Consider the following 410,646-nt stretch of genomic DNA (forward strand, 5'->3'; position numbering starts at 1 on the left):
GTTATGTCTGGCGGCCATAGCGAATTGGAACCACCCCTTCCCATCTCGAACAGGGCCGTGAAACGATTCCGCGCCAATGATAGTATGCAACTCGCATGCGAAAGTAGGTCACCGCCAGACTTTTATTTAACATCCAGAGCTCTCTGGATGATGACAAAAGCCCTCTAAAAGAGGGCTTTTGTTTTTGTGTTATTAACGGCTGGTTGCTATAATAGCGACCATTGGGGATGGGCTTTGAGCCCATTTTTTATTTGTAGAATCAGGCAATAAGGTTTTTATGCAGGATTTAAACGCATTGTTGGAAAAGTCCCTCGAGCAGCTTGGATATGAGCTGGTCGATATGGAGTTGGCCAATCGCGGAAAATTGATCCGCTTGTTCATCGACAAGCCGGAAGGCATTGATATTGACGACTGCGTATTGGTGAGCAATCACTTAAGCAACTTATTGGCTGTCGAACACGATATAGATTACGACAGGCTGGAAGTCTCTTCCCCTGGCTTGGATCGGGTATTGAAGAAAGAATCGGATTTTGTACGGTTCGTGGGTGAGCGAGCCCAAGTGAAATTACGGGTGCCGGTTGAAGGCAGGAAGAATTTTTTAGGCATATTGCGTGGCGTGGATCAGGAGCATCTTGTATTGGAGTGTGAAGGCGTGGAACAACGCGTGCCATTTTCCAATATTGACAAGGCAAGATTGTCCCCTGAGTTCTAAACACCAATTTTTTGGCGGAGATTGAAATGAGTCGCGAAATATTGTTATTGGTCGATGCATTGGCCCATGAGAAGAATGTGGCTAAAACCGTTATTTTTACGGCACTGGAGCTGGCTCTGGCCTCTGCTACCAAGAAGCGTTTTACTGAAGATGCCGATGTCCGCGTAGAAATCGACCGCGATAGCGGAGAATATAATTCTTTCCGCCGCTGGCAGGTGGTTGAGGCTGAGGAACTGGAAAACCCGGATGCGCAGGTTGATACGGACGATGTCCGTGCTGAAGGCCTGGCTGTCGGCGACTACATCGAAGAGCCTTTGGAGTCGGTGGAGTTCGGCCGCATCGGGGCACAGGCCGCCAAGCAGGTCATTCTGCAGAAGGTACGCGAAGCCGAGCGTGAACAGATCCTGGATGATTTCCTTGCGCGCAAGGAGCACCTGGTGACCGGTGTCATCAAGCGTATGGAAAAGGGCAATGCCATTATTGAAGTGGGCCGTCTCGAGTCGGTACTGCCGCGCGAGCAGATGATTCCCAAGGAAAACCTGCGCGTCGGCGACCGTGTCCGTGCCTACCTCTCGCGTATCGAGCGCGGCGGCCGCGGCCCGCAACTGATCCTGTCGCGCGTGGCGCCTGAGTTCTTGGTCAAGCTGTTCGAGCTGGAAGTACCTGAAATTGAAGAAGGCTTGCTGGAAATCAAGTCGGCAGCCCGTGACCCCGGCTTGCGCTCCAAGATTGCGGTGAAGTCGAATGACCAGCGTTTGGATCCTGTAGGTACCTGTGTTGGCATGCGCGGCTCGCGTGTGCAGGCCGTCACCGGTGAATTGGCAGGCGAGCGCGTGGATATCGTATTGTGGTCCATGGACCCAGCCCAGTTCGTTATCAACGCCATGGCGCCTGCCGAAGTTTCAGGCATCGTGGTGGATGAAGATGCCCATAGCATGGATGTCATCGTGGACGAAGAGCAATTGGCCCAGGCGATCGGGCGCAATGGCCAGAACGTGCGCCTTGCTTCGGAATTGACCGGCTGGACATTGAATATCCTGACCGAGGAAGAAGCGGCCAAGAAGAACGAGGAAGAGCACAGCAGTATCCTGCAATTGTTTGTCGAGAAGCTGGATGTGGATGAAGAGGTGGCCGATATCCTGGTGCAGGAAGGATTCAGCACCCTGGAAGAAATCGCCTATGTGCCTCTGGCTGAAATGAGCGAGATCGAGGCTTTCGATGAAGATACCATCAATGAGCTGCGCAAGCGTGCTCGCGCTGCCTTGTTGACCGAGGCGATTGCCAAGGAAGAGAAGGTGGGCGAGGCCTCCGAGGATCTGCTGCGCATGGAAGGCATGGACGAATTGACTGCGCGTACCTTGGCTGGCAAGGGCGTAGCCACCATGGACGACCTTGCCGACCTGGCGGTGGATGACCTAGTTGAACTAACTGGCATGGATGTCGAGCGCGCCAAGCAATTGATCATGACTGCGCGTGCCCCCTGGTTTGCTTGAGGCGTGTACAAATAGCGTAGCTAAGAAGAAATGCACTGGCTGACAGTGCAAATGAAAGAGATTGGAGTAACAGAATGGGACAATCGAGCGTAGCACAGTTTGCCAGTGAATTAGGGCTGCCGGCTGAACTGCTCCTGGAGCAGTTAAAAGGGGCAGGCGTCAACAAGACTGCGTATGACGACACACTCACAGAGCAGGATAAAACCTCCTTGCTGGAATACCTGCGCAAGGAGCACGGCGCACAGGAACCCAAGAACAAGATTACGCTGACCCGCAAGCAAGTTACTGAAATCAAGAAGTCGGACAGCAGCGGCAAGGCACGCACCATCCAAGTGGAAGTGCGTAAGAAGCGCGTGCTTGTGCGCCGTGACCCTGCATTGGAAGCAGTCCCTGAAGAAGAGGCTGCGCAGGAGTCGCTTGCGATTGCTGACGAACCGCTAGTCGAATCTGCGCCGGTTGCCGAACATATACCTGAGCCAGTGGTTGAAGCGGCTCCCGAGCCGGAACCAGTCGCCGTGCAAGCTGAAGTGGAGCCAGTAGCACCTGAGCCTGCCGTTGAGGTTGCGCCAGAAGCGGTAGAAGCTGCGGCACCGGTAGAGGAAAAGCCTGTAACCGAGGCGCGTCCGAAACTGACAGCCAAGGAACTGCTTGGGGCCGATGAGTTGGCTTTGCGCGAGCGCGAAGCAAAACGCCAAGCCGCCTTGATGGCGATCCAGGCTGAGGAATTGCGCAAGAAACAGGAGTTGGCCCAGCGCCGTCAAGAAGAAGCCAAGCGTGCAGCCGAGGCTGCTGCGACCAAGCTGTCTGAAGGAACGTTGCATAAGCCCGCAGCCAAGGAGGCTCCCAAAACCGACGACAAGAATGCCAAGAAAACTGGCAAGAGCGGCGGCAAGGAATGGAGCGACAGCGACGGCAAGAAGCGCGGCGCGGTAAAAACCCGCGGCGATACAGGCGCTGCCGGCCAGGGCTGGCGTGCAAAAGGCAGCAAGTCCAAATCCAAGGGCAATGAAAACCAGCAGCATGCATTCACGGCGCCGACAGAGCCGATCGTGCATGATGTATTGGTGCCAGAAACCATTACCGTGGGCGATCTTGCCCACAAGATGGCGGTCAAGGCCAGCGAAGTCATCAAGACCCTGATGAAGATGGGCATGATGGTGACGATCAACCAGGTGCTGGACCAGGAAACCGCGATCATCATCGTGGAAGAAATGGGACATAACGCCAAGGCGGCCGCCTCCAACGATCCGGAAGCCTTCTTGGATGAAGCGGAACACGCAGAGGCGACCCAAGAGCCGCGTCCGCCAGTGGTGACGGTCATGGGTCACGTCGACCACGGCAAGACCTCACTGCTGGACTATATCCGTCGCAGCCGCGTGGCTTCTGGCGAAGCCGGCGGCATTACACAGCACATCGGCGCCTACCATGTGGAGACGCCGCGCGGCATGGTGACTTTCCTGGATACTCCAGGCCACGAAGCGTTTACCGCGATGCGTGCACGCGGCGCCAAGGCAACCGACGTGGTGATCTTGGTGGTGGCGGCGGATGACGGCGTGATGCCGCAAACCATTGAAGCGGTGCACCACGCCAAGGCTGCCGGCGTGCCGCTGGTCGTTGCCGTGAACAAGATTGACAAGTCTGAAGCCAATCCTGAACGTGTGAAGCAGGAATTGGTCAGCCATGAAGTCGTCCCGGAAGACTGGGGCGGCGATACCATGTTCGTCGAAGTGTCTGCAAAGACCGGCATTGGTATCGACAACCTGCTGGAAGCTGTACTGCTGCAGGCCGAAGTGCTTGAGCTCAAGGCGCCTAAGAACGTCCCGGCCAAGGGCCTGGTGATCGAAGGCCGGCTGGACAAGGGCCGCGGCCCGGTATCGACGATCCTGGTGCAGTCCGGCACATTGCAGCGCGGCGACATGATCCTGGCCGGCACTGCCTATGGCCGCGTCCGCGCCATGCTGGATGAATCCGGCCGCGACGTGAAAGAGGCTGGCCCTTCCATTCCAGTGGAAATTCTCGGCCTTTCCGACGTGCCGAGCGCCGGTGAAGAAGTCATTGTGCTCAACGATGAACGCAAGGCGCGTGAAATCGCCTTGTTCCGTCAGGGCAAGTTCCGCGACGTCAAGTTGGCCAAGCAACAAGCTGCCAAGCTGGAAAGCATGTTCGAGCAGATGGGCGAGGGCGAGGTCAAGGTATTGCCGTTGATCATCAAGTCCGATGTCCAGGGTTCTTACGAAGCGCTGTCCACCTCGTTGCAGAAGCTGTCTACCGACGAAGTCAAGGTCAACATTATCCATACTGGCGTGGGCGCCATCAGCGAGTCCGACGTCAACCTGGCGGCTGCGTCCAAGGCCGTGTTGATCGGCTTCAATGTGCGTGCCGATGCGGGCGCGCGCAAGCTGATTGAAAGCTCCGGCGTGGATGTGCGCTACTACAACATCATCTACGAGGCTGTGGATGAAGTGAAGGCGGCGCTGGGCGGCATGTTGTCGCCAGAGCAGAAGGAAAACGTCATTGGCACTGTGGAAATTCGCGAAGTGTTCCGTATCTCCAAGGTCGGTTCTGTTGCCGGTTGTTACGTGCAGGATGGCGTAATCCGTCGTAACTCCAAGATCCGCCTGATCCGCGACAATGTGGTGATTCATACCGGCGAGCTGGATTCGCTCAAGCGCTTCAAGGACGACGTCAAGGAAGTGAAGTCGAACTTCGAGTGCGGCTTGTCCCTGAAGAACTACAACGAAATCGAGGTTGGCGATATCCTCGAAGTCTTTGAAGTTGTGGAAGTCGCGCGGACCCTGTAAGCCATGGCCAAGGAATTTTCCAGAAGCGACCGTGTTGCCGAGCAGATTCAGCGTGAACTCGCTGATCTGCTGCAATTCGAGGTGAAGGACCCCAGGGTTTCTTCCATGGTGACCGTGACCGAAGTTGAGGTCAGTGGCGACATGGCGCATGCCAAGATCTATTACACTGCGCCGCAAGGCACGCCTGAATTGCAGAAAGGCCTGGAGAAGACGGCTGGTTTCCTGCGCAGCCAGCTGGCCAAGCGTTTGCTGTTGAGGACAGTGCCGCAACTGCATTTCAGTTACGATGCCTCGATTGACCGCGGCATGCATATCGCCAAGCTGATCGACGAGGTATTGCCTCCCTCCGCGCCTGACCAAGACGACGAGTCTGCCTGAGTAAAGCGGTTGTGCAACAATTCAGGCGAATCAAGCGCAATATCGATGGCGTGCTATTGCTGGACAAGCCATTAGGTATTTCATCTAACCAGGCCTTGCAGATCGCCAAGCGGCTCTACCAAGCGGCCAAGGCTGGCCATACCGGCAGCCTCGACCCGTTGGCTAGCGGCTTGTTGCCGATCTGCCTGGGCGAGGCCACCAAGTTTTCCCATTTTTTATTGGATGCCGATAAAAGCTACCGCGCATTGGTGACGCTAGGCAGCACAACCACGACAGGCGATGCCGAGGGCGAAGTGCTGGCGCGCTTGCCTGTTACTACGACGCAGCCCGAATTGGAAGCCGCGCTAAAAAAGATGGTCGGCGATATCCTGCAGGTGCCTCCCATGTATTCCGCCTTGAAGCATGGCGGCAAGGCGCTGTATGAGTATGCCCGGGATGGTGTGGAAATTGTCCGCGAGCCCCGACCGGTGACCATACATGCCATTCAACTCGAGCGGTTTGAAGGCGAGCAGTTCGAGATGGTGGTCTCATGTAGCAAGGGCACGTATATACGGACGCTGGCGGAAGACATTGGCAAGCTATTGAGGTGCGGTGCCCATCTCGGTGGCTTGCGGCGACTGACGACGGCGCATTTCAATCTGCAGGATGCGGTTACGATCAAGCAGCTCGAACAAATGTCGCTCGAACAGCGTGACGAATTCCTGCTAGGGGCTGATGCCGCGATTGAGGATTTGCCTCAAGTCACCCTTGACGACGACAGTGCTTTTTATCTGTTGCGCGGCCAAGAGGTCTGGAAGTCTGGCTTAAGCATCGAAGGATTGTTCAGGCTTTACTCTGAACAGGGTGTTTTTCTCGGCATTGGCGAACAGACCTCCCGGGGCTCCATTGCCCCCAAGCGCTTGCTGCGCCAGGCAGGTTGATCGGTAACGATTGATTGATTCGCCTTGTAATAGGCGGATGAAAGCTTGGCATTTCCAAAGAGGCAGTAAGCGAAAAATCGCTCTAGTACTGCTTCATTGAACTCATATTGAAATAGCGTTATAATATGGAGTTGATTGTAAATGAATGCTCTAGCGGGATTGATGTAGCCTGCATTTGCATTGACGCAAAACACATCTCACAACATTAGGATTAAGTTATGGCAATTACAGTTCAAGAAACAGCAAAAATTGTTGCTGATTTCCAACAAGCTCCAAACGATACAGGCAGCCCGGAAGTTCAAGTTGCGCTTCTTAGCGCCCGTATTACTTATTTGACAGAGCATTTCAAAAGCAATGCCAAGGACCACCACTCCCGTCGTGGTCTGTTGAAGCTGGTAAGTCAGCGCCGCAAGTTGCTGGACTATCTCAAGCGCAAGAATGCCGATCGCTATCGTACATTGATCGAACGCTTGGGCCTGCGTAAGTAATCATCGCGCACTTGTGAATTCATAGATAAGCCGAAAGCAAAGCGGAGACGCAATGCTTGTCGGCTTATTTTTTTATTAAAAGGACAAATATTGTGACGGCAATCAAGAAAACGATTACCTATGGTCAGCATGAGCTGACACTTGAAACCGGAGAAATTGCACGCCAGGCGGATGGCGCAGTGATGGTCAGCTACGGCGACACCGTGGTGCTGGTGAGCGTAGTAGGCAAGCGCGAAGTGAAGGAAGGCCAGGACTTCTTCCCGCTGACCGTGGACTATCAGGAAAAAACCTATGCCGCCGGCAAGATCCCTGGCGGCTTCTTCAAGCGCGAAGGCCGTCCTTCCGAAAAGGAAACGCTGACCTCCCGCCTGATCGACCGCCCATTGCGCCCGCTGTTCCCCGAAGCCTTCTATAACGAAGTGCAAGTGGTCGCCACCGTGATGTCTTCCGATCCCGAGATCGATGCCGATATTCCAGCGATCATTGGCGCTTCCGCCGCACTGGCGATTTCCGGCATCCCGTTCTACGGCCCGATCGGCGCAGCGCGCGTGGGTTACATCAATGGCGAGTATGTCCTCAATCCGACTGCCTCCCAGCTCAAGGAAACGCAGTTGGACCTGGTTGTCGCGGCAACCGACAGCGCCGTATTGATGGTGGAGTCCGAAGCCAAGGAACTGCCGGAAGATGTCATGCTGGGTTCCGTGGTCTATGGCCACGAGCAAATGCAGGCTGTCATCAATGCCATCAACGAGCTGGCTGCCGAAGTCGGCAAGGAGCCTTGGGACTGGTCGCCTCCAGAAGCCAATAACGAGCTGATTGCCAAGATCGAAGCATTGGCTGGCACGGACATTAACGAAGCCTACAAGATCAAGTCCAAGGGTGCGCGTTCCGGCAAGCTGGACGAAATCAAGAGCCGCGTATTGGGCGAGTTGATTACAGAAACGACTTCTACTGCTGAAGCTAACGAAATCAAGGGTGCACTGTTCAACCTCGAAGCCAAGGTTGTGCGCAGCCAGATCCTCAACGGCGAGCCGCGCATTGACGGCCGCGATACACGCACCGTGCGTCCGATCAGCATCCGCACCGGCGTATTGCCGCGTACCCACGGTTCTGCGCTGTTCACTCGTGGCGAAACCCAGGCGCTGGTAGTGGCGACATTGGGCACTGGCCGTGACGAGCAGATCATCGATGCGCTGCAGGGTGAGTACGCTGACCGCTTCATGCTGCACTACAACATGCCTCCATACGCCACCGGCGAAACTGGCCGTGTCGGTACGCCTAAGCGCCGCGAAATCGGCCATGGCCGCCTGGCGAAGCGTGCTTTGCTGGCAGTGTTGCCAAGCCAGGAAGAGTTTGGTTACACCATTCGCGTGGTGTCCGAAATCACCGAATCCAACGGTTCCAGTTCCATGGCCTCCGTCTGTGGCGGCTGCCTGTCCTTGTTGGATGCCGGCGTGCCTTTGAAGGCGCAAGTGGCTGGTATCGCCATGGGCCTGATCAAGGAAGGCAACCGCGTTGCCGTTTTGACCGACATCCTGGGTGACGAAGACCACCTGGGCGACATGGACTTCAAGGTGGCTGGTACCGAATCCGGCATTACCGCGCTGCAGATGGATATCAAGATCACCGGCATCACTGCGGAAATCATGCGTGTCGCCTTGTCGCAAGCCAAGGAAGGCCGTCTGCATATTCTCGGCCTGATGAAGGAAGCTGTCGGCGAGAAGCCTCAAGAGCTTTCCGCATTTGCGCCGCGCATCATTACCATGAAGATCAACCCCGAGAAGATCCGCGATGTGATCGGCAAGGGCGGCGCTGTAATCCGCGCGCTGACCGAGGAAACCGGCACCACGATTGATATTGAAGAAGACGGCACGATCAAGATCGGTTGCATCAGCGCCGAAGCAGGCGAAGAAGCCAAGAGGCGCATCGAGGCGATCACCGCCGAGGTGGAAGTGGGCCAGGTCTATGACGGCACCGTCCTCAAGCTGCTGGATTTCGGCGCGATCGTTTCCTTGCTGCCAGGCAAGGATGGCTTGCTGCACATTTCCCAGATCGCACACCAGCGTGTGAATGCCGTGGCTGACTTCCTCAAGGAAGGCCAAGTGGTCAAGGTCAAGGTGCTGGAGGTGGACGACAAAGGCCGCGTGCGCCTGAGCGCCAAGGCGTTGATCGAGGCGCCTGCTGCGGAAGAAAAGGCAGAAGACTCAGCGACAGTAACTGACCAACAGTAACAGTTGCGTTAGTCCAACAAAAAGGCCGATTTGAAACCGGCCTTTTTGTTTGGCATTTCGAAACGAAAATAATGGGCGAATCTTGTCGGAAAATTAGGGCGCGATAAGCCCGTCACAACAAATGCGACGGGCCTCAATATTGAATGAATGACTTGGCAACCTGCTTTTGCGTTCAGCTAAACGTGTTATACGCATGAAGGCAGGTGGTGGTTAATTATTTAGCTACCTGCTTTTCGCGGATTTCATCCAGCGTTTTGCAATCGATGCACAATGTTGCAGTCGGGCGGGCTTCCAATCGTTTAAGGCCGATTTCAATGCCGCAACCATTGCAATAGCCGTAATCACCTTCATCGATCTTGGACAGGGTCTCGTCAATCTTCTTGATCAGCTTGCGTTCGCGGTCGCGATTGCGCAACTCCAATGCCATGTCGGACTCCTGGCTTGCCCTATCGTTCGGATCGGCAAACATGGTGACTTCGTCCTGCATGGTATGGACCGTGCGGTCAATGTCATGACTAAGCTCTGCTTTCCAGTCGTTTAGAATTTTCCGGAAATGATCAAGCTGCTTTTCATTCATGTATTCCTCGCCAGCCTTAGGTTGGTAAGGAACAAATTGTCTTGTAATTGCTTCAGCCATGTGCGCCTTAAGAGTTAATGTTCGATTAACAGAAAAATAAAGCAGGCGCAAGTGTACACTGAATAATTCAGTGATGCAAAAGCCTTGTGCTGCAAGGCTTGAACTCCTTAATACAGGCGAATAAGCAACTCTAAGCAGTCACTTAGTTGGATTCACGCAATTCAAGCGCTGACAGCGTGTTCTGCATCAGTGTGGCAACAGTCATGGGGCCCACGCCACCTGGGACAGGCGTAATCCATGCTGCGCGTGTCTTGGCGGTTTCGAACTCAATATCGCCGCACAGGCTGCCATCTGCGAGGCGGTTGATGCCGATATCCACCACAATTGCGCCAGGCTTGATCCACTCGCCCTTGATCAGATGCGGCTTGCCTACTGCGGCGACCACGATATCTGCACGTGCTACGTTTGCTTGCAGGTCCTTGGTATGGCGATGGCAACTGGTGACGGTACAGCCAGCAAGCAGAAGTTCCAGGGCCATGGGGCGTCCCACGTGATTGGAAACCCCGACAACCACGGCGTCTAGGCCTAATAGCTTGATTCCTGTGGATTGCAAAAGCCTGATCACGCCGTAAGGCGTGCATGAGCGCAACGTGGGCTGTCGCACCGCGAGCCTGCCGATGTTGTATGGATGGAAGCCATCGACGTCTTTGGCGGCGCTGATGGTTTCTATGATCTTCTTTTCTTCAATATGGGCTGGGAGGGGTGACTGCACCAGGATGCCGTCCACTGTATCGTCCTGATTGAGCTGTTCGATCAACGCGAGCAATTCCGCCTCGCTCGTGGTGTCAGGCAGGTCGTAAGCTAGGGAGCGGATGCCGGTTTTCTCGCAAGCTAGCCTTTTGTTGCGTACATAGATGGCAGAGGCGGGATCTGCGCCAAGCAGGATCACGGCCAGCGTCGGCGCCCGTAAGCCTTTTTCCAACCTTTTGTCTATTAAGGATTTTGTTTCGGCTAGCGTGGTTTCGGCAATGGCTTTTCCGTTGATGATTTGGGCGGTCATGACAAATTTTTTCAAAAATAATGCGATATTTTAGCAGAATCAGTTTGACCTTCCTGCTGGAGTGCGCTATATTTCTCGCCCTCGGGGTGTAGCGTAGCCTGGTAGCGCGCCTGGTTTGGGACCAGGATGTCGGGAGTTCGAATCTCTCCACCCCGACCATATTTTTCCCAAGATGATTGTCCGACAATCTGCCCGTAGCTCAACCGGATAGAGCACCAGCCTTCTAAGCTGGGGGTTACAGGTTCGATTCCTGTCGGGCAGGCCATTCACTGGTTTTTATAATCCAGTTTCAATGGTGGCTGTAGCTCAGTTGGTAGAGCCCTGGATTGTGATTCCAGTTGTCGTCGGTTCGAGCCCGATCAGCCACCCCATTCTCCTTGCAACCTTGTGTCAACAGGGCGTTATGCTTATAGTAGCGCCATGGTTTGTACTCATTTCTCCCCCCGCATGATTCACGGAAAGCCGTTCTGATGGTTGCACAGCTTCCTGCGCTGATCATTATTGACGATGATCCCTTGATCACCGATACCTTGCATTTCCTGCTGGGCAAGGATTTCGAAGTCTATGTCGCCGAGTCGCGCATGCAGGCCAGGAGCCTGTTGCGCCAGCTTGAAAACCCGCCGCCACTCGCGTTGGTGGATCTTGGACTGCCGCCGGTGCCTCACAAGCCTGACGAGGGTTTCAAGGTGATCGGCGAATTGCTCGCGCATGCGCCCACCATGAAAATCCTCGTGCTGTCGGGCCAGAATGAAGAGGCCAATGTCAAGCATGCCCTGGCCTTGGGGGCCGTGGACTTTATCCCCAAGCCTTGCGATGTCGAGCGCTTGCGCCAATTGCTACACAATGCCTTGAAGCTGCAGGATGCCGAACTCAGCGAGACGGCAAGCGCCGAGGACGGGTGGGGACTGCTCGGCGGCAGCCTGCCAATGCAGACGTTGCGCACGCAGATTACGCAGTTTGCGGATGCGCCGTTTCCTGTGCTGATAGAAGGAGAATCCGGCAGCGGCAAGGAATTGGTCGCTAACTGCCTGCACCGTTTCAGCCGTCGTTCGCAACAGCCTTACCTTTCCCTGAATTGTGCCGCGATTTCACCGAATCTTGCCGAGTCCATCCTGTTCGGCCATGGCAAGGGGTCGTTCACGGGGGCGGCGAACGCGCATAGCGGTTATTTCGAGGATGCCGGCGAAGGCACGTTGTTTCTTGATGAAGTGGGCGAGCTGCCGCTGGAGTTGCAGGCCAAGCTGCTAAGAGTCTTGGAAAACGGCGAGTACCAGCGCATAGGTGAAACCCAGACTCGCCGCAGCCGTGCGCGCATTGTGGCAGCGACGAATCGCGACTTGCGCGAAGAAGTCCGCGCCGGCCATTTCCGCATCGACCTTTACCACCGCCTGAGCGTGTTTTCAGTGCGTGTGCCGCCGTTACGGGACCTGGAACAGGATCGCTACGTGTTGCTGGAGCATTTCAACCAGTTCTATGCGCGTGAAACCGGGCAGAAAACCTTTGCCCTGGATGAGCAGGCCAAGCAGCGCTGGCTGGACTATCACTTCCCGGGCAATGTGCGTGAGCTGCGCAACATTATTATCCGGCTGGTGGCCAAATATTCCGGCCAGGTCGTGACCGATGCACAACTGGCCTCTGAGCTGGACCTGATGCATACCGGCCTGGGCCCGGCAGCCGGCAATGGCGCCGAAGCGCCGTTGATGGCGGACGAAAACGCCATGGCAAGCCAGGCGCACAAGCATTTGCAAACGCAGGCCAATGTCAACCTGGACCAGGTGCTGAAGTCCTGGGAGCGGGCGTATGTCGATGCCGCGATGAAAATCACCCACGGCAACCTGAGCCAGGCGGCCAAACTGCTGGGCATCAACCGCACGACGCTCTACAGCCGCATCCAGTTGCAGCAGGATTACAAAGGCGAATAGTGTATTACGCGCACTTTGGCCTGAAACAGCCGCCGTTCAAGATCACCCCCAATACCGACTTTTTCTTTCCCGGCGGCAATCGCGGCGCAGTGCTGGAAGCGTTGCGCTATGCCATCCTGCATGGCGAAGGGATAGTCAAGGTAGTAGGCGAGGTAGGCAGCGGCAAGACCATGTTGTGCCGCATGCTGCAAACGCAGCTGCCGGACCATGTGGACAACGTCTACCTGGCCAATCCCAGCATGGCGCCCGAGGACGTGCTGCATGCGATTGCGCTGGAGCTGCGGCTCGATCTTCCCGCCGGCCTGGGCAGGCTGGAGGTGATGCAGCGGCTGCAACAGGCATTACTGGAAAAGCACGAGGCCAAGCGCCAGGTGGTGGTGTTCGTGGAGGAGGCGCAAGGCATGCCCTTGGCGACGCTGGAGGAAATCCGCTTGCTGACCAACCTGGAAACCCGCCACGACAAACTCCTGCAAATTGTGCTGTTCGGCCAGCCCGAGCTGGATGACAACTTGAACCGGCGCGAAATCCGCCAACTTAAGGAGCGCATTACCCATAGCTTTTATCTTGGCCCGTTGAACCAGGATGAAATTGCCGAATACCTGACGTTCCGCCTCCGGGCTGCCGGATATTACGGGCCACCATTGTTTACCAAGCGTGCTGTCAGGCAATTGGCGGCCATGGCGCAGGGCTTGGTACGCCGGGTCAATATCCTGGCGGATAAATCCTTGCTGGCGGCATTTGCGGCCAATACTTACCAGGTAACTCCCAGGCACGTTGCGGCTGCGATCCGGGATAGCGAGTTTGCCAGCGAAATTCAACGTCCTTCAGGACGCTGGGCAGGTCTGGCTTTAGCGGGCGCAGTCCTTGTCGTTGCCGCTATCGCAGCATTCGCCTGGAGGCAGGGAATGCTGGCGCTGCCCGTTGCGCCTGACGCGGTAGCGCAGGCCGAGGCGGAACAGGGCCCGGTGGAAAACCGCTTGGTGGAGAATATAGAAAATAAGAATAAGCCAGACACGCCCGACGTCATGCAGTTGATGGAGCAGCGTGAAGAGGCGACGTTAGCCTGGCTCGGCAGTATTCCGCCGGAATACATCACGATAGAGCTGGCACGCGATCCTGCGGAAACCGGCCTGGAGGAACGGCTGCAGCCATTATTGGCCCAGCTGGTGCTGGATGATCTGCATGCCGTGAAAACTAAAGTTAACGACGAAGGCAGCGTTATCATATTGTATGGCGCATATGGAAACCGCCAGGATGCCTTGGCGGAGCTCAAGTTGTTGCCGGAAGCGCTGCAAACCGGCGCACGCTTGCGGACTATTGCCGGCATCAGGGAAGAACTGGTGCAACATCAATAACTTGTTGCCGTCATGTAATTGCGATCTTAATTTGCAATCGTATACTGATTATGGGATAAATCCCGGAAATAGAAATCATCAGCTGAGGGGAGTTACGCTTTGTCAGGCCATTTGCCAAAAATTGCCAGCATTCTGATCGTGCCATGTGTGCTTGGCTTGGCGAGTTGCGCCCATCAATCCACGGTTTCCCCTTCCACCGGCCACATCGAAGAACAACCCTCAGCCGCACCGGCTGCCGCCGATATTCCCAAGCCGGTCAAGAGCGGCAATTACCTGCCGCCGCCCAAGCCCAGGGCCAAGGAGCAGACCTATAGCGTGGTGGTCAACGATGTGCCGGTCAAGGAAATCCTCTTTGCCCTGGCGCGCGAAAGCAAGCTGAATATCGACATCCATCCCGCCATCCAGGGGCGCGCAACGCTTAATGCCGTCGACCAGACCCTGCCCGCCATCCTGGAGCGCCTGGCGAAACAGGTCGACCTCACCTATCGCGTGGACGGCAATGTGCTGAGCATTACGCCGGATATGCCGGTGCTGCGCAGCTACAAGGTGGATTATGTAAACATGTCGCGTGATACCACCGGCTTCATCGGTGCGGCGGCAGAGATTGCCAGTACCGGGCGCAGCGCATCCACCACGAGCGGCGCCGGCGGTACTTCCGGCACTAGTACGTCTTCCGGTACGGGAACAGGGGCGGCAAATAGCTCGCGTACCGCAGTGAATAGCGTGGCGACCAATCATTTCTGGGAAACCCTGATCCAGAACCTCAAGGACATCCTTGCCGAAACCGACAAGGAAGTCATCATCACCCGTACCGGCACTGCGGCAGCATCGCAGTCAGCGGAACCGCCGGCTGCAGAGTCGGGGGATGGAGCGGCAGCCCAGCAACAGGCCCCTGCGCCGCGTAACGCCACGCAAGAGCGCGAGGATGCCCGAACGGAATACAGGACGTTGTTTGCGGCGACGGTGATCGCCAGCCCGGAGACGGGCATTATCAGCGTGCGCGCCACCCATCGCCAGCATGAGAAGGTGCAGGAATTCCTTGATAAGGTCATGAACAGTGCCAAACGCCAGGTGTTGATCGAGGCTTCCATTGTGGAAGTTACATTGAACGACACCTATCAGGCTGGTATTGATTGGGAAAAACTGGGTAATGGGTTCAACATGACTAACCAATTGGGGCTGAGTACAGTGTTGACTCCAGCAGGCGTTGCGGGGACAGCGGGTACAACTCTGCCTTTTAGTATTGGATATTCTAGTGATAACAGCAGCGTGGAGTTCAATCTACGGCTATTGCAGAGATTTGGCGATACCAAGGTGCTCTCTAGCCCTAAATTGATGGTTTTGAACAACCAGACGGCAGTCATGAAGGTCGTGGATAACCTAGTGTACTTTACGATTCAGTCTCAAGTTTCTCAAGGCGTGGGGCAAGGCTCTACTAATCTACAGTCCGTGACTACAACGCCTAATACTGTACCAGTGGGTGTAGTGATGAGTGTGACACCACAAATTAATGATAATGGTGCGGTTAATATTAATATTCGGCCCACTATTTCACGAGTATTGCGCTATGTGGAGGATCCCAATCCGCAACTGATGGTTGGGGATACAAGAATTATTAGTGAAATTCCTCAAATTCAGGTACGTGAATTTGAGTCCATGCTGAGAATTAATAGTGGCAACACGGCTGTCCTTGGTGGGCTCATGCAAGACAATATTCAGCAAGCCACAGACAAAGTGCCAGGTCTCGCCAAGGTGCCGCTGGTGGGCAAGCTGTTCACCGCGCGCAGCAATTTCAACGTGAAGACCGAGCTCGTCATTTTCCTGCGGCCCATCGTGGTCCAGAACGCCAGCCTGGAGAGCGAGGAGCTGAGTTCGTACAAGCAGTACCTGCCCGCCCAGCAATTGCAAAGGTTGATTAATGAGTCTGTTAATTAGCGCATTGCAAAAAGCGGAACAGGCCAAGCAGCAGCCTTTGGAAAAGGCTGAGATCGAGGAGTTCTTGCTGGATATCGCACCGGCCGAGCCTGTGCACGGAGGAGAGGCCAGCCAGCCTTCCGCAGCCACGGCGGGCGCAGCGCCGGCCGCGGAGCCAGCCGCACAGCAGCGCGCTGCTGCCCAGTTGCTGGCCGCCAAGTCTGGCGCGGTCAAGCGGGAGTCTCTGTTGTCGCCATTTACCCAGGGGCTCTTGTTGCTATTGCTGGTGCTGCTGGTGGGCGGCGGCGTGTTCTGGTACGTAAGCTCCTTGACCCAGCCCGAGGTCATCGTGCCCAAGCCTGTCGTGTTGAACACCGCGCAGGACGCCCGCGAGCAGGAGCAAGATATGCCGGACGAGGCCGCTGCCGAGCCTGTGGAGGCTGAGGGATCTAATTTGCTTCCGCCCCAGGTGGAAACGGTTGTGTCGCCTGCACCAGTTACCAGTGCGTCAAGTGCTAGAGCCAATGTCCAGCAACAAGCACCAGCCTTGCCCAAGGTGTTCGGCGAGCCGCCGAAAGAGCCTGTGAACGATCGTATATTGGTCACCCGTAACCGTCCGGCGGCCACGGTCAACCAGCATGTGCTCGATGCCTACCAGGCATTCAACCGTGGCGACGATGCCGCCGCGCAGCAGGCCTACCGGCAGGCATTGCAGGCGGACGTGCGCAATATCGATGCGTTGCTGGGCATGGCGGCGATTGCCGCGCGTCAGGGCCGGCAGCAGGATGCGGTGGGCTGGTATCAGCAGGTGCTGCAGGTGGAGCCGCGCAACGGCATGGCACAGGCGGCATTGCTGGATTTGCAGGGGCAGGCCGATCCGCTGAGCAGCGAAACCCGGCTCAAGAATCTCATCAGCCAGCAGCCGGAGGCAGCCTACCTGCATGCCGCGCTGGGCAACCATTATGCCGACCAGGGGCAATGGCCGTTGGCGCAACAGTCTTATTTCCAGGCGCATCACCTCGATGCCGCCAATCCCGAATATGTATTCAACCTGGCGGTGAGCCTCGACCAGCTGGGAAAATCCAGCCTGGCGTTGCAATATTACCAGCAGGCCCAGGCGTTGCTGGCCGGCAAGGATTCGCCAGGCGTGAACCAGGCGCAGCTGGCGGCCAGGATACGCCAGCTTCAGTAGCACTTTCCGCTCGTAGGATATGCTCATGGCCCGGCGTGCCCGGGCCCACACATAACGGATGCAAGATCATTCATGGTAGAACAACGTCGCAAGCTCCGCTTGGGGGAACTAATGGTACAGCAGGGCCTGATCAGCCAGGACCAGCTGCGCATCGCCCTCATGGAGCAGGAGCAGAGCAATATTCCCCTGGGGCGCCAGCTGGTGCGCCTGGGCTTCGTCACCGAGGCGATGGTGCGCGACCTGGTCGCGCATACCATAGGCCAGGAGAGTATCGACCTTTCTACAGTGGTGGCTGACGCCGAGGCGCTGAAAATGGTGCAGGAGGGATTTGCGCGCCGCTACCATATCCTGCCCGTGGCTTTCGATGCCAATACGCGCCAGTTGACGGTGGCGATGTCCGATATGTTCAACGTGGTGGCGTTGGACCAGTTGCGCGCCGCCGTTGGTGCCCAGGTGCAGGTCAAGCCGGTGCTGGCCGCAGAGGCCCAGCTCGAGGACTACATCGACCAGTTCTATGGCTACGAGCTGTCGGTCGACGGCATCCTACGCGAGATCGAGACCGGGGAAATCGACTACCAAAGCCTGCAGGCGGGCGGCGACGAGTACACCCAGCCCGTGGTGCGCCTGGTGGGCGCCTTGCTCATGGATGCGGTGAAGCGCGGGGCGTCGGATATCCATTTCGAGCCGGAATATGCCTTCTTGCGCATCCGCTACCGTATCGACGGCGTATTGCAGCAGGTGCGCAGCCTGCACAAGACCTATTGGCCGGGCATTGCCGTGCGCCTCAAGGTGATCAGCGGCATGGACATTGCCGAGACGCGTTCCCCGCAGGACGGGCGCCTGAACATGAACCTGTCCGGCAGGCCGATCGATTTCCGCGTCGCCAGCCATCCCACCATCCATGGCGAGAACATCGTGCTGCGCGTGCTCGACCGCGAGAAATCGATCATCCCGCTCGAGCGCATGGGCTTGCGGAATCAGGCGCTGGACGAATTGCAACTGATGATGACGCGGCCCGAAGGCATCGTCATCGTCACCGGGCCTACCGGCAGCGGCAAAACCACGACGCTGTATTCGTTGCTTTCCTTCCTCAATACCGAGGGGGTCAATATCATGACCCTGGAAGACCCGGTCGAATATCCCGTGACCATGATGCGCCAGACCTCGGTGGCGGAAGTGAACAAGGTGGATTTTGCCAACGGCATCCGTTCCATCATGCGCCAGGACCCGGACATTATCCTGGTGGGCGAAGTGCGGGATGCCGACACCGCCACCATGGCGTTCCGCGCCGCGATGACCGGCCACCAGGTGTTCACCACGCTGCATACCAATTCTGCGCTGGGCACGTTCCCGCGCCTGCTCGATATCGGCATTTCGCCCGACATCATGGCCGGCAACATCATCGGCGTGGTGGCGCAGCGCCTGGTGCGCGTGCTATGCCAGCACTGCAAGGAAGCCTATTCCCCGAATGAAGAAGAGCGCAAGCTGCTGGGCAAGAATATCCGCCCGGACTTACGTATCCACCGCGCCACCGGTTGCAAGCAATGCGGCTATACCGGCTTCCGCGGGCGCATGGCCATCATGGAGCTGCTGCGGGTGGATAGCGAGATGGATGCGCTGGTGGCGCGCCGCGCGCATTTTGACGAAATGCGCGACCTGGCCTTGCAGAAGGGGTTCGTCACCCTGGCGGAAGACGGCATCCGGCGCATCGTCGAGGGGCATACCAGCCTGTCCGAAGTGATGCGGGTGATCGATCTCACCAGCCGCATCGGTTAAAGTGCCATGCCAACCTTCAACTACAAGGCGGTCGATCAAACGGGCAAGGCGGCACATGGCCAGATCGATGCCCTGAACGAGATCGACCTGGAACTGCGCCTCAAACGCGTGGGCCTAGACTTGATCACGTTCCGGCCTTCCAGCCTGCGGCCCTCAGTCTTGAGCCGTCGCAAGGTCAGCTTGCAGGACTTGGTGATTTTCTGCTTCCAGCTCGAGCAACTCACGACTGCAGGCGTTCCATTGCTCGAGGGACTGGTGGATCTGCGGGACAGCACCACCAACCCGCATTTCCAGAAGATCATCGGCTCCCTGGTGTCGTCGGTGGAGGGCGGCAAGATGCTGTCGCAGGCGTTGGCCGAGCATCCTTACGTATTCAACCGCGTTTTCATCAGCCTGATCAGGGCGGGGGAACAGACCGGGCGCCTGCCGGAAATCTTCCGCCACCTGGCCGATACCCTCAAGTGGCAGGACGAGCTGATCGCGCAGACGCGCAAGTTGCTGGCATATCCCATGTTCGTGCTGGTCGTGGTGGTCGCGGCGGTCATATTCCTCATGGCCTATCTGGTGCCGCAGATGGTGTCCTTCCTGGGCAATATGGGCCAGGCGCTGCCGCTGCAGACCCGGATATTGATCGCGGTATCGAACGCCGTGGTGGATTACTGGTGGCTGATGCTGGGCTTGCCGGTGTTGGCCGCTATCGTACTTGGCACCGCCATCCATCGCAGCCCGGAAGCGCGTTACCGCTATGACTTCATCAAGCTGCACCTGCCGGTGACGGGGAATATCCTCAATAAAATCATCCTGGCGCGCTTCTCGCGCTATTTCGCGCTTATGTACCAGACCGGTATCCCCGTGCTGGACGGCATACGCAGCTGCGAAGAGGTCGTGGACAACCTTGTGGTGGCGGAGGCACTGAACCGTGCCTTGCAGCAGATCAACGCCGGGGAGAGCATGAGCGACAGTTTCCGCAACGTCGGCCTGTTCCCGCCGCTGGTGGTGCGTATGATCCGCGTCGGAGAGAGCACCGGCGGGCTGGACAAGGCGTTGCTCAACGTCAGTTATTTCTATGACCGGGACGTCAATGAGTCCGTGGAAAAATTGCTCAAGATGATAGAGCCGGCATTGACCGTGATATTGGGCGCCATCCTGGCCCTGATCATGTTCTCGGTGCTCGGTCCGGTGTACGATTCCTTTAGCCAACTCAAGTTATAACCATGTTCGAACGCCTCATCCTTTGTGCAACGCATGACCGGCTGATTGCCGGCCGCTGGCGTTTTGGCCGTCTGCGCGGGATCGAGATATTCGACAACCAGCCGCAAGGGCATCTCGAATTCACGGAATTCCTGATGCACCATCATTACATCCCGACCTATCTCATGGTGGATGCGCTGGAAGAGGATTTCCACCTTGAAGTCCTGCCCCATACCTCGGGGCGTTCGCGCAAGGAACTGTTGCAGCGCAAGCTCAACCAGGTATACCGCGGCAATACGTTCAAGGCGGCGCAGTTCCTCAGCCGCGAGCGCGACAAGCGCCGCGACGACCGCTTCCTCTTCGTGGCATTGAGCAATACCGAATCGCTGCAACCCTGGCTGGACGCGCTCATTGGCCAGCAGGTGCCGCTTGCCGGCGTATATAGCCTGCCGATGGTCAGCCAGCTGTTGCTGCACAAGCTCAAGTTCAAGGCCGGCGATATCCTGCTCAGCGAGCAACTATCCTCCGGCTTGCGCCAGAGCTACCTCAACCAGGGACGCTTGCGCCTCAGCCGCCTGGTGCAAATACCGTCAGAGGCCTACCGGCAGATCTCGTACTTCCACCTGGTGGAAACGGACAAGGCCAGGCTCTACCTGTTAAGCCAGCGCCTGATTGCACGCGATACCTCGTTGCGTGTGGTGGTACTGACACCAGCTGAAGATGCTGAGCAGATCAGCCGCAATATCCAGCAAGAACAGGGCCTGCAGTGCGAACATATCGACTTGGCCAAACTGGCAAAAAGCAGTGGATTGCCGTTGGAGCAAGTGCGCCAGCTGCCCGAACTGGTGCATATGCAATTGCTCGCACGCGGGCACAGGCCGGACAACCTGGCGCCGGAGCCGCTGGTCAAAACCTACAGGATGGAATTCCTGCGCAAGAGCCTGGTGCTATCCGCGTTGATCGTCGCCGTCCTGGGGTTGCTGCTAACCTTGCTGTACCTGGCGCAAGCGGTCGAGGACGTGAAGCAGCTCAACGCGCTGGCCGTCGAAACGCGCCAGCAGGAACAACGCTATAACGAAATCGCCAACAACTTCCCGGCAACGCCTATCCAAGGCATGGATTTGCACGTGGCTGCCAACGTGTATGACGCCATCATCAAGCAGGCGGCCACACCAGACAGGATGATGCAGGTGCTGGGCACCGTCATGGACCAGATGGGCAACATCCAATTGAGCCGCTTGCGCTGGGTAGTGAGCCAGGACTTGGGCATCAAGGATGAGGCAAATGCCGTTGCTACCCAGCCGGCACAATCCGCAGCCCCAGGAGAGATTGCATACCAGATTGGGTTTATGACCGGTGAAATCCGTGGCTTTAATGGAGATTACCGCGCGGCACTGGAAACGGTGCACCGTTTTGCCGAAGCATTGAAGGCAGACGCTGCCGTGCAAGAGGCCACCGTGATACAGCAGCCAGTGAATGTAAGCTCTTACTCCAGCCTGCAGGGCAGCACCACCGACGAGCGTACGGCGCGGAGCGAAAAAGCCGTATTCAGGCTCAAGTTGGTGTTAAAACCTGAGGCGAAGTCGCCTGCAGAAGGAGTACAGCCATGAAGCTGAACCGGCAGGATTGGCAAAGGCTGGCGTTGCCATTGGTCGCCTTGCTGGTGGCGTTGGTCTTTGCCATCGGCATCGTGGCGTATGCCCAGGCCTACCGGGATGAGGTCGGACAACGGCTGCAGCAACAGCAGAGCCAGCTGATGCAGGCACGCTCGCGCTTGTTGTCCTCGGACCAGGAGCGCGAAAACATCATCCGCTACCTGCCAGTCTACCAACGCCTGATCAGCCAGGGCTTTATCGGCGAGGAGCACCGCATCGAGTGGGTGGACGCCCTGCGCAATATCCACCAATCCCAGCGCCTGTTCGGCATCAAGTACAGCATCGGCGCACAGGCGCCCTACCAGCCGGGCTTCGTCGGCAATACGGCACCCTTCACCCTGTACCGCTCCATCATGAAGCTCGAGCTGCCGCTGTTGCACGAGGGCGACCTGCTGGTATTGCTGGACGGCCTCAAGCGCAACCAGAGCACCCCTTTCCTGGTGCGGGATTGCACCATGGAGCGCAGCGGCATCGCTGTTACCACCATGCTCGCGCCCGTAGCGTCGGTTGCCTGCGAGATAGACTGGCTGACCTTGCGCGAATCCACGCCAGGAGCCACGCCATGATGAGAATCCTGCTGTTGTCCTTGTTGCTGTGCGTCCACACCAGTGCGGCGGCCGAATCCTTTGGCCGGTTGTTCACCACGCCTGCCGAGCGGGATAGCCTGGATAGGTTGCGGCAAAGCCAGCGCGGCCAGTTGCTGGAGCAACAGCCGATACCGGAAACGCTGGTCGATGCCGAACAGGTTCCCATCCATTTGACGCCTCAAGAATTCAGCGTCCAAGGCTATATACAGCGCAGCGACGGCGGCAAGGGCACAGTCTGGATCAATCACCAGCCATTGCAGGAAGGCAGCAACAATGGCCAGGTGCAAGTGGGCAAGGTCAACCAGCAGGGCATTCCTCTCACTATTCATGAAAGCGGGCGACAAGTGCGCCTCAAGGCCGGACAGATATTCAACCCGGACACAGGAGAGATTATCGAGCGCAACGTACACACGACGGCACCCGGGCCAGCGACCAACCCGGCTGAACAGGGCGTGATTCGGTAGGAGGCACTGATGCACGCCGCTCATCACCCCCATTCTTGCCGTGCTCAACGAGGGGCGGCGTTGTTGCTCGCCATGTTCATTATCGGGTTGGCAGTCACAGCATTGGTGATGAGATCTTACGATGCTGCTGAAATGAAGGCCCGGCAAGAAGAAAAGACCATGAAGGCGTTGGCGGAGGCGAAGGAGGCGTTGATTGCTTGGTCGGTAACGCATCCTGATACACCTGGCCAAATGCCATGGCCTGATAGGCGGGAAACCAGTAATCCTAACTATGATGGCAGGAGCGATTGCTCTAATGCATCGTTTGATTTAGTGAACCAACAGGGTGAAGCTAACTTTCTTGGTCAATTGCCATCTTTGCCTTCTACTACTCCATGCCTTATTTATCCTGGAATAGGACATTATCAGGATGCCTATGGCAATAATTTATGGTATGCAGTATCTCGCAATTTAGTGAGAAACTACGTATCTCCTGCTAGTAACCCTATAATTAATCCAAGGTTGCTAACTAACAACAAGTATCCTTGGATGATAGTGCGAGATGGGCAAGGCAATATTCTGTCAGATCGTGTGGCAGCAGTAATTATTGCTCCAGGGAGAGCTCTATCAGGACAAAATAGATCATCAGATACTCCTCCCGCTTCAGCATATTTGGATACTTTCGGTGATTATTCAAATGCTAATTATCAGGTTGATGATGAGGATTTTATCCAAGCTTCAGAGAGTGATAGTTTTAATGATCGATTAATTTATATTACAGTGGATGAATTGATTGTAGGATTAGCAAAGCGTGTCGCACGAGAAGCGAAGAATATAAAATTTCCTGTTAATGGGGTTATTGCCAATTGCATTCGAGTTGGCGATTGCAATTTACGTGACATCCAATTGACTTGGAATATATCAAAACCTTACGTTACGACGGGTCACCCACCGGTAAGCGATCTAGATACCTCTAAGAAGTTTCGTTGTACACGAAAGGAGTTTTCGCTTGAATGTGATGAGGTGACGGAATCAGATTCTGGAATTCATTTGAATATTCCCCTGGATGACTCGTATCTGGGATTAATGTTGAATAAAACCCAGACTCAGCAAGTTCAGACAAATGAAAAGATTAGGACAGTAAAAGCTGTCATTCAGACAGTTAAAAAAAATCAGGAGGATCATGATGTAGTGGTTGGGAGTATGTTTCCTACTGAAACATCTGGAATTCTAAATATTGACATTGCAGATGTTATTTTGGGTGATGAACAAGTAGCCGTGTCTAATTGGTATTTCGAAAATAAGTGGTCTGATTATACGGATATAAATGAATCACCGGCTTTTCGTAAAGGAACAGATTGTAGTAGCGAAGTGTGCTTTACTATCACCCGCAAACGAGGGGAAAGGTTAAGAAATGTCAGGCTACTTGTTACTGTGAGAAAGGACAATGTAGGGGTTGGTGGCGCAAAATTACCAGATTTTGATGAAAAGATATCGGATTTTATTGCAATACATTGGGAACAATAAAAATGATATCTCGATATAAGAAGCATGGTGGTTTTTCTTTGGTAGAAATGGCTGTGGTTCTGGTCATTCTTGGTTTTGTGATTTCCGCATTAATGTTGCCAGTAACTGCACAAAGGGAAGTTGGGTTTTTACGTCAAACAGAAACCCAGTTAGAGGTTGCTCAAAAAGCCTTGATTGGTTTTGCACAAGCTAACGGGCGGTTGCCTTGTCCTGCAACCAACGAAAGCGCAGGCGTTGAGTCTCCAGTTGGTGGTGGGATATGTGAAAGACTAGTTGGATTATTGCCTGCGACAACATTAGGAATTAAACCCATTAATGATAGAAAGCAAGCTATAGACGGTTGGGGTAATCCAATATTTTATGCTGTAACACAGTTTGATAACCCTAAGGGACTAGATATTTTCCCAGGTAATGAATTTGGCATCAAAAATGCTCCTGACTTTACGACTTCTGGAGAGTTGGGGCGAATTGGGATTTCTAAGACAGAAATTATTGATGGAAAGACAGTACTTTCTTTGCGGCCAGATTTGGTTGTACTTTGTGCCAATGTGCCTACAGATCAATGTCCTGCTAATAATCAGACGTTGATTAATAATGCTGTCGCGGTTGTTTATTCATTAGGCAGCACAGGCGCTCAGGTTTTGGCTGGGGCAGCCACAGGTGGTGCCGATGAGCAGGCTAACCGTAATAATGATAATGTTTTTGTCAGTCATGATATTCGTGTCAATGACCCCAATGGCAGTTTTAATCACATTGTCACCTGGATTTCCCCTTACGTCCTCTACAACGCCATGATCCAGGCCGGGCAATTGCCATAATGCCATGAAGTTTGCGGATTGCTCCACGGGTGATTACAATGATTGCATTGCAATCATTCTGTGAGGTGGCATGATGGCGAGTTTGACGATCAGGAACCTGGATGAGGATGTGAAAAGCAAATTGCGGTTGCAGGCAGCGGCGCATGGCAGGTCCATGGAGCAGGAAGCCAGGGAGATTTTGCTGCGGGCTGTCAGTGATGTGGGCCACCCGCAGGTGAATTTTGCCGAGCGGGTGCGCCAGCGGTTTGCCGGGATTGAAATTGACGCATTGCCGGTTCCGCAGCGGCAGCCGGCACGTATGACATCGATGGATGAATAATGGTGCGGGGCGGGATTCTGCTTGATACCAATGTGTTGTCGGAGTTGATGCGTCCGCTGCCAGCCCCTGAGGTGATGGCATGGTTTGCCCGGCAACCGGTTGCGAACCTTTACACAAGTGCGATCACGCAGGCGGAAATGTTGCTGGGTGTGGCCTTGCTGCCCGACGGCAAGCGCAAGCACGCCTTGGCGACAGCCGTCAGCCAGATGTTCGAGGAGGATTTTGCCGGTGCTTGCCTGGCTTTCGACCATGTTGCCGCGCAGGAATATGCATTGCTGGTGGCAGGGTCACAGTTGAAGGGAGTGGTGATGACGACTGAAGATGCGCAGATCGCTGCGATTGCCTTGCGTCATCAATTGGTACTCGCCACTCGCAACACCAAGGATTTTCTTAATGTGTCGGGATTGCAACTCGTGAATCCCTGGCAGACTTCTCCATGAACGATAACCAGCTTCTCCGCTACAGCCGCCATATCCTCCTGCCGCAGATCAGTTACGAGGGGCAGGAGCAGCTTGTCAACAGCCATGTCCTGGTGATCGGGGCCGGTGGGCTGGGTTCCCCGGTGGCGCTTTATCTTGCTGCCGGCGGCGTGGGCAGGCTGACGATATGCGATTTTGACGAAGTGGACCTCACCAACCTGCAACGGCAGATCATTCATACCACGGCCGCGGTGGGGCGCAACAAGGCGGTCTCGGCTGCGGAAACCATAGCGACGCTCAATCCTGAAGTGACGGTGAATCCCCTGCAGCAGCGCGTGGACGAGGCAAACTTGCGCGAACTGGTGCAGGAGGTTGATGCAGTGGTTGATTGCACGGATAACTTCACGGTGCGCTATGCCGTGAACCAAGTGTGCGTAGAGTTGCGCAAGCCGTTGGTGTCAGGGGCCGCGATCGGGTTCGAGGGGCAGGTGACGGTCTTCGACATGCGGCATGAAGACAGCCCCTGCTACCATTGCCTGTTCCCCAACCTCGGCGGCGACGAAGGGCTGCGTTGTGCCGAGAACGGGGTGTTTGCGCCGCTGGTGGGAATGATAGGCACCACCCAGGCAGCGGAGACGATGAAGCTGTTGCTAGGCCTGGGCAAGAGTTTGCAGGGCAGGTTGCTGTTGCTGGATACCATCAATATGGAATGGCGCAGCCTCAAGCTGGCAAAAGACCCTGCCTGCCCGGTTTGCCAGCCTAAATAATTACTTGCTGCCGCCCACCAATGCCTTGACAGCGCTGACCACGTCTCCTGGCATCACGACGATCTTGCTGTTGTTGGCATTGGACATGCGCTGCAGGGCCTGGATGTAGCGGTCGCCGAGCAAGAAAGTGGCGGAGGTGTCGTTCTGCTTCACGGCTTCGGCAATCAGGCGGATCGATTCTGCAGAAGCCTCGGCGGCCACCTTTTGCGCTTCCGCATCCTTGCGGGCCGCTTCCAGCCTTGCCTCGGCGTTGAGGATAAGCGATTGCTTGTCGCCCTCGGCACGCGTCACCACAGCGACGCGCTCTCGTTCTGCCGAGGCCTGCTGCTCCATGGCATTCTGCATGTTCATGGATGGCTTGATGTCCTGGATTTCGACTGACTTGACCGTGAGTCCCCAGTCGGCGGCTTCGTCGGCAATGGCATTCTTCAGTTCGCTCTTGATGCGCTCGCGCGAAGTGAGGGCTTCGTTGAGGTCCATGCCGCCGATGATGGAGCGCAGGTTGGTCTGTACCATGTTGCGCATGGCTTCGCGGAAATCCTCGATGCCGTAGACGGAGCGTTCGATATTGGTCACCTTGATGAAGGCGACGGCGTTGGCGAGGATGACGGCGTTATCCTTGGTGATGACGTCCTGTTCGGGCACGTCGAGGATGATGTCCTTGGTGGTGACCTTGTATGTCACCTTGCTGAAGATCGGGTTGATGATGTGCAGGCCGGGGGTGATCACGGCATTGAACTTGCCCAGGCGTTCCACCACCCACTCCTCGCCCTGCGGCACGATGCGGATGCCTTTCCATGCCAGGACGGCGACGGCTGCGATCAATACAAATGCAAATTCGAACATGTTTTCTCCTCGTTGATGTTATTGCGCGGCTTTTTTGCTGACGCGCAGGCGGTTGCCTTCCACCGCCACGACGACAGCTTCGGCGCCAGCCTCGATTTCCTCGTTGGCGATGGCGACCCATTGCCGGCTTCCCAGCACGCCCTGGGCGAACTCGATGAGGCCGTTCTGCCTTGGGCTGACCGGCTCGGTGATAATGCCGGTGCGGCCGATTTCATCGCCGCGCGATTGCCCGATGCTGGAATCGTCCTGTTGGCGGCGGTAGAACTGCTTCCAGACCGCGAGTGAGCCCAGCGACAGCGCAGCGAAGATCAATAATTGCCAGGCAGTGCCCAATGCCGGGAGCAGGTAGGTGAGCAATGCCAGGCACAGGGCTGCGATGCCGAACCAGAGTATGTACAGCGTGCCCGTGAGCATTTCCAGCGCGATCAGGGCTAATCCGAGTATGCCCCATATCCAGAGCGGTTCCAGCATCTTCATCGTGTCCCGTTGAGTGTTTAGTCCGTCATCGTACCAGAACTTTACCCTTGCAATATGGTCACCCAACGGGGGGGAAATTTTAAGCACGAGTTGTCATTAGGGCTTAAGTTCATTCAACATCAAGGAGGTCGTGATGAAATTTCCCGCATTGGGTTTTGTTTTGACATTGGCATTTACACCGGCAGTCCATGCCGCCACTACCATCAGCACGCTAGACCAATGGGATGGCGAGGTCTCGCCATTCGGTACGCCGGATACGGCTACCTATGGCCAGACCATTACCATTGGCGACCAGGCCCAGGTCTTGGAGTCTTTTTCTTTTATCCTGACGGACCTGAATGCGCCATTCACCATTGAAGTAGGGACTTGGACAGGTTCAAGGGTTGGGGAGATTGTTTATCAATCCGACCCGTTCCGCTTCACTGGTTCGAGCGAATATACCGAGATCACGGCGTATCCTTCCGTGAATTTGCAAGCCAATAGCCAATATGTGCTGTATTTCACTACCTCCGGTATCCAGGGCGGCGTGGAAAGCACCAATGAATGGGGCTTTGCTCCCGATACGGCATATGAAGGCGGTACGTTTGTTTACTTGAATAACGGCAACGATCGCAGCCAGCTGACCGGGACGGATTGGAATACCACCCTGGGTGGCGACCTCGCATTCACGGCGACCTTGGCCCCAGTGCCGGAGCCTAGCGTGTATGGGTTGATGCTTGCTGGCCTGGGACTGGTAGGGTTTGCTGGGCGGCGCAAAATGCCTCGCTAGGCTTTGAACCACGAAGACAAAAAGCCAGCATTGCTGGCTTTTTGTTTGACGGCGTTGCCTGAGTGTGAGGATGCGGATTACACTGCCTGCAAAAAGGGGAGGGAGTATGCAGATTTTCTTGCTGGCATTGCTGGTGGTCGCTGTCGTGTATTTCATCATGGTGTACAACGGGTTGATCAATCTCAAGAACAATGTCGAAAAAGCCTGGGCCAATATCGATGTATTGCTCAAGCAGCGCCATGACGAGTTGCCCAAGCTGGTCGATACCTGTAAGCAGTACATGCAGCATGAGCAGGCCACCTTGCAGCAGGTGATCCAGGCGCGTTCCCGCGTACAGGAGGCGAGCCAGCATCATGACGTCGCGGCTTTGGGCGCGGCGGAAAGCGCATTGCGCGCCGGGCTGGGGACGTTGTTTGCCGTGGCGGAGTCCTACCCCGAGCTCAAGGCCAACGAGCAGTTCCTGCATCTGCAGGCGCGCATCAGCAGCCTGGAAAACGCGATTGCCGACCGGCGCGAGTTCTATAACGAGAGCGTCAACCTGCACAATGTGCGCATCGCGCAATTTCCCGATCTGCTGGTGGCACGCACATTGGGCTTCAATCGCGAGACCATGCTGCGTTTCGCCCGCAGCGAACTCAAGGATGTCGATATCGCGGCGCGTTTCAAGCAATAGTTGCTGAATCAACCCGATGTGGTTCCTGTGGCGCGGCTGGCGTAGCTATTACCTGGATTGCCTGAGCGGTGCTGCCTACCTATTGTTGCTTGCGGTGGCCGCCCAGTCGAACAACCTCAAGGCATGGACGATTTGCCTGGTACTCGCCGCGTTGGTCAGCCTGGTTGCCTGGGCCGGCAACTACAGGCGCAACCGCGCGATTGCGGATCTGCCCACCTCACGCATCGGTTCTGCCGCGCAGGGCTATGTCGAGCTGTATGGAAGGGCATTGCCCGATCCCGAGCATTTGATCGTCAGCCCGTTTTCTGCCGTGCGCTGCGTCTGGTACCGCTTCCAGGTGTTCCAGCGCCATGACCGCAGGCATTGGCGCCTGACGCATGAAGGCGCCAGCCATGAAACCTTTGTCATCAGCGACGGTACCGGCCAGTGCTTTGTCGACCCCGACCATGCGGAAGTCGTCGGGCCCGAGCGCAGGGTCAGCTATGCCGGGGACTACAAGCGCGTGGAGGAAATCCTATTTGCCGGGTCGATTTACGTGCTGGGCGAATTCACCACGGTGGGCGGTGCGAATATGCCGCTTAACCAGAGGGAGGATGTTTCCGAATTGCTCGCGGAATGGAAGCGCGACAAAGCCGGTTTGCTGGAACGCTTTGACCTCGACGGCAACGGCGAGATCGACCTCAAGGAGTGGGAGCTGGCGCGCCGGGCTGCCGCGCGCGAGGTGGAAAGGCAGCATCGCGAGTTGCGTGCCGCGCCTGGCGTGCATGTGATCCGGGCGCCAGTCGATGGCCGTCTGTTCCTGCTTTCCAGCCTGTCGCCGCAGCGCCTCAAGCGGCGTTATTTATGGTTATGTTGGCTGCATGGGCTGGTGTTCGTGGCGCTCATGCTGGTGTTGCTGCATTTGCAGTCAAGCCGGTTTTTAGCGTGATAGCGTTTTCGCATGAATGCGCTATGCTAAAATCCCACCCCTATGACTACCGATACCACTGCAAGCCAAACCCTGGATAAATCCTTTGAACCCAAGAACATAGAAAGCCGCTGGTACCAATTCTGGGAAGAGCGCGGCTACTATGCAGCCGGGCTGGATTCCAGCAAGCAAGACAACTTCTGCATCCTGCTGCCGCCACCCAACGTGACGGGCACGCTGCATATGGGGCACGGTTTCAACCAGACCATCATGGATGCGTTGACGCGCTATCACCGCATGCGCGGCGACAACACCTTGTGGCAGCCGGGCACCGACCATGCCGGCATCGCCACGCAGATCGTTGTCGAGCGCCAGCTTGATGCGCAAGGCGTCAGCCGCCACGACCTCGGCCGCGAGAAATTCCTTGAAAAGGTCTGGGAGTGGAAGGAATATTCCGGCGGCAGCATCACCAAGCAAATGCGTCGCCTGGGCACCTCGCCGGACTGGAGCCGCGAGCGTTTTACCATGGACGAGGGCTTGTCGCACACCGTGACGGAAACCTTCGTGCGGCTGTATAACGAGGGCCTGATCTACCGCGGCAAGCGCCTGGTGAACTGGGACCCCAAGCTGCATACGGCTGTTTCCGACCTCGAAGTGATCTCCGAGGAAGAGGACGGCCATCTCTGGCACATCCGCTATCCATTGGCGGACGGCAATGGCGAGCTGACTGTCGCCACGACGCGTCCTGAAACCATGCTCGGCGACGTTGCCGTGATGGTGCATCCCGAGGACGAGCGCTATGCGCACCTGATTGGTAAGCACGTCAAGTTGCCGTTATGCGACCGCGAGATCCCGGTGATTGCGGACGACTACGTGGACCGCGAGTTCGGTACCGGCGTAGTCAAGGTCACGCCTGCACATGACTTCAACGACTATGCCGTGGGCCAGCGCCACAAGCTGCCAATCATCAGCATTCTCACGCTGGACGGCCATGTCAACGATGCCGCGCCTGCGCAATACCAGGGCCTGGAGCGCTTTGCCGCGCGTAAGCAGGTGGTGACCGACCTCGAAGCGCAGGGCTTCCTGGTCAAGGTCGATAAACACAAACTCAAGGTGCCGCGCGGAGACCGTACCGGCGTCGTGATCGAGCCCATGCTCACCGACCAGTGGTTCGTCGCCATGAGCAAGCCGGGCGCGGACGGCAAGAGCATTACCGAAAAAGCGCTGGAAGTGGTCGCCAACGGCGAAATCCGCTTCGTGCCGGAAAACTGGGTCAACACCTATAACCAATGGCTCAATAACATCCAGGACTGGTGCATCTCGCGCCAGCTCTGGTGGGGCCACCAGATTCCCGCCTGGTACAGCGACGACGGCAAGGTCTATGTCGCGCATAACGAAACCGAGGCGATCCAGCTCGCCGCCAACGACGGTTACCGTGGTAACCTGAAGCGTGACGAAGACGTGCTGGATACCTGGTATTCCTCCGCCTTGTGGCCGTTCTCCACATTGGATTGGACCGGCGACGAGGAAAAGGACAAGGCCAACCTGGCCTTGCAGCAATACCTGCCGTCCTCGGTGCTGGTGACCGGCTTCGACATCATCTTCTTCTGGGTGGCGCGCATGGTGATGATGACCAAGCACATCACCGGCAAGATTCCGTTCAAGGATGTCTATGTCCACGGCCTGATCCGCGATGCGGAAGGGCAGAAGATGTCCAAGTCCAAGGGCAACGTGCTCGACCCGATTGACCTGATTGACGGCATCAACATCGAGGAGCTGGTGAAAAAGCGTACTACCGGCCTCATGAACCCCAAGCAGGCCGAGCAGATCGAGAAGCGCACGCGCAAGGAGTTCCCGGAAGGCATTCCCGCGTTCGGTACCGACGCCTTGCGTTTCACCTTCGCCTCGCTGGCCTCGCCCGGCCGTGATATCAAGTTCGACCTGCAGCGCTGCGAAGGCTACCGCAACTTCTGCAACAAGCTGTGGAACGCCACGCGTTTCGTGCTCATGAACACCGAGGGCAAGGATTGCGGCCTGGAAGACTGCAAGACCCAGCCTGAGGGCTACCTGGACTTCTCGCAGGCCGACCGCTGGATCGTCAGCCTGTTGCAGCGCACCGAGGCCGACATCGAGCGCGGCTTTGCCGAATACCGTTTCGACAACGTGGCGCAAGCCGTCTACAAGTTCGTCTGGGATGAATATTGCGACTGGTATCTGGAGCTGGCCAAGGTGCAATTGCAGAACGGCAGCGAGGCGCAGCAGCGCGCCACGCGCCGCACGTTGCTGCGCGTGCTGGAAACCATCCTGCGCCTCGCACATCCCTTGATGCCGTTCATCACCGAGGAAATCTGGCAAACCGTGGGCCCGCTGTCCGGCCGTACTGGCCCCAGCATCATGCTGGAGCAATATCCGGCCAGCCAGCCGGTCAAGCTGGACGAGCAGGCCGAAGCCTGGGTCGCTTTGCTCAAGGAGTCGGTGGATGCCTGCCGCAGCCTGCGCGGCGAGATGAACGTATCGCCCGCCGCGCGCGTGCCGTTGATCGCCGTCGGCGACAACGACAAGCTGGCGGCCTATGCGCCTTATCTCAAGGCGCTGGCCAAGCTGAGCGAAGTCGAGATCATGACCGACTTGCCCGAGGCGGAAGCGCCGGTGGCATTGGCGGGCGACTTCAAGCTCATGCTCAAGATCGAGATCGACGTCGCGGCCGAGAAGGAGCGCCTGGGCAAGGAAATCAGCCGTCTCGAAGGGGAGATTGCTAAGGCTCAGGCCAAGCTGGGCAATGAAAGCTTCGTGGCGCGCGCGCCAGCCGCCGTGGTCGAGCAGGAAAAAGCCAGGCTGGCGGCATTCAGTGACACATTGGCAAAACTGCAGGCGCAACTTGCCAAGCTGAAATAAACCAGACCGGGTACGGAATAAAAGGACGTTTCATGATTACGCAACCACAAAATCCCAGTGCCCGTGTCCTGCTGTTCTCGCTCAAGGGTTCCATCATCCCGGTGATCTGGCGCAAGGTATTGTTCACGACCTTGCTGAGTTCGCTGGTGGTGGCAACCCACGGCACGCTCTACCATTACAAGGTGACGCTGACGGCGACGCCATTCACCCTGTGGGGGCTGACGCTGGCGATTTTTCTCGGCTTCCGCAACAGCGCCGCCTACCAGCGCTTCTGGGAGGCGCGTACCTTGTGGGGCGAGCTCATCATCAGCGCGCGCAACCTGACACGCCAGGTACAGCAGTATTTCCCGCAGCTGGACCGTGACGAGCGCTTGTACCTGCTGCAGCCTTTGCTGGCTTATCCTTATGCGCTGCGCAATTTTTTGCGCAGCGTTGTATATGAAAATACCAATCGAATCGCCGACGATGAAGTACGCCAGCATATGACGTCGCCGGGATTGATCCTGAATGTATTGGGCAAGCGCATCACCGAATATGCCAAGCTTTCCGGGCTAGACCCCATCCTGCTTGCGCAGATGGACAGGCAGCTCAACCAGTTGTCGCAGGTGCATGGCGGCTGCGAACGCATCAAAAGCACGCCGATTCCATACCCTTATATCCTCATGCTGCACCGCATCGTGCATGTGTATTGCTTCCTGCTGCCGTTCTGCCTGGTCGACAGCATAGGCTGGCTCACGCCGGTGGCGGTGTGCATCCTGGCCTATACCTTTTTTGGCCTGGATGCCTTGGGCGACCAGATTTCCGATCCGTTCGACACCCAGCCCAATGATCTGCCGCTGGACGCGATGAGCCGCAATATCGAGATTGCCGTGCTGGAAATGATAGGCGAACCGCTGCCGCCGGCATTGCAGCCCGAGGAGGGCGTGCTGTTGTAGATCGTGACAGCCGGTTTAAATCGCGACGAACGCGGAGAAGAACTCGTCGGCTGGCACCGGCTTTCCGAACAGGTAGCCTTGAACTTCAGTGCAGTGGCTGTCCATGAGGAAATCCAGGTGGGCTTGCGTCTCGACGCCTTCGGCGATGACTTCCAGGCCAAAACTCTTGCCAAGATAGATGACGGCGTTCACCAAGGCGGCATCCTCAGGATTGATATTGACGTCGCGAATGAAAGATTGGTCGATCTTGAGGCGGCTCACGGGATAACGTTTCAACAGGCTGAGCGAGGCAAAGCCGGTGCCGTAGTCGTCGAAAGATAGCCCGATGCCGATGGCGCGCAAGCCGTGCAAAAGTTTCAACGTCGTATTGTCGTTGCGTAGGAGGATGTTCTCGACGATCTCGAGTTCGAGTGATTTGGCAGGCAGGCCGGTTTCTTCGAGCACGTTCTGGACCACGGTGAGGAGCCGTCCCGAATGCAACTGGGCCTCGAACAGATTGACGCTGATGCGGAAATCAGGAATGCGCGCCTGCCACTCGACCGCTTGCTTGCAGGCGGTACGCAAGATCCATTCGCCCACGGCGGCGGCGGAAGGCTTCTCGCTCAGCACCTCGATGAAGGAGGCGGGAGTCAATAGGCCACGTACGGGATGGCGCCATCGCATCAGTGCCTCGGCCCCGGTCAGCTTGCCTGTTTTTGTCGCGATTTGCGGTTGATAGAAAAGCTCGAATTCGCCGTGCTCAAAGGCGAGCCGCAATTCCTGCTCGAATGCGCGGCGCGCCACGGCAACCTGGCGGAAGGCCGGCGTAAATAGCTCGTAGCGTCCCTTGCCTGCGGCCTTGGCCTTATAGAGCGCGAGATCGGCAGCCCCAAGCAACTCATCGGAGCGGGAGCTGTGCATGGGTGCAAGAGAGACGCCGATGCTGACGCCGATCTCGATCGACTGGCCGACGAACTCGTAGGGCTTGGCAATCTCGTTCACTAATTGTTGAGCGATGTTTTTTGCCTCCCTAGCGTTATTGCCCGGGAGCAGGACCACGAACTCATCGCCGCCGAGCCGGGCCATCATGATGGCGTTGGCGCATGTCGCTTTCATGCGTGCCGCGACCTCTTTCAATACTGCGTCGCCGGCAGAATGCCCCAGCGTGTCGTTGACCTCCTTGAACCTATCGAGATCGAGCAGCAGGATCGTCGCGGGCTTCTCGGCGGCGAGTGTCTCCGTCAGGCATGCTCGCCATGCGCCCCGGTTCGGCAAGTCGGTCAGCGGGTCGAGCGAGGCTAGTTGGAACAGCCGCACTTCGTTTTGCCGACGCTCGGTAATGTCGCGCACGATGGCGCCGACGCTGATGGTATTACCTTCTTCCCATGTCGACAGCGAAAACTCGGCCGGGAATTCGCTGCCGTCCTTGCGCAGCCCCGACAGCTCTATGGTTTGATCGGCGAGCTCCATCTTTTCGCCTTGCTGCAGCCGTTGCAGTTCGGCGTCATAGATATGCCGCCAGCTGTCCGGGACGATCACGGCAGTGGACTTGTCGACAATCTCCTTGGCCGAATAGCCGAACAGCCTTTCCGCCGATCGATTCCAGAACGTGAATTCGCCTTTGGCGTTGGAGCAGATGATGGCATCGGGTGAAGTGGCTGCAATATTCTCGAAACGCTTCTGGCTGATGGTCTTGACGTAATCCAGGCGGCGCATTTCCATGCGGTCCAAGACCAGGGCGGCCAGGTCCGAAAGGTTTTGGCGGTCTTCTTCGCTGAAGGTCGCGCGGGGCTTGCTGTCGATCAAGCAGACTGTGCCCAGCCTTTCCCCAGTAGGAGCGACGAGCGGCTTGCCTGCATAAAAGCGAATAAAGGGCGGGCCCACCACCAAGGGATTGGAAGAGAAGCGAGGGTCGTTCAATGCATCGGGAATGAACAGGATGTCGTCCTGGATAATTGCGTGGGCGCAGAAGGAAACTTCACGGCTCGTCTCGCAGGCCTCGATTCCCACGCGCGCCTTGAAAAACTGCCGGTCCCGGTCCACCAGGGAAACCAGGGCGATGGGAACCTCGAACAGGCGGGCGGCAAGATTGACCAGCCTGTCAAAGTCCTCGGTCTCGGCCGTATCCAGGAGATGGTACTGAGCCAAGACCTTCAAGCGTTGCTCTTCATTGGCCGGTATCGGGTAAGGCGAAGTATCCATTCTATCCATCCGTGTGTTGGGGAAGCACATACTTCTGAGGGGGAGTTTACCCCCTGCAATTGCAGGAGCAAGCGTGATTGCATCTAGGCAATTGCCACCTTAGTGCGGCATTGATGCCGCATTTTTATATCAGTTTATGCTACTCCTAGCCTTGCTTTTTAGCATATTTATCATATTTGATTAACTGTGAGCGGGCAATGGCAAATAAATATCAGCTATCAAAGCCTGGCTTTCGGGTGACGCCATTCATTCTGCAAGCGGATATAGATGGAGGAGGTGCAGCTGAGGCTTCAGGATTTATGCCGTACGCTTTTTGATATGGAAAATGAATTCCTTTTGCGGAGCATCGTCGTTTTCCGCGACGGAAAGCATTTCATGACCGGTTTGTTTGCAGAAAGCCTGGAAATCCTTGACGGAACCGGGATCGGTTGCCGTGACCTTGAGAATGTCGCCTGCGGCCACGTCAGCCAACGCTTTCTTGCAGCGCAGGATAGGAAGCGGGCACTTGAGCCCGCGCGCGTCGAGTTCTTGATGGAATTCCATGATCAATCGGCCTTGGGTGCGAAGGTATAGCCAGCATTGGCCCATGCCAGGATGCCGCCGCGCAGGTTGTAGACATTGTCGCGGTCCATGCCCGCGATGAAGGCAGCGGCCTGCGCCGAGCGGATGCCGCTGTGGCAATAGAAAACCAGCGCGGTATCGTTGTGTTCGCATAGCAAGCTGCCCATACCGGGGATTACCATCATGGGCAGGTGCATGGCACCTGCGATAATGCCTCTGGCGACTTCGTCGTCGTTGCGTACGTCGACGAGGATGGCTTTTTGCGAGGAAAGCAGCGCATGAAGCTCGAATGCGTCAATATCGGTATGGCTGGACATGGACTTAATTGCTAACGGTTAAACGCAATATCATACCATAGGCCGCTAAGGGCTTTTAGGCGCCAATCACTGCACGGCTGGTTTGCAGTGGCGTTCATAGCATACGAGCTCAAGCAGGTTTTGCCATTGAAACGTGTGAGTGACGGAGGGCGTCTTACAAATGAAAAAGGGCTAGCTCATTTCTGAAGCTAACCCTTTGCTATTCCTTGGTGGCCAGGGGCAGAATCGAACTGCCGACACGCGGATTTTCAATCCGCTGCTCTACCAACTGAGCTACCTGGCCATATTGCTTTTGATTACGTTGGCTCTTGAGCTCACGCAAGGCCAGCATTATAGCAAACTTCGGCGTTTCGTCCAGCCGGGATCGAAAAAATTCGTGTTTTATTCCCACAGTTTAAAAAAGTTGCGTGCTCGGGTATGCTCCAGGCTTGATTTAAAAAGTAAATTTCATGAGTCACCAATCATCGACATTGCCAGAATTTGCGATATCCCCGCTGGACCAGGGCCTGAAAGCCGCACTGCAAGCCAAGATCGACAATAAGACCAAGCCGAGGGGGGCATTGGGGCAACTTGAAAGCCTGGCGTTGCAGCTTGGCTTGATCCAGCAATCATTGACGCCCATCCTGCAGCGCCCGGCCATGCTGGTGTTTGCGGGCGACCACGGGGTGGTCGAGGAAGGAGTCAGCCCGTACCCAAAGGAGGTGACGCGGCAGATGGTGATGAACTTCCTGGCTGGCGGCGCGGGGATCAATGTGTTTACGCGACAGCATGGGATGCGGATCAGGATCGTGGATGCTGGGGTTTGTCATGAGTTCTCGGCGCATCCGGAGCTGATCCGCGCCAAGGTCAGCATGGGGACTAGTAATTTCCTCAAGATGCCCGCCATGTGCCCGCATATGTGTAACCAGGCCTTGATCAACGGTTACAAGCTCGCGCAGGCAGAAGCCGACGCCGGCACCAACGTGATGGGGTTCGGTGAGATGGGTATAGGCAATACCACATCTGCTTCGGCCATTGTCGCGGTGCTGTGCAATTTGCCCGTGGAGCAATGCGTTGGCCGCGGTACGGGCCTGGATGACGCCGGCGTGGCGCACAAGGCTGACGTGATCAACCAGGCAATGGCGCGCCACCAGGTGGACAATACCGACCCCTTGGCGGTGCTGGCGACTTTTGGCGGGTTCGAGATCGCCATGATGGTGGGTGCCATGCTGGGCGCTGCAGAACAGCGGGTCGCCCTGCTGATCGACGGCTTTATCGCGACGGCGGCCTTGCTGGTGGCGAGCCGGATTGCTCCCGCCATATTGGATTACTGTATTTTCGCGCACTGTTCCGACGAGGCGGGGCATAAACTGGTGCTCGAGCAGCTGCAGGCCAAGCCCTTGCTCAACCTTGGGCTGCGCCTGGGCGAGGGCACTGGCGCTGCCCTGGCGTATCCGCTGGTGCAGGCCGCGGTGAATTTCCTTAATGAGATGGCGTCGTTCGACTCTGCCAATATCAGCCGGCAGGATGCTGCATGAGCCAGCAATGGCGCTTGTTCCTCCTGGCATTGGGCTTTTTCACGCGTCTGCCGGTGCCTGCCATCCAGAATTTTGATTCCGCTGAGTTGAACGATGCGGCACGTTATTTCCCGCTGGTGGGCATTCTCGTCGGGTCGGCGGCGGCGCTGGTATTGTATTTGAGCTTGCAAATATTGCCCGCAACGGTGGCTATCGTCCTCAGCATGGCGGCGACGCTGTGGCTGACCGGCGCCTTCCATGAGGATGGGCTGGCGGATACCATGGACGGCCTCGGTGGCGGCTGGACGAAAGAGCAGGCGCTGGCCATCATGAAGGACTCCCGCATCGGCAGCTATGGCGCGATAGCGCTTTTCCTGGCATTGCTGCTTAAATTTGCCAGCCTTGAGCATATCGAGATTGAATTGTTGCCTTTCGTCCTCTTGGCGGCCCATGCTGTGAGCCGCCTTGCTGCCGTGCTGGTGATGGCCACCCAGGAATATGTGCGGGAGGAGGGCAAGGCCAAGCCTTTGGCAGCCAAGCCGTCGATTGCGAGCCTATGGATCGCCGTAGTGTCAGGCCTGTCGCCATTGGTATTGTTGCCGGCCAGGCTGTGGCTCGCTTTGCTGCTGGTCGTGCTTGTGTGGATATGGTTCAGCTTTAAGCTAAGGCAGCGCCTGGGAGGTTATACGGGCGACTGCCTGGGCGCCATGCAGCAGCTCACTGAGCTGGCGTTTTATCTTGGCGTTTTGGTTCTGGCATCCTGATAATGTGGAGTATGTAATTGGAAATTTACCTGGTGCGTCATACGACGCCGGATGTTCTGCCCGGCACATGTTACGGGCATAGCGATATTGACGTCACGGAGACGTTTCTTGCCGAGTTCGATGCGTTGCACCCCAAGCTCAAGCACCTCAAACATCCCGCCATTTACAGCAGCCCTTTGCAACGCTGCATGAAGCTGGCCGAATCGGTGGCTGCCACTTTCAGCCCGCAGGTGGCGGTGCAAGCTGATGCCAGGCTCAAGGAACTGAACTTCGGCGATTGGGAAATGCAATCCTGGAACGATATTCCGCGCGGGCTGGTGGACGTATGGGCGGAAGACCATGTACGGCACGTGCCGCCGAATGGGGAGTCTTTCCTGCAGCTTTCCCAGCGCGCGCAATCCTTTGTTGCAGATCTGCAGCATCATGACCAGCCAGCCCTGGTGTTCACGCATGCAGGCGTCATCCGGGCGTTGACGGGCTATGCGCTGGACCTGCCGCTGGTGCATACCTTCAAGCTGCAGATCGATTATGCCAGCGTGAGCAAGATCATCGTGGAAGAACAGTTGACCAGGGTGGCCTACGTCAATCGCTGATGTGTTGGTGCTGCAATGGCTCAGGGTTGTACACAGGCATCTAAAGCTGTAGGTTGGCTAGTGCTGCTGCCAGTCTCTGCCAGCCATCCGCAGGCGGCAAGCCAATCCGCAAACCCTGCTGTGCCGGAAAGTGCCGGGTCCAGACGCCTTGACGCGCCAGTTGCACATGCAGGTGCTCCGCATGCGCTAACTTCAACCACTGGAACAATGAGCAGCCATTGAGCGGAGGCAGGCCGGCCTGCCGCAATATGTCCGCCAATTGCTGGCTTTCAGCCAGCAGCCTGGCGCGGTTATGCTCTTGCCACGCATGGTCGGCCAGCGCGACCTGGGCCACGACCCTGGCCGGGCCTGTAACGGCCCAGGGTCCCAATAAATCGGCCATACGATTCAGTAGCGACGGTTCTGCCAGCAGAAAGCCAACGCGCGCGCCGGCCAGGCCAAAGAATTTCCCCAGCGAGCGCAGGATGATGAGTCCGGGCTGATGGCTATATGCGGCCAGGCTATGTTGCGGGGAGCTGTCCATGAAGGCTTCGTCCACGATCAGCCAGCCATCATGCTGCGAGAGGGCTATGTGCCACTCCAGGAGCGTGTCGGACGCAAGCAGGCGGCCGGTGGGATTGTTGGGGTTGCATGCTAGCAGCACATCGGTTTCAGCAAGCATTGCCGCGCCAGGCAAGTGGTCGATTTCACTGACCTGATGCCCATGCTGCCGCCAGGCGTGGGCATGCTCCGCATACATGGGGCCAAGCACGGTGACGCGGCATGGTCCGCGCAATCGCGGAAGCGCCTGGATCGCGGCCTGCGAGCCGGAGGTGGCCAGCAGGTACTGGGCGCCATAGTAGCTCGCCGCGATGCGCTCGAGTTGTTGGTCGGTTTCCGGCAGGCGTTGCCACACCGATGCGGGAATATCGGGCACTGGGTAGCCGTGCGGGTTGATGCCGGTGGAAAGGTCCAACCAATCCTCCCGCGCAATGCCGTATTGCCGGCTGGCTGCATGCAGGTTGCCGCCGTGCTCAAGCATGGTATGCCCCGATCAATGCGTATGTGATAAAAATCACCAGGCACCAAAGCACGATGCTGCGATCTACTAGCCGTACCGCAGCATGGAGGCTGGCGGCCGAGGCGGCTGGCCCGGTTCCCAGCGTGGGGCGTGCCTTGTCCTGCCCATGGTAGCGCGCATTGCCGCCCAGCGTTACTTGGAGTGCGCCTGCCCCTGCCGCCATCACCGGGCCTGCATTCGGGCTGTACCATCGCCTGGCCTGTTGCCGCCAGCACGAGAATCCGCTCCGAGCATGTCCGCAAAGCGCATAGCTCAAGGCGGTCAGCCTAGCGGGAACGAGGTTGAGCAGGTCGTCCAGCCGTGCGGCGGCCCAGCCAAAATACAGGAAGCGTGGCGTGCGGTAGCCCCACATGGCATCCAGCGTGTTGGCGAGGCGGAACAGCAGTGCGCCGCTGCCGCCGAGCAACACGAACCAGAAAATCGCGCCGAAAATCGCATCATTGCCGTTCTCCAGTACCGACTCCACGCCGGCGGCAGCAATCTCGCGCTCGTCGAGTTCGGCAGTGTCGCGGCTCACGATCATGCCCACGGCATGGCGCGCGGCAGGCAAATCCTGCTGTGCGAGTGCGTGGTAGATGCGCAGGGCATGTTCCTTGAGACTGCGGGCGCCGATAGCGAAATACAGCAGCACGATGTCGAGCAGCCAGCCATATGCAAGCTGCGTGAGCCAGAAGGCTAGCGCCCATGCCGGCAACAATAATATAAGCCAGGCCAGCAGGCCCAGCAGGCGCGCAATGAGTGGCGCATGTTGGCGGTTGAGGCGCCTTTCCAATGCTGATGCCAGGTTGCCGAAACCCACCAGCGGATGCCAGCGCCTAGGCTCGCCCAGCAGCCGGTCCAGCAACAGGGCTGTGATCAGCAGGGCTGGGGTTGCGAGGAAAGTAATGGGATAATGGGCCAATGACATATGCCAACACATTGATGGTTCAGGGCACCACCTCGGATGCGGGCAAGAGCACGCTGGTGGCTGCGTTATGCCGAGTATTGTACCGCAGGGGCGTGCGCGTCGCGCCATTCAAGCCGCAGAACATGGCGCTCAATTCCGCCGTGACCAGCGACGGCGGCGAAATCGGCCGCGCCCAGGCCGTGCAGGCGCAGGCTTGCGGCCTGTTGCCGCATACCGACATGAACCCGGTATTGCTGAAACCCAATACCGACACCGGCTGCCAAGTGATCATCCACGGCAAGGTGCTGACCAACCTCGAAGCAACTGCTTATCATGCCTACAAACCCAAGGCGCGAGAAGCCGTGCTGGCTTCATGGCAGCGCCTGCGCGAACAATATGAATGCATCATCGTCGAGGGCGCGGGCAGTCCTGCGGAAATCAACTTACGGCAGAACGACATTGCCAACATGGGCTTCGCCGAGGCGGCGGATTGCCCAGTAATATTGATCGCCGACATCGACCGCGGCGGCGTGTTCGCCCATATCGTCGGCACCCTGGCGCTACTCTCCGAGTCGGAGAGAAAGCGCATCATCGGCTTTGTCATCAACCGTTTTCGCGGCGATATCGCGTTGCTGCAGCCCGGGCTAGACTGGCTGCAGCGGGAAACCGGCATTCCCGTACTCGGCGTGCTGCCCTATCTGCGCAACCTGCATCTCGAAGCCGAGGATTCCGTGGCGAGGGATACGCCGGACAAGCCGCAGACCTGGTTGCGCGTGATTGCCCCGGTCCTGCCGCATGTCAGCAACCATACCGACATGGACGCCCTGCGCATGCACCCGCATGTCGATTTCCAGTTCATCGAACTCAACGAGCCCGCGCCGCCAGCCGACCTCATCATCCTGCCGGGCAGCAAGAACGTGCGCGGTGACTTGGCAGTGCTGGAATCCCACGGCTGGCGCGAGAAAATCTCCCGCCACCTGCGCTACGGCGGCAAGCTGCTGGGCATTTGCGGCGGCTTTCAGATGCTCGGCCGCAAAATCCACGATCCGCACGGCCTTGAAGGCGATATCGGCTCCAGTGACGGCTTTGGCTGGCTGGATATGGAAACCACGCTCACCAAGGAAAAACACCTTAAGGAAGTCGAGGGCAGGCTCACCTTTGCCGACGCCGCCGTCACCGGCTACGAAATCCATATGGGCGTCAGCAGCGGCCCGGCATTGAAGCGGCCTGTACTTTATATCGGCACGCAGGCGGAAGGCGCATTGTCGGAAGATGGGCAGATGGCGGGCACTTACCTGCATGGCCTGTTCGACCATGCCGAAGCGACCCGAGCCTGGCTGGATTGGGCTGGTTACAACCAGCTGAAACAGACGCAGGAAGAAATCGCCTACTACGATTACACCGCTCTGCGCGAAGCCAGCCTGGAGCGCTTGGCGGATGAAGTGGAGCAGCAGCTGGATTGGAGCAGGTTGCAGCCGTACCTGCCTTGAAAAGTTGAGCGGGCAGTGATACCCGCATCATGCATCTTGCTTGAATTTGCATTAAAATGAGAACAATTCTTATTTTAATGGTCGTGCCATGTCGATCGATACGCCGCAATCACTGCATCGCTTGTATCTCCATCACCACCGCTGGCTGCATGACTGGCTGAGACGCAAGCTGGGCGACTCCTTTGTGGCGGATGACCTTGCCCAAGATACCTTTGTCAGCATCATGGCCGCGGAGACGGTGCAGGAAATCCGCGAGCCCCGGCCTTTCCTGGTGACGATTGCCCGCCGCCTGATGGCGCACCGCTATCGCCGGCAATTGCTCGAAACCAGTTATCTTGAAATGCTGGCGTGCCTGCCCGAGGCCATGGTTCCCGCGCCCGAGGTGCGCTTGCTCGCGCTGGAAGCATTGCAGCAGGTCGACAGGGCGTTGGACGGCTTGCCGCCGCAGGTAAGGGAGGCTTTCCTGCTCGCGCATCTCGAGGGGCTGAGCTACGCGGAGATTGCCGGGCGCCTGCAAGTGTCCGCCAGCTCGGTCAAGCAATATCTCACCCGCGCCAATCGCCAATGCCTGTTCGCATTGCCAGCATGAAGAAATTTTAATGTCTCAGCCAGACTCTCTTAAGCATCCTGCATCTGCCGAACCAACACATACCCTGCTGGTCGGCGGGCAGCGCATCAGCGCAGCCGCAGCCGACCAGGCCGCCGAATGGCTCACCCTGCTGATGTCGGGCGACACCACGCCGGAAGACAAGTTGCGCTGGCAGCAATGGCGCGATGCCCACCCGGACAATGCGCATGCTTGGCGGCATCTCGAAGCTGTGACAGGCTGGCTGGGAGACATTCAGCCCAAGGTCGCTTACGGCGCGCTTTCCCACTATGCGCAATCGCACGCGCCGAGGTCGCCCGGACGCCGCAAGGTCATCGGCTTGCTTTCCTGGAGCGGGATACTGGTCGCTACTGGTGCAGTAGCCTACCGCACCAATATGTGGCAAAAAACTACCGCCGATTTCTGCACAGCCGCTGGCGAGCAACGCAGCATCACGCTGGAAGACGGCACCATGCTGACGCTGAACACTGCCACCGCGGCAGATGTGCATATTGACGCGCAATCCAGGGTGGTGCATCTGCTGGCGGGGGAGATTGCGGTCATGACCCGGCATGCGGCCTTCGGCGAACCTGCCGACCCGCGCCCCTTATACGTGCACACCGCCCAAGGCCGTATCCAGGCATTGGGCACGCATTTCATCGTGCGCCAGTGGGACGGGCATACCACCGTGGCAGTGTTGCAGAGTGCCGTGGAGATTACGCCTGCCAGCAACCCAACATCACGACCCGTCATCAGGCAAGGCGAGCGCATTCTTTTCACCAGCACCAGCCTGGGAACGCCTGTGCCGCTGGATGAGCAATCTCTTGCCTGGATCAAGGGCCAGATCGTCGCGGACAACATCCGGCTTGGGGATTTCATGACGGAGCTTGCGCGCTACTTGCCGGGCATGGTGCGCTGCGACCCGGATGTGGCGGATTTACGGTTTTCCGGCGTGTTCCCGCTGAACGATATTGACCGCATCCTGGCGTCGCTGCCCAGCGTCTTGCCGGTACGGGTAAGATTGCTTACCCGCTATTGGATAACAGTGGAAAGCGCGGCTTAGAGCCTGTTTACGACCTTTGCATCGGTACGTATGGCTTCAACCCGTCTCCGGTCAAGGCACAGCTTTGGCAAGGCGCGATCATCAACGGATAGTGCGCCGTATTCGAACGGCCAGCTCGGATATCTCTCCCATGACAGTGGGCATGTCAAACTGCCTTTCGCCCCTCGGCGAGTCACTTTCATTTGCCTCGCCAAAATAAAGGAACCAAACAAAAGGCGACCCCGGAGTCTGCGCCGGGAGCAAAGCTCCCGGTTCCCTGCGTTGCTCAATCTGCCTGGGAGCTTGCTGAACTCGCTGCGCTCAGACAGACGCAAACTCTTTTTCCAGACAGATTTGCGCTACTCGGCGCAGCCAGACGGGGAAACCAAGGTCAAAAGCAACAGCAACTTGGTATCGCTGCGCCCGCCCTTGGGTCTGAGGGAGCATGCTCCCAACTGTTTGTCATCCCCGCCTTGAACCGGGAACTGGTGAGCAGGACAGGAAGACAACGGGATGTCGGGACAGCGCAACAACGCCAGGAAAGTTTTTTAAAAATTTCTGCCCGATTGATAATTTCGCGGCACCTCCCTTATGAAAGAAGTGATTTTCATTAACTCATTCATTAAGGGAACCATATGCCAATCCGGCAACCACATCGCGGGGTGTCCACCGCACCCAATGCGCTCAGGCAATCCGTGGCCTGTGCCGTCACCATCCTGCTTTCCACCAGCGCTTATTTTTCCCTGCCAGCTACTGCGCATGCAGAAGCAGCGGCAGAGACCCGCACCGCTGGGAGCACACAGCGTTTTGACATTCCTGCCGGATCGCTGGCGCCAGCGCTGCGCAGCCTAGCAAGCAACGCCAATGTGCTGCTGACTTTCACGGAAGCGCAGACCGCAGGCAAAACCACCGCGGGCATCAGCGGACAGTATACCTTGCCGGCCGCGCTGTCCGTCCTGCTGACAGGCACAGGCCTGCAGGCCGTGGCGCTGGATAACGGCGGATATGTGCTGAAGCCTGCCGCCAGGCCTGCCTCCGTCTCCGGTGCAGGCAATGCGGACACCTTGCCCGAGGTAGCCGTGACGGCGCGGTCAGAGGTGAGCCCGAGCGAGCTGCCGCCTGCCTATGCGGGCGGACAGGTAGCCAAGGGCGCTCGGCTGGGCCTGCTGGGCAATGTGGATGTGATGGATACGCCATTCAGCGTGACCAGTTACACGGCCCAAACCATCGCGGATCAGGGCGCGCGTACCGTGGCCGATGTGTTGCGCAACGACGTTTCGGTACGCTATGCCACATCGGACGGCCACCCGTTCGAGAACTTCCGCATCCGCAATTTTGCCGTCAACCAGAACGAGATGACCATCAACGGCATGTACGGCCTGGCACCTTACGGCCACACGCCGATCGAGATGTTCGAGCGCGTCGAGGTGCTGCGCGGCCCGAGCGCGTTGTTCACTGGTATGGCACCGGCTGGCGCGCTGGGCGGCACCATCAATCTGGTGCCCAAGCGTGCAGGTGAAGATCCGCTCACCCGGTTGACGATGGAATATATCTCCGAAGGCCAGTTCGGGACTCGCCTCGACCTGAGCCGCCGTTTTGGTGAAAATAATGAGTGGGGCATCCGCGTCAACGGATCATTCAGCGACGGCGATACTGCACTGGAAGATCAGTCCAAGCAGCGCCAGTTCCTCTCGGCCGCGCTTGATTACCGCAACGACGGTTTCAAGGCCTCGCTCGACACCTACTACAGCAAGGAGAAATTCAAGAACGGCACGCCTGCTGGCATTCTATTCAACAACACCGTGGGCGTGCTGAAAGCGCCCGATGCCAGTTCCAACCTGTTCCGCGATGCCTATGGCGAATCAGAAAACAAGGCCGCCATCCTCAGCGCTGAATACGCATTCAACGACACCGTCACTGCCTTTGCCAACGTCGGTGTGCGTCACGGCAAGGTCGCTGGTTTCTTCACGGGTTCGTGGGCGCGCGTCTCGGCAGCGGATGGCACCGCTTCGCTATCCATGTCCGGCCAGCGCATGTACGAAGACAACGTGAATACCGAAGCAGGCGTGCGCCTCAACTTCAATACCGGTAGCATCGGCCATGAGATGACGTTGCAGGCCTCGCGCCTGAAGATGGACTACGGCTACGATGCCACCTCCAGCAGTGGCATCATCAATATCTACGATCCAGTGAGCGTGGCGATGCCTGCCCTGGCCGGCTCGGCGCTCAAGTGGTCCGACAAGACCTTCGACAGCCTGGCGCTGGTGGATACCTTGTCCATGCTGGATGACAGCCTGCGCCTGACGCTGGGCCTGCGACGCCAAAGCTTCAAGGTTGACCCGACAGCGGCGGGTATCGCTGTTGGCGGCGAGGTCGACTATGACGAGCATGCCGTCACGCCTGCCGTGGCCGTGGTCTACAAGCCGTGGGGGCCGGATATTTCCCTATATGCCAGCTATGTGCAAGGCCTGAGCCAGGGCAACAGTATCCGCATCGACGGCGGTTATATCCGCAACCACGTTTTCGCTCCATACAAGACCGAGCAGAAGGAAGGCGGCATCAAATGGAATGCAGGCACTTTCACCAATACATTGGCGCTGTATGAAATCGAGCAACCGACGCTGATTAGCTTCACTACCAGCAGCGGCGGACGTGATGCCACTGACGACGGTGAAAAACGCGTGCGCGGCCTGGAGTGGAATGTCTTCGGCGAATTGACACACAGTCTGCGCGTATTGGGCGGCATTGCCTATGCGAAGGGCGAGCAGACCAAGACCCAGAACGGCACCTATGACGGCTTGGCTTCTCCTGGTGCGCCGCGCTGGCAAGGCAACCTGGGGCTGGAATGGGATGTGCCGGGCACCAACGGCCTGACATTGACCAGCCGGGTCCAGGCCAATTCCAGCCAGTACCTGACCAGCGACAATGTACTGAAGCTGCCGGGCTGGGGCGTGATGGATGTAGGCGCCCGCTATGCGGCCAACCTGCAAGGCCGAAACGTGGTGTTCCGCCTGAATGTCTACAACCTGTTTGATCGCGATTACTATTCCGGCGTCTTCCGGGAAGGCGCGGCGATCGCCACGATAGGCGCGCCGCGCACTGTCGCCGCCTCGATGACAGTGGACTTCTGATAGCGCCTCGTAGCACGATACCCAGCCGGACGATCTACCCGGCTGGGTTTGTCATTTCATGGAGCTAATATTCCCCATGCCGGTTTTCACCATGTGCGGCATTGCCGCCATTGTTCTGGGATGCCTCTGCATCTATGCCGCCTCGCCCCATCAGCGCCTGTGGGCTAGGCCCTGGCCCCAACGCCCGGCGCAAGCCGTGGGCGCGGCCTTGCTGCTGTCAGCCTTATTGCTGCTGGCGCAGGACATGCAGCGATTGACCACCGTATTCGTTTTCGTCACCACGCTGATGCTGGTGTTCCTTGTCTTGCCTTATATCGGAGCCTATTTGCATGGACGCCGTACCCGCTGAAAGCGCCACGCCTGTGGCCGCCAGGCGCAAAAAAACAAAACCTGCTCCCATCCGGCCGGACTGGGTGTCGAAAACACTGGCCGGCCTGCTGCTCGGCCTGGCGTTGACATTGGCCCTGAGCGGCTTGCTGGCGGCGATGTTGTCCGATTTGCCGATGTCGGTGAAAGGGCAGCTCGTCATGTGGAGCCTGCCGCCAGTGTGGCTAGGCGTTCAGGCTGGCGTATATTTCTTTGCCAGCGGCCTGCGCGCCTGGTTGTGGCTGGGCGGCGCCAACCTGCTGGCCTGGGGCGCATTGTGGCTGCTGCGGCTGGCGCAGCAAGGAGGCGCGGCATGAGGGCCGACTTTATCCGCAATTACAAATCGGTGCATACCTGGACCGGCATCATCAGCGGCATGGCGCTGTTCATCGCGTTTTACGCGGGCGCGCTGACCGTGTTCAAGGAACCGATCCGCCGCTGGTCCACGCCGCCCGAAATCATGCAGCCCGTGCCGCTGGATGCCGTGCAGCCGTTGATCGTACAGACATTGCAGACCACGCCTTCCGCCAAGCGCGACTTCATCCTGCGGCTGGAAGGCGAAGACCATGCCATTCCACGTCTCGAATGGCAGGTGCGCAACCCTAAAGCGGACGACCATGACGAAGCCGCGGCACGCTACTATACCGCCGTGCTGGCAACTGACGGCAGCGTGCAGGTGGAGGAACAGCACCCTTCGCGCCTGGTGGAGTTGATCGACGTGCTGCACCGCGTTGTCGGCCTGCCTGCGGATTCGGACAAATACCGCTGGATCATGGGCGTGGTCGCCGCGCTCTACACCCTGGCGCTCGTGTCGGGCGTCGTGGTGTTGCTGCCCACGCTGGTCAAGGATTTCTTCGCGCTGCGCGTGGGCAAGAACCTCAAGCGCATGTGGCTGGACGCGCACAATGTGGTGGGCATCGTCAGCCTGCCGTTCCATATCGTCATGGCGCTGACCGCAGTGGTGTTCGCCTTCCACGACCAGATCTATTTCGCGCAGGACAAAATGGTGCACCAGGGGCAATGGCGGCAGGCTTTCCAGCGGCCGCAGGGTAGCCCGGGCGATATGCCGGAGCGCAACCCGACCGACATGCTCTCGCCTTCGCAACTAGTGCAAGCAGCGAAAGATGCCTCGCCGGGGTTTATCCCCAGCGGATTGCAATATGCGCAAGTCACCGGTCCGCGACCTACGGTGCGTGTTTGGGGCAAGGACTCGCAAGCCGTATCTCCGCGCGCGTTGGGAGGCTTCGCTGCCATCGACCCTTACACAGGTAAGCTGCTCTCCACCGACTTCATGCCCGGCAAGCAGGATAAGCCCAACCTGTTCATCAGCAGCTTCTTCGCCCTGCACATGGCCTCGTTTGGCGGCTCCGTGGTGCATTGGCTCTATTTCCTGCTCGGGCTGGCGGGCGCATGGCTGTTCTACAGCGGCAATCTGCTGTGGGTGGAGTCACGGCGCAAGGCGCAGCGCAAGGACGGCATTATCCCTGAGCAGCGCCGCGATACGTCGCTGATGGCATCCGCCACTGTGGGCGTATGCCTGGGTTGCGTCGCGGGCATTTCGCTGACCATTGCCGCAGGAAAATGGCTGCCGGGGAGGGTGGACGATATTGCAGCATGGCATATGGGCATTTACTACACGGTATTTCTCGGTAGCGTAGCTTGGGCATTCCTACGCGGTGCAGCACGCACCATCGTGCCGTTTTTGTGGTTTGCAGCGGCCAGTACCGCGACTATACCTTTGACCTCGTTACTGGCCTTGTGCTTTCCTGGGCTGGGATTGTGGGCTGATGTTGCCGCACTGGGAATGGATATGACGGCGTTCGTTGGCATGTTGGCCCTGGTCTGGATGGCGCGAGTGACTGCGCGCCGAGTGCAGCATGGCCCGGCTGATAGCATATGGTCTGCGTATAGCAGGGCGGCTTAGAGAGCAGCTGCCGCCTATTCAAAGCACTTCTAGAAATATCTGCCTGATACTTCTATGCCGGGTAGCCTTCTGGATAAGGGGCTTTTCTTTGGGTATTTGCCATGGTGGCGAGCTATAAAATAGAATGAGAACCATTTTTAAAAAATGCTAATCTCATGGCAACTCAGGAAAGCAGTATCGTCCAGCAGTCGGTTGATTCGCTTTATGTTGCGCACCACGGCTGGCTGCACGGTTGGTTGCGCAGGAAGCTCGGCAACGCATTCGATGCGGCTGACCTCGCACATGATACCTATGTGCGGATTCTCGTTTCCGGCAATACGCCCTCTCCTGAGCAATCCCGCCAGTATCTTGCGCGTATTGCCAATGGCCTGGTCATTGACCTCTATCGGCGCCGCCAGATCGAGGCGGCCTATCTGCAGGCGATCAGCTTGTTGCCTGAGCCTGAGGTGCCTTCTGAGGAAACCCGTGCGTTGGTGATCGAGGCATTGGTCGAAATTGATGTCATCTTGCACAGTATTGCGCCCAAGGCGCGTGCCGCGTTGCTGATGTGCAAGCTGGATGGCATGACCTACCGCGAGATTGCCGGTCGGTTGAATGTGTCTTTATCTTCTGTCGAAAAGTATGTCGCCAGTGCACTCCAGGCCTGTTACCGCGCATTGTACGAGTCCAGCCGTTGATGAGGCGGGGTAGCGTGCATGTCAGGTGAGAACCAGCCTGCCGGGGAGCGTGACTTGATCGACCAGGACATTGTGCAGCGTGCATCCATCTGGATGGCGAAGCTGTGGTCCGGCGAGGTGAGCGATGCTGAACGACAGGCTTGTATGGCCTGGCGTGCGGAGCATCCTGATCATGAGCGGGCATGGCAGCGCTTGCAGGTGATGGAAAGCAAGCTGGATGCACTGCCGCGCGAAGTGGCGCGGCATACCTTGCGAGAGCCTGCCGTCACCCAGCATATGGCGCGGCGGCGCACATTACGCTTGCTGGGCGTCGCCTTCATGGCGGGTGGCTCAGCCTATCTCCTGCGCGAATCCCGTTCGTGGCAATACTTGGTGTCGGATCATGCTACGCGCGTGGGACAAGTGAGCGAATTGACCCTGCCCGACGGTACCCAGCTGACCCTGAATACGGCTACGGCCATCGATGTGCAGTTTAATGAACGGGAGAGACGCATTGTGCTGCGCGAAGGGGAAATCCTGGTGACGACAGCGGCTGATCCTGCCACTGTTCACCGTCCATTGATTGTGCAAAGCCGTGATGGCACGGTCCAGGCCTTGGGCACACGTTTTGTCGTACGGCAGGAGCAGCATGCTTCCCGGGTGGCTGTGTTCGAAGGCGCCGTCGAGGTACGCATCCGGGATGCCTTAAGCGCAGTCAGGGTGAATGCCGGCGAAGGCGTATCGTTCTCTACGCAGCATGTGGGCGGTGTGATGCCTGTACGGGAAAGCAGTGCTGCCGCCTGGTCGCGGGGCATCCTGGTTGTCGAACAAATGCGCGTGGCTGACTTCATTGCCGAAATCGGCCGCTACCGTACCGGGCTGTTGCGTTGCGATCCGGCGATTGCAGATTTGCGGGTGAGCGGCGTCTTCTCCCTCGCCGATACTGACCGCGCACTCAATAACTTGAGCCTGGGTTTGCCGGTCAAGGTCGTGTATCGCACCCGGTACTGGGTCATGGTGCGCCCAGCCTGATCCCATGGCTGATGCTGATTGCGCCATGAAAGTTGTGATGCGGCTTAGCGATAAGTCTGGGATGGTGTTTCAAGGCTGAGAAATTTTCCAGAAATTTTATTACGGGTTTTGCTTTTTCATTCGGAAAACAAAATGAACCACGATAAATTTTCTGAATTGAAAGGGCAGCCCATGGCATACCTATGCCGTCACCACCATATTGCTTTACCCGTCACTCCCCATCACCCTGCCTTTGTCCCGGTTTTCCAACGGAAGGCAGTCAATGCTGCCGTGCAGGCATTCTTCCTGGCCTGCGCAGTCCAGGTGACGATGCCTGCGGCACATGCAGCGGACGTGCGTCAGCAGCAAGTGGAACAGCAGCGCAGCTATCATATTGCGCCTGGCCCGTTGGACCAGGCCTTGAACAGCTTTGCCAGCGCGGCAGGCATCGAGGTTTCGGTCAATGCGGCTTTGCTCAATGGCAAAACCAGCACAGGCCTGAATGGTAGTTTCACCGTACGGCAGGGATTTGACGAGCTGTTGCGCGAGCAGGGATTGCAGGCCGTGCGCAATGACAATGGCGCGTACTCATTGCATGTGGTTACGTCGCCGCGCGTGGAAAACTCCCCAGCAATGCTGCCGGAAGTCGCGGTGCAGGCCAGGGCAGACTTGCCGGGCGAATTGCCCGCTAGCTATGCCGGCGGACAGGTTTCACGAGGTGCGCGCGTGGGTATGCTGGGCAACCGCGATGTCATGGATACGCCGTTCAATATCACCAGCTATACCAGCGACCTGATCCGTAATCAACAGGCGGCGACCTTGGCGGATGTGCTCGACAACGACCCGGCTGTGCGCATGAGCTCGCGCGGTCGCAATACCAGCATTGGTGGCGGGGATAATTTCTTCATGCGCGGTTTTGTGCTGGGTAACCGGGATGTCGCCCTCAATGGCTTGTATGGCGTGTTGCCCTACGGCACGTTGTCGCTGGAAACCGTGGAGCGCGTAGAAGTGCTGAAAGGGCCGGGCGCGTTGCTGATGGGTATGGCGCCTAGCGGCGGCGTTGGCGGCGCAATCAATGTGGTGCCGAAACGGGCGACGGACCAGCCGATCACGCGCTTCACGCTCAATTATGCCTCGGATTCACAATGGGGCGGGCATATCGACCTCGGGCGGCGCTGGGGCGAGCAAAACCAGTTCGGGATACGCGTGAACGGCGTGTATCGCAGCGGAGATACTGCCATTTCCAACCAGGAAGCCACCTTGATCACGGGCGCTATCGGGCTGGATTTCAAGGGAGAACAATTGCGCGCCTCGCTGGACCTGGGATACCAATCCGATGATGTCAGGGGCGCTTCGTTGGGATATAGGCAAAATGCCAATTTGACGCATATTCCCAGTCCGCCCAGGGCAGGCAAGCAGTTGGCCCAGGATTGGGAGCGCCGGAAATACCGCGATGATTACCAGGTGGCGCAGGCTGAGTACGATATTACTCCACGCTGGACTGTCTACGGATCGGCAGGCGCACGGGATCATCAACACAGCAACTTCCGTACGGAATCAAGAATTGAGGCGGCAAATGGTCGTTTGGGAGTCGTTCCGGTCAACTACCCGGAATATTCCGACACCAAATCCTATCTGCTGGGCAATCGTATCAAGTTCAATGCATTGGCTGCTGAGCATGAGGTCAACCTGTCCTATTCCAGCCTTGATATCGAGGCTGGCTATGGGTTTGCGCAATGGACGGCGATGGCATTTGCATCCAATATTAATGCTCCGGTATGGGTAGCTGACCCTCTTGCCTCCAATGCGCCTTTTGATGGTTTTCTCGATATGCGTAAGGCATCGGAAACCAGAATCACCTCGGTGGGCGTATCCGATACCATGTCTTGGCACGACGGTGCGTTGCAATTGTTGCTAGGCCTGCGCCGTCAAAAAGTGTCGGTGGATAATTACGATGGCGGCTCGCCCACCAACAATAAGACTTCCGAATACGACAAGTCGGTCAATACACCTGCCGTGGGCGTAGTCGTCAAGCCATGGAGCAATACCTCGCTTTACGCCAATTACATCGAAGGGCTGAGTCAAGGCGCCCAAGCGACCCCGCCGGCAGAAAATGCCGGACAGGCCTTTGAACCGACCAAGACCAAGCAAAAGGAAATCGGGGTCAAGGTGGACTTTGGCCGCCTGCTGGGCACGATAGCCTTGTTCGAGCTGAAACAGCCGAATGCCATCAATGTGCCGGGCAGCACCCCGGCCGCTTATCTCTATCGTATGGATGGCGAGCAGCGCAACCGCGGCATCGAGTTCAACTTGGCAGGCGAATTGGCTGAGGGTTTGCGCACCATCAGCGGCGTGACTTACATGCAGGCCAAGCAGGTCAAGACGCAGAATGGCCTCAACGATGGCAAAGATGCCTTGGCAGCACCACGTTGGATTGCGAACGCCGGCTTGGAATGGGATACGCCTTTTGTCCCCGGCCTGACATTGAACACGCGTGTCATAGCGACAGGCGAACAGTATGTGAATGCGCAAAACACCCTGTCTTTGCCGGGCTGGGCGCGCTGGGATATCGGGGCGCGTTACCAGACCAACTATCTTGGTCATCCTCTGACATTGCGTGCCAATGTGCTCAATGTGGCTAATCGCAGCTATTGGGAAGGCAGCGCCGGGTCAGGCGGCATTGTCTTGTCCGCGCCCAGGGTATTGACCGTTTCCGCCACTATCGATTTCTAGCGGCCATCGTGTATCGGGGATGCTCTGCCCAGGCCACAGAGTACCCCGAGAATAGAAACCCAGGACGGATGGACTATGCTGGAATAGCTGATTAAAATGAGAACAATTCTTATTTTTTGGCCAGGCCATGTCTTTCGACCAGGAGCGGCAGTCGCTGCAACTTCTTTATACCCACCATCACGGCTGGTTGCAGGACTGGTTGCGGCGCAAATTGGGCGATGCGGCGGATGCGGCCGATGTGGCGCAAGATACCTTCATGCGCATCCTGACGGCGCCTGAGCATATTGCCGAAAAAAAGTCGGGCTGGCAGTTGCAGGAGCCGCGCGCCTACCTTACCGTGGTGGCAAAGCGCCTGGTGGCCAACCTCTACCGCAGGCGTGCCCTGGAGCAGGCCTATCTCGATTCCCTGGCGCTCATGCCGGACTTGTCCGCGCCTTCTCCCGAGCACCGGCTGGTGATCCTCGAAACCCTGCAGCAGATCGACAGCATGCTCGACGGCTTGCCTGCCAAGGTACGGGCCGCATTCCTGCTGGCGCAGCTCGAAGGCATGACTTACGCCCAGATCGCGCAGCAGCTGAAAACCAGCGAGCGCACGGTCAAGCGCTACATGGTGCAGGCGATGGCGCGTTGCATATTGCTCTCCGCATGACGGCAATGAGTGAAACGATTGCCCTGCAAGCAGCGGAATGGTTTTTCCGGCTGCAGGAGCCTGAAGCCACTGAAGCAGACCAACAGGCCTGCGCTGCATGGCGCGAGGCAGACCCCATGCACGAGGCCGCCTGGCAGCGTGCGCAGCAGGTAAGCACCACGCTGGGAGCCTTGCCTGGCAAGCTGGCGCATGCCACCTTGCAGCGCAGCCACCTGGAAAGCCGCCGCCGCGCGGTCAAGGCCCTGGCGGTGCTGGTTGTGGCCGGGACGGCCGGCTGGCACGGCTGGCGCAGCGAGCCGGTGCGCCTGCGCTTGGCGCAATACAGCACGCGCACCGGGGAGCGCAGGCAAATCCAGCTTGCCGATGGCACTGCGGTGCACCTCAATACCTCCACCGGCATCAATACCATACTGGATGCCAACCGGCGCTTGATAGTGCTGGAAACGGGCGAAGTGCTGATCCAGACCGGCAAGGGCCAAACGCCGGCGGGGCATGCGGCATACCATCCGCTGGTGGTCGCCACCCGGCATGGGCAATTGAAGCCGCTGGGCACGCGCTTCATCGTGCGGCAGTCTGCGGAAGATATCCAGCTTGCCGTGCTGGAAGGCGCGGTGGAAATCACCACGCGCGAGGGCGGGCGGCGCGTGATACAGGCAGGCTGGCAAACGCGCTTCAATGACGAGGCCATCATGCCGCCTTCGGCAGTGGCGCCCAATGCCGATAGCTGGACGCAAGGCATCCTCCATGCGCGCGAAATGCGCCTCGCCGACTTCGCAGCCGAACTCGCACGCTACCGGTCGGGCGTGGTGCGCTGCGCGCCGGAAGTGGCGGAGCTAAAGATTTCTGGTGCGTTCCAGCTTGCCGATACCGACCAGGTATTTGCCAGCCTGCCCATGGTGTTGCCTGTGAGAGTCAGCTACCTCACGCGGTATTGGGTCACTTTCAATGCGCCCAGTGCCGGAGCTTGAGGTCCCACGGCAATATAGCCAGAAAATTTTCCAATTGTTGTCCCCTTTGCCGATCTGGCGTGTGAAGTGAATTGAAAGCAATTCTTATTCATATTCACTAAAGGGAAATTCATGCAACCGCAATACCATCATCACTCTGTGCTGCAACGCGCAGTGCAGGGTGCCATTTTGCTGCTGGCCGTGGCCGGCACGACATTCGGCCATGCGCCGCTTGCGTTGGCAGAAAGCAACAGCGTGGAGGCTGCGCGCCATTACCAAGTCAAGGCCGGCCCATTGGATAGCGCGCTGGGCGACTTTGCCGGCGCTGCCGGGGTCAGCATTACCGTACCGCCTGCACTGGTATCCGGTAAACACAGTTCCGGCCTGAGCGGCAGCTATACCACGCAGCAGGGGTTCGACACATTGCTCGCCGGTTCGGGCTTGCAGGCGGTCGAAAGCAGCAAAGGGGTATTCGTGCTGCAGAAAGCCAAATCCCTGGGCGGCGATAAAAGCGGTTCCGCCTCCACCTTGCCTGAAGTGAGCGTTTCCGCCAGGGCAGAGCGCAATGCTGTGACGGAGGGCTCTGGGACCTACGCCGCCAAGGTAGTCACGATCGGCAAGACCGAGCAGACCTTGCGCGAGATTCCGCAATCGGTATCGGTGATGACGCGCCAGCAGATGAACGACCAGAATTTCACCACGGTAGGAGAAGCGCTCAACCAGATGACCGGCGTGCGCGGTTACGGTTACGAGCGCGGCGAAAGCTTCATGATCCGCGGCTATACCGCGAATACCCAGTTCAACGGGGTACCGCAACAGGATACTTCACGTCATTACGACCTGGCGCTCTACGATCGTGTCGAAGTGCTGCGGGGGCCTTCCGGGTTGATGACCGGCAGCGGTGAGCCGGGCGGAACGATCAACTACGTGCTGAAGCGTCCGCAGGATGTGCTGACGATCTCTGCTGTCGCGGGGTTGGGGTCATGGGACCAGCAACGCGCGGAGTTCGATGTCGGCGGGCCGTTGAATGCGGATGGCAGCCTGCGTGGCCGTACCGTCATGGTCTACCAGGACCAGGATAGGTTCTACGATGTCGGCATGAATCGCGACAAATTGTTGTACGGCGTGCTGGAATACGATCTGACGCCTAATACCACGCTAGGCTTGTGGGCCAGCTATTCAGACCGCGACTACAAAACCTTCTGGGGCTTGCCAACCTATAGCGACGGCAGTTTGCCGAGCCGGCGGTCCACTTTTGTCGGCATTGACAAGAACGCCGAGGATGAGGACAAGAATATCGCGGTGGATTTCAAGCACAAGTTCGATAGCGGATGGGTAGCCAAGGGCGTTTACAGTTACAAGAACAACCAATATGCCGGCTATGGCGTCTATGCATCGACGCCCGTGAACACGGTAACTGGGTTGAGCAATGTCAATGTCGGTTTTATCGATACTGAAACCACCTGGCGCAGCATGGACTTCAACTTATCGGGGCCGGTGGAATTATTCGGCCGCACCCACACCCTGACTGTCGGTTACAACAAGGCGGAGTATGATTACCTGGGCGGCTCGCGCTATTCATCAGCCACGAACCAATCTCCGCTTACCAATCACAATTGGGATAGCGTCCTAAATACCAACATCCTCAGCAAAGGCCAGACATACACCGAGCAATCGGGTTTTTATGCCTCGGCCAAGATCAAGATGCTGGATTCGCTGAGTTTGATACTGGGAGGTCGCTGGACTGATTTCAGCAGCAAGAACCGCACCGGCTGGCCCAACAAGACGGCATGGCAACACAGCAATGAGAATACCGACGGGGAATTCACCCCTTATGGCGGCTTGGTGTGGGACATCGACCAACAGGTCACTTGGTATGCCAGCTATGCGGATACCTTTGTACCACAAACCAATTTCGACGCATCCGGCAAGGTGTTGGACCCGCGAGTGGGCTGGCAGATTGAAACCGGCCTCAAGGGCGAGTTTCTCGACGGACGCCTGAACGCCTCGGTGGCATTGTTCCGGATAAGGGATAAAAACCGCGCCATGGTCGACAGCGCTAACATCGGTTGCGGCGGCACTTCCACGGGCACCTGCTACACGCAGGCTGGCGAGGTAGAAAGCCAGGGCGTTGAATTCGAAGTGACGGGGCAGCCCCGCGAAAACTTGAACCTCTCCGTTGGCTATACCTATAACCAAGCCAGGTTCCGCAGCGACAGCACTGCGGATGCAGGCGACCGTTTTGCCGCCAACCAGATCCCCGAACACATGTTCAAGTTCTGGTCGCAATACCGCTTTGACGGCAGCACGTTCTCGGGCGCCCTGAATGGCTGGAGCGTGGGGGCGGGCGTGCAGGCGCAAAGCGACATGTATACCGATACGGCTCGCCAAGGCAGCTATGCCATTGCCTCAGCGAAACTGGGTTACCAGATCGACCAGCACTGGGATTTGTCGCTGACGGTCAATAACCTGTTCGACCGCAAATACCTGCAATATCCCGGCAATACCATGTTCTACAACATTTACGGCACCCCAAGAAATGCCTTGCTGATGGTGCGCTGGAAATATTGAGTTTGTAAGTTAGCTTCTAGGCATATCTCGTCATGTAACGGGATATGCCTGCCCTCCTCAAGAATTGCCCTGTTCGGTTTCCCCTCTATTCCTATTGCTTCAATAGCTCCAGTGGCTCAATCAAATGCAAGGCCATTTCACTTAGTGGAAAACAAGCCGCTGCATCGAAACGTTTTTTTGCTATTATACGTTTCGTATACATAATATTTACCAGGAGCAGGCCATGGGCATTGTCAAGATTTCAGACTCAATGCACGAGAACATCCGTTCCGCGAGCAATGCGTTCAGCCGTTCGATCAATTCTCAGGCGGAGCATTGGTTGCGGGTGGGCATGCTGGCGGAGATGCATCCGCAATTGAGCTATACGGAGATATGCCGCTTGTTGTTGCAGATCGAGCAGAGCGGCGGAGAGGTGGGCAATGCCCTGAAACCGGCCGGGGGCGATGTGGCTTCCGTGATCAGTCTCAAGCGGACTCTGTGATGCGGGTTGTGCTGCATGGAGCGGATGATATTGCGAAGGCGCGCATAGCCGGGCAAATGGCTGCCCAGGTGCTTGCCATGATCAAGGAGCACGTGGCGCCGGGCGTGACGACGGAAGATCTTGACCGCATTTGCCACGAATATATCGTGCATAAACTGAAGGCGATTCCCGCCAACCTTGGCTACAGCGGTTTTCCCAAGACCATTTGCACATCCGTCAACCATGTGGTCTGTCATGGCATTCCTTCCGAGAAGCAGGTGCTGTGCGATGGGGATATCCTCAATATCGATGTGGCGGTGATCAAGGATGGCTGGTATGGCGATACCAGCCGCATGTATTTTGTCGGCAACGTTGTGCCAGAGGCTGTGCGGTTGATGCAGGCCGCCTATGATGCGATGCGGGCAGGCATTTTGCAGGTGAAGCCGGGCAATACCCTGGGCGATGTGGGATATGCAATCCAGCAGGCGGCGCATGCGCAGGGGTTCAGCGTGGTGCGTGAGTATTGCGGCCACGGCGTTGGCCAGGTTTATCATGACGAGCCGCAGGTACTCAATTACGGTCAGCCTGGTAAAGGGCTCAGGCTCAAGCCTGGCATGATTTTCACGGTAGAGCCGATGGTGAACGCAGGCAAGGCCGCTACCCGGACATTGCAGGATGAATGGACGGTGGTGACGCAGGACAGGAGTTGGTCTGCTCAGTGGGAGCATATGGTGGTGGTGACCGAGCAGGGGTTTGATTTGCTGACCGATTGGCCTGATGCGCTGGATCCTTATCAGGAAATTGCATGAGGCGCTACGCGACTTGCGCGTCTTTTTCTGGCAGCTTGAATGCCTGGGAAAAGTTGATGGAGCTCGCTGCGGTCATTCTTCATCAGGATAACTTGCAGGCTGAAATTCATTACCAGCAGGCCTTGGTGCTGGCCGAGGAAATGCTGGGAGCGTGCGTTGCCGCAGGTGATGATGAGGTCGTAGAATACGGTGATGCCGTGATTGCTGCGTTTGTCGTCGCCCACCATAATCTCGCAGATATCTACCGCGGGCAGGATAGGCAGCCCTTGGCGGCACAGCATTATCAGGAAGCGCTGCAACGCTTGGAAAGCTTGTGCAAGGATGAGGTTGCTCCGGAAGATTTACGCGCTCTCGCCACCAGGCATATGACGCGGGTATTGGGCGAGTGGGTTGCGTATCAACAACAATGTGGAAACTATCCAGCCAGTACGGGGCAGAGTACCGAGCGTCCCAGTTGACCGGCTGGAATCATGTTGGACTTATTTGCTGCTGGCAGATTCGTCGAGTTTCTTGCCTGCGTCTGGTCCGGACTTCAATGTATAAATGTCCTCGATATGAATCAGGACGGCGAATTTCGGCGTTTTCATGCCGTTCTTTTCCGCGAATGCCAGCGCATTGTCATAGGGTGCAGTGCCTGCGCTGAATAACTCGGGCGTCCCGACGATTCGGTAGCCATCCAGCGCAGGACGGTCAATTACGGCAATTGCCATTTTCGAACCGTCGCGGATGTTCTGTAAGGTCTGGCCGCCGGTGTTCTCATTGTAGATCAGGGTCTGGTCGTCATAGGCTCGTAGCGAACGCTTGGGGCCGATGTCCGGCAGACCCTCTTTGCTTACTGTGGCTTGAACTGGTAGCTCCTTGGCCAACATGGCCTTGATTGAATCATTGAGTCTTTTCATTTGTATTCCCTTGATCTTGCTTGGTTAGAAACCTGATAACTAGCGCATCATATCAAAAATATACGTAATGTATATATATTGTATATTTTCTCTGCGGGACACATCGTTCGCCAACGTGGTTTAATCTCACCTTGCTTCACTGATTGGAACAGGCCTCATGACCGCTGCACAAAAATCCCCAGATACCAGAAAAACACACGACCCAGGCAAGAAGGCCGGCATCATTGCCTTGTTGTTGTCTGTCTTTTGCGTGCCGTTGCTTGGTGTTGTGGTGGGGATATTCGCGCTGCTCAAATCGCGCGCAGCGGGTCAAGGTAATTTGTTTGCCGTCATAGCCATCGGCATCAACCTGATCTACACGGTGCTGCTGGTGCTATTCCTGGTCAGCGCCAACTATGTATCCCAGGGAAAAGCGGCACAGCAGCAACAGGAAGAGTCGCTTGAGGCCTTGGCTTTGCAACAGCATGGTTCCGTGGATACTGCCCGTATCGCGCAAGAACTGCATGACAAGCTGGAGTCGTTCCGCGCAACCCACGGCGTCTATCCTTCATATAAGCAGTTGCTATCCGAGCGCGGCCCATTGGCTTTGTCCGAAGAGCAGCGCGAGGTGTTGGTCAATACGGCAACACCGCGTGGCACGCGCGTGGGCTTTCAATCTTGCGTGGCATCCAATGGCGTGAGCAGCGGAGTGATGCTCAGGCCTGGTTCCGGCAATCCTCCGCTGGTTGCGGGCGATTGCAGCAATATCGCGGCTAGGCGCGAGTAAGCCGGCGCCAGCCCATGACCATGCCTGCGGCGGTGAGAATGACGCCGCCGATGGAGAACAGGATCACTACAATCCAGCGCGGGATCTCGGCATTGTCGAGCGGTGCGAAGTCGAGGCGGTGCAGCGCTGCAAACAGCCAGCGATAGGTGCGGCTGTTATTGTCCTGCGATGCCACGATGCGCGTAGTGGCCGGGTCAATGTAATAGCTGGTGGCGGATGCATCATCCAGGTCGATGCGGATGACCGGGGACACAGCTTCCAACCGTTTGCCGTAGTAATACCTGTCGCCGTGTTCCAGCCGGGTGGCGGCCTTGACCCTTGCATCGGGTAGTATGCCTGCGATCTGTGTAGCGAATGCCGACGTTGCGAATGGGGCGAGCGGCGCTCCGCTGCCGGCATCCAGCATCCAGGTGCGATGCTGTGCAAGGCCGAGCAGGACAGGTTTTCCAGCAAAATATATCCATTCGACCTCGCCAATTTTCTCTGTAGCGCCTATCTGCGCTGGCAATGCCGGCAGCGGCCCGTCAGGCGGGTTGCCTGCCCAGTGCTGCGATTCTTCCGCGCTCAGCTTCCTGCCTGCGAACATGTCGAACGGCTTCATCGACAGCCAGCCGCTGAACAGCCAAGTCAGGCACAGCACGCCTGCGAGCAGGCCGGAAACATGGTGCCACTTGGCCCAGCCGCGATATGGCGTCATGCGGCCTCCCTTGTAGCGGCGACGCAGTCGCAGGCGGTCTATCCCGAGCCAGATGCCCATCAGGCTCATGGCCGTGGCGGGGAACGATAGCCACATGACGACTTGGCGCCAGGCTTCGTGATGGTCAAAGCGCAACGGGGTGAAATAAATCCAGTGAATGACGGAGCCCAGCCAGTTCCAGGCGCGTTCGCCGCGCGAAGTATCCAGCACGACCTCGGCCGTGCGGCTGGACAAATACAGTACGTCGCCGTTGGTGAAACTCACGCGATGCAAGGGCCGGTGGGGATGGAGCGAGGACGAGATCGACCATTGGTCGCGCTCGATCAATTCTGTATTGCTGATGGATGCGCCAGGCAGGAAAGCCTGGGCGGACGTGCGGATGTCGTCGGGCGTGACGGTCAGTTTCTCGCCGCTGTCTGCCCAGATGGAATGCCAGCTACCCTGGTGTAAGGCGTGGTAAAGCGGTCGCCCGTTGTGCATGGTAAGCCGGAGCTTGTCCGGCTCACCGCCCAGCATGGCGGCCACCTGGGCCGGCGCTATGCGCACCAAGCCGGGCGCAACCGCCTCCAGGCGGGGAATCCGTTCTTCCTGCGCAAGCTTGGGGTAGGCCACGAACAACATGACCACCCCGGAAATGAACCAGAGCAGCACCAGCACGCCAAGCGCTATCCCCAGCCAGCGATGCCAGAGGTGGAGGTTGCGCATGGAGAAGAGTTTCATGGTGCCGTGCTCAGGTTAGTAGCGGAATTCCGCAGTCAGTTCGAGCTGGCGCGGTGCGCCGACAACGAGCTGTTGATCGTTATTGTTGGACATGGAAGCGTAGAATTTGTCAGTCAGGTTGCGGATATTGGCACGCAATGTCATCTGCTTATTCACATTCCATGCCGCACTGGCATCGAATACGGTGTAACCGGCCATCGAAACGCTATTGGTATTGCTTGCGTAGCGTTTGCCGACATAGCGCGCGCCTATCCCTGCCTCCCATTGCGGAGCCTGGTAGTAAACCCAGGCATTGGCCAGCTTTTCCGGCACATTGCTTGGCGTATTGCCTGACCTGGAAATCCCGGTATTGCCTTCAAGCAGTTCATCGAAGCGTGCATCCAGCAAGGCGGCATTGAAATCGATGCGCCAATGCTCAACCGGCAGTAATGTGGTGGTGAATTCAATACCGCGCGAGGATTGTTTGCCTCCCTGCACAGAAATCAACGGGTCTGTCGGGCTCCGGGTAATGATGTCGTCCTTGGCAATGTGGTAGGCAGCCAGCGTGACTTCTCCTTTGGATTGGGGAAGCAGGTGCTTGATGCCAATTTCATATTGACGCGATCTGGTCAGGTCGAACTTCGCATTGTCGAGATTCAGCCCCAGCATATTGGTAATCGGGTCGGTGCCGCGGCTGGTTTGAGCGTAAACAGAAGTCGCTGTGAAAATGTCATATACAGCGCCAATCCGCCACGTTAATGGGGAAAAGCTCTGGGAAGAGCTTGCTGTTGGGACAATATAATCCTTACGCTTGGTATCGATATAGTCTTTTCGCAGGCTGACGAGCAGCTTCAATTTGTCGGTCGCATTCCAGGCGTTTTCCAGGAACAATGCTCTCTGGTCGAGATCAGCAGCATAATTGTTGCGCAATGCCTGGTTGGTGATGAAACTGCCTGCGGCCGGGTCATACAGATCGACCGTGTCGGTGAGCGAGTTATTGGTATTCATCTTGTGCATGAAGTCCACGCGGGAGATATCGATACCAACAGCCAAACGATTTTCCCGGCCAAACATACTCGAACTGGACGCAAGCTGGAAAATATTGCCGATCTGCTTGAGGTCATGGTCCACATTGCGGAATGCCGCACGGGTGACGCGCAATGTCGCAGGGTTCAGGCGCAGGTCGTCGGCATAACGCCAGTCGCGCGTTGCATGAAACCAGTAGGTTTCATTCGTGATGGAGAGTTCAGGCGTCACATCCCACTCGAGTTTGGCGCGGACGCGGGTATCAACAAAATCCATCTTGTTGTTCTCGACGTTGTAATTGTTCTTGCGCAGGCCGTAAAGCAGTTTGCCGTTGACTGCAGGAACGCCGTAGTTCACGGTAGGTGAGTCTTCAGCATGATCGAGCGTGAAGCCGAAACGTACAGTGTCGGAAGGCTCAAACTGCCACGAAGTCATGATCTTCTTCGTATCGTAATCGCCGCGGTCGATGTAGCCGTTGCCGCCCGTGACGGATGCGTCAATACGAAAGGCGCCGATCTCGCCGAGTGCGCCTGTACCCCCAAGCGCGGAACGGTAAGCGCCGCGCGTACCAATCCCGACTAACGCTTCCAATGAGGCTTCCCTGCTCGCTTTTTTACGGATGCTGTTCACGACGCCGCCGCTGGAAGCATCTCCGAACAATGCGGATGCCGGGCCGCGCAGCACTTCGATTCTTTCGTATCCCCAACTGTCGGAAGGGTAGGTCAACGTGCCGGCAGCGGTAATCAGCCGGATGCCGTCTTCCGCCTGTGCAACAGAGTTATTGCCGGCGAAGCCACGGGAAGAAAAGGACTGCCCGACGCCGGGCGTACCGATATCCGAGATTCCCACGGTGCGCGTGACCGCTTCGCGGATGGAAACATCGCCGCGCTGGCGGATTGTATCGGCATCCACCGAGTCGATGCTGGCCGGAATTTCCTTGGCGGTAAGTCCCAGACGGTTGCTGGTGGTATTGACTTTGTTGAGTTTGATGCTGGGTCTGTCAGATTGACCAGACACTGTGATTTCTTCAAGCAAGGCTGGAGTTTCGGCAAATGCCGGATGGGAGAAAATGCCAACAATGGCAAGGGTGACAAAACGATTTTGTTTCATGATTTTGATTATTTATATTTGTTTGTGATGAACGGAGATAAAGGATTGCCTTTATCTCCGTCGTTATACGATGAGGTCTGGCTAGTAGCGGAATTCAGCTACCAATTCCAACTGGCGGGGAGCGCCTACAGTTTGCTGGCTGCTACTGTATGCGTAGGCAGCGTAAAACTTGTTAGTGAGGTTCCGCAAGTTTGCACGAAGGGAAATTTGCCTGCTAACGTGCCAAGCTGCGCTGGCATCATAAACTGTATAGCCTGCTATACTGATGTCGTTGGCATTATTGGCATAGCGTTTACCGATGTAGCGTGCGCCTACGCCTGCTTCCCATTGCGGGGCCTGGTAGTAAATCCATGCATTGGCAACTTTCTCTGGCACGTTGCTAGGTGTATTGCCTGCGCGTGAAATACCGGTGCCACTTTCAATCAACTCATCATAGCGTGCATCAAGAACCGTAGCGTTGAAATCAAGGCGTAAACGTTCTACCGGGAATATGGTGGTCGCAAACTCAACCCCTCTGGATGATTGCTTACCCCCTTGAACAGCCGTGGAAGGGCTGGCTGGATCGTATGTGATGATATCGTCCTTCGCAATGTGATATGCGGCTAAAGACCATTCACCCTTTAGATTTTGCAAGGACTGCTTGATGCCGATTTCCGCCTGACGCGAACGAGTAAGGTCGAATCTGCTGTTGGCGAGATTGAGACCCAGCAGGTTGGTGATAGGGTCCGTGCCACGACTTACTTGGCCATAGATAGCAAGGTCGGGCGTAATGTCGAAGACTGTACCTGCCCGCCAAGTAAGCGGGGTGAATTCTTCAGCTGAGCTGGGTCTATCAGCACGCAGGCTTTTATTCTCGGTATCAATATAGTCCTTGCGCAATCCGATCAACAATTTCAAGTGCTCGGTGGCGCTCCAGGCATCCTCTAGATAAAACGCATTTTGCGTGATTTGAGAATCGTAGTTGCGACCCAGTGGATCAAAGCCTCTACCAGGATCAAAATGGCCTAGAGGCAAGCTGGAGTCGATGGCGCTTAGGTTGCGATTGCCGCTATGGCGGAAATCGGTATGTGTCGAATCCCAGCCGATAACGAAACGATTTTTATGGCCGAAAATATCTTCAGAAACAATTAAGTCAGCACGATTGCCGTATTGCTTCATATCATGCCTGAGGTTGAGATAGTCGGTACGATCTACCAGTCTAGTTGTTTCGTTGTAATCATAAACTTCAAGATTCTGCCATTCCCTATAAGATTTGAACCAGTAGGTCTCATTCCTAAGCTGAAGGGTGGGGGAGATGTTCCACTCTACCTTGGCTCTAGCGCGTGTATCGGTAAATTCCATACGATTGTTATCGATGTTGTAATTGGCTTTGCGCAAGGAGTGGCGAATCTTGCCATCCACTAGGGGAGCACCGTAATTTGCAGTTGGGGATTCATTCGCGTGATCCAGCGTGAATCCTATTCTCAAGTTGTCGGTAGGAGTGAATAGCAGCGAGGTCATGATTTTCTGACTGTCGTAATCGCCGCGGTCTATGTAGCCATTACCCCCCAATGCAGAAGCATCAATACGGAACGCGCCAATTTCGCCAATCGCGCCAGTGCCGCCAACGCCTACGCGATATGCGCCACGTGTGCCTGCGCCAACCAAGGCCTCAAGAGAAGATTCTCTACTGGCTTGTTTGCGTATGCTGTTGATAATGCCGCCAGCTGAGCCATCCCCGAATAAAACGGAAGCCGGACCACGCAATACTTCGATTCTTTCGTAACCCCAAGTGTCGGAAGGATATGTTTGGGTGCCTGCGCCAGTGGCCAGCCTGATGCCGTCTTCGGCCTGAGCTACCGAATTGTTGCCGGTAAAGCCGCGCGAAGAAAATGCCTGGCCGCTACCTGGGTTGCTGATATCTGTAATACCGGTGGTACGAGTGACTGCCTCGCGGATCGAGATATCCCCGCGCTGGCGTATCGTTTGTGCATCCAGCGTTTCCACGCTTGCGGGTGTTTCTTTTGCGGTCAATCCCAGCCGGCTGCTGGTGCTGTTGGTTTTTTTCAGGTTGAGCCCGGGTTTGTCGGACTGTGTTTTGACCTGGATTTCCTCCAAAGTGGCATCTTCCGCCAGCGCCCCGCTGGAAAAGACAGCCATCAAAGCAGCGGCCAGGATGTAGTTGCTGTTTTTCATTGATTGCTCCCTAATGGATTGTTCAGCATGACGAACTGTCATGTATAAATCAGCCATATGGTCGGAGCAGGGGGAGGATGCATGCAAAGCGGCTGCAACGGCAATTCGACCTGAGGCGCCAATGGCAACCCAAGTCTGCAATGCATCAATAATGTCGAATGAAAATGGTGAACATTCGCCGATTCCAGGACACCCCGCCCTTGCTCGAACAACATAGCTGACTTGCGGCAGGTCTCCTGACTCTCGGGTCATCGTCTTGTTTGCAGCCTTCCCGGATCAATATCCAGTGGCAAGAGTGGCAAACAGACTCACCGATTACAGTTGCGGGGGCAGTTCCGGATTACGATCATCGTGTCTTCACCAGATTCCCTATTATTCTCCCTGCCGGTGGCAGGGAGAAACCGTAAGTTCAGAAATGTTAATTTCTATTCATTGTTAAATCAATCAATATTAGCTCCCAGAAAGAGAAGGAAAAGTCTGTGTTTTTTCATCCGGATACCAGAATTTCGCATGGCAAGCTTCGCATGCCTGCTGGATATGCTCTCCTGCGCGCATGAGGTCCTCCGGGTCTTTCTTGTCGATGGCGATCACCGCCTCATACACCGCAGTGTGAAGCAGGTGTGCATTTGCAATGAAAGCCGCACGGTCCTTGGCGATCGCTTGTTCGATGTGTTCCGCTCCCAGCTCTACAGGATGGGTCGATGTTTCCGCGCCTTCATGGGCTACCTTCCTGCCCGGGATCAAAAGCAGGTTGGCAGCTTCTGCCAGGGTAATGGCATGCTGGCGTACTTCGGCCCATTCTTCGTCGGTCCTGGGGCTGTGTTCTTCCACACCTTCGCTTGTAATAATGATGGAAACGGAATTCCATACATGGTCGGCATTGGGGTCGATGATGGACAGCATGATTTCCTGCAAGGAGGCGCCAGGTTTGAATGCTGCTTCCTCCTTCAAGTCCGGTTTGTTGCAGCCGGCGAGGTTGACCCCTAGTGCAATAAGCAATCCAATATGCAGCAGGAAATGGAAGGTCTTTTTCACCATTAGACAAAGCCTATGAAGCGGCCGGCAAATGCCACGCCAAACCATAAGGCGAGGATCAGCACAGCGGTGAATCCGCCCAGCCATGGATTCGGCTTTTCGAGCTGGGTGACGATGCGATAAAGCGTAAGCTGGAAGAGCAATGCGGCAAGGATCAGGTACAGCTTGATCCAGAATACGAAGTTGTCATGATAGTGCAGGGCTGCGGGTACAAAGATCAGCAAGCCTGAAAAGAGCAGCAGGCCCAGCCCCAGCCAGATCAGCCGGTTGCTTTCCCGGGCGAGTTTGGGCAAGGGTTGTTGATGAAGGCCAAAGCCAAACAGCCGTAAGCTGACGAGCACAATTGGCGCCAGCAACAGGATAATGCCTGCAATATGGATGATCTGGGCCACTGCCCACAGCATGCGGTCCTGTTTTCCTATGAAAACCCCGATGCTGCTGTTCTGGATGGCGTTGAATAGTTCTAGGCTGGTCATGGTGGTTGCCGTTGGAATCCAGTTAATAGCTAAGGTAAGGAATCAGCCGGCCGGTAACGACAACCAGGCTCCACAGGATGAGCGATGTCCAGGCGCCAAACTTGACCCCGGCTGGAATGCCAGAGGCATCATGGCTCCAGGCATGCGCATGACGGCCCCATTTGAACTCGAACCATGCAGCATTGAGCCCGGCGAATGTGATGAATGCCAATTTCCACAAGAAAACTGGCAACACGATGAGCTTGGGCGCCGCCGCGGCGAACAGCAGAGCGCCTGTCGCCATGGTGACGGCAAAGCCGCCGAGCAGCCAAGGCCGCAACTGCTGGAGTATTTGCGGGATCGGCACATTGCGGAACAAGACGCCGACAAGGCGCAAGTCGATGAAAAAAAGCAGCCCTACGGAAAGCGCGAGTCCAATCAGGTGTATGCCTTCGACAATAGGGAAGGCAAAAAGCGATTCACGCAGGGAAGTCCCGATTTCGGAATCGTAAAGCAGTTCTGCAAAGGTTAAGACTGACATTGTCGCCTTTTAAGTACGCCGTGTTCTTCAGATGGGATGGCACGGTAATTGAACAAGCGCTTCATGGGTGTATGTAGCGCATGGCTTATTGGTTGGCAGAGGCGCCCATGCCAAATGCGGCGTTATTTTCCGCACAAATGCGCTCGTCGGCCTCAACGATAATGTCCTTGCCTTTGTGCTTGGCATGGCGCGTCTCGAAATGCCAGCCGTTGGGTTCGTCCTTCTCGGTCCATTTACGCGCCGGGATGGTGACGGTAAAAGGACGGGTGTAGACAGTGGGGTCAGTAAACACGGCTTCATAGTTGTAACGCTTGCCGTCAGGACTGAAGATGAAGCGTTCCTGGATATGGCCGTTTTCGCTGATGAACTCACCGGTACGCCCAAACAAGGCCTTGCCGTTGTGATTCTTGACGTCCACCACCAAGGTATTGCCTTCCCAGTGTCCGCGGGAGTCGCCATTCCAGAGCTTAATGTTGTCAGGCAGGTGGGGCTTGTTGTCCAGGTGGATCAAACGGGTGCCGGAGCCAAAATAGAACAAGACATAGCCAGGGTATTGGCGGATTTCGTAGCCATGCCAATAAAAAGACTTCGGGATGCCGCCTGGCGCGCATCTGGCAAGGGGTTCCACCCATTGTTGCTCTACCGGGTCATGGAAATGCGCTTGGAATTCCTTCACCTTTTCCAAGGCCCAGGGCTGGAAAGGCACTTCCCCGTTGGCAGGATCGCTTATCCTGCTGGGAGCGCGCTGGTCGCGAGGCGTTTTCGGCTGTCGGCCAGAGCCGGGAATACCGCCTTGTGGGTCGGTAAAATTATTATGGTTGGCGATGGTATTGGACCAAAAGCCCTGTACGTTCGGCTGGCCGTCTGGAAGGACCGGTCCGCTCCATTTGCCGGAAGCGATCTTGGGGAATGAGCTTTCCTGATCTATGCCGCTATTGTTTTGGCGTGGAGCCGGCGCAGGCTCGCTTTTTTTGTCTTCGGCCAATCCGGTCAAAGAAAGCAATGACAAAGCGCTGATGACAATATAGGCAGCGGGTTTGAAGCTAGGTTTCCGTGGGTTCATGCTGAGTTACCTGTTCTGTTTGCTTTGCTGGGTCACTTGCTGTCAGGCTTGGGCGGATAGTGCTGGTCGTAATCCAGGGTGAAGCGGTAGTCCTCGATCAGCTGGAAATTCTTTTCGCGGTGGCGATGGAGGATGACGCTGATGTTGAACGGACGGCTGAATACCTGGGGATCCTCCAGTGTGGCCTTGTATTCAATGGTGTTCTTGTCGAGGAACGTCCAGCGTTCCACCACATGCAGGGCATCGCTGTGGAAATTGCCGGCATTGTCCAGCCAAGTCTTGTCATTGAAGTGCTTGACGTCCACCACAAGCGTATCGCCTTCCCAATGGGCGCGTGAATCACCCAGCCAATAGTCATTTGGGTCGTCAGGGTGTTCCGTGCCATTAGTGAAAATGGTGCGTACCGAATGCCCGAACTGGAAGAGGACAGTCAAGTCTTCCGGCCTTTGCAGGATTTGAAACGGTTCCGGATAGTAAATGCCCCGTGGCGTACCTAAGGTCCAGCCTTTGGTAGCCGGGTCGGCAGTGGCGCGTGCTTCAAAATTCTTCTTCTTTTGCTCAAGCGCCTTGGGCAGGTACGGAATGAAGTTTCCCTCTACTATTCCCAGACCGGGAGGGGCGTCGATGCGCTTGGCATGAGGCTCGATATCATAATTGGCGGCACTGGTGGTTTGCCATATGCCGGAAAAATCCGGTTTGCCCTTTAACCTGGGAATATCATCCTTCGCCAGTGCATGGCTGGTGATGAAAATCAGCGAAACAAAAGCCAGCGATGCTAAGCGCTTGAAACCGGCTACGCCAGCGGTTGCAAAAATGCTCAAGAAATTTCTCCTAAATTCTTAATCAATTGCTGAAGAAAAACTGTTATTGAGAAACTTCTTTTGCCGTTGGGGCATCCTGCGCGCCGCCAGTTTCAAACGAGCGGCCATCAGTCAAGGTTGTAATGACGGCATAGCCAAACGCTTTTCCGCTCTTGGCGCGATAACCCTTGATGGTGACCTCGGTGCCAATCGGCAGGGTGGATTTAGCCAATCCCTTTTGCTTGAGGCTGAACGGCGTGCCGAATTCAAATCCCCAGTTGGTGACGGTTCCCGAGCTATCCTGGACATCCAGGAATAGCCAGCTATGAGGGTTTACCAGCTCCAGCTTGGTGACTTTGCCTTTTACCTGCACCGGTTGATTGCTATCGAATTCGGCAGAAAACGCATGGTGGGCATTGGCTGGGGTAGAGGCTAGAACAGCATAGATCATGGTCACGCCGAGAGAGCTGGCTAATTTCGAATTCAGTAACTTCACTGAATACTCCTTAAATAAAACTGGTTGCGCAAGATACTGCTTGATGCATGGCCGGAAAGCCCATGCAAAGTCTGAAATATCGTGTGCATTTATCATGCCAGAGCTGGCTTCCAGAGCTAGTCATATCAAGGTGAGTATTAAGTGGTTGATCTGGTTTGGTATGTTTGCAGGATGAGTCCTAAGAATCGAAGGTAATAACTACTCAATATGTTTGATATTCAACAGAGATTGTGTGGAAATCTGTTTGGATTTGTACAGTTGGTTTGAGGCTGAACAATGGATGAAAAAATGCCGGCTTGCGCCGGCACATAATTTTAAATGATTAAGATGGTGATTTAGAACTTAGTGCGCAGTACTACGCCAACGTAACGGCGCTGACCAAGCCCATCATATCCGACAGGTGCACTGTTGCTGTAGGCGTTAACACTAGTGGTATAGATCTTATCGAAAATGTTTTTACCTACAATGTTGAACTCCCAACTATCTCTCTTTCCACCAACGATGCCAAAACCAGCATCAGTGACAGAATAGCCAGATTGTTCACCAAATTCTGACAATAGGTTTTCCACATTTTGCTTGGAACGTATTACTGTACTAAAGAAAGCTTGCGCCTTCAGACCGCCCCAAATTGGCTGTATGTAGTGCGCCCCGATAATACCAGTAAGTTTTGGAGCCCCTACAATCTGCTTGCCAGTATTGTCACAAAGTGGGGAAACACTGGTAGGTATCTCCGCTGGGCAAGTTGCAGTATCCCAATCACTATATTTCGCACGATTGTATGCGCCACCAAAGGTAAAGCTTAAGCGATCAGAATAGAGGTATCCACCTTCTACTTCGATACCTGTAGCCGTGATTTCAGGAATATTGCCAAGTTGTGAACGATATCCGGTGTTACCAGGTGCTGTAGGATCCGCCACGCTGGTGGTCGCTTGATAGCCTTTGACGACAGTGTGATAGATATTCGCATTGAACATTAACCGACGATCAAAGAATAAGCCTTTTGTTCCTAACTCAAAACTGACCGATTTTTCAGGATCAATTGGTACTACAGTCCCATTGCTGTTATTAAATGAAATGGCAGGTGATTTCTCACCGCCGGCCGCCGAGGCATAAAACATTAAGTCATCATTGACTTTATAGCTAGGACTGACCAACCAAGAGATTGAGTTGTCATTGAGCTCATCCGCAGTGACCTTGGCGTAATTACCGATTTGATTATTGCGGATATCAATTGCGTCCTGATTTGTTAGCGCATCACCTCCGGTACTCCATCTTTGCGCACTATTATTCTTGTATTCATAGGTTTTGCGTAAACCAGTAGTCAGGGTGGTCTTTTCCGTTAAATGCCAATTAACCTGGCCGAATACGGCATAGCTATCAGTTTCAGGAGTAAAGCGTGTATTCAGCCGGACATTGTTCAAGGCTTGTTGTAACAATGCAGGCGTGCCTGCTAAAGCAGCGTACTGGGCATTGGAGGCAAAAAATGCACCTGCATCCGAACCATAAGCAGCGCGGTTGGTTTGCTCGGTTTCGCTATGTAAATAGAACAAGCCTACTTGATAGTCGTAGAGCTCACCAATATCTGACGTTAAGCGGATTTCTTGGGAGTATTGCTTGTGATCAACCAAAGTGCCACTTTGGGCAATATCGAAGCGAGTTTGCTCTTGGTCATTGACAGCATCGAAATTATAACCACGATAAGCCGTGATCGAAGTCAGAGTATGGGTACCTATGGTCCAGTCCAACTTGGCAGAAATGCCGTAGTTCTTTGTAAGTAATGGGTCAGCTTGCCCAATATCAATTTTATCCTTGGACCCAATAATGGGTGTATAGCCACCAAAATAACCACGTGCCAAGCGACTACTATACGTGGTATTTCGTACTCCACCGGTCGCAAAGTTAGTTGGATCGTACTGGAACGGTTTCGTGTTGCTGTATTCGTTGGATTCAGAATAGTCCAAGCTGATTTTTGCCCTGAAATTCTCTGTTGGGGTAATCAGCAATTGGAATTTACCACCATAGCGATTTCTCTCGTGGAATCGCTTATCAGCGATGGAGCCTTCTTGGGAGTCATTGATATTTTCAATATCGCCTTGTTGTCGGTCAATGAAGAACGAGGCCCGATATGCAATTACATCATCAATCAAGGCATCTGAAATCGAACCGCGGGCACGTAATGCACCAGGAAAGTCGCTACCATTTTGGTTGGCTCCAACTTCTGTTTCCAGATAGGTCTGACGAGTGAATGTTGGTTCCTTGGTGACATAGTTAATTGCACCTAGGGTAGTGTTCTTGCCTTTCAAGGTCCCTTGAGGGCCGCGCAATACTTCGACGCGATCCAGATCGGTAAAATCTTGGTAAGTCATGCCAGGCAGGCTTAAGTAAACATCATCAACAATTGCTCCGACCGCCGCTTCCAGAGATTCATCCCCTGTAGATTTGCCAATCCCACGGATAGATATTCCTGAACGACGTGCGTTAGGGGTGGTAGCTGTTAAGCCAGGTGCTACTCTAGTGAGGTCATCCACCGTGAAAATACGCTCTCTATCCAGCTTAGGACCGCCAATAACAGAAATCGGGATAGGCACGTCTTGGGCAATTTCTTCACGGTTACGCGAGGTCACCACTACAACACCTAGTGCTGCGGCGTTATCTGCCGCGGATTGTTCCGGCTGGGCCACGGAGGCGGCCGGTGCGGCGGCTACGGGTTGAGGCTGTGCGCCGGTTTCGGTCACCGGAATGTTATAGCGCTGCTTAAGCTCGTTCAACTCCTGGATCAGTTTCGCATTCTCTTCTTGGAGAGTCTCAACGGATTTTGGGTCGCTCTCTGCAGCCGTTGCATAGTGCGGCACGCCGAGCAGGAATCCTGCAGCTACGACAGCCGGTGCGCCGATGTGTGACAGCAGTTTGGCTATAGGCTTTTTACGCAAATGCCCAAGCTTGGAATAGTTCGACATCTAACAATTTCCCCTTTGATTACCTTAAGTTTACAAATTCATAGTGCTAACTCTGAGGGCAACATGTATGCCAAAGGTAAAACTGGAGGTTTGTATGATTTTTTAAGGTATTGATTTTTATATTATTAATGTAGGGTTTTGTTAGGGATTTATTTGAGAGGTTAGAAAAATATCTGTTGGTAAACGGCCAGTTTCGATCATGGATTCTGGTGGCCAATCAACATTTATATTGAATTGTGTTGTGTGATAAACAGACGATAGGTTGTGAATAAGAAAGACTATCTTTCGGTTAGTTTTCTGAAGATTGCTTATGTGGATGATTATTAAAAATTTATTAAATATGACAATAGTGGCAACCTTGGTAAGAGCGGAGGTTGGCACATAAGCTGCTATCAATTGGACTTCCATATCATAATGAATTAAAGGAAATTTATGAGAGTCCTACTGGGTATTTTATGCATGGCTGTTACATTTAATATTAGCCTGGCGCAGGCTGCCGATGAGGCGAAGCCAGCTGCTCAGGTTTATAAAACCAAGAAGCTGGGGAAAGCGGAGATTGATCAATTGCTGGCCCAACCTGAGAAGCTGGTGGTGATCGACGTACGTCGTCCTGACGAGCTGACCAAGATCGGCGGTTTCCCCGCTTATTTGAGTATTCAATCGGCCGATTTGGAGAAGTATCTGGCTTATATTCCCAAGGATCGTAAGGTGGTGACGGTTTCAAATCACGCTGGACGGGCTTTGAAAACCGGCGATATATTGATCGATAAAGGGTTCAATGTAGCAGGTGCGATTGGTGCTCAAAATTATGAGGAGGAGGGAGGAAAACTGACCCGTATTGAGCCGCCTCCTCAGCCTGCTACTGCACAAAAGTAAGCGGTATTTTTAGCCTGTGGCCTTAAGAAATTTGGGCCACGGGTTTCGCCGTAATGTTTGCAGCTAGACAGTGCTGTATGCATTATCTGCTGCTTAAGCAACAGATTTTTAATTCTGATTCTTTGCATATCATTGCAGCGCGTATTGCTCATCATCATTTCTAATTTATGATTCAGAAACTTACTTCTCATCTTTCTTCCGATCGTGCTTTCAACTAAATTAAGCGATTTTATTGGCACAATATCTGCTCCTGCTTTCAAGTTGATGGAAATCCATTTTTTATCAACACTTAAAAAAGCAGAATATTGGATGTTGATTATCCCGATGCGCATAGAGGAGCGAGCATGGCACGTAAAACAGCAAAAGATTTCCCGCCAGAGGCATTGAAAGCTTTCGATCGTTATACCCATGGTGAAATCAGTCGGCGGGGTTTCCTGAATACTGTGGCCAAGTTGGGCGTGGCTGGCTTATCCGCTGAAGCGTTATTGCTTGCGCTTTCTCCCCAATTTGCGGCCGCTGAACAAATAGCGGCGGACGACAAACGTATCCAGACTTCCTGGGTGGAGTTCCCGTCTCCCAATGGCAACGGCAAGGTGAAAGGGTATTTGGTAAAGCCTGCCAAGGTGGAAGGCAAGCTGCCTGTTGTACTGGTGGTACATGAGAACCGGGGTCTGAATCCGCATATCCAGGACATCGCCCGCCGTGTCGCGCTGGATAATTTCATTGCCTTCGCACCTGACGCATTGGCGCCGCTGGGCGGCTATCCCGGCGATGAGGACAAGGCCCGAGAATTGTTTGCCACGCTGGACCAAACCAAGACCCGCGAGGATTTCATCGCCGCTGCAACGGCATTGAAGAAACTGCCCGAAGGCAATGGCAAGCTTGGCGTGGTCGGTTTTTGCTATGGGGGCGGCATTGCCAATTTCCTGGCGACGCGGTTGCCGGACTTGGATGCAGCGGTGCCGTTCTACGGCGCCCATCCGCCTGCAGAAGATGTTGCCAAGATCAAGGCGCCGCTGTTGGTGCAGTTGGCGGAGCAGGATGAGCGCATTACATCGGGCTGGCCCGCATATGAAAGTGCGCTCAAGGCTGCCAATGTGAAATACCAGGCGTATATCTATCCTGGGGTCCAGCATGCTTTCAATAATGACACCACGCCGCGCTATGACGAGGCGGCCGCCAAGCTGGCTTGGCAGCGCACCATTGCATTCTTCAACCAGCACCTGCGTGCTTAAGGGAGCTCTGGTTGAAAGTGAAGCGTAGCAAGTTCATTCACATAATCGCATGGGCAGGTTTCCTGTTCGCGGCAGGTGCGCCGGGTGCAGCGGAAAACATACCACAGCAGACAGCCTTGTCGAGTATCCCCCTTGAGCTTGCCCAGGAGGCGGCACGGGCGAGCATAGCGTCGTGCGCGCGCAAGGACGCCCTCATCGGCGTCAGCATCATAGATAGTGCGGGTGTACTGAAAGTATTGCTGGCGGCGGATGGCGCAACGCCGAGAGGCGTGAGTTCCAGCACGGCAAAAGCGCAGACTGCGCTGGCTTTCGGTGTGGCTACCAGCTATTTGCATGAGCACGTCAAGACGGACAAGGTGCTGGCGGCCAGGGTCGCCGAGAATCCCGCGTATAACAGCCGCCCTGGCGGTGTATTGATCAAGGCAAACGGTCAGGTGCTCGGAGCGATTGGTATAGGCGGCGCCAAGATAGACGAAGAATGCGCGCTTGCCGGTTTGGAAAAGATACAGTCGCGGTTATGAACAGGTCGAGCAATCCGCAAATAATGAACCCGGTGGCGCAATGGCTGTTGATGGCGATGTTTTTGTTCGGGTGTTTTGGCGAAGCGCTGGCCGAAGGGCCGGAGGCGGCTACCGGGCAAGTCAGGGCCAGGCTGGTGGCATCGGTGGATGCGGTGCATGCGGGCGAGGAAATCACGGTAGGCGTTAACCAGCGCATCATCCCGCATTGGCATACCTATTGGATTAACCCGGGCGATTCCGGCATGTCCACCTCGATCGCCTGGACGTTGCCGGAAGGCGCGCAAGCCGATGATATCATCTGGCCTGTGCCCAGCCGGTTCCAGGTCGGCCCCATTACCAATTACGGCTATTCCGATGAAGTCACCTTGTTGACCAAGATACGCGTGCCGGACTCCGTCAGGCCGGGCGACGCTTTCCCGGTGACGGCATTGGTCAACTGGCTGGTATGCGACGATGTCTGCATTCCCCAGGAGGTGACGTTGACGCTGCCGCTGAAGGTGGTCGCGGCAGGCGTGGATGGCGGCAAGGGTAGCGACTTGATCGCCAAGGCGTCCGAGAGGTTGCCGGTCGAAAGCCCTTGGGCATTCAACGCTTATCACCAGCAACAAGGCCCCTTGCTCAAGGTGAACGGCAAGGTGCTGGAGAGTGGCAGCAGGGTAGAAGCCTGGTTCTTCCCCGAAGAGTGGGGCAGGGTGTCCCACAAGGCTGCGCAGCCGAGGCGAGTGGACCCGGAAGCCTTGTTGCTGCAATTGACAGCGGGCGACAACCCATTGGGCGAGGGAGAGTTCCTGAAGGGCGTGTTGGTGCTCAGCAAAGAGACCAACAACGGCAGACTGGCCCAGGGGTATCGAGTGGAGGCCAAGCTGGAGCCGGCGATAGCCGAAACCATCGTTGATGAGGGATCGTCCGCGGATAATGCGCCACTGGCCGTGACCGAGGATATCGGCTTTTATTCGGCCCTGGCGTTCGCATTGCTCGGCGGGATTATTCTCAATCTGATGCCTTGCGTGTTCCCGGTGCTGTCGATCAAGGCGCTTTCCCTGCTGCACCATAGCAAACTATCCCAGACCCAGGTGAAGCTGCAGGGCTGGGCCTATACCGCAGGGGTGCTGGCCAGTTTTGCCGTCCTGGCGGTCGTCTTGATCGTGCTCAAGTCGGCAGGCGGTCAGGTCGGATGGGGGTTTCAGTTCCAGTCGCCTATTTTCGTCATCCTGGTGGCCTATCTCATGTTCGCAGTCGGCTTGAGCCTGTCCGGATTGCTGACCATCGGCAGTTCGTTGAGCGGCATTGGTTCCTCCTTGGCCGACAAGACGGGATACAGCGGCAGCTTCTTCACCGGCGTGCTCGCGACCGTGGTGGCTACCCCTTGCACCGCGCCTTTCATGGGCGGAGCGCTGGGCTATGCAATTTCGCAGCCTGCCGGGGTGCTGGTTGCCATCTTCCTGAGCCTGGGTTTTGGCCTGGCGTTGCCCTACCTGCTATTGAGCCATTGGCCGCGCCTGCAGCGATACCTGCCCAAGCCAGGTATCTGGATGGAGCGTTTCAAGCAGGCGCTGGCCTTCCCGATGTATGGCGCGGCGGTATGGCTAGTCTGGGTGTTGGCGCAACAGGCCGGGCCCAATGCAATTGCGCTTGCGCTATCAGGCATGTTGGCCATCGCCTTGCTGGCGTGGCTGTATGAGATCACGCGGCACGGCAGCGAACGCGTACGCCATGTTGCCAATGCGGTTTCGGTGTTCGGGCTTGTGGCATTGATCTATGGCAGTTACAGCGGCATTCAGTTGTTCGCTTCGGTCAATGCCTCCGTCGCTGCCGATTCCGGAACCGTCGAGAAAAATTGGGAAGCCTACAGCCAGCAGAAGCTGCAAGACTTGCGGGCGGAAGGCAAGCCGGTCTTCGTCAACCTGACTGCCGCATGGTGCATTACGTGCCTGGTCAATGAGCAAGTCGCATTGAGCCAGCGCAAGGTAGTCGATGCCTTCAGCAAATCCGATATCACCTACTTGAAGGGCGACTGGACCAACCAGGACCAACAGATCACGCAGCTGCTCAAGCAGTTCGGACGCAGCGGCGTTCCTTTATACATCCTTTATCCCCCCGGCAAGGAAGCCAAGCCGCAGGTGTTGCCGCAGATTCTGACGCCGGAAATTGTATTGGATGCAGTACAGAAGTTGTGATGATTCACCAGACCCTACTCATAAACCCAACTAATCAAGGAGTTCATCATGTTATTACGTCGTTTGCTGAATATTGCCATTTGCAGTACCAGCCTGGCTTTTCTACCTATTGCAGCACAGGCTGCTGCCGATATCGGTAAGGCTGCTCCTGCTTTCTCGGTCAAGACTGCCACTGGTGAGACATTGAGCCTGGAGTCACTAAAGGGCAAGACCGTGGTATTGGAGTGGACGAATAACGAGTGCCCTTATGTCGTGAAGCATTACGGTAGCGGCAACATTCCTAACTTGCAGAAGGAAGCGACTGCTCAAGGCGTGGTCTGGCTGCAAGTGATATCTTCCGCCCCAGGTACGCAAGGCAATGTCGATGCGCAGACTGCACTCAAGCTCAATGCAGACCGAGGCGCGGCGCCTAGCAAAGTGCTGCTGGATTATGACGGCAAGGTGGGCAAGCAATACGATGCGCAGACCACGCCCCATCTTTACATCATCAATCCTAAAGGAGTGCTGGTCTACAAAGGCGGCATAGATAGCATTGCAACTGCCAAGGTAGAAGACATTGCCAAGGCGGACAACTATGTCAAGCTGGCGCTTTCCGAGCTGGCGAGCGGCAAGAAGGTTTCGCATGCCGTCACCAAGCCTTACGGATGCTCCATCAAGTATGCGAGCTAGGCATTAGCAGCTTGTGTTCAAAAGGCCGGGTTTCCGGCCTTTTTATTTATCTAAATCGCTAACAAAACCCAGTTAAGCGATTATGGTAGGGTGGCACAATAATGCCAGAAGAATTTTGTTATCGGCTTATGGGTTACCGGTCAAGTACCGTGATGGTCTGCCCCATGCATTCCACCACCTGCCCCGCGCGGATTTTGGCGGTCTTGCGCGTTTCTGGCTGACCATCCACCTGCACCAGGCCTTCCGCCACCATGGCCTTGCCCCGGCCGCCGGAATCGGCGATGCCAGCCAGCTTGAGCAGGTTGCAAAGTTCGATATAGTCGTCGCGCAACGTGAATTCCATGATGGTGCCTTGTATTGAATGCCTGCGATTACACCATGTTTTGCATCGCAATGAAACGAGTAGGGCGGGTGTTTCGCGTAAAATAGCATCAACCCATTCAGGAAGGTATTCCATGCAAGTCAATGCCCAGTTCGGGCCAGCATTCTCCCAGGCGATGCAGGCTTTTGACGTGCGCAATGCCCAGGACCCCAACCAGACGCTGATAGATGGAGTGGCTGTTCCCAAGGAGCTGGCTTACGCCCGGCGCATGACGGAGATGTTGCAGCGCTACCGCCCGGATGCCTCCGAGGCATTGCAACTGGCCGCGCGCTGCCAACATATCGAGCGCTGGACCTTGCCGCGCGATGCTTATCCGATGACCAAGCCTGGCTATCACCAGTGGCGGCGCAAGCTCAAGCAATATCACGCGGAAGTGGCGCGCGAGATCATGCAGCAAGCCGGATATGACGAGGAAACGATACTGCGCGTGGCAGCCTTGGTCAGCAAGGAAGCGCCGCTGGCCGATGCCGAGATGCAGGTGCTGGAGGACGTGGTGGTGATGGTATTCGTCGAGTATTACCTTGAGGAATTCGTCGGCCAGCACCCGGAATACGATGTGCCGAAATGGAAGGATATCCTGCGCAAGACCTTGCGCAAGGTATCCAAAGCCGGACATCAAGCCTTGCTGACCCAGGTGAAGTTGCCCCAGGCGCTGGTGCCGCTGACCCAGGAAGTGATGACGGAGGAAGGCTGGTTGTGAGCCTGCGGGAGCGGCAGTTGGCCTTGGCAAACGGCAGCGTAGTGCTCAGGATGGGTCTGCACGAAGTGCTGGTGTTTTTGGGTGGGAAACAGGTAGGGCAGGTACGTTTTCGCGCCCTGGGTTCTGCGAATTCCGATGAACCGCCGGTCTACCGGTTGCAGGAAATCCAGTTGAATGATGCGCTGGCAATCCATTCCGCCGCCATCGGCCAAGAGGCTGTCAATCTGTTTTCTGCTTACACAGGCGCCAGAGTGATATTGCCCAAGGCTAACATATAAAAAGACGTCATTCTGGTTTGAACCCATCGGTCGGATGCGGGAATGCGCCATCGCCGTATGAGCGCATGACTTGCGAAATCACCACCTGGTAGCCATTGAGCAAATTGGATTGCGCGGCCTTTGCCTCCAAGTGTCTGGGATGCTGCATCAGTTTTTGCAGGCCTTGCATGCTTTCCCAGTAGTAAACATTGCAGATGCGCCCGGTTTCCGGGTTCTCCCAAGCCTCTTCGCCGAGATAGCCCGTCGTGTTGCGGGCGAACGCGGCAATTTCTGCATCGATTTGGTGGAACCGTTCGTCCAATTGCTTTTTATCGAAGATGAAGGTTGCGGAATACATACCTTCAGGCCTTTAGGGACAATGGCAAACCAGCCACAATAAAGCTGACTCTGTTGCAGAGTGAAGCCACGGCTTGGTTGAGGCGGCCTGCCTCATCCTGGAACTGCCTGTTGATTTCCCCCAGCGGCACGATGCCCATGCCGACCTCGTTGCTCACCAGCAGTATCTTGCCGGGCAGTGACGGGAGCGCATCGAGCAGGGCGGCGCGTTCGTGTTGCCAGTCCACGCCCTCGGGCGGCGCGCATTCCGGGCAGATGCATTGAGCCAGCCATAGTGTCAGGCAATCGACGAGCAGGCAGCGGCCTGGCGCGGCCTGCTGTTGCAAGGTCTCCGCCAGCTTGTGCGGCACCTCAACGGTTTGCCAGTGCGCGGGGCGGCGCTGCTGGTGCTGGCTGACGCGATGGCCGAATTCGTTGTCGTATACCTGGGCCGTGGCGATATATACCACTTCCAGGCCGCTTTCATGGGCGAGTTTCTCCGCATAGGCGCTCTTGCCTGAGCGTGCGCCGCCGAGGATGAGGTGGTGGTCGTGTGCGTTCATGTTCAACTCCAATGCTTGCTGTGCGCCTGGCTCACGCCCCAGCGCTGCATGATGGTTTGCAATTGCGGCAGCCCGTGTTGGATGGCGGAAGGGCCGGGCTGCAGGATGTCGGCCGACTTGATTTCATGCACCTGCCCGGATTGCACGGCTGGAATGGCATGCCATCCCGGCCTTGCCAGCACGTGTTCCGGCTGGAATTTCTTGCCGCACCACGAACCGATGATGATGTCCGGCTGCCGCCGCACTACTTCGTCCGGGTCGGCAATAATGCGCTGCTTGGCGGACTGGTAAGCGGATAAGTCGGCAAAGCAGTCCTTGCCGCCCGCAATCTCGATCAGCTCGGCCACCCACTGGATGCCGCTGATCAAAGGATCGTTCCATTCCTCAAAATACACCTTGGGCGCAACAGGCAGATGGCTCGCGGTTTCGGCAGCTTGCTGCATGCGCTGGCGCAACCCGGCAATCAATGCCTCTGCGCGGTCGGCGGCATGAGTCAGCGCGCCTAGCGTCGCAATCATGTCCAGGATGCCTTGCACCGAGCGTTGGTTGAATACATGCACTTCCACCCCGGCACGCACAAGGTCGGCGGCAATGTCGGCCTGCAGGTTGGAAAATGCCAGCACAAGGTCCGGCTTTACCGCAAGAATCTTCTCGATCTTGGCGGTGCTGAATCCTGAAACCTTGGTTTTTTCCTGCCGCGCAATCGCCGGGCGGGTGGTAAAGCCCGAGATGCCGGCGATGCGCTCCTGCTCGCCGAGCAGGTACAGCACTTCAGTGGTTTCCGCCGTGAGGCAGGCAATACGCCTTGGGCCTTTCATTCGCTGTCTATCCAGGCGTTTTCCATCATCAGCTCCGACAAGGGGCGTTCCTTGGCCCAGCCTTCTTCCACCAGCATCGGGGTTTTGTAGAACTCGTCGACATGGCCAAGGCAGAGGATGGCGATAGGCTTGGCGCCTTCTGGCATATTGAGCAGCTTGGCTAGCTTGATGGGATCGAAGATGGACACCCAGCCCATGCCCAGTCCCTCGGCGCGCGCCGCCAGCCAAAGGTTCTGGATGGCGCAGGCCACCGAAGCGAGGTCCATCTCCGGCAGGGTTCGGCGGCCGAAGATATAGCGCTCGCGATGGTCGCACAGTCCGGCCACCAATAACTCGCCGCATTGCATGATGCCTTCCACCTTCAGGCGCAGGAATTCGGATTCGCGCTCGCCCAGTGCATGGGCGGTCTGCATGCGCTCTTCCTGCACCAGGTCGTAGATGGCCCGGCGCACTTGATCGCTGGTGATGCGGATGAAGCGCCAAGGCTGCATCAGCCCGACGCTGGGCGCATGATGCGCGGCATCCAGCAGCTTGTGCAGGATTTCCGGTTCTATCGCGCCGGGCTTGAAGTGCCGCATGTCGCGGCGCTGGTGGATGGCGCGGTAGACCCCGGCGATCTCGGGCTCGGTAAAGGCGAATTCGTTGCTGGACATTGCGTGATTGGAGCGAAGTTGGATATTCAAGCAGCCAGTATAAAGCGATTAATCAATTGGTGGCGGCTTACGCTCAAGGCTGGGCTGCAGGATTCTCGATCAATACCAGCTTGCCGGTCTTGGGGTCGCGGTAGACCTGCCCGACAGCTTGATAGCCGCTACCGGCGGCATTGCTGCTGCTCGTTTCTGGCGCCTCGATTTCCTTGCCTTGCTCGATCTCCTTGGGTTTGACCAGCATGGCCTGTCCTCCGGCACTTAAGGCAGCGAGCAAGCCGCAGGCGAATACCAGCATCACGTCCACCAGGTTGACCAGGCTGGCGCGCGGGTCTTCGTCCTCATGGTCGAAGCGGCTTTTCAGGCGCAGCTTGTTTATATTGGCCTTGCTCACGGTTGCGACTCCAGCGTTTCCAGCACGTCCTCATACCAGCGGCGGCGCAATTTGCCGACCACCAGGCCGATGATGCCTGCAATCAGCCCCAGCACCGTGGCGTCGAAGGCGGTAGTGACCGCTTGCGCCAATTGCGCGGGATTGCCCTGCCCGAGCGCGGCCAGGCCAGGTCCGAGCGGGATGATGGTTGCCATCAGGCCGAGCATGGGCGGGATGCGTGACAGGAGGTCGGCGCGTTCCAGCCGGTGGCGGGCCAGCTTGACCACGGCATCGGCATTGGCCGAATTGCGCATAGCCTTAAGGCCGAACAGGCGTTCGCCCACGGCCAGCCCGGCTTCCAGCACGGCAATAATCACGCTGAGCGCCAGGATGGCGATGACCGGCTTCAAGAGCCAGGTGATCGCGTGGTGCAGGGTGTCGAGTTCAAATGACATGATGATGTTCCGTCCTGTGTATGGATTACAACTTTGGCTTGCGCGTGCCGAACCAGAGCCCGGCGACGAATACCGGCAGCAATGCCAGCCACCAATACCAGTATTCCTGCACCGACTTGATGGCGACCTCGAAGGCGCGCTGCGGCGGTGCGGGCTTGGCAGCCTCGGGTTCCGGTTCGGGCTGCGTAACAGGTTTGGCTTGCGGCTGTTGCGCCGGTGCGGCTTCTTCCGGCGCAGGTGCGGCCTCCTCTGCCTCGATGGCAGTCTGCTCCGCAATCGCGGCACTGGCCTCCGGATAGCCGGGTGTTGCGTCGCCGCGCGCCTTGGCCAGGGTTTGCTGCAAGGCGGCGGCAGTGTCGCCGTCCAGATACTGGCCCAGCCATTGCCACATCGGGTGGTTGGGCGAGGTATGCCCGCTGCCTGGGAGTCCGTTCTTGTTGACTAGCCTTGCCAGATCGCCACCTAGTTGGCGCAGTGTCTGGTCATCCGCATGCCAGAAGCCTTTTTCCGCCGCCACCATCATGATGGCGAGCATGTGCGCCTTGACCTGCGCGTTGTGCTTCTGTTCGAGGAAAGGCTTGAGCCCGAGCTGCAGGCTGTCGTCCATGTAGACCTTCTTCACCTCGTCCCAGGCCCAGTCCTTGATGATGTCGGGGCGCGTGACCTGCCAGCCCCAGAGGTTTTCCATGAACTCCTGCCCCATGGTGCGCGCGCCTGCATAGCCGTGCTGCATCAGCGGGCGTATCCAGGCCGGGTTGAGGTAGCGCCCGCGCAACTCCATCAATAGCGCGGTTTCCAGCGGGTCGTCGCTGAGGTTGTCCGGGTCGGTATGGTTGAGGATGCGCGCGGTGGGGCGCTTGCCGGTCACGGTTTCGGTTGCGAGCGACAGGCCGCCTAGGTAGTCGAAGGCGTCGTTGTTGTCCATCAGGCCGTAGAGGTTGGAGGCGCGGCCGTGATAGGTGTTGGCGATGCTGGTGAGCGCGGTCTTGAATATATCCTGCGCGGGCTGGCCCTGGGCATCCAGCCCGTAGGCATGACCCATGCGCGTGAGATAGGCCTGGCCGAGCTCGCTGCGGTCCTTCCAGGTGCCCGAGCGTTCGGTAAGGCGGTTGACGCCGGTGCCGTAAGCGCCCGGTGCGTCGCCGAAAATGCGCCAGGCGGCCTCGCGTCCAGCCTGCGGCAATGCCATGCCCTGTTGTTGATGCGCCTGAGTGCGGCGTATCCACTGCAGGGCGACGCCGTTGCCCGAAAGCGACTCGTCGCCTTCCGCGATGCCAGCGCCCAATGGCGACAAGGCTTCTTCCAGCGCAGGCTGCAGGGCAGGATATTGCGCCCGGATGGCCTTGGCAGAAGCGGCGAGCGCGAGGCGGCCGCCGGTATCTATCCATTGCATGAGGTTGGGGTAGAGATCGCGGAACAAGCCGGAGGTGGTGACGATCACGTCATGACGCGCAATCCCCGGCTTAAGCTGCATGCGCTGCACGATGCCGCGCGCGTTCCATTCCGGTTCTATGCCCATCAGACTGAGGATGAAGCTCACCATTACGCCCTCATCACGCACGGCGTCCGATGCCCAGAGGATCACGCCTTCGCTGTCCTGCACGCTGTCGCGCTCACGCACCTTGGCGGCCATGCTGGCGCCGATCTGGAAGCCAAGGCGGGTCGGCAGCACGTCGCCGTCCAATGCATGGAAGTTGCGTCCCGTCGGCAGGGCGTCGGGCGAACGCAAGGGGTCGTTGCCCTTGCCGGGCGGCACGAAGCCGCCTTCGAGCGCATGCAGCAGGCTCTGCATTTCCAGGCGCGGCGAGGCCGCCAGCTTGTCGCGGGTTTCCGCGCTGACGCCTTGTTCGTGGCCACGCGCCATGGAATCCAGCATCAATGCCAGCGATTCCTCGGACCAATCCTTGCCGAAGATATGCAGGCCATGCGGCATGAATTTCTCCTGCAGCTTGGTCAAGTAGTGGCCGATTTCGTGCGCGAGCAGGTCGTCGTCGGTCTGCTCGTAGCCGATGCCGCGCACTTCCAGCACGTCGGCCATGCTGGCTTCCAGCTCGGCGCGCAGTTGCAGCGCTTCCACCAGGCGGCGCATTTCGCGCGCGGCTTCCACCTTCATGGTTTCGGAGCTGGAGGATTCGTAGCTTTCCACCACCTGGCGCAGCTCCAGCAGGCGGTCGTAGAGCGGCGTCGAGGTCAGCGGCGGCGTGAGGTGGTCCACCATCACGGCCAGGCCGCGGCGCTTGGATTGCGTGCCTTCGCCAACGCCATCGACGATGTAAGGATAGATGCCGGGCAGGTCGCCCGCGATCAACCGTGAGTAATCACTCGCTGCCAGCCCGACCGCCTTGCCGGGGAGGAATTCATAGGTGGAGTGGCGGCCGATGTGCACCAGTGCATCCGCCTTGAACACGCTGCGCAGCCAGTGGTAATAGCCCAGGTATTGATGCGGCGGCGGAATGGTGGTGTTGGCGTGCAGCAGTTCCTCGTCCACTTCCCAGCCGCGCGGCGGCTGCGGGCCGATGAAGATGTTGCCGAACTGTACGCCGGGAACCAGGATCTGGCGGTCATGCACCATGACCTTGCCCGGCGCGGGCCCCCAGCCGCGCATGCCCTCGATGCCCAAACCTGCAAGCCGGGTTTTCTGCAAGGCCAGCGCGTTGCAGTCGGTGTGCTTTTCCAAGCATTGCAAATAGCCATGATTGAGCGTCTCAAGCTGCTTGAGCGCATTGTCGCGCTGCGGATGGTCCGCGCCTTCAAGCAAATGGCGCAGCTCGTGCATGGCCTTGTCGAGGCGGTTGCGCGCGATGTCGATCTCCCCGGCGCGTTGCGCCGCCACCAGGTCGGCATGCAGCTTGCCGAGCGGGCCTTCCACCATCTCTCCGCGCACTTGCGCAGGCAGGGTACCGAACCAGTTGAGGTAGGCGGCAGTGTCGAGCTTGTTGACGTGGCGGCTCATCTCGGCCAATGCGGCCTGGTCTTCCGGCAGGTTGACGCCGCGCTCCTGCATCAGGTCGAGCAGCGCTTCCGGCGACGCGGGCAATTCGCCGGTGTCGTAGCCCGCACGCTTCAATGCATGCAGCATCTCGAACAATGAGGCGGGCACGTCGAGGTTGTCCGCGCCGATGTTCTGGCGGCCAGGCGGATGGTTGTAGTAGATCAGAGCGACCTTCTTCCCGGCGTTCGGCTTGTTGCGCAACTGCTGCCAATTGATGCTGCGCCTGACCAGCGACTGCACCTCGGCAGGCAGGATCTGCGGCAGCTTCAGCTCGACGCCGGTGAGTTTGTCTATGGCGGCAGGCCCGGCCGCAGCCACGACCAACGGCTGCGAGCTGCCCTGGATTTCCGGCATGGCGACGCGGTATTGCACCGAATTGATCGGCAGGCCGTCTTCCGAAAGCTGCCAGGCATTGGCGCCGCGGTCAGTCAGGCGGATGGCCTTGTATACCGGCACATCGAGCTGGCCCAGCAACTCGGTCACAGCCTCGCGACCCTCGGCGGCGCCGACGACAAAGTCCTGCAATACCACCAGCCCGCTGGGTGCGGCGGGCGCAAGCAGGGTTTTCAAGTTAGCGATGGCGTCGCGCGAGGCCTCGCCCCAGCGCGCCATGATGGCGATACAGGGCTGGCCCTGCTTCTCGCTCGCGGCGCAGATGGCATCCACGGGTTGCGGGTCGCTGGTGCTAAGGTCCAGCACCGCAAGCACAGGCTGATTGTTGTCTATTCTGGGTCGGCTGACTTCCTGACCGCCCTGGCGCAATCGCACCAGCGGTTCAGGCTGTATTGCAGGCAAGCTGGCGGAAGGATGCAGCAGATAGCGCATGAAAGCGCTGAGATTGCCGTTGCCGCCCGACTGCCAGAGGTCGTGCAGGCCCAGCCATTGCCGCGCGGCAGCGTGTTGTTGCGCAAGGTTAGCGACTTTTTCAGAAAGATTGTTCTGCGTCAGCGTCAGGCTCTTGGCATGGGAAAAACTGCTGACGGCTTCCCCTTGCCAGCGGCTTTGCAGCGAGAGTGCGCTTTCGCCGTTGAAGGCGATGAAGTTGCGCGGCTTTTTCGTGCCAAGCTGCTGCATCTGGCTTTGCAGTTGCTGCGATGCCTCGCCGTAGACTGCCACGGCGAATACCGCATCGGCATCGCGCAGCCAGCGCTGCAGGGTCTTGCTGTCCGCCGCGAGCACCTGGGATTGCGTGCGTAGGATGATGCGGTCCTGTTTGCCGGATGGCTGCAGGGCTTGCTTTGCCGCCTCGGCCGCGGCAGGCGCAGTGCGGTCCGACACCACGCCGAACAACGTGGCGGCCTGGACAGGTGCCTGGCTGGTGACGAGAACAATCCCGAGCAGGGCTGGAAAGAAATGCTTCATGAGGCAAATAACCGGGCAACTGCCGCAGGGTTGGATGGGAAATAGAAATGCAGGTAGCTCGCCGTGAGGCTGCCGTGGCGATAGATAACCTCGCCCGGCTTGCCGCGCTGGGTGATTGCCTGTGCGTAGGGCGTCAACGCCGTCTCAAGGCGGGAGTAATGGAAGGTATGCGCATGCAGCCTGCCTTCCGGCAACTCGGCGAATTGCACGCCTAGCCCCTGGAACCGCGGCTGCATGCTGCAAGCGCCGGGCAGCAATCCAAAACCGGGCTGCTGGTTGATGCTGTCCGTCACCACCATCATGCCGCCGCATTCCGCCAGTATCGGCAGCGCTTGCCGCCAAGCCTGCTGCAAGGCCGGGCGCATGGCTTGGTTGCTGCTTAGCTTTGCAAGATGCAGCTCGGGATAGCCGCCCGGCAGCCAGATCGCGTCAATTCCTGTAGGCAACGCCTCGTCATGCAGCGGCGAGAAGAAGACGGTTTCCGCGCCCAGCGCATGCAGGCAATCGAGATTGGCGGGATAGATGAAGCAAAAGGCCTCGTCGCGCGCGATGGCGATGGTCTTGCCTGCGAGCAATCGTTGCACATCGTTTACAGGGGATGGAGGCGAGAAAACGGTTTCAGGCGGCAAGGGCAACGCGCCTGATTCCGTCAGCAACGTCGCAGCCTGCGCGATGCGCTGCTCCAGACCGTCGATTTCATCGGCGCGGAACAGGCCCAGGTGCCGTTCCGGCAGCGCAAGCGCTTCCTGTTTCTGCAACGCGCCCAGCCAGGGAATATCCGTCGGCAGGCTGTCGCGCAGCAAGACGCCATGCCCGGCGCTGCCGGTGCGGTTGGCGATCACGCCTGCGGGGATCAGTTCAGGCCGGTGGGCAAACAGCCCGGCAGCCAATGCGCCGAAAGTCTGCGCCATGCCGCTAGCGTCGATAGTGAGCGCAAGGGGGAGCTGGAACCGTGCCGCGATGTCGGCGCTGCTCGGGCTGCCGTCATACAGGCCCATCACGCCCTCCACGAGGATGACGTCGGAGTCCTGCGCGGCCTGATATAGCCGGGCGGCAATGTCGTCCGCGCCGCACATGGCAAGGTCGAGGTTGTAAACCGGCCTGCCTGCCGCGGCTTGCAGGATCATCGGGTCGAGAAAATCAGGCCCGCACTTAAAGGCTTGTACTGTCAGGCCTTGGTTGCGCCAGGCACGTGTCAATGCGGCAGATACCAAGGTCTTGCCCTGGTTGGAGGCTGGCGCGGACAGCAGCAATGCCGGGCAACTGGCTGCCACGAGCTTACCACTCCACCCCTGGCATCGCCTGCACGCCGTTCTTGAAGGCATGCTTGACCATGGTCATGTCGGTGACGGTGTCGGCTTGTTCGACCAGTTCGGGCTGGGCGGCACGGCCGGTGACGACCACATGCTGCATGGCGGGACGGGCGGCGATATCTGCCAGTACTTGCTGCAGGTCGAGGTAATGGTATTTAAGGACGATGTTGAGCTCGTCGAGGATGACCACGCCCACGCTTTCATCCCTGAGCGCGGCTTGCGCGGCCTGCCAGCCTTGTTGGGCGGCGGCGACGTCGCGCTCGCGGTTCTGGGTTTCCCAGGTGAAGCCTTCGCCCATCACATGCCAGGCGACATTGGGCTGGTTGCGGAAGAAGGCTTCCTCGCCGGTGTCGGAACGGCCCTTGACGAACTGCACTACCACGGCCTTCAGGCCATGGCCGAGCGCGCGGGCGAGCAGGCCGAAGGCGGCGGTGGATTTGCCCTTGCCGTTGCCGGTATTGACCAGGAACAGGCCGCGCTCGATACGCGCGGCCTCTATCTTGGCGTCGATGACGGTTTTCTTGCGCGCCATTCTTTCGGAATGGCGCTGGTTGAGGTCTGGTTTTTCCTGGTCGGTCATGCGGTACGTTTGTGATCAGCGTAGAGCGCCTTCACCACGATGTGGATGATGGCGGCAGTCGCCACGTAAAACGCCAACGTGCCCAGTGAGGATGGGTAATACTTGGCGATACGCGGCAGGAATTCGGCCAGGGTCGGCTCGGCATAGCGGCCGGAGAAGAAATAGAAGCCACCGCTGGAGAACAAATGGCAGACGAAGCTGCTGGCGACCACGGTAGCGGCGAGCGTGGCCAGGCTCTTGAAGGCGAACTGGTAGTGCTTGGCGAACCAGCGGCCGCCGAGCCAGAGCGTGCCGTAGGCCGGCAACAGGAAGCCGTAGGCCGGCGAGGTGCAGAAGTTGTCCACGCCGCCCCAGGTCACGGCGGCGAAATCCAGGCCCGCAGCCAAGACAAGTAGCGCAGGAAACACCCAGACTGGACGCAGGTAGACGCCTGCCAGGAAGAACACCACCCAGGATGCGCTGGGCAGGTGGTTGATCGCGGCGAAGTGGTGGCCGCGTGTGAGGACGAGCAGTGCGGCCAGCAGCAGGCCGATCATGATTTGGTGGTTCTTGTTGAGTGTCAGCATGGTTGTCTTCCTTGGGCTGGGGTCAATTGGTCAAATAACGCTGAATTTTAACCGAAATGCCGGAGCCCACGCAGTTTGTTGCGGTTTCGCATCGCAATTACAGTGCCGGCGCATAGCGCACGGACACGAACAAATTGGTGCCGAAGGTGCCGTAGTCCTTGGCTAGTTCGTATTTGCGGTCGAACAGGTTGTTGACTCTGGCGTTCAGCGACCAGTCATCATTGATTTGATAGTTTGTATAAAGGTTGACCAAGGTGTAGCCGGAGAGCCTGACGGTGTTGGCGGTATCGTTATAGCGATGGGAGCTACTTCGGATCTCGCTGCCGATTTCCCAGCCATGGATACGCTTGCTGATTGCAAATACACCATGTTCCTTTGCCCGCCTTGGCAGCAGGTTACCTGTTTCCTCGTCTTCCGGGCGCTGGAAATCGCTGCTGGCGCGTATGTTGAACCCTGCCAGTACGCCCTGGTAACTCAAGGTCAGGCCGGAAAGCCTGGCCTGATTGATATTCTGCGCGACATTCGTGAAGTTGTTGCCGGTTCTCGGATTGATGATCAGGTTGTCCACTTCGTTGAGGTAATAAGTGGCTGCCACATGATGGTTGCCATGATCGTATTTCAGGCCGATTTCCTTATTGCGCGACTCTTCGGGCTTGAGGTCTGGATTGCCGAAATTCGGATAGTAAAGCTGATTAAAGGTCGGGGCGGCAAAGGCCGTGCCGTAGGCGGCATTCGCTTTCCAGTGTGGCGTGATTTCATAGGCGTAGGCCACGCTGCCGGTGGTTTTGTTGCCGAATTGCGAATTGTCGTCGTTGCGCAGGTTGAGCTGCACATTATGCTTATCAAAGCGTTTTTGCCAGCCAGCCAGGTAGGACTGGATATCGCGCCTGTCTTCAGGCAGGGCGGTGGGCAAGGTTTCGGCTTTTTGTTCCCTGCGCTCTATGCCGATATTGAACGTTCCCCAGGCGGTATTCAAGGTGTTCTGCCAGAGATACTGGTCCTGCGTGGTTTTGATGCTGTTGCTGGTGGTTTGTGTCGGTTGCTTGGAGTATGACGTGAGGTCGTCGATTCCGCGTGAGAATGTCACCAGGCTTGTCCAGTAATCAGTAAAGCGGTTTTTGCTATGTATGGTATAGGTGGACAAGGTCTGGTCAATATATTGATCGTACCGGGATGAGGCTGCGGTAGTACCGTCATTGAAGTTGCGGGCATCGCTGACTAGAATATTGAAACCAATTTCGTGGTTTTCTCCGAAGTGCTGTGTCAGCTTGGCGGCAATGTTCTGGTTGCGGTAGCCGTCGGCATCGCTGTTGTAACCTCTGGCATTCTTGTTGCGCAAGGAGCTGATGCCATGCACATGGGTCATGCCGCCTTGAAGGCTATAGCTGGTGTTGCCGATGCGGCCGCTTACCCCTGCTTCGCCGATGGCCGTACCGTAAGTGCCGAGTCCGGCCGAGGCATTGAACGTAGGCGTGCCTTGGCCTTTCTTGGTGAATATCTGGATGACGCCGCCAATGGCATCAGCGCCATACATACCACTGGCAGGCCCGCGCAGGATTTCCACCCGATCAATCTGGCTCAGCGGAATATGCTGTATTGCCGTCACGCCAGTGGTGGCGGAACTGATGCGTACGCCATCGACCAAGATCAGGGTATGGGTGCTATTGGCGCCGCGCATGAAAATATCCGTGGATTTGCCAACACCTCCGTTGCTGGTTATTTCAATCCCAGGTTGCGTTGCAAGCAGTTCTGCCAATGTAGTTTGGCCGGCCTTCTCGATTTGATCAGAGGTAATGACGGATACATCGCCGATCACTTCGCTGATTTTCTGTTCGGTACGCGAAGCCGTGACAATCGTGTCTTCTAGCCGGATGTCGGCAGCATTGGCTGCCAAGGGTAGGGAATAAATCGAGGCAAGGGCGACGGTACCCAGGGAAAATCGGAACATCAACTGCAAACTCCATAAGACTCCCGCGGCCCCGCGAGAGCTGGTAACGAGTGAGAGTGTGCAGGGAGCATGATCCGTCGCCGGATGGTCATCGGTCAGCCGCATCCCCGCAGCACTTCCTAGTCGTCTTCAGGCCGGTCTCCGGGCTTGCAAGATCAGTGATACGCCGCCTTCCCATGAAAACATCTCACAGTGGCATGTGGCTTATCGGCTTGCTTACCGTTGCGGGGGCAGCACAGGCATTGTGGATCGCGACGTCGGGATGCCACGCACCTGTTTCCCAGTTTCACCCTTGCGCCATGAACAGGCCAAGGACACCTCAAAACTTGTTGGCGATTATAAATGATTCGCACTTTATACGGTGAAATAAGTTTTTAATATAAGGTGTTGTAAACATGCCATAAATTCTTGGGTGCAGTTGACCATGTGCTGATTTTGCAATTATAGTGGCGCCATGAATGCTGATTTGATCACGTTGGAAGAAAAGCTCACGCGGCTGATATCCCTATGCCAATTGTTGCGTGCTGAAAATCTTGAGCTCCGTCAGGAGCTTGTGCGCTCCCAGGATGACAACAAGCAGATGAAGGAAAACATGGAGCTTGCCAGCCAGAAGCTGCAGGCCCTGATCGAGCGTCTTCCGGAGGGAACCGTATGAGCAGCGTGCGTGGCGTCGATGTCAGCATCATGGGGCGCGAGCTGACGATCGCGTGTACTGACGATGAGCGCGAGGCCTTGTTGCGCTCGGTCGATTATCTCGACAAGAAAATGCGCGAAATCCGCGATACCGGCAAGGTGGTCGGTGCCGAGAAGATTGCCATCATGGCGGCGCTCAATATCGCGCATGAGCTATTGACGACGGATGCCGGCGGTTTTGACATTGGCGATTTCAAGCGTAGAATTGCTTCCATGCAGGAGCAGATTGATACTGCCGTCGGCGACGATCAAAACCAGCTGTTTTAAAGCGGTTTTTTAATCCAAGACAGTTCAACTGCCACAAGTTTTCAGAGGCCGGATGATCCTGGCTTCTTCCCTTTGTTCCCTGCGGTGCTGTTCGGGCCATAGATTCCTTGAACCATAAATTTGGCTTTGGTTTCGGTCTGTTAAGTAACAGTGTGCGCGCTCCGATGCGGGTGTACCTAACGTAGCTTTAGGTCGTTACCACTTGAACCGTACAGGTTCAGGATGCCGGTCCGGATGGCATTTGCGGGGAACTCCCATTTCAGCCCTTTATCTCAAGGCGTGGTATTCCAGGTCGGCAAGGCTGACAATCTCCAATGCGCGCTCGTGGGACGCTTCCAGCACCACTGGCGGGGCATAGCCTGCCTCGGCAGCTTCGTGCCAGCGCGATGCGCACAGGCACCAGCGCTCGCCCGGCGCCAGCCCGGGGAAGCCGTATTCCGGCCGCGGCGTGCTGAGGTCGTTGCCCCTGGAGAGAGAGAATGCGAGGAATTCCTCGGTCATCATGGCGCACACGGTATGGCTGCCGATGTCTTCGGGCCCGGTTTCGCAGCTGCCGCTGCGGGTGAACCCGGTGATCGGGTCCATGCTGCAAGGTTGTAATGTAGTGCCAAGGACGTTGCGGGCCATGCTGGAGATTCTGAAATTGAATGCGACTCGGGTTATGATACGGAATCTGTGTTGATTTGAGAATTTCATGCGTTACTGGTTGATGAAATCCGAGCCATCCGACGTGTCGATCGATGACCTGGCTTCCTTCCCCGATCAGACGGTAGATTGGTACGGGGTGCGCAATTACCAGGCGCGCAACTTCATGCGAGACCAGATGAAGGTCGGCGATGGCGTATTGTTCTATCATTCCAATTGTGCGGAACCTGGCATCGTGGGCATTGCCGAAGTCAGCAAGCTGGCTTATCCCGACCGCCTGCAGTTTATAGAGGGCCATAAGTACTATGACCCCAAGGCGACGCCGGAGAGTCCGCGCTGGTTCAATGTGGATGTAAGGCTGGTGCGCAAGACGCGCTTGTTGAGCTTGAAAGAATTGCGTGAAACGCCGGAGCTGCAGAACTTGCGCATCCTGCAACGCGGCAACCGGCTCTCGATTACGCCAGTGGACCCCAGGGACTGGGAGTTCATCATGAAACTACTTTCCTGATGCTTGGCATCATCCCAATGCGTGATATGCTATTGCGGCGTCAGGATTCAATTGATTAAGGAGATGATAGTGGGAACGAAAAAAGAAGACGGAGTAGTGGATCCGCATCAGGATTTGAGAAACAGTGGCCTGAAAATCACGTTGCCACGTCTCAAGGTGCTGGATATCTTCCGTAACAGCGAGCAGCGCCACCTGGCGGCTGAAGACGTGTACCGGATCCTGATTACCGAGCATTCCGAGTTCGGCTTGGCCACGGTGTACCGCGTACTGGCGCAATTCGAACAGACAGGGCTCTTGAAGAAAAGCCAGTTGGGCAACAACAAGGCCGTGTATGAGTTGAACGACGGCGAAGAGCACCATGGCCACCTGGTCAGCACCAGCACCGGTGAGGTTCGCGAATTCTACGATCTCGGTATCGAGGAGCGTCTCAAGGTGATCGTGCGCGAGCTGGGCTACGAGCTCACCGATTACGATATCACCGCCTACGGCACCCCCTTGGCTGCCAAAGCCTGATACAGGGTCAAGGTATGCAAAAAGCCCGCCAGTTGGCGGGCTTTTTATTTGGGCTCTCAGCTTATCCGAGGAACAGCTTGTAAGCCGGGTTGTTGCTTTCCTCCCAGTACGGGTAGCCCAGGTTCTGCAGGAAATCGGTGAATGCCTGTTCCTCTCCCGGCGGCACCTGCATGCCGACCAGCACCCTGCCGAAATCCGCGCCATGGTTACGGTAATGGAACAGGCTGATATTCCAGTCATGACGCATGCTGTCGAGGAAATTCATCAGCGCCCCAGGTTTTTCCGGGAACTCGAAGCGGTAGACCTGCTCGTGCTCGGCCTGCGGCGCATGGCCTCCTACCAGGTGGCGCAGGTGCAGTTTTGCCACTTCATTCTCGCTCAGGTCCAATGCCGGCAAGCCGTGTTCCTGCAATTGCCTGACCAGCATGCCGGATTCGCTGGGGTCCTGGATGGCGACGCCGACATAGATATGCGCGGCCGTGGCGTCGGCGTAGCGGTAGTTGAACTCGGTGATATTGCGGTTGCCGATCAGCCGGCAGAACTTCTTGAATGAGCCCGGAGTTTCGGGAATGGTCACGGCCAGCACCGCTTCGCGCTTCTCGCCGATTTCCGCGCGTTCGGCGACGAAGCGCAGGCGGTCGAAGCTCATGTTGGCGCCCGAGGCGACCGCCACCAATGTCTTGCCTTGCAGGTTGTGCTGCTGGGCGTAGGCCTTGAGGCCGGCGAGCGCCAGGGCGCCCGTCGGCTCGAGGATGGCGCGCGTATCCTCGAATACGTCCTTGATGGCCGCGCAGATGGCGTCGTTGTCGACCAGGATCATCTCGTCGACATATTGCTGGCACAGACGGAAAGTCTCTTCTCCGACCAGCTTGACCGCCTTGCCGTCCGCAAACAGGCCGACCTGGTCCAATGTGACGCGCTCGCCTTGCTGCAGCGAAACCGTCATCGCATTGGCGTCGTTGACCTCGACGCCGATGATCTTGATCTCGGGGCGTACCGCCTTGATATAGGCGGCCACGCCCGCAATCAGGCCGCCGCCGCCGACCGGGCAGAAAATCGCCTCGATAGGGCCGGGGTTGTCCTGCAATATCTCCACCGCCACGGTGCCTTGTCCCGCGATCACGTCGGGATCGTCGAAAGGGTGGACGAAGGTGAGCTGATGCTCATCCATGAGCTTCAGCGCGTGGTTGTACGAATCCGTATAGGATTCGCCAGCCAGCACCACTTCGGCGCCGCGGTTGCGCACGGCATCGACCTTGATGCCGGGCGTGGTGACCGGCATGACGATGACGGCGCGGCAGCCCGCATTCTTGGCGGCCAGGGCCACGCCCTGCGCATGGTTGCCTGCCGAAGCGGTGATTACGCCGCGCGACAATGCCTCGGTGGAAAGCTGCGCCATCTTGTTGTAGGCGCCGCGCAGCTTGAATGAAAATACGGGCTGCATGTCCTCGCGTTTGAGCAGTACCTGGTTGTGGATGCGTCGGGAAATGTTGGGAAGCAGGTCCAACGGGGTCTTGCTCGCGACGTCGTAAACGCGGGCGGATTTGATTTTATGCAGGTAATCGATTTTCATGAGGGACGCTGTCCAGGGCTGCACTGTATAGTGCGGCAGTGTATGATTGAGGGGTTTGGTTCACAAAGAACCTGAATTATAAAGAAAACACGGGGCCTGCAAAATGTTGCGCTGGCTCATACAGCGTTTGCAAGCCCCGATTTGGTCACAAATAAGCAAAAGGTTTAAATAAATGGCTACACAAGACGAATTGAAGCAACAGGTTGCCAAGGCGGCCGTCGAGTATGTGAAGAGCGGCATCATCGGCGTGGGCACGGGTTCCACGGCCAATTTCTTTATCGATGAACTGGCCAAGGTCAAGGACCGCATCGACGGCGCCGTCGCCAGCTCCGAAGCGACTGCCCAGCGCCTGCGCGGCCATGGTATCGAAGTGTTCGACCTCAATGACGTGGACGGCATGGAAATCTACGTCGACGGCGCGGACGAGATCACCGAGCAAATGCACATGCTCAAGGGCGGCGGCGGCGCGCTGACACGCGAGAAGATCGTGGCGGCCTGTGCCAAGGATTTCATCTGTATCTGCGACCAGAGCAAGCTGGTGTCCGTGCTGGGCAAGTTCCCGTTGCCTGTCGAGGTGATCCCGATGGCGCGCGAGCATGTGGCGCGCGAGCTGGTGAAGCTGGGCGGCCAGCCCAAGCTGCGCGACTTCACCACTGACAACGGCAACGTGATCCTGGACGTGCATGGCCTGACCATCGCCGACCCGGTAGAGCTGGAAACCAAGATCAACGCCATCGTCGGCGTCGTGACCAACGGCCTGTTCGCTTCCCGTCCAGCCAATGTACTGCTGCTGGCGACAGCGGACGGCGTCAAGACATTGACCGCCAAGTAATCGATGCGCACCAGTTCAACATGAAATTGTCATAATCGGCAATTACACTACAACGTTGACTCAAAACACTGGCCGGAACTAGCGCAGTCCGGCCAGTTTCAATCACGGAAGGGATCGCGTTATGCAATTTGAACATACATACAAGCAATACGATGCCGAGCTGGAATCAGTCCGTGCAAAAGTGCTCGAAATGGGCGGTTTGGTCGAGCAGCAAATCGTCAATGCGCTGGAAGCCCTGGTAACTGTCAACCTTACGTTGGCAGACAAGGTGATTGCGAATGACCACAAGGTGAATGCGCTTGAAGTGCAAGTGGATGAGGACTGCAGCCACATTATCGCGCGCCGCCAGCCAGCCGCAGGCGATCTGCGCATGATCATGATGGTGGTCAAGACCATTACCGACCTGGAGCGGATCGGCGACGAGGCGACCAAGATTGCCCGCGTGGCTCAGAAAGTGTCCGAATCCGGCCGTCTCTATACGCCGCGTTTCAACGAGATCAAGACCATGGTCGGCCATGTGCGCGAAATGCTGCGCACCGCGCTGGACGCCTTTGCGCGCCTGGATGTGACCAAGACCGTGGACGTGGCGCGCCAGGACGAGCAGGTGGACGAACAGTTCCGTGCCGCGATGCGCCAGCTGATCACCTTCATGCTGGAAGACCCGCGTACCATTTCCATGTCGCTTGAAGTCCTGTTCGTCGCCAAGGCCATCGAGCGCATCGGCGACCATGCCAAGAATATTGCCGAATACGTGATCTACATGGTAAAAGGTAAGGACGTACGCCATACCACGGTGCAGGAGATGGAGCGCGAAGCTCAGGAACCCTGATGTCAGCCGCCGCGATGGCGGCAACGGTTTAGCGTTTTACAAGAAGGTCGAACTTGCCTACCAAAAAATCGGATTTTCCTGAGATCGCGGCAGTCGATCTGGGTTCCAACAGTTTCCGTCTGCAGCTCGCACGGGTTGCAGACGGCCACCTCATTTTCCATGACTCCTTGCGTGAAGCCGTTCGCCTAGGCGCGGGGCTGGATGCGAAGAACAACCTGAGCGCCGATGCGCAGCAACGGGCGATTGACTGTCTCAAGCGTTTTGGTGAGCGCCTGCGTGGATTGCCTGTGCAGGCGGTGCGTGCGGTTGCCACCAATACTTTCCGCGTCGCGCGCAATGCGCCCAACCTGATGCAGGAAGCGCAGGCTGCGCTCGGGTTCCCCATCGAAATCATCGCAGGCCGTGAAGAAGCGCGCATGATTTTCGTTGGCGTTAGCCACAGCCTGCCTCCCGCCACGCACAAACGCTTGGTGATCGACATCGGTGGCGGCTCTACTGAGTTCATCATCGGGCAGGGTATCGAACCCATCGAAATGGAAAGCCTGTACATGGGCTGCGTCAGCTACAGCTTGCGCTATTTCCCCGACGGCAAGCTCACGGAAAGCGCATTCGAGGGTGCGCGGATTGCCGCTGCCGCGGAAATCCAGAGCATACGCAAGCATTTCATTGCGGAAGGCTGGGACGAAGCGGTCGGCTCATCCGGGACGGCCAAGGCCTTGGGCGAGATCATCCGCCTGAGCGGCTTGAGCGAAGGCGAAATCACCAGGGAGGGCCTGGAGTTCCTGCGCGAGCAATTGCTCAAGGTCAAGGACATCAAGAAGATCGACTTGCCTGGGTTGAGTGCCGACCGTGCGGCGGTGCTGCCAGGAGGACTGGCCATTATGACGGCGGCATTCGATGCCCTCAAGATCGAGCGCATGACGACGGCGAACAGCGCCCTGCGCGAAGGCGTGCTCTATGAACTGCTCGGCCGCTTGCATGACCAGGATGTCCGCGAGATCACGGTTTCAAGCTTCATGCGCCGCTACCATATAGAGCCCGACCAGGCCGAGCGCGTGCGCGAGATGGCATTGCGCTTGCTGGCGCAATGCGCAGGCCAATTGCAGCAATGGGATGAGGAAACCGCGGCACAATACCTGACCTGGGCCGCATATCTGCACGAGATCGGGGTCTCCATCGCCCATGCGGGTTATCACAAGCATTCCGCCTATATTGTCGAGAACGCCGACATGCCTGGCTTCTCCAACATGGAGCAGGAGACGCTGGGCCTGCTGGTCAAGGCGCACCGGCGCTCCCTTGCCAAGCTCGAGGCCGACCTGATCGGGCACCACGACCGCTTGCTGTTGATCCTGATTTTGCGGCTGGCCGTGCTGTTCCACCGCAATCGCCAGCCCGATCATTACCCGGAGCCAGCATTGTCGATCCTGAAGTCCGGCTATCAGCTCAATATCGCTTCTGCATGGCTCAAGGAAAACCCGCTGACGGAAGCGGAGCTATTCAATGAAGTGGCCTACTGGAAGGAGATCGGCCTGAGCCTAGAGCTGGTTTCCTGAGACAGCATCTTGCTGCACATGCGTAATAACAAGAAAAAGGCCGGATGTTCCGGCCTTTTCTGTTACTGGAGTGCGTACTCGCTTAGGCGTCAGGCAATATTTCCTGGCCATACTCCGCCATGAGGAACTGCTGTGCTGAGAAGCTGGCGCGGCGGCCCGGCTTGAGCTCGTAATTGCCGTCGGGCTGCATTTCCCAGGCGTTGGAATTATCCTTGAGGTAGGGTTCCAGGCCTTCCTTGAAAACGCGCTTCTTCACCTTGGCATCCAGCAATGGGAAGCATACTTCGATGCGGCGGAAGAAGTTGCGGTACATCCAGTCCGCGCTCGACAGGTAGATGTGCTCGGCGCCGTTGTCGTAAAAGTAGAAGATGCGGGTGTGCTCGAGGAAGCGGCCGACGATGGAGCGCACCTTGATGTTTTCCGATACGCCGGGAATGCCGGGACGCAAGGCGCAAACGCCTCGCACGATGAGCTCGATCTGCACGCCGGCGCTGGAGGCATCGTACAGGGCGCGGATCACGTCGGGATCGAGCAAGGCGTTCATCTTGGCAATGATGCGCGCTTTCTTGCCGGACTTGGCAATCTCGGCTTCATTCTGGATCGCCTTGATCGTGCGCTGATGCAGGGTGAACGGCGACTGCCAGAGATGGCGTAGCTTGCTGGCCCGTCCCAAGCCAGTCAACTGGGCGAATACGTCGTTCACGTCCTCGCTGATTTCTTCCTGGCAGGTGAGCAGGCCGAAGTCGGTATATAGACGCGCGGTGCGCTGGTGGTAATTGCCGGTGGCAATATGCACATAGCGCCGCAGCTTGTCTTCGTCACGCCGCACGACCATGGCCATCTTGGCGTGGGTCTTGTGCCCGACCACGCCATAGACGACGTGGGCGCCGGCATTTTCCAGCTTGGCCGCCCAGTTGATGTTGGCTTCTTCATCAAAGCGCGCCAGCAGCTCCACGACCACGGTGACTTCCTTGCCGCGCTGCGCCGCGTCGATCAGTGACTGCATCAGCGTCGAGTCGGCGCTAGTGCGGTAGAACGTCTGCTTGATCGCCAGTACTTGCGGGTCCTCGGCGGCCTGCGTGATGAACTCCACGACCGGGTTGAACGACTGGAACGGGTGGTGCAGCAAGATATCCTGCTTGCGGATGGCCTTGAAGATGTCCGGGTCCTTGGCCATTTCCTTGGGCAGGCTGGGCGTATAGAGCGGGTATTTCAGGTCCGGGCGGTCCACGCTGTCCGGGATCTGCATCAGGCGGACGAGGTTGACGAGGCCGTTGACCTGGTAAAGGTCATCCTGGCTCAGGCCGAATTGCCCCAGCAGGAAGGCGGACATTTCAGTCGGGCAGCTGTCGGCCACTTCCAGCCGTACCGCATCGCCATATTGCCGGTGGGTCAATTCGCCCTGCAGCGCAAGGCGCAAGTCCTTGGTTTCATCATCGTCCAGGATCAGGTCGCTGTCGCGCGTGACGCGGAACTGGTAGCAGCCTTTCACAATCATGCCCGAGAACAGTTCGTTGACGTGGGCATGCAGGATGGAGGACAGGAACACGAAGCCGTGGTCGCAACCCGCGATGTCGCGCGGCAGGCGAATGACGCGCGGCAGCGCGCGAGGCGCCTGCACGATGGCGACGCCGGAATTGCGGCCGAACGCGTCCTTGCCTTCCAGTTCCACGGCAAAGTTCAGGCTCTTGTTGAGTACGCGAGGAAACGGGTGCGCCGGATCCAGCCCGATAGGCGTGAGGATGGGCATCAGCTCACGGAAGAAGTAAGCGGCGATCCACTCGCGCTGCACATCGCTCCAGTCGCCGCGACGGATAAAGCGGATTTCCTGGGCGGCAAGCTGCGGCAGCACCACCTCGTTGAGAATCTTGTATTGGTGGTCCACCATTTCGTGGGCCAAGTTGCTGACCTTGGCGAGCGCCTGCTTGGGCAGCATGCCGTCGGCGCCTACGTGCGGGGAATTGTACTTGATCTGGTTCTTGAGGCCCGCGACGCGCACCTCGAAGAACTCGTCCATATTGCTGCTGAAAATGCAGAGGAATTTAAGGCGCTCAAGCAGGGGAACGTTTTCGTCTTCAGCCTGGGCCAGTACGCGACGGTTGAAGGCCAGGATGCCTAGTTCGCGATTGATAAAATATTCGGGACTCAATTTGACGGGCAACATGATGAAAACCTCACTGTATGCCCGAAATATGACACTTTAATGAAAAATGGTTCAACTGTTGGGCGGGACGTAGCCTGAAGCAGTGTCCGCGCCATCGCCGAAGAAATAGGCCTCAGTCTGTTGGGCGAGATATTTGCGCGCTTGCGGGTCGGCCAGGCTCAGGCGGTTTTCGTTGACCAGCATGGTTTGCTGCTTGAGCCAGCCGGCCCAGGCTTCCTTGGAGACATGCTCGAAAATACGCTTGCCGAGCTCGCCGGGATAAGGGGGGAAATCCAGGCCGTCAGCATTGCGGCCCAGCTTAACGCAGAAAACGGTACGTGCCATGATGTCGATCTTTGTTGAAGTGAATCAAGACCGACATCATAGCGCAAGCTGCCCGCGGCGGCGATACCGCGGCCGCGGGCAGCGCTGTGGCTAGAACTCCCCGCGCAGGCCGACCAGCAGCGAGCGGCCGCCCATGGGCGCGATGTCCTTGAGGATGGAGGTATGGTCGCGTATGGTCTGGTCCAGCAGGTTGTACGCCTTGGCGAAAGCCTCCAGCTGGAAATACTGCGAAGTGGGCAGCTTGTAGGTCAGGGTGGCGTTGACCAAGGTGTAACCGTCCGTGGCGAGTTCGTTCGCATCGGTGCGGTCCTGCTTGAAGGCGCGCAATACATCCAAGCGTGAGCCGAAACGGTTGAAACGGTAATCCAGCCCGAAGCCCAGCCTCAACGGCGAGATGCGCGGCAGCGAATCGCCGGTGTCGCGGTTGGTGGCGCGCACGTAGTCGCCGCGCAGGTTCAGGTCCAGCGAGCCGACCTGCTCATAGACGCGGAACTTGCCTTCGGCTTCCAGGCCCTTGAATGTCGCTTTGGCGCCCGTGAACCTGGCTTCGGTTATTTCGGAATCGGCCTGTCCCGGGATGCCGTCCTCGTTCACCAGCTCTCCAGTGTTGAACAGCCCGATGAAATTGCTAAACCGGGTGTAATAGGCGCCAATGTGGAAGGAGTCGTGGTTCTGCTTCCAGCGCAACTGGGCGTCTATGCCGTTCGAGCGCTCTTTCTTGAGGTCGCTGGAGCCGACTTCATACTGGTCGGTCGCCACATGCTCGCCGTCGGCATACAGTTCGAAGTAACTGGGCGCACGTTCGTTGTGCGACAGGTTGGCGGTGACGGACCATTGCTCGTCCAGCTTGAACAGCGCGCCGGCGGCAAAGCTGTATGGCGTGAACGAGCGGGACTGACCTGGACCGAAGTCCTCGTTGTCGCTGGATTCGATCTTGGCGTGCTCGACACGTCCGCCGAAAGTCAGCTTGAGCGCGTCCAGCGGAAGCTCTTCATATAGATAGACCGCGCGCGTATTGGTGCGGGTGGACGGCACGAAGGCCTCCTCGCCCAGCGCCTGGAACTTGGAGTTGTGGAACTGCATGCCGATCACGCCGTTGAGCGGGCCGATATTGCCGTGGGTGGCTTCGATCGAGCCTTCCACGCCGCGGTTCTTGAAGGTGGTACCCACTTCGCCGTCCTCCAGCTCCTGGTGCTCGTAGTCGGTATAGGCCATGCGTACCTTGACCTTGCTGATGATGCTGCCCAGGTCGCGCAGTTCGGAGGCAAAGTCCCAGCGGTCGCTCTTCATGTCGATGAGGACATCCGGTTCCGCCACCGTGCCGTATTTGCTGTTGAAGGTGGAGTAGGACATGCCGACATAGCCGTTTTCCAGCGCTATCGAAGCGCCGATCGCGCCGCCGTCGGCATCCGAGCCGCTGTTCACCAGGCGGCCCTTGTGCTCCCGCGCCTCTCCGGACTGCTCGCTCTTGCGGCGCGACATGGCGTAGCCTGGAATATCGAGATCGTCGGTCTTGCGCTTGTAGGCGTCCGCGTGCACGGTGAGCACGCCATTGCCGGCATCGACGACGACCGCGCCATTTTTCTGGTTTTCCGCGCCGCCGAACCGCACCTCGCTGCGTCCGGTGACGCCGTCGATGGCCTCCTTTGGAATGCGGTGGTCAATCGCGTTCACCACGCCGCCTACTGCGCTGCCGCCGTAAAGTAGGGCCGCAGGGCCGCGCACCACGTCGATCTGCTCGATTACCAGCGGGTCCAGCGCCACGGCGTGGTCAAAGCTCAGGCTGGAAGCGTCAAGAATGCCGACGCCGTTCTGCATCATGCGCACGCGCTCCCCGTCCAGGCCGCGGATGATGGGGCGCGAGGCGTTGGGGCCGAAATAGGTGGAAGAAACGCCGGGAATGGATTTCAGAGTTTCGCCCAATGTGCTTTCGCGCTGCAGCGAGAGCTCGCGGCCGCTCAGGGTGGAGACCGGGACGACCATGTCGTCGGAGGCGACGCCCAGCGGGTTCGCGGTGACGGCGACGGTGGGCAGCTCGATTTCCCCTGCCGCGTGTGCAGGCATGGAAATCAGGGTGCTGCTGAATGCCATGGTGATGGCGGTTAGGATTTTCTTTGGCGCAATTGGTGCGGGCGCAACTGTTGTATTGATGGCTTTTGTCTCAGGGTTCTGCATCTCGAATCTCGCATTCAATCTATTCAACAGGCCGTGCACAAGCACGACCGCGGCTTCCCCAAGCCGGGGAAACGCAATGGCAGGCATATCCTTTGACTCAGGCGAGGATATGCCGGGTCTGGCTAGATGGAGATTGCTGGCGGTGCGCGCGAGATATAGGCAACAGTGCGTTCGGTGCGCGGTTCAATGCTGACGGGCGCAACAAAGCCGGTGTGGCCGGCGCTGAAATGGAGCGCTGGCTGTGTTGCGGGAATAAAGCTTTCCAGGCTGCCCAGCCCCAGGCATTGTTCGCAGGCATTGTGCTGCGGCGCCTGGTCCTTGGCATGGGTAAGCTGGTCGTGGATGTGCCAGATTTCGTGCGCGGCAATGCTTTGCTGGCCGAATAGCAGCAATAGCGAAAGTACATAACCGAGCAGGATTTTGCGCAACATGGTTGCGATTCTAGCAGGCTATCGTGAAAAAAAGAAACGGCTAGGACCAAGAATGGCCTAGCCGTTTTTTGCCTTGGGACCGTTAACAAACTCCTTCAGGCGTTATTGCCTTGCCGTACCACCTCTGCTGCCTAGGGTAGGGCGCCTAGCCAGAATTGCTGCACTGAATTTAGCGGCTCTGGGCGGTTGACTGCGAGCCTTTATGCCTTGAAGTTGGCGGTCACAAAGTCCCAATTCACGATGTTCCAGAACTCTTCCGCATATTTCGGGCGCGCGTTGCGGTAATCGACGTAATAGGCATGCTCCCAGACGTCGATGGTCAGCAACGGGGTCTGGCCCTTGGTCAAGGGAGTCTCGGCGTTGCTGGTGCTTTCCAGGCTCAGGCTGCCGTCCGCGTTCTTGACCAGCCATGCCCAGCCGGCGCCGAATGTGGTGATGGCTTTTTGCGTGAATTGTTTCTTGAATTCCTCGAAAGAGCCGAACGCCTTGTCGATTGCCGCTGCCAGCTCGCCGGTGGGCTCGCCGCCGCCGTTAGGCTTGAAGCAATTCCAGTAGAAGGTGTGGTTCCACACCTGGGCTGCATTATTGAAGATGCCGCCGGAGGATTTCTTCACGATCTCTTCCAGGCTGGCGTTCTCGAACTCGGTTCCCTGAACCAGGTTGTTGAGGTTGGTCACATAGGCCTGGTGGTGCTTGCCATAGTGGAAGTCGATGGTCTCGGCCGAAATGACGGGTTCCAAGGCATCTTTGGCGTACGGTAGCGGAGGGAGTTGATGTGCCATGCTTATTCCTTTTTTTATTGGGTTGATAGGATTTGGCCGGCATTTTGCCATAAGAAGAAAATGGCTGAGGTAGCGCGAATCATTCTTGAAATCGATCAAGTGGAGGCTAGTCGGTACCTGATCGAGATCTGTGCTGTGGGTTATTGGGGCAGGGAGAAGGGAGCCGGGTCGGTCCAGGCCGTTTCGCCGCAGATCAATGCTGCTACCAGGCTGGCGCTTGCCGGGCCCATGGTCAGCCCGTAGCGGAAATGCCCGGTATTGAGGTAGAGGTTTTCCACGTCTGGGTGCGGGCCGATCACGGGCAGGTTCTCGGGCGTGCCGGGGCGCAGGCCGCTCCAGTGCTTGATGATGGGGAGCGCCCCAAGTTCCGGCATCAGGGCTTCGGCCTTGGCGCGGATTTCGTCACGGACGGCATCCGTCACGGATGGATCGAACCCGACGTCTTCCAGGGTGCTGCCGGCCAGCAGGTAGCCATCGCGGCGCGGCACCAGGTAGAAATCCTCGCGGAAAACCACGGCGCCGGGGTTGCGTTCCGGTTTGTAGAGCAGGATCTGCCCGCGCATGGGCTTAATCTGCAGCTTGCTGGCGACTTCCTTGAGGAGGTCGAAGCTCCACGCTCCTGAAGTGACGACGAAGCGGTCTGCCTCCAGCAATTCACCCGCCGTGGTACGCCACGCGGCGAGCTTGGTCACATCGGAGGAAAGCGGCATGAGCTCGGTATGCTCCAGCAGTCGCACGTCGTTGTTCTCCAGCCATGTGCGCAGGGCATGCATGAGGCAAGGGGGGCGGACCTGGTTGACCTCGGGCAGCCATAGCGCATCTTGCCCGCTGGGAGATTGCACGCCAAAGTCTTCAACCCTGGCCGCTTCTGCCTTGAGTTGGTAACGGTTACACCAGGCCAGGCCCGCCTCGCGGTCGAATGGCGGCAGCAGCAGGAAGCCGGAATTGAGCATTTGCGGGTCTATGCCGGTCTCGCTGAACAGCCGCGCGCAGATCTCCTTATACCGCGATGCGCCATAGTGGGTAAGGGTGTTGACGTGGTCCGAATACATCCATGGCAACAGCGGGAACATGATGCCCGTGCCTGCCCAGGAAGACTCTCCAGATGTCTGGCTTGCGATCTTGTTGCGCTCGACGATGGTGACCTTGCAGCCGCGGGAAACCAGCTCCATGGCCGTGAGGCAGCCGACGATGCCGCCGCCGGCGATCAGTACGTGCTGGCTCATGATGTGTGTTTCCGGGAGATGGGGGTATGGGGGCGGCTAGGCTGGAATAAATTAATCACGCAAAAATTATGCCGACTTTGCCGGCATATCCTTTATTCAGGGAACATTCCCTTTTATACTTGGCACATATGGGAATTTCCAAGTTAAAGACGAGCAATAGCGCAACCGCACCACTGCAACTTGCGCGCGAGGTCTTGTCCATCGAGGCGCGGGAAGTGCAGGCATTGGCCGAGCGCCTGGATGAGAATTTCGTCAACGCAGTCGAGCTTATTTTACAATGCCGGGGCCGAGTTGTCGTGACCGGCATCGGCAAGTCCGGGCATATCGGCAACAAGATCGCCGCCACGCTGGCCAGTACCGGTACGCCGGCTTTTTTCATGCATCCCGCCGAGGCGAGCCATGGCGACCTGGGCATGATCACCCGGGATGACGTGGTGATCGCCCTGTCGAATTCCGGAGAGGCGGATGAGCTGCTGGCGCTGTTGCCGCCATTGAAGCGCATCGGCGCCCCTATCATCAGTATTTCGGGCAACCGTCACTCGACCTTGTCCAAGGCGGCGGCGATTTTCCTCGACGCCCACGTATCGCAGGAGGCCTGTCCGCTGGGGCTCGCCCCCACGGCGAGCACGACGGCAGCGCTGGCGCTGGGCGATGCGCTCGCCGTGACCTTGCTGGACCAGCGCGGGTTCTCGCGCGAGGATTTCGCATTGGCCCATCCTGGCGGCTCGATCGGGCGGCGCCTGCTGCTGCATGTGCAGGACATCATGCGCAGCGGGAACGACATCCCCGGCATACCAAGCAGCAGCAGCCTCAAGGACGGCCTGCTGGAAATGTCGCGCAAGGGGCTGGGCATGACGGCGGTGCTGGATGCGGCAGGCAAGCCGGTCGGCATATTCACGGACGGCGACTTGCGCCGGGCTTTCGAGGCCGGGATCGACATCCACGGCACCAGCATGGGCGACGTCATGCATGAAGATCCGCAGGTCATTGCCCCGGAGCAGCTGGCGGTCGATGCCGTGGCCTTGATGGAGCAATATTCAATAAGCAGCCTGCTGGTCGTCGACCGGCAGGGTAACCTGGTCGGCGCACTCAATATGCACGACTTACTCATGGCAAAGGTGGTTTAGAAGTTGATTTCCTTAGAAGAACGCGCAAAGCGCATCAAGATTGCAGTGTTTGACGTTGACGGTGTCCTCACCAATGGCGGCTTGATGCTGGGGGATGACGGGCTGGAATACAAGGTGTTCCATTCCCAGGACGGCCTGGGAATGAAGATGCTCAAGCATACCGGCGTCCGTATGGCCTATATCACGGGCCGCAAGTCCAATGTGGTGGTGAAGCGTGCCGAGAATACCGGCGTGCAGATCATCTACCAGGGCATAGACGACAAGCTCGAGGCTTTCAACGACTTGCTCGAGAAGCAAGGAGTGTCTGCCGAGGAATGCCTGTTCATGGGGGACGACGTGATCGACATTCCGCCCATGCGCCGTGCCGGGCTGGCGATCACCGTGCCGCACGCGATGCCGCTGGTCAAGGAGTATGCCCATTACACCACAGAGCGCCAGGCCGGGTTCGGCGCCGTGCGCGAAGTCTGCGAACTGCTCATGAAGGCGCAAGGCACCTTCGATGCGCAAATGGCCCCTTATTTGAAGTAAGCGAGATATGCAAGGACGTACCAATACCATCCTGTTTCCGCTTGCCGTACTCGGGCTGCTGGCCCTGATTACGCTGTGGATCGACCGCACGGTGCAGCCGCCGGAGCCGCGCGTGGATGGGACGACGCGTCACGACCCCGATTACATCCTGAACAATTTCGTCACGACCAAGACGGATGCGACAGGGTCGATCAGCCATATTCTCAAGGCTTCTGAAATGCGGCATTACCCGGACGACGACACTACCGAGCTGGAAAACCCGCATTTCACCCAGTTTGGCGTCGGCAAGCCCACCACGACGATAACAGGCAAGCGCGGACATGTGTCCAGCAACGGCGAGGTCGTGGAGTTCCGCGATGACGTGCGCGTGGTGCGGCAGGCATTTGGCGACCGGCAGGAAATGACGCTGACGACGGAATACCTGCGCGTGGAGCCGGACAGCGAGATCGCGTCGACCGACCAGCCTGTGGTGATTACGCAAGGGCCGAAAAGCGTGGTGCGCGCGGTCGGGATGGTCTACGACAAGAAGAACCAGACTATCCAGCTCAACAAACGGGTGCGCAGCCATTATGAACGCCCGGCTGCCACTAAGCGCACGAGCAGCAAGCCAAAAGCGGCAAGCAAGACCAGCACGGCAAGCAAGCCTAAGCAGGCGGCAGCCAAGCCTGCGGCTTCCAAGAACAGCAAGACGACATCCGGTAACAGCAAAAATGCCAAGCAGCCCACTAAAACCAAGTAGAACGACATTCTTCAGCGGAGACCCTATGCGCAACCTGCGTTATTCATTATTGCTTGCCATGTTGGCCGGCATGCTGTCTGCAACGGCACATGCCGAAAAGGCCGACCGGGAAAAGCCGATCGAGCTGGAGGCCGACTCCGTGCAGGTCAATGATGCCAAGAAGACCAGCACCTATACCGGCAACGTCATCCTGACCCAGGGCACGCTGGTGATCCGAGGCGACAGGCTGATCGTGCGCGAGGACAAGGAAGGCTTCCAGCACAGCACGTCCTATGGCAATCCCACCACCTTCAAGCAGAAGCGCGATGGCAAGAACGAATACATGGAAGGCAGCGCCCAGCGGATAGAGTATGATGGACGCATGGACAAGGTGCAGCTGTTTACCAAGGCATGGGTCAAACGCGGCGAGGATATCGTGCATGGCGACTACATCATGTATGACGCCAATGCCGAGTATGCGGAAGTCATCAGCGGCGGCTCGCAAGCGGCGACACCTGCAACACCCACTGGCCGAGTGCGGGCCATTATCCAGCCCAAGAAGAAACCCGCGGCAGAAACTCCCTGAGCTTGACGGCTATTTGGAGGGCCTTTGTCTGTATGCGGGCCGAAGGCAACCGCGCTTTATAGAGACGGCATCGATAGATATTGCATAAATGAGTGAATTAATCGTAGAAAGCTTACGCAAGAAATACAAGTCGCGCACCGTGGTGCAGGATATTTCCCTGCAGCTCAACAGCGGCGAGGTGGTCGGGTTGCTCGGGCCGAACGGCGCGGGCAAGACTACCAGTTTCTACATGATGGTGGGCCTGGTGCCCCTAGATGGCGGACGCATATTGCTGGATGGCAAGGATCTGAGCCGGATGCCCATACACCAGCGCGCGCGCATGGGCCTGGCCTACCTGCCGCAGGAGCCGTCGATCTTCCGCAAGATGACCGTGACGGAAAACATCCAGGCCATCCTCGAATTGCAGAACATGACGGCCGAGCAGCAGAAGGAACAGCTTGAATCCCTGCTGCAGGAGCTCCATATCACCCATATACGCAACAGCATGGCGGTGAGCCTGTCCGGTGGCGAGCGACGCCGGGTGGAAATCGCCCGATGTTTGGCGACCAATCCCAGTTTCATCCTACTGGATGAGCCGTTTGCCGGGATCGACCCGATTGCCGTGCTGGACATTCAGAAGATCGTGCGTTTTCTGACCGAGCGCAATATCGGGGTACTGATCACGGATCATAATGTCCGTGAAACATTGGGCATATGCGATCGCGCCTACATCGTGAATGAAGGCCGCGTATTCGCATCGGGGAAGCCCAGCGAGATCATACATAACGAAAGTGTAAGAGAAGTTTACTTGGGCAAGGATTTCCGCCTGTAGTCAACGCAGAATTAGAGAGATGAAACAAAGTCTACAGCTAAAATTTTCCCAGAACCTGGCATTGACGCCGCAGTTGCAACAGTCGATCAAGCTGTTGCAGCTGTCTTCGCAGGAACTCAACCAGGAGCTGGAGTCGCTGTTGCAGGCCAACCCCTTGCTGGAGCGCATAGACGGCCCGGACGGTGCTGCCGAGATGTCCGAAAGCTACAGTCCCGCTCCGGATGCCGCGGTCGCCGCTCCTGCCAGCGAGGCGCCTGCGCCAGCCAGCGAGGAGTTGCCGCGCGTTGACGAATTCGGCGGCGGGGACGATTACTTCGAATCTTTCCAGGGCAGCAACCGCTGGGAAGAGGGCGGCGCCAACAATGACGACGACAACGACTTCAGTTTCCAGGAAGCGGTCAACCTCACCTTGCGCGAGCACCTGCTGAGCCAGATCAAGCTGCTACCGCTGTCAGAACGCGACCAGACCCTGGCGATGGTGCTGGTGGACGCCATCAATGACGACGGCTATCTCGAGCAGTCGCTGGAAGAGCTGGCCGAGCTTCTGCCGGAAGAGCTCGAAATCGACCTGCTCGAGTTGGAAACCGCGCTCAAGCATATCCAGAACCTCGATCCGCCCGGCATCGGCGCCCGTAACCTGGCCGAGTGCCTGGCATTGCAGTTGCGCGCCCTGCCGGCAGATACGCCCTCCGTGGACCTGGCGATCAAGGTTGCCGAGCAACATCTGCCTTTGCTGGCGAGCCGCGATTACACGCGCCTGCGCAAACTGCTGCATTGCGACGACGATGTCCTGAAAACGGTGCAGCAGCTGGTGACCCAACTCAACCCACGCCCAGGCGGCGAGTTCAGCCATATCACCTCGGACCACTACATCCAGCACGAAATCGTGGTGAAAAAGGTGAAGGGCATCTGGATCGCCAGCCTCAATGACGAAGTGGTGCCCAAGCTGCGCATCAATCAGCTTTATGCCGGCATCCTGAAACGTAATCGCGATAGCTCCAGTCAATACCTTATGAGCCAGATGCAGGAAGCGAAATGGATGATCAAGAACATCCAGCAGCGTTTCTCCACCATCCTGCGCGTGTCGCAGGCGATTGTGGATAGGCAGCGCAACTTCTTCGAACACGGCGAGGTAGCCATGCGCCCGCTGGTGCTGCGCGAGATTGCAGACGAGTTGGGCCTGCATGAATCCACCGTGTCGCGCGTGACGACGAGGAAGTACATGCTCACACCGCGCGGCGTGTACGAGTTGAAGTATTTCTTCGGCAGCCATGTGGCGACGGAGTCGGGAGGGGCGTGCTCCGCCACGGCGATCCGCGCGTTGATCAAGCAGATGGTGAGCGAGGAAAACCCGAAGAAGCCGCTGTCTGACAACCAGATTACCGACATCCTTGGCAAACAAGGCATAGTTGTTGCAAGAAGAACCATAGCGAAATACCGCGAGTCTCTACAGATACCCGCGGCCAACCAGCGCAAGTCGCTTTGATTTGCGCGTTTTTCAAGTAAGGAGAGCGTTATGAATTTGCACCTGACCGGACATCACCTCGACGTTACCCCAGCCCTGCGCGAATATGTGCAGTCCAAGCTGGCACGACTCAGCAATCACTTTGACCATGTGATTGACCTCAAGGTCACGCTGAGCGTGGAGAAACTGGTGCAAAAGGCGGAAGCCACCCTGCATGTGCCGGGCAACGACCTGCACGCGGAATGCGGGGCGGAAAGCATGTACAGCGCGATTGACTCGCTGGCTGACAAGCTCGACCGCCAGGTAGTGAAACATAAGGAAAAAGTCAGCAACCACAACCAGGCATCCGGAGGTTTGAAGCACCAGGTGGTCGAGTAATCTTTTAGCGAAATGCTGCAAAAGAGTGCCAAGTCCGGTTTTCATGCATGGATTTGGCGCTCTTGCAGCAAATCCTTCCGCTTATTCATTCCCAAGGTATTAAGCACACATGGCTGAAATCAGTGTTACCCAGCTTTACAAGGATACGCGCCGCAAGCTCAAGCTGAAATGGGTAGCAGGGTTAGCCGGCGGCGATAACCCCCTGACCAGTGAAACCGTGACCAAGCCATCCCTGGCGCTGGTTGGTCACCTGAATTTTGTGCATCCCAACCGCGTGCAGGTGCTGGGTTGCGCAGAAATGGATTATTTACGCAGTCTCAAGGCGCGCGAGTTGTTCCAGGCCATCAAGAACCTGTTTTCCGCCGACTTGGCGGCGATCATTGTTGCAAATGGCGAAGAAGCGCCGGATGAACTGGTGGCCGCCTCCGACGAGTTCAGCACCCCCTTGTTTACCTCCCCGTTGCGCAGCCCCGGCCTCATGGACGTGCTCAGCCATTATCTTGCCCAGGCGGTGGCGATATCGGAAAGCCTGCACGGCGTGTTCATGGAAGTGCAGGGCTTCGGCCTTATGATCAAGGGCACGCCGGCAATCGGCAAGAGCGAGCTGGCGCTGGAATTGATTTCCCGCGGGCATCGCCTGGTCGCCGACGATATTGTCGACTTCTACCGTATCGCGCCGGACCGGCTGGAAGGGCGATGCCCGCCGCTGCTGCAGGACTTCCTTGAGGTGCGAGGGTTAGGCGTGCTCAATATCCGCGCCTTGTTTGGCGACAACGCCGTCAAGCCGACCAAGCCGCTCGACCTGATCGTGCAACTGGAAATGGCCGATACCATGGTGCCGCTCGACCGGCTCAAGATCAAATCCCAGCATGAAAAAATCCTCGAGGTCAAAGTTCCCAAGGTGGTGATCCCGGTAGCTGCCGGGCGCAATATCGCCGTGCTGGTGGAGGTTGCGGTGCGCAACCACATGCTGCTGCTGCGCGGCATCAACGGCACCAAGCAGTTCATGCAGCGCCAGCACCGCGAGATGGCACGCACTTCCCGCAAACTCAAATCGCAGGCGGAATAGGCCATGCAGCTTGTGATCGTCACCGGTCTTTCGGGTTCAGGCAAGAGCATCGTACTCAAGATGCTGGAGGACAGCGGCTACTATTGCATCGACAACCTGCCTGCCACCTTGCTGCACCAGGCTTCGGAGCACCTGAGCCAGGGAAACCACGAACGGGTGGCGATCAGCATCGATACCCGCAGCGCCTCGCTCGAGGCACTGCCCGGCAACATCCGTAAGCTCAAGGGCGAGGGCATCGAAGTGCAGGTGTTGTTCTTGGAGGCCAATGTCGAGACCCTGGTCAAGCGCTACAGCGAAACGCGCCGGCGCCATCCGTTGAGCAGCGACACCAGCACCCTGGCCGAAAGCATCAGCCACGAGCGCCATTTGCTGGAGCCGCTGGTGGACATGGGGTTGCGCATCGATACCAGCAGCCTTAGCGCCAATGCCTTGCGCAACTGGGTCAAGGAATTCGTGACGCAGAAGAACGGCGAACTGATCCTGCTGTTCTCCTCGTTCGGCTTCAAGCACGGTATCCCGTTGGATGCGGATTACGTGTTCGACGTGCGTTGCCTGCCCAACCCCTATTACGACCTGGAGCTCAGGCCGCAAACTGGTCAGGACAAGCCTGTATGCGATTTCCTCGAAGGCCACGACAGCGTGCACGGCATGTACGACGATATCCGCGGTTTTATCGAGCGCTGGCTGCCCAGTTTCATTGCCGACAACCGCAGCTACCTGACCGTGGCGATTGGCTGCACGGGCGGCCAGCATCGTTCGGTCTATTTCGCAGAGCGCCTTGCGGCGCATTTCCGTCACCAGCAATACCGCGTGCTGGTACGGCATAGGTCACTGGAGAAAAACTAGGCTGGCATCGCCGGCCGGAAAGCTCCTGAGGATACGGGATACAAAGCATGATAGGTATACTCATCATTGCCCATGGAACGCTGGGCGAAAGCCTGATTCACTGTGCAAGCCACGTCATGGGTTCGCGCCCGCCGCTGTTGAGGCAGCTAGGCGTCGGCACTCATGACGACCCGGGCGGGCTGCTGCCGCAGGCCCAGCAAATGATCAGGGAGCTGGACGAGGGGCAAGGGGTGCTGATACTTTCCGATATCTACGGCGCCACGCCCTGCAACCTGGTGACGAAGTTGCTGATCCCGGGCCATGTCGAAGGTGTGGCCGGGGTCAACCTGCCGATGCTGGTGCGCGCGCTCACCTACCGGCAGGGCAACAGCATCATGACCCTGGTGGAGAAATCCATCAGCGGTGGGCGTGACGGGGTGGTACATTTTTCCAAGGACGCATGTAAGCATCATGATTAAACAAGAAATAGAAATCATCAACAAACTGGGCTTGCACGCCCGCGCTTCGACCAAGCTTACGCAGACGGCCAGCCAGCATGCCTGCGAAATCTGGATCGAGCGCAATGGCAGGCGGGTCAACGCCAAGAGCATCATGGGCGTGATGATGCTGGCGGCGAGCAAGGGGAGCAAGGTGACGCTTGAAACCAACGGCAGCGACGAGCAGGCCGCCATGGACGCCCTCGTGAAGCTCATCAACGACCGTTTCGGCGAGCCGGAATAACCGTCCCGACCATGTTTTTCCTCCCCCCTCAGGAATAACCTTCCATGGCCCAGAGCAGCAAGGTCAGTTTCTCCATGCACGGCGTCGGCGTGTCGGGCGGCATCGCCATCGGCAACGCCCACCTCGTCACCAACGCCTTGGTCGAGGTGGTGCATTACCAGATCCCGAAAAAGGCGCTGGTCGCCGAAATCATCCGCTTCGAACAAGCGCTGGAACGCGTCAGGCACGACCTGGAAACGGTGCGCGAGCAATTGCCGGCCAACGCGCCGGCCGAGCTGGCGGCCTTCATCAACACGCACTTGATGATCCTGGCCGACAAGCACTTGTCGGAAGAGCCCAAGGCCATCATCGAGCAGGAACTGTGCAATGCCGAATGGGCATTGAAGCAGCAGATGCACGAGCTGGTGGCGCAATTCGAGCTGATCGAGGACGAATACCTGCGCGAGCGCAAGCAGGACGTGGTGCAGGTGGTGGAGCGCATCATCAAGGTCTTGCTTGGGCATCCCAGCGAGGCGGTGCGCCCGGACGAAAGCGCGCAGATCCTCGTGGCGTACGACGTCTCGCCTGCCGACGCCATCCAGTTCAAGCACCACCAGTTCGCCGCGTTCATCACCGACGTGGGCGGCGCGACCTCGCATACCGCCATTCTCGCGCGTAGCCTGAGCATCCCGTCGATTGTGGCGCTGCACCGCGCACGCGACTTGATCCGCGACGGCGAGCTCATCATCGTCGACGGCAACCATGGCATCGTCATCGTCAACCCGGACAAGGATACCCTGGCCGAATACCGCCTGCGCCAGGAGGAATGGGAGCTGGAGCAGCAAAAGCTCAAGCGCCTCAAGCTGACCAAGGCGGTGACCCTGGACGGGGTTGAAGTCGAGCTGCACGCCAACATCGAAGTGCCTTCCGACGTGGCCAAGGCCAAGGCGGTGGGCGCTACCGGCATTGGGCTTTACCGTACCGAGTTCCTGTTCATGAACCGGCGCGAGATGCCGGACGAGGAAGAGCAGTTCGCGGCCTACCGCACGGTAGCGGAAATGATGAAGGGCATGCCGGTGACGATTCGCACCCTCGACCTCGGCGCCGACAAGCAGATGAACCCGGATGCCGCGCGCAGCTGCACCAATCCCGCGTTGGGTTTGCGCGCCATCCGCCTGTGCCTGTCAGAACCGCAGATTTTCCATACCCAGTTGCGCGCCATCCTGCGCGCATCGCATTACGGCAAGATCAAGATCCTGATTCCCATGCTGTCGTCGCTGCTGGAATTGAGGCAGACGACCATCTTGCTGGAACGCGCCAAGGAAAGCCTGCGCGCGGAAAACGTCCCATTCGACGAGGGAATCAAGCTGGGCGGCATGATCGAGATTCCTGCCGCGGCCATCAATGCAGAGGCCTTTGCGCGCGAACTGGATTTCCTCTCCATCGGCACCAACGACCTGATCCAGTATTCTTTGGCGATCGACCGTACGGACGACTCGGTATCGCATCTCTACAAGCCGTCGCATCCTGCCGTGCTCAAGCTGATCGAGATGACGATCAAGGCCGGCAACAAGCTGGGCAAGCCGGTATCGGTGTGCGGCGAAATGGCGGGCGACATCAATTTCACGCGACTATTGCTCAGCATGGGTCTGCGCCAGTTCTCCATGCATCCGTCGCACGTGCTGACCATCAAGCGCCAGGTGCTGCAGACCGAGCTGCAGGCCATTGCCGCGCTGGCACGCAAGATCATGAACGCCTACGATATGGACAAGATCGAACCTTTGCTGGAAAAACTCAATCAGTAGTCCATATACTGCTGTTCCGGTCATTCATTTCTGAGGGGGATTCCACCATGAGCAACCTGATTCCGGTTCCCAGCGCGGACGAAAAGAACATCGCCGTGGTCACCCATTTGGCGGGCACGGTGTTCAGCCTGTTTCCCGCACTTTTCGTCTGGCTGCTGAAAAAGGACAGCAGTCCCTTTATCAGCGAGCAAGCGCGCGAAGCGCTGAATTTCCAGATCACCCTCTTGATAGGGTACGCCATCAGCTCCATATTGATGGTGATACTCGTCGGTTTCGTGCTGGCTGGCATCCTCTGGATCGCCAACCTCATCCTGTGCGTGCTGGCCGCCATTGCCGCGAGCCAGGGGCAGGAATACCGCTACCCGTTTACATTGCGATTGATTAGTTAAGGATTCCAAGTGAGCATTGCCAACAACCCATTGCTGGATTTTTCCGGCCTGCCCCAATTCGACCAAGTCAAGGCCGAGCACGTCACCCCCGCGGTAGACCACTTGCTGGAAAAGGGCAAGGCACTGGTCGAAACGCTGGTGGCAGAATCCGCGCCGCCTACCTGGGAAAGCTTCGTGCGGCCGCTGGAAGACTTCGAGGAGCAGATCTCGCGCGCCTGGTCGCAAGTCGGCCACCTCAATGCCGTCGTCAACAGCCCCGAATTGCGCGAAGCCTACAACGAGAACCTACCCAAGCTGACCGCGTTCTATGCCGACCTTTCGCAGGATGAGCGCCTGTACGCCAAGTTCCGCGCCTTGCGTACCAGTGCGGACTACGACAAGCTCAACACCGCCCAGCGCAAGATTGTTGATAACGAACTGCGCGATTTCCGCCTCGGCGGCGCTGAATTGCCGGAAGACAAAAAGGCGCGCTTCAAGGCGATTCAGGAAGAGCTTTCCACCCTGGCCGCCAAGTTCGAGGAAAACCTGCTCGACACCACCAACGACTACGCCTTGTTCATCGAGGACGAAGCCCAATTAAAAGGCATCCCGGAAGACGCCTTGCAAGCTGCGGCCGAAGCCGCCAAGGCCGATGAAAAAACCGGCTGGAAATTCACCCTGCACTTCCCTTCCTACATGCCGGTGCTGCAATACGGCGACAACCGCGAGCTGCGCGAAACGCTTTACCGTGCCTACGCCACCCGCGCCTCCGAATTCGGCAAGCCGGAATGGGACAACACCGAGATCATCAGCAAACTCCTCACGCTGCGCCACGAGGCTGCCGTATTGCTGGGCTACAGCAACTATGCCGAAACCTCGCTCGCCACCAAGATGGCGGAAACCCCGATCCAGGTGGAAGAATTCCTCAACAACCTCGCCAAGCGCGCCAAGCCCTTCGCCGAGCGCGACATGCAGGAACTCAATCAATATGCCGCCGAGAAACTGGGCTTGCCCGAGCTGCAAGCCTGGGATATTGCCTACGCCTCTGAGAAGCTGCGCGAGGAAAAGTACGCGTTCTCCGACCAGGAAGTGAAGCAATACTTCCCCGAGCAGCAAGTGTTGCAAGGCCTGTTCAAGGTCACCGAGACCATCTTCGGCCTCCAGGTGCGCAAGAAGCAAGCGCCGGTCTGGCACAAGGACGTCAGTTTCTACGAAATCACCAACCCGGCAGGCGAGCCGGTCGGTCAGTTCTATCTCGACCTCTACGCGCGCAACAACAAGCGCGGCGGCGCCTGGATGGACGAAGCCATCACCCGCCGCAGGAAGAGCCAAGGCGTCGAAATTCCCGTGGCCTACCTCACCTGCAACTTCTCCGCGCCGGTCGGCGGCAAGCCAGCCCTGTTCACGCATGACGAAGTCATCACCATGTTCCACGAATTCGGCCACGGCCTGCACCACATGCTGACCCGTGTCGAGGATTACGGCGTGTCCGGCATCAAGGGCGTGGAATGGGATGCCGTGGAATTGCCCAGCCAGTTCATGGAGAACTTCTGCTGGGAGTGGGACGTGTTGCGCCATATGACCAAGCACGTCGATACCGGCAAACACTTGCCAAAAGAACTCTTTGACAAGATGGTCGCCGCCAAGAACTTCCAGGCCGGCATGCAGACCGTGCGCCAGATCGAGTTCTCCCTGTTCGACATGCGCCTGCATTCCGATTTCAGCGAATACGACACCACCACCGCGCTCACGCTCATCGAGTCCATCCGCGACGAAGTCGCCGTGGTGCGCCCGCCCAAGTGGAACCGTTTTCCCAACAACTTCTCGCATATCTTCGCGGGCGGTTATGCGGCCGGCTATTACAGCTACAAATGGGCGGAAGTGCTTTCCGCCGATGCCTACAGCATGTTCGAGGAAAACGGCGTGCTTTCCGCGGAAACAGGGAAACGCTTCTGGAATGAGATACTGGCGCAAGGCGGCTCGCGTCCTGCGCTGGAATCGTTCATCGCGTTCCGGGGCAGGGAGCCGAGCATTGATGCCTTGCTGCGGCATAACGGGATGACGGCTTAAAGAGAATCAACTAATGAATTACGGTACTTTCGCATTGATAGTTTCAAAACTATCTATCTAATTCTTTAAGGGCTTGTACGTAATGATGTCGCAGAAATATTCTGTTAATCAGCATTTGATTGAAACTGTGCTTAGCTGGGTAAAGTCCGGTGAAGTTGCTATCCCTGAAATTCAGCGTCCCTTTGTGTGGGATGCTTCCAAAGTTCGGGATTTAATGGACAGTCTTTATCAAGGTTTTCCTGTGGGCTATGTCATTGCTTGGCGCAATCCCACTGTGAAACTAAAGGATGGATCGTTAGCTGAGGGCAAAAAGGTATTGATTGATGGTCAGCAGCGCGTGACTGCTTTAACAGCGGCTATTACTGGACAACAGGTAGTTAACCAGAATTATCAGTGTGTTCGGATTCGTATTGCCTTTCATCCAATTGAGGAGCGTTTTGAAGTAAGCAACCCAGCGATTGAGAAAGATAAAGCGTGGTTTCCAGATATTGCACCTATTGTTAATGGCGAGTTGAAAGTTCATAAAGTTGGACGAGATTATCTGGAGTTTAACCCAGATGTCGATGAAGACCTTCTCTATGATCGATTGGATAAGCTGTGTGAGATCACAAAGAAACAAATTGGTTTGATAGAGCTGGCAGCAGATCTAGATATTGAAACTGTTACTGAGATATTCATTCGTATCAATTCAAAAGGTGTCGTGCTTAGTCAGGCAGATTTTGCCATGTCGAAGATTGCTGCCAATGAAGAGTTCAATGGCAATATGCTGCGGAAAGCAATTGATTACTTCTGTCATCTTTCTATTGCACCGGAATTTTATACACAGATAGAAAATAATGACAAAGCCTTTGTGCAAAGTGATTATTTTCGAGCCATGCGGTGGTTACGTAGTGAAAATGATGACTTATATGATCCCAGCTACTCAGATATGCTGCGGGTAGCTTTTACCACAAAATTTAATCGTGGACGTCTATCTGATTTGGTGGGCTTGTTATCTGGTCGTAATTTTGAAACTCGTAGTTATGAAAAGGAAATCGAAGAGAAATCTTTCAGAACCCTTGGAGAAGGGGTGATGGAGTTTATCAATGAAATCCATTTCAAACGATTTCTGATGATTATCAGGTCAGCCGGTTATGTCGATAGTTCTATGATCGGTTCAATCAATGTACTAAATTTTGCTTATGTGCTTTATCTGAAGCTCAAGCGTGATTTGGGTAATAACCCTAATATTGAAGGTTGGATACGCCGTTGGTTTGTGATGTCTTTGCTCACAGGGCGATACTCTGGTTCTCCAGAATCTCGCTTTGATAAAGATATTAAAGCGGTAAATGATCGCCATATTGCTGAAGTGTTGCAGGAAATTGAGACTGCTGAACTCTCTGATGCATTCTGGGATTTTGGGTTGCCTCAAGCGTTAACCACATCATCTATCAATGCGCCAGCCATTAAAGTGTTCTGGGCCGCCCAGGCCCATCGTGGAGATAAGGGGTTTTTATCCAAGGATATTACAGTGAGGGATATGCTTACTCATCATGGTGATATTCATCACATATTCCCAAGAAACTTTTTGAAAAATCAAGGGCTGGAAAAAGGCAAGTACAATCAGGTTGCAAACTATGTATATGTGCAGCAAGAGGTAAATATAAAGGTTGGTGATACTGCACCTGCTGTCTATATGGCTGATGTATTTTCTCAGTGTGAAAGTGGGGAGCCACGTTATGGCGCTATCACATGTCTTGAAGCACTAAAGGCCAATCTTTCCGCCAATTGCCTTCCCGAAGCTCTAGATGCTTATAAACCCGAGAATTTTGAGGTGTTCCTAGCCATGCGCCGTAAGTTGATGGCTCAGAAAATCAAACATTATTACTGGTCTCTTTGAGTTAGCTCAAGTATGGCGCAATAACCAAGGGGCATTGTGCCGCATATCAAGCTCAGTAGATTTGCTTCGCGAAAGCAATCAGCACAAGGATCAGAGCGATCATTAATCGCCTGATATCAAGCAATACCAAGAAATACTGCCAGACAGCGCTGGACTTCTACCATCGTAGTGGCATCAACATTGCCGAACACTTCCCCGGCTTTACTTCTTGTAATGGTGACGGATTTATCGATCATGATCTGCGAGGGTTTATCCAATCCATTTTTCTTGTCGGGATGGATGGTCACGCGCAATAGTGGAGCTTCCACCAATGCGCTGGTGACGGGTAGCACGGTGATGCTGGGGTGTTCATTGAATTGATCCGCTTGAATCACCAAGGCGGGACGGGGCTTGCCGAATTCGCCTTGCAAGGCAATGGTGATCAGGTCTCCACGGCGCATTATTCCCAGCCTTCAATACCTTCAAGCGCTTGATCCAGCATCGTGGTCACATCCTGGTCGGTTGATTCTGCCTTGGTGATCAATTGCGACTGTCGTTTGCATTCTGCAGCAAAGCTAGCCTTGCGCGTGTCTGGCACCCATATTTGCACTGGGCGCAGACCCGCCATACGCAAAGCGTCCCGGTGTTTTCTCACCCGATCATTTACTATGCTTGCCATGTTGATCTCCTGAAGTGTTACATGCAACATCGTATTCCCATTTAGTTTTACATGCAACACAGGGCGGATTATTTGCAATCCGAACCATAGGCCAATCTTTGTCACTATTTCAAGGCATCTCTGGAAGCATGATTTCTTACTCCTGAATAACAAGCAATGCAGCGACGGTGCTACAGTATCATGATATTTATCATCTCAAAGGCAAGCCCATGGACGATGTCATTGCTGCCATTCGTAGTCGTATCGAAAGTGGAACGACGTTGTCGGTTGGAGTTGGCCATCCCAAGAAGGTTCGCCCCCGGATAGTGATATGGCCTTGGAGAATCGCTTCCTCACAAGATTTGCGCAGCCAAACGCCTCCGCGAGAGGCTGTTGATACCCATCAGCCCCATTCACCGCTGTTCTCGTTGGATTTCCTGCTGTTTTCCAAGGAGGGGATCGAGCCATTGATCAAGGCGGCGAGGGTGTTGGAGGATCATGCCGTGATAGAGCTGGATGATGCACGGTACAAGCTGGCGGAGCAGCCGCTTGATCCGGAATTGCAGGTCGCGATTCTCGGCAATGCAGGCGTGCCTTTGCAACCGGTGTTGCGCTATACCATCTCTCAGTTGAGCATCGCCAGCAATGCTCCAACGGATGTATCCGCCCCGATTCTTGAAAAAGGCCGGATGATCATCAAGTAAACAATTGCATACCATGATGCGATATGGCGTTCACTGGTTAACCCAGAAAGGGGAATGATGATTTTTCGAGTCACTGTATTCCTGATGACATGTTCTGTCATGGCAGGCTGTTCTTCCGGCAGTGGACAAAAGCCCGCTAAGCTTGACATGGCGAATCCCGCTTCTGTTTATTGCGTCAACCAGGGCGGCAAGATCGAGTTCCAGAAGGATGCGTCTGGCGGGACGATCGGCATGTGCCATTTGCCGGATGGCACGGTCGTTGAAGAGTGGGAGTTGTTCCGGCGCGATTATCCTGTTCCGAAAGGGTGATGGTGCAACTTTTTGATTTATAAATAAACTCATGCCAGCCCTATCTTTTCAGAACTAGAGGCTAGGTTCGGCGTTACCCTCTGGCGCATGCTTGCACTTTTTTCATTCTTTCCTTTATTCGCGCTGTATAGGCGTCACCTTCATTATCTTTTCTCGCAGCATATCTTGAATGCTATATAGGCATTGTTTCAACCGATAGGTGGTACACGCCTTCAGAAGCGGCATGTACTGCCATGCGATTTTCTGTATTTTTTGCTCATAGACCGTACATTTGAACGGTGTTTTTCTGATTTTCCGGTCGCTAGACTTTGACTCATCTTATTTCAAGTCACGAGCGAGGAAATCAGTATGGATACGAATTTTGAGCGTCGGCGGATCATGAAAATGCTGGCAGCGGCTTCTGCCGCAGCAGCAGCCCCTATTGGTACTATCGCCGCCGCCGCTGATGGCGGTACACCAAAGAAGCCCACTGGCAAGCCTATCGTACTGGGTCTGACGATTTCGACGACGGCTGCCGCAGGGGTGGCCGATCATGCCGATCACATGAATGGCTCCGTTCTTGCGCAGGAAGAGATCAATGCCAATGGTGGCATTCTCGGGCGGCCGTTGGAGCTGAGGCCGATTGATGTCGATCTTTTATCGGCAGAAAGCTGTCAGGCGTCTATTCGCAAGCTGGTTGACCTGAAGGTGCATGCAATCAGTTCGCCTTTCCTGTTCGTGCCGATTCCTGCGATGGATGCCTCCGTCAATTACAAGTGTCCTTACGTCAATGGCAATACCCAGCGTGCGGCTACCGACCTTGTCGCCAAATATCCCGAGAAGTACAACCACATTTTCCAGATGGATCCTTCCGAGGTGTTCTATGGCGAAACTTTCCCGGTCTTTCTTGAAACCCTGGAAGACAGCGGCAGCTGGAAGCCAAAGAACAACAAGGTGCATATCGTCCAGGAGCAGATTGCATATTGCCAGACGATTTCACGTGCTTGCCAGGAGGCGCTGAAGAAGAGCCGCTTCGAGCTGGCCAAGGTGACGGATATCCAGTACCCGGTGCAGGATTGGGGCAGCGTGATCCGGGATATCAAGAAGACCGGCGCTGGCACGGTGATGATGGATCACTGGGTGGCTGCCGAGTATGCGGCGTTCTGCAAGCAGTTCCGTGCCAACCCGCTCAAGGGAACACTGATTTACCTGCAATACGGCCCGTCGCAGCCTGAGTTCCTGGAACTGACCGGGAAGGCGGCCGAGGGGTTTGTCTGGAGCACGGTGCTTGGAGTTTACGCCGACAAGAAAGGCCAGGCCTTCCGCGATAAATACCAGAAGCGTTTCCCGGCGAAGACGATGGGGCTGTGCTACACCGGTGGCGGCTATGACATCGTCAATATGCTGGCGCAGGCCTGGAATACTGTTGGCAATCCCGATGATTTCAAGGCTGTGAACGACTATCTCCGCAAGACCGCATTCCGTGGTGTCTGCGGCTGGTCGTACATGGGCAATGCCAGACAGGAAGCGCGTCATTTCCCGCTGGGTACTCAAAGTATCGATAGCGGCATGAGCCAGCTCTATTTCCAGGTCCAGGGTGGACAACACAAGATCATCTACCCGCCGCAACTCAAGGAAGTCGACTTCAAGCCAACTCCCTGGATGTAACCCGGGCTTTTAAAAACGATTCGATGGGTATGGGTGATGACAGCGTTATTTGAAGGTAGAGACATCAAGCTGGAGCTTGGCGGCAGGGAAATCCTGAAAGGTATTTCCCTTTCCGTGGAAAAGGGTGAGGTGATGGGCATTATCGGCCCGAACGGGGCAGGGAAGACCAGCCTGTTTGAGGTGTTGAGTGGGCGCATATTTCCCAAAAGCGGCCAAGTGATTTTCAAAGGGCAGGATGTGACTTCCATGCCGTTGTTCAGACGGTCACGCCTTGGTATCGGGCGTACCTACCAGACACCATTGGTGCCGGACGAGCTCAGGGTTGGTGAGGTGCTCAAGGCGGCACGCCAGGCGTACCTGCCATATCTCACCAGCCATGATGCCGAGTGGGGGCTGGACCTGGTGAATCTGCAGGTGGATTTTGACCAGTATGCCCGTGAGCTGGAAACGCTGAACCGGCGCAAATTGTTACTGGCATGCCTGTTGATGCGGCGCCCGCCATTGCTGTTGCTGGATGAGCCGGCCGCAGGCCTGATCAATTCCGAAGTCGATGAGCTTGATCACCTGATGCGCATGCTTTCAAAGGAAATGGGCGTGTCCATCCTCATTGTGGAGCATCGCATGGAGTTGCTGGAAATGATTGCGGATAGGGTCATGGTCATGGACGCAGGAGAGCAGATTGCCGAAGGCTCCCTCGCCAGTGTCCTGGCCAATCCACAAGTCCATGCCGCCTATTTCGAGAATGTCGAGTGAAGGCATGAGCGCGATGATGAATGCAGAGATTCAATGGGGGACGTGTTGTGAGTGAGCGAAGAGAAATCCTCAATATCCAGGGGCTTTCCGCCGGCTGGGGGCCGATGCGGGTCATTCATGACCTAGACCTGGTGGTGTATGCCGGTGAGCGCATCGGCATCGTGGGTTTGAACGGGCATGGCAAATCCACCCTGTTTTCCGCCATTGCAGGCATGACGGATTGGCAGCGCGGTTCCATCAAGCTCAACGGCAAGGAGGTAGGCGGCACCCGCAGCCAGGGCCCGGGACGCTATACCCACTTGGTGGTGAGGCAGGGGCTGGCGCTGATGCCGCAAGGGGACGAAATCTTTACAGGGCTGACGGTGGAAGAGCATCTGGATAGCGGTGCTTTTACGCCTGCGGCATGGCGCGACCGCAAGTCGCGCAAGGAGAAGATCCTGGAGATATTTCCCCCGCTACGGAAATTGATGGGTACTCCGGTGGGGCGTTTGTCTGGCGGAGAGCGGCGCATGGTGTCGCTTGGGCGGGGTCTGATGTCGGATGCATCGCTGTTGCTGGTGGATGAGCCGTCACTGGGGTTGGCCCCAAAGATTGGCAAAGGGGTGATGAAGGCCCTGATGGAAATCCAGTTGGGCCATTCCGCGATGATCATTGCAGAACAGAACATGGCCTTGCTGGAAGGGCAGGTGGACAGGGTAATTGGCATGCATGTGGGGAAACTGAAAGGCGAGGCCTCCACTTCGCTAGCCCATGAAACAAAGAAGGAGATATAAGGCCATGGATATTGATATCGGTTTTGTTGCCATCACGGCAATTACGCTGGCCTGCATATACGGCACCCTGGCCATCGGCGTGTCCATTACTTGGTCCAGCCTGGGCCTGATCAACATGAGTTATGGCTTTACCTTTGCCACATCAGGTTATGGAGCATGGCTGGTGAGTGAGTATATTTCCTCATCGGGCCCGGTCGTGATCCTCGGCGGCATCCTGACCGGGGCATTGGTCGGCGTGCTGGTGTGCGCCGTTGCCTTCATTCCCATCCACGATAAACCCAACTTCACGGTGCGCGGCTTGATTGCATCGCTGGCGTTGAGCCTGATCGGCACCCAGGCGCTGCTTTATTTCTTTGGCCCGCAATCGAAAACATTGCCTCCCCTGTTTGGCGATTGGGAGCTGGAGATGGGCGAAGTTGTCCTGACGGCCGACAAGGGCGGCGCCATCCTGACCTCCATCCTCATGCTCACGCTGGCACTGTGGTGGATGCGCTCCAGCCGCCGCGGGCTCGAAATCCGCGCCATGATGATGAATCCGCATGCGGCTTCGCTGGTGGGTATCGGCGTCAGGCGCACAGGGTTTTATGTCATGGCCCTGACAGGGGGCCTGGCCGGTCTCGCTTCCGTGCTGCTCTCGCAAACGTATTTCGTCAGTCCGTTTTCTGGCGTTACGCCGTTGATCAAAGGATTGAGCGTGGCGTTGTGCGGCGGGCTGGGCAGTGTCGGCGGAGCGATGATTGCTGCCGTCATGATAGGCGTCAATGAGGCACTCACGGCCGACATCCTTGGAGGCCAATACATCCTGATCACCCAGTTCCTGCTGATCATACTGGTGCTGATCATCCGTCCGCGCGGTATCGCCGGCATTCTCGATAAACAACGCGAGGCGTAATCATGGCAAATCTCTGGAAAAATCCCATCGCCAACTGGGGCGTCAAGAAAGAGGTGGACAGCGCGCCCACCCTTTCCTGGACTTCTCCCATCACGCCCTGGATTGAAACGGTCAAGGCAAAGCAGAAGCTCTATAAGGTAGGACGTTTACGCTATTACTATAAATTTCCCGGGCATGGGGCCAGGACCTGGCATCGCTGGCGCTACCCGTTCACCCGGAGGCGCATCCTAAACATTCGCGGTGAGTACAACGCCAAGAGCCTGCGCCGGGAGAAAACCATTCTCGACCGTCGCCCGGTGTACTGGATGCTGAGCTTTCTTGCGCTGTTGATAGCACCCCTGGTGATGCCGGGCAGCCTGGAAAGCACATTGCTCAATGCCGGTGCCGTGTTTTTCATCTATGCCGCGATCAATCTGTGCTGGACGTTGGTGATCGGTACCGCAGGCATCTTCTCGCTGGCCTCCATGGCCATTGTCGGGGCTGGGGCTTATGGGGCGGCCTATCTTTCCCTGACCTACGGCTTGCCCTGGTGGACGCTGCCCATGGTGGGGTCGGCCATCGGGTTGATCTTCGGCATATTGATTGCATTGCCGGCAACGCGGCTGGAAGGTTTCTACTACGCCTTGCTTACCCTGGGGCTGGTGGAGTTGTGTCGTGTCTATGTCATCCAGTCACGTACTTTTGGCTCTGCCACCGGTGGCGTCTATGGCGCGGATAGTTACCTGCCCGACGGCATCAGCGAAATCAGTGGCCTGACCATCAGTTATTACGTCTGCTTTGCCGTCATGCTCGCGGTGCTTTTCATGTTCCGCTTCATCCAGGGCAAGCGGCTGGGCCGCATTCTGCGCATGGCACCGGAAAAGCGCGAGGCTTTTGCCGAAGCGACAGGCGTGAACTTCCGCTGGGCGCGTATCCAGGTGTTCCTCATCACTTCCGTCGTATTGGGTGCATTGGGCGGGGTATATGCCAGCCACTTCCACGGCGCTTCTCCATCGCTGTTTTCCATGGATGCAGTCCTGCTCGGGCTGGCAATGCTGGTCATTGGTGGCATTGGGCGATCTGAAGGAGCCGTGTTCGGGACGTTGGTGGTCGTGATGATCGACAAGGTCTTCATTGAATGGGGACCCCTGCGGTTGATCCTCATCGGCTTGATCATGCTGCTGGTGGTGTTATTCCTGAAAGGCGGAGTATTCGGGATCAAGCAGCAGTTTCGCGCCTGGCGCAACAAGAAGAAAAGTGAAAACCGTTCAACTCGTGCAGAAAAAGGTGGAGAAATGTTACCTGAAGAAGCTACAGAAACACATGACAAGGACCAGATATTCATGCGCCGTTTCGACAAGATGCAGCGCGATTTCCTGAAGACCTTGGTAAGTGAAGAAGTCATCGAGGAGCACAGGCGCAGCCCGCTCGGGCAACACAGCGAGCCTCTGGAGCGCCTGCTTAACTATTTCCGCAGGCAACCGCAAAGCGACAAATACGCGCTCGTGGCCATCGAGCCGTTCAAAGCCTACCGCATCATCGCGATGTCGGGCCAACGCGGCGTGCCGCCCCGGGTGGTGGAAGACAAGATCTATACATCAGAAACAGAAGCCTATCACGCTGTCTTCGTGCGGCGTGTACAGGACTTAATGGAGAGTTAGTGCCTAAAACAAAACCTGCAAACCAACCACGTTAATTAAGGATTTTGTGATGAAGAACAGGCTTAAAAACAATCTTTTACCATCCATGATGCTGGCCTGTAGCCTTGGCCTGGCCTCCAATGCGCAAGCAGGCGGGACCATCAAGTTTGGTGAGGATAAATGGGTGTCGCTGGGGTTTGGTGTGCGTACAGCGTTCACCAGCACGGAAGATGCCGCACCGAATGAGCATTCCAGAAGCAAGGATTTCGATCTGGATATTGCGCGTATTTATCTCTCTGCTTCCTTGAATCAATACATCAAAGGCACTGTGACACTGGACAAAATGGGTGAAGATTCGCTCCGAGTCATCGACGCTTATGGGCAGCTGGAGTTCATGCCGGAGTTCAACATCTGGTTTGGCCTGCTGCTGCCGCCTTCCGATCGCGTCAACATGGACGGGCATTTCTTCATGAATGGCTGGAGTTTCCCCGGCGTGGTCTCGCAATACCAGAATAAGCAGACAGGTCGTGACAACGGCATCTTGTTCTGGGGGAAACTGCTGGATAAGCGCCTGGTATATTCCGCCGGCATTTATGAAGGCAACCAGGCTTCTGCATTTGCCGGCAACAATGCGCTGGATCCCAATCGCCGCGACAACCTCATGTATGCAGCCCGTTTGCAATATGACTTTTGGGAGCATGACCTGGATCCTGGTTTCTATACCAGCAGCGTCTATTTCGGCAAGGACGTGCTTTCCCTCGGCTTTTCCGGCCGCTACCAGAAAGATGCGGTCGGTAGCGTATCCGCCAAGGATGATTATCTCGGCTACAACGTCGACTTCCTGCTGGAAAAGGTATTGCCCGGCGGTGTGCTGGACGTCGAGGCTGCGGCATATCGCTATGACTTCGATAACGATGCCGTGCTGGCCGGGATGGATATCAATGGCGCCAGCCGCGTGCAGGCAGGCAAGGCCTATCTTAGCATTGTGTCCTGGATGTTCCCGCAGACCGTGGGCTGGGGAAAGTTCCAGCCTTATACGCGCTATCAAAAGTTTGCTGCCGACGGTAACGCCAGCCTGGATGTCCGGGAATACGACATTGGCCTGAACTACATCATTGATGGCCACAATGCGCGTATCAGCGGTGTGTATACCAAGAACAAGACGGAAAATCAGGATAGTTACGACAAGTTTGTCGTTGGTCTCCAGTTGCAATTCTAACTGCTCAGCCTGGGGCCCTCGACGATGGTTCCAGGCTGCATGGTTAGCGGGTTAAAACGCTTTCTTCAGTCAGGAAATATGTATGTCTCAAATCAAGATATTCGGCTATACCGACAAAATCTCCGTCAAGCCTGGTGACGATATCGGATTCCATGTGAATGTCGATGGTACGAAAAAAGTCGCTGCGCAACTTGTGCGCCTGATTCATGGTGATGGCCATCCAGATGGGCCCGGTTTCATTGAGCAGGAAATCCCTTGTGCTGTGAATGGCGAGTGGGATGTGGAAAAGCAGTTTACCCAGGTAGGCTCATTTCTCCGGGTTGCCGATCCTGCCAATAAGCTGGCGCATGATGGCAGCTTCACCCTCTATGCCTATATCTGGCCGACGCTGCCAGCCATTGGGCTGAGGCAAGCTTTATTGGGACGCTGGGATTGCTATAACAACCAGGGTTACTGCCTTGGCATCAACAAGCAAGGGCTGCTTGAGTTCTGGCTTGGAGATGGCAAGGAAGTGGATTATGTCGCGGCAGAAGTGCCGCTGGTTGCCAAGATGTGGTACTTCGTCGCGGTGAGCTATGATGCCGCAACCGGCAAGGCGACGCTGTACCAGGAGAGCGTCGCCAACCGCTATAACAGCTTGCTTGGCAAGGTTGCGCCGCTGGATTACCGCTCGCATGTGATGGAAGTCATGCGCTTCAAGGCCAGGAATCTGCCGGAAATCCCTTTTCTCATGGCGGGTTCGCAGGATTGGCATGAGCTGCGCGGGCATTTCGTCAGCCAGACCTACTGCGGAAAAATTGACCGGCCCGGCATGTATGGCAGGGCGCTTTCTCGGGATGAGCTTGACCAGATAAAAGCTGGCAAGCATTTCTCTTCCGAAGGGTTGCTTGCGCACTGGGATACTACTGCAGGTTATACCGACAATGGCATTGGTGACAAGGTGGTTGATGTGTCTGGCAATGATCTGCATGCTTATGGATACAACCGGCCAGTGCGCGGGCAGACAGGCTGGAACTGGAGTGGACGTAATGACAGCTTCCGCTTGGCGCCGCAGGAATATGGCGGGGTCGAGTTTCATGCCGATGCCATGATCGACTGCAATTGGAAACAAACCAAGCGCCTGCGCATTCCCGACGATTTGCGCAGTGGCGTCTATGCCATCCGGCTGCGGGCAGACAATAACAAACAAACTACGCAGGGGCTGGATGAGGAATACATCGTCTTCTTTGTGCGTGCCAAACAACCGAAGAGTGCCTTGGCATTATTGATCCCCACTGGCAGTTATCTTGCCTATGCCAACGAGCACCTGAGTTTTGATGCCCAGATCGTCCAGCCCATGGGTGGGCGGCCTCCCATCATATCGGCAGTTGATGTCGAGATGTATCAGAATCCTGAGTTCGGCTTTTCGACTTATGACAGTTACATGGATGGTGCAGGTGTATGCTTCAGTTCCTATCACCGCCCTATCGTCAATATGCGGCCCAAGTTCCGCTTGTCCGGGTTTGGATCAACCTGGCAGTTTCCTGCCGACTTATCAATAGTCGCCTGGCTGGAGCACATGAAGTACGACTATGAAATTATCACCGAGGAAGATATCCATCTGGAAGGATTGTCTGCCATGGCACCTTATCAATGCATCCTGACAGGCACGCATCCGGAATATATCTCTGAGCGCATCCTGGATGCGCATGAGGATTTCATCGAGCAAGGCGGCCGCTTTATTTACATGGGGGGTAATGGCTACTACTGGAATGTGGCCTATCGCGATGATGAACCCTGGGTCATGGAAGTGAGAAAACTGGATTCAGGCATGCGTGCCTGGGCGGCCAGGCCGGGCGAGCATTATTTGCAGACAACCGGGCAGAAGAGCGGTATCTGGAAGAACCTGGGACGTGCGCCGCAAAAGCTGCTGGGTGTGGGCTTCATTGGCGAAGGTTTTGAAACGGGTCGTCCATTCCGGCGCATGCCAGATAGCTACCACCGGACTGTCTCCTGGATCACGGAAGGCATCGAAGGTGAAATCCTCGGTGATTTCGGCCTGGCACATGGTGGTGCGGCAGGGGTCGAGCTGGATCGGTACGACTTGAGCCTGGGGACTCCGCCGCATGCCAAGATCATTGCCTCTTCTGGTGGTCACACCGACAATTATGTCTTGTCCACGGAAGAGCTGTTGTATGCGTACCCCGGTACCGGCGGCACCCAGGATTACAGGGTCAGGGCGGATATCGTGTACTTCACAGCCCCCAACCATGGAGGCGTATTCTCGACAGGCTCGATCGCATTTGGCCAGGCCTTGCCTGCCCATAATTTCGACAACAATATTTCCAAGCTTCTCTCCAATGTGGTCAACGCCTTCATCAAACCGGGCGCGCTTCCTGGAGGGATGTGGATATCCCATGAAAAGCAATGGCGATGAGCATCATTGTCATAAGTTAGTGCATTAACTTTCACCAGTTCCTCCTCCTCGCCAGCCATCGTCATCAGCGTAGCTGGCGCTTTTTCACGTCTGTGTCTCTATCAAGTCGAATTTTCAATTATCCCTTTGATTTAAATTAATTTTGGCACCTTAATTGCTTATTTACTCATCGAAAGGCCGTATCAGTGCATTGAGCGCGGGATAAAGGCTGGCGTGAATATATAAGTGCATGTTTTTGAATGATTTATAAGAAATATTAAAAAGGATTTTCTGGAGGAGAAAATGCTGGTGACCCAAGATTGTGCATGGTTGCCCAATTCGATGACATAGAGTCCTGCCCGGACATTGTAAAGGGAGCCAATCCATGACCAGTAGTGTCGAGGCATTCAGTAACGTATTGCTTAAATTGCATGATATTGCCGAATATGCGCCTATCGATCGATACCAGGAACTTGCATTGGACGCAGTGCAGGAAATCCTGCCTTTCGATACCGCATGGTGGGGCATCATGTCTCCCAACGAAGTCAGTTTCCGTTTGCATGGATCGCATCTGCATAATTTGCCGGATTCCTTTGTACCGATGTGGGAGGAACTCAAATACGATGATGCGCTGGCGAAAGCAGTGGAAGTCAAACCTGCGCAGACCGTTTACTTTGACCAACCGGCATTTGATGAGGCACCAGGCCTGGCTACCTTGATGGGCGAACATGCCGTGACCCAGGCTTTCTGTACCTCGCATTACCTTCCCTCTGAAAATGCTTTTGTGTTTTTATCCTTGTATCGGGAAGATGGTTCGCCACGGTTTAACGTAAGGGAAGGCTTGATCAACAAGTACCTGATGCCGCATTTGTGCGCATTCTGGGAAAGCAACCGGATGCGTTACAGTGAGCAGTACAAAGGTAAATTGCAGGACGAGTCGATTTATCTAGCGATTGTCGACAGGCAATACCAAATATTTGATGCGGATAATACTTTTTTCGATGTCCTGCGGCAGGAATGGCCCAAGCTGAATAGCCTGACGCTCCCCAAAGAAATGATCGCGCAAATGAATCGTGCGACGCCAAGTGCGGAAATCAAGTTTGCCAGAATCATTGCGCATTACGAATTCATTGGCGATTTCTGTATTCTGGCTATTCGGGAAAGGCAACGGATTGATTTGCTGACAAAACGTGAGTTGATGGTGGCAAAAGCGTTTTCCACCGGAGCCAGCTATAAAGATATAGCTCGGTCGGCTAACTTGTCACCAACTACCGTCCGGTATTACCTGCGCGTGATCTACGACAAGTTGAATGTCAACAATAAGGCAGAAATGGCCACTTTGATCAGAAGCACCTCCTTCTCTGAGTCGCAGAAAACCTGGATGCAATCTTACCGGGTCATACAAAGAGCTAGTCAGCGGTCTGACAGCCGGGCATTTCATCTGATTGGAACATGACATAGCCATGGCGAGTAGATTTGCGTTAAGCTCTGCCTCTTATTTTTGGCGGGGTTGTGCATGGCGCTCAAATCTACGGTATTCAAAGCCAATCTGCAGATTGCGGACATGGAACGGCATTATTACAACGACCATGCGCTGACGTTGGCGCGCCATCCTTCCGAGACGGATGAGCGCATGATGGTGCGTTTGCTCGCGTTTGCATTGCAGGCGCATGAGTTGCTGGCGTTTGGCCAGGGTATGACGGACGGCGACGAGGCGGATATCTGGCGCAAGGACCTCACAGGCAAGATCGAGCAGTGGATCGACGTGGGATTGCCGGATGAAAGATTGGTCCGCAAGGCCTGCGGGCGTGCGGATGAGGTGCTGGTCTACGCCTATGGCGGCCGCACGGCGGAGATGTGGTTCGAGCAGAACCGCAATGCGTTAGCGCGGCTCAGGAATCTGGGCGTGTTCAACCTGCCGCAGGAGCAGACCAAGGCATTGGCAGAGCTGGCGCAGCGCACGATGATCCTGCAATGCACGATCCAGGACGGCCAGGTATGGCTGAGCGACGGCGAGCGCAGCGTGGAATTGCAGTGCGAAAAGTGGAAATAAGCGCAACTCACAAAACCCAGTGCGGCGGTCCTGGCTAGGCGCTCTGCCGTAGACAGTACAAATAGTACGGCAAGGCAGAGCAACAATGCCAGGAGGGTTTTGTGAGTCGCTCTAAATTTCGCTATTGCGTTCTTGATTGTTTACGCCTTGGCAAAGCTGCCCTGTTCCGCATCGCCGAACAGTTTTAGCAAATCCGCTCCTTTTAGCGCTAAGGCGTAACCCAGCACGCCGCTGCCGATCACCACGGTTTCATAATCCTTCACGCTGTTGTCCACTAACACTTTGAGTCCCTCTGGCAGGGCGACCGGCGGCACGGCGCCGACGACGTAGCCTGTCGCCTCGGGCACTTCGTCATATTCCGCCATGCGCAGTTTGCGCTCATTGAGGTGGTTGCGCAGGATCGCCCAGTCGGCACGGCCGCCGCCAGCAACGGCAAGCAGGATGAACTGGTCCGAGCCGGTGCGGAACAGCACGCTGCGCACCACCGATTTAGGGTCTAGTCCCTGGCTCTCCAAAAGCTCTTCCAGGTTGCGTACCGGCTTCTTGTCTTCACTCAACGGGATTTCAATGACGGTGAACGGGATGGACTGGGCGTTCAGGAGGTCGGTGACGGGAGAGAGGAGTGAAGTCATGATGATCCTTAATCTTGTATTTGATGGTAGGAATTTACCCTATTTTTGCGGGTCGTTGGCTCCATGCGGTCTAGTGAGGAATGGCGAATGAGGTATGATGGGATGTGTTGCCACATTGTTGATGGCATACATACCCTTCGCCCGATCCCAGAATAGTCCTGCCATGCGCGTTTATGTAGGTTCTTTTTTCATCGCTATCTGCCTGATGCTGTGCATGAGCGGCCGTGCATATTCGGCGTTGGAGGAATCCGTCGTGCAATTGCAAACCGCCAACGGCGTTATCGAGGGAACATTGCTGGTGCCCGAGGCGAAGCGAGGCATGCCGGTGGTCCTCCTGGTGGCAGGCTCTGGCCCGACAGACCGAAACGGCAACCAGCCGGGCCTGCATCACAACGCCTTGTTGCAGCTGTCCGGCGCGTTGGCGCAGTATGGGATTGCGAGTTTGCGCTACGACAAGCGCGGCGTGGGCCAGAGCATGAGTGCTGCGCCGAGGGAAGAGGATTTGCGTTTTGAGCAATATGCTGCCGACGTGCGGGACTGGGTGAAATGGCTTGCGCGGGACAAGCGCTTCGGCAAGGTCACCGTGATCGGCCACAGCGAGGGGTCGCTGCTCGGCATGCTGGCTGCGCGGCAGGCCAAGGTGGCGAACTTTGTTTCCATTGCCGGGCCGGGCAGGCCCGCCGACCAATTGCTGCAGATGCAATTGGCTACCCAGCCTGCCGAGATACAGTCCATGGCATTGCCTGTGATCGAGAAGCTGAAGCAGGGAAAGACGGTAGACCCGGTGAACCCCGCCCTGCAGGCATTGTTCCGGCCCAGCGTGCAGCCGTATCTGATTTCGTGGTTCAAGTACGATCCGGCTAAAGAAATTGCCAAATTAAAGATGCCAATATTGGTGGTGCAGGGCACAGCGGATATTCAGGTGGATGCAGAGGATGCATGGTTATTGGGGGCTGCCAATCAAAGGGCTACAGTCATCTCGATAGACGGCATGAATCATATTTTCAAGAAATCGGTGCCGGACCGCGCGCAGAACTGGAATACCTATACCCAGCCCGAGCTGCCTATCATGCCGGAGCTGGCTGCGGTGTTGGCGCGGTTCATCCGCCAGGACGGCAAGTTGAATTAGCAATAGTGCTGGAGCACATCACCATGTGGGACGAACGATACGGTACCGAGGCTTATGCCTACGGCAAGGCCGCGAATACTTTCCTTGCGGAGCATTTCCGCGCCATTCCCCAAGGCAGGGTGCTGAGTATTGCCGAGGGCGAAGGACGCAATGCGGTATTCCTGGCCAGGCAAGGATACGCCGTGACGGCGGTGGACAGTTCCGCCGTCGGGCTGGAAAAGGCCGGGAAGCTTGCCAGGGAGAATGGCGTCGAGATTGAATGCATCCATGCCGACCTTGCCAGTTTCGATTTCGGCGAGCAGCAATGGGACGGCATCGTCTCGATTTTCTGTCCCATGCCGTCGGCCTTGAAGGCGGTTGTTTTCCCCAAGATCGTCAAGGGGCTGAAGCCCGGCGGGGTATTCCTGCTGGAGGCCTACACGCCTGGGCAGTTGGAATACGACACCGGCGGCGGCAAGGACGCGGACGCCATGATGACCCAAGCCATACTGAGCCGCGAATTGCATGGATTCGTTTTCCAGTGGCTGCAGGAAGTAGAGCGCGAGGTGGTGGAAGGCGCTTACCATACCGGCCTGGCCTCGGTAGTGCAGGCGATAGCCGCCAAGCCAAACAACGTGTGAAGGAACGAGTTGCCATGTTGAAAGTGATCGCGCAGGATTTTATCAAGCCGGAATATATTGACCTGGTAGCGCCGCTTTATGCGGAGCTGGTCGAGAAGACACGGCAGGAACCGTTATGCATTGCGTACGACCTGTTCACTGACCAGAAAGACCCTGGGCATTTCATTTTTGTCGAGGAGTGGCCTGACCAGGCGGCGTTGGACATTCATTGCCAGACCGAGCATTTCCGCCGGCTGGTGCCGGCCATCAACCAGTACCGGCGGCAGGAAGGGATATTCCTGCTCATGGATGAGTTCGCAAGATAGTGCGTCCATCAACCAGCCCATGAGCCAGCGTTCCGTCCCGGACGAGAAATCCGGCCTGCATCCGCGCAACCGGCACCGCCAGCGCTACGATTTTGCGTTGCTGGTCGAAGCCCATCCGGCCCTGGCCGCGTTTGTCAGGCTCAATCAATATCAGGATGCCAGCATCGACTTTACCGATGCGCAGGCGGTCAAGACCCTGAACCAGGCCTTGCTCAAACATTACTACGGCATCGCGGAATGGGACATCCCGCCGCAATTCCTCTGCCCGCCGATTCCCGGCCGGGCGGATTACGTGCATTGCCTGGCAGATCTGCTGGCCGCAGGCAATGACGGGAACATGCCGTATGGCGGCAACGTCAGGGTGCTGGATATCGGCACAGGCGCCAACCTGGTGTATCCCATCGTCGGTCAGAGAGAATATGGCTGGCATTTCGTCGGCACCGACATCAATGCCGAGGCACTGGAAAATGCGCAAGGGATCGTGGCAGCCAATCCGGGCCTTGCCGATGCTGTCGAATTGCGCTTGCAGCGCAACGCAGGGGCGGTTTTTTCCGGGATAGTGCAAGAAAACGAGCGTTTCGACCTGATCATGTGCAACCCGCCGTTCCATGCATCCCAGGCGGCGGCCATGGTGGGGACGCAGCGCAAGTGGCATAACCTGGAGCGCAGCCGCGGCAAGCCTGCGGGCAAAGACATGCAACCTGCCAGGTCAGGCCGTAAGTCAGGCGATCAGCCAAGCAACCGGCTCAATTTTGGCGGGCAGGCCGCCGAGCTGTATTGCGAAGGCGGCGAAGAGGCGTTCATCGGTCGCATGGTCAAGGAAAGCGCAGCGGTTGGCGCGCAATGCCTTTGGTTTAGCACGCTGGTATCCAAGGCTACGACGTTGCCGGCAGTATACCGCGGCCTGAGGGCTGCGGCTGCTTACAAGGTGAAGACCATCGACATGGCCCAGGGGCAGAAGAAAAGCCGTTTCGTCGCCTGGACGTTTCACGACAAAGCCGGCCAGCGCGCATGGAGCCGCGAGCGTTGGTAGACGGTGTCACCATAATCTACTAGAACGGCTAACAAAACTCAGCGAAGCGCTCCTGGCTAGGCGCTCTGCCGCAGGCAGTACAATGAGTACGACAAGGCAGGGCAACAACGCCAGGAGAGTTTTGTTAGCCGTTCTAAGCCATGCGGCTGATCGTATTGCGGAAACGCGTCAGCGAGACGATGAACAGCACGGTGCCGATTAGCAGCAGCGCCAGGAATGAACCCCACACCACATCCAGCCCGGCGCCGCGGAACAATATCGCCTGGCCCAGCTCCACGAAGTGGGTGGTCGGCGCCAGCAGCATGATGTTCTGCACGAATTCCGGCATGCTTTCGCGCGGCGTGAGGCCGCCGGACAGCATTTGCAACGGCAGCAGGGTCAGGATCATCAGCATGCCGAACTGCGGCATGTTGCGCGCCAGCGTCGCCATGAAGATGCCCATCGAGGTGGTGGCGAACAGGTGCAGGGTGGCGCCCAGCAGGAACAGGCCGATCGAGCCCTGTATGGGTACCTTCAGCAAGCCTTCGACGACGAATACCAGGGAGCAGGTCGAGGCCACCAGCACCACCAAGGCCATGGACCAGACCTTGGCCAGCATGATCTCGGTCGGCGTGACCGGCATGACCAATAAGTGTTCGATGGTGCCATGCTCGCGCTCGCGGATCAGCGCTGCGCCGGTGAGGATGATGGAGAGCATGGTGATGTTGTTGATGATTTCGTTCATGGCGCCGAACCACGCCTGGATCAGGCTGGGGTTGAAGCGCATGCGCAGCGCCAGCTCGACCGGCAGTTCGGTGGCGCTGCGGTAGCGCTGCACGAATTCGTTGACCTCGGTGAGCACGATTTCCTGGATGTAGCGGTTGCCGGAAAACGCTTGCGACATGCGGGTGGCGTCGACGTTGAGCTGCAGCGCGGGCGACTTGCCGGCCAGCACGTCGCGCTGGAAATCGGGCGGGATATGCAGGGCGAACGTGTAGTCGCCGGCATCCATGCCCGGGTCGATCTGGCTTTGCGTGATCAGCGGCGGCGTGGAAAAGTGCGGCGGGTAGAACGCGGAGATGATGCGCGCGGACAAGGGCGAAGCGTCCTCGTCGACGATGGCGATCGGGGCCTTGTGCAGGGTTTCCGGCACCGCGGTGGCCGAGCTGTAGATCATGAGCGTGAAGGTGTAGCCGATCAGCACCAGCATGATCGGGTCGCGGATCAGGCTCCAGAGCTCCTTGACACCCAGCCGGTAGATGTTGGCTAGATGGCGCATGGGGCAATGCTCTCGAATGGAATCAGGCTGCGCTTCATGTCATTTATCCTGTTTCTTCAGCAGGAGGATGGTCGTCACCAGGACCACGGGAATGGCGACCAGCAGCGGCCAGAACGAGGCGTGCAGGTCGGAGAAATCCAGCGCCTTGCTGAACACGCCGCGGGTGATGATCAGCATGTAGGTGGTCGGGTAGATCTCGCCGACGATGCGGCCCGCGCCTTCCAGCGACGAGACCGGGTTGAGCATGCCTGCGAACTGCACCGCCGGGACGATGGAGGCGATCATGGTGAAAAACAGCGCGGCAATCTGGCTGCGGGTGAAGGTGGAGGCGAGCAGGCCGATGCCGGTGGCCACGATGCAATAGAGGAAGGCCGCCAGCGCCAGCGTGGCGAAGCTGCCCTTGACCGGGACGTCGAACACGGTCACGGCGAGCAATACCATCAGCAGGAAATTCAGCATGGCGAGCGCGACATAGGGCAATTGCTTGCCGAGCAGGAATTCGGTGCGCGTCACCGGCGTCACGTAGAGGTTGATGATGGAGCCCAGCTCCTTTTCGCGTACCACGGAGAGGGCGGACAGCATGGCGGGTAGCATGAGCAGCAGCAGCGGGATCACCGCGGGCACCATCGCGGGCAGGCTGCGCACGTCGGGGTTGTAGCGGTAGCGCGTCTCTATGGTGGCCGCGCTCGCGACCGTGACGCCCAGGCGCTCCTGCGCCTGCTGCTGCAGCCATTGCTGGTGCATGCCTTGCACATAGCCCTGCACCGTTTCGGCGCGCTGCGGCATGGCGCCGTTCACCCAGGCGCCGATTTCGGCCCGGCTGCCGCGCTGCACATCGCGGGCGAACCCCGGCGGTATCTCGATGGCAAGGGATAGCTCGCCGCTGCGCATGCGCTGGTCCAGCTCCTGGTAGTCCCGGATCGGCGGCTTTTCAATAAAGTAGCGCGAGCCGGAAAGGTTGAGCGCGTAGTTCTGGCTCAGCGTGGTCTGGTCGCGGTCCAGCACGGCATAGGTCAGGTCCTCGACGTCCATGCTGATGCCGAAGCCCATAACGAACATGAGCAGCATCGAGCCCGCCAGGGCGAGGCCGCCGCGTACCGGGTCGCGCTGCAGCTCCAGCATTTCGCGCCAGAGGTAGCTGAACATGCGGTTGAGGCTGAAAAACCGGCGCGGGGCCTGGTGGCTGCCTTGGGCAATATCCGGCGTTGAATGATTGCTTTGCCCGGTCGGGCCGGTGCTGGCGTCAGTGCCGCCGCCGGCTTCCACCAGATAGTCGATGAAGGCCTGCTCCAGCGTATCGGCATTGCGCTGCGAAACAATGTTGGCAGGCGTGTCGCTGACCAGTACCTTGCCCGCATGCATCAGCGACATGCGGTCGCAGCGCTCGGCCTCGTTCATGAAATGGGTGGAGATGAAGATGGTGACCCGGTCGCGGCGCGACAGCTCGATCAACAGGCGCCAGAAATTGTCGCGGGCGACCGGGTCGACGCCGGAGGTCGGTTCGTCGAGGATCAGCAGCTCGGGCTTGTGCACCATGGCGACGGCCAGCGACAGGCGCTGGCGGATGCCGAGCGGCAGGCCGTCCGGCAGGCTGTCGAGCGCTTCTTCCAGGTCGAAGCGCTGCACCATTTCATCCACGCGGGCGGGAATGTCCGCTTCCGGCACGTGGAACAGGCGGGCATGCAGCACCAGGTTCTGCCGCACGGTCAGCTCGGTGTAGAGCGAAAACGCCTGCGACATGTAGCCGACACGGCGGCGGGTGTCGATATCCCTGGGGTCGATCTCGTGCCCGAACAGCCAGGCCTGCCCTTCGCTGGCCGGCAGCAGACCGGTGAGCATTTTCATGGTGGTGGACTTGCCGCAGCCGTTGGAGCCGAGAAAGCCGAAAATCTCGCCGCGGCGGATGCGGAAGCTGACGTGGTCGACGGCGACGAAATCGCCGAAGCGCATGGTGAGGTCCTTGGCCTCGATGGCGATGTCCGCGTCGCTGCCGTCGCCCTCGGGCAATGGCGGAATCGTGACTTCCTCGTGGCCCTGCTTCTTTTCTTCCGGCAGCAGCGCGATGAACGCGGTTTCGAGGGAGCTGGAGCCCGTGCGTTCAAGCAGTTCCTGCGGCGTGCCCGTCGCCAATACCTGGCCGTCATCCATCGCCACCAGCCAGTTGAAGCGCTGCGCCTCGTCCATGTAGGCGGTGGCGACGATGACGCTCATGTTGTTTCTTTCCTGGCGGATGCGTTCGATCAGGTCCCAGAACTGGGCGCGAGCGAGCGGGTCGACGCCGGTGGTGGGCTCGTCGAGGATCAGCAGGTCGGGGTCGTGGATCAATGCGCAGCACAGGCCCAGCTTCTGCTTCATGCCGCCGGAAAGCTTGCCCGCCGGGCGGTCTAGGAATTTCTGCAGGCCGGTGCTGCGCGTGAGGTCGTCGATGCGCCGCCTGCGTTCCTGCGCGTCATGGCCGAACAGGCGGCCGAAGAACTGCAGGTTTTCCTCCACCGACAATGTCGGGTAGAGGTTCTTGCCAAGCCCTTGCGGCATGTAGGCGATGCGCGGGCAGACGTCGTCGCGGTGCTGCTTGCTGGACATATCGCCGCCCAGCGCCTCCACCTTGCCCGCCTGCACCGCCCTTGCGCCCGCCACCAGCGACAGCAGACTGGACTTGCCGACGCCGTCCGGGCCTATCATGCCCACCATGCAGCCTGCCGGGATCTCGAGGCTGATGCCGTCCAGCGCCGTGATCTTGCCGTAATGCAGGCTGACGTCCTGCAAGCGGACCACAGGCGCCGTCTGCTGCCGGGTTTCGCTCACTCTGGTACTTTCACCGCCAGTTCAGCCGGCCATTCTGCCTGGTTGTCCACCTTGACCCAGGCCACGCCGGGCAGGCCGGTCTTGACCAGTTTCAGGTGTTTCTGCAACAGCTCGCGGTCTATCTGCGCCTTGACGCGGAACATCAGCTTTTGCCGCTCGCTCTCGGTTTCCACCGTCTTGGGCGTGAATTGCGCGGTGCTGGCGACAAAGGAAATCGTGGCAGGGATGACGTACTGCGGCGCGGCATCGAGGATGATGCGCGCCTCCGCGCCCATCGCCAGCTTGCCTGCGGCGGCTTCGGGCAGGAAGAAGGTCATGTAGACGTCAGAGAGGTCGACCAGGTTGAGCACCTTGCCGCCGCCGGCAAGCACTTCGCCCGGCTGCGCCACGCGATACTGCACGCGGCCGGCGCGGGGCGAGGTGAGCTGGCTGTCGGTAATGTCGGCCTCGATGCGGGCGATGGTGGCTTCCGCCGCCGCCACGGTCGAGCTGGCGCCTATCACCTGCGCCTTGGCCGCATCGATGGCGGCCTGCGATGCGGCGACTTGCGCCTTGGCGGCCTCGACGGCGGCCTGTGCGCTGCGCACCCTGGCGCGGTCGTCGTCCAGTTCCTGGATGGAGGAAGCGCCTTCGGCCGAGAGCGTCTCGGAACGCGCCAGGCGGCGCTGGGCGGCGTCTAGCTCGCTCTCGCGCTGTGTCACCAGCGCTTGCGTGGCGCGCTTGTCACTTTCGCGCAGGGCGACCTGCGCCTGAGCGGCCACTACGCTGTTGAGCGCCTGCTGGTGCTGCGCGCGCGCTTCATCGCGCTGCGCATCCAGTACTTGCACTTGCATGTTGGCAAGCGGTTGCCCCTTCTCGACGAAATCGCCCTCGTTGACCAGGATCTCGTCGACGCGGCCTGCCAGCTTGGTAGCGACATCGATTTCTATGGCTTCTATCCGTCCGTTGCCGCTGGCGAGGCCTTCGGTGTTGTTATTGCCGTTCATGGCCTGCCAGGCATAAAAGCCGCCGGCGGCCAATGCGGCAATGATCACGAGCGGGGCGAATTTCTTGATTGTTGGGTTCATATGGCGTGATCCGTTCAATTGGCGGGCTGCCGGCTGATGGGCATGATTGGCGGCGAGGATGCGGCAATGGATTGCGACCCGCCGCCCAGCGCGGCATACAGGCTGACCTGGCTGGAGAAGAGGGCGCGCTGCATTTGCACCAGTTGCTGTTCAACGTCCAGCAGGCTGCGCTCGGCGTCCAGCACTTCGAAATACGAGGTGGCGCCATGGTCGTAGCGCAGCTTGGCGAGGCGGGCGCGTTCCGCCTGGGCATCCAGCATCTCCTGCTGGCTGACCAGTTGCTGCCGTATGCCGTGCTGGGCGGCCAGGGCGTCCGCCACCTCGCGGAATGCGGTCTGGATGGTTTGCTCGTAGCTGGTCACGGCCAGGTCGCGCCTGACTTCGGCGAACTCGAGGTTGGAGCGGTTGCGCCAGCCGTCGAAAATCGGCAGTGAAACGCTGGGGGCGAAGCTCCAGGCGTGGCTGCCCGCGTCGAACAGTCCATTCAACTCGCGGCTGGCGGTGCCGAGCGAGGTGGTCAGCGTGACGCGCGGGAAGAACGCCGCGCGCGCCGCGCCTATATTGGCGTTGGCCGACTTGAGAAGGTGTTCCGCGGCGATGATGTCCGGGCGTTGCGTCAGCACTTCAGATGCCAGTCCCGGCTTGAGCTGGTGCAGCATTTTCGTCTCGGAGAAGGCGTGGCCGGCCGGGGCCAGCTCGACGGGCTTGCCCACCAGCAAGGTGAGCGCGTTGAGCTCGGTGGCGCGGGATTGCTGCAATTGGTAGAGCAGTGTCTGCGCCTGGGCGAGCAGCGCCTGCACTTGCTTCAGGTCGAGCTTGGAGGTGGAGCCGACATCGAACCTGCGCTGGAAAATCCGTACCGATTCCTGGCGGCTTTCTATGGTTTTCTCGGCAATCAGGATGCGCTGGTCCAGCTCGCGCAGGTTGAGGTAGCTGTTCGCCACCTGCGCCACCAGCGAGATGGCGGAAGCACGTTGCGAAGATTCGGCGGCGAGGAAGGTTTCGAGCGCGGCATCCCTGAGGCTGCGGATGCGTCCCCAGAAATCCAGCTCCCAGTTGCTGATGCCGAACCCGGCGCGGTATTCGCTCAGGACCATGGGTCGCCCGATCAGGCTCATGTCCTCCGGCGTGCGCGAGCGGGCGAAGCTGCCCTGGGCGTTGAGGCCGGGGAACAAGTCTGCCCGTTGCACGCCATACAGCGCCCGCGCGCCTTCAACGCGCTGAATCGCGCTGCGCAGGTCGCGGTTGTTCGCTAGCGCGTCGCCGATCAGGCCTTGCAAGGTGGCGTCGGCGAAATAGTCCTGCCAGGCCAGGCTGGCTGCATCGGTGCCCGTGTCGGCGCCGGCCTGGGGGAAATGTTCCGCAACCGGCGCGGCCGGCCGTTCATAATCGGGCGCCATGGATTTGCAGCCCGCGAGCGCGAGGCATAAGGCGGCAATTGCGAGCTGCCAGTGCTGATGCCTGCTCCGTGGTTGCGGCAAAGAGGTGGGTGTTTTCATTGTTGTCGTATCTCGCTAGCCTGGGCAAGAAAGCTTTTGCCTACCCTGATACAAGTAATTTCTAAACTCAACAATGGTTACTTTACTCTAGTTTCAATTACAATTGAAACTGTTTTTGCCGGGCTGCATGTTGGTTCATTGCAGCGGCCAACCATTAATCGGGCACAACATGAATGCTTCTTCCCAATTAAGCCAACCGTTAGCGGGCCGTGAAATCCGCTCCGACGGACTTGCCACGCGCAAGCTGCTTTTGCAGTCCGCGGGCGAGATTTTCGCCGAGCGCGGCTACAGCGACACCACGAGCAAGGAAATCTGCGAGCGCGCCAATGCCACCGTGGGCTCGGTGAACTACCATTTCGGCAGCAAGGCGGGCCTATATCATGAAATACTGACTGACGTGACGCAGTACATTCTGCGCATGGAAATGCTGGAGGCGATTGCAGCCAGCCAGCGCCCGGCCAGGGATAAGCTGGAGCGGATACTGGATATGGTGCTGGTGGCGCAGGCCTCGCAAGATTGGCAGATACGGCTGTTTTTCCGCGAGCTGACTTCGCCTTCGTCCGAGTTTATCGATTTCCTCAGGCTGGATACTTCTCCCAAGACCGGCATCGTCAAGCAGATCTTGGGCGAGATCGTGGGAGCGCCGGCCGATTCCGCCGTGGTGGACCGTTGCCTGCTGAGCATGTTTTCCTTGTGCTCGTTCCCCTATATGACGGACCCGCGCGTGCTGGAACATTGCGTTGCCCCCGTCTCGTGCGAGGCGGCGCCATTGCACCAGCATATCAAGCGCTTCATCCTGGCCGGGCTGGATGCGATTGCGGCACTGTAGCTGATTTTCCATGAATTTTTTCATACGCCGCTGTTTGCACGTTTTCAACTGCCTCCTGTTAAGCGCAGCGTTTGTGCTGAGCGCCGGCTGGGGCGCGTTTGCCCTTTTTTACCAGTTTCCTTTCCCGGCGTTGAAAGCGCTGGCGGTTGCGGGATGGCTGGGCGTTGCCGGATTGAGCGTGTTCGTGGGGCGGCGACATGGCGTCCTGCGCGGCAGCCTGCTTTATATGGTGATGTTTGTCTTGCTGCTGGGCTGGTGGCTGGGCCTCAAGCCTTCCAATACGCGCGAGTGGGCCGACGATGTCGCCGAGACCACGACCGCCGTCCGCCATGGCGACCTCGTCACGTTCAGCCAGGTGCGCAATTTCGACTGGCGCAGCGAGACCGACTACACCCCGCGCTGGGAACAGCGCCAGTACGACCTCGGCCAGCTCCGCAGCGTGGATATGCTGCTTTCCTACTGGAGCGGCCCGGCGATCGCCCACACCCTGGTGTCGTTCGGGTTCACCGACGGCCGCCAACTGGTGTTCTCGGTGGAAATCCGCAAGGAGCGCCATGAAGCCTTTTCCGAAATCGGCGGCTTCTTCAAGGAGTTCGAGACCAGCCTGATCGTGGCCGACGAGCGCGACATCGTGCGTGTGCGCACCAATATCCGCGGCGAGGACGTATACCTCTACCGCATCGACATGCCGCAGGACGCCATGCGCGAGCTCTTCCTGGCCTATGCCGACGAGGCGAACCAGCTGGCGGCCAAGCCGCGTTTCTACCACACGGTGACCGCCAACTGCACCACGGTGGTCTATGAAATGGTGCGCAAGATCATCCCGGGATTGCCCATGGACTACCGCCTGTTGCTGTCCGGCTATCTGCCTGAATACCTGTACGGCATCGGCGGCCTGGATAAGCGCTTCTCCCTGGAGGCGCTGCGCCGCAACGGAAGAGTCACCGACAGGGCCAAGGCGGCAGACCGGGATCCCGATTTCTCCCGCTTGATCCGCGGCAATATGCATGAGTAAGCCGCCAGATATGCGTTTATCATCTTTTCTCTCCTTCCGGCTGTTGCTTGCCGTATTCGTAGCGGTGCTTGTGTTGCCGGGGTGTGCGGGCGTCAAGGTCTCTTCGATACAGGTGAAGGACTATCTCAACCAGCGCCGGGGCGATGTGCTGACCACGGGCCGCTTGAGCCATACGACTGATGAAAATCTGCGCGTGGTCGGGCTGGATGCGTCCAGTTGCCTGGCCAGCGCCACGGACTGCAAGCAGGCGATTGCCAGCTCGCAAGGCCTGCGCGACGAGCGGCGCCTGGCGACATTATCCGAACTCTGGTTGAAGACCGCGCTGGATGGCGAAAAAGCCGATCAAGCATTGAGCAACGGGTACGCCACGCTGGATGCCTATCTGCAAAGCGCGCGTTATGCCTATGCCTACCTGTTCCATACCAGCCGCCAGCCCAGCGAGCGGGCTTTTGAAGACAGGCAGACCCAAGTGCGGGACTACTATAATTTCGCCGTCCAGCAGGTGGTGACCCTGCTGTTCAGGATGCACCAGCATGGCGGCCAGGAGCAGCAGCCGTTGCAGTCCGTGGGGAACTGGCAATTGCAGACCCGTCTGGAAAATGTCCGTTTGCCAGAGGGGCAGCCGGAGCCGGAAGAAATCGTTCCCGCCTCCTCGCTGACCTTTACCGGCCTGCGCAATATGTACCGTCGCGACGGCCTTGGGGCCGAACTGGTTGCGGTGACTAAACCTCCCATCGTGGGCAGGGGAGATAGCGCGCCATTCAGCGAGACTTCCTATCCGGCTATTTCCGTTGTTCTCCTGTTCAAGGGCGAGTCGCTCAATGAAATCCTCGATACGCAGCAGGTGGAGGTCGTTGGCTATGACCCTTACCGCCAAGCTAGTATCCGCGTGGGTAACATCGAGGTGCCGCTGGCTGCCAATTTCACCTCCGGGTACGGATTGTGGCTGGCGCGTTCCGGCTTCGCTGCGCAGGCGATCAACACCTTGTTCGGCCGTGCCGCGGGCCTTGACGACGCGCATATCTACCTGATGCAGCCGTTCGATCCCAACCGCCGTATCATCCTGATGCTGCATGGCCTCGCGAGCAGCCCGGAAGCGTGGATCAATGTGGCCAACGAAGTATTGGGCGACGAGGAGCTGCGCCAGCATTACCAGATATGGCAAGTTTACTATCCCACCAATGCCCCGCTGGCCTACAACAACTTCCATATCCGCGCCGCGTTGCAGACTGCGCTGCAAACGCTGGACCCGGGCGGGACCTCGCTGGCATCCAATCATATTGTGGTCGTCGGGCATTCCATGGGCGGCGTGCTTTCGCGCCTCATGATCTCGTCTTCCGGCGAGGAGCTGTGGGATTCCCTTCTTGCCAATTATCCGTTGCAAGGGCAGAGGCTGGAGCGGGCACAGGAGAGGCTGGGGCCTTATCTCAAGTTCGAGCCGGTACCGCAGGTCAAGCGCGCCATCTTCGTGGCCGCCCCGCACCGGGGAACCCCGTTTGCGGAAAACAACCTTTCCCGCTGGCTTTCCAACCTGATATCGCTGCCGGTCAATATGGCGCGGCGCTTCAGCGACGTGCTGATCGTCAACCCTGCAAATGAAAGCGGCGGCAGTGCAGGCGGCGGTAAGACCGTGCGCATTCCCAACAGCATCAATAACTTGAGCGACCGCGACACCTTCGTCCGGCTGGCATCCAGCATGCCGGTGTCGCCGGCCGTCCCTTACCATTCCATCATCGGCAACTACACGCCCAAGCTTGCATTGGACGATTCCGACGACGGCGTGGTGCCTTATGCCAGCGCCCACCTGGCTGGCGCGCAATCGGAACTGGTGATCCCCTCCTGGCATAGCGTGCAGGAGACGCCGCAGGCCATCCTCGAGATCCGCCGCATCCTGCGTCTGGATATTGAGGGTAGCTCTCAGGAATACCAGGCCTACGTCGCAAGATAATCCCCCAGCAGTGATACACTCAAGGATTGACCAATTGCTCCGACACATTGCTTTATGAAACTCGCCACCTGGAATGTGAATTCCCTCAATGTCCGTCTGCCGCACGTGCTGGACTGGATTGCCGCTGAAAAACCGGACGTGCTCTGCCTGCAGGAAACCAAGCAGGAGGACAGCAAGTTTCCCTATGACGCATTGAAGGAAGCAGGCTACAACGCCGTGCATAGCGGTCAGAAAACCTATAACGGCGTGGCGATCCTCAGCCCGCACGCGATCGAGGACGTGACGTTCGGCATCCCGGGGCTGAATGACGAGCAAAAGCGGTTGTTGACCGCCACCATCAACGGCATCAGGATAGTATGCGCTTACATCCCAAACGGGCAGAGCCTGGAGTCGGACAAATACCAATACAAGCTGGGATGGTTGGAGGCGCTCACGGCCTATCTCCAGGCTGAACTCGCCGCGCACCCGAAACTGGCCTTGTTGGGCGACTACAACATTGCCCCGGAAGACCTCGACGTGCATGACCCGGCGGCATGGGTGGGCCAGGTACTGGTGAGCGAGCCCGAACGCGCGGCGTTCCGCGCCATAGCAGCGCTGGGCCTGCATGACGGTTTTCGCCTGTTCGAGCAGGAGCCGGCCAGCTTCAGCTGGTGGGATTACCGCATGGCGGGCTTCCGCCGCAACCTCGGGCTGCGCATCGACCATATCCTGGTCAGTGATGCGCTCAAAAGCGAGTGCCTGCGTTGCTGGATAGACAAGGGGCCGCGCAAGCTGGAGCGCCCTTCAGACCATACGCCGGTAGTGCTGCAGCTTGCATGTTGAGATGGCAATTCCGCCCGCGGGCCAATGCTTGATAAAAATAATGTGTCGATGTCTGGAATATTCGAAAAAGGGGAGTTTCAAAATGAAAAGATGGATGCTGTGCGCCATGCTCTTGTTCAGCCTGCACGCGTGGGCGGAGGATGAAAGCGCGGATGCGTTGACTGCCGAGAAAACGGCGGATATCGAGGAGTTGATCGATATTACCGGCACGATGGCCCTCAGCAGGCAAATGTCGGCATTGGTGACTGCGGAATACGGGCGGCTGGTCAAGCAGGCGAACCCGGCAGTTCCCGACGAACTGCTGACGACTATCGTGCCGATTGTGGACGAGGTGCTGGAAGCGCATGCCGAAGACTTCAAGCGGGCAGTCGTGGTGCTTTATCACCGCCATTTCTCCCATGAGGAAATGAAGCAGATGATAGCGTTCTATAAAACGGATCTGGGAAAGAAGACGGTACGCATCATGCCCACCCTGATCAAGGAAAGCATGCAGGTAGGGCAGAAATGGGGAGCGTCGCTGCAGCCGGAAATCGAGCAGCGTATCCGCGCAAGGCTGAAGAAGGAGAATTTCGATATTTAACCGTCCGGGCTTCAGTGAACATGCCGTGCTTTGGTGAGCGTGCGAGGCAGCGAGCGTAATACTGGGCTGAAGACGTTGTGCATTTTGAGGAAGATATGCGTTCTATACATGAACAAACTTTAGAAGCCATTCTGGCCCGGCGCTCTGCCTGGCCGTTGAGCGAACCGGCACCTGCGCCGGCAGAACTGGAGGCCATCCTGCAGGCTGCGGCCGTTGCGCCGGACCATGCCGGATTGCGCCCCTGGCATTTCAAGGTGGTGCAAGCAGGGGACAGGCAGGCGCTGCTGCAGAGGGTGTTGCAGCACCCGGACGCGCAAACCGAGCAGGTACAGGCGTTGCAGGGAAAATACACGCTGAAGCTGACGACGGCGCCAGTGGTGATCGTGCTCGCCGCACGCATCACGCCGCACCCCAAGGCGCCGGAGTTTGAGCAATTGCTGGCGGCCGGGGCCGCTGTCATGAGCATGCTCAATGCCGCCCATCTGCTGGGCTACAGCGGCTTCTGGAGCAGCACGCCCGAGCCGCTGGCGGCATTGCTGCACAAGGTCATGGGGTTCGGGGCGCAAGACCGGATCATCGGCCTGTTGAACCTGGGCACGCCTAGCAACGTAACGAAAGCCAACGCAGCCCGCGTATCATGGCAGGAATATGCCCAGCAATGGCATGGCTGAGGCTTCCTGGAAACAGGCCTAACGCCTCCTAGTGTCTTGTGCTGCCGTGAATATGGCCGCTACCTCCGGCTTTATACAAGGTGCCTTGGGGGTTTTGCGGCGGAATGGCATGTTGCTGCTTGACCACCAGGCGTGCGGACAGCTTTTCCGCCAATGCCGGCATGAGCTTGCTCAGTGAAATATTGAAGCTCGCCATCAAGCCTACCCTGATGTTGCGCCCGCCTTCCTGCGCCGCATGCAGGATGGCTTCCGCCACCAGTTGCGGGTCTATCATGGGATCCGGCAGCTTGGGCTCGCGCGACATGTAGTTTTTCGCGTGTTCCGGATAGGGCGTGTCTACCGCGGTAGGCTCGATCAATGTGATGGAGACCGGGCTTTCGTCCACATCCTCGATTTCCACGCGCAAAGCGTCGGTGAACCCTTTGACCGCATGCTTGGAGGCGGTATACATGCCTTGCAGCGGTATCATGCTCTCGGACACTTCGCTGCCGACATTGATCAGCACGCCGCCGCTATGGCGCAAGTGCGGCAATGCCGCGAGCGAGCCGTTCACCACACCCCAGAAGTTGATGTCGAAAAGGCGCCGGCTGTCTTCCTCGTCCACTTCGTCCAGCCGGCCGTAAATGGAGACGCCTGCATCGTTGACCCAGGTGTCGATGCGGCCGTAGCGGGCCAGCACCTGGTCGACCACCCTGTTGACCTCGGACCGCTCCGAAACGTCGGCCGCGACATAGAGCGCCTCGCCGCCGCTGGCATTGATTTCCTGGGTGAGCTGCGTCAAGGTTTCCTCGCTGCGTGCGACCAATACCACGGTCGCGCCGAGCGCCGATGCCATGATGGTTGTGCACAGGCCGATGCCGCTGGAAGCGCCGGTGACGACAATGACTTGTTCTTGCAATGGCTTGTGTTTGGACATGATGATGCTCCTATCCGGATAGATCGCTCCATCCTACGCCGCTGAGCAGTCATGCGTATCGGTGCAAGCCGCAATCGCGTGTAGGAGTCCGTTTCGAGCACAGCCCTGTGACGCCATGATGTCAACGTGGTTAATGGGATAACCGTTAAAAACCCACATGACAAAAAAGGCGACTGATATGAGCATCACAAGCCACCAAGGCGAGGTAAAACGGGAAACCTTATTCAACAAAAGTCCGCAGAGCTTGTTTGTCTACGTCAAGATCCCGGTCAAGCCCCATGCGCGGCAGGACCCTTTCCACCAGCGGGAAAACGAGCTTGCCCGGCTGCTGCTGGAAGCCGAGGCAGGCACCGTGATAGGCTGGGGGCAGTCGTTCAGCGATGCGGAGCAGGATGGCTCGCAGCACGTGTTGCACCAGCGTGTCGATATCACGACGCATGATATTGGCATGGTGCGCCCCATATTGCGTACATTGCTGGAGACGCTCGCCGTGCCGGCGGGCACCGAGATTCACTACAACGATAACGGGCAGGCATTGATGGATGTCTATTCCCGCCATGGTTGGCGTTTGGAACAGCCTCCGTTCTAGCGTTGCCAGCCCTGGCCACTCGCAAGCCCGTTCGGGCTGTTGTCCGTAAAAAGCCGCGCATGGTACATCAGTGCGGTCTTTCCTTTATCATGGTCGCTTTATCCTGATGACAGCGGGCAGATCTGGCGAGGTTGCGCATGCATGATTATTTCCTGATTACCATCCATCTTGTGAGCGCCATCGCGGCTGGCGGCATTATCGGGCTGGAGCGCAGTTTTCATGGCCGTCCCGCCGGTTTCCGTACGCATACGCTGGTTTGCCTGTCTTCCAGCCTGCTCATGCTGCTGACGCTGTATCAGTGGCAACTGCTGCCCGGCGTGCCAGAGGATACGATCAAGGCGGACCCTTCCCGCATGGCGCAAGGCATCATGACCGGCATCGGTTTCCTCGGGGCCGGGGTGATCTTCAAGGAAGGCTTCACCGTGCGCGGCCTGACCACGGCGGCCTCGATCTGGATCACGGCGGCGATCGGCATCATGTTCGGCATCGGCTTTTACTTCCCCGCCGTCCTCGCTACCTTGATGACGCTGGGCACGCTGTCCCTGTTCCGCTGGATAGAGGTGCGCCTGCCGTCCCACTATTATGCGCATTACCAAATTTCGTTCGATCGTTACAAACCGATGCCCGAGAGCGAGCTGCGGCAGTTCATCACGGACAAGGGTTTCACCATCGCCAATATGAGCTACGCCATCTCGCATGACGGCAAATTGCTGGAATACAGCATGATCCTGCGCACGTCCGACCAGGACAATATTTCCGTGCTGGCGCACGCGCTGCAAGGCATGGACATCGTCCGCACTTTCCGCATCGCCCCGACGCGCGATTAGCAGCGCTGACAAAAATTCGGCGCAGCGATTCTGGCAAGGCGCCCTGCCGCGGGCAATACAAGCAGTAAGACAAGGCCGGGCAACAACGACGTAGTTTGTTCGCGGCTCTTTGAACAGGCTCGTGGTGCTGCAGGCTGTGGCGCCTTGCGGTTTCATGGCAATATGCGGTTTTTCCCTATCTTTGCTAGAAGAGCCGAGCGATGCCATTGATCATCAGCACCCAGCTATTGCATGCCACGAAAAGCGAATTGCTGCGCGAATACCGCGCCCAGGCTGCTGCTGACAGCACGCGCCTTCACAGCATCAATACCGCCGTGCTCGACCGGCCTGCATTGCAGGATATCGTAGCCGCCGCGCACGCGCTGGGCGAAACCGCTACCGCCTTGATTGCAGGCTCCCTGCTCGCGGCAAGGGAAGGACAGGCTGCGGCAGCAGTGGAGGATTTCGAGGCTTTTCCTGCCCAGTTGCTTGCGTTCTTCCGCCAGGGCCTGGTCGACGGCTGGCTATATGCCGCCGGGGACGACGGCCGGCTTTACCCCGAGCTGCTGACCCGTATCAGCGCCACGCCGGGTATTCCCGGCCGCTCCAGCCCTTCGGTGATGCTGCATACGCAGGCCTACGGCTATTCCAACGAGGACAGCTACAAGGCCAAGTACGGTCCGCAGGTGATGGCGCATGCCTTCCTGCCCCAGGATGTCCTCGGGCACCGGATCGGCGACGTGCTCGCTGCGCGCGGCCTGTACCACGAAACGCCGGAAATGAAGGCCGCACATACGGCTGCTCTGGCCCGGCACCGCGAGGTCGTCCAGCATGCGTTCGCGCGGCAGTTCCGCCTGAGCGGCGCGGCCTATTGCTACGAGGAGAACAATTACCGCCGCCGCGGCCAGCTGCTAGACGGGCACCGGGTGATCCACGACCTGGAAGCCGGCGACTACGCCGCGTTCACGCATCATGCCGAATCCGAGATCACCGTCGTACCAGGCAGCGCGCATGGCCATGCCGTCATGCCCGAACACCCGCTGACGCGCGTATTCGACCTCAAGACCCATGAATTTTTATGGGCGCACAGCGATCATTTGCAGCCTTATGTTTATGATAAGAGCCTGCGGCACAAACTGGTGCTGCCGCAAACCCACCGCGAACTGCTGGACGTGCTCACTACGGATGTCGACGTGCTGGTGGACGACCTGATCGAGGGCAAGAGTGCGGGCAACGTCATCCTGTGCAAGGGGCGGGCGGGGGTGGGCAAGACCCTGACGGCTGAAGTGTATGCCGAGTTGATCGAACGGCCGCTGTACGCCATCCACTCCGGCAACCTGGGTACGGTGCCGGAACAGATCAACAAGAACCTGCAGAAGATATTCATGCAGGCCAAGCGCTGGAATTGCGTGCTGCTGCTGGACGAGGCCGATATCTTCGGCATGCAGCGCGCCTCCAATATCGAGCAGAACGCCATCGTGGCCGAGTTCTTGCGCACGCTGGAGTATTTCGACGGCCTGCTGTTCATGACCACCAACCGGCCGGACGACATCGACGACGCCATCATTTCACGCTGTGCCGCGATCATTGATTACGCGGTACCCGGGCCCGAGGACAGCGCCGCCATCTGGCGCGTGATGGCAGCGCAATACCAGGCAGAGATGGACGAAGCGCTGGTCGCCGCGCTGGTGGACACTTTCCCCGGCATTGCGCCACGCGATATCAAGATGCTGCTGCGCCTTGCGCTGCGGCTGGCGAAAAAGCGCGATGTGCCCCTGAGCATGGAAATCTTCCGCCAGTGCGCGATGTTCCGCGCGGTGCGAGCTGCCAGCCATTGATACGATTTTATCTTCAACGTATCGCTGCGTCCCCGTGCCGTGCATCAGCACTGTCTGCGGCAACCCGTCTTGCGCCACGTTTGCAGGCAAAACCGTATAAAACTTGCTGGCCGGGTGTCGTCCCCTAGCGCTTTCATGGCAATATCACGCCATGCAGAATAACCAAGACAAGACCATGAAGGACTGGGTAGACCGGCGGCGCTATGCCGCGGGCTATACCGGGCAGCCTTTCAACTCGGATGAGGTCGACGGGGAATACCAGCGCGACCGCGCGCGCATTATCCACTCAGCCTCGTTCCGCAGGCTGCAATCCAAGACGCAGATTTTCAGCATTGGCGACAGCGATTTCTACCGCACGCGGCTGACGCACTCCCTCGAGGTCGCGCAGATCGGCTCGGGCATATGCGAGCAATTGCGCCAGCAATACAAAGGCAATGCGGAATACAGCGCCTGGATTCCTTCCCTGAGCCTGATCGAGGCCATTTGCCTGGGCCACGATCTCGGGCATCCGCCGTTCGGGCATGGCGGCGAAGTGGCCTTGAACGCCTTCATGCATGGACACGGCGGTTTCGAGGGCAACGGGCAGACCCTGCGCATTATCGGCAGGTTGGGCGAGTACTCGCCCGAGTACGGACTGGACCTGACGCGTCGCACTATGCTGGGCTTGCTGAAATACCCGGTGCTGCACAGCGAGGCGGCGAATTACGGCTCGGCGGCGCAGGGCGCTTCTTCCAACATCGAGTACGCCAGGCCGCCCAAGTGCATCCACGATGAAGAGGTGGATATCTTGGACTGGATACTTGCGCCGCTGCCCGAGGCGGACCGCGCGCGTTTCCGAGAAACCCGGCCGGTGGCGGGCAAGCATGCCAAGTCGTTGTACAAGGGTTTCGATACTTCGATCATGGAGCTTGCGGACGACATCGCCTATGGCGTGCACGACCTGGAAGACGCGCTGGCGCTGGAGCTGGTCACCGAAAGGCAATGGAAGGCGCTGGTGATGACGCAGGCGCAAGCCTTGCCCGGCTGCCCTTTGCATGAGCAGGCCGATTTCTACAACAACAAGCTGTTCTCCGGCAGCGACCGCGACCGCAAGCATGCTATCAGCAAGCTGGTCGGCTATTTCATCGGCAACATCACGGTCCGCGAGCAGGAGGACTTCGTTTCCCCGTTGTTGCGCTTGCAGGCGGAAATGCAGCCGGAAGCCCGCGCATTGCTCGATATCCTCAAGAAGTTCGTCTTCGATGAAGTCATCCGCCGGCCGCAAATCCAGGCCCTGGAGTTCAAGGGGCAGCAGATGATCGTGCGCCTGTTCTCCACATTGCTGGAAAATCCCGAGCGGCTGTTGCCGGCTGCCCATCTGGCGCAGTTGCGCGATAGCCCGGAACCGCGGAGGGTGATCTGCGACTATATCGCCAGCATGACCGATGTCTACGCCGCCCGCTTGTACAACCGTTTGTTCAGCCCGGATATAGGCTCGGTGTTCGACCGGTTGTAATGGGCCCCGTTGGCTACAAACGTATAACGGCGTTGGGTAGCCTTGCCGTGCATCGGCACCGTCTGCGGCGACCTGTTTGGTTTTTCGATTGAAGGCAAAATCTGATAAGACGTGTAAAGGAGGGTTCAAGATGTTGCGTGCTTCCCTGATGCTGTGGTGCTGTTTGCTGCTGGCAGCCTGCCATTCCGGCGGCAAGCCCCAAGTGTGGCTTTACCAATGCGAGAGCGGCGGTGTGGCGCAGGTGACTTATGAGCAGGACAAGGCCGTGCTGCAATATCAGGGTGAAACCCACACGCTGGAACAGGCTATCTCCGCGAGCGGCGCGCGTTACCGCAATGCGGCCCTCGAATGGTGGAGCAAGGGCGAAGAAGCCACCTTGTTTGCCGACGATCACGGTAATGCGGGCGATATTATCGATCGCTGCAAGCACAATCCCTGAAACTAACGATTCATGTAATTGCTGACAATTGTTGACGTTTTGACGTCATTTTCGCGGCAATAAACCTCCTATACTGGCGCTGGCCGGCTCTTTCATCGAGGGGCAGCCATGACAGCTTATTTAAGGAGGATCAAATAATGAATCGTTATAGTGCGGAATTCCTGGGAACATTCTGGTTGGTATTGGGAGGATGCGGCAGCGCCGTATTGGCTGCGGCATTTCCCGAAGTCGGCATCGGCCTGCATGGCGTGTCGCTGGCATTCGGTTTAACTGTACTGACCATGGCATTCGCCATCGGCCATATTTCCGGCTGCCACCTCAATCCCGCGGTGTCGGTTGGCTTGTGGGCGGGTGGCCGTTTTGCAGGTAGCCAGCTGCTGCCTTACATCATTGCGCAGGTCCTGGGCGCGATTGCCGCAGGCGGGGTGCTGTATCTCATTGCCAGCGGGAAGGCCGGGTTCGATGTCACCGCAGGGTTCGCCTCCAACGGCTACGGCGAGCATTCCCCAGGCGGGTATGCACTCACGGCCGCATTGGTGGCCGAGGTGGTACTGACTGCATTTTTCCTCTTCATCATCATGGGGGCGACCGACCAGCGTGCGCCAACATTCCTGGCTCCGATCGCGATCGGCCTGACCTTGACCCTGATCCACCTGGTCAGCATCCCGGTGACCAATACTTCCGTGAACCCGGCTCGCAGCACCGGCGTGGCAGTCTATGCAGGCGGCTGGGCTGTCGACCAGCTTTGGCTGTTCTGGGTAGCGCCTATCGTCGGCGGCGTGATTGGCGCCTTGCTGTATCGCGCAGTCGGAAGCGAAAAAGCCTGATATTCGCCATTTCCTTGTCCTGTAATGGGTGAGACGAGCATGCTCAGCCATTGCAGGGCAGGCAGGTTTTATGTTTTCCTTGCGGAATGCCGCTTCCTACCTCATTGCCTGCAGACAATTCCTTGCGCGTTGCCGCCTTGCTCACGCTGTCCGGCGGTTTCCTGGATGCCTTCACTTTTGTCGGCCACGGCCAGGTGTTCGCCAACGCCATGACCGGCAATATCGTCCTCATGGGAATCGCGGTGGCGGCCCAGGATTGGACTCAGGCGTTGCGCCACGTACCGCCGCTGCTGGCATTCATTACCGGGGTGTTTCTGGCGAATTGCCTGCGCTTGCCCAGGGTGAGGGAAAAGATCGTGAGCCCGGCCTTGATATGCCTTGCCTTGGAAATCGTGATGCTGGGAATAGGCAGCCAGCTGCCTATGGATTTCCCTGACGCTTGGCTGGTGCCGGGCATTGCCTTGGTGGCGGCCATGCAGAACTCCAGCTTCACCCATATCGGCAGCTCGCCTTACAACTCGGTGATGACGACGGGTAACTTGCGGCGCAGCATAGAAAGCCTGTTCAAGGGCATCACGCACAAGATGGACCGAGCCGCCTTGCACGAGGCGCGCGTGTTTGGCCTGGTATGCCTTTGCTTCCTGCTGGGGGCGGTGCTTGGCGGGATCTGCACGTTGAGCATGGACAACCTTGCCCTGCTGGTTCCCGTACTCATGCTGTCGGCGGCGTTCGGCATCTGCCTTTACGATGCGAGGGCGCAACGCCGGTAGCGTTACTTGGTCTTGACCCCGAGCTGCTTGAGTTTGCGGTATAGGTGGGTGCGCTCGAGCTGCACATTCTCCGCCACCTTGCTCATGTTGCTCCCGGCCTTGGCGATATGGTGCTCGAAGTACAGGCGCTCGAAATCGTCGCGTGCCTCCCTTAGCGGTTGATCCAGGTCGATGGCGAGGGATGTGGCAGCAGCGTTGCCGGAGCTTTCCTGGTGCATCTGCGCAAACTGTCCCACTACCCGGTTGACGTCCGCCAGGGTGATTTTCTCTCCCAGCGAGGTTTGCACGAGGTTGCGGATCACGCTGTCCAGTTGGGCAAGGTTGCCCGGCCAATCCGCATTGCGCAGCGCATTGAGCGCCGCAATATCGAACTCGCGGTAGGCCGCTTCGCCGGTTTCCACCATGAGCGTGACCATGGAGCGCGCCAGGTCGGGGATGTCCTCACGATGGTCCTCCAGGGCCGGCACGCTGACAGTGGCGATGGAGAGCGCTTGCAGAAGGTTGCTGTCGAACGCGCCTTCCTGCACCAGCTGCGGCAAGGCGCGCGCGGTGCCGCAGACCACGCGCACGTCGTATTTTTCCGCCTTGGAGAGCAGGAGCAGCAGGCCCTTTTGCTCGGTCTTGTTCAGTTCGGCCACCTCAGGGATGAATATCAGGCCGTCGCTGGTATGCTCCAGCAGTTCCAGCGGGGCCGAGGCCAGGCGTTCGGTTTCGTTGAGCTCCAGCCACGGCGAGCCCGGCTGGTGCAGGAAGCGGGCACAGAGCTCCAGGCCGCTGCCCTTGGCCCCGATCAGCAGCAAGGCTGATCTCAGGTTGGCGACTTGTTCCAGGCGCTGGCGCAGTTCCGAGATGACCGGGCTTTTGCCCAGGTTGAGCAGGTTCATGTCGGAGCGCGGCAGCTGTTCGCCGTGCTTGAGCGCGGCATTGACGGTCTTGAGCAGTTTTTGCAGCGCGATCGGCTTTTCCAGGAAGTCGAAAGCGCCGATGCGGGTGGCCTCGACCGCGGTGTCGATGGTGCCGTGCCCGGACATCATGACGACGGGCATGGTCAGCAGGCCGCCGTTGCCCCACTCCTTGAGCAGTGTGATGCCGTCGCAGTCCGGCATCCAGATATCCAGAAGCACCAGATCCGGCCGGGCCTGCTGGCGCCAGGTGCGGGCCTCGGCCGCGTTTTCCGCAAGGCGTACCTGATAGCCTTCGTCCTGCAAAATATCCCTTAACAATTCGCGGATGCCGATTTCGTCATCCACGACTAGCACTTGCCTTGCCGTCATTGCTTGCGCTCCGCTATTGGTATGGCGACGGTGACGATCGCACCGTCAGGTTCCAGGTTTTCCACCTTGATACTGCCTTTGTGTTCTTCGATGATCTTCTTGACGATGGCGAGCCCGAGGCCGGTTCCATGCCGCTTGGTGGTCATGTAGGGTTCAAACGCATGGGAGAGTATCTCCAGCGGGAAGCCGGCGCCGTTGTCCTTGACGCATAGCTTGACGCGCTCATCGGCCAGGCTGCATGAAATGACGATCTCAGGCTGCGGATGCTGTTCCAACGCGTCCTGCGCATTCTGCAGCAAATTGTGCAAAACCTGGCGCAGCATGGTCGCATCGCCGTGCACTTTGGGCAGCTCCGGCGGGATATCCACTTTGATCTGGATGGAGCCGGCCTCGTACAAGGCCAGCACATCCTGGATCAATTGCCGGAGGTCTACCGTATCGAGGCTCAATGCAGGCAGGCGCGCATATTCGCTGAATTCGTTGACCATGGTCTTCATGGCGTTGACCTGGCTGACGATCGTGGCTGTCGCCCGGCTCAGCATCTCCGCATCCGTCTCGCTCAGCTTGGACGCCAGCTTGTGCTCGATGCGCTCGGCGGAAAGCTGGATCGGCGTGAGCGGGTTCTTGATTTCATGCGCGAGCCGGCGTGCCACTTCCGCCCAGGCGGCGTCGCGCTGGGCCTGGGCCATCTGCGTGATGTCGTCGAATACGACGACAAAACCGCCATCCGGACCATCGGGCAACCGTGTGCCACGGACCAGCAATACCTGCTTGCCCTGGCTGGTGCTGATATCCATTTGCTCCTGCCATTCCGAGGCGGAATCAGCCTTGAAGTAGACCTGGATGCGGTTGACGAAGCTCGCCAGCGTTTCCTGCTGGTGGGCGAGCAGGTCCAGCGGCTGGTTGAGGGTTTCCTCGGTCAGCCGCACGCCGAGAATGTGGGATGCCGCATAGTTGAAAGTGCGTAGCTGCCCGTGCTCGCCGAGCACCAGCACCCCGGACGAGAGGTGAGCGAGGATGGTTTCGAGGTAGCCGCGCGCGGCCTCCAGGCGGGCGCGGTTGCGGTCGGCCGCCTGGGTGGCGTCGTTGAGCTGGCGCGTCATGCTGTTGAACGATTGCACGAGGATGCCGAGCTCGTCCTTGCCGTGCGCGGGCAATACCGTACCGTAATCGCCGCGGGCAATGGCGCGCGTGCCTTCGGCGAGGATGCCCAGCGGGGCGGAGAGCCTGCGGCTCAACAAAAACGCGAACGCGATCGAAGACAGCATGGCGAGCATCAATACCAGGGTCAGCGTCAGCGCGAACACTTCCTTGAGCGACTCGCGGCTGAAGGAAAGCTCCTGGTAGTCCTCGTAGACATCCTGCACGGCTTCCGCCGTTTCCGACAGGGACTTGGGCACCGGTTGCAGCAATTGCAGCACGCGGGTTTCGCCCGCCATGTCGTTCATGGTCACGGGTGCGAGCACACGTAAATACAGCCCCTTGCCGAGAATGGGTTCAATGACGCCGTAGACATGCTGGCGTCCCTGGCGCAGCTGCGGGATGCTGGGCAGGTCGGGCAGGAAGCTGGACGGGTCGCCGCTGGAAAATGCCAGGATGCGGCCTTGCACGGTCAAAAGCACGGCATCACGCACGCCGCTCTTCTCGCGTAGGTCGTTGAGTACGCTCAGGTGCAGGTTGCTGGGCTGGAATGCCAGCGACAGGGCCATGGTCTCGGCCTTGTCCTCGAGGTCGGAGAGCATGATGTCGAGCGCGCTCTGGCCCAGGCGCAGGCCGCCTTCGAGCGCCGCTTCCACCTTGACGTTGAACCATGATTCGATCGAGCGCGTGAGGAAATTGACCGATACGGCGTACACGATGACGCCGGGAATAATCGCCATCAGGGCAAAGCTGCCGATCAGGCGCAGGGTCAGCCGGCTGCCCATGATGCTGCTGCGCATCTGGCGGTACAGGCGCCAGAGCTGGATGCCGATCAGGACGATCAAGGCGACAGCCAGCGCCAGGTTCAAGGCCAGCAGCAGGTTGTAGTAATTGCTTGCCGAAGCGCTGCGTGTACTGGCGTGAGAAAGCAGGTACAGCAGTACCGCCCCCAAGACTGCGCTGATAAAGACGATGTACTTCATGTCGGTTTTACTGGCCGAGTGCTGGTGTCCAGCGGAAACGCTCGGAAGCCATGTTCCAGTCCTCCGAGCTCAGGGTATCCACCTGCAACGCCTTCGGCAATTTGGATTGATCCAGACGCATGCGCAGGCCGGCCTGGTAGCTCTCGCCCTTTTTCAGCATGCCGCCGTCAATCACCTGCCAGTTGCGCAGGTGGGAAATTTCCTCCTTGGCTTCCTGGATGCTGGCGAAAGAGAGCTGGTGGCCGTCGCGGTTCACCAGATACTGGCGGGACAAGGCGTGGTAGCTCAAGGATACCTTGCTGGTCAGGCTGACGATCTCATCGTCGAACCAGTAGCGGCGGGGCGAGACAAGCTGGAACTCCACCAGGAAGTTCAACGGCATGCCTTTGCTGACGGCTTCTTCCAATGCTGGGCTGAGGACGAGGCCAAAATCCGCATCCAGCAAGTAAGCGCCCTCCTCGGAAGCGACCAGCTCTGCGGAGTCGATTGACAGGCTGCTTTGGGTGGCAATCGCCTGATAGCTGAAAAAAGCCAGCAGTAAAAGGAACAGCCTAAACTTTCTGCAGTAAAGCGTAAAAGAAGCCGTCATGTTCTGTACCGGGGAGTAATTGTCCTTGGTTTAATTGTAATGTGATGTGCTTGTAGGGCACCAGGCGTGCATCGGGCTGAGCTTGCAGAAACCGCGAGACCTGTTGTTGGTTTTCCTCGTGGAATACCGAGCACGTGACGTAAAGCAATTTACCACCCTTTGCCAGCAGCCGCCACAAGCCCTGCAATATCACGCGCTGCTGTTCGGCAAATGCCGCAATGTCCTGCTCCCGCCGCAGCCATTTGATATCCACATGGCGGCGCACGATGCCCGAGGCGGTACAGGGCACATCAGCCAGGATGCGGTCGTACGGCACGCCGTCCCACCAGGCATCCGGGGTGCTGGCATCGCCTTGCACCAGGTTGGCAGGCAGGCCCAGGCGATCGAGGTTCTGCCTGACGCGCTGCAGGCGCTGGGCGTCATTGTCCATGGCCGTCATCTGCACGTCCGCCAGTTCCAGTACATGGCCGGTCTTGCCGCCAGGCGCGCAACAGGCGTCCAGCACCCGCATGCCATCGGCCACATCCAGTTCCAGCGCGGCGAACTGGGCGCCCCAGTCCTGCACCGACGCCCGGCCTGCATCGAAATCCGGCAGGCGGCCGACTGGCACGGCATGCTTCAGCATGATGGCCTGCTCGTCCAAGGCATGGCCATCCAGGCCCGCTGTCTGCAAACTTTCCAGGTAGCCTTCCGCATCGCCGTGACGGCGGTTCACGCGCAAGGTCATGGGCGGATGCTGGTTGCCTGCTTCCAGCATGGTTTGCCAATGTTCAGGGTATTGTTGCCGGAGCTTGTTGATCCACCATTGCGGATAGGAATATCGGGTAGTTTCGTTATTGGCGAGCCGCTGTTCCAGAGTATCGCGTTGGCGCAGGAAGTTGCGCAGCACGGCGTTGACCAGTCCCTTGGCCCAGGCCTTCCTGGTTTTCGCGGCGGCGAGCACGGCCTGGTTGACCACGGTATGCGCGCCGACCTTGTCATAGACAAGCTGGTACAGGCTGACTAATAGCAAATGATGGACGAAGGCGTCGCTCAAGGGCTTTTGCAGCAATTGCTGCAGCAAGGCTTCGAGCCGCGCATAGAAACGCAGCGTGCCGTAGGCTAGGTCCTGGCTCGTGGCACGCTGCTGCGGCGTAATGTCGCGATGGTGCTGGAACAACGTTTCCAGCACGACGGATAGGTTGCGTCCATCAAGCACTTGCCCGACGGCTTGCGCGGCAAGCTGCTGCGAGACCTGCACGGGTCAGGCAGCCATCGCCATGAGGCGCTTGATGCGTTCCTCGGTTTGCGGATGGGTGCTGAACAAGCCCTTGATGCCGTCTGTCGAAAGCGGGTTGATGATCATCATTTGCGCAGTCTCGGGGTGCTGCTCGGCAGTTTCCAGCGGAATCTTGTGCGCGTAGTTGTGTATTTTCTGCAACGCCGCGGCGAGCGCGGTAGGGTCGTTGCAGATGGCCGCGCCGGCACGGTCTGCCTCGAACTCGCGCGCACGCGAGATCGCCATCTGGATCAGCATGGCCGCGATCGGCGCCACGATCATGATCAGCAGCGCGACAGCCGGATGCACATTGCGGTCACGGCCGTGCGCGAACAGCATGCCGAATTGCGCAATTGAGGAAATGGCGCCGGCAATGGTGGCGGAAATGGTCGATATGAGCGTATCGCGGTGCTTGACGTGTGCGAGCTCGTGCGCCATGACGCCGCGCAGCTCGCGCTGGGTGAGGATGCGCATGATGCCGGTGGTCGCCGCTACCGCGGCGTTTTCGGGGTTACGCCCAGTCGCGAAGGCGTTGGGCTGGTTCTCGTCGATAATGTAGACCTTGGGCATGGGCAGCTCGGCGTTCTGCGCCAGCTCGCGCACCATGTTGTAGAACTCGGGAGCTGTATTGGCATCGACCTCGCGCGCGTTGTACATCTTGAGCACGGCCTTGTCGGAGAACCAGTAGGCATAGACGTTCATGGCGCCCGCCAGCAGCAGGGCGATCATCATGCCGCTCGCGCCGCCAAGCGCTGCGCCTATCGAGCCGAACAGGACGACGATCCCCGCCATGAGGATGGAAGTCTTTAGCCAGTTTCCTACCATTGTTGAACCACTCCATTTTGAATTCATTACGTGCGGCATATGGCCGCAATCTGTCGCTCTTGTTTCCCCAATTAGATAGTGGTCAATGGGAAAAATTCAAGCGGACGGACAGCTTTTTTGCCGATGAGGCAGTGCGCAGGATTGATGGCGTCAGCCGCCGAGCTTGTCGCCCGGATTGAGCGGGTTGCCCGCGAGGAAATCCCTTGCCTTCAGGCGCTTGCCGCCGGGCAGTTGCAGTTCCTCGATTCTTAACAGGCCCTGGCCGCATCCCACGAGGATGCCGTCGTCCAGCGACACGATGGCGCCCGGCTCCGCAGCGCCGGCCACCGCCTGTGCCATCCAGATGCGGCAGGTTTCGCCCTTCAATGTACTTTGCGCGACAGGAAATGGGTTGAAGGCGCGCACTTGTCGTGACAATTCCTCTGCGCTCTTACGCCAGTCGATGGCGGCCTCCGTCTTCTGCAGCTTTTCCGCATAAGTGACGAGCGCTTCGTCCTGAGGCTCGGTTTCCAGCTTGCCTTCCTGTGCGAGTCTGTCCATGGCCTGCAGCATGAGTTCGGCGCCTATTTGCGCGAGTCCGTCATGCAAGGTTTGGGCGGTATCCTGCTCGGTGATGGGCAGCGCACCGCGCAAGATCATCGCGCCTGCATCCAGCGCCGGCACGACTTCCATGATGGTGACGCCGGTTTCCTTATCCCCGGCGAGCAGGGAGCGCTGGATGGGGGCGGCGCCGCGCCAGCGCGGCAATAACGATGCGTGGATGTTGTAGCAGCCGTGGCGCGGCATATTGAGCACGGCGGTCGGGATGATGAGCCCGTAGGCTGCCACCACGAGGGCGTCGGCGTTCTCTTCTGCTATCCTGGCCTGTACGGCTTCATCCTTGAGCGTTTCCGGTTGAAATAACGCAATACCGTGCTCCAGCGCGAGGCTTTTGACCGGGCTGGGCTTCAGTTTCATGCCTCGGCCTGCCGGACGGTCGGGCTGGGTCAGAACCAGACTGACTTCATGGGATGACTGAATGAGGGCTGCCAGCGCTGGCACTGCGAATTCCGGAGTTCCGGCATAGATGATTTTCATGGAGGGTCGATCAGGCGCGCTCGCGCTGGCGTTTCTTGAGTTTGTTCTTGATGCGGTTCTGCTTGAGCCCGGACAGGTATTCGACAAACACCTTGCCCAGCAGGTGGTCTATCTCGTGCTGGATGCATACCGCCAGCAAGCCCTCCGCTTGCAGTGTGAACGGTTTGCCATGTTCGTCCAGGGCTTCCACAGTGACTTCTGCCGCGCGCGTCACGGTTTCGTAGAAGCCGGGCACGGACAGGCAGCCCTCTTCGTAATCCTGGCTGCCGCATTTGGTGAGGATCTTGGGGTTGATGAACACCTGCAGCGCGGACTTGTCCTCGGACAGGTCCATGACGATCACCTGCTTGTGCACGTCGACCTGGGTTGCAGCCAGGCCGATGCCAGGCGCGTCGTACATGGTCTCGGCCATGTCGCGCACCAGTTGTCTGATGTCGTCATTCACTTCTTCCACTGGGGCTGCCACTTTGTGCAGGCGCGGATCGGGGTAGGTCAGGATGTCTAGAATTGCCATAGAACGCTTGCTTGATTAATAGATTGAATGCAGAATCCAGTGCAAGTTACAGAATATTAAATGAATCCTTACGCCTGCCGTTAAGATATACATTATGTATAAACACATTATAACGCTGCTCATGCTTTGTTGCCCGATTTTGCCTGTCATGGCGGACGAGGTAAAGCTGCAAGCCAATCATCCTGATCGCTATGTTGTCGTCAAAGGCGATACCTTATGGGGCATTTCGGGGCGTTTCCTCAAGGACCCCTGGCAGTGGCCGCAGGTATGGAAAATGAACCGCGAGCAGATCAAGAACCCGCACTTGATCTATCCCGGCGACGTCGTGGTGCTCGATGTGAGCAGCGGTTCGCCGGAATTGCGCCTGTTGCGCGAGACGGTGGCCAACCCCGAGGTCAGCCTGTCGCCCGGCATCCGCAGCGAAAAGCTCGAAGCCGAGGCGATTCCGGCCATTTCACCCAGCGTCATCGCGCCTTTCCTCAGCCAGCCGCTGATTATCGAGAATGACGGGCTCAAAAATGCGCCAAGCATAGTCGCGGGGCCGGAGAATCGCGTGGTGCTGAGCCCCGGTTCGCGCGTCTATGTCGACAAGATTGCGGAAGGGGGAGGCACGCTGTGGAATATCTACCGCACAGGCAAGACTTACATCGACCCCGAGACCAAGGCCGTGCTCGGCACGGAGGCGATCTATCTGGGCGACGCCAGGATCACCAAGTATGGCGAGCCTGCCAGCGGCGACATCGTCAGCGCCAAGGAGGAAATTTTTGCCAACGATAAATTGGTGGCCGCGCCTGAGAGCCTGCAAACCAACTTCGTGCCGCAGGCGCCGGAAGCCGATGTCAAGGGACGCATCCTTTCCATCTATGGCGGAGTGGCAGAAGCCGGGCGCAACACCATCATCGCCATCAGCAAGGGAAGCGACGACGGGCTGGAGCAAGGGCATGTGCTCGCCATCAACCGCAACGGCCGGGTGATCAAGAACCCGAAATACGACAAGAAGAACAAGGAGTCGAAAGAGCCAGAGAACATCAAGCTGCCCAACGAACGTATCGGGCTGGCCATGGTGTTCCGCACTTTCGACAAGATTTCCTACGCCCTCATCATGCAGGCCACCGAACCAGTCAATGTGCTGGATGTGGTGGAGAAGCCATAGGCGGCACCAGCCATGAAGAAGCCGGGCTATGGGTCAGCCTGAGCCTGGTGCCTGGCCTCGGCAGCCAGGCGTTGTGCCAATTGCTGGCGGCCTTCGGCTCCCCCGAACAAATCTACAGCGCCAGCAGGCAACGCCTGCGCGACATTGTGCCGGACGCCGTCGCGAACACTATCGCGAGCGGCCCCGATCCCGAGCAACAGGCTGTCATGTCTGCCTGGCTGCAGCAGCCAGGAAACCATTTGGTGACTCTCGCGGACGCATGCTATCCGCAATCCCTGCTCGATATTCCCAACCCTCCGCCGCTACTTTATGCAAAAGGTCGGTCGGAGCTGCTCAATACGCCGTCGATCGCGGTAGTGGGCAGCCGCAACGCCAGCCCGCAAGGGGAAAAGAACGCCGAGGAATTTGCGGCTGCCTTGAGCAGGCAGGGCTTGTGCATTGTCAGCGGCATGGCCTTGGGCATCGATGGCGCCGCGCATAAAGGCGCCTTGCAGGCCGGCGGCGCTACGGTCGCAGTCGTGGGCACCGGCCTGGATATCGTCTATCCCGCAAGGCATCGCGCGCTGGCGCACCAGATTGCCGAGCAAGGTCTGATCATTTCGGAGTTTGCGTTGGGGACGCCTTCCCGCGCGCAGAATTTCCCGCGCCGCAACCGCATCATCAGCGGCCTCAGCCAGGGCTGCCTGGTGGTCGAGGCCAGCTTGCAGAGCGGCTCGCTGATCACGGCGCGGCTTGCGGCGGAGCAGGGGCGCGAAGTGTTCGCGATTCCCGGCTCCATCCATTCCCCGCATGCCAAGGGGTGCCATCAGCTCATCAAGCAGGGAGCGAAACTGGTGGAAAGCATGCGGGATATCCTCGACGAGATGAAGGTTCCTCCACCTTCCCTCCCTGTTCCTCCGGTCGTTGAGCAGCCCTTGGAAGATGGGCATGATCCGTTGCTGGAGGCGCTGGGATACGATCCGGCCAGCCTGGATACGCTGGTTGCAAGAAGCGGCTTGACGACCGAGCGCCTTTCGGCCATGCTGTTGGTGCTGGAGTTGGAAGGTAAGGTAACCTCTCTACCGGGAGGGCGTTTCCAGCGCATCGCCTAATTCTGTGAACAATATCAACACAACGTCATGGCGATTCTCAAGATCTGCCAAGTGATTGGATATATCACAGGGTCACCCGGGTCATTTTGATTGGGGAATGTATGTTCGAAGTCCTGGTGTATATGTTTGAAAACTACTTTGAGTCAGATATCCATCCCGACCACGAAACACTTTCTAAGGAATTATTCGCAGCAGGCTTTGACCAGGAAGACATCAATGGCGCTTTTGATTGGTACAGCGCGTTGGAATCGATGTCTGAAGGCGATGAGGCGCAGCTAGGCACAGCCGGGTTGCGGATCTACAGCGACGCCGAGACCAAGAAGCTAAGCGCCGACAGCCTGAGCTTCATGATGTTTCTCGAGCAGGCCAAGGTATTGACGCCAGCCCAACGTGAACTGGTGATCGACCGGGCGATGGCATTGTCGCAGCCCGAAATCGGCCTGGAGGAGACGCGCTGGATCGTATTGATGGCGTTGTGGAACCAGGACAAGGCAAGCGATTACCTGTTTGTCGAGGACGCCATGTTCAACGACAACCGTCCTACCTTGCACTAAGGCAGTATCTACCTATCTTGAATCCGGAGGCTGTCCGGCCTCCGGCAAATCTTTTTATTTCTCCCCTGCGCCCAGTTGCTCAAGAATGGAACTGATGGTGCCGGCCTGGTTCAGCGTGTAGAAATGCAGCCCAGGTGCGCCACCGGCAAGCAGTTGTTCGCATAGGTCCTCGACCACTTCGGTGCCGAAAGCGCGCAATGAGGCGAGATCGTCGCCGTAGTCCTGCAATCTCAACCTCAGCCAGCGCGGGATTTCCGCGCCGCAGACGCTGGAAAAGCGCGCGAGCTGGGTGAAGTTGTAGATCGGCATGATGCCCGGCACGATCGGGATGTCCACGCCTGATTTCTCGCACTGATCCACGAAGCGGAAATAGGCATCCGCATTGTAGAAATATTGCGTGATGGCGGTATCGGCGCCCGCATCCACTTTTTGCTTGAAATGCCTGAGGTCCGCGCTGGGCGATGAGGATTCCGGGTGGAACTCGGGGTAGGCCGCCACCTCGATCTGGAACCAGTCGCCGGTCTCTTCGCGGATGAAGGCCACCAGTTCGCTGGCGTAGCGGAAGTCTCCGGCGCTGACTTCGCCCGAGGGAATATCCCCGCGCAATGCCACCAAGCGCTTGATGCCTTGCTGCTTGTATTGCTCGAGCAAGGCGCGGATTTCCGCCTTGTCGGCTGAAATGCAGGACAGGTGCGGCGCGCCTTCGTATCCAGCCTGCTGGATATCGATCACGGTTTCCAGGGTGCGGTCGCGCGTGGAGCCGCCGGCGCCGAAGGTGACGGAGAAGAACTTGGGGTTGAAGGCGGCAAGCTGGTCGCGTGCTGCGCGCAGCTTGGCCATGCCTTCTGCCGTTTTAGGCGGGAAGAACTCGAAACTGATGGTAGGGGCAGTTTTCATTTAAAAACCATGCGAATGCGTTGTTAATAGTGGGACTTGGAATGGCGAACAAAACTCAGCGAAGCAATCCTGGCTAGGCGCCCTGCCGCAGGCGGTACAAGTAGTACGGCAAGGCAGGGCAACGCCAGGAGAGTTTGGTTGGCCGTTCTTAATCCTTGGTGCCCAGTATCAGGGAGATGAGCGCCCATGAAATCAGGCTGTAGAGCACTGCGCCCAGGATGCCGCCCAGCAACGTCTGCACTTCGAAACCGCTCAGTATGTTGCCGACGAAAAGGAACAGCAGGCCGTTGATGACAAGCAGGAACAAGCCCAGCGTCAGCACGGTGACAGGCAGTGTCAGGACGACCAAGATGGGCCGGATCAGCAAATTGACCAAGCCGATCACTGCGGCGGCGATCAAGGCGCTGCCCAGGCCTGATACGTGGATGGACGGAATAAGGTAAGCCACTGCAAGCAGGGCCAGGGCGTTGAGCAACCACACGATCAAGAGTTTCATATTGCTATTCTCCTTGAGTATGCCCGGTGCTGCTGGGCTAGTTGAGCGAAAAACGTGCAGTGCCCGGCATGGAGCCGGGCGTCGTACTTAGTAGCGGTAGTGGTCTGGCTTGAACGGGCCATGCTTGGCCACACCGATATAGGCAGCCTGCTCATCGGTCAGGGTGGTCAATTGGGCATTCAGCTTCCTCAATTGCAGTAACGCCACCTTTTCGTCCAGATGCTTGGGCAGAGTATAAACGCCTACCGGATACTTGGCAGTATTGGTGAACAGTTCGATCTGGGCAATTGTCTGGTTGGCGAACGAGGAGCTCATGACATAACTAGGGTGGCCGGTGGCGCAACCCAGGTTGACCAGCCGGCCCTGTGCCAGCAGGATGATGCGCTTGCCGTCAGGGAAGATGACGTGGTCGACCTGTGGCTTGATTTCCTCCCACTGGTATTTCTCGATCGAGGCAACGTCGATTTCGTTGTCGAAGTGGCCGATGTTGCAGACGATCGCCTGGTCCTTCATCTTGAGCATGTGGTCATGCGTGATGACATGGTAGTTGCCGGTGGCGGTCACGAAAATATCGCCGTGTTCGGCGGCATAATCCATGGTGACGACGCGATAGCCTTCCATGGCTGCCTGCAGGGCGCAGATCGGGTCGATCTCGGTCACCCATACCTGGGCGGACAAGGCGCGCAATGCCTGGGCGGAGCCCTTGCCTACATCGCCATAGCCCGCGACCACGGCAATCTTGCCGGCCACCATCACGTCGGTGGCGCGTTTGATGCCGTCGACCAGGGATTCGCGGCAGCCGTACAGGTTGTCGAACTTGGACTTGGTGACGGAATCATTGACGTTGATGGCGGGGAAGGCCAGCTTGCCTTCCTTGTGCATCTGGTAGAGGCGGTGCACGCCGGTGGTGGTTTCCTCTGTGACGCCGAGAATCTTGGACAAGCGTGTGGAATACCATGTCTTGTCTTGCTTGAGCTTGGCCTTGATGGCGTTGAACAGGCTGGTTTCTTCCTCGCTGGCTGGGTGGTTGAGGATGGTCGCATCCGCCTCTGCACGCGTGCCGAGATGCAGCAGCAATGTCGCATCGCCGCCGTCGTCCAGAATCATGTTGCTGTAGCCGCCATCCGCCCATTCGAAAATACGGTGGGTATAGTCCCAGTATTCGTCCAGGGTTTCACCCTTGACCGCAAACACCGGGATATCCTGCGCTGCAATGGCGGCGGCGGCGTGATCCTGCGTGGAGTAGATGTTGCAGGAAGCCCAACGCACTTCCGCGCCGAGGTCGCGCAGGGTCTCGATCAGCACGGCGGTCTGGATGGTCATGTGCAGGGAGCCGGTGATGCGCGCGCCGCGCAAGGGCTTGGTCGCCGCGTATTCTTCGCGGATCGCCATCAGGCCCGGCATTTCGGTCTCGGCAATCGCAATTTCCTTGCGGCCCCATTCAGCCAGCTTGATATCGGCAATAACGTAATCTTGGGTATTAGCCACAGTATTCATCCTTCAAAACGTTAAACAACGCGACACTGTCGTGTCCATATGGAATGTGTGACCAGTGGGAGAGGCGAGGCAGGAATTCGCGCGTTTCACCATCTCATGACCGGTACGTGTCAATCTGGTGAACGCCGTTTGCGCAGCTTGCGCTGCGGTACCGAGCCTGGGGATGAATATCCTTGCAACGTTCCTCGGTAGAGGCGCCATTATAGTGGCTTTATCGTGTTTCTGTCACTGTCGGGGATCAAGGGTGGCGGATGCCGTTGCTCCAGAGCAGGTTGAAGTCCGGGAATTTCCAGTCTTCAGGATCTTCGATGGCGATGATGCTTTCATTGGAACCGGGTTGGGCAAGGTTGAGGACCTCGGGCCTGAGGTGCGTGCCGGATTTCGTGGAGAAGAATACCTTGACCTTGGGTTTGAGCAGTAAGGCAGGGTTGTTGTCGACGACGACGCCGAGCCGTCCGGAACCCAGCCGCACCAGCGAGCCGATCGGGTAGATGCCCAGGCTTTTGACAAACGCCTGGAAAATCCTCTGGTCGAGGTGGTCGTTGGTCCATTCCGCCATATGGCGCAATGCATCCGCTGGCTGCCAGCCTTTGTGGTAGATCCGGTCCGAAGTAACGGCATCATAGATGTCGCAGATAGCGCCCATGCGGGCATACAGGCTGATCCTGTCTCCAGATAGCTGGTGCGGGTAGCCGTTGCCGGCGATTTTCTCGTGGTGGTGCAGGCAGACGTCCATCACGATGGGATGTATGTCGGCAGAGGCCGCCAGCAAGGCGTAACCTGCCTCCGGGTGGTGCTTGACCGTGTCGAACTCTTCGTCCGTGAGTCTGCCAGGCTTGTTGATGATGCTCATTGGGATGTCCATTTTGCCGATGTCGTGCAGCAGCCCTGCAAGGCCGCAGATTCGCACTTCTTCTTCATCCATTTCCAGCTGCATCGCCAGGACGATCATGAGCCCGCAGACGGCAACCGAGTGCATATAGGTGTAATCGTCGTAGGTTTTCAGGCGGGCCAGGCTGATGAGCGCGCCAGGATTGCGGCTTACCGATGAAGATATGTCGGTGACCAGCGAGGCTGCCTGCCGGCTGTCCACGGCGCGGCCCAGCCGGGCTTCGTGGAACATGTCCTTGACCTCGCGGTTTGCCCGCGTACAAATGCGGGCAGCCTGCTCGAGTTCTTCCGCGATCTCAATCTTGGTCGAGTGAGATGCTACGGGCGGTAAAGGAGGTGCAGGGGCCTGCACGGACGGGGCGGAGGCGACATCGGCACCCTTGTCGGTATCGATGACTACCTGCTTGACGCCGCTAGTGACGAGTTTGTCTATCTCCGATTGTTCGGTGATATGGAAGGCGCTGCGCCAGAAGGGATGGTTGATCCAGGATATATCGAGCTTGTGTACGAACATGCCAATGCGAAGCTGGCCGACAGGGATTTTCTTCAGCATACCTGTGCCAGCTTACATGGCGATTGAGCAGCCTCTCGATTAGAGGCCTGCTGCCGCACGCAGTTCGGCGGCCTTGTCAGCCGCTTCCCAGGTGAACTCGGGCTCGTCGCGGCCAAAGTGGCCATAGGCTGCAGTCTTGGAGTAGATGGGACGCAGCAAGTCCAGCGCTTTGACGATGCCCTTGGGACGCAGGTCGAAGTGATCCAGCACCAGCTGGGTCAGCACCTCGTTCGATACCTTGCCCGTGCCGTAGGTTTCCACCATGACGCTGGTGGGCTTGGCGACGCCGATGGCATAGGAAACCTGCACCAGGCAGCGCGAAGCCAGGCCTGCAGCGACGATGTTCTTGGCGACGTAGCGTCCGGCATAGGCGGCAGAACGGTCGACCTTGGATGGGTCCTTGCCTGAGAACGCACCGCCGCCGTGGGGTGCGGCACCGCCGTAGGTGTCGACAATGATCTTGCGTCCGGTCAGGCCGCAATCGCCTTGCGGGCCACCGATCACGAAGCGGCCGGTCGGGTTGACCAGGAACTTGATGTCTCCCTTGATCAGTTCCTGCGGCAGGGTGGGCTTGATAATGTCCTCGATCACGCCTTCGCGCACCTGGTCCAGGCTGATGTCGGGCGCGTGCTGCGTGGAAATCAGCACGGTATCGATCTTGTGCGGCTTGCCGTCGACATACTGGATGGTGACCTGGCTCTTGGCGTCAGGGCGCAGCCAAGGCAGGCGGCCGTCCTTGCGCAACTGAGACTGGCGCTCCACCAGGCGGTGCGATAGCCAGATAGGCAGCGGCATCAATTGCGGGGTTTCGTCGCAGGCATAGCCGAACATCAGACCCTGGTCGCCGGCACCCTGGTCCAGCGGGTCATCGTTGGCGTTGTCGACGCCCTGGGCAATGTCCGGGGATTGCTTGTCATAGGCGACCAGCACGGCGCAGCTCTTGTGGTCGATGCCGTAGTCAGCGTTGTCGTAGCCGATGCGCTTGATGGTGTCGCGCGCGATCTTGATGTAATCGACATTGGCAGTTGTCGTGATTTCGCCTGCCAGCACGACCAAGCCGGTGTTGGTCAAAGTTTCCGCTGCCACGCGCGCAGTAGGATCCTGCTCGAGAATCGCATCCAGAATGCTGTCCGAAACCTGATCGGCGACCTTGTCGGGATGGCCTTCGGAAACGGATTCGGATGTAAATAGGTATTCGCTCATGAGCTCCTGCCAAATCAATTATGCAAAAGGTTGTTAGAATAGCAAAATCATGGTGTTTCAAAAAGAAGTACATGCTTAAAGCATTATTACGCGTTCTGGCAATGCTGCCGTTGCCCATCATCAACGGGGTGGGCGTGCTGACCGGGTGGGGACTTTATTTCTTTTCCCAGAAGGTGTTGCGCCGCACGCGCAAGAATCTCAACGTGGCCGGTATCGCACCATCGTCGGAAGAGTATCGCAGGCTGGTGAAGCGCAGCGTCCTGGAAACCGGCAAGGGCTTGATCGAGACGTTTGCCATCTGGTTCCGCCCGCAGGAAAAGGTGTTGCCCTGGGTCAGGGCGTGCCATGGCTGGGAGCATGTGGAAGCCGCGCGTGCGCAGGGGCAAGGCATCATTTTCCTCACTCCCCACCTCGGCTGTTATGAAATTACCGCTCTCTATTACGCGGCGCGTCACCCGATCACCGTCCTATACCGGCCGGCGCGCCAGCAGTGGCTGGCCCCCTTGATCGACGAGGGGCGCAACCGCAGCCAGATCAAGCAGGCGCCGACCAGCTTGAGCGGAGTGCGCAGCTTGCTCAGGGCCTTGAAGCAGGGCGAGGCCATCGGCATATTGCCCGACCAGGTGCCTGAATTCGGCGAGGGCGTCTGGGCGGATTTCTTCGGCACGCCGGCATATACCATGACCCTGGTGGGCAAGCTGGCAGAAACCGCGGGTGCCCGCGTGCTGCTTGCGTTCGGAGAGCGCTTGCCGTGGGGGAAGGGTTATGTCATTCATATCCGTCCGCTCGAACTGGAGCCTACGCCCGACAATATCAATCAGGGCATAGAGCAGTTGGTCAGGCTATGCCCCGAGCAGTATCTCTGGAGCTATCGTAGGTTCAAGCGGCCCAAGCCGCACGGCAAGCCGCGCGAAGCATAAGGCAACATAACCGGATTTCACGTACGCTGGCGATTGCCTAGAATAGGTGAATCGCCGTTATTTTAAGGCAGGATATGAAACTTAGTTTTACCAAGATGCAGGGCATAGGCAACGATTTCATCGTCATCGACGGCTACAGCCAGCCGGTCAGCCTGGATGCGGAAACGATCCGCCGCCTTGCCGATCGCCATTTCGGCGTGGGTTTCGACCAGCTGCTGCTGGTGGAGCGTCCCACCATAGAGGGCGTCGATTTCCGCTACCGCATATTCAATGCCGATGGCGGCGAGGTGGAGCAATGCGGCAACGGTGCGCGCTGCTTCGTGCGTTTCGTGCACGACAAGGCCCTGACCAGCAAGCGTGAAATCCGGGTGCAGACGGCACGCGGCATCATCCTGCCCAAGCTGGAGGACAACGGCCTGGTGACGGTGAATATGGGCGAGCCGCGTTTCGAGCCGCAAGAAGTGCCGTTCATTGCCGACCGGGAAGCGGTGACTTACCCGTTGGAAGTCGCAAGCCAGACGCTGGACATTTCCGCGGTTTCCATGGGCAACCCGCACGCCGTGACCGTGGTCGGCGATGTCGATACGGCGCCGGTGGAGAGCCTGGGACCTTTGCTAGAGCGTCACGAACGCTTCCCGCAGCGGGTCAACGCAGGATTCATGCAGGTCGTGGACAGTCATCATATCCGCCTGCGCGTATTCGAGCGCGGCAGCGGCGAGACCCTTGCGTGCGGGACCGGGGCATGCGCAGCCGTGGTGAGCGGGATCAGGCGCGGCTTGCTGCAGTCTCCGGTCAGGGTCGCCACCCGGGGCGGCGAGTTGAGCATCGCCTGGGACGGAGGCCGGCAGCCGGTCTGGATGACAGGCCCTGCTGAAACTGTATTCGAGGGCAGCATCGATATTTAGAGCGGCTGGCAAAGCCTAAGCAATCCTGGTCCGGCGCCTTTTCGCACGCAATACAATGGGTATTGCTGCATGATGCCGTGAGCAGGAACCGGCTCAGCCGCGTTTACCCGCCAGCAATGGCGATTGAAGGAGTCAGCATGGAAGCACAAGACCAGAACAACGAACAGCAGGCAACGGAATACCAGGTAACGAGCTACCTGCGCGCTCATCCGCAGTTCTTCGAGCAGCATACCAGCTTGCTTGCCGAGCTCTACCTCCCAAGCCCGCACGGCCAGGGGACGATTTCCCTCGCCGAACGCCAGCAATTGGCGCAGCGCGACCGCATCCGCGTGCTGGATGCCAAGCTTGCGCAACTGGTGAAGTACGGCGAGGAAAACGACGCGATCGGCGAAAAGGTGCACCGGCTGAGTCTGGGCCTGCTGGCGACGGAGCGCCTGGAGGTGCTGGTCAGCCTGCTGGAGCACAGCCTGCGCGAGGATTTCCAGGTGCCGCACGTGAGCTTGCGGCTGTGGGCGCAGCCGCGTGACGGCGGCAACGGCAGCCTGCCCGCTTTCGCCAGTTTCGACCAGGAGCTGCAGCGTTGGGCGCAGGGACTGGCGACGCCTTACTGCGGCAGCCGGCCCGGCATGCCGTTGCAGGGATGGTTTGGCGTAGAGGCGAGGCCGGCTTCCTTTGCCGTCATGGCGCTCAAGGCCGAGCAGGTGTTCGGCGTGCTGGCCCTGGCAAGCGATGACGAAAAACGCTTCTATCCCGATATGGGCACGCTCTACCTCAAGCGCATCGGCGAACTGGTCAGTGCCGCCCTGTTGCGGCATATCACTGCGTAAAGCCGGTGCCGTGCAAAGCATGGACGAGCTGCAGCGTTATCTGGAGTATCTGCAATTCGAGCGGGGTTTGAGCCCGCTCACCGTAAAGCATTACCAGCGCGACCTGCAATTGTTGTTCGACCTCAAGTCCGGGTTGGCGCTGGATGCGCTGCAGCCGTCCCATATCCGCCGCTTCATTGCCACGCTCCATGGGCGGGGCCTGAGCGGCAAAACGATTGCGCGCCACCTTTCAGGCTGGCGCGGCTTCTTCGATTACCTGGTCAAACGCCTTGGCGCAAGCTGCAACCCCTGCCATGACATGCGCGCACCTAAATCCCCCAAGTCCCTACCCAAGGCATTGGCGATCGACCAGGCGGTGCAATTGGTGGATATGGAGAGTGAAGACACACTCTCGGTGCGGGACAAGGCCATCCTGGAGCTGTTCTATTCCTCCGGCCTGCGGCTTTCCGAGGTGACCGGGCTGAATATCGAGGACCTGAACCTGCATGAAGGGACGGTGAAGGTGCTGGGCAAGGGGAGGAAGTCGCGCATCGTGCCCATGGGCCGTCATGCCATCCAGGCCATGCAGGATTGGCTGGCGGTGCGTCAGCCTGCAGTATCAAGCAATGAACAGGCGGTTTTTCTCAACCGCAACGGGCAACGCATCAGCGGCCGGTCCGTCCAGTATCGCATCAAGCAATGGGCGCTCAAGCGCGGCATCAGCAGCAATGTGCACCCGCACATGCTGCGCCACAGCTTTGCGAGCCATGTGCTGCAATCCAGCGGCGACCTGCGCGCGGTACAGGAAATGCTGGGCCATGCCAATATCAGCACTACCCAGGTGTATACCCACCTGGATTTCCAGCATCTAGCCAAGGTATATGATGCGGCGCACCCGCGGGCGCGCAAAAAAGGTTAGCTCAGCTCGCAAAACTTTCTTGACGTGTTGTTCTTCCTTGCCGTCATGCCTGCACTGCCTGCGGTAAGGTATCTCGCCAGGGACGTTTCACTGAATTTTGTCAGCAGCTTTTGAGTAGTGCTAGGGAAATCAAGCGTTATCGCCTGCCTGCCAGTGTCCCGACTTGCCGCCCAGCTTCTCCAGCAGGCGGATTTCGCTGATGGTCATGCCCCTGTCCACCGCCTTGCACATGTCGTAAATCGTCAGCAAGGCGATGCTGGCCGCGGTGAGCGCCTCCATTTCCACGCCGGTGCGGCCGACGGTTTCCGCCGTCACCTGGCAATGCACGGCATTCGCGGCGCCATCGATGCTGAACTCCACGCCGACCCGGGTAAGCGGGATCGGGTGGCAGAGCGGAATCAATTCCGCCGTGCGCTTGGAGCCTTGTATCGCGGCGATGCGGGCAATGCCCAGCACGTCGCCTTTTTTGGCGTCGCCAGCGGTAATGATGGCGAGGGTGGCCGGTTGCATGCGGATGCTGCCATGCGCAATGGCAACACGCCTGGTTTCGGCTTTGTCGCCGACATCGACCATATGGGCCTGGCCGCCGGCATCGAAATGGGTAAGCTTGCTCATGCGGTTTCCTGCGTTGTGGCCGGCGGATTCATGGTCCGGCGCTAGTGAACTTGGTGCTTGAGGTTGCTATCATAGCAATGATGAAAGCGCTTTATCCAATCGTATTCCTCGCAGGCTTCGCGCCAATTGCCCTTGCAGACGGCTTGCCCGAGCTTGGCGACTATTCCGCCACTGTCATGTCGCCGCTCGACGAGCAGCGCATTGCCGATGAGATCATGCGTGACGTCTATGCCAGCAGCCAGGTGCTGGAAGACCCGGAAGTCAATGACTACATCGATGCCCTCGGCCACCGTCTCGCAGCCAGCGGCCCGGACAAATACCAGCGCTTCAATTTCTTCGTGGTCAAGGACAACAGCATCAACGCGTTCGCCATGCCCGGCGGCGTGATCGGCGTGCATACCGGATTGCTGCTTGCCGCCAGGAACGAATCGGAAGTCGCCGGGGTGCTCGGCCACGAGATTGGGCACGTGGTGCAGCGCCACCTTGCGCGCATGCTGGCCAAGCAGAAGAACGATTCCGTCATCAGCATGGCGACCATGGCGTTGGCGCTGCTCGCTGCGCGCAGCAATCCGCAATTGACCGGTGGTGCGCTGACTGCCGCGACTGCTGGGTCTATCCAGAAGCAGATCGACTATACGCGCGAACACGAGCGCGAGGCGGACCGCGTCGGTTTGCAGATCATGGCGGATGCGGGCTTCGATACCCGCGCCATGCCGTCTTTCTTTGAAACGCTGCAAAAAGGCACGCGGTTCTCGGAAGGCAGCGCACCGGCATTTTTGCGCACCCACCCGCTGACGGTGGAGCGGATTGCCGACGTGCGCAACCGTGTGGAGCAAGGCAGTTTCCGTGCGGTGCAGGAAAGCCCGGAGTTCTATTTCGTCAAGGCCAAGCTACTTGCGAACATCGGCACTGCGGACAGCGCCATCAATATTTTCCGCATCAACCTGCAGGAAAAACGCTATGCCAGCGACGCCGCGGAACATTACGGCATCGCGCTGGCGATGCTGCGCAAGAACGACCTTGCCGGCGCGCGTGAGGAAGTTGCCTGGCTGCGCAAGAATGCCGTCCCGAACGCCATGATAGAGACCGTGGCAACCAAGGTGGCCGTGGCAGGGCAAACACCTGTGGTGACGGAGCAGCGCTATCTTGAGGCGCTGGGTAGCTATCCCGACCACCGTGCGTTGATTTATGGCTATGCCGAGCACTTGCTGGGTTCCAGGCAATCGGAAAAACTGCTGCAACTGATCGCGGACAAGCAGGACCAGTTTCCCGACGACCCTTATTTCTACGAATTGAAAGCGCGCGTCTACAGCATGCAGGGCAAGTCCCTGCTCATGCACCAGGCGCAGGGCGAGGCTTATGCGCGGCGCTATAACCTGCGCGGCGCCGTAGAGCAGATGGACCTGGCGGCGAAAGCGACGGACGGCGACTTTTACGAAAAATCCATTGTCGAGGCGCGCCTCAACCAGCTGCGGTTGCAGCTCGACGACAAGAGGCCGAATTGATGAAGCCATTGGCCAAAACCGGGCGGCGCCCGCTGTTGCAGTGGCTGGCGGCTTGTATGCTGATGCCGTGGCAGGCAGTGGCCGCCAGCTGGGGCCGTCCAGTCATGGAAGCTGGGCATGCCGAGACCGGCTCGCAAGCGTCGGATCAGTTGGTCAGCAGCGGGCAGGATGAGATCGAGATCGTGGCGCCGGCTTCGGCCGAAGACGGCGCCAGCATACAAGTGGAAATTATGAGCCGGCTGCCAGGCACGGAAGCCATTGCATTGTTTGCCGAGAAGGACGCTGTGTCATTGCTTGCCAACTTCACCTTCAGCCATGGGGCGCAGCCTTATGTCGTCACGCGCATCCGGCTTGCGCAGAGCCAGTCCATCGAGGCGGTGGTCAAGGCCAATGGCAGGTACTACAAGGCCAGCAGGCATATTACAGTGGTGAATGCGGGAGCGATGGATGACGTTCGCGGTTAGTAGTACCGACATGCGGGCACGGCTCAGGCATGGCGTGGCCGAAGTCACGCTCTCGCTGCTTCATCCCATGGAGAGCGGTCATAGGCTGGACGGAGCGGGCCGCGCGGTTTCCGCGCATTTCATCCAGCTGGTGCAGGTCAGCCACAACGGACGGCAGGTGCTGGAAGCGCAATGGGGTACAGGCATTGCCAGCGACCCGCAATTGGTTTTTTACGTGGCGGATGCGAAAGCGGGCGATACCGTGAGCGTGGAATGGCATGACAACAAGGGCCACAGCGGCCGTCATGCCATTACGCTTGCCTAGCGCGAGCCTGAGAGCCTGTTCACGATTTTTTCATAGGGCACGCATGGCGCCAACATGCGTCCGGTCAAGGCGCAGTCCGCAGGTAATGCTCATTGCCTTGCCAAGGACTGCAACGCAGAGCGGGCGTGTGTTGGGGCCATGCCCTCCGGGTTGCCCCGGCAGCGTAGCCGCTGCTGCGTTGCAAATCCTCGCCGGGCAATCAGCACGGCTTCGGTTTGCGCCTTGCTTCGACTACACTGCCGGGGCAACGTGCCTTATGAAAAAATCGTGAACAGGCTCTGCTGCCGAGGCTAAGGCGTGATCGCCACCTTCATCACGCCGTCACGCTGGTTGGCAAACAGGTCATACGCATCTTCGATCTCGCTGAGCTTGAAGCGGTGGGTCACCAACTGGCTCAAGTCTGCGCGGCCGGAGCCGACCGCATCCATCAGCCTGCGCATGCGCTCCTTACCGCCAGGGCAGAGGGTGGACACGATCGTGAATTCACCGAGGCCGGCACCAAACGCGTCTAGTGGCAGCTTGAGGTCAGAGGAATAGACGCCCAGGCTGGACAATGTACCGCCTGGACGCAGCACGCGCAGGCAGGATTCGAACGTCTGTTGCACGCCCAGCGCCTCGATCGCGACGTCCACACCGCGTCCGTCAGTCAGCTTGAGGATTTCCTGAACCGGGTCGTGGGTCTTGAAGTTGACGACATGGTCCGCGCCCAGCGCGCGGGCGATGTTGAGGCGCTCGGGAATGGAGTCCACGCCGATGATCTTGGTGGCGCCCAGCAGTTTGGCGCCTGCGACAGCGGAGAGGCCTATCGGCCCCAGCGCGAACACGACCACGGTATCGCCAATCTTGATATTGCCGCGCTCGGCGCCAGAGAATCCCGTCGACATGATGTCGGGGCACATCAGTACTTGCTCGTCGCTGAGATGGTCGGGAATCGGGCTCAGGTTGGCCATGGCGTCCGGCACGCGCAGGTATTCCGCCTGGCTGCCGTCTATGGTGTTGCCGAATTTCCATCCGCCCGCCACCTTGAAGCCGTGCGGGGTGTCCGGGCCATCCTGGGCGCCGATGCCGCACAGGCAGGCATTGGAGTACCCGCTGGGCGTGATTGCGCCTGCGATGACGCGCTGGCCCACCTTGAAGCCGTGTACTTCCGAGCCCAGTTTTTCAATGATGCCGACAGGCTCGTGGCCGACGGTCAGGCCTGCCGCAACCGGGTATTCGCCCTTGAGGATGTGCACGTCCGTGCCGCAGATGGTCGTAGTGGTGATGCGGATCAAGGCGTCCAGCGGGCCGATTTCAGGGACGGGCTTGTCGCGTAATTCTATTTTGCCGGGGGAGACGAAAACAGCAGCTTTCATGGTAGCCATGGGAATACTCCTTTTTCAATAAGGGTTATTGCTATGGTAGCAAACTTCCAGCCCGCCTTATAGCCGCATCAAGTGGGTCAGCAGGTTTTTCTGGTTGGTGAAGGTGATGTCGTACATGCTGGTGAGGCCTTGCGCATGCTCGTCCGGCAGGTCGGCGATACAGAGCAGGAACTGCGATTTCTGCAGTCCCAGGCTTTTCTTGAGCAAGCGGTATTTCTCGATATAGGGCTTGTAATCCCCGGTCTTGCATTCGATGCAGATCGGCGTTTTCTGTTCCAGCAGCAAAAATACGTCCAGCTCGTGCACATCGGCATTGGGCAGGGTGATCTTGGCATTGCGCGCGCAGGAGAACGGCAGGTTGCGCTTGTCGGCAAACTCCAGCGCCTGCATCAGGGCATACCATTCCAGCCAGATGCCGCTGAAGAATTGGCGAATGACGGGGGACGGCTGCAGGATCAGGCGCAGGCTTTTCTCGCTTTTCTGCTGTACCAGGCGGCTGAGGAAGGAATAGTCATGCAGCTGCTTGCAAAAACGCGTGATGCGGCTAATCTCGTCGGGCTTGCGGTTTTCCAGCTTGATGGTGGTGCCGTTGTAGTTTTCCTTGTAGGCATGGCATATCTGCGCAATCAGGGGACGCAAGGTGGCGTAATCCCCGGCAATGGCATTGGCGACCTCATCAAAGAAGCCGGTGGTGTCCACGGCCTTGGGATTGATATCGACCGAGATTTTCTTGCGCTCGAACCATGCCAGGATGGGTTGCGACTGGCTGGGGCTGGACAGCATTTCCGTGTTGGAGAAGTCATGGGGCGTTTGTGCGCCAGCCTCTGTTGCATCAGCCTCTGCGGTTTGCCCGTCCTGCAAGCGTTTGACGGTTTGGTGGAGGGCGAAATATTTGTCCAGTAGCTTGCCGACGAAAAAGGTGGTATCCCATACCTTGTTGCGGTGCTGGCACTTGGGGCAGGCAGCATCATGTCCGACCAGGCTGGCGTCGAGCTCTTCGATAAAATTGCAACGACTGCAGCGGAAGATGGCCATGAGGAGCTTTCCTATTGGTTGGTGGAGACTTGCAGCAATTGCTTCAGCAGGGGCAGGGTCACGGCCCGCTTGTCGGTGAGCGACCACTCGTCCAGGGCGTCGATGGTCGCGATCAGGCTGGGCATGTCGCGGCGCAGGTGGCGCAGGCAGTAGTCCAGCACTTCGTCGGGCAGCTTCATGCCGCGCGCTTCGGCGTGGTTCTTCAATGCCTGGGTTTTTTCCTCGTCGCTGAGGGGATGCAGCTGGTAGCTCAGCCCCCAGGCCAGCCGGGTGGCAAGGTCGTCGCGCAACCCCATCTGCCCCGGCGCCGCAATCCCGCTCACCACCAGCCTGCCGCCGGACTCGCGCAACTGGTTGTAGAGGTCGAACAAGGCTACCTGGTCGTCATCGGAGAGCAAATGCACGTCGTCGACGCAGATCATGTCGAGGCCGGAGGCGCTGGCGAGCGCGTTGCAGGCCTGGATCAAATGGGTCTTGCCGCAGCCGGTTTCCCCCCAGAGGTAGATGAAGCGCGCATCATCGTTTTCAAGCACCGTGCGCCTTAACTGGAACAGCGCCTCGGCATTGCGGCCAGTCACGAAGTTGTCCAGGCTGGGCGCTGCGGGCGGCTGGATATCGAGCAGTAGTTGTTTCAATATGAATTCACTTGCGAACTAATGTTGGCAGGGCGGCATTGCCGCATCATGTTTCTGCCGTGGTCTTTATTATCGTTTGCGCACTATTATCAGGTAAAATTATGCGTTGATTATCTAAATTTATCCTGTGGAAAGCGAGAACTCAACTTGAATTCTGAAAAAACCTCGATTAGCTATCGCGATGCCGGTGTGGACATTGAGGCCGGGGACGCCCTGGTTGAGAGAATCAAGCCATTCGCAAAACGTACCATGCGTCCCGAGGTGCTCGGTGGCATCGGCGGTTTCGGCTCCCTGTTCGAAGTGCCGAAGAAGTTCAAGAATCCGGTATTGGTGTCAGGCACCGACGGCGTCGGCACCAAGCTCAAGCTGGCTTTCCAGCTCAACAAGCACGATACGGTAGGGATAGACCTGGTCGCCATGAGCGTCAACGACATCTTGGTGCAGGGGGCCGAGCCCTTGTTCTTCCTCGACTATTTCGCCTGCGGCAAGCTGGATGTCGATACGGCGGCGCAAGTGGTGCAAGGGATTGCCGCGGGTTGCGAGCAATCCGGTTGTGCATTGGTAGGCGGCGAGACCGCGGAAATGCCCGGCATGTACCCGGCTGGCGAGTATGACCTCGCGGGGTTCGTCGTCGGGGCTGCCGACAAGGATGCGCTGATCGACGGTTCCACCATCGCCGAGGGGGACGTAGTGCTTGGGCTGGCTTCCAACGGCGCGCACTCCAACGGCTACTCGCTGGTGCGCAAGCTGCTCGATCTTTCCGGCGTCGACCTGGATAGCGATTTCTACGGCCGTCCTTTCCGCGACGTGGTCATGGCGCCCACGCGCATCTATGTGAAGCCCATCCTCAAGCTGCTGCAGGCAATCAAGGTCAAGGGCATGGCGCATATCACCGGCGGCGGCATTACCGAGAACGTGCCGCGCGTATTGCCCGAAGGGCTGACCGCCGAGGTGCGCCAGGGCAGCTGGGAGATTCCCCCGCTGTTTTCCTGGTTGCAGGAGCAAGGCAATGTCACGGACCAGGAAATGTACCGGACTTTCAACTGCGGCATCGGCATGGTGGTGATCGTGTCGGCGCAGGACGCTGTTGCTGCCCAGGCGCTGTTGTCGGCCGAGGGCGAGCAGGTGTGGGAGATCGGGCGCATCCGTGCGCAGGGAGCGGGCGAAGCGCCGACCGTGGTCGTATGAAGAACTAAAGCAATATTCTGTTGCCAACAGAATGTTTGCCTGCACTTGAACGATCCTTCAGGTCAAAGTGCTGATCCAGGGCGGTGCAATGCATCGCCCTTCATGTTCCAGGAGGCCTTATGTCCATATCCCGCATCCGTACCCTGAGCCTATTGCTGCTTTGCGTGAGCAACCTGGCAGTGGCCGCGCCCAAGCAGGTGAAGCTCACCTATGAAGCCACGCGCAACGGCCAGCCATTTGCGACGGTGAGCGAAACCTACCGTCAGGAAGGCAGCCGTTACCGTATCGAAAGCGTGACCAAGGGGATAGGCGTCTATGCATTGTTCGGCGAGCGCAAATTGACCAGCGAGGGCGAAGTGACGGCGCAGGGATTGAAGCCGGAGCATTTCGAGCTGCACCAGGGCGACAATGAAAAGCGCTCCTTGTATACCGATTTCGACTGGGCGGGCAACCAGCTCAAGATGAAGGTCAAGGGCAAGCTTAATACCGTGCCGCTCGAGGCCGGGGCGCAGGATATCAGCAGCTTTATCTACCAGTTCATGTTCGCGCCTCCTTCCGGCAGCGAGGTTAAGCTGCCCGTGACGACAGGCAAGAAGCTGCGCACCTATCATTACCATATCGACGCCAAGGATGAATCGCTGGAGGTCGGCGCGGGCAAGTTCAAGGTCATGCACTTGAGCGAAGCGGTATCTGACGAAGACGGCAAGGAGTTGTGGCTCGCGGTCGAGCAACATTACCTGCCTGTGAAGCTCATGATGGTGGACGACAAAGGCAGCAAAATAGAGCAGGTGCTCACGAGCATTAATGTGGAGTAGCGTTTTCAGCAATACTTTCATCAAGCGCCTGCCTGCCGGGCTGGCGCTGGCAGTGTCGCTTTCACTGCTTTTCCACCTAATGATCCTGGGAAGCGAATACTGGCAGCTTCCCAGCCTGGATTTTGCCAAGCCGGATAACGCCAAATCAACCGACCAGGTGCAGCAGGTGCACCTGCAAGCCGCCCCGGTTGCCGAGTTGCCACCAGTGCCCAAGCCTAAGGCGAGGCGTGAGAGAAAAAAGGCTCAGCCTGAACCGGTGGCACCGGCAGCTAGTGCCGAAGAGCCCGTATCGGCGCAGGAGCCGCCGGCTGAGCTGCCGGCGGTCGGCATGGCAGAGGAAGGCACCCAGGAGGGTGGCACTGCGATAGATGCGGCCGGGCCCGAGGCGTTGGAGCCGCCGGTTGCAGAGGCCGGAATGGCCGATGCAGTGGAGACGGAGGCGCACGAATTGCCAGCGTTCACCTACGTCGATACCGAGTTCGTGGTGTTGCGCGGCGAGAATGGCAGCAAGATCGGCGCGACCAAGGTCAGCTACCGCATGCATGAGGACGGCCGTTATGAGCTGACCAGCACCACCGAGGCCAAGGGCCTGGCAGCCTTGGTGGTGTCGGGCAAGCTGTTGCAGCAGAGCGAGGGCCGGGTCACCACGGACGGCCTGCAACCGGATTATTTCTCTTACCAGTACGGCAAGGGGGACAACAAGAAACAGCAGTCGCGGTTTGACTGGGAGCAACGCAAAGTTACCCTGGAAACGGTGAAAGGCGTAAAAACCGTTGATTTGCCTGAAGGGTCGCAGGACCTGCTCAGCTTTATGTACCAGTTCATCTTCCTGCCGCCGCTGGAGCAGATGACCTTGCATATCAGCAACGGCAAGAAGCTTAGCGAGTACAGTTACGGTTTCGAGGGGGAGGAAACCCTGGAAACCGAGTTTGGCGCGGTGCGTACCTGGCATATTGCCAGGACCGGGGAAGGCAGCGAAAAGACAGAATTGTGGCTGGCGGTGGATTATCACTACTTGCCGGTTAAAATGCGCAAGACGGAAGAGGATGGCAGCGTGATCGAGCAGCTTGCCACCCGGATATCGACAGATTTATTGAAGTGAGTGTATGAACCAGAACATATTGAGGTTTGCCGCCATCGCCCTGGCGGATGTATTGGGCAACCCCGGCCCGGCGGATGCCAAGCTGGGCAAGTTTTTCCGCGATCACCGCGAGCTTGGCAACAAGGAGCGCGCCTGGATTGCCGAGGCGGTCTACGGCGTTCTGCGCCGCAGGTCGTTTCTGGCCTACCTGGCCGGCAATGAAGACCCGCGCCGCCTGCTGGTGGCGTGGCTGGTGCGCGTGCAGGGCAACAGCCTGCGCGAGCTGGACGAGCTGCTGAACCAGCAGCAGAAGGAATGGGCGCACGAGATCAAGGCCAAGTCGACTGAGGGCTTGAGTCCCGCGATCCAGGCCGACTTGCCCGAATGGCTGTGGCAGCGGCTGGAGTCGCAATATGGCGCGGAAGAGGCTTTGGCGATTGCGCGCAGCATGCACAAGGCCGCCAGCCTTGATTTGCGGGTCAACCTGGTCAAGAGCAACCGCGAAGAGGTGCTGGCGCGTTTTGCCAGCGAGAAGGCCGGGGCGGAAGCGACGCCGTATTCCCCGACCGGCATCCGCCTGCCGCAGCGCATGTCCATCAACCGCCACCCGTTCTTCACCGACGGCAAGATCGAGGTGCAGGACGAAGGCAGCCAGCTGCTGGCTTTGCTGGTGGCGCCCCGGCGCGGCGAGATGATCGCGGATTTCTGCGCGGGCGCGGGCGGTAAATCCCTGGCGCTGGGCGCACTGATGCGCAACACCGGCAGACTGTACGCTTTCGACGTGTCGGAGAAGCGCCTGCACAATCTTGGCCAGCGCCTCAAGCGCTCCGGCCTGTCCAACCTGCACAGCCAGGTCATCAGCAGCGAGAGCGACCCCAAGCTCAAGCGCCTCAACGGCAAGTTCAACCGCGTGCTGGTGGATGCGCCTTGCAGCGGGCTGGGCACCTTGCGCCGCAACCCCGACCTCAAATGGAAACAGACCCCCGGCGACGTCACGGAGCTGACTGCCAAGCAAACGGCGATCCTGGCCAGGGCGGCCAAGCTCGTGAAGGCGGGAGGCCGGCTGATTTATGCCACATGCAGCCTGTTGGCGGAGGAAAACGAACAGGTGGCGGAAGCATTCCTGGCCGCGCATCCGCAGTTCACATTGGTCAATGCGGCAGAAATCCTTGCACAGCAGCAGGTTGAACTGGATACTGGGACCTATCTGAAATTGCTGCCGCACCAACATGAGACCGACGGTTTCTTTGCTGCGGTGTTCGAACTCACCGCATAAGAACCTGTGCAAAAACTTTTTATGAGATACGTTGACCTGTCAAGGCAGTCGAAGCAAGGCGCAAACCACGCGTATGCGGATTGTCGCCGTGCTGATTGCCCGGCGAGGATTCGCGACGCAGAGCGGGCGCATCTTGAAGTCATGCGTAGCGATAAAAAGATTGTGAACGGGTTCCAGGAGCCAGCATGAAGTTACCCAGCCTCAACACGCAGATATTGCTAGGCGCAGTATTGGGTGTTGCGCTGGGGCTGCTGTTGGCCAGCCTGGACCCAGGCTCGACCGCCCAGGAGGCGGGCCTGTACGCCAGCACCATGGCAGGCGGCGTTTTCATCGCCCTGCTCAAGATGGTGCTGGTGCCCTTGCTGTTCACTTCGATCGTCGTGGGGGTCGCCAGCTTGCAGGCGCACCAGCAGATGCACCGCGTCTGGATTTCCACCCTCGTGTTCTTCAGCATATCCATGGCGATTGCCGTGCTGCTGGGATTGGTGGCGACCAATATCTTCAAGCCCGGCGCCGGTATGCACCTCGGCATGTTTGCCGATACCATGCAGAATTTCCACAGTGAAAAGCTGACGGTAGGCGAGTTTTTCAGCAAATTCCTGCTCGGCCTGTTCCAGAACCCGTTTGCGGCACTGGCCCAGAGCAATGTGCTCGCCGTGGTGATTTTTGCCCTGATCGTCGGCATTGCCATCGTGATCGGCGGCGAGCGCTACCGTAATTTCCTCAATATCATGCAGGAAGCCTTCGACCTCGTGATGATGGTGGTCGGCTGGGTGATGCGCCTGGCGCCTATCGGCATCATGGCGTTGCTCACCAAGCTGGTGGCAACGCAAGATGCCAGCCTGTTCGCGAGCATGGGCGAGTTCATGCTGCTGGTCGTCGGCATTACCCTGGTGCACGGCGTGATCATCCTGCCCGGCATCCTCTACCTGGTGACGCGGGTAACGCCGTGGACTTTCTGGAAAGGCGCGCGGGACGCTCTGGTGACGGCGTTCGCCACCAGCTCGAGTTCCGCCACCATGCCGGTGACGATACGCTGCACCGAGCAGCAACTGGGGGTAAAGCGCGACATCGCTGGTTTTGTCGTGCCACTGGGAGCCACCATCAATATGGACGGCACGGCATTGTACGAAGCCTCGGCCGCGTTGTTCATCGCCAACCTGGCCGGGGTTGAACTTAATCTGGTTCAGCAGCTCATAGTGTTTTTCATGGCGATGCTGGCGTCGCTTGGCGCGCCGGGCATTCCCAGCGCGGGGATGGTGACCATGGTGATGGTGCTGCAATCGGTCGGCCTGCCGGCGGAAGCGATCGCGATCCTGCTGCCGATAGACCGCTTGCTCGACACCATACGCACGACGGTCAATGTCGAGGGCGACATGATAGGCAGCTTGATTGTGCAGGAAATTGTCTCGACTTCCGACCATAAACCTGTCGCAGGCCGATGATTTTGTATAGAATTGCCCGCGCTGTCATCCAAACCGGAACTGATACGTTATAAGAAGTGTGTCACTGATACTGGAAAAAGTGGCCGATTTAATTGATAATGTTTCTCAATTGAAAATAATGGGAAACAGGCAAGGTGCTCCGATGCAGCAACATCATATGAGCATAGTAAACAAGCCAAAAGCTGTAGGTTGTTGAGTAGTAACAAAAGAGAAGTTCTATAACACAAGCCACCTGGCTTATTTTAGATGAGGAAAGTAACTATGAAATCCAGCAAAATCGTCGCTCTGTTGTTCGCTTCACTGTTCTCTGGTTCCGTACTGGCAGCTGGCTGCTCGGTGGATGTCGAAGCTAACGACGCTATGCAATTCAATACCAAGAACATCGACATCGAAAAGAGCTGTAAAGAGTTCACCGTTAACCTGAAGCACACTGGCTCCCTGCCTAAGAACGTCATGGGCCACAACCTGGTAATCACCAAGACTGCCGACTTCAAGGGCGTGATGAACGATGGCGTTGGTGCTGGAGAAGCTGGTAACTTCGTCAAGGCTGGCGATGCTCGCGTGATTGCCCACACCAAGCTGGTTGGCGGCGGCGAGAAGGACAGCGTCAAGGTTGATGTCAGCAAGCTGACTGCAGGCGAAAAGTACACATTCTTCTGCTCCTTCCCTGGCCATGCCACTATGATGCGCGGTACTGTCACTGTTAAGTAATTCGCGATCAGGCAACAATCGTCAGATTGTTGGTGCATAAAAAGGCAGCTTTCGAGCTGCCTTTTTTGTATGCTTTTTAGGGGGGCAATGAAAAAAAGCAGCCATAGGCTGCTTTGGTCCGGGAGTGGGGAGCAGATTAGAATCTGTAAGTAATGTCCATCTGGTACAAGCTGAAGCTGTCGAGGTTAAGCGCGATATCGCTTTGTGATGCAGCGGCCGACAATTTTCCATTCTTGCGGTTGGCATGGCCGACAGAAAGGTTCACGACAACGTTGTCGCGCAAGAAATATTCACCCTTGAGAACAATGCCCTTCATATTAAGGCGTGAATCCATGAAGTCGGAATCGACGGTATTGGGATCCAGCGCGTAGATACCGACATCCTGATACCACAACCGGCTAGACCAGTCGCCATGCTTTGGCTGTTTGCCTTGTTGACTGGATAACCCGAGGCCAATCAACCAAGCCTTGTCGTCGTTACCGGCCGAACTGATCACGGCGCCCCTGCTTGCCGAGCTGGCGGTCGCTGCCGCAACGGCGGCTTCGTATCGGTCCTTCCCATCGAGGTTGGTGACATAGTCACTGAAGGCAGTCAGTTTCATGCTGTCATTGAGCTTGAACACGAGCTCTGCCGGGATTTCGATGGTGCGGATATCGTTGGTTGCCGTCGTGACCGTGCCCAGGCTCACTCCACGGCCCGAATCGCTGCCTAGGCCGGGCACAAATGGCGCGGCACCCGGCGCATGGTCGTTGGAGAACTTGGTGAACGTGAGCGCTGCCTTGGCCGACACCCTGTCGTTGATGTCAAATTTGGCACCGCCCTGAAATGCCATCAAGTCGTTGGTGACCCTGTCATTGTTGATGATGGTGAAATCCTGGCGGTCGCCGATGTATTGGGATTGTGCAAAATTGGCAAACAGGTTCACCTTGCCCCACTGGTACTCGAGCTTTTCAACCAGCCCTTCAAAGGTCAGGTCGCCATCCCATACCATGGGGGTAGTATAGAGCGGATTGGCAACGCGGCCTGCCTCCACCTTCAACCAATCCGTGACCTTCCAACCCAGCAGCGCACGCTTGACGTATACGGTTTCCTTGGTGTTCGAGCCATTGGAGCTGTTGGCCGCATTCCCGAATGTCGAGTTGTCCGAGCGGCCGTTAGCGCCCATGGATAAAGCGATATCCGAATAGAAATCGCCGGCGCTGGTCTTGACGCCGAGCACCAGCTTGTAACGGCCACGCTCGCGATCCTCGCTGATGTTGGCCGAGTCCTCGCCGCGACGAAGCTCGTAACGCGCGCGGATATCGCCGTATACGGTGGCATTGTCGATGGCATCGGAAATCGTGATCTTGCCCCCCGACTTGACGGCTTTTTCAATTGCCTTGTCCTCGCTGGCTTTTTCACCTTCGCGACCTTTGCTCAGTAGCTTGCCTTCTTCTTCGGTCAATACGCCTTTGGCGACCAGCGCGTTGACGAGGTCGATCGTGGAGTCTGCCATGGCTGACAGGCTGGTGGTCATCATTGCAGCGATGGGCAACATACGAAATAGTTTCATGCTTTCCTCTTTGCTTGGGGTTGATATGGCGGAGCAATGAGGCGGCATTATTGGTACCGAATATGACAATTCGGTGTCACAAGGCGGGGAAAAGACTAGAAAAGAGCTATTTTTACAATGACTTACAATAACGAAAAATTCATCATAGAGAATTTTTCGTTGCTAATTGTCTGCGGACAATAAAAAAGCGACAGCATATGCTGTCGCTTTGGCTGGTGATGATGGTGTGTTAGCGGTGATGGGACATCTTGTTCATGATCAGTGAGTAAGCTGCCGGTACCACCACCAACGTCAGCAGTGTGGAGGAGATCATGCCGCCGATCACGGCGATGGAAAGCGGGCCGTTGGTCTCCGCTCCCGCACCGAGCCCAAAGGCGGCAGGCAGCAGGGCCAGGATGATGGTCAGCGAGGTCATGAGCACCGGGCGCAGCCGGATGGGACAAGCCTCGCGCAATGCGTTATCCACCGATTTGCCTTCCTCATGCAACTGGTTGGTGAGGTCGATGAGCAGGATGGAGTTCTTCGCCACCAGGCCGATCAGTAATACCAGCCCGATCATCGAGAAGATATTGAGCGAGTTGTTGGTGACCCATAATGCAAACACGCCCCCGATAATCGCCAGGGGCTGCGCCAGCATGATGATCAACGGCTGCAGGAACGAGTTGAACTGGCTCGCGAGCACCATATAGAGCAGTACCAGCGCCAGGCCAAACGCGAATATCATGCTGCTCACGGTTTTCTGCAGCTCCTCTGCCTGGCCCACCAGGTTGAATTGGTATCCGGGCGGCAGTGTTTCCGCCGCCAGCCTGCGCACGTGCTCGACAGCGTCGCCCAACGGCATGATGGGGTTGGAATAGAGGCTGGCGGCATATTGCAGATCGAAGCGCCCGATCACGGCCGCGCCCAATGTCTGCTTGAAGCTTGCCACGCTGTCCAGGCGCACGAGTTCGCCCGTGCCGCTGCGCAGGTAGATCTTCTTCAGGTCGTCAGGGGTTTGCAGGCTGCCTTCCTTGGCCTTCAAGCGGATCTCGTAACGCTGGCCGTCGCCGGGCTCGTCATTGAAGTCGGCAATATCGATGCCGCCGGTGTACAGATTGAGCGCCGTGGCCACGTCGACAGCGGAAAGCCCGAGGCTGGCAGCGCGTATCCGGTCCACTTGCAGGGTAAGCTGGGGCAGGTCGAGGTCAAGGTCCAGGTCTACCTTGCCGATGCCGGGAATATCGCCCAATTTGCGCTGCATGGTCTTGCCCAGCTGGCTGACCTGCTCGAGGTTGGCGCCCGTGATGTTGAATTGCAGCTTCTCCGAGCGCTGTCCCCCGACGATAGCAACAGGCACGGGGAAGGCGCGTACGCCCGGAATCAGGTCCAGGTCGGCGCGGATGGCGCGTATCAATGCCTGCTGGCTCATGTCGCGTTCCCGCCGGTCCTTGAGGCGGATGCTGACCGTGCCTTTATTCACCTGGCCCTGCGCGCCCACGCCTATGGTGCCGAAATAGCTGGCGATCTGGGCGTCGTAGCGCTGCAATACCGCCTCCATTTTCTCCAGGCGGCTGTTGGTGTATTCAATGCTCGAGCCCAGGGGCGTGCGGAAGGAGATCAGGAAGCGGCCTTCGTCCGAGTCTGGGATGAATTCCTTTTGCACCTTGCCGAAGAAGAACCCGCTGCCGACGACGACCAGCAGGGTCAGCAGCATGACTTTCCAGCGGTGCCGCAGCGTCCATGCCAGCATGCCGGCGTAGATATGGTCCATGCGCTGGAAAAGGCGGTCCAGCCAGCCATAGAACCGCCCTTCGGGCTCGTGCGCTTTGAGATAGCGCGAGCACAGCATGGGGGTGAGCGTGAGCGAGACCAGCAGCGAGACCAATACGCCGAAGGTGACCACCACGGCAAACGATTTGAAAAACTTGCCGATGATGCCTTCCATGAAAATCACCGGGGCGAAAATACAGACCAGCGAGAAGGTGGCGGCGATCACGGCAAAAGCCACCTCGCGGCTGCCCGTGATGGCCGCCGCGCGGGCAATGACACCGGAATCGGCAGCTGGCTCCTGCTGCGCACGCAGGCTCAGGTGGCGGTATATGTTCTCGAGCACCACAATGGCGTCATCCACGACCACGCCGATCAGCAACAGCAAGGCCAGCAGCGTCATGGTGTTGAAGGTGAAGCCGGAGAAATACATGACCGTGACCGAGCCCAATAGCGACACCGGGATCGCCGTGGCGATGATCAAAGTGGAGCGGACGGAGCGCAGGAACAGCCAGACGATCAACGCCGCAAGCAGGGTGCCCTCGACCAGGTGCTCCTGCAAAGCGCCGACGATTTCCTCGATGAACAGCGCGTCATTGGTCGAAATGTCCAGCGTCATGCCGGGCGGCAGGCTGGGACGGATTTCCTCGTCCAGCTTGCGCAGCACTTCATCGATGATCGCCACGGTGTTGGCGTTGGAGACCTTGACGATGCCAAGGCCCACCGCGGGTTTGCCCATATAGCGCGCCAATTGGCGGTAGTCGGCGATGCCGTCTTCCAGTTCCGCAACCTGCTTGAGCTTGATGACGGCGCCGTCGCGATAGGCCACGATCATTTCAGCCATGTCGCGCAGGTTGTGGTATTCCATGTCCAGCTTCATGAGGTATTCCGCATTGCTGCCCACCAGGAAGCCGCCGGGCAGTTGCACATGCTCGCGCTTGAACGCATCGATCAAGTCGGTGGCGGTGATGCTGTAGGCCGCCATGCGCTCGGGCAGCACGTTGACGCGGATGGTGCGGTCGCGTCGCCCGCCCAGGCGCACTTCGCCGACGCCGTTGATTGTCTCGAGCTTTTTCTTGAGGACGTTGAACCCGTACAGGTTGATTTGCTGGGTCGTACGGTCGCCGCGCAATGCCAGCCACATGATGGGCTGGGCATTGGTTTCCACTTTCTGCACCTGCGGCGGGTCGGCATCGTCCGGCAGGCGGCGCAGCACCTGGTTGACCTTGGCCTGCACCTCGTTGTAGGCCACGTCGATGTTTTTCTCGAGGCCGAAGGTAATGGTAATGACGGAAACGCCAGGCGAGGAGGAGGACTGGATATGTTCGATGCCAGGCGTGGTGTTGACCGAGGATTCGATGATGCTGGTGATGCTGGCATCGACGATGTCCGGGTTGGCCCCGGTCAAGGTGGTGGTGATCGAGATGACCGGGAATTCGATGTAGGGCAGGCGGTCCACCCCGATGCGCTGGTAGCTGATGATGCCCAGCAGAACCAGCAAGCCGGATACCATCCACGCCAGTACATGGCGCTTGATCGATATTTCCGGCAAGGTCATGGCTGGTCCTGTTGCGAATGGGCCTGGATTTGTACGCGGGTCTGGTTCGTGAGGAAGGCCGCGCCATCGACGGCAATGGTTTCACCGGTTTCCAGGCCCTCGGTGATCTGGATGCGTCCGTCCTGGTAGATGCCGGTCTTGACGACGCGCTGGTGTGCCACATCGTCCTTGATCACATAGACCACTTCGCCGGCCGGCCGCAGTACGATGCTTTGTTCCGGCACCACGAGCGCGGTAGGATACTCGCCGAGAATGATGTCGCCCGTGACGCTGGCACCCGATTGCCACCCGGGTTGGTCGACAATGTCCACGAGCACGTCGATTGCGCGGTTATTGCTGCCGATGACGGGCTTGAACTCGCGCAATACGCCTTCCGCTTCCTCATCGGCGGTCGGTGTCTTCAGCCTGACCTTTAGCCCGGGCTTGAGCTTGGTGCCCAGGCTTTCAGGGAACGGCAGGTGGGCGCGCAGGCGCTGGTTGCTGATGATCTGCAGGAGGGGGTCGCCAACCTTGACGTAATCGCCGGGCGATACGATTTGTTTCTCCACCTTGCCATCGATGGGGGAAAGCAGCCGGGTCTTGCTGCTGTTGTGCGTGATCGTGTCCAGGCGGGATCGTGCGCCCTCGAGCTGGCGCTTCAAGGCGATTTTCTGCGTTTCCAGCTCGTCCAGGGCGTTTTGCGAAATGAAGTTCTTCTCTACCAGCTTCTGGTTGCGCTCCACATTGCGCTGCTGGTTGAGCAGCAATGCCTCCAGCCGCGCGACCTCGCTTTCCGCCTCGCGCTGCTGCAGGTTGTAGTCCTGTGGGTCCAGCAGGGCGATGACTTCGCCCTTCTTGACCACTTGGCCGGGGCGGGCCAGTATTTTCAAGACGCGTGCGGGCACTTCCGCCGCGACGGTGGGGTCCATGATGCCTTCCAGCGTGCCGATGGATTGCTCGCGGATCTCCAGCCGGGCAGTTTCCACAGCGGTAACGCTGACCAACGGTAGAGAGGCCGGTTTTGCCGCCTCTTCATTCTTGCTGCAAGCGCTGTTCAATACGGATAACAGGGCCAGCAATGCGAAGACCCCTGAACGATAGACTGACATTTATTCTAATTTTCCTGATTGAATGCTAAGCATATGCTGGTTGCTCTATCCAGCCAGGGCGCTGTTCAAACTGATGCAGCTCTGTTGCTTCTGTGCTTAAAATTCAGCAGTTTATACCGGTTTTGCCCGTTGTTGTCAGATTCGGCAAGAGGTTTGCTACGGATGCCCAATCGAAATGAGGGCCGGGGTCGGTCTTGCGGCCGGGGGCGATATCGGAGTGGCCGACAATATCGCGAATGGGATAGTGGGAGGTTAATAGCCTGAGCAAAGCATGCAGCGTTGCATATTGTGCCGCCGTGAAAGCCTCGGCATCACTGCCTTCCAATTCGATGCCGATGGAAAAGTCATTGCAACGTTCCCGGCCCTGCCAGCTTGATGCTCCTGCGTGCCAGGCCCTTGCTTCGCAAGGGACAAACTGTTGCAGCCTGCCGTCGCGCCCGATGACGAAGTGGGCTGACACTTTCAGCTGGTGTATGTCGGCGTAATAGGGGTGCTCATCGGGGTCAAGCCGGTTGGTGAACAATTGCGTAATGCCTGGGCCGCCATATTCCCCAGGCGGCAGGCTGATGTTGTGGATGACGACCAGGCAGATGTCGGCATCGGCGGGACGCGCATCAAAATTCGGCGAGGCAACGAACTCGGCTCCTGCCACCAGGCCGTACCGGTCAATGGATAGGCTTGTTTCCATCGCGGATCAATCGCTATCCTTGCTCAGGCCAAGCTTGCTGAGGCGGTAGCGGAAGGTGCGGAAGCTGACGCCCAGCAGTTTGGCGGCAGCGGTCTTGTTGTGCTGGGTTTTTTCCAGGGCGTTGAGAATGGCCGTCTTTTCGATGTGCTCCAGGTAGTCAGGCAGCGGCAGGCCTTCGTCCTCCAAGGCTGCCCCGGCAGGGGATGCAGGGGAGCTGGCGTCCTGGTCGAGCAGCAGGTCATCAGCCGTGATGGTGCTGCCGTCACACAAGGCCAGCGCGCGCTCCAGCACATTCTCCAGTTCGCGTACGTTGCCCGGGAAGCTGTGCCTTGCCAGCATCTGGCTGGCCGCGGGGGATATTGCCGGCATGTCCCGGTTTTCTTCACGGCATTGCTTGGCAAGCAGGGCGTCGACGAGCAGGGGAATGTCTTCCTGCATCTCGCGCAGGGCGGGCAGCTTGAGTTCGATCACGTTCAGGCGGTAGTAGAGGTCCTGGCGGAACTCGCCACGCTCCATGAGCACGGACAGGTTCTTATGCGTGGCGCTGATGATGCGTACATCGACGCTTTCTTCCTGGGTGCCACCGACCATGCGCACCTTTTTTTCCTGGATGGCGCGCAACAGCTTGACCTGCATGGCAAGCGGCAAGTCGGCGACTTCGTCCAGGAACAGCGTGCCGCCCTTGGCGGCATGGAACATGCCTTCCTTGTCCTGAGCCGCGCCTGTGAAAGCGCCTTTCTTGTGGCCGAAAAACTCGCTTTCCATGAGGTTTTCCGGGATGGCGCCACAGTTCACAGCAATGAAAGGGCCGTCGCGGCGCGAGCCGTTCTGGTGTATCAGGCGGGCCGCCAGTTCCTTGCCGCTGCCGGATTCGCCGCTGATATAGACCGGGGCCTGGCTGCGCGACAGTTTTTCTATCATGCTGCGTACCTGCTTGATGGCGGTACTGTTGCCGATGAGCTTGAGGGTATCCGTGTCCTCGGTGGGGTTTGTCTGGTCTGCGGAAGATAGCTTGAGCGCGGATTGCACCAGCGGGCGCAGTTGCTTGAGCGAGATGGGCTTGGTCAGGTAGTCGAAGGCTCCGGCCTTGAGCGCGGAAACGGCATTCTCCGCGCTGCCGTAGGCGGTAATCACCGCGACCGGCAGGCCGGGATAGTCCTGTGCAATGTGCTTGACCAGGTCCAGCCCGCTACCATCCGGCAGGCGCATATCGGTGAGGCAGAGGCCGTATTGCCCCTGTTCCAGCAGGTGCCGGGCTTCGGTGAGTGTGCTGGCGCTATCCGCCCGGATATCCATGCGCTCCAGGGTCAATACCAGGAGTTCGCGGATATCGGTTTCGTCATCGACGACTAGGCAGGCGGGAAACGCACTCATGCAGGTTCAGTTTTCTCAATGTGGATAACAAACGAACAGCCTTGTTCAGCCGCGGCATGTTCAATGGTGGCGCCATTAGCTTCGCACAGTTCGCGAGCGATATAAAGCCCGAGGCCGGTGCCCGTGCTCTCTGTGGTAAAGAAAGGCTCGAACAGATGTGCCTGGGCGCTTTCGGGAATGCCCTTGCCATCGTCATGCACTTCGATCAGCCATTGCTGCGCTTCGCTGCGTAATGACAGCGTCAGGCTGCCATCATGTTGCCGGCTATGGCGCCAGCCGTTGCGGCACAGGTTCCACAATATCTGGTGCAGGTGTCGGTGGTCGAACGTGATCGTGGGCTCCCAAACGTCCGTGTCCAGCACGAAGCCCTGTGGCGGGATTTTCTCCACCTGGTAGAACTGGTCATGGAATTCGCGCAGGAAATCGGTCAGCCGGATTTCCTGCTGCTTGGTGCGGTCGCGGCGGTTCAGTTCCAGCACGTCCTTGATCATCTGCTCCATGCGCTGCACATTGTCGCTGATGATTTGCAGCATGCGTTGGTTCGCAGGGTCGTGGGATTCGTCTTCCTGCAATAATTGCGTCGCATGGCTGATGGCGCTCAAGGGGTTGCGGATCTCATGGGCGATGTTGGCGGTGAGGCGGCCTAGCGCGGCAAGCTTGAGTTGCTGCGCCTGGGTCTGCAATTGGCTCCAGTCTTGTATGAAGATGACGGTGCCCTGCGCATAGCTTTCCCCCACCGGCATGAGCTTGAGGCGCAGGTCGCGCTTGCTCAGGCTGAGTTTGATCAGGCCCTGCTGCCTGCCGTGGCCCTGCTGGTGCCAGCGCTGCAATAAGGTTGCAAGCTCGGGGGCGTACTCTGCCAGTGGCTGGTTGTTGCGCGCATTGGCCTGGATTCCCAGCAGGAAGTCAGCTTGGCGGTTGCGATGGCGCAGCGTGAGGACCTGGTCCACCACGATGACGCCGTCATCCATTTCCTGTGTCACCAGTTGATTGACCTGGGCCAGGTTTTCCAGGTCGATCCCGCGCTGCGACGCCAGCTGTGCATTCAGGCTGGCGCGCTTGCTGAAGCTATGGGCGAGCCATGCCGTGGCAAAGCAGCTGATGCTCAGCATGACCGCATGCGAATAGTCGCCGAAATCCTCATTCCAGATCAGCATCTGGTAGGACTGCTCGAGCAGCAGGCCTATGCTGGCAATCGCGGCATAAAACAGCGCGAGCCGCCCTTGGCTGATCAGGCTGGCGGCGGCAATCGTAATGATGAGCAACAGTCCCAGCCCGCTTTTGATGCCGCCGCTGGCATACATGAGCAGGATGATGAAACCGATATCCATGAGGGTCAGCAGCGAAAGCTGGACGCTGAAATTGGGTTTGCGCAGGACGTTCAGGCATAGCGCCAGGCAGCCGAAGCCCAGGTATGCCAGGGAGAAGCTGAGGTAAGCGGTAGGATTGTAGTTAAGCCAGATGCGCGCGTCCTGCAGCAGGAAATACGAGGCAAGGAAGACGATGCCAAGCAGGATGCGGTAAACCCCGAACAGGGCGAGCGGCTGCCAGAAGTCCGTGGCATGGATGCCGCCAGCTTTGGCAGGTTGCGCGGTCATGGCTGTTGTTGCTGGCGATGCGCATCCGAGCAGTAGTGCAATTCTCCGCTCTTGACGCTTTCACTCCTCGGCAGGTGCACCTGGCAGTGGGCGCATTGCACCATGTCTTCCGGGCTGTTGCGCGAAGGCGGCGGCTGGTCCACGCTGTTGCGGTAGTGCTTGAGAATGGCGTAGATCAGCCAGAATATAACGGCGAGAAGCAGCAGTTTCAGCATGATGCCCGGTAGGTGGGTAAAGGATGGAGTGATTGTAGCGAAAAGCAGCCCGGGTAACAAAATCAAACCTGTTATACTCAATCAAGATGGCTTATCTGGCCCGCGTGCCGCGGCACTAAATGCAATCAAAAGCATCCAAGCACTTCAATGGCGAGCACACAGGAACTTTCAAATTTTCTAGCGCAAATTGAGCGTCGGGCTTTCAAGCAGACGGCATATGCCGTGCGTGACGATCATGCCGCGATGGACATCGTGCAGGATGCCATGCTCAAGCTGGCGGAAAAGTATGCAAGCCGGCCAGTAGAGGAATACCCCATGCTGTTCCAGCGCATCCTGCAGAACACCATGAAGGATTACTGGCGCCGGCAGAAAGTACGGGGCATCTGGACGACGTTGCTCTCTTCGCTTGGCGTCAGCCAGCATGACGACGAAGAGCATGACCCGCTGGAAACCATGACCTCCGATAATGATCACGACAACCCGGAGCTGCAGTACGAGCAACAGGAAACAATCGCGATCATCGAAGCCGCGATAAAAAATCTGCCAACGCGTCAACGAGAAGCATTTATCATGCGTTACTGGGAAGATATGGATGTTGCTGAAACGGCGGCAGCCATGGGATGCTCGGAAGGGAGCGTCAAGACACATTGTTCCCGGGCGGTCCACGCATTGGCCGCCACGCTTGAAAAATACGGTTTTGCTAAGGAAGTGCTCGACAGGGCTGGGGGCGAGCGATGAATCACGAACAACAGTTTGCAAAAGAGATCGTCCGTCGACTGGACGAAACCACGGAAAATCTCGCGCCAGAGGTGGTGGACCGCCTCGTGGAAGCGCGACGACAAGCGCTCTTGCGCATGGCGGCGACCCATAGCCAGCAGCCGCAGGGCGGCGGGCTTATGGCGTTGGTCGGCAGCTACTTCCTCCAGCATCAACGCAGCTTGTCTTTGGTGGCCCTGATCGCGGCCGTGTTATTTACATTCGTTGTCACCCAGCAATTGACAGGGCACGGCCATGGCGAACATGGCGACGCCTTCCTGCTGGCTTCTGAACTTCCCCCCGAGGCATATCTTGATCCAGGCTTTTATTCATGGTTAAAACAGCAATAGCAGCCGGCCTGTTATTGCTTGCGATGACAGCAGTCGCTGAAACGGAATCACAGGAGCCCAGCTGGGCGCAACTGACCGAAAGCCAGCGCCAGGTATTGGCGCCCCTGGCGCAGGAGTGGGATATCCTCAGGCCGTGGCAGCGCGAAAGAATGCTGGATATTGCGCGCGACTACCCCAAGATGACGCCCGAGCAACAGCAGCGAGTGCAAAGGCGCTTGACGCACTGGAGCCGCATGACGCCCTACGAGCGGGAGAATGCGCGCAAGAAATACCAGGCTTACCAGAACCTGTCGCCCGAGAAAAAGGCGGCATTACGCAAGAAGTGGGAAGAGTACCAGCGCTTGCCTGAGGCCAAGCGCGAGGCATTGCGGCGCGAGAATCCCGACATCGATACCGGCCTGGAAGACCTGGACTGATCAGCGGCCTTTCCTGGCCGCACTGCGTTTGCAGGGCTTAAACTACCTGCGCTCCACCCAGTACAGCATGAAGATGCCTGCCGCCATGAACAGCAATGTCGGCATCACGGCGCTGAACAGGGGAGACCAGTCGTTGAGCAAGCCCAAGTGCACGAACACGCGGTTCAATACCTGATAGACAATGCCCAGCATGATGCCGGCAAAGATCTTGGTGCTGGCGGAGCTTGAGCGCTGTTGCAGGAAGCCGAAAGGCAGCGCCAGAATCACCATGACCAGGCAGGCCAGCGGATAGATCATCTTCGACCAGAGCGCGATCTGGTGGCGCGAGGTCTTCTGTTTGTTGCTCGCCAAGTGGTTGATGTAGAAATACAGATTCCAGGCCGACATTTTTTCCGGCACGACCAGCAGCACGTTCAGCAGCTCCGGGCGGATCAGGGATTGCCAGGTGGCTTCCTGGAACACGTTGGTACGGATTTTCTGCTCTTCAAAATGGGTTTGCGTCACCTGGTGCAGATTCCAGTTCTTGCCGTCGAAACTGCCGTCCTTCGCATTGCTGATGGTGCGCAGGCGAAATTCGTTGTCGAACTCGTAAATGTGGATATTCATCAATGAAGCGTCCGGCATGACGTTCTGCACATTGACGAAACTGTTGCCATCCTTGACCCACAGCCCTGAGCGGAAATCCTGCGCGACCACGGAATCCGTGGCCTGGATGCGGATGCGTTGCGCGGCCTTTTCGCTCAATGGCGCGATCAGTTCTCCCACCAGGAAGGTAATCACGGCAAACACCAATCCCACACGCAGCAGCGAGAATGCGATCTTGCGGATGGAAATGCCGCTCACGCGCAGGATGATGAGCTCCGAATAGCGCGAGAACTGGCCCAGCGCGTACATGGTGCCGACCAGCACCGCAACCGGCACCACCTCGTAGACGTGTCCCGGCGCGCTGAGCAATACGTACAGCAATACCTTGCTGATGCCGTAGCTGCCCTTGCCCAGGCTTTCCAGTTCCTGGATCAGGTCGAAGAAGGAAAACATCGCCAGCAAGGCCAGCATGATGAGCATGATGCTGGAGATGATTTCCTGTGCCAGGTAGCGGTTGAGTAATTTCATCGCGGCTTATTTTCTACGCCACAAGCGCGGCAGGAACGGTAACTGGAACAAGCGGCGGTAGAACATCCAGAATGTCAGCAGCAGGAAGAAGGCATGCACGGGCCATAAGCCGACCAGCGAGGGAATCTTGCCTTGCGCGAGCCAGGCCTGCATGATGCTGAGCAGGTTGTTGTACACGATATAGATCAGCAGCGCCATCATCAGGTTGGCGGAGCGGCCGGAGCGGGGGTCGACGAAGCTCAGGGGAATTGCTAGCAGGATCAGCACGAATGCCGAGATCGGGATGGCAAGGCGCCACTGCAGCTCTGCATTGCTATCCGGGCTGTGTTCGTTGAAGAGTTCGAGGGTGTCCCTGGATTGCGTGTTGGGCGGTTGCTGCTGCACCTCTGCAGGCTCGATGCGGATGGCATAGCGCTCGAACTCGGTGATCGAGTATTCCGCAGTATTGGGCGTGCCTTCATAGCGCCGGCCATTCTGCATGACCAGGAAGTTGTCATCGTTCTCGGCCGTTTCACGGTGGCCGCGCGCGGCCACGATAATGCCGAGCTTCTGGTGCTGCATGGATTGCACGAAGATATTCTTGACGATATTGCCCAGCTCATCGAAGCTTTCCACGAAGAACACGCGGTCGGCCTGGCGGGATTCCTTGAACACGCCCGGGCTGATGGATGAAAGCTCGTCGCGGCTTTTCAACTGGTCGCGGAACTCGGCACCCTTATTGGTGGCCCAGGGCGTGACGAACAGGCTGAGAAAAGCAATGACGATGATGACCGGCAAGCCGAACGTCAGCACTGGGCGTATCCAGCTGGAGAGCCCTTGGCCCGCACTGAACCAGACCACCATCTCACTGTCGCGGTGCCAGCGCGAAAGCGTCAGCAATACGGCAAGGAACAATGTGAGCGAGAGCATCATGGGCAGGAATTTCAGCATGCTGAACCCCAGCAGCGTATTGATGGCGTCGCTGGCAAGGCTGCCTTTGGCGGCAATGCCGATGTAGTATGCTACGCGCTGGGCGATGACAATGCCGAACAGCACCAGGAAGCCGCCGATGGCGGTGGTGACTAGCTCTTGCAGTAGTGAGCGTTTGAAGAGCATCTTAGAAAAGCAGGTAGTTCAAATTCCGCAATTGAGGTTGATTTACCGCGAAAACGCGGGATAATTCAGAAGGCTTTAAATCTTAAGGATCAAGGAATGGAATTTAGCATAAAAAGTGGTACTCCGGAAAAACAGCGTAAAGATTGCGTTGTGGTCGGCGTGTTTGAAGCGCGTAAATTTTCCGCCGCCGCCGCGCTGCTCGATCGCGCATCCGACGGCTATCTCGGCAATGTCCTGCGCGCGGGCGACATCGATGGCAAGCCCGGCTCCACCCTGCTGCTGCATTCCGTTCCTGGGGTCGCTGCCGCGCGCGTGTTGCTGGTCGGCCTGGGCAAGGAGCGCGAGCTCAACGAGCGCAGCTACCGCCAGGCCTTGCGGGCCGCCGTCAAAGCTCTAGGCGGCCTCGATGCCGCGGATGTCGCAACATTCCTGGCCGAAGTGCCGGTGAAGAAGCGTGACGCCGCCTGGCGCGTTGCCCAGGTGGCGGAAATTGCCGAGGACAGCACCTACCGTTTCGACCGCTTCAAGACCAAAGCCGCGAATGGCAAGAAAGGCATAGCCAAATTGCAAGTACACGTTGCCCAGCGCAGCGACGTGGCGGCGGGTGAAGCAGGCCTCAAGCAGGGCAAGGCGCTCGCTGCCGGCGTGAGCTTCGCCAAGGATCTCGGCAACCTGGCGCCGAACTATTGCACACCGACTTACCTGGCCGAGCAGGCCAAGGCATTGAGCAAGAGCCATGGATTGCAGGTGGAAGTGCTGGAGAAGTCGGAGATTGAGAAATTGGGCATGGGGTCGTTCCTGGGTGTGACCCAGGGCAGCGTGCAGCCGCCCAAGCTGATCGTGCTGCAGCACAAGAAAGGCAAGAAGAGCCAGAAGCCGGTAGTGCTGGTGGGCAAGGGCATCACTTTCGATACGGGCGGCATCTCGCTCAAGCCCGGTGCCGACATGGACGAGATGAAGTACGACATGTGCGGCGCGGCCAGCGTGCTGGGCACGTTCAAGACCATTGCCGAGCTGGATTTGCCGTTGAACGTGGTCGGCATCATCCCGACGTGCGAAAACATGCCGGACGGCAATGCGACCCGGCCGGGCGACGTGCTGATCAGCATGTCGGGCCAGACCATAGAGGTGTTGAATACGGATGCGGAAGGCCGCCTGATCCTCTGCGATGCGCTCACCTATGCAGAACGCTTCGAGCCGCAAGCCGTCGTGGATGTGGCGACCCTGACTGGGGCTTGCGTGATCGCGCTCGGGCATCACGCAAGCGGCTTGTTCAGCAACAAGGACAGCCTGGCCGAAGAGCTGCTGGAAGCGGGCAATGAGGCGCAAGACCGGGCATGGCGTCTGCCCCTCTGGGACGACTACCAGCCGCAGCTCGACAGCAACTTTGCCGATATGGCGAATATCGGGGGCAGGGCAGGCGGCAGCATCACCGCGGCATGCTTCCTGTCGCGTTTTGCCAAGAAATATGACTGGGCCCATCTCGACATCGCGGGGACTGCCTGGAAGTCGGGCAAGGAAAAAGGCGCGACCGGGCGTCCAGTGCCGTTGCTGACCGAGTTCCTCAAGCAGCGTGCCGGGCAGTAAACACGCATGACAAGGGTGGATTTCTTTTTCAACGTACCGAATAAGGCCTTCCATGTGGCCAATCTCAGCAGCCGTGCCGCGCAACGCGGGCGGCGGCTGATGGTGTTGACTTCTACCCAGCAGGCGGCGGAGCAGTTGGGCTCGTTCTTATGGAGCAACCCGCCGACCGGTTTTCTGCCGCACTGCCATGCAACGCATCCCCGTGCGGCTGAAACGCCGGTCATCATAGATTGGCGTCACGAGCCATTGCCGCACGACGATATCCTGATCAACCTGGATAGCCATTATCCGCCGTTCTTCAGCAGGTTCAGGCGCTTGATCGAGATCGTGGGGCTGGACGAGGGTGACCGTGCCTCGGCGCGTGAACGTTACCGCTTTTACCGGGACCGGGGATATGAAATCAGGACATTCGATGCCAGTGGCGCAGCATTATGATGAAACGAGGAGCTCATGAGCGACCAATCGCAAGATGAACTGGCGCTGGTACTGCGCCGCATCAACTCGCTGAGCAGTCCGGCTGTTCAGCCATCCGACCAGCCAGCCGCGGATGATGTTCCTGTGTTGACGGACGTTTACGAAGGGGCAGGCGCCTTCAGCATGGTCGAGATCGAGCAACTGCTGGCTCCGTATTATGCCGATGATGATCATGCCGAACCGGCAACTCAGGAAACGCCTGAGTCGCTATCACCAGCGCCGCCAGAGGCAGCTACGCCCCAGGCATCGGGCATCAAGTTCTTGCCGGCGGATGTGGATGAGGAGGTGGATATCCCTGAAGAAGGAGGGCTATTTATTCCGCAGGAACCCGATCATCCGCAATTGCTCCTGGCGCGCCAGGAGCTTGCCGAGGCAGTACTTGCAGATATGCAGCCTGTGATCGCCCATGCCATCCAGGATGCCTTGGCGAGGGAGATGCAGGCCTTGATCCCCAAGCTCGGCGCCGAGGTTGAAAGCGCATTGGCCGAGACCTTGCGGGAGCGTGTGATCGAGGCGCTGAAAAAGGATTAGGGTAAACGGGCTCTAACCCAGCAAGGCCTTGTATTCAGCCGCGCTCAGCAGGCCAGCAGGTTCGTTTGCCGGCTGGAATGAAAAAATCCAGGCATCGTAAGGTTTGTCGTTGATGTCTTCAGGCGTGCTTTGCAGTGCTTCATTGATGGCGACGACTGTGCCGCTGAGGGGTGCATGCAGGTCGGAACCGGTCTTGACCGATTCCACCAGTCCGCAAGGCTGGCCCGCGGAGATGCTGCTGCCGGGCTTCGGGGCTTCGACATAGACGATATCGCCCAGCAAGTCCTGGGCATAGTCGGTAATGCCGGCCAGCCAATGGCCGTCTTCATGCTGGCGTACCCATAGGTGTTCGGCGGTATATTGCAGGTTCTCGGGAATTTTCATGAAAAAGCTCAGGAGAATAATGTCGGCATATTTTCGCACAAAGCGCTTAAGCCGGCGTACAACGTGATTTTTTTATGTTTCCCTATTAAGAAAGTTTATAAACTTCCGTTGCTATGTAAATGACAAATCAAACTTTTTTGGATATTATTCTTCTCGACCATTGAACGGGGTGGGCGCGACATGATACGTAAAATCACATTACTGCTGACCATGCTGGCATTGTGCATGCCGCCAGCATTGGCCTATGCAGCGGAAAAAAAGCCGCAGAAGACTGCGTCAAGCAAGACCAAGGCGAGCAAGAAAGTAGTCGCCAAGAAGAAGACCAAGACGACGGTAGCGAGGAAAAATGAGGCCAGCGGCCGCATTATCAGCACCATACGCTCCAACAGCGCCGTCGCCACAGCCAGCCCCAGCGTGTTCAAGGACTACGGCACCGGCTTGAAATTGGCTTCCAGTAAGGCGATGATCGTAAATCAGGATTCCGGCGAGATATTGTTTGCCAAAGGGACGGATATCGCCGCGCCGATTGCTTCCCTCACCAAGCTGATGACGGCGATGGTAGTGCTGGACGCCCAACTGGATATGGAAGAAAAGCTCCACGTCACACGGGACGATATCGACACCCTCAAGGGAACCGGTTCACGCATGCCGATCGGCGCCTCGCTGACGCGTGCGGAAATGCTGCAGCTTGCCTTGATGGCCTCGGAAAACCGCGCGGCTTCGGCATTGGGCCGTCATTACCCAGGCGGCGTGGATGCATTCGTCGCGGCGATGAACGCCAAGGCGCTGCAATTGGGCATGCTGCATTCGCGTTTTGCCGACCCTACCGGCTTGAACAGCGCCAATGTCTCCACCGCGGAGGACCTGGTGAAGATGGTGCGCGCGGCATACCAATATCCCGAGATCCGCCACGTCTCGACCAGCAGCTCCTATTCCGTGCCGGTCAACGGCACGCGTGCGCCATTGCAGTATGTGAACAGCAATGTGCTGGTGCGCAACAGCGACTGGGTGATTGGTCTTTCCAAGACCGGCTACATCAACGAGGCCGGGCGATGCCTGGTAATGCAGGCGCAGGTCGGCGGGCAGCCCTTGATCATTGTCTTGCTGGATTCATTCAGCAAAAATGCTCGGGTGGGTGATGCGCAGAAAATCCGCAAGTGGATAGAAAGCAGCAATAGCCATCGCAATGCGAGCTAATTGAACAGTCTTCAATATAAATAAAAAAGCGGCTTGAGAGCCGCTTTTTTATTATCTATTACCCGATCGATTTAGCTTGGTTCGGTTTTGGAGGTGTCAGAGGCTTCCAGATTTATTCACTCTCGCTGGCAGCGGTCTTTTTCTTGCGTGTCGTGGTGGCCGCTTTCTTGGTGCCGGCGGCTTTTTTCGCAGGGGCCTTGGCTTTCTTGGCCGGTGCGTCCTTTGCCGCCTTGGCTGACAGCAGCTCCAGAGCCTGCTCCATGGTCAGGCTTTCCGGCTCCTGGCTCTTGGGCAGTGTGGCGCGCAGTTTTCCATGTTGCACGTAAGGCCCGAAGCGGCCGGAGTAAATGGCGATATTGCCAGTGCCGTCCGGGTGCGCACCCAGCTCCTTGATCGGAGCCGGGCCGGAGTTGGCTTGCGCCAATAGCTCGACTGCACGCGCCAAGTCGATGTCGAAGACGCTGTCGCTCTTGGGGATGGACTTGAACTTGCCGTCGTGGTTGACGTAAGGCCCGAAGCGCCCGATGTTGGCTACCACCTTCTTGCCAGTTTCCGGGTGCTGGCCCAGGTCGCGCGGCAAGGCGATCAGTTTGAGCGCTGTCACCATGTCCAGGCTGGCAGCGGGAATTTCCTTGGGAATGCTGACGCGCTTGGGCTTCTTCTTGCTATCCGCCTCTGGCAGGCCGATCTGCAGGTAAGGGCCGTACGGGCCGTTCAGCAGCAGGATATCCTTGCCGCTTTCCGGTTCCTGGCCGATTACAGTCGGTTCGTTGCTGTTGGTATTTGCAGTCGGGTTGCGGATGTAGTCGCACTCCGGGTAGCCCGAACAGCCGATGAACTTGCCGAAGCGGCCCAAGCGGGATTGCAGGGGCTTGCCGCATTTCGGGCAGGCTTCGTCGAGCACCTCGACGCCGGGGCGCTCCACGTTGCTCTTTTCATGGATCTGGTTGTTGAAGCCCTGCCAGAATTCATTGAGCACGGGAATCCATTCGCGCTCGCCTTCGGCGATGTCGTCCAGCTCGTTTTCCAGGTTGGCGGTAAAGCCATAGTCGACGTAACGCGTGAAATGCTCGGTGAGGAATTTGTTCACCACGCGGCCGACATCAGTCGGGGTGAAGCGCTTCTTATCCAGTAGGACGTATTCGCGGTCCTGCAAGGTGGAAATGATGCTGGCATAGGTGGAGGGACGGCCGATGCCGAACTCTTCCAGGGCCTTGACCAGGCTGGCTTCCGAGTAGCGCGGCGGCGGCTCGGTGAAATGCTGGTCGCCGAATATTTTCTGCACGGCGAGCACTTCGCCGGTTTCGAGGTGCGGCAGCTTGCTTTCGCCTTCTTCCTCCTCGTCGTCCACGCCTTCCATATAGACGGCGATGAAGCCGGGGAACACCAGCGTCTGGCCTGTGGCGCGGAACAGGTTGGCTTCGCTGCCGACGGCAAGGTCGATGCTGACGGCGTCGAACTTGGCCTGGGTCATCTGGCACGCCAAGGCGCGCTTCCAGATCATTTCATACAGCTTGAACTGCTCGTCGGTGAGGAACGCGCGCAAGCTGGCCGGAGTACGTGTGATGTCGGTCGGGCGGATCGCCTCGTGGGCTTCCTGCGCGTTCTTGGCCTTGGTCTTGTACATGATCGGCGACCTGGGCAGATAGTCGTTGGCGAAGTTCTGCTTGATATAGTCGCGGATCTGCATGACGGCCTCGGCCGCGAGGCTGAAGCTGTCGGTACGCATATAGGTGATCAGGCCCACCGTGCCGCTGCCGACGTCGATGCCTTCATACAGCTGCTGGGCGACGCGCATGGTGCGGCTGGTGGTGAACCCGAGCTTGCGCACGGCTTCCTGCTGCAGTGTGGAGGTCGTGAACGGTGCGGCGGGGCTGCGGCTGCGCTGCTTTTTCTCTACGCGGGTGACCGTGGTCTTGCCGGCGCTGACGGCAATGAGCTTGCCGACGATTTCCTGCTGCTGCTCCTGGCTGGTGACGGTGAATTGCTCCACCTTCTTGCCGTCGAGCTGCACCAGCTTGGCATCGAACACATGCTGGTGCTTGGCTGATTCCAGGTGGATGGTCCAGTATTCCTGGCTCTTGAACGCCTCGATCTCGAGTTCGCGCTCGACGATCAGGCGCAGTGCGGGACTTTGCACACGGCCGGCGGACAAGCCGCGGCGGATTTTCTTCCACAGCAAGGGCGAAAGGTTGAAGCCGACGAGATAATCCAACGCCCGGCGCGCCTGTTGCGCGTTCACCAGCGGCATGGAGATATCGCGCGGTTCGTCGATCGCATTCTGCACGGCATTCTTGGTGATTTCGTGAAACACCACGCGCTTCAGCAGCTTGTCCTTGAGCAGTTTCTTGCTCTTGAGGATTTCGGCGATGTGCCAGGAAATGGCTTCCCCTTCGCGGTCCGGGTCGGTGGCGAGGTAGATGGCGTCTGCCGTCTTGACCGCCTTGGCAATCGCATCCACGTGGCGCGAGTTGCGGTCGATCACTTCGTACTTCATGGCGAAGTCATGTTCGGGATCGACCGCTCCCGTCTTGGGAATCAGGTCGCGCACGTGTCCATATGAGGCCAGAACCTCAAAATCCTTGCCCAGGTATTTTTTCAGGGTCTTGGCCTTGGAAGGTGATTCAACGATCAGCAGTTTTGACATGGACACACGATTTGTGGGATGCAGAGCGGCAGATGATAAGAGTAAATCGCTTGCCGCACAAGAAAGCACTGTAAATTTAGGCGCTTGCCGACAATCTTTTCCTGAGTGCGATGGTAAGCGTCAGGCGATATTGCGCTTGAACTCGATGCGGGAGCTTTCGCTGGAAACCAGGCTCAAGGCCGGGTTGTTTTCCTTGTCGATGTCGCCGAACAGTGGGTCTTCGTCCTCAGCCCTGGTCTGCGACATGTGCTTGAAGTCATAGAGGTCGGTGTCGCCGAGGTGGGAAGGCTCGACATTGCAGATGGCGCGGAAGATATTGTTGACGCGGCCGGGCTGCTCGCGCTCCCAGGCTTGCAGCATGTCCTTGACCTTCTGCCGTTGCAGGTTTTCTTGCGAGCCGCACAAATCGCAAGGGATGATGGGGAAGTTCATGCCGCGAGCGTAGCTGGCGATATCCTTCTCCGCGCAATAGGCCAGCGGGCGGATGACGTGGAATTCGCCCTTGTTGGTGGCGAGCTTGGGCGGCATGGCCTTCATCTTGGCGCCGAAGAACATATTGAGGAACAGGGTTTCGACGATATCGTCGCGGTGGTGGCCCAATGCGATTTTATTGGCGCCCAGCTCCTGGGCCGTGCGGTAGATGATGCCGCGGCGCAGGCGCGAGCACAGGGAGCAGGTGGTCTTGCCCTCCGGAATTTTCTCCTTGACGATGGAGTAGGTGTCGGCCTCGACAATGCGGTGCTCGACGCCCAATTGCTCCAGGTAGGCGGGCAGGATGTGTTCGGGGAAGCCCGGCTGCTTCTGGTCGAGATTCATGGCGATCAGCTTGAAGTCGACTGGCGCGCGTTCCTGCAGGGCCAGCAGCATCATGAGCATGGTATAGGAGTCCTTGCCGCCGCTCATGCAGACGAGGATGGTGTCGCCGTCCTCCACCATGTTGTAGTCGCCAATGGCTTTGCCGGTGGCGCTGATCAGGCTGTTGCGCAGCTTGAGAAAGCTGTTGGAGGCATCGTCTGGATAGTGTTTGATCATGATTAAGCAATACTTTAAAGATTGAGTGAGCGTCCGCCATCGACGGCGATCACGTGTCCGGTAATGAACGGGGCGTCCTGCAGCAGGAAGCGTACGGCCTTGGCGACGTCGTCGCCTTCGCCGATGCGCTTGAGCAGCGTTTGCGAGATCACGCGCTGGCGGTACACCTCGTCGAACTGCGGGTTGTTCTCAGGCCATAATACCGGCCCGGGAGCGACGGCGTTGACCCTCACTTCCGGCGCCAGTTCGTGCGCAAGGGACTTGGTGAGCGTCACCAGGCCTGCCTTGGCAACGCTGTAAACGATATATCCCTTTTTCGGGCGCTCCACGTGCATGTCGGTGATGTTGATGATGGTGCCGTGGGTTTTCCTGAGCTCGGGCGCTGCGGCCTGCGACAGGAACAGCGGCGCCTTGAGGTTGGGCCCGATGAGGTCCTCCCATTGGTGCTCGTTGATGCTGCCCAGCTCGCTGGGATAATAGCTGGAGGCGTTGTTGATGAGGGCGTCCAGGCGTCCGAAGTGCTGCACGGTTTCCTGTACCAGCTTGGGCAGTACGCTCAGTCTCAACAAGTCTCCCTGGATGATGGCGACGGAATTGGGGCGTTTCAGGTTGAGTTCGGATTGCAGGGTGCGTGCTTCGTCATCCGAGCTGCGATAATGGATCATAAGCCTGGCGCCTTCCGCATGTAGCAGGCGGCAGATGGCCGCACCCACACGTTTTGCACCGCCAGTGATTAAAATGACCTTGTTTTCCAGGGAGGAATCCACCAAATGTTCCAGACCGCGTCAAAATTCAGGAATAACGTGACATTATAATCCAATACCATGAATATCTCCGCCTTGCCAATTCCCGATGCCGACGCCATTGCCCATAGCGCCCGACTGCTTGCGCTGATCCGCAAGGAGGCGCTGGATGCTGGAGGCTGGATCAGCTTTGTCCGTTATATGGAGCTGGCGTTGTATGCGCCGGGCCTGGGCTATTACAGCGCGGGGACGCAAAAATTCGGTGAGGCCGGCGATTTCGTGACGGCGCCGGAAATGACGCCGCTGTTCGGCGAGACGCTGGCGCGGCAGGTCATGGAAGTGTTGGCGCAAACCGGCGGCAGCGTCCTTGAGCTCGGCGCGGGCCGTGGCAGGCTGGCCGCTGCCGTGCTGGAGGAAATGCAGCGAGCCAACGCGTTGCCTGTGCAATACCTGATCCTGGAGGTCAGCGCGGACTTGAAGGAGGTGCAGCGGCAATACCTGCAATCGACACTCGCGCCAGCGTTGTACGAGCGCGTGTCTTGGCTGGATGCCTTGCCTGCTGAGTTCACAGGCGTCGTGCTCGCCAACGAGGTGCTGGATGCAGTGCCTGTGCATCTCGTGCGCAGGGAGAGCGATCATTGGCAGGAAATAGGCGTAGCCGTGGATGAAGCAGAGGCTTTGATGCTGGATTCCCGGTCCTTGATTGATGCTTCCCTGGTAAGCGGCATTGATGCGCTTGCATTGCCAGAACACTACCAGACTGAAGTCAGCCCAGCTGCCCAGGCGCTGGTGGCAAGCCTGGCACAGTGCCTGCGGGAAGGCGTATTGCTGTTCATCGATTATGGGTTTTCACATGCGGAGTATTACCACCCGCAACGCCATCAAGGCACGCTCATGTGCCATTACCGCCACCATGCCCATCCAGACCCGCTGTTGTACCCGGGCTTGCAGGATGTGACCGCCCATGTCGATTTCTCTGCCATGGCGAAGGCAGGCCTTGGGCAGGGCCTGCAGTTGCTGGGTTATTGCGGGCAGGCGCAGTTCCTCATCAATTGCGGGATTACCGAGCTGATGCTGCGTGTGCCGGCGGACGACCTCAGGCGGTACGCGCCAATGGCAAGCCAAGCGCAAAAACTGCTGTCGCCCGCGGAAATGGGCGAACTGTTCAAGGTGATTGCGCTGGGCAGGGGCGTGGGGCGGCTCTCGGGTTTTGTTCGCGGCGACCGCTCGCATACCCTATAATCGCGGTTTTTTCAGTGGTTGAATCAAGCATGGATCAAGAAACGGCAGGCAAGGAAGACATCAGCAAGGAGGAGCTCGCGAAACGCCCGATCCGCAGCTTCGTGTTGCGCCAGGGCCGGTTGACCCATGGACAGCAGCGCGCGCTGGATGATCTCATGCCGGTGTTCGGCGTGCCTTATGCGCCTGCCATCCTGGACCTGGGCACGCTGTTCGGGCGTGAGGGCAGCCCGAAGATCCTGGAAATCGGTTTCGGCATGGGGGATAGCACGGCCAAGATTGCGCAGAACCAGCCGGAACGGGATTTCCTCGGCGTGGAGGTGCATACCCCTGGGGTCGGCAGCCTGCTCAAGCAGATCGGCGAGCTGGAGCTCAATAACCTGCGTATCGTCCAGCACGATGCGGTGGAAGTGCTGAAGCACATGATTGCCGACGCCAGCCTGGACGGCGTGCACATTTTCTTTCCTGATCCGTGGCACAAGAAACGCCACCACAAGCGCCGGCTGATCCAGGCCGAATTCGTCAAGTTGCTATGCGGTAAGCTGAAAGCAGGCGCTTACTTGCATGTGGCGACCGACTGGCAGGAATATGCGGAATGGGTGCTGGACATCCTGCAGCAAGAGCCGCTGCTGGAGAATACGGCGCAGGATTATGCGCCCAAGCCGGATTACCGGCCGATGACCAAGTTCGAGAACCGCGGCATCAAGTTAGGCCACGGCGTCTGGGACATCATCTTCCGGCGTAAATAGCCAGCGCCCGATCACGGCTTCGGCTTCCTCCACGCCCTGCTTCTTCAGGCTGGAGAACAGTTGCACGCTGCAATTGCCCCAATTGGCCTCGAGTTCCTTCCTGACCTGCTGCAATGTCTGGTTGGCGGCCTGGCGTGACAATTTGTCCGACTTGGTGAGCAGGGCATGAATGGGCTTGCCGCTCGGGCTGTACCAATCCAGCATCTGGCGGTCCAACGGGGTGAGGGGGTGACGGCAGTCCATCACCAGTACCAGGCCGCCGATGCAGGGGCGCTGGCTCAGGTAGCTGGCCAGCGTGAGCTGCCAGTGCTTGCGCATGGCTTCCGGCACCTTGGCGTACCCGTATCCAGGCAAGTCCACCAGGAAGCGGTCATTGCCCAGGCTGAAAAAATTGATGAGCTGGGTGCGCCCGGGCTGCTTGCTCACAAAGGCAAGCCGGTTGTGGTTGGCCAATGTATTCAAGGCGCTGGATTTCCCGGCGTTGGAGCGTCCTGCGAACGCAACCTCCACGCCGGCAGGGGGAGGTAGGTCGCTCAGCTTGTGGGCGGAAATATGAAAAGTGGCGTTTTGAAACAAGGGCATGGATAGGAGAGGGCTGTCGACGAAAAGGGAAAAATATTAGCACGAAGTAGGGTTTTTTATATAAAATGCGGCCCTATTCGCAGTGTTGGTATGCAGAAAGTTGAGAGTTTGCCAGCGCGCTACGTTGAGTCAGGCAGGAAGTTTAAGTAAACCGAGTTGTTTTTGCTTCGCCTGACAACCGAAAGCCTCATATAAGCGTTAAGGGTGGCATTAGCCGCCCTTAACTTTTTATATTGCCAGGCTTGCAACCAACCATAGGCATGATGGTCTCACCTCAAATTTTTTAAATGGTCTTGTTTTGAATTCCGTACAGTCCACCAGGCACAGGCTATATGAGCTGCTGAGCTCGATGCGCTTTGCAGTCAGCGTGCTGGTCGTGCTGAGCATCGCCTCCATTATCGGCACCGTGCTCAAGCAGAATGAGCCGTATACCAACTACATCGTGCAGTTCGGCCAGTTCTGGTTCGAGTTCTTTGAGTTCCTCGGGCTTTACGACGTCTACCATACCGGCTGGTTCCTGGTCATCCTCGTCTTCCTGGTGCTTTCGACCTCGCTCTGTATTTACCGCAACACGCCGCTCATGTTGCGGGAGCTGCGCGCATTTCGCGAGAACGCCAAGGAAGTTTCCTTGCGCAGCTTCAGCCATCATCACGAATACCACACCCCTTACTCGACCGGGGAGACCGCATCCCGCCTGGCGCAGTTCCTTTCGGCGCACGGCTTCCGCTATAAGACGGTGACGCAGGAAGATGGCGGCAACCTGTTCGCCGCCAAGGCGGGCAGCTACCAGAGGCTGGGCTATATTCTCACGCATGCCGCGATCGTCATTATCTGTATCGGCGGCCTCATGGACGGCAACTTGGTATTCAAGGCGCAGGAGCTGCTTGGATACAAGGTGATAGAAACGCGCGATATCCCCGAGCGCAAGGTGCCGCCGGAGAGCCGTATGTCTCCGGCCAATCTTTCCTTCCGCGCCAATATGACGCTGCCAGAAGGCGCCGGCGCCAATGCGGCCTTCCTGCGCGTGCGGGACGGATACCTGGTGCAGGACTTGCCATTCAGCATCGTATTGAAGACTTTCCGTATCGAGCATTACGACACCGGGCAGCCCAAGTCATTCGAGAGCGATATCATGATCATCGATCCCGAACGCGAGGACCCTATCACGGCGACGATCAAGGTGAACCATCCCTTGATCTACAAGGGCATTGCCATCTACCAGTCCGATTTCGGCGATGGCGGCTCCAAGCTGGACTTCAAGGTATGGAACCTGTTGGGCAGCCATGCCGACAACATTCCGTTCAGCGGCAACGTATTCAATAAATATGACGTCAGCGGCGGCAACAATCCGTTGAGCGTGGAATTGTCCGATTTCCGCCTGTTCAATATCTTGAACCTTTCCGTCGACGGCAAGGGCAAGCCGCGCAACGTGGGCCCGAACGTCACCTTCAAGGTGCGCGATGCCGAAGGTCAGGCGCGCGAATATGTGAATTACATGAACCCGCTGCTGCTGGATGGAAAGCAATATTTCCTTTCCGGCATGCGCTCCATGCAGCAGGACAGTTATCGCTACCTGCGGATTCCTGCGGATGAAGAGGGCGGTATCGAGGGCTATATGAACTTCCGGGCGGCGATGTTTGACCAATCGTTGTATCCGGAAATCGTGCGTCGCGTCTCGCAGCTGGCCTTGTCCAACCATGGCGATATCGACACGGAAACCAGGACCAGATTTGAAGCCAGCGTCAGGCAGCTGTTGCAGGCGTTCGGCCAGGGCGGTTTCGGCAAGGTGGCCGAGATGATAGACGAGGCCGTGCCGGAGGCGCAGCGCGCGGGCGCAGCGCAGGCATACCTCAAGATCGTGACGACGGCCGCCTTCAATGCCTATGCGATCAGCCGCGAGCGTGCAGGGCTGCCGCCAACCGGCAATAGCGAGGAATTGCAGGCCTTCATTGAGGATAGCCTGCATGCGATCAGCGACAGCTTCCATTACGGCGCGCCGCTGTACCTGCAATTGACCGGGTTCGAGCACCGCCAGTCCAGCGGCTTGCAATTGACGCGCTCTCCGGGCAAGGTGCTGGTCTATTCGGGTTCCGTGCTGCTGGTGCTGGGCATCTTTGCCATGATCTATATCCGCGAGCGCCGCATCTGGCTGCTGGTGAAGCCGGAAAGCAGCCGCGTGCTGTTTGCCATGTCGGCCAACCGCAAGAACCGCGATTTCGATATCGAATTCGACAAAATGCGCGACAAGCTCGCGCGCCTGCTGGAAAACCAGCACGTGTGACATCTGTCACGTAACCAACATGTATTGGGGTTGATGATGAAGACTGCCTATATGGAAGATGTGCCGGAACCGTTGTTCAAGCGCCTGAGATTGGCGGACTGGGGATATGCGCTGCTGCTGCTGCTGGGCGGGCTGTTCGCGTTCCAGCAATATGCCGAATTCATGGATGCGTATGAGGTGGGCATCCTGTTCGGTTCGATAGCCTTGTTCAGTTGGCTGGGGTGGCAATGGAAGCCGATGCGCCTGCTGCTGCTGGGCGTGGCGGTCATCAGCTTGGGCGCCATCCAGCTTTATGACGGCAGTCAGGATAGCGCAGGGCAGGTGTTCCTGCTCAAATACCTGTTTTCCAGCCAGTCCGCCATCATGTGGATGAATGTGCTGTTTGTCCTGGCGATGCTGGCTTACTGGCTTGGCCTGTTTGCCCGCTCTGCCTTTGCCGCCAAGGTTGGTTCCGGCCTGGTCTGGTCTGCCGTGGTCATGGGCTTTGTCGGCCTCATGGTGCGTTGGTACGAATCCTACCTGATCGCCCCGGATGTCGGGCATATCCCGATCAGCAACCTGTATGAAGTCTTCATCCTGTTCTGCCTGATTACCGCGCTGGCGTACCTCTATTACGAAGGCCGTTATGCCACGCGCCAGCTGGGCGGTTTCGTACTGGTCGTCATCAATGCCGCCGTGGGCTTCATCCTTTGGTACACCTTCGATCGCCAGGCCTACGAAATTCAGCCCCTGGTGCCCGCCCTGCAGTCCTACTGGATGAAAATCCATGTGCCGGCCAACTTTATCGGCTACGGCACCTTCGCCTTGGCGGCCATGGTTGGGTTGGCCTATTTGCTGGTGAACAAGGGCATCCTTGCATCGCGCCTGCCCAGCCTGGAAGTGCTGGATGACGTGATGTACAAGGCCATCTCCGTCGGGTTCGCCTTCTTTACCATTGCCACCATCCTGGGCGCGATGTGGGCGGCGGAAGCGTGGGGCGGCTACTGGTCGTGGGACCCGAAGGAAACCTGGGCGTTGATCGTCTGGCTCAATTATGCGGCTTGGCTGCACCTGCGGCTGGTCAAGGGCTTGCGCGGCCCCATCCTGGCCTGGTGGGCATTGGTTGGGCTGCTCGTGACCACCTTTGCCTTCCTGGGGGTGAACATGTTCCTCTCCGGTTTGCATTCTTACGGCGAGCTGTAGGCATGCCGCACAATTAAAAAAGGCCGCGCTGCCATGCAGTCGCGGCCTTTTTAGTTGGTGCGTTTCGGATTGACCGTTATTTCATCTCCAGCCTGAAGCGTACCGTGCCAAGCTGGTTCTCCACCAGGGCGAGCTGGTAGCCAGCCTGTTGCGCCTGTCGTCCCGCCTGGTAAAGCCCGATACCGAGCCCGCCTTCCGAACGGATGCGTTTGCGGAACAGGCTTGCCGCCACTTCTTCCGGCATGGGATTGCCGCTATCGGTAACCTCGATAAATATTTGGCCATTGATCACCAGGGAAGCCGAGATGCTGATGTCAGGCTCGTGCCGGGCTTTGGCCAATGCATTCTGCAGGAGATTGTCCACCACGCTGTCCCATACCTCGCTGTCTATCCTGGGGTCGGCTTCCGTCGTGATGGTTTCGCTGAAGCTGATGCGGGTGCCTGTATAGCGTTGTTGCAGGTTGTCCCACCACTCCAGCAATGGCAGCATGCGCGTGTTCTCGTTACGAGGTGCGCCCAGCTTGTCCAGCGTCAATGCCAGGCGCTGGTTGAGCAGCGGCAACTGCTTGCGGATCAGCGCGACCAGCCGCTCATTGTCTGCCTCGGTTGCCTGTTCGGCCGCGCTGCAAAGCGCGCTCATGGATTGCACGATGTTCTTCATGTCGTGTGTGAGGCGCGCGCCGGTTTCGTAGATCGCCTGCATGTAGGTATTCTGTAGCAAGGCTTCCTCGCGGCGCTTGGCTTCGTGGAACTCGCCCAGGATCTGCGTCAGCAGCTTGAGGTGAATCGTGAGCGCGGGCGTAAGCGGCCAGCGGCTGTACAGAGTCAGGTGAAAATCATGGAACTCGAGGTCGGCATAATAGGGCGCCTGGGTGCCAAACTCGCCCTGGTCGTCTTCTGTCTCCCATTTGCCGCCCGCCACCCACGGCAGGGTTTCAACCTCGCTCATCGCTGCATGCATGAATTCCTTGGCGCTGGTTTCGCGCTCGGCAAGTTCGGCGATATTTTTTATCCAGCGTTCGAACGGCAAGCCCACGCTCAGGAGGTAGCGCGACAGCAACTGCCCAATGCCGCTGAAGCCGGCCCGAGGGTTCCATAGCCAGCTTGCCAGCAACAACGCCGCTGCCAGGCCGAACACCACCCATACCACCACCTCGGCATAATCGGCCTCGGTAGTGCGCGAAATCGTGAAAATGCTGAGAATCAGCGTGACCGAGAGCAGGAATAGCAGCAGGGTGTAAAAGAAATCGAGGATAGGCGCATGCTGGTGGGTTTCCTGCTTCACGCGCAGGAACAGGATGACTAGCGGCAGGACGGGCAGCAGGTAGAGCATGAGGAATTCTGTGACCAGCAGTGCCGTATTGGCATCCAGCAGGTGCGGAATTACCCATAGCAGCAGGACGGAAAGCAGGTAGGTGGCAGCAAACAGGTAGCTTTGGCGCGAGGCGCGCGCCGTTGCGGAAAAAATGCGCCCGCCCAGCAACCCGAACAGCGCGGAGAGCCAGATAGCCAACAGCCACCAACTGACGAATACGGTAAACAGAATGCCGCCCGCGGCGAACAGCAGGATGGCTTGCAGGGAAAGTTTTTCCTTGGTTTGCCAGATTGGCTGCCAGATCAGGAACAAACCGTAATGGCAGAGCAGCAGACCTTTCTGTAGCGGGTCCTCGAAACCCCATAGCAATACCCCATGGAAGCTCAACAACATCAGCCCCAGCATCCATTGCTGCAGGGTCGATGCGCTTGGCCGGTAGGAATTAGTGCGGCTGCTTAAAGTGGCCATGAAATGGGATGGTCTCTGGTAGCGTGTGTCGTAATTTTGTCACTATAGACGAAATCTCAACACTTTGACGATATTTTGGCAAACATGGAATTTGGCCAAATCTGCTTAAAACCCGCGCCATTATTGGGTTTTTCTTTAATTCTGGTTGTTTGCTAATTGGCATGAGAGTTGCATATCTTATACCAACTGATTATTGAGGCTGCCGTGCCGGCAACCTCGCGCAAGGATAGCATATGAAAAAAACATCCGGCTTCACGCTGATCGAGCTGGCGATAGTCCTGGTGATTATCGGCTTGCTGCTGGGCGGCGTGCTCAAGGGGCAGGAGTTGATCAATAGCGCCAAGGCAAAAAATATTGCTAATGATTTAAAAAATGTGCAGATTCTGCTTTATGGGTACCAAGATAAATATAGGGCATTGCCTGGGGATGACCCTGCGGTAGAGGCACATATTACAGGAGGGCGTAGGGCAACTACTCCTGCAAATGGTCAAGCAGGGCGTATTGATGGGCATTGGAATTCTGTTACGGACACCGATGAGTCATACTTGTTCTGGCAACATGTCAGATTGGCTGGCTTGGCTACTGGGTCAACTCAGATTGGAACAGATGCTTATATTCCAAGAAATGCAGATGGTGGGCGTATTGGAGTGCAAAGCCTGAATGGTTTTAATACGATTCAGGATGCTGGGAACCCTATGGTGGGTACCTTTGTGGTTTGTTCTGACGGAGTTACTGGACGTTTAGCTAAACAGATTGATGTATTACTAGATGATGGATTGACAGATAATGGGGCGGTGCGTGTTACTACGACTCCTGCTGCTGTTGGAACAGCTGGCAATTCTCTGGCGAATGCCGCTGTTCCTGATGGTGGAACTTTCACGGTTTGTATGTCTTTCTAAATATGAATGTTTTAAGTAAAAGCCCGCATTTGCGGGCTTTTACTTTTCCAGCGTTATGAAGTAAACCGCTTTTGCATTAAAATAGCCGGCTAATCAGAAAAGTAGCGATCATGAGCGACAACATCGTCGAAATTGACAATCTATCCTTTGGCTACAAGACGCGCTTGCTGCACAAGGGCATCAACATGAAATTCCCGCGCGGCAAGGTGGTGGCCATCATGGGCGGCAGCGGCAGCGGCAAGACCACGTTGTTGCGCCTGATTGGCGGACAGTTGAAGCCGTCGGGCGGCGAGGTGCGCGTGGCGAGCGAGGTAGTGCACAAGCAGGACCGTAAAGGTTTACAAAAGCTGCGCCGCAAGATGGGCATGCTGTTCCAGCAAGGCGCCTTGTTCACTGATCTATCCGTTTACGAAAACGTGGCATTCCCGATCCGCGAGCATACCGATTTGCCGGAATCCATGATCCGTGACTTGGTGATGATGAAGCTCAACGCCGTAGGCTTGCGCGGTGCGCGCGATCTCAAGGCGACCGAGCTTTCCGGCGGCATGGCGCGTCGCGTGGCATTGGCGCGCGCGGTGGCGCTCGATCCTGCCATCATCATGTACGACGAGCCGTTTGCCGGGCTGGACCCGATCTCGATGGCGGTGATCTGCAACCTGATCCGCAGGCTCAACGACGCGCTGGGCGCGACTTCCATCATCGTGACCCACGATGTACAGGAAGTGTTCGCCTTTGCCGATTATGTGTATTTCGTGGCGGACGGCGTCGTGGCTGCCGAGGGTGCGCCGGAAGACCTGCGCAAGTCCGAGCTGCCGTTCGTGCACCAGTTCGTGCATGGCGAGGTGGACGGGCCTGTGCCTTTCCATTACGCCGCGCCTGATTACAGGCAGGATATCTTGAGGAGCGCGAATGTTTAGTGCTGTAGCGAATGTGCTTCGCGGAATCGGCCATCGCGTGATTGACCGCCTCTGGCGGTTCGGTGCCAGCATCCGCTTTTTCTTTTACGTATTGATCTATTCGGGCGAGAGTTTCCGCAGGCTACACCTGACCATACGCGAGATTTATTTCACTGGCGTGTTGTCGTTGATCATCATCCTCGTCTCGGCGTTCTTCGTCGGCATGGTGCTGGCCTTGCAGGGTTACAACACTTTGCAGCGCTACGGTTCTTCCGAGGCGATCGGCGTGCTGGTGGCCTTGTCGCTGGTACGCGAGCTCGGGCCGGTGGTAACCGCCCTGCTGTTTGCGGGGCGCGCCGGAACCGCGATCACTGCGGAAATCGGCCTGATGAGGGCGACCGAGCAATTGTCCGCGATGGAAATGATGGCGGTAAGCCCTGTCGCCCGCGTGGTGGCGCCAAGGTTCTGGGCCGGGGTGTTCTCCATGCCGTTGCTGGCAGCCTTGTTCTCCATGGTCGGGGTACTGGGCGGCTATCTGGTGGCGGTGCCCTTGATCGGTGTGGATGCCGGCGCATTCTGGTCGCAGATGCAGGCCAGCGTGGATTTCCGCGAAGATATTGTGAACGGGGTGATCAAGAGCGTGGTGTTCGGTATTGCCTGTACCATGATCGCCCTGTTTGAAGGTTTTGATGCGCCGCCGACCGCCGAAGGCGTGAGCCGCGCGACGACGCGCACGGTGGTGAATTCCTCATTGGCGGTGCTGGGTCTCGATTTTGTAATGACTTCGTTCATGATTGTTGCGTAAGCGCAACACACTGGAGAAAAGATGGAACGTACAACAATTGATCTTTGGGTCGGTGTTTTTGTCGCTGCAGGGGCTGCGGCGCTGTTTGGTTTGGCATTGAAGGTCGGCAATTTCAACAGCGCCACCCTTGGCGAAACCTATAGCGTGACGGGAGCTTTTGAGAATATCGGCAGTCTCAAGCCACGTGCCCCCGTGAAAAGTGCAGGCGTGGTCGTGGGGCGGGTGGACAGCATCAAGTTCGATCCTGAAACCTATGAGGCGCAGGTGACAGTGAAGGTGGACAAACGGTATCCTTTCCCTAAGGATACGTTTGCCAATATCTACACTGCCGGCCTGTTGGGCGAGCAATATATTGGCCTGGAAGCCGGCGGCGACGACAAGATGCTGCAGGACGGCGACAAGTTTGTTAAGACGCAGGATGCCGTGGTGCTGGAAAAGATGATCAGCCAGTTCCTTTACAGCAAGGCGTCCGAGTCAGACGACGATAAGTCTAACGATAGTAAAGAGGCGGAATAAGCATGCAAACAATGATGAAGTGGATGGCCGCGATGGCGTTTGTTGGCTGTGCGAACCTGGCCATGGCGGAAGTCGCGCCTGACGCGCTGGTAAAGAAGACGGCCGAGGATGTATTGGCGGTCGTGAAGCAGGACAAGGACATCCAGGCTGGCAACCAGAACAAGATTTTTGCCTTGGCAGAAGAGAAGATCCTGCCTAACTTCAATTTCGACCGCGTGTCGCGCCTAGTGCTGGGCAAGGCATGGAGCAAAGCTTCTCCCGAGCAGAAGCAGGCTTTCCAGGACGAGTTCCGCAGCTTGCTGCTGCGTACCTATGCCACTGCATTGTCCAAGTACCGCAACCAGACCATCGAATACAAGCCGTTCCGTGCGCAGCCCGGCGACACCGACGTCAAGGTGAAGACGCAGATCCTGCAACCGGGCGGCCAGCCGGTCGCTGTCGATTACAGCCTGGAAAAGAATGGCGATAATTGGAAGGTGTACGACATCACCATAGAAGGCGTGAGCCTAGTGACCAACTATCGCGGCCAGTTCAGCAACGAGATCCGCCAAGGCGGCTTGGACAGCCTGATTCAGAAGCTGGCTGCCAAGAACCAGGAATCCAACAAGTAAGCGAAGAGTAGAACTTGGCACAGATTCAACAACAAGGAAACCGCTGGCTGGTCAGCGGCGACATGACCGTCAATCAGGCAGACGCCTTGCTGGCTGAAAGCAAGGCCTTGCAGATGCCTGGCACACTGGAGATCGACCTTGCCCAGGTGGATGAGGTCGATACGGTGGCGCTTAGCCTGATTTTCGAGTGGTTGCGCCATGCCGCTGCAAGCAAGTCTGCTGTCAGTCTGGTGAACTTGCCGGCTAATCTTGCCAGCCTGGCTACGCTGTATGGCGTGCTCGAGCTGATTCCGCAATCCAGCCACAGCCATTGAGCATTGGGGCTCAAGCCCCAGTTTCATTGATGATTCCCGCGATCAATATCCAGCAGGTGCACAAGCGTTTCGGCGATCTACATGCGCTGAAAGGCATCGACTTGTCCATTGAGCAGGGCGAGTTTTTTGCCTTGCTCGGGCCGAACGGCGCTGGCAAGTCCACATTGATCAACCTGCTGGCAGGGTTGTCGCGCCCAAGCAGCGGCACCCTGCAGGTGATGGGCTTCGACGTCAATGTCCAATATGCCGAGGCGCGTCGGGCCTTGGGCGTGGTGCCGCAGGAACTGGTATTCGATCCATTCTTCAATGTGCGTGAGATGTTGCGGTTCCAGGCCGGGTATTTCGGCCATGGACGCGGCAACGACGCCTGGGTGGATGAAATCATCGAGTCCCTGGGCTTGGCGGACAAGGCGCACACCAATATGCGCCGCCTGTCGGGCGGCATGAAGCGGCGCGCGCTGATCGGCCAGGCGCTTGCGCACAAGCCGCCTGTGATCGTGCTCGACGAGCCCACCGCGGGCGTCGATGTCGAGTTGCGCCAGACCATGTGGGAGTTCATCCGTCGGCTCAACCGCGAAGGCCATACCATTATCCTGACCACGCACTATCTGGAAGAAGCGGAAACGCTCTGTAGCCGTATTGCCATGATGAAGCAGGGTGAGATCGTGGCATTGGACAGTACCCGCAACCTGCTGAACCGCGTACCCGGCAAGCGTCTGCGCCTCAAGCTTTCCGCTGCGTTGCCCGCGTCGTTGGCATCCTTGGTGCGGGAGGAGCAAGGCGGCGCTTACATCCTGGCAATTGCCGATGTGGCGCAGCTGGAATCCATCCTGGCCGAATTGCGGCTGGCGGGCGTGACGGTTGAGGATATGCAGTTGATCGAAGCCGATCTCGAGGATGTATTCGTGGAGATCGTAAGTTGATGGCGAATTTGCTCAGCCAAAATCTGCGTGGCCCGTGGACCTTGTTCAAGAAGGAGCTGCTGCGTTTCTGGCGCGTGAGTTTCCAGACGGTCGCCGCACCGGTGATGACCGCGCTGCTTTACCTGCTGATCTTCTCCCATGTGCTGGAAGGCCGTGTGCAGGTGTATCCCGGCGTGGGTTATACGGCGTTCCTGATCCCGGGCCTGATCATGATGTCGCTGTTGCAGAACGCTTTTGCCAACAGCTCGTCCAGCCTGATCCAATCCAAGGTGATGGGCAACCTGATCTTTATCCTGCTGACGCCGATTTCCTATTTTGGATTCTATCTGGCGTTTCTTGCAGCCTCCATTATTCGCGGCCTGGTGGTCGGCCTGGGGATTTACCTGGTTGCCATTCTCTTCATCGACTTACCGGTCGCGCATCCCGGCTGGATATTGACCTTTGCGTTGCTGGGCAGCGCGTTGATGGGGACTTTCGGCATTATCGCCGGCATCTGGGCAGAGAAGTTCGACCAGATGGCCGCTTTCCAGAATTTCGTCATCATGCCGCTTTCGTTCCTGTCCGGGGTTTTTTATTCGATACACTCGCTGCCTCCGTTCTGGCAGCAGGTATCCCACCTCAACCCGTTTTTCTACATGATAGACGGCTTCCGCTACGGCTTCTTCGGGGTGGGGGATATTTCGCCCTATATCAGTTTGAGCGTTGTTGCGGGGTGCTTTTTTGCCCTATCATTCATTACTTTACAGATGCTGAAATCCGGCTACAAATTGCGAGGCTGAACCGTGCTAAGTGCAGAAGCGTTGAAAAACTATATTGCCCAGGGCCTGGCCTGTGAGCATGTGCAGGTGCTTGGAGAAGACGGGCAGCATTTCGAGGCCATTATCGTCAGCCCGCTGTTCGCGGGCAAGAACATGGTGCAGCAGCATCAATTGGTATACCAGGCCTTGGGCGATCGCATGCGCGAGGAGATTCATGCCTTGTCCATGCGCACATTCACCCCGGAAGCCTGGGCCAAACTCAATGCCACGCTTTGATGGCGAACCGATTTAATTTTAAGGATAGGATATGGATACACAAGAACTGATCAAGAGCCAGGTGACGAGCAACCCCGTTGTGCTTTACATGAAGGGCAGCCCCAAGTTCCCGCAATGCGGTTTTTCCGGGCTGGCCGTGCAAATCCTGCAAGCCAGCGGCCTGAAGGACTTCGTTGCGATCGATGTGCTGGCCGACCCTGCCATCCGTGAGGGCATCAAGGTCTACGCCAACTGGCCGACCATCCCGCAGCTTTATATCAAGGGTGAGTTCATCGGCGGCGCGGACATCATGCGCGACCTTTACCAGCAAGGCGAGTTGCAGAAACTGTTGCAGGAAGCCCAGGCATAACACGTGGATAAGCTAGTCATCCAGGGCGGCGTCCCTTTGAACGGTGAAATATCGGTTTCCGGCGCCAAGAATGCGGCCTTGCCTATTCTCTGTGCCGGCCTGTTGACGGACGGCCCGTTGACGCTGGGCAATGTGCCACAGTTGCACGATATCGCCACCATGCGCAAACTGCTTGCGCACATGGGCGTGAGGATTGCCGAGCTGGACGGGTACCGCCTGAGCCTGGATGCGAGCGATATCCATACTTGCGAGGCGCCGTACGAGATGGTGAAGACCATGCGCGCCTCCATCCTGGTGCTGGGGCCGCTGCTTGCGAGGTTCGGTCATGCGCGGGTGTCGCTGCCTGGCGGCTGTGCCATCGGTTCGCGCCCAGTCGACCTGCATATCAAGGGTTTGCAGGCAATGGGCGCGGAAATCCACATCGAGCATGGCTACATCGAGGCCAAGGCGGCCAAGCTCAAGGGCGCGCGCGTTTTCATGGATATTGTCACGGTCACGGGCACGGAAAACCTCATGATGGCGGCCGCGCTGGCAGATGGCGTGACGGTATTGGAAAACGCAGCCAAGGAGCCCGAGGTGGTGGATCTCGCGGAGTGCCTGATCAAGATGGGTGCCAGGATTGAAGGCGCAGGCACCGACGTGATTACGGTGACGGGTGTTGCCAGCCTGCATGCGGCCAGCCATGATGTCGTATGTGACCGGATTGAAGCGGGCACTTACATGGTGGCAACGGCAATGGCCGGCGGGGAAGTCAAGCTCAATAACGCGCGCGCCGACCTCCTGGATGCCGTGATCGACAAGCTGCGCGAAAGCGGCGCCGAGATCGAATATACCGACAACAGCATTACCGTACGCAGCGAGGGCGTGCTCAAGCGCACAGGCGCGCTGAAATCGGTCAGCATCCGTACTGCACCGCATCCTGCGTTCCCCACCGACATGCAGGCGCAGTTCATGGCGCTGAATACCGTGGCCGACGCAGTGGCGACCGTGACGGAAACCATTTTCGAGAATCGCTTCATGCATGTGCAGGAAATGCAGCGCCTGGGTGCCAGTATCGAGGTGGAGGGCAATACGGCCATCGTGCGTGGCCGCGAGTTCCTCGAGGGCGCGACCGTGATGGCGACTGATTTGCGCGCCTCGGCCAGCTTGGTGCTTGCCGCCTTGGTCGCGCGTGGCGAAACGGTCATCGAGCGCATTTACCACCTGGACCGCGGTTACGAGCGTCTGGAAGAAAAACTCGGGCAGCTGGGCGCACGCGTCCAGCGGATAAAGTAAGCCCCCGACGGGTCAAATACACAAGAAAGACAGCAATGATTACTATCGCCCTTTCCAAGGGTCGCATTTTCGAGGAAACCACGCCCTTGCTTGCAGCGGCGGGGATTACCGCGCTTGAGGACCCAGAAGCGTCCCGCAAGCTGATCCTGCCTACCAACCGCCCCGATGTGCGCCTGATCATCGTGCGCGCCACCGATGTGCCGACTTACGTGCAATACGGCGCCGCCGATCTCGGCATCGCAGGCAAGGACGTGCTGGACGAACATGGCGGCGAAGGCTTGTACCAGCCGCTGGACCTGAACATTGCGCGTTGTCGCATGATGGTCGCCGTGCGCGAGGATTTCGACTATTTCGGCTCTATCCGCCGCGGCGCCCGGCTCAAGGTGGTGACCAAGTACGTCAAGACTGCGCGCGAGCACTTCGCTGCCAAGGGCATGCACGTCGACCTGATCAAGCTGTATGGCTCGATGGAGCTCGGCCCGCTGGTCGGCCTAGCCGATGCCATCGTGGATTTGGTCAGTACGGGCGGCACCCTGCGTGCCAACAACCTCAAGGCAGTGGAAGAAATTACCGACATCAGTTCGCGCCTCGTCGTGAACCAGGCGTCGCTCAAGCTCAAGCGCGACCAACTGCAGCCCATCATGGATGCGTTTGCCCAGGCCGTGACGGCCAATCAATAACCCAGGTTGAATCATGAATATCAGACGTTTTTCTACAAGCGATGCAAGTTTTGACCAGGACCTGAAAGCCCTGCTTGCATTCGAGACCGCGCAAGACGACAAGATAGACAACGTAGTGGCGGATATCCTGCGCAATGTCAAAACCCGCGGCGATGCCGCCGTGCTGGAATATACCCAGCGCTTCGACCGGCTGGATGCGCAATCCATGGCCCAGCTCGAGATCGGCAAGGCCGAGCTGCATGCTGCCCTGGAAGGCCTGCCAGCTGAACAGCGCGAAGCCTTGCAGCAGGCGGCGCAGCGTGTGCGCGACTATCACGAGAAACAGTTGATGTCCTCCTGGACCTATACCGAGGAGGACGGCACTTTGCTTGGGCAGCAGGTCACGGCGCTGGACCGCGTCGGGCTTTATGTGCCCGGCGGCAAGGCGGCCTATCCGTCATCTGTGCTCATGAATGCGATTCCTGCCAAGGTGGCGGGAGTGCAGGAGCTCATCATGGTCGTGCCAACGCCGGGTGGTGAAAAGAACCAACTGGTGCTTGCCGCTGCGGCAGTATGTGGCGTCGACCGCGTATTCTGTATCGGCGGCGCCCAGGCAGTAGGCGCGCTGGCCTATGGCACGGAAACCGTGCCGCAGGTCGACAAGATCGTCGGTCCCGGCAATGCCTATGTGGCGGCAGCCAAGCGCCGCGTGTTCGGGGTGGTCGGCATCGACATGGTGGCCGGCCCGTCCGAAATCCTCGTGATCTGCGACGGTAAGACCAATCCCGACTGGGTAGCGATGGATTTGTTTTCCCAGGCCGAGCACGATGAGCTGGCGCAAGCCATCCTTCTATCGCCCGATGCCGATTTCCTCGATGCGGTGCAAGCCAGTATCGAGAGGCTGGTCGAGGAAATGCCGCGCAAGGAGATCATCCGTACCTCGCTGCAGAATCGTGGCGCCCTGATCAAGGTGAATGACCTGGAGCAGGCGGCGGAGATTGCCAACTATATCGCCCCCGAGCACTTGGAGCTGTCGGTGGACGATCCGCTGGCATACAGCAAGAAGATCCGCCATGCGGGCGCCATCTTCATGGGGCGCGACACCTGCGAGGCCCTTGGGGATTACTGTGCTGGCCCGAACCACGTCCTGCCGACATCCCGCACCGCACGCTTTTCATCGCCGCTCGGTGTCTACGATTTCCAGAAGCGTTCCAGCCTGATCATGGTGTCCAGCGCCGGTGCGCAGAAGCTTGGCCGTGTGGCGGCCACCCTGGCCTATGGCGAAGGCTTGCAGGCGCATGCCCGTTCCGCCGAATTCCGCTTGAAAGGCTGACCTTGAGCAAGTACTGGAGTGCCATCGTGCATGAGCTGACTCCCTATGTGCCCGGGGAGCAGCCCAAGCTGACCAACCTGGTCAAGCTCAACACCAACGAAAACCCCTACGGCCCCAGCCCCAAAGTGCTGGCTGTGCTTGAAGCGGAGGCTGCCGACAGCCTGCGCCTTTATCCTGATCCAACCTCGGACAAGGTGGTGCAGGCGGTAGCGAAATTCTACGATGTGCCCGATACGCATGTATTTGTCGGCAACGGCTCCGACGAGGTGCTGGCGCATACGTTCCATGCGCTGCTCAAGCACGACAAGCCGATCTTGTTCCCCGACATCACCTATAGTTTCTACCCGGTGTATTGCGGGCTGTATGGTATCGAATACCAGACGGTCGCTTTGGGCGAGGAATTCGAGATCAATGTTGATGATTATCACCGCCCCAACGGCGGCATCATCTTCCCCAACCCTAACGCGCCGACCGGCCGCGGTTTGCCGCTTGCCGAGATTGAGCGGCTGCTCAAGGCGAATACCGAGTCGGTGATAGTGATCGACGAGGCCTACGTCGACTTCGGCGCCGAGTCCGCGGTGGGGCTGGTCAAGCAATATCCCAACCTGCTGGTGACGCATACCCTGTCCAAGGCGCGTTCACTGGCAGGCCTGCGTGTCGGTTATGCGATCGGCCAGCCGCATCTGATCGAGGCCTTGGTCAGGGTCAAGGACAGCTTCAATTCCTATCCGCTGGATCGTTTTGCGATCAGCGGTGCCGCTGCGGCGATTGAGGACAAAGCGTATTTTGAAGAAACTTGCCGCAAGGTGGTCGCCACCAGGGAAGCGTTGATCAGGGAGCTGCAGGCGCTGGAGTTTGTGGTCTTGCCTTCGGAGGCCAATTTCATCTTTGCCCGGCATGGAAAACGCAGCGGCGCTGAATTGGCTGCTAGTTTGCGCGAGCGCAGCATCATCGTGCGCCATTTCAGCAAGCCCGCCCGCATCAGTGATTTCTTGCGGATCACCATCGGTACCGACGCACAGTCCCAAGCGCTGGTTCATGCGTTGAAAGAGATTTTAACCCCATAAAAACTGATGCATTTGGCGGGCTATGGCATTGATTTGCCGATAAATTAAGAGAATACTGCACCATTACTTCCCTTAATCATTGGAAAAAATGTATCATAGCGCGGTCAGTACATCATAATTCTGTAATTAAAGCGGAGGAAGCATCGTGGCAAAACCATTAGTTCAAATGGCATTAGATTCACTAGATTTCGATCAGACTGTAGCACTTGCTACGACTGTTGCACCACACGTTGATATTCTTGAAATCGGCACACCCTGCATCAAGTACAACGGTATCAAACTGCTGGAAACTCTGCGCGCAAAGTTCCCTAACAACAAGATCCTGGTCGACCTGAAGACCATGGATGCTGGCTTCTACGAAGCCGAGCCTTTCTACAAGGCTGGCGCCGACATCGTGACCGTACTCGGTACTGCCGACATCGGCACTATCAAGGGCGTGATCGACGTTGCCAACAAGTACGGCAAGAAGGCACAGATCGACCTGATCAACGTGGCTGACAAGGCTGCCCGTACCAAGGAAGTTGCCAAGCTGGGCGCGCACATCATCGGCGTTCATACTGGCTTGGATCAACAAGCTGCTGGTCAAACTCCTTTTGCCGACCTGGGCCTGGTTTCCGGCCTGAACCTGGGCGTGGATATTTCCGTCGCTGGCGGCGTGAAGGCAACGACTGCCAAGCAAGTGGTTGATGCGGGCGCGACTATCGTTGTTGCTGGTGCGGCCATCTACGGTGCTGCTGATCCTGCCGCTGCTGCTGCTGAAATCAGTGCTGCTGCCAAGGGCACACAAAGCAGTGGTGGCCTGTTCGGCTGGCTGAAGAAGCTGTTCAGCTAATTGAAGCTTGTTGCGGCATGCCTTCCGGCGTGCCGGCACTAGCTTGTCTGGAAACCGTTGCAAGACTGCGTGGACTGTTTTGCAGCGGTTTTGATTTTATGACTCATGATTTTGAATGACTGCCATGCGTAACGCTGAAGTGAGCCGCAATACCCTGGAAACCAAGATTGCCGTTGCCATCAACCTGGATGGCACCGGGATATCCAAGCTGAACAGCGGGGTTGGTTTTTTCGATCATATGCTGGACCAGATCGCACGGCATGGCATGATGGACATCAACGTTGAGTGCCAGGGGGACCTGCACATCGACGCGCACCACACTGTTGAGGATGTGGGCATCGCCCTGGGCCAGGCGTTCAGCAAGGCATTGGGCGACAAGAAAGGCATACGCCGGTATGCGCACGCCTATGTGCCGTTGGACGAGGCCTTGTCACGAGTCGTGCTGGATATTTCAGGACGCCCCGGGATGGAATTCAACGTGGAATTTACCCGTGCACGCATCGGCGAGTTCGATGTCGATCTGGTGCGTGAATTCTTCCAGGGGTTTGTCAACCATGCCGCCATCACGCTGCATATCGATAACCTGCGCGGCAAGAATGCCCACCATCAGGCAGAAACCATTTTCAAGGCGTTTGGCCGTGCTTTGCGCGCCGCAGTTGAACTCGACCCCCGTATGGTGGGTATAATGCCTTCAACTAAAGGCAGTTTATAGATATTTTCCGGTTTTCTACCGACCTACCATGACAGATATAGCCGTTGTTGATTATGGCATGGGCAATTTACGCTCCGTGTCCAAGGCGCTGGAGCATGTCGCCCCCAACCAGACCGTGATTGTGACCAGCGACCCGGCACAGATCGCCGACGCCAAGCGGGTAGTGTTCCCCGGCCAGGGCGCCATGCCGGACTGCATGCGCGAGCTCGATGCCCGCGGCTTGCGCGAGGCCGTTGTTGCCGCTGCCGCAGAAAAGCCGTTCCTGGGTATCTGCATCGGCCTGCAATTGCTGTTCGAGCATAGCGAAGAGGGAAATGCGGCAGGCCTGGGCATACTGAAGGGCAGGGTCAAGCGTTTTGCCTCGGCAGACATGCACGACGAGCACGGCGCAAAACTCAAGGTGCCGCACATGGGCTGGAACCAGGTCCACCATAGCCTGGAACACCCGCTATGGCATGACATTGCCGATGGCGAACGTTTCTATTACGTGCATAGTTATTACGTCGCGCCGGATGACGCTGGCCTGGATGCGGGCTATAGTGAATACCCTAAGCGTTTCACCAGTTCCATCGCCCGCGGCAACCTGTTTGCTGTTCAGTTCCATCCGGAAAAGAGCCACGATGCTGGCCTTAAGCTTCTTTCAAACTTCGTCCGATGGGACGGGGTGTTTTAATCGTTAATTTGTCAATATCATGCTGATTATTCCTGCTATCGACCTGAAAGATGGTCATTGTGTTCGTTTGAAACAGGGCTTGATGGAAGATGCCACCGTATTTTCCGAAGACCCTGGCGCCATGGCCAGGCACTGGGTTGACCAGGGCGGCAAGCGCTTGCATCTGGTGGATTTGAATGGCGCTTTCGCAGGCAAGCCTGTCAATGAGGGCGCCATCAAGGCGATTGTGCAAGCGGTGGGCAATGACATTCCCATCCAGCTCGGCGGCGGTATCCGCGACCTGGATACGATAGAGCGCTACTTGGATGATGGCATCAGCTACGTGATTGTGGGGACTGCCGCGGTCAAGAGCCCGGGTTTCCTGCACGAGGCCTGTTATGCGTTCCCGGGACAGATCATGGTGGGCCTGGATGCCAAGGACGGCAAGGTGGCCGTGGACGGCTGGTCCAAGCTCACCGGCCACGACGTGATCGACCTCGCCAAGAAGTTCGAGGATTACGGCGTGGAAGCCGTGGTGTATACCGATATCGGCCGTGACGGCATGCTGACAGGCGTCAATATTGAAGCGACCGTGGCCTTGGCGCAGGCACTGACCATTCCGGTGATTGCCAGTGGCGGCGTGACCAACCTGGATGACGTGCGCCGTCTTGTCGAGGTCGAAAGCGAAGGCGTGATTGGCGCCATTACAGGCCGCGCGATCTACGAAGGTACGTTGAATTTTACCGAAGCGCAGGCGCTTGCGGATGAATTGAGCCGGGCATGAGCTTAGCCAAGCGCATTATTCCCTGCCTGGATGTCACTAACGGCCGCGTTGTCAAGGGCGTCAATTTCCTGGAATTGCGCGATGCGGGTGATCCGGTGGAAATTGCGCGCCGCTATGACGAGCAAGGCGCCGATGAGCTGACCTTCCTCGATATTACCGCCAGTTCGGACAACCGCGGCCTCATCCTTGGCATCATCGAGCAAGTGGCTTCGCAGGTATTCATTCCGCTGACAGTGGGCGGCGGGGTGCGCGAGGTGGAAGATGTACGCCGTTTGCTCAATGCAGGGGCCGACAAGGTCAGCATCAATACGGCGGCTGTGACCAACCCGCAACTGGTGGCGGATGCCGCCGCCCGTTTCGGGTCGCAGTGCATCGTGGTGGCGATCGATGCCAAGCAGGTCGGCGACCACTGGGAAATCTTCACCCACGGCGGGCGCAAGGCCTCTGGCCTCAATGCCGTCGACTGGGCGCGGAAAATGGTCGAACTCGGCGCAGGTGAGTTGCTTGTGACCAGTATGGATCGCGACGGTACCAAGATGGGGTTCAATCTCCCGCTTAACCGTGCGATCAGCGAGGCGGTTGACGTTCCCATCATCGCATCTGGCGGCGTTGGCAACCTGGTGCACCTGGTTGAAGGCGTCCGGGAAGGGGGCGCCGATGCGGTATTGGCCGCCAGCATCTTCCATTATGGCGAATACACGGTACGCCAGGCCAAGGAATACATGCGCGATCAAGGAATCGAGGTGCGCTTGTGAGCGAGTCGTGGTTGGATAAAGTCAGCTGGACGCCAGAGGGCCTGGTGCCAGTGATTGCGCAGGAAGTCGGCACCAACAAGGTGTTGATGTTCGCGTGGATGAACCGCGAAGCGTTGCGCCTCACGGCGGAAACGGGCCAGGCGGTGTACTGGTCGCGTTCCCGCAACCGCCTTTGGCATAAGGGCGAAGAGTCTGGCCATGTGCAGAAGGTGCATGAAATCAGGCTGGATTGCGACGAGGATGTCATCCTCATCCTGGTAGAGCAGGTAGGCGGCATCGCATGCCATACCGGCCGCCACAATTGCTTCTTCCAGAAACTGGAGCAGGACGGTTGGGTTACCGACCAGGACGTCATCAAGAACCCCGAGGATATTTATCACCATGAGTGATGTGCTGGACAGGCTGGCTGAACTGCTGGAGCAGCGCAAGGGCGCAGACCCGCAGTCATCTTACGTTGCCAAGCTGTACGCCAAGGGCACGGATGCGATTCTGAAGAAAATTGGCGAAGAGGCGGCTGAAACCATCATCGCTGCCAAGGACGGGGATGCTGAAAAGATTGTGTATGAAACCGCCGATCTCTGGTTCCATAGTTTGGTCATGCTGGCGCATGTCGGCCTGGGCCCTCAAGACGTGCTGCGGGAGCTCGCAAGGCGCGAGGGCTTGTCGGGGCTTGAGGAAAAAGCCTCTCGTCCGGTAGAGTAACGAATAAGCGTTTTTGAATTGAATGGAATATCGATGAGTGCTGATTGTATTTTCTGTAAGATAGTGGCGAATGATATTCCTTCAAGCAAGTTCTATGAGGATGAAGAAGTCATTGCGTTTCACGACATTCGTCCGATCGCCCCGGTACACTTCCTGATAGTGCCCAAGGGCCATGTGGAAAGCTTGGCCGGCTGCGATGCTTCGCACCAGGCGCTGCTGGGGAAGATATTGTTATTGGCGCCCAAGCTCGCTGTCCAGTTAGGCCTGAAAGGATTCCGCACCATGATCAATACCGGGCGCGAAGGCGGGCAGGAAGTATTTCATTTACACATCCATGTATTTGGCGGTGGCGACACCCTACCAAAGATTTGATATAGGAGAGCTGGTGATGGGTTCATTCAGCATTTGGCATTGGTTGATAGTACTTGCAATCGTGGTGCTGATTTTCGGCACCAAGCGCTTGCGTAATCTTGGCAGCGATGTCGGCGGGGCCGTCAAGGGTTTCAAGGAAGCAGTCAATGAGGGCAAGTCCGGAACCGCTGCGCTTGACGACGATGTCAAGGGGCAGACGGTAGAGAACGACGTCAGGCAAAAGGAAAAGCAGTAGACTGAACGGGCCTGCCTGTGTTTGATATTGCCTTTTCAGAACTGGTTGTCATCGGGATCGTGGCGCTTGTGGTCATCGGCCCGGAAAAGCTGCCCAAGGTCGCCCGCACGGTAGGCCTGTTGCTGGGCAGGGTGCAACGCTATGTCAATAACGTCAAGTCGGACATCAGCCGTGAGCTGCGTTTCGAGGAGCTGCAGCGATTGCAGGCCGATGTACGGGACGCAGAATCCGCCTTTAAGCAGGCGGGCGCTGACATCGAGCATGACATACAGAAAATTGCCTCTCCCGGCCAGGAAATTCCAGAACCTCACATCACTGGCCAGAATACGGATGATGGCCAACAAAACCGCGGTAAGCCAGATTGAATACTCCCTCAGATACCTTCGTCTCGCACCTGATCGAGCTGCGTGACCGTTTGTTGCGCATCATTATCGGCATCGTGCTGATTACGCTGGTCCTGTTCCCGTTCGCCAACGACATTTACCATTTTCTGGCCAAGCCTTTGCTGCAGAGCCTGCCTGTGGGCGGCCAGATGATTGCAACCGATGTCACGACGCCATTCTTCGTACCCATGAAAGTGGTGTTGCTGGCGGCGTTCATGCTGTCCCTGCCTCACACCCTGTACCAGATATGGGCATTTGTCGCCCCCGGGCTTTATACGCACGAACGGCGCCTGATCGGACCGCTGGTGTTTGCGAGCACCATGCTGTTCCTGATAGGGATGGCATTCGCCTATTTTCTGGTGTTTCCCGTCGTGTTCGGCTTCATTACCCACACCGCGCCGGAAGGCGTGGCGGTCATGACGGACATCGGCAAGTATCTGGATTTTGCCATTACCCTCTTTATCGCATTCGGGCTGGCTTTTGAAGTGCCGGTCGCGGTTGTGCTGCTGGTGAGTGCCGGTATCGTGAGTGTCGCATCGCTGCGCGAGGCGCGGTCCTACGTGATTGTCGGGGCATTCGTCATTGGCGCGATCTTCACGCCGCCTGACGTGATTTCCCAGGTGATGCTGGCCGTGCCATTATGGGTGCTGTATGAGGCTGGCATCCTGGTGGCGAGCATGATCCAGAGAAAAGGCCAGCAACAGCTACATTGATGCGGCCTGCCGGGAAACTGGCTATCCCTTATTCGCGGTTGCTGGCAAGCTGCGGGGTAGGCCGCTTGCCGATGACGATGGGCAATACCAGTTCGTTCTGGTTGCGCGCAACCTTGATCAGCACTTTCTTCTCGGGCTTCAGGTTGGATATCACGTTCAGCATGGTCGAGCTGTCGATGACCTCCCTGCCGTCGATTTCCAGCAGGATATCGCCAGGGCGTAGCCCGGCCTTGTCTGCCGGACTTCCGCGCACGACGCCTGCGACCAGCGATCCGCGCACTTGCTTCAGACGGAACGATTCCGCCAGCTCGGGCGTAATATCCTGCGCTTCTATGCCGATCCAGCCGCGGGTCACGCTGCCTTGGCGGATAATCTGCTCCATGACTTGCTTGACCAGGCTGACGGGGATGGCGAAGCCTATCCCCATGGAGCCACCGCTGCGGGAATAGATCGCACTATTGATGCCGACCAGGTTGCCTTCGGTATCGATCAGGGCGCCTCCGGAATTGCCGGGGTTGATCGGCGCGTCGGTCTGGATGAAGTTTTCAAACGTATTGATACCAAGATGGCTGCGGCCAAGCGCGCTGATAATGCCTTGCGTGACGGTTTGTCCAACGCCGAACGGATTGCCGATGGCAAGTACGACGTCGCCCACGCTGATATTGCCGGGTTGCGCAAACGTGATGGCCGGCAGATTGCGGACATTGATTTTGAGCACGGCAAGATCGGTTTCGGGATCGGTGCCCACGATACGGGCAGGGAATGTTCTGCCGTCGGGCAACGCGACCTCGATCTCGTCAGCGGCTTCAATGACGTGGTGATTGGTCAGGATCAGGCCCTGGCTGTTGACGATGACGCCCGATCCCAGGCTGTTCTCGCGTTGGCTTTGCTGCTCGTCCAACTGGTCGCCGAAAAAGTGGCGGAACAAGGGGTCATCCATAAAAGGATTGCCCATGGGCTGATTGGATTTTTTCGAGGTGAAGATGTTGACGACGCTGGGCATTGCCGCCTGGGCTGCCTGGCGGTAGGACCCTGGCTGGGCCTGGCCGGCGTCGCTGTAAGTGGGCGCTTCCTTAACGGCGGCAATGGGCTTGTCGTTCAAGGGAAGCAATTGCGGGTAAAACAGCTGCACCACAAAAAGAGCAGCAAGACTGATGGTGACTGTCTGTGCAAAAATAAGCCAGAGTTTGCGCATGTTGGTTTCGACGTGGTGCGAGTCTAAATGTTGGAGAGTGTAAATGAAGCTGAAAGAACTGGTTGATTATACCGGACAATTCCTTGAGGTTGAGCGCTTCAAAGATTATTGTCCGAACGGCCTGCAAGTGCAGGGGCGAGGTGAAATCAACAAGCTGGTAACGGGCGTGACGGCCAGCTTGGCCTTGCTCGACGCGGCACAGCAAGCGGGCGCCGATGCCATATTGGTACACCATGGGTATTTCTGGCGCAATGAGTCTCCCGTCGTCACAGGCATCAAGCACGCACGCCTGAAATTCCTATTGCAGCATGACATCAGCCTGCTTGCATACCACTTGCCGCTCGATGCCCACAAGGAGCTTGGCAATAACGCGCGGCTAGGCCAAATCATGGGCATAACGCTGGAAGGGTGGGCCGGCGACCAAGGATTGATCGCGTATGGCGCCCTGCCGGCTGAAACTAAATTAGGAGTATTCTCTGGTGCGCTGGCAAGCCAATTGCGCCGTACGCCGCAGGTGTTCGGCGACTTGGAAAGGAAGGTGCGCCGCATCGCTTGGTGCAGTGGCGGTGCGCAAGGCTATTTCGAGATTGCAATCAGTCTGGGCGTAGACCTCTACATCAGCGGAGAGGTGTCCGAGCAGGTATTCCACCTGGCGCATGAGACGGGGGTGGCCTACATTGCCGCGGGACATCATGCGACGGAGCGTTGCGGGATAGAGGCGCTGGGAACGCATCTTGCAGAAAAGTTTGGGTTGGGGCATGAATTCATTGATATTGAAAACCCAATATAACACTATGATTATTAAGTTAAAAATAAACATTCCCTTTCATTTTTCCTGCATTTTCTGTACAATCCTGCCCTTGCTTTGACTGGATGCATCCACGATCCGGCTGAAAGCTTTCTTTATTCTCTGGCGGGGTTCTATCCATCCCGCCGGGCATTCTTCAAGTGAGATAATGAATTATGATGACCTTGTATTCCGGTACTACCTGTCCTTATAGCCATCGTTGCCGTATTGTGCTGTTCGAAAAGGGCATGGATTTCCAGGTGATAGATGTGGATATGGCAAACAAGCCGGAAGACCTGGCTGTGATCAATCCGCATAACACGGTGCCTGTGCTGGTTGAACGTGACTTGGTGCTCGAGCAGGCCAATATCATCAACGAATATATCGATGAGCGCTTCCCGCATCCGCAATTGATGCCGGCCGACCCTGTGATGCGCGCCCGCGCTCGCTTGTTCCTGCATAACTTTGAAGAGCAGCTGTTCAGCCATATCCCCGATATCGAGTCTGGAAATGCCAAGGTTGCGGACAAGGCGCGCGCGACGATTCGCGACAATCTGACCCAGATCGTTCCCTTGTTCAGCCGCCAGGAATACATCCTGGGCGACGAATTCTCCATGCTGGATGTCGCCATTGCGCCATTGCTCTGGCGCTTGGGTCATTATGGCATCGAGCTGCCGAAGCAAGCCGCCCCTTTACTTAGGTATGCGGAACGTATATTCTCTCGCCCGGCTTACATCGAAGCGATGACGCCTTCCGAAAAAGCGATGCGGAAATAGGTGGCCCAATGAGCGCAATTACCTCGACCAAGCCATATATGGTGCGCGCCATTCACGAGTGGTGCACGGATAACGGCTTGACCCCGCATTTGCTGGTTGTCGTCAATGCGCAAACGATAGTGCCCATGGCCTATGTGAAGGATGGGCAGATAGTGCTGAATATTAATTATAGCGCTACAAAAAGTTTGCATATTGGAACAGATGCTGTTACATTCTCAGCCCGTTTCAACGGTGCATCGAATGAGCTGTATGTGCCGATGAGTGCGGTGCGAGGAATTTTTGCTCGCGAGAATGGACAAGGCATGTTTTTCGAAGAGGATTCTCCAGATATGGATCCCGATGAAAAAGGTGCTCAAGGCGGTGAGGCGGGTATTGGGAGTTCGCCTGATGCGCCGGTGGTAAAAAAGCCATCATTAAGGGTGGTGAAGTAATAATAAAAGTTTCAGTTGTGCCGGATTAGCTCAGTTGGTAGAGCAGCGCACTTGTAATGCGAAGGTCGTCAGTTCGATTCCGACATCCGGCACCATTTCTTTTTGAAAATGCGTTTGACACTAAGTCAAAATATACGCATAATCCCGGGTTCTGTTTGGAGGGGTGGCCGAGTGGTTAAAGGCGACGGACTGTAAATCCGTTCTCTCAGAGTACGAAGGTTCGAATCCTTCCCCCTCCACCAGCATAGAATTTGGGGCCAGGGCATAGATTTCTGGTTAGATGTGCGGGTGTAGCTCAGTTGGTAGAGCACTTGCCTTCCAAGCAAGATGTCGCGAGTTCGAACCTCGTCGCCCGCTCCATTTAAAATTCAGAATTTAAGAAAAATGCCCATGTGGCTCAGTGGTAGAGCACTCCCTTGGTAAGGGAGAGGTCGCGGGTCCGATTCCCGCCATGGGCACCATTTGGTGCTTGGATATTAAACGCACTCATTAACTTGATAAAGTCGGTTAAAGGAAACGGAAATGGCAAAAGGTAAATTTGAGCGGACGAAGCCGCACGTAAACGTAGGTACGATTGGACACGTTGACCACGGCAAGACGACATTGACAGCTGCGATCACCACCGTATTGACCAAGAAATTTGGTGGCGAAGCCAAGGACTACTCCCAGATCGACAACGCGCCTGAAGAAAAGGCCCGCGGCATCACCATCAACACCTCGCACGTAGAATACGAAACCGAAACTCGTCACTACGCCCACGTTGACTGCCCAGGCCACGCCGACTACGTCAAGAACATGATTACCGGCGCAGCCCAAATGGACGGCGCCATCCTCGTCGTCTCCGCTGCTGACGGCCCCATGCCACAAACCCGCGAACACATCCTGCTCGCGCGTCAAGTTGGCGTACCTTACATCATCGTCTTCCTGAACAAGGCCGACATGGTCGACGACGCAGAACTGCTCGAACTCGTTGAAATGGAAGTGCGTGAACTCCTCTCCAAGTACGACTTTCCTGGCGACGACACCCCCATCGTCAAGGGTTCCGCCAAGCTCGCGCTGGAAGGCGACCAATCCGACATCGGCGAACCTGCCATCTTCCGTCTGGCCGAAGCCCTGGACAACTACATCCCGACACCGGAACGTGCAGTTGACGGCACCTTCCTCATGCCAGTGGAAGACGTATTCTCCATCTCCGGTCGTGGTACCGTCGTGACCGGCCGTGTAGAACGTGGCATCGTCAAGGTTGGCGACGAAATCGAAATCGTCGGTCTCAAGCCCACCATCAAGACCACCTGTACCGGTGTGGAAATGTTCCGCAAACTGCTCGACCAAGGTCAAGCAGGCGACAACGTCGGCGTACTGCTGCGTGGTACCAAGCGTGAAGAAGTCGAACGTGGTCAAGTCCTGTCCAAGACAGGCTCCATCAAGCCACACACCAAATTCACTGCCGAAATCTACGTACTGGGCAAAGACGAAGGTGGTCGCCACACCCCATTCTTCAATGGCTACCGTCCACAATTCTACTTCCGCACCACCGACGTGACCGGTGCGGTAGAACTGCCGGCTGGTACCGAAATGGTCATGCCAGGCGACAACGTCTCCATCACCGTCTCCCTGATCGCGCCGATCGCGATGGAAGAAGGTCTGCGCTTCGCGATTCGTGAAGGCGGCCGTACCGTCGGTGCCGGCGTCGTGGCTAAGATCGTAGAGTAATATCCCGTTAGGCCGCGTACCTTAACAGGTGCGCGGCCATTGTGTTGGTGAAGCTTTACAGGCCAGTAGCTCAATTGGCAGAGTATCGGTCTCCAAAACCGAGGGTTGGGGGTTCGAGGCCCTCCTGGCCTGCCATTAATTAAGTGCAAAATATGACCGAAAAGATTAAGCTGGTGATATCCCTGCTGCTGGTTGCTGCTGGGGTTGCCGGCTTTTATTTGCTGGCTGATCAGGCGCTGGTAGTGCGTATTCTGGCCTTTTTGGCAGGGATCATTGTTGCACTGCTCGTGCTGAAAACGACGCCTACCGGGCAGAATGCGTTTGCATTTGCGCGCGAAGCGGTAGTTGAAACCCGCAAGGTTGTCTGGCCTACCCGCAAGGAAACGATGCAAACCACCGCTGCAGTGTTCGGGCTGGTGATTGTAATGGCCATTTTCCTCTGGATAGTTGATATTGGCTTCATGTGGGCTGTGAAGCAGTTGATGGGGAGGGGCGCGTAATGAGTAATATGCGGTGGTATGCCGTACAAGCCTTCTCCGGTTTCGAGAAGTCGGTCAAGAAAGGTTTGGAAGAGCGTATTGCACGTTCTGATATCGGTGATTTGTTTGGCGATATCTTGGTGCCGGTTGAAGAAGTCGTTGAGATGAAGAGCGGCGTCAAGAGCATCACCGAGCGCAAGTTGTACCCTGGCTATGTCCTGGTCCAGATGCAGATGAGCGACGAGAGCTGGCACTTGGTGAAGAGCACGCCTCGCGTGACCGCATTTATCGGTGGTACGGCGCAGAAGCCGACTCCGATCAAGGACAAGGAAGTTGAAATCATCCTGCAGCGCATGGATGAGAGCAAGAGCAATCCGACGCAGAAGCTCACATTCGATAAGGGCGAGTCCGTGCGGGTGATTGACGGTCCGTTCAAGGACTTCTCCGGCAGTGTTGAAGATATCAACTATGAAAAGAGCAAGTTGCGCGTGTCGGTCGTGATTTTCGGCCGTGCTACACCTGTGGAGCTGGATTTCAGCCAGGTGGAAAAAGAGGTCTGACAGTATTGAGCTGTGTCTTGCCGTTTGGCAAGGCGCGGCTTTTTGCACTCTGGCGTTTTGGAGTGCTCAGCGTGATGCTGCTGCATCACATATCTAATGACTGGGGAGCTTGTTTGCGCAAGCGCTATTACCCAAATTAGGAGTTTAAGATGGCAAAGAAAGTTATCGGCTATATCAAGCTGCAGATCCCTGCAGGTAAAGCCAACCCAAGTCCCCCTGTTGGCCCTGCATTGGGTCAGCGCGGCCTGAATATCATGGAGTTCTGCAAGGCGTTCAATGCAGCAACTCAAAGCCTGGAACCAGGTCTGCCGATTCCTGTCGTGATCACTGCGTTTGCGGACAAGAGCTTCACTTTCGTGATGAAGACGCCTCCTGCAACCATCTTGATCAAGAAGGCAGCCAAGATCGACAAGGGCTCCCCGCGTCCTCACACAGACAAGGTCGGCAAGATCACCCGCGCACAAGCGGAAGAGATCGCCAAGACCAAGGCCCCTGATTTGACAGCGGCCGATCTGGATGCAGCAGTGCGTACCATCGCAGGTAGCGCACGCAGCATGGGTATCGAAGTGGAGGGTGTGTAAATGGCTAACGTTTCTAAGCGTATCGAGGCCTTGCGCGCCAAGATTGATCGTAACAAGGTATATCCCGTTGCCGAAGCGTTGACTCTGGTCAAGGAAACTGCAACTGCCAAGTTTGATGAGTCCGTAGATGCTGTGATCAATCTCGGTATCGATGCACGTAAGTCTGACCAGTTGGTGCGTGGCGCATTGGTGTTGCCGCATGGTACAGGCAAGACCAAGCGTATCGCCGTGTTTGCACAAGGCGCTGCTGCTGAGGCAGCCAAGGCTGCTGGTGCCGACATCGTCGGTTTCGAAGACCTGGCTGAACAAGTCAAGGGCGGCATGTTGGACTTCGACGTTGCGATTGCAACGCCGGATGCAATGCGTATCGTCGGTACCCTGGGTCAGGTGCTCGGTCCTCGCGGCCTGATGCCTAACCCCAAGGTCGGCACCGTGACGCCTGATGTGACTACCGCAGTGAAGAATGCCAAGGCTGGCCAAGTGCAATACCGTACCGACAAGGGCGGCATCGTACATTGCACCATCGGCCGTGCTTCTTTTGGCGTTGATGCGCTGAAGGAAAACCTGGCTGCGCTCGTGGATGCATTGAACAAAGCCAAGCCGGCTTCGTCTAAGGGTGTTTACCTGAAGAAGGTCTCCGTTTCCAGCACCATGGGTGCCGGTGTACGCGTAGACCAGTCCAACCTGGCGTAATGAATTAGGCGCCGGCTTGAAGCAGCCGGCGCCGCAAAGAACTTTGGGCCCGTGGCGCAAGCCATGGGGTTATCAAAGACCGTAGGAGCCCAGTCGGGCTTAATGGCGGCAAAATTCTAGCCAAGTCCTACGCAGATGGCGTTACCCGGAACAGGATTTTTATTCCTGATGAAAGGTCGCCGTGGGAAGGTGTTTGCAGGAGACTGCAAATGCTTAATTAACGGAAGGAGAAGACCTTGAGTCTTAATCTTGAGCAGAAAAAGGCAGTAGTTGCTGAGGTTAGCGAGCAAGTCGCTCAGGCCCAGGCAATTGTTCTTGCTGAGTATCGTGGCATCGAAGTGGGCGACATGACCAAGTTGCGCGCCGAAGCCAGAAAATCCGGTGTTTACCTGCGTGTTCTGAAGAACACCCTGGTACGTCGCGCTGTCGACGGCACACAGTTTTCTGGGCTGGCGAACGACATGGTGGGCCCGCTGGTATTCGGTATTTCTACCGATCCAGTTGCCGCGGCAAAGGTTCTGAACAATTTTGCCAAAGCCAACGACAAGTTCGTCATCAAGGCTGGCGCTTTGCCAGGCAAGGTCCTGGATGCCAAGGGTGTACAAGCCCTGGCCACCCTGCCAAGCCGCGAAGAGTTGCTGGCCAAGTTGCTCGGCACGATGCAAGCGCCTGTTGCACAGTTCGTACGCACTCTCAACGAAGTGCCTACGAAGTTTGCACGCGGTCTTGCTGCAGTGCGCGACCAAAAGCAAGCAGCCTAATCAATATCTTATTTATCAGGAGTATTAACAAATGGCATTATCCAAAGCAGAAATTCTTGACGCTATTGCGTCTCTGACCGTTCTCGAACTGTCCGAACTGATCAAGGACCTGGAAGAGAAGTTCGGCGTATCCGCAGCTGCCGCTGCTGTTGCAGTAGCTGCTCCTGCAGCTGGTGGCGACGCTGGCGCTGCTGCCGCAGAAAAGACTGAGTTCGACGTTATCCTAGCTTCTGCTGGCGACAACAAGGTGAACGTGATTAAGGCTGTTCGCGAACTGACTTCCCTCGGTCTGAAGGAAGCCAAGGACCTGGTTGACGCTGCTCCTAAGGCAATCAAGGAAGGCGTTTCCAAGGCTGACGCTGAAGCTGCTGCCAAGAAGCTGGAAGAAGCTGGCGCTAAGGCTGAAATCAAGTAATACCGCTGTAAACCATGGTGTATGGGCTGACAGGAAACTGTCAGCCTTCACCATTTTAAGAAGTTAGAAGACAGCAGTCCGTCCCGGCTGCTGTCTTCTGCCCTCTATCCTCAGGAGATGCTATGAGCTATTCCTTTACCGAAAAGAAACGTCTGCGTAAAAGTTTCGCCAAGCGTGAAAGCGTGCAGGAGGTACCTTACCTGCTCGCCATGCAATTGGAGTCCTACGCTGCATTTTTGCAAGCTGAAGTCCATGCTGACAAGCGTACAGACACCGGCCTTCAAGCAGCATTCAGTTCGGTGTTCCCTATTGTCAGCCATTCCGGCAACGCGCGACTGGACTTTGTCAGCTACAACCTCGGCCAGGAGCCGTTCGATGTCAAGGAATGTCAGCAGCGCGGCTTGACTTATGCCGCCCCCTTGCGCGTCAAGGTCCGCTTGACCATTATGGATAAAGAGGCTTCCAAACCTACCGTCAAGGAGGTGAAGGAGCAGGAAGTCTACATGGGTGAACTGCCACTCATGACTGAAAACGGATCTTTTGTGATCAACGGCACCGAGCGTGTCATCGTGTCGCAATTGCATCGCAGCCCCGGCGTGTTCTTCGAGCATGACCGCGGCAAGACCCACAGCTCGGGCAAGCTGTTGTTCTCCGCACGTATCATCCCTTACCGTGGTTCATGGCTCGATTTCGAGTTCGACCCCAAGGACTACCTGTATTTCCGTGTCGACCGCCGTCGCAAGATGCCGGTGACCATCCTCCTGAAAGCGCTTGGCTTCGCGCCAGAGCAAATTCTGGAAACATTCTACGATTTCGATACCTTCCATATCGCCAAGAAGGGTGTGCAGTTCGAATTGGTACCTGAGCGTCTGCGCGGCGAAGTGGCCAAGTTCGACATCCTGGACAAGGATGGCAAGGTCATCGTTGCCAAGGACAAGCGCATCACCGTCAAGCACATCCGCGACATGGAAAAGGCTGGCATCAGCAAGATTACCGTGCCGGAAGAATTCCTGCTGGGCCGTTCCTTGGCTGCCGGCATCGTGGATAAGTCCACTGGCGAAGTGGTTGCCAATGCCAATGACGAAGTGACGGAATCCTTGCTGGACAAGCTGCGCGAAGCGGAAGTTAGCAAGATCAGCACTTTGTACGCAAATGATCTCGATCATGGCGACTATATCTCGCAAACATTGCGTATTGATGAAATCCCGGATGAGTACAGCGCACGCGTTGCCATCTACCGCATGATGCGTCCTGGCGAGCCGCCTACCGAGGAAGCCGTTCAGGCTTTGTTTGAAGGCTTGTTCTTCAACGAAGACCGTTATGACCTGTCTTCCGTCGGCCGCATGAAGTTCAACCGCCGCGCCTTCCCTGAGAAGATTGAAGAGCGTACCGCAGCATGGCTGCGCCGCTTCTACGAGAAGGTTGGCCCGCAAGGCGCCGAAGGCGCAGGTACATTGTCCAACGACGATATCCTGGCCGTGATTGCCGTGTTGATCGAGCTGCGCAATGGCCGTGGTGAAATCGACGATATCGATCACTTGGGCAACCGTCGCATCCGTTCCGTGGGCGAACTGGCCGAGAACCAGTTCCGCGCAGGCCTGGTGCGTGTCGAACGCGCAGTGAAGGAGCGTTTGTCGCAAGCTGAGTCCGACAACCTGATGCCGCATGACCTGATCAATGCCAAGCCGGTGTCGAGCGCAATCCGCGAATTCTTCGGCTCCTCGCAGCTGTCGCAGTTCATGGACCAGACCAACCCATTGTCCGAGATCACGCACAAGCGCCGTGTCTCCGCCTTGGGCCCAGGCGGCTTGACTCGCGAACGCGCGGGCTTCGAAGTGCGTGACGTGCATTCCACGCACTATGGCCGCGTCTGTCCGATTGAAACGCCTGAAGGTCCGAACATTGGTCTGATCAACTCCTTGGCGCTGTATTCCCGCACCAATCAGTACGGTTTCCTGGAAACTCCATACCGCCGCGTAGCGGACAACAAGGTGTCAGAGCAGATCGACTACCTGTCCGCGATCGAGGAGAGCCAGTACATGATCGCCCAGGCCAACTCCGAACTGGACAAGGCCGGCAAGTTCAAGGAAGACCTGGTCTCAGCGCGTTACCACAACGAATTCACCATGGCGCAGCCGGACCGAGTGCAATACATGGACGTGGCCCCGGGACAGATCGTATCCGTTGCCGCATCCTTGATCCCGTTCCTCGAGCATGACGATGCGAACCGCGCCTTGATGGGCGCGAACATGCAGCGTCAGGCCGTGCCGTGTCTGCGTGCCGAGAAGGCCGTCGTTGGTACTGGCATCGAACGTACTGTTGCTGTTGACTCCGGCACTGTTGTTACAGCGCGTCGTGGCGGTGTGGTCGACTATGTCGATTCCAGCCGTATCGTGGTGCGCGTGCATGACGAAGAGGCTGCGGCCGGCGAAGTCGGTGTGGATATCTACAACCTGATCAAGTACACCCGCTCCAACCAGAACACCAACATCAACCAGCGTCCGCTGGTCAATGTCGGCGACGTGCTGGCACGCGGTGACGTGATTGCCGACGGTGCTTCCACCGATATGGGCGAATTGGCGCTGGGCCAGAACATGCTGGTCGCCTTCATGCCTTGGAACGGTTACAACTTCGAAGACTCGATCTTGATTTCCGAGCGTGTAGTGGCCGATGACCGCTATACCTCGATCCATATCGAAGAGTTGTCCGTTGTCGCCCGTGATACCAAGCTCGGTGCGGAAGAAATCACTCGCGATATCTCCAACCTGTCCGAGCGCATGCTGGGCCGTCTGGATGAGTCCGGTATCATTTATATCGGCGCTGAAGTCGAAGCCGGCGACGTGCTGGTCGGCAAGGTAACGCCCAAGGGCGAAACCCAGCTGACGCCAGAAGAAAAATTGCTGCGCGCAATCTTCGGCGAGAAGGCATCCGACGTGAAGGATACTTCGCTGCGCGTTCCTTCCGGCATGTCCGGCACCGTGATCGACGTGCAAGTGTTCACGCGCGAAGGCATCGAGCGTGACGCCCGTGCACAACAGATCATCGACGACCAGTTGGCTGACTACAAGCAAGACCTCGCTGACCAGATGCGTATCGTGGAAGACGATGCATTCGGCCGTATCCGCCGCCTGATCGAAGGCAAGGCCGCGACCGGTGGTCCGCAAAAACTCAAGAAGGGCGAAACTCTTACAGCTGAATATCTGGATGGTTTGGCTCGCTACGACTGGTTCGACATCCGCCTGAGCGATGAAGATGTCGCACGTCAGCTCGAACAGCTGCGTGACAGCCTGTCCCAGGCGCGTATCGAGTTCGACAGCAAGTTCGAAGAGAAGAAGCGCAAGCTGACCCAGGGCGATGAACTGCCTCCTGGCGTACAGAAGATGGTCAAGGTATACCTGGCCGTCAAGCGCCGTATCCAGCCTGGCGACAAGATGGCGGGCCGCCACGGTAACAAGGGTGTGGTTTCCAAGATCGTGCCGATCGAGGACATGCCGCACATGGCCGACGGTACGCCGATGGACATCGTGCTGAACCCGTTGGGCGTTCCATCGCGGATGAATATCGGTCAGATTCTTGAAGTGCACTTGGGCTGGGCTGCCAAGGGACTTGGTATCCGTATCGGCAACATGTTGCAGGCGCAAGCCAAGACTGCCGAGCTACGCAGCTTCTTTGAGCAGATCTACAACAAGAGCAACGGCAAGCCTGAGGATATTGCTGCCCTGAGCGATGTGGAAATCATCGATCTCGCGCGCAACCTCAAGAGTGGCGTGCCGTTTGCAACCCCTGTGTTCGATGGTGCGACCGAGGCTGACATCAAGGCCATGCTGGACTTGGCATTCCCGGATGAAGATCCGCGTACGCAGCAATTGCAGTTCGCCTCCGGCAAGACCCAGGTAACCTTGTTCGACGGCCGTACTGGCGATGCTTTCGAGCGCCCAGTGACTGTCGGTTACATGCATGTGCTCAAGCTGCACCACTTGGTCGATGACAAGATGCACGCCCGTTCCACTGGTCCTTACTCGCTGGTTACCCAGCAGCCATTGGGCGGTAAGGCGCAGTTCGGTGGCCAACGCTTCGGTGAAATGGAAGTGTGGGCGCTGGAAGCCTACGGTGCATCCTATACCTTGCAGGAAATGTTGACTGTGAAGTCTGACGATGTATCCGGCCGTACCAAGGTATACGAAAACATTGTCAAGGGTGAGCACAAGATTGACGCTGGCATGCCAGAGTCCTTCAATGTGTTGGTGAAGGAAATCCGCTCGCTCGCAATCGATATTGATCTTGACCGCAACTAAGGAGAAACGCGCGTGAAAGCTCTATTAGATTTATTCAAGCAGGTCACTCAGGAAGAAGAGTTTGACGCGATCAAGATCGCGCTGGCTTCCCCTGAAAAGATTCGCTCCTGGTCCTACGGCGAGGTCAAGAAGCCCGAGACCATCAACTACCGCACCTTCAAGCCGGAGCGGGATGGCCTGTTCTGCGCCAAGATCTTCGGCCCGATCAAGGACTATGAGTGCTTGTGCGGCAAGTACAAGCGCCTCAAGCACCGCGGCGTGATCTGCGAGAAGTGCGGCGTTGAAGTGACATTGTCCAAGGTGCGCCGCGAACGCATGGCGCACATTGAGCTGGCAAGCCCGGTCGCCCACATCTGGTTCCTGAAGTCCCTGCCCAGCCGTCTGGGCATGGTGCTGGACATCGCGTTGCGCGATATCGAGCGCGTGCTCTACTTTGAAGCATACATCGTCATCGATCCAGGCATGACGCCGCTCACTCGCGGCCAGTTGTTGACTGAAGACGACTACCTGGCCAAGGTGGAAGAACACGGCGACGAATTCAATGCCGTGATGGGTGCGGAAGCCGTGCGCGAACTCTTGCGCACCATGGACATCCACACCGAAATCGAGAAGCTGCGCCGCGAACTCGGCGAAACCGGTTCCGAAGCCAAGATCAAGAAGATCGCCAAGCGCCTGAAGGTGCTGGAGGCATTCCAGAAGTCCGGTATCAAGCCGGAATGGATGATCCTGGAAGTACTGCCTGTGCTGCCCCCTGAGCTGCGCCCATTGGTGCCGTTGGATGGCGGCCGTTTCGCGACTTCCGATCTGAACGACCTCTATCGCCGTGTGATCAATCGTAACAACCGTCTGAAGCGACTGCTGGAATTGAAGGCGCCAGAAATCATCGTGCGCAACGAAAAGCGCATGCTGCAGGAAGCGGTTGACTCATTGCTGGACAATGGTCGCCGCGGCAAGGTCATGACCGGCGCCAACAAGCGTCCGTTGAAGTCCTTGGCGGACATGATCAAGGGCAAGGGCGGCCGTTTCCGTCAGAACCTGTTGGGTAAGCGTGTCGACTACTCCGGCCGTTCCGTGATCGTGGTCGGTCCTCAGCTCAAGCTGCACCAGTGCGGCCTGCCGAAGAAGATGGCGCTGGAACTGTTCAAGCCGTTCATTTTCCACAAGCTGGAAGTATTGGGCCTGGCGACGACCATCAAGGCTGCCAAGAAGAAGGTGGAAGAGGAAGGACCAGAAGTCTGGGATATCCTCGAAGACGTGATCCGCGAGCATCCGGTATTGCTGAACCGTGCGCCTACATTGCACCGTCTGGGTATCCAGGCGTTCGAGCCGACCTTGGTCGAAGGCAAGGCGATCCAGTTGCACCCATTGGTGTGTGCCGCGTTCAACGCCGACTTCGACGGCGACCAGATGGCCGTGCACGTGCCATTGAGCCTGGAAGCGCAGATGGAAGCCCGCACGCTGATGCTGGCATCCAACAACGTATTGTCTCCCGCCAACGGCGAGCCGATCATTGTGCCTTCCCAGGATATCGTGCTGGGCCTGTACTACATGACGCGCGAGAAGAAGGCGGCGCGTGGCGAAGGCATGCGTTTTGCCAACGTGGCTGAAGTGCAGCGTGCCTATGACAGTGGCCTGGTGGACCTGCATGCCCGCATTACCGTGCGTTTGCGCGAGTTTGACGTCGAGCTTGATGGCCAGAAGCGTGAAAAGATAACGCGTTACGAAACCACGGTCGGTCGTGCGTTGCTGTCAGAAATCCTGCCGGCTGGCTTGCCGTTCAGCGTTATCGACAAGGCATTGAAGAAGAAGGAAATCTCCCGTCTGATCAATGCCAGCTTCCGCCGCGTCGGCATTCGTGAAACCGTGATTTTTGCCGACAAGCTGATGTACACCGGCTACACCTACGCAACCAAGGCCGGCATCTCCATCAGCATCAACGATATGCTGGTGCCGCCTGAGAAGGAGCAACTGATTGCTTCTGCCGAAGCCGAAGTCAAGGAAATCGAAGACCAATACGTTTCCGGTCTGGTGACCCAGGGCGAGCGCTACAACAAGGTGGTGGATATCTGGGGCCGTGCCGGCGACAAGGTTGCCGATGCGATGATGAAGCAGCTGCGTGAAGAAACCGTGTTGGATACCGATGGCGCCGTTGCCAAGGATGCTGAAGGCAAGGCGATCAAGCAGGAATCCTTCAACGCGATTTACATGATGGCCGACTCCGGCGCCCGCGGTTCTGCCGCTCAGGTGCGTCAGTTGGCCGGTATGCGCGGCCTGATGGCGAAGCCGGACGGTTCTATTATTGAAACGCCGATTACCGCGAACTTCCGCGATGGTCTGAACGTGTTGCAATACTTCATCTCAACACACGGTGCACGTAAGGGTCTGGCCGATACGGCGTTGAAGACTGCGAACTCGGGCTACCTGACCCGCCGTCTGGTCGACGTCACTCAAGATTTGGTAGTGACCGAGCATGACTGCGGCACGACAGAAGGCCTGTACACCAAGGCATTGGTCAAGGGCGGCGAAGTGGTCGAACCCTTGCATGACCGTATCCTTGGCCGTGTTGCCGCGCTGGATGTGCTGAACCCTGAAACCCAGGAAGTGGTTTACCCTGCTGGCACACTGCTGACGGAAGATGAAGTTGAGCAGATTGATGCGCTGGGCATTGATGAGGTCAAGGTGCGTACCGCGCTGACTTGTGATACTCGCTACGGTATTTGCGCCAAATGCTATGGCCGCGACTTGGGTCGTGGCAAGCTCATCAACATGGGTGAGGCTGTCGGCGTGATCGCGGCGCAATCCATCGGTGAGCCTGGCACCCAGCTGACCATGCGTACCTTCCACATCGGTGGTGCGGTATCGCGTGCAGCTTCCGTTAGCCAGGTCGAGAGCAAGTCCAACGGTATCGTGCATTTCACGTCCACCATGCGTTATGTGACTAATGCCCGTAACGAGCAGGTGGTGATTTCGCGTAACGGCGAAGCGATCATCCAGGATGAAAACGGCCGCGAGCGCGAGCGTCACAAGGTGCCTTACGGTGCGACCTTGCAGATCACCGATGGCAAGCAGGTCAAGGCCGGCCAGGCATTGGCGACCTGGGATCCGCATACCCGCCCGATCATTACCGAATACGCAGGCCGCGTGAAGTTCGAGAACGTCGAAGAAGGCGTGACCGTTGCGAAGCAAGTCGATGAAGTGACCGGCTTGTCTTCCTTGGTGGTGATTGATCCGAAGCAGCGTGCCGGCCAGTCCAAGGGCCTGCGCCCGCAAGTGAAGCTGCTCGATGCCAATGGCGCCGAAGTCAAGGTGGCAGGCGGTGAAGCGCCTGTGAGCGTGACCTTCCAGCTCGGTTGCATCATTACCGTAAAGGACGGCCAGGAAGTCGGTGTCGGCGAAGTGCTGGCGCGTATCCCCCAGGAATCTTCCAAGACCCGTGACATTACCGGTGGTCTGCCGCGCGTGGCTGAGCTGTTCGAGGCACGTTCGCCAAAGGATGCCGGTTTGTTGGCCGAGGTGACTGGTACGATTTCCTTTGGTAAGGATACCAAGGGCAAGCAGCGTCTGGTCATTACCGACCTCGACGGTGTTTCCAATGAGTTCCTGATTCCTAAGGACAAGCACGTAACGGCGCATGACGGCCAAGTGGTGACCAAGGGTGAAAGCATCGTCGACGGTCCGGCAGATCCGCAGGATATCCTGCGTCTGCAAGGTCGTGAGGCGCTGGCACGTTACATCATTGACGAAGTGCAGGACGTGTACCGTCTGCAAGGCGTGAAGATCAACGACAAGCACATTGAAGTGATCGTGCGCCAGATGCTGCGTCGCGTACGCATCACCGATGCAGGCGATACCAGCTTCATCTTGGGCGAGCAGGTCGAGCGTGCCGATGTGCTGACAGAGAACGAGCGTGTATTGGCGGAAGACGGACGTCCAGCAAGCTTCGAGTATGTATTGCTGGGCATTACCAAGGCGTCGCTGTCTACGGATTCCTTCATCTCCGCGGCGTCGTTCCAGGAAACCACTCGTGTCTTGACCGAAGCTGCGATTCTGGGCAAGCGCGACGAATTGCGTGGCCTGAAGGAGAACGTGATTGTGGGTCGATTGATTCCTGCCGGAACCGGTCTTGCCTATCATGAAACACGCAAACGTAATGTTGCAGGTGTAGATTCAGCACCTGCCATCATTGAAGATGCTGGAGATGTGCAGGTGGAAGAAACCTCTGGAAATCCTGAGGTTGCTTGACAACACATTGAACGCTAAATAAAATGCTAAGTTTTCCGGGATGGCGTTTCGCCATCCCGTAATTTTTAGCGGTTAAAATATAAAGGCTAAAGGTTATGCCAACCATCAATCAATTAGTGCGCAAGCCGCGCCAAAAAGTAGTTGCCAAGAGCAAGGTGCCAGCGCTTGAGAGCTGCCCACAAAAGCGTGGTGTATGTACTCGTGTTTACACCACAACCCCTAAGAAACCTAACTCCGCTTTGCGTAAGGTTGCCAAGGTGCGCCTGACCAATGGCTATGAAGTGATTAGCTATATCGGCGGTGAAGGCCACAACCTGCAAGAGCACTCTGTTGTTCTGTTGCGCGGCGGTCGTGTAAAGGACTTGCCAGGTGTGCGTTACCACATGGTGCGCGGTAGCCTGGATACTGCTGGTGTTAAAGACCGTAAGCAGGCCCGCTCCAAGTACGGTGCTAAGCGCCCTAAGGCTGCTTAATCACAGCGGCCCAAAGTTTAAGGAATCGAGAAAGCCATGCCAAGACGTAGAGAAGTTCCCAAGCGTAACATCCTGCCTGATCCTAAGTTCGGTAGTCAGGAAGTTTCAAAGTTCGTTAATGTGCTGATGACCGGCGGCAAGAAGTCGGTTGCAGAGCGTATCCTGTACGGCGCATTTGACCAAATCACACAAAAGAGCGGCAAGGAAGCGCTGGAAGTATTTACCCTGGCAATCGGTAATCTGCGTCCTGTCGTGGAAGTGAAGAGCCGTCGCGTTGGTGGTGCAAACTACCAGGTGCCTGTTGAAGTGCGTCCCGCACGCCGCAATGCGCTGGCCATGCGCTGGTTGCGTGATGCTGCCCGCAAGCGTGGCGAGAAGTCCATGGGCCTGCGTTTGGCTGCTGAGTTGATCGAGGCTTCTGAAGGCCGCGGTGCTGCTATCAAGAAGCGTGAAGAAGTTCATCGTATGGCAGAAGCCAATAAGGCATTCTCGCATTTCCGTTTCTAAACTCAGACAAATTTTAAGTTAGGTAATTACTGTGGCTCGCAAAACCCCTATTGAACGCTATCGCAATATCGGTATCAGTGCGCATATTGATGCTGGTAAAACTACGACTTCTGAGCGTATCCTGTTTTATACCGGGGTTACTCATAAGCTGGGTGAAGTGCATGATGGCGCTGCGACGACTGACTGGATGGAGCAGGAGCAGGAGCGTGGCATCACGATCACCTCTTCCGCTGTGACCTGTTTCTGGAGGGGCATGGATTTGTCCCGTCCTGAGCATCGCATCAACATTATCGATACCCCTGGGCACGTAGACTTTACGATTGAAGTTGAGCGTTCCATGCGTGTGCTGGATGGCGCCTGCATGGTGTACTGTGCGGTGGGTGGTGTGCAGCCTCAGTCCGAGACTGTATGGCGTCAGGCCAACAAGCACAAGGTGCCTCGTCTGGCCTTTGTGAACAAGATGGACCGTACCGGTGCCAACTTCTTCAAGGTTGTCGATCAGATGAAGCTTCGCCTCAAGGCCAATCCTGTGCCTGTGGTGATCCCTATCGGCGCTGAGGATACTTTCGCCGGCGTGGTTGACCTCATCAAGATGAAGGCGATCTTCTGGGATGATGCTTCCCAGGGCATGAAGTTCGAGTACAAGGATATTCCTGCCGATCTCGTCGATACTGCCAATGAGTGGCGCGAGAAGATGATCGAATCCGCTGCAGAAGCTTCTGAAGAGCTGATGAACAGGTATCTGGAAAGCGGTGAATTGTCTGAAGCGGACATCATTGCCGGCTTGCGTCAACGCACTATCGCTACCGAAATTCAGCCTATGCTGTGCGGTTCGGCGTTCAAGAACAAGGGCGTGCAGCGCATGCTGGATGCCGTTCTGGACTTCCTGCCTGCGCCCGTGGATATTCCTGATGTGGCTGGCGAGAGCGAAACTGGCGAGCCATTGACCCGTAAGGCGGATGACAAGGAGCACTTCTCCGCATTGGCGTTCAAGCTCATGAGCGATCCATTCGTCGGTCAATTGACATTCGTGCGTGTGTATTCCGGCGTTCTGACCAAGGGTGAAACGGTTTACAACTCCACCAGTGGCCGTAAGGAACGTATTGGCCGTATCGTGCAGATGAGCGCGAATGACCGGAATGAGATTGAAGAAATCCGCGCTGGTGATATTGCAGCCTGTATCGGCTTGAAGGATGTCACTACTGGTGAGACTCTGTGCTCGCTGGATCATCCTATCATTCTTGAGCGCATGGTATTCCCTGAGCCGGTTATTCACGTGGCTGTTGAGCCAAAGACCAAGAGCGACCAGGAAAAAATGGGCTTGGCCCTTGGCCGTCTCGCGCAGGAAGATCCTTCTTTCCGCGTGCGTACTGATGAAGAGACCAACCAGACCATTATTTCCGGTATGGGCGAGTTGCACTTGGAAATTCTGGTTGACCGCATGAAGCGTGAGTTCAACGTGGAAGCCAATGTTGGCGCTCCACAAGTGGCTTATCGTGAAGCGATCAAGAAGTCTGTCGAAGTCGAAGGCAAGTTCGTCAAGCAGTCCGGTGGTAAGGGTCAGTACGGTCACGTATGGATCAAGATGGAGCCGAACGAAGCTGGCAAGGGCTATGAGTTCGTCGACCAGATCAAGGGTGGTACCGTGCCGCGCGAATTCATTCCTGCGGTGGACAAGGGTCTGCGTGAAACCATTCCTAGCGGCGTGCTGGCCGGCTTCCCGGTTGTGGATGTCAAGGTCACGCTGTTCGACGGTTCGTACCACGATGTTGACTCCAATGAAAACGCCTTTAAGATGGCGGCTTCCATGGCGTTCAAGGATGGTATGCGCAAGGCGGATCCAATCCTGCTGGAGCCTATCATGGCGGTTGAGGTGGAAACGCCTGAGGATTACATGGGCGACGTCATGGGTGACTTGTCTTCCCGTCGCGGTGTGATCCAGGGTATGGATGATCTGGCTGGCGGTGGCAAGGCTATCCGTGCAGAAGTGCCTTTGTCTGAAATGTTTGGTTATGCCACAACAGTGCGTTCCTTGACGCAAGGTCGTGCGACCTACAGCATGGAGTTCAAGCACTACTCTGAAGCTCCGAGAAACGTGGCAGAAGCCATTATTAACAAGAAGTAATTGAATAATATCTAAGCAAAATAGAATAGATAATTAAAGGAAACGGAAATGGCAAAAGGTAAATTTGAGCGGACGAAGCCGCACGTAAACGTAGGTACGATTGGACACGTTGACCACGGCAAGACGACATTGACAGCTGCGATCACCACCGTATTGACCAAGAAATTTGGTGGCGAAGCCAAGGACTACTCCCAGATCGACAACGCGCCTGAAGAAAAGGCCCGCGGCATCACCATCAACACCTCGCACGTAGAATACGAAACCGAAACTCGTCACTACGCCCACGTTGACTGCCCAGGCCACGCCGACTACGTCAAGAACATGATTACCGGCGCAGCCCAAATGGACGGCGCCATCCTCGTCGTCTCCGCTGCTGACGGCCCCATGCCACAAACCCGCGAACACATCCTGCTCGCGCGTCAAGTTGGCGTACCTTACATCATCGTCTTCCTGAACAAGGCCGACATGGTCGACGACGCAGAACTGCTCGAACTCGTTGAAATGGAAGTGCGTGAACTCCTCTCCAAGTACGACTTTCCTGGCGACGACACCCCCATCGTCAAGGGTTCCGCCAAGCTCGCGCTGGAAGGCGACCAATCCGACATCGGCGAACCTGCCATCTTCCGTCTGGCCGAAGCCCTGGACAACTACATCCCGACACCGGAACGTGCAGTTGACGGCACCTTCCTCATGCCAGTGGAAGACGTATTCTCCATCTCCGGTCGTGGTACCGTCGTGACCGGCCGTGTAGAACGTGGCATCGTCAAGGTTGGCGACGAAATCGAAATCGTCGGTCTCAAGCCCACCATCAAGACCACCTGTACCGGTGTGGAAATGTTCCGCAAACTGCTCGACCAAGGTCAAGCAGGCGACAACGTCGGCGTACTGCTGCGTGGTACCAAGCGTGAAGAAGTCGAACGTGGTCAAGTCCTGTCCAAGACAGGCTCCATCAAGCCACACACCAAATTCACTGCCGAAATCTACGTACTGGGCAAAGACGAAGGTGGTCGCCACACCCCATTCTTCAATGGCTACCGTCCACAATTCTACTTCCGCACCACCGACGTGACCGGTGCGGTAGAACTGCCGGCTGGTACCGAAATGGTCATGCCAGGCGACAACGTCTCCATCACCGTCTCCCTGATCGCGCCGATCGCGATGGAAGAAGGTCTGCGCTTCGCGATTCGTGAAGGCGGCCGTACCGTCGGTGCCGGCGTCGTGGCTAAGATCGTAGAGTAAGTCATTCTGGTTGGGCCGCAAGCATTTGATGCCTGCGGCCTTTTCGCTCTTTAGAAATATCGCTCTTTAAGGAAATAACATGGCAGCTCAAAAAATTCGCATCCGCCTCAAGGCGTTTGATTATCGTCTGATTGATCAGTCCGCACTTGAGATCGTTGAAACGGCCAAACGTACTGGTGCAGTGGTCAAGGGTCCCGTACCTTTGCCAACTCGTATTGAGCGTTTTGATATTCTGCGTTCTCCCCACGTCAACAAGACATCTCGCGATCAGTTCGAAATCCGCACTCATCAGCGCTTAATGGACATTGTTGATCCTACTGACAAGACGGTTGATGCATTGATGAAGCTGGACCTGCCAGCTGGCGTTGATGTAGAAATCAAGCTGTAACTTGTGTTTTTGAAGTGGGTCGGATATAATCCGACCCTTTCGCGTACCCGGGTCGGTCAATTGTAATCGGCCTTTTTAATTATTATAAGGAATCGATCATGAGCTTAGGGCTTATTGGTCGCAAGGTGGGCATGACCCGCATTTTTACCGATGAAGGCGAAAGCGTTCCGGTAACAGTGCTGGAAGTCGTACCTAACCGTGTGACACAGATCAAGACTGCTGCAAGCGACGGCTATACCAGCCTTCAAGTTGCTTATGGTGAGCGTCGTGCCAGCCGCATTGGTAAGGCATTGACCGGTCATTATGCCAAAGCCGGCGTTTCTGCTGGTGCTGGTATCAAGGAATTCCCTGTTTCTGATGACGTATTGGCTAACTACAATGTAGGCGGCCAGATCACTGTCGAGCTGTTCCGGGCTGGCCAGTTGGTTGATGTCACCGGCACTTCCCTGGGTAAGGGTTTTGCAGGTGCTATCAAGCGTCACAATTTTGCTTCCAATCGTGCTTCCCACGGTAACTCCAGGTCCCACAATGTGCCCGGCTCCATCGGTATGGCGCAGGATCCTGGCCGCGTTTTCCCTGGTAAGCGCATGCCTGGTCACTTGGGCGCTGTGAAGACCACCGTGCAGAATCTTGAGATCGTGCGCGTGGATGCTGAGCGTAACCTGTTGTTGATCAAGGGTGCGATTCCTGGCTCTAAAGGCGGCGATGTTGTCGTGCGCCCTAGTGTGAAGGTGAAGGCATAATGGAAATCAAGTTAATCGATAAGAATGGCAAGCCGGCTAAGGCTGGTTTGGCTGTTTCTGAAACGACTTTCGGTCGTGAATTCAATGAAGCGTTGGTGCATCAGGTTGTGGTTGCCTATCAGGCAAACGCACGCACTGCAACTCGCGCTCAGTTGACTCGTGCGGAAGTCAGTCACACTACCAAGAAGCCATGGAATCAGAAGGGTACCGGTCGTGCTCGTTCCGGTATGAGCTCCAGCACCATCTGGCGCGGAGGTGGTCGTGCATTCCCTAACACTCCTGACGAAAACTTCAGCCACAAGATCAACCGCAAGGCCTATCGTGCCGGTGTGCGTTCCATCTTGTCCGAGCTGGTGCGTCAAGATCGCCTGAGTGCGGTTGAGGAGTTTGCGGTCGATACGCCAAAGACCAAGCAATTGGTTGAGAAGATCAAGGGTCTTGGCTACAACGAAGGCTTGCTGGTGTTGGTGGACAAGTTTGATGAGAACTTGTATTTGTCCGCTCGCAACCTGCCGCACGTCCTGGTGCTCGAGGCGCAATATGTTGATCCTGTGAGCTTGGTGCGCTTCCCACAAGTCCTGGCTACTACAGGTGCTGTTAAGAAGCTTGAGGAGATCCTGGCATGAGCGCATTGAGTACTCAAGAACGTTTGCTGCAAGTCATTCTTGCGCCGCAAATCACAGAAAAGGCTACCCGTGTTGCCGACAAGCATCAGCAAATCGCTTTCCGCGTGCGCACTGATGCAACCAAGCCTGAAATCAAGGCTGCGGTTGAATTGGTGTTCAAGGTGGAAGTCGATGCCGTGACGGTTGTCAACGTGGGTGGCAAGGTAAAGCGCGCTGGTCGTACATTCGGCCGCCGCAAGGACTGGAAGAAGGCTTATGTGAGCCTGAAGCCAGGTCAAGAAATTAACTTCGCAGCGGGCGAATAGGAGAAATCATGGCACTGATTAAAGTCAAGCCTACTTCCCCAGGCCGGCGCGCCGTAGTCAAGGTGGTCACACCTGATCTGCACAAGGGTAAGCCTTATGCGCCGCTGCTGGAGAAGCAGAGCAAGAAAGCTGGTCGTAACAATAACGGTCATATCACGACTCGCCATCAAGGTGGCGGTCATAAGCAGCATTACCGTGTTGTTGACTTCCGTCGTAACAAGGATGGCATCCCTGCCAAGGTCGAGCGTCTGGAGTACGATCCAAACCGCAGCGCGCACTTGGCGTTGCTGGTGTATGCAGACGGCGAGCGTCGCTACATCATTGCGCCGCGCGGCGTTTCCGCTGGTGCGCAATTGGTGAGCGGTTCCGATGCGCCTATCCGTGCAGGTAACACATTGCCTTTGCGCAACATTCCTGTCGGTAGCACGATCCATTGCATCGAGTTGCAGCCTGGCAAGGGTGCGCAAATTGCGCGTTCCGCTGGTACTTCCGTGCAGTTGCTGGCACGTGAAGGCAGTTATGCTCAGCTGCGTCTGCGTTCCGGCGAAGTTCGCCGCGTGCACGTCGACTGCAAGGCAACCATTGGTGAAGTGGGTAATGAAGAGCATTCCCTGCGTTCCATCGGTAAGGCTGGTGCTGTGCGCTGGCGTGGTGTTCGTCCTACCGTCCGCGGTGTGGTCATGAACCCTGTCGATCACCCGCACGGTGGTGGTGAAGGTAAGACTGCTGCCGGTATGAACCCTGTCAGCCCATGGGGTCTGCCAACCAAGGGTTATCGTACACGTAGCAACAAGCGTACGGATAACATGCGCGTCAGCCGTCGTCCTGCGAATAAGAGGTAATCAATATGGCACGTTCAATTAAGAAAGGGCCATTCGTTGATGGCCATCTGGCGAAGAAGGTAGAAACTGCTGTCGCTGTCCGCGATAGAAAGCCAATCAAGACTTGGTCCCGTCGTTCTACCATCCTGCCTGATTTCATCGGTTTGACCATTGCGGTTCACAACGGCAGGCAGCATGTGCCGGTGTTGATTTCTGAAAACATGGTAGGTCACAAGCTCGGCGAATTTGCGCTGACCCGTACGTTCAAGGGTCATGCTGCCGACAAGAAGGCCAAGAGGTAGGAGAAAGACGATGGAAGTATCTGCAGTATTAAGAGGTGTTCATCTGTCCCCACAGAAGGCTCGCTTGGTGGCTGACCTGGTTCGCGGCAAGAAGGTGGACCATGCGCTCAACATCTTGGCTTTCACACCGAAGAAGGGTGCTGAAGTGATCAAGAAGGTTGTCGAGTCCGCGATTGCCAACGCCGAACACAATGAAGGCGCTGATATCGACGAGTTGAAGGTAACTTCGATTTACGTCGACAAGGGTTTGGTGTTGAAGCGTATCCGCGCTCGCGCCAAGGGCCGCGCCGGACGGATCATCAAGCCGACTTGTCACATCACTGTGACTGTTGGTAACTAAAGGAATCGTTATGGGTCAGAAAATTCATCCGTTTGGTTTCCGTCTGAGCGTCCAGAAAAACTGGTCTTCTCGTTGGTATTCCAATAGTAATAATTTCCCTGCGATGTTGAACAGCGACATCAAGGTGCGCGACTTCCTGAAGAAGAAGCTTGCTCATGCAGCTGTCAGCAAGATCGTGATCGAGCGTCCTGCCAAGAACGCCAAGATCACCATCTACAGCGCACGCCCTGGCATCGTGATCGGCAAGAAGGGCGAGGACATCGAGTCCTTGCGTTCCGGCCTGCAAGGCTTGATGGGTGTTCCTGTTCACTTGAACATCGAAGAAGTCCGCAAGCCTGAGATTGATGCGACACTGATCGCCGAAAGCATTGCCCAGCAACTTGAAAAGCGTGTGATGTTCCGCCGCGCCATGAAGCGTGCGATGCAGAACGCGATGCGTCTGGGTGCTCAAGGCATCAAGATCATGAGTTCGGGTCGTTTGAATGGTATCGAAATCGCACGTACCGAGTGGTACCGCGAAGGCCGTGTGCCTTTGCATACCCTGCGTGCCGATATCGATTACGGTGTGGCAGAAGCGAAGACTACCTACGGTATCATCGGTATCAAGGTATGGGTGTTCAAGGGCGAAGTGTTCGGCAATAAGCTCGAACAAGCCGCTCAACCTGCTGAGCCAGAAAAGAAAGTAAGAAAGTCGGGGGCAAAAAATGCTGCAACCAGCTAGACAGAAATTCCGTAAGATGCAGAAGGGCCGCAACAAGGGCATCGCAACTACCGGTAACAAGGTAAGCTTTGGCGAGTTCGGTCTGAAGGCAATTGGTCGTGGTCGACTGACCGCACGCCAGATTGAAGCGGCTCGTCGTGTGATGACCCGTCATATCAAGCGTGGCGGCCGTGTATGGATCCGCGTCTTCCCAGATCAGCCGATTTCCAAGAAACCTGCTGAAGTGCGTATGGGTAACGGTAAGGGTAGTACCGAGTACTACATTGCCCAGATCCAGCCTGGCAAGATGTTGTATGAAATGGACGGTGTCAGTGAAGAGCTGGCACGTGAAGCGTTCCGCTTGGCTGCTGCGAAGCTGCCGATCGAGACTACCTTCATTACTCGTCATATTGGGAGCTAGTCATGAAAGCGTCCGAATTGAGAAACAAGACTGTTGAAGAGTTGAACAATGAGCTGATCGAGCTGCGCCGCGCGCAATTCTCTCTGCGCATGCAACTTGCCACTCAGCAGTTGAACAAAGTTGACCAGGTAGGCAAAGTGCGCCGTGATATCGCTCGCGTTCGTTCTGTGCTTGCTGAAAAAGCCAAAGCGGCTAATGCAAGTCAAGCTTAAGCGGAGTCATTATGAGCGAAAATCAAACTGAAAAACTAGTTCGCACTTTGAGTGGCCGTGTAGTAAGCGACAAGATGGACAAGACTGTGACCGTTCTGGTCGAGCGTAAGGTGAAACACCCTTTGATCGGCAAGGTCGTGCGTCGTTCCAACAAGTTCCATGCTCACGATGAAAACAATGAGTGCAAGGAAGGCGACCTGGTCGTGATCGAGGAAAGCCGTCCGCTTTCCAAGACCAAGACTTGGCGCGTTAGCAAGATTGTAGAAAAAGCACGTATTGTGTAATAAAAATTGCCCTTCCACTTGCAATCGCTTGGAAGGGCAATATATAATGTCGGACCTTTTGGCGCCCAACAAGCTGGCGCCCCAATACTGACCGTGGTGCTGTCAGCCGTTTTTGACAAGCGGCTGGTGTTGGTTTAACGGATTAAGTTGGAGATTATTCTCATGATTCAAATGCAGTCTCGGCTGGATGTTGCCGATAACACCGGTGCACGCTCTGTTATGTGCATCAAGGTGTTGGGTGGTTCTAAGCGTCGTTATGCAGGCATTGGTGACATCATCAAAGTCAGCGTGAAGGATGCTGCCCCACGTGGTCGCGTCAAAAAAGGCGAGGTCTATAGCGCGGTTGTTGTTCGTACCGCCAAGGGTGTTCGTCGTCCAGACGGTTCCTTGGTCAAGTTCGATAGCAACGCTGCAGTATTGTTGAACAACAAGCTGGAACCGATTGGCACCCGTATTTTCGGGCCGGTGACACGTGAGCTGCGTGGCGAGCGTTTCATGAAGATCGTTTCTCTGGCACCCGAAGTTCTATAAGGAGTTGCTGGATGAGTAAGATTCGCAAGGGTGATGAAGTCATCCTGAATACAGGTAAAGATAAAGGCAAGCGCGGTACCGTGCTGCGCGTGTTGGCGACAGGCCAGGTTCTGGTCGAAGGTATCAACGTCGTCAAGAAGCATGCCAAGCCCAACCCAATGCGCGGTGTGGCTGGCGGTATCATCAGTAAGGAGATGCCAATCGACGTCTCTAATGTTGCTTTATTCAATCGTGCCACCCAGAAGGGTGATCGCGTTGGCTTCAAGACGTTGGACGATGGCCGCAAGGTTCGCGTATTCAAGTCCAGTGGCGAAGTTGTGGACGCATAAGGGTAGATCATGGCTCGTTTAAAAGATTTTTATAAGGACACCGTGGTTAAGCAGCTGGTTGAGCAGTTTAACTACAAGTCTGTGATGGAAGTGCCTCGCATTGAAAAGATCACCTTGAATATGGGTGTGGGCGAGGCTGTTGCTGACAAGAAGGTCATGGAAAACGCTGTGGCTGACCTGGAAAAGATCGCAGGTCAAAAGGTTGTCGTGACCAAGGCCAAGAAGTCCATCGCCGGCTTCAAGATCCGCGATGGCTACCCTGTAGGTTGCAAGGTGACACTGCGTCGTGAGCATATGTACGAATTCCTGGATCGTCTGATCACAGTGGCTATTCCTCGTATTCGTGACTTCCGCGGTATTTCCCCTAAGTCCTTCGATGGTCGTGGCAATTACAATCTGGGTGTGCGTGAGCAAATCATTTTCCCGGAAATCGAATACGACAAGATCGATGCATTGCGCGGGTTGAATATCACCATCACTACCACTGCAAAGACTGATGAAGAGGCGCGTGCGCTCCTCTCCGCATTCAGCTTCCCATTTAGGAACTAATCATGGCAAAAACCTGCATGATCGAGCGCGAGCAAAAGCGTCGCGACACAGTGAAGAAATATGCAGCCAAGCGTGCTGAATTGGTTGCGGTTATCAACGATGCCAATGCATCCGCTGAAGACCGTCGTGCCGCACGCAACAAGTTGCAAAGTCTGCCGCGTAATTCCAGCCCTGTCCGCCAGCGTAACCGCTGCGCGTTGACTGGCCGTCCACGTGGTGTATTCAGTAAATTCGGCATTGCGCGTGGTAAGTTGCGCGAATTGATGATGCGTGGCGAAGTGCCAGGCGTCACCAAGGCTAGCTGGTAACGGAGGAATTTAGTATGAGTATGAGTGATCCGATTGCCGATATGCTGACGCGTATCCGTAATGCGCAAAGCACCAACAAGGTCTCTGTTTCCATGCCGTCATCCAAGCTCAAGCGTGCTATCGCAGCCGTGCTGAAGGATGAAGGCTACATTGATGATTTCGCTGTGCAGGATGCCGATGGCAAGCCCCAGCTGAACATCAGCTTGAAGTACTATGCTGGCCGTCCAGTGATTGAGAAGATTGAGCGCGTAAGCCGTCCAGGCCTGCGCATCTATCGCGGCAATCAAGAGATTCCAGTGGTAATGAATGGGTTGGGTGTGACGATTGTTTCCACATCCAAGGGTGTAATGACTGATCGTAAAGCACGCGACGCCGGTATCGGTGGCGAAGTGCTGTGCGTAGTGGCTTAAGGAGAAAGCAATGTCTCGTGTAGCTAAAAATCCAGTCGCTATCCCCGCCAAGGTTGAAGTGGTATTGAGCGCTGGCAATATTGCAGTCAGCGGCCCGCTCGGCAAGTTGTCCCTCCCGTTGAGTGGCGATGTTGCGATCGAGCGTGACGGCGACAATCTGACATTTGCTGTTGCCCGTGAGTCGCAACATGCGCGCGCGATGTCCGGTACTTTGCGTGCCTTGGTGTTCAATATGGTAACCGGTGTTTCTCAGGGTTTTACCCGCAAGCTCACTCTTGTTGGTGTGGGTTACAAGGCGCAGGCGCAGGGCACTAACCTGAACCTGGACCTGGGTTTTTCCCATCCAGTGAACCACAAGATGCCTGAAGGCGTGACGGTGCAAACACCATCTCCTACCGAGATCGTGTTGACCGGTGCCGACAAGCAGGTGGTTGGTCAGGTCGCCGCGCAGATTCGTGCTTATCGTGCTCCAGAGCCTTATAAGGGCAAGGGTGTTCGCTATGCCGATGAAGTGGTGATTATCAAAGAAACCAAGAAGAAGTAAGGTGTAGCTATGAGTAATGTGAATTCACGTCAGCGTCGTGCACGTAAAACCCGTGCCAAGATCGCCGAGTTGAAAGCTATCCGCCTGAGTGTGCATCGTAGCAACAGCCACATCTATGCTCAGATTATTGCCGAAACTGGTGACAAGGTGCTTGCTAGCGCTTCTACCCTTGAGGTTGAAGTCCGCAACGATGTCAAGAATGGCGGCAATATCGCTGCTGCCGCAGTGGTTGGTAAGCGTATCGCGGAAAAGGCCAAGGCTGCAGGTATCACCACTGTTGCATTTGACCGTTCCGGCTACAAGTACCATGGCCGTATCAAGGCGCTGGCTGATGCCGCGCGTGAAAACGGCTTGTCCTTCTAAAGACTGAGGTTGATGATGGCAAAAGTTGAAATTGAACAGCAGCAAACCGATGGTTTGCGCGAGAAAATGATCGGCGTCAACCGCGTCACCAAAGTGGTGAAGGGTGGCCGGATCATGAGTTTCGCCGCACTGTCCGTAGTAGGTGACGGTGATGGTGGCGTAGGTATGGGCAAGGGCAAGGCGCGTGAAGTGCCGGTTGCCGTGCAAAAGGCGATGGACGAAGCTCGTCGCAGCATGATCAAGGTAAGCCTGAACAATGGCACCCTGTATCACGCTGTCACCGGTGTTCACGGTGCTGCCAAGGTATTCATCCAGCCTGCTTCCGAAGGTACCGGCATTATTGCTGGCGGCGCAATGCGCGCGATCTTCGAAGTGATGGGCGTGACCAACGTATTGGCGAAATGTATTGGTTCCACCAATCCATACAACGTCGTACGCGCCACCCTGAACGGCTTGAAGTCCATGAATACTCCTGCTGAGATTGCTGCCAAGCGTGGCAAGAGCGTTGAAGAAATCAGAGGTTAATCATCATGGCTAAGGCAAAGAAAGCAAATGATTTGATCAAGGTGACCTTGGTCAAGAGCACCATCGGTAGAATCAAGTCTCATCGCGCAAGCGTCGCCGGCCTGGGCCTGCGTCGCCTGAATCAGACCGTTGAAGTGCAGGATACTCCTGCCAATCGCGGCATGATCAATGCGGTGAGCTATCTGTTAAAGGTAGAAGCATAATGAAGCTGAATACTATCAAGCCTGCTGAAGGCGCTAAGCACGCCAAGCGTCGTGTCGGTCGTGGTATTGGTTCCGGCCTGGGCAAGACTGGTGGCCGCGGCCACAAGGGTCAGAAGTCCCGTGCCGGTGGTTTCCACAAGGTGGGTTTCGAAGGCGGTCAAATGCCTTTGCAACGTCGTCTGCCTAAGCGTGGTTTCAATTCCTTGACCAAGGCTGATACTGCCAATGTGCGCACCGCCGATCTGGTCCGCATCGAAGCTGACGTGATTGACCTGTTGGCATTGAAGCAAGCCAATGTGATTCCTGGCAGCGCTCGCGCTGTGAAGGTATATCTCTCTGGCGATGTGACCCGTGCCGTGACAGTTCAAGGCCTGGCGCTGAGCAAGGGTGCCCGTGCTGCGGTTGAAGCAGCTGGCGGCAAGATTGTAGAGTAATCAATTCGTGGCTAACGATAGTATTTTCGGTGCGGTAGGAAAAGTAAGCGAGTTGAAGAACCGCTTGCTTTTCGTATTGGGTGCCTTGATCGTTTTCCGTCTTGGTGCGCACATTCCGGTTCCTGGTATCGACCCGGATGTGCTGGCCCGACTGTTCGAGTCGCAGAGCGGCGGTATCCTCGGCATGTTCAATATGTTCTCGGGCGGCGCCCTGGAACGTTTCACGATTTTTGCCCTGGGTATCATGCCGTACATCTCGGCTTCCATCATCATGCAGCTCCTGACCGTGGTTTCTCCGCGCATGGAGCAGTTGAAGAAGGAAGGCGAGAGCGGTCGCCGCACGATCACCAAGTACACGCGTTATGGCACGGTATTCTTGGCTACATTCCAGGCGTTGGGCATTGCCATCGCATTGGAAGGGCAGGCAGGCCTGGTGCTGGATCCAGGGTTCATGTTCCGCTTCACCACGGTGATTACCTTGGTTGGCGGTACCATGTTCCTGATGTGGCTGGGCGAGCAGATCACCGAGCGCGGCATTGGTAATGGTATTTCCATCATCATTTTCGCCGGTATCGTTGCAGGTTTGCCGCATGCGATCGGCGGTACGCTGGAGTTGGCACGCACAGGTGCGTTCTCGATTCCGTTGGTGCTGTTCCTGTTTGTCGCTGCCGTACTGGTGACCGCGTTCGTGGTGTTTGTCGAACGCGGCCAGCGCAAGATTACCGTGAACTACGCGAAGCGCCAGGTGGGACGCAAGGTATTTGGTGGCCAGACAAGCCACTTGCCGCTGAAGCTCAATATGGCTGGTGTGATTCCGCCGATTTTCGCTTCAAGCATTATCTTGTTCCCGGCGACCATGGCGGGGTGGTTCGGTAGCCACGAAAGCATGGCTTGGCTGAAGGATATTGGTTCGACCCTGTCCCCTGGCCAGCCGCTGTATATTATTTTCTTTGCTACGGCAATTATCTTCTTCTGTTTCTTTTATACCGCGTTGGTATTCAATCCAAAAGAAACAGCGGACAACTTGAAGAAGAGTGGTGCATTTGTTCCAGGGATCCGTCCTGGTGAGCAGACTGCGCGATATATCGATCGCATCATGGGTCGTCTGACCCTGGCTGGTGCCCTCTATATCACCGCGGTATGTTTGCTGCCTGAGTTCTTGATCCTGAAATTCAATGTGCCGTTCTATTTCGGTGGTACTTCTTTGTTGATTATCGTGGTTGTGACCATGGACTTCATGGCACAGGTGCAATCCCACTTGATGTCGCATCAATATGAAGGCTTGCTGAAAAAAGCTAACTTTAAGGGCGGTGCGGGTCTCCCGCGTTAATTGGCGGTATGGCAAAAGAAGATCGTATTGAAATGCAGGGCGAGGTTCTCGAGAACCTCCCGAATGCAACGTTTAGGGTCAAACTGGAAAATGGCCATGTCGTGCTGGGCTATATTTCAGGCAAGATGCGCATGCACTATATTCGTATCCTGCCCGGTGACAAGGTCACCGTGGAAATGACTCCTTATGATTTATCGCGTGCGCGGATTATTTTCCGCGCCAAGTAAGATTTTTGCGAAGAGGTGAGAGATGAGAGTTCGTGCATCAGTGAAGACATTGTGCCGTAATTGCAAGGTGGTTCGCCGCCGTGGTGTTGTGCGTATTATTTGCACTGACCCACGTCACAAGCAACGCCAGGGTTAATCCGGTAACGTGGTTTTAAATGGGGCTGGTTTTTAATCTATTTGTTAAAACCCGGTCAAGCTGTTAAAATTTTGGGCTTTTTTGGCGATTTGATTAAACGATGCGCCATTATTTTGGAGTAGCTACATGGCTCGTATAGCAGGGGTAAACATCCCAAATCATAAACATACTGAAATCGCATTGACTTCGATTTACGGTGTGGGCCGTACTACGGCAAAACAAATTTGTCTGGCTGCAGGCGTATCCGCGACAGCGAAGATCAAGGATTTGAACGACGCTGAAGTTGAAAAGCTGCGTGATGAAGTCGCCAAGCTACAAGTGGAAGGCGACCTGCGCCGCGAAGTGACGATGAACATCAAGCGTCTGATGGATCTTGGCTGCTATCGCGGCATCCGTCACCGTCGCGGTTTGCCGGTTCGTGGTCAACGTACTAAGACCAATGCGCGCACTCGCAAGGGTCCAATCAAGCCTATCAAGGCATCCAAGTAAGGAATAGCAAATAATGGCTAAAGCTAACGTACGCGTACGCAAGAAAGTCAAAAAGAATATTGCCGAGGGCATCGCTCACGTGCATGCTTCTTTCAACAACACCATCATCACGATCACTGACCGCCAAGGTAACGCGTTGTCTTGGGCAACTTCCGGCGGCGCAGGCTTCAAGGGCTCCCGTAAGAGTACACCTTTTGCTGCCCAGGTGGCTGCTGAAGCTGCCGGCAAGGCTGCTCAGGAGTGCGGTGTCAAGAATCTGGAAGTGCGCATCAAGGGCCCAGGCCCAGGTCGCGAATCCGCTGTGCGCGCATTGAATGCCGTTGGTTTCAAGATCACCAGCATCTCCGACGTGACCCCCGTGCCACACAACGGTTGCCGTCCACCGAAGAAGCGTCGTATCTAAGCTGGATATCAGGTTGCAGCCACGATAACTGGGTTGTCGTGGTTGATTTATTTAAAGAAATCGAGGACCGTAAGGATAGCTATGCAAAACAGTCCGACTGAATATTTAAAGCCACGCGTCGTTGACGTTGATGTGATTTCGCCCGTGCGTGCACGTGTGACACTGGAGCCAATGGAGCGCGGTTTTGGTTATACGCTGGGTAACGCCCTGCGTCGAGTATTGCTGTCTTCCATTCCTGGCTTCGCTATTACCGAAGTCAAGATTGATGGCGTGGTGCATGAATACTCCACGCTGGATGGTGTGCAGGAAGACGTGGTAGATATCCTGCTGAACCTCAAGGGTGTTGCACTCAAGCTGAACAGCAAGAGCGAAACTACTTTGACATTGAACAAGAGTGTCGAGGGTGTGGTGACTGCCGGTGATTTCGAGACTGGCCATGATGCTGAAATTGCTAATCCTGATCATGTGATTGCTCACCTGACCAAGGGCGGCAAGCTCAACCTTGAAGTCAAGGTAGAGATGGGCCGTGGCTACCAGCCTGTTCCGCAGCGCCAGAAGAGCGAAGATGAAGACCGTGTATTGGGTTTCATCCAGGTGGATGCTTCTTTCAGCCCGATCAGCAAGGTAAGCTACCAAGTCGAAAGCGCCCGCGTTGAGCAGCGTACTGACCTGGACAAGCTGATCATGGATGTCGAGACCAACGGCGTGGTTGAGCCTGAACAGGCTATCCGTGACGCTGCACGCATCCTGATGGGTCAGCTTTCCGTATTTGCTGATCTTGAAGGCGCTCCTTCTGAGATCGAAGTGAAGCAAGCGCCTCAGGTAGATCCTATCCTGCTGCGTCCGGTGGATGATCTGGAATTGACCGTGCGTTCTGCCAACTGCTTGAAGGCGGAAAATATTTATTACATTGGTGACCTGATTCAGCGTACTGAAAATGAGCTGTTGAAAGCACCAAATCTAGGCCGTAAATCTTTGAATGAGATTAAGGATGTACTGGCCTCCAAGGGCCTGACATTGGGCATGAAACTAGAAAATTGGCCACCTGCGGGCCTGGAAAAGGTGTGAGGGAATCACTATGCGTCATCGCAACAGCAATCGTAAACTAAACCGCACCAGTAGCCATCGTCAAGCTATGCTGCGTAACATGGCTAACTCTCTGCTTCGCCATGAAGTCATCAAGACGACCTTGCCGAAGGCAAAGGAACTGCGTCGTGTAGCAGAACCTTTGATCACCCTTGGCAAGGAAGCGACTCTGGCTAACCGCCGCCTGGCGTTCAGCCGTCTTCGCGACCGCGATATCGTCGGCAAGCTTTTCAACGAGTTGGGTCCTCGTTACCAAACTCGCAATGGCGGCTACCTGCGTATCCTGAAGTGCGGTTTCCGCGTAGGCGACAATGCGCCTATGGCATTGGTCGAATTGGTTGACCGCCCAGAACTGGCTACAGACGGTGAGGTTGTAGCAGCTGAATAAGCGCTCAGCCTTAGCCTGGAAAAAGCCGGTTCTTGAACCGGCTTTTTTATTATCAAGCATTTGCCCAATACATTGTCATGGCAAATGTGCGTATTGAATCGCGCAATCTGTCAAAGGGAGGTCATCATTGCAGTCTATAACTGATGATTTTCTTCATTTGCATTGTGCGGGATTGATAGAAAAATCTTTGGCTTATCCCAAGATACTTAAAGAAATAGTTTAGTATTTGCTGAAGTGGCATCAATGCTGAATATATAATTTCTTACTGCGACCAATGCCTGCCAGGCATTTCCCTCAACATATTGGCACAGGTTTCAAGAGCATATGGCGGATATTCAGGAATCGAAGGAAAGTTTGCAGGAAAGCCTGCAGCAGGTTATCACCCTGCTGAACAAGCACCGCCTGGTTGAGGAGTTGGTGCACAAGCAGGACATGCCCAAGCAGGAGCTCGTGCAGACTTTGGTGCACAGGCAAAACCTTGCCGAGCTGCAAAAGAAACTGGATAGCCTGCATCCGGCTGACGTAGCCTATATCCTGGAAGCATTGCCGCTAGAGCAGCGCTTGGACGTCTGGGACCTGGTCAAGGCCGAGCGCGATGGCGAGATCCTGCTGGAAGTCTCGGACGCGGTACGGCAGACGTTGATCGCGGACATGGACAGCGACGAGCTGCTCGCCGCCGCAGAACAGCTCGATACGGATGAGCTGGCCGACCTGGCGCCCGACTTGCCCAAGGACGTGCTGCAAGAGCTGCTCGAGAGCCTGGATAGCCGCAACCGCGAACGCTTGCAGTCCGCACTCGCCTATTCCGACGACGCCGTCGGCGGCCTGATGGACTTCGACATCATCACGATCCGCGAAGATATTACCCTGGAAGTCGCCTTGCGTTATCTGCGCCGTATTGGCAGCTTGCCGGACCACACGGACAAATTATTCGTGGTCGACCGCAATGACGTGTTGCGCGGCGTGCTGCCTTTAAAGCGCCTGGTCGTGAACGACCTGGATTCCGGCGTTGCCGAGATCATGGCGGATGACGCCGTGGTATTCCACCCTGAAGACAAGGCCGACGAGGCGGCCAAGGCGTTCGAACGCTATGACTTGGTGACGGCTCCAGTGGTCGATGACAACAACCGCCTGGTAGGCCGCCTCACCGTCGACACGGTAATGGACTATATCCGTGAGGAAGCGGAAAGCGATATGCTATCCATGGCGGGTTTGCGTGAAGAGGAAGACATCTTCGCTTCGGTATGGAAATCGGTGCAGAACCGCTGGATGTGGCTCGCCATCAACTTGATGACTGCGTTTGTCGCCTCCCGCGTCATCGGCCTGTTTGAAGGCTCTATCGAGAAAGTGGTGGCCCTGGCCGCGCTGATGCCGATTGTGGCGGGGATAGGCGGCAATTCCGGCAACCAGACGACGACCATGATTGTACGTGGCCTGGCGCTGGGACAGATATCCAGCCACAACACCAAGTCGCTGCTGATCAAGGAAACCGGCGTGGGCCTGCTCAATGGCCTGATCTGGGGCAGCGTGCTCGGGGTAATCGCCTACCTGCTTTACAACAATATTGCCCTGGGTGCCGTGATGACGGCCGCAATGACCTTGAACCTGCTGCTGGCTGCCGTGATGGGCGTGATGATCCCTCTGGTGATGTCGACGAAGTTCAACCGCGACCCCGCGGTCGGTTCCAGCGTTCTCATCACCGCAGTGACGGATAGTGGCGGTTTCTTTATTTTCCTTGGGCTTGCAACGATCTTCTTGCTATGAACAATACGATCTTCTCGGTCTGGCAAGACCTTGTCCATGATTTCTCCTCGGCAGCCGTACTATGGCAGGTGGGCATCATCGTTGCCAGCCTGTTGACGGCATGGTCCATCAACAGCCTGCAACGTGCGCGTCTCGCCAACAGCAATGCCCACCCCGCGGCGATCGAGGGCCTGACGCGCGTCCTGTTCCCGATTTCCTCGCTGGTCATGGTATTGGTTGGACAGTTGGTCATCGGCCATTGGTACAGCGCGAGCTTGCTGGAGCTGGCTTCGCGCCTGTTGATTGCCATGGCGGTCATCCGCCTGGCCGTGTATGTGCTGCGATACGTGTTTTCACCCAGCGGCTGGCTGAGGACGACAGAGAATATATTCTCTACGGTCGTCTGGCTGATTCTGGTGCTGCATGTGACTGGCCTGCTGCCCGACATTATCGAAGCGCTTGATGGCGTACGTTTCAATATCGGCAAGAGCGCCGTCAGCTTGTGGCTGGTGATCCAAGGGTTGTTCACGGTGTTGATCACCGTGTTCATCGCCTTGTGGCTGAGCCGCCTGATCGAAAACAAATTGATGCTCGCCACCAATATCAACATCAATATGCGGGTGGTGATCAACAAGGTGATCCGCATCGCCTTCGTGTTCATTGCCGTACTGGTGGCGTTGTCTGCGGTCGGCCTCGATATCACCCTGCTCTCGGTATTCGGCGGGGCGTTGGGGGTGGGCCTGGGCTTCGGTCTGCAGAAGATTGCGAGCAATTACGTCAGCGGGTTCATCATCTTGCTGGACGAGTCCATGAGCCTGGGAGATTTTGTCACTATCGGTTCGTATTACGGTAGCGTGCAGGAACTGCGCTCCAGATATATGGTGCTGCGGCAGCTGGATGGGACGGACGTGATCATTCCCAATGAAACCCTGATTACCAGTGCGGTGGTCAACCATACGGCCACCCGCAGGCGCGTCAAGGTCGCCTTGCCCATCCAGGTGGGTTACGACACCGACTTAAGGGCGGCGCTGGAGCTGATGAAGGAAGTGGCAAGCCGGCACCCGCGCGTGATGAAGGATCCTGCGCCAGATGCCAAGCTGGTCGGTTTTGGCGAAAGCGGTATAGACCTCAACCTGACAGTATGGGTGCCTGACCCGGAGAATGGGGCGGGCGATATTCCGTCCACTGTTTATTTGAACCTGTGGGATGAATTCAAGGCCCGCGGCATTTCGATTCCATTCCCGCAGCGCGAGGTGCATGTTTTTGGCCATGGGTTGGCCAATGCCACAGATGCGGATAATACGCCCAATGGTGCGGCAAGCTGACCGGTTCTGTAGGGATTACTAGTTGCTAAACGGTTAAGCGCCCATCTACTAGCAGCCACATCAAATAGCAAATAAAAAGCCCGCAATTGCGGGCTTTTTTAATTTCACCAATGACTGAATTACTTCAGCTTGGTTTCCTTGTACAGGACATGCTTACGGGCAACGGGATCAAACTTCTTGATCTCCATCTTCTCTGGCATGGTGCGCTTGTTCTTGGTCGTGGTGTAGAAATGACCAGTACCGGCGCTGGATTCCAGTTTGATTTTTTCACGCATGATTCAGTCCTTAGATCTTTTCGCCGCTGGCGCGCAGATCAGCCAGAACAGCATCGATACCATTCTTGTCGATAGTGCGCAGAGCAGCATTGGTGATACGTAGGCTAACCCAGCGGTTCTCGCTCTCGACCCAGAACTTGCGGTTTTGCAGGTTGGGAAGGAAACGACGCTTGGTCTTGTTGTTTGCGTGGGAAACATTATTCCCAACCATCGGCTTTTTGCCGGTTACCTGACATACGCGTGCCATGGCGGACTCCGAAATTCGAAAAGACCGCATTTATACCATGAAAAACGATATCTTTTCAAGTGAATTCAAAGATTTTTGTCAGAAGCTTACTGCCGGCCTGTGCTGCCGAAGCCGCCTGCGCCGCGCTCGCTGGCCTGGAAGTCGTCGACAATATTGAAGCTGGCCTGCACGACGGGGACGATCACCAGTTGGGCGATGCGTTCCAGCGGGTTGAGAATGAAACTCTCCTTGCCGCGGTTCCAGCACGAAACCAGGAGTTGGCCCTGGTAGTCGGAGTCGATCAGGCCGACCAGGTTGCCGAGGACGATGCCGTGCTTGTGACCCAGGCCGGAGCGCGGCAGTATCAGCGCGGCATAGTGCGGGTCGGCGAGATGGATCGCCATGCCGGTAGGGATCATGATGGTCTCGCCGGGCGCCAGGGTTTGCGTATGCTCTATGCAGGCACGCAGGTCCAGGCCGGCGGAACCGGGCGTCGCATAGCTGGGTAACATATGCTGCAAGCGGTCATCCAGTATCTTGACGTCTATCTTCAGGCTCATGAATATGCTTTCTTGGTTGGTTTGTCTACGGCCAGCTTATCCAGCGTGGCTTTTATCCAGCATGGCCGCGATATGTTGCAACAATCCGCGCGCCAGCACTAGCTTGGGCGCCTGCGGCAGGGGATGCGTGCCTTCGTCATCAAGCAATACCAGGCTGCTTTCGTCTTGCCCCAGGGCCTCGCTGGCAATATTGGCGGCAATCAATGGCAGGTGTTTCCTGCGGCGCTTTTCCTCGGCATATTGCAGCAGGTTCTCGCTTTCGGCGGCAAAGCCAACGCAGAAGGGCGCATCATCGCGCGAGGCAACGGTAGCGAGGATATCCGGGTTGGCTTTTAGCGTGATGGTGATTGGTGCCGTGCTTTTCTTGATCTTGTGCTGGCTCGCTTGCACAGGGCGGTAGTCCGCGACAGCCGCGACCGAGATGAAAACGTTCTGGCCCTTGAGGTTGGCTTCGACGGCAGCGAGCATTTCCTGTGCGCTGGCGACATGAATTGTGTTGGCGCCAGAGGGTGGTTGCAATGCGACCGGGCCGCTCACCAAGGTGACTTCCGCCCCCATCTCGATGGCTGCGCGGGCAATGCTGTAGCCCATCTTGCCCGAGCTGTGATTGGTAATGACACGTACCGGGTCTATGGTTTCCTGTGTTGGCCCGGCAGTGACGAGGATGCGCTTGCCGGCGAATAGTTTGGGCTGGGAGCTGGAGAGCAACCGTTCGACGAGCTCTTCCGGCTCAAGCATGCGGCCGGGGCCGGTTTCGCCGCAGGCCTGTGAGCCGCTGGCAGGCCCCAATATGCTGATGCCGTCGTGCTGCAGCTGGCGGATATTGCGCTGCGTGGCCGGATTGTTCCACATTTGCTGGTTCATCGCCGGGGCGACCAGCAGCTTGCAGTCGCGTGCCAGGCACAGCGTGGAGAGCAGGTCGTCAGCGGCGCCATGCACCAGCTTGGCGAGGAAGTCCGCGCTGGCGGGGGCGACCAGTACGGCATCCACCTGGCGGGAGAGGTCGATATGCGCCATGCCGTTGCCATTGTCCGGTTGCCATAGATCGGTGTAGACCGGTTTGCCGGAAAGCGCCTGGAATGTCATCGGCGTGACGAATTGCGTCGCCGCCGGCGTCATGACCACCTGCACTTCTATATCCTGCTTGACCAGCAACCTGACCAACTCTGCCGCCTTGTAGGCAGCAATGCCGCCCGTAACGCCGAGCAAGAGTTTTTTTATGGAATAATGGCTCATCAGGAAATGTGTGGATGCAGCAAAACTGCGATATAGAGTTGCTCAATTTTATATGAAAGGCTGAATCGTGGCGATTACTGATTGGCCCGAGGGGGAGAGGCCCCGGGAGAAGGTGCTGGCGGCGGGGGCGATGACGCTTTCGGATGCCGAGCTGCTGGCGATTTTCCTGCGTACGGGCGTGGCCGGCAAGAGCGCGGTGGACCTGGCGCGCGACCTGCTCACGCGGTTTTCCAGCCTCAATGGCATCTTCTCGGCCAGCGTCGAGGAGATTTGCCAGGTGCATGGCATGGGCGAGAGCAAGTTCGTGCAATTGCAGGCGATTTTCGAGATGAGCCGGCGGGCGTTGCTGGAGGAGATACAGGGGCGCGATGTACTGACTTCGCCTCAGGCGGTGCGCCAGTACCTGAGCCTAAAAATCGGCGCTTTGCCAAGAGAAGTCTTCATGGGGATTTTCCTGGATGCGCAACACAGGGTGCTGGCGATCGAGGAGCTATTCAGCGGCACGCTGACCCAGACCAGCGTATACCCGCGCGAAGTCGTCAAATGCGCCTTGCGCCATAATGCCGCGGCCATGATATTCGCGCATAACCACCCATCCGGCGTCGCAGAGCCCAGCCAGGCTGACCGTGCATTGACCGAGGCGTTGAAGGCCGCACTCAACCTCATCGACATTCGCGTGCTTGACCATTTTGTCGTTGCCGGCAACCAGATCGTGTCATTTTCCGAGCGCGGACTGCTTTAGAGAGTTTAAACAGGATATCGAGTCGGCTACAAAATCCAGCGAACGCTCCTGGCTAAACGCTCTTAGCGTCCCTTTCCACTGAGGGAACCACGGTTGAAGTCCTTGTCGCCAGGCGGGATGCAACGGGTTCCGAACCAGCCGCCCTGCGATCCGGGCGGGCAATCCTTGGCGGATTTCCTCGGCTGGTCTTTTTCCTGGTCGGCATAACGCCAGCTGCCGTCCTCGTTCAGGATGATGCGTTCGCCATCGGCAGTGGTCCCATGCTGCGGCGAGGTTGCCTCTTCCGCCCAGGCGGGCACAGCCAATATGCCTCCAAGCACAGCGGCAAGTAGAAACTGTTTCATGTCATGATCTCCAGATTTGTAATTATTTGTAAGGCGCAATTGTGCCATTGTCAGGAATGACATGCACGCCACAGGTTGGTTCCGGAGCCAGGAGGGATTCAGGATGGGGATGCCGCTTGCCGTGGCAGGCTAAGATGCCTAATAAGCTCCTGACTTTAAGAGCGGCTAACAACACTCAGCGAAACGGTCCTGGCTAGGCGCTCTGCCGTAGACAGCACAAGTAAGTAGTACAGCAAGGCAGTGCAACAACGCAAGGAGAGTTTTGTTAGCTGCCAAGGACGCTAGCGAAGCAGCCTCGTTGTGTTTCTAAAGTTTAGTACACATCCCGCATATAGCGCTTGTCCTGCGCCATTTTGGCTACATATTGCGCCGCCGCCTCTGCGCTCATGTGGCCGTGCGTCTGTACGATCTGCTTGAGCGCGGCATCCACGTCGCGCGCCATGCGGCTGGCATCGCCGCAGACGCAGAAATGCGCACCCTGTTCCAGCCATCGCCATAGTTCCTCACCGTGTTCAAGCATGCGGTGCTGCACGTAGATTTTTTCCTGCTGATCGCGCGAGAACGCCGTATCCAGGTGGTGCAGGATGCCTGCCTGCTGCATCGCGGTGAGTTCGTCGCGGTAGTAGAAGTCCGTCTCGGCATGCTGTTCGCCAAAGAACAGCCAGTTCTTTCCGTTTGCGCCTATAGCCTGGCGTTCCTGCAGGAAGGCGCGGAACGGCGCGATCCCGGTGCCGGGTCCGACCATGACCAGGGGCGCGTCCGGGTTTTGGGGAACGCGGAAATGCGCGGATTTTTGCAGAAAGATGGGCACGTTCTGTCCTGCCACCCGGTCGGCGAGAAAGGTGGAGCAGACGCCGCCGCGCGCGGCGCCAGGCTGGCCGTAGCGCACGACCGACACAGTCAGGTGCACCTGGCCGGCGAATTCCTTGGGGCTGGATGAAATCGAGTAGAGGCGCGGCTGCAGGCGCTTCAATGCCGCCAGCCATTCCACGGCTTCCGCCTTGACGGGATAGGCATGCAGCAGGTCTATGGGCTGCTTGCCCCAAAGCCATTGCTTGAGTTCGTCCTGTTTGCCGATCAGCGCGGAGAGCTCGGTATTACCTGCGCGGGCATTGATGAATTGCAGTATTTCCGGCGTGATGCGCGCGATTTCATAGTGGTGCGACAAGGCTTCCACCAGCGTCATTTCGCCGTGGTCCTGCACTTGCACCACAGTGGCGGGGGAAAGCTGCAGCGCCGTGAGCATTTCGCCCACCAGCGCCGGGTCGTTGCGCGGCCAGACGCCAAGCGCATCGCCCGCTTCATATTTGAAATCGCTGCCGTTGAGGTCAAAGGCGAACTGGCGCACCTCTTTTTCCGAGCCGGTGCCGCTCAGGCGCTGGTTTACCACCAGCTTGGCATGCAGAGGGTTCTGGCGGGTATAGGCGGGAGCCGCCGGGCTGGCGCGCTCCACCTTGGCGGGAATGTTACCAGCCATTATCAGCTCGGGTTGCCGTACCGTGGAAGGCTGAAGGGATTTCCGGCCCGCGAGCGCGCTGGTGACGTGGTTGAGCCAGGCCTGCGCGGCGGCTTCATAGTCCGGTTCGCAATCGGTGCGTGCGGTGAAAGGCGTTGCGCCCAGCGCGGCCAGCCTGGCGTCGAGCTTGCGGCCGAAACCGCAGAACTGGTCGTAGTTGGAGTCGCCAAAGGCCAGCACGGCATATTGCAGGCCGGGCAATGCTATGTCTTCCGCCTGCAATGCGGTCCAGAACTGGCTGCCGTTGTCAGGCGGATCGCCATCGCCGAAAGTGCTGGCAAGCAGGATGGCATGGTTGGCTTCCACGAGGCTGGCAGGCTGGACCTCATCCATGCTGCGGAGCACAGTGCGCCAGCCTTCCGCCTGAAGCTTGGCGGCGCACTGGCTGGCTAAGGTTTCGGCGTTGCCGGTTTGCGATGCCCAGAGGATATGGACCGCAGGCTGGGAGGAGGCATCCTGACCGTTCTCTATTGGCAGGCTGCCCGGCGCGATCCAGGTGCGGGAGAATAACCCTGCCAGGATACCGTCAACCAGGGTCTTTTTCTCCGGCGGCAATGGCGCGGTGGGCGGCAAGGTGGGCACGCCGCCCGCCTGGCGTGAAGCGTCGCTGCGCAAGCCAGCCAGGTAGCCTTGCAGGTAAAGCTGTTCCACCGGTTCCAGTTTGACGGCCGGGGTGTCTTCCAGGCCCAGTAGTTGTGCCAATGCGTCAATATCCTTCATGGCGATTTCCTTTGTGTTGCCTGTACTTGTCTCTACATTGCTGCCGCAGGTTTCGGGCGGGACATCCTGCGTGGCCGGGGCAGGGTTCTCCACCTTGGCGAGGGCGACGGCGCTGAACTTGAATTCGGGTTGTTGCGACAATGGGTCTATGGCATCGCTGGTGACGGCATTGATCGCCAGGCCGTCGCCAAAGACATCGTTCCAGTGGAACGGCGCGAAGCAATTGCCGGGGCGGACGCGCGTGGTGACTATTGCAGGCAATACCGCCTTGCCGCGGCGCGAGCGGATTTCAACCTGGTCCTTGTCACGGATGCCGAGGCTGGCCGCGTCTTCGGGATGCAGCTCGACGAACGGCTCAGGATTGAGCTTGTTCAGGGTGGGGATCTTGCCGGTCTTGGTCAGGGTATGCCATTGGTGCTGCAGGCGGCCGGTGTTAAGCACGAATGGAAAGTCCTGGTCCGGCATTTCCGCAGGCGGCAGCCAGGGCCGGGCAAAGAACACGCCCTTGCCGCTTTCGGTGGGGAAGGCGATGCGCGGGCGCTCGCCGTCGTCCTGCACCTTGAGCTGCTGGCTGATGCCGTCATTGAGATAACGGATGGGGTGGCGGTCTTGCGCATCATCTGGCGCGCAAGGCCATTGCACGGGAGTTGCGTGCAGGCGCTGGTGGCTCACGCCGCGGATGTCGTAGCCGGTCTTGGGATTGGAGGCGCGCTTGATTTCCTCGAAGACCTCGGCAGCGGAAGCATAGGTAAACGCATCGGCATAGCCCATTTCACAGGCGATGCTGGCGATGATCTGCCAATCGGGCATGGCTTCTCCGGGCGGCGGCACGGCCTGCCGCATCAGGGTCATGTTGCGCTCAGAGTTGATCATCACGCCTTCCGCTTCGGCCCAGAGCGCGCCGGGCAGCAGGATGTCGGCATAGCGGTTGGTCTCGGTGTCGAGGTAGGCGTCCTGGGTGATGACGAGTTCCGCGCGTTCCAGCCCGGCAATCACGTTCTCGCGGTTGGCAACGCTGGCGACCGGGTTGGTGCAGATGATCCAGCAAGCCTTGATCTTGCCTGCGGCCATCTGCTCGAACATAGCGACGGTGCCGCCCGCCGAGCGCGTGTGCAGGGTGCCTGCGGGAACGCCCCATAGGTTCTCGATGAAGGCGCGGTCCTGTTCCGCCAGCACCGAGCGCTGTCCGGGCAGGCCCGGCCCCATGTAGCCCATCTCGCGGCCGCCCATGGCGTTGGGCTGTCCGGTGAGCGAGAACGGGCCGCTGCCCGGGCGGCAGATCGCGCCGGTGGCGAGGTGCAGGTTGCAGATGGCGTTGGTGTGCCAAGTGCCGTGCGTGCTCTGGTTGAGCCCCATGGTCCAGCAGCTCATCCAGTTGCTTGCCTCGCCTATCCATTCGGCCGCCTGGCGGATGTCGGCTTCCGGGATGCCGGTGATTTCTGAGACTGCTTCAGGAGAATAGTCTTCAAGGAATGCCGGCATGGCTTCCCAGCCTTCGGTGAAGCGGGCGATGAAGTCGGGGTCGGTATGGCCGTTCTTATGCAGCAGGTGCAGCAGGCCGTTGAGCAAGGCCATATCGGTGCCGGGATTGATCTGCATGAAGAGGTGGGCTTTGTCCGCCGTGGCGTTGCGACGGGGATCGACCACGATCAGCCTGGCGCCGGCCTTGACCCTGTCCATCAGGCGCAGGAACAGGATGGGGTGGCAGTCGGCCATATTGGCGCCGATGACGAAGAACAAGTCAGTGTTGTCGAAATCCTGGTACGAGCCGGGCGGGCCGTCTGCACCCAGTGAAAGTTTGTACCCACTCCCGGCGCTTGCCATGCACAGCCTGGAATTGGACTCGATATTGTTGCTGCCGATGTAACCCTTGATGAGTTTATTGGCGAGATACTGCGACTCGATCGACATCTGCCCCGAGACATAGAGCGCCACGGCGTCGGGGCCGTGTTCGTCGATGATGGCGCGCAGGCGGCGGGCGGATTCCTTGATGGCCTTGTCCATGCCGATGCGCCCCGGTTCGGCATTGCGCTGCTTGCGCAGGTAGGCATGCTCCAATCGGCCAGAAGCCGTGATCGCCTGCGCGCAGGTATTGCCCTTGGTGCACAGGCGGCCGTAATTGGTCGGGTGCTGCTTGTCGCCGCTGACCTTGACGATGCGCGCACCCTCGACTTCCATGACGATGCCGCAGCCGACGCCGCAGTAGGGACAGACCGATTTGACCTGGGTCGCCATTGTCTCTTTGCCTCGCGTTGGGCCAGCCTAGGCCTGTACCCAGACCGCGCCGTCGCGCAGCTCCACCGGATAGGTGTCCAGCCGCGTGTCGGCATCTTCCACGCATACGCCGGTGCGCAACTGGTAATGGTGCTTGTAGATGGGCGAGGCCACCACCGGCTCGCCGCCCAGGTCGCCGACGATGCCGCGCGAAAGCACGTTGGCGTCGCTGTGCGGGTCATGGTTGTCGATGGCGTACAGCACATCGTCATGCATGCGGAAAATCGCGATCTGGCGGCCATTCACCAGGGCGCATACGCCTGTGTTGGGCCAGATGTCCTCCAGCGCGCAGACCGGCTGCCATGCGCCTGTCATATCGGCGGACATGGACATTTGCTCGATTGCGCTCCTGGATGAAGCGCTTTGTTGTAATTGGCTCATGGTGTTGCTCCGTTGGTTATTCGGCCAGCGCGAGGATGGGAATGACCTTCGCCTGCTGTTTTTCCTGTGGCGTGGCGGGGCGCATTTGTTCGCGTTCCTTGACGAAGACGATATTGGCGTCGCCAGCCATGCTGTTGACGAAGCTGCGGAAGCGCTTGCGTACTTCGGGATCGGTGACGGCGGTCTTCCATTCGTCCTGATAGTTGTCCACCACATGCTGCATCTGTGCTTCCAGTTCCGCTCCCAGGCCCAGCGAGTCGTTGATGACCACGTCCTTGAGGTAGTCCAGCCCGCCTTCGAGGTTGTCACGCCAGGTGCTGGTGCGCTGCAGGCGGTCGGCGGTGCGGATGTAGAACATCAAAAAGCGGTCTATCATGCGGACCAGCTCTTCCTTGCTCAGGTCGCTCGCGAGCAGTTCGGCATGGCGCGGCTTCATGCCGCCATTGCCGCAAACGTAGAGGTTCCAGCCGTTCTCGGTGGCGATCACGCCCACGTCCTTGCCTTGTGCCTCGGCGCATTCGCGCGTGCAGCCCGAGACGCCGAACTTGATCTTGTGCGGCGCGCGCAGGCCCTTGTAGCGGTTCTCCAGTTGCACGGCGAGGCCCACGCTGTCGTCCACGCCGTAGCGGCACCAGGTGGAGCCGACGCAGCTTTTCACGGTGCGCAGCGACTTGCCGTAGGCATGGCCGGACTCGAAGCCGGCAGCGATCAATTCTTCCCAGATATGCGGCAATTGCTCGACGCGCGCGCCGAACATGTCCACGCGTGCGCCGCCGGTGACCTTGGTGTAGAGGCCGTATTTCTTGGCAACCTGGCCGATCGCGATCAGGCCGTCTGGCGTGACTTCGCCGCCGGGCATGCGCGGCACCACCGAATAACTGCCGTCCTTCTGGATATTGCCGAGGAAATAGTCGTTGGAGTCCTGCAGCGATGCCAGGTCCTTCTTGAGAATGAAGTCGTTCCAGCAGGAAGCGAGGATGCTGGCGGCGGTGGGCTTGCAGATGTCGCAGCCTAGGCCCTTGCCGTGTTTTGCCAGCAGTTCGTCGAAAGTCCTGATCTGGCCCACGCGCACCAGGTGGTAAAGCTCCTGGCGCGAATAGGGGAAGTGTTCGCATAAGTGGTTGTTCACTGTCATGCCCAGCTTGACCATCTGCGCCTTCATCACCTGGGTGACCAACGGCACGCAGCCGCCGCAGGCGGTGCCGGCCTTGGTGCAAGCCTTGATCTCGCCGATGGAGCAGGCCCCGTTGGCGACCGCATCGCCGATCTGGCCCTTGGTGACGTTGTTGCACGAGCACATGACGGCATGGTCGGGCAAGGCGTCCACGCCCAGGCCGGGTTTTTCCTTGCCGTCGCTGGCGGGCAGAATGAGGAACTCGGGGTTTTCCGGCAAGGGCATTGCATTGACCGTCATTTGCTGCAGGGTGCCGTACTCATCGGCATTGCCGATCAGCACCGCGCCGAGTAGCTTCTTGCCATCTTCGCTGACGACGATCTTCTTGTAGATCTTGCGCACTTCGTCCAGGTATTGGTAGCTGCGCGCGCCGTGGGTTTCGCCATGCGCGTCGCCGACGCTGGCGACATCCACGCCCATGAGCTTGAGTTTGGTGCTCATGTCGGCACCCTGGAAAGTCGCGGCGGAATCGCCGGAAAGATGGGCGCAGGCGATGCGCGCCATGTCGTAGCCGGGAGCGACCAGGCCGTACATCTGCCCGTTCCAGTTGGCGCACTCGCCAATTGCGTAGATATCGTGGTCGCTGGAGCGGCAGAACTCGTCGATCGCGATGCCGCCGCGCGCGCCGATCGCCAGGCCGGATTCGCGCGCCAGCTCGTCGCGGGGACGGATGCCGGCGGAGAACACGATCATATCGGTCTCGAGCCAGGTTTCGTCGAAGAACACCATGCGGTGGCGGGCGGTGGCACCGTCGGTAATATTGACGGTATTGCGGCTGGTGTGCACGTGCACGCCCAGTTCCTCGATCTTGGTGCGCAGCACGCGGCCGCCGCTTTCGTCCACTTGCACCGCCATCAGGCGCGGGGCGAATTCCACCACGTGGGTGTCCAGGCCCATGTCGCGCAGGGCCTTGGCGCACTCCAGGCCCAGCAGGCCGCCGCCGACCACGACGCCGCTCTTGGCCGTCGCGCCTGCCGCAGTCATGGCTTCCAGGTCTTCGATGGTGCGGTAGACGAAGCAATTCTCGCGCTCGCGCCCGGGCACGGGCGGCACGAAAGGCACGGAACCGGTGGCCAATACCAATTTGTCGTAGGCCAGGGCAGTGCCGTCGGTCAGGCTGACGCTACGCTGGTGGCGGTCGATGTGGCTCACGCGGGCGTTCAGGCGCAATTGCAGGCCGGGGCGGTCATAGAAGCCGGCCTCGACCAGCGACAGGTCTTCAGCCGTGCTGCCCGAGAAGAAGCTGGATAGGTGCACGCGGTCATAAGCGGGGCGCGGTTCCTCGCCCAATACCGTTACCTGCAGGTTTGCTGCCGCGAGGTCGGGGTGGCGCTTGACCAGCTCCTGCACAAAATAATGTCCCACCATGCCGTTGCCGACGACCACTATGCGGGTGTGTTCATTCATCGTAGTGTTTCCTATCAGGTGCAAGCATGCGGCGCTCGTCTGCCATGTCCATGCATTGCCGTTGCGTAAGCCCAAAAACAAAAACGGCGTCCATGGCTTGCGCAACGACTGCCTGGGGCAGTGCGTAAACAAGCTATGGACGCCGTTGTCCACAAAAGGATTTCCTGACTACGGAAACCCCCTTGCTAAAAAAATACTCATCGTAATAAACGAGATTTACTGCTAGATAAGCAACGGGCATGCCAACACGCCATGTGCCCTGGCCATCAATTGGAGCAACCCGGTTAAGCCCTTTTCCTATATGGGTTTTCCCGCTTGCCCGCTATGCATTGGTTAATCTGGAGAGGCGCCGGCGCAGGCATGCAAGATCAGGATTGCGCACGGTAATGACGCACGGGTAAGGAATTGCACCAGAGTTGACCTTTTAGTAATAAGAATTGTTTTTATCTGTGAGCTGGGCGGACTGGTCAAAGGCAGTGCGTCATCAGGAAATAAACAGCAGGTAGACCATGATCACATTGGCCAGCAGCGAGCAAACTGCCAGCCACTGCCATTGCTGCAGCCGTGCACGCGCGAGCAGCGGGGTGCGCTGTACCGGCAGGATAGGGCGGATTTCACCGATTTCCAATGCCAGCAGCATTTCCTCCGCAGTCTCAAAGCGCGAGACCGGGTTGCGTGCCACGGCCTTGAGGATGATGTTTTCCAGCCAGCCGGGGATGTCGGGGCGGTAGCGCGTGGGCGGCACGGGATCGCCGAAGCGCGGGTGCTGGAACGGCTCGATCTCGCCGTAAGGATATTTGCGCGTCAGCAGGTGGTAGAGCGTGACGCCCGCCGCAAAAAGGTCGCTGCGCACGGAGGCAGCTTGCCCGGCATCGAACAATTCCGGGGCCATGAAGCTGGGGGTGCCGGGGTTGGACATAGCCGCCTCCTGCGCCTGGTGGCCGCTGGAGGCGACGCCGAGATCGAGGATGCGCAAGCGGCCGTCCTTGCCCATATGCAGGTTGGCGGGCTTGATGTCGCGGTGCAGGATATGCAGCCGGTGCAGGGCGCCTAACCCGCGCAGCATCTCTATCCCGATACGCGTGATGCCGGCCGTGGTGAAGTGGTGCCCGTGTTGCAGGCGATATTGCAGGGTCGCACCCTCGTGCCAGCTCATGACGTAATAGAGCTTGCTGCGCTGACCGGCATCGAGCGGCAGCACCTGCGGCAGGTGTTGCGACATGATGCGCTTGGCGAGCCATTCCTCGTTGAGCAGGCCCTGGCAGCTCTCGCGGTCCTCGGCCAGCAAAGGCTGCAGGGTTTTCAGCACCCACAGCTGGCCGCTCTGGCGATGCCTGATTTTATACACCAGGCTGGCGCGGGATTGGTGCATGAGCTCCAGTATCTCGAAGCCATCAAGATGGTCGCCGGGCTTGAGCTTGGGTGGCAATGCGAGTTGGCGGCCTGCCGCCAGGTGGTCGGTGAGCGTTTCCTCGCCCGGCTTGGCCACGCGTACCGCCACTACCGTGGCGTTATCGCTGCCGCCGGCCGCCAGCGCCAGGCGCGTGAGTTCGTCGCAACTGCGCTGCGGATGGTCGTATAGCCCCAGCGTATGGTGAATGACAGGCTGCTCCAGGGCGGCCCAGACGCCATCGGTCATCAAGGCGTAGACATCGCCGGCCTGTATGCCGCCTTCCGCGTAGTCCACGCTGAGCTGCTGGTCCAGGCCGACCGCGCGCTTGAGCACGTGGCGCATATCCGGCCTGTCCCAGACATGGTCGGTGGTGAGCAGCTCCAGTTTGCCCGCGCGCAGACGGTACAGGCGACTGTCGCCCACGTGTCCCGAATAATAGCGCTGGCCGCGCAATACCAGCAGCGACAGCGTCGTTGCCATGCCCGCCATTTCACGGTGCTGGGATGCCTGCGACAGCAGCCAGCGGTTGGCGGCCGCGATGACCTTGTCCAGCGCCGCCGGTATTTCCCAGGTATCAGGGGTGGCGTAATAGTCCGTCAGCAGGCTGCGCACGGTCATTTCGGCGGCTTCGCGCCCGCCGGCATTGCCACTGACGCCGTCCGCAACGGCAAAGATAGCGCCCTTGACGTCGAGGACTGCGCCGGCAGGCGTCACCATGCCCGCAAAGTCCTCGTTGCGTTCACGCTGCCCGGTGACCGAGCTCGAGCCCGTGGTGAATTCCAGCGCCATGCGGCTCACTATACCCTGGCGCTGGTGACGGCGGCAGAGCCCCAGGTGGTGCGCCAGCGCTTCTTGACCATGGTCAGGCCGAACAGGGCGACGACCGCCAGGCTGGCGAACATGGCCAGGCCGAGCTGGTAGCTGCCGGTGGCTTGCTTGGAGTATCCCAGGCTGGAAGCCAGGTAGAAGCCGCCGATGCCGCCTGCCATGCCGATCAGGCCGGTCATCACGCCGATTTCCTTGCGGAAGCGCTGGGGCACGAGCTGGAACACCGCGCCGTTGCCCATGCCCAGCGAGATCATCGCCAGTACCACGACCGCCAGGCCTGCCAGTTGCTGCTTCAGGCCAAAACTGAGGATGAACAGGAAGGCCGCCGCGAGGATATACATGGCGCTCAGGGTGCGGATGCCGCCGATGCGGTCAGCCAGGTTGCCGCCGATCGGGCGCACGAAGGAGCCCGCGAATACGCAGGCTGCGGTGAAATAGCCCGCATGCACCGGGTCCAGGCCATACTGGTCGTTGAAGTAGATGGTGAGCGAGGAGGCCATGCCGACGAAACCGCCGAAGGTGACGCTGTAGAAGAACATGAACCACCAGGCATCCTTGTCCTTGAGCACCGCCAGGTACTGGCTCAATGACTTGCCCGCCGGCGGGTTGGGCGCGTCCTTGGCGAACAGCACGTAGACGGCCAATGCGATGCCGAGCGGGATCAATGCCAGCCCGAAGACGTTATTCCAGCCGAAGGCGAGCGCAAGGCCCGGGGCGAACAGGGCGGCGAGGGCGGTGCCGGAATTGCCCGCCCCTGCGATACCCAGCGCGGTGCCCTGGTGCTCGGGAGGATACCAGCGCGAAGCGAGCGGCAGGGCCACGGCGAACGAAGCGCCGGCAAAGCCCAGGAATACGCCCAACAGCAAGGCCTGCTGGTAGGAGTGGATGCCGTGCAGCCAGGCGAAGGCCAGGGCCGCCAGCACGATCAATTGACCGATCAGTCCGGCCTTTTTCGGCTGGATCTGGTCTACCAGCACGCCCATGACCAGGCGTAGCAGGGCGCCGGTCAATACCGGCGTGGCCACCATCATGCCTTTCTGTGCCGGGGACAGGGTCAGGTCGGCGGCAATCTGCACCGCCAGCGGGCCCAGCAGCACCCAGACCATGAAGCTGAGGTCGAAGTAGAGGAAAGCGGAGAACAGGGTCGGTTTATGTCCTGCCTGCCAAAAACTTTTTTGCATGATATTTCCTTGAGTAAGGGATGGAGAACGCCAGCCGTGGATGATTGCGGTACTGTCGTCCTGTCTATGCCGCGATTGAAACGGATTGCAGCAGCTCTTTGCCGTTGGCCAGCCGGACCACGTCGCCGACCACGATAATGGCCGGGCTCGCCAGGCCTGCCTGTTGTACTGCCGCTGCCAGCAAGGACAATGTGCTGGTGACGTGCCGCTGCTGGGGGAGGGAGCCGTTCTGGATCGCCGCCGCCGGGGTATCCGGCGACATGCCTGCGGCCAGCAGTTCGCTGGTGATGCCGGCGAGGTGTTTCATGCCCATGTAGATCACCAGCGTGGTGCCGCTTTGCGCCAGGGCTTTCCAGTTCTGTCCGCTCTCGCCGTCTTGCAGGTGGCCGGTGACGAAGCTCACGCCGTGCGTGTAGGCGCGATGGGTGACCGGGATGCCCAGGGTGGCTGGCACGGCGATGCCGCTGGTGATGCCGGGAATTACTTCCACCTCGATGCCTGCGGCCCGCAGCTCCAGCATTTCCTCGCCGCCGCGGCCGAACAGGAAGGGGTCGCCGCCTTTCAGCCTGGCAACGGTCTGGCCTTGTTCCGCCAATGCCGCCATCATGCGGTTGATGAAGTGTTGCGGCGTGGACTTGCAGCCGCCGCGCTTGCCGACCTCGATGACGCGTGCTTGCGGCGCATGTTGGAGGATTTCGCGGTTGACCAGGTCGTCCACGAGGATCACCTCGGCCTGCTGCATGGCCTTGACCGCCTTCAGTGTCATGAGCTCCGGGTCGCCGGGCCCGGCACCTATCAAATAAACTTTTCCTGCCATGTTTCTCGCCTGTTTCAAAAGTACTTCAATAAAAGCTGTTCAACGTCATCAACTTGATTTGCATATGGAGCTTCCATGTGGTCCTCTCCGGCCCGGTAGCCAGTTGCCAGGATGAACTAGCCATCCTGGCAATATTCGCCTGATGTCAGAAGGTGTACATCATGGTGAGCCAGAGTTTTTCCGTGTCGCGCACCCGGCCCGCGGCATTGTTGCCTGGCAAGGCGGTGTATTGATCCTTCTCGGAATACTTGCCGTATTCGAGCTTTGTCATCAGGTGCGCGTTGACGTTATAGGTGACGGCGGCATTCCATTCCGTACCGTATTTGTCGCCGAAACCCCCGCCCACGGTATTGAAGCGGCCATCCGACTTGATGACGTGATAATCGGCAAAAAACTGGAAGTCGCCGATCTTGTAGGTCGCGGTGACGAACGTATCCTTGATGCCTTCCAACGGCGTGGTGAGAAACTTGTCCACCCAGCCCTGGAACAGGTGGTTGGTGCCGAACGGGGTCTGGAAGGCGTAACGTCCGCTGTTGCTGGACAGCAGCTCCTGGTCGGCGCGCAGCGAGAAATTGCCATAGGCCGCGCCGCCGCCCAGCTTGTAGTAGTGGGCATCGATACGGGAGTCGCCGCCGCTGTAATCGGTCTGCTTGGCATATTCCGCCGTGTAGAGGCCTTTCCAGTCGGGCGTGAAGGCATGCACGCCGTCCAGCCGTATGCCCAGAGTCTTGTTGCCCTGGTCGGCTTCCTGGTTGATGTTGCCGTTCTTGCCGGCGGCAATGCCGCCTGTTCCCGCCGCGTTGCCGAACCATGCGCGGCCGAAGCCGAGGTCGTCGAAACTGGAGAAATAGCCGTAAGCCGTCACGGATTCGGTCGGCGAAATCCGGTATTTCAGGTTGACGATTTCCAGTGCGCCGTCGGAGCGCAGCTTGGTGGTGATCTGTTTCACGCGCTCGATATGGCCGATATAGATTTCAGTGTCGGGCAACGACTTGTTCAACAGGGTGACGCCGTCGAACACCTGCATGACCTGGCGGAAGGCGATATCGCCGATGAAGCGCACGTTGTCCAGGTTGATCTGCTGGCGGCCGATACGCACGCGGTTGTTCTTGATGCCGGTCCAGTCGACGTACAACTGGTTGATGTCGGTATCGTCCGGATCGACGATCTTGGCGTAGTCCAGTTTCCCGGGCTGGTTGGAGACGCTGTTGATCAATGTGCCGTTGGTGCCGTCATTGAAATCGTCCTTGAACTTGCTGACGTCGATGATCTGCCCGGCAAAACTGAAATTGTTGTATGGCGCGGTTTGCCAGCCGACCAGGCTGCGCAGCGTCACGCCATTGGCATCTTTGAGCGGGCGGCCGCTGGGTGCGTTGCCGTCCTGCTCCACATTCTCGTAACGCAGCCGGAAGCTGGTCAGGTTCTTGCCGGCCCTGACGGCGTCCATGAAGGTGTAATCCGGCAAGGCTTCTTCCGCCTGTGTGGATGGTGCGGCAGCGAGCGAAAGCCCTAGCAGGCCGCTATAACAGGCTTGACGCATCATGAATCTAGAATTACTTTGCATGTGTTGCTCCTTTTCTCAGATGAGGGGTGACGGTAGTACCGGCCCGTCCTGCCCGACGGGCCTTCTTTTTTTAGGTCGTGCAGCGCACGCCCCGGTCAAGCCGCCTTGCGCGCATGCCGCTCGTAGAGGAACTTCAGCACCTCGCTGCGCAGGTGGTTGTACCGGCTGTCCTCCGCCAGTTGCAGCCGCTTGCGCGGACGCTCCAGGTCCACGTCGAGGATTTCGCCGACCGTCGCGGCCGGACCGTTGGTCATCATGACGATGCGGTCGGAGAGTAATACCGCCTCGTCCACGTCGTGCGTGACCATGACGGCGGTACAGCCGGACTTGGCCATGATGCCCATCAGCTCGTCCTGCAGGTGCGCCCGGGTCAGGGCGTCCAGCGCGCCGAAGGGTTCGTCCAGCAGCAATACCTTGGGCTCCATCGCCAGCGCGCGGGCAATGCCGACACGCTGCTTCATGCCGCCGGAGATTTCATTCGGGCGCTTTTCCGCGGCATGGGCCAGCCCTACCAGCTCGATCGCGGCCTGGGTGCGTTGCTTGAGTTTTTCCTTGCCTTCCTTGGCGCCGAACACGCGCTCCACTGCTAGGTGGACGTTTTCCGCGCAGGTCAGCCACGGCAGCAGCGAATGGTTCTGGAACACGATGGCGCGTTCCGGCCCGGGACCGGCGACCTCGCGCCCGGCGCAGAACAGGTTGCCTTGCGTCGGGCGCAGCAAGCCGCCGATCAGGTTGAGCACAGTGGATTTGCCGCAGCCCGAGTGACCGATGATGGAGATGAACTCGCCCTCGCGGATGCTGAAATTGACGTCCTTCAGCGCTTCGAACGTGCCTTTCTTGGTGAAGAAGGTCATATCGACGTTCTCGAGCTGCACATAGCGTTCCTGTATGATTTTTTCCATGATGGGCCTCGCCTTATTCGTAGCTGAAACGTTTTGCAATGGAGGTGAGCGCCACTTCCAGTAACAGGCCGACGATGCCCACCACGAAGATGGCGATGATGATGTGCTCGACGTCGAGGTTGTTCCATTCGTCCCAGACCCAGAAGCCGATACCGACGCCGCCGGTGAGCATTTCCGCAGCGACGATCACCAGCCATGCTACGCCGATGGAGAGGCGCACCCCGGTCATCATGTAGGGCAGGACGAAGGGGAACAGGATCTTGGTGACGATCTTCCATTCCGACAGGTTGAGCACGCGCGCGACGTTCATGTAGTCCTGTGGCACCTTGGAGACGCCCACCGCCGTATTGATGATCATCGGCCAGATGGCGGAGATGAAGATCACCCAGATCGCGGCGGGATTGGCGGCCTTGAACACCAGCAGGCCAATCGGCAGCCAGGCGAGGGGAGACACCGGGCGCAGGATACCGATCACGGGGGCGGCCATGCGCGAGACGAACTGGAACCTGCCGATGATGAACCCCAGCGGGATGCCGACCAGGGCCGCAAGGCCGAAGCCCAGCCCAACGCGTTCCAGCGAGGCGAGGATGTTCCAGCCTATGCCCTGGTCATTGGGGTCGTTGACGTAGAACGGGTCGCTGAACAGCGCCGTTGCCGCGTGCCAGGTGGAGGTCGGGCCCGGCAGGTTGGGGGACTGGTGTGAAATCAGCGTCCAGACGGCAAGCAGCAGCAACAGGCCGGAGACGGGCGGCAACACCCATTCGAAGAATGCGCGCGACTTCGACGCCAGGGCGCTGGGACGGGCGACCGCCACCGGTTTGGCGGCGGCTGTAGGTTTGACGATGGTTTGATCGCTTTTCATGATGGTCTTGATGTCTTCCTTGCTGATACTGACTGAGCTCATAATCATTCGCCTCGCATCACGTTACTGGGTTGGCGGCGGGGCAGTGGCCCGGCCGCCGCTGGTCCTGCTCAGGCCTTGATCTTGAAGGCGCTGGCATAGGCCTTGGGGTCCTTGCCGTCCCACAGCACACCGTCGATCAGTTTGCTGCTGCGCATCGGGTCGCTCGGCACGGCAATGCCCAGCGACTTGGCGGCCTCGGTATAGATGTCGATGCGGTTGACCTTCTTGGCGATGGCGAGGTAGTCCGGGTCCGTCTTCAGCAGGCCCCAGCGCTTGTGCTGGGTGAGGAACCACATGCCGTCCGAGAGGTAAGGGAAGGGCACCTTGCCGTCATTGAAGAACTTCATGTAGTTCGGGTCTTCCCACTTCTTGCCGATGCCGTTGTCGTAATGGCCGAGGAAGCGGCCTTCGATCACCTGTTCCGGCGCGTTGACGTAGGCCTTGCCCGAAATCAGCTTGGCGACGGCCGGGCGGTTGGCCGTGGCGTCGATATAGCGGCAGGCCTCGAGGATGGCCTTGGTGACGGCAAGGGCGGTATTGGGGTTCTTGGCGATGAAGTCCGCTGTCGTGCCCAGCACTTTTTCCGGATGGTCGGCCCAGATATCCTGGGTGGTGGCGACGGTGAAGCCGATCTTGTCGTGGATCGCCCGCGCATTCCAGGGCTCGCCGACGCAATAGCCGTCCATGTTGCCGATGCGCATATTGGCGACCATCTGCGGTGGCGGCACGACGATGGTCTTCACATCCTTGAACGGATTGATGCCGTAAGCTGCGAGCCAATAATAGAGCCACATCGCATGGGTGCCGGTGGGGAAGGTCTGGGCGAAGGTGAAGTCGCGGTTTTCGTTGTCGAGCAGGCGCTTGAGGGTCTGGCCGCCGGTGACGCCTTTTTCCTTGAGCTGGTTGGCGAGCGTGATGCCCTGGCCGTTGTGGTTCAGCGTCATGAGGATAGACATGTCCTTCTGCTGTCCGCCTATGCCCATCTGCACGCCGTAGACCATGCCGTAGAGCATGTGCGCGGCATGCAGTTCGCCATTGACCACCTTGTCGCGGATGCCGGCCCAGGAGGCTTCCTTGGAGGGCGTGATCTTGATGCCGTATTTCTTGTCGAAGCCCATCTGCGCCGCCACCACGACCGGCGCACAGTCGGTGAGCGGGATGAAGCCGATCTTGACTTCGGTAAGCTCAGGCGCGTCTGAACCTGCCGCCCAGGCCTGCCGGCTGATGGCGGAAGGCACCATGTCCAGCATGGCGGCGGCGCCCAGGGTGCTGGCAATCGCCTGGTGAAAAAACCGCCGCCTGCCATGGTCCATATTGTCATTGCCGGCAGCAGGTACGGGCAATGTCGGTGTTTGCTCGGAATTACTCATCATGACTCCCTGGATCAGTGATTAAGGTTGAGCGCCAAAACAAAAAAGGCGTCCTGATCGCAGACGATGAGTTGTCTGCGATCAGGACGCCTTTGTCCTTGGTCTTCAAGCCTCACGGGCTTGCTATGCGCGCCGCAAGGTGGTGCTGCCGATGCTGCTCGAACAATGGCAACCGCCATTGGCTGCCGCTGTTCAATCAGGCATCAGCAATTGTCGTGCCAAATAGAATTTGTTTTATAAATTCCTTGTTTTTTAAGGATATTTATTAGGTTCCGGCATTTTTGTTAATTCCGGCTGACGGCGCCGGGTTGCACCACCTGAGTGCGGTTGCACCACGATCACCTCACTCAGGATAGGGAATTCTGCCTGGCGAGGATGTTGTCGGCCACATCGATGATTTTGCGGTTCTGTTCCATGGCGGTGCTGCGCATGATTTTGTAGGCCTCGACCTCGCTGATGCCGCGCTTGCTCATGAGCAGCCCCTTGGCGCGTTCGATCTGTTTCCTCTCCGCCAGCGCTTTCTTGGTTTCCGACAGCTCGTTTTCAATCTCGGCAATCTGCTGCGATTGCTGCTGCAGCAGCGAGACGATGGACTCCATGGGGTAGGAGTGCTGATTGTCGTGCGCGAGGAAGGTGTAGGCGTTTTCCACCGGGATGGAGAGATTAAAGAAAGCGCTGTCCAACGCAGCAGGCTGGGCCGGCTGGCGGCGCACTTTCTGCAGGTACTGGCGGGTCTTGTCCAGGTCGCTCTTCGCGTCGTTGACCAGCGTCTCCAGCATGTCATGCATGCCCTTGATGAGCTGGCACTGGATATGCCAGATATCGGTGAGGCGTTGGCTGCAGAGCTCGAACCACTCATCCCCGTCGTGCGTTTTCACGGCTTGGCCGTCCTGCGCATGGGTGAGCTTGTTGCGGTATTGCCGGTGCCGCTGGTGGATGCTGGTATCCATCGAAGCCGCCCATGACTTTTGCAACGGGCTGCCGCCGAATTGGCAGAACAGCTCGAAATGCCTGTCCTGCAAGGCAACCAGCTCCAGCAGCTTATGCTGGTGTTCCTGCTGCACATGGCCGGAGCCGAACATATAAGAGCCTACGGCACGTTCCTGCCCGGCAAACTCCTTGCCCTGCACCAGGTTGTAAAGCGCGAGCAGATAAGTGGAAATCTTGCTGTTGACGGCATTGTCGGTAATGTCGAAGATCAGCGAAATCAGGCTGCCGATAAAGCGGTTGAACGACTGTATGCAATCGGGAAATGAAATCTTGTGCAAGGTCACCTGGTGGCGTAGCGATTTCAACTGGTCGAAGCCGAGCAATATCCATGAAACCAGGGTGAGCTGCTTGGCGTCGGCCATGCTGTTATGGTCCAGGTGGCGTTGCAATGCCTCGCGGAATTTCAGCTCCAGGCCCTGGTTCTGCTCGATGATCTCGCTGCGTTCCTTGCCGAAACGCTGGCCGCTTGAAGCCAGGTAAAGGCAGCTTGCGCCACGTTCTGCCTGGATCTGGTGGATGGTCAGGCCGATGGTCTCGACAAACACGGTGCATACCGACAGCCGCTCGAGCTCCTCGATATGCCGTATCTTGGCCAGGATGATGGTTTGGTCGGGAGAAATATCTTTCATATTAAAACTCGGTAGCAAAAATCATGCGCAACAGCATGGCGGTTGCTGGTTCAACGATGATTGTCAATCGGCTAAGGCAGCGGCAGAACAGCAAGTTTCTTCCTGGAACCTTGATTCTTCTGGATGCATGCAGGTTCAGGAGAGTTTGATGATGTAGAGCAGGACGACGACGAGCAGCAATAATAGCAGGCTGGTCGTCTTCCAGAACAGGAGAGGATTCTTCTCCACTAGCCCGCCCCTGTGCCTGTCGAGGAATTGCCGGTTGGGATGTCTCAGGTCATGAATGAATTCCGACAAGGCAGGGTAGCGTTTTTCCGGTTCCGGGTGCACTGCTCTCGCCAGCGCGTCGTCTATCCATGAAGGAATGCTGCTGTGCCCGTCGATGGCGGAAGTATAGGACAGGCGCTGCAGTTGCGCGCGGGTCTTGATTTTGGCGGCCTGGGCGCCGTAAGGCAGCTTGCCTGTGAGCATCTGGTAGGCGATGACGCCCAATGAGAACTGGTCTGAAAGCGCCGAAGCGGCATCGCCGAGGAAGTATTCTGGCGCCATGTACTGAACGGCGCCCGGAACGGGAAGGGTTTCGGGCGCATTGCATTCCTCAAGGCCTGCGACCCAGACTGCGCCGAAGTCGATGATTTTGACCACGCCGTTGCGGTCTATCATGATGTTTTCCGGACGCAGGTCCTGGTGCAGCATCTCGGCGCGATGGAAGGCCTGCAAACCCTTGGCAACCTGCTCGACGATGCCGCGCACCGTTTCCAGGTCCGGCTTGGGATGGTCCCGCATCCACTGCGCAAGGGTGATGCCCTCGATGAACTCCATGCCGATATAAAGATATTGCGGTTTGCGTTCGCGTTTGCACGGTTTCAGCACGTGAGCGCTGTTGATGCGCCGCGCTACCCATTCCTCGAGCGCGAAGCGGTTCAATTGCGCCGCGTTTGCACTCAGGTCGGTAGACGGCGTTTTGAGCGCCACCTGCTGGCCGGTATCGCTGTCGATCGCCAAGTAGAGGTGGCTGCGGTGGCTGTGATGCAGTTCCCTGACGATATGGTAGCCGTCGAAATCCATCCGTGCTTCCAACAAGGGCGGCGCGGGAAGGCTCGGGTACGGCAAGAGCGGGCCGGGCCGGCGCTGGTCTAGGCGGTCTATCCTGACAATCTGTATCGTCAGGTTGTCCCGGCTGCCGCGCTCAAGGGCTTCTTCCACGATCCGCCTCGCAGCGGCGTCTAGGTCATTCGCGTTGCTGGCGATGGCGGCGGCGATGCATTGCGCGTCCGTATGTTCGTACACGCCGTCCGAGGCCAGTACGAAGATGTCCTCTTCCTCCACCGGCATGCAAAGGTAGTCGATCTCGACCTGCGGACTTATGCCTAATGTCCGGCTCAGGTAGTTCTGCTCTGAATTGACGGCGACCCTGTGATCCTCGGTGAGTTGTTCGAGCGCTTGGCCGCTGAGCCTGTAGATGCGCGTGTCGCCGACATGAAAGAGGTGGGCATGGCCGGATTTGATCACCAGGGCGCTGATGGTGCAGACATAGCCTTTGTCATTGTCATAGCGGTATTGGCTGCGCCGGGTCTGGGCATACAGCCAGGAATTGACCGCGCTCAATACGCAACGGACGGCATGCTTGGCGCTCCACGCATCTGAGGTGCAGTAATAGTCGCTGAGCAGGTTGCGGATCACGGATTCGCTGGCGACCTGGCTGACGGCGCTGCTGCTGATGCCGTCAGCCAGCGCGACCACGATGCCCTTGGTGGCGAGCTGGTGGCCTTGCGGGATGCAGGCGCCATGGAAATCCTGGTTGATGTCCTTGCGCCCCCGGTCGGAATGCTGGCCGAGGGAAATAGCGAGCGTATTGTTCATGCGGATGTGTTGGGACTACGGCTTCGATGAAGAGCGCCGTAGCCCGTCGCTATATCAACCAATGCTGCGTTTCGGCGCTGTCCTGACGTGGGTGGAGTACAGGGTGAGCCCGGTGAACGCCAATCCCCCGACCAGGTTGCCGAGCACGACGGGCAGTTCGTTCCAAATCAGGTAATCCATGATGGAGAAATTGCCGCCCATGATGAGGGCGGAAGGAAAGAGGAACATGTTGACGATGGAGTGCTCGAAGCCCATCGCGAAGAACACCATGATGGGCATCCACATCGCAATCACCTTGCCGGAAACGCTGGTGGAAATCATGGCGCCGACCACCCCGGTGGATACCATCCAGTTGCACATGACGGCGCGGATGAATACCGTCAGCATGCCGGCCGCGCCGAACTCGGCATAGCCCAGCGTGCGTTTCTCGCCTATGCCGGCGATGATGGTGCCCACCTTGTCCGGCTCGGCTGCGAAACCATAGGTAAAGACGATGGCCATGAACACCGCCACCGTGAACGCGCCGAGGAAATTGCCGACGAATACCAGCCCCCAGTTGCGCAAAATGCCTTTGATGGTGACGCCCGGGCGTTTGTCGATCAGGGCCAGGGGCGTGAGCACGAACACGCCGGTGAGCAGGTCGAAACCCAGCAGGTAGAGCATGACGAACCCCACTGGGAACAGGATGGCGCCGATCAACGGATAGCCGGTCTGCACCGAAGCCGTGACGGCAAACACGGCGGCCAGCGCCAGGATGGCGCCGGCCATATAGGCCCGGATCACGGTATCGCGGGTCGACATGAATATCTTCGACTCGCCGGCATCGACCATTTTGGTCACGAACTCTGAAGGTAGGAGATAAGCCATTGCATTGCACCTCTTTGAAAAATAAAAAAGCGCCCACTCCCGATACCCCTGAGCCAGGGATACCTGAAGTGGACGCCGTTGTCCTCATATCAATTTGCGGATATTGCGCTACGCTGGAATGAACCGCACCTTCGATGGCGCAGCCTCATAGCGTATCCAGACATAAGCCCAGCAAAAAATATGCCGGGCTGACATGACAGGGCGGATGAGCGGTTGCGTAACTGCGGTGTTAGCGCTTTGTGATGATGCGGATGCGGTGCGAGGATGACAGCCTACTGTCTATGCCTGTCTGTGGTGCAAATGTTGCATCGAATGTCGTGCATATGATGGCTTGGACAAGTTTTCCAGGACCTGCATATAGGCTGGATATTGTTTTGTGCTTTCTAATTTTACTATCCGCATGCGGAGCACATGGTTTTGCGATGAGTCTTTAGATTAATAGCGGAAAAATTGCACGCTTGTAGTGCATTTGCGCAACAGGCGCTTTATTGCGGTGCATGGTCAGGGCTTGATATCCAGTTGAAGCTTGGCAAGACGGCTATACAGCCCGGATTGCTGCCGCAATTCATTCGGCGTGCCGGTTTCGACAATGCGGCCGTGATCCAGCACCGCGACGCGGTCGGCATTCTGTATGGTGGCGAGGCGGTGGGCGATCACCAGGGTGGTCCTGCCGCGCATGGCCGAATCCAGACCTTGCTGCACCAGGGTTTCCGATTCCGCGTCCAGGGCGCTGGTCGCTTCATCGAGCAACAGGATAGGCGCGTTCTTGAGAATGGCGCGGGCGATGGCGATGCGTTGGCGCTGTCCGCCGGACAGCCGCGTACCGCGTTCCCCCAGGAAGGTCGAGTATCCCTCCGGCAACCGCTCGATGAATTCATGGGCTTGCGCCGCCCGGGCGGCACGCTGTATCTCGTCATCGCTGGCGTTAGGCCTACCGTAGCGAATGTTCTCAAGCGCATTCGCTGAAAAGATCACCGGGTCCTGCGGCACGATGGCAATCATGCTTCTCAATGTGCTGAGCGATAGGCTGCGGATGTCCTGGCCATTGATGCTGATTGCGCCGTCGTGGATGTCGTAAAAGCGCAGCAGGAGCTGGAATAGGGTGGTCTTGCCCGCGCCCGACGGTCCGACCAGGGCGACGGTTTCGCCTGCATTGACCTCAAGCGAGATTTGGTCAAGCGCTGCCTGACCAGGTTTCGCCGGATAGTAAAAACTCACTTTCTCGAACTTGACGCTCGCCGTGCTGGTGGTGCCCAGCGCCATTGGCGTTGACGGGTTGCGGATCGGGGGCTCGCTGTTCAGCAGTTCGAGCAGGCGCTCTGTCGCCCCAGCCGCGCGCATGATGTCCCCCCATACCTCGGCGATGGTGCTGACGCTGCCCGCAACCAGCGCCGCATAAAGAATAAAGGAGGCAAGCTCGCCGCCTGAGAGCTCGCCTTGCGTGACCTGGTGCGCCCCTAGCCATAAGACGAAGATGATGGCGGCACTGATGCCGGCAATGACGAACGCGGCCAGGAAGGCACGCACGCGGATGCGGCGGACGGCAGCCTTGAAGCTGGTTTCCACGCTGTGCCGGAAACGCTGGTTTTCGCGGGGTTCCTGGGTGAAGGATTGCACTGTCGGCATGGCATTGAGTATCTCACCGGCCATGGCCGAGCTGTCGGCAATGCGATCCTGGGATTCCCGCGACAGTTTCTTCACCGATCTGCCAATCAGCATGATCGGCAGCGTCAGCAACAGCATGAGCCCGAGATTGAGGCTGAATAGGTACCAACTCGTCACCGCGAGCATCACCATGCCGCCGATGAACTGGAACAGGCTGCGCAATCCCAGCGAGATCGAGCTGCCGACGACGGTCTGGATCAAGGTGGTGTCCGCGGTCAGGCGGGACAGCACCTCGCCCGTTTGCAAGGTCTCGAAGAATTGTGGGGACTGGGTGAGCACTCGCTCATATACTAGAGATCGCAGGTCGGCGGTGACGCGCTCGCCTATCCAGGAAACGATGAAATAGCGGCATGCCACGATCAAGGCCCAGACAATCACCAGGCCGCAGATGAAGACGAAATGCCGGTTGATGTCCTGCACGCTCTGCGTGGTGGCGGAATCCGTGCCGAACCCTTGGTCGATCAGGTCGCGAAACGCCCAGGGCACCAGTAGCAGGATGGCGGAAGCCAGGCTGAGCAAACAGAATGCGAGCAGGATTTGCCAGCGGTATGGCCGCAATAACGGCCAGAGCTCGCTGAACAATCGTAAAGGGCGGCTGGGAGCTTGCAGAATGAACCTCGCTTTGGCTGGCACGGGATGACTAGCATACCGCACTGTGCAAGTTTAGAACCTGATCAAAGACTTTTTATGAGATACCTTAAACAGGCCAACCCAAAGGGTATGGCTCCAAGATGTGCTCGTTACCTGTTGCAGTCCTTGGCAAGGCAATGAGCATTACCTGCGGACTGCGCCTTGACCGGACGCCTCTTGAAGCCATGCGTACTCACCAAAAGTCTTTGATCAGGTTCTAAGCGTAACCGGTACGGGCTCTCCGCCTCAGGAGGGATTAGCGGCCTTTGCCACTCATGGAGCCGCGGTTGAAATCCTTGTCGCCAGGAGGGATGCAGCGGCCAAGGCCGAACAAGCCACCCTGGGTGCCGGGAGGGCAGCCCTGGTTTTCAGGGTATTGCTTGGCGACCTTGTCCGCTTCGGCTTTTTTCACCTTGTCCACATATTCCCACTTGCCGTTGGGGTGCAGCAGGATCTTGTCGCCGTTCGCGGTCGTGGTTTCAATCGGCGCCGCGTCGTCCGGTGCCGCCGTCGCAGGCAGGCTCAAGGCCAGCAGGGTCAAAAGGCTAACACAGGTCAATTTCATGCTTATCTCTCAATGTTGTTGGTTTGGATGCAGATACTAGCAATATCTGTTCCGGCCGATTTTTAAGAGCGGGTATAGGCTCTCAGCCTGCGGATTTGGTTTTATACTGGCGGGCATTATTGGGATACATCATAAACCTAAATGAATAAAACCTTGCAATACTTGATCTGGCTCCTTGTCGCTGTCGTCGGGGCTTCCGCGGTGGGCGGGATCGCGCTGCATCGTGGCGAAAGCATCAATGCCCTGTGGTTCGTGGCGGCGGCGGTCTGTGTGTTCGCGATCGCCTACCGCTTCTATGCGGCCTGGATTGCCGCCCGTGTCCTGATGGTGGATGCCAGCCGGGCGACGCCGGCGGAGCGCCTGGATAACGGCCGCGATTATGTGCCGACCAACAAGTGGGTGGTGTTCGGCCACCATTTCGCGGCGATCGCCGGCCCGGGGCCGCTGGTGGGGCCGACGCTGGCGGCGCAGTTCGGTTACCTGCCCGGCACTCTATGGATATTGGTGGGCGCGGTGCTGGGCGGCGCGGTGCAGGACATGGTGACCCTGTTCCTGTCGACGCGACGCAACGGCCGAAGCCTGGGGCAGATGGCACGTGATGAGCTGGGGCCGATCGGCGGCTTTGCCGCGCTGGTGGGGACTTTCACCATCATGGTGATCCTGATTGCGGTGCTCGGGCTGGTGGTGGTCAACGCCATGAAGCATAGTCCCTGGGCAACCTCGACCGTGGCGGCCACGATACCGATCGCCATGATTGTCGGCATCTACATGCGACTGATCAGGCCGGGCCGCGTGCTGGAAGCCTCGGTGCTCGGCGTGGTGTTGCTGCTGCTCTCGGTATTCGGCGGCGGCTATATCGATCACCATCCTTACCTGGGCAGCCTGTTCAACCATGATGGGCTCACGCTGGCCTGGTGGGTGATCGCCTACGGCTTTGCCGCTGCCATCCTGCCGGTGTGGCTGTTGCTGGCGCCGCGCGATTACCTTTCCACCTTCATGAAACTGGGCACCATTTTCCTGCTGGCGGTAGCCATCGTTCTGCTGCAGCCCGAGGTCAAGATGCCGGCATTGACCCAGTTCATCGACGGCACCGGGCCGATTTTCGGCGGGGCCTTGTTCCCGTTCGTGTTCATCACCATCGCCTGCGGCGCGGTATCCGGCTTCCATGCCCTGATCGCCTCGGGCACCACGCCGAAGCTGATCGCCAACGAGTCGGATATCCGCATGATCGGCTATGGCGCCATGCTGCTGGAATCGTTTGTCGCCATCATGGCGATGATCGCAGCCACGGTGCTTGAGCCGGGCGTCTTTTTTGCGATCAACAGTCCGGCCGGCCTGGTGGGCAAGGAGACCGCCGATGCGGTGGCGACCATTTCCAGCTGGGGTTTCCCGGTGACGGTGGAACAGATGGAAACGCTGGCGCGCCAGATGGGGGAATCGACCTTGTTTGCCCGCACCGGCGGCGCGCCTTCGCTCGCGGTTGGCATGGCCAGCATCTTCGGCAGCGCGTTCGGCGAGCACCTGCTGGCGCTCTGGTACCACTTCGCCATCATGTTCGAGGCGATCTTCATCCTCACGACGTTGGATGCCGGCACCCGCGTGGGCCGCTTCATGCTGCAGGACATGCTCGGCAATTTCTGGCCCAGGATCGGCCGGACTTCGTGGTATCCCTCCGTGCTGCTGACCAGCGCGATCGTGGTGGCCGGCTGGGGCTATTTCCTTTACATAGGTGTGATCGACCCTAACGGCGGGGTGAATATACTCTGGCCGTTGTTCGGCATTTCCAACCAGATGCTGGCGGCGATCGCGTTGTCGGTGGGGACGGGCATTCTCATCAAGTCCGGCAAGCTCAAGTATGCCTGGGTGACCGGCTTGCCGCTGGGCTGGCTGGTGGTGGTCACCACGACGGCCGCCTGGGAAAAGATCACCAGTACGGACGTCCGCGTCGGCTTCATCGCGGCCGCCAACGACATGTCGGCAAAGCTCGCGGCAGGAGCGCTGCCTCCCGAAAAGGCCGCCGTGGCGCCGCAATTGATATTCAACCAGCAGCTGGATGCCGTGTTGACCTTGTTCTTCGTGGCGGTGCTATGGATCGTGATCATCGACATGCTGCGCGTGAGTTACCGCAGCCTGAGCGGCAAGCCGGTGCGCCCATCCGTCGAGGCGGCCTATGTCGAGACCAAGCTGGATAACGCCTGGGTGCGCGAGTGATGTGGCAGGCATGGCGGCAAGCGGTTGACCGGGCCTGGCGCTTCCTGCGCCAGGTGTCGGGAGATGACGCCTATGAGCGTTATCTGGCGCTATATGCCGCCAACCAGGAACGGCACGGCCACCAGGGGCCGCCATTGACCCGGGAAGCATTCTTCAAAGCCTGGCAGCAGCAGAAATGGGATGGCGTCAAACGCTGTTGCTGACGGCTGGCAATGCAGCTCTAAGGAGCAGTAAAACCTGTCAAAGGTTGTAGTGAAATTCAGGATGGGCGGCAGTGCAAGGGAAGTGGTGCGGCATTGCGTTTGGTCAGTTACTCTTAATCATGTCCTCCGGCTTCGAGCATCCCGCATGCCAATGCGCCCACGTCCCTGACCGCCTGTTCTATTGCCAATGTCCATAAGTGGCTGAAATTGAGCCGGATGTAGTGGGTCAGGTCTTTCTTGCGCGAAAAGATCGTTCCCGGCGCCACGGTGATGCCGTTGTCGATGGCGGCGCGATAGAGCCTAAGCGCATCCAGTTGCGCAGGCAGCCGCACCCAGATCACGTATCCTCCCTTGGGTTCAGAAAGCTGTGTGCCTGCGGGGAAGCTTTCCTCTATCACGTTGCGGATCAGCACATATTGCGAGCGCAGGGTATGCCGCAATTGCTTGAGGTGCTGTTCGAAGCTGTCGCGCTGCATGAATTTCGCAATCGCGATCTGCGGCGCGGAGGGCAGCGACAGGCTGTTGAGGAACATCAGGCGTTCCACTTCCTGCCGGTAGCGCCCAGCGACGGTCCAGCCGACGCGGTAGCCCGGCGCCAGGGATTTCGAGAACGACGAGCAATGCAGCACCAGCCCGGAACGGTCGAACGCCTTGGCGGGCCTGGGCGCCGTTTCGCTGAAGTACAGCTCTCCGTAGACATCGTCCTCGATCAGCGGGATCTGCTGTTCTTCCAGGAATTCCACCAGTGCCTGTTTCTTCTGCTCCGGCATGACGAAGCCCAATGGGTTCTGAAAGTTGGCGGTGAGTACCACGGCGGCAATGCGCACGTTGTCGGTGGTGGCCCGCAATGCATCCAGGTCGATGCCGGAGTCCGGGTCGGTACGCAGTTCGGCGACCTTCATGCCCAGGCGCTCCACAGTATGGGCCAGGGCGTAATAGCCCGGGGACTCCAAAGCAATGACGTCGCCGGCCTTGGCGACGGCCTGCAGGCATAGTGTGATGGCCTCGGTAGCGCCGTGGGTGATGACGATGTCGTCGGGCGATACGTCCATACCGTTGGCAAGGTAGCGGCGTGCAATCTGCTGGCGCAGCATTTCGTTGCCGGGCGGCAGGTCGCTCAGTACGCCCCATTCGCCTTCGTCATCGGTCAGGGCTTTTTCGTATTGGTGGATCTTCTTGAGCGGGAACAGCTGCGGGTCCGGGAAGGGCGAACCCAGCGGCACGGTGCCGAACTCGCGTATGGACTTGAGCGTGGTGAGCACCAGCTTGCTGGCATCGACCTCGGACAGGTTGATGTCCTTGGACAGCGGCGACGGGTTGCGCTGCTGCAGGCGCTTGCGCGGCGTGACGTAGTAGCCGGACTGGGGATGGCTGCTGATGATGCCTTCCTGCTCCAGCAGCAGGTAGCCACGCAGGACGGTGCTGATGCTCAGGCCGTATTTCTGGCTGGCCTGCCGCACCGAGAAAATCTTGTCGCCGGGCCGCAATACGCCTTCATCGATCATCGCGCGTATGCGGGCAGCAAACGAGACATAAAGCTTCATGTGGGCGGGGCAGGGGTCGAGTCCTTGATGCCTGCCATTGTACTCCAGCCAAGCCCTGGCGCGGCCGGAGTTTTGCCAGGGATGGGGCGGCGGCAGGGCGGCCTAGGCGGCCTGCAGTGCCTGCGAGATTTCCTCGCCGCCTGCCGTCAGCGCGGCGACCAGGCGTTCCTTCTCGGTGGAGACGACGACAAGCTCTTGCTCGCCCAGCGCGGTCATCAGGCGCTGCAGCGTGCTCATGCGGATGCCCAGGCGCTTGCAGATTGCAGCCAGCGGCACGCGGGCGCGGCCTTCCTCATGCTCGGCATGCAGAAGCTCCAGGATGCCCAGCATCAATACCGCGCTTTGGTCGAGCTGGGCATGGTCGGAGGCGAAGTCGCCGGTTTCCTGTTCTGCGTGGTCTTGATCAAGCAGCATTGGACACCTTCTGTTCTGGGGTCTTCTCGATAATTACCGGGATAGACTTGGATGTGGGCGTGTGCGAGAGGTCGGCCACGCTTTCCAGGGGCACCAAGTTGTTGGTTTCCGGGTAGTAGCCGCCCAGGCAGCCTTGCGGGATGTCGTAGGACACCACAAGGAAATTGTCGGCGCGGCGCGTGATGCCGTCCTGCCAGACGCTGATCAGGTTGACCCAGTCGCCGGCCTTGAGGCCCATGCGCTTGATGTCTTCCGGGTTCATGAACACCACGCGCCGCTGGCCGAACACGCCGCGGTAGCGGTCATCCATGCCGTAGATGGTGGTGTTGTACTGGTCGTGCGAACGGGTGGTCATGAGCACGAACATCCGGTCGCCGTATTGCTCGCGCGCCTGGTGGATAGGCGAGTTGAGCGGGATTTCCTGCAACGTGAACTCGGCCTTGCCGGAAGGCGTGATCCAGACGCGGTCGCTGGACGGCACCGGCAGGCGGAAACCGCCCGGATGCTTGATGCGCTCGTTGTAGTCTTTGAAGGCCGCTGGCAAGGTCTGCTCGATGACGTCGCGAATCTTGCTGTAATCCTTGATGTATTCCAGCCACGGTGTCTTGCTGTGCTTGAGCGCCGCATGCGCCATGCGCGCGACGATGGCAGGCTCGGACAGCAGGTGCGGCGAGGCTGGCTTATTCATGCCGTAGGAGATATGCACCATGCTCATGGAGTCTTCCACGGTCACGCCTTGCGGCCCGGTTTCCTGGGTGTCGATCTCGGTGCGGCCCAGGCACGGCAATATCAAGGCTTCCTTGCCGTGTACGAGGTGGCTGCGGTTGAGCTTGGTGGTGACGTGGGCGGTTAGGTCGCAATTGCGCAAGCCTTCCCAGGTGCGGTCGGTATCGGGCGTGGCGATCGAGAAATTGCCGCCAAGCGCAAAGAAGAACTTGGCCTTGCCGTCTATCATCGCCTGGATGGCGGCAACGGCATCGTAGCCCGGCTCTTTCGGCACCTTGATATCGAATACGCGTTCCAGGCTTTCCAGGAAGGCCAGCGGCATCTTTTCGTAGATGCCCACGGTGCGGTTGCCCTGCACGTTGCTGTGGCCGCGCACCGGGCATAGGCCAGCGCCTTCCTTGCCGATATTGCCGCGCAGCAGCATCAAGTTGACCAGGGTCTTGATGGTGGCGACGCCATGCTTGTGCTGGGTGATGCCCATGCCCCAGGTCGAGATCACGCGGTCGCCGGTGGCGTAGATGCGCGCCACTTCCTCGATCTGTGCCAATGGCACGCCGGATTCCTCCACGATCAGGTCCCAGCTTTCCTGGCGCGCATCCTCGGCGATCGCCTCGAAGCCATTGGTGTGTTGCTCGATGAATTCCAGGTCCACCACGCGCTCGGTGCCGTTCCTGATCGCCTCGTCGTCCCACTGGATGACGAACTTGATCATGCCCTTGATCAGCGCCAAGTCGCCGCCCAGCTTGGGCTGGATGAACATGTCGCTGATCTTGCTGCCCTTGAACGACAACATGTCGAACGGGCTTTGCGGGTCGGCGAAGCGTTCCAGGCCGCGTTCCTTCAATGGGTTGATCGCCACGATGCGCGCGCCGCGCTTGGCGGCCTCGCGCAACTCGCCCAGCATGCGCGGGTGGTTGGTGGCGGGGTTCTGGCCGAAAATCAGCAAGGTGTCGGCATGCTCGAAGTCATGCAGCGTCACCGAACCCTTGCCGACGCCCACGGTGGGAGGCAAGGCCATGCTGGTGGATTCGTGGCAGAGGTTGGAGCAGTCCGGGAAGTTGTTGGTGCCGAACTCGCGCACGAACAATTGGTAGAGGAAGGCTGCCTCGTTGCTGGCGCGGCCCGAGGTATAGAAGATCGCCTCGTTCGGGTCGGCAAGCGCGTTCAGGTGTTCGGCCATCAGCTCGAAAGCGCCGTCCCAGGATACTTCCTCGTACTTGTCGGTAGCCGGGTTGTAGCGCATCGGATGGGTGAGGCGGCCCTCGTTTTCCAGGTCGAAATCGCTCCACTCCATCAGCTCGGTGACCGTGTGTTTGGCGAAGAACTCCGGCGGCACGCGCTTGGCGGTTGCTTCAGCCGCCACGGCCTTGACGCCGTTCTCGCAGAATTCGAAGGTGGATGTGTGCTCCTTGTCAGGCCATGCGCAACCAGGACAGTCAAAGCCGTCAGGCTGGTTCTGCGAAAGCAGGGTCATGACGCCCTTGACGGGAATCTTCTGCAGCGCGAGCTGCGCGGCAACTTGCTTCAGTGCCCCCCAGCCGGCGGCAGGGTGGTGGTAAGGCTTGATGGCGGCTTTAGGTTGCGACATATCTTCCTACGTTTGTTCAAAAATCAGGCCGGCATCCGCGAAGGCGGGCCGACGCTGTGAATACACAATGACGATTGCAACAATCGTAAGGGAGCAAACGGAAGGAAACCAGATACAGAAACGGGGGAATTTTTAGGGTACAGTTTGGAGGGCGATTAGCGGGAATAGCGCTTAGATATTAGCCTTAGGGGACTCTCTAAGCGCTTACGCTTATTTCCCGCTGCAACGATAGCAATCCTGGCTATGCAGGCGTGAAACCTGCCTTGGCGATCATGCTTTTGGTGATTGACGCAAGCTCACAATTAACAGCCATATTCCCGCAATCACCATCGGCAGGCTCAACCACTGACCCATGCTCAAGCCTAGCGACAGCAGGCCGAGGAAGCTGTCCGGCTCGCGCGTGAATTCCACCAGGAAGCGGAAGCTGCCGTAGCCGATCAGGAACAGTGCAGACACTGAGCCCCTGGCGCGGGGCTTGCTGGAATACCACCAGAGCAGGATGAACAGCACGACGCCCTCGAGCAGGAATTCGTAAAGCTGCGAGGGGTGGCGCGCGATATTGTCCACTTGCGGGAACACCATGGCCCAGGGCGCATCGCTGGCGCGGCCCCATAGCTCGCCGTTGATGAAGTTGCCCATGCGTCCCGCGCCCAGGCCGACAGGCACCAACGGCGCGACGAAGTCCATGATGCCGAAGAAGGTCAGGCCGCGCCGTCTCGCGAACAGCAGCATGGCGGCCATGACGCCGATGAAGCCGCCGTGGAAGGACATGCCGCCTTGCCAGAGGAAGAGAATCTCGTGCGGGTGGGCCAGGTAGTACTCGTGCTGGTAGAACAATGCATAGCCTAGCCTGCCGCCGAGGATGACGCCCAGCGCGCCATAGAACAGGGCGTCGTCCAGCGTCTTGGGCGTCCAGCCTGCCTGCGACCACCACGGCTGGTGGGCGATGCGCCAGCGCCCGAGCCAGAGAAAAGCCAGGAAGCCGATGAGGTACATCAGGCCATACCAATGAATGCCGAACGAGCCCAGGTGAATGGCAACCGGATCAAATTGTGGGTGAACAAGCATTGGGATTGGCCCTTGGATTGGAGTAAAATCCCTTAATTATACGTTCAGTTTAGGGTTTTTATGCCGCAATACCGCTCCAGAACCTCCACCCATGGCCGCAATATGGCGGGCGCGCGCGCGCTCTGGCGCGCCACCGGGATGAAGGAGGACGACTTCCAGAAACCGATCATTGCGATCGCCAATTCCTTTACCCAGTTCGTGCCTGGCCACGTGCACCTCAAGGACCTGGGGCAGCTGGTGGCGCGCGAGATCGAGCGTGCGGGCGGCGTCGCCAAGGAGTTCAACACCATCGCCGTGGACGACGGTATCGCTATGGGGCATAGCGGCATGCTCTACAGCCTGCCCAGCCGCGACCTGATCGCCGATGCCGTGGAGTATATGGTGAGCGCTCACTGTGCCGATGCCCTGGTATGCATTTCCAACTGCGACAAGATCACCCCGGGCATGCTGATGGCGGCGCTGCGCTTGAATATCCCAGTGGTATTCGTCTCGGGCGGCCCGATGGAGGCCGGCAAGGTCAACTGGCAAGGCAACGTGCACAAGCTTGACCTGGTGGATGCCATGGTAGCGGCTGCGGACAGCAATGTGTCTGATGAAGAGTCCGACGCGATCGAGCGTTCCGCCTGCCCGACCTGCGGCTCCTGTTCCGGCATGTTTACCGCCAATTCGATGAACTGCCTGACCGAGGCGCTGGGCCTGAGCCTGCCTGGCAACGGTTCCACATTGGCCACGCATGCCGCGCGCAAGGAGCTGTTCCTCAAGGCGGGCCGCCTGATCGTGGAAATCACCAAACGCTATTACGAGCAGGATGACGAAAGCGTGTTGCCGCGCAGCATCGCCAACCTCAAGGCGTTCGAGAACGCCATGAGCCTGGATGTCGCCATGGGTGGCTCGACCAATACCGTGTTGCACCTGCTGGCAGCGGCGCACGAGGCCAAAGTGGATTTCACCATGGCTGATATCGACCGCATTTCGCGCGGCGTGCCTTGCGTCAGCAAGGTGGCGCCTGCCACGGCCAAGTACCATATGGAGGACGTGCACCGCGCGGGCGGAGTGATGGGCATTTTGAGTGAGTTGAGCCGGGCCGGGCTGATCCACCGCGATACCCCGACCGTGCATAGCCCTACCTTGGGCGAGGCATTGGACAAGTGGGACATCATGACCACCACGGACGAGGATGTGAAGAAGTTCTACCGTGCGGCCCCGGGCGGCATTTCCACGACGATTGCCTTCAGCCAGTCCATGCTTTGGCCCGACCTGGATACCGACCGCAAGGAAGGCTGCATCCGCGACAAGGCGCATGCCTACTCGCAGGACGGCGGCCTGGCGGTGCTTTACGGCAATATTGCGTTGGATGGCTGCATCGTCAAGACCGCGGGCGTAGACGACAGCATCCTCAAGTTCACGGGCCGTGCGCGTATCTTCGAGAGCCAGGACGATGCCGTCGCCGGCATCCTGGCCGACAAGATCGAGGCGGGCGACATTGTCATCATCCGCTATGAAGGCCCGCGCGGCGGCCCTGGTATGCAGGAAATGCTCTACCCGACCAGCTACCTGAAATCCAAGGGGCTGGGCAAGGCATGCGCTCTGCTGACCGACGGGCGCTTTTCCGGCGGTACTTCCGGCCTGAGCATCGGCCATGCCTCGCCCGAGGCTGCCGAGGGCGGCGCGATCGGCCTGGTGGAGGAAAACGACATCATCGAGATCGACATCCCCAACCGTACCATCCACTTGGCGGTCAAGGACGAAGTGCTTGCACACCGGCGTGCCGCGATGGAGGCGCGCGGCAAAGATGCGTGGAAGCCGGTCAACCGTCAGCGTCATGTATCCGTTGCATTACGTGCGTATGCTGCAATGAGCACGTCCGCGGCCAAGGGAGCGGTGCGCGACGTCAGCCAGATCGAGAAGTAGGCAGCATCGAGAATAATAAGAAGAATTCATCAATCAGTTTTAAAAGAGCGTATGCAATCAGTACACGAATTGAATGCCCGGTACGGGGTCGGGCATAAAATCCATTTTTCCGCAGATCTGAACGGGCTGGTGACGCTGGAAATCGAAAACCCGCATGCCACCGCCAAGGTCGCCTTGCAAGGCGGCCACGTCATGCAATGGAACCCGCGCCATGCCGAGGCGCCGGTGTTGTGGCTGTCCGACCAGGCGCGCTTCGTCGCCGGACGCTCTATCCGTGGCGGCGTGCCGGTCTGCTGGCCGTGGTTCGGCCCGCATGCCACCGATGAGACCCTCTGTCCGCACGGTTTTGCCCGCGTGGTGCCATGGGAAGTGATCGACGCCAAGGCTGAGGCGGACAACACGACCAGCCTTGTCTTGAGGCTGGTGGAGAGCCGCCAGGTGGAAAAACAGTGGCCTTACGATTGCGAATTGACCTTGACCGTCAACATCGGCCCTACGCTCAAGATGGCGCTGACCACCACCAATAAGGGTAATGAGCCGTTTGTGATCGGCGAGGCCCTGCATACCTATTTCCAGGTCAGCGATATCGAGGTGGTCAAGGTGCTCGGGCTGGATCATACTGAGTATGAGGACAAGGTCGAGGACTACGCCCGCAAGCGCCAGTCCGGCGACATTAGCTTCAATGACGAGGTGGACCGGGTTTACCTGAATACCGAGTCGACCTGTGTGCTGGAAGACCCAGGCTTGCGTCGCAAGATCGTCATCGAGAAATCCGGCAGCCATTCCACCGTGGTCTGGACGCCATGGGAACGCAAGGCGGCCGAAATTGGCGACCTGGGCAGCCACCATGGCTGGCGGCAGATGGTATGCGTCGAGACTTCCAACGTCAGGGGCAATGTCGTCACCGTCGAGCCCGGCACTTCTCATACCCTGAGCGTGCAGTACAGCACTGAAAGTTTGTAGCCGGGTTATGTTGATTGGCAATGGATGTATTGCCAAGCGCCGGCCGTTGTAACGCTATTCAGCGGGAGTGCAAGCTCCCAAGGAGAATGAATGAAGACAATCATGCGCATATTGGTGGCCGCGAGCTGCTTGCTCATGGCTGGGCAGGCGGCAGCGGTGGATGCAAAGGTGGCGGAGTCGCTGGCACAGAAAAACGGTTGCCTGGCTTGCCACACGATCAAGCAAAAGGTCATTGGCCCGGCATTGCAGGATATCGCAGCCAAGTACCGCGGCGAGCCCGGGGTGGAGGCCAAGCTCATCGGCCGGGTCAAGAACGGCACCAGCGGCGTCTGGGGACCGGTGCCCATGGGGCCGAACAGTCCTCAGGTGAAGGACGAGGATATCAAGGTCATCGTGCAGTGGATATTGACCTTGTAGCCGTGGATGCAGTTAGTTGCTTGAAGCAAGCCAGTCAAATAGTTGACTGGCTTTTTTGTTGGATTAACGGCGGGACAGCGTAACGCTCTGGTTCTTGCCTATGCTCAGGCCAGTCCCAGCGCCTTGAGCTTGCGGTAGAAGCGGTTGCGGCTCATGCCCAGCTCGCGTGCCGCGGCGGAGATATTGCCTTCGTGGTGCTGCAGCGCCAGCTTGACCGCTTCATTGGTGATATCGTCGATGGAGCCTGCGGCAAGGCCGGTGCTTTTTGGCTCAAGGACGGCGTCATCCAGCTCGTCCATGAAGCCGGGGGGCAGGTGCTGACGCTGCAAAGGCTTGCCTGCCGCCAGGGCCAGCATGGTTTTCAGCACATTGTGCAGCTGGCGGATATTGCCCGGCCAGGGATGCTGGCGGAACAGGCTGAGCACTTCCTCATGGATAGCAACATCGCCGCCGCTTTCCGTGGCCATGATACTGCGGATGATGGACAGCAGATCCTGCCGCTCCCGCAAGGGCGGCAATGTCAGGCTGATGCCGTTCAGGCGGTAGTAGAGATCCTTGCGGAATGTGCCTTCGGCCACTTTCTCCTGCAATTTCTGGTTGGTGGCGCTGATCACGGCGAAATCCAGTTTCCTCGATTTGCTGCCGCCCAGCGGGGTAATGCTGCGTTCCTGCAGCACGCGCAACAGCCGGGCCTGCAGCAGCAAGGGCATGTCGCCGATTTCATCAAGGAACAAGGTGCCGCCATGCGCCTGCTCGATCTTGCCTTGGCTGCCTTTCTGGCGCGCGCCGGTGAAGGCGCCTTCCTCGTAGCCGAACAGCTCCGCCTCGATCAGCCCCTCCGGCAATGCGGCGCAATTGATGGCGACCAGCGGGCCGTTGGCGCGGGCGCTGCCCTGGTGGATGGTGCTGGCAAGCAATTCCTTGCCGACGCCGGTCTCCCCTTGGATCAGGATGGAAATGTCCTGGTCCATGACCAGCTTCGCCTGGCTCAATATTTCGGCGATGCGCGGGTCATCGCCGGTCATGACGATTGCAGAGCCAGCCGGCCTGGGGGCAGGGCGTATGCCCGCGATTCTGTTGCTTACCGTTGCTTCCGGTTCAATGCTGAGTTTTGCGTAGACGGGTTCGCCGTTCGCGAGTGTGAGCGCTAGCGGAGCGTTTTGCCGATGTTCGTTGCAGGCGTGGGCGAACGGCTCAAGGAACATGGCGTGGAAATGCACGGGCGGGCTTTTCAGGCCCAGCAGGCCCAGCCCGTTGCGGTTGATGGCAAGTAGCTCTCCCTCGCGCGAAAATACCGCATTCCCTTCCCAAGCCGAGCCGATAAAATCGGCGGCGGTATGGAAGTACAGCGCTACCGGCCCTTGGTAGCAAGCTCTGAATACGCGATTTTCAATCTGTTGGGTGGCCATCTTCACCAGCGCCAGTGTGTGCTGCTGGTGGGCGGCAAACGCATTGGTGACGTTGAGCGTGCCAAGCAGTTGCTGGTTGGGGCCGAAAATAGGCACGGCATAGCAACTGAAGCCGTGCAGTTGCTCGACAAAGTGTTCCGCACCTTGTACCGCCACCGGCTGCCGTTCCACGATCGCCGTGCCGATGGCATTGGTGCCGCGTTCCTGCTCGCACCACGAATAGCCCGGGCTCATGATTTCGCTAGGCGCAAGGTCGACCAGCAAGTGCTGGCCTTCGCTATGCAGGATGACGCCTTCCGCGTCGGTGAGCGCCACCATGCTGTAAGAGTGGGCAATCTGCTCGTATAGCGCGGTGATCTCGGGCTTGGCCTGAGTCAGCAGCAAATGGTGCTTGCTGCGTTTCTTCTCCAGCTCCACCCGGTTCAGCGTCGCCGTGCTCAAGGGCTGGGAGGCGTTGATGCCATTGTCCAGGCTGCGCTGCCAGGAGCGCGCGATCGTCTTGTTCACCACGCCTTCCGCCATATTGCCTTGCTCGAGGAACTGCAGCCTTGCATGCTCGATTTCCTGCAGGGACTTTGTCATGGGGTGATGCATGGTGGACTTCATGATTGATATTAGGAACTGTTCCCAAATGTAGCACTTGTGCAATTTCGTGACAACTGATTACGACGGGTTTGAGTCGATAGTTAGGAATAAATTCATATGGCAACGTATTATTTTTTCATGGTTTTCAGGAAATATTCCCGACAGTTGTTTCAATTGGCATGGGGATTGCTGAATAGGGCCTGCAAGTTGATGACCAGGCATGGTCATGGTGCTGGCTGAGGTGGAGAGCATCGGCCAGCAATAAAACAACAAACATACTATGGAGAATATCCCTTGAAAGCGAAGCATTTGAAAATAGCACTGGGTGCCAGCCTGATCGGCCTGGCATCCATTCCTGCTTTTGCGGCAGATGATCTGGCAAAGCTGATCCAGGACGACAACCAATGGGTAGCGCAGCGCAAGGATTATGCAAGCACTGGCTACAGCAAGCTGTCCCAGATCAACCAATCCAACGTCAAGAACCTGAAGGCAAGCTGGACGTTTGCGACCGGCGTTAACCGCGGCCACGAAGGCGCACCGCTGGTGATCGGCGACACGATGTACTTCACCACGGCGTTCCCTAACAATGTCTATGCGCTCGACCTGAACAACGAGGAAAAGATCAAGTGGTCCTACTTCCCCAAGCAGGATCCTTCCGTGCAGGCATTGCTCTGCTGCGATAACGTCACCCGCGGCCTCGCCTACGGCGACGGCAAGATATTCCTGCAGCAGAACGACGGCCAGCTGGTTGCCCTGGACGCCAAGACCGGCGCCAAAGTTTGGGACGTAGACGTTGTCGACGTTAAGCAAGGCGCTACCACCACCAATGCGCCCCACGTGTTCAAGGACAAGGTCATCACCGGATGTTCGGGCGGCGAATACGGCGTGCGTTGCTACCTCACAGCCTACAACATCAAGGATGGCTCGATTGCCTGGCGCGCCTACAGCACCGGTCCCGATAGCGAAGTGCTGATCGGCAAGGATTTCAACAAGGACAACCCTCACTACAGCTCGTTGTCCGTATATGAAGACGTGAACGGCGGCAACAAGGAAGGCGGCTCCTACAAGGCCCTGCCCAAGGACAAGCTGAAATTCCCTGAAAAAGACCTTGGCGTGAAGACCTGGCTTAAGCCGCAAGCGACCAAGAATGGCTGGGAACAGGGCGGCGGCGCGACCTGGGGCTGGTACTCCTACGATTCGGCGTTGAACCTGGTTTACTACTCCACCGGCAACCCATCCGTCTGGAACCCGGACGTGCGTCCCGGCGACAACAAATGGTCCATGACCATTTTCGCGCGCGACCTGGACACTGGCGTTGCCAAGTGGGGCTACCAGCTGACGCCGCATGATGAGTGGGACTACGATGCCGTCAACGAAACCATCCTCTGGGATGCGGACGGTAAGAAGCTCGCCACCCATTTCGACCGCAACGGCTTCGGCTACACTCTGGACCGCCAGACCGGCAAGCTGCTGGTGGCGGAAAAGATGCACCCGTTCGTCAACTGGGCGACTGGCATTGACCTCGTGACCGGCATCCCGCAAAAAGACCCCAAGTTCTCCACCCATGAGGACGTGAACGTCACGGGCATCTGCCCTGCGGCATTGGGCGTGAAGGACCAGCAACCTGCTGCGTACTCTCCCAAGACCAAGCTGTTCTACGTGCCGCTCAACCATGTCTGCATGGACTACGAGCCGGTCGAAGTGAAATACGTGGCCGGCCAGCCCTGGGTCGGCGCCACCCTGAGCATGTACCCCGGCCCTGACGGCGTCATGGGCGGCTTCATGGCCTGGGATGGCCTCAAGGGCAAGCAAGCCTGGTACAAGAAAGAGAAGTTCTCGGTCTGGAGCGGCGCCTTGGCGACTGCGTCCGATGTCGTCTTCTACGGCACGCTGGATCGCTGGTTCAAGGCTGTCGACGCCAAGAGCGGCAAGGAACTTTGGAAATTCCGCGTAGGCTCCGGCGTGGTCGGTAACCCGATCACCTATGGCCACAAGGGCAAGCAATACGTCGCAATTCTCTCCGGCATCGGTGGCTGGGCAGGTGTGGCAATGAACCTGGGCCTGACCAACGACAACGAAGGTCTGGGCGCAGCAGGTGGTTACAAGGAGTTGAAGGAGTGGAATGCGGCACCAGGCGGTGGCGCACTCAACGTATTCAGCCTCTAAACCATCTTTAGGCAGTACCCCTGCCGAGAGGCAGGGCTCATCTCCATTTTAGTAGTCCCTTCTTGCCAGTCCCTTGTGGACTGGCTTTTTTTTGCCCAAAAAACCAAGGGCGAGTGCAGCGAAGCCAAGGGTTGGTTTTTCCTTCCGTCTGGCTGCGCCGAGTAGCGCAGCTTTTAATGGATCAGGACTGGCGTCTGTCTGAGCGCAGCGAGTTCAGCCAGTCCCCATTAAAAGCGAGCAACGCAGGTTGCCCGGAACGAAGTGTAGGGACGCAGACAACCGGGTCGCCTTTTCTTTGGTCCTGTTTCTTTTGGCGAAGCAAAAGAAATGGACTCGCCCGGAGGGGCGAAACTCATCCTCTCGCCAATTGCAGTATTGATGAAGACCGAAAAACGTTGAGCTTGATGAGGTTGAGTAGTTGAAGGAAGAATGGTCTTAACCATTATTGCAGACTATTGACCCATTGCCTTTCGCTTGCCAGCGAGTCCCTTTATTTTGCTTCGCCAAAATAAAGGGACCAAACAAAAGGCGACCCCGGAGTCTACGCCGGGAGCAAAGCTCCCGGTTCCCTGCGTTGCTCGTGCTGGATGGCGGCTTGCTGAACTCGCTGCGCTCAAACAGACGCAAGCCTTATTTCCATCCAGCACTGCGCTACTCGGCGCAGCCAGACGGGGAAACCAACGTCAAACCCGCACTTGCATCGCTGCGCTTGCCCTTGGGAATTATCAGCTAGTGCGTTGCCTGAGTTTGCTGTGGTGCATGGAGTAGGCGAAATACATGACGATGCCGATGCCTACCCATACCAGGAAGCGGTGCCAGGTTTCGCTAGGCAGGAACGCCATGAGGGCGCTGCAGGAGATGATGCCGAGGATAGGAATGATAGGGCCGCCTGGATTCTTGAAAGGCCGATGCAGGTCGGGCTGGCGTTTGCGCAAGACGATGACGCCGACGCACACCATGACAAAGCTTGCAAGAGTGCCTATGTTGACGGTCTCGGCCAGGGTGCCAAGCGGGAAGAAGCCAGCGACGATGGAGATGATGCTGCCGCAGAACAGGATCACGCGGGTCGGCGACTGGCGGTCCGGGTTGACCTTGGAGAATGCGGCGGGAATCAGTCCGTCGCGGCTCATGGCGTAGAGGATGCGGGTGAGGCCGTACAGCAATACCAGCAATACCGTGATCAAGCCTGCCAATACGCCGGTGGCGACCAGGGTGGACGACCAGCCGTACCCCAGCTTGCTCAGCGCATAGGCGACAGGGGAGGATACGTTGAGGTCGGAATAGTGCACCACGCCGGTCAGCACGCCCGAGACCAGGATATAGACGAGGGTGCAGAAGGTGACGGAGGCAATCAGGCCGATCGGCAGGTCGCGTTGCGGATTGCGGGCTTCGTCGGCGGCGGTGGAGACGGCATCGAAGCCGAAATAGGCGAAAAATACCAGGGAGGCGCCCGCCAGGATGCCGATATTGCTGCCGTCCGCCTGGCTGGAGAACCAGCCGAACGGCATGAAGGGTTGCCAGTTGTCGCTATTGATATGGCCGACGGCGATGGCGAGGAAAATGGCGATGGTGCTGAGTTTGATCGCCACCATGACGTTGTTGACGGTGGAGCTTTGCTTGACGCCGCTGATGAGCACGAACACCAGCAGCCAGATAATGCCGAAAGCGGGCAGGTTGATGATGCCGCCCTGGCTTGGCGCCTTGGTCCAGTCTTCGGGGATGACGATGCCGAAGTTGGCCAGGGTGTTGATGAAGTAGCCTGACCAGCCGTTGGCCACCGCGGCGGCGCCCACGCCGTATTCCAGCAGCAATATCCAGGCGATCGTCCAGGCAATGAACTCGCCGAACGCCACGTAGCTGTAACCATAGGCGCTGCCGGAGCCGCCGACCGAGGAGGCGAGCTCGGCATAGGCAAAGCCGGCAAAGGCGGCGGCCAGCCCGGCAATGACGAAGGAAATCACCACGGCAGGGCCCGAGTATACGGCGGCGGCAATACCCGTGAGCACGAAGATGCCGGTGCCGATGGCGCAGCCTATCCCGAGCAAGGCAAGGTCGAATGCCGACAGGCATTTCTTCAGGCCGCTGTGGCGGCCTATTTCAACCGGTTTGGTGCGGAATAGCTGTGCAAGCATAGGAACTCCCCGTTTTTTTGTTTTTCTAGTATGCACGAATTATGCCCGGGCTTTAAATTTCCCCGGCCCGGGCATGCTGGGGTGCCTGGCTTATTTGTTTTCCGTGAGCCAGTCGCGCCCGGTGATGAAATCGCTGTAGAGCCTGGCTTCCGGCGAGCCTGCTTCCGGCTTCCAGTCGTAGCGCCATTTGACGATAGGCGGCATGGACAGCAGGATGGACTCGGTACGGCCGTTGGATTGCAGTCCGAAAATGGTGCCGCGGTCGTAGATCAGGTTGAATTCGACGTAGCGGCCGCGGCGGTAGGCCTGGAAGTCGCGTTCGCGCTCGCCGTATGGAATATCCTTACGCCGCTGCACGATAGGCAGGTAGGCATTGATGAAGGCATCGCCGACGCTGCGCTGGAATGCGAAGCTCTGCTCGAAGCCCAGTTCGCTGAAGTCGTCAAAGAAGATGCCGCCGATGCCGCGCGCTTCCTTGCGGTGCTTGAGATAGAAATATTCGTCGCATTCTTTCTTGAAGCGCGGGTAGTACTGCTCGCCGAACGGCGCTACCGCGTCGCGGCAGGTGCGGTGGAAATGCACGGCGTCTTCCTCGAAACCGTAGTAAGGCGTGAGGTCCATGCCGCCGCCGAACCACCAGATCGGCGCCTCTCCGGGTTTTTCCGCCACGAAGAAGCGCACGTTCATGTGCACGGTGGGGACGTAGGGGTTGCGCGGGTGAAACACCAGCGAGACCCCCATGGCCTGCCAGCTGCGGCCTGCCGCCTCGGGGTGGGCGACGCTAGCCGATGGCGGCAGCTTGCTGCCGATAACGTGGGAGAAGCCAATGCCGGCGCGCTCGAACACATTGCCCTCTTCCAGCATGCAGGAAGTCCCGCCGCCGCCTTCCGCTCGCTGCCAGCTATCGTGCAGGAAGCGCTTGCCGTCCACCAGCTCGATGGCTTCCACGATGCGGGCTTGCAGGCCTTGAAGGTAGTCGAAGATTGCATTTGAGTTCATGAAGCTCTCCAGGTGTCACCGGGTCTCAATGCTTCACGGGCGTAGAATCTTGCCAGTGATGAGATCCTGTATGGTCGAAGGTTTGCTCGCGCCACCAGTCCTGCCGGGCAGTACCCTGACACGGCTGCCAAACAGGCGATGGCATTCGCGAGTGGTTTTGGCCGGAACCCGGCCGTTGTGGTTGGCGCTAGTGGAAACCAGCGCCATGCCAGCGTTGCGGCAGAGATTCGCCGCGAATGGGTTGGCGGTGACGCGCACCGCCAGGGATGTGTGCTTGCCCCTGAGCAATGCGGGGCAACGTTGCGACGCAGGCACCAGCCAGGTATGCGGCCCGGGCCAGCGGGTGAACATGCGCTGTTTCTGTTCCGTCGTGACCGGCGCGATCAGTTTGCGCAATTGCGCAAACTGATGTGCAATCACGATCAGCCCCTTGCGCTGCGGGCGGCCCTTGATGCGCAATAAGCGCTTGAGGGCATGATGGTTGGTGGGGTCGCAACCGAGTCCGAAGCAGGACTCGGTCGGGTAGGCGATGACACCGCCGCTACGCAGGAAATGCTGTAGTGCGCGTGCTCGCATGCCAATGTTTCTTGTCAGGACTTGACGGCGCGATAGCCGATGTCAGTGCGGAACTGCATGCCGTCGAACTTGATGCCGTCGGCAATCTTGTAGGCCTGCGACTGGGCATACTTCACGGTTTCGCCCAGCGCCGCTACGCACAATACGCGGCCGCCGCTGGTAACCACCTTGCCGTCCTTGATGACGCTGCCGGCGTGGAATACATGGGCGTCCGTGAGTTCTTTCGGCAGGCCGGTGATTTCATCGCCCAGGCGCGGTGTGTCAGGATAGTTGGCGGATGCCAGCACGACGCCGAGCGCGCTGCGGCGGTCCCAGTCAGTCTTGGTCTCATTCAACGTGCCGTTGACCGCATGCTCCACCAGGCCGACCAGATCGCTCTTGAGGCGCAGCATGATGGGCTGGGTTTCCGGGTCGCCCATGCGGCAGTTGAATTCCAGGGTCTTGAGGCTGCCGTCTTCGCCGATCATGAGGCCGGCATAGAGGAAGCCGGTATAGGGAATGCCGTCTTTCGCCATGCCTGCCACGGTAGGGTCGATGATCTCGCGCATGACCTTGGCGTGGATGTCCGGCGTGACGACGGGAGCGGGGGAATACGCGCCCATACCGCCGGTGTTCGGGCCTTGGTCGCCGTCCAGCAGGCGTTTGTGGTCCTGACTGGTGGCGAGCGGCAGGATATGTTTGCCGTCGACCATGACGATGAAGCTGGCTTCCTCGCCGGTGAGGAATTCCTCGATCACCACGCGCGCGCCAGCAGCGCCGAGCTTGTTGTCGGCAAGCATGGCGTCGATCGCGGCATGCGCCTCGTCTTCATTCATCGCGACCACCACGCCCTTGCCTGCGGCCAGGCCGTCGGCCTTGATCACGATAGGGGCACCTTGCCGCTCGACGTAGTCATGCGCGGCGGTGGCATCGGTGAACGTGGCGTAGGCCGCGGTCGGGATGTTGTGGCGGATCATGAACGCCTTGGCGAAATCCTTGGAGCTCTCGAGCTGCGCGGCGGCCTGGGTCGGGCCGAAAATCTTCAGGCCGGCGGCGCGGAACGCATCGACCACACCCTGCGACAACGGCGCCTCGGGGCCGACGACGGTGAGGCCGATCTGCTCCTTCTGCGCAAACTCGACCAGTTCGGCAACTTTGGTGATGGGCACGTTGACCATGTCGGGGTCAAGCGCGGTGCCTGCGTTGCCCGGCGCCACAAATACGCGGCTGATCCGCTCGCTCTGCGCGAGCTTCCATGCCAGTGCGTGCTCACGTCCGCCGCCGCCTATCACTAGAACTTTCATCTTTACCCTTTGATTATCAATTAGCCAAACACGCTGATATTTTAACGTTTCCTGGTTTTATGTGGCTTCAACCAGCAGAGTCATTGGCAAAGCGTTGCTGGCAAGGCGCACCGACGCAGACAGTACAAACGAGTACGGCAAGGAGGTGCAACGCAGCCAGCGGCGCTTTGCCAGTGACGATCAATGGCGGAAGTGGCGGATGTTGGTGAACACCATCACCAGCCCATGCTCATCCGCCGCCGCAATCACCTCGTCGTCGCGGATGCTGCCGCCCGGCTGGATCACGCAGGTGGCGCCGGCTTCCGCCAGGACGTCTACGCCGTCGCGGAACGGGAAGAACGCATCGGACGCCACGGCGGAACCTTGCAAGGTCAAGCCGGCGTTTTGCGCCTTGATCGCGGCGATCTTGGTGCTGTCGACGCGGCTCATTTGGCCTGCGCCCACGCCCAAGGTCATGCCGTTGCCGCAGAAGACGATGGCGTTGGATTTCACGTACTTGGCGACGCGCCAGGCGAACAGCAGGTCTTCCAGCTGTTCCGGCGTCGGTTGCTTCTTGGTGACCACCTTGATGTCATCAATGCTGATTTCATGGTTGTCCGCGGTCTGGATCAACAGCCCGGAACCGACGCGCTTGGTGTCGTGCGAGTTGCGGCCACGGCTCCATGCGCTGTCGCCACCGCTTGGCAATGCAATCTTGAGCACGCGCACATTGGCCTTGGCTTTGAATATCTCCAGGGCTTCCTCGGTATAGTCCGGCGCGATCAATACTTCGACGAACTGCTTGGAAACGGCTTCTGCCGCTGCGCCGTCCAGAGTGTGGTTGAATGCGATAATGCCGCCGAACGCGGAGGTCGGGTCTGTCTGGAACGCCTTCTGGTAGGCTTCGAGCGGGTTAGCGCCCACAGCCACGCCGCAAGGGTTGGCATGCTTGACGATGACGCAGGCGGTGCTGTCGAAGCTCTTGACGCATTCCCAGGCCGCATCGGCATCGGCGATGTTGTTATAGGACAGTTCCTTGCCCTGCAATTGCTGCGCGGTCACGAGCGAGCCGGGCGCAGGGTAGAGGTCGCGGTAGAACGCGGCCTTCTGGTGCGGATTCTCGCCGTAGCGCAGGTCCTGCACCTTGACCAGGCGGCCATTGGCCTGGCCGGGGAATTCATTGCGCGTGCCGTCTGCGTTGAAGGAGGACAGGTAATCGCTGATCGCGCCGTCGTAGTTGCTGATGCGGTTGAACGCGGCGACGGATAAGGCAAAGCGCGTCGCCTTGCTGGTGGCGCCGTTGGTGCTGCGCATTTCCGCCAGCACTTCCTCGTATTGCGAGGCGTCGGTCAGCACCGCGACGTCCTGCCAGTTCTTGGCGGCGGAACGCACCATGGCCGGGCCGCCGATGTCGATGTTCTCGATCGCGTCTTCCAGCGTGGCGTCAGGACGCGCCACGGTGGCCTCGAACGGATAGAGGTTGACTACCAGCAGATCGATATTCGGGATGCCGGCAACCTGCATCGCGGCCACATGCTCTGGCAGGTCGCGGCGGCCCAGCAGGCCGCCATGCACCTTGGGATGCAGGGTCTTGACCCGGCCGTCGAGCATTTCCGGGAAACCGGTGTAGTCGCTGACTTCGATCACGGCGATGCCATTGTCGCGGAACAGCTTCGCTGTGCCGCCAGTGGAGAGGATTTCAACGCCAAAGCCTGAAAGGGCCTGGGCAAATTCGAGAATGCCGGTTTTATCAGAAACACTGATAAGCGCACGTTTGATAACAGCCATAATGAAAAGCTTCTAACAGAAGAGGTTATTGAAGGTTGTGTTGCTGGAGTTTCTTGCGCAGGGTGTTGCGGTTGAGGCCGAGAATCTCGGCCGCCTTGCTCTGGTTGCCGCCTGCGCGGTTCAAGACATATTCCAGCAAGGGCTTTTCCATGCATTGCAGCACCATGTCGTACACTGCATGGGGAGGCTGCCCGTCGAGGTCCTTGAAGTATTCATCCAAGGCCGCGCGCACGCAGCTGGCGAGATCCTGCTGGCTAGCCATTATGCCGCCATGGCCTCGTCGTCGGTGGCGGCGGACTCTGCTTCGTATTGCAGGCGCGCATTACGCTGCTTGAGTTCGCCGAAGAAATCGTTGATGGATTGCAGCTGCTCTTCAATGCTCTGCAATTGGTTCATGTGGTGGCGGAAATTGGCCGAGCCGACCAGGCCCTTGGTGTACCAGGAAATATGCTTGCGCGCGACACGCATGCCGGTCAGCTCGCCGTAGAAGTCGTAGAGGTCGTGGATATGCTCGAGCATGACCTGGTGGATTTCCTCGACTTCGGGCGCAGGCAGGTGCTCGCCAGTCGCTAGGAAATGTTCCGTTTCGCGGAAAATCCACGGGCGGCCCTGGGCGGCGCGGCCGATCATCACGGCGTCGGCCTTGGTGTAGTCGAGCACGAACCTGGCTTTTTCCGGCGTGGTGATGTCGCCGTTGGCGATCAGGGGAATCTTGATGGCCTGCTTCACGGCGGCGATGGTGTCGTATTCCGCGTCGCCGGTGTAGAGGCAGGCGCGGGTGCGGCCATGCATGGCGAGCGCCTGCACGCCGATGTCTTCCGCCATCTTGGCGACAGCCACGGCATTGCGGTTGTTCTTATCCCAGCCGGTGCGGATCTTGAGGGTGACCGGCACATCCACGGCATTGACCACCGCCTTGAGAATCTGTGAAACCAAAGGCTCGTCCTTGAGCAGCGCGGAGCCTGCCATGACGTTGCAGATCTTCTTGGCGGGACAGCCCATGTTGATGTCGATGATCTGGGCGCCGTTGTCCACGTTGTGCTTGGCGGCCTCCGCCATCATCTTGGGGTCGGCGCCTGCGATCTGCACTGAGATCGGGTCGACCTCGCCTTCGTGGTTGGCGCGGCGCAGGGTCTTGGCGCTGCCGTAGAGCAGGGAGTTGGACGTCACCATCTCGCTCACCGCCAGGCCTGCGCCCATTTTCTTGCACAGCACGCGGAAGGGCCGGTCGGTCACGCCCGCCATCGGGGCGACTACCAGATTGTTCTTCAGCTTGTAAGGACCGATCTGCACCTGACTATAACCGTATCAATGACGTGGAAAAGCTGCCCATTTTATATGCAAACGCCGGAGTAACAAAGCACATATTGCTGGAGCACAGGCGCGGAAACAGAGGGCGCGGGCAGGGTAAGGCGATGTTTTACTTTAAGTTGCCGACGTAACCCCATGGATAATTTTATATACAGGTTTGTATAGTTTAAGCGCATATCCGCATCGTCAGCTCAGACGGAACAAGGAAACCGTCTTGCTCAACTGCTGGGCCTGCTCATCCAGCGAATGGGCGGCGGCCATCGCCTGCTCCACCAGGGCGGCGTTCTGCTGCGTCACTTCGTCCATCGCGGTGATGGCGGTATTGATCTGCTGGATGCCGCTGCTCTGCTCCTCGGAGGCATGCGCGATCTCGCGCATGATGCCGGAGACGCGCTGTACCGCGGCGACGACTTCCTCCATGGCGCGGCCGGCATCCGCGACCTGTTTCGAGCCTTGCCCGATCTTGGCGACCGAGCCGTCGATCAATTGCTTGATTTCCTTGGCGGCGCTGGCGCTGCGCTGCGCCAGGTTGCGCACTTCCTGCGCCACCACGGCAAAGCCGCGGCCCTGCTCGCCGGCGCGTGCGGCCTCGACCGCGGCGTTGAGCGCGAGGATATTGGTCTGGAAGGCAATGCCCTCGATCGCATTGGTGATCTCCGACATCTTGCGCGACTCGTCCGTGATCTGCTGCATGGTGCTCACGGCCCCGGTAACGGTGCTGCTGGCGCGCTCGGCGGTGCTGGAGGCGTTGGCGGCCAGCTCGTTGGCCGTTCTCGCGTTGTCCGCGTTCTGGCCTACGGTGGAGGTGAGCTCTTCTATGCTGGCGGCGGTTTCCTCCAGCGATGCCGCCTGGTTTTCCGTCCTTTGCGACAGGTCGCTATTGCCGAGCGCGATTTCGGAAGACGCGTTGGAAACGTACTCGCTGCTGGCGCGGATGTCGCTCACCATATCCCGCAGCTTGTCCTGCATCACTTTCATCGCCTGCAGCATGCTGGAGTTGTCGCCCGGTTTGAGCGCGACCTGGGAGGTGAGGTCGCCGCTGGCGATATGGCTGGCCAGGTCGGCGGCATCGCCGGGTTCGCCGCCGATCGGGCGGATCACCATGCGGTCCACCAGGTAGCCCAGTGCCAGCGAGACCACGACGACGCTCAGCAAGCCGATGACGATGGCCGTGTTGCGCAGGCTGTGCACGCCTTCTAGGATTTTATCCTCCGGCACGGTGACGGCGAAAGACCATGGCGTCTTGCTCTGGGCGATCGCGATCGGCTGGTAGATCCTCAATACCGTGGTGTTCAATGTCCCGTCCCGGGCGCTGTCCTGGTAGGGCTGTCCGGAAGCGACCGCCTGCCTGATCTTGTCCCAGGCGCCGCCGGCAGGCATGGGTTTGCCCACATTGCCCGCATCGCGGTCGCCGACGTAGCTGCCCTGATTGGAAACCAGGCTGGCATAGCCGGTGGAGAATGGCTTGACCTCGGTGATGCGCTGCTGGAACTCCGACAGCAGCATGTCAACGCCCGCAACGCCGACCACCGCGCCCTTGTAGCGGATCGGCACCACCATGCTCGTGATCAAAACCTTCTTGCCGCCGATCTCGTATTCGTAAGGCTCGAGCAATGTTTCCTCGCCGCTGTCTCGGGCCAACAGGTAGTAGTCGCCCGCGCCAGGGACGTCGTAGTCGGCCAGCGCTTCCACCGCCACCTGGCCGCCGCCGCGGTTCCAGTATGGCAGGTAGCGGCCCGTGGCATCGGTGCCCGGCTGGTTGACGAACTCGTTGTCGCGCCCGTCAAATGCATTGGGCTCCCATATGGTCCAGACGCCGACAAATCCCGGGTTGCCTTCCAGTACCCGCTTCAGCATGCTGTCGGCAAGCCTGCGGTTTGCCAGCCCGTCGCCGCGAAGCCCCTCCAGGGATTGCGCCAGGGTGCGGGCGGCATCGAAAGCGCTGTCTATCTCGGCCTTGGCTTCGTTGGCGTGTTGCCTCGACAAAGCGCGGGCATACTCGAGCGCCGATTCCTGCTGCAAATGCGAGGCCTTGTAAGTCAGTACTGCGATGGTGAGGCTGAAGCCCGCCAGGATCATTGCGATGACGATCAACAAGACCTTGCTGCGCAAGCTGAGATGGTGGAGAGAAAACATGGTTCAAGGCTTAAAAAGAATACGGTGTAAGCCTTAAGCAAATAGCATTCCCTGCACTGGCCGAGCTGCGGCACCAATCAATGCGGGCCGTTGCGGCAAGGGATGAGGGCGGCGCAGCCCGGGTTGGTGCATGGGCCGATGCCATGCACCAAGACAGCGCCAGGGCGTGGCCGCGCGGCGTTTATCTCGAAAGGGATGCTCAGCCTTGGTGCGCTGCGAGGCCGGTCAAATTCATGATGTCCAGCGCATTGGCGGTGGCGGCGCCGCGCGCGGTATTGTCGAAAATGCACCAGGCCGGGCCGCTGGCTGCTTGCAGCGTATTCGCAAGCTGCTTCAAATATGCTTCGGGGTAGGACGAGTAATAGATTTTCGGCGAGCCGTGCAGCCGATAATAACTGAAACCCGGGTCGCCTCCTGGCGCTTCGGCGGTGGGAAATTTGGCTGGGTCCGCTGCCACGCGTGCCAGCCTGAAATCCTGTAGCAGGTGCTCGACCTGCATTGAAAACCAGCTCGCATGGCGCGGTTCGCATGCCGCCGCGCCAGGGTAATGCTGGCGCAGCAATGTAAAGAACGCGCGAGCGGAAGGCATGTCCAGCGCAAGGCTGGGCGGCAACTGGACCAAGATGCCGCCCAGCTTGCAGCCTAGCCCGGAGATTTCCTCCAGAAAGCGCAGCAGGCTATCTTCGCAATCGAGCAGCCGGCGCTGATGGGTGATTTCCCGGGGCATCTTGACCCAGAAGCGGAAGCCTTCCGGCACCGTATCCGCCCAGCGCACATAGGTCTTGTGTTGGTGCGGGCGGTAGAAGGACGAGTTGATCTCGACGGTGTCGAACAGCCGCGCATAGCGCTCGAGGTGGCTGCCGCCGGGCGGGAACAATGCGGCATGCTGCGGCGGGATTCCCCAGCCCGCACAGCCTACCCGGATCGCAGGCGCGCCGGCTGCAGGCAAGGACATCATGTTTTTTTCATGCATGGCTTAGGCATCGTCGGGAGGCGCGTGTCCTTATTCAACATTCAGCCAGCATACTCGATATCTTCCCTGTACCCCGCATAAGCCTGGTGGTATTCCATGATGCGGGCGACTTCCAGGATGAAATCCTCGTCATAGCCGGCCCGGCGCAGCAAGTGCAGCCCGACCTCCATCCCCGCGGCAATGCCGCCGCCGGTCACGATGCGGCCGCTGTCCACCACGCGGGCGCGGCTGATCCTGCATTGCGGGGCCAGTTGCGCCAGGCGCTCTATGGGGACCATGCCGGCGTTGGACCGCTCGACGCGGTCAGGCTCCTTGCGGCTGGTGGCGGGAATGCCGTCCAGCAATCCCATGTTGCCGTAAATCCAGGAGCCGGTACAGACGCTGGTCAGCAGTGTCTGCTCGGGCAGCGAACGGATATAGTCGTGCAGTCGCTTGTTGTGGATTTCCTGCCGCGTGCCGAATCCGCCCGGGATCAGGAAGGCATCCATGGCGGGGTTGTCGGCAAAGCTGTAGTTGGGCAGTACGGTGAACCCGGCCTGGGTCTGCACCGGGCGCAGGCTGTCCGCGACCAGGAAGGCGTCGAGTTCCGGATCCAGGCGGCGCGCTACGGAAAACACGCCGTGCGGGGCGGCGTAATCGATGATTTCGGCGTCCTTGAATACATAGATGCCGAGCCGGAACCCGGCGGTTTTTGTATCGGTTTTGCGTGGCAGGGACATGCTAGGTTCTCCTATCGGTGGGTGAAACGGTGTCCAGCAGCAGAGTTGCCAGCTGGCGGGCCTGGGTGGCAGCCTGGCTGCCCGGCGTAACGAGTTCGGTGGCGATGGCGCCTTCCATCAACAAGGCGAAATGGCGCGCCTGGACCGCAGGCTGCGGCAATCCTGCGGCAATGCAGAGCGTGAGGATGTAGTCGGCCAGCCGCCGCTTGTGTTCCGCGGCGATCAGTCGGAAGCCGTGGCCGGGGTCGGAGAATTCCGCCGAGATGTTGATGAAGGCGCAGCCGTGGAAGCCCGGCTCCTCGAACCAGGATTGCAGGAAATCGAACAATGTAAGCAGGGATTGCCGCGGGCTTTGCGCATGTGCATCCACGAAGGCTTGCAGGCCGCCAAGCCAGCGCTGGTCTCGCAGCTTGAGGAATTCCGCGACCAGCCCCTCCTTGGACTGGAAGTGCAGGTACAGGCTCTGACGGGCGACCAATGCCTCATCCAGGATGTCCTCCACCGACGTGGCATGAACGCCGTTTTGGTAGAATAGCCTGCAAGCCGCTTCCAGCAGCCTTTCCCGGGCGGGGAGGGTCATTTCGTCGCTCCAATAGAATGGTCGTTCTATTAGAGGCCGGCTAACAATAGACTGTCAATCTATCGTCTTATGGCATCTTATGGCGAGGTGAGTTGCTCCAGCTGGGCCAGCCAGGCAAAGGCGTGCCGTTCGTCGCTGCCGCACATTTCCATATCGGGCCGCAAGGAGCTGCAGACCGCTGGCCGCTCCGGCTTGCCGAAGATCAGGCAGCGGTTGAGCTCGTCGAGCTGCACGCAGCGCTGCCCGGCCTTCTTGCCTTCGGGCATGCCGGGAATCGGGCTGCTGATCGAGGGGGCGATGCAGCATGCCCCGCAGGACGGGCGGCAATCCATTCGTCTAGCTCCTCTCTAAAGGCTGCCAGGGGTGATTTGCCGTATCGAGCGCTTCACGGATTCGCCGCATGGCCTCGGCGACTGCCGCCGCCTCGCCCTTGACGCCGAGTTCGATGGTGCGCCTTTCGTCCAGGCGCGGCAGGCTGAACAGCTTGAGGCTGGGGTATTGCCGCGTGATCTCTTCCATCAGGTCCAGCAGCTGGCTTTCCCCAGTATCGAACACCAGGATGGAGGATTCGGCGGCCGGTTGCAGGTGGAACAGGTGGGCGTAATGCGTGTCCAGTATCCATTCCGTCATCGGCCAGGCCATTTCCGGGAAGCCGGGCATGAAGTAGTGCCGTCCCAGCGAGAATCCGGGCACGCGGTTCACCGGGTTGGGGATCAAGGCGACGTCCCGGGGAAAATCCGCCATCAACACGCGCTTGGGATAGGCAGCCTCGCCGTAGCGCGCCTCGATTTCGGCTACCGCGCCCGGGTGGCGCGCAATCGCCAGGCCGGCGGCTTCTGCCGCGGCCTGGCGGGTCTGGTCGTCCGGGGTGGCGCCTATGCCGCCAAAGCAGAGGACGATGTCGCTGCTCGCCATGGTGCGTTGCAATGTCGCCGCGATCTGCGCCCGGTCGTCCCCGAGGTATTCCGCCCACGACAAGGCGAGGCCTCTTGCGGCCAGTAGCGAGATCGCCTTGGCCAAGTGTGCGTCCTGGCGCTTTCCCGAGAGGATTTCGTCGCCGATGATGATGACGCCGAAGCGCGCTGATGTGGTGTCGGTCATGATGTCGAGGATGAGCTGGTGCGCGGAATTGCTAGGCAGCTAATTTGCCGCAGATGGGTCATGTTGTGCAAGTTTTTGCCGTTGAATGGGTAAAATGGCCTGTGTTATTGATAGATCATATATGCCATGAGCAACCCGAAAGAAACCCCCGACGACGAAATCCTCTGCTTTTGCAGCGGAGTGAAGCGCGGCAAGATTCGCGCCTTGCACCGGCAGGGGGTCGATCTGCAGGGCATTGCCGACATGACCGGCGCGTTGACCGGCTGCGGCGGCTGCGAATGGGAGATCGACTATTTCCTCAAGGAGCTGGACAAGGAGCAAGGCAAGTAATCCAATGGCGGCGTCCTGGCCGCAATGCTGAAGCCGCCTTGGAGCGGCCGGCAAAACTCAGCGAAGCGCTCCTGGCTAGCCGCTCTTAATGCGCGGCTTCCCAATTTGAGCCCACGCCCACTTCCGCCAATAACGGCACATCCAGCTTGGCAACATCCTGCATGAGCTTGGGCAGGGTTTGCTGCACCAATTCCAATTCAGCATCCGGTACTTCCAGCACCAGTTCGTCATGCACCTGCATGATGATCTTGCTTTGCAGTTTTTGCGTTCTCAACCAGCCATCCACGGCAATCATGGCGAGCTTGATCAGGTCGGCCGCGGTGCCTTGCATCGGCGCATTGATGGCCGCGCGCTCGGCGCCCGCGCGGCGCATGCCGTTGGGGCTGTTGATCTCGGGCACCCACAGCCTGCGGCCGAAGAAGGTTTCGACATAGCCTTGCTCCTTCGCCACCATGCGCGTGTTCTGCATGTATTCGCGCACGCCGGGATAGCGCGCGAAATAGCGGTCGATGTAGCTCTGCGCCGCGCCGCGCTCGATGTTGAGGTTCTGCGCGAGGCCGAAGGCGCTCATGCCGTAGATCAGGCCGAAATTGATCACCTTGGCGTAGCGGCGTTGTTCGCTGCTGACTTCGTCGCGTTGCACGCCGAAAATCTCGGCAGCGGTGGCGCGGTGGATGTCCTCGCCCTTGGCGAATGCGGAGAGCAGCCCTTCATCCTGCGACAGGTGCGCCATGATGCGCAGCTCGATCTGCGAGTAGTCGGCGGAAATGATGCGCGACCCTGGCGGGGCGATGAAGGCTTCGCGGATGCGCCGGCCTTCCGCGGTACGCACGGGGATGTTCTGCAAATTAGGGTCGGAGCTGGCCAGGCGCCCGGTGATCGCCACAGCCTGGCTGTAGCTGGTATGCACGCGGCCGGTGGCGGGGTTGATCATGCGCGGGAGCTTGTCGGTATAGGTCGATTTAAGCTTGGCAAGGCCGCGGTATTCCAGCAGCACTTTCGGCAACGGGTAATCCAGCGCCAGTTCCTGCAGCACGTCCTCATCGGTGGAGGGCGCGCCGCTCGGGGTTTTCTTGAGCGGCTTGATGCCGAGCTTGCCAAACAGGATTTCCTGCAATTGCTTGGGCGAGCCGAGGTTGAACGGCTGTCCCGCAATGTCGTAGGCCTGCTGTTCCAGCTCGATGAGTTTCTGCCCGAGCTCGTGGCTTTGCGCCTGCAGCATGGCTTGGTCGATCAGCACCCCGTTGCGCTCTATGGTGTAAAGGATGTCGAGCAGTGGCATCTCGATCTGGCGGTACACGAATTCCAGTTTGTCGTCGGTTTCGATCTGCGGATACAGCACCTGGTGCAGTTGCAGAGTGATGTCGGCATCTTCGGCGGCATATTCGGATGCGGTATCGATGCCGATCTGGCTGAACGGCACTTGCTTGGCGCCCTTGCCGGCGATTTGCTCGTAAGTGATGGTCTGCACGCCCAAGTGGCGCATGGCGAGGTCGTCCATGCCGTGGGTGCGGTGGCTTTCCAGCACGTAGGACTGCAGCAGGGTATCGTGCGCGATGCCGTTCAGCTGAATGCTGTGGTTGGCGAGCACATGCTTGTCGTACTTGAGATTCTGGCCCAGCTTGGGGAGCGATGCGTCCTCGAGCAGAGGCTTGACTTGCTGCAACACTGCGGCGAAATCGAGCTGCTGCGGGGCGCCGGTGTAGTCGTGCGCGAGCGGCACGTAGGCTGCCTTGCCCGCTTCCACCGAGAACGACATGCCGACCAGCTTGGCCTGCATGGCATCCAGGCTGGTGGTTTCGGTGTCGAAGGTGACCAAGGGCGCTGACTTGAGCAGCAGCAGCCATTTGTCCAGGCTGGCCTGGTCGAGGATGGTCTCGAACTGGCGGTCAGGCACGGCAGCGGCGGAAAACAGGTCGCCGATCGGGGCCAAGGGTTTTACGGCGGCACCCTCGTTGCCGCCGGCTTCCAGCTCGCGCCGCCAGGTCTTGAACTCGAAGCGCTCGTAGAGCTCGGCGAGCTTGGCATTGTCGCTTGGCTGGGTAACAAGATCAGTCACCATTTGCGGCAGGTCCAGCTTGCAGCGGATAGTGATGAGTTCGCGCCCGGTGGGCAGCCAGTCCAGCGCCTTGCGTAGGTTGTCGCCCACCACGCCGCCTATCTCTGCCGCATTGGCGATAAGCTTGTCGAGCGAGCCGTGCTGGCTGAGCCACTTCACGGCGGTCTTTGGGCCGACCTTCTCCACGCCGGGTACGTTGTCCACGCTGTCGCCGATCAGGGTGAGGTAGTCGATGATCAGGGCGGGGGGGATGCCGAACTTGGCTTCCACGCCTGCTTCGTCCAGCACCTCATTGGTCATGGTGTTGACCAGCTTGATGTGCGGCGTGACGAGCTGCGCCATGTCCTTGTCGCCGGTCGAGATCACCACCTGCATGCCTTGTTCCTCGGCCTGCCGCGCCAGGCAGCCGATCACGTCGTCGGCTTCCACGCCGTCTATCATCAGCAGGGGCCAGCCCATGGCCTGGATCGCTTCGTGCAGGGGCTCGATCTGCCGGGAGAGGTCGTCCGGCATCGGCGGGCGGTGTGCCTTGTATTCGGGGTAAATATCGTCGCGGAAGGTTTTTCCCTTTGCATCGAAGACACAGGCGCTATAATCAGCCGGATAGTCCTTGTGCAGGCGGCGCAGCATGTTTAGTACGCCATACATCGCGCCCGTAGGCTCGCCCGCTTTGTTGCGCAGGTCGGGCAGCGCATGGAAGGCGCGATAGAGGTAGGACGAACCGTCTACTAATAACAATGTTTTCATCTTGAACTAGTGTGGAACCTTATGTCAGCTGCTAAAAAACTTCCCAAGATCCTCGACCCCGAGCTCCCCAACAAGAAGTACTCGGCACGTGAATCGTGGCGCGCGTTCGAGATTATGGCAGAATTCGTCGAGGCGACCGAGCGCATGAAGGAAATCACCCCCGCGGTTTCCATCTTCGGCAGCGCGCGCACGCCGCCCGACCATCCCTATTACAAGCTGACGGAAGAGATCGCGCGTCTCCTGTCCGATGCCGGCTTCAGCGTGATTTCAGGGGGAGGCCCCGGCATCATGGAAGCGGCCAACAAGGGCGCATACAAGGGCAGGTCGCCCAGCATCGGCCTCAATATCGAATTGCCGCACGAGCAAAAAGGCAACCCCTACCAGGACATTAGCCAGAACTTCCAGCACTTTTTCATGCGCAAGGTGATGTTCGTCAAATACGCCTCGGCCTATGTAGTGATGCCGGGCGGTTTCGGTACGCTGGATGAGCTGATGGAAGCGCTTACTCTCATCCAGACGGCCAAGACGAGAAGGATTCCATTGATATTGGTACATGAGCCGTTCTGGCGCGGCATGCTGTCATGGATACGCGAGACCCTCGGCGCCGAGGGCATGATTTCGCCGGAAGACCTCGATTTGCTGCAGGTGATCGACAAGCCCCATGAAATCGTCGAAGCCATCTTCAAGCATTATGAGACCAGGGGTTTCGAGCCATCGCCGGCGGAGCAGCAAATCATGCAGTTTTATCTGTAGGCGAATCAAAGTTTGGCGGCGGTTGCCGACCATTCCAATATCTTGTTGTTAATAAGCAACAACGCCCTTTTGGCGGATGGGCCTATTTGATAGAATTGCTGCATTATTCTGAGCCGAGGTTGTCATGCGTACCCATAAAATTTTGCTGATGTTGGCGCTTCTCCTGCCGCTGATGGCCTCTGCTGCGGACATCCCCGACAACCTAGAGCCTTTGCCCGAGGCGCCACCGCCGCCGGAAGGGATGGAGGGAGAGAATCCTGAGCCTGAAGTCACCATTACCAAGCGAGGCGAAGATACGGTCGAGGAATACCGCATCAACGGCAATCTCTACATGATGAAGGTAACCCCCAAAGTGGGCGCCCCTTATTATCTGACCAAAGATGATTCAAATGCTGGCTGGGCCCGTAGCGAAGGCGATATCGCGCCTACGGTCAGCATCCCCAAGTGGGTATTGTTCCGGTTCTGACCGTCAAGCATTGTGCCCGGAGAGGGTGGCGCTTGACCCTCTCTGCAACCTTCCCCGGTTTTTCCAAAAGTTTTCTATGTCCGTATTCACCACCGTTTCATTCGAGCAGATGCAGCAATGGCTCAAAGGCTATGACCTTGGGGAGTTGCTTGACCTGCAGGGGATCGCGTCAGGCATCACCAATACCAATTATTTCGTCACCACCGGCAGCGGGCGTTATGTGCTGACGTTGTTTGAAGAGCATAGCGCGGAAGAGCTACCCAATTTCCTCGACCTGATGACGCACTTGGCCGAACGCGGCATTCCGTGCCCGCATCCGGTCAGGAACATTGCGGGGCAAACACTTGGCGAGCTGAACGGCAAGCCTGCCGCATTGGTGAGCTGCCTGGCAGGAAAGTCACTGGACAACCCCTCGCCGCAGCACTGCGCCGCGATTGGCGAGGTGCTGGCGCGCATGCATCTTGCCGGCGCATCGTTCGAGGCCAGCATGAGCAACCTGCGCTGCCAGCGTTGGCGCATTGCCACGGCTGCCAAGGTGGCGCCTTTCCTGGAGGCGGAAAACCGCCGCATGCTGGATGCGCAGCTCGAGTTCGAGCAGGCGTTCGACACCAGCGCATTGCCGCGCGGCGTGATCCATGCCGATTTGTTCCGCGACAATGTGCTGATGGACGGGGACAAGGTCGGCGGCGTCATCGATTTCTACTATGCCTGCAACGATGTGCTGTTGTATGACATTGCGATTGCGGTCAACGACTGGTGCGTCAACGCCGATGGCACGCTGGATTCCGGCCGGGTGCGGGCGTTTCTCGATGCCTATCATGCAGTGCGGCCCCTCACTGAAGAGGAGCATGCCGCCTGGCCCGGGATGTTGCGCGTTGCCGCCATGCGCTTCTGGCTGTCGCGCCTTAATGACCTGCATTTTCCCCAGGCCGGCGAACTTACCCACGCCAAGGATCCGGATTACTTCGAGCGCATCCTGCGCAACGCTATCGCGGCACGCGAGCAGATACTGGCGGCCTGGGTCGATGCAAATTAACCTGTTCGTGGCTCAAGGCAATAAAATGAACATGCTGGCGCAGCGTTGCCGGCTACTTTAAGGGACGACATGCAAGCCAAACCAACCATTTTCGGCCAAGTGAACGCGTGGGTGCGCGACATAATCGCCTTGTTCCGCCAAAAACCGGGCAAGTGGATGCTGCTCGGCCTGGCGCATGTGTTTTTTTTCGCTATGCTGCCTGGCTTGATAGGCCTGAAATTCGTTTCCTTCCTCTTGCTGCCGGCTTTCCTGGCGCTGGCGGTAGGTTTCTACCGCGATGCCGATGCCGGCCGCGACAGCGACTTGGGCGACCTGCTCAATGAAATCAAGCCCAGTTTCAGGAAGCTGCTGGGCCTGGGCGCCATCTGCGTCGCATACGTGCTGCTCATCAATATCCTGACGGCAGAAGACGCCATGAAGCTGGAAGCCCTGGCCAGGAGCGAAGAAAGCCCGGAGCAGGTGCTGGAACAGTCCTTCCCCATCCTGGTCAAGTTGATGTTGCTGCTGGTGCCGCTGGTGCTAGTGATCTGGTTCGCCCCGGCATTGGTCGCGTTCCAGCAGTATTCAGTGGTGCGCGCCATCAAGTCCAGTCTGGCCGCGTTTATCCAATATCTGCTGCCTTTGCTGCTGACGTGGGTGTCCGTGACATTGATCATCATGTTGAGCATGACGCTGGCAGGCGTGCTGGTGGGGATGATGTCTGCAGCCTCCAAGGCCATGGGCGGGTTCTTGATGCTGGTGCTGGTGTTTGCCTGCATGCTGTTCGCCAGCGCCCTCATGCTGGCGTTCCAGTACGTCAGCAACCGTGACATCTTCAAGATGCCGCGGCCTGACCGCGTCGAACTGCTATAGCGTTTCCAGCTTGGCGTATTCCAGCGCCAGCCACTTCAAGCCTTCCCGCCCGAAATTGACCTGCACGCGCAGGTCGTTTGCATTGCCTTCGTAATTGACCACCACGCCCTGGCCGAACTTGCTGTGGGCCACGGCCTGGCCGATTTTCCAAGGCATGCTGGCTTGAGGGCGAGGAGCCGGGGCGGCGGCAGCCGTGTATTGGCTGGCGCCGCCATAGGATTTGTTCGAGACGGTGTTCAGGCGTTTGACCAGCGCTTCCGGGATTTCATCCAGGAAGCGTGACGGAATGCCATAACGTACCTGCCCGTGCAGCATGCGGTTTTGCGCAAAGCTGATATAAAGCCGCTGGCGTGCGCGGGTCACGGCCACGTACATCAGGCGGCGTTCTTCCTCCAGGCCGTTTGATTCGTAACTGCTCTGCTCGTGCGGGAATAGCCCTTCTTCCAGGCCGCTGATGAAAACGGTATTGAATTCCAGGCCCTTGGCGGCATGCACGGTCATCAACTGCAGCGCGTCGCGGCCGACATCGGCCTGGTGTTCGCCGGCCTCCAGGCTGGCATGGGCGAGGAATTGCGCGAGGATGGACATGGCAACCTCGCCATTCTCGTCCACCTGCATGCCGATGTCCTGGTTCATGAAAGCAATTGCAGCATTCACCAGCTCATCCAGGTTGGCGAGGCGGTCTTCGCCTTCCTTGTCCGCCGCATAGTGGTCGCGCAGGCCGGAAAGCCGGGTGGCAAGCTCGACCTGCTCTGCAAGCGTGAGGCCGATGGATTCTTCCTGCATCTGCTTGACCAGGGCGACGAAGCCGTCCAGGCCGCGGCCAGGCTTGCCGTCGCCGGCTTTCGCGCATGCCGCCTGCCACAGGCTGCTTGCCTGCTGGCGCGCCAGTTCCTGCAATTGCTCCAGGCTGCGAGCGCCGATGCCGCGCGTCGGGAAGTTGATCACGCGCAGTAGGGCGGTGTCGTCGTCGCCGCTGGCGATCAGGCGCAGATAGGCGAGCGCATGCTTGACCTCGGCGCGCTCGAAGAAGCGCAAGCCGCCGTAGACGCGGTAAGGCAGGCCTGCGGAAAACAGCTCGTGCTCGAGGATGCGCGACTGGGCATTGGAGCGGTAGAGCAGGGCGATCTGGCTAAGCTCGGTGCCTTCCTTGTGCAGGGCCTTGATCTCGTCGACGATGAATGTGGCCTCGTCCTTGTCGTTGTAGCCTTCATATACGCGGATGGGCTCGCCCTTGCCGGCAGAGGTCCAGAGGTTCTTGCCCAGGCGGTTGCGGTTATGCATGATGATGGCGTTGGCCGCATCGAGGATATTGCTATGGGAGCGGTAGTTCTGCTCCAGCTTGACGACGTTCTGCACGTTGAAGTCGTGCTCGAAGTCGCGCATGTTGCCGACGCGCGCGCCACGGAAGGCGTAGATGGATTGGTCGTCGTCGCCCACGGCGAAGATGCAGTTGTCCGCGCCTGCGAGGAGTTTCAGCCACAGGTATTGCAGGCGGTTGGTATCCTGGAACTCGTCCACCAGAATGTACTTGAAGCGGTGCTGGTAATGTTCGCGGATACTGTTGTTCCTGCTCAATAGCTCGTAGCAGCGCAGCAGCAGCTCGGCAAAATCCACCACGCCTTCGCGCTGGCACTGCTTGTCGTATTCCTCGAAGATTTCGCGCATGCGCTGCGAGTGGCTGTCGTAGGCTTCAACTGCGTAGGCGCGCAGGCCTTCTTCCTTGCAGCTGTTGATGTAGCCCAGCACCTGCTTGGGCGGGAATTTCTCGTCATCGACATTCATCGCCTTCATGACGCGCTTGATGGCGGAAAGCTGGTCTGCGGTATCCAGGATCTGAAATGTAGCAGGCAATTCTGCCTCGCGATGGTGCGCCCTCAACAGGCGGTTGCACAAGCCGTGGAAAGTGCCGGCCCACATGCCGCGGATGTTGATCGGCAGCATGGCGCCCAAGCGGGTGAGCATTTCCTTGGCGGCCTTGTTGGTGAAGGTCACGGAAAGAATGCCGTGCGGGGAGACTTGCCCGGTCTGGATTAGCCAGGCGATGCGAGTCGTGAGTACGCGGGTCTTGCCGCTACCGGCCCCGGCCAGGATCAGCGCGGACTGGTGCGGAAGGGTAACGGCTTCCAGTTGTTTTTCATTGAGGCCGTCGAGCAGAGAAGTGGAGAAGGTGGAATTCATCATAGCCTGCATTATCGCAGGTGAGCGCATTGAAGAGAACCGCCGAGGCAGGTGTTGCTAATGAAGCAGGCGTGCACTTTTAGTGCGCAATTGTAAGCAGATGTAAAAAACGCACTTTGGATGAACTATCCGATTAAGGCCCGGTCTTATTTTCCAGACGACGCACTCGTCTCCCGCTTTCCTCCCTGAGCGGGAAGCCTTATCCCAATGAGGCTTAAATGCTTAACCCCGATTTTACTCCCCTTTAATCGGGGTTTTTTTTGCCTGTCGTTTCCGGGCTTGCTTTGCTAGGGTATTTAACCCCGCGATTCTTTAATTACCAATGCTAATCATTTGCGAGTATATGCTTAATTGATCGCATATGGGAATAAATATTCTGACCGGCAAGTATGACGAATTGACGGCAAGCGGAACCATCTATCCCTATTGACGGCGCGAACAAATAAAAAAGCCCCGGCGAACCGGGGCTTTTTGCTTTGAGGCTGCCTTGCAGCAGCCAATGATGAGGACTGGCTTAGAAGCCCATGCCGCCCATGCCGCCTGCGTCATGAGGAGCGATAGGCGCTTCTTCCTTAGGCAGTTCGGCTACCAGTGCATCGGTAGTCAGGATCAGGGAGGCGACGGAAGCAGCGTTCTGCAGGGCGGAACGTGTCACCTTGGCTGGGTCGAGAACGCCCAGCTCAACCAAGTCGCCGTAAGTGCCGTTGGAAGCGTTGTAACCGTAGTTGCCGGTACCTTCCAGTACCTTGTTGACCACGACGGATGGCTCGTCGCCGGCGTTAGCCACGATCTGGCGCAGCGGTTCTTCAATCGCGCGCAACACGATCTTGATACCTGCGTCCTGGTCCGGGTTCTCGCCCTTCAGTTCCTTGATGGAAGCGCGGGCGCGCAGCAGTGCAACGCCGCCGCCAGGCACGATACCTTCTTCAACGGCAGCGCGTGTAGCGTGCAACGCATCTTCAACGCGAGCCTTCTTTTCCTTCATTTCGGTTTCGGTGGCGGCACCGACCTTGATCACGGCAACGCCGCCAGCCAGCTTGGCTACGCGTTCTTGCAGTTTTTCACGATCATAGTCGCTGGTGGCTTCTTCGATCTGCTTCTTGATCTGGTCGATACGCACCTTGATGTTGCTCTCGGTACCGTTGCCGTCGATGATGGTGGTGTTTTCCTTGCCGATCTCGACGCGCTTGGCTTGGCCGAGGTCTTCCAGGGTCACTTTTTCCAGGCTCAGGCCGACTTCTTCAGCAATCACGTTGCCGCCGGTCAGGATGGCGATATCTTCCAGCATGGCCTTGCGACGGTCGCCGAAACCAGGCGCCTTGACAGCCACGGTCTTCAGGATGCCGCGGATGTTGTTCACCACCAGGGTCGCCAACGCTTCGCCTTCAACGTCTTCCGCGATGATCAGCAGGGGACGGCCAGCCTTGGCAACTTGCTCCAGGGTCGGCAGCAGATCGCGGATGTTGCTGATCTTCTTGTCGTAGAGCAGAACGAACGGGTTTTCCAGCAGGGCGATCTGGCGCTCTGGATTGTTGATGAAGTATGGGGACAGGTAGCCGCGGTCGAATTGCATGCCTTCTACGACATCCAGCTCGTTTTCGAGGCCGGAACCGTCTTCAACGGTGATCACGCCTTCCTTGCCTACCTTGTCCATCGCGTCAGCAATGATCTGGCCGATGTCGGCATCGGAGTTGGCGGAGATGGAACCAACCTGGGCAATTTCCTTGCTGGTGGTGGTTGGCTTGGAGATTGCCTTGATCTCGTTCACGATCTCGGCAACAGCCTTGTCGATACCGCGCTTGAGATCTGTCGGGTTGAAGCCGGCAGCTACGTACTTGAAGCCTTCGCGTACAATGGCTTGTGCCAGTACGGTAGCGGTAGTGGTGCCGTCGCCGGCGTTGTCATTGGTCTTGGAAGCGACTTCCTTCACCAGTTGCGCACCCATGTTTTCCAGCTTGTCGCTCAACTCGATTTCCTTGGCAACGGAAACGCCGTCCTTTGTGACGGTTGGGGAGCCGAAGGAACGCTCCAGGACAACATTGCGGCCCTTAGGGCCCAGGGTCACCTTGACGGCGTTTGCCAGAACATTCACGCCATTAACGATCTTGGCACGTGCCTCATCGCCGAAAATCACTTGTTTTGCAGCCATTTATATCTCCTAATAAACTTGTTTGAGCTAATGTTGTGCCGCTATTAGGCTTCCACAACACCCAGAATGTCATCTTCGCGCAGCACCAGCACTTCTTCGCCGTTTACCTTGACGGCCTGGCCTGCATATTTGCCGAACAACACCTTGTCACCCACCTTGACGTCCAGGGCGATCGCCTTGCCGTTGTCGTCCTTCTTGCCAGGACCAACAGCAATCACTTCACCTTGATCTGGTTTTTCAGCTGCGGAGTCAGGAATCACGATCCCGGATGCGGTCTTGCGCTCTTCTTCCAGGCGTTTCACGATAACGCGGTCTTGCAATGGGCGAATTGCCATGAGTTTCTCTCCTAAAATCTTTAAATGATCATTGGGTTTGTTACAAGTTTGGTTGCTAGGGCGGTTTAGCACTCCACCCTATTGAGTGCTAATGATAGGGACGATGTAGTGGTTTTTCAAGGGTGGATTTTGAAATTTTTTTGTCGTTTGCAACTTAACTTGAGATTATTGCAGCTTAAGTCGAGATTAATGCAATTTAACTTAAGATCGAGTTAAGCATCATAGGATTACAGTATGTAGGCAGTTAGGTTTGCTATCGTTGCCTAACGCTGTGCAAGTGACGGAAGCCCATTGATCTTGCAGGCTCAGCAGGTGGGACCCAACTTCTAGGGACGGTTGCTTCAATTGAATGCTGGTTCTAATGATTTAAGTTTGTGCACTATTTGCATGTGTCTTACTGAGAAATCAGATATTAGAGAGAATGCATACCCGAAAACGATGCCTGCTATTGCTGAAGTTGAGACCGTATGGGAATTGAGTGGAGCCGCATACACTATCCATCCTATCCAGATACCGACACAGACAAAAAGCAAAACAAAAAGCAAATAAGCAAGGTTTGTTGGAAGTAATGGATCCCGTAATTGGATAAAACTATTGGTTCCGTGCATGAAGATAGGAAGTCTATGAAGCCGAGTAATTTCCCGACGAGTAAAGCTATGACTACTTATCATGTAATGAATTAACTCTGCCTTAGATGCTGATCTAAGTATTGGGCTGGTTCGATTTGTATGCAGATCATGAAGTTGATCAAATTCATCCAATCTCTTGGATGAGTAAATAAGGAAGTCTAAATTATTTCTTTCAAATTCCTACATGAGGGATGGCTGATTTCTGCCGTCATTATTACTCCACACTAGGTGGCGGCGGATTTCTGCCAAATGACCGTTAACACAAAATATCTTACACCGCCATCCGGCGGACTTGATAGCCCTGGCCATTACGTTTGTCTCGGCAATGACATTGCCATTGCTGCCTACAGTTGTCATTGGCATCATCGCCACCGGAGTGTTGCGGGCCGTTTTGAATTAAGCCAAGTGCAACAAGCGCTGCGTTGACAGTTGAATGACACACCACAGGGGCAATCGCCCCTGTTTTCTTTTCTGCTCGTCGCAGATGCTTTAAAACTCCTACGCGGCAGTGATGTCACTTAATGTCGTATCCCATCCTCATAGCGCTCAAAAGTTCAGTTCAACGTAGAATGGGAAATTTCCATTATGTATTGATTGGCGATTCAGTGTATTGTACTGTGGTTGAAACTGCTGATTGATACCATCCTCACCAGGCTCGCTGTTATATCAAAACCTAGTTGCCCAAAGGAGTAATGCAATGAAAATCTGGTCACGTAGAGAAGTCTTCAAAGTCGCAGGTTTGTTGAGCGCAATCGTACTTCTCCCGTTTGCTAACGCATTTGCTGCAGATAACACAACTGCCATCAAAATCGGCACGATTGGAGCCGGTAATCTAGGTGGCGCTGTTGGAGCGCTATGGGTGAAGTCTGGCCATGAAGTACTTTTTTCCTCAAGAGATCCGCAGGCCCTGAAATCATTGGTGGATCGTCTAGGCCCCAAGGCCAAATCTGGTTCTGTTGATGAAGCCATCGCCTTTGGGGATGTTGTCTTACTGGCTATTCCCTACGAGGCCTACCCCCAGGTCGGGCGTGATTATTCGGCAGCATTGAAGGGCAAGATCATCATTGATGCTGGGAATGCGAACCGCAGCTCTCTCTATGCAGAGACTCAGGAAAAAGGCATTGGCGTAACTACGGCCAAGTATTTCCCTGGGGCCCGCATCGTTCGCGCATTCAATGCAGCCAATAATCGTATCTTTACAGACAATGCTGGTAAAAATCCTCGAATCGCTATCCCCATCGCCGGTGATGATAAAGAGGCCCTTGAAGTTGTGAAGTCCCTTATCACATCCGCTGGATTCGATCCTCTGGTAGTAGGCAGTCTGAAGGATGCTGATAAATTTGCTATGGGTACAAGTGGTTTTGGTCATGTGCAAACTGCACCTGAGCTTGCCAAGACCCTTGGGCTCCACAAGTGAGCCTGTCCAAGGCCTTATCCCTGGGAGCCGCCAGAATCAGGGGGCTCTTGAAGGTAAGTCCAGATGAGTGGCGGCCGTTGGTATGGTCGTGGGCTTATATCTTCGCAATCCTGGCAAGTTATTACGTATTGCGCCCAGTCAGAGACCAGGTCGGCGCTGCAGGTGGCCTGGATAATCTGCCATGGTTGTTCTCCGCAACTTTGGTCGCCATGCTTGCTTTAAATATTCCATTTGCTTGGGCGGTTAAAACCCTGCCCAGAGCGCGATTTGTACCGCTGACCTATCGTTTTTTCACCCTCAATATTCTGATGTTCGCTGCGGCATTTTACTTTGCCGATGAAGCAACATCAGTCTGGGTGGGTCGAGTTTTTTACGTATGGTTGTCTGTATTTAATCTCTTTGTCGTCTCGATCTTCTGGACAACTATCGTTGATGTGTTCACTAATGCTCAGGGCAAGCGGCTGTTCGGTCTCATCGCGGCAGGGGCAACATTGGGAGCTATTTCAGGATCTGCAGTGACAGCGCTGCTAGCCCAGAAAGTCCCAACTTCAGCTCTGTTAATTCTGGCAGGCATCCTCCTTGAGCTTGCACTGTTGGCAATGAGGCAGCTCGTACTCACCACACCAAGCTTGAGTCATGCTCCTCAGGCAAAGGATTCGTCCAAGGTGATTGGCGGCAGTGTCTGGGCTGGAGTCACACACTTATTGAGTTCGCCATATCTCATCAACATTGGGATCTTCATGATCCTGTTCTCGGTGACTTCCACTTTCCTGTACTTCGAGCAGATCAATATAGCGGCCAAGTATTTCCCTGATCGTGGTGCACAGACCGCGTTTTTTGCCAGTGTTGACCTGGCCGTCAACGTACTGACACTGTGCGGGCAGCTATTCTTGACCAGTCGAATCTTGAACAAGATCGGTGTGGGCCCTTCTCTGGCACTGTTGCCAGCAGCCAGTGTAATTGGCTTCCTCGCGCTGGCATTGTCGCCAACGATAGGCATGATCATGGTGATGTATACCCTTCGACGCGCAGGTAACTTTGCGATTTCACGGCCTATCAGGGAGATCCTTTTTACAGTGATCCCAAGAGAAGATAGATATAAGGCCAAGAACGTGATTGATACCACGCTGTACCGGCTGGGGGATCAGGTCGGTGCCTGGACATACGCTGGCGTGTCCTCCCTGGGAGGCGTGTCTCCCATGTTGATCGCAGTACCCTTGTCCGTCGCCTGGCTGATCAATAGTCTTTGGCTGGGACGTCGGCAGGACAAGCTCGTTGTGATCAATCAGCCTGTAGCGTGAAGCCAACACAAGCATTCAGATACCCTATGAAAACATTTCCTTTCCCAGTTTCAATTCGAACCACCAGACTGCACTTGCGACAATGGCAGGATAAAGACCTGGCTCCTTTTGCTGCATTAAATGCAGACCCAGAGGTAACCCAGTTTTTTCCTGCGCCTTTAACCCAAGAGCAAAGTAATACCATGGCGAGGCGCTGCCAGACACTCATTGATGAGAGAGGTTGGGGGCTTTGGGCGGTGGAAAGCCTGCAATCAAAAGCGTTTGTTGGGATGATCGGTTTACACATCCCGACAGCGCCTTTGCCGTTCGCACCCTGTGTTGAAATTGGCTGGCGCTTGGGCAAAGAGCATTGGGGAAATGGCTATGCAACCGAAGGTGCTATCGCAGCCCTTGAAGTTGCGTTCCGGGATATCGAGTTGGAAGAAGTTGTTGCGTTCACATCTGTCCACAACACCAAATCGGAAGCCGTGATGCAGCGAATTGGCATGAAGCGGGATGAGCATACGTTTGCTCACCCCGCAGTCAGTAGCGATAACTGGTTAAGCCAGCATTGTTTATATCGGATTGGAAAGCAGGTTTAGCTCAACCTTCCCATCTCAAGCAGGATGCGCTCTCTCAGGGTGATAAGCTTTGCTTTGAAGTCCTCCAGCGCATCATCAAACCTGCAACTAGGGGTCACGATGGCCACCGCATATCGCCCTAGGAATGTATCAATGGCAACAGCCACGGCACTGATACCAAGCACGTTCTCATCCCGGTCAATCGCAAAACCTTGTTTACGTATTTGAGCTAGGTCTTTCAACAAGTCATTAAGTCCCTTGGTCCTCTTCGTGAGCTTTGGGTATTCACTACCGATTCGCTGCACTACCTCTTCATCAGTCAGATTGGCGAGCAGTAGCTTGCCGTCCACTGTGGTGTAGAGCGTGTGAACTGCGCCTAATGTGGGCACAACTCTCAACTCCCTTTCGGCAGCAATACGATCAATCACATTGGATTGCTGAGTGGAAATTGAGGAGAGCACGACGGTTTCATTGACATCGCTGCCCAGCGATTCAAGGTGGGGTCGCATCACCGAAATGATGTCGATTTGAGTCTCATGCATCAGTTGGCCAAAGGCCATCCCTAGCTTGAAGCCCCGGCCACTCTCCAGCATGGTGATCAGCTCTTCCTCTTCAAGCGCCTTCACAATTCGCTGCACCGTCGAGCGAGGCAAGTCAGCGATCTCGGCAATTTTACCCAGGCTAAGACCTAAAGGATTTTTTGCCAGGATGCGGAGTATCAAGGATGCCCTGGAAATGACCTGGATACCGTGTGTGTCGGCCTTCATAGGCTCTGCCTTCTTTGTTTTATCGTGATGCATTGTACCTCTCAACCTGGATTCAAGCTTAAAGACCTATTGTTTTAATGTATCGTTTAATGGTACATTGTACCACATAACGATATTTAACCAGGTGAATGAATGAGCATCCTTGAATCCAGTAATACGATTAAACCCGTCCTGATTGCGTTGTGCGGTTGGCTCCTAGTGGGATGTAAGCAGGAGGCTGCTGTTGTTGATGCTGGACCGCCAGCGGTAGGTGTTTATGTTGTGCAAGAAGAGGAAGTCGCAAAGGCAGCGGATCTGCCAGGACGGACTCGCCCTTACCGGATTGCTGAGGTGAGGCCACAGGTGAATGGCGTGGTGCAAAAGCGCCTCTTCGTCGAGGGTCTTGAGGTCAAGCAAGGCCAGCAGCTATATCAAATTGATCCTGCCATCTATCAGGCAGCCTTTGATCGCGCTGAAGCCAGTCTCTATAACTCGGAGCGATTAGCAACTCGGTACCAGCAACTGGAAAACTCACAATCCATTAGTAAGCAGCAGCTAGACGATGCATTGGCATCGAAACGCCTGGCAATCGCTGATCTGGAGACTGCCAAAATCAATCTCCAGTACACCAAGGTACTTTCCCCCATTTCTGGCCGAATTGGCCGATCTGCGATCACAGAAGGAGCGCTAGTCACCAATGGCCAAACCCAGGCGCTGGCTGTGGTGCAGCAACTGGATCCTATATATGTCGATGTTACCCAATCCATGAATGACATTCTTAGGCTGAGAAGTGCCATGGAGGCAGGAAAACTAAAGAGTGCCGGTAAGCAGCAAGCGGCCGTGACGCTGACCTTGGAAGATGGCTCGCAATATCCATTGCAAGGCACACTGCATTTCTCGGAGGTAACTGTTGATGAGGAAACAGGCTCCGTCATCCTTCGTGCCACCTTCCCGAATCCTGATAAGAAGCTCCTCCCAGGCATGTTTGTACATGCCCATCTGCAAGAAGGTATTGCCAGCAAGGCCACACTGGTTCCCCAACAAGCCGTTGCCAGAAATTACCGTGGCCAGGCAACCGTGATGGTGGTGGATGCGGAAGGTGTTGTACACGAGCGCATCATTGAGACAGATAGGACGATGGGTAACTATTGGCTTGTGAATTCCGGGGTGGCAGCTGGTGAGCAAGTGGTGACCGAGGGGCTTCAACTGGCTAGGGATGGCGTTAAGGTCAAGGCAGAAACAGCAAGCAATCTGAAGCCCGTGCAGTCATTCAATGTCAGTGCTGCTGAGTAAGCGAGGAACGATCCATGTCTAGATTCTTTATTGATCGTCCTGTCTTTGCTTGGGTAGTGGCGATCCTCATTATGCTGGCGGGTGTATTGTCAGTATTCAGGTTGCCGGTAAATCACTACCCTGATGTGGCTGCGCCTGCCATTGCGATTACCGTAACCTATCCTGGTGCTTCTGCGCAAACAGTGCAGGATACTGTGGTACAGGTGATTGAGCAGCAGCTGAATGGCTTGGATGGATTGCGGTATATCTCTTCAACCAGCAGCTCCGACGGCAGCATGAATATCACGGTCACTTTTGACCAAGGAACGAACCCGGACATAGCCCAGGTTCAAGTGCAAAACAAACTGCAACTTGCGACCCCCTTACTGCCCGAAGAAGTGCAGCGCCAAGGGATACGTGTCGCCAAGTTCTCAGTCAACTTTATGATGGTCGCTGTCCTGGTGTCAGAAGATGGCCGTTGGGATGATACCGATCTTGGCAACTACGTTGGCTCCTATCTCCAGGATCCTATCGTCAGAACCAAGGGCGTTGGTGACTTCACGGTATTTGGTTCACCTTATGCCATGCGAATTTGGTTGGATCCAGCCAAGCTGTACAACTTCAATCTGACCCCAAGCGATGTGATTTCTGCGGTTGAGCAGCAAAACGTCCAAGTCTCCATGGGACAACTCGGTGGCTTGCCGACAGCAAAAGGTGTTCAGCTTAATGCCACGATTGTCGGCAAGGTGCGCATGAAGACGGCTGAAGAATTTAATGAGATTCTGGTCAAGGTCAATGCGGATGGCTCACAAGTCAGGCTCAAGGACATTGCTGAGGTGGGGTTGGGCAGTCAGAACTTCTCGGTTGCCGGTAAGTTTGATGGCAAACCTGCTGCGGGTTTGGCGATACGCCTGGCGACGGGGGCTAATACCCTGGAGACTGCTGCTGCAGTCCACAAAACCATTTCCAATCTGGAGTCATTCCTGCCTGCGGGGGTCAAGATCTACTACCCGTATGAAACTGCGCCCAAGGTCACGGCATCGATTGAGGCCATCATTCATACGCTGATTGAGGCCATTGCCCTGGTCTTCATCGTGATGTTTGTATTCCTGCAAAACTTCCGGGCAACGATCATTCCGACGATTGCTGTGCCTGTCGTGATGCTTGGCACCATGGCCGTATTGTATGCATTCGGTTACAGCATCAATTTGATCACCATGTTTGCCATGGTCTTGGCCATCGGCCTCTTGGTCGATGATGCGATTGTCGTAGTCGAGAATGTCGAGCGGCTGATGACGGAGGAAGGACTAAGCCCGAAAGAAGCTGCCCGTAAATCCATGGATCAAATTCAGGGTGCCTTGATCAGTATTGGTCTGGTGATCAGCGCGGTCTTCCTACCCATGGCCTTCATCTCGGGTTCTACCGGGGTGATCTATCGCCAGTTCTCAATCACTATCGTTGCTGCCATGGCGTTCTCGGTACTGGTCGCGATTTTCTTCACCCCCATGTTGTGTGCAACCTTGCTCAAGGCCAACCACGGATCAGGTCATGTATGGGCACCGTTCGCATGGTTCAACCGTGTGTTTGAGCGTGGCAGTAATGGCTATCAGGGCGTGGTTAAAACCACACTTAAACGCCGCAGCATGGTCTTCGTGATTTACCTGGCAATCGTAGGTGGCTTGGGGCTGTTACTTACCAAGCTACCCAGTGGATTCCTACCTGATGAAGATCAAGGGGTGATGATGATTCAGGTCACGCTCCCGCCTAACTCGAGCGCCGAGCGTACAGAGGCGGTGCTGGCTCAGGTGCGCGAACACTTGATGACCAAGGAAGGCGACATGGTCAAAACTGTGTTCACGGTTCGAGGCTTCAATTTCGCAGGCAATGGCCAGAACTCAGGGATTGCCTTTATTGAGTTCTTTGACTTCGCAGATCGTAAAGAAGCGAGCAAAAAGGTGCAGGCATTGGGCATTCGGGCATTCGAAGATTTCAAGAAAATCAAAGATGCCACCATCATCCCCATCATCCCGCCCTCCATCATTGAGTTAGGCAACTCGTCCGGCTTCGATATTTTCCTGCAAGACCAGGCTGGCTTGGGGCATGAAGTACTGATGGAAGCGCGGAACAAGTTCTTGCAGTTGGCTTCCCAGGATTCAAAGCTTGCACTTGTACGTCCCAATGGCCTGGATGACGAACCCCAGTATGAGATTGTGATTGATGAGGAGCGAGCCAGAGCCCAGCAGGTCAGTCTTGCTGAAGTGAATCAAACCATGTCGGTCGCTTGGGGCTCTGCCTATGTCAACGACTTCATTGATCGTGGTCGGGTGAAGAAGGTGTACATCCAGGGTATCAACAGCTCCCGCATTGCCCCTGAAGACTTTAATAAGTGGTTTGTGCGCAGTAACAGTGGCCAGATGGTGCCGTTCTCGGCTATCGCCACCGGACGCTGGATCTATGGCTCGCCCAAGCTTGAGCGATTCAATGGTGTGCCCTCCGTGGAAGTCGTTGGGCAACCGGCACCAGGCGTCAGTACTGGGGAAGCGCTTGCCTCTGTAGAACGCATCATGCGTGAAATGCCAGCAGGTATTGGTTTGGCCTACACCGGGCTCTCCTACGAAGAAGGTGAGGCTGGATCGCAGACCACGCTGCTTTTCCTGTTGTCAGCCTTGGTGGTGTTCTTGTGCCTGTCAGCCTTGTATGAAAGCTGGTCAATTCCAGTCGCCGTCATGATGGTTGTGCCGTTGGGGATTATAGGTGCAGTTGCGGCCACACTCTTGCGCGGCATATCTGCGGACGTGTTCTTCCAGGTGGGTTTGCTGACCACCATGGGTCTGGCAGCGAAAAATGCGATTTTGATTGTTGAGTTTGCCAAAGAGCTGCGAGACAACCATGGCAAAACCGCAGTTGAGGCTGCCATTGAGGCTGCTCGCTTGAGGCTACGCCCCATCATCATGACGTCCATTGCCTTCCTGTTTGGTGTGCTGCCCATGGCGCTTGCCAATGGCCCGAGTAGCGGTAGTCAGCAGTCGATTGGTACTGGGGTCGTGGGAGGCATGCTCACAGCGACATTCTTAGCCATCTTCTTTGTCCCGCTGTTCTATGTCCTGGTGGTAGAGGGCATCAAGCGGAAGAAGACGCCAGCACAAGAGCAAAGGGATTGATGTTGTGGATTTCAAACTCGTGGCAGTCGGGATCATCGTGTTAATTGGATTTTATGCCTTGTTCTCGAATGCCGAGTTGATTTGCTCCATTTACGTTTGTCGCTGTGATGAGTGGGATTTCTACGCTCACATCAAGATTTGAAGAGGTATTGCAGAAATGAATTACAAAATAATTGTATTGGCACTGAGCATGGCATTAGGGGCTTGCTCCTTCCTGCCTGAGTACCAACGGCCTCAATCACCGGTGGCAAATACATTTCCCGCCGGAAGTGAGGTCGCCAATGAGTCAGCAGAGTCAGTACTGCCGTTTTGGAAGCACTTTTTTAAAGATAAAGAGCTGCAGAAGTTGGTCGTGCTTGCGCTATACAACAACAAAGACATTAGCATCGCGATGAGCAATGTAGAGGCCTATCAGGCTTTATACAGGATACAGCGATCAGAGTTGTTCCCTCAGCTCAATGCCACAGGTGGTCTCACCCGGTCACGTACCCCAGCTGCATTGTCTCCGGCCAACCAGGATTGGATGTTGACGCAGTATTCAGCCTCTATAGGCGTGACCTCATATGAGCTTGACCTGTTCGGCCGAGTAAGAAGCCTGAATGCACAGGCGTTGGAGCAATATTTTGCGAATGCAGAGAATTTGCGAGCAGCATATTTGAGCCTGATCACCAGTGTTGGGGAAAGCTACTTCACCTTGCAGTCTGACAGGAGATTGCTGGAAGTGAGTCAGCAGTCCCTGAAAACCTACAAGCAAACATATGACTTGTTGGAGACCAATCTGAATGCCGGGCTGATCTCAGCGATCAGCCTCAAGCAAGCGGCTATTCAAGTTGAAACTGCGCGGTCGGACGTTGAGCAATACACCAGACTGGTAGCTCAAGACCTCAATGCGCTGCAGTTGCTTGTAGGGACTAAAGAAGCCATTCGCCTGAACAGCCCTGAAAACTTTGTGATCAAGGATCAATTGGAGGATTTCCCTGTTGGTCTGAATTCAGAAGTCCTATTGGCTAGGCCAGATATCCAGGCGGCAGAGCATCAACTTAAAGCGGCCAATGCCAATATCGGGGCTGCGCGGGCCGCATTCTTCCCAAGCATTTCGTTGACCGCCTCACTCGGTACCGCGAGCAATGAGCTATCAGGCCTGCTGGGTAGTGGCTCAGGCGCGTGGTCGTTTTCGCCTCAAATCAATCTGCCGATTTTTACTGCGGGTCGATTGAAAGCCAATCTGAATTACGCCGAAATCCAGAAGGAAATCCAAGTGAAGCAATACGAGAAGGCAATTCAAACAGCCTTCCAGGAAGTCGCCAATGGTTTGGCAGCAAGAAGAACCTACATCAATCAACTGGACGCTCAGGCCGCCTATTATAGTAATGCATCGTCTTATTTGACTCTGGCACAAAACCGCTATGACTCCGGTGTGGATGACTACCTCACCGTGCTAGATGCCCAACGTACCGTTTATCAGGCGGAACAGCAGTTCATCATCACTCAGCGCGAACAATTGATTAGCGAGTTGCAGCTGTATAAGGCCTTGGGCGGCAATCTCCAGTAAGGCTTATCTGTATTGGCGTCTTTATTGATAGTCATGCAGCGGGAGGGATATTGCCTCCCACTGCAGCCATTAGGGCTAGATTAAATGCTCCTCATCCTTTTATTTCGCGTGATCCAAAGAAAATATATGCCTGAACGATTGAATAACTCTAACAAAGTGGGCAGCTTCGCCTTGGTAGCCTGCTTGGCTTTATTGGCGATGCTAGGCCCATTTACGACGGATACTTATTTTCCGTATTTTCCAGACATGGAAGCCCATTTCAATATCAGCCAGGTGCAAGCACAGCAAAGCTTAACGGTATATTTGATTTCGTTCACCGTGATGATGCTATTTCATGGTGCGTTGTCAGACAGCTTTGGGAGGAAGCCCATCATTATTGTGGCGTTGATCGGATTTACGCTGACTTCCCTTGGCTGCGCAATGACGGACAGTTTTTTGTGGCTATTGATCTATCGGGCAATCCAAGGGTTATTTGTAGGCGCAGGCATGGTGGTCGGGCAAGCGATTATTCGGGATCAATTCGATGGGGTTGTAGCTCAAAAGTTAATCGCTAAAGTCACGATGTTATTTGGTCTGGCTCCTGCAGTTGCTCCTTTGGCAGGTGGTTGGATGCACCAGTACTTCCCATGGCAGGCGAGCTTTGTATTCTTGGCAGCGCTGGGGATCTTAGCCTTGGCAATGTGTTTTGCGTGGCTGGGAGAGTCCTTGCCCACGGAGAAGAGGGTGCCTTTTAAGCCTTGGCAGATATTAGGCAACTACTATGAGATCGTAACCAACCGCCATTTTGTAAACTTGTCACTAAGTGTGGGCCTGGGTTTTGGCGGCTTCCTGATATATGTGGCTGGTGCGCATGATTTTGTATTCAATGTACTTCAGCTCACGTCCTTGGATTTCGGCTGGCTGTTTATACCTATCGTGGCCGGGCTGGTAATTGGCTCTGCTGTCTCTTCCGCTTCCTCCGGGAAAGTCAAAAACAAGACATTGATCAGGATTGGCTATGCGATTTTACTTAGTGCCGCATTTGTGAATGTCATGAGCTCCGCGTTCACACTGCAATCACTGGCTTGGGCCGTTATCCCAATTTTCGCATATACCTTTGGACTGACTTTGATTCTGCCTGGGGTCATGGTGATGCTATTGGATATATTTCCCGAAAGAAAAGGCACTGCCGCCTCAGTACAGGCATTTATTCAGTCGTTAGTCTTCGTGCTGATTTCTGCCATGGTAGTCCCTTACGTCCTAGGCCAGGGATACCTGTATGCCACAGCGATGATGACGATGGCGACTTGCAGTTTCATGTTATGGCAAAGGCAAGCTTACACACATTAACCCCGAGCAGGTGAAGTCCAGTGCTGAGAAGGGTTTAAGACGATAAAAAGGGCTCCGTAGGGAGCCCTTAGATGTGAGTATGCAGCCTTTACTGAGATGACGGATGATCAATGGGACACTACTGTCGCAAGCAAGATGATGGGGCAGATCAATTTGGTGAAGGTAGGCCTTGAATACATCAATGACGGCGGCTCTTTTACGCTGATATCCGGGATTCTCAATATCAAACCTATTCCGATGGCTATTGCTGATTCCACGACCAGTGGCGCAATAGATACATTTGTCACATGTGTTGCACATGAATTGCCACGAGGGATTCGTATCAATGCAGTAAACCCAACGGTGTTAGAAGAAGCGTGGGAAGTTTATGGCGACATGATGCCTGGCTTCCAACCAGTCCCAGGTTCCCTAGTTGGCAAAGCATTCGAAAGATCTGTTGATGGGTTTATTAGCGGGAAAGTGTTATTTGTTGATGCTTGAGCTATGATTTTTTCAATTGAAGGAAAAATCTAGAATCACCCTCAGCCGGACTGTGTCTGAATCCCTAATTTTGACATGGATGCAATCCATATAGACGATGGGGTATACGCTCGATGACTGAGCGTTATTTCTTGGAAAGAATCTCCTTGATTTCCTTTTCCTTGATCTTCATGGCCATGGCGGTTAAAAAGACTTTGAAGATGAAACCAGAAATAAACGCTGAGATCGCAATAGTGAAAAATGCAGAGACGAGCAGATCAATGATCAGGTAATCGCTGTTGATCAATACAGGGCGATAGATGCTGATGCCAGCAAAAATGACCCAGTGACTCATGCAGTAGAAACAACTAAACAGATACCCAGTCATGTGCCCAAGCTTTTGCGTCCAGGCTCGCAGAGGAACAAACAACTCTGTTTGGGTAATGGTGTAGGAGATGCTACTGGCCGCGATAGCAAGTACCAGACACGACCATAGTGCGTTAATGGCAGTACCGTTTATAACTTCATTCATTTCAATTCCACTCAATAACACTCAATTGATTGATTGAATGTTAGTCTAATGCTATCTTACTGTCAATGAACACTCCTGATCCGCAAATTATCTATAGTCGCTTCGCTCCTCTGGCTGAACTAGCGAAGACTTTGGGACACCCGCACCGCCTCACATTGCTAGAGCACGCTGCCAATGGGGAACAGGCTGTAGAACGTCTGGCTGAGCTAACGGGGCTCTCGATTGCCAATGCATCACAGCACCTGCAGCACCTAAAGCGCGCTGGTTTCGTGCAAACACGGCGGGACGGGAAACATATGTTGTATCGTCTGGGAGATGGGCCCGTGGCAAATATCCTGGTGGCATTAAGAGATTATGCGGAGTTTCAGCAGGGCATCATTCGGCAGGTCGTATTAGATAGCCGTTACCAGCGGGACAACATGGAGGCCATTTCCATCCAAGAGTTAGTACGTCGCATGGCCGATGAGTCTATCGTGCTGTTGGATGTGCGCCCTGATGAAGAGTTTGCGCAGGGCCATTTGCCTGGTGCAGTTAATATTCCACTCAAAGACTTGGTGCCCAGATTGGGCGAGCTGCCAAACGAATCTCAAATCATCGCATACTGCCGTGACCCTTACTGTGTACTCTCCAGTGAGGCTGTCACAATACTGCGTGAAAATGGCCTCACCGCATTACGTTTGATTGGGGGAGTACCCGAGTGGAAAGCCGTAGGGTTAGCGGTAGAATTGTCCACAACTAAAGCTTAGAACACTCCGATCCAGCATGTCTGCTGAATCTAGAGCTCGTATTCAAAGCATGCCCATTCTGAGCTCCAGAATTAACTAACATTGAGTACCAATAGAAGCTTGTACACCCCACATAGCAAAACGCTCCCAATGGGTGTGATACATCTCCCGTTCACCTATCTTTCAGCCATTCAGGTGCTGACGTGGGGAACAAAGCCAGAGATGGCACCTTATACTCACAAACAAATTGCGAATTGGTGTTCACAATTCAATGCCTACTATGCTGGGAGTAAAACTCATGCCCCAGGGATAGCGCGGGTATTGAGAGTTATGCAGGATGTCGAAACCCAATGGGCTACGATCTTAGAATCAAAAAATTCAAACGAAGTGCTGCCATCCCACTCGATGGATGACTATAGATTGCCAGTGGAATGTTTTAAGGAGTGGCTACTGAGCACTAAGCCAAATAGCCTGGCACCGTAATTATTGGCAATAAATAAGCATCTGCCAGTAGGCTGGGGTTGTCCCCAGCTATTTCCACATCAGTGATGCTGAGCAGCTGCCATGGGCGTTCGAGAATGCATAGCGTGATATTGCCGACAGCATCAGTTAAGGCAGTTTCCTACCAAATGACCGTTTACAAATAATTTCTTACACCGCCGATAGCACATAGCCCCCTCTTGCCATACCTCCAATCCTGAAACGCCCAAAAGTATTATCAGCATCAAACTGCTTAGGTGGCTGGTCGGGGTATCGGCTATTGCCTTTCTCTATCACCTAGCGCTCCTTTACTGGCGATAATCATGTGCTCCCATTTCGAACCAGCCATCCAGAAACACCAGCTCACCAAGCATTTCAAGGTAGAGGCTACTGACCCTAGCCTAAGAACGATACCACTTAGAAAAGTAGCCTATAAATAATAAAGGTGTAATGCCCCATCTCTATACTTGCAATTCAATAGACGACACAAAATATCGAAGCCAAGAATCGCAAGGGACTGCAGCCATGTACTTCAATAGTCGATAAAAAGTAGACTTAACGCTTCTTCGTCATAAAATTTACAAGAGAGTAGACAGGGTTTGAACATTGAGACCATAAAGCGGTTTATATATGAAGAGTGTAAAGCGCCAGTATCACGATTTCCATGGCTTGGAATGGGTATCTTACTAATCCTTATAGCTCCGATATGGCCATTTGCTATGTTGCTTCATCCGTTACCAGCATATGACGATTTGATTATGCGTTCCGGCACTATACGGAGTCTTGAACTCCCAAGATCTAAAGAAAGTTGCGGCACTCGAGTTCTACTAAACACAGACACTGACCAGATTTCGTTCTGTGTCGATTTTTGCGGCCCGTTTCCTAGCGGGCTATCTGAAGGCCAATATATAAGCGCATGGCTAGACCCAGACCAATATGGGGCATGGCAGATACATGAAGGTAATCGAGTGGTGTGTTCATATCAGAATTCTGCATATGCGCTTGATTCAGGAAACCAACGACTGCCACTGATAACAGCCATTCAAGCTGTTTTGGGTTTGTTTTTAACTGCTATTGCGTTTGTTTTATGGCGGTCACGCTGCAAAAAGGCTTCGAATCACCCACCAACCACTTCAACTCGGAAGCGTCGCAAGCGGGGACGCAAGGGTTTTCGGGGTATATAGCACTGAATCCGTCTTTGGTAAGTTAAAACCCATAGTTGAAGTTGTAGGAACGCACAGTGAAATGCTGTTATGAACGACTGCACTTTGATTCTGCCAATTAGGCCCTGACACCCTTCCCAATAGCCATCCGGGACAGGGCTGGCCAATCTCGGATGTATTTGATTACATCGAGATGTTTTACAACCCGAAGACGAACTACAGCACGTCTCCAATCAGCAAGCAGAAATCCGTCGCCTTCAGGCTGAGCTGCGCCGCGTCACGAAAGTGGGGGCGATTCAGTAGAAAGAGACCAAGTGCTTATGCGTATTGAAGCTGCTAAGGCTCAGCTACCTGCTTCAGATGCTTTGAAGCATTTTCTTGAGTGGAAAAATGCAGAAGAGCGTTTAAGTCCAGGGGGGTTAATTCACATTAAAAACATATATTTAGCTAAATCTCGAGTTGGGTTGCAAAAAAACTGCTCAATCTCATTTTTGAGTTGCAAACTCTAAGCAAATGATTTTGCTGGATTATTTTTAAGTATCTGATTTTAATTAGATGAGAGTCTCGAGTTAAATTGCAAACGACATTTTTTGTCGCCTGAAATTTACATCAAGATTTTTGCAATCGAAAACTAGATTATTGAATTCAAGAGTATGTTCTCTGATATTAATGGGACAACCCTAAGTGGAGGAGGATATGCTGCCGTTGGTCAAGGCGACGATAGTGCCTGCGTTGCTTGGGTGGCGGGATCAGTTATACAGAAACAGTCGGCAAGCGCGTCCACGCTCTGCAGGACGCCGAGTAGGCCATAGGCGTTGAAAGAATTGTCCGCGCCTATTCCACAATGGCTGACATAGTTCGCCATGATCGACGGCATGTGGCGGGTCTGGAATGCAAATGCTTGCTCTTTCCAATTGCTCAGCATGAAAAATACCTGACAGAGAGGGCAACTGGAATGATTGATTCAATGATTTATTGTTATGGCGCGTATTTCTATAGTCCAGGATTAGTTACAATAGGCCGTTCGAACTGGAAGTGGCTGATTTTAATAAAAATAAATGATATTCAGTCTCAACATTGCAAAACCCCATCATAATAAAACTTATATTCTCACAACTATGGAGAGAGCCATGAACGCAACAGTCAAACAGATATTGCTGGGCATCTCAGCCTTCTGTATCAGCCTGAGTTTAAGCAGCCCGCTACTGGCAGACCCACCACACGGAAAAGGCAATGGAAATGGTGGCCCTCCCGGACAAATGAAAAAACAGCAACAACAAGGAGGAGGCTCTGACCGTTACTCCTACGATGGTCGCAGGGATGGAGGCAACATCGATATCGACATCCACTTCTCCACCAACCAACGCGTCATCATCCAGGACTACTATCGCGATCAATACCACGCAGGCCATTGCCCACCTGGGTTAGCGAAAAAGAATAATGGCTGCATGCCGCCAGGACAAGCCAAAAAATGGCGTAGAGGTTATCCACTACCGCGCGATGTCGTGTATTACGACCTACCTCCAGTCATCATGGCCAGACTGGACCCACCACCGCGTGGCTATAAATATGTCAGAGTGGCAGCAGACATTCTCATGATCGCTATTGGCACTGGCATGGTGATCGATGCCATAGAGGACTTGGGAAGCATGTAAGCAGCAAGGCCTATATCATGATGGTATAGGCCTTCTAGGGTCGAGAGATTGAGTTGCTATACGGTTGCACCCTGGTTGAACCCCGTGAAGGATGGTTATATTTGGCTACCTTGCTGGATATCTTTAATGGGGTAATAGCGCGAGTGTTCGATTACCTGCTGCGCCCTTGGAGCAATTGGGGGTTGGATCGGCCTTGGAGGTGTCTATCAGAAGGAAGGTTTGTAGGGAATCGTTCACCTGCAGTTTGATCCTGCTGCAGGCAGTGAAATGAAAGGCCCTTGTAATTCCAGGTTCATGGACATCAACCGATCTCCAGTAACTTGATCTTGTCGCCATCCACGCCGAACACGTGGTCGAGTTGCGCCGGGCTGCCAGGGAAATTGCCGACGACATTGGCTGTGACCTTCAAGCGATCTCCTTCTCGGGAAACGCTGACAGGCTCAACCGTGTACTTGAATGCCTTCTGTGCCTCACGCTGCCATGCTTGGATGGCTACATGCCCCCGATGCGTCTTGCCTTCGTCCACAACAATCGTATCCGATGTGAAGCAATGGGAAATTTGAGAGATGTCCGAGCCATTGCTGATCTCGAAGTAAACGGAGACTGGATCCGGTAGTGAAAGGGGCATGGTTGCGTTCTCGCTGTGATTTACTGTATGAGAATTTTCGCCATATACTTTCAAACTATCAAGAACGCACTAAAAAGTAAGTTACTGAGCCATGGGAAAGATATATACACCCGCCACTGCCGCCGTTGGCGTAGAAGAAGTCATTCGGCTACTGGAAGGCCGATGGAAGCTGATCATTCTTTTCCATCTTTTCGGTGGGCAAGCGCAACGCTATTCCGACTTTGAGAAGCTGATCCCCGGGATTTCTCAGAAGATGCTGGCCCAGCAACTTCGTCAGTTGGAAGCGGACGGGATCGTTTCACGCAAGCTTTACCCACAGGTACCCCCAAAGGTTGAGTACCGACTGACGGAGTGGGGGCAGGCCTTGTGCCCCGCTTTGGATGCAATGCTGAAATGGGCGGAGAAGCGCGAATCGTTGCTGCCAGCACACGGAGGCGCGACTCAAGAGTCCTCTTGAACTTGTGCAGTAAGCCACTATTTAACCCTGCCTTCCGCCGTCTTGGCGTGTTAATTAAAGTTCCAGCGATGCTGGCCGTGGTGTACATCGTCAATAATAGTAAGATTTGGTATCGGCGACAGTAGACAAGGATTGGCCTCAATGAATACACATGACGATGGCTTAGCTAATGTAGAGGTATCATTGCTCAAAGCATTTCAGGCGTTTGATGAGGCTGGTCGCATGAAGCCTTCTAGCGACTATGACCGGGTGGTGGATGTCATGGAAGAGTTGGTGAAGTTCACTATACTCACTCGTGATATCTCCCCGTTACTTGTCGACCGATACGGCGAACGCAAGAATAGGGTCGAAGCCTTGTCTCGGCACCTGTAGCAGAAAGCCATGTGATGTCAGTATCGGCCACCACAGTGCATGACAATGCCTGGCATGTTTTTTTGGTGTTTTTAAGGCTGGGACTAACCTCTTTTGGCGGTCCTATCGCACACCTGGGCTATTTCCGTACGGAATTCGTCGAGCGTCGCTGCTGGATTGATGACCGTGGCTATTCTGATCTTGTCGCACTATGCCAGCTTCTCCCGGGACCGACTAGCAGCCAAGTTGGTATGGCGCTAGGCCTGGGTCGGGCGGGCTGGCCGGGCATGCTGGCGGCTTGGGCGGGCTTTACCTTGCCATCGGCAATAGCGCTGATCCTATTCGCCTTCGGCATCATTCAGCACCAAGGATTGATCGAATCAGGCTGGGTGCATGGTTTGAAGGTCGTCGCAGTGGCAATAGTAGCGCAGGCGGTCTGGAATATGGCCAAGTCGCTATGCCCAGATCAGCCTCGTGCCGTCCTGGCTATCCTAGGCGCGCTTCTGACCCTGCTCCTGCCAACTGTCACGGGACAGATCGCTGCCATCGTCGTTGGAGGCCTGCTGGGCCGCTGGCGACTCACTTTATCACAGCAGGTTATTAGTCAAGCACATGTATATCCCGTCTCGCGCAAACTCGGCATCGTCGTCTTGCTGCTATTTGCCGTATCATTAGTTGTCCTGCCACTATGGGCTGCGGTCAGCGGTTCTTCGAGCTGGGCACTGCTCCAAGGCGTTTATTACTCTGGCGCACTTGTCTTTGGTGGCGGTCACGTCGTCTTACCGTTACTCCAGGCCACGGTCATACCCAGTGGAACAGTGAGCAATGCTGATTTTCTAGCAGGCTATGGCGCAGCTCAAGCTGTACCTGGGCCGCTGTTCGCCTTCGCGGCATATCTGGGCGCCGTGGCTCAGGGGCCACTACACGGCTGGTTAGGTGGGTTCGTGCTACTTGGGGTAATCTTCCTGCCGGCTTGTCTGGTGCTTATCGGCGCGCTACCTTTATGGGAAAGCCTCCGCCACCGCCAGGGTATCCAAACTACAATAGCAGGGATCAACGCCAGTGTGGTCGGTATCCTGCTGTCAGCCCTTTATGATCCGGTGTGGACCAGCTCCATTCATAGCACAGCAGACTTTGGGCTTGCGCTGACTGCATTTGGGCTGCTGGTTTATGGCCGTGTACCGCCTGCCCTAGTCGTCCTGATAGCTGCGCTAGGGGGGGTGGGTCATGTCGTTTGCAATTTAAATCCAGAGTATTAGCAGCCTCATCCTGCTACAGCATATGGGCATAGGTTCTGCCTAGTGCCATCATCTGGATCGGGTTGCTCATCACCGGAGCCCATCCCAGCCTGGCTGGCGTAGTCTTCGGGCTCATGGCCCCGGTGCTTTCTCACGCGTTCATCGCCAGTTGCTCAAGAAAGCATCCTCAGATAACTAACAACTGGCACAACCACTGCGTAAGCTCCGTATTGCCCAACGCGAGCCGCCGCCGGTGACTCGCATCCAAATGGCACTTCATTCCTGGGTGGCATTCGGCATCATGCCATTATTCGCCCTGGCCAATGCCGAGGTCAGCCTACCCAGTTTAAATAAGCAAATCGTGATTATGCGTTGATTGATTTGGTTCTATTATTCAAATATTATTGAAATATGGAATCAAAAATCATCGTTACAGCTTTAGCCGCTCTTGCTCAGGAATCCCGGCTCTCAATATATCGACTTCTCGTGCAGGCTGGGACAGCTGGTTTGGCCGCAGGCAAGATCAGCGAGTCTTTGGGCATCGCCCCATCTTCATTATCTTTCCATATGAAAGAACTCAGCCATGCTCAGCTAGTGACGTCGCGTAATGAAGGCCGTTTTGTCATCTACTCAGCCAATTACGAGCACATGCACAGTGTCCTGGCCTACCTCACTGAGAATTGCTGTGGCGGCGTTCCGTGCACTCCAGTGCAATTTCAACTTTCTAAAGCATCAGCCAAATGACCATTAAAACTTTCAATGTCCTCATCCTTTGCACAGGCAACTCCGCCAGAAGCATCATGGCAGAGGCCTTGTTCAACAAATTAGGTCAGGGCAGGTTCAAGGCCTATAGTGCCGGCAGTAACCCCACGGGCAAAGTGAATCCCTTCGCCATCGAGCAAATTGCTGACCTTGGGTATTCCACCGAAGAATTGCGTAGCAAGAGCTGGGATGAGTTTGCCAAACCAGAGGCCCCAAGGATGGATATTGTCATTACTGTTTGTGATAACGCAGCCGGAGAAGCCTGCCCCATCTGGCCTGGTACTCCGGTTTCAGGACATTGGGGTTTTGAAGATCCCGCCGCTATTGAAGGTAGCGATGAAGATAAGCGGATTGCTTTTTCACGCATCCGCGGGCAGATACAGCATTGCGTGGAACGCTTCATCAGCCTGCCAGTCGAGTCCATGAGTGCCTCCGATATCAAACACTTGCTGGATAGCATCAAATGAGTATGTTTGAACGCTATCTCACCCTCTGGGTAGCCTTGTGCATACTGATAGGGGTTTCCTTAGGGCAGCTTTGGCCTGACGTATTCCAGGCGATTGCCCGGCTTGAATTTGCCCAAGTGAACTTACCGGTTGGGTTTTTGATCTGGGTCATGATCATCCCTATGCTGGCCAAGGTGGATTTTTCGGCTCTGGGGCAAGTACGCCGGCACGTCAAAGGTATCGGTATCACGCTATTTGTGAATTGGCTGATCAAGCCATTCTCAATGACATTGCTTGCCTGGTTATTCATTCGACATCTGTTTGGCGGCATGCTGCCTGCTGATCAGGTAGACAGCTACATCGCCGGATTAATACTGCTCGCTGCCGCTCCTTGCACGGCGATGGTGTTTGTCTGGAGCCGGCTCACGCAAGGCGACCCCTTGTTTACCTTATCCCAAGTAGCACTGAACGATACCATCATGATCTTTGGCTTTGCTCCCTTGGTCGGGTTGCTGCTGGGCATTTCTGCGATCAGCGTGCCGTGGGCTACGCTCACGACATCTGTTGTGCTTTATATTGTGATTCCGGTGTGGGTGGCTCAATTGCTGCGCAAGGTAGTGCTGGCCAAAGGACAAGCTAGTTTTGAGCGGGTCATGAAAGCTGCGGGTAGCTGGTCGATTGCTGCATTATTGCTGACATTGATTTTGTTGTTCGGCTTTCAGGGGCGCTCCATCATTGATCAGCCACTTGTCATTGCACTCCTGGCAGTCCCTATCTTGATCCAGGTATTCTTCAATGCTGGACTGGCCTATTGGCTGAACTACAAAGCGCGTGAACAACATAGCGTGGCTTGTCCCTCAGCCTTGATCGGTGCGAGTAACTTTTTTGAATTGGCAGTTGCCACCGCTATCAGTTTGTTTGGCTTGCATTCGGGGGCGGCCTTAGCCACGGTCGTTGGCGTTCTGATTGAAGTTCCGGCCATGCTCGCAGTAGTTTGTATCGTCAATCGCAGCAAGGACTGGTATCAGCGAAACCAAGCAAGGACTTAAGGGGAAAATGCTGATCATTGCATAAAAAAACAATGCAAGCCTGGAGTTCGATTGCCAGAATTCTTCTCAAATTATGTTGCAAATATAAAGTAGTGGATTTGCAAGATGCTTTGTAAGCGAGAGATTTTGCCTATCTCTGGGCAATATCCACGAAAAAGTCACCGTCAGCGGCTGCATCATCGGCATCCCAGCCAAATCTGACGCCTGCAGACCTCACCATACCTCATCGTCAATCCACAGATGCCAATCCAAGCCGTACGGCAACAGCGATAACTCTGCCGATTCATCTTTACTTGGCATTTTGTCGCTCACTTGGTTACGTACCTTTCCTCGTGGCCCTAGGGGCTCGGCTTTTTCATTTGCATTTGCATAGTCTTTCAAATTGAGGGTTTGTGGATGAAGGGCGCAGCTGATCCAGATGCTCGCTAGGATGGAATGCAAAAGAAGTTTTGCATCTTCATGCTAAAAATGTACTATACAGTTTGGTTTTAAACTAAACGGTTTGGTTTTATCGGGAAAGTCTATGGAGATTGTAATATGCACATGGTTTTTAAATTATTGATGGTAGTCCTGGGCTTGGGGTTGTGGGGAACTGTCCTCGCGGTTGAACAGTCGCCCAAAGTCGTAGTGTTGGCATTCGAGCTCAATGATCTGACCAATCTGCCTAATGCGCCGGAAGAGCTGCAGCGCATCGATTTATTGTCGACCAAGTTCAAGGAAGCGCTTAAAAACAAGGGAGTGAATGTCATCCAGGAAGGTGCCAAGGTGAAATCGGAGGTGGAGCAGCATTCGCCTACCTATCTTTATGACAACGTAGAAACGGCGATTGAGCTCAACAAGGAAACCGGGGCGGATTACCTGGTGATTGGCGTGGCCTTGAAACCCACCTATTTATTTGTCTATCCACGATTGATCTTGGTGGACGTCAAAAAGCGTGCTGTCGTCATGTCCAAGTCTGCCCAGCTGGAGAGTTCGTGGAGCGATAAAAACACGACGATGCGCACAGCGGAAAAACTTGCCCAATTGATCAAGGATAAGGTCGAACAGTTGAGCGAAGCCGCCAAATAACTGAAGTTACCGCGCTGTTTCACCAGACTGCATTCATAACTCGATGAACGCATATGTGTCAGAATGAACGGTATAGTACATATAAGGTAAGGCAATGGATTTACTCAATAGCGCATGGTTGATCCACATGATAGAACGCAGCGGCAAAAAACCGGCCGAGAAGCTGCTGTGCGTATATTCCCTTCTCGATACTTGGCTGAATGCGCCCGGTATCCGGGAGAGGGCGCTTGAGGAGTATGCATCGCAACATTCTTTGGCTGCGGCCTGTCCCGTATTAAGCGCGCACTTGCTTCGACTCGCTACGGTAGCGAAGCTGCAGAATCCTGCAGCCGCCGTCGCACAGTTGATGATTTTGTTGCAAGGGGCGGTCGCTGAGGAATTGCGCAGTCCCGGGACGGGCGCGTTGCTAACCGCCCAACAGGCGGCAAAGGCTGTATTGGCGGACGCGCGGCCGCCGCTCGCGACGAGGATTGAGAAATCCTTGCTGGCAGGCGGGTATGCCGCGGCAGTGACTGCCATCGCTATTCTCGGCCTGCATGTCTGGCCTTCAGGACAACATCAACAGGCGCAATTTGCCCAGCAGGGCACCGAATATCAAGAAGCTGCGGTTGTGGACGCCATCAACCCGGACCTGCTGCTCAAGGCGCTTGCCTTCAAACGCAATATTCAGTCGGGAATCTGCCCGGCCCCCAGCTATGCGAGCGTTCCCCAGGATCAGTTGCAGACTTACATGCACGTCGTGCAGTCTGGGTTATCCAGTAACCCGGCATTGGATAGCCGGAAGCTGGAAGCATTGTTGGCATGGTACGAACAACATCGGGCTTGGGAGTGCTACTCCAAGTTGCAAAACAAGCAAAAGATAATATTGGGAATGGGCGTTTGATATGGCAAGGCGGATGCGTGAGTACATCTTGGAGGTAGCTGGCGATTTGTTTTCCAGGCAAGGCATCAATTCGACGAGCGTGGACAACATCGCCGCCCAGGCGCAGGTCGCCAAGGTGACCTTGTACAAATACTTCAAGTCGAAGGAGCTTCTCATCATCGAGCACCTTCGCACCCAGGAAGAGAAGCTCTGGCAAAGGCTGGCCGAGGCGTCACGGCAGGAAAGCGCGTTGGCTGAACTGGAGGCATTGGTCGTCGGCCTGCTGGATATCATCGGGGAAAAGGATTTCAAAGGGTTTGCCTCGATCAAGGCCGGCGTCGAGTTTCCCCAGTCTGATCATCCGGTCAATCAGAGATCCCGGGAGTTTTCCAGGCAATTGAGAAGTCAGTTTGCGGAGTTAGCTGAGAAGGCCGGCATCAAGCAGGCCGAGGCCTTGGCATTGCAATTGGCGCTAGTGGTGGAAGGGGCGGCCATTACAGAAAGAAGCCAGCAAGGCAGCGATTTCGTTGGCCATGCCAAGTCCTTGGTTAAGACGCTGATCAATAGTGCAAGCTAAATTGCCCTGCTGTTGTTTTAGGCAGTTCATGATTCAGCAGCCATTTTTTACGTTCCAGTCCTCCCCCATATCCGGTCAGGGATTTGTCGGACCCGATCACTCTATGGCATGGCACGATAATGCCGACCGGATTGGCGCCATTCGCCAGCCCAACGGCACGCACGGCCGAGGGCTTGCCTATTTTCTCCGCCAGGGCGGCGTAGCTGATGGGCGTTCCCGGGATGATATCCCTTAATGCTTTCCACACCGTTCTCTGGAAGTCGGTGCCTCCGGTTGCAATCGCGATAGTGTCTATGATCTGAAGGTCGCCTTCAAAATACGCCTGCATTGCCAAGGCCGCTGGAGATGTTCCTGAATGCGTATTCAACATGACGGTATCGCCACGGTATTGCCTTTGCATCAAGAGGTGCAGGCGGTCTTCATGATCGTGCCAATCCAGGGCGCGAACGCGTTGATGTTCGTCCGTGACGAGCAGCATTTGTCCAATCGGCGTATTCATTCTTTCCATCAATAACGATAGGTGCGGCATTCACTGTCTCCTATCACGCAGTGCAAGAAATATCCCCGGATGGCGATTGAAAGATAGTTGGTTCCTAAATTCAAAGCCGCGAGCGGCACGATATTCATGATTCCTGCTCGCGCGCGAGCAACTCGCGTTTGCGCTCGACGCCCCAGCGATAGCCGGAGATATCGCCATCCCGCCGCACCACGCGGTGGCAGGGAATCGCGACCGCGATCTTGTTGGCGCCGCAGGCCTGCGCCACGGCACGGACCGCGCGCGGGCAGCCCGTGCGTTCCGCAACCTCGGCATAGCTGACGGTAGCGCCGGGCGGGATTTCTCTCAGGATTTTCCATATCCGCTCCTGGAATGCGGTGCCGCGGATATCCAGCGGCAGGTTCAAGCCGAGCGACGGCGCTTCGACGAAGCCGACGACCTGGGCGACCAGCTGCTCGAAATCCTGGTCGCCGCCAACCAGTTGGGCCTTGGGGAATTGGTCCTGCAGGTCCCGCACGATCTGTTCAGGATCGTCGCCCAACAGGATGGCGCATATTCCCTTTCGGCTTTGTGCGACCAGGATCGCGCCCAGCGAACATTGCCCGACGGCAAAACGGATGACGGCGCCTGGGCCGCCGGCCCGGTAATCGCTCGCGCGCATGCCGAGCAATTGGTCTGCAGTCTCATAATAGCGGCTGTTGGAATTGAAGCCGGCGCCGTAAATGGCATCCGTGACGGAAATATCCGGCGTGTTCAGTTCTTCCCGCAGCTTGCGGCCGCGGTAGGCGGTTGCGTAGGCCTTGGGCGTCAATCCCGTTTCTGCCTTGAAGATGCGGTGAAAATGATAGGCGCTCAGGCCGATGCGTTCGGCCAATGCTTCCAGGTTGGGCGGCGTTTCCGATGCCTCGATGAGTTTGCATGCCTTGGCGACCAGGCCGGCCCTTTCAGTGGCGACCGTATTTTTGTCTTGCGTCCGCTGGCTGGGCCGGTAACCGGCGGCTTCGGCCAATGCCGGGGTGGCGAAAAATTCCACATTTTCACGCTTGGGCAGCCGGGACGGGGAGCTGGGCTTGCAATAGATTCTGGTAGTCTTCACGCCATAGACGAAACAACCGTCCGCCGCCGCATCCCGGTTGGCGACTGCTTGCCAGCGTGCCTCGTCGGAAAGATAAGCCGGTTTGCTCATGCCGGGTTCCATTGCGATATCCTCATCCTGTCCATGTATTCAGGATATCGTCGAGTTCAATCGCAAGCACTCCGCTTCTTGCGGTGTAATTCGCGAGCGCACAGCTTCTACGACCCACCGCATTATTCCCCGGGAAATTGCTCTGTCTCGTAACCTTGCATGACGCCTTGTCTGTCCTGCGCGCTTCTGTTCTGGCTTAGCTTGAATTTGCCCGCAATGGACTGGATCGGAATTTCCACGCCCACAATCGCTTTCAATTGGGATGCAATGAAATCTGCCGGCGCATCTGCAACCTGCCAAGGCTGGGTTCGTTCTGCTTCGTTGTGCTGCGTCAAGTGGCTGGCCTGTGCCAATAGCCAATCAGGGTCGTCAATCACGAGGGGAGTTCCCCGCACCTGGACCATGGTGTAATTCCAGGTCGGGACGACTTTGCCGTGTTCTGCTTTGGACGGATACCACGAGGGCGTGACATAAAATTGCGGCCCCTGGAAAACCACCAATGCTTCTCCGCCTGCACGGAGTTCGTCCAGTTGTTTGTTTCCCCTGGCAAGGTGGGCGCGCAAGACGCCATTTTCCCCATCCAGGTGGAGCGCGAAGGGAAGCAGGTTTGCCATCAAGCCTTGCGGGCCGGACGTAATGAGCGTGGCGAGCGGATGCTCAGTGATCAGCTGGTATAAAACATCCAAGCGTTCTTCTCTGAATATACTAGGGTTATGCATATCGACCTTCCCGTTGTGCGCCGCAAGATGTTGAATGGCGGCAAGTATTCATGCCAATGTTGTGCTCTGCTTGTCCGAAGGCATGTAGAACACCGTCAATCTTGATCATGCCAGATTGCGTCATGATTCGTGCGCATTGATGGCAGGAGGAACACATGCCGCCAGTTCGCATGTATTCTACTCAGCCTCAAGCATATCAATAAAAATTTAGGTGTTGATGGAAATGAGCGCTAAGCGGACTTTCTGGACATTGGTGGTCTCTGCCGCAGCCATTCTGGCTGTCACCATGGGCATCCGGCAATCCATGGGCCTATTCGTTTCGCCCTTGAACGCATCCACCGGCCTGGGCATTGTGACGGTCAGCATGGCCATGGCGATTGCACAATTGGCCTGGGGCGTGGCCCAGCCGCTCTTCGGCATGCTGGCCGACAGGGTGAGCTCGTTCAAGGTCATCGTGCTGGGGACTGTGATGATGGCCATCGGGCTGGCGATCACCCCGTTCATGCAGTCAGGGTTGGGCTTGGTTTTCGCGGTGGGCATCATGACGGCAGTGGGGGCAGGCGCAGGGAGTTTTTCCATCCTGATGGGAGCCGCGGCGCAACGGTTGCCTGGCGAGCAGCGGTCATTTGCCGCAGGCGTGATCAATGCCGGGGGTTCTTTGGGCCAGTTTATTTTCGCCCCGTTCGCCCAGGCGCTCATCCATGCATTCAACTGGGTCACGGCCATCATGGTGCTGGCCGTGACTTCGCTGAGCGCCATCGGGCTGGCGATTCCGTTGAGGGAAAGGAAAGCCGCGGTTCATTCGCAGACGGCTGATTCATTGGGCCGCATGACGCTGGCGGACCAGGTGCGCATCGCATTCAAGGATCGCAGCTATCTTTGCCTGCATGCAGGGTTTTTCACCTGCGGCTTCCATATCGCTTTCCTGGTGACCCACCTGCCGGGAGAGATCGACCTTTGCGGGCTGCCTGCCTCCATCAGCGCGACATCGATTGCGATCATCGGGTTGGCCAACGTGCTCGGAAGCCTTTATGCAGGCTGGCTGGGCCAGACCCGCCGGATGAAAATGCTGTTGTTCTGGATGTATGCTTCCCGGGCCGTGGCGATTGGTTTTTACCTGCTCGCGCCGAAGACGGAATTGACCTTTTATCTATTCGCAGCGGTATTGGGCCTCACTTGGCTGTCTACGGTGCCGCCGACTGCCGGGCTGATCGGCAAGCTGTTCGGTCCGCGCTATTTAGCCACGCTGTTCGGCCTGGCCTTGCTCAGCCACCAGGTCGGCGGATTTTTCGGGGCATGGCTGGGCGGGGTCGCCCTATACATGAATGGAGATTATTCATGGATGTGGTATGCCGACATCGTGCTGGCGATTGCGGCGGCGTTGGTGAATCTGCCGATCCGGGAAGAAAAGCCAAGGCCAATACGCAATGTCATGCGTGCCTGACATGCCGCCTGGCCCAGGCTTTTGTGGAAGATGTGGTTGAGCTGATCGCGCTCACCCCGATGAGCCGTGTAGGCTGATCGGGATGGCGAGGATGGTTAGCGTTGCCTTGGGTCGTGGTAACGCGCCAGCCAATGGGCATAAGGAGGCGGAAGCACCCAGGCCGGGTTTTCCTTGTTCAGTTCCTTGGCTGCTTGGTAGGTCCAGTTCGGATTCTCGAGATGGGCGCGGCCTATCATGGCAATGTCCAGCTGTTCGTTGCGGACGGCCTGGTCGGCAAGGTCGGGCGCGCCGAATCCCCAGGCGGAGGACACCGGGATATTGGCCTCGTTGCGCACGCGCTGGGCGATCGGGGCAAGGAAGGCAGGCCCCCACGGAATCTTTGCCTCTGGGGTGCTGAACCCGATGCTGACGCTGAGCATGTCCAGGCCAAGCTGTTTCCACTCATTGACCAGCTGGATGGATTCGCTCAATGTTTGTTCGTCCTGCCCGTCGAATTCCAGCACGCCGAAACGTGCGGTCAATGGCAGGTTTTCGGGCCAGACCTTGCGCACGGCCGCCAGGGTTTCGCGCGTGAAGCGGCCCCGGTTTTCGAGGTTGCCGCCATATTCATCGGTACGGAGGTTGGAATGGATGGAGGTAAAGCTCTGCGCCAGGTAGCCGTGGGCGAAGTGCAGCTCCAGCCATTCGAACCCCGCTGCGACGGCGCGCCGGGCGGCATCGACAAAGTTTTGCTGCACCCGTTGGATGTCGGCAACGCTCATGGCGGTCGGCACACGCGGCAGCAAGCCGCCGAATGCCTTGGCCGAGGGCGCGATGGGTTGCCAGCCACGGGCATCGCCCTCGGGAATGTGGTCGTCGCCTTCCCAGGGAATATTGGCGCTGGCCTTGCGCCCCGCATGGGCGATCTGGATGCCGGGCACGGCTCCGGCAGCCTTGATTGCGGCCGCGATCGAACGCAACTGTTCCGCTTGCGCGTCATTCCACAAACCCAGGCAATGCGGAGTGATGCGTCCTTCGGGCGCGACGGCAGTGGCTTCGACGATCACGAGGCCGCTGCCGCCACGCGCAAGCGAAGCGTAGTGGGCCTGATGCCAATCATTGGCCAGGCCGTCGGTCGCCATGTATTGGCACATGGGCGGCACCGCAATGCGGTTTTTTAATTCGACATCTTTCAACTGGTATGAGGAAAATAGGTCTGCCATTGTCATTCCTTTTGAGTAGCGACGGTTGGTAGGTGGGAAAGCATTTCCCTGATGGCGTCAGGGTTTGTTTCCATAGTTCCAAAATATTCGAACTATGGAAACATATTAACGGCTATGATAAATTTTGTCCATGAGACAAATTAAACATCCTGCCATCGAGCAAGTGGAGCTGACCGACATCATGTATGCGCTTTCAGATCCGGCCCGCATGGAGATCGTTGGGCACTTGGCGCAGGCGGGACGGCAGATGACGTGCGGCGAACTGGACCTGAACCGCCCCAAGTCCAGCATGTCGCATCACTTCAAAATCCTGCGTGCCGCCGGGCTAGTGGAAACCGTGATCGACGGCAAGGAGCACTTGAACTCCCTGCGGCTTGCCGAGATCGAGCAGAAGTTTCCCGGGGTGCTCTCTGCCGTACTCAAGACAATTAAGCTGCCTTGATGGAGAGTCCGGCCGGTCTGGATGCCTTGCGCCAATATGCAAAAAAAGGCCTGATTCATCGAACCAGGCCGAGGCTGCAGAGTTTCGAGCTTTTTTACCAGTCTGCCCTTGATCGATACTTGATCAACCTACGTAGCGTTTGACCAGGAAACCGTTCTTGGGATGGAGCACATAGACGAAGTGCTTGCCCAGGTTGCGGTCCGCCCGCTCGGCGGAGGTATTGATGCGGTTGATGTTGAAGCCGTACTTGGGATGCGGGCGGTTGTTGGTGATGACGGCCACGTTCTTGGATGTCCCGACCGCCTGTGTTTCCGCAATGCGCGCGTCGAAAGTGGCATTGAGCGGACTGATATTGGCTGCCGCCAGAATTTGGCCGTTGAGCAGCGTATTGCCGTCTTGCGCCTGGGCCAATGCGGAGGAGGCCAATAACGCGAAGGTCAGAATCGAAATTGCCTGTTTCATGATAAATCTCCTGAAAATCAATTGATTAATATTGGGGATTGCTTTGCGATACGATTGATAGTCTCTATTGCCAACCACCTCCCAACGCTCTGTATAAGTTGATCATTGCCATGATTTGCTTCTGCTTGGTCTCGATCAGGTCCATCTTGGCCTCCAGCGCGTCGCGCTGCGTCAGCAGCACTTCCATGTAGTCCGCGCGGGCGGATTGGAACAGCTGGTTGGAGATTTCGATCGAGTTGGTCAGGGTGTCGACCTGGCTGTTCTTCAACTGGTAGTTCTTGTCGAGGTTGTCCAGGTTCGACAGCTGGGTTGCCACTTCGCTATAGGCGTTGATGATGGCCTGCTCGTACTCGAACGCGGCCTTGATCTGCCCGGCGCTGGCGTTCTTGTAGGCCGCGATGATGGCGTTGCGGTTGACCAGCGGCGCGACGAGGTCGCCGCCGAACGAGCCTGCAACCGACTCAGGCATGTTGAGCAGGTAGCGTGGGTTGAACGCCTGGAACCCCAGCCCGGCCTTGAGGGCAAACGATGGATAGAAGTTCGCCTTCGCCACCTCGATGTTGAGCTTGGCGGCTTCCAGCTCCAGTTGCGCCTGGCGGATGTCGGGACGGTTTTCCAGCAACTGGGAAGGAATACCCACATCCAGCATCTTGGGCTTCATTTCCATGAAGCCGGCAGAAGACCGTGCTATCGGCTGCGGTGTGCGGCCCAGCAGGAAGTTGATGCGGTTCTCCGTCTCGACGATCTTCTGCTTCACCTCATAGCGCTGGCTCTGGTTCTTGTTGACCTCGGCCTCGAACCGCTTTACCGCCAGCGAAGTGGTGCGCGCATATTGCTGCAGCTCCCTCACCACGCCCAGCGCGTTTTCCTGGATCGCGATGTTCTTGTCCAGGTTGTCGAGCTCGTTATCCAGCGCGAGCAGTTCGTAGTAGGAATTGGCCACCTCCGCCACCAGGTTGGTGATGAGGAAATTCTTCCCCTCCACCGACGCCATGTATTCCATGGTGGCGACCTTGGTGGCATTGCGCAGTTTCTTCCAGACATCCAGCTCCCAGGAGGCGACCAGCCCGAACTGGTAATTGCCGAAGTATTTGGGAAAATGCTTGCCTTCCTTGATCTCCAGGCCTTCCTCGATCGCACCGTTGCGGGTATAGCGCGCGGTCTTCTCGGTTTCGGCGGTGGCGCCGATGCCGACCGAGGGCAGGTATTCGCCCTTGCGCGCCAGAATCTCGTTCTCGGCAACGCTGATGCGCTGCATGAGGATGTTGATCTCCTTGTTATTGGCAATGGCGGTATCGATCAACGTCGCCAGGTGCTGGTCCTCGAAGAACTCCCTCCAGTTGATGCGGGCAGCGCTGCCCGCGCCAGCAGCGCTATCGTTCGCGCTGCTGTAATGCTCGGGCAGCGCGACCTGCGGCTCTTTTTTCGTGATCGTCGGGATGGCGCACGATTGCACCATGAGCGCCAGGCATCCCAACACGGCAAGTTGAATGGCTTTATTCTTGGTCATCATCGTTTTTGCTGTAGTGATAGATTTCAGTTAAAGGCTCGACTTCTTCGTTCCTGATCATCGATTTGCCGTCGGACAGCTTGGCAAAGATGTAGTACAGGCCAGGGATGAGAATGACGCCGAAGATGGTGCCGAACAGCATGCCGCCCAGCGCCGAGCTGCCGATGGTGCGGTTGCCCACCGCGCCCGCGCCTGTGGCGACGACCAGCGGGATCAGGCCGGCGATAAAGGCGAACGAGGTCATCAGGATGGGGCGGAAACGCACGCGTGCGCTCTCGATCGCGGCATCCTTGATCGATAGGCCTTGCGCATGCTTCTGTACCGCATATTCCACGATCAGCACCGCGTTCTTCCCGAGCAGGCCGACCAGCATCACCAGCCCGACCTGGGCGTAGATGTCGTTGGCGAGGCCCAATGCCTTGAGCAGGAAGAATGAGCCGAACACGCCCGCGGGCAGTGACAACACCACAACCAAAGGCAAAATGAAGCTTTCATACTGCGCCGCCAGCACCATGTAGACGAACACCAGCACGACGCCGAAGATGATGATGGCCTCATTGCCGCGGTTGGCCTCGTCGAAGGACAGGCCTTCCCAGCCGACGTCATAGCCGTGCGGCAGGGTGGCTTTCGCCACTTGCTCCACCGCCTTGATCGCGTCGTCCGTGGTGTAGCCGTCGGCAGGCATGGCGCGGATGGTGGCGGAGTTGTACAGGTTGTAGCGCGTGATCTCGTTCGGGCCCTGCATCTTCTTCAGCTTCATGAAGGCCGAGTAGGGCACCATTTCGCCTTCCTCGTTCTTGACGTAGTAGTTGAGGATGTCGGTCGGGTAGCGGCGGAATTCCGGCCCGGCCTGGGTGTAGACCTTGAAGAAGTTGTTGAAGCGGATGAAGCCCTGTTCGTAGGTACTGCCGATCAGGATGTCCAGGTTGTCCATCGCCTTGGCGATCGAGACCTTCTTCTGCATCGCGAGCTTGTTGTCGATCTGGATTTCATACTGCGGGTAGTTCGCCGCATAGAAGGTGAACAGGCCGGTGAGCTCCTTGCGCTTGGCGAGCGCCTTCATGAAGTCCTGGTTGATCTTGTCGAACTCGTGGTAATCCGTGTTATCGGTCTTGTCGAGCAGGCGCAGCGCCAGGCCCGATGCCGCGCCATAGCCGGGGACAGCTGGCGGTTCGAAGAACTCGATCACGGCGCCGAAGTCCTTGGTTTTTTCTTCCAGCTCCTCGATGATCTGGTGCACGGATTGCTTGCGCTCGGACCAGTCTTTGAGGTTGATGATGCAAGTGCCGGCATTGGAGCCGCGGCCCTCGGTCAGCACCTCGTAGCCCGCCAGGGAAGATACCGACTGCACGCCCTCGACCTTGGAGGCGATGCCCTGCAACTGCCGGGCGATCTTGTTGGTGACTTCCAACGTGGAGCCAGGCGGCGTCTGGATGATGGCATATACCATGCCCTGATCCTCACCCGGAATGAAGCCTGCGGGCAAGGTCTTGTTCACGAGGAAGGTACCGGCGGCGAACGCGGCCAGCATGAGGAAGGTGACGATGCGGCGCGTGACGACGATATCCAGCAATTGGGTGTAGCGTCCCGTTACCTTCTCGAACACATGGTTGAACGCGTTGATGAACAGGCTGACCGGGGTCTTGCGCTTGGGCTGGCCGTGGTTGTTCTTCAGCAGCATCGCGCACAGCACCGGCGTCAGCGACAAGGCGACGACGCCCGAGATGATGATGGAAGCTGCCATGGTGATGGAGAACTGGCGGTAGAACACGCCCACCGGCCCAGTCATGAAGGCCACGGGCACGAACACGGCGGTCATCACCAGGGTAATGGCGACGATCGCCCCGCCGATCTCCCCCAGCACCTTTTGGGTGGCTTTGTAGGGAGTCAAGTGCTCGGTTTCCATCTTGGCATGGACAGCTTCCACAACCACAATGGCGTTATCCACCACGATACCGATCGCCAGCACCAGCGCGAACAGCGTGATCAGGTTGATCGAAATCCCGAACATCTGCATGACGAAGAAGGTGCCGATCAGCGAAACCGGCACCGCCAGGATCGGGATCAGGGTGGAACGCCAGTCGCCCAGGAAGATGAACACCACCAGGGCTACCAGGACAAACGCCTCGATCAGGGTGTGGATCACCTTTTCGATCGAGGCATCCAGGAACTTGGATACGTCGTAGTTGACTTCATAATCCATGCCTTCGGGGAAGGAGGCCTTCAGTTCCTCCATTCTTTCCTTCACATGCTCGATCACCTCCGTGGCGTTGCTGCCGTAGTTCTGCTTGAGCACGATGGCGGCGGAAGGGTAACCGTCCTTGTTGGAGTAAATGTCGTAGAACTCGCTGTTCAGCTCGACCTTGGCGATGTCCTTGAGATGGAGGATCTCGCCTTCGGAATTGGCGCGGATGATGATGTCTGCATACTGTTCGGGCTTGTTGTAGCGGCCCTGGTAGATCAGCACGTATTCCTTGGATTGCGCGGTGATGCCCGAGCTCTGGCCCAGGCGGCCCGGGCGGCCGATCACGCTCTGGCTGTTGATCGCCTCCATGACTTCCTCGGTGGAGACGTTGTAGGCGCGCATGCGCTCGGGGTTGAGCCAGATGCGCATCGCGTACTGGCGGCTGCCGAGGATTTTGGCCTGGGCGATGCCGTTGACGCGCTGTATCTCGGGGATGATGTTGACGTTGGCGTAGTTGAAGAGGAATTTCTCGTCCGCGTGCTTATCCTTGCTGTAAAGGTTGATGTACATCAGCATGCTGGGCTGCACGCGTTCGACCACCACGCCTTCCATCTGCACCAGTTCGGGCAGGCGGCTCATCACCTGGTCGATACGGGTCTTGACGTTGATCATGGCCTGGTTGGGGTCCACGCCGAGGTCGAAGATCACCTGGATCGTGGCTTCGCCGGCACTCGTCGCATCAGACACGATGTACTTCATGCCGGGCACGCCGTTGATCGCGCGCTCGATGGTGATCAGCGAGGATTGCACCAGCACGTCGGCGCTGGCGCCGGGATAGGCCAGCGAGACGATCACGCGCGGCGGCGCGATGTCGGGAAACTGCGATGTGGGCAGGGTCTTGATCGACAAGAACCCCATGAATACGATCAATAGCGACAATACAATCGCCATGACCGGTCTTTTGATGAAAATATTCAGCATTGATCTGGTCGCCTGGTTGGGTTATTCAGCGTAAAGGCTCAGGTCCGACATGGCCTTGTCAGGGGAGATGAAATCGACGGCGATCTGCTCGCCGTTATGGACTTTCCTCAAGCCCTCGATCAGGATTTTGTCGCTCGCTTCCAGGCCGTCCTTGACGATGTAGAGGTGGGGCAGCTCCGCATCGATGGTGATCAGCCGCTGCTGAATCTTGTTGTCCTTGTCGATGACGTAGACGTAGACCTTGTCGAGAATCTCGAATGTGGCTTTCTGCGGAATCAGCAACGCATCCTTGTAGGGGATGCTCATGAGGATGCTGCCGGTCTGGCCGTGCCGCAGTACCTGGTTGGGGTTGGGAAAGGCGGCACGGAAGGCGATGTTGCCGGTCTTGTTGTCGAAATCGGCCTCTATGGTCTCGACCACGCCTTCCTGGTCGAACACGTCGCCGTTCGCCATCTTCAGCTTCACCTTTTCCTTGTCCTGGGCGTGGTTCTTCTTGCTCTGGACGTAGTCGAGGTATTCGGATTCCGGCACGTTGAAGTACACCCACATCCTGCTGATGTCGGACAGAGTGGTCAGCAGGTCGCCCTCATCCACCAGGCTGCCGTTCCTGGCTTCCAGGTGATCCATGATGCCGGTGAACGGCGCGTTGATATTGGTGAAGCCGAGATGCGTCTCCGCCACGTTGACCTCGGCGTTGGCCTTGTCCAGCTTGGCCTTGGCAAGCGCCAGCTCATTGGGCGAAACGATGTTCTTGTCCGCCAGCGCCTTGGTGTTGTCGTACTCGATCTTGGTCATGTTGGCCTCGGCCTTGGCCTTTTGCAGGTCGGCCTGGTAGAGGTTGGGCATGATGCGGAACATGGGTTGGCCCTTGGCGACCTGCTGCCCCTCGTCGACAAACGTGTCCTGCAGGTAGCCTCGTTCCAGGGCGCGGACCTCGATATGCCGGATGGCACGGATCTGGGAAACGTATTCCTTCACGATGGAGGTGTCCTGACGCAGCGGCGAGGTCACCTTGAGCTTGGGCAGTTCGTGGGGTTCGTTGGATTCAGCCTGGTGGCAGCCGCTCAGCAGCGCCGCCATCACGCCTAGGGCGAAAGAAAATTTTTTCATCATAAGATTGATCGATGCTCGGTTAATAAAGAGGTCAAGTCCTGAATTCATCGCGTGCAAGGCCTGGCGACGCATGTGCATCAAGCGCACAGGGTCGGGCGGGCAATGGTCAGCGTGAGTTAGGGGTGTTACCGGGCAGGATTTCCGCAGGAGCAGTCAGCGTTGCTGAATACCGGGCAGCATGAGGCGTGGCAATGGCGAATGAAGCCGTTTGCTTGCCACTGCATGCAGTGGTATTCGAGGTATTCAAGTCATTGGGTAAAACAAGCCCATGCCTGAATACGATCTCATCGCATTGTTAACGTCCGGTGGAAATACTGCGTGGGCAGGAAATGCCCTTTGAGGCGCAAACAAAATTCAGTGCAACGGTTCTGGCTAGGCGTTCTGCCGCAGACAGTACAACTAGTACGGTAAGACAGCAGAACAACGACGCCAGAGAAGGATTTTGTTAGCGGCTCTTAGGCAAGAGATGGAGGATCTCGGGGTCTTGCGTTGGTGGAGAAATAAAGGCGTTTTGCCGTGGTGTTGCTTGTCCGCGTCCAGGAGACCGGAGCGCTGGCAACGAGCAAAAGCGCGGTGAGCAGGAAGCTGGTGAAGGATAGCGCCAGGGTGGAAGGCGGTTCGCCGCCTCCCGTGGGAGAAGATTCGACTTTGACGATTTGAACAACGTTGGCATCCGTGACGTAGAGTGCGTCAGGCAGCTGCATGCAGATATAGGCCAAGCTGAGCAAAGACAATACGACTGACAGCAATATCAGTCGAATTCTCAAGGCAGTTGGATCTAATCTTTGTTCCATTACGTTTCTTATGGTCAATCGTTACCAATTACATGCATCGGGGCTGCCCGACACATTAAAGGCGATATTCATCCTAGCATGGGTAAAAAAATTATTGCAACAGGAACACTTAAATGCTCTTGTAGCTAAGCGGTTCGACTGCCGAGGTTCAAATTGGTTTCCTGATTTCGAAAATAGATGTCGGCACACGGCCGGAACCGCTGGCGTATCAAGCACGCCAGGCCATTATGGAGCCAGGCGACGCCTCACGTTGCGGGGAGCTCCGTGGATTATCCGGTAAAGAGTTGTTTAAAGCCTTATAATTGCATATTCAATCGAGTCGTTTTGCAGGGAGCAGTAAATGTCGGAAGGGTTTGAGGATGTGGCAATCCAGCAGCTTCATTTGAGCTACAGCAGCCACCAGGATCGCATGTTGCTCAAAATCAGCCTGGCTGATGCGGCAGAGCTTAATGCCTGGCTGACGCGGCGTATCGTGCGTGTGCTGTGGGGGTTGCTGCAGGATAGCGAGCTCTCTCCCGTGAACATGCATGAAACCCTGGCCGTGACGGCCGAGGAGCTGTTGGAGCATTTCAACCAGGAGGTGGAAAGTTTGCCGTTGATACAGGGTATCAACCTTTCTGGCGCCTACCATGACATCAAGCCGGCGACCGCCGAGCCGCCGGTGCTGATCGCGGAATGCAAGCTGGTGCACATGGACCACACCGAATCCATGCTGGAGCTGCATAGCCAGGCCGGGGAGGTCTACAGCATCGCGCTGACAGCGGAATTGAGCCATGCCTTGAGCAGCATGCTGCAATTGGCGACACAGGAAGCCGCCTGGGACCTGGGCCTGACGACGGATCGTATTGTATTGGCGGACGAGGCGGCATCCTACGTCCTGCATTAAACCAGCGCATGACGACCAGTAACGCATCCTTGTTGCAGCGCAGCCTGGCTTCCGTCTGGCATCCCTGCACCCAGATGAAGCAGCACGAAGCGCTGCCCCTGGTGCCGGTCAGGCGCGGCGAAGGCGTGTGGCTGGAAGACTTTGACGGCAAGTGCTACCTGGACGGCGTCAGTTCGTGGTGGGTCAACCTGTTTGGCCATAACCATCCCCATATCAAGCAGGCAATTACGGCACAGCTGGACCAGCTCGAGCACGTGATACTGGCGGGCTTCACCCACGAACCTGTTATACGGCTTTCCGAGCAATTGTCTGCGCTTACCGGGCTTGGACATAGTTTTTACGCGTCCGACGGCGCTTCCGCTACAGAGATCGCGCTCAAGATGAGTTTCCACTACTGGCGCAACCATGGGCAGCCCGGCAAGACGCGCTTTCTCAGCCTGCAGAACGGCTACCACGGCGAAACCCTGGGGTCGCTGTCCGTCACCGACGTCGCCCTGTTCAAGGATACCTATGCGCCTTTGCTGCGCGAGTCCGTATCGTTGCCCAGCCCGGATTGGCGGCTTGCGGAGCCGGGCGAGAGCGCGGAGCAATATGCCTTGCGTTGCGCGGAGCTAGCCGAGGCATACATCGCTGAACATCATGCCGCGATTGCCGCGGTGATTGTCGAGCCGCTGGTGCAGTGCGCCGCTGGCATGGCGATGTATCACCCCATCTACCTGCAGCGCTTGCGTGCATTGTGCGACCGTTACCGGGTGCACCTGATCGCGGACGAGATCGCCGTGGGCTTCGGCCGCACCGGCACCATGTTCGCCACCGAGCAGGCCGGCATCAAGCCTGATTTCATTTGCTTGTCCAAGGGCATCACGGGCGGCTACCTGCCGCTTTCCGTCGTGCAGACCACGGATGATGTCTATGCCGCATTCTACGATGACAATGTCGCGCGAGGCTTCCTGCATTCGCACAGCTACACCGGCAATGCCCTGGCATGCAGCGCGGCGCTGGCTACCCTGGAAATATTCGCGCAGCAGGATGTGCTGAACAGCAACCGCCGCAAGGCCGATTACCTCAACCACAAGCTGGCGGCATGGCAAAACCTGCCGATTGTCCACTTGCGCAACACCGGCATGATCTGGGCGTTCGACGCCATTCCGGGCCAGCCCGGTTTCCAGCAGCGGTTCTACCAGGCGGCGTTGCAGCGGGGACTGCTATTGCGGCCGGTGGGCAATACGGTCTACTTCATGCCGCCTTACGTCATCAGCGAGGAAGAGATGGACTGGATGCTGGAACAAGCCTTGGCTGCATTGGAGGAGAGCATATGAGGTTGCTTTGGGTAGGTCTGCTGCTGGGGATGGTCACGCTGGTGCATGCCGCGGTGCCGGAACCGGTCGGCGAGTTGCTGAGGAAAAACGGCATTCCTGCCGAGAATGTCTCTGTCTATGTGCAGCGTGTCGACCAGCCGTCGCCATTGGTGGATCACCAAAGCGACCGGCCGATGAAGACCGCCTCGACTATGAAGCTGCTGAGCACCTACGCCGGGCTTGAGTTGCTGGGGCCGGCCTATCGTTGGCGTACCGAGGTCTACCATGATGGAAGGCTGGAAAACGGCGTCTTGCACGGCAACCTGATCATTCAAGGGCGCGGCGACCCCTACCTGCTTGCCGCCGATATGCGGGCGATGCTGGAAGACTTGCAATTGGCGGGCGTGGAGGACATCCGGGGCGATATCGTGCTCGATACCCGCTATTTTGCCCGGCGCTACCATGACGCCGCCGAATTCGACGACAAACCGCATGCGCCCTACAACGCCGTTCCCAACGCGTTTGCCGTCAATATCAAGTCCACCTCGTTCCATTTCCTCGTCGAGAGGGGCAAGCTGAACATCGAGGCCGATCCTGAATTGCCGGAAATCCATATTCACAACCAGTTGAACCTGGTGCGCGGCGATTGCGGAGATTGGAAAAGCCGGCTGCAGTTCGTGGTGGAGCCGCTGGGCGATGAAGTTGCAGTGACATTCAAGGGCGATTACCCTTCGGCTTGCCGCGACAAGACCCTGGAATTGAACGTGCTGGAAGATGGGCCATATGCCTACGGCTTGTTCCGCAGCAATTGGCTGTCGCTAGGGGGAAAGCTCCGCGGCGGGTGGCGTTATGGCGCATTGTCGGAAGGTGCCCAGCGCTTGGTGACCCACGACTCGCAGCCGTTGTCGGAAATCATCCGCACCATCAACAAATACAGCAACAACCTCATGGTCAGACAATTGTTCCTGACCATGGCGGCAGAGCGGGTTGCCAGCCCGGCGACCGAGGCTGATGGCGTTCATGTCGTCAAAGCGTGGCTTGCCAGCAAGGGACTGCATTTCCCTGAATTGATATTGGAGAACGGCTCCGGGCTCTCGCGCGATGAGCAGATCACGGCGCGGCATATGGCGGCATTCCTGCTGGCGGCCTACGCCAGCCCGGTGATGCCGGAATATCTTTCCGCGCTGCCTATCCCCTCGGTGGACGGCACCATGGCCAACCGCTTGCGCAACAGCCAGGCCAGGGGCAGCGCGCATCTGAAAACCGGCACCATCAACGGCGTCAGCGCTTTGGCGGGCTATGTGCACGACCGCAGGGGTCGGCGCTGGGTAGCCGTGATCATGGTGAACGATCCCAAGGCCAGCGCCTCGCGCGCGGCGCAGGATGCGCTCATCGACTGGGTCTACCAGCAGCCTTGATCCGCACAGGGCCGCATAATCTAGGTATCATACTGGCTTCGCGCCGCGTGCAAGCGCCTGTGTTTGGCGAGTGCGCTGCTGTTGTAAACCTGCTATCGGAGTAATCCATGAAACCAATTGCCATGCTGGCAAGCGCGTTCGTGCTGGCCATACTCGCCATGAGTGGCTGTTCAGCCGATACCAATAGTGACAAGGAAAAAATCGTAATGAGCGACAACATCACCGAATTACAGAAAATCGACACCCAGGTAGGTGAAGGCCGTGAAGCCGAAGCCGGCCTGAACGTGACCGTGCACTACACCGGCTGGCTGTACGACCCCAGCAAACCCGACGGCAAGGGCGCCAAGTTCGACAGTTCCGTGGATCGCCGCGAACCTTTCGTGTTCTATCTGGGCGGCGGACAGGTCATCCGCGGTTGGGACGAAGGCTTTGCCGGCATGAAGGTGGGCGGCAAGCGCACCCTCGTCATCCCGCCGGAGTACGGCTATGGCGCGCGCGGTGCCGGCGGCGTGATCCCGCCTAATGCCACCCTGGTATTCGATGTGGAGCTGCTGGGCGTCAAGTAAGCGCTTGCTAATGGCATCCATGGCATGGGCCGTGGATGTTTTTTCCATCTAGGTTGAGTGGGACAAAAGGCAAAATGAAAGCACGTGTTAAGTGGATTGAGAACGTCTGTTTCATGGGCGAGTCAGAGACCGGTCATGCCGTGGTGCTCGACGGCGCGCCGGAAGCCGGTGGCCGCAACCTGGGCATGCGACCGATGGAAATGCTGCTGATCGGCATGGGCGCCTGCACGTCGTTCGATGTCGTTACCATCCTCAAGAAGTCGCGCCAGCCCGTGACGGATTGCGTGGCCGAGATCATCGCCGAGCGCGCGGACGAAATCCCCAAGGTATTCACCAAGATACACGTGCATTTCGTCGTGACCGGCAAGGGCCTGAATCCGGCCCAGGTGGAACGCGCCGTCAAATTATCGGCCGAGAAGTATTGCTCGGCTTCCATCATGCTTGGCAAGGCGGCCGAGATCACCCACGGCTTCGAAATCCAAGAGGCCGAGCTTTGAGCCGACCCCAGGGCATGCAAGGGCTGCGCCATGTGGCCCTGTTCGTGCAAGATATCGAGGCCTGCCTGCATTTCTATGTCGACATCCTCGGCATGCAGGTCGAGTGGCAGCCCGACCCCGATAACTACTATCTCACCTCGGGCAACGACAACCTCGCATTGCACCGCAGCAACGAAGCTATGGATGGCAAGCAGCGACTCGACCATATCGGTTTCATCATCAGCCATATAGAGTTGGTGGACGAGTGGCATGCCCATTTTGTCGCCAACGGCGTCAAGATACTCATGGCGCCCAAAACCCATCGCGATGGCGCGAGAAGCTTCTATTGCGCCGACCCCGCCGGGACTCACGTACAGATCATCTACCACCCGCCGATTTCCGGCAGGCTCTAGACATAAAAAAGCCCCGCGTTGCGGGGCTTTTGCTTAGTGATATCGGCTTAGTATTGCCAAGTCAGGGTAGCGCTGGCATTCATGGGGGCTGAGTAGAAGCTCTGACCGAACATTAGACTGCTGACGTACTTCTCATTGGTCAGGTTGTAGACATTGACTGCCGCTGTCCAATGCTTATCCAGCTCGTAGTCTGCCATGACATTGATCACGGCATAGCTATCCTGCGTATAGCGTGTGCCATTGTCATAGTTGTAATGAGTGGAGTCTTGCCAGTTGATTGATGCTCCTACCTTCAATTTCTCGATGTGTGGGACTTGATACGTCGTGCTCAGCTTGATCAGATGCCTCGGGGTATAAGGTTTCTGGTTTTCATCATTCTTACCCTTGACGCTCATAAGTCGGGTATAGCCACCATTCACTTTTAGGCGGTCGGTGACTTCACCGGACATGTCAAATTCATAACCCCAGGTAGTGGCATCAATCGCCCTGGAGATATAGACATTCCCAATTTGCTGATTAGTAGATTCTGCCAGATTCTCTTGCACTGTCTTGAACAGGGCAAATGAAGTATTGAGATTGCTCAGCAGATCGCTCTTGATACCTAGCTCATAGTTTTTACCCTCTAGTGGAGCCAGAGGCTGAAGATTGGCGCCCAATGCTGTCTGCGGGTTGTATATGCCTGTGTAGCTGGCATAGAGGGTGTGTTGTCCGGTCAGGTTGTACACAATGCCTGCGTAAGGGGTTACCTTGTCATGTGCTTCTGCATCGTTGTTGCCGCCATAGTAATCGCCTTCGTACTTGTAGGTCAGCATGCTGGCACCAGTAGTGAGTTTCAAGTTTTCGGTCAGATTGAACTTGGCGGCAGCATAGTGGTTGAGGCGCTTTTGCGACCTAGAGCCAAAGTTTGACCATCCTACCCAGTTGGGTTCTGGCAGAGTGGCGATGCTATCGAAGCTGCTAAGCGCAATGTAGCCTGTGCCGGTGCCACTGGCTCGGCCATAAGCGCGTGACCAGCTGGAGCCGACTACCAATTCATGCTCACGGCCTGCGAGAGAGAAGGGGCCGGACGCATAGATGTCGGCAACATATTCTTTGAAAGTGTCATGGTAATTGCCGCCGTAATATATCAAGCCCGCCCCTGTATTAGGGTCTTCATTGCCCATGACATAAAACAAATTGGACTGGCCGGTTTCAGTCTTACGTGAAAACTGCGTCTTGATCTTCCAGCCATTATTGAAGGTATGGGTTAGCTCAGCAAAGCTGGTGTTGTTGAGGGTGTTCCAGTAAGTCCAGTCCGGTGCCGGCATGGTGGAACGGCTGTAATGTCGCTTGGAACCATCTGCATATAGCAAGGGCAGCGCTCCCCAGGTTGGAGTATTGCTGTTGTTTTGCTGATAGGTATGGCCAAAGGCCACGGCGGTGTTGTCGGTAATATCTGCCTCAATGATGCCGTAAGCCAGGTTGCGTTCCTGGCTGTAGTGGTCGAGGTAGGAGTTGCGTTTTTGGTGCGCCATGATCAGGCGTCCACGCACGTTGCCTGCTTCATTGAGTGGGCCGGAGATATCCGCATCTATGCGGCGCCTGTCCCATGAACCCACTGTTAGGTTGATCTTGGCCTGGAAATCACTGGTGGGACGCTTGCGTACGAAATTGATGGTGGCGGATGGATTACCGGTAGCTGTCAGCAGGCCATTAGCACCCCGCAATACCTCGATACGGTCATAGATGATGCTATCCATGTCGCCGATCAGCAATCCAGTTTGAAAAGGAACGCCTATACCGTCGATCTGGAAGTTAGTGATGTCCGAGCCCCGGGCAGTATAGTAAGTGCGGTCAGTCTCGGCGCGTTCTACACGGATACCGGTAGCGAGATCCAGCACGTCATTGACCGAAGACAGCTTGAAGTCATTGATCAAGCTATTGGTAATGACTGAGATCGACTGCGGCGTTTCCTTCAATGAAGTGTTGAGCTTTGTCGCAGTTGTACTGGTCTTGGTGGTGTAGGACTTGGTGGTTTCCGTCACTTGAGGCTCGGAGGCACCTTCAGCCTTCACCTGGATTTCAGGCAATGTATCCTCAGCCAAGGCCAATTGGCCGGTCGACAGGCAAAGCAGTGCCAATACTCCTGCACGGAGTTTAAAACGAGGTTGCATTATTCATTTCCCTGATGAATTAAAAAGCGGTGAAATGATAATGGGTGCTATTGGTAATGTGAATAATTTGCAAAGAAAAATAACAACAATTTACATTTTTTAGGTATTGGAAATGCGGAGTTATGGCAATTTTGGAGTTGATGCAACAAAAAGCCCCGATTGGGGCTTGGGGGCTAGATAATGTTGACGTTGAGCGGTTGTTCGTTCCTGATGATCTCGAACAAGCGATCAATATTGGGATGTTTGCCCGGGTTGGCCTCGGCGTCGCCGGTATGCTCGGCATAAATCTCCAGCCCTTCCCGGGCCGCCGCCACGCTGATGCTGCCGTATTTCTTGTAAAGGTGGTGGTATACCTTCACGGAGCCTTGGCTGCCCGGCTTGTTCTCAATGGAGCCTGCCGCACTGCCCTTGATGTCGAGAAGCTCGATTTTCTGGATATGGTCGCTGGACTCGAGGCCAGCCAGTATTTCGCTGAATGTCGTCATAGATGATAAGTCGTCGTTGTCATGATGTTGGAAAGAATGCGTATGCCTGCCTTGAGCGGTAACGGGAGCCCGGTTGCCCCTTGCGTAGCCGCCTGCTGCGCATGGCCCGCCGCATCGGCTTGTATCTGGCTGATGATTGTGCGGCTTTTTTGGTCGTCGGCGTTCAATGTCTCAAGATGGCGGGCCAGTTGATTGCCGGCCTGGCGTTCGGTTTCCGCTGCGAAGCCTAGGTTCCAACGGTCTCCCAACGCGCCTGCGAGCAATCCCAGGCCAAAAGAGCCGCCGTAAAACAACGGATTGAGCAAACTGGTGTGGCTACCCAGTTCCTTGATGCGTTTTTCGCACCAGGCCAGGTGTTCGGCCCCCTGCTGTGCAGTTGCACGAAGCGTGGCGGCTGTTTCAGGGCTGCGCGCACTAATGGCTTGACCGCTGTAGAGGGCTTGTGTGCATATCTCGCCGGTATGGTTGGCCCGCATCAAGGCGGCGGCATGACGCTTGTCTTGTTTCTCAGTAAGCGTTTCTGGCAGGGCGGCGCCTGGATATGGGCGCTGGCTGGCCGGCGTGGCCAACAGCGTGCGCAGGCCTTTGTCGAATTCAATGATGAGGCGGTCTAGCATGGCGGGAATTGCAGGATTGCAGAGGCCAGGCCGCCAGAGGGCGACCTGGGGTTTTGCTTATTTGCGTTGCAGGATCTGCAGGCCCTTCAGCAGGTTGAGCGCCTGGTTGAACTGGTAATCGGCCTTGGAGCCTGGCTCGATCGGGCCGCTTGGCGCTGCCTTGTCCTTCTGCTCCTTGCTGTCAGGCTCGGCAGCAGGTGCCTCGGGCTTGGTATCCTCTTGCTCGGCTGGAGCGGGCTGGACGATAGGAGCCTCTTCCCCGTCCTTGGGGTTGCTCAGGTGGCGGCTCAGGTCAGCCTCGCGCAGCATTGCCGCGTGCTCTTGCGAGTTGACCGTTGCCTCTTCCACCAAGATGTCTGGCACGATGCCCTTGGCCTGGATCGAACGACCCTTCGGCGTGAAATAGCGGGCGGTGGTGAGCTTGATGGCCGCACCGTTGTTCATCGGCAGGATGGTTTGCACAGAGCCCTTGCCGAAGGTCTGGGTGCCCATGATGATCGCTCGCTTGTGATCCTGCAATGCGCCGGCGACGATTTCCGAAGCGGATGCGGAACCGCCGTTGACCAGCACTACGATAGGCAGGGTCTTGAGGTCGGCTGGCAAGTCGCGCAGGTAGTCTGCGCGTGCGCCGCCACGCACGTAGTTTTCAGGGTTGGCGGTGAGGCGCATCTTGGCTTCTTCGCCCCGGCCTTCGGTATAGACCACCAGCTCGCCCTTGGGCAGGAAGGCTGCGGAAACACCGACACCCGCGTTCAGCAAGCCGCCAGGGTTGTTGCGCAGGTCGAGGATCAGGCCCTTGAAGGCTTCCTTGTTCTGTTCGCGCATGGCTTTCAGCGCCTTTGCGAGGTCTTCGCCGGTATGCTCCTGGAATTGGGTGACGCGGATATAGGCATAGCCGGGTTCAGACAGTTTGTACTTGACGCTTTGGGTCTTGATGATGGCGCGCGTGAGCACAAAGGTCAGCGGCTTGGCTTCGCCCTTGCGCAACACGGTCAGGTTGATCTTGGTATCTGGCTTGCCGCGCATGCGCTTGACGGCATCGGTGAGCGTCATGCCTTTCACCGGCGTGTCGTCCAGTTTCATGATCAGGTCGCCGCTCTTGAGGCCGGCCTTGTATGCGGGTGTGTCCTCGATCGGGGCAACTACCTTGACGAAACCGTCTTCCATGCCGACTTCAATGCCCAGTCCACCGAATTCGCCCTGGGTGCCTGCCTGCAAGTCCTTGAATGCATCAGCGTCCAGGTAGGCCGAGTGGGGGTCCAGCCCGGATAGCATGCCGTTGATGGCTTCGGTCAGCAGCTTCTTGTCTTCAACCGGTTCTACATAGTCGCTCTTGATCTTGCCGAATACTTCGGCAAATGTGCGTAGGTCATCGAGCGGCAGCTGCGGCTTGGTTTCCTTGTCCGCAATGGCGGAGTAACTCAAGCTCAGCATGACGCCAAGCAACGGGCCTGCGACGATCAAGCCGATCTTTTTAAGTTTGCGCATGTAAAACGATTCCTCAATGGAAAAACCAGAATGGTTGAATACTAATGGTTGTAATTGGAAGACAGGGAGCGACTAGCCCATTTTCCGCTATTTATGTTGTCATTGCAAAACGTTGGAGAGTATCGCACAGTCATTTTTTGCTTTTCAATCACTTGAACGCTAAATTTCTTTATTTTACATATGGAGCTGTTAGTCAATGAGTCTGCCCAAGTTGCCGGAACTGGAAATCGAATATTGCACGCAGTGCCGCTGGCTGTTGCGAGCGGCCTGGATGGCGCAGGAGCTGCTGACAACGTTCGAGTCAGACATTAAGCGCGTCAGTCTGGTTCCGGGAACGGGAGGGATTTTTGAGGTCAGGTTGAATGGCGAGCTGCTATTTTCTCGCAAGGAGCACGGACGTTTTCCCGAGTCGAAGGAATTGAAGCAACTGGTGCGCGACCGTATCGATCCCGAGCGCGATCTCGGCCATAGCGATCGCAAGTAGCTGAAATTTAATTATTTAAATAGGATTTTGCGGGAGGGAAATAATATCCGACTAAAATAGTTGGAAATAACTCTTTAAATGTAAATTGTTCTCATTTATGATGTTTCCGGACAGGGATTTTGTGGAAGGTTCATCAACATGAATGCATTTAACCAATCGGAAATAGGAGCCTTATTGCTCGATCATGAGATTGAGCCGCACGACATGGCTCCCAACGAATTGCTGGACGTGGTGATGACACGGCAATTCGGCACTGATTATTTGCCTATCGTGGACGTGCAATCGATCGAGATGCTGGGCTATGAGGCCCATGCCCGGTTCTGGGCGCGCAACGGCAGGCCGTTGAATGCAGACAAGCTGAGGGTGAGCCTGCGCAAGAATCCGCTACTGCTGTTTCATCTCGAGCTGGAATTGAAGAAGCTGCAGATTGCCAGCTTTCCGGGCGAGGGCTGGCTGATGCTGGATCTTGACATGGATAGTTTCTTTGCCGGAGGCGAGGGGGAGGACAACCCATTCCTCGGCCTGTTCAAGGAATATGCCTGGTCCGAGCGCGAGATCGTCATCAATGTCGTCCAGAACCACACCATGCATGAGACTTTCCGCACCCAGCACATGATGGATCTGTTGCAGCATTCCGGCACCTCGGTCGCGTTGGAGGACGCCGGACTGTCCTGGGGCATGTTCTCCTTGAGCGCCTTTCTTGATGCCGCCATGGTGAAATTCAGCAGCCGTGCACTGCGGGAGCTGGACGGCAAGGCCGCACAGGCGATGGTGGACTGGCTGGTAGGAGCGGCGCGCAAGATCGGCGTGCAAACGGTGATGACCGACGTGGATACCTGCGCAGCCTTGGACTGGGCGCGAAAAATGCGCGTGGACTGCGTGCAAGGACGCTTGTTTTCCAAACAGAATCTGCAGGCGCATTAAGCGCCTGCTATCGCTGGACTTGGGCCAGTTGTCATCTCTTTCCAATTTTTATGACGCGAGGGAGTTGTATTGCGTTTGTAAATAAATAATAATTCCTCTCATTGTCATTATTAATTGTAGAGCCAGCCACATGAGCCCGGTCAGGCATCACGACACCATATCTTCCCTACCTGACGAAGCATCCGACCATACGATCTCGACTTGGGAACATACCATTCGCCAGGGAAACCGCGCCTACTCCGACAAGCAGGACCAGCTTGCGTTGCAGCAATACCAAACAGCGCTCGAGCAAGCCAAGCTGCTGCTCAGGGAATGCGTGCAGGCGGATGAGCAGGCCGTGCCGATTGATACCGTGATTGCCGCCTATGTGGTATCCCACCATAACCTCGCCAATGTCTATGCACGCCAGGGAGATATCAATACTGCGGCATGCCGGCTGTGCGAGGTGCACCAATGCCTGTCTCGCATTTGCTCCGACCCCGCGATGCATTGCGCATTGCGCGAAGCAGCCCAGCGTCACGGGCGCCGTACATACAGAGAACTATTGAACTTTAGCCATCTGTATAGTCAACATCCTTTAGTAGCGAGGACCTTGCGCGTCTGCGGGCAGTTCTGTAGCCTGCAAGACCAGCCGCTACACTAAATCCTGAATCCCAGTGAGATTTTCTGTGCTAAAAAGCATAAGATAGCTCGTGCAGATTGACTGCGGCAACCGGGTTCAACATTCCCTCTAAAATTTAACGATCAAAAAACTAAGGAGCAAAATAATGGCGTATACATTACCCCCCCTTGATTATGCTTACACGGCCCTCGAGCCGCACATCGATGCCCAGACCATGGAAATCCACCATACCAAGCATCACCAGACTTATATCAACAACGTGAATGCGGCCATCGAAGGCACGCCTTTTGCCGACGAGCCGGTAGAGTCGCTTGTCGCCAAGCTGGACAGCCTGCCGGAAAACCTGCGCGGCCCTGTGCGCAACAATGGCGGAGGCCATGCCAACCACAGCCTGTTCTGGAAGGTCATGTCCCCCAATGGCGGCGGAGAGCCTACCGGCGCCTTGGCAGATGCGATCAAGTCCGACATCGGCGGTTTCGATACATTCAAGGAAGCCTTCACCAAGGCCGCTCTGACGCGTTTCGGCAGCGGCTGGGCATGGCTGTCAGTGACTCCCGAGAAGAAGCTGATTGTGGAAAGCAGCGCCAACCAGGATAACCCCTTGTCCCACGGCAACACGCCGATTCTCGGCCTGGATGTCTGGGAGCATGCCTACTACTTGCGTTACCAGAACCGCCGCCCGGAATATATCGGCGCGTTCTTCAATGTCATCAACTGGGATGAAGTCGCACGTCGTTACCAGGAAGCCTTGTCTAAATAAGACTGGAACTTGTCATGAACTTCCCCTTCATTCTCGCCAGCAATCGGCAAAAACTATGGCTGTGGATGATAGTCCTGGCTACCTTGGCCGTCATTCTGCTGATGGTGCAGTTGTTGGGGGATTGGGGGCAAGCCGCCTGGGGAGTGCCCCAGGTGCGCGACGCCTTTTGGGGAGGCTCCGCCGCGGCATTGGCAACGGCGGCAGGCACTTTACCGGTCTTTTTCTGGAAGCAGTTGCCCGACCGCATCATGGATACCTTGTTCGGCTTTGGGGCAGGCGTCATGCTCGCCGCCAGTGCCTTTTCACTGATCGTGCCGGGCATCGAGTCGGCCCAGGCTCAAGGCGCGAGCGCATGGGGCGCCGCCTCCATGGTGGGCGGCAGCATCATTATCGGCGCTGCACTGTTATTGGCGTTGGAGCGCTGGGTGCCGCATGAGCACTTCATCAAGGGCATGGAGCGCGAGAATACGCTGGCATTGAAGCGTACCTGGCTGTTCGTGTTTGCCATCGCCCTGCACAACGTGCCGGAAGGCCTGGCGATCGGCGTGGGCTTTGCTGGCGGCGACGTCGTGCGCGGCGGCGCGCTGGCTACCGGGATCGCGATCCAGGATATCCCGGAAGGCTTCGTCGTGGCGATGGCCTTGGCGGTGGTGGGCTATTCCCGCCGTACCGCGATATTGATCGGAATGGCGAGCGGCCTGGTTGAACCGGCAGGTGCCGTGCTCGGCGCCGCGATCGTAAGCTCCTCGGCAGCGCTGCTGCCGTGGGGATTGGGTATCGCCGCAGGCGCCATGCTGTTCGTGGTGAGTCACGAGATTATTCCAGAATCGCACCGCAAGGGACATGAGGTCTTTGCGACCAGCGGCTTGATTGTCGGTTTCGTGCTGATGATGATGCTGGATACTGCCCTGGCTTGACGTGCAGTATTTAGAAGCTTAGCGGCTGTCCTCCATGCGGCGGGCGCCGTTGAAACGCTTGGCCCAGTAATTGTCCGTCATATCGACCACCTGCACACCGCCGCCCGAGCTGGGGGCGTGGATGAACTTCTGGTTGCCAAGATAGATGCCGACATGCGAGAAGGCAGATTTCAAGGTGTTAAAAAACACCAAATCCCCCGGTTGCAGCTGTTCTTGCGATACCGGCTGTCCGAGCTTGCTGATGGCTTTTGCGCCGTGAGGTAGGGTCATGCTGGTGGATTGCTGGAAGACATAACGCACAAAACCGCTGCAGTCGAACCCGGTTTCTGGCGATTTCCCGCCGTAGCTGTACTTGATGCCGGTGAGGCTCAAGGCGTTGATGAGCACTTCCTGCACGGATTCGGTCCAGCTCTGCGTCGCATCCTGCTGGAACTGCCGGGCAGCGCTGACCTCTCCCGCCCAGGCAGGGACATTGTTCAGCAACATCAAAACAGCAAAAATGGCAGGTAATTTCATCAGCACTCCCGATTCTATTAGTTTATTTTCGGTCGTGTAAACCAATTCTTTAAGTTTTCCTGAAACTCGAACGCCAGCCCGGCTGTCTGGCCAATAAGCAGATGGAAGGCATTTGGCTTGGTGTAGAATGGCTTTTGTCGATGTTGGAATAAGGCATGTCATCATGAGTTCGAGCACTTATCCACTTATGCAGAAATTGAAAACCAATCTTGAAGATGCAAGACGCCGAGAGGTGCTGCACCACTTGAGTCCGGAAGAAATGGAGCAAACCCTGGCGGAATATGCCAACCATTTCAGGCTGGGTTCGCGCGAGCGGGCGCGGCTGCTGGCTGGCTCTGTCGTCAGGCGCATTCACGGCACGGGCAGCCGCCTGAAACGCGCTGGCAAGCAGGCGGTCAAGCATGTTGGCGCGAAAGTGGCCCATGCCGCCAGCCACAAGCTCAAGGAGGTGGCTGCCCGCATCGAGCAGCGTGCCGATCGCCTGGATCAGGACGAATAATACAAACTCAGTTTTTTGGCCGGGAAGACTATGCTGCGTGAAACAATTTCGGTAATGCGTGATTTCAAGCGTGTGCGTGCGATTGGCCGCATCCTCATGCATTACGGCTGGGGTGACATTGCGGAGCGGCTCGGCAAGCGCAGTTGGTTGCGCCGGGCGGGCAATGCGCTCAATTCGGAAGCCTCGCGTGAAATCATGCAACTGCCCTCTGAGGTGCGTGCGCGCATGGCGTTGCAGGAGTTGGGCCCGACCTTCGTCAAGATGGGGCAGGTGCTGGCAACGCGCCCGGATATTTTTCCTCCCAACTGGATAGAAGAGCTATCCAAACTGCAGGACCAGGTGCCGCCCGTGCCATTCGAGGATATGCTGCCCGGCTTGCAGGAAGCGCTTGGCAAATCCCCGTTTGAGGTATTCCGCGATTTCGATACCACTCCTGTGGCGGGCGCCTCGATTGCCCAGGTGTACCAGGCCAAGCTGCAGGACGGCACCCCGGTGATCCTGAAATTGCGCCGGCCCGGCATACGCGAGAACATTGACGCCGACCTGCGCCTGCTGCACCACATCGCGCGCCTGATCGAGGCTGAAGTGGAGGAGGCGCGGCGCTTCAATCCCACCGAGATCGTGGACCAGTTCTCCAAGTCATTGAAGCGCGAGCTCGACCTGGCGTTGGAAGGGCGCAATACCGAGCGCTTCGCACGCAATTTTCTCTCTGACAAGACCACCAGTTTCGCCAAGATTTATTGGGATTACACCAGCGAAAGCGTGCTGGTGATGGAAAAGATCAATGGCATACCGGGCAACAGCCTGGAAGAAGCGCGCCAAGCCGGGATGGACCTGCCACTGCTGGCAGCGCGCGGTGCGGATGCGGTCATGAAGATGGTCCTGATCGACGGCTTTTTCCATGCCGATCCGCACCCGGGCAATATCTTCTTCCTGCCGGAAAACAAGATCGCCGTGATTGATTGCGGCATGGTCGGGCGCATCAGCATAGACCGGCGCAATGAAATCGCCGACCTGCTCGCCGCGCTGGTGTCGCGCGACATCGATACATTGCGCGGCATCCTCATTGCCTGGGCGGGCAACGTGGTGGTGGACGAGGACAAGTTGGGGGCCGATGTCGACGAGTTTATCTGCACCTACGACAATGCGCCGCTCAAGCACATCAGCTTCGGCATCCTGCTGAACGACCTCACCACGATCATGCGCGAGAACCATCTGTCGGTGCCGCCAGACCTCACCATGCTGTTCAAGGCGCTGATCACCCTAGAAGGCCTAGGGCGCCAGCTTGATCCCGATTTCCAGATCGTCAGCCACCTCACGCCTTTCGTGAAGAAGATCATTATCGAGCGTTACATGCCCAAGACGCTGTGGCGCAAGGGCACGCGCGGTTTCAGCAAGACGCTGGGCGCAGTGAGCGACCTGCCCGGCGACGTATCGCAGGTGCTGAAGGAGGCGGGACGGGGCAGGTTGAAGCTCAACCTGGACTTGAAGCGCCTGGACCACTTCGGGCACCAGCTTGACCACAGTACCAACCGGCTTACCATGGCGCTGATCACCGCCTCGCTGATCATCGGCTCTTCCATCGTCATGACAGTGCGTGGCGGGCCCGAGCTTTTCGGCCTGCCCGCGTTCGGCTTCCTTGGCTTCTTCCTCGCATTCGTCATCGGCATCATGTTGATGATCTCGATCTGGCGTTCAGGCAAGGATTGAGCCTCTCATCGCCAGCCTGGTGCTGGCACCCGGCGGTAGCCGGCATTTGCACTGTTTTGGTGCAAATGCCTGATGTTGTTGATTGCTGTATTTTTAACGCAATGAATAACAAGGAATTTTTATCTGGCATGACCCTTGCGAGAGGTACTGCATGGATACCGCTAAGAAAAAACCTTTTGACGAGATGTTCCTGCAAGACGAAGCGGTACGGCCGATCTATGCCGAATACGCCGACTGGTTGCAGGGCGTGCCGCACCAGCAGCTTGAGAGCAAGCGCCAGGAAGCGGAACTGCTGTTCCGCCGCGTGGGGATCACCTTCAATGTCTATGGCGAGGATGCCGGCGCGGAACGCCTGATTCCGTTCGACGTCGTGCCGCGCGTCCTCTCCGCCGGCGAGTGGTCGCGCCTCTCCGACGGCGCGATCCAGCGCGTCAAGGCGCTGAACATGTTCCTGCATGATATCTACCATGGCCAGGACATCATCAAGGCAGGCATTGTGCCGTCCAGCATATTGGCGAATGCGCAATACCGTCCCGAAATGTTTGGCGTGGACGTGCCCAAGGGCGTTTATGCCCACATTGCCGGCGTCGACCTGGTCCGCACCGGCGAAAACGACTTCTACGTGCTGGAAGACAACCTGCGTACGCCTTCCGGAGTTTCCTACATGCTGGAAAACCGCAAGATGATGATGCGCCTGTTTCCCGAATTGTTCCGCCGCTACCCGGTGGCGCCGGTCGAGCATTATCCGCAGGTCCTGCTCAACAACCTGCGTGCCGTGGCGCAGGCCGGCGTGCATGAGCCGACGGTGGTGCTGCTGACGCCAGGAGCCTACAACAGCGCCTATTTCGAGCATGCCTTCATCGCCCAGCAAATGGGCATTGAATTGGTGGAAGGCCAGGACCTGTTCGTGCGCAACAACGCGGTCTATATGCGCACGACAGAGGGCCCGAAGCGCGTGGACGTGATCTACCGCCGCATCGACGACGACTTCATCGACCCGTTGAGCTTCCGTCCGGACAGCATGCTCGGCGTGCCAGGCCTGCTCTCGGTCTACCGCAATGGCGGCGTCACGCTGGCGAATGCGGTGGGCACCGGGGTGGCGGACGACAAGGACACTTACATCTATGTGCCCGAGATGATCAGGTTCTATCTCGGCGAGGAGCCTATCTTGTCTAACGTGCCGACTTACCAGCTCAGCAAGGCGGACGACCTCAAGTATGTGCTGGACAACCTGGCAGCGCTGGTGGTGAAGGAGGTCCAGGGGTCGGGCGGCTACGGCATGCTGGTCGGGCCGTCCGCCAGCAAGCAGGAGCTGGAGGATTTCCGCCAGCGCATCCTGGCCAACCCGGCCAACTACATCGCCCAGCCGACGCTGGCGCTATCGACTTGCCCGACCCTGGTGGAACAAGGCATCGCGCCACGGCACGTCGACCTGCGGCCCTTCGTGCTTTCAGGCAAGACGGTCAGCCTAGTGCCGGGCGCGCTATGCCGTGTCGCGTTGCGCGAAGGCTCCCTGGTGGTGAATTCCTCGCAAGGGGGCGGCACCAAGGACACCTGGATTTTGAAAGATTGATGCCATGCTAAGCAGAACCGCAGATCACTTGTACTGGATGGCGCGCTACATCGAACGCGCCGAGAACATGGCGCGCGTGCTGGACGTGACTTACAACATGTCGTTGGTGCCGAACGCCTCGCAGAGCGAAACCACGCTATGGGAGCCTGCATTGCAAATTGCCGGCGGCGTGGACAGCTATCGCCGGGATTACGGCGAAGTGACGGCGGCTGGCGTGGTGCGCTTTCTCGCCATGGATACGCACAACCCCTCCAGTATCTATTCGACCTTGCGCAGCGCGCGCGAAAACGCGCGTTCCGTGCGCGTCACGCTGTCGGCGGAAACCTGGGAAAACATCAATGCGCTATGGCTGGAATTCAGCCAGTTTGTCGGCATGGACCTGATGCAGAAGGGGCTGGGCGAATTCTGCGACTGGGTGAAGTCCCGTTCCCACCTGTTCCGCGGCGTCAGCTTCGGCACCATGCTGCGCGACGACGCGTTCCGATTCCTGCGCCTGGGGACGTTCATCGAGCGCGCGGACAATACCGCGCGCCTGCTCGACGTCAAATACCATTTGCTATTGCCCAGCGACGAGGAAGTGGGCGGCGCGGTGGATTATTACGAGTGGAGCGCGATATTGCGCGCGGTCTCCGCCTTCCAGGCCTACCAGAAGGTGTTCAATGACGCGATAGAGCCGTGGAAGGTGGCGGAACTGCTGGTATTGCGTGAAGACATGCCGCGCTCGCTGCATGCATGTTTCTCCGAGATCACGCCTATCCTCGACCAGCTCAGCGGCCGCCACAGCAGCGAGTGCAGGCGGCTTGCGGGCGAGCTGCATGCAAGGCTGCGCTACGGGCGCATGAACGATATCTTCCAGGAAGGGCTGCACGAATTCCTCAGCGATTTCATCATTTCCAACAACAATCTCGGCGCCGAGATCCAGCGCACCTTCTTGAATGCGCCGATTATCGGCCTGGCTGCAGAGACTGAATGAACGGAGCATTGCCATGCAATTCACGATCAACCACCGCACGCATTACCTCTATACCGATATCGTCAACTACACCATCCAGAAGCTGCGCCTGACGCCGCAGGATGGTTTCGGGCAGCGGGTCAGGCGCTGGGAGATCCGTGTCAACGGCCACCTGCAGCGCCATGACGATGCTTATGGCAATGCGGAGCACTTGCTGGTGCTGGACACCCCGCATGAGGAAATCAATATCCTTGCCACGGGCGAAGTGGAAACCGGCCTGGACACCCCGCCGGCGCACGACATCCTGCCGCGCGAGATTTACCTGCGCGCCACTGCCTTGACCGCCACGGATGCCACCTTGCGCAACTTTGCCGAGCGGTTCCGGGTCAATCAGTTTACCGGGCAAGTGCTGGACGACATGATGCATGCGATCGTGGACAAAGTGCCGTACAACCGGGGCGTGACTGCCGTGGATACGTCCGCTGCCGAAGCATTCCGCAGCGGGCACGGCGTCTGCCAGGACCATGCGCATATTTTCATTGCCTGCTGCCGTCACCTGGGCATCCCCGCGCGCTATGTGAGCGGTTATCTGTTCACCGACGACGGCAGCCTGATGGAAAGCCATGCCTGGGCCGATGCCTGGATGCCGTCCGGCTGGACCAGCTTCGACGTCTCCAACCGTTGCAGGACCAATGGCGTGCACGTGCGCCTGGCGACCGGCCTGGATTACGGCGATGCCTGCCCGGTGAGCGGCATGCGCGTGGGCGGCGGGTTGGAGACGATGACGGTGGGGGTGCATGTCAGCCAACTCCAATCCCAACAATGATCGCGATGCAGAAAAAGCGGCTGGCGGCGTTGCATCCACTTGCCGTACTTCAGTGTACTGTCTGCGTGGATGCGCCTTGCCAGCCACTTTTTCTGCATCGCTCGGTTTAGAGGGATTTGTCCACCGCGTTTTTAGGGTTTCTGGTTAGATAGCCGAAAGTATTACAAGGAAAACGCATGAATTCATTGCAGTTTCCCCGCCACGGGGACAAGGAGAACTCGGCATTTTTCGAGGAGTACCTGGTCAAGTTGCTGGAAGAGCGCGACGCGGTGGGATTGACCGCGATGGTGCACGAGATTGATGCGCTCATGATCACGGTGGACCCGGGGCATTCGGTCAAGTATGTCGCCGAGTTGTGTTTCATGACTTCGTACCATTACCTGGTGACGCTGGAGAGCGAGTCTCACTGGACGCATGTGCTGCGCATCGATCTTGATTCGCCCGACTTGCTGGTGCGGGAGGTGAAGGACCCCAACCTGCGCGGTATTTTCCGCAGTCTCAACGAAATCTATCCTGTGGGCGCGCGCAAGCCCAACAGCCGCTACATGGGCGAGATCATCCGCGTCGACAGTCTGCATGACGTGGTCAAGCTGCAGCAGGAGCGGGAATTCCGCTTTTTCACTCAGGACGAGGTACGCAAGCTGGAGTTGCCCGGCAACCTCGCAGTGAGCAAGCCCTCGCCTTATACCCACAATATCGTCGCCTACCTGGAGCGCAAGCCGGATGAAATGCGGGTGTATTCCCTCGGGGTAAGCCGCGTCGATCCCGAATTGCAGATGGCCTATGAAGCGGCCAAGGCCCTGCAGCAGAAGCTGAATTTCGGCGACCTCCTGTTGCCTATCGACCATCTCGCGACGCGGGTATACAGCCAAAACCGCGAGGTGGCGATCCTGGAATACCTGTCGTGGTCGAGCTATTACTTCTGGGGCGCCTACAATATCTTCGACCAGAACTCATCGACCAATGTCACCAAGAGCGCGCACGGACTGCCGGAATCCAAGAGCCCGGCAAAGGTATTCACGGCCAACAACACGCCTTATTTCGTCAACCATTTGGAAAAATTGCCGTCGCCCACCGAAACCTTCGTGCGCAACTACGGGCCGCGCCTGCACCACATCGCGGTGGCGGTGCGGGATGGCGAGCGCGACGGCATCGAGCATATCGAGTTCGCCGTGAATGCGATAGCCTCGCAAGGGCAGGGCTTCCTGCTTGATGTCATCGGTTCCCGCGAAGAGGGCTTGAAGCAGATATTCTCCAATGCCTCCGAGCATTCGTCACTGATCGTGGAGTATGTGCAGCGCTTCGGCGATTTCCAGGGCTTCTTCACCAAGGACAACGTGGCGGTGCTCACCGAAGCGGCCGGGCGTGAGGAAGGCGTGAAATCAGGGGCATCCCTGGGTTGATGTCAAGAAGTTAGCGTCAAGGAATCAGCCTAATCGTTGCCTACGCCCAGCTTCTTGGCCACCGTCAAGGTCAGTAGCGAGGCGACGAACAATACGCCCAAGGTCATGAAGCTCTTGTGGATGAAATCCGAATCCTTGATCCAGTCCCAGATCATGGCGACGCCGAGCAACAGGCTGGCGAGTATGCACAGGATGCAGATGGTGAAGCAGATGTTGCGGATGGTGTTGATGCGCATGGCGGCTCTCCCGATGATGTTGTTTTGACTTGTATCATATTGATGCGCTTGGGCAATTCGGCGCTATCCCTTGCGTGATTATGGTATATTGCGCATCCTTTTGCCATTCGCTTTATTCTTACAAGCCATGACCCAAAGCCGCCGCCACCTTGAATTGCTCGCTCCGGCCAGGAATGCCGATTACGGCATTGCCGCGATCAACCACGGCGCCGATGCCGTGTATATCGGCGGACCGGCGTTCGGCGCGCGCGCCAAGGCGGAAAACTCGGTGCAGGATATTGCTCGGCTGGTGGAACATGCGCACCGCTATCATGCCGAAGTATTCGTGGCGTTCAATACCATCTTCCACGACAACGAACTCGAAGCCGCACGGCAGACCGCCTGGCAATTGTATGATGCAGGCGTGGATGCGCTGATCGTGCAGGACATGGGTTTGCTGCAGATGGATATTCCACCGATCCAGTTGCACGCGAGCACGCAGACCGACATCCGCACCGTGGAAAAGGCCGTGTTTCTCGACCAAGTCGGCTTCACCCAGATCGTGCTGGCGCGAGAGATGGACCTCAACACCATCCGCAAATTGGCCGATGCGACCAAGTGCAATCTGGAGTTCTTCATCCACGGCGCGTTGTGCGTGGCCTTCAGCGGCCAGTGCTACATCAGCCACGCCCATACCGGACGCAGCGCCAACCGCGGCGAATGCTCGCAGGAGTGCCGCCTGCCTTATACGCTGGAAGACAGCCAGGGCCGCATCCTCGCCAAGGATAAGCACTTGCTCTCGATGAAGGACAACGACCAGAGCGCCAATCTGCGCGCGCTGGCGGAGGCGGGCGTGAGTGCTTTCAAGATCGAGGGACGCTACAAGGATATCGCCTACGTCAAGAACGCCACGGCCTACTACCGCCAATTGCTGGACGACATCCTCGAGGACAACCCGCATTACCGCCGCGCCTCCTCGGGCCGCGCGACCTTCAGCTTCGTGCCGCAGCCGGAAAAAACCTTCAACCGCAGCACCACCGAATACTTCCTGCACGGACGCGGCGAGGACGTCGGCGCGTTCGATACGCCCAAATTCGCGGGCGAGGAAATCGGCCGCGTCACCAAAGTGGGGCCGGATTATTTTGAAGTGGAAACTGCGCTGGAATTGCACAACGGCGACGGCATCTGCTTCTTCGACGTGCACAAGGAACTCACCGGCATGCGCATCAACACCGTGCAGGGCAAGCGCCTCTACCCGAACGAAATGCCCGCCGACATGCGCCGTAACATGAAGGTCTACCGCAACCGCGACCATGCCTTTCTGCGCTTGCTGGAAAAGGATTCCGCCCAGCGCAGGATAGCTGTGGCAATGACGCTGCACGAAACGGCGGACGGCTTCGCGCTCAGCATGCAGGACGAAGACGGCTTCATGGCCTATGTGCAAACGAGCGCGGAAAAGCAGCCGGCCGAACAGGCGGAAAAGGCGCAAGCCAATATCCGCGAAAACCTTGCCAAGCTCGGCAATACCGAGTTTTCCGCTGGCGAAGTTGCGCTGGACCTCAAGGCGGCATGGTTCATTCCCAATTCCGTCGTCAACCAGCTCCGCCGCGACGCGGTAGCCCAGCTACAAGCCACGCGCCTGCTCGGTTACGAGCGCCCCAGGCCCGGCAAGCCCGCCGAGCCGCCCGCGCAATACCCGCAGGATACGCTGAGCTACCTCTCCAACGTCTACAACAAGAAAGCGCGCGAGTTCTACGAAAAGCACGGTGTGCAGGCGATTGCCGCCGCCTACGAGGCGAACGAGGAACTGGGCGAAGTGCCGGTGATGATCACCAAGCACTGCCTGCGCTACAGCTTCGCCATGTGCCCGAAGGAAGCCAAGGGCGTGATCGGCGTGCAGGGCACGATTACCGCCGAACCCATGACCCTCGTCAGCGGCAAGGACAGGATCAGCCTCAAGTTCGACTGCAAGCGCTGCGAAATGCACGTGATGGGCAAGGTACGCAAGAACGTGCTGCAAATGCCGCAACCGCAGCCAGTGCAGTTTTTCGCGAAGCGCCCTTGAAGATTACTATTTGCGTTGGAGATTAACATCGGTTTAAAAGGGGGAGTCAATACGTCTTAATATTCCAGAACGGTCAAAGTATAGATACGTTGGTCCTGCATAAATCCAGATTTCTTCTGTTCCTAATGCAGTGGTTTGTTTGAGAGTGCGCATAGGGTGACCATCTATGCTGCCAAGAACCTGTTGCTTAGTCATTCCGATCTGGTATTTATATCTATGACTCTCCATTTCCTGCCAAGAAGTACAGCCTTGCAATAAGAATAGATATACCAGTAATGACATGATGAGAGTTTTGTTCATGGTAAATTTTTAATAAATTCTTTACATACGCTCTCATTTAGCTCTGTGAGTGTCATTGTTACGTTAGAACTTGAGCCTCCAGAACCGCCAGACTCCATGAATACTATGTTTGTGGTTCGTTTGTTAGGATAAGACGCCTGATATACGGCAATCCGTTCCTGATACTTTTGGGCCTCACAAGTGGTATGAACTTCAATGCCCGTTTTCTGAAGAGACGGTAAAAGCTCGAAGCTACATCCCTCGAACAGGGTGCCAAAGCAAGGTTGATGGTTGCCTGCTCCAGGTGATAGTGAAATATTCTCTACACCAAATTTTGGATTTGATGAGGTCGAATAAGTAATAGTCCAAGCCAGGATATTCTTTTTCCTTAATAAGACATATGAAGGTTTACCAAGAACATTAATTTGAAGAAGTCCTTTTCTGTAAGAGTGTTCACCCTCGGTCTTAAAACCATCAGTTAACCAAACAATGGGACCGCTAGCCTGATGGTCCCAGCTTATTTGTTCTGTTTTTTCATCTGGCATTAAAAGAAGAATTGCATTTCCAAGCTCCAGTGGGCCTGCGGCTGTAGCGATCCATGGGTAAACTGGTTCAGCATATGCAGTTTGAAAAATAAAGAAACAAAAAAATGTGGAAACGAAATTACGCGCATAGCGTAAAAATTGATTAGCTTTCATGAGAAATAATTATTAGGATTTTACGAGATTTGCAATTTCATTTTTGAGTGTAATGCCAAGGGCTATCCCACGCTGATAGCTGGCTGAATGAGTATCATGAAACAGGCTCTCATGTTCTTTGGTATCGAGTAATCCATCTGCTACTCCCCGCTTGAAAGATAGCCCATGTCCATGTGGGATATCTGGAATATCTAGTGTGACTTTGTGTGTGCTGGACGACATTGTTTACTCCAATCGTGAGATTTTCTAGGTAGTTAAATTTTTTCTTTTAAAATCCTATTTTGGGATTATTCCAGAATGGGATTATTTATTCAAGGCATCAAAAATAGGTGCCTGAATGAAATCTACCGATACGCCGGAATACCAAGCCTTGCTGGAGTTGTTGGTACGTGCCAGGAAGCGACAAGGTTTAACGCAGGCAATGCTTGCCAGCAAATTAGGCAAACCTCAGTCATATATTGCGAAAATTGAGTCAGGGGAGCGCAGGATTGATGTGGTGGAGTTGTCTGAGTTAGGCAGATATCTGCGGGTCAGGGTTGATGTGCAGTATTTGGATGATGAGTTTTAGTTGCATAACTTATTTAAGGCGTACCTGCTTGCCTTGAGCCGTATGAGCGAAGCAAGTTTCGAGGGATTGTATTATTTCTTACTCAAGCTCGCGCTGGTGCCTGATCGCCAGTATCAATACCTGGTCAGTGAGCGGGTCGAATTCATACAGCGCGATATAGCCGCTTCGTCCGCGGGAAATCACGAGCTCCTTCAAGTCCGTGCCGGGTATAGGGCGGCCAATGTTCGGGTGCAATGCCAGCAGCGAGATGCCATGATCGATGATGTCGAAGGTTGCCACAGCCCATTCGGGTGATTGCTCCAGCAAGAAATCCACCAGTCTTTCGATATCCTCCAGTGCGGCGGCGGAATAGACGATGCTGGTCATGATTTCTGCTTGATGGGGTCGGGTCTGGAAAGACTTTTTCCTTGTATCTTGTTGCGCAGGTATGTGTGCACATCTCCTGCGGCATAAGCTATCCCGGAGTTTGCATATTCTGCTTTTGCTTCGAGGGCGCGGGCAATCAGTGCCTGCCGCTTTTCTTCCCGTATCGTCTGTTCTGTAAGCGCTTCCAGCATGAAGGCGTGCGCAGTTTTGCCGGTAGCATCGGCAAGCTGCTTGATGCGGGCTTTCAGGCTATCCGGTAATTTCAGGCTTGTCGTGCTCATGGGAATGGCTTCGTATGTTGGTGTCAATAAAGTAACACCTTGGTGCAGACGGGTCAATGCGGCGGCCAGTTATCCAGCACAAGTTTTGCCATATCCAGCAGTTCCTCGCAGCTGGCGCCGCTGGCGGCTTGTACGCTCATTCCCTGGTGCAAAGTGGCGATGTACTTGGCCAGGGTGGCCGGGTCGGCTTGCGCAGGCAGGTCGCTTTCCGCCTGGGCGCGTTGCAGGCGTACCGTCATGGCGGTTTCGAACCGCCGCCTGCATTGCGCCAGTGTTTCCTTTACCGTGGCGGTTTCTTTGCCGCAACTCAGCGACCCTGTATTCACCATGCAGCCGTGAGGCGTATCTGGCGCAGTGAGGAAATGGGCGCTTTCCACCAATAATTTTTCCACTACACGGTAAGCAGTAGGTTCAGCAAGCGCTGCTGAAACGAATGCGATCGGGCCGGCGATGTAGTGCTGCAGCGCTTTCTCGAACAATGCCTCCTTGCTGCCGAAAGCGGCATACAGGCTCGGCTTGTTAATTCCCATGGCATCGGTCAATTCCGCGACCGAGGTGCCTTCATAGCCGTGGGCCCAGAACAATCGCATCGCAATCTCCAGGGATGCCTCCGGGTCGAATTTGCTGGGACGGCCCCGTGGTTTCTTGGTGTCAGCCATGTTCATACTCGTAATCACTATCGAATTAATAATATTGTACCACTTGGTTAAAAATTATTTGACAATGCAATTTCGCACCGTTTAATATTTATTTACCGTTTGGTACATAAATATAGGAGATCAGCATGAGCAATACGGAAAATACGGTGGCATTGATTACTGGCGCCAACCGCGGCATCGGTTTCGAGACAGCGAAGGAGCTGGGCGAGCAAGGCATCCAGGTGATATTGGCTGTGCGCGACCCCGTAGGCGGGGAAGCCGCGGCGGAAAAATTGCAGGCGCTCGGCATCAAGGCGGCCGTGGTACCTTACGAGGCGGGAAAGCCAGGGGCCGCCGTCCAGGTGGCTGCGTTTGTCGAGCAGCATTTTGGCAAGCTGGATATTCTGGTGAATAATGCAGGCATCTTGAAAGAGAACCTGGTCGGCGACAACAACAGCAGCCAAGTGGAAGGCAAGGTGTTGCGCGATACCTTCGAGGTCAATTTCTTCGCCGTGATCGAGCTGACCCAGGCCTTGCTGCCCTTGATCAAGCGCTCCAAGGCCGGGCGGATCGTCAACCTGTCGAGCATCCTCGCTTCCCTCAGCCTGCACAGCATGCCGGACTCGCCTATCGAGCAGGCGAAAAGCGTCGCCTACAACACCTCCAAAACCGCCTTGAACGCTTATACCGTGCATCTTGCGCACGAGCTCAAGCATACGGCGATCAAGGTTAATGCGGCCCATCCCGGCTGGGTGAAGACAGCGCTTGGAGGCGCCAACGCGCCGATGGAGGTGGATGGCAGCGGCAAGACCAGCGCACAACTCGCTACGCTGGGCGCGGAAGGGCCAACCGGCGGATTCTTCCACCAAGGTGAAGCGTTGCCTTGGTAAGGTTGCCATTGCATGGCAGGCGCCTGCACTCCCGGTACCGCAAGCTCTTGTTCGCCTTTGTCATGTCCGCGGTGACCTCGCTGATCGTGTCGGCGGTGATCCTGGCGTTGCGCGGCATGCCTGCGCCTCTTTTCCTGCATCAATGGGCCCATGCCTTCATCACGGCATGGCCCGTGGTGTTCCTAGCCATTATCTTGATTGCCCCGCGGATCGATCGCTTGCTGGACTGGGTCGTGGAAAGGGACTAGGTAAAGGCGTCATCAACCTTTCGGTACTTGAGGATAGTGCTTGTTCAGCGTTATCTGTTCTCTAGCAGATGGGCAACAGTCACAGTTTCGGTAGTGTGCAGAGCTGTGACCGAGTTGCCGCGAAGCGTGAAAACAGCTATTCAATTGCCGCTGCGCGGTAAAACTCCACATAGAACCTGCCGGGGATGCCGAATTCCACCCAATGGACGATCTCCGGCAATATGACGATGGTTTCCCCCGCATTGGCAATCGCTGATGCCTCATGCGGCGGCGCCAGGCGGTAGACGACTTGGCCTTCCAACACATGCAGCAGGCCCCAGACGCCAGCCTTGGTGGAATGCTGCGATTGCAGGGCGGCCGGCAGGTTGTCCGGCGTGAAGTCCGGGGTGCGCTTGTAGGCTTCCAGCCCGTCGGGAAGCTGGCTGGGGATCAGGCTCATGCTTCCAGCCTGACCAGGTTTTGCGGCTGGCCTTCCGCCCAGGCGCTGATATTGGCAAGCGTGGTGCCGGCGATCGCATCGAGCGCTTCGCGCGTGAGAAAAGCCTGGTGCGCGGTGATGATGACGTTGGGGAAGGTCAGCAGGCGCGCCAGCACGTCATCCTGCAATGGAAAGTCGGATAGGTCCTCGAAGAACAAGTCCGCTTCTTCTTCATAAACGTCCAGGCCCAGGTAGCCCAAGTGGCCGCGCTTCAATGCGTCGATCACGGCGGGCGTGTCCACCAATGCGCCGCGGCTGGTGTTGATGAGCATGCTGCCTTGCTGCATGCGGCTGAGCGAGCTGGCATTGATGAGGTGGTGGGTCGCAGGGCTCAACGGGCAATGCAGGCTGACGATATGGGATTGCGCCAACAATGCGTCGAGCTCGAGGTAGCTGGCCCCCAGCGCAGTCACGTCCGGGTTGGGATAGGGATCGTAGGCCAGTATCTTGCAGCCGAAGCCTGCCATGATGCGCGCAAACGCTGCGCCGATTTGCCCCGTGCCGACAATGCCTACGGTCTTGTTGACCAGGTCGAACCCCGTCAATCCGCGCAGGCTGAAATCGCCTTCGCGGGTACGGTTGTAGGCGCGTGTCAGATGCCTGTTGAGTGCCAGAATCAATGCGACGGTATGCTCGGCAATTGCATGCGGCGAATAGGAGGGCACGCGCACGACGGCCAGGTTGAGCCTTTGTGCGGCTTCCAAGTCGATATGGTTGTAGCCTGCGGAGCGCAGCGCGACCAGTTTTGTGCCGTTGGCTGCCAGCTTTTCCAACACCGGTGCGGACAAGTCGTCATTGATGAAGGCGCAGATGACTTCCGCCCCTGCGGCAAGTACGGCGGTATCCACTGTGAGCTTGGGCTGCTGGAAGATGAATTCGGCGTTCTGGGGCCTGGGAAAGGCAAGAAAGCTTTCCCGGTCATACACCTGGGTGCTGAAAAAGACGATGCGCATCGGGTTCCTTTGCATTGGCGGTGGCAGGTCTGACGGCTTGATTAAAACATCAATGCAGGCCTGAGCCAAGCAAGAGCGCTGAAGATGAAAAAATAAGCCCTCCCGCGAGGGGAGGGTGGATACATCCAACGTCAGGGAAATGTGCTGGCGAATGAGCTTCGCTTCGAGTTGTTATGACATTAGCCCTAAAATTTTTAGGTCTTCTACTAGTAATGACACGCGAGAATGAAAAAAGGACACCTCTCGATATAAATATTTTTATAAGGCATTGAATTTATTTTGGTTTATTTTCTGACTGTAAAGGGTGATGGCTGGAGCCAGACGGGAGATATTCTTCAATCTGATTCTTCAGAATGACATGAAACTGCAATATTTTTGTGGCGAAATTGTCATGCGGTTAATGCGTTCGTACGTCTTCAGTTTCGCTGGGGAATGCCGTAAACGGTGGAGCTGCCGCTAGCGTGGCTTCATCCAGTCCAACCTGTTCCAATTCCCGAGTAGACAATGCAACTTCACGATATAAAAATCTCCACGCGCTTGATCGGCCTGAGCGTGTTTCTTCTACTGGGATCTTTGATCCTGGGCCTGACGGGTTGGGTTACGCTGTCAAAAACGAACACCCTGCTCCAGCTTACGCTGGAACAGGCTTCTGCTTCGGAAGAGGCCGTGGATACCGCCCGCAAGGCGCAGGTGATATTCAAGATACAAATCCAGGAGTGGAAAAATACGCTGTTGCGCGGCCATGATGCGGAAGCGTTTGCCAAGTACCGGGATGCCTTCATCAAGAGCGGCAAAGAGGCGCAGGCAGAACTGAGCAGGCTGCAGATTATTTTCGATAAGCTGAGCCTGGATAAGAGTGGGGTATCCGACGCGAAAAGCGCGCTTGCCAAGCTTGAGCTCGATTACCTTGATGCGCTCAAGCGGTTCGACGGTACCCGCCTTGAAAGCACGCAGATCGTCGACAAGCTGGTCAAGGGCATGGACCGCGAGCCAACCCAGAAGATCGACCAGATCGTGGCACTTGTCAGCGAACATTCGGCAAGCATCCGCGAGCACAACCAAACCGCTGCGCAGGCGCAGCACGATCTGGCTGTCGCCTCGATTTTGCTGGCACTGTTTATCCTGACTGCAGCAGGTGCCGGGCTCACCTACTGGATCATCACTAGCGTGACGCGCCCGCTCAATAATGCGATTGAAATCGCAAAGACCGTGGCTGCAGGCGACCTCACCGCGGACATCAGGGTATCGTCCCAGGACGAAACCGGCCAGCTGCTCTCGGCGCTGAAGGAAATGAACGACAGCCTGGTGCGTATCGTGAACAGGGTGCGCCAAGGCACGGATGCGATTGCGACCGGCTCCAGCCAGATCGCGGCGGGCAACCTGGATTTATCCTCCCGTACCGAGCAGCAGGCCAGCGCCTTGGAGGAGACCGCATCCTCCATGGAGGAAATCACCGCCACAGTGCGGCAGAACGCGGACAATGCCCAGCAGGCCAACCAGCTTGTTGCCTCCGCGTCCGAGATCGCCGTGCGCGGAGGCAACGTAGTATCCCAAGTGGTGGAAACTATGGGTTCGATCAACGAGGCTTCGAAGCGGGTTGTCGATATTATCGCCGTGATCGACGGGATTGCCTTCCAGACCAATATCCTGGCATTGAACGCGGCAGTTGAGGCTGCCAGGGCCGGTGAGCAGGGTCGCGGCTTTGCCGTGGTCGCCGCAGAGGTAAGGGGCTTGGCGCAGCGTTCCGCTTCGGCGGCCAAGGAAATCAAGGAACTGATCGGCAACTCGGTGGAGCGCGTCGGTACCGGGGAAAAGCTGGTGACAGAAGCGGGAGCGACGATGCAGGAAGTGGTGCAGAGCGTGCAGCGCGTCATCGATATCATGGCCGAAATCACTGTCGCCAGCCGCGAGCAGACCAGCGGCATCGAGCAAGTGAACATCGCGATCAGCCAGATGGACCAGGTCACGCAGCAGAATGCTGCGCTGGTTGAGCAGGCAGCTGCGGCGGCTGCCTCATTGCAGCAACAGGCGGACGAACTGGCCTTAGCCGTGGGCAGGTTCAGGCTGGCTGCATAGCATGCAATAGCTATGCCATACCCTAGACTAAAATCTTTGGATATTTACATCAGTCTCTCGAACATAATTCTACTAAATAAATTCCCTCTTTCCCCTAAACTGAAACGAATGCTTGAGGACCTCTTGTGTATAAGGGGCAAGGCCGTCTTGCCCTGACTCACAAGGATGGAGAGCAGGGATGGTATCGATTGTCACGGGGAATGGCCTGGGG

The 410,646-nt window shown here is 57.4% G+C and carries 407 protein-coding genes, 9 tRNA genes, 1 rRNA gene, 1 other RNA gene, 1 pseudogene and 3 riboswitches; of the genes and pseudogenes, 268 read left to right on the forward strand and 151 right to left on the reverse strand.

The features are described from left to right. Positions 1-6: 6 nt before the first annotated feature. From rrf to pnp, 8 genes are all read left to right on the forward strand, one after another. Positions 7-120 (forward strand): 5S ribosomal RNA (rrf, locus tag ACW4YW_RS07360). A gap of 157 nt (positions 121-277) precedes the next feature. Beyond that, on the forward strand, positions 278-712 hold the full coding sequence (rimP, locus tag ACW4YW_RS07365; RefSeq protein WP_457136988.1) for a ribosome maturation factor RimP: 435 nt from the start codon (positions 278-280) through the stop codon (positions 710-712). Positions 713-738: 26 nt separating this feature from the next. After that, the gene (nusA, locus tag ACW4YW_RS07370) at positions 739-2,205 is read left to right on the forward strand and encodes a transcription termination factor NusA (RefSeq protein WP_457136989.1); all 1,467 of its coding nucleotides are present in this window, start codon (positions 739-741) and stop codon (positions 2,203-2,205) included. A gap of 74 nt (positions 2,206-2,279) precedes the next feature. Continuing rightward, positions 2,280-5,006: a translation initiation factor IF-2 gene (gene infB / locus ACW4YW_RS07375; RefSeq protein ID WP_457136990.1), complete on the forward strand. Its 2,727-nt coding sequence runs from the start codon at positions 2,280-2,282 to the stop codon at positions 5,004-5,006. A 3-nt stretch (positions 5,007-5,009) separates the two neighbouring features. After that, a complete protein-coding gene (gene rbfA / locus ACW4YW_RS07380; protein WP_407994393.1) occupies positions 5,010-5,384 on the forward strand; it encodes a 30S ribosome-binding factor RbfA in 375 nt (124 codons plus the stop codon). Between the two features lie 11 nt (positions 5,385-5,395). Beyond that, positions 5,396-6,304, forward strand: coding sequence for a tRNA pseudouridine(55) synthase TruB (gene truB, locus ACW4YW_RS07385; protein WP_457136991.1), 909 nt, complete (start codon positions 5,396-5,398; stop codon positions 6,302-6,304). A gap of 218 nt (positions 6,305-6,522) precedes the next feature. Then, positions 6,523-6,792 (forward strand): 30S ribosomal protein S15, encoded by a 270-nt coding sequence (rpsO, locus tag ACW4YW_RS07390; RefSeq protein ID WP_015829110.1) that lies wholly within the window; start codon positions 6,523-6,525, stop codon positions 6,790-6,792. Between the two features lie 92 nt (positions 6,793-6,884). Next, complete coding sequence (pnp, locus tag ACW4YW_RS07395) at positions 6,885-9,023, forward strand: polyribonucleotide nucleotidyltransferase (RefSeq protein ID WP_457136992.1); 2,139 nt, start codon at positions 6,885-6,887, stop codon at positions 9,021-9,023. A gap of 214 nt (positions 9,024-9,237) precedes the next feature. On the opposite strand, the gene dksA is transcribed toward pnp, so the two are convergent. Next, complete coding sequence (gene dksA, locus ACW4YW_RS07400; RefSeq protein ID WP_309567014.1) at positions 9,238-9,660, reverse strand: RNA polymerase-binding protein DksA; 423 nt, start codon at positions 9,658-9,660, stop codon at positions 9,238-9,240. A gap of 142 nt (positions 9,661-9,802) precedes the next feature. Next, positions 9,803-10,660, reverse strand: coding sequence for a bifunctional methylenetetrahydrofolate dehydrogenase/methenyltetrahydrofolate cyclohydrolase FolD (gene folD / locus ACW4YW_RS07405; RefSeq protein ID WP_457136993.1), 858 nt, complete (start codon positions 10,658-10,660; stop codon positions 9,803-9,805). Positions 10,661-10,742: 82 nt separating this feature from the next. Between folD and ACW4YW_RS07410 the strand changes: the two genes are divergently transcribed. The 17 genes from ACW4YW_RS07410 (at position 10,743) to ACW4YW_RS07490 (ending at position 26,545) form a co-directional block, all read left to right on the forward strand. Then, a tRNA-Pro gene (locus tag ACW4YW_RS07410) sits at positions 10,743-10,819 on the forward strand. 29 nt (positions 10,820-10,848) lie between these two features. After that, positions 10,849-10,925: transfer RNA gene (locus tag ACW4YW_RS07415), tRNA-Arg, on the forward strand. A 30-nt stretch (positions 10,926-10,955) separates the two neighbouring features. Then, positions 10,956-11,031: transfer RNA gene (locus ACW4YW_RS07420), tRNA-His, on the forward strand. Between the two features lie 99 nt (positions 11,032-11,130). After that, on the forward strand, positions 11,131-12,582 hold the full coding sequence (locus ACW4YW_RS07425) for a sigma-54-dependent transcriptional regulator (RefSeq protein WP_457136994.1): 1,452 nt from the start codon (positions 11,131-11,133) through the stop codon (positions 12,580-12,582). Beyond that, positions 12,582-13,937 carry an ExeA family protein gene (locus ACW4YW_RS07430; RefSeq protein WP_457136995.1) on the forward strand — a complete coding sequence of 452 codons (1,356 nt, stop codon included), beginning with the start codon at positions 12,582-12,584 and terminating at the stop codon, positions 13,935-13,937. The genes ACW4YW_RS07425 and ACW4YW_RS07430 overlap by 1 nt, the downstream gene beginning before the upstream one ends. 138 nt (positions 13,938-14,075) lie before the next feature. Beyond that, positions 14,076-15,872 (forward strand): pilus (MSHA type) biogenesis protein MshL, encoded by a 1,797-nt coding sequence (gene mshL, locus ACW4YW_RS07435; RefSeq protein WP_457136996.1) that lies wholly within the window; start codon positions 14,076-14,078, stop codon positions 15,870-15,872. Then, a complete protein-coding gene (locus ACW4YW_RS07440; RefSeq protein ID WP_457136997.1) occupies positions 15,856-17,043 on the forward strand; it encodes a tetratricopeptide repeat protein in 1,188 nt (395 codons plus the stop codon). Before mshL ends, ACW4YW_RS07440 begins: the two co-directional genes overlap by 17 nt. 72 nt (positions 17,044-17,115) lie before the next feature. Continuing rightward, positions 17,116-18,819, forward strand: coding sequence for a GspE/PulE family protein (locus tag ACW4YW_RS07445; protein WP_457136998.1), 1,704 nt, complete (start codon positions 17,116-17,118; stop codon positions 18,817-18,819). 6 nt (positions 18,820-18,825) lie between these two features. Then, positions 18,826-20,031, forward strand: a complete 1,206-nt coding sequence (locus ACW4YW_RS07450) for a type II secretion system F family protein (protein WP_457136999.1) — start codon at positions 18,826-18,828, stop codon at positions 20,029-20,031. Positions 20,032-20,033: 2 nt separating this feature from the next. Beyond that, complete coding sequence (locus ACW4YW_RS07455; RefSeq protein WP_457137000.1) at positions 20,034-21,620, forward strand: hypothetical protein; 1,587 nt, start codon at positions 20,034-20,036, stop codon at positions 21,618-21,620. Next, on the forward strand, positions 21,617-22,231 hold the full coding sequence (locus ACW4YW_RS07460; protein ID WP_457137001.1) for a hypothetical protein: 615 nt from the start codon (positions 21,617-21,619) through the stop codon (positions 22,229-22,231). Before ACW4YW_RS07455 ends, ACW4YW_RS07460 begins: the two co-directional genes overlap by 4 nt. After that, positions 22,228-22,716: a hypothetical protein gene (locus tag ACW4YW_RS07465; RefSeq protein WP_457137002.1), complete on the forward strand. Its 489-nt coding sequence runs from the start codon at positions 22,228-22,230 to the stop codon at positions 22,714-22,716. Before ACW4YW_RS07460 ends, ACW4YW_RS07465 begins: the two co-directional genes overlap by 4 nt. Before the next feature lie 9 nt (positions 22,717-22,725). Continuing rightward, positions 22,726-24,222 carry a hypothetical protein gene (locus ACW4YW_RS07470; RefSeq protein WP_457137003.1) on the forward strand — a complete coding sequence of 499 codons (1,497 nt, stop codon included), beginning with the start codon at positions 22,726-22,728 and terminating at the stop codon, positions 24,220-24,222. Positions 24,223-24,224: 2 nt separating this feature from the next. After that, positions 24,225-25,040, forward strand: a complete 816-nt coding sequence (locus ACW4YW_RS07475) for a type II secretion system protein (RefSeq protein ID WP_457137004.1) — start codon at positions 24,225-24,227, stop codon at positions 25,038-25,040. A gap of 70 nt (positions 25,041-25,110) precedes the next feature. Further along, the gene (locus ACW4YW_RS07480; RefSeq protein ID WP_457137005.1) at positions 25,111-25,359 is read left to right on the forward strand and encodes a FitA-like ribbon-helix-helix domain-containing protein; all 249 of its coding nucleotides are present in this window, start codon (positions 25,111-25,113) and stop codon (positions 25,357-25,359) included. Continuing rightward, a complete protein-coding gene (locus tag ACW4YW_RS07485; RefSeq protein ID WP_457137006.1) occupies positions 25,359-25,799 on the forward strand; it encodes a PIN domain-containing protein in 441 nt (146 codons plus the stop codon). The genes ACW4YW_RS07480 and ACW4YW_RS07485 overlap by 1 nt, the downstream gene beginning before the upstream one ends. Beyond that, entirely contained in the window at positions 25,796-26,545 is a 750-nt protein-coding gene (locus tag ACW4YW_RS07490) for a HesA/MoeB/ThiF family protein (protein ID WP_457137007.1), read from the forward strand. The genes ACW4YW_RS07485 and ACW4YW_RS07490 overlap by 4 nt, the downstream gene beginning before the upstream one ends. Here ACW4YW_RS07490 and ACW4YW_RS07495 read toward each other — a convergent pair whose 3' ends face one another. Together ACW4YW_RS07495 and ACW4YW_RS07500 are read right to left on the reverse strand one after the other, a co-directional pair. Beyond that, positions 26,546-27,391 carry an SPFH domain-containing protein gene (locus tag ACW4YW_RS07495; protein WP_457137008.1) on the reverse strand — a complete coding sequence of 282 codons (846 nt, stop codon included), beginning with the start codon at positions 27,389-27,391 and terminating at the stop codon, positions 26,546-26,548. 18 nt (positions 27,392-27,409) lie between these two features. After that, on the reverse strand, positions 27,410-27,862 hold the full coding sequence (locus ACW4YW_RS07500; RefSeq protein WP_457137009.1) for an NfeD family protein: 453 nt from the start codon (positions 27,860-27,862) through the stop codon (positions 27,410-27,412). Positions 27,863-28,001: 139 nt separating this feature from the next. Between ACW4YW_RS07500 and ACW4YW_RS07505 the strand changes: the two genes are divergently transcribed. From ACW4YW_RS07505 to ACW4YW_RS07525, 5 genes are all read left to right on the forward strand, one after another. Continuing rightward, complete coding sequence (locus ACW4YW_RS07505) at positions 28,002-28,637, forward strand: PEP-CTERM sorting domain-containing protein (RefSeq protein ID WP_457137010.1); 636 nt, start codon at positions 28,002-28,004, stop codon at positions 28,635-28,637. Positions 28,638-28,743: 106 nt separating this feature from the next. Beyond that, entirely contained in the window at positions 28,744-29,310 is a 567-nt protein-coding gene (locus tag ACW4YW_RS07510; RefSeq protein ID WP_457137011.1) for a LemA family protein, read from the forward strand. A gap of 16 nt (positions 29,311-29,326) precedes the next feature. Beyond that, positions 29,327-30,238, forward strand: coding sequence for a hypothetical protein (locus ACW4YW_RS07515; protein ID WP_457137012.1), 912 nt, complete (start codon positions 29,327-29,329; stop codon positions 30,236-30,238). Positions 30,239-30,280: 42 nt separating this feature from the next. Beyond that, the gene (locus tag ACW4YW_RS07520; protein ID WP_457137013.1) at positions 30,281-33,112 is read left to right on the forward strand and encodes a valine--tRNA ligase; all 2,832 of its coding nucleotides are present in this window, start codon (positions 30,281-30,283) and stop codon (positions 33,110-33,112) included. A 32-nt stretch (positions 33,113-33,144) separates the two neighbouring features. Further along, positions 33,145-34,047, forward strand: a complete 903-nt coding sequence (locus ACW4YW_RS07525) for a bestrophin family protein (RefSeq protein WP_457137014.1) — start codon at positions 33,145-33,147, stop codon at positions 34,045-34,047. A gap of 15 nt (positions 34,048-34,062) precedes the next feature. Here ACW4YW_RS07525 and ACW4YW_RS07530 read toward each other — a convergent pair whose 3' ends face one another. The 4 genes from ACW4YW_RS07530 to ACW4YW_RS07545 all read right to left on the reverse strand — a co-directional run bounded on the left by ACW4YW_RS07530 (position 34,063) and on the right by ACW4YW_RS07545 (position 37,389). Next, a complete protein-coding gene (locus ACW4YW_RS07530; RefSeq protein WP_457137015.1) occupies positions 34,063-36,228 on the reverse strand; it encodes a putative bifunctional diguanylate cyclase/phosphodiesterase in 2,166 nt (721 codons plus the stop codon). A 297-nt stretch (positions 36,229-36,525) separates the two neighbouring features. Further along, entirely contained in the window at positions 36,526-36,771 is a 246-nt protein-coding gene (locus ACW4YW_RS07535) for a sulfurtransferase TusA family protein (RefSeq protein ID WP_457137016.1), read from the reverse strand. A gap of 2 nt (positions 36,772-36,773) precedes the next feature. Beyond that, the gene (locus tag ACW4YW_RS07540; protein ID WP_457137017.1) at positions 36,774-37,106 is read right to left on the reverse strand and encodes a rhodanese-like domain-containing protein; all 333 of its coding nucleotides are present in this window, start codon (positions 37,104-37,106) and stop codon (positions 36,774-36,776) included. A gap of 207 nt (positions 37,107-37,313) precedes the next feature. Beyond that, a tRNA-Phe gene (locus ACW4YW_RS07545) sits at positions 37,314-37,389 on the reverse strand. Between the two features lie 166 nt (positions 37,390-37,555). On the opposite strand from ACW4YW_RS07545, the gene cobT reads away from it, so the two are divergent. From cobT to cobC, 3 genes are read left to right on the forward strand one after another with little or no spacing between them, the layout of a single operon-like run. Beyond that, on the forward strand, positions 37,556-38,623 hold the full coding sequence (gene cobT, locus ACW4YW_RS07550) for a nicotinate-nucleotide--dimethylbenzimidazole phosphoribosyltransferase (protein ID WP_457137018.1): 1,068 nt from the start codon (positions 37,556-37,558) through the stop codon (positions 38,621-38,623). Next, positions 38,620-39,366 carry an adenosylcobinamide-GDP ribazoletransferase gene (locus tag ACW4YW_RS07555; protein WP_457137019.1) on the forward strand — a complete coding sequence of 249 codons (747 nt, stop codon included), beginning with the start codon at positions 38,620-38,622 and terminating at the stop codon, positions 39,364-39,366. The genes cobT and ACW4YW_RS07555 overlap by 4 nt, the downstream gene beginning before the upstream one ends. 17 nt (positions 39,367-39,383) lie before the next feature. Continuing rightward, positions 39,384-39,959 (forward strand): alpha-ribazole phosphatase, encoded by a 576-nt coding sequence (gene cobC, locus ACW4YW_RS07560; RefSeq protein WP_457137020.1) that lies wholly within the window; start codon positions 39,384-39,386, stop codon positions 39,957-39,959. Between the two features lie 40 nt (positions 39,960-39,999). Here the strand turns inward: cobC and cobD are convergent, their stop codons facing one another. Together cobD and cbiB are read right to left on the reverse strand one after the other, a co-directional pair. After that, the gene (gene cobD, locus ACW4YW_RS07565) at positions 40,000-40,980 is read right to left on the reverse strand and encodes a threonine-phosphate decarboxylase CobD (RefSeq protein ID WP_457137021.1); all 981 of its coding nucleotides are present in this window, start codon (positions 40,978-40,980) and stop codon (positions 40,000-40,002) included. After that, positions 40,973-41,926 (reverse strand): adenosylcobinamide-phosphate synthase CbiB, encoded by a 954-nt coding sequence (gene cbiB / locus ACW4YW_RS07570; RefSeq protein WP_457137022.1) that lies wholly within the window; start codon positions 41,924-41,926, stop codon positions 40,973-40,975. The genes cobD and cbiB overlap by 8 nt, the downstream gene beginning before the upstream one ends. A gap of 14 nt (positions 41,927-41,940) precedes the next feature. Here cbiB and ACW4YW_RS07575 point away from each other — a divergent pair, with 14 nt between their 5' ends. The 16 genes from ACW4YW_RS07575 to ACW4YW_RS07650 all read left to right on the forward strand — a co-directional run bounded on the left by ACW4YW_RS07575 (position 41,941) and on the right by ACW4YW_RS07650 (position 60,738). Beyond that, complete coding sequence (locus ACW4YW_RS07575) at positions 41,941-43,395, forward strand: cobyric acid synthase (protein WP_457137300.1); 1,455 nt, start codon at positions 41,941-41,943, stop codon at positions 43,393-43,395. 88 nt (positions 43,396-43,483) lie between these two features. Then, positions 43,484-43,984 (forward strand): sigma-70 family RNA polymerase sigma factor, encoded by a 501-nt coding sequence (locus ACW4YW_RS07580; RefSeq protein ID WP_457137023.1) that lies wholly within the window; start codon positions 43,484-43,486, stop codon positions 43,982-43,984. 10 nt (positions 43,985-43,994) lie between these two features. Continuing rightward, on the forward strand, positions 43,995-45,044 hold the full coding sequence (locus ACW4YW_RS07585; protein WP_457137024.1) for a FecR domain-containing protein: 1,050 nt from the start codon (positions 43,995-43,997) through the stop codon (positions 45,042-45,044). A 614-nt stretch (positions 45,045-45,658) separates the two neighbouring features. After that, entirely contained in the window at positions 45,659-48,154 is a 2,496-nt protein-coding gene (locus ACW4YW_RS07590) for a TonB-dependent siderophore receptor (protein ID WP_457137025.1), read from the forward strand. Positions 48,155-48,230: 76 nt separating this feature from the next. Continuing rightward, on the forward strand, positions 48,231-48,503 hold the full coding sequence (locus ACW4YW_RS07595; protein WP_457137026.1) for a hypothetical protein: 273 nt from the start codon (positions 48,231-48,233) through the stop codon (positions 48,501-48,503). Then, positions 48,484-48,837 (forward strand): hypothetical protein, encoded by a 354-nt coding sequence (locus tag ACW4YW_RS07600; protein WP_457137027.1) that lies wholly within the window; start codon positions 48,484-48,486, stop codon positions 48,835-48,837. The genes ACW4YW_RS07595 and ACW4YW_RS07600 overlap by 20 nt, the downstream gene beginning before the upstream one ends. Further along, positions 48,834-50,444 (forward strand): PepSY-associated TM helix domain-containing protein, encoded by a 1,611-nt coding sequence (locus tag ACW4YW_RS07605; RefSeq protein WP_457137028.1) that lies wholly within the window; start codon positions 48,834-48,836, stop codon positions 50,442-50,444. The genes ACW4YW_RS07600 and ACW4YW_RS07605 overlap by 4 nt, the downstream gene beginning before the upstream one ends. 155 nt (positions 50,445-50,599) lie before the next feature. After that, complete coding sequence (locus ACW4YW_RS07610; protein ID WP_457137029.1) at positions 50,600-51,121, forward strand: sigma-70 family RNA polymerase sigma factor; 522 nt, start codon at positions 50,600-50,602, stop codon at positions 51,119-51,121. Positions 51,122-51,139: 18 nt separating this feature from the next. Further along, on the forward strand, positions 51,140-52,132 hold the full coding sequence (locus ACW4YW_RS07615; RefSeq protein WP_457137030.1) for a FecR domain-containing protein: 993 nt from the start codon (positions 51,140-51,142) through the stop codon (positions 52,130-52,132). A 171-nt stretch (positions 52,133-52,303) separates the two neighbouring features. Further along, positions 52,304-54,844, forward strand: a complete 2,541-nt coding sequence (locus tag ACW4YW_RS07620; protein ID WP_457137031.1) for a TonB-dependent siderophore receptor — start codon at positions 52,304-52,306, stop codon at positions 54,842-54,844. Positions 54,845-54,971: 127 nt separating this feature from the next. Then, positions 54,972-55,493: a sigma-70 family RNA polymerase sigma factor gene (locus ACW4YW_RS07625; protein WP_457137032.1), complete on the forward strand. Its 522-nt coding sequence runs from the start codon at positions 54,972-54,974 to the stop codon at positions 55,491-55,493. A gap of 5 nt (positions 55,494-55,498) precedes the next feature. Beyond that, positions 55,499-56,461 carry a FecR domain-containing protein gene (locus ACW4YW_RS07630; RefSeq protein ID WP_457137033.1) on the forward strand — a complete coding sequence of 321 codons (963 nt, stop codon included), beginning with the start codon at positions 55,499-55,501 and terminating at the stop codon, positions 56,459-56,461. A gap of 111 nt (positions 56,462-56,572) precedes the next feature. Then, complete coding sequence (locus tag ACW4YW_RS07635; RefSeq protein WP_457137034.1) at positions 56,573-59,011, forward strand: TonB-dependent siderophore receptor; 2,439 nt, start codon at positions 56,573-56,575, stop codon at positions 59,009-59,011. Between the two features lie 223 nt (positions 59,012-59,234). Further along, complete coding sequence (locus ACW4YW_RS07640) at positions 59,235-59,492, forward strand: ParD-like family protein (protein ID WP_457137035.1); 258 nt, start codon at positions 59,235-59,237, stop codon at positions 59,490-59,492. Beyond that, a complete protein-coding gene (map, locus tag ACW4YW_RS07645) occupies positions 59,492-60,280 on the forward strand; it encodes a type I methionyl aminopeptidase (protein ID WP_457137301.1) in 789 nt (262 codons plus the stop codon). Before ACW4YW_RS07640 ends, map begins: the two co-directional genes overlap by 1 nt. Beyond that, the gene (locus ACW4YW_RS07650) at positions 60,277-60,738 is read left to right on the forward strand and encodes a hypothetical protein (protein ID WP_457137036.1); all 462 of its coding nucleotides are present in this window, start codon (positions 60,277-60,279) and stop codon (positions 60,736-60,738) included. Before map ends, ACW4YW_RS07650 begins: the two co-directional genes overlap by 4 nt. Before the next feature lie 21 nt (positions 60,739-60,759). Here ACW4YW_RS07650 and ACW4YW_RS07655 read toward each other — a convergent pair whose 3' ends face one another. Continuing rightward, a complete protein-coding gene (locus ACW4YW_RS07655; RefSeq protein WP_457137037.1) occupies positions 60,760-61,179 on the reverse strand; it encodes a pyridoxamine 5'-phosphate oxidase family protein in 420 nt (139 codons plus the stop codon). A 157-nt stretch (positions 61,180-61,336) separates the two neighbouring features. Here ACW4YW_RS07655 and ACW4YW_RS07660 point away from each other — a divergent pair, with 157 nt between their 5' ends. Further along, positions 61,337-61,945 carry a hypothetical protein gene (locus ACW4YW_RS07660; protein ID WP_457137038.1) on the forward strand — a complete coding sequence of 203 codons (609 nt, stop codon included), beginning with the start codon at positions 61,337-61,339 and terminating at the stop codon, positions 61,943-61,945. Here ACW4YW_RS07660 and ACW4YW_RS07665 read toward each other — a convergent pair. The 10 genes from ACW4YW_RS07665 to ACW4YW_RS07710 form a co-directional block, all read right to left on the reverse strand. Beyond that, complete coding sequence (locus ACW4YW_RS07665; RefSeq protein WP_457137039.1) at positions 61,932-63,362, reverse strand: PepSY domain-containing protein; 1,431 nt, start codon at positions 63,360-63,362, stop codon at positions 61,932-61,934. The two genes, ACW4YW_RS07660 and ACW4YW_RS07665, sit on opposite strands and share 14 nt — an antisense overlap. A 15-nt stretch (positions 63,363-63,377) precedes the next feature. Next, positions 63,378-65,477 carry a TonB-dependent receptor gene (locus ACW4YW_RS07670; protein WP_457137040.1) on the reverse strand — a complete coding sequence of 700 codons (2,100 nt, stop codon included), beginning with the start codon at positions 65,475-65,477 and terminating at the stop codon, positions 63,378-63,380. 81 nt (positions 65,478-65,558) lie between these two features. Further along, complete coding sequence (locus ACW4YW_RS07675) at positions 65,559-67,904, reverse strand: TonB-dependent receptor (RefSeq protein ID WP_457137041.1); 2,346 nt, start codon at positions 67,902-67,904, stop codon at positions 65,559-65,561. Then, a riboswitch (cobalamin riboswitch) is annotated at positions 67,863-68,073 on the reverse strand. It overlaps the preceding gene by 42 nt. A 29-nt stretch (positions 68,074-68,102) precedes the next feature. Next, on the reverse strand, positions 68,103-68,690 hold the full coding sequence (locus ACW4YW_RS07680; protein ID WP_457137042.1) for a hypothetical protein: 588 nt from the start codon (positions 68,688-68,690) through the stop codon (positions 68,103-68,105). Beyond that, the gene (locus tag ACW4YW_RS07685) at positions 68,690-69,163 is read right to left on the reverse strand and encodes a DUF6644 family protein (protein WP_457137043.1); all 474 of its coding nucleotides are present in this window, start codon (positions 69,161-69,163) and stop codon (positions 68,690-68,692) included. Before ACW4YW_RS07685 ends, ACW4YW_RS07680 begins: the two co-directional genes overlap by 1 nt. Before the next feature lie 22 nt (positions 69,164-69,185). Further along, positions 69,186-69,683, reverse strand: coding sequence for a DUF6644 family protein (locus tag ACW4YW_RS07690; RefSeq protein WP_457137044.1), 498 nt, complete (start codon positions 69,681-69,683; stop codon positions 69,186-69,188). A gap of 85 nt (positions 69,684-69,768) precedes the next feature. Further along, positions 69,769-70,746 (reverse strand): hypothetical protein, encoded by a 978-nt coding sequence (locus ACW4YW_RS07695; protein WP_457137045.1) that lies wholly within the window; start codon positions 70,744-70,746, stop codon positions 69,769-69,771. Between the two features lie 32 nt (positions 70,747-70,778). Then, positions 70,779-71,567 (reverse strand): hypothetical protein, encoded by a 789-nt coding sequence (locus ACW4YW_RS07700; protein WP_457137046.1) that lies wholly within the window; start codon positions 71,565-71,567, stop codon positions 70,779-70,781. A gap of 43 nt (positions 71,568-71,610) precedes the next feature. Continuing rightward, positions 71,611-72,138 carry a DUF6152 family protein gene (locus tag ACW4YW_RS07705; protein WP_457137047.1) on the reverse strand — a complete coding sequence of 176 codons (528 nt, stop codon included), beginning with the start codon at positions 72,136-72,138 and terminating at the stop codon, positions 71,611-71,613. 239 nt (positions 72,139-72,377) lie between these two features. Further along, positions 72,378-74,999: a TonB-dependent receptor gene (locus ACW4YW_RS07710; RefSeq protein WP_457137048.1), complete on the reverse strand. Its 2,622-nt coding sequence runs from the start codon at positions 74,997-74,999 to the stop codon at positions 72,378-72,380. A gap of 432 nt (positions 75,000-75,431) precedes the next feature. On the opposite strand from ACW4YW_RS07710, the gene ACW4YW_RS07715 reads away from it, so the two are divergent. Further along, positions 75,432-75,875, forward strand: a complete 444-nt coding sequence (locus ACW4YW_RS07715) for a rhodanese-like domain-containing protein (RefSeq protein WP_457137049.1) — start codon at positions 75,432-75,434, stop codon at positions 75,873-75,875. Here the strand turns inward: ACW4YW_RS07715 and ACW4YW_RS07720 are convergent. After that, positions 75,851-76,207 (reverse strand): hypothetical protein, encoded by a 357-nt coding sequence (locus ACW4YW_RS07720; RefSeq protein ID WP_457137050.1) that lies wholly within the window; start codon positions 76,205-76,207, stop codon positions 75,851-75,853. The two genes, ACW4YW_RS07715 and ACW4YW_RS07720, sit on opposite strands and share 25 nt — an antisense overlap. A gap of 12 nt (positions 76,208-76,219) precedes the next feature. Here ACW4YW_RS07720 and ACW4YW_RS07725 point away from each other — a divergent pair, with 12 nt between their 5' ends. The 4 genes from ACW4YW_RS07725 (at position 76,220) to ACW4YW_RS07740 (ending at position 80,477) form a co-directional block, all read left to right on the forward strand. After that, positions 76,220-77,110, forward strand: a complete 891-nt coding sequence (locus tag ACW4YW_RS07725; protein ID WP_457137051.1) for a dienelactone hydrolase family protein — start codon at positions 76,220-76,222, stop codon at positions 77,108-77,110. A 116-nt stretch (positions 77,111-77,226) separates the two neighbouring features. Next, positions 77,227-77,631 (forward strand): GlcG/HbpS family heme-binding protein, encoded by a 405-nt coding sequence (locus tag ACW4YW_RS07730; RefSeq protein ID WP_457137052.1) that lies wholly within the window; start codon positions 77,227-77,229, stop codon positions 77,629-77,631. After that, positions 77,628-79,808: a protein-disulfide reductase DsbD family protein gene (locus tag ACW4YW_RS07735; RefSeq protein WP_457137053.1), complete on the forward strand. Its 2,181-nt coding sequence runs from the start codon at positions 77,628-77,630 to the stop codon at positions 79,806-79,808. The genes ACW4YW_RS07730 and ACW4YW_RS07735 overlap by 4 nt, the downstream gene beginning before the upstream one ends. A gap of 48 nt (positions 79,809-79,856) precedes the next feature. Then, entirely contained in the window at positions 79,857-80,477 is a 621-nt protein-coding gene (locus ACW4YW_RS07740) for a redoxin domain-containing protein (RefSeq protein ID WP_457137054.1), read from the forward strand. Between the two features lie 133 nt (positions 80,478-80,610). On the opposite strand, the gene ACW4YW_RS07745 is transcribed toward ACW4YW_RS07740, so the two are convergent. Further along, positions 80,611-80,820 carry an RNA-binding S4 domain-containing protein gene (locus tag ACW4YW_RS07745; protein WP_457137055.1) on the reverse strand — a complete coding sequence of 70 codons (210 nt, stop codon included), beginning with the start codon at positions 80,818-80,820 and terminating at the stop codon, positions 80,611-80,613. A 112-nt stretch (positions 80,821-80,932) separates the two neighbouring features. On the opposite strand from ACW4YW_RS07745, the gene ACW4YW_RS07750 reads away from it, so the two are divergent. After that, complete coding sequence (locus tag ACW4YW_RS07750; protein ID WP_457137056.1) at positions 80,933-81,559, forward strand: DUF4202 domain-containing protein; 627 nt, start codon at positions 80,933-80,935, stop codon at positions 81,557-81,559. Beyond that, a complete protein-coding gene (locus ACW4YW_RS07755; RefSeq protein WP_457137057.1) occupies positions 81,556-81,837 on the forward strand; it encodes a hypothetical protein in 282 nt (93 codons plus the stop codon). The genes ACW4YW_RS07750 and ACW4YW_RS07755 overlap by 4 nt, the downstream gene beginning before the upstream one ends. 7 nt (positions 81,838-81,844) lie before the next feature. Here ACW4YW_RS07755 and ACW4YW_RS07760 read toward each other — a convergent pair whose 3' ends face one another. From ACW4YW_RS07760 to ACW4YW_RS07810, 11 genes are all read right to left on the reverse strand, one after another. After that, positions 81,845-82,174 (reverse strand): antibiotic biosynthesis monooxygenase family protein, encoded by a 330-nt coding sequence (locus tag ACW4YW_RS07760; protein ID WP_457137058.1) that lies wholly within the window; start codon positions 82,172-82,174, stop codon positions 81,845-81,847. A 4-nt stretch (positions 82,175-82,178) separates the two neighbouring features. Further along, positions 82,179-82,715, reverse strand: coding sequence for a bifunctional adenosylcobinamide kinase/adenosylcobinamide-phosphate guanylyltransferase (gene cobU / locus ACW4YW_RS07765; protein WP_457137059.1), 537 nt, complete (start codon positions 82,713-82,715; stop codon positions 82,179-82,181). Between the two features lie 2 nt (positions 82,716-82,717). Continuing rightward, positions 82,718-83,533, reverse strand: a complete 816-nt coding sequence (locus tag ACW4YW_RS07770) for a cobalamin-binding protein (protein WP_457137060.1) — start codon at positions 83,531-83,533, stop codon at positions 82,718-82,720. Beyond that, entirely contained in the window at positions 83,530-84,186 is a 657-nt protein-coding gene (gene bluB / locus ACW4YW_RS07775; protein WP_457137061.1) for a 5,6-dimethylbenzimidazole synthase, read from the reverse strand. The genes ACW4YW_RS07770 and bluB overlap by 4 nt, the downstream gene beginning before the upstream one ends. A 73-nt stretch (positions 84,187-84,259) precedes the next feature. Then, the gene (locus ACW4YW_RS07780) at positions 84,260-84,574 is read right to left on the reverse strand and encodes a DUF2149 domain-containing protein (protein ID WP_407994452.1); all 315 of its coding nucleotides are present in this window, start codon (positions 84,572-84,574) and stop codon (positions 84,260-84,262) included. Then, a complete protein-coding gene (locus ACW4YW_RS07785; RefSeq protein WP_457137062.1) occupies positions 84,571-85,008 on the reverse strand; it encodes a MotA/TolQ/ExbB proton channel family protein in 438 nt (145 codons plus the stop codon). Before ACW4YW_RS07785 ends, ACW4YW_RS07780 begins: the two co-directional genes overlap by 4 nt. 25 nt (positions 85,009-85,033) lie before the next feature. After that, positions 85,034-89,362 (reverse strand): cobaltochelatase subunit CobN, encoded by a 4,329-nt coding sequence (locus tag ACW4YW_RS07790; RefSeq protein ID WP_457137063.1) that lies wholly within the window; start codon positions 89,360-89,362, stop codon positions 85,034-85,036. After that, complete coding sequence (locus tag ACW4YW_RS07795) at positions 89,359-90,687, reverse strand: cobyrinate a,c-diamide synthase (RefSeq protein WP_457137064.1); 1,329 nt, start codon at positions 90,685-90,687, stop codon at positions 89,359-89,361. The genes ACW4YW_RS07790 and ACW4YW_RS07795 overlap by 4 nt, the downstream gene beginning before the upstream one ends. Next, positions 90,641-91,255 (reverse strand): cob(I)yrinic acid a,c-diamide adenosyltransferase, encoded by a 615-nt coding sequence (gene cobO, locus ACW4YW_RS07800; protein ID WP_457137065.1) that lies wholly within the window; start codon positions 91,253-91,255, stop codon positions 90,641-90,643. Before cobO ends, ACW4YW_RS07795 begins: the two co-directional genes overlap by 47 nt. Continuing rightward, positions 91,252-91,821, reverse strand: coding sequence for a hypothetical protein (locus ACW4YW_RS07805; RefSeq protein ID WP_457137066.1), 570 nt, complete (start codon positions 91,819-91,821; stop codon positions 91,252-91,254). Before ACW4YW_RS07805 ends, cobO begins: the two co-directional genes overlap by 4 nt. 97 nt (positions 91,822-91,918) lie before the next feature. Continuing rightward, the gene (locus tag ACW4YW_RS07810; RefSeq protein WP_457137067.1) at positions 91,919-93,769 is read right to left on the reverse strand and encodes a TonB-dependent receptor domain-containing protein; all 1,851 of its coding nucleotides are present in this window, start codon (positions 93,767-93,769) and stop codon (positions 91,919-91,921) included. A gap of 115 nt (positions 93,770-93,884) precedes the next feature. Then, positions 93,885-94,106, reverse strand: a riboswitch (cobalamin riboswitch). Positions 94,107-94,223: 117 nt separating this feature from the next. Between ACW4YW_RS07810 and ACW4YW_RS07815 the strand changes: the two genes are divergently transcribed. The 3 genes from ACW4YW_RS07815 (at position 94,224) to ssrS (ending at position 94,983) form a co-directional block, all read left to right on the forward strand. Continuing rightward, positions 94,224-94,424, forward strand: a complete 201-nt coding sequence (locus tag ACW4YW_RS07815) for a hypothetical protein (protein WP_457137068.1) — start codon at positions 94,224-94,226, stop codon at positions 94,422-94,424. Beyond that, on the forward strand, positions 94,421-94,729 hold the full coding sequence (locus ACW4YW_RS07820; protein WP_457137069.1) for a cell division protein ZapA: 309 nt from the start codon (positions 94,421-94,423) through the stop codon (positions 94,727-94,729). The genes ACW4YW_RS07815 and ACW4YW_RS07820 overlap by 4 nt, the downstream gene beginning before the upstream one ends. A 73-nt stretch (positions 94,730-94,802) precedes the next feature. Next, positions 94,803-94,983, forward strand: a non-coding RNA gene (gene ssrS, locus ACW4YW_RS07825) — 6S RNA. A 13-nt stretch (positions 94,984-94,996) separates the two neighbouring features. On the opposite strand, the gene ACW4YW_RS07830 is transcribed toward ssrS, so the two are convergent. Beyond that, positions 94,997-95,356: a DUF2237 family protein gene (locus ACW4YW_RS07830; protein WP_457137070.1), complete on the reverse strand. Its 360-nt coding sequence runs from the start codon at positions 95,354-95,356 to the stop codon at positions 94,997-94,999. Positions 95,357-95,423: 67 nt separating this feature from the next. Between ACW4YW_RS07830 and ACW4YW_RS07835 the strand changes: the two genes are divergently transcribed. Beyond that, entirely contained in the window at positions 95,424-95,882 is a 459-nt protein-coding gene (locus ACW4YW_RS07835) for an EVE domain-containing protein (RefSeq protein ID WP_457137071.1), read from the forward strand. Positions 95,883-95,945: 63 nt separating this feature from the next. After that, the gene (locus ACW4YW_RS07840; RefSeq protein WP_457137072.1) at positions 95,946-96,395 is read left to right on the forward strand and encodes a transcriptional repressor; all 450 of its coding nucleotides are present in this window, start codon (positions 95,946-95,948) and stop codon (positions 96,393-96,395) included. A 61-nt stretch (positions 96,396-96,456) separates the two neighbouring features. Here ACW4YW_RS07840 and ilvA read toward each other — a convergent pair whose 3' ends face one another. Beyond that, on the reverse strand, positions 96,457-97,968 hold the full coding sequence (gene ilvA, locus ACW4YW_RS07845) for a threonine ammonia-lyase, biosynthetic (RefSeq protein WP_457137073.1): 1,512 nt from the start codon (positions 97,966-97,968) through the stop codon (positions 96,457-96,459). A 172-nt stretch (positions 97,969-98,140) separates the two neighbouring features. On the opposite strand from ilvA, the gene rpiA reads away from it, so the two are divergent. The 3 genes from rpiA (at position 98,141) to ppx (ending at position 101,182) form a co-directional block, all read left to right on the forward strand. After that, entirely contained in the window at positions 98,141-98,800 is a 660-nt protein-coding gene (gene rpiA / locus ACW4YW_RS07850) for a ribose-5-phosphate isomerase RpiA (RefSeq protein WP_457137074.1), read from the forward strand. 121 nt (positions 98,801-98,921) lie between these two features. Next, the gene (phoU, locus tag ACW4YW_RS07855; protein WP_226757426.1) at positions 98,922-99,629 is read left to right on the forward strand and encodes a phosphate signaling complex protein PhoU; all 708 of its coding nucleotides are present in this window, start codon (positions 98,922-98,924) and stop codon (positions 99,627-99,629) included. Positions 99,630-99,682: 53 nt separating this feature from the next. Then, positions 99,683-101,182, forward strand: a complete 1,500-nt coding sequence (ppx, locus tag ACW4YW_RS07860; protein ID WP_457137075.1) for an exopolyphosphatase — start codon at positions 99,683-99,685, stop codon at positions 101,180-101,182. Between the two features lie 82 nt (positions 101,183-101,264). On the opposite strand, the gene ppk1 is transcribed toward ppx, so the two are convergent. The 6 genes from ppk1 to ACW4YW_RS07890 form a co-directional block, all read right to left on the reverse strand. Beyond that, on the reverse strand, positions 101,265-103,346 hold the full coding sequence (gene ppk1, locus ACW4YW_RS07865; RefSeq protein WP_457137076.1) for a polyphosphate kinase 1: 2,082 nt from the start codon (positions 103,344-103,346) through the stop codon (positions 101,265-101,267). Between the two features lie 51 nt (positions 103,347-103,397). After that, complete coding sequence (locus tag ACW4YW_RS07870; protein WP_309566872.1) at positions 103,398-103,670, reverse strand: oxidative damage protection protein; 273 nt, start codon at positions 103,668-103,670, stop codon at positions 103,398-103,400. 90 nt (positions 103,671-103,760) lie between these two features. Further along, positions 103,761-105,845, reverse strand: coding sequence for a TonB-dependent receptor (locus ACW4YW_RS07875; protein ID WP_457137302.1), 2,085 nt, complete (start codon positions 105,843-105,845; stop codon positions 103,761-103,763). A gap of 122 nt (positions 105,846-105,967) precedes the next feature. Continuing rightward, positions 105,968-106,276: a hypothetical protein gene (locus ACW4YW_RS07880; RefSeq protein WP_457137077.1), complete on the reverse strand. Its 309-nt coding sequence runs from the start codon at positions 106,274-106,276 to the stop codon at positions 105,968-105,970. A gap of 200 nt (positions 106,277-106,476) precedes the next feature. Next, entirely contained in the window at positions 106,477-107,058 is a 582-nt protein-coding gene (locus ACW4YW_RS07885) for a superoxide dismutase (protein WP_457137078.1), read from the reverse strand. A 140-nt stretch (positions 107,059-107,198) separates the two neighbouring features. Continuing rightward, on the reverse strand, positions 107,199-108,284 hold the full coding sequence (locus tag ACW4YW_RS07890) for an NAD(P)/FAD-dependent oxidoreductase (RefSeq protein WP_457137079.1): 1,086 nt from the start codon (positions 108,282-108,284) through the stop codon (positions 107,199-107,201). 128 nt (positions 108,285-108,412) lie between these two features. On the opposite strand from ACW4YW_RS07890, the gene ACW4YW_RS07895 reads away from it, so the two are divergent. The 15 genes from ACW4YW_RS07895 (at position 108,413) to ACW4YW_RS07965 (ending at position 122,633) form a co-directional block, all read left to right on the forward strand. Next, on the forward strand, positions 108,413-109,411 hold the full coding sequence (locus ACW4YW_RS07895) for a KpsF/GutQ family sugar-phosphate isomerase (RefSeq protein ID WP_457137080.1): 999 nt from the start codon (positions 108,413-108,415) through the stop codon (positions 109,409-109,411). 3 nt (positions 109,412-109,414) lie between these two features. Then, positions 109,415-109,939: a KdsC family phosphatase gene (locus ACW4YW_RS07900; protein ID WP_309566885.1), complete on the forward strand. Its 525-nt coding sequence runs from the start codon at positions 109,415-109,417 to the stop codon at positions 109,937-109,939. Between the two features lie 7 nt (positions 109,940-109,946). Further along, a complete protein-coding gene (gene lptC / locus ACW4YW_RS07905; protein ID WP_457137081.1) occupies positions 109,947-110,678 on the forward strand; it encodes an LPS export ABC transporter periplasmic protein LptC in 732 nt (243 codons plus the stop codon). A gap of 58 nt (positions 110,679-110,736) precedes the next feature. Beyond that, positions 110,737-111,243: a lipopolysaccharide transport periplasmic protein LptA gene (gene lptA / locus ACW4YW_RS07910; protein WP_457137303.1), complete on the forward strand. Its 507-nt coding sequence runs from the start codon at positions 110,737-110,739 to the stop codon at positions 111,241-111,243. A gap of 88 nt (positions 111,244-111,331) precedes the next feature. Continuing rightward, positions 111,332-112,054 (forward strand): LPS export ABC transporter ATP-binding protein, encoded by a 723-nt coding sequence (lptB, locus tag ACW4YW_RS07915; RefSeq protein WP_407997662.1) that lies wholly within the window; start codon positions 111,332-111,334, stop codon positions 112,052-112,054. Positions 112,055-112,073: 19 nt separating this feature from the next. Continuing rightward, positions 112,074-113,540 (forward strand): RNA polymerase factor sigma-54, encoded by a 1,467-nt coding sequence (locus tag ACW4YW_RS07920; protein ID WP_457137082.1) that lies wholly within the window; start codon positions 112,074-112,076, stop codon positions 113,538-113,540. Positions 113,541-113,570: 30 nt separating this feature from the next. Further along, the gene (gene hpf, locus ACW4YW_RS07925) at positions 113,571-113,897 is read left to right on the forward strand and encodes a ribosome hibernation-promoting factor, HPF/YfiA family (RefSeq protein ID WP_457137083.1); all 327 of its coding nucleotides are present in this window, start codon (positions 113,571-113,573) and stop codon (positions 113,895-113,897) included. A 109-nt stretch (positions 113,898-114,006) separates the two neighbouring features. Continuing rightward, complete coding sequence (gene hprK / locus ACW4YW_RS07930; protein WP_457137084.1) at positions 114,007-114,966, forward strand: HPr(Ser) kinase/phosphatase; 960 nt, start codon at positions 114,007-114,009, stop codon at positions 114,964-114,966. A gap of 3 nt (positions 114,967-114,969) precedes the next feature. Beyond that, on the forward strand, positions 114,970-115,812 hold the full coding sequence (gene rapZ, locus ACW4YW_RS07935) for an RNase adapter RapZ (RefSeq protein ID WP_457137085.1): 843 nt from the start codon (positions 114,970-114,972) through the stop codon (positions 115,810-115,812). 47 nt (positions 115,813-115,859) lie between these two features. After that, positions 115,860-116,270, forward strand: a complete 411-nt coding sequence (locus tag ACW4YW_RS07940) for a PTS sugar transporter subunit IIA (protein WP_457137086.1) — start codon at positions 115,860-115,862, stop codon at positions 116,268-116,270. Then, positions 116,263-116,532 carry an HPr family phosphocarrier protein gene (locus ACW4YW_RS07945; protein WP_309566893.1) on the forward strand — a complete coding sequence of 90 codons (270 nt, stop codon included), beginning with the start codon at positions 116,263-116,265 and terminating at the stop codon, positions 116,530-116,532. The genes ACW4YW_RS07940 and ACW4YW_RS07945 overlap by 8 nt, the downstream gene beginning before the upstream one ends. 44 nt (positions 116,533-116,576) lie before the next feature. Then, the gene (ptsP, locus tag ACW4YW_RS07950; protein ID WP_457137087.1) at positions 116,577-118,316 is read left to right on the forward strand and encodes a phosphoenolpyruvate--protein phosphotransferase; all 1,740 of its coding nucleotides are present in this window, start codon (positions 116,577-116,579) and stop codon (positions 118,314-118,316) included. A gap of 47 nt (positions 118,317-118,363) precedes the next feature. After that, positions 118,364-118,705: a DUF4870 domain-containing protein gene (locus tag ACW4YW_RS07955; protein WP_457137088.1), complete on the forward strand. Its 342-nt coding sequence runs from the start codon at positions 118,364-118,366 to the stop codon at positions 118,703-118,705. 9 nt (positions 118,706-118,714) lie between these two features. Next, the gene (locus ACW4YW_RS07960; RefSeq protein WP_457137089.1) at positions 118,715-120,754 is read left to right on the forward strand and encodes a M3 family metallopeptidase; all 2,040 of its coding nucleotides are present in this window, start codon (positions 118,715-118,717) and stop codon (positions 120,752-120,754) included. A gap of 82 nt (positions 120,755-120,836) precedes the next feature. Continuing rightward, positions 120,837-122,633 (forward strand): GmrSD restriction endonuclease domain-containing protein, encoded by a 1,797-nt coding sequence (locus tag ACW4YW_RS07965; RefSeq protein ID WP_457137090.1) that lies wholly within the window; start codon positions 120,837-120,839, stop codon positions 122,631-122,633. Positions 122,634-122,749: 116 nt separating this feature from the next. Here the strand turns inward: ACW4YW_RS07965 and ACW4YW_RS07970 are convergent, their stop codons facing one another. Both ACW4YW_RS07970 and ACW4YW_RS07975 read right to left on the reverse strand, forming a co-directional pair. Next, positions 122,750-123,073, reverse strand: coding sequence for a type II toxin-antitoxin system PemK/MazF family toxin (locus ACW4YW_RS07970; protein ID WP_457137091.1), 324 nt, complete (start codon positions 123,071-123,073; stop codon positions 122,750-122,752). Then, positions 123,073-123,291: an antitoxin MazE family protein gene (locus tag ACW4YW_RS07975; RefSeq protein ID WP_457137092.1), complete on the reverse strand. Its 219-nt coding sequence runs from the start codon at positions 123,289-123,291 to the stop codon at positions 123,073-123,075. Before ACW4YW_RS07975 ends, ACW4YW_RS07970 begins: the two co-directional genes overlap by 1 nt. A 209-nt stretch (positions 123,292-123,500) precedes the next feature. On the opposite strand from ACW4YW_RS07975, the gene ACW4YW_RS07980 reads away from it, so the two are divergent. The 11 genes from ACW4YW_RS07980 (at position 123,501) to ACW4YW_RS08030 (ending at position 135,634) form a co-directional block, all read left to right on the forward strand. Further along, complete coding sequence (locus tag ACW4YW_RS07980) at positions 123,501-123,974, forward strand: hypothetical protein (RefSeq protein ID WP_457137093.1); 474 nt, start codon at positions 123,501-123,503, stop codon at positions 123,972-123,974. A gap of 54 nt (positions 123,975-124,028) precedes the next feature. Next, a complete protein-coding gene (locus ACW4YW_RS07985) occupies positions 124,029-124,283 on the forward strand; it encodes a putative hemolysin (protein ID WP_457137094.1) in 255 nt (84 codons plus the stop codon). 348 nt (positions 124,284-124,631) lie between these two features. Further along, on the forward strand, positions 124,632-125,930 hold the full coding sequence (locus ACW4YW_RS07990) for an ABC transporter substrate-binding protein (RefSeq protein ID WP_457137095.1): 1,299 nt from the start codon (positions 124,632-124,634) through the stop codon (positions 125,928-125,930). A 36-nt stretch (positions 125,931-125,966) separates the two neighbouring features. After that, the gene (locus tag ACW4YW_RS07995; RefSeq protein WP_457137096.1) at positions 125,967-126,683 is read left to right on the forward strand and encodes an ABC transporter ATP-binding protein; all 717 of its coding nucleotides are present in this window, start codon (positions 125,967-125,969) and stop codon (positions 126,681-126,683) included. Between the two features lie 47 nt (positions 126,684-126,730). Beyond that, positions 126,731-127,456: an ABC transporter ATP-binding protein gene (locus ACW4YW_RS08000; RefSeq protein ID WP_457137097.1), complete on the forward strand. Its 726-nt coding sequence runs from the start codon at positions 126,731-126,733 to the stop codon at positions 127,454-127,456. Between the two features lie 4 nt (positions 127,457-127,460). Then, entirely contained in the window at positions 127,461-128,348 is an 888-nt protein-coding gene (locus tag ACW4YW_RS08005; protein ID WP_457137098.1) for a branched-chain amino acid ABC transporter permease, read from the forward strand. Between the two features lie 2 nt (positions 128,349-128,350). After that, positions 128,351-129,988 carry a branched-chain amino acid ABC transporter permease gene (locus tag ACW4YW_RS08010; protein WP_457137099.1) on the forward strand — a complete coding sequence of 546 codons (1,638 nt, stop codon included), beginning with the start codon at positions 128,351-128,353 and terminating at the stop codon, positions 129,986-129,988. Between the two features lie 49 nt (positions 129,989-130,037). Then, positions 130,038-131,186: a porin gene (locus ACW4YW_RS08015; protein ID WP_457137100.1), complete on the forward strand. Its 1,149-nt coding sequence runs from the start codon at positions 130,038-130,040 to the stop codon at positions 131,184-131,186. A gap of 82 nt (positions 131,187-131,268) precedes the next feature. Beyond that, positions 131,269-133,602: a N,N-dimethylformamidase beta subunit family domain-containing protein gene (locus ACW4YW_RS08020; protein WP_457137101.1), complete on the forward strand. Its 2,334-nt coding sequence runs from the start codon at positions 131,269-131,271 to the stop codon at positions 133,600-133,602. A 364-nt stretch (positions 133,603-133,966) separates the two neighbouring features. After that, complete coding sequence (locus ACW4YW_RS08025; RefSeq protein WP_457137102.1) at positions 133,967-135,037, forward strand: helix-turn-helix transcriptional regulator; 1,071 nt, start codon at positions 133,967-133,969, stop codon at positions 135,035-135,037. A 60-nt stretch (positions 135,038-135,097) separates the two neighbouring features. Then, on the forward strand, positions 135,098-135,634 hold the full coding sequence (locus tag ACW4YW_RS08030) for a YaeQ family protein (protein ID WP_457137103.1): 537 nt from the start codon (positions 135,098-135,100) through the stop codon (positions 135,632-135,634). Positions 135,635-135,774: 140 nt separating this feature from the next. On the opposite strand, the gene ACW4YW_RS08035 is transcribed toward ACW4YW_RS08030, so the two are convergent. Then, positions 135,775-136,266, reverse strand: coding sequence for an aminoacyl-tRNA deacylase (locus ACW4YW_RS08035; protein WP_457137104.1), 492 nt, complete (start codon positions 136,264-136,266; stop codon positions 135,775-135,777). A gap of 163 nt (positions 136,267-136,429) precedes the next feature. Between ACW4YW_RS08035 and ACW4YW_RS08040 the strand changes: the two genes are divergently transcribed. The 4 genes from ACW4YW_RS08040 to rlmF are packed head-to-tail and all read left to right on the forward strand — an operon-like array spanning position 136,430 to position 139,353. Beyond that, the gene (locus ACW4YW_RS08040; RefSeq protein ID WP_457137105.1) at positions 136,430-137,395 is read left to right on the forward strand and encodes an alpha/beta hydrolase; all 966 of its coding nucleotides are present in this window, start codon (positions 136,430-136,432) and stop codon (positions 137,393-137,395) included. Between the two features lie 23 nt (positions 137,396-137,418). Continuing rightward, positions 137,419-138,015 carry a class I SAM-dependent methyltransferase gene (locus ACW4YW_RS08045; protein WP_457137106.1) on the forward strand — a complete coding sequence of 199 codons (597 nt, stop codon included), beginning with the start codon at positions 137,419-137,421 and terminating at the stop codon, positions 138,013-138,015. 14 nt (positions 138,016-138,029) lie between these two features. Then, positions 138,030-138,320 (forward strand): putative quinol monooxygenase, encoded by a 291-nt coding sequence (locus ACW4YW_RS08050; RefSeq protein WP_457137107.1) that lies wholly within the window; start codon positions 138,030-138,032, stop codon positions 138,318-138,320. A 19-nt stretch (positions 138,321-138,339) separates the two neighbouring features. Continuing rightward, positions 138,340-139,353 carry a 23S rRNA (adenine(1618)-N(6))-methyltransferase RlmF gene (gene rlmF / locus ACW4YW_RS08055; protein WP_457137108.1) on the forward strand — a complete coding sequence of 338 codons (1,014 nt, stop codon included), beginning with the start codon at positions 138,340-138,342 and terminating at the stop codon, positions 139,351-139,353. 133 nt (positions 139,354-139,486) lie between these two features. On the opposite strand, the gene ACW4YW_RS08060 is transcribed toward rlmF, so the two are convergent. The 4 genes from ACW4YW_RS08060 to ACW4YW_RS08075 are packed head-to-tail and all read right to left on the reverse strand — an operon-like array spanning position 139,487 to position 145,982. Beyond that, positions 139,487-140,611 carry an ABC transporter permease gene (locus tag ACW4YW_RS08060; RefSeq protein ID WP_457137109.1) on the reverse strand — a complete coding sequence of 375 codons (1,125 nt, stop codon included), beginning with the start codon at positions 140,609-140,611 and terminating at the stop codon, positions 139,487-139,489. Between the two features lie 39 nt (positions 140,612-140,650). Further along, positions 140,651-143,416, reverse strand: coding sequence for a ribosome-associated ATPase/putative transporter RbbA (rbbA, locus tag ACW4YW_RS08065; protein WP_457137110.1), 2,766 nt, complete (start codon positions 143,414-143,416; stop codon positions 140,651-140,653). Then, a complete protein-coding gene (locus ACW4YW_RS08070) occupies positions 143,413-144,483 on the reverse strand; it encodes an HlyD family secretion protein (protein WP_457137111.1) in 1,071 nt (356 codons plus the stop codon). The genes rbbA and ACW4YW_RS08070 overlap by 4 nt, the downstream gene beginning before the upstream one ends. A 14-nt stretch (positions 144,484-144,497) precedes the next feature. Then, the gene (locus ACW4YW_RS08075) at positions 144,498-145,982 is read right to left on the reverse strand and encodes an efflux transporter outer membrane subunit (protein WP_457137112.1); all 1,485 of its coding nucleotides are present in this window, start codon (positions 145,980-145,982) and stop codon (positions 144,498-144,500) included. A gap of 169 nt (positions 145,983-146,151) precedes the next feature. Between ACW4YW_RS08075 and ACW4YW_RS08080 the strand changes: the two genes are divergently transcribed. The 6 genes from ACW4YW_RS08080 (at position 146,152) to ACW4YW_RS08105 (ending at position 151,847) form a co-directional block, all read left to right on the forward strand. Then, a complete protein-coding gene (locus tag ACW4YW_RS08080) occupies positions 146,152-146,811 on the forward strand; it encodes a CerR family C-terminal domain-containing protein (RefSeq protein ID WP_457137113.1) in 660 nt (219 codons plus the stop codon). Positions 146,812-146,884: 73 nt separating this feature from the next. After that, positions 146,885-147,826, forward strand: coding sequence for an Lnb N-terminal periplasmic domain-containing protein (locus ACW4YW_RS08085; protein WP_457137114.1), 942 nt, complete (start codon positions 146,885-146,887; stop codon positions 147,824-147,826). Positions 147,827-147,836: 10 nt separating this feature from the next. Then, positions 147,837-149,774, forward strand: coding sequence for an esterase/lipase family protein (locus tag ACW4YW_RS08090; RefSeq protein ID WP_457137115.1), 1,938 nt, complete (start codon positions 147,837-147,839; stop codon positions 149,772-149,774). Positions 149,775-149,828: 54 nt separating this feature from the next. Then, positions 149,829-150,596, forward strand: a complete 768-nt coding sequence (gene xth, locus ACW4YW_RS08095) for an exodeoxyribonuclease III (RefSeq protein ID WP_457137116.1) — start codon at positions 149,829-149,831, stop codon at positions 150,594-150,596. A gap of 82 nt (positions 150,597-150,678) precedes the next feature. Further along, on the forward strand, positions 150,679-151,176 hold the full coding sequence (locus ACW4YW_RS08100; RefSeq protein WP_457137117.1) for a DUF2059 domain-containing protein: 498 nt from the start codon (positions 150,679-150,681) through the stop codon (positions 151,174-151,176). Positions 151,177-151,271: 95 nt separating this feature from the next. After that, positions 151,272-151,847 (forward strand): nitroreductase family protein, encoded by a 576-nt coding sequence (locus tag ACW4YW_RS08105; RefSeq protein ID WP_457137118.1) that lies wholly within the window; start codon positions 151,272-151,274, stop codon positions 151,845-151,847. A 28-nt stretch (positions 151,848-151,875) separates the two neighbouring features. On the opposite strand, the gene ACW4YW_RS08110 is transcribed toward ACW4YW_RS08105, so the two are convergent. Further along, entirely contained in the window at positions 151,876-152,763 is an 888-nt protein-coding gene (locus ACW4YW_RS08110) for an SDR family oxidoreductase (RefSeq protein ID WP_457137119.1), read from the reverse strand. A 178-nt stretch (positions 152,764-152,941) separates the two neighbouring features. Here ACW4YW_RS08110 and ACW4YW_RS08115 point away from each other — a divergent pair, with 178 nt between their 5' ends. The 7 genes from ACW4YW_RS08115 to ACW4YW_RS08145 all read left to right on the forward strand — a co-directional run bounded on the left by ACW4YW_RS08115 (position 152,942) and on the right by ACW4YW_RS08145 (position 159,527). Continuing rightward, complete coding sequence (locus ACW4YW_RS08115) at positions 152,942-153,352, forward strand: hypothetical protein (protein ID WP_457137120.1); 411 nt, start codon at positions 152,942-152,944, stop codon at positions 153,350-153,352. 137 nt (positions 153,353-153,489) lie between these two features. Continuing rightward, complete coding sequence (locus ACW4YW_RS08120; protein ID WP_457137121.1) at positions 153,490-154,179, forward strand: MgtC/SapB family protein; 690 nt, start codon at positions 153,490-153,492, stop codon at positions 154,177-154,179. A 200-nt stretch (positions 154,180-154,379) separates the two neighbouring features. Continuing rightward, a complete protein-coding gene (locus tag ACW4YW_RS08125) occupies positions 154,380-155,996 on the forward strand; it encodes an AAA family ATPase (protein ID WP_457137122.1) in 1,617 nt (538 codons plus the stop codon). A gap of 151 nt (positions 155,997-156,147) precedes the next feature. Further along, positions 156,148-157,491 (forward strand): anti-phage deoxyguanosine triphosphatase, encoded by a 1,344-nt coding sequence (locus ACW4YW_RS08130; RefSeq protein ID WP_457137123.1) that lies wholly within the window; start codon positions 156,148-156,150, stop codon positions 157,489-157,491. Positions 157,492-157,621: 130 nt separating this feature from the next. Further along, entirely contained in the window at positions 157,622-157,930 is a 309-nt protein-coding gene (locus tag ACW4YW_RS08135; protein WP_457137124.1) for an MliC family protein, read from the forward strand. Positions 157,931-158,067: 137 nt separating this feature from the next. Then, positions 158,068-158,757: an aquaporin Z gene (gene aqpZ, locus ACW4YW_RS08140; RefSeq protein WP_457137125.1), complete on the forward strand. Its 690-nt coding sequence runs from the start codon at positions 158,068-158,070 to the stop codon at positions 158,755-158,757. An 86-nt stretch (positions 158,758-158,843) separates the two neighbouring features. Next, positions 158,844-159,527, forward strand: a complete 684-nt coding sequence (locus tag ACW4YW_RS08145) for a YoaK family protein (RefSeq protein WP_457137126.1) — start codon at positions 158,844-158,846, stop codon at positions 159,525-159,527. Between the two features lie 2 nt (positions 159,528-159,529). Here the strand turns inward: ACW4YW_RS08145 and ACW4YW_RS08150 are convergent, their stop codons facing one another. From ACW4YW_RS08150 to def, 7 genes are all read right to left on the reverse strand, one after another. Beyond that, positions 159,530-160,801: a sigma-54-dependent transcriptional regulator gene (locus ACW4YW_RS08150; protein ID WP_457137127.1), complete on the reverse strand. Its 1,272-nt coding sequence runs from the start codon at positions 160,799-160,801 to the stop codon at positions 159,530-159,532. Further along, a complete protein-coding gene (locus tag ACW4YW_RS08155; protein WP_457137128.1) occupies positions 160,798-162,924 on the reverse strand; it encodes an ATP-binding protein in 2,127 nt (708 codons plus the stop codon). The genes ACW4YW_RS08150 and ACW4YW_RS08155 overlap by 4 nt, the downstream gene beginning before the upstream one ends. Before the next feature lie 7 nt (positions 162,925-162,931). Next, positions 162,932-163,513 carry a DUF4390 domain-containing protein gene (locus ACW4YW_RS08160; RefSeq protein WP_407997631.1) on the reverse strand — a complete coding sequence of 194 codons (582 nt, stop codon included), beginning with the start codon at positions 163,511-163,513 and terminating at the stop codon, positions 162,932-162,934. After that, entirely contained in the window at positions 163,476-164,753 is a 1,278-nt protein-coding gene (gene rsmB / locus ACW4YW_RS08165; protein ID WP_457137129.1) for a 16S rRNA (cytosine(967)-C(5))-methyltransferase RsmB, read from the reverse strand. Before rsmB ends, ACW4YW_RS08160 begins: the two co-directional genes overlap by 38 nt. Before the next feature lie 3 nt (positions 164,754-164,756). After that, positions 164,757-165,596, reverse strand: a complete 840-nt coding sequence (gene htpX / locus ACW4YW_RS08170; protein WP_457137130.1) for a zinc metalloprotease HtpX — start codon at positions 165,594-165,596, stop codon at positions 164,757-164,759. Positions 165,597-165,746: 150 nt separating this feature from the next. Then, complete coding sequence (gene fmt, locus ACW4YW_RS08175) at positions 165,747-166,673, reverse strand: methionyl-tRNA formyltransferase (protein ID WP_457137131.1); 927 nt, start codon at positions 166,671-166,673, stop codon at positions 165,747-165,749. A 10-nt stretch (positions 166,674-166,683) separates the two neighbouring features. After that, positions 166,684-167,187, reverse strand: a complete 504-nt coding sequence (gene def, locus ACW4YW_RS08180; protein WP_457137132.1) for a peptide deformylase — start codon at positions 167,185-167,187, stop codon at positions 166,684-166,686. A gap of 94 nt (positions 167,188-167,281) precedes the next feature. Here def and ACW4YW_RS08185 point away from each other — a divergent pair, with 94 nt between their 5' ends. From ACW4YW_RS08185 to ACW4YW_RS08195, 3 genes are all read left to right on the forward strand, one after another. Continuing rightward, positions 167,282-168,340, forward strand: a complete 1,059-nt coding sequence (locus ACW4YW_RS08185) for a LysM peptidoglycan-binding domain-containing protein (protein ID WP_457137133.1) — start codon at positions 167,282-167,284, stop codon at positions 168,338-168,340. Between the two features lie 47 nt (positions 168,341-168,387). Next, positions 168,388-169,431: a DNA-processing protein DprA gene (gene dprA / locus ACW4YW_RS08190; protein ID WP_457137134.1), complete on the forward strand. Its 1,044-nt coding sequence runs from the start codon at positions 168,388-168,390 to the stop codon at positions 169,429-169,431. Positions 169,432-169,532: 101 nt separating this feature from the next. Next, positions 169,533-169,985 carry a DUF494 family protein gene (locus ACW4YW_RS08195; protein ID WP_457137135.1) on the forward strand — a complete coding sequence of 151 codons (453 nt, stop codon included), beginning with the start codon at positions 169,533-169,535 and terminating at the stop codon, positions 169,983-169,985. A 54-nt stretch (positions 169,986-170,039) separates the two neighbouring features. Here ACW4YW_RS08195 and metF read toward each other — a convergent pair whose 3' ends face one another. From metF to metK, 5 genes are all read right to left on the reverse strand, one after another. After that, positions 170,040-170,882: a methylenetetrahydrofolate reductase [NAD(P)H] gene (gene metF / locus ACW4YW_RS08200; RefSeq protein ID WP_457137136.1), complete on the reverse strand. Its 843-nt coding sequence runs from the start codon at positions 170,880-170,882 to the stop codon at positions 170,040-170,042. A 148-nt stretch (positions 170,883-171,030) separates the two neighbouring features. Then, positions 171,031-171,378 carry a phage holin family protein gene (locus ACW4YW_RS08205; RefSeq protein WP_457137137.1) on the reverse strand — a complete coding sequence of 116 codons (348 nt, stop codon included), beginning with the start codon at positions 171,376-171,378 and terminating at the stop codon, positions 171,031-171,033. An 87-nt stretch (positions 171,379-171,465) separates the two neighbouring features. Then, positions 171,466-172,875, reverse strand: a complete 1,410-nt coding sequence (gene ahcY, locus ACW4YW_RS08210; protein WP_407994515.1) for an adenosylhomocysteinase — start codon at positions 172,873-172,875, stop codon at positions 171,466-171,468. Between the two features lie 113 nt (positions 172,876-172,988). After that, a riboswitch (S-adenosyl-L-homocysteine riboswitch) is annotated at positions 172,989-173,068 on the reverse strand. A gap of 45 nt (positions 173,069-173,113) precedes the next feature. After that, positions 173,114-174,319: an HD-GYP domain-containing protein gene (locus ACW4YW_RS08215; RefSeq protein WP_457137138.1), complete on the reverse strand. Its 1,206-nt coding sequence runs from the start codon at positions 174,317-174,319 to the stop codon at positions 173,114-173,116. Positions 174,320-174,358: 39 nt separating this feature from the next. Next, positions 174,359-175,522, reverse strand: coding sequence for a methionine adenosyltransferase (gene metK, locus ACW4YW_RS08220; RefSeq protein WP_457137139.1), 1,164 nt, complete (start codon positions 175,520-175,522; stop codon positions 174,359-174,361). A gap of 71 nt (positions 175,523-175,593) precedes the next feature. Here metK and ACW4YW_RS08225 point away from each other — a divergent pair, with 71 nt between their 5' ends. From ACW4YW_RS08225 to xerC, 4 genes are all read left to right on the forward strand, one after another. Beyond that, entirely contained in the window at positions 175,594-176,442 is an 849-nt protein-coding gene (locus ACW4YW_RS08225) for a lysophospholipid acyltransferase family protein (protein ID WP_457137140.1), read from the forward strand. Positions 176,443-176,516: 74 nt separating this feature from the next. Further along, on the forward strand, positions 176,517-177,347 hold the full coding sequence (gene dapF / locus ACW4YW_RS08230; RefSeq protein WP_457137141.1) for a diaminopimelate epimerase: 831 nt from the start codon (positions 176,517-176,519) through the stop codon (positions 177,345-177,347). A gap of 137 nt (positions 177,348-177,484) precedes the next feature. Beyond that, positions 177,485-178,174, forward strand: coding sequence for a DUF484 family protein (locus tag ACW4YW_RS08235; RefSeq protein ID WP_457137142.1), 690 nt, complete (start codon positions 177,485-177,487; stop codon positions 178,172-178,174). Between the two features lie 19 nt (positions 178,175-178,193). After that, a complete protein-coding gene (gene xerC / locus ACW4YW_RS08240) occupies positions 178,194-179,072 on the forward strand; it encodes a tyrosine recombinase XerC (protein WP_457137304.1) in 879 nt (292 codons plus the stop codon). Between the two features lie 129 nt (positions 179,073-179,201). Here xerC and moaC read toward each other — a convergent pair whose 3' ends face one another. After that, positions 179,202-179,687: a cyclic pyranopterin monophosphate synthase MoaC gene (gene moaC / locus ACW4YW_RS08245; protein ID WP_457137143.1), complete on the reverse strand. Its 486-nt coding sequence runs from the start codon at positions 179,685-179,687 to the stop codon at positions 179,202-179,204. 77 nt (positions 179,688-179,764) lie between these two features. Here moaC and ACW4YW_RS08250 point away from each other — a divergent pair, with 77 nt between their 5' ends. From ACW4YW_RS08250 to soxZ, 3 genes are read left to right on the forward strand one after another with little or no spacing between them, the layout of a single operon-like run. Next, positions 179,765-181,192, forward strand: a complete 1,428-nt coding sequence (locus tag ACW4YW_RS08250) for a M48 family metallopeptidase (RefSeq protein ID WP_457137144.1) — start codon at positions 179,765-179,767, stop codon at positions 181,190-181,192. Beyond that, entirely contained in the window at positions 181,192-181,656 is a 465-nt protein-coding gene (locus ACW4YW_RS08255; RefSeq protein WP_457137305.1) for a thiosulfate oxidation carrier protein SoxY, read from the forward strand. The genes ACW4YW_RS08250 and ACW4YW_RS08255 overlap by 1 nt, the downstream gene beginning before the upstream one ends. After that, the gene (gene soxZ / locus ACW4YW_RS08260) at positions 181,640-181,960 is read left to right on the forward strand and encodes a thiosulfate oxidation carrier complex protein SoxZ (protein WP_457137145.1); all 321 of its coding nucleotides are present in this window, start codon (positions 181,640-181,642) and stop codon (positions 181,958-181,960) included. Before ACW4YW_RS08255 ends, soxZ begins: the two co-directional genes overlap by 17 nt. Positions 181,961-182,250: 290 nt before the next feature. On the opposite strand, the gene ACW4YW_RS08265 is transcribed toward soxZ, so the two are convergent. The 3 genes from ACW4YW_RS08265 to ACW4YW_RS08275 are packed head-to-tail and all read right to left on the reverse strand — an operon-like array spanning position 182,251 to position 184,994. Beyond that, a complete protein-coding gene (locus tag ACW4YW_RS08265; protein WP_457137146.1) occupies positions 182,251-183,324 on the reverse strand; it encodes an NAD(P)-dependent alcohol dehydrogenase in 1,074 nt (357 codons plus the stop codon). A gap of 57 nt (positions 183,325-183,381) precedes the next feature. Further along, entirely contained in the window at positions 183,382-184,359 is a 978-nt protein-coding gene (locus ACW4YW_RS08270) for a hypothetical protein (protein ID WP_457137147.1), read from the reverse strand. An 11-nt stretch (positions 184,360-184,370) separates the two neighbouring features. Then, the gene (locus ACW4YW_RS08275) at positions 184,371-184,994 is read right to left on the reverse strand and encodes a DnaA regulatory inactivator Hda (protein ID WP_457137148.1); all 624 of its coding nucleotides are present in this window, start codon (positions 184,992-184,994) and stop codon (positions 184,371-184,373) included. A gap of 147 nt (positions 184,995-185,141) precedes the next feature. On the opposite strand from ACW4YW_RS08275, the gene purM reads away from it, so the two are divergent. From purM to azu, 6 genes are all read left to right on the forward strand, one after another. Then, a complete protein-coding gene (gene purM / locus ACW4YW_RS08280) occupies positions 185,142-186,182 on the forward strand; it encodes a phosphoribosylformylglycinamidine cyclo-ligase (protein WP_457137149.1) in 1,041 nt (346 codons plus the stop codon). 119 nt (positions 186,183-186,301) lie between these two features. Next, the gene (locus tag ACW4YW_RS08285; RefSeq protein WP_457137150.1) at positions 186,302-186,997 is read left to right on the forward strand and encodes a DUF3108 domain-containing protein; all 696 of its coding nucleotides are present in this window, start codon (positions 186,302-186,304) and stop codon (positions 186,995-186,997) included. After that, complete coding sequence (locus ACW4YW_RS08290) at positions 186,987-188,099, forward strand: DUF3108 domain-containing protein (protein ID WP_457137151.1); 1,113 nt, start codon at positions 186,987-186,989, stop codon at positions 188,097-188,099. The genes ACW4YW_RS08285 and ACW4YW_RS08290 overlap by 11 nt, the downstream gene beginning before the upstream one ends. Before the next feature lie 4 nt (positions 188,100-188,103). Further along, a complete protein-coding gene (locus ACW4YW_RS08295) occupies positions 188,104-189,354 on the forward strand; it encodes an RsmB/NOP family class I SAM-dependent RNA methyltransferase (RefSeq protein WP_457137152.1) in 1,251 nt (416 codons plus the stop codon). Positions 189,355-189,539: 185 nt separating this feature from the next. Next, positions 189,540-190,799, forward strand: coding sequence for a dicarboxylate/amino acid:cation symporter (locus ACW4YW_RS08300; RefSeq protein ID WP_457137153.1), 1,260 nt, complete (start codon positions 189,540-189,542; stop codon positions 190,797-190,799). A gap of 261 nt (positions 190,800-191,060) precedes the next feature. After that, the gene (gene azu, locus ACW4YW_RS08305) at positions 191,061-191,510 is read left to right on the forward strand and encodes an azurin (RefSeq protein WP_457137154.1); all 450 of its coding nucleotides are present in this window, start codon (positions 191,061-191,063) and stop codon (positions 191,508-191,510) included. A 136-nt stretch (positions 191,511-191,646) separates the two neighbouring features. Here the strand turns inward: azu and ACW4YW_RS08310 are convergent, their stop codons facing one another. The 7 genes from ACW4YW_RS08310 to ACW4YW_RS08340 all read right to left on the reverse strand — a co-directional run bounded on the left by ACW4YW_RS08310 (position 191,647) and on the right by ACW4YW_RS08340 (position 201,329). Then, entirely contained in the window at positions 191,647-193,062 is a 1,416-nt protein-coding gene (locus ACW4YW_RS08310) for a putative porin (RefSeq protein WP_457137155.1), read from the reverse strand. 229 nt (positions 193,063-193,291) lie between these two features. Then, positions 193,292-196,366: an efflux RND transporter permease subunit gene (locus ACW4YW_RS08315; RefSeq protein ID WP_457137156.1), complete on the reverse strand. Its 3,075-nt coding sequence runs from the start codon at positions 196,364-196,366 to the stop codon at positions 193,292-193,294. After that, positions 196,363-197,454 carry an efflux RND transporter periplasmic adaptor subunit gene (locus tag ACW4YW_RS08320; RefSeq protein WP_457137157.1) on the reverse strand — a complete coding sequence of 364 codons (1,092 nt, stop codon included), beginning with the start codon at positions 197,452-197,454 and terminating at the stop codon, positions 196,363-196,365. The genes ACW4YW_RS08315 and ACW4YW_RS08320 overlap by 4 nt, the downstream gene beginning before the upstream one ends. A gap of 103 nt (positions 197,455-197,557) precedes the next feature. Then, complete coding sequence (gene ampD / locus ACW4YW_RS08325; RefSeq protein ID WP_457137158.1) at positions 197,558-198,142, reverse strand: 1,6-anhydro-N-acetylmuramyl-L-alanine amidase AmpD; 585 nt, start codon at positions 198,140-198,142, stop codon at positions 197,558-197,560. 6 nt (positions 198,143-198,148) lie between these two features. Next, positions 198,149-199,516 carry a sigma-54-dependent transcriptional regulator gene (locus ACW4YW_RS08330; protein ID WP_457137159.1) on the reverse strand — a complete coding sequence of 456 codons (1,368 nt, stop codon included), beginning with the start codon at positions 199,514-199,516 and terminating at the stop codon, positions 198,149-198,151. After that, complete coding sequence (locus ACW4YW_RS08335; RefSeq protein ID WP_457137160.1) at positions 199,513-201,114, reverse strand: sensor histidine kinase; 1,602 nt, start codon at positions 201,112-201,114, stop codon at positions 199,513-199,515. The genes ACW4YW_RS08330 and ACW4YW_RS08335 overlap by 4 nt, the downstream gene beginning before the upstream one ends. Next, complete coding sequence (locus ACW4YW_RS08340; RefSeq protein WP_457137161.1) at positions 201,111-201,329, reverse strand: PP0621 family protein; 219 nt, start codon at positions 201,327-201,329, stop codon at positions 201,111-201,113. The genes ACW4YW_RS08335 and ACW4YW_RS08340 overlap by 4 nt, the downstream gene beginning before the upstream one ends. Before the next feature lie 147 nt (positions 201,330-201,476). On the opposite strand from ACW4YW_RS08340, the gene ACW4YW_RS08345 reads away from it, so the two are divergent. From ACW4YW_RS08345 to ACW4YW_RS08355, 3 genes are read left to right on the forward strand one after another with little or no spacing between them, the layout of a single operon-like run. Beyond that, positions 201,477-202,067: an RNA polymerase sigma factor gene (locus tag ACW4YW_RS08345; protein WP_457137162.1), complete on the forward strand. Its 591-nt coding sequence runs from the start codon at positions 201,477-201,479 to the stop codon at positions 202,065-202,067. Beyond that, the gene (locus ACW4YW_RS08350) at positions 202,064-202,435 is read left to right on the forward strand and encodes a DUF3619 family protein (protein ID WP_457137163.1); all 372 of its coding nucleotides are present in this window, start codon (positions 202,064-202,066) and stop codon (positions 202,433-202,435) included. Before ACW4YW_RS08345 ends, ACW4YW_RS08350 begins: the two co-directional genes overlap by 4 nt. Next, positions 202,417-202,851, forward strand: coding sequence for a DUF3106 domain-containing protein (locus tag ACW4YW_RS08355; RefSeq protein WP_407994538.1), 435 nt, complete (start codon positions 202,417-202,419; stop codon positions 202,849-202,851). Before ACW4YW_RS08350 ends, ACW4YW_RS08355 begins: the two co-directional genes overlap by 19 nt. A 42-nt stretch (positions 202,852-202,893) precedes the next feature. On the opposite strand, the gene lptG is transcribed toward ACW4YW_RS08355, so the two are convergent. Continuing rightward, positions 202,894-203,964: an LPS export ABC transporter permease LptG gene (gene lptG / locus ACW4YW_RS08360; RefSeq protein ID WP_457137164.1), complete on the reverse strand. Its 1,071-nt coding sequence runs from the start codon at positions 203,962-203,964 to the stop codon at positions 202,894-202,896. Between the two features lie 6 nt (positions 203,965-203,970). After that, positions 203,971-205,059 (reverse strand): LPS export ABC transporter permease LptF, encoded by a 1,089-nt coding sequence (lptF, locus tag ACW4YW_RS08365; protein WP_457137165.1) that lies wholly within the window; start codon positions 205,057-205,059, stop codon positions 203,971-203,973. A 96-nt stretch (positions 205,060-205,155) separates the two neighbouring features. On the opposite strand from lptF, the gene ACW4YW_RS08370 reads away from it, so the two are divergent. Genes ACW4YW_RS08370 through ACW4YW_RS08380 form a run of 3 tightly spaced genes read left to right on the forward strand, consistent with a single transcriptional unit; the run spans position 205,156 to position 207,651 of the window. Beyond that, positions 205,156-206,646: a leucyl aminopeptidase gene (locus ACW4YW_RS08370; RefSeq protein ID WP_457137166.1), complete on the forward strand. Its 1,491-nt coding sequence runs from the start codon at positions 205,156-205,158 to the stop codon at positions 206,644-206,646. 6 nt (positions 206,647-206,652) lie between these two features. Continuing rightward, the gene (locus tag ACW4YW_RS08375) at positions 206,653-207,081 is read left to right on the forward strand and encodes a DNA polymerase III subunit chi (protein ID WP_457137167.1); all 429 of its coding nucleotides are present in this window, start codon (positions 206,653-206,655) and stop codon (positions 207,079-207,081) included. A 15-nt stretch (positions 207,082-207,096) separates the two neighbouring features. Then, entirely contained in the window at positions 207,097-207,651 is a 555-nt protein-coding gene (locus ACW4YW_RS08380; RefSeq protein ID WP_457137168.1) for a hypothetical protein, read from the forward strand. A 12-nt stretch (positions 207,652-207,663) separates the two neighbouring features. On the opposite strand, the gene gcvH is transcribed toward ACW4YW_RS08380, so the two are convergent. Next, on the reverse strand, positions 207,664-208,035 hold the full coding sequence (gene gcvH, locus ACW4YW_RS08385; RefSeq protein WP_457137169.1) for a glycine cleavage system protein GcvH: 372 nt from the start codon (positions 208,033-208,035) through the stop codon (positions 207,664-207,666). A gap of 180 nt (positions 208,036-208,215) precedes the next feature. On the opposite strand from gcvH, the gene pbpG reads away from it, so the two are divergent. Then, the gene (gene pbpG / locus ACW4YW_RS08390) at positions 208,216-209,232 is read left to right on the forward strand and encodes a D-alanyl-D-alanine endopeptidase (protein WP_457137170.1); all 1,017 of its coding nucleotides are present in this window, start codon (positions 208,216-208,218) and stop codon (positions 209,230-209,232) included. Between the two features lie 112 nt (positions 209,233-209,344). On the opposite strand, the gene topA is transcribed toward pbpG, so the two are convergent. From topA to ACW4YW_RS08405, 3 genes are all read right to left on the reverse strand, one after another. Continuing rightward, entirely contained in the window at positions 209,345-211,879 is a 2,535-nt protein-coding gene (gene topA / locus ACW4YW_RS08395; RefSeq protein ID WP_457137171.1) for a type I DNA topoisomerase, read from the reverse strand. Between the two features lie 120 nt (positions 211,880-211,999). Continuing rightward, positions 212,000-212,911 carry a tRNA 2-thiocytidine(32) synthetase TtcA gene (gene ttcA / locus ACW4YW_RS08400; RefSeq protein WP_457137172.1) on the reverse strand — a complete coding sequence of 304 codons (912 nt, stop codon included), beginning with the start codon at positions 212,909-212,911 and terminating at the stop codon, positions 212,000-212,002. A 14-nt stretch (positions 212,912-212,925) separates the two neighbouring features. Further along, on the reverse strand, positions 212,926-213,666 hold the full coding sequence (locus ACW4YW_RS08405) for a pteridine reductase (protein WP_457137306.1): 741 nt from the start codon (positions 213,664-213,666) through the stop codon (positions 212,926-212,928). Between the two features lie 69 nt (positions 213,667-213,735). Between ACW4YW_RS08405 and ACW4YW_RS08410 the strand changes: the two genes are divergently transcribed. Beyond that, complete coding sequence (locus tag ACW4YW_RS08410; RefSeq protein ID WP_457137173.1) at positions 213,736-214,896, forward strand: class I SAM-dependent methyltransferase; 1,161 nt, start codon at positions 213,736-213,738, stop codon at positions 214,894-214,896. 29 nt (positions 214,897-214,925) lie between these two features. Next, on the forward strand, positions 214,926-215,642 hold the full coding sequence (gene trmB, locus ACW4YW_RS08415; RefSeq protein WP_457137174.1) for a tRNA (guanosine(46)-N7)-methyltransferase TrmB: 717 nt from the start codon (positions 214,926-214,928) through the stop codon (positions 215,640-215,642). Here the strand turns inward: trmB and yihA are convergent. After that, positions 215,601-216,224 carry a ribosome biogenesis GTP-binding protein YihA/YsxC gene (yihA, locus tag ACW4YW_RS08420; RefSeq protein ID WP_457137175.1) on the reverse strand — a complete coding sequence of 208 codons (624 nt, stop codon included), beginning with the start codon at positions 216,222-216,224 and terminating at the stop codon, positions 215,601-215,603. The two genes, trmB and yihA, sit on opposite strands and share 42 nt — an antisense overlap. Positions 216,225-216,573: 349 nt before the next feature. Between yihA and ACW4YW_RS08425 the strand changes: the two genes are divergently transcribed. Both ACW4YW_RS08425 and ccsB read left to right on the forward strand, forming a co-directional pair. Then, positions 216,574-218,505, forward strand: a complete 1,932-nt coding sequence (locus ACW4YW_RS08425; RefSeq protein WP_457137307.1) for a cytochrome c biogenesis protein ResB — start codon at positions 216,574-216,576, stop codon at positions 218,503-218,505. A gap of 36 nt (positions 218,506-218,541) precedes the next feature. After that, complete coding sequence (gene ccsB / locus ACW4YW_RS08430) at positions 218,542-219,687, forward strand: c-type cytochrome biogenesis protein CcsB (RefSeq protein ID WP_457137308.1); 1,146 nt, start codon at positions 218,542-218,544, stop codon at positions 219,685-219,687. A gap of 76 nt (positions 219,688-219,763) precedes the next feature. Here ccsB and ACW4YW_RS08435 read toward each other — a convergent pair whose 3' ends face one another. After that, positions 219,764-221,470 carry a sensor histidine kinase gene (locus ACW4YW_RS08435; protein WP_457137176.1) on the reverse strand — a complete coding sequence of 569 codons (1,707 nt, stop codon included), beginning with the start codon at positions 221,468-221,470 and terminating at the stop codon, positions 219,764-219,766. Between the two features lie 233 nt (positions 221,471-221,703). On the opposite strand from ACW4YW_RS08435, the gene ACW4YW_RS08440 reads away from it, so the two are divergent. The 25 genes from ACW4YW_RS08440 to tatC all read left to right on the forward strand — a co-directional run bounded on the left by ACW4YW_RS08440 (position 221,704) and on the right by tatC (position 238,291). Then, entirely contained in the window at positions 221,704-222,369 is a 666-nt protein-coding gene (locus ACW4YW_RS08440) for a prepilin-type N-terminal cleavage/methylation domain-containing protein (protein ID WP_457137177.1), read from the forward strand. Positions 222,370-222,479: 110 nt separating this feature from the next. Then, positions 222,480-223,286: an ABC transporter ATP-binding protein gene (locus ACW4YW_RS08445; RefSeq protein ID WP_457137178.1), complete on the forward strand. Its 807-nt coding sequence runs from the start codon at positions 222,480-222,482 to the stop codon at positions 223,284-223,286. After that, a complete protein-coding gene (gene mlaE, locus ACW4YW_RS08450; protein ID WP_457137179.1) occupies positions 223,279-224,070 on the forward strand; it encodes a lipid asymmetry maintenance ABC transporter permease subunit MlaE in 792 nt (263 codons plus the stop codon). Before ACW4YW_RS08445 ends, mlaE begins: the two co-directional genes overlap by 8 nt. Before the next feature lie 21 nt (positions 224,071-224,091). Further along, a complete protein-coding gene (mlaD, locus tag ACW4YW_RS08455; protein ID WP_309564159.1) occupies positions 224,092-224,586 on the forward strand; it encodes an outer membrane lipid asymmetry maintenance protein MlaD in 495 nt (164 codons plus the stop codon). 2 nt (positions 224,587-224,588) lie between these two features. Next, positions 224,589-225,197: an MlaC/ttg2D family ABC transporter substrate-binding protein gene (locus ACW4YW_RS08460; protein WP_457137180.1), complete on the forward strand. Its 609-nt coding sequence runs from the start codon at positions 224,589-224,591 to the stop codon at positions 225,195-225,197. Positions 225,198-225,211: 14 nt separating this feature from the next. After that, positions 225,212-225,511: an STAS domain-containing protein gene (locus ACW4YW_RS08465; RefSeq protein ID WP_457137181.1), complete on the forward strand. Its 300-nt coding sequence runs from the start codon at positions 225,212-225,214 to the stop codon at positions 225,509-225,511. 29 nt (positions 225,512-225,540) lie between these two features. Continuing rightward, positions 225,541-226,434, forward strand: coding sequence for an ATP-binding cassette domain-containing protein (locus ACW4YW_RS08470; protein ID WP_457137182.1), 894 nt, complete (start codon positions 225,541-225,543; stop codon positions 226,432-226,434). After that, on the forward strand, positions 226,434-227,213 hold the full coding sequence (locus ACW4YW_RS08475) for an ABC transporter permease (RefSeq protein ID WP_457137183.1): 780 nt from the start codon (positions 226,434-226,436) through the stop codon (positions 227,211-227,213). The genes ACW4YW_RS08470 and ACW4YW_RS08475 overlap by 1 nt, the downstream gene beginning before the upstream one ends. A gap of 3 nt (positions 227,214-227,216) precedes the next feature. After that, positions 227,217-227,468: a BolA family protein gene (locus tag ACW4YW_RS08480; RefSeq protein WP_457137184.1), complete on the forward strand. Its 252-nt coding sequence runs from the start codon at positions 227,217-227,219 to the stop codon at positions 227,466-227,468. Positions 227,469-227,499: 31 nt separating this feature from the next. Then, complete coding sequence (grxD, locus tag ACW4YW_RS08485) at positions 227,500-227,817, forward strand: Grx4 family monothiol glutaredoxin (RefSeq protein WP_230348099.1); 318 nt, start codon at positions 227,500-227,502, stop codon at positions 227,815-227,817. Between the two features lie 3 nt (positions 227,818-227,820). Then, complete coding sequence (murA, locus tag ACW4YW_RS08490; protein ID WP_457137185.1) at positions 227,821-229,092, forward strand: UDP-N-acetylglucosamine 1-carboxyvinyltransferase; 1,272 nt, start codon at positions 227,821-227,823, stop codon at positions 229,090-229,092. A gap of 35 nt (positions 229,093-229,127) precedes the next feature. Beyond that, the gene (gene hisG, locus ACW4YW_RS08495; protein WP_457137186.1) at positions 229,128-229,772 is read left to right on the forward strand and encodes an ATP phosphoribosyltransferase; all 645 of its coding nucleotides are present in this window, start codon (positions 229,128-229,130) and stop codon (positions 229,770-229,772) included. 13 nt (positions 229,773-229,785) lie between these two features. Continuing rightward, positions 229,786-231,084: a histidinol dehydrogenase gene (gene hisD / locus ACW4YW_RS08500; RefSeq protein WP_457137187.1), complete on the forward strand. Its 1,299-nt coding sequence runs from the start codon at positions 229,786-229,788 to the stop codon at positions 231,082-231,084. 2 nt (positions 231,085-231,086) lie between these two features. Continuing rightward, a complete protein-coding gene (gene hisC / locus ACW4YW_RS08505; protein WP_457137188.1) occupies positions 231,087-232,151 on the forward strand; it encodes a histidinol-phosphate transaminase in 1,065 nt (354 codons plus the stop codon). Between the two features lie 166 nt (positions 232,152-232,317). Then, the gene (gene hxlA / locus ACW4YW_RS08510; protein ID WP_309564169.1) at positions 232,318-232,983 is read left to right on the forward strand and encodes a 3-hexulose-6-phosphate synthase; all 666 of its coding nucleotides are present in this window, start codon (positions 232,318-232,320) and stop codon (positions 232,981-232,983) included. A gap of 124 nt (positions 232,984-233,107) precedes the next feature. Beyond that, positions 233,108-233,695 carry an imidazoleglycerol-phosphate dehydratase HisB gene (hisB, locus tag ACW4YW_RS08515; protein WP_457137189.1) on the forward strand — a complete coding sequence of 196 codons (588 nt, stop codon included), beginning with the start codon at positions 233,108-233,110 and terminating at the stop codon, positions 233,693-233,695. A 28-nt stretch (positions 233,696-233,723) separates the two neighbouring features. Continuing rightward, complete coding sequence (gene hisH, locus ACW4YW_RS08520; protein WP_457137190.1) at positions 233,724-234,368, forward strand: imidazole glycerol phosphate synthase subunit HisH; 645 nt, start codon at positions 233,724-233,726, stop codon at positions 234,366-234,368. A 19-nt stretch (positions 234,369-234,387) separates the two neighbouring features. Then, complete coding sequence (gene hisA, locus ACW4YW_RS08525; RefSeq protein ID WP_457137191.1) at positions 234,388-235,131, forward strand: 1-(5-phosphoribosyl)-5-[(5-phosphoribosylamino)methylideneamino]imidazole-4-carboxamide isomerase; 744 nt, start codon at positions 234,388-234,390, stop codon at positions 235,129-235,131. Then, positions 235,128-235,886 (forward strand): imidazole glycerol phosphate synthase subunit HisF, encoded by a 759-nt coding sequence (gene hisF, locus ACW4YW_RS08530; RefSeq protein WP_457137192.1) that lies wholly within the window; start codon positions 235,128-235,130, stop codon positions 235,884-235,886. The genes hisA and hisF overlap by 4 nt, the downstream gene beginning before the upstream one ends. Further along, the gene (hisI, locus tag ACW4YW_RS08535) at positions 235,883-236,275 is read left to right on the forward strand and encodes a phosphoribosyl-AMP cyclohydrolase (protein ID WP_457137193.1); all 393 of its coding nucleotides are present in this window, start codon (positions 235,883-235,885) and stop codon (positions 236,273-236,275) included. Before hisF ends, hisI begins: the two co-directional genes overlap by 4 nt. After that, positions 236,268-236,588: a phosphoribosyl-ATP diphosphatase gene (locus ACW4YW_RS08540; protein WP_457137194.1), complete on the forward strand. Its 321-nt coding sequence runs from the start codon at positions 236,268-236,270 to the stop codon at positions 236,586-236,588. Before hisI ends, ACW4YW_RS08540 begins: the two co-directional genes overlap by 8 nt. Positions 236,589-236,621: 33 nt before the next feature. Then, complete coding sequence (locus ACW4YW_RS08545; protein WP_457137195.1) at positions 236,622-236,960, forward strand: histidine triad nucleotide-binding protein; 339 nt, start codon at positions 236,622-236,624, stop codon at positions 236,958-236,960. 16 nt (positions 236,961-236,976) lie between these two features. Further along, a complete protein-coding gene (tatA, locus tag ACW4YW_RS08550) occupies positions 236,977-237,195 on the forward strand; it encodes a Sec-independent protein translocase subunit TatA (protein WP_309565104.1) in 219 nt (72 codons plus the stop codon). Positions 237,196-237,212: 17 nt separating this feature from the next. Next, complete coding sequence (gene tatB / locus ACW4YW_RS08555; protein ID WP_457137196.1) at positions 237,213-237,560, forward strand: Sec-independent protein translocase protein TatB; 348 nt, start codon at positions 237,213-237,215, stop codon at positions 237,558-237,560. Then, on the forward strand, positions 237,557-238,291 hold the full coding sequence (gene tatC, locus ACW4YW_RS08560; protein WP_457137197.1) for a twin-arginine translocase subunit TatC: 735 nt from the start codon (positions 237,557-237,559) through the stop codon (positions 238,289-238,291). Before tatB ends, tatC begins: the two co-directional genes overlap by 4 nt. Positions 238,292-238,319: 28 nt before the next feature. Here tatC and ACW4YW_RS08565 read toward each other — a convergent pair whose 3' ends face one another. Beyond that, complete coding sequence (locus ACW4YW_RS08565) at positions 238,320-239,486, reverse strand: Do family serine endopeptidase (RefSeq protein ID WP_457137198.1); 1,167 nt, start codon at positions 239,484-239,486, stop codon at positions 238,320-238,322. A gap of 43 nt (positions 239,487-239,529) precedes the next feature. Between ACW4YW_RS08565 and ACW4YW_RS08570 the strand changes: the two genes are divergently transcribed. From ACW4YW_RS08570 to ACW4YW_RS08820, 51 genes are all read left to right on the forward strand, one after another. Further along, positions 239,530-240,276, forward strand: a complete 747-nt coding sequence (locus tag ACW4YW_RS08570) for a Nif3-like dinuclear metal center hexameric protein (protein ID WP_457137199.1) — start codon at positions 239,530-239,532, stop codon at positions 240,274-240,276. Between the two features lie 173 nt (positions 240,277-240,449). Beyond that, positions 240,450-241,049 (forward strand): glutathione S-transferase N-terminal domain-containing protein, encoded by a 600-nt coding sequence (locus tag ACW4YW_RS08575; protein ID WP_457137200.1) that lies wholly within the window; start codon positions 240,450-240,452, stop codon positions 241,047-241,049. 8 nt (positions 241,050-241,057) lie between these two features. After that, a complete protein-coding gene (locus ACW4YW_RS08580) occupies positions 241,058-241,480 on the forward strand; it encodes a ClpXP protease specificity-enhancing factor (protein WP_457137201.1) in 423 nt (140 codons plus the stop codon). A gap of 19 nt (positions 241,481-241,499) precedes the next feature. Next, positions 241,500-241,575 (forward strand) — tRNA-Thr (locus ACW4YW_RS08585). Between the two features lie 62 nt (positions 241,576-241,637). Then, a tRNA-Tyr gene (locus ACW4YW_RS08590) sits at positions 241,638-241,722 on the forward strand. A 42-nt stretch (positions 241,723-241,764) separates the two neighbouring features. Next, a tRNA-Gly gene (locus ACW4YW_RS08595) sits at positions 241,765-241,840 on the forward strand. A gap of 26 nt (positions 241,841-241,866) precedes the next feature. After that, positions 241,867-241,941: transfer RNA gene (locus ACW4YW_RS08600), tRNA-Thr, on the forward strand. Positions 241,942-242,002: 61 nt separating this feature from the next. After that, positions 242,003-243,193, forward strand: coding sequence for an elongation factor Tu (tuf, locus tag ACW4YW_RS08605; protein ID WP_457137202.1), 1,191 nt, complete (start codon positions 242,003-242,005; stop codon positions 243,191-243,193). 59 nt (positions 243,194-243,252) lie between these two features. After that, a tRNA-Trp gene (locus ACW4YW_RS08610) sits at positions 243,253-243,328 on the forward strand. Between the two features lie 17 nt (positions 243,329-243,345). Then, entirely contained in the window at positions 243,346-243,693 is a 348-nt protein-coding gene (gene secE / locus ACW4YW_RS08615) for a preprotein translocase subunit SecE (protein ID WP_457137203.1), read from the forward strand. Continuing rightward, positions 243,693-244,232: a transcription termination/antitermination protein NusG gene (gene nusG / locus ACW4YW_RS08620; RefSeq protein WP_457137204.1), complete on the forward strand. Its 540-nt coding sequence runs from the start codon at positions 243,693-243,695 to the stop codon at positions 244,230-244,232. Before secE ends, nusG begins: the two co-directional genes overlap by 1 nt. A 149-nt stretch (positions 244,233-244,381) precedes the next feature. After that, a complete protein-coding gene (gene rplK, locus ACW4YW_RS08625; protein WP_067267457.1) occupies positions 244,382-244,813 on the forward strand; it encodes a 50S ribosomal protein L11 in 432 nt (143 codons plus the stop codon). Continuing rightward, positions 244,814-245,506 carry a 50S ribosomal protein L1 gene (gene rplA, locus ACW4YW_RS08630; protein ID WP_457137205.1) on the forward strand — a complete coding sequence of 231 codons (693 nt, stop codon included), beginning with the start codon at positions 244,814-244,816 and terminating at the stop codon, positions 245,504-245,506. Positions 245,507-245,742: 236 nt separating this feature from the next. Continuing rightward, positions 245,743-246,267, forward strand: coding sequence for a 50S ribosomal protein L10 (rplJ, locus tag ACW4YW_RS08635; RefSeq protein ID WP_025873090.1), 525 nt, complete (start codon positions 245,743-245,745; stop codon positions 246,265-246,267). A 31-nt stretch (positions 246,268-246,298) separates the two neighbouring features. Then, positions 246,299-246,682, forward strand: a complete 384-nt coding sequence (rplL, locus tag ACW4YW_RS08640) for a 50S ribosomal protein L7/L12 (protein WP_309564186.1) — start codon at positions 246,299-246,301, stop codon at positions 246,680-246,682. A gap of 122 nt (positions 246,683-246,804) precedes the next feature. Beyond that, positions 246,805-250,977: a DNA-directed RNA polymerase subunit beta gene (gene rpoB, locus ACW4YW_RS08645; protein ID WP_457137206.1), complete on the forward strand. Its 4,173-nt coding sequence runs from the start codon at positions 246,805-246,807 to the stop codon at positions 250,975-250,977. A gap of 12 nt (positions 250,978-250,989) precedes the next feature. Further along, positions 250,990-255,219 (forward strand): DNA-directed RNA polymerase subunit beta', encoded by a 4,230-nt coding sequence (rpoC, locus tag ACW4YW_RS08650; RefSeq protein WP_457137207.1) that lies wholly within the window; start codon positions 250,990-250,992, stop codon positions 255,217-255,219. Positions 255,220-255,314: 95 nt separating this feature from the next. Further along, positions 255,315-255,692 carry a 30S ribosomal protein S12 gene (gene rpsL / locus ACW4YW_RS08655; protein ID WP_011478642.1) on the forward strand — a complete coding sequence of 126 codons (378 nt, stop codon included), beginning with the start codon at positions 255,315-255,317 and terminating at the stop codon, positions 255,690-255,692. 36 nt (positions 255,693-255,728) lie between these two features. Beyond that, entirely contained in the window at positions 255,729-256,199 is a 471-nt protein-coding gene (gene rpsG / locus ACW4YW_RS08660) for a 30S ribosomal protein S7 (RefSeq protein WP_309564189.1), read from the forward strand. A gap of 31 nt (positions 256,200-256,230) precedes the next feature. Beyond that, complete coding sequence (gene fusA, locus ACW4YW_RS08665) at positions 256,231-258,324, forward strand: elongation factor G (protein ID WP_457137208.1); 2,094 nt, start codon at positions 256,231-256,233, stop codon at positions 258,322-258,324. 48 nt (positions 258,325-258,372) lie between these two features. After that, the gene (tuf, locus tag ACW4YW_RS08670; RefSeq protein ID WP_457137202.1) at positions 258,373-259,563 is read left to right on the forward strand and encodes an elongation factor Tu; all 1,191 of its coding nucleotides are present in this window, start codon (positions 258,373-258,375) and stop codon (positions 259,561-259,563) included. Between the two features lie 79 nt (positions 259,564-259,642). Beyond that, positions 259,643-259,951: a 30S ribosomal protein S10 gene (gene rpsJ, locus ACW4YW_RS08675; RefSeq protein ID WP_011478646.1), complete on the forward strand. Its 309-nt coding sequence runs from the start codon at positions 259,643-259,645 to the stop codon at positions 259,949-259,951. A 98-nt stretch (positions 259,952-260,049) separates the two neighbouring features. Beyond that, the gene (gene rplC / locus ACW4YW_RS08680; protein ID WP_457137209.1) at positions 260,050-260,694 is read left to right on the forward strand and encodes a 50S ribosomal protein L3; all 645 of its coding nucleotides are present in this window, start codon (positions 260,050-260,052) and stop codon (positions 260,692-260,694) included. Further along, a complete protein-coding gene (gene rplD, locus ACW4YW_RS08685; RefSeq protein WP_309564192.1) occupies positions 260,694-261,320 on the forward strand; it encodes a 50S ribosomal protein L4 in 627 nt (208 codons plus the stop codon). Before rplC ends, rplD begins: the two co-directional genes overlap by 1 nt. Further along, a complete protein-coding gene (gene rplW, locus ACW4YW_RS08690; RefSeq protein WP_309564193.1) occupies positions 261,317-261,625 on the forward strand; it encodes a 50S ribosomal protein L23 in 309 nt (102 codons plus the stop codon). The genes rplD and rplW overlap by 4 nt, the downstream gene beginning before the upstream one ends. Positions 261,626-261,633: 8 nt before the next feature. Then, a complete protein-coding gene (gene rplB, locus ACW4YW_RS08695; protein WP_309564194.1) occupies positions 261,634-262,467 on the forward strand; it encodes a 50S ribosomal protein L2 in 834 nt (277 codons plus the stop codon). A gap of 5 nt (positions 262,468-262,472) precedes the next feature. Then, complete coding sequence (gene rpsS, locus ACW4YW_RS08700) at positions 262,473-262,748, forward strand: 30S ribosomal protein S19 (RefSeq protein WP_309564195.1); 276 nt, start codon at positions 262,473-262,475, stop codon at positions 262,746-262,748. Between the two features lie 10 nt (positions 262,749-262,758). Next, complete coding sequence (gene rplV / locus ACW4YW_RS08705) at positions 262,759-263,088, forward strand: 50S ribosomal protein L22 (protein ID WP_309564196.1); 330 nt, start codon at positions 262,759-262,761, stop codon at positions 263,086-263,088. 10 nt (positions 263,089-263,098) lie between these two features. Next, on the forward strand, positions 263,099-263,809 hold the full coding sequence (rpsC, locus tag ACW4YW_RS08710; RefSeq protein WP_309564197.1) for a 30S ribosomal protein S3: 711 nt from the start codon (positions 263,099-263,101) through the stop codon (positions 263,807-263,809). Continuing rightward, entirely contained in the window at positions 263,793-264,209 is a 417-nt protein-coding gene (rplP, locus tag ACW4YW_RS08715) for a 50S ribosomal protein L16 (protein ID WP_011478654.1), read from the forward strand. The genes rpsC and rplP overlap by 17 nt, the downstream gene beginning before the upstream one ends. Positions 264,210-264,211: 2 nt before the next feature. Next, positions 264,212-264,421, forward strand: a complete 210-nt coding sequence (rpmC, locus tag ACW4YW_RS08720; protein ID WP_011478655.1) for a 50S ribosomal protein L29 — start codon at positions 264,212-264,214, stop codon at positions 264,419-264,421. Between the two features lie 11 nt (positions 264,422-264,432). Next, the gene (gene rpsQ, locus ACW4YW_RS08725) at positions 264,433-264,705 is read left to right on the forward strand and encodes a 30S ribosomal protein S17 (protein ID WP_025872351.1); all 273 of its coding nucleotides are present in this window, start codon (positions 264,433-264,435) and stop codon (positions 264,703-264,705) included. A gap of 162 nt (positions 264,706-264,867) precedes the next feature. Next, positions 264,868-265,236 (forward strand): 50S ribosomal protein L14, encoded by a 369-nt coding sequence (rplN, locus tag ACW4YW_RS08730; protein ID WP_011478657.1) that lies wholly within the window; start codon positions 264,868-264,870, stop codon positions 265,234-265,236. Between the two features lie 11 nt (positions 265,237-265,247). Beyond that, entirely contained in the window at positions 265,248-265,565 is a 318-nt protein-coding gene (gene rplX, locus ACW4YW_RS08735; protein ID WP_457137210.1) for a 50S ribosomal protein L24, read from the forward strand. Between the two features lie 9 nt (positions 265,566-265,574). Further along, positions 265,575-266,114, forward strand: coding sequence for a 50S ribosomal protein L5 (gene rplE, locus ACW4YW_RS08740; protein WP_309564199.1), 540 nt, complete (start codon positions 265,575-265,577; stop codon positions 266,112-266,114). 2 nt (positions 266,115-266,116) lie between these two features. Continuing rightward, positions 266,117-266,422: a 30S ribosomal protein S14 gene (gene rpsN, locus ACW4YW_RS08745; protein WP_457137211.1), complete on the forward strand. Its 306-nt coding sequence runs from the start codon at positions 266,117-266,119 to the stop codon at positions 266,420-266,422. Between the two features lie 14 nt (positions 266,423-266,436). Further along, a complete protein-coding gene (gene rpsH, locus ACW4YW_RS08750; protein WP_309564201.1) occupies positions 266,437-266,832 on the forward strand; it encodes a 30S ribosomal protein S8 in 396 nt (131 codons plus the stop codon). 10 nt (positions 266,833-266,842) lie between these two features. Next, positions 266,843-267,376: a 50S ribosomal protein L6 gene (rplF, locus tag ACW4YW_RS08755; RefSeq protein WP_407994578.1), complete on the forward strand. Its 534-nt coding sequence runs from the start codon at positions 266,843-266,845 to the stop codon at positions 267,374-267,376. 9 nt (positions 267,377-267,385) lie between these two features. Beyond that, positions 267,386-267,739, forward strand: coding sequence for a 50S ribosomal protein L18 (gene rplR / locus ACW4YW_RS08760; RefSeq protein ID WP_457137212.1), 354 nt, complete (start codon positions 267,386-267,388; stop codon positions 267,737-267,739). Positions 267,740-267,754: 15 nt separating this feature from the next. Next, positions 267,755-268,264, forward strand: a complete 510-nt coding sequence (rpsE, locus tag ACW4YW_RS08765) for a 30S ribosomal protein S5 (RefSeq protein ID WP_011478664.1) — start codon at positions 267,755-267,757, stop codon at positions 268,262-268,264. 5 nt (positions 268,265-268,269) lie between these two features. Beyond that, positions 268,270-268,467 carry a 50S ribosomal protein L30 gene (gene rpmD, locus ACW4YW_RS08770; protein ID WP_309564204.1) on the forward strand — a complete coding sequence of 66 codons (198 nt, stop codon included), beginning with the start codon at positions 268,270-268,272 and terminating at the stop codon, positions 268,465-268,467. Beyond that, positions 268,467-268,901, forward strand: coding sequence for a 50S ribosomal protein L15 (gene rplO, locus ACW4YW_RS08775; protein ID WP_309564205.1), 435 nt, complete (start codon positions 268,467-268,469; stop codon positions 268,899-268,901). The genes rpmD and rplO overlap by 1 nt, the downstream gene beginning before the upstream one ends. 7 nt (positions 268,902-268,908) lie before the next feature. Continuing rightward, positions 268,909-270,231 carry a preprotein translocase subunit SecY gene (gene secY / locus ACW4YW_RS08780; RefSeq protein ID WP_309564206.1) on the forward strand — a complete coding sequence of 441 codons (1,323 nt, stop codon included), beginning with the start codon at positions 268,909-268,911 and terminating at the stop codon, positions 270,229-270,231. A gap of 8 nt (positions 270,232-270,239) precedes the next feature. Then, on the forward strand, positions 270,240-270,458 hold the full coding sequence (gene infA, locus ACW4YW_RS08785) for a translation initiation factor IF-1 (protein WP_011478668.1): 219 nt from the start codon (positions 270,240-270,242) through the stop codon (positions 270,456-270,458). A 22-nt stretch (positions 270,459-270,480) separates the two neighbouring features. Beyond that, entirely contained in the window at positions 270,481-270,594 is a 114-nt protein-coding gene (gene rpmJ / locus ACW4YW_RS08790; protein ID WP_081620790.1) for a 50S ribosomal protein L36, read from the forward strand. Positions 270,595-270,720: 126 nt separating this feature from the next. Then, positions 270,721-271,083, forward strand: a complete 363-nt coding sequence (gene rpsM, locus ACW4YW_RS08795; RefSeq protein ID WP_011478670.1) for a 30S ribosomal protein S13 — start codon at positions 270,721-270,723, stop codon at positions 271,081-271,083. 13 nt (positions 271,084-271,096) lie between these two features. Beyond that, the gene (rpsK, locus tag ACW4YW_RS08800; RefSeq protein ID WP_011478671.1) at positions 271,097-271,486 is read left to right on the forward strand and encodes a 30S ribosomal protein S11; all 390 of its coding nucleotides are present in this window, start codon (positions 271,097-271,099) and stop codon (positions 271,484-271,486) included. A gap of 81 nt (positions 271,487-271,567) precedes the next feature. Then, the gene (locus tag ACW4YW_RS08805; protein ID WP_309564207.1) at positions 271,568-272,554 is read left to right on the forward strand and encodes a DNA-directed RNA polymerase subunit alpha; all 987 of its coding nucleotides are present in this window, start codon (positions 271,568-271,570) and stop codon (positions 272,552-272,554) included. A gap of 10 nt (positions 272,555-272,564) precedes the next feature. Continuing rightward, entirely contained in the window at positions 272,565-272,960 is a 396-nt protein-coding gene (gene rplQ, locus ACW4YW_RS08810) for a 50S ribosomal protein L17 (RefSeq protein ID WP_407994581.1), read from the forward strand. 324 nt (positions 272,961-273,284) lie between these two features. Then, positions 273,285-274,724, forward strand: coding sequence for a magnesium transporter (gene mgtE, locus ACW4YW_RS08815; protein ID WP_457137213.1), 1,440 nt, complete (start codon positions 273,285-273,287; stop codon positions 274,722-274,724). Beyond that, on the forward strand, positions 274,721-276,028 hold the full coding sequence (locus ACW4YW_RS08820) for a mechanosensitive ion channel family protein (RefSeq protein ID WP_457137214.1): 1,308 nt from the start codon (positions 274,721-274,723) through the stop codon (positions 276,026-276,028). The genes mgtE and ACW4YW_RS08820 overlap by 4 nt, the downstream gene beginning before the upstream one ends. A 119-nt stretch (positions 276,029-276,147) precedes the next feature. On the opposite strand, the gene rpmG is transcribed toward ACW4YW_RS08820, so the two are convergent. The 4 genes from rpmG to coaBC form a co-directional block, all read right to left on the reverse strand. Beyond that, complete coding sequence (gene rpmG, locus ACW4YW_RS08825; RefSeq protein ID WP_011478679.1) at positions 276,148-276,303, reverse strand: 50S ribosomal protein L33; 156 nt, start codon at positions 276,301-276,303, stop codon at positions 276,148-276,150. Positions 276,304-276,313: 10 nt separating this feature from the next. Then, a complete protein-coding gene (gene rpmB / locus ACW4YW_RS08830; RefSeq protein ID WP_011478680.1) occupies positions 276,314-276,550 on the reverse strand; it encodes a 50S ribosomal protein L28 in 237 nt (78 codons plus the stop codon). An 86-nt stretch (positions 276,551-276,636) separates the two neighbouring features. Continuing rightward, a complete protein-coding gene (gene dut / locus ACW4YW_RS08835; protein WP_457137215.1) occupies positions 276,637-277,089 on the reverse strand; it encodes a dUTP diphosphatase in 453 nt (150 codons plus the stop codon). A gap of 36 nt (positions 277,090-277,125) precedes the next feature. Further along, positions 277,126-278,325, reverse strand: a complete 1,200-nt coding sequence (coaBC, locus tag ACW4YW_RS08840) for a bifunctional phosphopantothenoylcysteine decarboxylase/phosphopantothenate--cysteine ligase CoaBC (protein ID WP_457137216.1) — start codon at positions 278,323-278,325, stop codon at positions 277,126-277,128. Positions 278,326-278,392: 67 nt separating this feature from the next. On the opposite strand from coaBC, the gene radC reads away from it, so the two are divergent. Continuing rightward, entirely contained in the window at positions 278,393-279,067 is a 675-nt protein-coding gene (gene radC, locus ACW4YW_RS08845; RefSeq protein WP_457137217.1) for a RadC family protein, read from the forward strand. A gap of 62 nt (positions 279,068-279,129) precedes the next feature. Here radC and ACW4YW_RS08850 read toward each other — a convergent pair whose 3' ends face one another. The 16 genes from ACW4YW_RS08850 to ACW4YW_RS08925 all read right to left on the reverse strand — a co-directional run bounded on the left by ACW4YW_RS08850 (position 279,130) and on the right by ACW4YW_RS08925 (position 303,051). Continuing rightward, positions 279,130-279,411 carry a hypothetical protein gene (locus tag ACW4YW_RS08850; protein ID WP_457137218.1) on the reverse strand — a complete coding sequence of 94 codons (282 nt, stop codon included), beginning with the start codon at positions 279,409-279,411 and terminating at the stop codon, positions 279,130-279,132. 313 nt (positions 279,412-279,724) lie between these two features. Further along, entirely contained in the window at positions 279,725-283,882 is a 4,158-nt protein-coding gene (locus ACW4YW_RS08855; RefSeq protein WP_457137219.1) for a sulfite reductase subunit alpha, read from the reverse strand. 27 nt (positions 283,883-283,909) lie between these two features. Next, positions 283,910-284,302: a nitrite reductase small subunit NirD gene (gene nirD / locus ACW4YW_RS08860; RefSeq protein ID WP_457137220.1), complete on the reverse strand. Its 393-nt coding sequence runs from the start codon at positions 284,300-284,302 to the stop codon at positions 283,910-283,912. A gap of 16 nt (positions 284,303-284,318) precedes the next feature. Continuing rightward, positions 284,319-286,883: a nitrite reductase large subunit NirB gene (gene nirB / locus ACW4YW_RS08865; protein ID WP_457137221.1), complete on the reverse strand. Its 2,565-nt coding sequence runs from the start codon at positions 286,881-286,883 to the stop codon at positions 284,319-284,321. Positions 286,884-287,367: 484 nt separating this feature from the next. Beyond that, entirely contained in the window at positions 287,368-289,065 is a 1,698-nt protein-coding gene (locus tag ACW4YW_RS08870) for a protein kinase domain-containing protein (RefSeq protein WP_457137222.1), read from the reverse strand. An 8-nt stretch (positions 289,066-289,073) separates the two neighbouring features. Beyond that, the gene (locus ACW4YW_RS08875; RefSeq protein WP_457137223.1) at positions 289,074-290,285 is read right to left on the reverse strand and encodes a nitrate/nitrite transporter; all 1,212 of its coding nucleotides are present in this window, start codon (positions 290,283-290,285) and stop codon (positions 289,074-289,076) included. 64 nt (positions 290,286-290,349) lie between these two features. Beyond that, a complete protein-coding gene (gene cobA, locus ACW4YW_RS08880) occupies positions 290,350-291,102 on the reverse strand; it encodes a uroporphyrinogen-III C-methyltransferase (RefSeq protein ID WP_457137224.1) in 753 nt (250 codons plus the stop codon). Positions 291,103-291,247: 145 nt separating this feature from the next. Continuing rightward, complete coding sequence (locus tag ACW4YW_RS08885; protein WP_457137225.1) at positions 291,248-292,666, reverse strand: alginate export family protein; 1,419 nt, start codon at positions 292,664-292,666, stop codon at positions 291,248-291,250. A gap of 95 nt (positions 292,667-292,761) precedes the next feature. Continuing rightward, entirely contained in the window at positions 292,762-293,568 is an 807-nt protein-coding gene (locus ACW4YW_RS08890; protein ID WP_457137226.1) for an ABC transporter ATP-binding protein, read from the reverse strand. 13 nt (positions 293,569-293,581) lie between these two features. Beyond that, positions 293,582-294,472: a nitrate ABC transporter permease gene (gene ntrB / locus ACW4YW_RS08895; protein WP_457137227.1), complete on the reverse strand. Its 891-nt coding sequence runs from the start codon at positions 294,470-294,472 to the stop codon at positions 293,582-293,584. Positions 294,473-294,540: 68 nt separating this feature from the next. After that, the gene (locus ACW4YW_RS08900) at positions 294,541-295,842 is read right to left on the reverse strand and encodes a CmpA/NrtA family ABC transporter substrate-binding protein (RefSeq protein WP_457137309.1); all 1,302 of its coding nucleotides are present in this window, start codon (positions 295,840-295,842) and stop codon (positions 294,541-294,543) included. A gap of 347 nt (positions 295,843-296,189) precedes the next feature. After that, positions 296,190-297,461, reverse strand: coding sequence for a nitrate- and nitrite sensing domain-containing protein (locus tag ACW4YW_RS08905; protein WP_457137228.1), 1,272 nt, complete (start codon positions 297,459-297,461; stop codon positions 296,190-296,192). 135 nt (positions 297,462-297,596) lie between these two features. After that, the gene (locus tag ACW4YW_RS08910; protein WP_457137229.1) at positions 297,597-299,324 is read right to left on the reverse strand and encodes a protein kinase domain-containing protein; all 1,728 of its coding nucleotides are present in this window, start codon (positions 299,322-299,324) and stop codon (positions 297,597-297,599) included. Between the two features lie 54 nt (positions 299,325-299,378). Next, the gene (locus ACW4YW_RS08915; protein ID WP_309564223.1) at positions 299,379-300,191 is read right to left on the reverse strand and encodes a formate/nitrite transporter family protein; all 813 of its coding nucleotides are present in this window, start codon (positions 300,189-300,191) and stop codon (positions 299,379-299,381) included. A 501-nt stretch (positions 300,192-300,692) separates the two neighbouring features. Then, the gene (locus tag ACW4YW_RS08920) at positions 300,693-302,489 is read right to left on the reverse strand and encodes an ABC transporter transmembrane domain-containing protein (RefSeq protein WP_457137230.1); all 1,797 of its coding nucleotides are present in this window, start codon (positions 302,487-302,489) and stop codon (positions 300,693-300,695) included. Between the two features lie 253 nt (positions 302,490-302,742). Then, positions 302,743-303,051 carry a hypothetical protein gene (locus tag ACW4YW_RS08925; RefSeq protein WP_457137231.1) on the reverse strand — a complete coding sequence of 103 codons (309 nt, stop codon included), beginning with the start codon at positions 303,049-303,051 and terminating at the stop codon, positions 302,743-302,745. Between the two features lie 141 nt (positions 303,052-303,192). Between ACW4YW_RS08925 and ACW4YW_RS08930 the strand changes: the two genes are divergently transcribed. Continuing rightward, entirely contained in the window at positions 303,193-305,262 is a 2,070-nt protein-coding gene (locus ACW4YW_RS08930) for a carbon starvation CstA family protein (protein WP_457137232.1), read from the forward strand. Then, positions 305,262-305,465 carry a CstA-like transporter-associated (seleno)protein gene (locus ACW4YW_RS08935; RefSeq protein WP_457137233.1) on the forward strand — a complete coding sequence of 68 codons (204 nt, stop codon included), beginning with the start codon at positions 305,262-305,264 and terminating at the stop codon, positions 305,463-305,465. Before ACW4YW_RS08930 ends, ACW4YW_RS08935 begins: the two co-directional genes overlap by 1 nt. 113 nt (positions 305,466-305,578) lie before the next feature. On the opposite strand, the gene ACW4YW_RS08940 is transcribed toward ACW4YW_RS08935, so the two are convergent. The 4 genes from ACW4YW_RS08940 to lgt form a co-directional block, all read right to left on the reverse strand. Then, on the reverse strand, positions 305,579-307,009 hold the full coding sequence (locus ACW4YW_RS08940; RefSeq protein ID WP_457137234.1) for an aminotransferase-like domain-containing protein: 1,431 nt from the start codon (positions 307,007-307,009) through the stop codon (positions 305,579-305,581). Positions 307,010-307,111: 102 nt separating this feature from the next. Then, positions 307,112-307,423, reverse strand: coding sequence for a hypothetical protein (locus ACW4YW_RS08945; protein ID WP_457137235.1), 312 nt, complete (start codon positions 307,421-307,423; stop codon positions 307,112-307,114). Next, complete coding sequence (locus ACW4YW_RS08950; protein WP_457137236.1) at positions 307,413-309,737, reverse strand: FdhF/YdeP family oxidoreductase; 2,325 nt, start codon at positions 309,735-309,737, stop codon at positions 307,413-307,415. The genes ACW4YW_RS08945 and ACW4YW_RS08950 overlap by 11 nt, the downstream gene beginning before the upstream one ends. Before the next feature lie 270 nt (positions 309,738-310,007). Then, the gene (gene lgt / locus ACW4YW_RS08955) at positions 310,008-310,805 is read right to left on the reverse strand and encodes a prolipoprotein diacylglyceryl transferase (protein ID WP_457137237.1); all 798 of its coding nucleotides are present in this window, start codon (positions 310,803-310,805) and stop codon (positions 310,008-310,010) included. 60 nt (positions 310,806-310,865) lie between these two features. On the opposite strand from lgt, the gene ilvD reads away from it, so the two are divergent. From ilvD to ACW4YW_RS08970, 3 genes are all read left to right on the forward strand, one after another. Further along, a complete protein-coding gene (gene ilvD / locus ACW4YW_RS08960; RefSeq protein WP_457137238.1) occupies positions 310,866-312,716 on the forward strand; it encodes a dihydroxy-acid dehydratase in 1,851 nt (616 codons plus the stop codon). 51 nt (positions 312,717-312,767) lie between these two features. Continuing rightward, the gene (locus tag ACW4YW_RS08965) at positions 312,768-313,679 is read left to right on the forward strand and encodes a D-hexose-6-phosphate mutarotase (protein ID WP_457137239.1); all 912 of its coding nucleotides are present in this window, start codon (positions 312,768-312,770) and stop codon (positions 313,677-313,679) included. Between the two features lie 90 nt (positions 313,680-313,769). Beyond that, entirely contained in the window at positions 313,770-314,096 is a 327-nt protein-coding gene (locus ACW4YW_RS08970; RefSeq protein ID WP_457137240.1) for a c-type cytochrome, read from the forward strand. 104 nt (positions 314,097-314,200) lie between these two features. On the opposite strand, the gene ACW4YW_RS08975 is transcribed toward ACW4YW_RS08970, so the two are convergent. Beyond that, entirely contained in the window at positions 314,201-316,087 is a 1,887-nt protein-coding gene (locus ACW4YW_RS08975; protein ID WP_457137241.1) for a sigma-54-dependent Fis family transcriptional regulator, read from the reverse strand. A gap of 297 nt (positions 316,088-316,384) precedes the next feature. Between ACW4YW_RS08975 and ACW4YW_RS08980 the strand changes: the two genes are divergently transcribed. Continuing rightward, positions 316,385-318,256 carry a methanol/ethanol family PQQ-dependent dehydrogenase gene (locus ACW4YW_RS08980; protein ID WP_457137242.1) on the forward strand — a complete coding sequence of 624 codons (1,872 nt, stop codon included), beginning with the start codon at positions 316,385-316,387 and terminating at the stop codon, positions 318,254-318,256. A gap of 725 nt (positions 318,257-318,981) precedes the next feature. Here the strand turns inward: ACW4YW_RS08980 and ACW4YW_RS08985 are convergent. The 13 genes from ACW4YW_RS08985 to ACW4YW_RS09045 form a co-directional block, all read right to left on the reverse strand. Then, a complete protein-coding gene (locus tag ACW4YW_RS08985; RefSeq protein WP_457137243.1) occupies positions 318,982-320,388 on the reverse strand; it encodes an APC family permease in 1,407 nt (468 codons plus the stop codon). A gap of 90 nt (positions 320,389-320,478) precedes the next feature. Further along, positions 320,479-321,387 (reverse strand): oxygen-dependent coproporphyrinogen oxidase, encoded by a 909-nt coding sequence (hemF, locus tag ACW4YW_RS08990; RefSeq protein ID WP_457137244.1) that lies wholly within the window; start codon positions 321,385-321,387, stop codon positions 320,479-320,481. Between the two features lie 33 nt (positions 321,388-321,420). Beyond that, positions 321,421-321,963 (reverse strand): L-threonylcarbamoyladenylate synthase, encoded by a 543-nt coding sequence (locus ACW4YW_RS08995; protein ID WP_457137245.1) that lies wholly within the window; start codon positions 321,961-321,963, stop codon positions 321,421-321,423. Between the two features lie 14 nt (positions 321,964-321,977). Next, positions 321,978-323,246, reverse strand: coding sequence for a phosphoribosylamine--glycine ligase (gene purD, locus ACW4YW_RS09000; protein WP_457137246.1), 1,269 nt, complete (start codon positions 323,244-323,246; stop codon positions 321,978-321,980). Positions 323,247-323,426: 180 nt separating this feature from the next. Further along, the gene (purH, locus tag ACW4YW_RS09005; RefSeq protein ID WP_407994612.1) at positions 323,427-325,013 is read right to left on the reverse strand and encodes a bifunctional phosphoribosylaminoimidazolecarboxamide formyltransferase/IMP cyclohydrolase; all 1,587 of its coding nucleotides are present in this window, start codon (positions 325,011-325,013) and stop codon (positions 323,427-323,429) included. A gap of 25 nt (positions 325,014-325,038) precedes the next feature. Beyond that, positions 325,039-325,275: a Fis family transcriptional regulator gene (locus ACW4YW_RS09010; RefSeq protein WP_309564245.1), complete on the reverse strand. Its 237-nt coding sequence runs from the start codon at positions 325,273-325,275 to the stop codon at positions 325,039-325,041. Beyond that, complete coding sequence (gene dusB / locus ACW4YW_RS09015) at positions 325,275-326,306, reverse strand: tRNA dihydrouridine synthase DusB (RefSeq protein WP_457137247.1); 1,032 nt, start codon at positions 326,304-326,306, stop codon at positions 325,275-325,277. The genes ACW4YW_RS09010 and dusB overlap by 1 nt, the downstream gene beginning before the upstream one ends. 204 nt (positions 326,307-326,510) lie before the next feature. Next, positions 326,511-328,460 carry a methyl-accepting chemotaxis protein gene (locus tag ACW4YW_RS09020; RefSeq protein ID WP_457137248.1) on the reverse strand — a complete coding sequence of 650 codons (1,950 nt, stop codon included), beginning with the start codon at positions 328,458-328,460 and terminating at the stop codon, positions 326,511-326,513. Positions 328,461-328,659: 199 nt separating this feature from the next. Next, positions 328,660-329,418 (reverse strand): DUF72 domain-containing protein, encoded by a 759-nt coding sequence (locus ACW4YW_RS09025; RefSeq protein ID WP_457137249.1) that lies wholly within the window; start codon positions 329,416-329,418, stop codon positions 328,660-328,662. A 56-nt stretch (positions 329,419-329,474) separates the two neighbouring features. Further along, positions 329,475-330,152 carry a DJ-1/PfpI family protein gene (locus ACW4YW_RS09030; RefSeq protein ID WP_457137250.1) on the reverse strand — a complete coding sequence of 226 codons (678 nt, stop codon included), beginning with the start codon at positions 330,150-330,152 and terminating at the stop codon, positions 329,475-329,477. A 1-nt stretch (position 330,153) separates the two neighbouring features. Continuing rightward, positions 330,154-330,732, reverse strand: a complete 579-nt coding sequence (locus tag ACW4YW_RS09035) for a TetR/AcrR family transcriptional regulator (RefSeq protein WP_457137251.1) — start codon at positions 330,730-330,732, stop codon at positions 330,154-330,156. Positions 330,733-330,809: 77 nt separating this feature from the next. Beyond that, positions 330,810-331,064 carry a YkgJ family cysteine cluster protein gene (locus ACW4YW_RS09040; RefSeq protein WP_457137252.1) on the reverse strand — a complete coding sequence of 85 codons (255 nt, stop codon included), beginning with the start codon at positions 331,062-331,064 and terminating at the stop codon, positions 330,810-330,812. Positions 331,065-331,068: 4 nt separating this feature from the next. After that, entirely contained in the window at positions 331,069-331,833 is a 765-nt protein-coding gene (locus ACW4YW_RS09045; RefSeq protein WP_457137253.1) for a competence/damage-inducible protein A, read from the reverse strand. A 126-nt stretch (positions 331,834-331,959) separates the two neighbouring features. Between ACW4YW_RS09045 and ACW4YW_RS09050 the strand changes: the two genes are divergently transcribed. Next, positions 331,960-332,163 (forward strand): (2Fe-2S)-binding protein, encoded by a 204-nt coding sequence (locus ACW4YW_RS09050; RefSeq protein WP_457137254.1) that lies wholly within the window; start codon positions 331,960-331,962, stop codon positions 332,161-332,163. Between the two features lie 85 nt (positions 332,164-332,248). On the opposite strand, the gene polA is transcribed toward ACW4YW_RS09050, so the two are convergent. Next, positions 332,249-334,969 carry a DNA polymerase I gene (gene polA, locus ACW4YW_RS09055; protein ID WP_457137255.1) on the reverse strand — a complete coding sequence of 907 codons (2,721 nt, stop codon included), beginning with the start codon at positions 334,967-334,969 and terminating at the stop codon, positions 332,249-332,251. Positions 334,970-334,990: 21 nt separating this feature from the next. Here polA and ACW4YW_RS09060 point away from each other — a divergent pair, with 21 nt between their 5' ends. From ACW4YW_RS09060 to ACW4YW_RS09075, 4 genes are all read left to right on the forward strand, one after another. After that, positions 334,991-335,722 carry an LOG family protein gene (locus ACW4YW_RS09060; protein ID WP_309564255.1) on the forward strand — a complete coding sequence of 244 codons (732 nt, stop codon included), beginning with the start codon at positions 334,991-334,993 and terminating at the stop codon, positions 335,720-335,722. 124 nt (positions 335,723-335,846) lie between these two features. Beyond that, positions 335,847-336,188, forward strand: a complete 342-nt coding sequence (locus tag ACW4YW_RS09065) for a DUF2782 domain-containing protein (RefSeq protein ID WP_309564256.1) — start codon at positions 335,847-335,849, stop codon at positions 336,186-336,188. A gap of 76 nt (positions 336,189-336,264) precedes the next feature. Continuing rightward, positions 336,265-337,224: a homoserine kinase gene (thrB, locus tag ACW4YW_RS09070; protein ID WP_407994620.1), complete on the forward strand. Its 960-nt coding sequence runs from the start codon at positions 336,265-336,267 to the stop codon at positions 337,222-337,224. A gap of 69 nt (positions 337,225-337,293) precedes the next feature. Further along, positions 337,294-338,076, forward strand: a complete 783-nt coding sequence (locus tag ACW4YW_RS09075; RefSeq protein WP_407994621.1) for a BPSS1780 family membrane protein — start codon at positions 337,294-337,296, stop codon at positions 338,074-338,076. Here ACW4YW_RS09075 and ACW4YW_RS09080 read toward each other — a convergent pair. The 3 genes from ACW4YW_RS09080 to groES all read right to left on the reverse strand — a co-directional run bounded on the left by ACW4YW_RS09080 (position 338,071) and on the right by groES (position 342,741). Continuing rightward, positions 338,071-340,269: a UvrD-helicase domain-containing protein gene (locus ACW4YW_RS09080; RefSeq protein ID WP_457137256.1), complete on the reverse strand. Its 2,199-nt coding sequence runs from the start codon at positions 340,267-340,269 to the stop codon at positions 338,071-338,073. The genes ACW4YW_RS09075 and ACW4YW_RS09080 overlap by 6 nt on opposite strands. Before the next feature lie 502 nt (positions 340,270-340,771). Next, a complete protein-coding gene (gene groL / locus ACW4YW_RS09085) occupies positions 340,772-342,406 on the reverse strand; it encodes a chaperonin GroEL (RefSeq protein ID WP_309564259.1) in 1,635 nt (544 codons plus the stop codon). 44 nt (positions 342,407-342,450) lie between these two features. Further along, positions 342,451-342,741 carry a co-chaperone GroES gene (gene groES, locus ACW4YW_RS09090; protein WP_309564260.1) on the reverse strand — a complete coding sequence of 97 codons (291 nt, stop codon included), beginning with the start codon at positions 342,739-342,741 and terminating at the stop codon, positions 342,451-342,453. Between the two features lie 1,326 nt (positions 342,742-344,067). Here groES and ACW4YW_RS09095 point away from each other — a divergent pair. From ACW4YW_RS09095 to ACW4YW_RS09105, 3 genes are read left to right on the forward strand one after another with little or no spacing between them, the layout of a single operon-like run. Further along, complete coding sequence (locus ACW4YW_RS09095; protein WP_407994623.1) at positions 344,068-344,787, forward strand: NADPH-dependent F420 reductase; 720 nt, start codon at positions 344,068-344,070, stop codon at positions 344,785-344,787. Next, positions 344,784-346,088, forward strand: a complete 1,305-nt coding sequence (locus tag ACW4YW_RS09100; RefSeq protein ID WP_407994624.1) for an NTP/NDP exchange transporter — start codon at positions 344,784-344,786, stop codon at positions 346,086-346,088. The genes ACW4YW_RS09095 and ACW4YW_RS09100 overlap by 4 nt, the downstream gene beginning before the upstream one ends. Positions 346,089-346,114: 26 nt before the next feature. Then, complete coding sequence (locus tag ACW4YW_RS09105; RefSeq protein WP_457137257.1) at positions 346,115-346,669, forward strand: GNAT family N-acetyltransferase; 555 nt, start codon at positions 346,115-346,117, stop codon at positions 346,667-346,669. Here ACW4YW_RS09105 and ACW4YW_RS09110 read toward each other — a convergent pair. Next, positions 346,666-347,415, reverse strand: coding sequence for an IclR family transcriptional regulator (locus ACW4YW_RS09110; protein WP_407994626.1), 750 nt, complete (start codon positions 347,413-347,415; stop codon positions 346,666-346,668). The genes ACW4YW_RS09105 and ACW4YW_RS09110 overlap by 4 nt on opposite strands. A 132-nt stretch (positions 347,416-347,547) precedes the next feature. Between ACW4YW_RS09110 and ACW4YW_RS09115 the strand changes: the two genes are divergently transcribed. From ACW4YW_RS09115 to ACW4YW_RS09135, 5 genes and pseudogenes are all read left to right on the forward strand, one after another. Further along, positions 347,548-348,687 (forward strand): efflux RND transporter periplasmic adaptor subunit, encoded by a 1,140-nt coding sequence (locus ACW4YW_RS09115; RefSeq protein WP_407994627.1) that lies wholly within the window; start codon positions 347,548-347,550, stop codon positions 348,685-348,687. A gap of 14 nt (positions 348,688-348,701) precedes the next feature. Next, a complete protein-coding gene (locus ACW4YW_RS09120) occupies positions 348,702-351,827 on the forward strand; it encodes an efflux RND transporter permease subunit (protein ID WP_407994628.1) in 3,126 nt (1,041 codons plus the stop codon). Positions 351,828-351,984: 157 nt separating this feature from the next. Continuing rightward, positions 351,985-353,379 carry an efflux transporter outer membrane subunit gene (locus ACW4YW_RS09125; protein WP_407994629.1) on the forward strand — a complete coding sequence of 465 codons (1,395 nt, stop codon included), beginning with the start codon at positions 351,985-351,987 and terminating at the stop codon, positions 353,377-353,379. 84 nt (positions 353,380-353,463) lie between these two features. Continuing rightward, a complete protein-coding gene (locus ACW4YW_RS09130; RefSeq protein ID WP_407994630.1) occupies positions 353,464-354,708 on the forward strand; it encodes a multidrug effflux MFS transporter in 1,245 nt (414 codons plus the stop codon). 84 nt (positions 354,709-354,792) lie between these two features. Next, positions 354,793-355,188, forward strand: a pseudogene (locus ACW4YW_RS09135) (short chain dehydrogenase); the annotation flags it as partial. Between the two features lie 124 nt (positions 355,189-355,312). Here ACW4YW_RS09135 and ACW4YW_RS09140 read toward each other — a convergent pair. Beyond that, complete coding sequence (locus ACW4YW_RS09140; protein ID WP_407994631.1) at positions 355,313-355,699, reverse strand: hypothetical protein; 387 nt, start codon at positions 355,697-355,699, stop codon at positions 355,313-355,315. A gap of 65 nt (positions 355,700-355,764) precedes the next feature. Here ACW4YW_RS09140 and ACW4YW_RS09145 point away from each other — a divergent pair, with 65 nt between their 5' ends. Continuing rightward, positions 355,765-356,445 carry an ArsR/SmtB family transcription factor gene (locus ACW4YW_RS09145; protein ID WP_407994632.1) on the forward strand — a complete coding sequence of 227 codons (681 nt, stop codon included), beginning with the start codon at positions 355,765-355,767 and terminating at the stop codon, positions 356,443-356,445. Positions 356,446-358,387: 1,942 nt separating this feature from the next. Continuing rightward, on the forward strand, positions 358,388-358,576 hold the full coding sequence (locus ACW4YW_RS09150; RefSeq protein ID WP_407994633.1) for a hypothetical protein: 189 nt from the start codon (positions 358,388-358,390) through the stop codon (positions 358,574-358,576). 200 nt (positions 358,577-358,776) lie between these two features. On the opposite strand, the gene ACW4YW_RS09155 is transcribed toward ACW4YW_RS09150, so the two are convergent. Next, positions 358,777-358,992, reverse strand: coding sequence for a hypothetical protein (locus ACW4YW_RS09155; RefSeq protein ID WP_407994634.1), 216 nt, complete (start codon positions 358,990-358,992; stop codon positions 358,777-358,779). 205 nt (positions 358,993-359,197) lie between these two features. On the opposite strand from ACW4YW_RS09155, the gene ACW4YW_RS09160 reads away from it, so the two are divergent. Further along, positions 359,198-359,722, forward strand: a complete 525-nt coding sequence (locus tag ACW4YW_RS09160) for an RcnB family protein (protein WP_407994635.1) — start codon at positions 359,198-359,200, stop codon at positions 359,720-359,722. 301 nt (positions 359,723-360,023) lie between these two features. Here the strand turns inward: ACW4YW_RS09160 and ACW4YW_RS09165 are convergent, their stop codons facing one another. Then, positions 360,024-360,350 carry a nuclear transport factor 2 family protein gene (locus tag ACW4YW_RS09165; protein WP_407994636.1) on the reverse strand — a complete coding sequence of 109 codons (327 nt, stop codon included), beginning with the start codon at positions 360,348-360,350 and terminating at the stop codon, positions 360,024-360,026. 91 nt (positions 360,351-360,441) lie between these two features. Between ACW4YW_RS09165 and ACW4YW_RS09170 the strand changes: the two genes are divergently transcribed. The 10 genes from ACW4YW_RS09170 to ACW4YW_RS09215 all read left to right on the forward strand — a co-directional run bounded on the left by ACW4YW_RS09170 (position 360,442) and on the right by ACW4YW_RS09215 (position 367,160). Continuing rightward, entirely contained in the window at positions 360,442-360,807 is a 366-nt protein-coding gene (locus ACW4YW_RS09170) for a winged helix-turn-helix transcriptional regulator (protein WP_407994637.1), read from the forward strand. 222 nt (positions 360,808-361,029) lie between these two features. Then, a complete protein-coding gene (locus ACW4YW_RS09175; RefSeq protein ID WP_457137258.1) occupies positions 361,030-361,179 on the forward strand; it encodes a hypothetical protein in 150 nt (49 codons plus the stop codon). Positions 361,180-361,193: 14 nt separating this feature from the next. Next, entirely contained in the window at positions 361,194-362,417 is a 1,224-nt protein-coding gene (gene chrA / locus ACW4YW_RS09180) for a chromate efflux transporter (protein WP_457137259.1), read from the forward strand. A gap of 208 nt (positions 362,418-362,625) precedes the next feature. Further along, positions 362,626-362,772 carry a Na+/H+ antiporter NhaA gene (locus tag ACW4YW_RS09185; protein ID WP_457137310.1) on the forward strand — a complete coding sequence of 49 codons (147 nt, stop codon included), beginning with the start codon at positions 362,626-362,628 and terminating at the stop codon, positions 362,770-362,772. A 35-nt stretch (positions 362,773-362,807) separates the two neighbouring features. After that, the gene (locus tag ACW4YW_RS09190) at positions 362,808-363,140 is read left to right on the forward strand and encodes an ArsR/SmtB family transcription factor (RefSeq protein WP_309564274.1); all 333 of its coding nucleotides are present in this window, start codon (positions 362,808-362,810) and stop codon (positions 363,138-363,140) included. Then, positions 363,137-363,625, forward strand: a complete 489-nt coding sequence (locus ACW4YW_RS09195) for an arsenate reductase ArsC (RefSeq protein WP_407994638.1) — start codon at positions 363,137-363,139, stop codon at positions 363,623-363,625. The genes ACW4YW_RS09190 and ACW4YW_RS09195 overlap by 4 nt, the downstream gene beginning before the upstream one ends. Beyond that, the gene (gene arsB, locus ACW4YW_RS09200; RefSeq protein ID WP_457137260.1) at positions 363,622-364,653 is read left to right on the forward strand and encodes an ACR3 family arsenite efflux transporter; all 1,032 of its coding nucleotides are present in this window, start codon (positions 363,622-363,624) and stop codon (positions 364,651-364,653) included. The genes ACW4YW_RS09195 and arsB overlap by 4 nt, the downstream gene beginning before the upstream one ends. Before the next feature lie 543 nt (positions 364,654-365,196). Continuing rightward, positions 365,197-365,721, forward strand: a complete 525-nt coding sequence (locus ACW4YW_RS09205) for a DUF2380 domain-containing protein (RefSeq protein WP_457137261.1) — start codon at positions 365,197-365,199, stop codon at positions 365,719-365,721. 127 nt (positions 365,722-365,848) lie between these two features. Beyond that, positions 365,849-366,604, forward strand: coding sequence for a hypothetical protein (locus ACW4YW_RS09210; protein ID WP_457137262.1), 756 nt, complete (start codon positions 365,849-365,851; stop codon positions 366,602-366,604). A gap of 13 nt (positions 366,605-366,617) precedes the next feature. Continuing rightward, positions 366,618-367,160 carry a TetR/AcrR family transcriptional regulator gene (locus ACW4YW_RS09215; protein ID WP_407995575.1) on the forward strand — a complete coding sequence of 181 codons (543 nt, stop codon included), beginning with the start codon at positions 366,618-366,620 and terminating at the stop codon, positions 367,158-367,160. Here ACW4YW_RS09215 and ACW4YW_RS09220 read toward each other — a convergent pair. The 3 genes from ACW4YW_RS09220 to ACW4YW_RS09230 all read right to left on the reverse strand — a co-directional run bounded on the left by ACW4YW_RS09220 (position 367,144) and on the right by ACW4YW_RS09230 (position 369,561). Further along, entirely contained in the window at positions 367,144-367,689 is a 546-nt protein-coding gene (locus ACW4YW_RS09220) for a methylated-DNA--[protein]-cysteine S-methyltransferase (protein ID WP_309564281.1), read from the reverse strand. The genes ACW4YW_RS09215 and ACW4YW_RS09220 overlap by 17 nt on opposite strands. 94 nt (positions 367,690-367,783) lie before the next feature. Then, positions 367,784-368,842 carry a bifunctional DNA-binding transcriptional regulator/O6-methylguanine-DNA methyltransferase Ada gene (gene ada / locus ACW4YW_RS09225; protein WP_457137263.1) on the reverse strand — a complete coding sequence of 353 codons (1,059 nt, stop codon included), beginning with the start codon at positions 368,840-368,842 and terminating at the stop codon, positions 367,784-367,786. A 122-nt stretch (positions 368,843-368,964) separates the two neighbouring features. Beyond that, positions 368,965-369,561, reverse strand: a complete 597-nt coding sequence (locus tag ACW4YW_RS09230) for an FMN-binding negative transcriptional regulator (protein ID WP_457137264.1) — start codon at positions 369,559-369,561, stop codon at positions 368,965-368,967. A gap of 223 nt (positions 369,562-369,784) precedes the next feature. Here ACW4YW_RS09230 and ACW4YW_RS09235 point away from each other — a divergent pair, with 223 nt between their 5' ends. Further along, positions 369,785-371,005 (forward strand): MFS transporter, encoded by a 1,221-nt coding sequence (locus tag ACW4YW_RS09235; RefSeq protein ID WP_457137265.1) that lies wholly within the window; start codon positions 369,785-369,787, stop codon positions 371,003-371,005. A gap of 95 nt (positions 371,006-371,100) precedes the next feature. Here the strand turns inward: ACW4YW_RS09235 and ACW4YW_RS09240 are convergent, their stop codons facing one another. Beyond that, positions 371,101-372,207, reverse strand: a complete 1,107-nt coding sequence (locus ACW4YW_RS09240; protein WP_457137266.1) for an NADH:flavin oxidoreductase/NADH oxidase — start codon at positions 372,205-372,207, stop codon at positions 371,101-371,103. 130 nt (positions 372,208-372,337) lie between these two features. On the opposite strand from ACW4YW_RS09240, the gene ACW4YW_RS09245 reads away from it, so the two are divergent. After that, positions 372,338-372,649, forward strand: a complete 312-nt coding sequence (locus tag ACW4YW_RS09245; protein WP_309564286.1) for an ArsR/SmtB family transcription factor — start codon at positions 372,338-372,340, stop codon at positions 372,647-372,649. Between the two features lie 123 nt (positions 372,650-372,772). On the opposite strand, the gene ACW4YW_RS09250 is transcribed toward ACW4YW_RS09245, so the two are convergent. The 5 genes from ACW4YW_RS09250 to ACW4YW_RS09270 form a co-directional block, all read right to left on the reverse strand. After that, positions 372,773-373,111, reverse strand: a complete 339-nt coding sequence (locus ACW4YW_RS09250; RefSeq protein WP_309564287.1) for a hypothetical protein — start codon at positions 373,109-373,111, stop codon at positions 372,773-372,775. Positions 373,112-373,175: 64 nt separating this feature from the next. Next, positions 373,176-374,624, reverse strand: a complete 1,449-nt coding sequence (locus ACW4YW_RS09255) for a TolC family protein (RefSeq protein WP_457137267.1) — start codon at positions 374,622-374,624, stop codon at positions 373,176-373,178. After that, entirely contained in the window at positions 374,608-377,787 is a 3,180-nt protein-coding gene (locus ACW4YW_RS09260) for an efflux RND transporter permease subunit (protein WP_457137268.1), read from the reverse strand. The genes ACW4YW_RS09255 and ACW4YW_RS09260 overlap by 17 nt, the downstream gene beginning before the upstream one ends. Before the next feature lie 21 nt (positions 377,788-377,808). Continuing rightward, on the reverse strand, positions 377,809-378,900 hold the full coding sequence (locus tag ACW4YW_RS09265; RefSeq protein ID WP_457137269.1) for an efflux RND transporter periplasmic adaptor subunit: 1,092 nt from the start codon (positions 378,898-378,900) through the stop codon (positions 377,809-377,811). Between the two features lie 455 nt (positions 378,901-379,355). Beyond that, positions 379,356-379,694, reverse strand: a complete 339-nt coding sequence (locus ACW4YW_RS09270; protein WP_309564291.1) for a hypothetical protein — start codon at positions 379,692-379,694, stop codon at positions 379,356-379,358. A gap of 340 nt (positions 379,695-380,034) precedes the next feature. Between ACW4YW_RS09270 and ACW4YW_RS09275 the strand changes: the two genes are divergently transcribed. From ACW4YW_RS09275 to ACW4YW_RS09300, 6 genes are all read left to right on the forward strand, one after another. After that, complete coding sequence (locus ACW4YW_RS09275; protein WP_309564293.1) at positions 380,035-380,580, forward strand: hypothetical protein; 546 nt, start codon at positions 380,035-380,037, stop codon at positions 380,578-380,580. 8 nt (positions 380,581-380,588) lie between these two features. Then, positions 380,589-381,899, forward strand: coding sequence for an adenosylmethionine--8-amino-7-oxononanoate transaminase (gene bioA, locus ACW4YW_RS09280; RefSeq protein ID WP_457137270.1), 1,311 nt, complete (start codon positions 380,589-380,591; stop codon positions 381,897-381,899). Next, on the forward strand, positions 381,896-383,296 hold the full coding sequence (dacB, locus tag ACW4YW_RS09285) for a D-alanyl-D-alanine carboxypeptidase/D-alanyl-D-alanine endopeptidase (RefSeq protein ID WP_457137271.1): 1,401 nt from the start codon (positions 381,896-381,898) through the stop codon (positions 383,294-383,296). Before bioA ends, dacB begins: the two co-directional genes overlap by 4 nt. A 107-nt stretch (positions 383,297-383,403) precedes the next feature. Then, entirely contained in the window at positions 383,404-383,862 is a 459-nt protein-coding gene (locus ACW4YW_RS09290; protein ID WP_309564296.1) for an FKBP-type peptidyl-prolyl cis-trans isomerase, read from the forward strand. Positions 383,863-383,936: 74 nt separating this feature from the next. Next, positions 383,937-384,359 carry an OsmC family protein gene (locus tag ACW4YW_RS09295; protein WP_457137272.1) on the forward strand — a complete coding sequence of 141 codons (423 nt, stop codon included), beginning with the start codon at positions 383,937-383,939 and terminating at the stop codon, positions 384,357-384,359. A 14-nt stretch (positions 384,360-384,373) separates the two neighbouring features. Continuing rightward, positions 384,374-384,751, forward strand: a complete 378-nt coding sequence (locus tag ACW4YW_RS09300) for a VOC family protein (protein ID WP_309565110.1) — start codon at positions 384,374-384,376, stop codon at positions 384,749-384,751. Positions 384,752-384,798: 47 nt separating this feature from the next. Here ACW4YW_RS09300 and ACW4YW_RS09305 read toward each other — a convergent pair whose 3' ends face one another. The 4 genes from ACW4YW_RS09305 to ACW4YW_RS09320 all read right to left on the reverse strand — a co-directional run bounded on the left by ACW4YW_RS09305 (position 384,799) and on the right by ACW4YW_RS09320 (position 389,494). Beyond that, entirely contained in the window at positions 384,799-386,904 is a 2,106-nt protein-coding gene (locus tag ACW4YW_RS09305) for a TonB-dependent siderophore receptor (RefSeq protein ID WP_457137273.1), read from the reverse strand. 173 nt (positions 386,905-387,077) lie between these two features. Further along, positions 387,078-387,389: a DUF2322 family protein gene (locus ACW4YW_RS09310; RefSeq protein ID WP_457137274.1), complete on the reverse strand. Its 312-nt coding sequence runs from the start codon at positions 387,387-387,389 to the stop codon at positions 387,078-387,080. After that, positions 387,386-388,006 carry a 2-polyprenyl-3-methyl-6-methoxy-1,4-benzoquinone monooxygenase gene (gene coq7 / locus ACW4YW_RS09315; protein WP_457137275.1) on the reverse strand — a complete coding sequence of 207 codons (621 nt, stop codon included), beginning with the start codon at positions 388,004-388,006 and terminating at the stop codon, positions 387,386-387,388. Before coq7 ends, ACW4YW_RS09310 begins: the two co-directional genes overlap by 4 nt. A gap of 57 nt (positions 388,007-388,063) precedes the next feature. Then, a complete protein-coding gene (locus tag ACW4YW_RS09320; protein ID WP_457137276.1) occupies positions 388,064-389,494 on the reverse strand; it encodes a S41 family peptidase in 1,431 nt (476 codons plus the stop codon). 196 nt (positions 389,495-389,690) lie between these two features. Between ACW4YW_RS09320 and ACW4YW_RS09325 the strand changes: the two genes are divergently transcribed. The 5 genes from ACW4YW_RS09325 (at position 389,691) to ACW4YW_RS09345 (ending at position 393,201) form a co-directional block, all read left to right on the forward strand. Continuing rightward, complete coding sequence (locus tag ACW4YW_RS09325) at positions 389,691-389,978, forward strand: SelT/SelW/SelH family protein (protein WP_407994662.1); 288 nt, start codon at positions 389,691-389,693, stop codon at positions 389,976-389,978. Between the two features lie 138 nt (positions 389,979-390,116). Next, on the forward strand, positions 390,117-390,902 hold the full coding sequence (locus ACW4YW_RS09330) for an EAL domain-containing protein (protein ID WP_457137277.1): 786 nt from the start codon (positions 390,117-390,119) through the stop codon (positions 390,900-390,902). A 130-nt stretch (positions 390,903-391,032) separates the two neighbouring features. Next, the gene (locus ACW4YW_RS09335; protein WP_457137278.1) at positions 391,033-391,545 is read left to right on the forward strand and encodes a hypothetical protein; all 513 of its coding nucleotides are present in this window, start codon (positions 391,033-391,035) and stop codon (positions 391,543-391,545) included. A gap of 124 nt (positions 391,546-391,669) precedes the next feature. Next, the gene (locus ACW4YW_RS09340) at positions 391,670-392,284 is read left to right on the forward strand and encodes a superoxide dismutase (RefSeq protein ID WP_457137279.1); all 615 of its coding nucleotides are present in this window, start codon (positions 391,670-391,672) and stop codon (positions 392,282-392,284) included. Between the two features lie 14 nt (positions 392,285-392,298). After that, positions 392,299-393,201 (forward strand): ZIP family metal transporter, encoded by a 903-nt coding sequence (locus ACW4YW_RS09345; protein ID WP_457137280.1) that lies wholly within the window; start codon positions 392,299-392,301, stop codon positions 393,199-393,201. 18 nt (positions 393,202-393,219) lie between these two features. On the opposite strand, the gene ACW4YW_RS09350 is transcribed toward ACW4YW_RS09345, so the two are convergent. Beyond that, positions 393,220-393,717: a C40 family peptidase gene (locus ACW4YW_RS09350; protein ID WP_457137281.1), complete on the reverse strand. Its 498-nt coding sequence runs from the start codon at positions 393,715-393,717 to the stop codon at positions 393,220-393,222. Positions 393,718-393,880: 163 nt separating this feature from the next. Here ACW4YW_RS09350 and ACW4YW_RS09355 point away from each other — a divergent pair, with 163 nt between their 5' ends. From ACW4YW_RS09355 to ACW4YW_RS09380, 6 genes are all read left to right on the forward strand, one after another. Next, positions 393,881-394,216 carry a hypothetical protein gene (locus ACW4YW_RS09355; protein ID WP_457137282.1) on the forward strand — a complete coding sequence of 112 codons (336 nt, stop codon included), beginning with the start codon at positions 393,881-393,883 and terminating at the stop codon, positions 394,214-394,216. Positions 394,217-394,270: 54 nt separating this feature from the next. Continuing rightward, positions 394,271-395,926 carry an ABC1 kinase family protein gene (locus tag ACW4YW_RS09360; protein WP_457137283.1) on the forward strand — a complete coding sequence of 552 codons (1,656 nt, stop codon included), beginning with the start codon at positions 394,271-394,273 and terminating at the stop codon, positions 395,924-395,926. A gap of 151 nt (positions 395,927-396,077) precedes the next feature. Then, the gene (locus ACW4YW_RS09365; RefSeq protein ID WP_457137284.1) at positions 396,078-397,499 is read left to right on the forward strand and encodes a circularly permuted type 2 ATP-grasp protein; all 1,422 of its coding nucleotides are present in this window, start codon (positions 396,078-396,080) and stop codon (positions 397,497-397,499) included. Between the two features lie 4 nt (positions 397,500-397,503). Further along, entirely contained in the window at positions 397,504-398,472 is a 969-nt protein-coding gene (locus tag ACW4YW_RS09370; RefSeq protein WP_457137285.1) for an alpha-E domain-containing protein, read from the forward strand. 13 nt (positions 398,473-398,485) lie between these two features. Then, the gene (locus tag ACW4YW_RS09375; RefSeq protein ID WP_457137286.1) at positions 398,486-399,277 is read left to right on the forward strand and encodes a transglutaminase family protein; all 792 of its coding nucleotides are present in this window, start codon (positions 398,486-398,488) and stop codon (positions 399,275-399,277) included. A 176-nt stretch (positions 399,278-399,453) separates the two neighbouring features. Further along, the gene (locus ACW4YW_RS09380) at positions 399,454-400,680 is read left to right on the forward strand and encodes a hypothetical protein (RefSeq protein WP_457137287.1); all 1,227 of its coding nucleotides are present in this window, start codon (positions 399,454-399,456) and stop codon (positions 400,678-400,680) included. A gap of 29 nt (positions 400,681-400,709) precedes the next feature. On the opposite strand, the gene ACW4YW_RS09385 is transcribed toward ACW4YW_RS09380, so the two are convergent. Continuing rightward, positions 400,710-400,916: a hypothetical protein gene (locus tag ACW4YW_RS09385; RefSeq protein ID WP_309564314.1), complete on the reverse strand. Its 207-nt coding sequence runs from the start codon at positions 400,914-400,916 to the stop codon at positions 400,710-400,712. 127 nt (positions 400,917-401,043) lie between these two features. Here ACW4YW_RS09385 and ACW4YW_RS09390 point away from each other — a divergent pair, with 127 nt between their 5' ends. Then, positions 401,044-402,960 (forward strand): peptidase U32 family protein, encoded by a 1,917-nt coding sequence (locus ACW4YW_RS09390; RefSeq protein ID WP_457137288.1) that lies wholly within the window; start codon positions 401,044-401,046, stop codon positions 402,958-402,960. 33 nt (positions 402,961-402,993) lie between these two features. Here ACW4YW_RS09390 and ACW4YW_RS09395 read toward each other — a convergent pair whose 3' ends face one another. Genes ACW4YW_RS09395 through ACW4YW_RS09405 form a run of 3 tightly spaced genes read right to left on the reverse strand, consistent with a single transcriptional unit; the run spans position 402,994 to position 404,159 of the window. Then, positions 402,994-403,260: a hypothetical protein gene (locus ACW4YW_RS09395; RefSeq protein ID WP_457137289.1), complete on the reverse strand. Its 267-nt coding sequence runs from the start codon at positions 403,258-403,260 to the stop codon at positions 402,994-402,996. Further along, on the reverse strand, positions 403,257-403,937 hold the full coding sequence (locus ACW4YW_RS09400; RefSeq protein ID WP_457137290.1) for a hypothetical protein: 681 nt from the start codon (positions 403,935-403,937) through the stop codon (positions 403,257-403,259). Before ACW4YW_RS09400 ends, ACW4YW_RS09395 begins: the two co-directional genes overlap by 4 nt. A gap of 12 nt (positions 403,938-403,949) precedes the next feature. Continuing rightward, positions 403,950-404,159 carry a hypothetical protein gene (locus ACW4YW_RS09405; RefSeq protein ID WP_457137291.1) on the reverse strand — a complete coding sequence of 70 codons (210 nt, stop codon included), beginning with the start codon at positions 404,157-404,159 and terminating at the stop codon, positions 403,950-403,952. A 115-nt stretch (positions 404,160-404,274) separates the two neighbouring features. Between ACW4YW_RS09405 and ACW4YW_RS09410 the strand changes: the two genes are divergently transcribed. Continuing rightward, positions 404,275-404,505, forward strand: a complete 231-nt coding sequence (locus ACW4YW_RS09410; RefSeq protein ID WP_089375723.1) for a helix-turn-helix domain-containing protein — start codon at positions 404,275-404,277, stop codon at positions 404,503-404,505. Positions 404,506-404,583: 78 nt separating this feature from the next. Here ACW4YW_RS09410 and ACW4YW_RS09415 read toward each other — a convergent pair whose 3' ends face one another. The 3 genes from ACW4YW_RS09415 to ACW4YW_RS09425 are packed head-to-tail and all read right to left on the reverse strand — an operon-like array spanning position 404,584 to position 405,811. Next, positions 404,584-404,871: a type II toxin-antitoxin system RelE/ParE family toxin gene (locus ACW4YW_RS09415; protein WP_457137292.1), complete on the reverse strand. Its 288-nt coding sequence runs from the start codon at positions 404,869-404,871 to the stop codon at positions 404,584-404,586. Continuing rightward, on the reverse strand, positions 404,868-405,209 hold the full coding sequence (locus ACW4YW_RS09420; protein WP_457137293.1) for a CopG family ribbon-helix-helix protein: 342 nt from the start codon (positions 405,207-405,209) through the stop codon (positions 404,868-404,870). Before ACW4YW_RS09420 ends, ACW4YW_RS09415 begins: the two co-directional genes overlap by 4 nt. Then, positions 405,206-405,811, reverse strand: a complete 606-nt coding sequence (locus ACW4YW_RS09425; RefSeq protein WP_457137294.1) for a TetR/AcrR family transcriptional regulator — start codon at positions 405,809-405,811, stop codon at positions 405,206-405,208. Before ACW4YW_RS09425 ends, ACW4YW_RS09420 begins: the two co-directional genes overlap by 4 nt. A gap of 125 nt (positions 405,812-405,936) precedes the next feature. Between ACW4YW_RS09425 and ACW4YW_RS09430 the strand changes: the two genes are divergently transcribed. Together ACW4YW_RS09430 and ACW4YW_RS09435 are read left to right on the forward strand one after the other, a co-directional pair. Then, positions 405,937-406,680, forward strand: a complete 744-nt coding sequence (locus tag ACW4YW_RS09430) for an SDR family NAD(P)-dependent oxidoreductase (RefSeq protein WP_457137295.1) — start codon at positions 405,937-405,939, stop codon at positions 406,678-406,680. Continuing rightward, the gene (locus tag ACW4YW_RS09435) at positions 406,674-406,928 is read left to right on the forward strand and encodes a DUF2798 domain-containing protein (protein ID WP_457137296.1); all 255 of its coding nucleotides are present in this window, start codon (positions 406,674-406,676) and stop codon (positions 406,926-406,928) included. The genes ACW4YW_RS09430 and ACW4YW_RS09435 overlap by 7 nt, the downstream gene beginning before the upstream one ends. A 136-nt stretch (positions 406,929-407,064) precedes the next feature. Here ACW4YW_RS09435 and ACW4YW_RS09440 read toward each other — a convergent pair whose 3' ends face one another. Continuing rightward, the gene (locus ACW4YW_RS09440; protein WP_457137297.1) at positions 407,065-407,367 is read right to left on the reverse strand and encodes a DUF1971 domain-containing protein; all 303 of its coding nucleotides are present in this window, start codon (positions 407,365-407,367) and stop codon (positions 407,065-407,067) included. Then, positions 407,364-408,359 (reverse strand): 2-hydroxyacid dehydrogenase, encoded by a 996-nt coding sequence (locus tag ACW4YW_RS09445; RefSeq protein ID WP_457137298.1) that lies wholly within the window; start codon positions 408,357-408,359, stop codon positions 407,364-407,366. The genes ACW4YW_RS09440 and ACW4YW_RS09445 overlap by 4 nt, the downstream gene beginning before the upstream one ends. Before the next feature lie 504 nt (positions 408,360-408,863). On the opposite strand from ACW4YW_RS09445, the gene ACW4YW_RS09450 reads away from it, so the two are divergent. Beyond that, positions 408,864-410,435 carry a methyl-accepting chemotaxis protein gene (locus tag ACW4YW_RS09450; protein WP_457137299.1) on the forward strand — a complete coding sequence of 524 codons (1,572 nt, stop codon included), beginning with the start codon at positions 408,864-408,866 and terminating at the stop codon, positions 410,433-410,435. Positions 410,436-410,646 lie beyond the last annotated feature (211 nt).

This window comes from Methylobacillus pratensis (assembly GCF_054072455.1).

What these genes read in the sequence shown, in the direction of transcription:
- ACW4YW_RS07495 (WP_457137008.1), bottom strand. Translation starts at nt 27,391, where the DNA reads ATGTTCGAATTTGCATTTGTATTGATCGCAGCCGTCGCCGTCCTGGCA.
- ACW4YW_RS08185 (WP_457137133.1), top strand. Translation starts at nt 167,282, where the DNA reads ATGTATAAACACATTATAACGCTGCTCATGCTTTGTTGCCCGATTTTG.
- ACW4YW_RS08440 (WP_457137177.1), top strand. Translation starts at nt 221,704, where the DNA reads ATGAAAAAAACATCCGGCTTCACGCTGATCGAGCTGGCGATAGTCCTG.
- ACW4YW_RS09265 (WP_457137269.1), bottom strand. Translation starts at nt 378,900, where the DNA reads ATGATGAAAAAATTTTCTTTCGCCCTAGGCGTGATGGCGGCGCTGCTG.
- ACW4YW_RS07990 (WP_457137095.1), top strand. Translation starts at nt 124,632, where the DNA reads ATGGATACGAATTTTGAGCGTCGGCGGATCATGAAAATGCTGGCAGCG.
- ACW4YW_RS08985 (WP_457137243.1), bottom strand. Translation starts at nt 320,388, where the DNA reads ATGCTTGCACAGCTATTCCGCACCAAACCGGTTGAAATAGGCCGCCAC.
- ntrB (WP_457137227.1), bottom strand. Translation starts at nt 294,472, where the DNA reads ATGAGCTCAGTCAGTATCAGCAAGGAAGACATCAAGACCATCATGAAA.
- ACW4YW_RS09400 (WP_457137290.1), bottom strand. Translation starts at nt 403,937, where the DNA reads ATGAAAGCTAATCAATTTTTACGCTATGCGCGTAATTTCGTTTCCACA.
- ACW4YW_RS08315 (WP_457137156.1), bottom strand. Translation starts at nt 196,366, where the DNA reads ATGACCTTGCCGGAAATATCGATCAAGCGCCATGTACTGGCGTGGATG.
- ACW4YW_RS08570 (WP_457137199.1), top strand. Translation starts at nt 239,530, where the DNA reads ATGAAGCTGAAAGAACTGGTTGATTATACCGGACAATTCCTTGAGGTT.
- rplR (WP_457137212.1), top strand. Translation starts at nt 267,386, where the DNA reads ATGAGTAATGTGAATTCACGTCAGCGTCGTGCACGTAAAACCCGTGCC.
- rplA (WP_457137205.1), top strand. Translation starts at nt 244,814, where the DNA reads ATGGCTAACGTTTCTAAGCGTATCGAGGCCTTGCGCGCCAAGATTGAT.
- ACW4YW_RS07725 (WP_457137051.1), top strand. Translation starts at nt 76,220, where the DNA reads ATGGCACGTAAAACAGCAAAAGATTTCCCGCCAGAGGCATTGAAAGCT.
- ACW4YW_RS09260 (WP_457137268.1), bottom strand. Translation starts at nt 377,787, where the DNA reads ATGCTGAATATTTTCATCAAAAGACCGGTCATGGCGATTGTATTGTCG.
- def (WP_457137132.1), bottom strand. Translation starts at nt 167,187, where the DNA reads ATGGCAATTCTAGACATCCTGACCTACCCCGATCCGCGCCTGCACAAA.
- ACW4YW_RS08900 (WP_457137309.1), bottom strand. Translation starts at nt 295,842, where the DNA reads ATGAGTAATTCCGAGCAAACACCGACATTGCCCGTACCTGCTGCCGGC.
- purD (WP_457137246.1), bottom strand. Translation starts at nt 323,246, where the DNA reads ATGAAAGTTCTAGTGATAGGCGGCGGCGGACGTGAGCACGCACTGGCA.
- ACW4YW_RS09395 (WP_457137289.1), bottom strand. Translation starts at nt 403,260, where the DNA reads ATGAACAAAACTCTCATCATGTCATTACTGGTATATCTATTCTTATTG.
- ACW4YW_RS08915 (WP_309564223.1), bottom strand. Translation starts at nt 300,191, where the DNA reads ATGGCTTATCTCCTACCTTCAGAGTTCGTGACCAAAATGGTCGATGCC.
- ACW4YW_RS07660 (WP_457137038.1), top strand. Translation starts at nt 61,337, where the DNA reads ATGACCGCTGCACAAAAATCCCCAGATACCAGAAAAACACACGACCCA.
- ACW4YW_RS07820 (WP_457137069.1), top strand. Translation starts at nt 94,421, where the DNA reads ATGAGCAGCGTGCGTGGCGTCGATGTCAGCATCATGGGGCGCGAGCTG.
- ACW4YW_RS08110 (WP_457137119.1), bottom strand. Translation starts at nt 152,763, where the DNA reads ATGTCCAAACACAAGCCATTGCAAGAACAAGTCATTGTCGTCACCGGC.
- ACW4YW_RS08155 (WP_457137128.1), bottom strand. Translation starts at nt 162,924, where the DNA reads ATGAAGTACATCGTCTTTATCAGCGCAGTCTTGGGGGCGGTACTGCTG.
- ACW4YW_RS09140 (WP_407994631.1), bottom strand. Translation starts at nt 355,699, where the DNA reads ATGAATGAAGTTATAAACGGTACTGCCATTAACGCACTATGGTCGTGT.
- ACW4YW_RS08050 (WP_457137107.1), top strand. Translation starts at nt 138,030, where the DNA reads ATGTTGAAAGTGATCGCGCAGGATTTTATCAAGCCGGAATATATTGAC.
- rpsG (WP_309564189.1), top strand. Translation starts at nt 255,729, where the DNA reads ATGCCAAGACGTAGAGAAGTTCCCAAGCGTAACATCCTGCCTGATCCT.
- moaC (WP_457137143.1), bottom strand. Translation starts at nt 179,687, where the DNA reads ATGAGCAAGCTTACCCATTTCGATGCCGGCGGCCAGGCCCATATGGTC.
- rpoB (WP_457137206.1), top strand. Translation starts at nt 246,805, where the DNA reads ATGAGCTATTCCTTTACCGAAAAGAAACGTCTGCGTAAAAGTTTCGCC.
- ilvA (WP_457137073.1), bottom strand. Translation starts at nt 97,968, where the DNA reads ATGAAAATCGATTACCTGCATAAAATCAAATCCGCCCGCGTTTACGAC.
- rplP (WP_011478654.1), top strand. Translation starts at nt 263,793, where the DNA reads ATGCTGCAACCAGCTAGACAGAAATTCCGTAAGATGCAGAAGGGCCGC.
- ACW4YW_RS09270 (WP_309564291.1), bottom strand. Translation starts at nt 379,694, where the DNA reads ATGGAACAAAGATTAGATCCAACTGCCTTGAGAATTCGACTGATATTG.
- ACW4YW_RS07440 (WP_457136997.1), top strand. Translation starts at nt 15,856, where the DNA reads ATGAGTCTGTTAATTAGCGCATTGCAAAAAGCGGAACAGGCCAAGCAG.
- ACW4YW_RS09240 (WP_457137266.1), bottom strand. Translation starts at nt 372,207, where the DNA reads ATGGCAGACCTATTTTCCTCATACCAGTTGAAAGATGTCGAATTAAAA.
- ACW4YW_RS09340 (WP_457137279.1), top strand. Translation starts at nt 391,670, where the DNA reads ATGGCGTATACATTACCCCCCCTTGATTATGCTTACACGGCCCTCGAG.
- ACW4YW_RS08805 (WP_309564207.1), top strand. Translation starts at nt 271,568, where the DNA reads ATGCAAAACAGTCCGACTGAATATTTAAAGCCACGCGTCGTTGACGTT.
- ACW4YW_RS07640 (WP_457137035.1), top strand. Translation starts at nt 59,235, where the DNA reads ATGGGCATTGTCAAGATTTCAGACTCAATGCACGAGAACATCCGTTCC.
- ACW4YW_RS08540 (WP_457137194.1), top strand. Translation starts at nt 236,268, where the DNA reads ATGAGTGATGTGCTGGACAGGCTGGCTGAACTGCTGGAGCAGCGCAAG.
- ACW4YW_RS08100 (WP_457137117.1), top strand. Translation starts at nt 150,679, where the DNA reads ATGAAAAGATGGATGCTGTGCGCCATGCTCTTGTTCAGCCTGCACGCG.
- hisD (WP_457137187.1), top strand. Translation starts at nt 229,786, where the DNA reads ATGAATATCAGACGTTTTTCTACAAGCGATGCAAGTTTTGACCAGGAC.
- ACW4YW_RS09050 (WP_457137254.1), top strand. Translation starts at nt 331,960, where the DNA reads ATGAGCAACCCGAAAGAAACCCCCGACGACGAAATCCTCTGCTTTTGC.
- ACW4YW_RS09165 (WP_407994636.1), bottom strand. Translation starts at nt 360,350, where the DNA reads ATGCCCCTTTCACTACCGGATCCAGTCTCCGTTTACTTCGAGATCAGC.
- infB (WP_457136990.1), top strand. Translation starts at nt 2,280, where the DNA reads ATGGGACAATCGAGCGTAGCACAGTTTGCCAGTGAATTAGGGCTGCCG.
- ACW4YW_RS08965 (WP_457137239.1), top strand. Translation starts at nt 312,768, where the DNA reads ATGCAATCAGTACACGAATTGAATGCCCGGTACGGGGTCGGGCATAAA.
- ACW4YW_RS08105 (WP_457137118.1), top strand. Translation starts at nt 151,272, where the DNA reads ATGCGTTCTATACATGAACAAACTTTAGAAGCCATTCTGGCCCGGCGC.
- tuf (WP_457137202.1), top strand. Translation starts at nt 258,373, where the DNA reads ATGGCAAAAGGTAAATTTGAGCGGACGAAGCCGCACGTAAACGTAGGT.
- ACW4YW_RS07605 (WP_457137028.1), top strand. Translation starts at nt 48,834, where the DNA reads ATGAGGGCCGACTTTATCCGCAATTACAAATCGGTGCATACCTGGACC.
- ACW4YW_RS08370 (WP_457137166.1), top strand. Translation starts at nt 205,156, where the DNA reads ATGGAATTTAGCATAAAAAGTGGTACTCCGGAAAAACAGCGTAAAGAT.
- ACW4YW_RS09440 (WP_457137297.1), bottom strand. Translation starts at nt 407,367, where the DNA reads ATGAGCCTGATCCCCAGCCAGCTTCCCGACGGGCTGGAAGCCTACAAG.
- ACW4YW_RS08010 (WP_457137099.1), top strand. Translation starts at nt 128,351, where the DNA reads ATGGCAAATCTCTGGAAAAATCCCATCGCCAACTGGGGCGTCAAGAAA.
- rpmD (WP_309564204.1), top strand. Translation starts at nt 268,270, where the DNA reads ATGGCTAAGGCAAAGAAAGCAAATGATTTGATCAAGGTGACCTTGGTC.
- ACW4YW_RS08020 (WP_457137101.1), top strand. Translation starts at nt 131,269, where the DNA reads ATGTCTCAAATCAAGATATTCGGCTATACCGACAAAATCTCCGTCAAG.
- mlaD (WP_309564159.1), top strand. Translation starts at nt 224,092, where the DNA reads ATGGAACGTACAACAATTGATCTTTGGGTCGGTGTTTTTGTCGCTGCA.
- ACW4YW_RS08135 (WP_457137124.1), top strand. Translation starts at nt 157,622, where the DNA reads ATGTTGCGTGCTTCCCTGATGCTGTGGTGCTGTTTGCTGCTGGCAGCC.
- ACW4YW_RS08470 (WP_457137182.1), top strand. Translation starts at nt 225,541, where the DNA reads ATGATTCCCGCGATCAATATCCAGCAGGTGCACAAGCGTTTCGGCGAT.
- rpsO (WP_015829110.1), top strand. Translation starts at nt 6,523, where the DNA reads ATGGCAATTACAGTTCAAGAAACAGCAAAAATTGTTGCTGATTTCCAA.
- ACW4YW_RS08925 (WP_457137231.1), bottom strand. Translation starts at nt 303,051, where the DNA reads ATGAAATTGACCTGTGTTAGCCTTTTGACCCTGCTGGCCTTGAGCCTG.
- ACW4YW_RS09330 (WP_457137277.1), top strand. Translation starts at nt 390,117, where the DNA reads ATGAATGCATTTAACCAATCGGAAATAGGAGCCTTATTGCTCGATCAT.
- secE (WP_457137203.1), top strand. Translation starts at nt 243,346, where the DNA reads ATGACCGAAAAGATTAAGCTGGTGATATCCCTGCTGCTGGTTGCTGCT.
- ACW4YW_RS07970 (WP_457137091.1), bottom strand. Translation starts at nt 123,073, where the DNA reads ATGCGCCGTGGAGACCTGATCACCATTGCCTTGCAAGGCGAATTCGGC.
- lptA (WP_457137303.1), top strand. Translation starts at nt 110,737, where the DNA reads ATGTTGGCCGGCATGCTGTCTGCAACGGCACATGCCGAAAAGGCCGAC.
- ACW4YW_RS07505 (WP_457137010.1), top strand. Translation starts at nt 28,002, where the DNA reads ATGAAATTTCCCGCATTGGGTTTTGTTTTGACATTGGCATTTACACCG.
- ACW4YW_RS07595 (WP_457137026.1), top strand. Translation starts at nt 48,231, where the DNA reads ATGCCGGTTTTCACCATGTGCGGCATTGCCGCCATTGTTCTGGGATGC.
- ACW4YW_RS08015 (WP_457137100.1), top strand. Translation starts at nt 130,038, where the DNA reads ATGAAGAACAGGCTTAAAAACAATCTTTTACCATCCATGATGCTGGCC.
- ACW4YW_RS09385 (WP_309564314.1), bottom strand. Translation starts at nt 400,916, where the DNA reads ATGCGCATCAACACCATCCGCAACATCTGCTTCACCATCTGCATCCTG.
- lptB (WP_407997662.1), top strand. Translation starts at nt 111,332, where the DNA reads ATGAGTGAATTAATCGTAGAAAGCTTACGCAAGAAATACAAGTCGCGC.
- dksA (WP_309567014.1), bottom strand. Translation starts at nt 9,660, where the DNA reads ATGGCTGAAGCAATTACAAGACAATTTGTTCCTTACCAACCTAAGGCT.
- cobT (WP_457137018.1), top strand. Translation starts at nt 37,556, where the DNA reads ATGAGTCACCAATCATCGACATTGCCAGAATTTGCGATATCCCCGCTG.
- ACW4YW_RS07720 (WP_457137050.1), bottom strand. Translation starts at nt 76,207, where the DNA reads ATGCGCATCGGGATAATCAACATCCAATATTCTGCTTTTTTAAGTGTT.
- ACW4YW_RS07480 (WP_457137005.1), top strand. Translation starts at nt 25,111, where the DNA reads ATGATGGCGAGTTTGACGATCAGGAACCTGGATGAGGATGTGAAAAGC.
- ACW4YW_RS08310 (WP_457137155.1), bottom strand. Translation starts at nt 193,062, where the DNA reads ATGAAACTATTTCGTATGTTGCCCATCGCTGCAATGATGACCACCAGC.
- aqpZ (WP_457137125.1), top strand. Translation starts at nt 158,068, where the DNA reads ATGAATCGTTATAGTGCGGAATTCCTGGGAACATTCTGGTTGGTATTG.
- ACW4YW_RS08565 (WP_457137198.1), bottom strand. Translation starts at nt 239,486, where the DNA reads ATGCGCAAACTCTGGCTTATTTTTGCACAGACAGTCACCATCAGTCTT.
- ACW4YW_RS09190 (WP_309564274.1), top strand. Translation starts at nt 362,808, where the DNA reads ATGGAATCAAAAATCATCGTTACAGCTTTAGCCGCTCTTGCTCAGGAA.
- folD (WP_457136993.1), bottom strand. Translation starts at nt 10,660, where the DNA reads ATGACCGCCCAAATCATCAACGGAAAAGCCATTGCCGAAACCACGCTA.
- ACW4YW_RS09150 (WP_407994633.1), top strand. Translation starts at nt 358,388, where the DNA reads ATGCGTATTGAAGCTGCTAAGGCTCAGCTACCTGCTTCAGATGCTTTG.
- ACW4YW_RS08850 (WP_457137218.1), bottom strand. Translation starts at nt 279,411, where the DNA reads ATGAAACAGTTTCTACTTGCCGCTGTGCTTGGAGGCATATTGGCTGTG.
- rpsE (WP_011478664.1), top strand. Translation starts at nt 267,755, where the DNA reads ATGGCAAAAGTTGAAATTGAACAGCAGCAAACCGATGGTTTGCGCGAG.
- rpsL (WP_011478642.1), top strand. Translation starts at nt 255,315, where the DNA reads ATGCCAACCATCAATCAATTAGTGCGCAAGCCGCGCCAAAAAGTAGTT.
- ACW4YW_RS07650 (WP_457137036.1), top strand. Translation starts at nt 60,277, where the DNA reads ATGAGGCGCTACGCGACTTGCGCGTCTTTTTCTGGCAGCTTGAATGCC.
- ACW4YW_RS07585 (WP_457137024.1), top strand. Translation starts at nt 43,995, where the DNA reads ATGTCTCAGCCAGACTCTCTTAAGCATCCTGCATCTGCCGAACCAACA.
- ACW4YW_RS09245 (WP_309564286.1), top strand. Translation starts at nt 372,338, where the DNA reads ATGAGACAAATTAAACATCCTGCCATCGAGCAAGTGGAGCTGACCGAC.
- chrA (WP_457137259.1), top strand. Translation starts at nt 361,194, where the DNA reads ATGTCAGTATCGGCCACCACAGTGCATGACAATGCCTGGCATGTTTTT.
- ACW4YW_RS09365 (WP_457137284.1), top strand. Translation starts at nt 396,078, where the DNA reads ATGGATACCGCTAAGAAAAAACCTTTTGACGAGATGTTCCTGCAAGAC.
- nirB (WP_457137221.1), bottom strand. Translation starts at nt 286,883, where the DNA reads ATGAATGAACACACCCGCATAGTGGTCGTCGGCAACGGCATGGTGGGA.
- xth (WP_457137116.1), top strand. Translation starts at nt 149,829, where the DNA reads ATGAAACTCGCCACCTGGAATGTGAATTCCCTCAATGTCCGTCTGCCG.
- yihA (WP_457137175.1), bottom strand. Translation starts at nt 216,224, where the DNA reads ATGCCCTTGTTTCAAAACGCCACTTTTCATATTTCCGCCCACAAGCTG.
- thrB (WP_407994620.1), top strand. Translation starts at nt 336,265, where the DNA reads ATGTCCGTATTCACCACCGTTTCATTCGAGCAGATGCAGCAATGGCTC.
- dut (WP_457137215.1), bottom strand. Translation starts at nt 277,089, where the DNA reads ATGAGCCTGAAGATAGACGTCAAGATACTGGATGACCGCTTGCAGCAT.
- ACW4YW_RS07615 (WP_457137030.1), top strand. Translation starts at nt 51,140, where the DNA reads ATGTCAGGTGAGAACCAGCCTGCCGGGGAGCGTGACTTGATCGACCAG.
- ACW4YW_RS08855 (WP_457137219.1), bottom strand. Translation starts at nt 283,882, where the DNA reads ATGGCGACCCAGGTCAAATCGGTCTGTCCCTACTGCGGCGTCGGCTGC.
- trmB (WP_457137174.1), top strand. Translation starts at nt 214,926, where the DNA reads ATGGATCAAGAAACGGCAGGCAAGGAAGACATCAGCAAGGAGGAGCTC.
- ACW4YW_RS07630 (WP_457137033.1), top strand. Translation starts at nt 55,499, where the DNA reads ATGAGTGAAACGATTGCCCTGCAAGCAGCGGAATGGTTTTTCCGGCTG.
- hisB (WP_457137189.1), top strand. Translation starts at nt 233,108, where the DNA reads ATGCGTAACGCTGAAGTGAGCCGCAATACCCTGGAAACCAAGATTGCC.
- ACW4YW_RS07515 (WP_457137012.1), top strand. Translation starts at nt 29,327, where the DNA reads ATGTGGTTCCTGTGGCGCGGCTGGCGTAGCTATTACCTGGATTGCCTG.
- ACW4YW_RS09415 (WP_457137292.1), bottom strand. Translation starts at nt 404,871, where the DNA reads ATGACCAGCATCGTCTATTCCGCCGCCGCACTGGAGGATATCGAAAGA.
- rpsH (WP_309564201.1), top strand. Translation starts at nt 266,437, where the DNA reads ATGAGTATGAGTGATCCGATTGCCGATATGCTGACGCGTATCCGTAAT.
- ACW4YW_RS07880 (WP_457137077.1), bottom strand. Translation starts at nt 106,276, where the DNA reads ATGTTGCGCAAAATCCTGCTCGGTTATGTACTTTCGCTATTGCTGCTA.
- ACW4YW_RS08580 (WP_457137201.1), top strand. Translation starts at nt 241,058, where the DNA reads ATGAGCGCAATTACCTCGACCAAGCCATATATGGTGCGCGCCATTCAC.
- ACW4YW_RS07805 (WP_457137066.1), bottom strand. Translation starts at nt 91,821, where the DNA reads ATGCTGACACTCAACAAGAACCACCAAATCATGATCGGCCTGCTGCTG.
- ACW4YW_RS07745 (WP_457137055.1), bottom strand. Translation starts at nt 80,820, where the DNA reads ATGGAATTCACGTTGCGCGACGACTATATCGAACTTTGCAACCTGCTC.
- ACW4YW_RS09445 (WP_457137298.1), bottom strand. Translation starts at nt 408,359, where the DNA reads ATGCGCATCGTCTTTTTCAGCACCCAGGTGTATGACCGGGAAAGCTTT.
- ACW4YW_RS08460 (WP_457137180.1), top strand. Translation starts at nt 224,589, where the DNA reads ATGCAAACAATGATGAAGTGGATGGCCGCGATGGCGTTTGTTGGCTGT.
- ACW4YW_RS09105 (WP_457137257.1), top strand. Translation starts at nt 346,115, where the DNA reads ATGAAAACATTTCCTTTCCCAGTTTCAATTCGAACCACCAGACTGCAC.
- dapF (WP_457137141.1), top strand. Translation starts at nt 176,517, where the DNA reads ATGAAACTTAGTTTTACCAAGATGCAGGGCATAGGCAACGATTTCATC.
- ACW4YW_RS07895 (WP_457137080.1), top strand. Translation starts at nt 108,413, where the DNA reads ATGGGAATTTCCAAGTTAAAGACGAGCAATAGCGCAACCGCACCACTG.
- hemF (WP_457137244.1), bottom strand. Translation starts at nt 321,387, where the DNA reads ATGAACTCAAATGCAATCTTCGACTACCTTCAAGGCCTGCAAGCCCGC.
- infA (WP_011478668.1), top strand. Translation starts at nt 270,240, where the DNA reads ATGGCAAAAGAAGATCGTATTGAAATGCAGGGCGAGGTTCTCGAGAAC.
- ACW4YW_RS09430 (WP_457137295.1), top strand. Translation starts at nt 405,937, where the DNA reads ATGAGCAATACGGAAAATACGGTGGCATTGATTACTGGCGCCAACCGC.
- ttcA (WP_457137172.1), bottom strand. Translation starts at nt 212,911, where the DNA reads ATGATCAAACACTATCCAGACGATGCCTCCAACAGCTTTCTCAAGCTG.
- hxlA (WP_309564169.1), top strand. Translation starts at nt 232,318, where the DNA reads ATGGCATTAGATTCACTAGATTTCGATCAGACTGTAGCACTTGCTACG.
- ACW4YW_RS08340 (WP_457137161.1), bottom strand. Translation starts at nt 201,329, where the DNA reads ATGCTGAAACTGCTGCTTCTCGCCGTTATATTCTGGCTGATCTACGCC.
- ACW4YW_RS07490 (WP_457137007.1), top strand. Translation starts at nt 25,796, where the DNA reads ATGAACGATAACCAGCTTCTCCGCTACAGCCGCCATATCCTCCTGCCG.
- ACW4YW_RS09115 (WP_407994627.1), top strand. Translation starts at nt 347,548, where the DNA reads ATGAGCATCCTTGAATCCAGTAATACGATTAAACCCGTCCTGATTGCG.
- azu (WP_457137154.1), top strand. Translation starts at nt 191,061, where the DNA reads ATGAAATCCAGCAAAATCGTCGCTCTGTTGTTCGCTTCACTGTTCTCT.
- ACW4YW_RS07665 (WP_457137039.1), bottom strand. Translation starts at nt 63,362, where the DNA reads ATGAAACTCTTCTCCATGCGCAACCTCCACCTCTGGCATCGCTGGCTG.
- rpmC (WP_011478655.1), top strand. Translation starts at nt 264,212, where the DNA reads ATGAAAGCGTCCGAATTGAGAAACAAGACTGTTGAAGAGTTGAACAAT.
- ACW4YW_RS07770 (WP_457137060.1), bottom strand. Translation starts at nt 83,533, where the DNA reads ATGAAAGGCCCAAGGCGTATTGCCTGCCTCACGGCGGAAACCACTGAA.
- ACW4YW_RS07955 (WP_457137088.1), top strand. Translation starts at nt 118,364, where the DNA reads ATGAGCAACCTGATTCCGGTTCCCAGCGCGGACGAAAAGAACATCGCC.
- ACW4YW_RS08045 (WP_457137106.1), top strand. Translation starts at nt 137,419, where the DNA reads ATGTGGGACGAACGATACGGTACCGAGGCTTATGCCTACGGCAAGGCC.
- rpmB (WP_011478680.1), bottom strand. Translation starts at nt 276,550, where the DNA reads ATGGCACGCGTATGTCAGGTAACCGGCAAAAAGCCGATGGTTGGGAAT.
- ACW4YW_RS07535 (WP_457137016.1), bottom strand. Translation starts at nt 36,771, where the DNA reads ATGGAATTCCATCAAGAACTCGACGCGCGCGGGCTCAAGTGCCCGCTT.
- ACW4YW_RS08030 (WP_457137103.1), top strand. Translation starts at nt 135,098, where the DNA reads ATGGCGCTCAAATCTACGGTATTCAAAGCCAATCTGCAGATTGCGGAC.
- hisA (WP_457137191.1), top strand. Translation starts at nt 234,388, where the DNA reads ATGCTGATTATTCCTGCTATCGACCTGAAAGATGGTCATTGTGTTCGT.
- ACW4YW_RS07835 (WP_457137071.1), top strand. Translation starts at nt 95,424, where the DNA reads ATGCGTTACTGGTTGATGAAATCCGAGCCATCCGACGTGTCGATCGAT.
- ACW4YW_RS09075 (WP_407994621.1), top strand. Translation starts at nt 337,294, where the DNA reads ATGCAAGCCAAACCAACCATTTTCGGCCAAGTGAACGCGTGGGTGCGC.
- ACW4YW_RS07540 (WP_457137017.1), bottom strand. Translation starts at nt 37,106, where the DNA reads ATGTCCAGCCATACCGATATTGACGCATTCGAGCTTCATGCGCTGCTT.
- ACW4YW_RS08380 (WP_457137168.1), top strand. Translation starts at nt 207,097, where the DNA reads ATGAGCGACCAATCGCAAGATGAACTGGCGCTGGTACTGCGCCGCATC.
- ACW4YW_RS07610 (WP_457137029.1), top strand. Translation starts at nt 50,600, where the DNA reads ATGGCAACTCAGGAAAGCAGTATCGTCCAGCAGTCGGTTGATTCGCTT.
- rpsN (WP_457137211.1), top strand. Translation starts at nt 266,117, where the DNA reads ATGGCAAAAACCTGCATGATCGAGCGCGAGCAAAAGCGTCGCGACACA.
- dacB (WP_457137271.1), top strand. Translation starts at nt 381,896, where the DNA reads ATGAGGTTGCTTTGGGTAGGTCTGCTGCTGGGGATGGTCACGCTGGTG.
- rpsJ (WP_011478646.1), top strand. Translation starts at nt 259,643, where the DNA reads ATGGCAGCTCAAAAAATTCGCATCCGCCTCAAGGCGTTTGATTATCGT.
- ACW4YW_RS09030 (WP_457137250.1), bottom strand. Translation starts at nt 330,152, where the DNA reads ATGTCCCTGCCACGCAAAACCGATACAAAAACCGCCGGGTTCCGGCTC.
- ACW4YW_RS07810 (WP_457137067.1), bottom strand. Translation starts at nt 93,769, where the DNA reads ATGTTCCGATTTTCCCTGGGTACCGTCGCCCTTGCCTCGATTTATTCC.
- lptC (WP_457137081.1), top strand. Translation starts at nt 109,947, where the DNA reads ATGCAAGGACGTACCAATACCATCCTGTTTCCGCTTGCCGTACTCGGG.
- ACW4YW_RS08235 (WP_457137142.1), top strand. Translation starts at nt 177,485, where the DNA reads ATGGAAGCACAAGACCAGAACAACGAACAGCAGGCAACGGAATACCAG.
- ACW4YW_RS08035 (WP_457137104.1), bottom strand. Translation starts at nt 136,266, where the DNA reads ATGACTTCACTCCTCTCTCCCGTCACCGACCTCCTGAACGCCCAGTCC.
- rplX (WP_457137210.1), top strand. Translation starts at nt 265,248, where the DNA reads ATGAGTAAGATTCGCAAGGGTGATGAAGTCATCCTGAATACAGGTAAA.
- nusG (WP_457137204.1), top strand. Translation starts at nt 243,693, where the DNA reads ATGAGTAATATGCGGTGGTATGCCGTACAAGCCTTCTCCGGTTTCGAG.
- ACW4YW_RS07945 (WP_309566893.1), top strand. Translation starts at nt 116,263, where the DNA reads ATGATTAAACAAGAAATAGAAATCATCAACAAACTGGGCTTGCACGCC.
- ilvD (WP_457137238.1), top strand. Translation starts at nt 310,866, where the DNA reads ATGCCGCAATACCGCTCCAGAACCTCCACCCATGGCCGCAATATGGCG.
- ACW4YW_RS09215 (WP_407995575.1), top strand. Translation starts at nt 366,618, where the DNA reads ATGCGTGAGTACATCTTGGAGGTAGCTGGCGATTTGTTTTCCAGGCAA.
- ACW4YW_RS07940 (WP_457137086.1), top strand. Translation starts at nt 115,860, where the DNA reads ATGATAGGTATACTCATCATTGCCCATGGAACGCTGGGCGAAAGCCTG.
- ACW4YW_RS09355 (WP_457137282.1), top strand. Translation starts at nt 393,881, where the DNA reads ATGAGTTCGAGCACTTATCCACTTATGCAGAAATTGAAAACCAATCTT.
- ACW4YW_RS08425 (WP_457137307.1), top strand. Translation starts at nt 216,574, where the DNA reads ATGCGCTTTGCAGTCAGCGTGCTGGTCGTGCTGAGCATCGCCTCCATT.
- lgt (WP_457137237.1), bottom strand. Translation starts at nt 310,805, where the DNA reads ATGCTTGTTCACCCACAATTTGATCCGGTTGCCATTCACCTGGGCTCG.
- purH (WP_407994612.1), bottom strand. Translation starts at nt 325,013, where the DNA reads ATGGCTGTTATCAAACGTGCGCTTATCAGTGTTTCTGATAAAACCGGC.
- ACW4YW_RS09250 (WP_309564287.1), bottom strand. Translation starts at nt 373,111, where the DNA reads ATGAAACAGGCAATTTCGATTCTGACCTTCGCGTTATTGGCCTCCTCC.
- ACW4YW_RS09025 (WP_457137249.1), bottom strand. Translation starts at nt 329,418, where the DNA reads ATGATGTCCTTGCCTGCAGCCGGCGCGCCTGCGATCCGGGTAGGCTGT.
- ACW4YW_RS09405 (WP_457137291.1), bottom strand. Translation starts at nt 404,159, where the DNA reads ATGTCGTCCAGCACACACAAAGTCACACTAGATATTCCAGATATCCCA.
- ACW4YW_RS07600 (WP_457137027.1), top strand. Translation starts at nt 48,484, where the DNA reads ATGGACGCCGTACCCGCTGAAAGCGCCACGCCTGTGGCCGCCAGGCGC.
- ACW4YW_RS08215 (WP_457137138.1), bottom strand. Translation starts at nt 174,319, where the DNA reads ATGCTGAAGAAAATCCCTGTCGGCCAGCTTCGCATTGGCATGTTCGTA.
- groL (WP_309564259.1), bottom strand. Translation starts at nt 342,406, where the DNA reads ATGGCTGCAAAACAAGTGATTTTCGGCGATGAGGCACGTGCCAAGATC.
- ACW4YW_RS07740 (WP_457137054.1), top strand. Translation starts at nt 79,857, where the DNA reads ATGTTATTACGTCGTTTGCTGAATATTGCCATTTGCAGTACCAGCCTG.
- rimP (WP_457136988.1), top strand. Translation starts at nt 278, where the DNA reads ATGCAGGATTTAAACGCATTGTTGGAAAAGTCCCTCGAGCAGCTTGGA.
- metK (WP_457137139.1), bottom strand. Translation starts at nt 175,522, where the DNA reads ATGAGCGAATACCTATTTACATCCGAATCCGTTTCCGAAGGCCATCCC.
- ACW4YW_RS07530 (WP_457137015.1), bottom strand. Translation starts at nt 36,228, where the DNA reads ATGGATACTTCGCCTTACCCGATACCGGCCAATGAAGAGCAACGCTTG.
- ACW4YW_RS07920 (WP_457137082.1), top strand. Translation starts at nt 112,074, where the DNA reads ATGAAACAAAGTCTACAGCTAAAATTTTCCCAGAACCTGGCATTGACG.
- ACW4YW_RS07885 (WP_457137078.1), bottom strand. Translation starts at nt 107,058, where the DNA reads ATGGCACATCAACTCCCTCCGCTACCGTACGCCAAAGATGCCTTGGAA.
- fmt (WP_457137131.1), bottom strand. Translation starts at nt 166,673, where the DNA reads ATGAAAATCATCTATGCCGGAACTCCGGAATTCGCAGTGCCAGCGCTG.
- grxD (WP_230348099.1), top strand. Translation starts at nt 227,500, where the DNA reads ATGGATACACAAGAACTGATCAAGAGCCAGGTGACGAGCAACCCCGTT.
- ACW4YW_RS07625 (WP_457137032.1), top strand. Translation starts at nt 54,972, where the DNA reads ATGTCTTTCGACCAGGAGCGGCAGTCGCTGCAACTTCTTTATACCCAC.
- ACW4YW_RS08195 (WP_457137135.1), top strand. Translation starts at nt 169,533, where the DNA reads ATGTTCGAAGTCCTGGTGTATATGTTTGAAAACTACTTTGAGTCAGAT.
- htpX (WP_457137130.1), bottom strand. Translation starts at nt 165,596, where the DNA reads ATGGTAGGAAACTGGCTAAAGACTTCCATCCTCATGGCGGGGATCGTC.
- ACW4YW_RS08150 (WP_457137127.1), bottom strand. Translation starts at nt 160,801, where the DNA reads ATGACGGCAAGGCAAGTGCTAGTCGTGGATGACGAAATCGGCATCCGC.
- ACW4YW_RS08075 (WP_457137112.1), bottom strand. Translation starts at nt 145,982, where the DNA reads ATGAAAACACCCACCTCTTTGCCGCAACCACGGAGCAGGCATCAGCAC.
- ahcY (WP_407994515.1), bottom strand. Translation starts at nt 172,875, where the DNA reads ATGAATACTGTGGCTAATACCCAAGATTACGTTATTGCCGATATCAAG.
- ACW4YW_RS09410 (WP_089375723.1), top strand. Translation starts at nt 404,275, where the DNA reads ATGAAATCTACCGATACGCCGGAATACCAAGCCTTGCTGGAGTTGTTG.
- ACW4YW_RS09360 (WP_457137283.1), top strand. Translation starts at nt 394,271, where the DNA reads ATGCGTGATTTCAAGCGTGTGCGTGCGATTGGCCGCATCCTCATGCAT.
- ACW4YW_RS07785 (WP_457137062.1), bottom strand. Translation starts at nt 85,008, where the DNA reads ATGTCATTTGAACTCGACACCCTGCACCACGCGATCACCTGGCTCTTG.
- rpsQ (WP_025872351.1), top strand. Translation starts at nt 264,433, where the DNA reads ATGAGCGAAAATCAAACTGAAAAACTAGTTCGCACTTTGAGTGGCCGT.
- ACW4YW_RS09170 (WP_407994637.1), top strand. Translation starts at nt 360,442, where the DNA reads ATGGGAAAGATATATACACCCGCCACTGCCGCCGTTGGCGTAGAAGAA.
- ACW4YW_RS08345 (WP_457137162.1), top strand. Translation starts at nt 201,477, where the DNA reads ATGGCGAGCACACAGGAACTTTCAAATTTTCTAGCGCAAATTGAGCGT.
- ptsP (WP_457137087.1), top strand. Translation starts at nt 116,577, where the DNA reads ATGGCCCAGAGCAGCAAGGTCAGTTTCTCCATGCACGGCGTCGGCGTG.
- ACW4YW_RS07470 (WP_457137003.1), top strand. Translation starts at nt 22,726, where the DNA reads ATGCACGCCGCTCATCACCCCCATTCTTGCCGTGCTCAACGAGGGGCG.
- ACW4YW_RS07875 (WP_457137302.1), bottom strand. Translation starts at nt 105,845, where the DNA reads ATGCAGAACCCTGAGACAAAAGCCATCAATACAACAGTTGCGCCCGCA.
- ACW4YW_RS09450 (WP_457137299.1), top strand. Translation starts at nt 408,864, where the DNA reads ATGCAACTTCACGATATAAAAATCTCCACGCGCTTGATCGGCCTGAGC.
- topA (WP_457137171.1), bottom strand. Translation starts at nt 211,879, where the DNA reads ATGTCAAAACTGCTGATCGTTGAATCACCTTCCAAGGCCAAGACCCTG.
- rplW (WP_309564193.1), top strand. Translation starts at nt 261,317, where the DNA reads ATGAGCGCATTGAGTACTCAAGAACGTTTGCTGCAAGTCATTCTTGCG.
- ACW4YW_RS09110 (WP_407994626.1), bottom strand. Translation starts at nt 347,415, where the DNA reads ATGAAGGCCGACACACACGGTATCCAGGTCATTTCCAGGGCATCCTTG.
- ACW4YW_RS09310 (WP_457137274.1), bottom strand. Translation starts at nt 387,389, where the DNA reads ATGACGACATTCAGCGAAATACTGGCTGGCCTCGAGTCCAGCGACCAT.
- rplB (WP_309564194.1), top strand. Translation starts at nt 261,634, where the DNA reads ATGGCACTGATTAAAGTCAAGCCTACTTCCCCAGGCCGGCGCGCCGTA.
- ACW4YW_RS08885 (WP_457137225.1), bottom strand. Translation starts at nt 292,666, where the DNA reads ATGCAAAGTAATTCTAGATTCATGATGCGTCAAGCCTGTTATAGCGGC.
- ACW4YW_RS09345 (WP_457137280.1), top strand. Translation starts at nt 392,299, where the DNA reads ATGAACTTCCCCTTCATTCTCGCCAGCAATCGGCAAAAACTATGGCTG.
- ACW4YW_RS08970 (WP_457137240.1), top strand. Translation starts at nt 313,770, where the DNA reads ATGAAGACAATCATGCGCATATTGGTGGCCGCGAGCTGCTTGCTCATG.
- ACW4YW_RS08335 (WP_457137160.1), bottom strand. Translation starts at nt 201,114, where the DNA reads ATGACCGCGCAACCTGCCAAAGCTGGCGGCATCCATGCCACGGACTTC.
- ACW4YW_RS07590 (WP_457137025.1), top strand. Translation starts at nt 45,659, where the DNA reads ATGCCAATCCGGCAACCACATCGCGGGGTGTCCACCGCACCCAATGCG.
- ACW4YW_RS09350 (WP_457137281.1), bottom strand. Translation starts at nt 393,717, where the DNA reads ATGAAATTACCTGCCATTTTTGCTGTTTTGATGTTGCTGAACAATGTC.
- rpsK (WP_011478671.1), top strand. Translation starts at nt 271,097, where the DNA reads ATGGCTAAAGCTAACGTACGCGTACGCAAGAAAGTCAAAAAGAATATT.
- ACW4YW_RS08090 (WP_457137115.1), top strand. Translation starts at nt 147,837, where the DNA reads ATGCGTTTATCATCTTTTCTCTCCTTCCGGCTGTTGCTTGCCGTATTC.
- ACW4YW_RS08070 (WP_457137111.1), bottom strand. Translation starts at nt 144,483, where the DNA reads ATGAACCCAACAATCAAGAAATTCGCCCCGCTCGTGATCATTGCCGCA.
- ACW4YW_RS07500 (WP_457137009.1), bottom strand. Translation starts at nt 27,862, where the DNA reads ATGCTGGAACCGCTCTGGATATGGGGCATACTCGGATTAGCCCTGATC.
- ACW4YW_RS09010 (WP_309564245.1), bottom strand. Translation starts at nt 325,275, where the DNA reads ATGGCTAGCCAGCAGGATCTCGCCAGCTGCGTGCGCGCGGCCTTGGAT.
- ACW4YW_RS07815 (WP_457137068.1), top strand. Translation starts at nt 94,224, where the DNA reads ATGAATGCTGATTTGATCACGTTGGAAGAAAAGCTCACGCGGCTGATA.
- ACW4YW_RS09375 (WP_457137286.1), top strand. Translation starts at nt 398,486, where the DNA reads ATGCAATTCACGATCAACCACCGCACGCATTACCTCTATACCGATATC.
- rpsC (WP_309564197.1), top strand. Translation starts at nt 263,099, where the DNA reads ATGGGTCAGAAAATTCATCCGTTTGGTTTCCGTCTGAGCGTCCAGAAA.
- rpmG (WP_011478679.1), bottom strand. Translation starts at nt 276,303, where the DNA reads ATGCGTGAAAAAATCAAACTGGAATCCAGCGCCGGTACTGGTCATTTC.
- arsB (WP_457137260.1), top strand. Translation starts at nt 363,622, where the DNA reads ATGAGTATGTTTGAACGCTATCTCACCCTCTGGGTAGCCTTGTGCATA.
- cobD (WP_457137021.1), bottom strand. Translation starts at nt 40,980, where the DNA reads ATGCTTGAGCACGGCGGCAACCTGCATGCAGCCAGCCGGCAATACGGC.
- ACW4YW_RS09370 (WP_457137285.1), top strand. Translation starts at nt 397,504, where the DNA reads ATGCTAAGCAGAACCGCAGATCACTTGTACTGGATGGCGCGCTACATC.
- ACW4YW_RS08445 (WP_457137178.1), top strand. Translation starts at nt 222,480, where the DNA reads ATGAGCGACAACATCGTCGAAATTGACAATCTATCCTTTGGCTACAAG.
- ACW4YW_RS08575 (WP_457137200.1), top strand. Translation starts at nt 240,450, where the DNA reads ATGATGACCTTGTATTCCGGTACTACCTGTCCTTATAGCCATCGTTGC.
- ACW4YW_RS07680 (WP_457137042.1), bottom strand. Translation starts at nt 68,690, where the DNA reads ATGGTGAAAAAGACCTTCCATTTCCTGCTGCATATTGGATTGCTTATT.
- rpiA (WP_457137074.1), top strand. Translation starts at nt 98,141, where the DNA reads ATGGCTACACAAGACGAATTGAAGCAACAGGTTGCCAAGGCGGCCGTC.
- coq7 (WP_457137275.1), bottom strand. Translation starts at nt 388,006, where the DNA reads ATGCTAGACCGCCTCATCATTGAATTCGACAAAGGCCTGCGCACGCTG.
- ACW4YW_RS07475 (WP_457137004.1), top strand. Translation starts at nt 24,225, where the DNA reads ATGATATCTCGATATAAGAAGCATGGTGGTTTTTCTTTGGTAGAAATG.
- ACW4YW_RS08975 (WP_457137241.1), bottom strand. Translation starts at nt 316,087, where the DNA reads ATGACAAAGTCCCTGCAGGAAATCGAGCATGCAAGGCTGCAGTTCCTC.
- rplK (WP_067267457.1), top strand. Translation starts at nt 244,382, where the DNA reads ATGGCAAAGAAAGTTATCGGCTATATCAAGCTGCAGATCCCTGCAGGT.
- bioA (WP_457137270.1), top strand. Translation starts at nt 380,589, where the DNA reads ATGACGACCAGTAACGCATCCTTGTTGCAGCGCAGCCTGGCTTCCGTC.
- hprK (WP_457137084.1), top strand. Translation starts at nt 114,007, where the DNA reads ATGGCTGAAATCAGTGTTACCCAGCTTTACAAGGATACGCGCCGCAAG.
- rplD (WP_309564192.1), top strand. Translation starts at nt 260,694, where the DNA reads ATGGAAATCAAGTTAATCGATAAGAATGGCAAGCCGGCTAAGGCTGGT.
- ACW4YW_RS08945 (WP_457137235.1), bottom strand. Translation starts at nt 307,423, where the DNA reads ATGCTGCTTGATCAAGACCACGCAGAACAGGAAACCGGCGACTTCGCC.
- ACW4YW_RS09295 (WP_457137272.1), top strand. Translation starts at nt 383,937, where the DNA reads ATGAAAGCACGTGTTAAGTGGATTGAGAACGTCTGTTTCATGGGCGAG.
- ACW4YW_RS07690 (WP_457137044.1), bottom strand. Translation starts at nt 69,683, where the DNA reads ATGTCAGTCTTAACCTTTGCAGAACTGCTTTACGATTCCGAAATCGGG.
- ACW4YW_RS08545 (WP_457137195.1), top strand. Translation starts at nt 236,622, where the DNA reads ATGAGTGCTGATTGTATTTTCTGTAAGATAGTGGCGAATGATATTCCT.
- ACW4YW_RS09060 (WP_309564255.1), top strand. Translation starts at nt 334,991, where the DNA reads ATGTCAGCTGCTAAAAAACTTCCCAAGATCCTCGACCCCGAGCTCCCC.
- ACW4YW_RS07670 (WP_457137040.1), bottom strand. Translation starts at nt 65,477, where the DNA reads ATGAAACAAAATCGTTTTGTCACCCTTGCCATTGTTGGCATTTTCTCC.
- ACW4YW_RS09095 (WP_407994623.1), top strand. Translation starts at nt 344,068, where the DNA reads ATGAAAATCTGGTCACGTAGAGAAGTCTTCAAAGTCGCAGGTTTGTTG.
- ACW4YW_RS09175 (WP_457137258.1), top strand. Translation starts at nt 361,030, where the DNA reads ATGAAGCCTTCTAGCGACTATGACCGGGTGGTGGATGTCATGGAAGAG.
- ACW4YW_RS07555 (WP_457137019.1), top strand. Translation starts at nt 38,620, where the DNA reads ATGAGCCAGCAATGGCGCTTGTTCCTCCTGGCATTGGGCTTTTTCACG.
- ACW4YW_RS07795 (WP_457137064.1), bottom strand. Translation starts at nt 90,687, where the DNA reads ATGCCTTCAAGAACGGCGTGCAGGCGATGCCAGGGGTGGAGTGGTAAG.
- ACW4YW_RS09210 (WP_457137262.1), top strand. Translation starts at nt 365,849, where the DNA reads ATGATAGAACGCAGCGGCAAAAAACCGGCCGAGAAGCTGCTGTGCGTA.
- rplF (WP_407994578.1), top strand. Translation starts at nt 266,843, where the DNA reads ATGTCTCGTGTAGCTAAAAATCCAGTCGCTATCCCCGCCAAGGTTGAA.
- ACW4YW_RS07465 (WP_457137002.1), top strand. Translation starts at nt 22,228, where the DNA reads ATGATGAGAATCCTGCTGTTGTCCTTGTTGCTGTGCGTCCACACCAGT.
- tatA (WP_309565104.1), top strand. Translation starts at nt 236,977, where the DNA reads ATGGGTTCATTCAGCATTTGGCATTGGTTGATAGTACTTGCAATCGTG.
- ACW4YW_RS07995 (WP_457137096.1), top strand. Translation starts at nt 125,967, where the DNA reads ATGACAGCGTTATTTGAAGGTAGAGACATCAAGCTGGAGCTTGGCGGC.
- ACW4YW_RS07485 (WP_457137006.1), top strand. Translation starts at nt 25,359, where the DNA reads ATGGTGCGGGGCGGGATTCTGCTTGATACCAATGTGTTGTCGGAGTTG.
- ACW4YW_RS08330 (WP_457137159.1), bottom strand. Translation starts at nt 199,516, where the DNA reads ATGAGTGCGTTTCCCGCCTGCCTAGTCGTCGATGACGAAACCGATATC.
- nirD (WP_457137220.1), bottom strand. Translation starts at nt 284,302, where the DNA reads ATGAGCCAATTACAACAAAGCGCTTCATCCAGGAGCGCAATCGAGCAA.
- ACW4YW_RS09035 (WP_457137251.1), bottom strand. Translation starts at nt 330,732, where the DNA reads ATGACCCTCCCCGCCCGGGAAAGGCTGCTGGAAGCGGCTTGCAGGCTA.
- ACW4YW_RS07580 (WP_457137023.1), top strand. Translation starts at nt 43,484, where the DNA reads ATGTCGATCGATACGCCGCAATCACTGCATCGCTTGTATCTCCATCAC.
- ACW4YW_RS09230 (WP_457137264.1), bottom strand. Translation starts at nt 369,561, where the DNA reads ATGCATAACCCTAGTATATTCAGAGAAGAACGCTTGGATGTTTTATAC.
- cobA (WP_457137224.1), bottom strand. Translation starts at nt 291,102, where the DNA reads ATGGCAGGAAAAGTTTATTTGATAGGTGCCGGGCCCGGCGACCCGGAG.
- rapZ (WP_457137085.1), top strand. Translation starts at nt 114,970, where the DNA reads ATGCAGCTTGTGATCGTCACCGGTCTTTCGGGTTCAGGCAAGAGCATC.
- ACW4YW_RS09425 (WP_457137294.1), bottom strand. Translation starts at nt 405,811, where the DNA reads ATGGCTGACACCAAGAAACCACGGGGCCGTCCCAGCAAATTCGACCCG.
- ACW4YW_RS09130 (WP_407994630.1), top strand. Translation starts at nt 353,464, where the DNA reads ATGCTCCTCATCCTTTTATTTCGCGTGATCCAAAGAAAATATATGCCT.
- ACW4YW_RS07445 (WP_457136998.1), top strand. Translation starts at nt 17,116, where the DNA reads ATGGTAGAACAACGTCGCAAGCTCCGCTTGGGGGAACTAATGGTACAG.
- ACW4YW_RS07975 (WP_457137092.1), bottom strand. Translation starts at nt 123,291, where the DNA reads ATGGCAAGCATAGTAAATGATCGGGTGAGAAAACACCGGGACGCTTTG.
- ada (WP_457137263.1), bottom strand. Translation starts at nt 368,842, where the DNA reads ATGAGCAAACCGGCTTATCTTTCCGACGAGGCACGCTGGCAAGCAGTC.
- ampD (WP_457137158.1), bottom strand. Translation starts at nt 198,142, where the DNA reads ATGGAAACAAGCCTATCCATTGACCGGTACGGCCTGGTGGCAGGAGCC.
- ACW4YW_RS09205 (WP_457137261.1), top strand. Translation starts at nt 365,197, where the DNA reads ATGGTTTTTAAATTATTGATGGTAGTCCTGGGCTTGGGGTTGTGGGGA.
- hisF (WP_457137192.1), top strand. Translation starts at nt 235,128, where the DNA reads ATGAGCTTAGCCAAGCGCATTATTCCCTGCCTGGATGTCACTAACGGC.
- ACW4YW_RS09125 (WP_407994629.1), top strand. Translation starts at nt 351,985, where the DNA reads ATGAATTACAAAATAATTGTATTGGCACTGAGCATGGCATTAGGGGCT.
- ACW4YW_RS07790 (WP_457137063.1), bottom strand. Translation starts at nt 89,362, where the DNA reads ATGAAGCATTTCTTTCCAGCCCTGCTCGGGATTGTTCTCGTCACCAGC.
- phoU (WP_226757426.1), top strand. Translation starts at nt 98,922, where the DNA reads ATGCAATTTGAACATACATACAAGCAATACGATGCCGAGCTGGAATCA.
- ACW4YW_RS07985 (WP_457137094.1), top strand. Translation starts at nt 124,029, where the DNA reads ATGATGATTTTTCGAGTCACTGTATTCCTGATGACATGTTCTGTCATG.
- cobU (WP_457137059.1), bottom strand. Translation starts at nt 82,715, where the DNA reads ATGAACGCACACGACCACCACCTCATCCTCGGCGGCGCACGCTCAGGC.
- ACW4YW_RS09045 (WP_457137253.1), bottom strand. Translation starts at nt 331,833, where the DNA reads ATGACCGACACCACATCAGCGCGCTTCGGCGTCATCATCATCGGCGAC.
- ACW4YW_RS08225 (WP_457137140.1), top strand. Translation starts at nt 175,594, where the DNA reads ATGCTTAAAGCATTATTACGCGTTCTGGCAATGCTGCCGTTGCCCATC.
- ACW4YW_RS08025 (WP_457137102.1), top strand. Translation starts at nt 133,967, where the DNA reads ATGACCAGTAGTGTCGAGGCATTCAGTAACGTATTGCTTAAATTGCAT.
- ACW4YW_RS07620 (WP_457137031.1), top strand. Translation starts at nt 52,304, where the DNA reads ATGGCATACCTATGCCGTCACCACCATATTGCTTTACCCGTCACTCCC.
- ACW4YW_RS07715 (WP_457137049.1), top strand. Translation starts at nt 75,432, where the DNA reads ATGAGAGTCCTACTGGGTATTTTATGCATGGCTGTTACATTTAATATT.
- pbpG (WP_457137170.1), top strand. Translation starts at nt 208,216, where the DNA reads ATGATACGTAAAATCACATTACTGCTGACCATGCTGGCATTGTGCATG.
- ACW4YW_RS07840 (WP_457137072.1), top strand. Translation starts at nt 95,946, where the DNA reads ATGATAGTGGGAACGAAAAAAGAAGACGGAGTAGTGGATCCGCATCAG.
- ACW4YW_RS09255 (WP_457137267.1), bottom strand. Translation starts at nt 374,624, where the DNA reads ATGATGACCAAGAATAAAGCCATTCAACTTGCCGTGTTGGGATGCCTG.
- rplE (WP_309564199.1), top strand. Translation starts at nt 265,575, where the DNA reads ATGGCTCGTTTAAAAGATTTTTATAAGGACACCGTGGTTAAGCAGCTG.
- ACW4YW_RS07890 (WP_457137079.1), bottom strand. Translation starts at nt 108,284, where the DNA reads ATGAGCCAGCACGTACTGATCGCCGGCGGCGGCATCGTCGGCTGCCTC.
- ACW4YW_RS08130 (WP_457137123.1), top strand. Translation starts at nt 156,148, where the DNA reads ATGCAGAATAACCAAGACAAGACCATGAAGGACTGGGTAGACCGGCGG.
- ACW4YW_RS07710 (WP_457137048.1), bottom strand. Translation starts at nt 74,999, where the DNA reads ATGTCGAACTATTCCAAGCTTGGGCATTTGCGTAAAAAGCCTATAGCC.
- ACW4YW_RS08995 (WP_457137245.1), bottom strand. Translation starts at nt 321,963, where the DNA reads ATGCGAGCACGCGCACTACAGCATTTCCTGCGTAGCGGCGGTGTCATC.
- ACW4YW_RS08080 (WP_457137113.1), top strand. Translation starts at nt 146,152, where the DNA reads ATGAATGCTTCTTCCCAATTAAGCCAACCGTTAGCGGGCCGTGAAATC.
- ACW4YW_RS09290 (WP_309564296.1), top strand. Translation starts at nt 383,404, where the DNA reads ATGAAACCAATTGCCATGCTGGCAAGCGCGTTCGTGCTGGCCATACTC.
- ACW4YW_RS08300 (WP_457137153.1), top strand. Translation starts at nt 189,540, where the DNA reads ATGAAGTTACCCAGCCTCAACACGCAGATATTGCTAGGCGCAGTATTG.
- ACW4YW_RS07635 (WP_457137034.1), top strand. Translation starts at nt 56,573, where the DNA reads ATGCAACCGCAATACCATCATCACTCTGTGCTGCAACGCGCAGTGCAG.
- gcvH (WP_457137169.1), bottom strand. Translation starts at nt 208,035, where the DNA reads ATGAAAATTCCCGAGAACCTGCAATATACCGCCGAACACCTATGGGTA.
- ACW4YW_RS08930 (WP_457137232.1), top strand. Translation starts at nt 303,193, where the DNA reads ATGAATAAAACCTTGCAATACTTGATCTGGCTCCTTGTCGCTGTCGTC.
- ACW4YW_RS09380 (WP_457137287.1), top strand. Translation starts at nt 399,454, where the DNA reads ATGAATTCATTGCAGTTTCCCCGCCACGGGGACAAGGAGAACTCGGCA.
- ACW4YW_RS09235 (WP_457137265.1), top strand. Translation starts at nt 369,785, where the DNA reads ATGAGCGCTAAGCGGACTTTCTGGACATTGGTGGTCTCTGCCGCAGCC.
- rplQ (WP_407994581.1), top strand. Translation starts at nt 272,565, where the DNA reads ATGCGTCATCGCAACAGCAATCGTAAACTAAACCGCACCAGTAGCCAT.
- ACW4YW_RS09220 (WP_309564281.1), bottom strand. Translation starts at nt 367,689, where the DNA reads ATGCCGCACCTATCGTTATTGATGGAAAGAATGAATACGCCGATTGGA.
- rplN (WP_011478657.1), top strand. Translation starts at nt 264,868, where the DNA reads ATGATTCAAATGCAGTCTCGGCTGGATGTTGCCGATAACACCGGTGCA.
- ACW4YW_RS07460 (WP_457137001.1), top strand. Translation starts at nt 21,617, where the DNA reads ATGAAGCTGAACCGGCAGGATTGGCAAAGGCTGGCGTTGCCATTGGTC.
- rplV (WP_309564196.1), top strand. Translation starts at nt 262,759, where the DNA reads ATGGAAGTATCTGCAGTATTAAGAGGTGTTCATCTGTCCCCACAGAAG.
- ACW4YW_RS08270 (WP_457137147.1), bottom strand. Translation starts at nt 184,359, where the DNA reads ATGGCCATCTTCCGCTGCAGTCGTTGCAATTTTATCGAAGAGCTCGAC.
- hisH (WP_457137190.1), top strand. Translation starts at nt 233,724, where the DNA reads ATGACAGATATAGCCGTTGTTGATTATGGCATGGGCAATTTACGCTCC.
- ACW4YW_RS08905 (WP_457137228.1), bottom strand. Translation starts at nt 297,461, where the DNA reads ATGAAAGATATTTCTCCCGACCAAACCATCATCCTGGCCAAGATACGG.
- xerC (WP_457137304.1), top strand. Translation starts at nt 178,194, where the DNA reads ATGGACGAGCTGCAGCGTTATCTGGAGTATCTGCAATTCGAGCGGGGT.
- ACW4YW_RS09390 (WP_457137288.1), top strand. Translation starts at nt 401,044, where the DNA reads ATGACCCAAAGCCGCCGCCACCTTGAATTGCTCGCTCCGGCCAGGAAT.
- ACW4YW_RS07450 (WP_457136999.1), top strand. Translation starts at nt 18,826, where the DNA reads ATGCCAACCTTCAACTACAAGGCGGTCGATCAAACGGGCAAGGCGGCA.
- ACW4YW_RS07455 (WP_457137000.1), top strand. Translation starts at nt 20,034, where the DNA reads ATGTTCGAACGCCTCATCCTTTGTGCAACGCATGACCGGCTGATTGCC.
- rlmF (WP_457137108.1), top strand. Translation starts at nt 138,340, where the DNA reads ATGAGCCAGCGTTCCGTCCCGGACGAGAAATCCGGCCTGCATCCGCGC.
- ACW4YW_RS07750 (WP_457137056.1), top strand. Translation starts at nt 80,933, where the DNA reads ATGCAAGTCAATGCCCAGTTCGGGCCAGCATTCTCCCAGGCGATGCAG.
- ppk1 (WP_457137076.1), bottom strand. Translation starts at nt 103,346, where the DNA reads ATGTTGCCCGTCAAATTGAGTCCCGAATATTTTATCAATCGCGAACTA.
- cbiB (WP_457137022.1), bottom strand. Translation starts at nt 41,926, where the DNA reads ATGTCATTGGCCCATTATCCCATTACTTTCCTCGCAACCCCAGCCCTG.
- ACW4YW_RS08005 (WP_457137098.1), top strand. Translation starts at nt 127,461, where the DNA reads ATGGATATTGATATCGGTTTTGTTGCCATCACGGCAATTACGCTGGCC.
- ACW4YW_RS09155 (WP_407994634.1), bottom strand. Translation starts at nt 358,992, where the DNA reads ATGCTGAGCAATTGGAAAGAGCAAGCATTTGCATTCCAGACCCGCCAC.
- ACW4YW_RS07525 (WP_457137014.1), top strand. Translation starts at nt 33,145, where the DNA reads ATGATTACGCAACCACAAAATCCCAGTGCCCGTGTCCTGCTGTTCTCG.
- groES (WP_309564260.1), bottom strand. Translation starts at nt 342,741, where the DNA reads ATGGCAATTCGCCCATTGCAAGACCGCGTTATCGTGAAACGCCTGGAA.
- ACW4YW_RS08350 (WP_457137163.1), top strand. Translation starts at nt 202,064, where the DNA reads ATGAATCACGAACAACAGTTTGCAAAAGAGATCGTCCGTCGACTGGAC.
- ACW4YW_RS08950 (WP_457137236.1), bottom strand. Translation starts at nt 309,737, where the DNA reads ATGTCGCAACCTAAAGCCGCCATCAAGCCTTACCACCACCCTGCCGCC.
- ACW4YW_RS08285 (WP_457137150.1), top strand. Translation starts at nt 186,302, where the DNA reads ATGTCCATATCCCGCATCCGTACCCTGAGCCTATTGCTGCTTTGCGTG.
- hpf (WP_457137083.1), top strand. Translation starts at nt 113,571, where the DNA reads ATGAATTTGCACCTGACCGGACATCACCTCGACGTTACCCCAGCCCTG.
- ACW4YW_RS07425 (WP_457136994.1), top strand. Translation starts at nt 11,131, where the DNA reads ATGGTTGCACAGCTTCCTGCGCTGATCATTATTGACGATGATCCCTTG.
- rpmJ (WP_081620790.1), top strand. Translation starts at nt 270,481, where the DNA reads ATGAGAGTTCGTGCATCAGTGAAGACATTGTGCCGTAATTGCAAGGTG.
- rplL (WP_309564186.1), top strand. Translation starts at nt 246,299, where the DNA reads ATGGCATTATCCAAAGCAGAAATTCTTGACGCTATTGCGTCTCTGACC.
- ACW4YW_RS07830 (WP_457137070.1), bottom strand. Translation starts at nt 95,356, where the DNA reads ATGGCCCGCAACGTCCTTGGCACTACATTACAACCTTGCAGCATGGAC.
- ACW4YW_RS08205 (WP_457137137.1), bottom strand. Translation starts at nt 171,378, where the DNA reads ATGAAACTCTTGATCGTGTGGTTGCTCAACGCCCTGGCCCTGCTTGCA.
- ACW4YW_RS07510 (WP_457137011.1), top strand. Translation starts at nt 28,744, where the DNA reads ATGCAGATTTTCTTGCTGGCATTGCTGGTGGTCGCTGTCGTGTATTTC.
- ACW4YW_RS08410 (WP_457137173.1), top strand. Translation starts at nt 213,736, where the DNA reads ATGAATATCTCCGCCTTGCCAATTCCCGATGCCGACGCCATTGCCCAT.
- ACW4YW_RS09040 (WP_457137252.1), bottom strand. Translation starts at nt 331,064, where the DNA reads ATGGATTGCCGCCCGTCCTGCGGGGCATGCTGCATCGCCCCCTCGATC.
- ACW4YW_RS08125 (WP_457137122.1), top strand. Translation starts at nt 154,380, where the DNA reads ATGCCATTGATCATCAGCACCCAGCTATTGCATGCCACGAAAAGCGAA.
- ACW4YW_RS08145 (WP_457137126.1), top strand. Translation starts at nt 158,844, where the DNA reads ATGCCGCTTCCTACCTCATTGCCTGCAGACAATTCCTTGCGCGTTGCC.
- ACW4YW_RS08040 (WP_457137105.1), top strand. Translation starts at nt 136,430, where the DNA reads ATGCGCGTTTATGTAGGTTCTTTTTTCATCGCTATCTGCCTGATGCTG.
- ACW4YW_RS09300 (WP_309565110.1), top strand. Translation starts at nt 384,374, where the DNA reads ATGCAAGGGCTGCGCCATGTGGCCCTGTTCGTGCAAGATATCGAGGCC.
- ACW4YW_RS08940 (WP_457137234.1), bottom strand. Translation starts at nt 307,009, where the DNA reads ATGAAGCTTTATGTCTCGTTTGCTGCCCGCATACGCGCGATGATCGAT.
- ACW4YW_RS08355 (WP_407994538.1), top strand. Translation starts at nt 202,417, where the DNA reads ATGGTTAAAACAGCAATAGCAGCCGGCCTGTTATTGCTTGCGATGACA.
- ACW4YW_RS08475 (WP_457137183.1), top strand. Translation starts at nt 226,434, where the DNA reads ATGGCGAATTTGCTCAGCCAAAATCTGCGTGGCCCGTGGACCTTGTTC.
- ACW4YW_RS09320 (WP_457137276.1), bottom strand. Translation starts at nt 389,494, where the DNA reads ATGCGCAAACTTAAAAAGATCGGCTTGATCGTCGCAGGCCCGTTGCTT.
- coaBC (WP_457137216.1), bottom strand. Translation starts at nt 278,325, where the DNA reads ATGAGCCATTATTCCATAAAAAAACTCTTGCTCGGCGTTACGGGCGGC.
- rpsM (WP_011478670.1), top strand. Translation starts at nt 270,721, where the DNA reads ATGGCTCGTATAGCAGGGGTAAACATCCCAAATCATAAACATACTGAA.
- ACW4YW_RS09065 (WP_309564256.1), top strand. Translation starts at nt 335,847, where the DNA reads ATGCGTACCCATAAAATTTTGCTGATGTTGGCGCTTCTCCTGCCGCTG.
- ACW4YW_RS08435 (WP_457137176.1), bottom strand. Translation starts at nt 221,470, where the DNA reads ATGGCCACTTTAAGCAGCCGCACTAATTCCTACCGGCCAAGCGCATCG.
- ACW4YW_RS08820 (WP_457137214.1), top strand. Translation starts at nt 274,721, where the DNA reads ATGAACAATACGATCTTCTCGGTCTGGCAAGACCTTGTCCATGATTTC.
- ACW4YW_RS07760 (WP_457137058.1), bottom strand. Translation starts at nt 82,174, where the DNA reads ATGTATTCCGCAACCTTCATCTTCGATAAAAAGCAATTGGACGAACGG.
- ACW4YW_RS08250 (WP_457137144.1), top strand. Translation starts at nt 179,765, where the DNA reads ATGATGAAAGCGCTTTATCCAATCGTATTCCTCGCAGGCTTCGCGCCA.
- ccsB (WP_457137308.1), top strand. Translation starts at nt 218,542, where the DNA reads ATGAAGACTGCCTATATGGAAGATGTGCCGGAACCGTTGTTCAAGCGC.
- ACW4YW_RS08160 (WP_407997631.1), bottom strand. Translation starts at nt 163,513, where the DNA reads ATGACGGCTTCTTTTACGCTTTACTGCAGAAAGTTTAGGCTGTTCCTT.
- hisG (WP_457137186.1), top strand. Translation starts at nt 229,128, where the DNA reads ATGATTACTATCGCCCTTTCCAAGGGTCGCATTTTCGAGGAAACCACG.
- bluB (WP_457137061.1), bottom strand. Translation starts at nt 84,186, where the DNA reads ATGTCCAGCAACGAATTCGCCTTTACCGAGCCCGAGATCGCCGGGGTC.
- ACW4YW_RS09120 (WP_407994628.1), top strand. Translation starts at nt 348,702, where the DNA reads ATGTCTAGATTCTTTATTGATCGTCCTGTCTTTGCTTGGGTAGTGGCG.
- ACW4YW_RS09325 (WP_407994662.1), top strand. Translation starts at nt 389,691, where the DNA reads ATGAGTCTGCCCAAGTTGCCGGAACTGGAAATCGAATATTGCACGCAG.
- ACW4YW_RS07980 (WP_457137093.1), top strand. Translation starts at nt 123,501, where the DNA reads ATGGACGATGTCATTGCTGCCATTCGTAGTCGTATCGAAAGTGGAACG.
- soxZ (WP_457137145.1), top strand. Translation starts at nt 181,640, where the DNA reads ATGACGTTCGCGGTTAGTAGTACCGACATGCGGGCACGGCTCAGGCAT.
- ACW4YW_RS08890 (WP_457137226.1), bottom strand. Translation starts at nt 293,568, where the DNA reads ATGGAAAAAATCATACAGGAACGCTATGTGCAGCTCGAGAACGTCGAT.
- metF (WP_457137136.1), bottom strand. Translation starts at nt 170,882, where the DNA reads ATGAAAACTGCCCCTACCATCAGTTTCGAGTTCTTCCCGCCTAAAACG.
- ACW4YW_RS09335 (WP_457137278.1), top strand. Translation starts at nt 391,033, where the DNA reads ATGAGCCCGGTCAGGCATCACGACACCATATCTTCCCTACCTGACGAA.
- ACW4YW_RS09160 (WP_407994635.1), top strand. Translation starts at nt 359,198, where the DNA reads ATGAACGCAACAGTCAAACAGATATTGCTGGGCATCTCAGCCTTCTGT.
- ACW4YW_RS08290 (WP_457137151.1), top strand. Translation starts at nt 186,987, where the DNA reads ATGTGGAGTAGCGTTTTCAGCAATACTTTCATCAAGCGCCTGCCTGCC.
- ACW4YW_RS07575 (WP_457137300.1), top strand. Translation starts at nt 41,941, where the DNA reads ATGGTTCAGGGCACCACCTCGGATGCGGGCAAGAGCACGCTGGTGGCT.
- mgtE (WP_457137213.1), top strand. Translation starts at nt 273,285, where the DNA reads ATGGCGGATATTCAGGAATCGAAGGAAAGTTTGCAGGAAAGCCTGCAG.
- rpsS (WP_309564195.1), top strand. Translation starts at nt 262,473, where the DNA reads ATGGCACGTTCAATTAAGAAAGGGCCATTCGTTGATGGCCATCTGGCG.
- nusA (WP_457136989.1), top strand. Translation starts at nt 739, where the DNA reads ATGAGTCGCGAAATATTGTTATTGGTCGATGCATTGGCCCATGAGAAG.
- ACW4YW_RS08375 (WP_457137167.1), top strand. Translation starts at nt 206,653, where the DNA reads ATGACAAGGGTGGATTTCTTTTTCAACGTACCGAATAAGGCCTTCCAT.
- ACW4YW_RS09080 (WP_457137256.1), bottom strand. Translation starts at nt 340,269, where the DNA reads ATGCAGGCTATGATGAATTCCACCTTCTCCACTTCTCTGCTCGACGGC.
- polA (WP_457137255.1), bottom strand. Translation starts at nt 334,969, where the DNA reads ATGAAAACATTGTTATTAGTAGACGGTTCGTCCTACCTCTATCGCGCC.
- ACW4YW_RS07675 (WP_457137041.1), bottom strand. Translation starts at nt 67,904, where the DNA reads ATGACCCGAGAGTCAGGAGACCTGCCGCAAGTCAGCTATGTTGTTCGA.
- ACW4YW_RS07695 (WP_457137045.1), bottom strand. Translation starts at nt 70,746, where the DNA reads ATGAACCCACGGAAACCTAGCTTCAAACCCGCTGCCTATATTGTCATC.
- ACW4YW_RS07520 (WP_457137013.1), top strand. Translation starts at nt 30,281, where the DNA reads ATGACTACCGATACCACTGCAAGCCAAACCCTGGATAAATCCTTTGAA.
- ACW4YW_RS08120 (WP_457137121.1), top strand. Translation starts at nt 153,490, where the DNA reads ATGCATGATTATTTCCTGATTACCATCCATCTTGTGAGCGCCATCGCG.
- ACW4YW_RS09020 (WP_457137248.1), bottom strand. Translation starts at nt 328,460, where the DNA reads ATGTTTTCTCTCCACCATCTCAGCTTGCGCAGCAAGGTCTTGTTGATC.
- ACW4YW_RS07655 (WP_457137037.1), bottom strand. Translation starts at nt 61,179, where the DNA reads ATGAAAAGACTCAATGATTCAATCAAGGCCATGTTGGCCAAGGAGCTA.
- ACW4YW_RS08875 (WP_457137223.1), bottom strand. Translation starts at nt 290,285, where the DNA reads ATGCAAAAAAGTTTTTGGCAGGCAGGACATAAACCGACCCTGTTCTCC.
- ACW4YW_RS09145 (WP_407994632.1), top strand. Translation starts at nt 355,765, where the DNA reads ATGAACACTCCTGATCCGCAAATTATCTATAGTCGCTTCGCTCCTCTG.
- ACW4YW_RS08060 (WP_457137109.1), bottom strand. Translation starts at nt 140,611, where the DNA reads ATGCGCCATCTAGCCAACATCTACCGGCTGGGTGTCAAGGAGCTCTGG.
- ACW4YW_RS08115 (WP_457137120.1), top strand. Translation starts at nt 152,942, where the DNA reads ATGAGCATCACAAGCCACCAAGGCGAGGTAAAACGGGAAACCTTATTC.
- cobO (WP_457137065.1), bottom strand. Translation starts at nt 91,255, where the DNA reads ATGACCGACCAGGAAAAACCAGACCTCAACCAGCGCCATTCCGAAAGA.
- rplO (WP_309564205.1), top strand. Translation starts at nt 268,467, where the DNA reads ATGAAGCTGAATACTATCAAGCCTGCTGAAGGCGCTAAGCACGCCAAG.
- rbfA (WP_407994393.1), top strand. Translation starts at nt 5,010, where the DNA reads ATGGCCAAGGAATTTTCCAGAAGCGACCGTGTTGCCGAGCAGATTCAG.
- tuf (WP_457137202.1), top strand. Translation starts at nt 242,003, where the DNA reads ATGGCAAAAGGTAAATTTGAGCGGACGAAGCCGCACGTAAACGTAGGT.
- ACW4YW_RS09275 (WP_309564293.1), top strand. Translation starts at nt 380,035, where the DNA reads ATGTCGGAAGGGTTTGAGGATGTGGCAATCCAGCAGCTTCATTTGAGC.
- lptG (WP_457137164.1), bottom strand. Translation starts at nt 203,964, where the DNA reads ATGAAATTACTCAACCGCTACCTGGCACAGGAAATCATCTCCAGCATC.
- ACW4YW_RS07965 (WP_457137090.1), top strand. Translation starts at nt 120,837, where the DNA reads ATGATGTCGCAGAAATATTCTGTTAATCAGCATTTGATTGAAACTGTG.
- ACW4YW_RS08265 (WP_457137146.1), bottom strand. Translation starts at nt 183,324, where the DNA reads ATGGCTACCATGAAAGCTGCTGTTTTCGTCTCCCCCGGCAAAATAGAA.
- rplC (WP_457137209.1), top strand. Translation starts at nt 260,050, where the DNA reads ATGAGCTTAGGGCTTATTGGTCGCAAGGTGGGCATGACCCGCATTTTT.
- mlaE (WP_457137179.1), top strand. Translation starts at nt 223,279, where the DNA reads ATGTTTAGTGCTGTAGCGAATGTGCTTCGCGGAATCGGCCATCGCGTG.
- ACW4YW_RS08320 (WP_457137157.1), bottom strand. Translation starts at nt 197,454, where the DNA reads ATGTCAGTCTATCGTTCAGGGGTCTTCGCATTGCTGGCCCTGTTATCC.
- ACW4YW_RS08295 (WP_457137152.1), top strand. Translation starts at nt 188,104, where the DNA reads ATGAACCAGAACATATTGAGGTTTGCCGCCATCGCCCTGGCGGATGTA.
- ACW4YW_RS08910 (WP_457137229.1), bottom strand. Translation starts at nt 299,324, where the DNA reads ATGAACAATACGCTCGCTATTTCCCTCGGCCAGCATTCCGACCGGGGG.
- ACW4YW_RS07735 (WP_457137053.1), top strand. Translation starts at nt 77,628, where the DNA reads ATGAACAGGTCGAGCAATCCGCAAATAATGAACCCGGTGGCGCAATGG.
- ACW4YW_RS09195 (WP_407994638.1), top strand. Translation starts at nt 363,137, where the DNA reads ATGACCATTAAAACTTTCAATGTCCTCATCCTTTGCACAGGCAACTCC.
- ACW4YW_RS08935 (WP_457137233.1), top strand. Translation starts at nt 305,262, where the DNA reads ATGTGGCAGGCATGGCGGCAAGCGGTTGACCGGGCCTGGCGCTTCCTG.
- map (WP_457137301.1), top strand. Translation starts at nt 59,492, where the DNA reads ATGCGGGTTGTGCTGCATGGAGCGGATGATATTGCGAAGGCGCGCATA.
- ACW4YW_RS09305 (WP_457137273.1), bottom strand. Translation starts at nt 386,904, where the DNA reads ATGCAACCTCGTTTTAAACTCCGTGCAGGAGTATTGGCACTGCTTTGC.
- ACW4YW_RS07870 (WP_309566872.1), bottom strand. Translation starts at nt 103,670, where the DNA reads ATGGCACGTACCGTTTTCTGCGTTAAGCTGGGCCGCAATGCTGACGGC.
- ACW4YW_RS07685 (WP_457137043.1), bottom strand. Translation starts at nt 69,163, where the DNA reads ATGACCAGCCTAGAACTATTCAACGCCATCCAGAACAGCAGCATCGGG.
- lptF (WP_457137165.1), bottom strand. Translation starts at nt 205,059, where the DNA reads ATGCTCTTCAAACGCTCACTACTGCAAGAGCTAGTCACCACCGCCATC.
- ACW4YW_RS08255 (WP_457137305.1), top strand. Translation starts at nt 181,192, where the DNA reads ATGAAGCCATTGGCCAAAACCGGGCGGCGCCCGCTGTTGCAGTGGCTG.
- ACW4YW_RS08870 (WP_457137222.1), bottom strand. Translation starts at nt 289,065, where the DNA reads ATGGCGCTGGAATTCACCACGGGCTCGAGCTCGGTCACCGGGCAGCGT.
- ACW4YW_RS07705 (WP_457137047.1), bottom strand. Translation starts at nt 72,138, where the DNA reads ATGATAAATGCACACGATATTTCAGACTTTGCATGGGCTTTCCGGCCA.